Origin of the sequence: Lentisalinibacter salinarum (genome assembly GCF_040706555.1) — a bacterium.
GTDB classification, from domain to species: Bacteria; Pseudomonadota; Gammaproteobacteria; order Steroidobacterales; family Woeseiaceae; genus Lentisalinibacter; species Lentisalinibacter salinarum.
This window is the reverse complement of the sequence record NZ_JAPDRH010000003.1, coordinates 167,710-622,495: the sequence shown is the minus strand read 5'-3', so window position 1 is coordinate 622,495 and position 454,786 is coordinate 167,710. Positions and strand designations below refer to the sequence as shown.

Genomic DNA, 454,786 nt, shown 5'->3' with positions numbered 1-454,786 from the left:
GGCGAACTGACGGGTGAAGTAGTAGTCGCCGGCCAGCTCCAGGTAGGTATCGCTGTCGGCGATATCCACGTAATTCACGGAACCCCGCACCTCGAACTGTGGCGCAAGCAGGCCGCGCAGTCCGGCGGACAGCGCGATGCCGCTGTCGTCGGCATCACCGACGGGCGTATCCACCTCGGCGTCGACGAAGCGGGCGGTCGCCACCAGGTCGAAATCGTCGTTGTAGGGATAGACGTAGCCGCCACCGAGTTCCAGCGCGGTGTAGTCCACGTTCTGATTGAACTCGAGACTCGTGATACCGCCCACGATGATCCAGTTGTTGCCGAGATCGTAGCTGCCGTTGAAGCGCAGCCCGTCGCCGCCGTTCTCGTCGACGTCCACGTAGCGCAGTTCCGCGTAGGTGTAGCTCAGGTCGTCGCGGCCGGGGTCCTGTGCGAGGGCCAGGGCTGGCGCGCACAGCACGGAGAGAAGAATCAGCTTCTTCATGAAAAACCTCTGTTGATGCGACCGTCGGATGCTGTCTGCCGCGGGCCCGGGGAAAAAGGGAGCCGGCTGCTGTGGCCCGCGCAAGGCATGCGACGGAAAAGCCCCTCTGGTTCCGCAGCCGGTCGATGGCGCGGACTGTAGGAGACGGCTGCGGCTCGTGTCCAGCGTGACGGCAACCGGACCTGGGTGGCCGACGAGCCCGATCTCAAGGTATTGATATGGAACGATTAACAGGAAGCGGAGAGGTGTCGCAATTTGGCGTCACCTCGCCGAGGAACGTCGTGGCTGCGCACGAGCCGGTGGGGCTAATCGGTCTTGTCAGCCGTTGCCGTTGTCCCGGATTTCTTCGCCGCGGTCTTCTTCTTCTTTCCTGTCGAGCGCTTCTTCTTACTGCGTTTCTTCGTGCTCGGTTTTCTCCGCGGCGCCGTAGCCTGCGATTCCGGACGCAGGCCGGTGGCTTCTTCCAGCTCCACCAGCGCGTCCTCTAGATGGTCGATGAAGCGCTGCACCTGCGGCAGCGTGCGGCGGCAGGCGGTGATACCGAAGTCGACATGGTCCGCCAGGGTGACGAGCGTGATATTCAGGGCGAAGCCGTCGAGGACGATGGAGGCGGGATAGATGCCCTCCAGCCTCGCGCCGTTCCAGTACAGCTGCCGCCGGGGCCCCGGCACGTTGGAGATCACCGTGCTGTAGGGCGGGAACTTCGCCGTGAGGCCGAGCCGGTCGAGGAACAGCAACGGCATCTGCAGCATCTGCATGACGATCTGTGCCTCGGTGGCCGAGAGTTCCTGGAACATCCGCTTGCCGGCGATCATCGAGGCCTGGATGGCGCCGAACCGTTGCACGGGGTCGGCCACGTTCGTCGCCAGATCGGCGCTGATGGCGCCGACGGCGTTGGAGGAGTCGAGGTCGTCCGGGCGGCGCAGCGATATCGGCACCATGGCCTTCAGCGACTCGCCGGGCAGATCCTGTGCAGCCATGAGGTAGCGCCGCAGCGCGCCGGAGCACATGGCCAGCACGGCATCGTTGAAGGTGCCGTCCAGCGCCTTGCCGACTGCCCGGATGCGGGCGAAGGGCCAGGACTGGGCGACGAAACGGCGCGCACCGCCGATTCTCGTGTTGATGGGCGAGTGCGGCACCCGGCGCCAGGGCACCATCAGCGGACTGTTCGGGTCGGCCCAGGCGCCCGCAATGCGTCGGAGCGCACCGAGGATGTGGCCGCTGCTGCCCAGGCCGGCCTTCAGGAATTCCGCCACGTTGCGGAGTTCGAGGGCCGTCGGCGGCTCCGCCTCTGCCGGGCTGACGCCCAGCCCCCTCTGGTAGGTTTCCGCGGCCTCCACGGAGAGCGGCGAATAGGGCATCCGCGCATCCGGATCCGGGGAATACATGCTCTGCGTCAGGTGGATGCCCCGGACGCCGTCGATGGCGGCATGGTGGAACTTCCAGTAGGCGGCGAACTGCCGGTTCTGCAGGCCCTCGATCAGGTGGATCTCCCACAGCGGGCGGTTCCTGTCGAGCAGCACGCTGTGCAGGCGGGAGACGAGCGCGAACAGTTCCCGGTAACGGCCGGGTTCCGGCAGGGCCGAGTGGCGGATGTGAAAGTCGATGTCGAGGCCGTCGTCCGGCTCCCAGTAGACCGGTCCGAACGCACCCAGCAGGCCGAACTTCAGCCGCTCGCCGAAGGGCGGCTGCAATTCCCCCGTCGCCCGGAGGTTCTCCGCCAGGGAATGCAGGAACCGGTGTTCGTCCACGTCGTCCGGCAGTGTGAACAGGTGCAGTCCCGCAACGTGCATCGGCACCTGCCGGTTCTCCGCAATCAGGAAGCCGGTATCGGTCAGACTCAGGCGTCGCATGCTGCCTCCCCCGCAAGCCACGGCAACAGGATAGGGGTAGAGGTTACCCGACGAAGCCCTTCCAGCGCGACATGTAGGCGATGAATGCATCGCCGAGCCCCTCCGAGCGCAGGTAATCGGCACTGACCGGCGTGCGCACCGGTTCGAAACCGGCATCGGCGCGCATGCGCTCCGGGAAGTCGTGCTGCAGTATCGCGGCCCGTCCGAGCAGCACGAAGTCCGTGCCGGCATCGAGGCAGGCCCGGACGTCGGCAGGCGTGCGCAGTTTGCCGGCGGCCCCCAGCCGCACCTCGCCGCGCTCGAATTCGGTGAAGTACGAGAGCAGGGAGCGGCCGCGAAACTCGTCCTCCTCCGGTTCCTTGGCGATGTCCCAGAGCGACAGGTCGATGAAGTCCACTCGCCCTTCACGCATCAGCCGCGCCGCCAGCGCCCGTATTTCGGCGAGTCGGAGGTCGAACCGTTCGGGCGAGAGGCGGATACCGAGCAGGAAATCCGGCCGGCAGCGGTCGCGGATGCCGCGGATGATGTCCAGGATGATGCGCGCCCGGTTCTCCGGCGAGCCGCCGTAACGGTCCGTGCGGCGGTTGACGGTGGGGGAGAGGAACTGGCACAGGATGTAGCCGTGCGCGCCGTGGAGTTCCACTCCGTCGAAACCTGCCTTCTCGGCGCGTTCGGCCGCGGCGACGAAATCTTCCGCCAGCCGTTCGACCTCGGCCGTGGTCAGGGCCCGTGCGCCGGTCTCCTCGTCTTCGGACGGGCACACCGGCTGCGTGCCGATGAGCTCCGCCGGGGAGCGCATGCCGGCATGATGCAGCTGCACCACCGCCAGGCTGTCGTGCGCCCGGATTCCGTCCGCCAGTCTGGACAGTCCTTCCAGGTGGTCGTCGGAGAAGCAGCCGAGCTGGCCCGGGAAGCCCTTGCCTATCGCCTGAACGTGAGCGGCGCAGGTCATGGTGAGGCCGAAGCCGCCGGCGGCCCGCAGCGTCAGCCAGCGGTACTCGTCGTCGGACAGGCGCCCGTCTTCGTGGCTCTGCATGTTGGTCAGCGGGGCCAGCGCGAAGCGGTTCTTCATGCGCGCGCCACTGGCGAACGTCAGCGGCCGGAAAGCATCCCTCATGTCGTCTCCCGTTTCGTCGCCGGCGTTTGCAGCCAGGCCGAACTCCGCGGCGGCAGTCTCAGCGTGTGACCGTTCCGTGGCAATTCCGCGGCGCTCGAGAAGGCAATGTCGATGCCGTCGGGCACTCCGCCGGGAAGCGCAAGCTCGAAGTCGCTCGCGGTGTCCGTGCCATTCACCAGGAGTGCCGCGGCGCCAATATCCGCTCCGTCGCCCGCCTCCGTGATCCACAGGGAGAAGGCATGCAGGCGGTGCCAGTCGTCACTGGTCATCGGCTTTCCTGAGGGCTGCTGCCACTCGATGCGGACGTCGCGGCCGTCGATGGCGAGATGGCCGTGCACGTACTCGGGCAGGTGCAGGAGAGGGCTCGCCTTCCTCAGCCCGATCAGCTGCCGGACGGCGGCGTGGAAGGCGGGGTCCTCGTCCAGGCCGGACCAGTCGAGCCAGCCGGTCGGGTTGTCCTGGGCATAGGCGTTGTTGTTGCCCTGCTGGGAGTTGCCGAACTCGTCGCCTGCGAGGAGCAGTGGCGTGCCCTGGGAGAATAGCAGGGTGGCCAGCAGGTTCAGGCGCTGGCGACGCCGTACCGTGACGATGGCCGGGTCGTCCGTCGGGCCCTCCACGCCGTGGTTGTGGCTGAAGTTGTGCGCGTGGCCGTCCCGATTGTCCTCGCCGTTGGCCTCGTTGTGGCGGCGGTCGTAGGCCACGACGTCGGCCAGGGTGAACCCGTCGTGGCTGGTCACGAGGTTGACGCTGGCAATGGGTTTACGGCCCGACGCCTCGAATATCTCGGCCGAGCCGCGGAGACCCCGGGCCAGGTCAGCGCTGGCGCCGTGATCGCCTCGCCAGAATCGGCGGACGGCGTCGCGGTACTGGTCGTTCCATTCCGCCCAGCGCGGTGGGAAGGCGCCCAGCTGGTAGCCTCCCGGACCGGGATCCCAGGGCTCCGCGACGAGTTTCGCGCCGGCCAGATCGGGATGCTCGCCGATCTCCGTGAGCAGCGGGTGGCCGGACGAGAAGCCGTGGTCGTGCCTCCCGAGTACCGGCGCGAGGTCGAAGCGGAAGCCGTCGACGCCCATCGTACGGTGCCAGTAGCGGAGGCTGTCGATCACGAGCCGGCGGGTCGCCGGGTGGTCGGCGTTCAGCGTGTTGCCGCAGCCGGTGTCGTTGATGTAGGCGGACGGATCGTCCGGCTCGGTGCTGTAGTAGGCCAGGTTGTCGATGCCGCGGAAGCCCAGCGTCGGCCCCAGTCCGTCGCCTTCGCCGGTGTGGTTGTAGACGACGTCGAGGATGACTTCGAAGCCCGCCTCGTGCAGGGCGTCCACCATGTCCCGGAATTCGGTGACCGGGTCCTGGCGGGCGTAGCGGCGCTCCGGTGCGAAGAAGGCGACCGGGTTGTAGCCCCAGAAGTTCCTGAGCCCGCGCTCCGCGAGATGCGACTCGTCGACGAAGGCGTGCACGGGCATCAGCTCGATCGAGGTGACGCCGAGCGCCTTGAGGTAGGCGAGTACCTCCGCATGGCGCAGCCCGCAGAACCGGCCGCGCACCGTCTCGTCCAGCGCCGGGTGGCGCATCGTGTAACCGCGGACGTTGAGTTCGTAGAAAATGGTTTCCGCCCAGGGCACGGCCGGACCCGCGGCCGGCGGTTCGATGCCGCCGCGCACCACGCCGACCGGCACCCGGCCGGCGCTGTCCGCTACGCTCATCTCCTCCGGTTGCCCGGGTACGTAATCGAAGACCGACGTGTGCCATTCGAGCCGGCCCGCGATTTCGCGGGCGTACGGATCCAGCAACAGCTTGTGCGGATTACAGCGCAGGCCTTGCATCGGCTCCCAGTCGCCGCGGACCCGATAGGCGTAGCGCTGGCCGGCCCGTACGCCCGGGAGGTAGCCGTGCCAGACGTCGCCCTCGCACGCGGGCAGGTGGTACGAGGCCGTCGTCTGTCCGCGGCCATCGAGCAGGCAGAGTTCGACGGCGGCGGCCACCGAACTGAACAGGGCGAAGTTGACACCGTCAGCATCCGCGCTTGCGCCGAGCGTATCGGCACTGCCCGGCCGGATCCGTGGCCGGATCATTGCGGGTCGAGCCGCACCGGTTCGAGCTTCCAGATCTCGTCGTTGTAGTCGCGCATGGTCCGGTCCGTGGAGAAGCGCCCGGAGCTCGCGGTATTGAGGATGGACATGCGGGTCCATCCGGCCGTATCCCGGTAGGCGGCTTCCGCTGCCGTCTGGGTGTCGACGAAGCTGCGGAAATCCGCCGCCGTGAACCAGGGATCGGCGGGCTCGCGTATGGAGGCAATCACCGGATCGAGCACGCCCGGCTCGAAGCGGCTGAAGTGCCCGCTGTCGAACAGATGCATGACGCGCCGGAAATCCTCGTCGGCGTCGATCACGGCGCGGGGGTCGTAGTGTTGCCGCAGCTCGCGGATCTCGTCCACGGTGTTGCCGAACAGGAAGAAGTTGTCTTCCCCGACTGCCTCGCGGATCTCGACGTTTGCGCCGTCGAGCGTGCCGATGGTGATGGCGCCGTTCATCATGAACTTCATGTTGCCGGTGCCCGAGGCCTCCTTGCCCGCGGTCGAGATCTGCTCCGACAGCTCCGCCGCGGGGCAGATCAGCTCCATCGCCGAGACGTTGTAGTCCGGATAGAACACCAGCCGCAGGCGGTCCGCCACGTCCGGGTCGCTGTTGATGACCTGGGCTACATTGTTGATGCACTTGATGATGTTCTTCGCCATCACGTAGCCGGGCGCCGCCTTGCCGCCGATGATGATCGCCCGAGGGACCAGGTCCTCGGCATCGCCGCGGCGGATGCGGTCGTAGAGGTGCACGGCGTGCAGCACGTTCAGGAGCTGGCGCTTGTACTCGTGGATGCGCTTGACCTGGACGTCGAACAGCATCTCCGTGCCCAGCGTGAGCCCGGTCTTCGCGGCGATGTCGTTGGCCAGGCGGTGCTTGTTGCCGAGCTTCACCCGGCGCCACTCCGCCTGGAACCCGGTATCGTCGGCGAACTCGCGGAGCTTCGCGAGCTGGCCGAGGTCGGTGACCCAGCCGGAGCCGATGCGAGCGCTGATGAGCTCCGCCAGATCCGGGTTGCAGGCCGCAAGCCAGCGGCGCTGGGTGACGCCGTTGGTCTTGTTGTTGAAGCGTGACGGCCAGAGTTCGGCGAAGTCGCGGAACAGGCCGTCGGTCAGTAGGCGTGAATGCAGCTCTGCCACGCCGTTCACCGAGAAACTTCCGACGATGGCGAGGTAGGCCATGCGTAGCATCGGCTCGCTGCCTTCCTGGATCAGCGACATCCGGGCGATGCGTTCGTTGTCGCCGGGCCAGCGCCGGCTGATCTCGCCGATGAACCGGGCGTTGATCTCGTAGATGATGTCGAGCAGCCGCGGCAGCAGCCGGCGGAACATCGACACGGGCCACATCTCGAGCGCCTCGGGCAGCAGCGTATGGTTGGTATAGGCCATCGTGCTGCGCGTGATGGCCCAGGCCTCGTCCCAGTCGAGGTCGAACTCGTCGAGCAGGATCCGCATGAGCTCGGCGACGGCGATGGCGGGGTGCGTGTCGTTCAGCTGCACGCAATTTCTGGCCGCGAACTCGCTCACGTCGTTGCCGTGGTGATAGGTGTGATAGCGCAGCATGTCCTGCAGGCTCGCGGAGGCGAGCAGGTACTGCTGGCGCAGCCTGAGTTCCTGGCCGTTCTCCGACTCGGCGTTCGGGTAGAGCACCATCGTGATGTTCTCGGCCTCGTTCTTGGTAGCGACGGCGCGGGTGTAGCTGCCGGCGTTGAACTCATCGAGGTCGAACTCGTCGGTGGCCGCGGCGGACCACAGCCGCAGCGTGTTGACGACGTCGTTGCGGTAGCCGGGCACCGGCACGTCGAAGGGGATGGCGAGTACGTCGTGGGTGTCCACCCAGCGGTAGCGCGTGCGACCGCCGGCATCGGTGTGGCTCTCGGTGCGCCCGCCGAAGCGGACCCGCTGGGCGTATTCGTAGCGCTCGACCTCCCACGGGAAGCCCTGCCGGAGCCACGGGTCCGGCTCCTCAACCTGAAAGCCGTTCTCGATCTGCTGGTGGAACATGCCGTACTGATAGCGGATGCCGTATCCGACCACCGGCAGCTCCAGCGTCGCGCAGCTGTCCATGAAGCACGCCGCCAGTCGGCCCAGGCCGCCGTTGCCGAGGCCCGCATCGAGTTCGCGCTCGTACACGTCCTCCAGGTCGAGGCCGATGCGGTTCAACGCCTCCGCGGTCTCCTCTTCGATGCCGAGATTCAGCAGCGCGTTGCGCAACAGGCGCCCCATCAGGAACTCCAGCGAGAGGTAGCTGCAGCGGCGCACATGATCGCGTTCCATCGCCATGCGCGTACGGCCCCAGCGCTCCATCAGCCGGTCGCGTGTGGCATAGACCACCGCCTGGTACAGATACGGCGCCTGCGTGCGGATGGTGCGCCGGCCGAGCGTGCGGCCGAAGTAGTGGGTGAAATCCCGGAGGATCGCATCCGCGGTCATCGGCAGCTCGGGCGTCTGCAGCAGCTCGATGTCGCCGATGCCGACCGTTTCGTCGGAACGTGCAGACATTATGAATCTCCGTCAGGAATCCCGGGTGGAAGGCCCGAGTATAAGCGTTGCCAGCGCCGGTAGCGTCACGCAGAGGCTGTGATCGCGGCCGTGACTGGCGACGGCCTCGGCGTCCCGCGGGGGATTATGCAAACCCGAGCCGCCGTAGCCCGTGGCGTCGGTATTGAGGAGTTCCTCGTAGCGCCCGGGTTCGGGCACCCCTATACGACAGTCCTGGCGCACGACCGGCGTCATGTTGGCGACGCAGATCACGAAGCCGCCCGAACGGTCGCGCCGGATCCAGGAGAAGATGCTGTTGTCCCGGTCGTCCCAGGCGATCCACTCGAAGCCTGCCGGCTGGAAGTCGATCTCGTGCAGCGCGGGCGTGCGACGGTACAGCGCGTTCAGGTCGCGCAGCAGGCGCTGGACACCCTGGTGTACCGGGTAATCGAGGAGGTGCCAGTCAAGCGAGCGGTCGTGGTTCCACTCGGCGTACTGGGCGATCTCGTTGCCCATGAACAGCAGCTTCTTGCCCGGGTGTGCGTACATGGTCGCGTAGTAGGCGCGCAGGTTGGCGAAGCGCTGCCACTCGTCGCCCGGCATGCGGCCGAGGATGGAGCGTTTGCCGTGCACCACCTCGTCGTGGGAGAGCGGCAGCACGAAATTCTCATTGAAGGCGTAGACCAGCCCGAAGGTCATCTTGTCGTGGTGGTGGCGCCGATGCACCGGGTCTTCGGACATGTAGACCAGGGTGTCGTTCATCCAGCCCATGTTCCACTTGTAGGTGAAGCCGAGGCCGCCGGCCTCGACGGGCCGGGAGACGCCGGGCCAGGCCGTGGACTCCTCCGCGAAGGACACGGCGCCGTGCGCGTGGATCTCCGTGTTGAACCGGCGCAGGAAGTCTACGGCCTCCAGGTTCTCGTTGCCGCCGAGTTCGTTCGGCACCCACTCGCCGTGCTCGCGGGAGTAATCGAGATAGAGCATGGAGGCGACCGCATCCACCCGGATACCGTCGATGTGGAATTCGTCGATCCAGTACAGCGCGCTGCCGATCAGGTAGTTCACGACTTCGCGCCGGCCGAAGTTGAAGATCAGCGTCCCCCAGTCGGCGTGCTCGCCCTTGCGGGGATCCTCGTGCTCGTACAGCGCCGTGCCGTCGAAGCGGCGCAGTCCGTGCTCGTCCTTCGGGAAATGCGCGGGCACCCAGTCGACGATGACGCCGATGCCGGCGGCGTGGCAGCGGTCCACCAGGTAGCGGAAGTCGTCGGGTTCGCCGAAGCGCTGGGTAGGCGCGTACAGGCCGATGGGCTGGTAGCCCCAGGAGCCGTCGAAGGGGTGTTCGGTGACCGGCAGGAACTCGATATGGGTAAAGCCCATCTCGGTGACGTAGTCGATCAGCTCGTCGGCGAGTTCCCGGTAGCCGAGATAGCCGTCGTCGGCCCGGCGGCGCCAGGAGCCGAGGTGCACCTCGTAGATGGCGAGCGGCTGCGCGAGATCGGGCGTCATCGAGCGGGCGCCCATCCAGTCGTCGTCCTGCCAGTCGTAGCCGCTCCGGTACACGATGCCGGCGTTCCCCGGCGGCGGCTCGTGATAGCGGGCGAAGGGGTCCGTCTTGAGGGGTAGCAGGCGGCCGTCCCGGTCGAGCAGTTCGTACTTGTAGCGTGCCCCCTGGCCGACGCCGGGCACGAACACCTCCCAGATGCCGTTGGCGGGATGCAGCCGCATCATGTGCCGGCGGCCGTCCCAGCCGTTGAAGTCGCCGACCACGCTCACGCGGGAGGCATTCGGCGCCCAGACGGCGAAGCGCGTGCCGGCGACGCCGTCGATCTCGCGGAGCTGCGCGCCGAGTTTCTCGTAGATCTTCCGGTCGGAACCTTCGCCGAGCAGATACAGGTCCATCTCCCCCAGGGTCGTCGGAAACCGATACGGATCCTCGATCTCGTAGGTCTCCTTCTCCTGGGTCGTGATCCGCAGCCGGTAGCGGCGCTTGCGGGCCGGCAGCGGCGCGGTGAAGAGCCCGGACGGGTGGACGCGTTCCATCGTCGCGAGATGGGCGCCCTCGCCGTCGACCAGCTCGACCTCCCGGGCCTGGGGCTGAAGCGTCCTGACGACGCGCAGGTTCCCGACCCGGTGCACCCCGAGTAACGAGAACGGGTCGTGGTAGCGTCCGTCGGCCACCGCCGCCATGGCGGCCTGGAGCCGGTCTGTTTCAGTCCTGCGGTTCATAGAGCCTGGCGATGGTGTCACGTGCGGAGCTTGCCCAGTCGAATTTCTTCGACGCCGCGCGAATGCGCAGGTTCTCCCATTCCGTTGTGTCGCCCGATTTCAGCGCGAGCGCCTGTTCGACCCTGGCGACGAAAGCGGCCGCCTGGGCGCGGGACGTCGTGCCGGAGAAGAGGAAGCCGGTGCGGTCGTCCTCGATGGTATCGCAGAGGCCACCCGTCGCATGCGCCACCACCGGTTGCGCGGCCCGCATGGCCAGCATCTGGCTGATCCCGCAGGGCTCGAAACTCGAGGGCATCAGGAAGAGGTCGCCGCCGAGATACAGCGCCTCCGAGAGCATGTCCGAGTAACCGCGCAGAAATAGCAGCTGCTCGCGGCGTTGTGCGATCGCGGTCACGCGCCGTTCGTAAGTCGCTTCGCCGCTGCCGAGCATGATGAGCATGCCGCGGGACCCGAGCGTATCCAGGACGTGTTCCAGTGCCGTCCGGCCGTCCTCGAGTTCTTCGAGGAAGAGACTGACCTTCTGTCTGACGAGCCGGCCGATGCTGACGAGGACGTGCTCGGGCCTGTGCTTCGGCAGCGCCAGCAGTCGATCGCGCGCGGCGCGATGAGCCGGGTCCTCCGGTGTGTCGTCGCGCCAGACGTTCACCTGCCAGGCCGCCAGGCCGGTCAGGTCCTGCCAGTCGGGACGACGTCCCGGCGCGCCGCTGTAGTCGCAGCCGTTCAGGATACCGACCAGTCGTCCTGCCCGGGCGGCGTTACCCAGCGGGCGCTCCAGGCCCTCGCCGCCGATGAAGCCGCGTGCCGGGTCGCTCGGCTCGAGGATCTCGCGCGCATAGGTGGGCGACACGGTGCTCACGCGGTCGCAGGTGCGGATGGCGAGCGCCATCGGGTTGATGCAGTCGGGGCTGTGCGGGTCGCCGACGAGTGCCGGGTCGACGTCCAGTTCGGGAAACCAGGCGGCGAGCGACGAGGCGTGGCCGTCCAGCGGCCGGGTGCCCTGGTAGGAGAGGTTATGGATGGTGAAGACCGTGCGGATGGCCGCGAGCGATTCGTAATCCGGTGCGAAACTCCGGAACAGACAATAGAAGGCGGCATGCCAGTCGTGCAGATGCAGCACCTCCGGCGCCGTCTCGAGGTCGCGGATCCATCGCGCCGCGGCGGCGCCCAGGAAGGCGAATCGGGTCGCATCCGTCGCGAAGGGGCCGTCGTCCTCCTGATCGGAATAGATTCTGCCGACGCCGCCGGCGCTGAAGCGCGGATGCTCGAATACCAGCTGGCGTACGCCGCCGTCCGGCGGGGCGGCCTCGTGGACCTCCACCGTCTCGCTGCGTCCCGCGAACTCCACCTCCAGCGAGCCGATGCGTCGCGCTCCGGGCAGCGACGAGAAGACCCCGTACGAGGGGGTCAGCACGGTCGCCTGCCAGTCGAGCTTCGCGAGCGCTGCCGGCAGGTCGCGGACGACGTCGCCCACGCCGCCGACCTTGCCGCCCGGCAGGGCGCCGTTCTCGGCCGCGAGAAAAATGACGTGCTTCGTGCCGATGCCGGGAGATCCTGTCTGCTGCTAGCGCGTGAAGTGCAGGTACTGTCCCAGCATGTCCGGCGTGACCAGGGTGATGCCTGTCTTCGTCACGCGGAAACCGCGGGCGCGGTCTGCTTCCGGATCCTCGCCGACGATCGTGCCGTCGGGGATCTTCGCGCCGCGGTCGATGATGGCGCGGTGGATACGACAGTTCTCGCCGATCTCGACGTCCGGCAGTACGACCGAGTCGGTCACGCTGCTGTAGGAATTGACGGTGACCTTGGAGAACAGCAATGAGTTGCCAACGTGGGCGCCGGAGATGATGCAGCCGCCGGAGACCATGGAATTGATGGCCTCGCCGCGGCGGGTGGCATCGTCGAACACGGACTTGGCCGGCGGCAACTGGGCCTGGTGCGTCAGCACGGGCCAGGTCTGGTCGTAGAGATTGAGCTGCGGGGAGACGGAGACCAGCTCCATGTTGGCCTCCCAGAAGGCCTGCAGGGTCCCGACGTCCCGCCAGTAGGCCTGCTCGTCGGTCTCCGCGTCACGGAAGGCGTAGGCATAGACCCGGTAGTCCCTGATCACCGACGGGATGATATTGCGACCGAAATCGTGGGCGGAGGATGCGGTGTCGGCATCCTTGATGACCTGCTCGTAGAGAAAACTGGTGTTGAAGACGTAATTCCCCATCGACGCGAGGCACAGACCCGGCTTGCCGGGGATGGGATTGGGTTTCTCCGGCTTCTCGTCGAAGCCGATGATGCGCCCGGTCTCGTCCACCGTCATCACGCCGAACTGCCCTGCCGCCTCCTCGATGGGCACCTCCAGGCAGCAGATGGTCATGTCGGCACCGAACTCCGCATGGGCGGCGAGGAAGCTGCCGTAGTCCATCTTGTAGATGTGGTCGCCCGCCAGGATCAGGACGTATCGGGGCTCATGGGTGCGGATGATGTCCAGATTCTGGTACACGGCATCGGCCGTCCCCTTGTACCACTCGCCGCCCACGCGCTGCGAGGCGGGCAGGATCTCCACGAACTCCTGACTGGCCGCGCCGGCGTTCATCCAAGACCAGCCCTGCACCAGGTGGCTGATCAGGGAGTGGGCCTTGTACTGGGTCAGCACGCCGATGCGGCGGATGCCGGAATTCAGGCAATTGGACAGCGGGAAGTCGATGATGCGGTACTTGCCGCCGAAGTGCAGCGCCGGCTTCGCCCGCCAGGTGGTCAGCTCGTACAGCCGGGAGCCCTGGCCGCCGGCCAGCACCAGTGCGAGCGTCTCCCGCGTCAGCCGGCTGACGAAACGCGCGTCGTCGTAGATCTGCATCTCGGCCACGGTGCGGGCCTCTTCGGGTGGCGAATCCAGCCGCTAGTTTGCCAGAACGGCCGGACAATTTCGGGACGGTCGTCGCAATCAGCAGCCCTGGCGGGGCGGGGCTCGCCCCGAGCCGTCCACCACGGCGGCCACGTGGTCCGCGAAAGGCGCCGTCACGGCCGACGGATCGAGCCGCCAGCGCCAGTTGCCGGCCGAGGTGCCCGGCGTGTTGATCCTCGCCTCGGAGCCGAGGCCGAGGTAGTCCTGCATCGGTACCATCGCCAGCCCCGCCCGCGTAGCGAACGCGGCGCGGATCAGGTCCGCGTGGATCGTCTCCGGCGAGCCGCCCGTAACCTCCAGCGCGGCCCGCCGGGTCCGCTCTATCTCCTCCGGCGATCGGAGGTCGTCCGGGCTGCCGGTGAACCAGCCTCGCGTCGTATCGTTGTCGTGGGTGCCGGTGTAGCAGACGCAGTCCGGTGGCACCTCGTCCAGCGCGAAGTCCGGGTCCGCGACGGCGAACTGCAGCACGATCATACCCGGCAGGTTGTGGCGCTCCCGCAGCGCCTCGACCTCGGGCGTGATGACACCGAGATTCTCAGCCACGATCGGCAGCTCGCCGAGTTCCCGCCGGATGGCCTCGAAGATGCTGTCGCCGGGGCCGGGAAGCCAGGTGCCGTCCCGGGCGGTATCCGCCCCGGCCGGCACCGACCAGTAGGCCTCGAAGCCGCGGAAATGGTCGATGCGCACCATGTCGGCGAGGGCAGCTGCCGCCTGCAGGCGCTCGACCCACCAGCGGTAGCCCGAGGCGGCGTGCTTTTCCCAGTCGTAGAGGGGATTGCCCCACAACTGTCCGTCGGCGCTGAAATAGTCGGGCGGGACGCCGGCGACGAATTCGGGCCGTCCGTCCCGGTCGATCTGCAGGATGTCCCGGTTCGCCCAGGCGTCGGCGCTGTCCAGCGCGATGTAGATCGGCATGTCGCCGAACAGGCGGATGCCCTGCTCGTTGGCATAGCGGCGCAGCCGCTGCCACTGGTGATGGAACAGGAACTGGATCGTCCTGATCGCATCGATCGCGGCGCCGGCGTCGGCCTCGAGCCGCGCGAGCGCCGCCGCCTCGCGATGGACGTAGCGCGGCTCCCACTCCGGCCACGGCCGCTCGCCGTGCCGCGACTTCAGGATGCGATAGCGCGCATAGTCGCGCAGCCAGGCGGTGTCGTGCCGCTCGCAAAATTCATCCCGCGCCGACTTCAGTGCGCTGCCCGCGACCCGGTCGAAGCGGCCCGCGGCCATCTGCAGCAGCGTCGTCTTGAGCGGGATCAGCGCGCCGTAATCGACGGTGTCGCGGGGCAGCGCCCGGAGTGGTGCGACCTCGGCCCGTCGCAGCAGTCCCGACTCCAGCAGGTCGCCGGTGGCGATCATCATCTCGTTGCCGGCAAAAGTGGACAGCGGCTGGTAGGGCGAATCGCCGTAGGCCGTGGGGCCGGTGGGCAGGAACTGCCAGACGCCGAGCTGCATGCGCCGCAGCGTGTCCACGAAGCCGAGCGCCTCGCGGCCGATCTCGCCGACACCGAAGCGGCCCGGCAGGGAGGTGATGTGCAGGCAGACGCCGGCCTGGCGGTTCGGCGGCAGGCCTTCCGCCTCGATCTCTTCGCTCATACGGGTCGCCGTCAGTCTCTCTGCCTGGTTCGCGGAGGACTTTAGCACCAGTGCGGCGCTGGCGCCGTCATCCGAGCAACACGTTGCGCATGGAGATCGAGCCCCAGTCGAAGCCCTCCTGGGGAAAGCTCACAGGGTCGCGGCTGTCGGTGGCGCCGAAGGCATAGATCAGCGGCAGCCAGTGGTCGGGCGTCGGATGCGCCATGCGGCCGTCGTCGGTGTCGGCTGCCGCCGCCAGCAGGGCATCGGTGTCGCGCTGGACGAGGATGCGCGCGACGGTCTCGTCGAATCGCCGCGCCCAGTCCGGTGTCTCCCGCGTTCCGGACCTCATACGGCCGAAGGCGTCCTGCAGGTTGTGTACGACGTTGCCGCTGGCAAGGATCAATACGCCTTCCTCGCGCAGATCCTCCAGTGAGCGCGCGAGCTCCAGGTGGCCGCGGATGTCCAGCCGGCGGTCGATGCCGAGCTGGACTACGGGCACCTGTGCGTCCGGGTACATCCGGCGCAGCACGCTCCAGGTCCCGTGGTCGAGGCCCCAGTCGCCGTTGAGTTCGGCGCGGTCCGTACCGATCAACTGCCGCACCCTGCGGGCGAGATCCGCCTTGCCCGGCGCCGGATAATCGATCTCGTAAAGGGCCTGGGGGAAGCCGCCGAAGTCGTGGATGGTCGGCGGATCGGCGTTCGCCGTCAGCAGGGTGCCGTCCACGTACCAGTGGGCGGAGATCGCGAGGATCGCGGCCGGCGTTGGCACCTCGTGCCGCAGCGCGGCGAATCCCCGGCTCCATCGGTTGTCTTCGATGGCATTCATCGGGGATCCGTGCCCGGCGAAGATCACCGGCATCCGGTCGCTGCCGGGTTGGCTCGTTGTTACTTTCGCCATGCGTTCATCCTCCTCCGGTCAGGCGCCGGCCGCATTGTCATCGACCTGCGCGCGGCCGAATCGGGCATCCAGCGAGTACGGGCCGCCGCCGCGCAGGAAGATCGCCACGGCCAGCAGGCCCCACATCAGCGGATACTCGATGCCGCCTGCGGTCCAGAAGAACCCGTTCGGTATGTGCACCGAGAGCGCAACAGCCATGAAAACGGCCACGGCCAGCGCCGCCGGACGGGTGAGCAGACCGAGGACCAGCGCCAGTCCGCCGAAGACCTCGACGAGGCCGGCCAGCGTCGCGAAAAGGATGCCGGGACTCATGCCCAGGGTCGATTCGAAGTACTGTCCGGTGGCGGTGAGGCCGTAGCCGCCGAACCAGCCGAACAGCTTCTGGGCACCGTGGGGGATCAGCATCAGCCCGGTGGTGACGCGGACCAGGGGATAGGCCAGCGTTGCCATGCGGTCGGCCGCGGGCAATACGCGGGGCGTGTTCAGGGTGGCATTCAGCTCGTTGCTCATGTCGAAACTCCTCTCTATACGGGCAGCGCAGACCGCTCTCCCTTCGATGGCGTTACCCTATTGGAGTATCTGTATGGCGACTAGATAGCTAGAATGGAACATATGGTTGCCGAAGCAGAAACCTTGGGCGGATCCCTGGAGGACGTACGGGCGTTCTGCGCCGTCTATGAACTCGGTAGCATTTCGGCGGCGGCCCGGCGCCTGGGCACGACGAAAGGGGGTCTGAGCCGTCGGGTTTCCCGCCTCGAGGAGCGGCTCGGCGTCAAACTGCTCGCACGCACGCCGCGCGCGGTGAGTCCGACGGAGGAGGGAGCCGCGTTCTACGTCAAGGCCGGCGACGCGCTCGCCCTGCTGGATGACGCGGCGGACGGCGCCAGGCACGCCCGGTCGATACCGCACGGGCATCTGCGGGTGACGGTTCCGCTGGATTTCGCCGTGGACGTACTGCCGCCGCTCATGGTCGAGTTCCAGTCGGAACACCCGCAGATCACGGTGGAGCTATTCGTCTCGGATGCCATGCTGGACCTCGCGACGCTCGGTATCGATCTGGCTTTGCGAGCCAGTGCCCAGGATCTGCCGGATTCGAATTACCGGGCGTCCTCACTGATCGAGTTCCCCATCGTGCTCTACGCCGCCCCGGATTATCTGGCAGCACACGGCACGCCCGCGCGACCGTCCGACCTGGCGGAGCACGCGATCGTGGCCACGCGTGAACCGGTCGGTGCGGGCCGGCGCACGCTCACGCATCGGCGGGGCCGCTCGGAGTCCGTGACCGTGCGTCCGCGTATCCAGTCCGGCAATTACGCCATTACCTGCCGCATGGTCGCGGAGGGCGGCGGCATCGGTGCGCTGCCGGAGATCGTCGCAGCGTCGGCGGTCGGGGCAGGGCGACTGGTACGTGTGCTGTCGGACTGGACCGTGGCTCAGGCCAGACTGCACGCCATCAGCGTCGCCGGTCGGGAGGCGCCTGCGCGGGTACGGGTCTTTCGGGAATTCATCCGCGAGCGGTTGACGGCCGGGGAGCCTGTGCTCTCGAGTTTCAGCTAATCTCCTGCCGACAATTCGAGCACGCCGCCGGTCAGCGAGGGCCCTCCGCCGTACCCGGTGCCTGGAACCGTCAGCTGGCGCCACCCGGCCGCCATTCCGGTCGTCACCGATGGGCGGCGCTGTAACGGACGTTGGATTAAACTACTGCCGGACCGGCCAGAATGGTTGGCACCGCACGCAATCCGACCGGAGAGATTATCCAGAGATGGAACTCGTCGTTTTCGACCTCGACGGTACGCTGCTCAACAGGGCGTCCGCGATCTCAGACTTCACCCGCGAGACGCTGAAGCTCCTGGCCGATCGGGAGATCGCGTACACGGTCGCCACGGGGCGCACGTTGCATGGCGCCCGGGCGGTGCTAGAAGGGCACAGTTTCAGGCTGCCCCAGGCCTACAAGAATGGTGTGGTGATCTGGCATCCCGACACCCGGCACCTGTCAAGCGTCGCCACGCTGACGCCTGCCGAGCTGCAGCACGTCACGAGCGCCAGTATGGATCAAGGCCTGACCCCTTTCGTCTTCACGATGAAAGACGGCACCGAGGGTCCCGTGTTTCACCCGCCGACCCTGACGCCGATCGAGCGGGAACTCATCGCGCATGTCGGCATGGAAGCGCAGCTGGATGTCCGCGGACTGGACGAACTGCCGCCGGACGCAGTCGTGACCCACGTGAACGCTATCGGCGAGGCGGATGCCATCGCCGCCGTCGTCGCGAGCATCGAGGACGAGCCGTCGCTGGTGGCTTACTCCGGCGTCGCGCTGGAAGGCGATCAGTGGCGCTGGCTGGATATTCATCACAGCAATGCCAGCAAGGGTGGCGCCATCCGGACGCTGAAAGACCTCCTCGGCCTGGAACGGGTCATCTGCTTCGGTGACAGCGACAACGACCTCAGCATGTTCGAGGCGGCGGACGAGTGTTACGCCCCGGCAAATGCGAACGAAAGGATCAGGTCTGCTGCCACGTCCGTGATTGGCCACCATGATGAAGAGGGCATCGCGCGTTTTCTGCGGGAGCGCTTCACGCTCGGCTAAGGATCGCTGGGAACCCCAGCCTTGGCCGACCAGCCATTATGACTGGTCGGGGTGAGAGGATTTGAACCTCCGGCCCCTGCCTCCCGAATTCGAATAATAGCCTTTTCGCAACAGTTAGTTGCGCATAACTGATTGATTTTGTTGTCTACAGGCGTCCACTGCTGTCTAATAGAATTCACAAAACCGCACTTACAGTGCACTTACGGCAGTATCGTCACGCACCGATCGCGGGTAGGTTTTCAGGGAATGAAGAAGAGTATAAGCCTCTATCGTCCGCAGCGAATTACGGCAACCTTGATCAAACGTTTGGCTGCGGCGGTCGCGCCGGATCGCCCTCGCGAAATTCGCGATTGCACGAGCGGTCTGATTCTCCGTCATCAACCGTCCGGCTATCTGGGGCTATACGCGGATTTGGGCCGCGGCCAGCGCGAGCAGATTTGCAAGGCGACACGCATCACGGATACGCAAGATGGGATGACGATGGCGATCGCGCGTTCACGCGCGATCGCATTACGAGGCATGGGCGCCGAGGGCCACGATTTCAAGAAAGAACGGCAGCGCAGGCGCGCGGTGCCCACACTCAAAGAGTGGCTGGACGAGACCGATGAAAAGTCCTACGCCTGGTGGGTCGTACGGAACCGGAAGGACGGGAAGAACGCCCTCTCGCGCATGAAATTCCACTTCCTGCCAATCCTCGGAAAGCGACGAATAGATGCGATCACTCCTGCCCACCTTGAAGTCTGGCGAACCAAGCGGCTGGACAAGGCAAAGCGAGAGACGATCAATAGGGAGGCAGGCGCGTTGCGAGCCTGCCTGGCGAAGACCCTAGAGTGGAAGATACTCGACCACCATCCGCTGGAGGGGCTTCGGCCGCTGCGAGTGGATCGGCATCGCCGTGTAATCCGCCCATTGACCGATGTAGAGGTCGAGGCGCTTCGTGAGCAGCTCGCGAAACGTGAAGAGAAGCTGCGTCGGGATCGCCGATCTGCGAATGCATGGCGAGCGCGAAGAGGTTATGACTTGCTCCCAACCTTGGATGAGGGATTCGCTGATGAACTTCGGCCAGCGGTCGAACTTTCGCTGGAGACGGGGTTGCGTAGGGGGGAGTGTCTCGGGCTGCTATGGGAGTGGGTGAACTTCCGGAATGCGATGATCGTGATGCCAGGCGACGCCACTAAGAGTTATCAAACCCGTGAAATTCCGCTTAGCGCGCTTGCACTAAACGTTCTTGAGACGATTTACAAGCAACAGGGAGAGCCGGACGAAGGTCCAGTCTTCCGGCGTAAGGACGGTAGCAAGTACTACAACATGAAGCGTTCCCTCTACGCAGCCCTGAAAGCGGCTGGAATTCGTCGTCGTTCGCCGGAGGGGAGGATCGTGTGGCATTCTTTGCGGCATACGTTCGGATCTCGACTAGGTGCGGCGGGAGTCGATGCCCAGACGCTGAGGGAGCTGATGGGGCACGCCAATCTCCAGACCACGCAGCGGTACCTTAAATCAGACAGAGACAGGAAGAGGGCGGCGGTAAAGCTGCTCTGACAGTCGTCAGCTGAAGCGATCGTCGGAGTATGTCCTCTCTGTGTTTCCGTCCAATGATGGATTGGACGGAAGGGATCGGAATCTAGGTTTAGGATCAGATGCTTACGAATCCAGTTTATCGGGAAGTCGCACCAATGTCGCACCCTGAATTCTCATGGATTTGGCGATATTTTCATCTTGTACGATGTGGCCAGCATTGAATGAAGCTGATAACCGCCAAGCGGGTCAGACGATGAGATCGTCGTGAAACGCGCCAGTATTCGTGGAGGGGCTGTCATCGAGCCGATTTCATGGGGAGGTAGTCCCCTGTCCTATAGGCTGCTTCAATCTGCAGTGGGCGCCGTTTCGGTAGTGTTCAGGACAGAGATCAGCCTCGCGGCATACTGCTTGTAGGCGGCCCCCTCAATCTGATTCTGGATCAACACTAAGCGGTCGCTCACTACCTTGGCGTTGTCGATTTCGCGAAGCCCGATCAGACCTGCGATCGACTTCAGTTCAGTCGTCAGGCTACCCGCAAGCCGTGCCTTCTCGCAGGAAACCTTGAGGGCCTTTACGGCGCTATTTCGATCGCCATGCCTAAGATTATTGGCAGCGGCATCGCGCCAATAAAGAGCTTCGTTCAAGGGGTCCGAGATCATAGTATAGAGCCGCTGAGGATCAAGTGCGCCGCACGGTAGTCCCAGTCTGTTCTTATACTTATTAACATTGGCAATAGTGAAATAGTCACCGGCGTCGTTCGCGTCTCTTGCTAGGCTCTCTAGCCAAGTAGAGAGGGGCGCTCGCAAAGCTCCAAGCAGCCACAGCGCTTCAACTATGTTGAGAACCATGCCAAACAGTATCATCCGGTGGTTCAGGATGGCCTGCTCAGCCTTTAATTGCGCTTCGTCAATGAAAGCCTCTTTCCGGATAGGGACCAGCCGCCTTAGACGAAACCCACCAAGAACGTATGTCCCCATAACGTCCAATGTATCTAGAATTCCCCATCTCGAATCGACGGAGGGGAATCCGAAACTGACCAGTGGTCCTTTGAGCATTTTTCGCAAATAAAGGAGTTGACTAAGCAATTGCGATTTTAGGCATTCGCGCATTCGATGGGTCGCCATATCAGGACACTCCGCAATCTGGCGCAGACCTCTCGTACAAGCCATTTGCGCCTGTTCGTACCTTCCGGCCCTGTCTAAGGCACGAGAATAGTAAACTGAGCAAGCGGATGACTCGAAACTTGCATCGTTCCAGTTATGCTGTTCGTATAATTTGATGGCCCTCTCCGATTCGCCTGAGTGGAAGAGCGCGGTAGCGAGTATTAGCCGCTTTGTTGATTCGCTGAAACGAACGGTCCGGCTAATTTCATCAGCCCTCCTTCGGAGAACTGCGTCTGCATCAAAGGAGTGTGTATATTGATCAATCCCGAGCCCCCAACGCTGTGTTATCCACACGCGCGGCTTGCCGAGCACCCGGTGCGCACCCACTAGCCTTGCCTCCTGCACGCCGACGGACTTTCGCTTGATACTGAACCAGTAAACTTGCCGCTTGTTGGAAAACGATGAAATGTATGGGAACAGATCAAAATCTCGACCGGAGTAGCCGGCCAACACCAAGTTTTTCGTTCTACAAGCCGTTGCGAGAATTTTTATTGCGATCTGATTCGTTCTCGTAATCGAGTGCATCGTTGATCGGAGAGTCTGCATTTGGCCCGCGCATCCATGAAGCTTGTAAATACGGAGCGGCCCTTTGTTGGCACTCATAGCTTCGAGTTCATCCAACCAACGTTTCTCTTCCCTACTGCCGGGTAGAACGACCACGAAGTCCTTGTCCGGGACAAGGCCATTTTGTATGGCCGCCAACTCGAATAGCTGATCGAAATTCGTAGTGAATATCGGCACTCCATGCTTGTATGAATATTCGACGGCGCAGATGTGGAACGGGTTCGGCGTCAATTCAGCTTCAACTGACGTCAAGTAATCGGTCGCAAGAATGCTCCAGATAGCGAGCCAAGAGTCATCTCGAGTGATGGTGGTTATATTCTCGTAGAAGATCTCAGGCTGTATTGATCCGAGGACATAGTCGATCTCTTGCGCGTATTCCGTGCTTGGAAACACGTGCTTAGATGTTTCCGCAACTACCTGATCTGGGCTATAGGCGCCGGATTCTACCGATATGCCCGCTCCAGCGAAGAAAACTACCTCACCTGCAGCGAACAGAGCTCCCAACTGAGGGTCGTTCAGAGACAGCATCGAGTTCACTGACAGTTTACCTCTCGGTTGCGCTCACTTGCTCGATCGCCTGAGTCGAATTGCGGTCTAACGCCTTCGCCGCATGCAATTTGCAACTCATGAGCACACGATATCATCCTTCACTGCGGTGGGCAGGATCAGCCGCGATAGTATTGATGTTCGCTGTACTCGAGTGCTCAGGACGTAAGAGAGCCGACAGATGGCCGCGTGCGCGGTAACTCCCGGAGCTACCCAACCGAGTTACCCTCGCATCTCTATAATCAGGGCGCAAACGAACGAAAGACTGGAGCCGAAAGGAGTCAATAATGACTTGGCTGGCGTTTGTCGGAAAACTGCATGAGAGGACAGTGGAAAATGCGGTTTCCTTAAGAGGATACTGCAGAGTCCAAGATCTAGACATTTCGGCGGATAGTCCGAAAAGGCAAAAACCCCATTGTTAACTTAGTCCGGAAGCGAAACGTGGTGAGGAGCTTCCGAACGTACATGTAGAATACTGGCAACGTACACATTGCTAAATTAAGGAAATGTGCTGTCGAAGCTAAGACCATCGTGCGCCGCGCCTTAGGCAACATTCGAAGGCGATAGCTCTACGCGAAAACTTGCGGAGAGCGGCATTCAATTGGTTAAGAAACGGCTTAAACAGGCTTGAAGTAGTCACTCATAATGTCGGTGACTCTCTAAGTGCTGGCTTTAGACGATGCATCCGTCAATTGGTTGTGCCGTAGGAATCTCCTTACTCCTGGTTAGATTGCCTGTCGCTGTCGCGCTCGGGCGGCAGCGTAGTCTCCTCAGTTTCTGTTCGTGCTTGGCCATCGGCAGAGTGTGCCGCTTCTCCGGTATCTTGGAGTGGCTGTTGGGTCGTGAGTGGAGGTTGCAGCGTGCCCATGGTCCGAATCGTGGGCGACTCACCGTTATTGCTGTCTCGATAAGGGTTCTTGTCGCCGCCGGTAAGGGGTGCGGTAATGCCGGGAACTGCAGTGGTTGGCATTTCTTTGATCGTGAATACCTCGGAAATGTAGACATAGAAAAAGGCAAACGAGAATATGAGTATGAACAACCCTGTGACGGAAGACCGGAGGACTAATTTACCGTGCTCCACGGTCAGCTCATGATCATTGTTGAGCCCGCTGTGCTGACCGGTTTGGGCTAACTGATACGTGGCGAACAATTGGAGCCCAGCTAGCAACACTCCCGACAGGGTCAGCAAGACAACCATCCACAGGATGACTCGCTCCGATGCGTACTGAATAGCAAATTTGGCTCTTCTTATCTGAAAATCATTCAAGAGCCCTTGGTAGCGAATCTTGTCGTAGCAAACGCCACTGGTTTCCGCGATCGATGACACAGTATCAGGCGCAACCGTAGCAGACGCCAGGATACTTTCGCTGCAGCTCTCTATCGATTGCAACTCGTGGCCCAAGATAATAGCCGGCTGATCGATTAGCGCCGCCGCATTCGTTAGCCAGAAATATCCCAAAAGTGCTATCCCGCAAACGGCGCCAAGCGCCGCTGAGATGAGCTTCGCTCGAAGATTGCCCCGCAGCAGATTCATACCATCCTCGGATCTTGTCTAGTAACCGGTGAGACCGCCGAACTGACCACACCAACACGGTGCGCCATACGGAATAGGTTGATGGTGAGCGAGCCAACACCAGTTTACGCCGTTCGGCGGTAAGTAGCATCGTGCAAAGAATTGCTGTGGTGGCGGTGGCATTGGCGTTGAAGAGTAACCCCGGGGTGGTGGTTGCGCCGGCGTCTCAGATGGACATTCAGTCCAGCAGGTATCACCCTCACATTTGGTATAGCAATTTGCGACTGCCGTACTGGAAAACAGCAATCCAGCGGCACACGCAGTCAGTGCGTAGGCGTAGCTTCTGCTGCCCATAATCGCTCCCCCTGTCTTGTAGTTTGAGAAATCACTTTCATCGGCAAGTTATAGGCGCACTGTTCGGTCAGATTCCATTCGTATGGGAATTGCTACCGAGATATCCTTTACTGCTTGCACGGCGCCCGGCGTGCCTCCGACTGCTACCTCCCCGACAGTGATCGCCACTAGAATGCAATGTCTGTCTTTATACAGTGCGTGTGGCCGGCTTGCCGAGTATCCAGAAGCCGAGAGTCTTCGCGCACCGCGTCTACGAGTTTGGTTCTCGGCACCTCGCTATCACGCTCAGGGCTTCCGTGAACTCCTTCTTTGGTCGATAGAAGCGACTGGAGACGGTCTGACCTGGTATGAGGACCTCTACGCTCGAAGAGCTGCCAGAGAGACTTGGGCGTCGCGTTTAGGCTGCCATGATGACCAATCTTGTAGACTTGTACCTTTCTCAAGAGCTCTTGATAGCGCGGCTGGTCCAGAGCATAGGACCAGTTTTCCCATTGCGCGTCTCCAGGGAACAGGAAGGCCTGATCGCCGACCTTGAATAACAGGATGACACTCGTATTATTTAGTACGTCGTCCAGAATGCGCACGATGCGAAACAACTCCTCGGCTCGCAGGTCATCAAGCCGTTGTCGCAGCCACCGCGCGTAAGGGGGAACGCTGAGCGCGTGGAATGCCGGGAACGGTGAATTCTGCTCTATAGCGCTCGAGGCCTTTGCCTGCATGTGCCAGAACTGGTCCGGATGGCTGTGGACCTGGCTTTCGATCTCCCGTGATTGTTTGAGAGTAGGCGGACCGAGGACTTCAACATCCACGTTCGGCAATAGATGCCCCAGTCCCGAATTCGATCCCGTGTAGACGAAGTAGCCACCGTGACGGCTACTCTCGCCACGCGACACCGCGGCTTCTGCCAGTGCCTTCAGATTCAGGACGGCGGCCCGATTAGTAATGTTGTTCTCGCCCATGAATCGCAAACGACTACGAGTTACCCTGGAGAGCCCACGAAGATTCTTCAGTTGGCTGTGCACGCTCTCCGCAAAGGTCTCCATGTCGCGCAGTCGCTGCTGATAGGCATGAAAAGCCTTAAGCGACGGTGCGACCTCCGCGTCCACAGGTGCATCGGGATGCTCCGTCCACGGCTGAACGATAATGTCCGGCTCGAGCTTGCGGATGATGTCGCCGGGCCCGGTGCCGCTCTTGTTCGTGGCGAAGCCGCTGATATGGTCTTTGTGCCGATGGGTAGCGACGATTGCGTCCAGTTTGCCACCACAGTCGTGCTTGATCTGGTTGGCAATAATTCGGGTATTGTTTCGATTAGAGTTGGCCGGCAGGCGGGTGCTGCCGAAGTCGATGAGTACGTTCCGGACGAAGTTCGGATAGTCGAACGTCAGTAAATTGCAATCGCCAAAGCCGACGTTATAGGCCCGGATCGTCAGTTTGACCGGTGTCAGAGCTTCGCTTGGCATATCGAACTACCAGGACTCCTCTGGTGGCACCACCTGCTCGGCGGCGACCCGATGCAATTCTGCGAAAGAACCCGCCGCGCGACCGCCGTGGACGTAATGTCCCCGGTTCCAAAGGGTCTCCAGGCGGTCCGACTGATGGGCGCTCTGGATCGATGTCCCGATGTCGTACTTCAGCTGGCCGAATTCGTCGAAGACCAGGGCATTGCTCCCGTAGATCCTTATGGCGGTGTCATCGGGCATGTCCGGTGGTTTCCGGATCTTGAGGCGTTTTAGCTCGTCGGCGCGAACACTCAGCGTCTGTATGACCTCGGCGACCGTCTCACGGACGACGAATCCATCATGCCCGGTCCGCGTCACCGGCCTCACGGACAGCACGCGTGTGAACGCATCCGGATTGATCTGAAATAGCCGGCGATTCTCCCAGACAAACCGCTGGACCGCTTCGGTGTCGCTTCGCATTGGCTCTGCATGGCTGAACCCGTATAGCGGTCGGGTCCGCGGTGCCTCCCACTGTCCCCGATGTGCCCCCTGACCGCTTGCCGGTGCAATGCCGTAGTCGGCGAAGCTCCCAATCAGCGTCTGACGGTAGTGGTAAGGCTCATCCGTCAGGTAGGTCTCCACGTCGGATGTGATCAACGCGCTGAGATAGTCTGGGAAGGTCAGATCAGTCGGAGGCAGGTAGTCGAGCGCGCGGATAGCCATGGTCAGCAGATGCTTGGCGGCCTTGGTGCCTTCCTCGACCACACGCTCTCGGCTCGCCAGGCGGGATTTTACGCCGATAATGGGCTCGAGCCGAGCGACCCAGACCTTGAGGTAGGCACGCAGAACAGCTGCTACCAGGATCTCGCCTCGTGTATGGGGGTGCTGGCGGTCCTCGTCAGCCAGGTAATTGCCTGGCGGCAAATCGAGTGAGGCGCGCAGTGAACGATGCCGTATCCCTGAGAGCTCCGCTCCGATCTCCTTCGCAAGCCGGAGCAACGCATTGGTGCGTAAGGCTTCGAATCCGATTCGGGACGACTCCAGCAGTCCGGGATAGCCTTGGGCATCTTTCCCCAAGGATAAACTGACGATCTCCGGCGATTGCAGGACGGAGAGGATCGCTATGATATCGGCAAAGCCCTCGTGGAACGCGGCCTGGTCCGGGGAGGAAGGTCGGTCGAAGAACGGTCGGATACCGTCGACGAGCGCATGCGTCGTCTCATGGACCACGATGTCATGCGATAGACAGGTATGTACCCACTGGTTCCGACTGCCGCGAAAATAACCGAAAGCAAGACACTGATCCGACCGGGAGTAGAAGGCGTTCCCATCCAGGAATGCGTGGGGCGCGATCTTCAACTGGTGTGCATTCCGGCTGAACTGCCAGGCAATATGACGTCCGAGGGAGGACTCAAACTTGAACAATGTAGCCATTGAGATGGCATACACGTTCTGTGCATGAAAAATGGGGTTGTCGGTGATGTCGCTGTTGCGCCAGTCATCGGGCAGTACGTCTGCGCCCAGATCGCTCGACCGCGGCCGGTAGAGCTTGCCCGCATTGGTGTCGTAGTCAATGACGTGAATCCGTGCCCCCCGCGGGCCGGGATCCAGTGATTCTGCCGGGATCGTAAGCTCGGTCGTCAGGATACGCGAGCCCCTTTTTATACTGGGATCCTGAGCGACGACGGTCAGCTGACGTGTCTCAAAGGGTTGTGGTCGATACTCCCCCATCGCCACTGCTAGCGGGCGTTCAATCGCGCCAGGAAGTCGGGTGAGGCCTGCGACTGCAGCTGCGAGTTCGTCCTCGCGCTGCGGCCCCTGAATCCGCGCAGAGTCCTGCGACCCGGAGAGGCGAGTCCCAGCAAGCTGCGACGAAACGCCTCGTTGCTCGCGCAATGAAAGCGGAATTCGTCACCGTAATCCGCCAGCACATCAAAGAAGTCGTCGGGTGTCGCCCCTAAAGTCTTTTGCATTACTTCCGTGATGCGCCCTACAGGGACGTCCGGAAAGTACAGCGAGAGCTCCTCCACGGTATTCAGGTTAAAGCCAGCCAGCCGATCGGGAGCAAAACTTCGGATGGGAGGGCGCTTCGGCAGCTTGGCCTTCAGTAGCGCCTTAGCATCGATAATGCCGGGCCCGTATCGTTCAGTATCCCAGTTGGAAATCGGCCGATAACCCTCCGTACGCAGGAGCTGCTGGAAGACGCGAGCGAGGCGTTCGCGTCCATATCGCCTGATCAGCTCGTCGCGTCCATGATAAGAAAGCCACAGGGCGCAGATCCCGGCGGTCGTCGCGACGGCATAGGAAGTCCCGCTGCTTCGTTCCTCATCATAGTCCCCGGAACGGCTGGTCCGGGCCCGCCAGACGGATTCTCCCGGGGCGGTTATATCGACTTGCCGGCCGCGGGCGGAGTCCCGCCAAGGTCTGTCGTCACAATTACTGGCAGCGACGGCGATGACGGTGTCGATTCGGGCCGGGTAGATAACGCGCTTGTAAACATTGCCCGCCGCTCCCAGGAGGATGAGACCGGCATCCTGAGCATCACGTACGGCCTCAGCCAGCGCGCGGGACCCAAACGGCCCACCCAGGCTCATTGAGACGATGTGACAGTCGGCCGAGATCGCCGCATAGATCGACTTGACGACATTGCCGAAATTGAAGTGAATGACGCTGGAGGAGACCCTAAAAGGAACCACCTCCGCAGCCGGTGCTACACCGCCAACATACTGCGGATCACCCTCCGTCGATCCGACGTCGCTCATAAACACGCTCGCCGTCGCCGTGCCATGGCCCGGACTCGGACGCTCCAGTGGGTCCAGCGGATCACGTTTTCTGTCTTTGAAGTCGTAGCCCAGATCGGCTAGCAGTCGATCCGGATCGTCAATCTCCGGATGTCTGCGATAACCCGTATCCGGATGACCGATGCGGATGTCCTTGCCCCGCGGCGCCTTCTTCAGTTTCCACGCCTCAAGAACCCCGGCGCTCTTCAGGCTCCATTCCGGGTCTTTGCTACATGGCTTGTTAGGCGTCTCACCCCAGCCAAACTGGCGGGTCGAACGCTCGTAGCGAGGCGCGTCTATGCCCGGTACCGGCGCGTCGACCTCAGCGTAAGCAACAAGTGGGTCTGCAGACAGGCTCCGTGCAATCGGCCAAGCCTCGCCCAGTGGCAGAGGGCGTTCGGGCGTCACATAGTAAAGCCCGGATTCGTTGACAGGGTTAAGGGAATACGAGCCAGCTTCCAGGCCAGCGCCGTTAACGGCCCGCCGAACATCTGCAAGTCCAACATCCGAGTCGACCCGCAAGAAGATTCCATCCGCACTGCTAGCCTGTTCCATGAGCGAGCCCTATGGCGGCATGCGTGGGGTATATTTACCGTAAAAGGTAACGATAGATCAACAAAGTTGCTGAAATCGACGATTGCACAATGAGACTGTCAGGCCGCCTATCCAGTGCCTTAAGAGGATCGGGTAATGACACCTGATACGTTACCTTCAATGGCGATGGAGCTCATCGTCTAGGTCTGGGAACCTGGGAGTTCAATATCGGAGCGGATCGGAATCCAGCAGAACTGCATGTCGACAGCCGAAGCCACAGACCGTCTACCGTGGGACGCGTGGACGGATTGCGTCGTTTCGAATCGAATATGAACTGAGAGCCAATCGGCTGCCTATTCGGCCACGCGATACATCGCACGAAGGCTGCGCCCGTTCCAGCATTGGAAAAACCTGGATTCCTCCGAGCGCTGTATGGCTTGAAGCATGAGTTGGCAGTCCGGCGTTGCCTGATGAAGCTCCAGGATTAATTGAGCTCGTGTGTCGGAAACCGAAGCTCAGTTGATGAGTAGAAGCCACAAGTACCGGTTGCAGGAAGAAGTCGTGGTCAGACCCTAGCTGCGCCGTGGAATTCTGCTATATTTGGTTCTTGCAAGCCAAAAGAAGAACACCGATATTCATGGTTGCCGCGCTCGCATAAGGACGTCCGGCGCGACCGAACATCACTTAAGGCACGGCGAAGCGACGGCAGTCTAATGATTGCGGCAGGGGGATCGGTCGTGTCACTGCTCCGGATTCGTATCCAGGCCCCGCCTGATGCTGGGACTGCCCGCTCAGCCGGCAAGAGTGCCGGCGATTCTTACGTCGAGCGACTGCTTAAGCTGATCCCCGCCGAGGCGATCGGAATCTACCTCGTCGGCGTGCAGGTCGTCGGCGGCGACATTCGCACCCTGCCCGGGCTAGCGCGCTGGACGCTCGCATGCACGATCTTCGTCATCGTACTCCGCGCGATACTCAGCTCCGAGTCACCGAAATTCGGCCTCGACAACGCCAAGTCATTCGGTGAGTGGTGGCGGCAGTTTCGCAGGGACGCGCAATGGCCGGCCGTGTTCATCGCGACTATTTCCTTCCTCGTATGGGCGACAGCGCTCGGGCACCCGGTCGCGCCGTGGTTTTCCAGTCAGTGGAACGCGTGCGACACGGCGGACGCTGTTATTTGCGGAGGCGAGAAACTTGGCACGCTCATTCTGCTGCTTTGGACTCCGCTGGCTGCGTTCCTTTACACAGGTGAGCGGGCGGGCAACCTTACAAACGATGGCAGAGATTTACTGGATAAGCAGCCGAGGGATCCTAGCCCCACGACGTCGAGACCCGACCCAATCGCACAAAGACGCGTGATCAGTCCGGATCATCGCACGAAGCCGAGCAGCCTCAAGAGGTCGCCCTACGAGTCCATTGCACTGTTGCATGCCTTTCGACCTAATCAAACCAAGGCGGCGAAGCTGGGAACTGGGTGGCTGGTATCGTCGAGTAGTATCGTCACCGCCGGCCACGTCCTAACAGACATGGCGTGGATACGCGGGTGGCTTCGTTACGATTCGGACGCCGACGATTGGGGCGCGTTCTTCGAATCCTCGCAATTGATCGTACATTCCCGTTACGTCAACAACAGCGATGAGTCGTTCGACATCGGGATCATTAAATTGCGAGAAGAGGTACTCAATGCGGCGTCGCTAAAGATCAAAGACCCGGCTGCGTCGCCGAGCACCGATTTCCGCTGCGCCGGCTACCCTGAAGACAAGGGCGGACTGACGATGTATGAAGCTAGCGGCGAGCCAAAAGGCCAAGCGGGCACGCTCGTGTTTCACAACATCGATACTGACGATGGCCAAAGTGGGTCACCAATCTGGTTCGGCATCGGGCGGGAAGTCACCGCCGTGCATACAGGACACGGTTCAGCAGATAACTCCGAACTCAACCATGGCATCTATATGAATGCGGAAATCGTCAGTTGGATCAAGGAGCACCTGGACTGACAACGGAGGACGATTGTGAATAGGCAAATCGGAGGAATACTAATAGTGTCGATCCTCGTCGGCTGTGGCGGCCAGCCCACGAAAGCAGGGACCAATGGTCGGGACCAGACCCGTGTGTATGCCGAGAGATGCCTTTTTCGGCCTGTCGATACCGACACCGAAGCTGGGCTGCCCGGCGTCGTCGATGCTGTCGTAGGCGGTGTCATATCAGGCACGCTAGGACGGATCGGCAAAGCGCTGAGATCTGTTGGAGAGAAGGACGCCGACGTCGTAGTCGGCCGCTATCCGGCCGAATTCTCTCCGGGCGATCCGTCCCACTGTATTTTCGTCGCCAAGGGAGGTTGGTCCGCTGATTCGAAAAACGCATGGAATCTCGTGGCCCATGATGGAAATAGCAGGGAGCTCGTCAAGTTTGGCAATTACTTCTTGCGCGACCCGGACTTTTTTCTCGAGATCGCTGTCGTTCGCTCCGCTGGTGGTAATGCATTGAGGCTGGTACCCAACTACTTCGAATACCGGCGGCTCATCGATGACGGCGCGAATATCGACGGTCGGCATTTACGCGGTATTGCCATAGAGGTTGCCGTTCATCCGCCCGGCGAAGGACCAAAAAGCAGCAAGGCCGTGGGGGCGGCAATCGTACTTGGGAGCATGTCGACAGGTTACGGCTACGACCTGCGCAGCGGGACCCGAAGACCGCTAGCAGGCGGTGATTGGGAACCCGGCTATCTCCCCCTCGAGTACACAAGCGCCTGGTTCCCGACGTTCGCGCCCGCGGCGCAGCCCGCGACGAATTCGTCGCAGTCCGCTTCGACCTCGACGCCGTCCGACTCGCGTTCGCCGAGCGCGTCTGCTGGAGACGATACCACGGCAGAAATCGAAGCCAGGCGTCTAACTCTGCCACGCACGATTACAGTGACGTTCACGGAGACCAGAGCGGCTCGGGAGTTCCTGCTGTTCCTTGCGGACGTGTTTGACGCCAGTAAGGACGAGGTTCAAGCGGCGACGGAACTCGCCGTTCTCAGCAGCAAGCAGGCCGAAGCGGAGCTGGCTGGGGCGAAAGCAACCAATACGTTGATGAGTGATTATTTCGGTAAGCTCGCGGCCGCGGAGGTGAAGATTCTTGAATACTGTTCAGCATCGACGGCCGACGACGTAGAGAGCCTCAGCGCCAGAATCAAGGCATCGAGCGCGGCGAATGTGGCACAACGCTCGGCCAATGTTGCGGCAATGGCGGCCAGCCAGCCGATGCCGTACACAAGCTTCGTCCCAGTCGGCGATGGCATGCCCGCGGACAGCGGTTTCTGTAACTAGAGGACACGCCGATGGCTATCGACGAAAAGCGCTCCCTTCGTGAGCGGCTCGAGAACTGCGTTGTCTATGAGCAGGTCATGCCAGCGATGAGCGAATCGGCGGCCGTCCTTGCGTCGCTGCATAGCGTTGCGGGGGAGCTGCGACGGGGAGATCTCGGCGCGGCAGAGTCGGTGGCCTACGAGAGTGCCCGCCGGGCCCTACGGGACGATCTGATTGTCGAATCAGCAATGGCGGAGCTGGTAGAGTCGGATCTCGTCACGGAGCAAATCGCCGAGTTCGCCGAGGCGGGCTTCAACTTTGTCAGGGTTTCGAAAAAATTTCGGTCGATGAGCGAGGAGGAACGGACGGCGGCTGGCGCCGCTGGCAGCGTGACGCGGGTGATGCGGTTGGACGACACCCTGCTGCTCGAGACGGAGAGAATCAGCGTCCGTCTGTATGACAATGAGTCCGATGCAGCCCTGAAAGACTTCGCCCGACGTCACGGCTTGTTGGTCCTCCGTCGCAGCGGACTATCCGGTGCCGCGCAGTTCCTGGTACAGGGACAGTATGCGACCTATAAGTGCCTCGAGTTGCTCGATGACCGCGCCGTGGTCTACGCCGAGCCCGACTACGTCGAGAGGATTGGTCAGCGATACGTACCGACGGTACCCGAGTTCTCGGCTCAATGGCACCACGCTGTCATCGATTCAGCTTCGGCCTGGGACATTACGCAGGGCGCTCCGGTCAAGGTCGCGTTCATCGATTCTGGATTCCACGCGGCTCATCCGGATCTCAAGCTGAACCCGCAACTCTCGGCATGGTACCGGAGCACCCCCGGTGGCGACGATGCGGATTTCGTTCGCGGGACGGCCGGTATGCCAGTTAGCGATCACGGTACCGCCTGCGCGGCAATGGTCGCGTCGCCGGAAAACGGTTTGGGCGGAATCGGCGTTGCGTTCGCAGCGGATTTGCGGGTGATCGCGTGCTTGTCCAATCATGTGATCGGCACCCAGGCTACGCTTGCGCGTGCGCTCACATACGCGGTCGATCCAAGCCTCGAAGACCCGTCATTGTCCGCTGCGGATGGTGTGGATGTCATCGGCTGTTCCCTGGGGCCGTCAAGCTCGGCCCGTTGGCAAATGCGACGTATCCTCGAGGAGGCACTCGATGATGTTGCAAGCTATGGTCGAAACGGGCTTGGAACTTCGGTGTTGTGGGCCTGCACCAACGGCAATCATCCGATACGCTTCGATGAAGTCTGTTCGCACCCTGAAGTGATTGCCGTCGGCCGATCGACCAGAGACGATAGGGATAACGGTAGCGGCTACGGTCCCAAACTTGAATTTCTCGCGCCGGGCGTGGATGTTCGTCTGCCCGATGGCAATGGCAGGTACGGGTCGATAACAGGAACCAGTTTCGCCTGTCCTTGCGCCACCGGCGTAGCGGCCCTCCTCATGTCGCAGGATGCCTCACTCTCGGCACACGACGTGCGCGACAGGATGCGTGCGGGCTGCGATAAGATCGGCGCAGAGCCGTACACGAACGGCCGAAACGATCGTTTTGGTTACGGCCGGGTGAATGCCCGAAATGTAGTCTAAAATAGGTATATGTGCAGCAAGATACAAAGACTCGAGGGCCTCGCGGCGGTGCTAGCCGATGAAGCGGGGCATGCTCGCGAAATTGATCCGGCGCTGGGGCTATCCGCTGAGGACAGGGGGGAATTGGCCAATTTTGCAGAGTCCGGCTGGGAGATTGTCCCGGCAGATGAGGGCGACGCCGAATCACGCCGATTGTACCGTGACGACGCCGGCCACGTACTCATCGAAGGCCAGTTCGTAACAGTGCGAGCGAATGCGGGAGTGACGCGCGAGGAGATCGAGGCGTTGGCTGAGGAACATGGGTTGTCAGTCCATCGCACACTGGGACTAAAGCGGAATACGTTTCAGCTTGCGCCGGTGTCTGGCCGCGGCGTACGTCCCGAGCCGGTCGAGGTTTGTAGCGAGCTCGAAAAGGATCGCCGCGTCCTTTGGGCTGAACCTTCGTTCATTGAGGCGCTCGGTATCCGGATTCCCGCCGATCGCTGACCGACCGCTCGCGGTGCTAGCGATTCGCTGACGCGGCGCTATTGGCAATTGCCGATATCGCGCCATTCCACTTTCCCGCGCAGGCGAGGGGTCGAAACGAATCATTTCGGTAACGCGACACAGGCATGGCAGGGACTTTAGAGAGTACCGGGTGGCGATACAGTGCCTTTTTTCGATTGCTCGTATTTCGCCTTATGCCCGAGAACCTGCTGCCGAAGAGGAGAATAGCGTTGGTGTCGCCACCGGATCGCGAGGTCTCGCTGGCCGTCGGCTCATGTCGATGCTTGAGAACGTCTACGCGGACTCAGGACTGGAAAAATGGCTTTGCCGCAATAGAGCTAATTTTCGAGCTGTACGTAAGTATCGTCTGGCCTCCTTCCTGAAGAAAGCATTGGCAATTTCTCGAATGGAGTGCTCTCTTGAAAACCGAGTGCCTGATGCGATCACAAGTTAGCGACAAGAGACTTCGTCATAAGTAATAATTTACAGAAAAGCAAAGAGTTACGTATGCTATTTGCATTGTTTCGAGATGTCGGTGCGTGACAAGGGTTAACAAGGGGTGTTAAACTAGTGCCAACAGAGGATCACTACAACGATCCGACGATCGAGTGGTTTCTCGAGCTCGACGGAACCATTCATTTTGTGGACGAGAGGTGCAAATACCGAGTCAAGATAGAGGCAAAGCGAACGGACGCGACCCCGGAACGACCGCATGGACTGAGTTATTCGCTGACGTTGCACGATGCAGACAGTCAGCGAATCTTGGGATTCGACAACGCGCATCCAGTCAGAGCGCGAAAAGGTCCAGGTGGCAAGAAACACCGTTTTCACGACCACCGGCACCGCTACGACAAAACGCGCGTGTATCACTTTGTAGACACTGCGACACTAATCACGGACTTCTACAAAGCGGTGGATCGGATCTTGGACGAGTTAGGAGTAAAGCGATGAAGACACTCAAAGTCGGCATCATGAGCTATGAGGAAATGAAGAAGCGGAATATTGCAATTGCGCGGGGCGAGTACACGCCCAAGCGCGGCGAACCTAAAGTCTATTTTCCGAGTTTCGAGGCCCTGGCCGGTGTTCTCTCAGAGAACAACCGCGCGTTATTGCAGTTGATTGTTGATAATCAGCCCGAATCTGTGTCGGAGTTGGCAAAAATCTCTGGACGGAAGACAGCAAGCCTTTCTCGTACATTGAAGTCAATGGCCGGCTACGGGTTGATCAGTCTCCAAAAGAGACCGGGTGGAAAGATACGTCCGCAAGTTGAGTATTCAGATGTTGTCCTCGATCTTCCGATTGCGAGGAAGCAAGAGCATGCGGCCGCCTAATAAGCATGCAGGGCATCAAGAGAAAATGACTGGCGCAACGTGTTTTAATTGCCACTACACGGATGAAACGTTCGGGGTGCTGGACGCGTGTCCGAAGTGCGGAACGATCGGCGGAATTCTCAACGCTATCAAAGTCACCGGCGTCGAGGTCCTCCCCAGTGTGGATCTCAAAGTAAGAAACCCTAGATACCAGGGGCGGCGCAAGTACATTCGTGAGGTGAAATCGATCGCTGAGCATTCAGTGGACGGGCGCTTGGTCCGCAAGGATAGGCGGATAGATCGAGGAAACAACCGATACCGCGAAAAGGTCACGGTCGTTGATACGGGTGACGTTATTCGGCATGCCGATCACAAACTCACCGAGCATACGGGGCATGGGTCCGACAAGCTTGGTCCAAAACACAGAAATTAGTGAGCCGCAACCTAGCGTCCGAGGTCTCCGACAAGGAATCGAAATCGAGAGGAGGTTTTATCGGTTCGCGAACTGGGCAATTGCTATCGCTAGACATCAACCGGACTATTGGGCTCTCCACTTCTCGGACAGTAGTCGCAACGAGTCGTTTCTGTCTTCACGGGCTGTCGCCCAAAGTGTGGGTCCGGGATGCTGGCCGGGTGGAAGTGGGACATTATGTTTTGGGGGGCCAGGTCGCTGTGAAGGACAAACCTCATTGTGTCGCCAGTATCCTCGTTGGGTGCCAGGTGGTGGTACGCCCATGCGGAGATGATCGACTTCATCAAACCGTGTCTTTGCGGCACCGGGATCTGTTCAACCGGAATGCCAACCTCGAACACCGTTGGAATACCCGTTCTCCTCAAGCGTAGTCGGTAGTCCTCAAGGCCGGGATTGTATTCGCACAATCGTGCCGCCAAAGCCATTAGATACTCGCTCCCTTGGAGGAGGTAGTGATCACAGTACTCAACCAGTTCGTGCGAGTCGCATGAGAAATAGATCTTGCCGTTCTCATGGTTTCCGCGACTATCCATGGCGTCAATGGCGCGTTCCATTAGGGCTTCGTCAACGTCGGAAAAAATGGACCGAAAACTGGATTCGATGAGCGCCCGGTTCTGACCGAGCAGACCGTGTTGTAAGTAAGACCCGACGTCCGTAGGGCGGCAAGCGTGATACGCCCGGATATGCGTGTAGTAGCTAGCGAACTGGCGGTCCAGCTCGCAATCCGCTGCGTTTTGTGGAAACCAAGATAAATCGTCTGACCAAAAACCATCGGGCCGGGATGTCGCCAATGTTGTTAGAACCGCGTTGTTCAGAGTCCGTTCCCCGTAGGCAGGAATATCGGCGAGCCATCGCTCGTTATCCATCCAGTCGAACAGCTTCATTTCGATTTACCTGTTGAAACGCGTATCGCAACGGGCTAGTTGCCTCTTTCTTTTGGCGTCACGAGAAAAGTCCTAGAGTATTAGAGTACCTAAGCGGCGCGATTTTGCTCAAATAGCCCCACCAACAGTAAGATGACGCGATGGGCATCAAGCATGAAAGCGGCCATGAGGCGATCCGTCTAAGCGCCAGCGGTGTATCCGGCGCTCGCGCGGTGGATGGGTATCTGCTGCGATTCAGCATCACGTATCAGCTGTCGGCGTGGCAGAGCAAATTTGGTTCTACACGGAGCACTTTTCGGGCCTTTCGAGCCAGAATAGATGCAGGGGACAATAGGCTGCGTCTGGGGAGAGCGGACGCTGAGTATCCGCAGATACTCACCCCGTACGAGTTCGATCAGTCCAGCTCAGTCATGTTTGAACTCCTGGTTCCGCCCTCGACAATTGAGGCGATTGAAAAGCTTCGCGCAGGGCAAGGGTTTGAGGTCTCGGCTCAGATAGCGTGCGAGCGAGTCGGCGAGCGGCTTGCGACTGAGCATGACGATGTATTGTTCCGGATCAATCAAAGCCAATGGGTCGAGGTACTAAAACAGATGGACTACTGCATTTCCATATTGGTTGAGATCCCCATAGTACCCGATGACAATGGCGACCTCAGCGATGTTCGAATAGCACTCAATAGCGCAGGACAGCTCTTGCATACTGGTCACTACGGCAGTGCGGTCACCGAGTGTCGAAAGGCGCTGGAGACAATGCTGAGTCACGCAGGGCGTACTGACTTAGTCGGTTCCGCAGTGAGGCAATACGGTGAAGGTCACAAATCGCGGCAGGCGATGTCGAAGCGCGATCGCCTGGATTACCTCATCAACGCGGCACGCCATGCAACGCACCTTGGTGCACATCCGGACGCTAACAATCGGACGGTCGATTATTCGCGCGAAGAAGCGTTGATGATCTACTGCACAGTTGCATCGGCCATCAATCACGTTGCACGGGATCTCGAAACCGACTAGAAATGAGATCGTCACGGTGAACTCTATTGTTGGATCAACCAGGAACGATGACGGCGAAATTGGAAAGACCCTCTTGTTCAAAGAGTACCGAACAATCAATGTCAGACAGGTATTTAGGGGCCGCTGGGTGACTGTCAACGACGATCCGGGTGATGGCTGAAAAGCGGCGTTTCTTGCCGACCTTCGCCCAACACCGAAACGATTGCTGGAAGGGGATGTCCGTTCGANGCGCGATGAGCCAGCCCCCCCCCCTTTTTTTTTGGCTAGACATGATTGGTTTAGCCTACTGGCGACTGGTTGCTGAAGTGGATGCATGGAATCCGGACACGTTTGACGCCGAACTCCGACATGTTCTTTGGGACAACTCAGAGCTGATCGTCAACTACGCACGCGAGGATCATCGGTTGATGGACGAGTACATCAACAGTGATCGGTACGAGATGCTTAAGCCCAATCCATTCGGTGCCGAGCATCTTCGGTTGCGCGAGCATGTCATTGCGCCAATGCTGAACGATCGCCGCATCCGGGTATGGCACTACACACGGCTAACCGATGATGAGGTGATCTCGGTTAAGGAGAGGCTGCAGTCGTCGACACTTACCCTGCTGAACGAGCGGCTCGATGCACTCGTTCGCCAGGGGCACCTAATAGACGCGGAAGCAACGACGATCCATCGTCACAGCCCGTTTCACGAACAAGATAACGCCCGGTCAAATCGATTCTGGACCGTATCAGTGCCAATGCACTGCACGCGTTCCGGCGTGGTGCCACTGCTCAGCAGTTGGGGCGGGGAGTCGGCGTATTTTTGGTTGCGAGACGAAAAAGTTGCCGCGAAGTTAAAGAACATCGGAAGACCGCGCATTCTCGAAATTGAAACCTCGCTGGATGAGTCGCTGAACGCGTTCACCGTGGCAGAAACGGTGCTTCAAGCCTGGGCGAAGACGCATGGGGCGCCCAACGAGATATCGGGACACGATTTATCGATCTCCCGGTGTATTGACACGGCAAGGATTCTCCACGTGCACACGGAGGGTGACGAGACCTATGAGCGCATCGGGAAAACCTATCCAGAGTCCTGCGACCTGCTGGTTAAAGACTGACGTTCACTAGCGATCGCAGGAGTAGATCGAAGCTAGGGCGGTGGCTTGGCGTTAAGGCGAGAGAAGCTCGCCGTGACTTTCAACCACATAGGATTGCCAAACGTCACGTCGTCGGTTGGCAGCTTGGAAACATGCGTGTGTGCCGACCGCCAAGGTAGCACTCGTAGGTTCCCTCGTAGCGCATCTCTTTCAAGAGAATTCGGGTCACGGCTTCACGGGTCAGCACCGCAAGATCCCAGGTGTCATCTGGATTCTGTGCCTGCCCTTCGTGAACGATCTTGTTGCGCTCGTTAATTGCGGATTTCAGCGGGCCGATGATATCGTCTTTGCGAACCTGATAGTGATCGAGTATAGCCTCGACCTTGTCGCGCAATGGGCGTTTGTTCATGCTTGATATCGAGTTGGCGAAGGTCTCTCGAAGTGTAGGACTCAATCCACTAATTCCGTCTAGCGTCTTGTGGAGGCGTTCCTTGATGGGCTTGAATGTCGCTTTGTCGATATGCACGGTGTCGACGGCTGGCAGCAGCCTCAGCAGCGTTTCGAGCGCGATAACGGCCGAGAGCACGCGCACCTCGTCGTGCGTTGACTCGAGATGCATCCAGCCCTGGACCTCCCACAACAAGTCAGGCCAAGGTGGGTCGATGAAGTAGCGCCTCGTCACGGCCTGAAAATACTCGGTGTTAGCGAGCGGGTGATGCACGCCCAATTCAGGCTCGGAACCGCGGCCGGCGTAGTAGGTCGCGGCACAGCTCGTGCCATCGTAGTATTCGAGCAGCGGCATTTGCAGGCGTCCCCCGTGGGCGAGTGCCATACCACAACGCAGAAACACCAGGAACGCCTCGGCCTCTTGCCGCCAGTTCGCACTCGGACTCTCGGCCGGCGCCTCTATCAAGACAACGCCAGCGGGCTCGTCGGTATTGGTATCGTGCGCCGCGCGCAGATCCACTACCCCCAATGGCGTGTCAGCAACGGTTGGGCCAAAATTGCGCAGGCCCCGCAGACGCATAGCCAGTCGCGGCGAGGTCACTTCGGTTTCCCCCGACAACGTCACGGTAAGTCGATGAAAATCAACGGCCGCGCCGCGATTGGACAGATACGTAAACCAGACGGTGTCGCTGGCAAAGGTCTTGCCGTCGGCACTCGCCGCATGCAGGCTGAAGTAATCGGACTTCGTGCCCGGTGTGCCGCGCGTACTATGCATCGCAACGTAGTCAACCCCCGACCAGTCCTGATCATCTATCTGTATAGAGAATCGACCGTCGTCGTGCCCGGTCACCGTGCCGGCGAAGGAGATTCGCTTTCCGCCGATCAAAAAGTGACCGACGACGGCGACGGGTGGCAAGAAATACTGAGTACAGGTTGACGAGTTCGGTGGCATTTCCTCAGACCTCGGTGGCATTGTCGTTGCTGAGTTCTCGCGTGTCATCGTGCCGCAAAGCGTCGTCATTGTCGTTGTAAATGAGCATCGTATCCATAGACGCATGGCCAAGTTTCTCTTGAATATGCCGAGGATCCGGGCCGGCCTGAAACCGATCGATGGCGTGAGTGTGCCGAAGGCGGTATGGCGTGGCTTGACGGGGCGCCCGCTTTGGCGTCGATTCTTGGCCTACCTGCACAGCAATGGCATTGACGCGCGGATCAAGCACTATCGGCTCCTGTAGACTGGCTAAGGCGCTCGTGACGGCCAACGGGCCGTGACCAACCTGCGTATCGAGGAGGAAAGTTGTCGCCGGAGACTCTGATCACCATCCTATCGTTCGCCGTAGCGATCTACGCGCTATTGCCGCTTGAGCGTGTCCTCGACCTCAAGATTAAGTTTGCCTGGTATGACCTTATGGTCGTGGCGACGGCTATCACGTTGGTGTTTTACATTCTGTATCAACCGGTCTTACAGGCTCTCGGACTTGCCTTGGATCTCGGTCCCTGGCGCTGGGGGTTCAATGCATCGCTGACCACGTTTTCGGTCATCGTGGGCGCCCTCTTGTGGGTGTTCCTTCGGATACGATTCGGCGGGTTGCGGCGACAACGCATACAGTCTTTTAGCCGCTTGGCTACCGACCTTCTTCACAAACGCAAGACTGGCGAGCTGGCCGAGTTGCTCAGACGCTATCTGCCAGAACTGATGGCGATCTACGAAAACAACTACACGCTCGTCCGCCTGCGACACTGGCTGGCACCGCCCACTTGGCAAGGACTTGTCCAGCGTCGGCATCCGTCAAAAGGTTGGCCTAAACCCGTCCGGGTCGGCGCCAGGGCGCTGTCGCGACTGTTACCAGCGCATGAGCGCTCGAGGGACAGTGCTCGAGAAACCGTGCACAGGATTCTCTTGTCGGACCCATTCGTCGAGACGGTCGCGACCGCCTACCCCTATCTGGCCATGGACGTGTTGAAGTACGATGTTCGAGAGGCGGCTGGCTTTCAGGAAAAGTGGTTCCGTTGCGTGCTGGATGATCCGCACAGCATTTTGTTTGCAGAGATCCGCCGCAACCAGACCAATCGTTCGGGTGCCTACCATCGATACCAGTACGATCCGGAAAATCGATGCCTCTGGTTCTATTTTCACGATGTGCGCACGGCCGAGCGACTGCACCTGTACAAGTCTATCGGCGATTATTTGTGCGCCGATTACGGCAAACGCCGCCGGAATTCGGATTCGGACCGTTTCAATCAACCGCTGGATCGCTACCACGATGTGGAAATTTGGCAGTGCCCTGCATACGCGGTCATCCGTCTGTTCGACTACATGGTGACCGAGGCGTTGCATCAAGGCATTCCATGGCACATGTGGCTGCACTACTTGCCAATTTTCGCCGACAAGATTGTTCTGAACATTGACCCGCGGGAGGACGTCGATCTGCAATCCGAGTTCCCGACGCCGTATCACTACCAGGTGTATGAAATCGTGGACGTGCTGTGCAAGTGGATCGCCAGCGGACAAGATGCACCGGAGTATCACGACGAGCAAGCGAGAGAACGCGCAATACCGATGCAGTCGGTGATCGCCCTGGGAAGGGTCATGAACACGGTATTGCTCGCCCCTGCGCTGGCCGGGCGGTTCGCATCCGAAATGGTCGAGTCTGTAGTGGCTCGGGCGGATGACTGGCGCAATGAACCGCATCTTGAGATCTATCGTGAGGCACTCATCGAAACGCTCGCGAAAGGGGGAAGGAATCACGGAGTACCGGACCACTGGCCGGCAATCCTGAGACAACATCTTGAGGATGTCGACGTGATTCGTTATCACCGTACGCAGGAAGCGATTGCCGCTGCGATCGATGCGCACTGGGACGAGCACGACAATTGAGGCGTCCGATCTGTGAAATGACTACGTTTGCTAGGACATTGTGTGCGCAAGTGCAGCGTGACGATAGTGAAATCACGCCGGATCCGATAGCCGAGCGTAAGGCGCCAGATTAAACGCGTAAGCGACTCACAAGGTTGATTCGCTGTTGTCGAGGCCTGGCCGTAGTCGCGGTACGTCGGTGTCGAGAAAAACGCCACACGCTGATCGGTCTGGGCCTATTGGTAGGCCCGGCGATTGGCGTCATTTGGGTAGCCGGCTTACCGGGCGGCAAAACGCCCACGTTCGTCAATCTGGCAATCGACGCTGGCTGTAATACTAAACTTGACCCTGTACTGCATGTGCATATTCCGGACGATTCTGAGCGCGCGCGTGACCTCGTCGATAACCGCTCCCAGGCCCGAATTGCTATACTAGCTCCTGGCCTTGTTCGGATGACAGCCCGCGAATAGAGACATCGCAGCCTGTGTTATTGGGATTCGGCATACAGCGACTCGCTCTATCTCTAGGTAATTAAATCGGGCTGAACGTAACAGCGTATAAGCTCCCTTCGATCCAATTTGTGACTGCCGGAGCAGTTAGAGGAGACCTGCTGAGTCGGAAGAGGTGTCTCGGTGGTTCTGGGTGCAGCGCTAGGCGGTCGAGTGTATGTTGCGGTGGGCTCCCTTACAGTGTTGCCAGTGTCTGGATTGGATCGGATGACGACGGCCTCAGGCCGTAGATGAGTATAGCGATTTAGCGTTGCCCAGCTGTCATGAAGCGTAAATTGCTGCACCTCGACAATGGAGTAGCCAGCTTCAAAAAGACGACTGGTGGCCTCGTGACGCAGATCGTGAAATCTGAGGTCTTCGATCTCTAGCACACGGCATGCCCGTGTGAACGCGGCACCGATGGTCTTCGGGTTGTACGGAAATATTCGAGCTGCAACTTTCTTCTGCCGGCAAACGATACTCCAAGCGTCCGGTGCGTACTTAAAGCGACGGAAGTATTCGCGTTCGGTCGGATGCTTCAGATTTCGAACAATCCCGGTCTGCGTGTTTTTGTCATTGTCAGCCCAGAGTAAGTTTGTAATTTCGCTCTGGCGGCGTGCTGAGTGGATAGCAAACCAGAGGATGTCGACCATCGGGAGAGCAGATCGGCGGTCGCGCTGCCGAAAATACTCGGTCAGAGCATTCAACTCTTCATCAGTCGGGCGACGGGTGCGGACACGCGCCTTGGATACGAGCTTCTCCGCTCGCAGGACGGAATACGCGTCGTCGATAATAGATAGATCGAAGAGCACCTCCCATGCGGCCCGCGCATAGCGGAGAATGACCCTTAGCCAAATGATGTCGTTATTAACGGTAGAGGCTCCGGCGCCCGCTTTGCGCCGCTCTCTCACGTGTGCGATCAGGTCTGATGGATTGATGTCGAGAACATTCAGATTCGCCAGATTCGAGTTCTCGAGGAATTTGATATGGGCGGTTTTACTCCGTCCCATGGGCCGGATCTCGGAGACCTCTTTACGGTATTTGACGAGGACCTTCCGTAATGAACCCAGTGATGCCTGATGCTGACGACGCGAAACACCGGTAGGCTTACTGAGCTATTTCTCAAGCTTGGCTACCCAGGCGGTCGCCATCCGTCGTTTCGGAAACGTCCTGGACTCGCGATGAACCAGTCTTCCATCCTTCTTGATTCAAACCTCAGCCTGATAGGTGAGGGTGCCACCCTGTCGTCGGCGAGTCCGAATTGTGGCGATCGCATTTTTCTTACGAAAAAATGAAGTGCGGCATTGGCGCCGCAACTCGATGCAAGACATTGGCCAAGAACACAGACCCGGTCAGAGAGCCATCAGAAACGGTGGATAAAGTCGAACTAAAAGGGGAAAGACAGACGAAGGCGAATTCGAGTGCTGAAAGGTTCGGCTGTGCGCCTATGATGCACTGGACAGCTCGCCACTGTCCCTCAAAAGGCGGGAGGCGTTTTTCCCTGCAGACTCAGTTCTCTTTGGGTTTCCGATCCCAGCGATAGGCGCCCTTCGCTCTTAGGCGAATAACGAATTCATCGATCGCTTCGCAGGGCACAAGGCGACGACTTCCGACTTTAACTGTTTCGATTTGTTGGGAACTGACCAACGAATAGAACTTGGCGCGACTGATGTTGAGAAGCTCATAAGCCTCTTGAACGGAATAGAGACGACGGGCTTTGGACATTACCGGCGATCCATGCATCCAGATACTGAGAGGCTAAGGATCTGAAAGGCAGACGGCGACAATAAAACCCTGCGCGCCTTGTCGACATTTCGAGCGCGAGAGCAAAGCTCGTGGGAGCTGATTTTTGGTGGCTGCGAAAAGAAAAACTGCACTTACAGTGCACTTACGGGGCTGGGAGGAGGAGAGCGATATTTGGTAACTTATTGTTTTTATTGGTCGGGGTGAGAGGATTTGAACCTCCGGCCCCTGCCTCCCGAAGACAGTGCTCTACCAGGCTGAGCTACACCCCGATTCCGCTTGGATCGTCGGCTGCGGAAGGCCGACGGTGCCGTGCGCAGCGTCCGTAAGTGCCGGTTCGGGAGGAGACTTTCCGGTCTCCATACCGGCGGACAGCTGCCGCAGAGGGCGGGTAGTGTACTTGAGCGGCCCCGCCGACTCAATCGGCGCGAGCGCCTTTCAATCCTGCTCCTGCAGGTCCCGGATGGCGCCCCGAAGGCCGTCCAGGATGCGTTCGCGATCGGTCTCGCCGTCGCCGCGGTCGTGGAGGGCCTGCACGCTGATCCCCTCGCCGTAACGGACGACGATGCGTGCGGGGCGCGGCAGGCGCTGTCCCCTCGGCCAGGCCTCGAATGCGCCTTGTATGGAGACGGGCAGCACCGTGACTTCCGGTGCATGTTCCAGCAGCACGCCGATGCCGGGGCGCAACGGCTGCAGCTCGCCGTCCCGGGAGCGCTCGCCCTCGGGGAACCAGACCAGCATGCGGTCCCGGTCCAGCGCGGCCTTGGCGAAAGCGAGGCTGGAGACCACGGTGCGATGCGGGTCGATGGGGATGACGCGGCCCAGACGACTGAAGCCACGGAAGACGGCGTTGCGATAGGCCCAGCCGGTCCAGCCGCCCCAGAACGTGTTCACCCGCAGGTCGGGCGGGAGCGTGGCCGCCAGCACGAAGGGATCGAGGAAGCTCGTGTGATTAGGGGCGATCAGCAGCGGCCCGGATTGCGGCGGCGGCTCGCCGGAGGCACTCACCCGGAACGCCGCTCGCATCAGGCCGGTGTTGACGGCGTAGGCTGCCCGCGCGGTGATGGTACTGGCCCGGGAACGCGGCTCGAGCCACTCCTTCTGCTCGTTGGTGAGCACGGCGTCCGGCCGTTCGAGCGGTGTGTGCAGTTCCTCGACGGATTCTTCCTTCTCCGCGACGGCGGCCAGCATGTCGCGCACGGTCTCGATGTCGGCGATGTCGTCCTCGCGCAGCTCGGCGCCGGTGCGCCGGGCGATGTCCATGCTGAGATCCAGCCAGCCGAGGGAGTCGACGCCGAGCTCGAGCTGGAAGCTGGTGTCTGGCGTAAGGCGCGTCTGCCGGTAGCGCTCCGCCAGCAGGTCCCAGGCCTTGCGGGCGCGCTCGTTGCGCAGCAGTTCCCGGTCTTCGGCGGTCATGTCGTCGATGGCCATGGGCTCGCCGCCTTCCGCATCCTCGCCGTCGGCGAGGGACTCGTAGCGCTCCTCCAGCTTGTTCCGCCTTATCTTGTCCAGCCGCGTGCGGTCGAGGGGCTCGTGGGTGACGCGGTAGCGGTCGAGGCGCTGGTAGGAGGGGAGGGTGCGCGAGCGCTCGCGCACGGCCGCGCCGATGGCGTCCTCCGCCGCGCGGGATTCCCGGCGCAGCGCCTCTAGGTCCGGAAAGATGACGGCGGCCAGCTGTTCGCCGTCCTTCAGTATGCCGATCTCCGCGATCAGCGGGTGTTCGGCGTACGCCTCCTCCAGGGCCTCCGTGCGGATGTTCTCGCCTGAGGCGGTGACGAGCATGGTGCTCTTGCGGCCGAGCACGTGCAGGTAGCCGTCGTCGTCGATGCGGCCGAGGTCGCCGGTGCGGAACCAGCCGTCGGTGAAGGACTCCCGGGTCTCGTCCTCCCGGTCCAGGTAGCCCTCGAAGACGCCGGGGCCCCTGGCGAGGATCTCGCCGGCGTCGGCGTCGCCGGCCGTCTGCACCGAGCGGTCGATGGAGAGCTCGATGCCGTCGACGACCCGGCCCACGGTATCGAGATGGCCCCGGCCGGGCATCTTGATGGTGAGCAGTGGCGCCGTCTCGGTGAGGCCGTAGCCGATGGCCACGTCCCAGCCGATGCCTTCCAGCCGGTGGGCGGTGGCGGCGTCCAGCGGCGAGCCCCCCGAGGCGAGCATGCGCAAGGTCGGGCCGAGCTGGCGATGCAGGGGCCGCAGCAGGTAGCGGCCCGCATTCACGCCCGTGGCACGGCGCAGTGCGGTGCAGCTGCGGATGAGCCCGCGCAGCACCACCCTGACGGGGGCCGGCAGGCCGTCGATTCGGGCATCCACGCCGGCGAGCAGGGCGGCGTAGAGACGCGGCACGCCCAGGATGATGGTGACGCTGTGGGCGCGGATGGCCCGGATGATGTCCGGGCCGGTCAGGCTGGCCGGTATGACGATGGGGATGCCGAGGGACAGCGGCGCCAGCGTGCCGATGACCAGGGGGTAGACGTGGTGTAGCGGCAGCGGCTGGAGCATGCAGTCGTCGGCGGCGACCAGGCCCGTCTCCTCCACCGTGCGCACCTGGAAGGCCAGGTTGCGGTGCTTCAGGGGCACGCCTTTCGGCGGGCCGGTGGTCCCGCTGGTGAACAGCAGCAGGGCCGTGTCCTCCGCCCCCGGCAGATCCGGCGCTTCGCCGTCGATGTCCAGCCAGCGCTGCCAGCTGCGGGCGCCGCCGTCGCGGTCGAGCCGGAGCACGGTGCCGTCGTAGTCGATCTCCTCCAGCATCGAGGCGCGCGCCTCGTCCGCGATCACGCAGGGGATGTCGGCGTTCGAGAAGATGCCTTCGAGTTGTTCCCGCTCCATCTGGGTGTCGATCGGCACGGCCGTGATGCCTGCCCTGAGCAGACCTAGAAAGACGCTGATCCAGTCGGCGTCCGGGGTGGCGAACAGGGCGACACGATCGTATCCGTCCGCATCCGCGCCGACGGCGACGGCATCGACGCGGTCCGCGAGTTGCCGGTAGGTGAGGACGGGGTTGTCGCCACCGTCCGCCTCGACCACCGCGGGGTGCTTGCCATGGCTGCCAAGCTTCTCGAACAGTGACGAAAGTGTCAGCGACTCGTTCATCCGGTCTCCCTTCCGGGCTCCGCCCGGCGGTGGATCAGCTTGGCGATCTCGTCGACGAAGAGCAGGGAGACGGCGATCGGCAGCAGGGTCAGCCACACACCGGCGGAGACGGGCCCGATGCCGAGGACATCGCTCAGACCGGGCACGAACATGGCGCCGATGTGGACGCCGTGCGCCGCGACCACCGCCGCCACCAGCAGCAGGTTCGCCGTGAGCGGCACCCGGAACGCCGAGCGCCGCTCCGAGCGGCAGCTGAACGCATGCACGTTTTCGAAGAGTACCATCAGGAGCAGCAGGAGGTTGCGGGCCTCGTACTCGCCGTAGCCGGCCTGGATGAGATAGTAGTACACGGCGAAGGCGACGCCGCCGATGTACAGGCCGGAAGTCAGCGTGTGGCGGATCATCAGCCGGTCGAAGATGGGCTGGTCCGGGGATCGGGGTTTGCGTTCCAGGACGCCGGGTTCGGTCTTCTCGAACGCGAGTGCCACATCCTGGATGCCGTTGGTGACCAGGTTCAGCCACAGCAGCTGGACGGGATTCAGCGGCAGTGGCAGGCCGGCGAAGATGGCGAGGAAGAACAGCAGCACCTCGCCGGCGCCGGTGGCGAGCAGCAGCCAGGTGACCTTGCGCACGTTGTCGTAGGCGCCGCGGCCTTCCTCGATGCCGTGCACGATGGAGGCGAAGTTGTCGTCCGTGAGGATCAGCGCCGCCGCGCCCCGCGCCACGTCGGTGCCGCCTTCGCCCATGGCCACGCCGATGTGCGCGCCCTTCAGCGCCGGTGCGTCGTTGACCCCGTCGCCGGTCACGGCGACGAAGTGGCCGGCTTCCTGCAGCCGAGCGACGATGTCGGTCTTCTGGGTCGGCTCGACGCGCGCGAAGACCTTGGCCCGGGCGATGCGCCGGTCGTATTCCTCCGGGTCGTCGTCTTCCAGGTCTTTCAGCTCCCGTCCCGTCACGGCCTCGTCGTCCTCGCCGGCGATGCCCAGTTCCCGCGCGATGGCGAGGCCGGTGCGGGGATGGTCGCCGGTGATCATGCGCACCTCGACGCCCGCCGAGTGACACCGCTCGATGGCCTCCGGCACCTCCGGACGCACCGGGTCGATGAGGGCCACGAGGCCGAGCAAGTCGAGGCCGGCGAGGTCGTCCTCGCCGGGGTTGTTACTGTCGGTGCGCCCGGCGGCCACGGCGAGTACCCGGTAGCCCCGCTCGGCCAGGTGGGCCTCCCGCTCGGCGACGTCATCCCCGTCGACGCCGCTGCACATCTCCGAGACCACCTCGGCGGCCCCCTTCACGCAGACGAGCGTGCCGTCTTCAGCTGCGTGGAAGCTGGCGGCATAGCGGCGGCTGGACTCGAACGGGATATCGCCGGTCTGTCGTCGATCCTCGAGCAGCTCCTGGCGCTCGAGATCCAGTTTCGCGCCGAGCACCAGGAAGGCGATGTCGACGCTGTCGCCTTTCACCTCCGGGTCTTCATCTTCGTTCTCGCCGGCTCGCAGCTCGCCCTCGTTGCACAGGACGCCGGCCGTGGCGAGGCGGAGCAGCGCCTCCCGGTCGTCTTCGTCCGGCTCGTCGCCGTCGCTGTCCGTAATGCTGCCTTCGGGACCGTAGCCTTCACCCTCGACTTCCAGTTCCGTGCCACCCGGCAGCACGATGCGCTTGGCCGTGAGGACGTTGGCGGTGAGGGTGCCGGTCTTGTCGCTGGCCACCAGCGTGCACGCGCCGAGGCCCTCGACCGCCTGCAACTGGCGGACGATGACGTGGCGGGCTGCCATACGGCTGGAGGCGATGGAGAGCGCCACCGTGATGGCCACCGGCAGCCCGGCCGGGATGGCGGAGACGGCCAGCGCCACGCCCAGATAGAAAATCTGCAGGAGTTCCGCGCCGCGCCAGAACTGGACCACCGAGAGTATTGCCACCGCGGCCAGAACGAGGATGGCGATGCGCCGCGTGAAGCGGCGCAGCCGCAGCACCAGCGGCGGCGCCTGGTCCTCCTCGCTGAGCGATTCGGCGATGCGGCCTACCTCGCTCGCGGTGCCCGTACGGCAGACCACGCCCTCGCCCTTGCCATCGACGACGGCGCTGCCGGCGTGGACGAGGGTCTCGCGCTCGCCCAGCGGCGTGTCCTCGTCCAGCGCCGCGTCGGCGTCCTTCGGCACGGCCAGCGACTCGCCGGTAAGCATGGACTCGTCGGCGTGCAGGTTGTTACCGCGCAGCAGGCGTATGTCGGCGGGCACGGAATCGCCGGCCTCCAGCAGCACGACGTCGCCGGGTACCAGGTCGCCGCTGGGCACCTCTCTCTCCCGCCCGTCACGCCGCACCCGGACGCGGATGGCGAGCGCCTCGCGCAGGGCGGCGGCGCTGGTCTCCGCCCGGTACTCCTGCCAGGCGCCGATACCGGCGTTCAGCGCCAGGACGGCGAAGATGAAGAGTGCGTTGTTGATGCTGCCGATGGCCAGCGAGACGCTGCCGGCGATCAGCAGGATGTAGATCAGGGGGTCGCGGAACTGGCGCAGCACGACCAGCAGCAGCCCTGCGTGACCTTCCCGGGGCAGCTCGTTGGGGCCGAACTCTTCCTGCCGTCTCCCGACCTCGTCGTCGCCCAGACCCTCCCTGTCGCTCTCCAGCCGGTCGAGCGCCTCGTCCGCCGGCAGCGCGTGCCAGGGTGTCCCCGTTATGGTGTCGGCATCGATCACCGGCTCGGTCGTTCTACTCCTTTTCGGGACGGCGCCACTCCAGCGCCGTGACCGTCAGCACGGGCAGCATGGTCAGTGATACCACGGCGGCGCCGAGGATGCCGAACAAAACGATGGCGCCGACGCCCCGGTAGAGTTCCGTGCCCTCGCCGGGCATGAATACGAGCGGCGACAGACCGCAGATGGTGGTCAGCGTGGACATCGCGATCGGCCGCAACCGCACTCGCACCGCCTCGCGCACGGCCTCCAGTGCCGAGGCGGAGGTCTCGCGGATCTGCCGCATGGCCCGGTCGACGATCAGGATGGGGTTGTTGACCACGGTGCCCATCAGGATCAGGAAGCCCAGCATGGAGATCATGTCGAAGGGCTGGCGGATGGGGTTCAGCCCGACGAGCGGCAGGGCGGCGCCCACCAGGTTCAGCAATACCAGGCCGACGATGCCGCCGGCAATGCCGAGCGGGATGGTGGTCATGATCAGCAGCGGATAGCCCCAGTGGCGGAAGATCGCCACCAGCAGCAGGAAGACGATGACGAGTGCGACGGGGTAGTTGTCCGCGAGGGCGGCCTGGGTGGCGGCCAGCTGGTCGCTGGCGCCGGAGATGTCCACATTGACACCGGCGGGCAGCGCGCCGGTCTCGCGCAGCCGGGCGATGACCTCCGAACGCATCATCTCGACGCCGGTCTCCAGTGCGATGCTCTCCGGCGGGATGACGTTCAGCGTCACCGTTCTCTGGCCGTTCACGCGCCTGACGGTGCTGGTGTCCACGGTCTCCTCGATACTGACCAGCGCTGAGAGCGGCAGGACCGTGCCGCGGGGGGTCCACACCGGCAGATCGCCGATATCGTCGAGCTTCGCCTCGGTGCCGCGTCGGCCGAAAAGGTAGATATCGATCTTGTCGTCGTTCTGGAAGAACTCGTCCACGAAGGCGCCGTCGGTGAGCGCCGCCACCGTCAGGCCCACGTCGGCGGCACTCATGCCGAGTTCCGAGGCGCGATCCCAATCGGGGCGCACCTCCACCAGTGGCTGCGACAGCGCGAGCGAAGAGGGGTTGGACTGGATGCGGGGGTTGCCGAATACTTCCTCCGAGCGCCGGTAGGCCGCCAGTGCCGCTTCGTAAATCACCGCCAGGGTCGGGCCGGAGATGTCCAGGTTGATGGAGCGCGTACCGCCGTCGTTGCTGGTGATGATGGAGCCCCGCGAGGCGAATGCCCGCATGCCGGGGTAGCTCTCGTACTTGTCGGTGAGCACGTCCATCAATGCGTCGACGTGATCCGGGTCGATCGGCTCGGTGATGATGCGCATGCCGTCCGCCTCGATGCCGAGGTTGAGATACTGCAGTGCGGGTACCGGCGCATCGCCCGCGTCGAAACGGCCGGGGTCGTCGCCGACGAAGTCGAGAAAGTAGTCCTGTATCTCGAGGCCGATATCCGCCATGGTTTCGAGGTTGTAGCCCGGCGGTGCGCTCATGCGGGCGAATATCTTCGGCTCCTCGCCCTCCGGCAGATACTCCGCCGGCGGGGTGAGTATGAAGATGACGGCAAGGCTGGCGGCGACGGTGACGCCGATCGTGCCGAGCCGTCGCCCGCGGGTTGCGATCAGCGTTTCGACGCCGGCGAGCAGGCGATCACGCAGGTGCTGTCCGCCCGGTTGTCGCTGGCTGGTGCCGAACTCCAGCCGCGCACTGGCCGTGGGGATCAGGGTGACCGCCACCAGCATGGAGGCGAGGATGGAGGCGGCGATGGCGATGGCGATGTCGGAGTAGAGCTGGCCGGCTTCCTCCTCGATGAAAACGATGGGCGTGAATACCAGGATGGTGGTCAGCGTGGAGGCGAGCACGGCGGGCCAGACGTTGCGCACGCCCGCGATGGCCGCCTTGAACCGGTCCAGCCCGCGGCGGCGCTCGAGTTCGATGCTCTCGATGACGACGATGCTGTTGTCCAGCGTCATGCCGATGGCGAAGGCGACGCCGGCCAGCGAGATCACGTTGATGGTGCGCCCGGTCACGAGCAGGCCGATGAACGCGGCGATGGTGCAGATGGGGATGCCGATGACGCCCACCAGGGTGGCGCGGCCGGAGCGCAGGAACAGGTACATCACCAGCGTGGCGAACAGCGCGCCGAGGCTGAGGTTCAGCCAGACGTTGGCCACCGAGGCCTCCACGTAGCCGGCGTCCTCCGCCGTGAGTTCGAGCTCCATGCCGGCCGGGTTCAGGAGGTCGGCGTTGATGTCCTCCGCCGCATCCAGCATGGCGTACTTGATGTCGATGACGTTGGAGCCCGTCTCCCGGCGCACGTACAGGCTGATCACCGGGTCGCCGTCCACGAACGAGAGATCGCGGATCTCGAAATGGTCGAGTTCCACCCGGGCCACGTCTTCCAGCCGGATGATCGTGTCGCCGCGCCGCTCGATGATCAGCCCCTCGAGGTCGGCGACGTCCCCGAAGCGCCCGACGGTGCGCAGCAGATAGCGGCGCTTGCCGCTCTCCACTTCACCGGCGGAGATGTCCTGGTTGCGGGCGCGCACCGCGTCCCGGACGTCGCTGATGGTGAGCCCCCGGTCCGCCAGCCGGGAGGGATCCAGCAGGATACGGATCTGGCGCTCGGCGCCGCCGCCGACGCCCACCTGGGCCACGCCCGGCATGCTGGACATGCGCGGGCGCACATTGTCCTCGATGAAGTCCCGCATCATGTCCATGTCGAGCGAGCGGGGATTGCCCGGCAGCGGGGAGACGCGGAAGAACATGAAGGCGTTGGAGGAGAAGCTGGTGGCGTCCACCCGCGGCTCGTCCACGTTCAGGGGGTAGGACGGAACCTGGTTCAGCGCGTTGTTGACCCGGATCAGCGTCTGGGTGATGTCCACGCCGAACGGGAAGTCCAGCTCGATGCGGGCCTGGCCGCTGGAGGCCGTGGCCTCGAGTCGCTGCAGGTTCGGAATACTGCGCAGGTACTCTTCCTGCTCGATCAGAATTTCCTTCTCGATATCCTGAGGGGTCGCGCCCGGCCACGAGGTGCGCACCGAGATGGTCCGCACCTCCAGGTCGGGGATCATCTGCACCGGGATGCGCAGTGCGGCCACGAGCCCGATGACCGCGATGATGAGGGCGGCGACGGTGGTCAGTATGCCGTTACGGACGATGGCCTCGAACACGGCCCCTAGTCCCTGGTCACGGTGACGGTCTGTCCGTTCTGCAGCGCCTCATTGCCCCGGGTGACCACGCGGGTGTCCGCCCCGATTCCGCTTACGATCTCCACCAGGCCATCGAACTCGAGGCCGGTCTCGACGCGCTGTTCGGACACCGTCGCCGCATCGCCCCCGGTCTGCAGTTCCCACACGGTGATGCGGCCGTCGGGATAGCGGATGAGCGCGTCGCGGGGTACCACCACGGCCTTGCGGCCGGTGTCCAGATGCAGCGCGCCGCGGGCGGACATGCCGGGCGTCACCGGCAGGCTGTGTCCTTCGGCGGCCACGGCGCGCAGCAGGAAGGTGCGTGCGGCGGGGTCGTTCACCGGCACGATGGCGATGATGTCGCCCGGGATGGATTCCTCCGGCGCGGCATCGGGGCTGATATCGATGAGAGTGTCCGGGGAAATGTCCGCGTAATAATTCTGCGGCACCCGGAAGTCGTAGCGCAGCCCGTCGACGGCCACCAGCTCCAGCAGGCCGTCGCCCGGATTGACCCACTCGCCGACCTCCGCCAGCCGCCGGGCGACGGCGCCCGCGAACGGTGCCCGGATCTCGTGCCGCCGCACCACCGCCTGCTGCTGGCGGAACGCCGCGCTCGCCGCCTGCAGTGCCGCCTCGTCGGTGGCCACCTCCGCCCGGCGGGATTCGATTTCGGTCTCCGGGATGCCCCGTTCGCTGCCGAGCCGCTCCGCCTCGGCCAGCCGCCGCCGGGCATCGGCCAGCCCGGCCTCGGCCTCGGCCAGGGTGGCCCCGGCACGCTCCAGGGCGAGTTCCACGAGTTCGTCGTCAAGGCTGACGAGGATGTCGCCCGCCGCGACCGTATCGCCGGCGTCTACCGCGAAGTCATCGATGAGGCCGCCGACGGAGGGAGAGAGCAGCGCAGAGCGCGGAGAGGTTACTGTGCCACTCACCGGCAGGATGCGTACCACCGGCTGGATGCGTGCCTCGCTTACGGTGACGGGAGGCCCTTCGGCGGCCGCCGGCGGCGTCCAGAGCAGCAGTGCGCCGCAGACGAACAGCGCGGTAGCCGCAATCGTGGCCGTCATTGTGGCGCGCTGTGCCCCGCGGGGCTCGACAGAGTGGGTCATCACCGCCTCGCGACGTCAGGAACGACGGTTGACGGCGAATTCGGCGACGGCGATCAGTGCGTCCTTGTAATCCGACGGCGGCAGGCCGGCCAGCGCCGCGATGGCGTCGTCGGCGGCACGCTGCGCGCGTTCGGCCGTGTATTCCAGCGCCCCGGTCGACTCGATGGCCGCCTGTACCGGCGCCAGGTTGTCCAGTCCGCCGTTCTCGATGGCCGCGCGGATCAGGGTGCGCTGCTCCGGCGTGCCCCTGCTCATCGCGTGGATGAGCGGCAGGGTCGGCTTGCCTTCGGCCAGGTCGTCGCCCAGGTCCTTGCCCAGCTCGTCGGGGGATGCCTTGTAGTCCAGCGCATCGTCCACCAGCTGGAAGGCGGCGCCGAGGCTGCGTCCGTATTCCGCCATGCGGTCGCGGACGTCGGCCGGCTGGCCCGCCAGTACGGCGGCGATGGCCGCGCCGGCCTCGAACAGCTTGGCCGTCTTCCGGTAGATCACTTCGAGATAGCGCTCTTCCGTCGTGTCCGGGTCGTGCACGTTCATCAGCTGCATGACCTCGCCGGCGGCGATGGTGTTGGTGGCGTCGGCGAGTATGTCCATGACCTGCATGTCGCCGATGCGCACCATCATCTGGAAGGAGCGGGAGTAGAGAAAGTCGCCCACCAGCACGCTGGCCTGGTTACCAAACACGTGGTTGGCGGTATGGCGGCCGCGCCGGCGGTCCGAGGCGTCCACGACGTCGTCGTGCAGAAGCGTGGCCGTGTGGATGAACTCGATGATGGCGGCGGCCCGGATATGCTCCTCGCCGTCGTAGGCCAGCGCGCGGGCGCCGAGCAGCACCAGCAAGGGGCGCAGGCGCTTGCCCCCGCTGCCGATGATGTACTCCGCCACCTGGGAGACGAGCAGCACGTCGCTCTGCAGCGACTCGCGGATGAGCGCGTCCACGCGGTCCATGTCGGAACGCGTCAGGTGTCGCAGCGCATCCAGCGTCGCGACTCGGCGGGTGTCTTCTGCGGCATACATATCGGCGATCGATAATGCCTGAAACGGCGCCGCTTGGCGAGCCGGCGCCCCTTGTCAGAGGCTGTCCAAGCCCCTGAATCCGGGGGTTATTCGTGGGCCTGCCCCGTTGACCGACCGGGATGCAGGCCGTACAATGCCCGGTCTTTTGGGGACCCGCCGGCCGCACCGGCCTCTATCGGGTCCGTTCTCTCCGTTCACAACGGGTAATGACAGACAGGCGAAGGGGCGGCCGCGGTTGGTCGGAGCCCGCTTCCGGAGTTCGAGATGTACGCGGTTTTTCGTAGTGGCGGCAAGCAGTATCGGGCCAGCACGGGCGACAAGCTCCGGCTGGAGCGTCTCCCTGCCGAAGAAGGGGCTTCCATCGAGTTCGACGAGGTATTGCTGATCGGCGCCGGCGGCGAGCTCAGTGTCGGCAAGCCGCTGATCGATGGCGGCAAGGTCGAGGCGAAGGTGCTGGCGCAGGGCAAGGGCCGCAAGATCGACGTGGTGAAGTTCAAGCGGCGCCAGAACTACAAGCGCCTGGGCGGCCATCGCCAGGCCTTTACCGAGGTGGAGATCACCGGCATCAGCGGTGCCGGTATGACGGCGGGACCGGCAGAGAAGGCCGAGGCCGCACCGAAGAAGAAGGTAGCCAAAAAGAAGGCCGCCAAGAAGACCGCGACGAAGAAAACGGCTGCGAAGAAGAAGACTGCCGGCAAGACGGCGGCGAAGAAGGCGGCCGCCGGGAAGGAAGCGGCCGGCAGCGACGAGTAACGAGTATTGACATGCGCCGCCGCGCGGCGCCACCGGACGAGCAGGTAGACGACAATGGCACACAAGAAAGCAGGCGGCAGCAGTAAGAACGGCCGCGATTCAGAATCCAAACGATTGGGAGTGAAGCTCTTCGGCGGCCAGTCCGTGGTGGCGGGCAACATCCTCGTGCGCCAGCGGGGCACCCGCTTCCATGCCGGCACCAACGTGGGCGTCGGCCGGGACCACACGCTGTTCGCCAAGGCGGACGGCAAGGTCCTGTTCGAGAAGAAGGGACCGCAGGGCCGCAAGTACGTGAGCGTCGTCGACGCCTGATCGGCGCAGCCGGACCCGGAGCCGTGGCCCCGCGGCCAATGACGGCCCTCCGTCCCGCTGAGAAAACCCCGCTGCGGCGGGGTTTTTTTGTCTCGCGCTGAAATTCCGATGAAATTCGTCGACGAAGCGACCATCCGAGTGCAGGCCGGCAACGGCGGCCACGGCTGCCTGAGTTTCCGCCGCGAGAAGTACATCCCGCGGGGCGGGCCGGACGGCGGCGACGGTGGCCATGGCGGCAGCGTCTGGCTGCAGGCCGACCAGGGCATCAACACGCTGGCCGACTTCCGTGTACAGCGCAAGTTTCGCGCGGAGAGCGGTGAGGGCGGCGCCGGGCGGAACAAGACCGGTCGCTCCGGCGACGATCTGACCGTGCGCGTGCCCGTCGGCACCATCGTCGCCGATGTGGATACCGGCGAGGTGCTGGGCGACCTCGCGGACGACGGCGCACGGCTGAAGGTGGCCGACGGCGGCCGCGGCGGCCTCGGCAACACCCGCTTCAAGAGTTCCACCAATCGTGCGCCGCGCCGGACCACCAACGGGACGCCGGGCGAGGCGCGGCATCTGAAGCTGGAACTGAAGCTGCTGGCCGACGTCGGGCTGCTCGGCCTGCCGAATGCGGGCAAGTCCACGCTGATCCGGGCCATGAGCGCGGCCAGGCCGAAGGTGGCCGACTATCCGTTCACGACGCTGCATCCCAATCTCGGCGTCGTACGGGTGGGTCCCGCGCAGAGCTTCGTGATGGCGGATATTCCGGGACTGATCGAGGGCGCGGCCGAAGGCGCCGGCCTCGGCATCCGCTTCCTGAAGCATCTGGAGCGGACCCGGCTGCTGCTGCACGTCGTCGACGTCGCGCCGGTCGACGGTCACGACGTGGCGGCGGCATTCGCCGCCATCGAGGGCGAGGTGCAGGAGTTCGGCGCCGGACTCGCGGCGCGTCCCCGCTGGCTGGTACTGAACAAGATCGACCTGCTCGAGGACACCGCGCTGGAGGCAGTGCGTGCGAATCTGCTCGCGGAGATCGGCTGGACCGGGCCGGTGTACGCGGTCAGTGCCGCGGCGGGGGCCGGTACCGAGGCGCTCGCCCGTGACGTGATGGCGCATCTGGAGCGCGAGCGCAAGGCATGAACGGGGCATAAAAAAACCGGCCGACGGCCGGTTTTTTCTGCGGATGCGCTCCGGTGTCAGCCGAGGGTGTTGATCCGCTTGTTCAGACGGCTCTTGTGGCGCGCCGCCTTGTTGCGGTGGATGATGCCTTTGCTGGTCATCGAGTCGATCACCGGGACTGCCTCCCGATAGCTGGCCTGGGCCGCTTCCTTGTCACCGGACTCGATTGCCTTGATCACTTTCTTGATGCGCGTGCGCAGGCGGGAACGGAGCGCCATGTTGTGCTTGCGGCGCTCTTCGCCCTGCCGGGCCCGTTTCTCTGCTGATTTGATGTTAGCCACTCGAAATTCTCTCTGCGGAGTGTGCGGGAAAGCCGGGTATTCTGGCACGCGCGGCGCTATTGTCAAGCCTGACAGCGGCTTAGGGCAGCGATGACGTCCGCCGCGGAAACCGGGGTGGCTTCGGGCTACACTTCGCCATTGTCCGCCAGTGGCGGCCATTGCCCGGCAGACGGAGGAATCTTGGGCCAGCAGCGTAATTCGGAGTCAGCCGGCGACGGCGGGGCCGGGCAGGGCGGCGCGAGGAAACTGCTACGTTCCACGTCCACGGTCAGCGCGATGACCCTGCTCTCGCGCATCCTCGGGCTGGTGCGCGACATCGTCTTCGCCCGCTTCTTCGGCGCCGGGGTGACGATGGACGCGTTCTTCGTCGCCAACAAGATCCCGAACATGCTCCGCCGCTTTTTCGCCGAAGGCGCCTTCTCGCAGGCGTTCGTGCCGGTGATCTCGGAGTACCGCTCCACCCGCAGCCACGAGGAGGTGCAGGCGCTGGTGGACCGGGTCGCGGGCACGCTGGGCGCCCTCCTGTTCGCCATCACCGCCGTGGGCGTCGTGGCCTCGCCCGTGCTCGTGCTGATCTTCGCGCCCGGGTTCATCGGCGACGACGGCCGCTTCGACCTCACCGCGGCCATGCTGCGACTGACCTTTCCCTATCTGCTGTTCATCTCCCTGACGGCGCTGGCCGGCGGTATCCTCAATACCTTCGGCCGCTTCGGCGTGCCGGCCTTCACGCCGGTCCTGCTGAACGTCGTGCTGATCGGCTTCGCGGTATTCGTCGCGCCGCGGGTGGCCGAGCCGGGCATGGCGCTCGCCGCCGGCGTCTTCGTGGCCGGGCTGGTGCAGCTCGTCTTCCAGCTGCCGTTCCTTGCCCGCATCCGGGCGCTGCCGCGGCCCCGCTGGGGCAGACGCGACGAGGGGGTACTGCGGGTCGGGCGTCTCATGCTGCCGGCGCTGTTCGGCTCCTCGGTGGCGCAGATCAACATCCTCATCGACAACCAGATCGCCTCTTTCCTGGGGGCAGGCAGGATCAGCTGGCTGTACTACTCGGACCGGCTGATGGAGTTCCCCCTGGGTGTCTTCGGCATCGCGCTGGCCACCGTCATCCTGCCCGGTCTTTCGGCCCACCATGCGCGCAGCGAGACCGGCGCCTTTTCCGCGACAATGGACTGGGCGCTCAGACTGGTGCTACTCATCGGATTGCCCGCCGCGCTGGCGCTGGCGGTGCTGGCGGGACCGCTGATCGTCACCATCTTCTACGGCGGTGAATTCACCGCATTCGACGTGCGCATGGCCCGCCTGAGCCTGATCGCCTTCTCGTTCGGGCTGCTGGGATTCATCCTCGTGAAGGTGCTCGCGCCGGCCTACTTTTCCCGCCAGGACACCAAGACCCCGGTGCGCATCGCGGTCGTGGCGCTAGTGTCCAACCTGGTGCTGAACCTGATCTTCGTGGTGACACTCGTGCGGGTCGGCGCGGAGGGTACCCATGCGGGTCTGGCACTGGCCACCTCTATCGCCGCCTTCGTGAATGCGGGGTTGCTCTACCGCGGGCTCCGCACCCGGGGCATCGTGACCCACGGCCCCGGCTGGCCGCTGCTGCTGGCACGTATCGCCGCCGCCTGTGCCGTGATGACGGTGGTGCTCGTCTGGCTCGACCGGCCCGGCGACTGGTGGCTGGCCGCCGGCATCGGGGACCGGGTGGGCTGGTTGGCGCTGCTGGTCGGAGGCGGGCTCGGTGCCTATGCGTTAACGCTGGCGGCGACCGGACTGCGGCCGCGCCACCTGCGCCTCGGCGCGGCCGGCGAGGGACGCGTCTGAGCGGCGCCCGCCGCCACGATGCGCGCGCCATCGTGCTACCCTTCCGCCTGCACCGGCGCGGTGACGGCCGCGGTGTCCGGACCAGAGGTTTCCATGAAGCTCAGCAGGACGAGAGATTCTTTGCCGCGTCTCGCGGGCCCCGCCGGCAGCGTGCTGACGATCGGCGCGTACGACGGGCTGCATCTCGGCCACCGTCGCATACTCGACCGCGTTCTCGCGGAGGCGCGCGCCCTCGGCGCGGACCCGGTCGTCATGAGCTTCGAACCCACGCCCAAGGAGTTCTTTTCCGGAGAGCGGCCGCCGGCACGTCTCATGCGCTTCCGCGAGAAGTTCCAGGCATTGCGTGAGTACGGCATCCGGGGTTTCTTCTGTCCCCGCTTCGACCGTCGCATGGCCGACATCGGTGTGAAGGAATTCGTGGACACGCTGCTCGTCGAAGGCCTGCGTGTCCGCCACCTCGTGGTCGGCGACGATTTCCGCTTCGCCCGGCGCCGCAGCGGCGGCGTCGAGGACCTGGTGCGGGCCGGTGAGCGTGCCGGCTTCAACGTCGAGCAGGTGCCCAGCGTCGTGGTGGACGGCATCCGCGTCAGCAGCAGTGCGGTGCGCGAGGCGCTGGCCGCCGGCGATATGGAACAGGCCAGGCGTTTCCTCGGCCGCTACTACCGCATGTGCGGCCGGGTCATCCGCGGCCAGCGCCTGGGCCGCTCGCTGGGGTATCCGACCGCCAACGTGAATCTCTGCCGGCGCCAGAGTCCGGTGATGGGCATCTTCGCCGTGCGCGTGGACGGTCTGGGAGAGGCGCCGCTGGACGGCGTCGCCAGCGTGGGGACGCGGCCGACGGTCGACGGGACGAAGCCGCTGCTCGAGGTCCATCTTTTCGATTTCGACGACGAGATCTACGGCCGCTACATCGGCGTCGAGTTCATCGCCAAGCTGCGCGACGAGGCCCGCTTCCCGGACCTCGGCGCCCTGACCGAGCAGATGCACGTGGACGCGGCCCAGGCACGGGAGATACTGGCAGCATGACGGAGGAAGCCGGAGTGAGCGAATCCACCAGCGACGGGGCAAAGGAGGGCGCCGGCGCGGCCGGCGGCGCCACGGCCGTCCACTGGCTGTGGCTATCGCTGGCCGTCCTCGCGGCGGATCAGGCCACGAAGTGGGTGGTCACACGGCAGTTCGAACTCTTCGAATCGGTGGCGGTGAACCCGTATCTGGACCTGACCCTGCTGCACAACACCGGTGCCGCGTTCAGTTTCCTGGCCGATGCCGGAGGCTGGCAGCGCTGGCTGTTCGTCGGTCTCGGCATTGTCGTCAGCATCGTGATCCTCGTCTGGCTGCGACGGCTGCCGGCGCGGGGCCAGTCGTGGCTCGCGATCGGTCTGTCACTCGTGATGGGCGGCGCGCTCGGCAACGTGATCGACCGCGTGCACTACGGTTACGTGATCGACTTCATCCACGTCCACTACCAGGACGCCTACTTCCCGGCGTTCAACCTCGCCGATTCGGCCATCACCGTGGGCGCGGCGTGTCTCATCATCGACGCGCTGTTCTTCTCCGGCCGTGAGGATGCGGGGAAGCAGGGGGGCGGGGAAGAGGCCTGACGGGGCGCCCGGCAACGAAGCGGGCGAGCCCGTCAGGCATCGATTATTGCGCTGGTTACCGGGCCCAGCATTCGTCCGGGCCCATCGGGCCCGAGGTGCGGGTGCCGCGTGCGTCCACCTCGAACCAGCTGCAGCGACCCGCCTCGGAATCGGCACGCTGATAGTCGGCGCGCACTGTGAATCCGGCCGCGTCCCCGTTCGTAATGGAGATTTCGTACTTGCCCGTGTCCGTCGGCTCGGCATTGCTGCCGTAGCCGAACTCGGTCAGCGTGTTGGCGTAGGTGGCGTTCTGCAGGTAGAACTTCTCCTGGTCCGCCGCAATACGGAGCAGCATTGCACGGGCCTCGGTGCGCTGCGAGCGGGCCACGTACTCCCGGTAGTTGGGGTAGGCCAGTACCGCCAGCGTGCCGATGATGACGACGACGATCATCAGTTCCAGCAGCGTGATGCCTTGCATGGTCTTGCGCATGATTCCTCTCTCGTCCGGGACGGGCAGGGACGGGCGCCGATTACTCGACGCCGTCCTCCGTCCAGAAGGTTCTCACAGGCACGTTCTCGAAGCCCGGATCGAAGCACTCGACGCCCACGCAGCCGACCGGATCCGGCGAGCATTCCTTGCCCACGCAGTTCTGCGGATCATCGGGACTCGGGAAGAGGAATACGGTTTCCGGCGCGATGCCCTCCTGCTTGAGCTCTTCCGAACGCGGGTCGGGGTCGGCCACTTCGCCATCCTCCGGCGGCGGCGGGTCGCCATTGACGACGTTCACCTCGTAGAGCCGGTTGACGCCGCCGCCCGGGTTACAGGCGGCCAGATCGGCGACCTTGGGCTGGAAACTCACCACGAAGACCGTGTCGTTGAAGGTGCGCGATTCGGAGAGGATTTTCTCGCCGTCGCGCAGCTGCAGCATCCAGCCGTCATCGCTCGGGTCGAGCACGGTGCCCGTCGGCTCGTTGGTCACGTCCACCAGCGAGGCCTCGGTGACGATCTGTCCCGCGCCCAGGCCGTCGTACCACGCCTGGGGTTGCTGCTGGAAAATGTACGGGTCGCGGATCGAGTAGAAGCGCTCGTCCGTATCGGTGTCCAGCGGATGCGAGCGGTAGCCAGTGCCGATGCTGATGGACAGGTAGCGTTTGTCCTGGACCGGGTCGCGGAAGATTGCGATGTCCGGCGCCACGAAAAAGCGGCGCTCATTTGCAAGGCCCGCCAAGCCGCTCTCGGCGCCGAAGGTGCCGATGACGCCGCCGGCCACGAGATCCGTCGGTGGCTGTCCGTCGAAGATGTCGAAGCGCCAGAGCTGGCCGCCCATGTCGCCCACGTACATGCGGTCGGCGCGGCCGTTGCCGTTCATGTCGGCCACTGTCACGTCCGACGGAATGGCCCGGGTCATCTTCGGCAGTACCAGGTCGTGGGACGCGTCGTTGCCCGCGGACCAGAGCAGATCGCCGTCGTCGATATCCACCATGAAGATGGCGTTACCGAAGGAGTCCTCCGCGCTTGCAAAAGCGCCGGGCGCGTCGTGGGAAACGTCGTAGCCGCCGGCGAAGATCAACACCGTCTTGTGGTCCGCCTGATTGGCGCCGTCGACCGCGACCCTCGCCGGGACGGGCGTCGACCAACTCTGCCCGACGGTCGGGTTGGAGAACTTCCACGCCAGCTCCGGCGACTCCGGATCGGTGATGTCGATGGCATAATAGCTGCCGCCGCCGCGCCGCATGCCGAACACCAGGTAGACGTTGTCGATGCCGGTGTCGATCAGGCCGTTGTTGTTCTTGTCGATGATGACGGCCTGCATGTTGCCGTCGACGCCGTAATGCTTGTTCGCCGACTTCGGATTCTCGAACAGACGGGCCAGGTCGGACAGCTTCTCCCTCGGGATGAAGGCCCAGAGTTCACTGCCGTCTTCCGCGTCGATGGCGTGCACGTAGCCATCGTTGGTACCCACGAATACGATACTCCGGACGTTTGCCTCGTTCGTGCCGTATACGACGACAGCGGGACGAGAATGCAGAGGATCGCCCATCTGGTTGCGCTGGGTGGTAAGCGGGTCGCCATCCTCGTCGAGGATGTCCTCGCCCAGGGCCCACGCAATGAGATCGGACTTCGAGGGTTCGCCTACGGCGCCGGTCAGGCCCAGGTCGGCCAGTGCGAAATTGCCGGCGTTGCCGAGCGAGACTGCGTTGGCCGGAGCCGTGAGATCCACCCCGGCGTTGCCGGTGAGGTTCGTGTAGAGGTTGCGCGAACCGGGGGCCGGAAGCTCATTGGCGGCACCGCCCAGCTGCACGACGCGCCCGTCGTCGACGTCGGACCAGAAACTACGGGCGGTCTCGACCTGGCCCGTGTTCGGATCGGCCTGCTTGAAAAAGCCGGTGGCCGGGTCGACGGCCTCGATGCCGTTGGCGTCGACGATCTTACCGCCCACCAGCTTGTACTTCTTGAGGTTGCCCGGCCAGCGCAGCTTGCGGTCGGCGCGGAATACCGTCACGTACAGCTCGTTCAGATTCTGGGCCCGGTTGAAGGCGTTCACCGGAACGGCCGGTGCCGTGAAGGTCACCTCCTGCTGGCTGATCGTGTTGAGAATCTGCGTCAGCGCATCGGTCAGGCCCTGGGTGTTGTCGGCCGTGTAGTACTGGCCGCCGCCGGCCTCTGCCGTCTCCTTCAGCAGCGGGAAGTCGGTGCGAAAGCCGATGGTGTACGTGTTGACATGAGGTGTACCGAGTTCGCCACCATTTATGTCGCCCTTGAAGAGGTATTCTGCGATGTCGTCCAGGCAGGCGCCGTCGCCGGCGCCGGTGCAGCCGTTGCGGCCCGTCACGACCGAATAATCGGGTAGCCAACTTGTAAGGTTGAAGTCCTGGACATCGCGGTCTGCCGTCGGCTGGCCGTCAGTCAGCATCACGATGAAATTACGTGAGCAGGAAAAACTGACGGGATTGACGTAAGTGTCAGGATTCGTCGACGTGTCCACCGCATCGAGATCCTGGTCCGTACGCCAGTGCCAGTAGTGATACTCGGGGCTCATTCCGCGGTAGTAGCGTGCTGCCTCCCAGAGGGTCTCGGACAGCGGCGTCAGGCCGCTGGCGGGAATGCTGTCGATGACGCCGAAGAGTTCCGCCCGGCTGTCCTCGATGCGTTCCATGGACTTGATCACCATGCCGCCGTTGTCACGGTTGAATCGCATCATGCCGACGTTGACGTCGTTGACGGTGGACAGCACGTTCTTCGCCACCTCCTTGACGATGTCGATGCGGCGCTTCCATACCGTCGGCGGATTGGCGGTCCAGTTCATGTAATTGCCGTCCACGACCTTGTAAGTCGTGTCGGCAAGGCCTGCACCCCAGATCAGTGACTGATCCGCGTCCGAGGTCCAGGGCAGGTTGTCCAGTCCTCGCTGGGCGAACACGGCGGCGCTGAATGCGGATTCGCCGTGCAGGCCGGAATCGCGCGCGCACTCGACGGGGCTCGAGTTGTCACTCGGGTCCAGCCGCGCCCACTGGTCCGTGTCGTCGCCGGCCGGATACTCCCGATACTGGACGAACTTGTCCGTGTACGCACCGGTCGCCCGCAGCTCGGCCGTGGCCCGGTCACAGAAGAACGAGCCCTTGTCGATCTGCGCCAGGTCGACGGAGCAATCCGGGGTCGCGTCGACATTCGTGGTCCAATACAGTTTGGAGTTGTCGCAGGCCCCGCCGTACGCCTGGTCGGGATCATAATCCTCCTGGACTTGCTCCCAGCTGGTCATACTGCCGGACGAGTCCATGATGAACAGGATGTTCGGCCTGTCCTCGGGCAGGGTCTCCGGGTTGAGCACCAGCAGTTCGGTGTCGTCCGCGAGGGCACTGCCACCAACTGCGAGCGAGAGCAGTGCGGCGGCCGCCAGTGCGCGAATGTTCTGTGTCTTGCGAGTCATATCCCTATCCTCGTGTCTCGAACGACCGCTTGCCGGAGGTCTCCGGCGGCGTGCTCACGCTTATCTGCCGTACACGGTTGTCCTCGAGCCGGTAGACGACCGTGCCGACGGCCTCGTCCCGACGGTCCATGTTCAGTACGGCTGCGCGGAAGGCCTTCAGCGTCATCGCCTGGCCATCGAAGACGTAGCTTGTGTCCCCCTCGACCCGCAGCGTCACCACGCCGCAGTCGTCGCATTCCCGCAGGATCACGCTGCCGAACTCGTTGGCGGGGAGTGTCAGATGCTTCACCCACACCTCGTAGGCTTCTTCGACTGCCGGCGGCGCTGCCGCCGCCACCTGGGCGAGGCCGGCGAGCGCCAGCAGGGCCAGTGTCATCCGTAATCTCATGTCGCTGTCTCCCTCGGTGATCCTTCCGCCTCAGGGGCAGACGTCGGTGATGCCCTTCGGCCCGACGATGTAGAAGTTCTGCGTGTGCTCGGCGGTCGCGCCCCGGGTGGATTCCGCGGTCGCGATCGTCTGGAAATGGAATGCGGCGATGCCCTTGCCGGCGCCGATGCTGAAGGCGGCATCCGGCACCAGCGTGTTGCACTGGTATGTGGTGGTCGACTCGACCGTGTCCGTACCGTTTATGGCATGCGGTGCGATGATGTTAGGCGCAGCGGTCTGGAACGTGCCCTGGGCCAGCGCCTCGTCCACGCCGGACTCGGCGGCCTGGAACGCACTCTCCAGATACTGGTTGTTGCCGGCCATGGTGAGTTCGGTGGTGGCCGTGTTCATGCCCGAGATGGCCAGCAGCGTCAGGACCATCAGCAGGACCAGGCCGACCACCAGCGCGGCACCGCTCTGGCGCTGCCGCGAGCCGTTGAATTTTTCGCTCGTCTGCTTCATGTGCGCACGTTCCTCAGCAGTATCGTTTTGGTCTTGACCATGCGGCGGAAGTTGTCGTTGAAAGCGCCCAGGTCGACGTCGGCGAGCTGATAGTTCGTGTCGTCGGCAATGCCCGGCTCGCGCTCGACCGAACGGACGAGGAGCCAGAGCCGGACGGCGATGACCCGGACTTCAGGGTCGAACGCCGCGGAAGCCGGATCGATGAGCGGACTGTCCGGATTGGCGTAACGGTCCACGGTGGCGTTGCCGTCCATATCGAGGCCGAACTGGATCTGCATGTTATCGACGCCGGGCACCACTTCCTCGTCGCGGATCACGGGCGCGCCGCCGACGCTGGCGAGCGAACGGCGCCGCAGGGACGGCACGTTGGGGAAGATGTCCGAGCTCGGCGAAACGTAGTAACCGTTCACTACCAGGTTGTTGGTCTGGGTGCCGCCGCCCACGAACCCGCCGGGGGCCACGCCGTTCGAATAGAGCTGGCCCTGCAGACGGGTCGTCTCCAGCTGTATGACGCCCGCCGTGGGCGCGCTCGGCGTGATGCGTGCATGGCGGACCACAAAGCTGTCGGAATTCGGCACGAAGTCGCCGGCGCCCACGCAGGGCCAGTTGGTCGTGTTGTTCGCGCCCTCTATCGGCCGCAGCAGATCTGTCACGAAGTCCGCGCCGCAGCCGGCCGGGGGGTTGATGTTCAGCGGATCGGGGTCCGCCGTGGTGGCGCGGCCCTCGACGAGGTCCGGCCGGCTCAGCAGTCCCCAGTAGCTCGCCATGCGCAGATCGGGTTCGATGACGTTGAAGGCGAATTCTCCGTTCTCCTGCACCCGCGCGATATTTTCGTTAACGATGTAGGCGCTGCGGCTCTGCACGTAAACCTGCACCGCGCCGATGATCAGAAACGAACCGATCACCAGGGCGACCATCAATTCGATCAGCGTAACGCCGTGCTGGCGCCGGTAGCCGTGATTTGCGTTGAAGACATCCATCAGTTCATCGCCTGTACCTGAATGGTGTAGGAGGGCGGCGTCGGCTGACCCGCCTCGTCCCAGTTGACCGTGACCGTGTAAGTCCACGGCACCGTCGCCTGGTCCAGCTGGACGTCGACGTCGCCAGCCGGCAGCGTCTGCTGGGCCTGCTGGCTCCACAGGAAAATATCGTGCTGTGCCATCTGGTCGGCGTCGCAGTCGATCAGACCGGTATCGCAGTCGTTGTCCGCACCGGCGCCTTCGTAAGTGATGCCGGCGGTGCGATTGGCCCGGATCCGGTCGGCGACGTCGCCGGCCAGTGTTACCGCCTGGGTGCGGAACTGCGCTGTACGGCCGGCCTGCAGCGTCTGCAGGTACAGCCCGGCGATGCCGAGCATCCCCACCGACATGACCACCATGGCGATCAGCGCCTCGATCAGGGTGAAGCCCCTTATTCTCTGCATCAGGTTCGCGTTCATCCTCTCGCTCATCCGTTCTTTCCGTGCTTCCCGGTCCGGCTTCACGGGCAGCCGGCGCCGACCAGCGCGTCGGCCACGTTCTGGACCAGGGCCACCTCGCGCACGATCTGGGGCCGGCCGGGGCCGTCCATGCGCAGGGCGCGCGCCGCGGACAGCCCGCCGGCCGCCGGCACGTTGCCCCGCGCGTCGCACATCAGGGCGCCGCGCAGGGCGGGAGCACCGCCTACGTCGCCGCGGCCGAAGCCGGTGGCGGCGTAGGAGAAATAGTTGGCGCCGCCGTTGGTCTGCAGCGTGATGCCGTCCCGTATATCGCCCACGCCGCGGATCACTTCTTCGCCGGCATCGATCGCGATGTCGCCGTCGTCGTCCGCGAAGACCACCCAGCCGTCGGCGAATGTGCCGCCGCAGGCCGGGTTGGCCGCCTCGGCGTTCAGGCTGGAACACACTGTGACCGGCGCCTTGCGCTTGACCGCCTCGCTGCGGGCCAGCGTGAAGGCGGCGAGCAGGTCGTTGGACGTCGCGGCCATGCGGTTGTTGCGTGTGAACTCGAGGAAATTGGGCACTCCCAGGGACAGGATGATGCCCATGACCACGACCGTGACCAGCAGTTCGTAGAGCGTAAAGCCGTGTTGTGCGGTTTTTTCCATGAGCCGGACACTACCGCTCGTCGCGACAGGGGGGAAATATTCCCGATGAGCGGTCACTCAGGCCGGACGAGCGGCACCTTTCGCGCCCTGTTCACGCGTGCGGGCAGGCCAGGCTTGCCGGTGCGTCGTGCCCCGGCGCACTCCGCGGCCGGCCGGTATAGCTCACGATCAGCGCGCGGGCAGGGACGCGGCCGGTGCCGTCGCAGATCAGGAAGGTGCCGTTCGTGTTGCGCCTGCGCACGCCGCGCAGGGTGTAGCGGCGCCGGTTCGTCATTATGTTCACTGCGGCGGCGGGGCGATGGCGGCGGAGCACCGCCTCGACGGGGTCCGCCCGGCCGTCGTCATCGTCGTCCACAAACAGCATCCAGCCGCCGCCCCAGTCGGCATCGCCGGTGCAGCGGCTGCCGTCGGCGGACTGGCACAGGACGAGGTTCAGCCGGCGCTTGATGGCCTCCTGGCGGCCGAGGTGCAGCGCGTGGTGCAGGGCGTTGACCTCGGTCGTCAGGCGATTGCGCGCAATCAGGCTGCCGAGCGGCGGGGCGCCGATCACGATCAGGATGGTCGCCACGCTCAGCGTGACCAGCAACTCGTACAGTGAATAGCCGCGGTGTAGGGACATGGCCTGGTTCCCTCCGGTGCCTGTTGACCGCAGGGGGCATTGTCGGCGGCGAGCGTCGGCCGAGCGAGCGCGATTCCCGGGCGAGCCGCCCCGAAATCGGGCTTGTGCGTCATTTTGAGAATCATTAACATCTTCTCCGGAACATTGGACTCGGACCAAGCCTATACTTGGTCTAAACCTGAAGCGGTGCGTATCCCTTGAACAGACAGGAAGTCGAAAAGCGCCTCGAATCCCACGGCGTCATGCCCACGCCCCAGCGAGTCGACGTGGCCAGCATCCTGCTGGAGCGTCCCCAGCATCTGTCCGCCGAGCAGATCCTGGAGCGTTTGCGCGAGCGGGGCAGCCGGGTGTCGAAGGCGACCATCTACAACACGCTGAAGCTGTTCAGCGACAAGGGCCTCGCCCGGGAAGTCAACGTGGATCCCAGTCGGCTCTTCTACGATTCGACCACGCACCCGCACCACCACTTCTACAACGTGGACACGGGGGAGTTGTCGGACATCCCGTCCGGGCAGGTGGCGATCATGGACGTCCCCGATCTGCCGGCCGGTACCGAGCAGGAGAGCGTCGAGCTCATCATACGGGTTCGGGACAAGCGCTGAGGCACCAAGCGCTGAGGCACCATAGGGCACGCCCTCGGGCAGGCGGTGGATTGCCTGCCTATCCCGCATTATCTATACTCGCCGCCCACCCGGGGCCGAAGTAGCTCAGTCGGTAGAGCAACGCATTCGTAATGCGTAGGTCGTCAGTTCGAGTCTGACCTTCGGCACCAGCCCCCGCCCCGGGTTTTCCCCCGAGCATCTCCCCGGTCTGGGTTTTTGCCCGCGCAAACGATGCCGTGCACGTCACCGGCAGGAGACCGCACCGGCACTGACATCGATGCTCGACCGATCCGTCATGCATAACCCAAGTCATTCCGGTTACTTAGCTTGTATTCTTAGAATATCGTGTCAGAATGCGTTCCTAACACAGCGCAGGCGGGGGATTCCGGAAGTGAGAACGCTGTCAATCCAACGGTCCGTGCGGGCTTCCTAGAATGTCCCGACTGACTGCCGACGGGTGCAAAGCCTCGAGATGATCAGCGAGAAGGATCTGCGGGCCGGCATCGCCGGCGACACCCTCGCCTCACGGCGCGGTTCCGGGCAATATCCCGCGATCGCGGTGGACGCCGTCTATACCAAACTCGCGATCAATCTCCTCACCCTCGAGAAGGACACGGCCGGGGCGGTCATCGAATCCGTGGTCGAGGATCTGCGTGATGCGGCGGGCGTCGACGTCGCGTTCGTCTGCCTGGCCGACGAGCGGGGGGCGCGCATCGAGACGGTGATCGCGGCGACTTCCCCCTACAGCATCTGCCGGCCCCAGGTACTCCAGCACCAGGAACTCGCCGAGTGGCGCTGGCTGGCCCGGGGCATGAGCGGCCAGCGTCTGCTGGAGATCGGCGACTGCAGCCGGCCGCCAGCAGGCGGCGAGGCGGAGGCCGCCCGCCTCGCCGAGATCGGCCTGGGCGCCTGCCTGCTGATCGGCGTCGGCACCGTCGAAGGCCCGGCCGGCTTCATCGCGCTTGCCAACGAGGCGCCGGGAGACGGCTGGGACGCCAACCTGAAACTGCTGCTGAAGCTGCTCGGTTCCAGCTTCGGCGCCGGCGTCGAACGCATACGCACCCGCGCCGAGCTGGCCCACATCCGCGAGCGCGACGAACTGCTGTCCGAAACCGCCAACGATGGCATCTGGGACTTCGACGGTCGCGCGAAGGCCGTGTGGTTCTCCCGCCGCTGGAAGACCATGCTGGGCTACGACGAGGACGAGGAGGATCTCTCCCCGGACTGGTACCGCCTTGTGCATCCCGACGACATGACCCGTGTCCAGGCGAAGATGCGCGAACATTTGGAGGGCCGGGCGGACTACTTCGAGAGCGTCCACCGCATGCGCCACTCCAGCGGCGACTGGCGCTGGATGATCAGCCGTGCCAAGGCCCTGCAGGATGACAACGGCCGGCTGCGGCGGCTGGTCGGCGTAGAGGTGGACATCACCGAGCGCAAGCTCTACGAGGAGGCGCTGTTCCGCGAGAAGGAGAGCGCCCAGATCACGCTGCAGTCCATCGGCGACGGCGTGGTCACGACGGACGCCGAGTGCAACGTGGAATACGTGAACCCGGTGGCCGAGGAGCTCACCGGCTGGAAGGTGGACAGCGCTACGGGCCGGGCGGTGGACGAGATATTCCGCGCCTATCACGAGGAGACCTGCGAGCCGCTCGAGAATCCGGTAGCCGTGGCCATCCGCCGCAACCGCTCCATCAAATCGGTGCGCCCGACGCTGCTGATCACCCGCGACGGTAACGAGCTGTACGTGGAATCGACGGCATCGCCGATCCGGGACGGCTCGGGCAACGTGACGGGCGGAGTGCTGATATTCCACGACGTGAGCGAGGCGCGGGAGCTCAACCGCAAGCTGGCCTACCACGCCAGCCACGACATGCTCACCCAGCTGGTGAACCGGCGCGAGTTCGAGAGCCGGCTGGAACGGGCACTGAAGAGCGCGAAGGCGAGGGAGACTTCCTACGCGCTCTGCTACATGGACCTCGACCAGTTCAAGATCGTCAACGACAGCTGCGGCCACAGCGCCGGCGATGCGCTCCTGGCCCAGCTCGGCGCGCTGCTGAAGTCGAAGATCCGCTGGCGGGACACGCTGGCGCGCCTCGGCGGCGACGAGTTCGGCGTGCTCCTGGAGAGCTGCAACCTGGACGAGGCCATGCGCACCGCCGAGGAACTGCGCGAGACGGTGGCCGACTACAGGTTCGTCTGGGACGAGCGCAGTTTCCGGCTCGGTGCCAGCATTGGCGTGGTGCCCATCACCGCGGACAACGACGATGTGGCGGCGCTGCTGTCTGCCGCCGACAGCGCCTGCGCGGCGGCGAAGGAGGCGGGCAGGAACCGCATCCACAGCTATCACGAGAACGACATCGATCTCATGCGCCGCCGCCGCGAGATGCAGTGGGCCGCGCGCATCAACAACGCGCTGGAGGAGTCGCGCTTCGAACTCTTCCGCCAGACCATCCTGCCGCTGCAGGGCGAGGACCGGGGCGCTCATTACGAATTGCTGCTGCGCATGCGCGACGAAGCCGGCGCCATGGTATCGCCGGAGCTGTTCATCAACGCGGCCGAGCGCTACGGCATCACGCCGAACATCGATCGCTGGGTGATCTCCAACGCCTTCCGCTGGCTGGTCTCCGAGGCGGACGAGCGCGAGCGGCTGGATCTGTGCTCCATCAACCTGTCCGGCCAGAGTCTCGGCGACGAGAAGTTCCTGCCCTTCGTCATCGACCAATTCCAGGTGAGCGGTCTCGACGCCACCAAGATCTGTTTCGAGATCACAGAGACGGCTGCCATCGCCAGCTACTCCCAGGCCAACCGGTTCATCAATGCGCTGAAGGAACTCGGCTGCAAGTTCGCCCTGGACGACTTCGGCACCGGTCTGTCGTCGTTCGGCTACCTGAAGCACTTCCCCGTCGACTTCCTGAAGATCGACGGCAGCTTCGTCAAGGAGATCCTGCACGATCCCATCGACCGGGAGATGGTTCGCTCGATCAACGAGATCGGTCACCTCACCGGCAAGCAGACCATCGCGGAGTTCGCCGAGAACGAGGAGATCATCACCATGCTGCGCGGCATGGGCATCGACTATGCCCAGGGGTACGGCGTTTCCGAGCCGAAACGTGTGCAGCAGAACTTCGCCGCCGAGTCGCTGGAGCCCCTCTAGCGCCCGCCGGCCGCCGCCCCGAACCGCATCGAGTAGTCCACGGCGCGCAGGTGCTTGGTGAGCGCGCCCACCGAGATGAAGTCCACGCCGGTCTCCGCGACGGCCGCCATATCGTCCATCTCCAGCCCGCCGGATGCCTCCAGCGTGGCGCCCGTGCCGCCGTCCCGGGTGAGGCGCACGGCCTCGCGCAGGGCATCGAGCGGGAAGTTGTCCAGCAGCAGACGGTCGGCCCCGGCGGCCAGCGCCTGGCGCAGCTCCTCGATGTTCTCGACTTCCACCTCGACGGGCAGCGCGGGGTTTTCGGTGCGGGCGCGCGAGACGGCTGCCGCGATGCCGCCGCACGCGATGATGTGGTTCTCCTTGACGAGCACGGCGTCGAAAAGGCCGATGCGGTGGTTTACCGCCCCGCCGCAGCGCACGGCGTACTTCTGGGCGAGCCGCAGGCCCGGGATCGTCTTGCGGGTATCGAGTATGCGGCAGCCGGTGTGCGCGACGGCGGCCGCGTAGCGGGCCGCGGCCGTGGCGGTCCCGGACAGCGTCTGCAGGAAGTTCAGTGCGGTGCGCTCGCCGGTCAGGATCGGCCGGGCCGGCCCCTCGAGGGAGCAGACCGTCTCGCCCGGCGCCAGCCGGTCGCCGTCGTCGGCCTGCCATTCGATGCGGATGGTCTCGTCCAGTACGGCGAACACCCGGTCGAACCAGGCTCGGCCGCAGAGTATCGCGTTCTCGCGGCAGACCACCGTGGCGTGGGATCGGGCCCCGGCGCCGATCAGCGCCGCCGTCACGTCGCCGCCACCGACGTCCTCCGCCAGGGCGGCGTCCACGCTCGCCCGGATGTGCGCCGAGAGCCTGTGTTCCTGCATTTCCGCTGCCTCCGCGCCGCGCCGCGCCGCGACGATACGCCAGAGCGTCTCTGGTCACAAGCGCCAACATACGTATAATCCACTACAAATGTTTGATGATCGGCAGCCGCCAGGATTGGACCAGACAGTGATGAACGAGCCGCCGCCGAGACGCCCGGCCTCGCCCTGCGTGAATATCTGTACGCTGGACGAGCGGGACGTCTGCACGGGCTGTCTGCGCACCCTCGACGAAATCGGCGCCTGGTCCATGCTCAGCCCGGAAGAGCAATGGCGTGTCGTGGAGGCGCTGCCCGGCCGCGCCGCGGCGCGGAGGGCAGGCCCCTGAGGTCCCATGAACGCCGCGCGCTCCGCCACCCTCCTGCTTCCGCTCCTGCTGGCCGCCTTCGGCCTGACCGGCTGCACGGCCATGCTGATCGGCGACGGCCAGACGAGTGGCCGGGCGAATGGCCAGGCCGGCACCGCGACCGAGAGCGCCGCGGGGGCCGGCACCACGCGATCTATCGGCGATGCCGAGGTCACGGCCGCAGTACGCTCGAGGCTGGTGGCCGATACGTCTGTGGAGGCGACGGGCATCGATGTGATGACGGCCGCAGGGCGAGTGACGCTGAGCGGTTTCGTGGCGAGTTTCGCCGAGCGGGACAGAGCTGGCCGGCTGGCCGCCGCCGTCCCGGGAGTCTTGGCGGTGGACAACCGCCTCGCCGTGAAGGCGCGCCCTTAGCGAGTCAACAAGGGCAACTGAACCAGAGCAAAGGAGGTAGACGGGCAATGGACGTAATCGAAAGGATCAAACAGCAGATCAGCGAGAATCCGATCCTGCTGTACATGAAAGGGACGCCGGATTTCCCGCAGTGCGGTTTCTCCGCCCAGTCGGTGGCGGCACTGAAGGCCTGCGGAAAGGAATTCGCATATGTGAATATCCTGGAGGATCCGGAGCTGCGCGAGGCGCTGAAGAGCTACTCGAACTGGCCGACCTACCCCCAGCTCTACATCCGCGGTGAGCTCATCGGCGGGTCGGATATCGCCGTGGAGATGTACCACTCCGGCGAGCTCAAGCAGATGCTCGACGACGTCGCCGCCTGAGGGCGGCGGCGCTCAGCCGCCGGCCAGCGTGTCCCGATATACGCCCTGCACCCGGTTGACGATCTCGCAGAAGAGATCCGCTGTCCGTTCCGCGTCGTAGGCCGCGGAATGGGCCCGGGATTCGTCCCAGTCCAGCCCCGCGGCAGTCACCGCGCGCGCCAGAACCGTCTGTCCGAAGACGACGCCGCCCAGCGTCGCCGTGTCGAAGCTGGAGAACGGATGGAACGGGTTGCGCTTCAGCCCCGTCCGCCGTACCGCGGCATTCAGGAAACTCAGATCGAAGAAGGCATTGTGGCCCACCAGCACGGCCCGGGTGCAGCCGGTCTCGCGGATGGCCCGCCGCACTTCCCGGAACACCCGCTGCAGGGCGTCCCGCTCGTCGATGGCCGGGCGCAGCGGATGCCAGGGGTCGATGCCGTTGACGGCCAGCGACGCCGCCTCGAGATTGGCGCCGTCGAAGGGCTTCACGTGATAACGGTGAGTCTCGCTGCGTCCCATGCGCCCGGCGTCGTCCATCTCCAGCAGCACGGCGGCGATCTCGAGCAGCGCGTCGGTGTCCGCATTGAAACCGCCCGTTTCGACGTCGACCACCACCGGCAGGAAGCCGCGGAAGCGGTTGGCGACCGGCGCCGACTCGAACTGTTCGTTCGCTTTCCCCATGCGGGTCAGTTGCCGGGCCGGCCGGGCGTCTCGGCCAGGTCCAGCAGCAGGCCGAGCGTGTAACGGACCCCGAAGCCGGTGACCTTGGTGGGCGCGTGGCCCAGCCCGCCCTCGTGGCTCGAGGCACTGAGGTCGATGTGGATCCAGGTGCTCTGCCGGGGCACGAACTCCCGCAGCAGGGCCGCGGCCATGATGTGGTCGCCGGCGCCCGCCGGCAGGCATTGCTTCAGGTCCGCCACCTCGCTCTTCAGCTCGTCACGGAATTCGTCGGTGACCGGAAACGGCCAGACGCGCTCGCCGCTCGCCTCGCCGGCGCGCTTCAGCAGGGGATGCAGGGACGGACGGTTCGTGAATACGCCGCTGTAGCGCGTGGTGAGCGCGCTCACGCAGGTACCGGTGAGCGTCGCGTAATCGATGATCGTCGCGGGTCCCGCCTCGCCGGCCAGCGCCAGCGTGTCGGCGAGCACCATCCGGCCCTCGGCGTCCGTGTGGATCACCTGGATCGTCTTGCCGTTGACGGCTGTGACCACGTCCTGCTGTTTGTAGGCCCGGGGACCCGTACGGTTTTCGGTCAGCGCCAGCCAGCAGTCGACGGCGAACGGCGCCTCCAGCAGCGTCAGGGCGAGCAGGCTGCCGAGGGCGACGGCGGCACCCTGCATGTCTCCGTGCATGTCCAGCATGCCGCCGGCGGGTTTGAGATTCGTGCCGCCGGTATCGAAGACGATGCCCTTGCCGACCAGGGCGACGGCGGGGGCGTCGCCGGCGGCCTCCGGGCGCCAGGACAGACGGACGATGCCCGCATCCTCGTTGTCGTTACCGCGGGCGACGGCCAGGAACGCACCGGCTCCACGGTCCTCCAGTTGAGTCGTATCGAGGAACTCGTAGTGCCAGCCGTGCCGCTCGGCGAGTTCTGCGGCGGCGACCCGGAGAGCCCTGGCGTCACCCAGGTTGGGCGGCAACGCGGTCAGCCAGCGGGCCAGGTTGTTGCCCGCGGCCTCGGCCTGCACCCGGTCGGCGTCGATCCGTTCGGCCAGACCCAACAGTCTGATGGTGGAGAGCCGCCGCGGCTTCGGCGCCTTCTGCCGGAAGACCGGCAGGCGAAAGGCGGCGAGCAGCAGTGCCAGCAGCTGGTCGCGCACCACGGCAGCGGTGAATTCTTCGGGAAAGCCGCTCACGAGCACCGCGAGCCGTGCAGGATCTTCCGCCAGAGCGGCCTCCGCCAGTCGGCGTGCGGCCGTGCCGCGCTCGAAGGCACTCGCTTCCGGCGACACCATGGCCACCAGTACGGTGGTCTGCGCCTTGTTGTCCAGACGGCTCGTGACCAGCGGCACGTCGGATGCATCGCGACGGCGGGCGATCCTGCTCAGCCGGGCGCCCCGCGGCACGGCGGACCAGTCGCTCTCGCCCGCACCGCTCGGCAACACCACCAGCAGTTGATCGAGATTCTCGTAGTCCTTCAGCAGCGGCTTCTTCGTCGACTGGATGACGCGTATCGAAGAGTCCGGCGGCAGCACTGTGGCCATTCGAGGTTCCTCCGGGGCGCCTTGACCTGTCTCCGGCAAAGGTCGAACATACGCTCCCAACCTCTGGCGGGCGGAGCGGGGCGAAGAAGAAGCGCCATCCTAGCAGGTGACCTCCGCCAATTCATCACGGCCGCGGCGGCGGCGGATAAACGGCATCAGGCAAGAAACGGCATCAGGCATGAGTGCAAAAAGTCCTTTCGACGATACCGACCCGACAGAGACCCGGGAATGGCTCGAGTCCATCGACTCGGTGCTGAAGGTCCACGGCCCCGAGCGGGCCCATTTCCTGCTGAACCGGATGATCGACTTCGCACGCCGCTCCGGTGCCTATCTGCCGTACAGCCCGAACACCGCCTACCTGAATACCATCTCGCCGGGCCAGCAGCCGGAGTACCCCGGCGACCGCTCCCTCGAGCGGCGCATCGAGGCGTACATCCGCTGGAACGCGATGGCCATGGTCGTGCTCGCGAACCGGGCCAGCAGCGAATACGGCGGGCACATCGCCTCCTATGCGTCCTCGGCCACGCTCTATGAAGTGGGCTTCAATCACTTCTGGCGCGCGCCTTCCGAGCAGAACGGCGGCGACCTGGTCTTCATCCAGGGCCATTCCGCGCCGGGTATCTACTCGCGCGCCTATCTCGAGGGGCGTCTCACCGGCGCGCAGCTGCAGCGCTTCCGCATGGAGGTGGGCGGCGGCGGCCTGTCGTCGTATCCGCATCCCTGGCTCATGCCGGAGTTCTGGCAGTTCCCCACGGTATCCATGGGTCTCGGCCCGATGATGGCGCTGTATCAGGCCCGGTTCATGCGTTACCTGGAGCATCGCGGCCTGATCCCGGAGAGCGACCGCAAGGTGTGGTGCTTCCTCGGCGACGGGGAGATGGACGAGCCGGAGGCCATGGGTGCCATCACGATGGCCGTGCGCGAGGGACTGGACAACCTCATATTCGTCATCAACTGCAACCTGCAGCGCCTCGACGGACCCGTGCGCGGCAACGGCAAGATCATCCAGGAACTGGAGGCGGCGTTCGGCGGCGCCGGTTGGGACGTGATCAAGGTGATCTGGGGCTCGCGCTGGGACCCCCTGCTGGCCAAGGACACCGACGGCCTGCTCCGCCGCGTCATGGACGAGACGGTGGACGGCGAATACCAGGCCTATAAGAACAAGGGCGGCGCCTATACCCGCGAGCACTTCTTCGGCAAGTACCCGGAGCTGAAGGAGATGGTGGCCAACATGTCGGACGAGGAGGTCTGGCGTCTCAACCGGGGCGGCCACGATCCCATCAAGGTCTACGCGGCGTACGAGAAGGCCGTGCGCAGCAAGGGCCGTCCGACCGTCATCCTGGCCAAGACCGTGAAGGGCTACGGTATGGGCGAGTCCGGCGGCGAGAGCGCGAACCCCGCCCACCAGCAGAAGAAGCTGGACGACGAGGCGCTGAAGGAATTCCGCGACCGCTTCAACATCCCGGTCTCCGACGAGGACATTCCCAAGGTGCCGTTCTGCAGGCCGCCGGAGGACAGCGACGAGATAGAGTACCTGCACGAGCGGCGGCGGAAGCTGGGCGGTTACCTTCCGCAGCGCCGGACCCGCTCCGAATCCCTGCAGGTGCCACAGCTGGAGACCTTCTCGAGTCAGCTGGAGGGCACGGGCGAGCGCGAGGCCTCGACCACCATGGCGTTCATCCGCCTGCTGACGACGCTGATCCGGGATAAGAGCATCGGCAAGTACGTCGTGCCCATCGTCCCCGACGAGGCGCGTACCTTCGGCATGGAGGGCATGTTCCGCCAGGTGGGCATCTATTCCTCCAAGGGTCAGCTCTACACGCCCCAGGACGCCGACCAGCTGATGTACTACAAGGAAGACAAGAAGGGCCAGATCCTGGAGGAGGGCATCAACGAGGCCGGCTCGTTCTGCTCCTGGGCGGCTGCGGGCACGGCCTACAGCAATCACGACCGGCCGATGATCCCCTTCTACATCTTCTATTCCATGTTCGGCTTCCAGCGCATCGGCGACTTCATCTGGGCCGGCGGCGACATGCAGTCGCGGGGCTTCCTGATGGGCGGCACGGCCGGACGCACTACGCTGGCCGGCGAGGGTCTGCAGCATCAGGACGGACACAGCCTGGTGCTGTCGTCCACCGTGCCGAACTGCCTGTCCTACGATCCCACCTACGCCTACGAGCTGGCGGTGATCATCCAGGACGGGCTGCGGCGCATGCTGCACGAGCAGGAGAATGTCTTCTACTACATCACCTGCATGAACGAGAACTACGTCCATCCGCCCATGCCGAAGGGCGTGGAGGACGGCATCCTGAAGGGCTTGTACCTGCTGAAGATCGGCGGGCGGGGCAAGGTACGCGTGCAGCTGATGGGCGCCGGCACGATCCTGCGCGAGGTCATCGCCGCCGCCGAGCTGCTGGAGGAGGACTATTCCATACCGGCGGACATCTGGAGCGCCACCAGCTTCAATCAGCTGCGCCGCGACTGCCTGGAGGTGGAACGCTGGAATCAGCTGCACCCGGCCGAGGAGCCGAGGCGCAGCTACCTCGACCAGTGTCTGGCGGATAAGGACGGCCCCTTCATCGCGGCGACGGACTACATGAAGATCGTGCCGGACCAGATCCAGCGCTGGGTGCCGGGCCAGTACGTCACGCTCGGCACCGACGGCTATGGCCGCAGCGACCGCCGCTCCGCGCTGCGCCAGCACTTCGAGGTGGATCGCCGCTACATCGCGGTGACGGCGCTGAAAGCACTGGCCGACGAGGGCGCGCTGGATATGGAGACGGTCTCGGATGCCATCCGGCGCTACGACATCGATCCGGACAAGCCGGATCCGGTGACCCTCTGAGGGCGGCGCCATGGCTGAACGCAAGGAAATTCGCGTCCCCGATCTCGGCGACTTCTCCGATGTCGACGTCATCGAGGTGCTGGTCTCCGCCGGCGACACGGTCGAGGTGGAAGACGGCCTGATCGTGCTGGAGACCGACAAGGCGTCCATGGACGTCCCGAGCACCGCGGCCGGCAAGGTGGTCGAGGTCAGCGTCTCGTCGGGCGACACGGTGAACGAGGGCGACCTCATCGCCGTGGTCGAGACGAGCGGAGGCGGAGAGGAGGACTCCTCGGGCGACGAGGAGGCGAGCGCCGGCGACGGCAAGGCCGGCGCCACCGATGACGGGACCGACGCCGGAGACGGGAAGTCCCCTGCCGACGATGATCGATCCGGCGGCGGTGAGTCGGATGGCAGATCGGATGACAGATCGGGTGGAGAGTCGGGTGGCGATACGGTAGCCGAGCCGGGGCGGCGCAAGGTCGAGGTGCCGGACCTCGGCGACTTCGACGAGGTGGACGTGATCGAGGTCCACGTCGGCGAGGGCGACGAGGTGGCCGAAGAGGACCCGCTGCTGACCCTCGAGACCGACAAGGCCTCCATGGACGTTCCATCGCCGGCGGCGGGCCGCGTGGCGGAGGTCGTGGTGAGCGTCGGTGACAAGGTGAGTTCCGGCGACGAGATCCTGACGCTGCTGACCGGCAATGGCGCCGGTCAGGATGGCGGCGACGGCGACGAGACCGCGCAGGCCGATCAGGCGGACGAGACCGCCAGGGAAGCCGAGGCGGAACGCACGGTGGACGATGGCGAAGGCGGCGGCGAGGCCGACAGGAAACGCCGAGGGACGGAGTCGGCGGTGTCCCCCCGAAAGCAGGCCGGCAGCGGCCGCCGCGAGCGGGCCGATTCCGCCGACGAACGCCGGGACGTGCCCTCCGGATTCCCGGCCATCGACGAGGCGGGTTTCTCCCGCGCCCATGCGAGCCCGTCCGTCCGCAAGCTGGCGCGGGAGCTGGGCGTCGACCTGGTCCGTGTCGACGGCACCGGGCGCAAGGGCCGGATTCTGGCCGAGGACGTGAAGTCGTGGGTCAAGAAGACGCTGCAGGGCGGCGGCGAGGCCGCCGCGGGTGGCGCGCTGCCGTCGGTCCCGGAGGTGGATTTCGCGAAGTACGGTGACGTGGCGACCCAGCCGCTCGGCCGGATCCGCAAGATCTCCGCACGCCGGCTGCAGGCGTCGTGGCTGAACCTGCCCCACGTCACCCAGCACGACCTCGCCGACATCACCGAAATGGAGGAACGGCGCCAGGAACTGAAAGGCACGGCGGCGGAGCGCGGGATCAAGCTGACGCCGCTCGCGTTCATCATCAAGGCCTGCGTGCAGGCGCTGAAGGAGTTTCCGCGCTTCAACAGCTCCCTGCATCCGGACGGGGAACACCTGGTGTTCAAGCACTACTTTCATATCGGTTTCGCCGCCGATACGCCGAACGGCCTGGTGGTTCCCGTCATCCGGGACGCCGACCGCAAGGACGTCTACGAGCTCGCCGGCGATCTGGCGGAGCTGTCCGCCGCGGCGCGGGAAGGCAAGCTCAGCGCCGAGCAGATGCAGGGCGGCACCTTCACGGTCTCCAGCCTCGGCGGCATCGGCGGCACGGCTTTCACGCCGATCATCAATGCCCCGGAGGTCGCCATACTCGGCGTTTCCCGCTCGAGCATGCAGCCGGTCTGGAACGGGCGGGAGTTCAAACCGCGCCTGATGCTGCCGCTGTCGCTGTCGTACGATCACCGGGTGATCGACGGTGCGGACGCGGCCCGCTTCACCACCTGGCTGTCCGGCGCCCTGGGCGACGTCGGCGGTCTGCTCGAAGCCATCCCCTGAGCATGACCGCCATGACCAACACGATCACCGCCTCGGCGCCATGAGCGAAGACGGCCACATCATCCGCGTGCCCGATATCGGCGACTTCGACGAGGTCGACGTGATCGAGGTGCACGTGAGCGAGGGCGACGAGATCGCCGCCGAGGACCCCATCGTCACGCTGGAGACGGACAAGGCGAGCATGGACCTGCCGGCGCCCCGGGGCGGCCGGGTCGAGTCCGTGCTGGTGAAGACCGGCGACAAGGTCTCCGAGGGCAGCGAACTCCTGCGCCTGGCCGGCGCGGCTGACGAGGCGGAAGACGCGCCCCCCGACGACGGTGAGAGCGGAGAGAGCGACACCGATGAGGCCCGGACCGACGAGGCAGCGGTCGCGGAGGCCGAGGACGAAGCAGAAGCAGGAGAACGGGACGGGCAGGCGTCCGGCCCGGCAGACCGTTCGTCCCGCCGCCGCGAAGCGCCGAAGGCGGCCCGCGACGAGACCGACGCGGACCTGGAGACGGACCTCGTCGTGCTGGGCGCCGGGCCGGGTGGCTACGCGGCTGCGTTCCGCGCGGCAGATCTGGGCCTGCGGGTGACGCTGGTCGAGCGCTGGCCGGTGCTGGGCGGCGTCTGCCTGAACGTGGGCTGCATCCCCTCCAAGGCGCTGCTGCATGCCGCCCGGGTCATCGAGGAAGCCGCCGAGATGGGCGAGCACGGCATCCGCTTCGGCGAGCCCGAGATCGACGCCGCGCGACTCGGTGAATGGAAGTCCGGCGCCGTCAAGCGGCTCACCGACGGGCTCACCGGCCTGGCGAAGCAGCGCAAGGTGCAGGTGGTTCACGGCACCGGCCGCTTTCTGTCGCCCCATCGGCTGGCCGTGGAGAACGACGACGGCCGCCGGGTGATCGCGTTCGAGCACTGCGTCATCGCGGCGGGTTCCGAGCCCAGCCGCATCCCCGGCCTGCCGGACGACGAGCGCATCGTCGACTCGACCGGCGCGCTGGAGCTGGCGCCACTGCCCGAGCGCCTGCTGGTGGTGGGCGGCGGCATCATCGGACTGGAGATGGCCTGCGTCTACGACGCGCTGGGCGTGAAGGTCACCGTGGTGGAGCTGATGAAACAGCTGATGCCCGGGGCCGACCCGGACCTGGTGCGTCCGCTGGCGAAGCGCATGAAGAGCCGCTACGAGAAAATTTTGCTGGGCGTGAGCGTGTCCGGCATGGAGAGCCGGGAGGCCGGCGTCCGGGTCAGCTTCGAAGGCGAAGGCGCGCCGGAGCCGGGGCTCTGGGACCGGGTGCTGGTGGCCGTCGGCCGGCGGGCGAACGGCGACCGGCTGGACGCGGACAAGGCGGGCGTCGAGGTGGACGAGCGCGGCATCATCCCGGTGGACAAACAGATGCGCACGAACGTGCCGCACATCTACGCCATCGGCGATGTCGTCGGCCAGCCCATGCTGGCCCACAAGGCCACCCACGAGGGCAAGGTGGCGGCCGAGGCGGCGGCCGGCGAGAAGAGCGCCTTCGACGCCCGGGTGATCCCTTCGGTGGCCTATACCGATCCCGAGGTGGCCTGGGTGGGACTCACCGAGACGGAGGCGAAAGAGCAGGGGGTCGATTATGGCAAGGCCCAGTTCCCCTGGGCGGCCAGCGGGCGCTCACTGGCCATTGGGCGGGACGAGGGCTTTACCAAGCTCCTGTTCGACAAGTCGACCAACCGCCTGCTGGGTGCCGGTATCGTCGGCACCAACGCCGGCGACCTGATCGCGGAGACGGCGCTGGCCATCGAGATGGGCGCCGACGCGGCCGATATCGGCCTGACTATCCATCCCCACCCGACCCTTTCGGAGACCGTGGCCATGGCGGCCGAGGCCTGGGAGGGCACGCTGACGGATCTCTACATGCCGCGCAGTAAGGACCGCTAGGACGCAGTCACGGCCGCTCGCTGCGGCCGGAACCGTCTCGCGATCCAGTAATCGACGCTGGCGTAGCGGCCGGCGCCGGTGAAGAACAGCGCCAGCAGCATCACGAAGTAGGTGGCCGCCCACTCGATACCGTTGTTCGAGACCACCAGGCTGCCGGTCTCCGTCAGCCAGTCGTAGTTGCCGTGCTCGCGCAGCAGTTCCTTCGCCTTGTCCAGCCGTTGCATGGCGCCGTCGATGTTCTCTGCCGGGAACGGGCTCCTCGGGTCGTGCACGGCCTGCCAGCCGTTCTTCCAGTGCACGCCGAAGGCGGCCACCAGCATGGTCACCATCAGCGGGATGGAGATCCAGCGCACGGCGAAACCGATCAGCAGCAGGACGGCGCCGGCCACCTCCGCGCCGGTGGCCAGCCAGGCCATGAGCGTCGGGAACGGCAGTCCGAGTCCCCAGTCCGGGTTGCCGAACCAGCGGATGATGTCGTCCATGCTGGAGAGCTTGTTGGTGCCGGCCACCCAGAATACGGGCACCAGGTACAGGCGCAGCGCCAGCGGGCCCAGAAAGTCGACGGCCTTCGTGGCGTCCAGCAGGTTCTGCAGGCGGTTCAGCAATCCGATCATGAGTCTCTCTTTCTGCTTCGTCTGTGGTTCAGTCCCCGCGGACACCGAGGATGATATCCAGGCGCCCCATCTCCTCGAGCGTGTCGCGGGCGCCCGCGATCACGGCCTCCGGCTGCGGGTGGCCGATCTCCGCGGCGACGGTCTCGGCGAGTTCCCGGCCCGTGCGGCCGGCCTCGTTGTCGCGCGCCAGTTCGAACAGGCGCGCGGTGGCGGCGTTCAGTTCCAGGAAGCCCATGCGGTCGTCGAGCCGGCGATAGACCACCAGCCAGGTCGGTTGCGCATCGGGCTCCTCCGGCCGGAACTCCGGGCCGATGCGGTGTACCGGGAAGGGATAGCCGCACAGCCACGCGAGCGGCGAGACGACGGGTACGCCCGTCAGCAGATCCGCCGCCCGATCCACGCCGGCCAGGTCCGGGTCCTCCTCCTCGATGGACAGCGCCAGCCCCACCCACTCGTAGTGCGCCAGCGCATGCAGGAACGGAGGGTCGGCGGGCTCGTCGCGCTCGTGTTCCAGGAACTCGACGAACTCCCGGGGCATGTGCAGGAACAGGGGCGTGTGCGATTCGTGGCGGGCGATGAAGTCGCGCACCAGCGCGTTCCACTGGTCGTCGTCAAGGACGCGTCTGGTTACCCGGAAGGTGGCCGCGAGCAGCCCGGAGATATTGCCGAAGAAGAGGTCGCGGTAGATCGCGAGGCGGCGGTCCTCGATGCCGGCCGGCGCCGGGTTGGCTTTCGGGTCGCGGATGTGGGCCGCGAACTCGTACTGCTTGCGCTGGAAGGACGGGCGTTCAGACACGGGCGGCCTCCGCTTCGATGCCCGCCAGCGCCCCGGGCTCGCGCTGCAGCGTGCGCACCAGGCTGAGCTCGCCCAGCAACTCGTCCAGGGGCGGGAAGTTGAAGTCCCGTTCCAGCAGCGTCGGCAGCGGCCCCAGCCGTTCGTAGGTCTTCGCCAGCAGCCGCCATACGGGATCGCTGACCGCGGCGCCGTGGGTGTCCACGCGCAGGTCCTCGGCCTCCACGTAGTGCCCTGCCACGTGCAGGTAGGCAACGCGCTCGTCCGGCATGGCCGCCAGGAAGTCCTCCGCGTCGTAGCCGTGGTTGATCGCGTTCACCACGATGTTGTTCACGTCCAGCAGCAGATCGCAGTCGGCTTCCTCCAGCACGGCGCGCACGAACTCCGCCTCGCTGAGCGAGCGGTCCGGGGCGGCGTAGTAGGAGACGTTCTCCACCGCGATGCGCTGGCCCAGAATCTCCTGGGCGCGGCGGATGCGCGCGGCGACGTAGTGCACGGCCTCCTCGGTGAACGGGATGGGCATCAGGTCGTAGAGGTGCCCGTCGTCGCCGCAGTAACTCAGATGCTCGGAGTAGAACGTGATGCCGTGCCGGTCCATGAAGCGGCGGATGCGCCGGAGCAGGTCCTCGTCCAGGGGAGAGGGCGCGCCCAGCGACAGCGACAGGCCGTGCAGGGTCACGGGATAGCGTTCGGTGAATTCGCGGAAGCGCCGCCCCTGCCGGCCGCCGACCCCGATCCAGTTCTCCGGCGCCACCTCCAGGAAGTCGATCTCTTCGGGCTGCCGCTCCCACAGCGACTGCATGAGGCCCCGCCTCAGGCCGAGGCCGGCGCCTGCGGGGATGTCGCGCTGCGCGCTGCCGTTCGGCGTCCCGGTTTCCTGCCGTGCTGTCTCCGTCATCGTCCTTTCCGTCTTCCTGTCTGCCGTGCCGCTGTCGTCGTCATCCGGTTCATCGCGTTCCGGTCCGTCGTCATCACAGAGGACCGGCCGCGCCGGCCGTATATTTCACCGCCGCAAGCGATCAGGTCAGCCGGCGCAGTCGCTCGAGATAGGCACTCTCCTCCGGCGCCGTGCCGGCGCGCTGGGCCTCCCAGAGCGCTTCCGCCAGGCATTCGATCATGCGGTGTTCGGCCTCGTGGGCGTTGCCGAGCCGTGCGGCCAGCCCGTCGAACACGGTGCGCACGCCGGCCGGCCGGTCCGTGGCCACCTGCTCGCGCAGAGCCATGTGCAGCCCCATGTGCAGAAACGGATTGGCAGCCCCGTCCGCACCCGTGTAATCCCGCGCGAGCCCCGGGTCGGCCAGGGCGTCGTGATACTCCGGGTGGGCGGCCACCACGTCGGCGATCTGCGCCTCCAGCGCGCTCATCGGCCGGGACTCCGTGGCCTTCTGCCAGGCCTCGGCATACATGCGCCGGAGTTCGTCGCGGTCCTGGCCGAACAGCATCAGGCCGCCTCCGGCGACTCGGTCTTGTGGCGGTACTCGCAGAGGTCGGCGATGATGCAGTTCGGGCAGTCGGGCTTGCGCGCCTTGCACACGTAGCGCCCGTGCAGGATCAGCCAGTGGTGGGCGTCCTTCAGGAACTCCTGCGGCGTCAGCCGGCTCAGCCGCTTCTCCACCTCCAGCGGCGTCTTTCCTTTGGCCAGCCCGGTGCGATTGGCGACGCGGAAGATGTGGGTATCCACAGCGATCACGGGCTCGCCGAAGGCCGTATTCAGGATCACGTTCGCGGTCTTGCGGCCGACCCCGGGCAGGGCTTCCAGCGCCGCCCGGTCGCGGGGCACCTCGCCCTCGTGTTCCTCCATCAGGATCCGGCAGGTCCCGATGATGTTCTTCGCCTTGCTGTTGTACAGGCCGATGGTGCGGATGTAGCGGGACAGCCCGTCGACGCCCAGCGCGAGAATGTCCGCCGGCGTATCGGCCACCGGGAAGAGTTTCCGGGTGGCCTTGTTCACGCCGACGTCGGTTGCCTGGGCCGAGAGTATGACCGCGACCAGGAGCTCGAAGGGCGTGGAATACTCGAGCTCGGTGGTGGGGTGGGGATTGGCATCCCGCAGCCGCCGGTAGATGGCCGTGCGCTTGTCCCGGTTCATTGCACGCCGTCCGGGGCTGTCAGCGCCGGGACGGATCGCCGGCGGCTGTCCAGGAAGTTCTTGCCGGCCACCAGCAGGGCGAGGGTCAGGAATGCGCCCGGCGGCAATATGGCCAGCAGGAAGCCGCCACCGGCGCCCGCCTGGTCGGACGGCGCGGCTACCGCGCCGGTCAGCAGGTGCCAGTCGGCGAACAGGGTGCCGCGGCCGACCAGCTCGCGGATGCCGCCGACGACGACCAGCACCCAGGCGAAGCCGAGGCCCATCACCAGGCCGTCGGCGGCGGCGGGCAGCGGCGGCTGACGCGAGGCCACGGCCTCTGCGCGCGCGACGATGGCGCAATTGGTCACGATCAGGGCGATGAAGATGCCGAGCGCCCGGTCCAGCGCGGGAAACCAGGCCTCGAAGATCATCTCCACGCAGGTCACCAGCGAGGCGATGACCAGCACGTAGACTGCGATGCGGATCTCGCGGGTGAGCGAGCGTCGCAGCAGGGAGACGAGCGCGTTGGTGGCGGTCATGACGAACACGGTGGCCAGCCCGAGTCCGAGTCCGTGCACGGCGCCCGTGGTCACCGCCAGCAGGGGGCAGAGGCCCAGCAGCTGCACCAGCCCCGGGTTGTTGTCCCAGAGTCCGTTGCGCAGCCACTTACCGCGGCCGGCGGCGGGCACAGCGGCGCTCTCCCCGGTCGGGTCGCTTTGCTGGCCGACGGTGGCGGCGTCGGTCTGGCTCATCCGGCGTCCTCCCGCACGCGTTTCTCGAGATCATCCCGGTGAGCGGCGAAGTATAACAAGGTGGATTTCACCGCCCGGACCACTGCGCGGGGCGTGATGGTGGCGCCGGTGAATTGCTCGAAACGGCCACCGGAACGCCGCAGCGCCCATTCGTCCGCGGGCGGATCGCCGAGGGAGAGTCCCGCGAAGCGGCGGATCCAGTCGGAACGGGAGGCCTCGATGCCGTCGCCGAGGCCGGGCGTCTCCCGGTGCTCGAGCACCCGCACGGCGGTGAGGGTGCCGTCGGGACGAAGGCCGATCAGTAGCCGGATGGGACCGGAGTAGCCATCGGCCGACACTTCGAAGATCCAGGCGCTGGTCCGCTCGCGGTCCAGTGCCCGGTAGACCAGGGCGGGCTGCCTCCCCGGCAGTTCGTGGGGCGGCTCGAAGCGCAGCGGGTCGTCCAGGGTGATGCGGTCCCACGCCACGCCCTCGAGCAGCGGCGCGAAGCGCTGCTGGCGCAGGGCGGCGCGGTTCTCCGCGATACGCTCCCGGGTGAGTTCCCAGGTCAGCGAGACCGCGCCCGCGCAGAACGCGGCGAACACGGCCAGCACCAGGCCCGTGCGCCAGGGCGGCAGGCTGGCCGGCCGGTCGCTCACGGCGAGCGCCCGTGGCCCGCGATGCGCGGGCGCGTGTAGCGGTCGATGGCGGGGACGGCCATGTTCATGAGCAGCACGGCGAAAGCCACCCCATCCGGGTAGCCGCCCCAGGTCCGGATCGCCCAGGTGAAGAGACCGATGCCGAAGCCGTACAGCAGGCGGCCGGCGGGGCTGGTGGCCGCCGAGACGGGGTCCGTGGCGATGAAGAAGGCGCAGAGCAGCGTGGCGCCGCTGAACAGGTGGAAGCCGGGGGTGGGAGCGAGGCCGGGTTGCAGGATCGAGGCGATGGTCGCGGGTACCAGCACGCCGGCGAGCACCGCCACCGGGATGTGCCAGCGGATGATCCCCCGGTACAGCAGCCAGAATCCGCCGAGGGCGATGAAGTTGTCGATCCACTCCCAGCCGCGGCCGCCGAAGTCGCCGAACAGGGGGTTGCTGCGGATCTCGGCGAAGATCTGCATCTCCCTCAGGCCCTCGCGTACCGAGTCCAGCGGCGTCGCCCGGGTGATCGCGTCCAGCGTGACACCCTCCGGCAGGCGCCCCGCCAGCACGTAGCCGAGGGATTCCAGCAGCGACAGGCCCTCATAGTCCAGGTCGCCCATGCGGGGCGGCAGCCAGGCGGTCATGGCCACGGGGAAGGACAGCAGCACCGCCACGTAGCCGGCCATCGCCGGATTGAAGACGTTGTAGCCCAGGCCACCGTAGAGATGCTTGGCGAACACCATCGCGAATACGGAGCCGGTGGCCGTGACCCACCAGGGCGTGAGCGGGGGCAGGGCGAAGGCGAGAAGCACCGCCGTCACCACCGCGCTGTAGTCTTCCAGCGCCGGGGCGACCGGCACGCCGCGCAGGCGCAGGATCAGCGCCTCGCTGCCCAGGCAGAAGACCGCGGCGACCAGCACGTTGAACAGCAGGCCGGGACCGAAGAACCAGACGTAGACCGCGGCCGCGGGCGCGAGCGCATACAGGACCTGGCGCATCACGGCGGCCACGCCGGTTCGCGGGCGGAGCAGCGGCAGGCGGACCGTACCGAAACGCACCGTCTCAGCCCTCGTCGTCGCGGCCGCTGCGGCGGCGTTCGAGGATCTCCCGTATCGCCTCGGCGCCGGCCTGGCGCCGGACGTCCTCCTGGCGTTCCCTGGCGGCCTGCTGGCGCTCGGAGAGCCGCCGCTCCCGGGCCTCGAAGCGGTGCCGTGCCCGCTCGGCCTTGCGCCGCTCATGGGCCTTCAGCCGCAGTGCTGCCTTGGCCCGGCGGAAACTCCCGGTGAGCGGGATGTGACTCGGGCACACCAGGTCGCAGCAGCCGCATTCGATGCAGTCGTCGAGCCCGAACAGGGCCAGGGCCTGCTCATCGGCGGGGCCGCCGTGGCCGGCGTGGCGATGGAGCTGTTGGGGCTGCAGCCGCACCGGACAGACCCGGGCGCACTCGCCACAGCGTATGCAGGGGCGCTCCGGTTCGCCGGAGACGGCAGGCGGCTCGCGCGTGAACAGCAGACAGTTGGTCGCGCCGCCCACCGGGAAGTCGTCGTGAGGCAGCGACACCCCGGTCATCGGACCGCCCATGATCAGGCAGGCGGCCTGCTCCGTGTAGCCGCCGGCGGCGAGCGCCAGTTCGGCGATCGGCGTCCCGAGCCGCACCCGGTAGTTGCCCGGCTCGGCGATCCCCTCGCCGGTGACGGTGACCACCCGGCTGACGAGGGGTTCGCCGCTGGCGGCGAGGCGCGCTACGGCCTCGGCGGTGCCCACGTTGTGGACCAGGTAGCCGACGTCGGTGGGCAGGCCGCCGCTCGGGACCTCCCGGCCGGTCAGCAGCCTGACCAGCTGATCCTCGCCCCCGGAGGGATAAACCGTGGGCAGCTGGACCAGCCGGATGCCCTCCGGCGCGTCTGCGACGGCGGCCTTCATGGCCTGCCAGGCCTCGGGCTTGTCGCTCTCGATGGCCACGATGCATTCGCGGATGCCGACGATGGTCAGCATCAGACGGGCGCCGGCGACGATGTCGGCGGCCTGCTCCCGCATCAGCCGGTCGTCGCAGCTGATACAGGGCTCGCACTCGGCGCCGTTCAGTATCAGCGCCTCCAGGCCTTGTCCCAGCCCCTCGGCAAGCTTTGGCGCCGTCGGATAGGCCGCGCCCCCCAGTCCGAGGATGCCTGCCGCCTCGACGGCGCCGGCGAGTGCGGCCGGGTCGCGGGTGACGGAGTCCGGCAGGGGGCGGCAGTCCTCGTGGAGGCGGTCGTCGCCGTCCGTATCGATCAGGATGCAGGGCAGCGTCGCCCCGTCCCGCGCCGGCACCGGCCGGTCCTCGATGGCGGCGACGGTCCCGGACGAGGCGGCATGCACGTTGGCGCTGACCGGCGGACGGCCTTCGGCGATGCGCTGGCCCCGGGCCACCCGGTCTCCCGCGGCGACCAGCGGTCGGGCGAGAGAACCGGCCTTGCCGCCGAGCGGCATGATCAGGCGCGCCGGCACGGCCGCCTCCCGGATGGGTGCGCCGGTGGAGCGCGCCTTCTGCGCAGGCAGGCGGAGCCCGCCGTGCAGGCGCGACAGGCCTTCCGTCGGCGCGGTCATGAGCCGCCGCCCGGCGGCGGGCGGACGGGCACCAGGTCGATACAGTCCACCGGACACGGATCCAGGCACAGCTCGCAACCCGTGCACTCGCGCTCGATCACGGTATGCAGGTACTGGGGCGCGCCGACGATGGCATCCACGGGGCAGGCCGGCAGACAGCGGGCGCAGCCGATGCACTCGGCCTCCCGGATGACCGCCACCCGGGGTTCGGGCTCGGTGCCGCGGGCCGGATCCAGGGGCAGCGCCTCTCGTCCCAGCAGTTCCGCCAGCGCATGGATGGTCTGCTCGCCGCCGGGCGGGCACTGGTTGATCTCGGCGCTGCCGTCTGCGATCGCCCGGGCATAGGGGCGGCAGCCGGGGTAGCCGCACTGGGCGCACTGGGTCTGGGGCAGTATCGCGTCGATGCGCTCGACCAGCGGCTCCTCGTCAGCCGGCAGCCGCCGTGCCGCCCAGGCCAGGCCGAAGCCGGCGGCGAAGGCCGGGATCGCGAGCGTGAGTACGGCGCCGAGCATGCGTCAGAGCCCCGCGAAACCGGAGAAGCCCATGAAGGCCAGCGACATGATGCCCGCCGTGACCAGCCCGATGGCCGCGCCGCGGAAGGCGGCGGGCACCGGCGCGGTCGCCAGGCGCCCGCGGATCTCCGCGAACAGCACCAGCACCAGCGCGAAACCGGCCGCCGCGCCGAGGCCGTAGGCGACCGACTGGGCGAAACTCTCCGCCTGACGGGTATTCAGGAGGGCCACGCCCAGCACTGCGCAGTTGGTGGTGATCAGCGGCAGGTAGATGCCGAGCACCCGGTGCAGCAGGGGGCTCAGGCGCCGCACCATGATCTCGGTGAACTGCACCATGCAGGCGATGACGAGGATGAAGGCCAGGGTGCGCAGATACTCCAGCCCGAAGGGCACGAGTATCCAGGTCTCGGCCAGGTAGCTGACCGCCGACGACAGCGTGAGCACGAAGCCGGTGGCGAGGGCCATGCCGGCGGCGGGCTCCACCCGCGTGGAGACGCCCATGAACGGGCACAGGCCGAGGAACTTCACGAGAACGAAGTTGTTGACCAGTACCGTGGCGACGATGATCAGGAGAAGATCGGTCATGTCCGGGACCCCGAGTGTCCCGCTATTGTAGAGGCTCGCGCCGACGCCTTCAGGCGATCGGCGCTACTTGACGCGCATGCCGGGCTCGGCGCCGTCGTCCGGCGAGAGCAGGAAGATGTCCTCGCCCCCCGGGCCGGCGGCCAGCACCATTCCCTCCGAGGTGCCGAAGCGCATCTTGCGCGGTTTCAGGTTGGCGACCAGCACCGTCAGCCGGCCCTCCAGCGCCGCGGCGTCATAGGCCGACTTGATGCCGGCGAAAACGGTCTTCTCGCCGCTGCCGGTGTCGAGTGTGAGGCGCAGCAGCTTGTCGGCGCCCTCCACGTGCTCGGCCTTCAGGATCCGGGCCACGCGGAGGTCCACCTTCATGAAGTCGTCGATAGTGATCTCGTCGTTCTCGGGCGCTGCGGGCTCGGTTTTCTTTGCCGCGTCGCTGTCGCCGCCCTGGCGCGAGTCGTCGATCATGGCGTCCACCTGTTTGCGATCGATGCGTGTGATCAGGGGTTCGTAGCGTTCGATGGCCCTGCCGAGTAGCGGCCGGACCGCGTCGTCCCAGGACCATTCGTCCTCGCGGAACTGCTCCGCGGCCCTCGCCGCCAGTTGTGGCAGCACCGGCTGGAGCCAGACCATCAGCATGCGGAACAGGTTCAGGCCCTGGGTACAGATGCCCCGGACCTCGGGCAGCCGCTCGGCGTCCTTCGCCAGTATCCAGGGTTTGTGAGTGTCGATGTACTGGTTGGCCCGGTCCGCCAGCGCCATGATCTCGCGCATGGCATGGCCGAACTCCCGCGCCTCGTAGCGGGCGGCGATGTCCTCGCCGCGGGCGGCGAATTCGGCGTAGAGCGCCGGGTCTGGCAGCTCGGCGGCCAGCTCGCCGTCGAAGTGCTTCGTGATGAAGCCCGAGCAGCGGCTGGCGATGTTCACCAGCTTGCCCACCAGGTCGGAGTTCACCCGGGCCACGAAGTCGTCCAGGCTGAGATCGATGTCGTCGGTGCCCGGGCCGAGTTTCGCCGCGTAGTAGTAGCGCAGATATTCAGGCGCCAGGTGGGCGAGATAGGTGCGGGCATTGACGAACGTGCCCCGGGACTTCGACATCTTCTCGCCGTTGACGGTGAGGAAGCCGTGGGCGAACACGCCATCCGGCGTGCGGTAGCCGGAGCCGTGCAGCACGGCCGGCCAGAACAGCGCGTGGAAATACACGATGTCCTTGCCGATGAAGTGATAGAGCTCGCCATCGGCATCGGCGCCCCACCAGGCGTCGAAATCGAGCCCCTCCCGGTCGGCCAGGTTGCGGAAGCTCGCCATGTAGCCCACGGGCGCGTCCAGCCAGACGTAGAAGTATTTGTCTTCGGTACCCGGGATGCGGAAGCCGAAGTAGGGCGCATCACGGGAGATGTCCCAGTCCTGCAGGCCCTTGTCGAACCACTCCTCCAGCTTGCGTACCACGCCGGAGTCGAGCTGGGAGGCGGCCATCCAGCGGCGCAGGAAATCCTCGAAGCGGGAGAGGCGGAAGAAGTAGTGCTCGCTGTCCCGGTACACCGGGGCGGTGTTCGAGAGGATCGAGACGGGATTCTTCAGGTCCCGGGGCGTGTAGGTGCTGCCGCAGGCCTCGCAGTTGTCGCCGTGCTGGTCGGGCGCGCCGCACACCGGGCATTCGCCGCGCACGAAGCGGTCCGGGAGGAACATGCCCTCCTTCTCGTCATAGGCCTGGTTGACCACCTCGGTGTAGATGTAGCCGGCTTCCTGCAGCCGCTCGTACATGTCGGTGACGATGGCCTCGTTCTCCGGCGTGTGGGTCGAGTAGTAGTTGTCGAACTCGATCTGGAAGTCGCCGAAGTCGCGCTCGTGCTCGGCCGTCATGCGCTCCACCAGCGTCTCGGGGCTGATGCCGTCCCGACGGGCGCGGATCATGGTGGGCGTGCCGTGGGCATCGGTGGCGCAGACGTAGCGGCAATCGTGCCCGCGGTGCTTCTGAAAGCGCACCCAGATGTCGGTCTGCAGGTACTCCACGAGATGGCCCAGGTGGATGGAGCCGTTGGCGTAGGGCAGGGCGCTGGTAACGAGTAGCTTGCGGCGTTGTTCGGCCATTTCGGAGTGTCTTCCTGGGGAGGCAGGGATTATGCCAGAGGCACGGCAGCGGGCGGGCGGCGGGTAGGCCGGGTCGGCTCAGTTCTCGTCCTTCATCGGCTCGAACTTGGACTTGTTGATGGCCTTCTGGTAGGCCTCCCTGCCGCTGATGAAACGCCGCTCGTAGAGTTCGCGCAGGGCGGTATCCATGGTCTTCATGCCCATGGCCCCGCCGCTCTGCATGGCGTTTTCGAGCTGATCGATCTTGCCCTGGCGAATCAGGTTGCTGATGGCAGGCGTATTCACCATGATCTCGAGCGCCGCCACCCGGCCCGGCTTGCCCTTCGTGGGCACGAGCTGCTGGGAGATCACGCCGCGCAGCGAGGTCGAGAGCATGGTGCGGATGTGCGCCTGCTTGTCGTGGGGGAAAGCGTTGATCATGCGGTCGATGGTCTGGGCGGCGCCGTTGGTGTGCAGCGTGCCCATGACCAGGATACCCATCTCGGCCGCCGTCACCGCGATGCTGATGGTCTCGAGATCGCGCAGCTCGCCCACCAGGATCACGTCCGGGTCTTCGCGCAGGGCCGAGTGCAGGGCGTCGGCGAACGACGGGCTGTGCACACCCACTTCGCGCTGGCTGATCAGGCAGCCCTTGCGCTGGTGCACGAACTCGATCGGGTCCTCGATGGTGAGGATGTGGCCCTTCAGGCGCAGGTTGATCGCGTCGATCATCGCGGCCAGCGTGGTGGATTTGCCCGAGCCGGTCTTGCCCGTGACGAGGATCATGCCCTGGGTCTGGCGGCAGAGGTTCTTCACCACGTCAGGCATGGCGAGATCGTCCAGCGTCCTGGCCTCGGTGGGGATGGCGCGCAGCACGGCGCCGATGCCGTTGAGGTGGCGGAAGGCGTTGACGCGGAAACGGGCCAGCCCCGGCACCTCGTAGGCAAAATCCACGGCGTCTTCGGCCTCGAAATGCTTCTGGGCGACGCCGCTCATGATCTGGTAGAGCGCCTCCTGCACGTGCGCGGGCTCCAGCCGCTCGTCCCGCAACTCGTTGAGGTTGCCGTAGACGCGCACGCGCGGCGGGTCCATGGCCAGGAAGTGCAGGTCGGAGCCGTCCCGCTCCAGCGCCTCGCGCAGGTAGGGGTCGATCAGGTTCGCGCTTGCGGTCTCCGTACTCATCGGCCGCTCACGAGGTCGCGATGTCGAGCTTCGGCAGCACGTCCGTGTTGGTCACGAATCGCTGGAAGCGCTTCTTGTCGTGGGCGAAACGGAACGCATCGTCCGGGTCGATGGCCTTGGCCTCGATGGCCTCCAGCAGCGCCTGGTCCATGGTCTGCATGCCGAGATCGCGGCCGGTCTGCAGCTGGGCCGGGATCTGGTGGGTCTGGTCGCTCATGACGAGGTTGGAGATGGCCTTCGTGTTGATGAGTATCTCCAGCACGGCCTTGCGTCCCCGTCCGTCCGGCGTCTTCACCAGCACCTGGGTGACCACGGCGTTCAGGCTCTGGGCCAGGAAGCTCTTGGTCTGCTCCCGCAACTCGCCCGGCAGCGCGTCGATCATGCGGTCGATGGTCTTCACCGCGCCGGTGGTGTGCAGCGTGCCCAGCACGAGATGGCCTGTCTCGGCCGCCGTCATGGCCATGCTGATGGTCTCGGCGTCTCGCAGCTCGCCCACGAGGATCACGTCCGGGTCCTCGCGCATGGCCGAGCGCACGCCGTCGGCGAAGCTCGTCAGGTGGGTGCCGAGCTCCCGCTGGATGACCTGGCAGTTCTTGCTCGGGTGCACGAACTCGATGGGGTCTTCCAGGCTGATGATGTTCAGGTTCCGGTGCCGGTTCAGGTGGTCGATCATGGAGGCGAGCGTGGTCGACTTGCCCGTGCCGGTGGAGCCGGTCACCAGCACCATGCCCTGGTGGTAGTCGCAGAATTTCTCGATCACCGGCGGCAGGTCCAGCGACTCCATCGTCGGGATGTCTGTGGGTATGTGGCGGAACGTCGCGCCGATGCCCGTGTCCTTGCGGAACAGGTTGACGCGGAAGCGACCGCCGTCCTCGCTGACGTAGGAGAAGTCGAGATCGTGGCCGCTCTCGAATTTGTCCAGCTGGGACTTGGTCAGGATCTCGGCCACGTAGGTGTCGAGCTCGGTGTCGGAGAGTTCGCGAAACTTGATCGGCATGAGGTCGCCGTGCATGCGCAGCATCGGCGGCACACCCACCGCCAGATGGACGTCGGAGCAGCCCTGGGCCAGGCCGAGTTTCAGGAATGCGTCTATGCGTGCCATGTCTGCGCCTGCTCGTATCATGCGGGTGCGTTCGGCCCGCGCAGCCCTATGCTATGGCCTAACGGCACGGATGACCAGTGCGGCGGCGGTGTCAGAGCTCGATGGCTTCGAGTTCGTCCCTCAGCTCGGCCATGGAGGGGTGGCGCTTGTTCTTGTCCACGGACATCGTGCGATTGACGAGAGCGGCCAGGTCGTCGGGAATCTTCGGATTGACCTCCTGGCACTTGCGGGCCTTGCCCTGGACGTGCTGGTACATCACGGACATGTGGTCGCCCCGGGTATAGGGCGGCGTGCCGGTCAGCATCTCGTAGATCATGACGCCCAGGCTGTAGATGTCCGCCTTCTCGTCCACCCGCTTGCCGAGGATCTGCTCCGGCGCCATGTACTTCGGCGAGCCGATCACGTAGCCGGTCTTCGTGAGCTGCGTGTCTCCCGCGGTGGCCGCCGCCGCCACGCCGAAGTCCACGATCTTCAGGATGCCCTCCTCGTTGATGAGGATGTTGGCGGGCTTCAGGTCGCGGTGGATGACGCCGGCCTCGTGGGCCACCATCATGCCCGTTGCGATGTCCTTGGCGAACTTCAGCGCCTTGGCGAACGGCATCGGTTTCTGCGCCGCGATCTCGGCCCCCAGCGTGTGGGACGGGAAATACTCCATGGAGATGGCGTACAGGCCCTGCACGCTCAGGAAGTCGTAGATGCGGATGACGTTCGGATGGGTGATCTTGCGCGAGAACCGGAGCTCGTGGACGAAGCGCTTCATCATCTCCTCGTCCGAGGAGACGTTCGGGTTCAGGAACTTCAGGATCAGCCGCTCGTCCACGACCTTGTCCTGCATCAGCAGCACCGTGCCGAAGGCGCCCTTGCCGATCTTCTCGACGAAGATATAGCGGTCGTCGATGACGTCGCCCGGCTCCAGCGTGGAGATGTCCAGCGGCTGCTTGCCGCCGACGTCCTCGATGATGCTCTGGATATCCTCGTTCTCGATCAGCAGCGTCTTCGCCGGTTCGGCGGCCAGCTTCTCGGCCTTCACATTCTGGTGGCGCACGTCCGACGAGAAGCGGGCCTCGAGTTCCTTGATGGCCTTGTCCGCCGTGTTGACGATGATCGAGTCGTCCAGCTGCTTCATCTTCTCCAGGTAATTGCGGATGGGCTCGGCCTTGGACTCGTCCGCGAGGTGGGCAATCGCCTTGATGGCCTCCACCCGGATCTCGCGCTCCTGACGGTTCAGCATGGGCAGCAGCTTCTCGATCACCGTGGCATTGCCGATCTTCGACAGTGCGCGCACCACCGAGGCGTCCGACTTGGGGTGCTGGCCGAGCATCTTGGTGAGCGCCGGCAGCGCCTTCGTGCTGCCGATGCCGGCCAGGGCGTCCACGGCTCGCTCGCGCACCCACCAGTCCGGGTCCTTCGTGGCCTCGATCAGGTGCTTGACGGCGCTGTCGTCCTTGGTGGCGTTCAGGATCTCGATGGCGGCCCGGCGGATCTCCTGGTCCTCGTCCCGGATCAGTGCCAGCGCGGCGTTCATCACCTTCGGCCCGCCGATCTTGGCCAGCGCGTCGGTGGCGCGTGCGCGCACCCACCAGTCGTCATCCTGGAGCGCCTGCAGCAGGTCCTTCACCGAGTCCGTCGTGCCGATCTCGTTCAGCACCTCCACCGCGGCGCGGCGGGGATATTCCGACTCGTCCTTCAATGCCGGGATGAGGTGGCGCACGGTGGCGGGATCGTTGATGCGGATCAGCAGGTCCACGGCCTTGGTCTGCACGTCGTAGTCCGGGTCCAGCAGCAGGGTGGCGATCAGCTCGACGTTCTGCGCGCCGTCCATGCGGGCCAGCGCGGTCACGGCCGCCTGCCGGATCATCTTGTTGTTGCTCTTCAGCTGCCGCTCCAGCGCCGCCGCGACGTCGGGCCGGCCGAACTTGCCGAGGATGTTGATGAGGTGCATGCGGACGAAGGGGTCCTTGCCTTCGAGCCGCGCGATGAGCTCCGGCACCATGTCTTCGTCGACGACGTCGTCGATGATCTTGAAGATCGCCGCCTTGTCGTTGTGCTCGAGTTCGTAGGACTTGGTCAGCAGGTCGCGCACGTTCAGCTTGCGCTTGTGCACGTTCAGTATCTCGATCACGGCCGATTTGGAGACCTCGTCGTCGTCCAGCAGGGCGAGGAGGTCGTTCGGGTTCAGGTTGCGGGTGCTGGACAACGCCCAGGCCGTCCCGGAGACGACCCGCTGGTTGCCGTCGGAGAGTCCTTCGATGAAATGCTTCAGGCTCTTCGGGCCGGCCAGCTCGGCGAGCACCTCGACGAACAGGATGGTCTGCTGCTTGGTGCTGTTGGCCAGCGCATCGATCACGCGGGGCACGGCTGACGGGCCCATGGTCTTCAGCTTGCTGGCCGCTTTCTGGGCGGCCGGCGAATTCGTATCGCCCGCGCCGACGATATCGGCGATGAGGCGATCGGTTTTGAATCCGCTGAGTAGAGCCATCCTGCCTCGCTGTAAACCTCGGGCTTCCCGGCGCAGGCCGGCTGCAAATCCCGCGCAGAATACGTCCCGTCAGCCGCGCTGCCGCTCGCCGTCGGCGGGCGGGCGATCCGCGGACTCGGGATTGCGGGATGTCGACATTCCGGGTCGTCCCCTCTGATAGCCGGATTATGCCATAAGCCCGCCTGCAAGCCGCGACTTCCGGCCTCGATCGTGACATCGGTCACGCCTGCGGGGGGGGCGTGGGCCGGGCGAGACCCGGCAGCGGCCGGGCCCGCCCGGCGACGCAATCTTCGTTACAATGACGCGCTTCGTAAAACATTCGCAAGAGAGGCAAGAGCTGTGACCGCAGACAAAGATCCGGAGATCGCCGCCGCGGCCGAAGCCGTTCGACTCCCCGTCATCGAGATGCCACTGGCCCGGGTGGGCAGTGTCGACCACGCCGTCAGGGATGGCGCTACGGCGCGCGTCCGCGTGACGCTCAGACTGCCGGTGGAAGGCATTCGCAGCTCCCTCACGCGGGCCCTCGAGGCTGCGGTGGCAGCGCTCGAGGGAATCGACGAGGTCGAGATCGAGATGACCGCCAAGATCCGGGCCCAGTCGGTGCAGCACAACCTGAAGCCGCTGCCCGGGGTTGCCAATATCATCGCCGTGGCCTCGGGCAAGGGGGGAGTGGGCAAGTCCACCACTGCCGTCAATATCGCCCTGGCACTGGCTGCGGCCGGTGCGCGTGTCGGTATCCTGGACGCCGACATCTATGGTCCGAGCATCCCGCTGATGCTCGGCCTCGAGGGCGAGAACCCGGTGACCGAGGACGGCAAGAACATGGAGCCGCTGGAGGCGCACGGATTGCAGGCCATGTCCATCGGTTTCCTGGTGGACGCCTCCCAGCCCACGGTCTGGCGCGGCCCGATCGTGACCCAGGCGCTGAACCAGCTTCTCAACCAGACCCGCTGGCGGGATCTGGACTACCTGATCGTGGATATGCCGCCCGGCACCGGGGATATCCAGTTGACCCTGGCGCAGCAGGTGCCGGTGGCCGGCGCCATCGTCGTCACCACGCCCCAGGACATCGCGCTGGCCGATGCCCGCAAGGGCCTGGAGATGTTCCGCAAGGTCTCGGTCAATGTGCTCGGCGTCGTCGAGAACATGAGTACGCACATCTGCAGCCAGTGCGGGCACGAGGAAAGGATTTTCGGGGCGGAGGGCGGGCGCCGGCTCGCCGCCGAGACCGATGTCGAGCTGCTCGGCGAGCTGCCACTGGACGCGAGCATCCGGCAGAATGCGGACGGCGGCATGCCCTCGGTGATGGCCGATCCCGACGGCTCGATCGCCGAGGCCTACCGCGGGGTGGCATTGCGGGCTGCCGCGATCCTGGCCTCGGCCGGCAGGGACTACAGCCGCGCCTTCCCCAAGATCGTGGTCGAGGATTCCTGAGCGATGAGCATCAAGTCCGACCGCTGGATCCGCCGCATGGCTGCAGAGCACGGCATGATCGAGCCCTTCGAGGCAGGCCAGGTGCGCGCGACGGGAGACCGGCCGATGGTCTCCTACGGCACGTCGAGCTACGGCTACGACGTGCGCTGCTCACGGGAATTCAAGATATTCACGAACATCAACTCGGCGATCGTCGACCCGAAGGCCTTCGACGAGAACAGCTTCGTTGACGTCACCTCGGACGTCTGCATCATCCCACCCAACTCGTTCGCGCTGGCGAGCACCGTCGAGTACTTCCGCATCCCGCGCACGGTGCTAACGATCTGCCTGGGCAAATCGACCTACGCGCGCTGCGGGATCATCGTGAACGTGACGCCGCTCGAGCCCGAGTGGGAAGGCCACGTCACGCTCGAGTTCAGCAACACCACGCCGCTGCCGGCCAAGATCTATGCGGGCGAGGGCGTGGCGCAGATGCTGTTCTTCGAGTCGGACGAACCCTGCGAGGTCTCTTACAAGGACCGCCAGGGCAAGTATCAGGGACAACGGGGCGTGACGCTGCCCCGGGCCTGAGGATCGGATGACCCGGACGGATTCAGTGGAGACGGGTCCAGTGGACGATAGTTCTTGAGCCGGGCCGTGACCTGCTTCTGGTCGCCCTTGAACTGTTCGATCATCACCGGCATCCAGTCCAGCTTCGGGGCGTAGTGGATCAGCACGCTGCGGCTGGAGCCCACCCGCTGACGACGGAATGCGACCGTGTGGTAGCTGCCGGCGGGTGAGTCCACGACCCGCGTGCCTTCCGGCCGGTATTCGACGGTGCGGTATTCGTTGCGCTCGATGGTCGTGTAGGGCCCGAGGTCGGCCGTGGCCGTGGCGAGTTCGTGGCGGACCACCATCTGCTCTGTGGCCCGGTCGAGGGTGCCGGGCCGCAGCTCCAGGGTGGCTTCGTGCCCCTTGTAGGTGGCGACCGCTGCGTCTTCCTCCGGCCGGAAGCGCACGGTGCTGGAATCGTCACCGGCGTCCTCGTGGTAATACAGCGGCTGGAAGCCGTCCTCACCGTAGCGGAAGCGGCTGCACTCCACTTCCTCGCCGGCCACCAGATTCGCCAGTCCCCGCGGGTCGCTGGTAATTCTGAAAATGTAGACTGCCGGTTGGTCCGCCGGGGCCAGCTGCATGATCACGTCGCCGCCGAGGCCGAGTACCGTGGCCTTCGCCTCGTACACCGCGACGAAAGGTCGCAGCCCGGGCGGCGCCGTCTCCGCCGTCTCGGTCGTCCGTGCAGGCTCGCTGCGCGCCGGCGTGCCTGCGACGAGCGCGGCGAGCAAGACGAGCAACAATCGGGTGGCGGGGGTCATGGCGGCGATTCGGTCCTTGCTGGCGATGATCAGGAGTTCACGATTTCGAGTCCACAATCACGGGTCCATCATCTCTGCTCCGCGATTACGGGCTCGTGCAGCGCGCGCCCGTCCAGTTCGGGGACGCCGTCGGCCAGTCTCAGCCTGCCGCTGGCGAACCAGTCGGCGGCCCGTGGATAAATAATGTGCTCGGCCGCCTGAACGCGGGCTGAAAGCGATGCCTCGTCGTCGCCGGGCAGCACCGGTACACGGGCCTGTATGACAGCGGGGCCGCCGTCGAGTTCGTCGCTGACGAAATGCACCGTGCAGCCGTGCACCGAGTCGCCGGCCGCGAGGACCCGCCGATGGGTGTGCAGTCCCCGGTAGGCGGGCAGCAGAGACGGATGCACGTTCAGCATGCGGCCCGCGAACTCCTGCACGAAGGCACTGCCGAGGATGCGCATGAAGCCGGCCAGCAGCACGAGGTGAGGGTCGTGGCGGCGGATCTCGGCGGCCAGCGCCGCATCGTAAGCCTCCCGGTCCGGCACCTCATCCGCCGGCACGGCGGCTGCCGGGATGCCGGCCCGCCGCGCGCGTGCGAGCCCCGGCGCGTCCGCGCGGCTGGCGACGACCGCGGCGAGGCCGAGTGGCAGGTTTCCCGCCGCGACGGCGTCGATGAATGCCTGCAGGTTGGTGCCTTCGCCGGAGATCAGCACCACGGCGCGGACGGTGGTCTCGCCGTCCGCGCTCAAGAGATGATCGCGCCGCCGTCGCCGGCGGCGATCTCGCCGATGAGCCAGGCCTGCTCTCCCTGCTCCGCCAGCAGTGCCAGCGCCTCGTCGGCGCGTTCGCGCGGCAGGACCACCGCCATGCCGATGCCGCAGTTGAATGTGCGGAGCATCTCCGCCGGGGCGATATTGCCCGCCGCGGCCAGCCAGTCGAAGACCGGCGGGGCCGTCCAGGCGCCGCGGTCGATGCGGGCCTCGGTGTCGGGCGGCAGCACACGCGGCAGATTCTCCGGCAGGCCGCCTCCGGTCACGTGGACCAGGCCGTGCACGGGCATGGCACGCAGCAGTGCCAGCAGCGGCCTGACGTAGATCCGGGTGGGGGCGAGCAGCGCCTCGCCCAGCGGCTGTCCGTCCACGGACTCGCCGCCGGTGCCGAGGGCGGTGCCGCTGGCCTCCAGGATGCGGCGGATGAGCGAGTAGCCGTTGGAGTGCGGGCCGGAAGAGGCGATGCCCAGCACCGCGTCGCCCGGGGCGATGCGGCTGCCGTCGATCAGGTCCTCCCGGTTGACGACGCCCACGCTGAAACCGGCCAGATCGTAGTCGCCGCGTGGGTACATGCCGGGCATCTCGGCGGTCTCGCCGCCGATCAGCGCGCAGCCGGCGCGGCGGCAGCCCTCGGCGATGCCGCTGACCACCGCGGCGGCCTGTTCCACGTCGAGGGCGCCGCAGGCGTAGTAGTCGAGGAAGAACAGGGGTTCCGCGCCCTGGACGACCACGTCGTTGACGCACATCGCCACCAGATCAATGCCGATGGTATCGTGCCGGTCGAGTATGCCGGCCAGTTTCAGCTTCGTGCCGACGCCGTCGGTGCCCGCCACCAGGACCGGCCGCGGGTAGCGCTCGAGATCCAGGGCGAACAGGCCGCCGAAACCGCCCAGCCCGGCCAGCACCCCCGCGCGGCGCGTGCTCTCCACGGCCTCGCCGATGCGCTCCACCAAGGCGTTGCCCGCGTCGATGTCGACGCCGGCGTCCTTGTATGTCAGTTGCTTGTCGCTCATCGGCCGATGTGTCCCGGGCGGTGGCCTCAGGCCGGGGGGAGAACGATATAATAGAGATTGAAGTCCTGCTCGGAAACCGCGTCTCATGCATCCAACCGCACGAAGCACCGCCGGCGTGCCTCGCGGAGCGGGTCGGCCGCTCCGCCTCGCTGCCCTCCCGGCCCGCGTCGCCGCCGCCATTGTCATGGCAATTGCCGTCGTCCTGTCCGCGGCAGCGCCGGCCAGCGCGGCGGAGGTGGCGGACCTCTACACCATCCAGGTGCCGGCGGACCGGAGCGAGTCCGACTGGCGCGAGCAAGCCTACCGGCGCGCGTTGTCCCAGGTTCTGGTGCGCGTCACCGGCCAGCGCACGGCGGCCGGGGATCCGGCGCTGGAGGCGTTGTTCGAGGATCCGACGCGGCTGGTGCAGGGTTATCGGCGGGGCGCGGAGGAGACGCTGTGGGTCAGTTTCGACGGCCGTGCCATCGCGGCGCGCCTGCGGGAGGCCGGCCGCGCCGTATGGGGCAGCGAGCGGCCGGTGACGCTGCTGTGGCTCGCGGTAGACCGGGGCGGCGGCGACCGCGATCTGATCGCCGCCGAGGACGGGCCGGCTCCGGCGGCGGTCCCGGGACGCTCGACTCGGCAGCTGGACGGCGCCGATCGCGACGGTTTCCTGCGCCAGCGCGTCGAGGACGTGGCACGGGCCAGGGGACTGCCCTTCGTGTGGCCGCTGCTCGACGCCCAGGACCGGGGGAGCGTGGCGTTCAGCGACGTGTGGGGCGGTTTCGAGCAGCCCGTGCTCGAGGCGTCTTCCCGCTACGGCGCGAACAGCATCCTGCTCGGGCGCATCGACGCGGACGGCCGCCAGCTGCCGCGCTGGACCTGGTATTTCGGCGGCGAGCAGCGCCAGTGGCGCGCCTCGATCGAGGATGCCGTGCATCGGGTCGCCGACCTCATGGCAGGACAGCTCGCGGCCGTCGGCGACGAACGCGCGAACCCGGTGCGTCTCACGGTGACCGGCGTCGAGGACCTGGCCGCATACGCCGACATCAGCCGCTACCTGACCTCGGTGAGCATGATCCGCGACCTGCGCCTCGAGCAGCTCGCCGACAACGCGCTCACCTACCGACTGGAATTACTCGGCGCGTCCGACCGGCTCGGCCGGGTGCTGCGCCTGAGCGGGCGATTCGGCACTCTGGAGGAGGTGGTAGATCCGGCCGCTACAGGCGGCGAAGTGGGCGCAGCAGGGCAAGTGCGTGAAGTGCCGGACCTGACCGTGGCCTACCGACCCTGAGTCGCCGGCGCCCCGATGAACCTTAGCTGGCTGCCAAATTTCATTTCGGTGGTCCGCATCCTGCTGATCCCGCCGACGCTCTATGCCATTGCCGTGGGCGCCTATCCGGTGGCACTCGCCCTGTTCTTCTTCGCCGGCTTCTCCGACGGCGTGGACGGCTTTCTCGCCAAGCGCTTCGCCTGGCAGAGCCGGCTGGGTGCGCTGCTGGATCCGGCGGCGGACAAGCTGCTCGTGGCCGGGGTGTTCCTCACCCTCGCCGCGGTGGGCCTGGCGCCGGTGTGGCTCGCGGCAGTGGTCATCGTCCGCGACCTGGTCATCGTGGCGGGGGCGCTCGCCTACAATTTCCTGATCGCGCCGGTAACCGGCCAGCCGACGAAGATCAGCAAGGTGAACACCGCGATCGAACTGCTCTACGTCCTGAGCGTGCTGGGCCACGCCGGCTTCGCCTGGCCGCCCGACATCACCCTGGTGGTGCTCGGCGCCGGCGTGCTCGTCACGGCGGTGGTAAGCGGTATCGACTACGTGCTGTCCTGGGCCCGCCGGGCCACGGAAGGAGCCCGGGAGGAGAACAGAGCATGAGTGCCGAGAATCGAATCTTCTGGCTCGTGGGTGCGGCCATCACCGCGTGGCTGCTCTATCTGCTGGCGCCGGTGCTGACGCCGTTCGTGGCGGCGGCCCTGCTGGCCTACGTCGGCGACCCCATGGCGGACCGGCTGCAGAAGCTGAAGCTGCCGCGCTCGCTGGCGGTGCTGGCGGTGTTCCTGCTGACGTTCGTCGTCATCGGCGCGATCGTGCTGCTGGTGCTGCCGCTGGTGCAGGCGCAGATCGGCGCCCTGCTGGAGGCGCTGCCGCGCTACATGCAATACGTCGAGGAGCGGCTGCTGCCTCTGGCCCGGCAGTTCATCGACGGCGAGGGCACGGGCCAGGGTATCGGGCTGGCCGCTTTCCTCTCGGACTACGGCAGCATGGCCGGTCAGTGGGGCAGTCGCGTGCTCGCCTCGCTCGGCCGTTCGGGCGGCGCGCTGGTGGCCGCCTTGCTGTCGCTGTTCCTGATACCGATCCTTACATTCTACCTGCTGCGCGACTGGGACCTGATCATGGCCCGGCTCGGCAGCCTGGTGCCGTCGTCGCGGCGGGAAACCGTGTTCCGCCTGTTCCGTGAGACGGACGAGGTCCTGGGCGCCTTCCTGCGCGGCCAGCTGCTGGTGATGGCCGGGCTCGCCTTCATCTACACGCTGGGCCTGACGCTGCTCGGCCTGCAGTTCGCGCTGGCCATCGGCGTCGTCTCCGGCCTGGTGAGCTTCGTGCCCTATCTGGGCTTCATCTTCGGCATCGCCCTGGCCGGCCTGACGGCGGTGAACGAGCCCAACGCCCTGCTGATGCTGCTCGGCGTGGTCGCCGTATTCTCTGTGGGCCAGTTCATCGAGGGCAGCGTGCTCACGCCGAAGCTCGTCGGCGACCGCATCGGGCTGCATCCCGTGGTCGTGATCTTCGCCGTGATGGCCTTCGGCCAGCTGTTCGGCTTCTTCGGCATCCTGCTGGCGCTGCCGGCGGCGGCGGTGCTGTCGGTGCTGGCCCGGTTCGCCTATCGCAGCTACCTGGCGGAAGGCGCCGGTCCGGGTCCGGACGGGGGCGGAGATGGTTGACGGCCCGGCCCGGGGACAGCTGCCGCTGGCGCTGGCGCTGCAGGATCATGCGGTGTTCGAAACGTTCCGTGCCCCCGGGGACGGGGCGTTGGCGGCGGCCGCGAAGGACCCGGCGCCGCCGGGCCTGTGGATAGCCGGCCCGCCGGGGTGTGGCAAGAGCCACCTGCTGCAGGCCATCTGCGCCCATAGGCCGGAGCGCCGTTGCGCCTACGTGCCGCTCGGCAGCGCGCCGGCACCGGAGATGCTCGAGGGGCTGGAGGCGCTGGATCTGGTCTGCCTGGACGATATCGACCGGGTCGTGGGTGACGAGCGCTGGGAGCGGGCGCTGTTCCGGCTGGTGAACGGGCTGTCGCTCGCGGGCGGCCGGCTGGTGGTCGCCGCTGCCGGGCCGCCGGCGGAGCTCGGTATCCGACTGCCGGACCTCGTCAGCCGTTGCCAGGCTCTTGCGTTGTTCCGCCTGCGTTATCTGGACGACGAGGAGCGCCTCGAGGCGCTGCGGGCCCGCGCCAGGTTTCGTGGCTTCGACCTGCCGGCCGACACGGCGCGCTACCTGTTGCGCCGGGTGCCCCGGGACATGGGGCGGCTGACCGCACTGCTGGACCGGCTCGATACCGCGTCGCTGGCCGCCTCCCGGCGGCTGACCATCCCCTTCGTCCGCGAGGTGCTCGGCACCTAGCTGCGGCGGCGGGCGATCCTCACCACCGGGACCAGCAGGAAGAACGCCAGCAGCGAGACGGCCGTCACCGTGGCGGCCAGGACCCGCGCGGTCGGGTTCGCGATCGACTCCATCAGACCGAAGCCGGCGTAGCCTGCGCTGCCCAGCAGCGCCAGCAGGAACGAGTCCGGTCGGCGCAGCAGCATGAACGGCAGGGTGAGTCCCACCGGCAGGGCGGTGACGATCCAGGCCCACACCGGGGCGGTGCCGGGGCCCGCCGCCACGAGTGCCATCGACAGCACACCGGCCGCGAGCCAGGCCGCGGTGGCCGGTAGCCAGAGCGCGATCGGCAACACCGGGCCGCTCAGCGGGCCAGCCTCAGGGCGGTCTCGGCCACGCGCCGGCCGAGGGCCCGCGCGAGCGTGACCTCGTGGCCGGTGAGGCGCGGATTGGCGTCGGGGCCGGCCACGTGACTGGCACCGTAGGGCGTACCGCCGCTGGTCGTCTCGGTCAGCGCCGCTTCGCTGTAGGGGAGGCCTACGATCAGCATGCCGTGATGCAGCAGCGGCACCGCCATGGTCAGCAGCGTGGCCTCCTGGCCTCCGTGCAGGCTGCCGGTGGAGGTGAACAGGCCGGCGGGCTTGCCGATCAGCTTGCCGGCCAGCCACTGCGCCGAGGTTCCGTCCAGGAAGTACTTCATCGCCGCGGACATGTTGCCGAAACGGGTCGGGCTGCCGAGCACCAGCCCGTCGCATTCCACCAGGTCATCGGTCGTAGCGTAGGGCGGGCCGTCCCCGGGCACCGCGGGCGCGCTCGCCTCCGTCTCGGCGGAGACCGCCGGTACCGTGCGCAGCCGCGCCGCGGCACCTTCCACGCCGTCCACGCCCCGGGCGACCTCGCGGGCCAGGGCTTCGGTGGCGCCGGTCCGCGAGTAATAGACCACCAGGATCTCGCTCACGTGCGCAGGATCCCGTGCACGTTTTCGGGCGGCCGGCCGATCGCTGCTGCATCGTCGTCGCGGACCACGATCGGCCGTTCGATGGCCGCAGGATGCGCCGCGAGCCACGCCGCCGCGGCATCGTCGGCGAGGGCGTCCACCGTCTCCCGCTCGCTGCGGTAATCCGGATCGTTGCGGCGGATCAGATCCTGCGGCCGGCAGCCCAGAAGTTCGGTAATGCGGAGCAGCGTGGCGGCATCCGGCGGTTCCTTCAGGTACTCGGTGACCGTGACGGCAACACCGGCCTCCTCCAGGAGAGCGAGTGTCGCCCGGGACTTGGAGCAGCGGGGATTGTGATAGATGCGGTAGTTCATCGTTCTCGACTTCTTGTCCTCGTCGGCCCTGGCCGGCGCGTAATGTACCAGCAGGAGTTTCCCCCGTCAGTCCCCGTGAATGCCATAAACCGCCGTTTCTGGTCGGATTTTGCCTGCTTGACGGTCCCCGTGGCTGCTGCTAGCGTTCCGCTGTGATCTCGAAGTCTTCATTCTCCGGAGCGCCTCTCGCCGCCTGGATCGCGGTGGTGACGTTCCTGTTTTCGGCCGGCGGCTGCGCTTCCGGCGGCCCTCCGGTGCAGGAGATGAGCGATGCCCGCCAGGCCATCGAGGCCGCGCGGGAAGCCGGCGCCGAGGACCTGGCGGCCGGCGAGTTCCGTTCGGCGCGCTCCAGGCTCGTCAGCGCCGAGACCCACCTGAAGGAACGCAGCTTCCGCGCGGCGCGCCGCGACGCGCTGGCCGCGCGCGACCTGGCGGTACACGCCCGCGCGATCGCCGAGGCGGCACGTACGACCGGCGACGACGCCGAGGAACGGCTGCCCTGAGACGCGCTCCCGCCGGGAGGTTCCCCGATGTCCGATGAGATGGCGGATCGTCAGTGCCTCAGGTTCTTCGTCAGCGGCCGGGTGCAGGGCGTCTGGTTCCGCGCCAGCACCCGTGAGGAGGCCCGGCGCCACGGCATCACCGGCCACGCCCGCAACCTGCCGGACGGGCGCGTGGAGGTGCTCGCCTGCGGCGACACCGAGGCGCTCCGCCGCCTCGAGAATTGGCTGTGGCAGGGGCCCGAAGCGGCGCGGGTCACCGACGTGACGCGGGAGGAGGCGCCGGTGACGCCGCCCGGCGATTTCAGCACCGGCTAGGCCGTCGGCGGCGCGCCCGACGCGCCCCAGAGCCGCCCGGCGTTCAGATCCGGCGCCAGGTCAGACGCAGCTTGTCCAGCACCCGGTTCGAGTACCAGGACTTGCCCAGGCTGCCGTTGTAGCGGGCGAGGGCACGCTGCAGGTCGCCGTCCTCCATGTCGTAGTAGTAGCGCAGGATCGTGCAGCCGAGTCGCAGGTTGGTGTCGATGTGGAACAGGTTGTCGTTGGGCCGGCCGATCTCGTCCAGCCAGAAGGGCATCACCTGCATCAGTCCACGGGCGCCGGCTCTGGAGACGGCGAAGCGATCGAAATTGCTTTCCACGTCGATCACCGCCAGGACCAGTTCCGGCGGCAGGTCGACCCGCCGGGCCTCGTAGTGGACGCGTTTCAGGATGCGGACGCGCTCCGCCGGGTCGTCGATCCGGTTGCCGAGCCGCTGGGACATGTCGACCAGCCAGACCTCGGCGTGGAAGCGGTCGTCGAAGCTGTCGGCTTCCACCGCGGCCTCGCGCAGCAGTTCCCGCAGCACCGGGTCCGGTCCCTCCTGATCGGCGGCTGACGGGGCGGCCGCCGCGAGCAGCAGGCCGGCGGCCAGCAGCCCCAGGCCGCGCCGGCGCAGACCGTTTTCGGTTGCCGCAGGCCTGTCCATGGGCGGTTAGCTTACCGCCGGCTCCCGCAGCAGGGCGAGAACGGCATCACGCTTCAGGTTCCTCGACTCGGTGTCGCGGCGATGGCGGTACTCCAGTTCGCCGGCGTCGAGGCCGCGCTCCCCGATCACGATGCGATGGGGGATGCCGATCAGCTCGGCATCGGCGAACTTCACGCCGGGCCGTGCATCCCGGTCGTCCAGCAGCACGTCGACGCCCAGTTCACCCAGCTCGGCGTACAGCACCTCGGCGGCCTCGCGCACCCGCTCGGAGCGGTGCGCATTGATCGGCACGATAACCACCCGCCATGGCGCTATCGGTTCCGGCCAGATGATGCCGTTGTCGTCGTGATTCTGCTCGATGGCGGCGCCCACGATGCGGGTGACGCCGATGCCGTAGCAGCCCATCTGCATGGGGCGGTCCTCGCCGTCCTGGTCCTGCACCGTAGCGCCCATGGCCTCCGAGTACTTGGTGCCGAGCTGGAAGATGTGGCCCACCTCGATGCCGCGGGCGATGCTGAGCGTGCCGCTGCCGCCGGGCGTGGAGTCGCCTTCGACCACGTTGCGCAGGTCCACGCTGTCCGGTTTCGGCAGGTCACGGCCCCAGTTCACGCCGGTCAGGTGATGGTCGGCCTCGTTCGCGCCGCAGGCGAAGTCGGCCAGATGCGCTGCCGCGTGATCGACATAGACCGGGATGTCCAGGCCGATGGGCCCGACGAAACCCGGTGCGCAGCCGGTGGCGGCCAGCACTTCGTCCGCCTCCGCCATGCGCAGCGGGTCCGCCACGCCGGGCAGGGCCTGGGCCTTGACCGCGTTCAGCTCGTGGTCGCCGCGCAGCACCAGGGCCACCGGGCCCTCGTCGCCGGCGACCACCAGTGTCTTCACCAGGCGCGCGGCCGGCAGGTCCAGCGCCGCCGTCACCGCCTCGATGCTGCGCGCGCCGGGCGTGCGGACCTTCTCCAGCGCCGCGGACGGCGCCGGTCGGGGCTCCGCCGGCGGTTCCGTGCGCGCCATCTCCACATTGGCGGCATAGCCGTCCTCGTCGCAGTAGGCGATGGCGTCCTCGCCGGAATCGGCGAGCACGTGGAATTCCTGGGAGCGGCTGCCGCCGATCTCGCCGCTGTCCGCTTCGACCGCGCGGAACTTCAGGCCGAGTCGGCTGAAGATGGCTTCGTAGGCACGCGCCATGCGCTCGTAGGCCGCTGCCATGCCCGCCTCGTCCAGGTCGAAAGAATAGGCGTCCTTCATGATGAACTCGCGGGCCCGCATCACGCCGAAACGGGGCCGGATTTCGTCGCGGAACTTGGTCTGGATCTGGTAGTAGTTCACCGGCAGCTGACGGTAGCTCCTGAGCTCGCGCCGGGCGATGTCGGTGATCACCTCCTCGTGGGTGGGCCCGAAGCAGAAGTCCCGCTCGTGGCGGTCCTGCATGCGCAGGAGCAGCGGGCCGTACTTCTCCCAGCGGCCGGATTCCTGCCACAGCTCGGCGGGCTGCACCGCCGGCATGAGGAGTTCCAGCGCGCCCGCTCGATCCATCTCCTCGCGCACGACCGCCTCGATCTTCTTCACCACCCTGAGTCCGATCGGCATCCAGGTGAACAGCCCGGACGCCAGCCGCCGGATCAGCCCCGCGCGGAGCATGAGCTGGTGGCTCGGTATTTCGGCCTCCGCCGGGACTTCCTTCAGTGTGGTGAGATTCAGTTCGGAGGATCGCATCGGGTGTCCCCGGGGTTGTGGACGGGCCCCGGATTCTAGCCCGAATGGCGGCCGTACACACGGGATCGCCCGCGAGACCGACCATCGGCGGGGTGGCATCTCGCCGCCATTCAGCGCATGATCCGCGCATCTTTCTGACCGACCGGGAACCGATGCCGAGAACGGATTATCCACGCATAGCACCGGAAGGCATGCCATGGATACTGACGGCTCTGGCCGCACTCGCGGCGGGCGTGGCTCTCGTCGGCTGGTGGGCCGCCGTCCCTCTGGGTGCGCTGGTAGCTACCTTCGTCCTGTTGTTCCGGGACCCGTGGCGCGACATCCCCGCGGCGCCCCTCGGCGTGCTGGCGCCGGTGGACGGCGTGGTGACCGAGATTACCGGGGCGGGCCCCGGCATTCTGGACCGGGAGGCCGTGCGAGTCACCATGCGCATCAACAATTTCGGCGCCTACACGGCCCGCAGCCCCATCGAGGGCAAGGTCCTCGACCCGCGCGACAACCTCTCCGACCACAGTCGCTGGCTCGACGTGCACGGCATGTGGGTGCGCAGCGACGAGGACGACGACGTCGTGGTCCTCGTCCACGGTCCGAAACACGGCCCGAAGTGGTTCGGCGCGCCGCGGGCGTTCCTCGGCTACGGGGAGCGGGTGGGCCAGGGCCAGCGGTTCGCCTTCATGCGGCTCGCCAGGACCGCCGAGGTGTACCTGCCGGCGGACGCGTACGTGCGCGTGAAGACGGGGCAGAAGGTGCGCGCGGGGACCGACTCCCTGGCGGAACTGAGACGCCGATAGCGAGCCGCGCCCGTCCATCTTGTATGATTGCGCCGTGGGTGCATCCGACGAAAAACCGCGCCGCGGCATCTATCTACTGCCGAATCTGCTGACCACCACGGCGCTGTTCGCGGGCTTCTACGCCATCGTGGCGGCCGTGGACGGCAACTTCGAGGCGGCCGGCGTGGCCATATTCGTGGCTATGGTACTGGACGGTCTGGACGGCCGGGTGGCGCGTCTGACGGCCACCGAGAGCGACTTCGGCAAGGAGTTCGACAGTCTCTCGGACATGGTCTGCTTCGGCATTGCGCCGGCGGTGGTGGTCTACCAGTGGGGCGTGGCCCGGCTGGCCGAGTACAGCGTCGCCTGGGGCCGGGTGGGCTGGCTGGTGGCCTTCCTTTTCGCGGTGGCAGCCGCCATGCGGCTGGCGCGCTTCAACACATCGCCGGGCTCCCAGGACAAGCGCTTCTTCGTCGGGCTGGCCAGCCCCTCGGCGGCGGGCATGGTGGCCGGGTTCGTCTGGCTCAGCGCGCGGCACGGCATCGCCGGCCTCGGCGGTCTCGCGCTCGCCTTCGTGATCACCGCCATGGCCGGCGCGCTGATGGTGAGCAACCTGCGCTACTACAGCTTCAAGGAACTCAATCTCGGCAGCCGCATCTCGTTCCCGTATCTGCTCATCATCCCGCTGGTGTTGATACTGATCTCGCTGGAGCCGCCGGTGGTGCTGTTCTCCATGTTCACCGGCTACGCGCTGTCCGGGCCGGCGTTCTGGCTGTGGCGCCGGAGGCGGGGACGCCGTCAGGAGGCGGACGAGACATGACGGGCGGCGAGGGGGAACGGCTGGCCTACCTGCGCGCGCTCGGCATCGACGTGTGGATGCTGCGCGGCGAGGAGCCCGCCGACGAAGCCGCGGCCCCGCAGGAACCCGACGGGGAAGAGCCCGCCGCCCAACCGGCGGTGGCGGCCGGCGACGCGGTCCGGGCGGCGCCGGCGCCGGCAGATGCGGGGCCTCCGGCCGACCCGTCCGCCGACGGCTGGGAGGTGCTGCGGGCCCGGGTGAGCGGGTGCATGCGCTGCGCCCTGCACGAGGGGCGCACCCAGACCGTGTTCGGCGTCGGCAACCCGGACGCCGACCTCATGATCATCGGCGAGGCGCCCGGCGCCGAGGAGGACCGCCGGGGCGAGCCTTTCGTCGGGCGCGCGGGCAAGCTGCTGGACGAGATGCTGCGCTCCCTGGGCTTCGGACGGGACGACGTCTTCATCGCCAACATCCTGAAGTGCCGGCCGCCGGGCAACCGGGACCCGCGGCCCGAGGAGTCGGCGGAGTGCCGCCCCTATCTGCGCCGCCAGATCGCCCTGGTGCGCCCGCGGGTCATCCTGGCCGTCGGCCGCATCGCCGCCCAGGACCTGCTGGAGAGCGACGAGCCGATCGGGCGCCTGCGCACCCGGGCGCATCGCTTCCCCGAGGCCGACCTCCCCGTGGTCGTGACCTATCATCCGGCCTATCTGCTGCGCAGCCCGACCCAGAAACGCAAGGCCTGGCAGGACCTGTGCCGGGTCCGGCAGCTGCTGGCCGGGGAGGGCGCATGAACTCCGTCGTCCGCGAACCGGCGCCGCAGATGCGCGCCATGCTGCCCGGGGATCTGGCGCTGGTGGCCGACATCGAGCGTCGCAGCTACGAGTTCCCCTGGAGCCGGGGCATATTCCGCGACTGCCTGCTGGCGGGCTATACCTGCCTCGTGATCGAGGCGGAGGGCGAGGCGCGCGGTTACGGCATCCTGTCAGTGGCCGCCGGCGAGGCGCACCTGCTGAACCTCTGCGTGGACCGCCACTGGCGCCGCTACGGCTTCGGCGAGCTCTTGCTGGCCGAGCTGATCAGCCGGGCCCGCAATGCAGCGGTGCACCAGATGCTGCTGGAGGTGCGCCCCTCGAACGAGGCGGCGCTGCGCCTCTACCGCAAGTACGGCTTCCGGCCGATCGGGCGGCGGCGCGGCTACTACCGCGCCGATGACGGTCGCGAAGACGCCATGGTGCTGGCGCTGCGCCTCATCCCGGGCGACTAGGACCGCTGCCGCTGCCGGATGACCGGTAGCGGATCATCCGGCGCTGCCGGGAGCCTCTGGCAGGTCCGCTGCCCATCGGGTAGACTCGCCGCCTTTTTCCCGACCCCCGGGTTGACCCATGGCCACTCTGGAACAGGAGGTGCGGCGCCGGCGCACCTTCGCGATCATCTCGCATCCCGACGCCGGCAAGACCACGCTGACCGAGAAGCTGCTCCTGTTCGGCGGCGCCATCCAGCTCGCCGGCACCGTCAAGGGCCGCAAGGCGCGCCGTCATGCCACGTCCGACTGGATGAAGCTCGAGCAGGAGCGGGGCATTTCCGTGACTTCCTCGGTCATGCAGTTCCCGTACCGGGACCGTATCGTGAACCTGCTGGACACGCCGGGCCACGAGGATTTCTCGGAGGACACCTACCGCACGCTGACCGCGGTCGACTCCGCCATGATGGTCATCGACTGCGCCAAGGGCGTGGAGGAGCGCACCGTAAAGCTGATGGAGGTCTGCCGGCTGCGCGATACCCCCATCCTCACCTTCATCAATAAGCTGGACCGGGAGGGCCGCGAGCCCATCGAGCTGCTGGACGAGATCGAATCCGTGCTGGGCATTCAGTGCGCGCCGGTGACCTGGCCCATCGGCATGGGGCGGGATCTCAGGGGCGTCTATCACCTGCAGGACGACCGCATCTACGTCTACGAGAGCGCGGGCCGGGAGAAGGCGGGCGGGACCCGGGTCATCGAGGGCCTCGCATCCGATGAGGCGCGGGCATTCCTCGGCGACCGGGCAGCCGCCTTCGACGAGGAGATCGAACTCGTGCGCGGCGCCTGCCCGGATCTGGACCCGGAGGCCTATCTGGCCGCGCAGCAGACGCCGGTGTTCTTCGGCTCGGCCGTGAACAACTTCGGCGTCCGCGAGCTGCTGGACGGCTTCGTGGAGCTGGCCCCGGCGCCCCGGCCGCGGGAGGCGGGCGGCCGCGTGGTCGAGCCGACGGAGAAGGCCCTGACCGGCTTCGTCTTCAAGATCCAGGCGAACATGGACCCGGCGCACCGGGACCGCATCGCCTTCATGCGGCTGTGCTCGGGGCGTTTCACGAAAGGCATGAAGGTGCACCATGTGCGTCTCGGCAAGTCGGTGAAGGTGGCCGAGGCCATCACGTTCATGGCGGCGGACCGCCAGTCGGCCGAGGAGGCCTGGGCCGGCGACATCATCGGCATCCACAATCACGGCACCATCAACATCGGCGACAGCTTCTCGGAGGGCGAGGAACTCGTCTTCAGTGGCATCCCCAGCTTCGCGCCCGAGATCTTCCGCCGCGCCGTGCTGCGCGACCCGCTGCGTCTGAAGGCGCTGCAGAAGGGCCTCGACCAGCTGTGCGAGGAGGGCGCCACCCAGCTGTTCCGGCCGCTGCGCAGCAACGAGCTGATTCTCGGCGCCGTAGGCATCCTGCAGTTCGATGTGGTCGCCGCCCGCTTGCGCGACGAGTACGGCGTGGAATGCACCTTCGACACCGTGAACGTGCACACGGCCCGCTGGCTCGAGTTCCCGGACCAGAAGAAGCGCGAGGAATTCACCCGCCGCAATCACGATAACCTTGCGCTCGACCACGCGGAGGCGCTGGTCTACATCGCGCCCACCCGGGTCAATCTCCAGCTCGCCGAGGAACGCTGGCCGGACGTCCGCTTCCACGCCACCCGGGAGCTGTAAACCGGCGCACCCCTGCTATAGTCGGCCCGTCGCGGCGAGCCTCCGGAGCCTGACATGACGGTGGAGATGACCATGGAGATGACCATGGCAACGACGACTGCGCCAGCCCCCAGCCGGACGGTGACCGGCCCGTGACGCATCGCCTCTTGCGCAAGCCCGTACTCGCCTGGGCCTTCTACGACTGGGCCAATTCCGCTTTCGCCCTTACCGTGCTGGCGGTGCTGTTCCCGATCTTCCTGGGCGAGTACTGGAGTTCCGGCGATGTGGGCGCGGACGTCACCTTCCGTCTCGCCGTGACCAGCGGTGCCGCGAGCCTCATCGTCGCCGTGCTGGCGCCGGTGCTCGGCGCCATCTCCGACCGTGGCGGCACGCGGAAGAAATTCCTCATGGGCTTCGCCCTGCTCGGTATCGTCATGACCGGCGGGCTCTACTTCGTGGCCGAGGGTGCCTGGCCGGTGGCGATCGGCCTGTACCTGCTGGCCTCGGTCGGCTTCTACAGCGCCAATTCGTTCTACGACTCCCTCATCCACAACGTCGCCAAACGCGGCGAGTTCGAGTCGGTCTCGGCCTTCGGCTTCGCGCTCGGCTATTTCGGCAGCGCGATGCTGCTCGCGCTGAACACCTGGATGGTGCGCGATCCGGGCACCTTCGGCCTGGCCGGACCGGACGTCGCGGTGCGGGTCGCCTTCCTGATGGTGGCCGTCTGGTGGGCGATATTCACGATCCCGCTGCTGCTCTACGTGGAGGAACGGAAACCGCCCGAGAAGCCCGTGGCGGGTGCGGTGCGCGAGGGCTATCGCCAGCTCGTCGAGACCTTTCGCGAGATCCGCCGCTACCGCCACGTGTTCCTGTTCCTGATCGCTTTCTGGCTGTACATCGACGGGGTGCACACGATGATCCAGATGGCGACGAACTTCGGACAGCGGCTCGGCTTCTCCAGCGCCGACCTGATCACCGCACTGCTGGTCACCAATTTCGTCGGTTTCCCGGCGACGCTGTTCTACGGCTGGCTCGGCGAGAAGATCGGCGCGAAGCGCGGCATCTACATCGCCCTGACCGTCTACATCGGCGTGAGCGTCTGGGCGTTCTACCTGGAGCACGTCTGGCAGTTCTATGCCATGGCCATCATGATCGGCACGGTGCAGGGCGGCGTGCAGAGCATGAGCCGGGCCTACTACGCGGCGATGGTGCCGCCGGACAAGGCCGCCGAGTTCTTCGGCTTCTACAACATGATCGGCAAGTTCGCCGCGGTGCTCGGGCCGTTCCTGGTGGCGGTCACGAGCAGCGTGAGCGACAGCCCCAAGGCGGTGATCCTCGCCATCGTGCCCCTGTTCATCGTCGGCGCCGCGCTGCTCTCGCGCGTACATCCGCCCAGACGCCGCGAAGTGGAGACCAGTGTGGTCTGACGGCGGCGGCGAGTTCGTCCGCCCGCGGACGGCCGGCGTAGCGGGTGTCGAGGTAGAGGGCGGTGACCCGGCGTATGTCTCCCGCGAGGGCAGGCAGCGCGGCCGAGGCCCGCTCCGCGTACCCCAGCGGCGGCTCGCCGGGACCCCGCGGGATGCCCGTGGCCCGCACGAATCGCCGGTACAGCCGTTCCGCCCGGTCCGGCCCCGGCCGGCGGTGACGCCAGGCGAGCCAGCCGGCGAGCCCCGCGAGCAGCAGGGCCATGACGGCGACCAGCCACGCGACCATCCGCCGCCAGTCCGGGCGCTCCATGCCGAGCCAGCGCAGGAATTCCTCCTGGGTGGACGGTCCGTAGCCCAGCACCCACTCGTCCCAGCGGGCGTTGGTGAGATCCCAGTAGAAGCGCATGGTCTCCACGAAATCGGCGCGCCAGAAGCGGTCCGCGACGCCGAACTCGGTGGAGTCCAGCGCGTCGTAGAGACCGGACTCGATGCGCTGGGGGGCCACTGCGGCGGTGGGGTCCACCCTCACCCAGCCGTCGTCCTGGAACCAGACCTCCGTCCAGGCATGGGCGTCGGACTGGCGGACGATGTAGTAGGGGTCCTCCGTCTCCAGCGGATTCAGCTCGCCCCCCTGGTAGCCGGCGACGACGCGGGCCGGTATGCCGGCGGCGCGCATGAGGGTGGCGAACGAGGTCGCGTAGTGTTCGCAGAAGCCGCGCCGGCTGGAGAACAGGAATTCGTCGGCGGCGTCCCGGCCCAGCGCCGGGGGCGACAGCGTGTAGTAGAAGGGCTCCGCGCGAAACCAGGCCAGCACCCGGCGGACGTAGTCCCGGTCGCTCGCCGCGCGAGACCTCAACTCCGTCGCGAATTCGCGTGTGCGCGGGTTGGTGCCGTCCGGCAGCCGCGTCATGAAGTTCCGATAGCCATCGCTCAGCGCCGGCTCCAGGGCCGCCTCGGGCAGCGACGTGGCGCTGTAGACCAGTTGCCGGTCTACGGGCCGGGAGCGCGCCACCTCGTGGCGACGGGTCAGGTACGCGCCTTCCGCGTCCACGTCGTAGGGGCGCTCCAGCAGGAACAGGTAGCGCTGGCTGGTGGGATCCAGCCGGACCCGGTAGCGCAGCGCCTCCCCTGCCGGCTCGATGAGGGTCTCCGCCTGCGGATATCTCAAAACCTGCTGGGCGCTCCAGGTGCGGCCGTTCAGTACCTGGTCCATGACGATGCCGCGCCAGTAGCGCTCCGACGGCGGCGGCACATCGCCGTCGAACCAGACCCGGAACGCGCGGGCGTCGGAGCGGCCGAGGCTGGTGATGTCGCCGGGGCTCATCTGATCGCTCAGGCCCGTGACCGCGCTGCCCTGCTCGTTGGGGATGGCCCAGAACGGCCCCGGCACCCGGGGGAACAGCACCCAGAAAACGAGCATCAGCGGCAACGCATGCATCAGCAGGCGGCCGGCGCCGCGGATCGCGAGGCGCGGCGCCAGCGCGGCGCCCGAGCGCCCGGCGTTCAGCCATGCGGCCGTGATGACGAACACGGATGCGAACAGATACGGCAGGGTCCACAGGAACTGCTCGCGCAGCAGCGTGGCCAGCACCAGGAAGAAGGCGATGAACAGGAGCACGAACTGGTCCCGCCGCGTGCGCGTCTCCAGCAGCTTCAGCGACGCCATGAGCACCAGCAGCGCCGTGCCGGGGCCCACGCCGTTGATGCCGCCGTAAGCGAACAGCACGGCCAGGAAGCCGCCGAAGGCGAGCGCGATCCGGAATCCGCGCCACGGAAGCGGCCATCGGCGCACTTCCACGATCCAGCGCCACAGCCCGCAACCGAAGGCCGGCAGCAGCACCCAGGCGGGCAGTTCGGCGGCATGGGGGATGACGGCCAGCAGCAGCGCCGACAGCGTCCACGGCAGCGTATCGAGCAGCCGCCCGTCGCTGCGCCGGTCAGCTTTCACGGGCGGCCTCCGGCTCGTCGGACCGATACAGTGCCAGCGCGTCGAGGCAGCGGCGCCGGTGACTGCCGCCACGCGAGGGCTCGACGGTCTCGCTGCCGAGGCGCAGGCCGTAGTGGCGCCCGCCGTTCTCGGCATCCAGGATCCAGCGGCACAGCACCGAGAGCCTCGCTTCCAGGTCCCGGCCCGGCGCGTCACGGAGATCGAGCCAGGCGAGCGCCGCCGTCGCGCCCGCGAACCGCTTCGACTTGAGCTCGCCGGTGCGCGCGTAGGTCTTCCAGGCGACGTGGCGGGGCGGATCGCCGGCGTGGAAGTCGCGCAGGCCGGCGAAGTCGTCGTCGCCCTGCTCGGAGGCCCGCCGGCGGCCGCGGCTGGCGGCGCCGGCCGGTGGTGGCGGCGGCGCGTCGGCCGGCTGCGGCCACACCAGGCAGCCGGCATCGGCGTGGATCCAGACCCAGGCCCGGAACAGGGTCAGCGGGTGAGTCGTGCGCACCCCGTAACGCTCGAGGCGGAGGCGGCCACGCCGTTCGGTCGGGACCCGCACCTCGGCGACGGCGTGTCCGCCCGCCGCTACGTCCACGCGGGGCGAGGAGGCCTCGCCGGCGTAGACGCCGAGCTCGTAGCGGGGCGCCTGCCCGTCGTTGCCCAGGTTGAAGCGCAGGCGGGCCTCCGCGCCGGCGAATACCGGTTCCGCGCCGGCGAAGGCCACGCCGAGTCCTGCGAGGTTACGGTGGCAGTGGTGCATGGCCACGAGGCCCAGTGCCGCCAGCAGGAAGGTCAGTGCGAAACCCATGCTGTTGTTGTAGTTCATGGAGCCCAGCAGCATGGCGAACGTCATCAGGCCGTAGGTGACGCCCACGCCGGTCGGCAGGATGTAGATGCGCCTCGAGGCGAGCCGCACTGGAACCGGGTCCGCGCCCTGGCGGCGCCGCGCCCAGCGCGCGGCCCATTCCGCGGCCGCCTCCCGGGGACGGCGCCAGCCGCGCCGCAGCGCCTCAGGGGATAGCGACGGACTCGAGGACATGGCGGCCGATCTCCTCCGGGCGGCGGCGGCGGTCGAGTTCATCCGTCGTCAGCCGGTGTGCGGCCACGGCCGTGAACACGGCCTGAACATCGTCCGGGAATACGGCCTCGCGACCCTCCACCAGCGCGATGGCGCGGGCGGCCCGGGTCAGCGCGATGGCTCCGCGGGGCGACAGGCCGGCCGGGAAGTCGCCGGATTCGCGGGTGTAGCGCACCAGCGCCTGGATGTAGTCGATCAACGGCTCGCTGACCTTGACGGCGTCCACCGCCCGCTGCAGCCGGACGACGTCGTCCGGGCCCAGCACCGGCTCCAGCTCGGCCAGCGCCACCCGCGTGTCGTGTCCGGCGAGGAGCCGCCTTTCGGCCGCCTCGTCCGGGTAGCCGAGTTCGATGCGCATGAGGAACCGGTCGAGCTGGGACTCGGGCAGGGGGAAGGTCCCGATCTGGTTGCCCGGGTTCTGGGTGGCGACCACGAAGAACGGCTCCGGCAGCGTGTGGCTCGCGCCATCCACCGTGACCTGACCCTCCTGCATCGCCTCGAGCAGCGCGCTCTGGGCCTTCGGCGTCGCCCGGTTGACCTCGTCCGCCAGCACCAGCTGGGAGAATACAGGCCCCGGATGGAAGTCGAAGCGCCCGTCCTCGGGCCGGTAGATGGACACACCCACGATATCGGCCGGGAGCATGTCGCTCGTGAACTGGATGCGTTGATAGGTGAGGCCGAGCACTCGGGCCAGGGCATGGGCCAGGGTCGTCTTGCCCACGCCGGGCAGGTCCTCGATCAGCAGATGGCCGCGGGCGATCACGCAGGCCAGCGCCAGCCTGAGCTGCGGGCCCTTGCCCAGGATGATGGAGTCGAGCGAGGCCAGCGCCGATGTCAGTGCATCGCCTGTCCCGTCGTCGATTGCGCTGTCCTTCTCGAGCACGTTCCCGATGTGCATCCGGCCTTCTCCTTCACGACGCCGCCGTTATGTTGACCCGTCGCGGCGCGGATTGCACCCGCCTGGCCGCCGGAATGTGACCGGATACTCAGATTGCGCCGTCAACCGAGCCGGTCCAGGCGGCCGAGCTGTTCGCGGATCTGATCGAGCTGGCGGCAGAACTCGGCCTGGCGTTCCCGCTCCCTGGCGACCACCTCGGCCGGGGCATTGTCCACGAAGCGGGGATTGGCGAGCTTGGCCTCGGCCCGGGAGAGCTCGGCCTCCACCTTCTTCGCCTGTTTGCCGAGTCGCTGGCGCTCCGCGTCAACGTCTATGAGTCCGGCCATGGGCACGTAGATCCTCATGTCACCGAGGAGCGCAGTGGCGGACGGCGGCGCTTCTGCATCGTCGTCCAGGAAGTCGACGGACGCGATGCGCCCCACCTCCCGCACCAGCCGGCCATGGCGCTCGAGCAGACGCCGGTCTTCCTCGCCGGCGCCTTGCAGCAGCACGGGCAGCCGGCGACCGGGCGCGATGTCCATCTCGCCGCGGATGCGTCTAACGCCCAGGATGAAGCCCTGCACCCACTCCATCTCCGTCTCCGCGGCCGGATCGATGTCGTCGGTATCCGCCCGGGGGAAGGGCCGGGTCATCACCGTCTCACCGTCCTGCCCGGCGCGCGGCGCGACCCGCAGCCAGATCTCCTCGGTGATGAAGGGCATCAGGGGATGGATGAGCCGGAGCAGCGTCTCCAGCGTCTCGATCAGCGTGCGCCGCGTACCCCGTTTTTCGGCCTCGCCGGCGTCGTCGGACTGCAGCACCGGCTTCGACAGCTCCAGGTACCAGTCGCAGAACTCGTGCCAGGTGAACTCGTAGATGACCTGAGCGGCCAGGTCCAGCCGGTAGGCGGCAAACTGCTCGTGGACGGTGGCAATCGTGCGCGCGAGTCGGGAACGAATCCAGCGATCGGCGGCGGAGAGCACCTCCTCGCCGTCATCGAGGTCCTCGGTAGCCATAAGCACGTAACGAGAGGCGTTCCAGAGCTTGTTGCAGAAGTTCCGGTAGCCCTCGATACGGCCGAGGTCGAAGCGGATGTCCCGGCCTGTCGTGGCGAGTGCGGCGAAGGTGAACCTGAGCGCGTCGGCGCCATATTCCGGGATGCCGTCCGGGAATTGCTGGCGGGTGGATTTCTCGATCTTCGGCGCGAGATGGGGCTGCATCAGGCCGCGGGTGCGCTTGGCGATCAGCGTCTCGAGGTCCACGCCGTCGATGAGGTCCAGCGGATCGAGCACGTTGCCCTTGGACTTGGACATCTTCTGCCCGTCCTGGTCGCGGATCAGGCCGTGGATGTAGACCTCGCGGAACGGTACCTCGCCAGTGAACTTCAGGCCCAGCATGATCATGCGCGCGACCCAGAAGAAGATGATGTCGAAGCCGGTGACCAGCACGGACGTCGGGTAGAAGGTCGTCAGCTCCCCGGTGTCCTCCGGCCAGCCCAGCGTGCTGAACGGCCACAGGCCCGACGAGAACCAGGTGTCCAGCACGTCCTCGTCCTGCGCGAGCGGCAAGGAGGCGTCCAGGCCGTGCTTCTCGCGCACCTCTGCCTCGTTGCGGCCGACGTAGAGCTTGCCCTCGGCGTCGTACCAGGCGGGGATGCGGTGGCCCCACCACAGCTGTCGACTGATGCACCAGTCCTGGATCTTGTGCATCCAGTCGTAGTAGGTCTTGTCCCAGTTCGCGGGGACGAAGCGGATGTCGCCCTGCTCGACGGCGCGGATGGCCGGCTTCGCCAGCGGCTCGATGGCCACGTACCACTGGTCGGTGAGATAGGGCTCCACCACCGCGCCGGTGCGGTCGCCGCGGGGCACCATCAGCTTGTGGTCGTCGGTCTTCGCGAGCAGGCCGGCGGCGTCCATGTCGGCGACCACCCGCTCGCGTGCCTCGAAGCGGTCGAGATCCCGGTAGGCGGTTGGCACGGCGTCGTTCATGCGGGCGTCGTCGGTGAGCACGTTGATGATCTCGAGGCCGTGCCGCTGGCCGATCTCGTAGTCGTTGAAGTCGTGGGCGGGCGTGATCTTCACGCAGCCGGAGCCGAACTCCGGATCCACGTATTCGTCCGCGATCACCGGGATGCGTCGCTCCGCCAGCGGCAGCAGGACCTCCTTGCCGACGAGGTGGCGATAGCGCTCGTCCTCCGGGTGCACCGCCACGGCGGTGTCGCCGAGCATCGTCTCGGGCCGGGTGGTAGCCACGGTCACGTGCCCGTCGCCGTCGGCCAGCGGATAACGGAAATGCCAGAGGTGTCCGGATTCCTCCTCGCTCAGCACCTCCAGGTCGGACAGCGCGGTGTGCAGCACCGGGTCCCAGTTGACGAGCCGCTTGCCGCGGTAGATCAGGCCTTCGTCGTAGAGGCGCACGAATACCTCGGTGACGGCCTCCGACAGCCCCTCGTCCATGGTGAAGCGCTCCCGGGACCAGTCCACGGAGGCGCCGAGGCGGGCGAGCTGCTCGGAGATGTTGCCGCCGGACTCCGCCTTCCATTGCCAGACGCGCTCCACGAAAGCCTCGCGGCCGAGGTCGTGGCGGGTGAGCCCCTCGGCGTTGAGCTGGCGCTCCACCACCATCTGGGTGGCGATGCCGGCGTGGTCCATGCCGGGCTGCCACAGGGTGCGCCGGCCGCACATGCGGTGGTAGCGGGTCAGGGCGTCCATGATCGTGTCCTGGAACGCGTGGCCCATGTGCAGCGTGCCGGTGACGTTCGGCGGCGGGATCATGATGCAGTACGAATCGCCGTCGCCGGCGGGCTCGAACCATCCGTTCTCCCGCCACCGCCGGTAATGCTTCATCTCGATATCGCCGGGGCGATAGGCCTTGTCCATGCTCATTGCTCTCGCGCCGGCGCCTGCGCGCCGGTTGTTCTCGTCGTTCATAGTGCCGGGTCGGGCGTCCCTGTCAGGACGACTCCTCGAAGTGCTCGCCGAAATGCTCGCGGATGATCCGCGCCACCAGTTCCGGCAGCTCGGCACGCAGCCGGTTCGACACCTGCTCGAACATCGCCGCCTCCATCTCCTGGAATGCGGTGTGCAGCAGACGGTCCGTGAGGTCGAGGCTGGCGGAGGCGAGCCGGACCTCGAGTTCCGCCAGCGCCGCCTCGTCGATGCCGGCCGGTCCGGCCTCTTCGATACCGCTCGGTTCCGCCTCCGCGATGGCGGCGGTCCGGGCCGGTTCGACCTCGTCGACCACCGTCGTCAGGGTCGGTATATCGTCGTCGCCGGTATCGTGGATGTCGTCCGGATTGCTGATGGTCCGCTCCGCGCTGTCAGCCGATCTCGTGGGTCTCGAGAGGATAGCCTTTCTCGCGATAGAAGATAAATCGGCGCCGGGCCTCGGAGCGGGTCTGCTCGTCGCCGCCGACCAGCTCCGCGATGCGGGGCAGCTCCAGCGCGAAACCGGGCACGCCGGCGGACAGGTTGATCAGGAGGTCCGCGGCCTCCGGCGCGGCTTCGCCGTAACCGACGGTCACCGGGGCGCCGCTCTCGTTCGGCAGCCTCTCGTGGGGCAGAAAGCTGCCGTCGCGGAATGTCCAGAGCAGCTCGTCGAGTGCCTCGGCCGCGGCCGGGTCGTCGGCGTGCAGGTGCACACGGTGCTCGAGACGGTAGGCCTTCTCGGCCAGACGGCAGGCGAAGCGCCGGCGCGCGTCTTCGCCGCCGGCGGCTAGGATATAGAAATCGACCCGCGGCGCGGACACGGCGCCCGTCAGTCCCGGGCGCCGGCGCGCTCGATGAGGTAGTCCACCAGCAGCGGCACGGGCCGCCCGCTCGCGCCCTTGCGATTGCCCGAGCGCCAGGCGGTGCCGGCGACGTCCAGGTGCGCCCAGGTGGCGTCCCGGGTGAATTTCCCCAGGAAGCACGCCGCCGTGATGGCGCCGCCCTCGCGGCCGCCCACGTTGGCGAAGTCCGCGAAATTGCTTTTCAGCTGCTTCTCGTAGTCCTCGCCCATGGGCAGGCGCCAGGCGGTGTCGTCCGCACGTCGGCCGGCTGCCAGCAGTTCCTCCGCCAGTCCGTCGTCGTTCGCCATCAGGCCGCTGTTGTGGTTGCCGAGAGCGATCACGCAGGCGCCGGTGAGTGTGGCCACGTCGATCAGCGCAGCGGGCTCGTAGCGCTGGGCATAGGTCAGCGCGTCGCAGAGGATCAGGCGGCCCTCGGCGTCCGTATTCAGTATCTCGATGGTCTTGCCCGACATGCTCTTGACGATGTCACCCGGCCGCGTCGCCCGGCCGCTGGGCATGTTCTCGCAGGTCGGCACGAGCACCATGAGATTGACCGGCAGCTTCATCGCCGCCACGCTCTGCATGGTGCCGATCACGGCGGCGGCACCGCACATGTCGAACTTCATCTCGTCCATGGCGGGCGCCGGCTTCAGCGAGATGCCGCCGGTATCGAAGGTGATGCCCTTGCCGACCAGGACGATGGGCGGCTCGTCGTCGGCGCCGCCCTGGTAATTCATGACGATGAGCTTGGCCGGCTCCTCGGCGCCCGCCGTGACCGACAGCAACGCACCCATGCCGAGGCGCTCCATGTCCTTCTCTTCCAGCACCTCGACGCTCAGCGGGCGGTACTGTTTCGCCAGCCGGCCGGCCTCTTCTGCCAGATAGCCCGGCGTGCAGACATTGGCGGGCAGATTGCCGAGCTCCCGCGCCAGGTCCATGCCGCGGACGATCGCCTGGCCGTGCCGGGCGCCTTCCAGCGCGGCGTCGCCGTCGGCCTTGGAATCCACGCCGAAGCCGAGCTTCTTCAGCTTCAGGCCGCCGTCCCGGCTGCTCGACTTCAGCTTCGTGAAGCGGTACAGACGGTCGCCGAGGGTCTGCGCGGCGTAGCGCGCCAGGTAGTATGCATCGGTGTCGGCGACCTTGTCCCGGTGCAGATAGGAGACGGCCTCCGTCACGCCGGTGGAGGACAGCGCGCCGAAGGCGGCGTCCAGCGCCTTGCGATACTGACGGACGCCGAACTCGCTCTTCTTGCCCAGCCCGACGACGAGCACGCGCTTGCACTTCACCTTCGCCGGCGCAGGGATGAGACTGGCCTGACCCAGCTTGCCCGAGATGTCGCCGGATTTCTTCAGCTTGCCCAGCAGGCCGCCGCTGCCCTCGTCGATCTCGCCGGCGCCGGCGTCGAAGGCGCCGTTCGCGTACAGGCCGACGATGGCGCATTCGGTCGCGCGTTTCGCGGCGTCGCCGCTGGTGGTGAAATATTCCATGGATGAACCTCGGTGCAGCGTCCTTGCGCTCCTTCCCCGGAGTCGCCGGGCCTGGCCCTCGCTTGACTCCGTGGTGCAGCGCACCGGATCATGCAGTTTCTTTTTGTGTGCCGGGAGCTTAGGGCACGTCGCCGTGCCGGCGCGCTCTGCGGGAAAGGCGGGATTCTAGCCCAATTGTGGCGCTGAAGTTAAGCGGAGCCCTGGTCGGCAGGATGTCAGTGCGATGAAGATTCTCGATCGCTACGTGTTGCGCGAAGCGGCCCGCACCTGGGCTGCGGTCACGGCCGTGCTGCTTTTCATCCTGCTCAGCAACCAGTTCGCGCGGGTCCTGGGGGACGCTGCCAAGGACAAGCTGCCGCGGGATGCCGTGTTCAGCGTCATCGGTCTGACCGCGCTGCAGTATCTGACCATCCTGATCCCGTTCGGTCTTTTCCTGGCCATCATGCTGGCGCTCGCGCGGCTGTACCGGGACAGCGAGATGCCGGCCATGATGGCCTGCCGCATGGGCCCTGGCGCGATGTACCGCCCGCTCGCCTGGCTGGCCGTGCCGCTGGCGCTGCTGGTGGGCTGGCTGTCGCTGGATCTCGGGCCGCGCGCGCTGCGCGAGGTGCAGCGTATCGCCACCGTCGCCGAACAGCAGGTGGATCTCAGCGCCATCGAGCCCGGACGCTTCACCAGCGCCGGCCAGGGAGACGCGGTCATCTATGCCGAGCGGGTGGACCGGGACGGTTCGCTGACCAACGTCTTCCTGCAGCGCCGGACGGGCGGCGCGCTGGAGGTGGTGCTGGCAGAAAAGGGCAGTCAGCGTCCCTCGGCCGATCCGGGCACGCGTTACATCGTCCTGGAGAACGGCCGGCGCTACGAGGGCAGGCCGGGCGAGCACCAGTTCCGCATCGTGGAGTTCGCCGAACACGGTATCCCGTACAAGGTGCCGGCGCCCCGCGAGCCGGATTTCGATGCCGAGGCGCGCAGCACCGACGAACTGCTGGCCTCGGACGACCTGCAGGCCGCCGCGGAGCTGCAGTGGCGGGTCTCGGTGCCCATCTCGGCGCTGCTGCTCGCCTTCCTGGCGGTGCCGCTGGCAAAGAGCCGTCCCCGCCAGGGCCGTTACGGCAAGATGCTCGCAGGTGTGCTGGTCTACTTCATCTATTTCAACCTGCTCGGCGCCGCCCAGGTCTGGGTGGAGCAGGGTGAGCTTGCGCCCGCCCTCGGCATGTGGTGGGTGCATGCGCTCATATTTCTGCTGGGCATCGCATTGCTGGGAGCGCAGAACGGGTGGTTCTGGCGGCTGTTGCCGAGGCGGCGGGCATGAAGGTATTCACGCTCTACCTCGTGCGCTCCGTGGTCGCGACGACCCTGATCGTCGTCGCGGTGTTGCTCGCCCTGGCCGGTTTCTTCGAGTTCATCGCCCAGCTCGACGATACCTCGGTGGGCCGCTACGACACCTGGGACGCGGCCGTCTACACTCTGCTGCGCCTGCCCCTGCTGGCCGTGCAGATGCTGCCGGTGGCAACCCTGCTGGGTGCCATGCTGGGCCTCGGCACACTCGCCAGCCACAGCGAGCTGGTGGTCATGCGTGCCTCCGGCGTCTCCCACTACCGGCTGGCCGGCTCCGTGGCAGTGGCCGGCGCGCTGATCATGCTGGGCACGGTCGTGCTGGGCGAGTATCTCGCGCCGCCGCTGGACCAGTTCGCGCGCAAGTATCGCAGCGTGGCGAAGAACGAGGAGGCGGGCCTGACCGGCGGGCGCAGCACCTGGGTGCGCGACGGCAGCACCATCTTCAACGTGGAACGCATCAGCAGGGAGTTCGAATTCGGCGGCGTCTACCTGTTCGAGCTGGGCCCTGACAGGCGGCTCGCCTCGATCAGCCACGCCGACAACGCTGGCCTGGATGCCGAGGAGCGCTGGGTATTCGAGAACTTCGCCCGCACCCGCTTCACCGACGAGGGGGCGACGGCGAGTCGACAGCCGCGCACCGTGGAGAACTACGGGGTGGATGCCGAGGTCCTGGGCATCGCGGTGGTCAAACCCGGCAGTCTGTCCGTGCGCGGCCTGCTGAGTTATATCGGCTACCTGAAGAAGAACGAGCTGGACGCGACCACCTATCAGACCGAGCTCTGGAACCGGGTCGCCTCGACGCTGACCATTACGCTGATGCCGGTGCTCGCCATCGGCTTCGTGTTCGGCTCCCTGCGCAGCGCCGGCGCGGGCGGGCGACTGATGGTGGGAGTGCTGATCGGGCTCGCCTATTTCCTCGCCAGCCGCATGCTGGCCAACACCGGGGTGGTGTTCAATCTGAATCCCGCGGTACTCGCCTGGCTGCCGACGATGGCCCTGCTGGCGGTCACGGCATTCGTGCTGTCACGAGTGCGCTGAGCCGCGCCGGCCTGGCGCCTGTTCAGGCCCTAGCGGAGTTTCACCGATCGCACCAGCTTCGTGTCCGACAGGCGGTCGTGCCAGGCCAGGCCGTCGCGGTCGACGAGCGACCAGAGAAAGCCGGCGCCGCCGGGCAGCCAGGACAGCACCGCAGCGCCGGCACGCAGCGTCGCCCGACGCACGGTCACGGGCCCGCCGTCGCGGCTCACGACCATGATGCGCCAGGACTTCATGCCCAGCGTCTCCGCGCCCCGGACCCAGAAGAAGACGAAATAGCCACCGACGATGGCCAGCAGCCAGAGCCGATACCAGGTCGTATGGGCGGGTATCGCCTCGCCGGCGTTCAGCACGACCAGCGGCAGGGTGCCGAGGAAGACCAGGGCCAGCACGAGCAGGCTGTCGTAGAGGATCGCGGCGAGGCGCAGCAGCAGGCCGACGGGCTCGTCACCGGCCGGTACGGCACGGCTCACAGCGATTCGATGAATGAAACCATGCGCCGGCGCAGGGCGGCGTCGGGCAGCGGGCCGGTGCCGGCACCGAGGTTGTCCCGCATGTGTCTCGGCTTCGAGGTACCCGGAATGACGCAGGTCACCGCGGGATGCGCGAGCACGTACTTCAGGAAGAACTGGCCCCAGCTCTCGATGCGGGCTTCCAGGGCCCACTCCGGGACGTCGCGGCCGCGCACGGCGCGGAACAGATCGCCGTCCTCGAAGGCACGATTCACGATGACTGCCACGCCCCGGTCGGCGGCCAGCGGCAGCAGCCTGTCCTCGGCGGCGCGGGTCACGACGGAGTAGTTCAGCTGCACGAAGTCGGGACGCTCCGCCTCGATGACGTCGGCCAGATCGTCGTGCTCGCTCACCCGGTAATGAGTGATGCCCGAGTAGCGAATGCGGCCGGCCTCCCTGAGTTCGCGGATGCTTCTGAGCTGGGTGCGGGTGTCCACGAGGTTGTGGACCTGCATAAGGTCGATCGTCTCGGTGCGCAGCAGCCGGAACGACTCCTCCATCTGGGCGAGGCCCTCCTCACGGCCGCGGGTCCACACCTTGGTGGCGTAGAAGAGCCGGTCCCGCACGCCCAGGTCCTCCACCACGCGGCCGACCACGTCCTCCGCCTGTCCGTACATCGGCGAGGTGTCGATGACGGAGGCGCCGCGATCCAGCATCAGGTTGACTATCTCCCGGCGGGTGGCGAGGTTCTCCGCCGTCGGCTCCACGTCGAAGACCCCTGAGGTGCCCAGTCCAACGACCGGCAGCAACTCGCCCGAGGCCGGGATCTTCCGCCGCATCACGGCCTCGTCGGCCGCCAGCAGGCCGGGGGCAAGCAGGCGGCCGCCGGCGGCGGCGCCCATCGCGATCAGTTCCCGGCGGTTCACTGTCCATTCGCTCATGTCGGTGTCTCCGTTATCGCTCTCTCGTCCCTCAGTCGCCGATCATAACGCGTGCGGTAGCCTCGCCCGAGGGCGAACGCCACGCCGAGCCAGGCGGCGCAGACGCCGATGACCATGGCCAGGATCGCCGAGAGACCGGCACCGGCCGCCTGCAGGCCGCCGATGATCTGGGCGGACAGCGCGTCGCCGCCCCGGTAGACGACGGTGTCGATGAAATTCTTGGCCTTGTACTTGGCCGCGCGGGAGACGACGGTGAACAGGACCTCCTTGGCCGGGCCGGCGATGCCGTAGTTCATGGCCCGGCGCACCACCTGCAGCGCCAGTACGACGCCCAGCACCGGCGTCACCGCCAGCGCGAGGAAGCCGGCGATGCTGACGGCCGGCAGCAGCGCGAGGGTGACGCCCAGCCCGAACCGGCGCATCACCCGGCCGACCACGAGCCCCTGGGCCAGCAGCGCCAGCACGTTCACACTCAGGTCCACGAGCGCGAACACCCGGGTGCGCTGGTTGGAATCGGCGAAGGCCTGCTCGAGGAACTGGGCCTGAAAGATGTACAGCGCGGTGCCGGCGAAGACCGCCAGCAGCATCATCGCCGAGACGCCCGCGAGATACGGGCGGCGCAGGGTCAGCGAGATGCCCTCCAGCACGCCGCCGCCCAGCGCCTCGTCCGTGTGAGCCCGCCCGTGCCGGGGCTGGGCGTGGGCCCAGCTGCGCAGCCGCAGGATGCACACGACGGTGAATGTGAGCAATCCGGCGGAGATGAGCAGCATCTGCTGATAGCCGATCTGAGCGACCAGCAGCGCGGTGAGCGTCGGGCCGGCGAGGGCGCCCACGCTGCCGCCGGCGGCGACGATGCCGAACAGCCGCTTCGCCTGGTCCCGGTCGTAGAGGTCCGCCATGAAGCTCCAGAACACGGACACGACGAACAGGTTGAACACGCTCAGCCAGACGAAGAAGGCCCGTGCCACCCAGACGGCGTATTCGCCGGCGCTCGCGAAGGCGAGGTAGAACAGGACCAGGTTGGCCGCGCAGAACAGGTTCACCCAGGGCAGGAAGCGCGCCCGCGGCCAGCGTCCCGTCACGAAGCCGAACAGGGGCACCACGGCCAGCATGGAGACGAACGTGGCCAGGAACAGCCAGCGGATATTCTCGGTGCCGCCGAGGATGGCCATCTCGTCGCGGATGGGCCGCAGCAGGTAGTAGCTGCAGAGCAGCGTGAAGAAGTAGAGAAAGGACCAGACGACCGCGCTGCGCTCCCGGGGTTCGAGCGCGAACAGACGTTTCAGGAGGGAGGCGTCCCGGCCGTCGCCAGCCGGAATCTCGTCATCCCGATTCTCGTCATCGCCAGTCAAGGACGGCTCCCGCGGGGCAGGCGTCGCTCCGGGAACGTGGCGGGGTGGGTGAGCCGCATCGACTGATCCTGTGAGGCCACGACCGGTGAGGCACCGGGTGCCTCGGAGGGGGGCAGGTTGGCACTCCCTAGGGGAAGGTTACCAAACTGTCCCTAAAGTCCTGAACCCTTGCCAATCCTAGCTTTCAGCCCGTAGGCTGTACCACAAAATTGGTTCACAGCCATGGAGGGAAGGCATGGACACGAGGTACCTAAAGCGGCGCGGTAATCGCTGGTACGTCCGCGTGCGGGTCCCGTCTGACGTCATTGAGCACCTCGGCGAGTTCTACACGAAGGCCACCGGCGAGTCCGACCTTCGGAAAGCCCGCCAGCGACGCCACGCGATACTGGCAGACTTCTACGACGAGGTCGAGCGAGCGCGAGCGGGGAAGGGTGTGCCCGAGGTAGAGATCGCCAGGCGGTACTATGAGGACCTCCGCGTCATCGCCCAGGAGCCCGACCCGGAGACTCGGGAAAACCTAAAGCTGGTCCTGGCGGAGGTCATGGAGACCCAGCTGGCCAAGCTCGGCGGCCGTGACGAAGAAGGCCACCCGATCGCCGCCCACCCGGAGACCGACCGGATCATCCGCGAGGCTCACGGGTCGAAGGGCGGCAGGGAGTCAACGCTGAGCCGCGCCGTAAAGGACTACCTCGACCACATCGAGGGGCAGGTCCGACATGCGACATGGACCGAGAAGAAGAGTGTCTTGGACTCCATGGTCGGCTTCTTCGAGCCCGGGTTCCGGGTTGCCGACTTCGACAAGGCGGCCGCCTCCAAGTACGTCCGGGATCACCTACTGCCATCCGGGAAGGCGCCCCGGACAGTCCGCAAGCAGGCCAGCATCACGTCCGCCTTCCTGGGCTGGGCCGAGGCCGCGGACCTGGTCGAGGTGAACCCGATGCCGGCGATCAACAAGCTGCTGCCCAAGGTCCCTCGCGGCCAGGCACGACGGGCGTGGGAGCCGGAGGAGGTGCTGAAGGTGCTGGAGACCTTCGAGGAGCGCGGGAAGCGCCTGTGGAGCCGATACTTCTCCATCCTCCTGTACACCGGTGCCAGAGCCGGGGAGATCGCCGAGCTGCGCACAGAGGACGCCCAGGACGGCATCCTGCGCATCTACGAAGATCGAGAGGCCGGCCGCCATGTGAAGACCGAGTCCTCGGTCAGGAACGTGCCCATCCATCCGGTCATCCAGCCGGTCATCGACGCGATGCGCGAGGAAAGCACCGACGACTTTCTCTTACCGGGGCTACGGCGGGCGAAGTCGCGGGACGGCTCACGGGCACACACTATCGGTAACAAGATGATGCAGGTCGTCCGTGAAAAGGCGAAGGTCACCGACCCGAAGCTAGTGCTACACGGTCTTCGGAACACCTGGGAGACGGCTGCCGGCCGCGCCGGAGTGTCGAAGGAGATGCGCGACTTTATCACCGGCCACAAGGCGCAGGATGTAGCGACTGTCCACTACTACGGCGGGCCCGCTATGGAGCAGTTGGAGAAGGCTATCCGGAAGGTCTCTTTCGGACCCGAGGTAGATGCATACGTGAAGAAGCTGGCCTAACGTCGGCTCAATTTTTGGCACCCTTACTTGGTGAAATGCCGTGGGTTGCCCTGCTGTTCGTACACCCGAGGCTCATCCATTCCAGTTCATCAGCAACCCGACGAGGAACGCCAAGGCTGGCAGGACGAGATGCTGGAGCCTCCACCTTGACCGTTCTTCTCGTCTCACCCTGTCGTCTAGTTCGCCCCGCACCAGAGAAGCCACCAGCGCCGGGAACGCGTCCTCGGTGACTTTCGGCGGCTTCGGGAGACCTAAGTCGGCGGGATCCAGAGTTCCATCCTTCAAGGCCTCTAAGTCGTGCCTGCCGAGCTGCGTGAGCATCTCCACAAGCTCCCCCGTGTTTACGCCGGCGACTGCATCAATGGCGGCACTGAAAGTCGCCACGGAGGAGGGTACGATGTGGAGCCTGAGACCCTTAAGCCTGTAAGGTCCTTTGATCGTGCGTCCCTGCAGGTACCCGTGCGTGCCTGGTTCGTCCTTCGGCTTGTCGTCACCCATGGATCAGATGGTAGCACCGGGTCTACGTGGGGCTGCATATATCTCGGCTGCGCTCGCGCCATTGGCGTCAGGTATGATGTCGACTTTTGACCCGAAGCGGTAATTTACAAGCACGTCGTTGTTGTCATTCTTTTTGTTCTGGCATGAGTCACTAACTCAATAAGACATGCAGATCGGGAAAGAAAAGCTGGCCTACGCGATCAGCGGGCTGTGGGGCCTGATTTCTCTTCCTATGTCGGAAGCGATCTACGACGATGTTATCGACCAGTCCGGGTTGCTAATACGTCTGTTTGCGCTTTTGCTTGTTCTTGCTCCGATCTGGATTGTTTTCGGGTGGCGATGGTTAACGAATAATCGTCCTATGCGTTGGTGGTTCTGGCTCGCCGGAATCGCCATTGGCGTGTTCTCCAGCATTTACATCGAAGATCAATCCTACAGCGGCAACTTGCCTCTAATTCCCCTTGCCGGAATTGTGGTATTTCTGATTTTGGTCTGGAATTTCGAGCGCGGTGGAATGCTGTGGTGGCGGAGGAAGTCACTTGATCAAGTGTTGCCGGATCGGGCCGAATTTCAGACCGGAGTCCGCTCCCTTTCGAAGCTCACGGAAGAAATCGCTAACGATATACATGACGAACTTTGTCGGCTGGCTCCGAATCTGAAGCTGCCGATCCCGATACATCAGACGGATGCTCTTTCTTGCGCTTACGGGCTAGTGTTCTTGAACTTAGACGAGCACGGCTTCAATCAGAAAGGCTCGAAACTCATCGCTGTCTTTTCAGGTTACAAGAGCACGATGATCACGAGCTACATCTCGATCTCAACGCCAAAAATACCGGGAATAGGTGGTTTGACCGCTGCGGAGATGAAAAAGCCTGAGATACGCAATCCCGCGAGGGAGTTATTGGAGATGAAAGAAGAAGCTGCCGACACTGTACGCGATAATCTTTCCCGAAATGCAACGTACCCTTTCTATCCCTTTTACGATGGAATGCGGCTTTACGTTGGAAAAGATGCAACCGCGTCCGAGTTGAACGCTACGTTCGATTCCGTGTTTTCGAAATGGAACAGCAAAGCAAAGCGAGGAGTCGTATCCCTTCTTAGTCAGATGGCCTGATTTGGTCTCTCACCTGGCCGGCTGCTCTTGGCCGAAAGCGGCGGACTAAACGCTTGCCGGTGCTTCTGACTGCGCTGTACTGACCTACGCGAGGTCATCGGCAGTTCCGCCTCCGGAGAACCACCCATCGGTGCCCCTCGTCGTCACACCACCGGATCGACGAGGGGTACACATTACTGCTAATCACGCCGTAACGTTTCCAGATGGGTGTAATCGGTTACGGTTCGGTCGGAGGGTTTGGCCTGTTTCTGCGACAGGGCGTCCGGAGATGGCGGGAAAGCGCCAGCAGGATTATGCCGACGCTTTCCCGCCTCGTACCACCGATTATTTCTAGGCGGCGCTACTCCGCTTGCGACTGAGTTCACTGCCGAGTTCGCGGCGAATCTTCTCTACGATAAAGAAACGGCCCATCATCGCTGCGGTCAGCGCAGATGGCTGCAAAGCCTCGCGAACCAAGTCCTTCGTCCACACTTTGCCATCTTCGAGGTTTCGCACCGTGCTAACGACCTCGATAAGCTGCATTTCAGACCAGTCCTTCATTACCTCAACGATCTTGGCGAGGATCTTCTCGTCGCCGCTAGCTTCGAATTCGTTCGCGAATGAATTGACAACATCACGGAAGCCTCGGAAATCCTCATTCGCCTTAATGATGCTGCCTGTCAGTTCATCTCCCTGAATCTCTGCAGCAACATCGATTAACTCATCTTCCGCCCGTAGACCGTTCCGGATTGAAACCCATTCAACGGAAGGGAGATCTGGCTTATCGAGCACAGCAACTACCGGTTCGCCGCCGCTATCTAGCAGCTCAGCGAGATAGTCATCTCCACGGCGCCCACCGCGTCCGCCTCGTGATGAACGCTCTCTCGCAGCCGGGTTTGTTCCGCTCCTCGGTGTTCCCCCTGTAACCTCGCTATCAGCGCGAAGCTCTCCCGAGGGATCTCGTCTAAAGCGCGAAGGTCTCATTAATTCGCGGATTCGTTCCAGTCGCTTCAGAATCCGTTCACGACGGTCCGGATCGTCGTTCTTGTCCGCAGCATTAATGATGTCTTCCATCATCTTTTGAATGGGGGTGGGCATCTTTGCCTTAAATTCCTCGGCCCAAACTTCCCACCACCCCGCGACTTCCGGATCCTCGCCGTCGATGAGGATACGGCTTCGCCCGGTATCCGCGTAAATAGATAACTCCCCTTCTTTTGGTTCGACGTATAGAACGATGTTCTCGGCGCCGAAGATGATTCCGAAGTGAGCCATTTGTCGCCGACCGCTGTTGCCCGTCTTGGTGACATAGACCTCATCCTGAAACACGAGGCCGACATGGCCCGGTCCCAGTGCGCGAGGATTCAGAGACCGATCAACCTTCTTGCCGTCCTTGAACAGCCACCAGTAGATCCGTGCGCCGTCCACGCTCACTGCGCCGCTCTGGCTCGAGTGCTTGTCGAGCAGCGCCTTCTCGCCTGTGATGGTTTCGAAGTTGAACGTCTTGTCTGAAGAGTCAGGTTCTGAGAGCGGCCACTCGTCTGGATTCTTGCGGAGGTTCCGCACCTGGATGCGAATATTCGGGGGTACGCGGAAGTACCGCGTATTAAGATACTTATACAGCCAGTTCGTCTCACCGCCTGGTGCATCTTTGGGTTTGCCGCACGTGTTCTCGTCGTCGTCATTGCCGAGCAACACGACTTTAGTACCGCTCCCCGCGATGATGGGGGGCTTGGCTTTTTCGCTAATGGTGGGTGCGTAGCTTACAGAATCCTCCCAGTAGAACGGCTTTAAACCGTAGACAGCTTCATCGTCATCGAGGTGCAGTTGCACCATGTGTCCGGCTCCGCCTTTCCATGATTGGTAGACGAGGCCAAGGCGATTGTGATGCAACGCCGTTATCTTGGCGCCCACGCCGAAATTTCGATCCAGGCTCTGGCTTTGATTCGCGCCTTGGACGGCGAGGCTATTCAGATACTCGACCATCTCCTCGTCGCTCATGCCATCGCCGTTGTCGATAACCGCGAGCTTGTACTTGCCCTTGGAAACTCCGTTCCAGTCGACATCCCAGCGAATTAGACCGATGCCCTCATCGCCGGCTTTCTGCCGCCGAAGGATTGCCTCGATGGAATTCTGGGTGAGTTCGCGGACTTGCTGAAGGGGGGACGTGTCGGCCGCGAGACGATCAAGAAGGAACGCCTCGTTGGCCACACGCATTGCACGTGTGCCACTCATGATTTTTCCTCTCAACTACAAGGGGGTTTCTACCCCGTGGTACTTGGTGCTTGTCGTTCCTTCGATCGGTGGTGCGGCGCACGAGCGACCGAATTCAGACAAGCAATGGGAGTATGGCAGATGCCGGGGAGTTCGACCAGCGCGTGTCACTAAGCTTTGCCGGCAATTCGACACGGACACTAGATTCTGAGTGCGTCGCAAACCTGATTATTACTGAGGTTTCAGCGTTTCCGCTATCCCAAAAAGTGGCGGCGTGGTACCAGATCGGTCTCTCTGGTGCCCCTCTCCCCGAAAAGGCGGAACGACACCTGTAAGTCCCTGATTCTAGGCGGCTGATATTTAGGTAGGGCTATCGGTAGACCTCCCCCTAGACGACGGCTCCCCGAGCCGGGGAACGCCGCCCCTAAGTCACTGAGTCTAGGTGGCCGAATTTTAGGTGTGGCTATCGGAGTACCACCCCGTGCATGTCCTCCCCGAATTAGGTGTTGCAACAGGTGTAACCCCCCTGCATCGAGCGGCTTTCCCGCTCCCCAGTTTTCCGCTGGGTCTCCGCTCTGTGGAACGCCAACGCCGGCCAGTTGGAATCCCCCCCAGCTGGCCGGCTGCGGCACCTCCCCAGAATACGAGGCCCAACATCCACGCCAACCCAGGAGACCCACATGGCGAACGCTACTTTCCTTCAGTACCACGAGGGCGACGAAAAGCCCGACGCGACCACGGCCGAACGCCTGGCCGACAGCTGGAACGCTCTGCCGAAGAGCGTCCGGGATCAAATCCACAGCATGAATGACCTCCCAGCCGACTACGGCGACAAGGTGAACGCCCTGCACGGCAGCGGCGACGACGGCGAAGGCATCATGCGAGCCACGGCCGACGAAGATGGCAACATCACCGTCGAGAACGCTGGCGCAGCCGGAAGCAACCGCGTGGTCGCCGGTGCAACGCCGGAGCAGATGGCGCTGCAGCATCATGCCCGCGACATCAATCGCATGGTCGACGAGCTGGAGGCTCTGCCGGACCCCTCGACGCCGAAGGGCACCCAGCTGCGGGCCCAGATCGAGCGAGCCCGTGAGGCCTTCTTCGCCGGCCAGCGCCAGCAACGCAAACAGCGTGAGCTGGACATGCAGGTGTACGAAGCCGACCAGCGGGCCGCCCTCGAGAACGCCCAAGGTGCACTCGAGGAACGCGGCGGGACCATCGAGCGGACCTCCCGCGGCACCCGCCTGCAGTTCTCGAGTTGATCGAGTAGCGGCTCCGCGGCGACCGCGGTCTACCACCCCAAGTCTGATCGCCGCGAGCCACTGGTGGCCTGGCCCTGCTACGGCGGGACCGGGCTGCACTTTCACAACGGAGACCCCAACTTCGGGGTACCGCTACTGACTACCTTTCCTTTTTCACCATGTCTCTCGGTGAACCGGCAACCGGCCGCGGGCCTGATCCCTCGCGGTCGGTCGCCACTTTATCGAGCCGAGGGACCTTCAGCCGAGAGACGCTGTAATGACCCAGTTCACCATACCGGAAGCCGAACGTGACCGGATCTTCAACCCGTGGCGGACTACCGCCAACCCCCAGGTAGACGCCCTGTGCACCACCGTGGCCTCCATGCTGCAGGACTACGAGGAACACTGGCAGCTGCGCCAGAGACCCCGCCGGCAGCGTGACAAAGAGATCATGCACGCCACCGTGCGGTCCCTGGTCTGCGATGCCCTCCACCGCCATCTGACGACCCCAGACGGCGAAGGCCGCATCATGGTCTCGATGTCTAATGCCGTCCGCAAAAGCCGGTACCGCCACGAGATCGAAGGCAAGCAGCTGCCCACCATCGTGAGCCGGCTGTGCTCCGACGGCCTCCGGGTGCTCGAGATCGACGAGCTCGGGGAGTTCGTCACCCGGCGTATGACCGCCATCAAGGCCGGCAAATTTCTGAGGGGAGTCTTCCGCCACTACGACTTCGAACAAGAGGACCTAATCCTCGAGCCTGGCCAGGAGATCGTGATCCTGAAGCAGGCCAAGGAGCGCCTCAACAAGGACACGGCATCCGACCGATCCCTCTGGATGGAGTACCGCGACACGTCGACCACCCGACGCTATCGGGCCGAGGTGAAGCGGATCAATGAGAACCTGATTGCCGCCGACCTCGAGTACCGCGGCGGCAGACTCATCGACCGCACCGACCGTGTCCTCCGCCGGTATTTCAACAACGCCAAGTTCGATGAGGGCGGACGGCTCTTCGGTGGATTCTGGCAGCAGCTGAAATCCCGACAACGCCGACTGATCCGCATCGAGAGCGAAGAGGTGGTCACCCTGGACTTCGACACTATGATCGCGCGGCTGGCATACGCCGAGATGGACCTCCGGCTACCGGCGGGCGACGGCTACGACATCGAGGGGTTCACCGCCGGCGACCGGGCAGGCATCAAGCGCCTCTTCAGTTCCATGCTCTTCGCACAGAAGCCCCTCAAGGGATGGCCCCGGCAGGTCCGGGAGTTATTCCCCGAAGGGACCCGGCTGAAGGACGCCGTCACGGCCATCCAACGGGCGCACCCGGAGCTGGACCCGTTGTGGTTCAGCGGGACAGGACACCGTCTCATGTTCACGGAATCCGAGATCATGGTGGCTGTGCTCTTGGAGCTGCTCGACAATCAGGTCACGGCTCTGCCGATCCACGACGCCATCGTCGTGCCGGCCGTGCTCGCGGACTATGCTAGTGGTGTCATGCTCGAGAAATTCGAGGAGACCACCGGGCAACCGGCGAGCGTGTCCTCGAGGTGAGCATTCCCGCACCTGCTCTACCCCCTGGGTAGGTATCTAAGTGGGTGGTAATACACCTGTAGAACACCTACCGACCCCCTTTGTAAATCCCGTAGAGCCCTCGACACGCTGAAACCCTTGCCATCACTGGGTTTCAGCCGGTGGGCATTCCTAGGGGATTCGAAGGCATAAACCTTACGGGATTCGATGCCCGAAACCATTCCTGAGGAGGAAACAATGAACAAGCCGATTGACCCCCACACGTTCCCGAAAGACGAGCTACTTCGCCGCCGCGAGGAGTTGAACGAGGTCGCCCGAACCATCAACCGCTACCTAGGTGACCGCAAGCGCGACCTCGCGGACGCGCCGAAGCTGGCCGATGAATTGAACGATGTGCGCAAGGTAGTGAATGCGGCCCTCAGCCGACGCCGTTCTTACCTGACTGCCGGATTGAAAGGCCGTTAGTGCCGGCGGAAGAGGACATCATGAAAATCGACAACCAGACCGACTACGCGATCACCGGGTTGCACCTGGAGTGCTCACGATGAGGCAAAGCACGCGAAGAACGTGCGCTACAGGCGGAAGTGCGATCCGCGGGCGAAGGCTACCGAGGTCGACATCGAGAAACTCGGCGACCATGCTGCAGCTCAGACTGTCGCAGGCTAGCTCGGGCGGAGACTTCGGCTTTTGGCCAGCAGCAGTCGCTCAAGGCTCACGCTCGAATCGTTACTAGCATAAATCCGGATCGGACGATTCACTTAATCAAAGCGTTTGCGCATGCGCTCGGCAAATGCATTGCGCTCCTCAGCGGACATGCTTTCGACCTTTTCAGTGAACTGTTGCCTCTGCACGAGTACCTCATGGAAATGCCACGAATGTGCGTTGCACATCGCATGTATAGCGGCAAGCGTCAGGCCGGTTTGGTGGTCGTGATGCAAGTGGACGGGGTTCTTCAAGAAACCTTCCTTCCCTCCGGCCAGATCGTCCCAATCTATCTGGTCTGCCGACTGACGAACGAACTCATGCGGTTCGTCGTCCAGTAGTTCATCGCAATACATGCATCGGCCATTGAAGTATTCAATGTATTCATCACGCAACTTGCGTCGCTGATTGGAGTTCAAGTCGCGGTACCGTTGCGGAAACTTGCTGCCGCATTGATGATCTATCTGTAAGCGCGAACCATCCATAGTTGTCATTTCTTGCGAGGGGGGTGGCGGATAGATGGCGTCGATCCAACGCCTTACTGTTCGCGCAGTGACGCCAAACTCGCGGCCTACGCTTGCCATTGTTCGACCTCCGTTCACGACGAGATCGACTGCTTGTCGGTGGCGTTCGGTAATGGTCTTCATGCTTGATTAGAGCACTCGCTACACACCATGAAAGCGGTCGCCTGACCAACACGCAGTGCCCCTGAACAGTCACTACTTTGTCTGGAAGGAGTGAATTCGCGACCACAAGCGGTAATTGACGAACAGTCGGCTGGAAGACCGTTGCCGCTAGTGGGTCATACTTACCGACGGCGCTTTATGCTAGGTATCTGGAGTTACGTTGAGTTACTTGATCGACCGCGTGATCCATAGCGTTCCGCAACTCATCAAATGTCTCTAAGGTCTCACGCATGATCAACGTCGACCACGGACGTGCGAACCTTACACACGGATTAGTCCGACTTCCCCGAAACGAGTTATCGTTGACATAAATTGAATATTCTTTCGCGAACACCCCTTTCCGCTGTCGTTGGATCTCAATATGCAGCATCAATCCACCTGACTCTACATCGGATGACAATGGATGCCATAAGGCGCGCTTGTAGTCGACGTAAGATTCATTTGGAAAAGAACTCTTAAACCCTTTCTCGCGTATACCGTTTTGCCACCGTAGGATTGCATCGTGCTCGTCTCGAGAAAAACAAACAACAGTTGGACCCTTGTAATTTGCCAAGCTGTCACGTCGGTCGGATCTTGTACTTATTTGAGACGGTGCCAATTTTTTTACGTATAGGGGCCCGCCCGTCAAATGACCCAACTCAGGTATGAGCGTGCTCCTTCTTATGTCTGTAGGCGATAACCAAACGGAATCAGGGACACCGGGGCGCTGAACTTCGCAATTTCGGTAAATGTATGCGTCGATATCGAAATTCCCTATCTCGGGGATATCCATTTGCCCGAAAATCAAATCGCCATCGACACGATCATGCGTCCAATGGATCTCGAACACCATAATTTTTGACAAATCTGGAGGGTTGAGCTCTTGCTTGAAAAGGACCAACTTGTCGTCTCTCTTCAAGTTGACAAAGTGCTTGTATAGCGCTTCATTCACCGTTGGGAGTCTCAATCTAAAGCACAGCTGCGTCTTGAATCGGCNGCAAGCAATCCTTTATCCGCAGTACGCAAAGAGCGCGATAGCAATCATCTTTCGTGCGCCGTCGAGATCTGCCCGACTTGGCAAGCGGCAATAACCGGGGAATAGTATCTGACCGCTCCAGTTGATGACACGACAAGTATCTCATTTTGGCGTTAGTATCTCGCGACCCCTTCGGGTCGATAGCGGGCATCATACTCGATACGTTCTGTGGTGAAATTCGGTGTTTCACGATGCCGCGGGGACTGCCACCCTAGGATAGTGTTGCGGTCGAATGCACGACGCGGGAAGGAACGGAGCATGAACTTCGTAGCAATCGACGTCGAGACAGCTAACGCAGACTTGGCTTCCATCTGTCAGGTTGGTATTGCCAAGTTCGCAAACGGCGAGCTTGCTGACGAGTGGTTCAGCTACGTAGACCCGCAAGACCATTTCGACCCGATGAATGTGTCGATCCATGGAATTAACACGTTCACGGTTCAGGGCTCGCCATCCATTGCGGACTTGTACGACACACTAGATGCCTACTTGGGCGGTTCGATTGCCGTCTGTCATACATACTTTGATCGCATGGCTGTCGAGCAGGCCATGAGTCGATTCTCACTCCGACCACCAATCGCCGCATGGCTGGACTCGGCCCGGGTCGCGCGACGAGCGTGGTCGCAGTTTGCCCGCAAGGGCTACGGCCTCGCCAACGTCTGCAAGACGCTCGGATACACCTTCAGGCACCACGATGCGCTGGAGGACGCGAAGGCGGCGGGCTACATCATACTGGCGGCCATGGAGGAGACAGGGCTGGACCTTGATCAGTGGCTCGTGCGGGTGAACCAGCCGATCGACCCGACCGCGGCACCCAGTGAACCCGTCCGCCGCGACGGTAACCCCGACGGACCCTTGCATGGCGAGATCCTTGTGTTTACCGGCAGCCTCGAGATCCCCAGACGACACGCCGCCGACTTGGCTGCGAGCGTGGGTTGTACGGTCGCATCCGGAGTCACCAAGAATACAACGCTGCTCGTCGTCGGCGATCAAGATGTCACAAAACTCGCCGGACACCGCCGAAGCTCGAAACATCGTAAAGCACTCGAGCTGGTCGAAAAGGGACAATCAATCCGCATCATCCGTGAGACCGACTTCAAGAAGCTTGTCGACACCGCATAGGCGTGTCTAGGCGCTCTTATACTTATCGTAGTCCAGCGTAAAGACCACTCGATTACCCGTCTTCGTGCAGGTCAGTTCCACTTCCTCATCCGGATCGACGTCGAGGTCTTCGCCTCGTAGCCCGAGCCACATCGCGTAGTAAGACAGCACGCCATACTTTCGTTTCGCCTTGATAGGCGCATCCCGACCGCCCTTGTATGGGAGGATCGGAAGCTCGCCTTTATCCGCCCGCTTTGCCCGCTCATCGCCGTGCTCCCGGAGGTCACGTCCTATCTCCCAGCAGGTGATCAGCCCACGGTCGTCTTGGCGCCACTTCTCGTCGAAAGTTAGGCCTTGGCGTCTCGGTTCATTAATCGATCGGTGGATGCGCATCTGCTCGCTCAGCCGCGTCATAGGCATGGCGGAATGATACCTAACTCCCCCAACAGCTCCCAAGGAGACCCCAATGACCAAGAGCCCATCCGCCGCCACCATCAAGAAGACGCTGGATGCCCTCAGTGAGGACTACGCCGTGGCCTCTGGCGCACCCTTTGCCGACACGGACAAGCGGCGAGCTGTGACCAAGCGGTACTTCGATGAGCTGGCCAACCTGACCAACCGCCCGCGCACCGAGGTGGTAGCCCTTCGGAACAGAGCCGAGGGTCACTGGAATCGCGAGGGCATGCACCCAACCGTGATCGCCGGCAACGTCGATCCGGAAGAGTTCCGCGGCTGGTTCGCTCGTGTCCTCGAGGCCGGTGAGGTCACGGAGCTGTCACGATGAGCTGGGGAGGTTCCCCGCTGCGGAAGATGTTCCCCGACACCGTTCGCCAGCTGGAGAGGATCGGTCACGGCAAGCCTCTGGACCGACCCGTACATGGCACGCCGGCACCCATCCGGAATCTGGGTGGCGGGATTACGGAGCACCCAGGCCCTGATGGCAAGGTAGTGCTCCGATTCCAGGCCAGCGAGTGACGAAGACGAGGATGACGACATGATACTGACTGACCACAAAGGCCGCACCTATCACCTGGCCGATGGCCTAAAGCGGTGCTCTGCCTGTCACGCTATCAAAGTCGCCGCGGAGTACCACCGCGACGCTTCTGCACCTGACGGCCTGAATCATCGGTGCCGAAACTGCGAGCAGGCGCGGTGGCGGGCGCGTCGAGCCGACCGCATGGCCCGCGACGTGGCCCAGGAGGCCGAGCAGCTAGCCCGCGACTTGTTGGCAGCCGGTGCCACCCGTGATCAGCTGCCTGCGCTCGTGGGGCTTCGACTGGCCGAGACCTACAGAGCGGTGGCCCGATCATGGCTGCCCGGATGAGGTACTGCCCCCGGTGCCATGGCTCCCACCCCTCATTCATCTTCGGACTGGTGGAGGGTCAACCCAAGGACATTTGCTTCCATTGCGGAGACCGAGCTGTTGCCCGGGAAAAGGGTGAGCTGTATGGAAACAGCACATGGAGGGGCAAAAAGGAGCCCGGCAAGACGCGATCCCGGGAGCAACTGGTGGCCGATCTGAAGGCCGAGCTGCAGTGCGAGACCGATCCCGACCGCCGGCGACAGCTGATCCGCCGCCTGGATCACCACCAGGGTCTCCTCGAGGGGAAGGACATGCAGTGGAACGGCGACGCGAGCACCGGGAAGGTCACTAGAGGCGAACCCGTGGGTTCCACCGGCTGACATGCCCTGTGAGGGCCTGTGAGGGACGCTGGGGGAGGGAGGCCCCAGGGCAGGGCCGGCAGGAGATCGTCCAGGAGCGGCAGGATGCGGCCCTGGGTGGACGGAGGGTGGAACCTTGGGTGCTGCGGGGTCCAGAGGCCGGATATTTGATGCAATTACGCGAACGACCTCTTACGTAAGTCCGCGCCCCGATTCCCCCCATGGGGCCCTCCCCACCTTCACATGACCACCGCTGGGCACCTCGCGGCACATCACCATGGCACACCACCTCGACAGGCCGCGCCGTTGCTGGGTTCGCGCCGGATTGGGGATCCGGCGGGGTGGCATTGGACGTGGTGGGGAAGGGCGCTCCGGCGGGGTCGCGGGGGTGGCTGCGATGTTGTTCCCCTCTGCTCGCCGATCTGTTTTGCCGTATCGCAACTGCGAAGCGCGTGTAGATACACGACATAGGCATCCTCAGATCACCAGCGGAGACACCTGCAGATCACCGCCGGCCACTCACCGCGTCACTGCTTTTTCCTTTTATATGATCCATTGGAGCATGCACATGATCGTTTATTGTCATTTGTTTAGCCTGTGGAGGCGTTCATATTGTCTAGCAATAGCGTTCCAAAGTGGGATCAGTTCGGTCTCGGAACTGTTCCGACAAAGGAACTCTCTATCAAGCCCAAGCAGCACTTTTAAAAATGATCCGTTGGATCATATAATTTTGACCCTTGCGTTGGTACGGATCACCGCACTGCCGGTACTTGGGCGGTCCCCACTACGGCGGCGAAGAGGAGGTTATGCGACAGGAAGAGATCGTCATCCGCCACCTGAAGGAGACTGGATGGCTCACCGGCCGGGCCGCCTTCGACCTCTACCGGATTCAGGACCTACCCAAACGGGTTAGCGTGCTGAAGCGGGAAGGGCACAACATCGAGAGGTTTCTCAAGACTGACGAGGAGGGCCGGCGTTACGCCGTCTACCGCCTGGGCCGGGCTGAGTGACCAGCGGGGGTGCCTCGGTGGTCATATGGCCGCCATCACCACAACCAAGCATGAGGAGACGAGAACATGACGACGAAGCCACACGCGCTGAAGGTGCCGCTAGACGAGGCGCTGGCGCTGCTGCAGGAGTACTCCAAAGCTGCGGCGTACCTGCAGGAGGATACAACGACCCCAGAGCGGGTGGATTTCTTCGCTGATCGGGCGACCGAGCCGAGTGCGAAACGAGACCGGCTCTGGGATAGGTGGGAGGCGGTAGGCCGTGGTGAGTTCGATATCGGCGGCAGTGCCCGGTAGAAGCAGAGGGAGGTGGAGCCGGGATCGCAGGCGCACCACACGCCTCCCCGGGGTCCGCGTTCCCACCATGCAAGTGGAGAGCAACTTGATGGTAATTCAAGTGACGCTGTACGGGCCTGCGGACTATTCGCCCGCGCTCTTGCGGCGGCTGATGAAAGGGCAAGGTCAGACGCAGAAAGCGACGGCCGGCCTGCTTGGGGTGTCGGTCCCGGCCGTGAGGCACTGGCTGCGCGATGAGCGGCGCATGCCGACGGGGCTCTGGGAGCTTTACTTGCTTCGGTGTGGACTCCACGAGGGCTACATCACGGTGCCGCGAAGAGGCATGACAGAGGAGAACCAGGAATGAACAACATGAGCCTTGCGGTAATCATTGCCGCTGCGTTGCTCGCAGGTACCATCTTCGTCGATGGCGAGCGTGACAGGAACTTTCGGAGGGAGTTGATAAGGCAGTGCGTTGAGGCGCTCTATGATCCCGCTGCGGCAGACGAAGCGGGTGCCCGGTACCACTGTATCCAGACGCTGGAGGGCGGAGAACGGACATGAAGCTCACGAAGCGCAGTAACGGCATCTGGATGCTCGACCTGCGGTCGGGGGGCCGGGGTCGGATCAGCACTGGGAAGCGCAACAAGGCGGAGGCTCTGGCGGAGGCCAAGCGCATCATGGCCGGGAAGGTAGACGGCGGGAAGGCCGTCGAGTACACGCTCGGGGATGCGCTGGACGACTGTTGGGCCGACCACTGGCGCCACCTTCGGTCCGCTGGCGAACAGTGGTACCTGGTCGACGTCGTGCGGCGCCGGTTCGGCGATACTCCAGCCGCCGCCATTACGTACCGGCGGGTGAACGAGTGGGTAGCGGAGTGTCGCACAGCGGGTCTAGCCGCCAGCACGATCAACGGGCGCCTCTCGTGTATCTCTCGGGCGCTGCGTCACGCGGCAGACCTCGGAAACGTCGAGCAGGTGCCCCGGATGCCACGCGTGCCGGTGAAGAACAAGCGGGTGCGCTATCTGAGCTACGAGGAGGAGGCGACTCTCCGTGCGGCCGCCTACGGAGCACTCAGCGAGCAGGAGTCGCAGCTGATGGATCGGCTAGTCACCGTCCTAATCCATACCGGGTGCCGACTCTCAGAGGTCATCAGGACGGAGCCAGAGGACATCGTCTCGGACGCTCTCGTGTTGCACGAGACGAAGAACGCGAGACCGCGGGCGGTGCCTCTCACGAGGTCAGCCGGTGACGCTCTCCGGTGGCTGACGGAGGACCGGCTGTGGCGGGAGGTGCGACAGCTGGGCCCACGGAAGGCGAAGGACTGGTGTGTCCGGCGATTTACCGCGGTGAGAAACCGGGCGGGGTTGCGGGATGTGTCCCTTCATGTGCTCCGACATACCGCGGCTAGCCGCATGGTTCAGGCCGGGGTCGACTGCTATAAGGTGCAGACCATCCTCGGACACTCCAGCCCGCAGGTCACCGAGCGGTACGCGCATCTCGAGCTGGACCATCTGCGGTCAGCGGTAGAATCTCTTGATTCGAGGTAACGGGAACGGTGACTGAGCTGAGACTCGACCGCGAAGGGTTTCGCCGCTTGTATGCCGACTGGTTCAGAGCCCTATGTGGCGAAGAAGACATGGAGTTGTCGCAGTACGGCAGCGGGGGCGAACGGTTCACCCTAGGATCCGGTGCAGACTTCCACGTGATTGCCCACTTTGTGGAGCAAGCCCCCTTCCTCAAGTTTGAGGCGAGCGACCCGACGCGGCAGGAAGCCGTCGACCGTGTTGCCGAAGCGGCCCTTGCTCGCATTGAGGCTGGCGACGTGGGCGGCGTCGTTTGGTACTCGTCGACCGTTGCCGAGGTAGGGCTCCGGATTGGCCCTATGGCTGGCCTGAGCAGTCTGTTGGACAGACTCGGGAGGCAGGTCCGGATCGAAGGTTGGCGGCGACTTGGTACGCTTGTGCTGCTGGAGTTCAGCGAAGAAGAGCCGGAGGTCAAGCCACCGCAGGCGATCCTCGCGCCGAAGGCCAAAGTCGAAGTTCATCTGGCGATACCGGGACCCTGCCCGGGTCACTTCTCGTCTTCGATTGCGGAGAAGGTCATCGAGCCGGTGGTCGCGATCGTGGGGTTTGCACTTGGGCGCCCGGTAGAGCTGCCTCCTCACCCATTCCCAACGTCGTCCGATAAGGTCCCCGCACTTGAGGGCAAGCGCATAGACCCCGCTGTACACACGCTCGCCCGGAAGGGCGTCTCTCTCGACATCTTCAGCTTCGCACCCTTGGACTTCTCCTTGTTTAGCCGGATGCAGGCGGCCCTGTTGACGTACGAAGCGGCGGTCAGACAAGAGAGCAACCCCGTCGCCACCGTTCTGTTCGTCGCAGCCGCGGAGTCGCTCACGGTGCCAAATGCCGTGTGGAAGGATCAGAAGCTCACAAAGCGTTTTGTCGAGTTCTTGGAAGAACTGATCACGAGCCAGCTCGATGAGGTTGTGCGGCACGGCAATTTCGAGGAGGCGTTCGGAATTCGTCGCGGGACGCGGACCTTACGCGCGTTACGTCGTGAGTTGTTGAAGCGAATCTACGCGAGTCGGTCCGGCCTGTTACATGAGGGCCTAGTGCCCAGTTACGCCGGCTTCGGGATCGGCCAGTCCGGGGTCGAGCCGGTTAGGCGCGGGCTACTTGCGGAGATCGCGGAGGCTGCAATCATTGAGAGCCTTCGAAGGCCTAGATCAAGCCTGATTGGACACCCGATGTGGAACGGGGATGCCGACGGCAGAATATAGCCTTTTCTGCACGACGAATTGTCCCACAATCCTGTACCACAAGCGGTCGGACTATCTTCGCTAACTTTCTGAGTTTGCGAGGAATTTGAGGGAAGAGGGCAGGTTGGCACTCCCTAGGGGAATCGAACCCCTGTTTCCGCCGTGAGAGGGCGGCGTCCTGGACCGCTAGACGAAGGGAGCGCTGCGCTTTTTGTCCTGCCCGACCCTGCGGGGGCTGCTATTATACGGCCCACTTTGGCAGTTACAAGCGAACTCTATTTGTCGAAACCAGCTCCGGCGGGCTCCGGCGAGCCTCCGATAATCATACCGCGCCCGGACCACAGCGTCTCGCGCGCCAACATCTCCAAGAATGCACTGAAAGTTCTGTACCGGCTCAAGGACGCCGGCTTCCAGGCTTTTCTGGTGGGCGGTGCCGTGCGCGATCTCCTGCTGGGCCTGAGACCCAAGGACTTCGACGTGGCGACGGACGCCGACCCGGACCAGGTGCGCGATCTGTTCCGCAACTCGCGCCTGATCGGGCGGCGATTCCGGCTGGCCCACGTGCGCTTCGGCCGCGACATCATCGAGGTGGCCACGTTCCGCGCCAGTGCCGACGAGGCTGACGAGCGAGCGGACGTGGAGCTGGACCAGCACGGCCGCATCCTGCGGGACAACGTGTACGGCAGCATCGACGAGGACGTCTGGCGACGGGATTTCACGGCCAACGCGCTCTACTACAATATCGCCGACTTCAGCATCTGGGACTACGTGGGCGGCGCCCGGGATATCGAGGAGCGGGTGCTGCGCCTGATCGGCGACCCGGAGCAGCGGCTGCGGGAGGACCCGGTGCGCATGCTCCGTGCGGTCCGCTTCGCGGCCAAGCTGGATTTCACCATCCACGACGAGGTGGCCGAACTGATGCCCGAGCTCAGCGCGCTGCTGGGCCACGTGCCCGCGGCCCGGCTGTTCGACGAGTTCGTGAAGATGTTTCAGGCAGGCCATGCCCGGCGCACCTTCGAGCTGCTGCTCGACCACGGCCTGTTCGGGCGGCTGTTCCCGGAGACCCGGCGCGAGCTGGACGGCCCGGTGGCGGCCAGGTTCCGGGAGTTCATCGCGCTGGCGCTGGCCAACACGGACCAGCGGGTGGCGGAGGGCAAGGCGGTGACGCCGATGTTCCTGCTGGGCGTGTTCCTGTGGGCGCCGGTGCGGGCGCGGGCCGCGGAGATGCTGGCGGAGCGCAAGATGGGCGAGCCGCAGGCGCTCGGCGTCGCCGCCGGGGAGGTGGTGGCGAGGCAGCAGTCGCTCATCTCCATTCCGAAGCGCTTCGCGATCCCCATGCGCGAGATGCTTGCGCTGCAGCCCCGCTTCGAGCGGCGCCGTGGCAAGCGGGCCATGAGTTTCCTGGAGCATCGGCGTTTCCGCGCCGCCTACGATTTCATGCTGCTGCGCTCGCGTATCGGCGAGGTCGATCCCGAGGTGGCCGCCTTCTGGACCGAGGTGCAGGAGATGAGCGGCGAGGAGCGGGCCGACGCCTTCGAGGTGCGCGGCTCCGCCGGCCGTGGCAAAGGCGCAGACAAGGGCAGCGGCCAGGGCGGCGACCGGGAGAGCGGCACGGGCGAAGGCAGGAAAGGCGGCCGCCGGCGGCGACCACGCCGGCGCAAGCGCCGGGAATCGGGCGATTGAGCCCGGCCGGGCGGCCGGTGTGGCGGCCCGCCTGGGTCGCGCTCGGCAGCAACCTGGAGACGCCCGATGAACAGGTCCGCCGCGCCTTCGGCGAGATCGGCCGATTGCCGGGGGTGCGCCTGGTGGCGCGCTCGCCGCTGTACTGTTCGCGTCCCATGGGTCCGGCCGACCAGCCCGACTTCGTCAACGCCGTCGCGGGCCTGGTGACCCGTCTCGGCCCGTCCGAACTGCTGCAGGCGCTCCATGGCATCGAGCGGGCTCACGGGCGCCGGCGCAGCGAGTCCGGGCGCTGGGGTCCGCGCACCCTGGACCTGGACCTCCTCGTCCATGGCGAGACGGTCTGCGACGAGCCGGGTCTGACCCTGCCGCACCCGGGCATCGGCGAGAGAAATTTTGTATTGTTGCCGCTGGCCTCGGTGGCCCCGGATCTCGTCATCCCGGGCCTCGGTCGGGTCGCGACGCTGGCGCGGCGGATCGCCGGGACGGGTATTGAGCGGATGGAGGAGCGAGGAGGCGACAACCGGGGATGAGCCCGACCGACCACAACACTGTCACGCCGCTGCGGCGGCAGGGCGGCAAGGATCCGTCGCCGCCCCGCTACCTCGTGGTGGAAGGGCCCATCGGCGTGGGCAAGACCAGCCTCGCCCGGCGCCTTGCCCGGACCTTCGGCAGCGAGCTGCTGCTGGAGGAGACCCAGGAGAATCCGTTCCTCGAGCGCTTCTACCGCACGGGCAGGGCGGCGGCACTGCCGACCCAGCTCCACTTCCTGTTCCAGCGTGCCCGTCAGCTGGAGGGCCTGCGCCAGGACGACCTGTTCCGGCCGATGCTGGTGGCGGATTTCCTGCTGGAGAAGGACCGGCTGTTCGCCGAACTGAACCTGGACCGCGAGGAGCTCTCGCTGTACGGGCAGATCTACGACCGGCTCGACATCGATGCGCCCACGCCGGACCTGGTGGTGTACCTGCAGGCGCCGGTGGAGGTGCTCATGGAGCGCATCGCGCGGCGGGGCCTGGAGTACGAGCGCGACATGGACCCCGGCTACCTGGAGCGGCTCGCCGAGGCCTATGCGCGGTTCTTCCACGACTACGCCGAGGCGCCGCTGCTGATCGTGAATGCGGCCGGCATCGATCCGGTCCATAATGACGACGATTTCCGCCTGCTGTGCGAGCAGATCCGCCGCACCAGCAGCGGGCGACATTTCTTCAACCCCAATCCGGTCGCTTTCGCCTGACGCCCCGCGCCGGGCGCGTCGCACCGCGGCCGTCATTTCCGGACACCAAGAAGAGAGATGTACACACAGCTTCAGCAACGCGACATGGCGGAGCCGCCCGTCAACGTCGGCACCCTCATGAAGATGAAGTCCGAGGACGAGCCGATCGCCTGCCTGACGGCCTACGACGCGAGTTATGCCCTGCTGGTGGATGCCGCGGGAACCGACGTGGTGCTCGTCGGCGACTCCCTCGGCATGGTCATCCAGGGCCACGACACGACGGTGCCCGTGACGGTGGACGATATCATCTACCATACCCGCAACGTCGCCCGCGGTCTGCAGCGGGCCTTCCTGATGGCCGACATGCCGTTCATGAGCTACACGGACCCGGCCCAGGCGCTGGACAACGCCGTGCGCCTCATGCAGGAGGGCGGCGCCATGATGATCAAGCTGGAGGGTGGGGCCGGCCAGATCGAGATCGTGCAGCACCTGGCCCGCCACGACATCCCCGTCTGTGCCCATCTCGGGTTGAAGCCCCAGTCCGTGCACAAGATCGGCGGGTTCCGGGTGCAGGGCAGGGCGCCGGGGGAAGCCGAGAAAATGGTGGACGCGGCGAAGCGGCTGCAGGACGTCGGCGCCGACGTGGTGCTGCTGGAGTGTGTGCCCAACGAGGTGGGCGCCGCGGTGCGCGAGCGGGTGGAGGTGCCCGTGATCGGCATCGGCGCGGGACCGGAGGTGGACGGCCAGATCCTCGTGCTCTACGACATCCTCGACATCACCCAGGGCCGCACGCCCCGCTTCGTGAAGAATTTCATGGCCGGCCAGCCGTCGCCGCTGGAGGCGCTGAAGGCCTACGTGGCCGCGGTGAAGAACCGCAGCTACCCGGCGGCGGAGCATTGTTTCTCGTGAGCGCCGCGGAACGGAAGAGCGGGGGCGGCACGCTGCACGAGGTCAGCACGCCGGCTGAAGTCCGCGCCTGGACGGCCGAGCGGCGGCAGGCGGGCGAGCGCATCGCCTTCGTGCCCACCATGGGAAACCTGCACGAGGGGCACCTGAGTCTGGTACGCCTGGCCCGGGAGTACGCCGAACGCGTGGTGGCGAGCATCTTCGTGAACCCCACCCAGTTCGGCGCCGGCGAGGACTACGGCGACTATCCGCGAACGCCCGAGGAGGACCGGCGGCTGCTCGCGGACGCCGGGGCCGACCTCCTCTTCACGCCCTCCGCCGAGACGGTCTATCCCTTCGGCGAGGACGCGGCCACGCGCCTGCACGTGCCCGGCTTGTCCGAAGATCTGTGCGGCCGTTTCCGGCCGGGTCACTTCGACGGTGTCGCCACCGTGGTCTGCCGCCTGTTCTGCATGGTGGGGCCGGAGGTGGCCGTGTTCGGTCAGAAGGACTACCAGCAGTTCCTCATCATCCGCCGCATGACCCGGGATCTGTCCATGCCCATCGGCATCGTGCTCGGGCCCACGGTGCGCGAACCGGACGGACTCGCGTGCAGTTCACGGAACCGTTACCTGACCGAGCGGCAGCGCGGTATCGCGCCCACGCTGCATGCGGTGCTCGAAGAGGTTCGCGAAGCGCTGCTGTGCGGCGAGCGGGATTTTGCGTCGCTGGAAGGCCACGCGCTGGCCCGCCTGGAGAAGAGCGGCTTCGCGCCGGATTACGTTGGCATCCGCCAGGCGAAGGACCTGGCGGTCCCTTCGGCCGGCAGTCGTGAACTCGTCGTGCTGGCGGCGGCCCGGCTGGGCCGGGCACGGCTGATCGACAACGTTCTGGTGCAGGTCTGAGCGACGCTCCGAAGGTTCACTCGGAGACGTAGTTCCGCCCGTGATGCTTGGCCCGGTACAGCGCGTCGTCGGCGCGCCGGAGCAGCGACGGGAAGTCGTAGTCCCGGCCGGTTTCGCACACGCCCATGGAGACGGTTACTGCTGAACCGGGGCCTTCCTCGGCGCCCGGAGCAAGCTTGCAGACCGCCTCACGCACCCGCTCGCCCACGGCTTTTGCCTCGCCGGCGGACAGTCCGGGCAGCAGGACCGCGAACTCGTCGCCGCCGAAGCGCGCCAGCAGGTCCGACGGGCGGAAATAGGCGCGCAGGGCGTCGGCCACCTCGGACAGCACCCGGTCGCCGGCCACGTGGCCGTGACGGTCGTTGAACGACTTGAAGCGGTCGACGTCGATCATGATCAGCGAGGCGGGCTCGTCGTCCGCCCGGCAGCGGGACAGTTCGCGGGGGAACATGTCCTCCATCCAGTGACGGTTGTTGAGACCGGTCAGCGCGTCCGTGGTGGCATGGTGTTCGAACTTGCGCAGCGCGCCGATGCTGTCGGCGAGGAAGTTGTTGTGCTGGCGCACCCTTTCTGACAGCACGGACAGCAGGTTCTTGGCGAACGCATGGGAGACGTCCACCAGATTCCAGAGGACGTCCTTGTGAATGACCATGAGGTGGGAGTCCTCGTCCGCCACCACCCAGGCGGAGGGATCCCGGTTCTCGATGATCGACATCTCGCCGGCGCAGTCGCCCACGTCCAGGCTGCGCAGCGGCGGCGCTTCCAGGTTGCCGACATGCACGCTCATGCTGCCGGAGAGGACGATGTAGACCGATTCGTTGGTGCAGTCGGGTGCCAGCACCACCTCGCCGCGGGAGGCATCGCGACGGTCGCAGGCCTGCAGCAGTTCCTGCACGGCGTCGGCATTGACGCCGTGGAAGAGCCGCAGCCCCGCCAGCAGGGAACGCTTGTAGTCCGAGTTGATCGTGGGGTCTTCTCGGTTCTGGCCGTCCCTGCGCCAGTGTCCCGTCGTCTTCTGCATCAGGCTGTCAGACATAGCCGCCCGGGCCATGAGCCCCCCTAGGTCGAAGAGCCACATATACGCCAGCCCTTCGGCAAAAACAACGACCGGACGGGCAAAAGACGCGCCGCACCCCCGCCGGAGGGCAAAAGTGTGAACTCACTCGCTTTCCAGCATGGACTGCATCTGCTCGAACGTGGAGGCTTCCGCGGCGCCGGCCACCGGAAAATGCAGGTTCAGGGAGCGAAGATTGTCGACGATGATCCCGGCGACCGCTGCTCGCATCTCCTTCTTGTCGTCGGCCGGGATGGCGTACCAGGGCGCCCAGGGGCGGGAGGTGGCGTTCAGCGCCGCCTCGTAAGCCGCCATGTAGTCATCCCAGTGCTGGCGCTCGCGAACGTCATGCGGTTCGAATTTCCAGTTCTTGTCCTCTTCGGTGAGGCGGTCCAGGAATCGTTGACGCTGCTCTTCGCGCGAGACGTTCAGCCAGAATTTCATTATCACGGTGCCGTTGCGGGCGAGATGTTTTTCCTGGTCGGCGATCGACTCCAGCCGCTGGTTCCACAGGCCGTGCTGGTCGATCGCCCCGGGCAGCCGCTGGTTGTCCAGGATGTCGGGATGGACGCGCACGACCAGCACCTCCTCGTACTGGCTGCGGTTGAACACGCCGATGCGGCCGCGCTCCGGCAGCACCCTTGTCGTGCGCCAGAGGAAATCGTGGTCGAGCTCGGTGGAGCTCGGCCTGCCGAAACTGAAGACCTGGCAGCCGGCGGGATTGACGCCGCTCAGCACCGCACGGATCGTGCTGTCCTTGCCTGCCGCGTCCATGGCCTGGAAGACCAGCAGGACGGCATAACGGTTATGCGCGTAGAGGACGCGCTGCAGTTTCGCCAGCTTCTTCACCCGTTTCTTCAGGCGCTTCTTCGCCGAGCCCTCGCCGTCCGCTATGCGGGTGGGCGTCTCGTCGACCCGGAAGCTGCCGTCGAAGGGGACCAGGTAGGGGGATGGGCTTGTTTCGAACATCGATGTCTCCGGTGGTCGTGTCAGGACAGGGTAGCCCCGTGGCGGGCGAGCGCCCATTCCACGTGTTCGCGCACCATGGCGGAGGGGTGATCCGTCCTGGCTCGCAGCGCATCCATCACCTCCGCCGTGCTCTCCGCGTTGCCCAGCGCCACCGCGACGTTGCGCAGCCAGCACTCGTGGCCGATGCGGCGGATCGCGCTGCCTTCCATGCGGGAGAGCCATTCCCGTTCGTCCCAGAGGAACGCCTCCGCGAGCGCGACGCCGTCCAGGCCGTGGCGGGGAGCGAAGTCGTCCTCCCGGGTGAGCTGCGCGAACTTGTTCCAGGGGCAGAAGAGCTGGCAGTCGTCGCAGCCGTAGATGCGATTGCCGATGGCGGCGCGGAATTCCTCCGGGATCGAGTCGCGCAGCTCGATGGTGAGATAGGAGATGCAGCGGCGGGCGTCCAGCTCGTAGGGTGCGGTGATGGCGCCGGTGGGGCAGACGTCGATACAGGCCCGGCAGGTGCCGCAGTGATCCGTGACCGGCTCGTCGACGGGCAGCGGCAGGTCCGTGTAAATCTCGCCCAGGAAGAACCAGGAGCCGGCATGACGGTTGAGCAGATTCGTGTGCTTGCCGATCCAGCCGAGACCGGCATTTCTCGCCAGCGGCTTCTCGAGCACCGGCGCGCTGTCCACGAATACCCGGTAGCCGAACTCGCCGACCGCGCCGCGGATGCGCTCGGACAATCTCTGCAGCCGCCGGCGCAGCACCTTGTGGTAGTCGCGTCCGAGCGCGTAGCGGGAGACATAGGCCCGGGCGGGGTGGTCCAGGAGCCGGCGCGCATCCTCGGCCCGCTCGGGCAGATAGTCCATGCGCACGCAGATCACGCTCACGGTGCCGGGCACCAGTTCCGCGGGGCGGCTGCGCCGCGTGCCGTGCTTCTCCATGTAGTGCATCTTGCCGTGGCGCCCCTCGGCCAGCCAGCGGGCGAGGCGGGCCTCGTCGGCTGCCAGCTCGGGCCGCGCTATGCCGCATTGCTGGAAGCCGAGTTCCTCCGCCCACACGCGGATGCGTGCAGCGAGATCCGACATCGGTGGGTCGTGGTCTGTCCGGTCTGCGCTCATCGGGGGCGGGCAAGCATGAGGGTGGGGCGGTTCACTGTCTGGCCCCAGTATAATGGCGGCCATGGATCCATTGCCGATGACAGTCTACGACGCCGAGGGCGTGCGCGCGCTGGACCGCTGCGCGATCGAGCGCCAGGGCATTCCCGGTTACACGCTCATGTGCCGCGCCGGCACAGCGCTGCTCACTGCCCTGGAGGCGGAGTTCCCGTCGGCGAACCGCCTGCTGGTGGTCTGCGGGGCGGGCAACAATGCGGGCGACGGCTACGTGCTGGCCCGGCTGGCCCGGGAAGAGGGCTACCACGTGGTGGTCGCCGCCCTGGTGCCGCCGTCGTCGCTCGGCGGCGATGCTGCCCGTGCCTGGCAGGACTTCGCGGCGGACGGCCGCGAGGCCGTGGAATGGAATCCGGAGCTGCTGGCAGAGGCGGACCTCGTGGTCGACGCCATCCTGGGTACCGGCCTGACGCGGGACGTCGAAGGTCGCTTCGCGGCGGCCGTCGATGCCATCAACCAGGCCGATCCGCCGGTCCTCGCCGTGGACATCCCCTCGGGGCTCGATGCGGACGACGGGCGCATCCGCGGTACCGCCGTAGAGGCCGATGTCACGGTGACCTTCGTCGGCCTGAAGGCCGGGCTCGTCACCGGCGCCGGTCCGGATCTCTGCGGCCGGCTGCGCTACTCCGGTCTCGACCTGCCCGCCGAGTGCGCGGACGCGGCCGAGCCCGTGCTGCGGCGGCTGAGCGGGACCACGCTGGCTCTCCTCCTGCCACGGCGCCCGCGCACCGCGCACAAGGGGCTTTTCGGGCACCTGCTTGTCGTGGGCGGCTCGCCCGGTATGGGTGGTGCCGTGCGGCTGGCGGGCGAGGCCGCGCTGCGCACCGGTGCCGGCCTCGTAACCATCGCCACTCACCCCGGCCATGCCGCTGTCATCACCGCCGGGCGGCCCGAGCTCATGTGCCGCGGCGTGGAGCGGGGCGATGACCTGGAGCCGCTGATCTCCCGCGCGACCCACCTGGCCCTCGGGCCCGGGCTGGGTACCGGGGACTGGAGCCGGGCGATGTTCGCGGCGGCGCTGGCTTCGGGCCTGCCGGCGGTTCTGGATGCAGACGCGCTCAACCTGCTGGCGGAGGCGCCGCAGCGCAACGATCACTGGATACTGACCCCCCATCCCGGCGAGGCAGGGCGGTTGCTCGCGACCGGCAGCGCCGAGGTGCAGGCCGGGCGGACGGCGGCGGCGGCGGCCATCAGCGAGCGCTACGGCGGCGTCGCGGTGCTGAAGGGCGCCGGCACCCTCGTGGCGGCCGGCGACGGCGGACCGCCTTCGATCTGCACCGACGGCAATCCGGGCATGGCTTCGCCGGGCATGGGCGACGTGCTGACGGGCATCGTGGGCGCGCTCCTGGCCCAGGGCGTCGAGGCCCGCAGCGCGGCGGAGGCCGGCGTACTGGTGCATGCGCTTGCCGGCGACGCCGCGGCCCGCGGCGGCGAACGCGGCCTGGTCGCCGGAGACCTCATCGCCGGGATACGGGCGTGGGTGAATCCCTGACCGTCGAGCTGGCGGAACTGCCGGATAGGGCGGCCACCGAGGCACTGGGCGGCGCGCTGGCCCGCGCGCTGCGCGGGCTGGGTGAGACCGGTTGCCTGATCCTGTTGCAGGGCGAACTCGGCGCCGGCAAGACCACCCTCGTGCGCGGGCTGCTGCGGGCGGCCGGGCACACGGGGCCCGTGCCCAGTCCCACGTATACGCTGGTCGAACCCTACGAGATCGACGGCCAGCGCCTCTTCCACCTGGATCTGTACCGCATCGCGGATGCGCAGGAACTCGAGTATCTCGGCTGGCGGGACATGGAAGGCGCGATCTCGCTGGTGGAATGGCCGGAGCGGGCGCCGGATCTGGCGGCTGCAGCCGACCTCGTGATCAGGCTGACCCACGCCGACGCCGGCCGGCGCGCCCGTATAGAGGCGGTGACTCCCACCGGCGCGATCCTCGCGGGGGCCATGGAACAGACGATTTCCCACTTCAAGTAATCGCCGTATCTGGCTGGTTATCCAGCGAAAAACCCCTTGGAATTCCGGTCCGGATGAGTATACTGGGTCGGCCTTATGTCGATTGCGCACGGCGACCGGGTTTATGCAGCGAGCGGGGATTCCATTTTTCTATTCAGTGATCTGCGTGGCCCTGTGCCTGCTGACCGTACCCGCGTCCTCCGCCACCGTTGAAGACATCCGTCTGTGGTCGGAGGACGGCAAGACCCGCGTCGTCCTCGATCTCAGCGCGCCGGCCGACCACACGCTGTTCACGCTGCCCCGGCCCGACCGGGTGGTGGTCGACGTGCGCAACAGCCGGCTCGCCGAACGGCTGGCCACGCTGCCGCAGGGCACGGGCTACGTCCGCGGCATCCGGGCCGCGCGGCGCGATGGCGAGGACCTGCGCATCGTCCTCGACCTGGAGCGTTCCGTGCGTCCGCACAGTTTCAGCGCCGGACCGTATGGCCGCTACGGCGACCGCCTGGTCATCGACCTGGCGGAGACCGGCATCCCGGAGCCCGTGAAGACTGTGCGCCCGCGCCCCGACGCCAAGCCCCGGGATCTGGTGATCGCCGTTGATCCCGGCCACGGCGGGCGCGATCCCGGCGCCATCGGCCAGGGCCGGACCCGTGAGAAGGACGTCGTGCTCGCCATCGGCCGCAAGCTCGCCGCGAGGATCGACGCAGAGCCCGGCATGCGCGCCGTGCTCGTGCGCAAGGACGACAGTCTGATCCCGCTGCGAGAGCGCATGGAGTACGCGCGGCGACACCGCGCCGACCTGTTCGTCTCCATCCATGCGGATGCCGTGCGGGACAAGCGTGCGCGGGGCTCCTCAGTGTGGGTGCTGTCGTTGAAAGGAGCGAGCGACGAGGCGGCCCACCGGCTCGCCGAGCAGAACAACACCCACCTGATCGGCGGCGTCGCGCTGTCCGACAAGGACGAAGATCTGGCCTCGGTGCTGCTGGACCTGTCCCAGAACGCCTCGCTGGGCGCCAGCATGGAGGTGGGCAAGAAGGTCATCGACGAGCTGGCCAAGGTGGGCACCGTGCACAAGCGCAGCGTGCAGCAGGCCGGCTTCGCCGTGCTGAAATCACCGGACGTGCCGTCCATCCTGGTCGAGACGGCGTTCATCTCGAATCCCAGCGAGGAGCGCAAGCTGAAGGACCGGAATCATCAGGACCGGCTGGCCGACGCCATCCTCGGCGGTATCCGCAACTACTTCTACGCCAACCCGCCGCCGGACTCCTGGGTGGCGCAGGCCGTCCGCGACGGCCGCGAGCCCGAGGTCAAGCACGTGATATCCCGCGGCGACACGCTGAGCGAGATCGCGACTCGATACAACGTGAGCGTCTCCTCGATCCGCGCCGTCAACAATCTCGCCGGCGACCGGATCCGCATAGGCCAGGTGTTGCGCATCCCCTCCGACGGCTGACCCGCCGGTCCCGGCGCCCCGGGCCGCTCGCCTGGCGGCCGGTCGGAGCTTTGTGACAGAATCCCGGCACGGGCCAACGGTTGCGCCCGGCACCCGCATTATGGCCATCCGAGTACTGCCCGAACACCTGGTGAACCAGATCGCCGCCGGCGAGGTCGTCGAGCGGCCGGCTTCCGTGGTCAAGGAACTGGTGGAGAACAGCCTCGACGCTGGCGCCAGCCGCATCGAGGTGGACATCGAGGCCGGCGGCGCGCGCCTGATCCGGGTGCGGGACGACGGTGCCGGCATCCCGGAGGCCGAGGTGGGGCTCGCACTCGCCCGGCACGCCACCAGCAAAATCGACAGTCTGGACGATCTCGAGGCCGTCGCCTCGCTCGGTTTCCGCGGCGAAGCGCTGCCGAGTATCGCCTCGGTGTCACGCCTGTCGCTGACTTCCCGCGCGGCGGGCGCCGGGACCGCGTGGCGGGTCGGTGCCGACAACGGTGCCGTGTCGGAGCCGGTCCCGGCGGCGCATCCGGAAGGTACTACCGTCGAGGTTCGGGACCTGTTCTTCAATACGCCGGCGCGGCGGCGGTTCCTGCGCACCGAGAAGACCGAATTCCAGCATATCGACCGGGCGCTGCGCCGGCTCGCGCTGTCCCGCTTCGACATCCAGTTCACGCTGACCCACAACGGGCGCAGCGTGATGCATCTGCCCGCCGCGACGGACGGCGCCGGCCGGCTGCGGCGACTGTCCCAGGTGCTGGGCGAACGTTTCGCGGCGGAGTGCATCGAGGTGGAGCGCGAGGCACAGGGCATCGCCCTGGCCGGCTGGCTGGCCCTGCCGACCTATTCCCGCAGCCAGGCCGATCTGCAATACAGCTACGTGAACGGGCGCGCGGTGCGCGACAAGGTACTCATGCATGCCGTGCGCCACGGTTACAGGGACGTGCTCTTCCACGGCCGCCACCCGGCCTACGTCATCAGCGTCAGCCTGGACCCGGCGCGGGTGGATGCGAATGCCCATCCCGCCAAGCACGAGGTGCGCTTCCGCGATTCGCGCAGCGTGCACGAATTCGTCTTCCGCAGCATCGAGGAGGCGCTGGCCGGAACCCGCCCCGGCGCGCGCCCCGGTGCCGCGGCTGTCGCTTCCCCGGCGACACTCAGGGAGTTCCGGCAGTCGGCCATGCCACTGACGGCCGCCGAGTGGCCGGCGCGGGCGGCGGGCGCCGCAGAGCCGCTGGCCGCCTATGCGGCGCTGGCCGGCAAAGACCAGTCCGGCGCGGCGGCGAGGGAGGCGGAGACCGGGACGCCGTCTCCGGCCGCCGGCTCCGTGCCGCCGCTCGGCTATGCACTGGCGCAGCTGCATGGCGTCTACATCCTCGCCGAGAACGCCGACGGGCTTATTCTGGTCGACATGCATGCCGCCCACGAGCGCATCACCTACGAGCGTCTGAAGCGGGCTTTCGCCGACCGCAACGTGGTGCGCCAACCGCTGCTGGTGCCCCGGGCGGTGGAGGTCTCCCGGGCCGAAGCCGATCTGGCCGAGCACCACGCGGAAGAGTTCCGTGAAGTCGGCCTGGTGCTGGATCGCCACGGGCCGGAGTCGGTCGTGATCCGGGAGATCCCGACGCTGCTCGCTGCCTCTGCGGCGGAGGAGCTGGTCCGTGACGTCCTGGCGGACCTGGCCGAGCACGGCACCAGCGGCCGCGTCGCCGGCCACGTGGACGAGCTGCTCGCCACCATGGCCTGTCACCACTCGGTGCGGGCCAACCGCTCCATGACCGTACCGGAGATGAATGCCCTGCTGCGCGCCATGGAGACCACCGATCGCGCCGATCAGTGCAATCACGGGCGGCCGACCTGGACCGCGCTGGGCCTGCGCGAGCTGGATCGGCTGTTCCTGCGCGGGCAGTGACTCGCGCCGGCGCGGAGCGCTCGTCGGGCGGGCCCGTGATCTGCCTGATGGGGCAGACCGCGGCCGGGAAGACGGACATCGCCGTGGAACTCGCGCGCCGCCTGCCCGTGGATATCGTGAGCGTCGATTCGGCGATGGTGTACCGGGGCATGGACATCGGCACCGCAAAGCCCCCGCCCGGCGTGCTGGCCGAGACGCCCCATCGGCTGATCGACATCCGCGAACCGGAGGAGACCTATTCGGCGGGCGAATTCCGGCGTGATGCGCTGCGCGCGATCGGCGAGATCCGCGGGGCGGGCCGCATCCCCCTGCTGGTAGGCGGCACCATGCTCTATTTCCGGGCACTCACCCGGGGCCTGTCCGAGCTGCCCGGCCGGGACCCGGCCGTACGGGCGGCCATCGACGCGCGTGCGCGTGCGCAGGGCTGGCCCGCGCTGCACGAGGAACTGGCACGGGTCGATCCGGCGACGGCGGCGCGCGTCGCGCCCGGCGATGCGCAGCGCATCCAGCGGGCTCTCGAGGTCTGGCAGCTGAGCGGACGGCCGCTGTCCGACTGGCACCGGGAGCCGGCACCGTCGACGGCTGCCGGGCGCTTCATCCGCATTGCGCTGGTGTTCGGGGATCGGGACGTGCTTAGGGAGCGGATCCGCCTGCGGCTGGAGGCGATGCTCGAGGCCGGCTTCGCCGCCGAGGTCGAGGCACTGCTGGCCCGGCCCGGGCTCGGCGCCGATGCGCCGGCGCTGCGTGCGGTCGGCTACCGGCAGCTGGCGCGCTACCTGTGCGGCGATATGACACTCGCAGAGGCCCGCCGGGAAGCGGAAGTGGCGACGGCCCGTCTCGCCAAGCGTCAGCACACCTGGATCCGCGGGGACGACGATGCGGAATGTCTGGACCCCCTTGATCCTGCCGTGCCAGGCCGCATATCCGCAGCGATTGAGGCAATTATCGGTTGTCCCGACGGGCCCTGACCCGCGGCGGCCTGTGGTATGCTTCGCCGGGGCCTGCTTGGGTTGAGGCATCCGCAGCGGTTCGCCCGCGTCCCGTACGCGACGGTGGGCAGGAGCCGGCGGGGCAACGATAACAATAAGGAGTACGAGGATGGCCAAGGGCCAGTCTTTGCAAGATCCGTTTCTTAATATCCTGCGCAGGGAAAAGGTGCCGGTATCCATCTATCTGGTGAATGGCATCAAGCTGCAGGGACAGATCGATTCGTTCGATCAGTTTGTCGTATTGCTGAAGAACAGTGTCAATCAGATGGTGTACAAACACGCCATCTCGACGGTCGTACCGTCGCGCAACGTCCGCCTCCCTGCTGCCGACGAAGGTGGGGATGACGCCGACTGAGCGGAGCAGCACGTTCTCCCCGGAGGTTCCACTTGTTTGAACGCCCGAAGAGCGGCGAGCGTGCGATTCTGGTCAATGTTGAGTTCGGCGCCCGGCCGGACCCGGAGGAGTGCCAGGAGCTCAGGGAGCTCGCGCTGTCGGCCGGTGCCGACGTGCTCGACATCGTCGACGTCTCCCGGCGCTCGCCAGAACCCCGCTTCCTGATCGGCAGCGGCAAGGTCGACGAGCTGGCCGATCGCGTCGCCGGAGAATGCGCCGAACTCGTGATCTTCGGTCACGATCTCTCGCCGAGCCAGGAGCGCAATCTGGAGAGCCGGCTGCGCTGTCGCGTGCTGGATCGCACCGGCCTGATCCTGGACATCTTCGCGCAGCGTGCGCGCTCACACGAAGGCAAGCTGCAGGTGGAACTCGCCCAGCTTCGCCACATCGCCACCCGGCTGGTCCGGGGCTGGACTCACCTGGAGCGTCAGAAGGGCGGCATCGGACTGCGCGGGCCGGGCGAGACCCAGCTCGAGACCGACCGCCGGCTGATCCAGGACCGCATCCGGCGCATCCGGGCCCGGCTGGAGAAGGTGGACAGCCAGCGCGAGCTCGGCCGGCGCAACCGCCTGCGCGGCGAGGTGCCGACGGTCGCACTGGTGGGTTACACCAATGCCGGCAAGTCGACGCTGTTCAACCGGCTGACGGAAGCCCGGGTCTACGCGGCGGACCAGCTGTTCGCCACGCTGGATCCCACGCTGAGGCGCCTCGAGTTGCCCGACGCCAGCGAGGTCGTGCTGGCCGATACGGTGGGTTTCGTGCGCGATCTGCCCCACGAACTCGTCGCCGCATTCCGCTCGACGCTGAAGGAGACCCGGGATGCGAGCCTGATCCTCCACGTCATCGACGCCAGCGATCCGCAGCGCCTGCCGCGTATCCGTCAGGTCAACGAGGTGCTGGAGCAGATCGGCGCGCGGGATGTGCCCCAGATCAGGGTGTACAATAAGATCGATATTCTCGGGCGCCGGCCGCGGCTGGAGTCCGACGATGATGGCGATCCACGCGGTGTCTGGCTCTCCGCCCGCACGGGGGAGGGGCTGGATTTGCTGCTGGAAGCTCTCCGGGTAAAGTTCCGTTCCCGCCGGGTAAGCGGCAGGCTGCGGCTCGCGCCATCGGAAGGGCGCCAGCGCTCCGTGCTCTATGGTGCGGGCGCCGTGCTGGAGGAGGAGCCCGCCGAGGACGGCGGCTGGTGGCTGGAGCTGGACATGGATGCGACAGATTTCGCCCGCTTCTGTGCCCATGAGAATATCGCCGGGGACCGCCTCGAGCCTCACGGTGAGGAAGACGGGGCGGGCGTCGAACAACGTGCGGCGTCGTGACGCCGGCAGAGGGTTGAACGAAACACATGGCCTGGAACGAATCTGGTAAGGGCGACGATCCCAAGGACCCCTGGGGGCGGGATCAGGGCCCGAACGACCTCGACAAGATCATCCGCGACTGGCAACGCCGGCTGCGGGCCGCGTTCGGCGGCAAGGGCGGCGGTGGCGGCGGCGGCACGGCGGGCAGCAATACCGGCATCGCCCTGATCGTCGTGCTGGCGCTGGTCGCCTGGGGGCTCACGGGCCTGTACCGCGTCGACGAGGCCGAACGCGGCCTGGTACTGCGCTTCGGCGACTATCAGGCGACGACCATGCCAGGGCTGCACTGGCATATCCCGTATCCCGTCGAGACGGTGGAGAAGGTGAATGTCGGCGCGGTCAGCCGCTTCGAGCAGACCTCGCAGATGCTCACCGGCGACGAGAACTTCGTGCTGGTGGATCTGGCCGTCCAGTACCGCAGGATCGACCCGATCGCCTTCCGGTTCAATGTGCGCAATGCCGACGAGACGCTGGACGAGGTGAGCGAGAGCGCCATCCGGGAGGTCGTCGGCAAGAGCACGCTGGACGAGATCCTGCTCGAGAACCAGGCGGAGATCGCCGACCGCACCCAGGAGCTCATCCAGCGCACACTAGACCTGTATGAGGCCGGAATCAGCGTGATCTCCGTCAATCTGCAGAAGGTGCAGTTTCCCAACCAGGTGAGGGATGCCGTCCAGGATGCGGTCAAGGCGCGGGAGGACAAGGAGCGCCTGCGTCTGGAGGCAGAAGCCTACCGTAACGACATCATCCCGCGGGCGCGGGGTCAGGCCGCGCGCATGCGCGAGGACGCCCTTGCTTACAGGGACCGGCTGATCGCCAACGCGGAAGGTGAGGCGGCCCGCTTCGAGCTGCTGCTGGCGGAATATCAGGCGGCGCCGGAGGTGACCCGGGAGCGCCTCTACATCGAATCCATCGAGGACGTGCTGCAACGTTCCAACAAGATCCTGCTGGACGCCGAGGGCAGCGGCAATCTGCTGTATCTGCCGATCGACAAACTATTGCAACGTCAGGCCCGCGGCGCTGAGGGAGACGGCGGTTCCACGGCGCAGTCGACGACGAATTCGCTGTCGCAGATGCGAGAGCAAAGCGATCCCAGAAACCGCGACGACCCCCGCGCCAGGAGGACCCGCTGATGAGTAACGCCCGATTCATCGTCGTCATTATCCTCGGTCTGGCACTGGTGATCCTCGGCCTTTCGGTCTTCACCGTCGACGAGCGCGAGTATGCGCTCAAGTTCCGGTTCGGCGAGGTCATCGCTTCCGATTACGAGCCCGGCCTGCATGTCAAAATGCCGATCGTCAACAACGTCCGGAAGTTCCCGCGGCAGATCCTGACGCTGAACAATCCACCCGAGGAAGTGATTACCGCGGAGAAGAAATCCGTGTTCGTGGACTTTTTCGTGAAGTGGCGCATCCGGGATGCGAGGCAGTACTACGTGTCCACGGGCGGCAATGAGGTGATCGCCACGGGCCGCCTGCTGGAGATTCTCAAGGCCGATCTGCGAAACGAGTTCGCCAAGCGAACGGTGCGCCAGGTGGTCTCCCTGGAGCGTACCGTGCTCATGGACGACATAGTGGTCGCCGCGGCGGAGACGGCGACCGAGTTCGGGATCGAACTGGTCGACGTGCGGGTGAAGCGGATCGAGTTCTCCGAGGACGTGGCGGAGTCGGTGTACCGGCGCATGCGCCAGGAGCGCGCGACGGTGGCCACCGAGCTGCGCGCCGAAGGCGCCGAGGAGGCTGAACGCATGCGCGCCGATGCCGATCGCCAACGCACGATTCTTATCGCCGAGGCGAACCGGGAGGCGCAGCGGATCCGCGGTGAGGGCGACGCGATTTCCGCAGAGGTCTATGCCCGCGCCTTCGATCGGGACAGGGAGTTCTATGCGTTCTATCGCAGCATCCAGGCCTATCGGAACTCGATAGGCCTGACCGGCGACCTGCTGGTGCTGGACCCCGACGGCGACTTCTTCCGTTACCTGAACGACGCCGGCGGCGCCCAGCGCTGACCGGCCGCCGGTGCCCGCTGTACCCGGGCAGCGCCGCTGAGCGCCCGAACGGAGACGCCGCATGCAATGGAGTGATCTCTGGGCGGCATTCGCCCTGTATCTCGTGCTCGAGGGGCTGCTGCCTTTCGCCAGCCCGCGCCGCTGGCGCGAGGCGCTGGTCGCCATCGCCGAACTCGACGACGGCAGTATCCGCCGGATAGGTCTGGTCAGCATGGTCGCCGGGCTTGTGCTGCTGTACTTCGTACGGTACTGAATAGGCCTCACAACCGGGGACAACGAACATCATGGGCAGAAACGTAGTCGTCATCGGCACCCAGTGGGGCGACGAGGGCAAGGGCAAGATCGTCGACCTGCTGACCGACCGGGCCGCGGCCGTCGCGCGATTCCAGGGCGGCCACAATGCGGGTCACACGCTCGTGATTGGCGCCGAGAAGACCGTGCTGCACCTGATCCCTTCCGGCATTCTCAGGGAGGGCGTCCAGTGCCTGATCGGCAACGGTGTCGTCCTGTCCATGGACGCGCTGATCGAGGAGGCCTCGGCCCTGATCGAGCGCGGCGTGCCGGTGTACGAGCGCCTGCGGGTGAGTCCCTCCTGCCCCCTGATACTGCCGTCCCACGTCGCGCTGGACCGCGCGCGGGAGAAGGCGCGGGGCGCGGCAGCCATCGGCACCACCGGCCGCGGCATCGGTCCGGCCTACGAGGACAAGGTGGCGCGCAGGGCGCTGCGCGTCTCGGACCTCTACATGCGCGAGCAGTTCGCCTCGAGACTCGGCGAGGTACTGGACTACCACAACTTCGTCCTGAAGCATTATTTCAACGCGGCCACGGTGGACTTCACCGAGACGCTGGACCGGGCGCTCGAGCTCGCCGAGACCATCGCGCCGCTCACGGCCGACGTGACCCGCATCCTGCAGGAACTGACCGAGGCCGGCGAGAGCGTCCTGTTCGAGGGGGCCCAGGGCGCCATGCTCGACATCGACCACGGAACCTACCCGTTCGTTACTTCCTCGAACACGGTGGCGGCAGCAGCCAGCACCGGCACCGGCATCGGCCCGCGCTCCATCGACTATGTGCTGGGCATCGTAAAGGCCTACACCACCCGCGTGGGGGCGGGCCCGTTCCCGACCGAGTTGTTCGACGACCAGGGCCAGCGCATGGCGAAGGTGGGCGCGGAGTTCGGCGCTACGACGGGGCGCCCGCGCCGGGTAGGCTGGTTCGACGCGGTGGCCCTGAAGCGCTCCATCTTCAACAACAGCGTCGCGGGCCTTTGCGTCACCAAGCTGGACGTGCTGGACGGCATGGAGACCATCCGCGTCTGCACCGGCTATCGCATCGGCGACGACACCATCGATACCCCGCCGGTCGCGGTGGACCGGTATGCCGACATCGAGCCCGTCTACGAGGACATGCCCGGATGGACGGAATCCACGGTGGGCATCACCGACTACGATGCGCTGCCGGCGAATGCCCGGAGTTATCTCGCGCGCATCGAGGCGATCGTGGGTACGCCCATCGACATCATCTCCACCGGCGCCGACCGGGAGCAGACCATCGTACTGAGACACCCTTTCGACTGAGCGAGGAACCGATGGCAGACAGCAATGCCGACCGCAGACCGGAGGTCGAGGTCACCCACAACACGGCCGAACACCGTTTCGAGACCGAAGTGGACGGCCATCTCGCGTACGCCGATTACGAGATGGACGGCGACGTGATGCATTTCACGAGCACGCAGGTGCCGGAGGCGATCGGCGGCCGCGGCATCGCGGGCCGGCTGGTGCGAACGGGCATGGACTACGCCCGGGAACACGGCCACGGCGTGGTGCCGGCCTGCTCCTACGTCGCGGCGTGGCTGGAGCGTCATCCCGAGTACGAGGATCTGCGCGCCGCGGGCTGACGGGCCGCGCGGCGGATCAGGAACGGTCTCTTGGCGGGACGTGCACTGCGATTCCTGGCCGGCCCGGGTGCGTTGGCGGAGATCCGCGAGCGCGGCCTCGACCCGGAGCGAATTCGTCTGCTGGCGGGCGCCTCCGGCGGCGCAAAATGGCTGGTCCTGTACGGCCTGGACCGGGTCATCATGCGCGAGCTGCTGCCGCGACTGCGCGGGCCGGTCCACCTCATCGGGTCGTCGATAGGCACCTGGCGTTTCGCCTGCTACGCCCAGTCGGATCCGCTGGCGGCGATCGACCGCCTGCGTGACGGCTACATCTACCAGCACTACAGCGACCGGCCGGACCGAGCGGAGATCACGGCGAAGAGCCGGGAGATACTCGGTCACGCGCTGGGGCCCGGCGGGCCGCGGGAGATCCTCTCGCATCCGGTGCTGCGCACCCACGTGATGACCGCGCGTGCCCACGGACCGGCGGCTTCGGAGCGCGGGGCGATGCTGACGGCGGGCCTGGCGCTCGCTGCCGCCGGCAATCTTCTGAGCCGACGCACTCTGCGGGCGTTCTTCAGCCGCGCCCTGTTCAGCGATCCCCGGGAGGAGCCGCCGTTCCTGCACGCCGACGATTTCCCGCTGCGGGTGCACACACTCACCGAGGAGAACCTGGCGCCGGCGATCCTGGCGAGCGGGGCCATCCCGCTGGTGATCGAGGGCGTGCGCGACATCGCCGGCGGCGTGCCCGGTGTCTATCGCGACGGCGGCATCATCGACTATCACCTCGACATGCCGTTGTCCGCGGTCGACGGCATCGCGCTCTATGCCCATTTCTATCCCCACGTCATCCCGGGCTGGTTCGACAAGCGCCTCTCCTGGCGTCGCCCCGCGCGGGAGCACATGGACCGCGTGCTGCTAATGGCGCCCTCCGACGATTTCGTCGCCGGCCTGCCGGGCGGCCGTATACCGGACCGCCACGATTTCCGCCGCTACGATCCGGCCGACCGAGAGCGTCACTGGAAGAGGGCGGTGGCCGAGAGCGAGAGGCTGGGCGACGAATTCGCGGAGGTGATGGAAAAAGGCCTGCCCGCGGAGCGCATCGAGCCGCTGTTGCCCTGAAACCCGGCCCCCGCATGACCCGGACATGACCCACACATGAGCCATGATAGACTCCGCCCCGTGCGGCGTCCGGCACAGGCCTGACAGCGGACCCCGCAGAGGAGCGATGTCCATGAACAATGCCGCAGGACCGGTGCCCATGCACGGTGCCTATCCGGAGCTCTCCTGGCCGGCGGTGATCGTCGGCTGGTTCCTCGGCGTCATCATCGCCATCTCCATAGGTTACGCCGCGCTCATCCTCGGCTTCTCCATCGAGGGCTCGGAACTCGCCGCCATCCTCGGCTTCGGCATCCTGCGCGGCCTGCTGCGCCGGCGCAGCATCATCGAGAACAACATCGCCCAGACCGTGGCCAGCGCGGTGAACGGCGCTTCCTCCGGCATGATGTTCTCCGTGCCGGCGATTTTCATCCTCGGTCACGGCGGCGACTTCAATCCCTACCTCCTCACCTTCGGCTGCATCGCCGGCGCCTATCTGGGCATCGCCTTCATCATCCCGCTCAGGAAGCAGATGATCGACTTCGAGCGGCTGACCTATCCCGGCGGAGTGGCGGTGGCCACCATCCTGAAGTCGCCGGGCGCCGGCGTGCGCAAGGCGGCGATCCTGCTGGGCGCCGCCGCCGTGAGCGCGGCTGTGCATTTCGCCACCCAGTGGACCGGCGTTTCCAACTGGGACCTCGGCTCCCGCCTGGGCATGCCCGAATACATGAACGGGGTCTGGTACCTGTCGTTGCTGACCGTGGGCGTCGCCTTCATCGCGGGCAAGGGCGGCGTCGCCTTCATCATCGGCGGCTTTGTGACCTGGTGGTTCATTGCGCCGATGCTGGCCGCGAACGGCCAGCTGCCGGTCGACCCCGCCACCGGGCAGACCATTACGGACCCGGGCTTCCTGCGCTCCGCGCTGTTCCGGCCCATCGGCATCGGCATGCTGATCGGCGGTGCGGTCATGGGCGTGGTGCTCGCGTTCCCGCTGATCCGCTCGGCGGTGCGTTCCATGCAGAGCGCCTCCAAGGTCGAGTCCGCGGTGTCCAGCGACGAGATGCCGATCAAGCTGCTCTATGGTGCCATCGCGGGTGCCGCGCTGCTGCTCGCAGTCATCGCTGTGTCCTCCACGGAGGCCGTCGGACTCGGCCGGGGCCTGCTGATGGCGCTGCTCGGTACGGTGTGGATCTGGATGGCGGGCGTCATCCTGTCGGAGGCCATCGGGCGCACCAACTGGTCGCCGCTGTCGGGCATGACGCTGATCGGCATCACGCTGCTGATCGTCGCGACCAGCGGCCTGGATCGGGCGGACGCGATCGTCGCCGCCATCATGGTCGGCGCGGCCACCTGCGTGGCCATGTCCCAGGCGACCGACCTGATGCTGGACCTGAAGACGGGGTACCTGGTGGGCGCAACGCCGCGGATGCAGCAGATGGGCCAGTTCATCGGCGCCTGGCTGGGCCCGCTGGTCGTGATCGTGCTGATCTTCGTACTGGACAACGCCTACGGCCTCGGCAGCGAGAAGCTGCCGGCGCCCCAGGCCCAGGCGCTGGCCAGCACGGTGGAGGGTATCCTCGGCGGCGACGTGCCCGTGCAGAAATACGTGGCCGGCGCGGCGCTGGGCGCCATACTCTCCGCGCTCCAGGGCGGTCTCGGCATCACGGTGGGCCTCGGCTTCTACCTGCCATTCAACATCGTGCTGACTTACGCGCTGGGCACGCTGCTGCGGCTGGCCTCGGACCGCAAGCTCGGCCAGCGCTGGAGCGAGGACACCGGCATCCCGATCGCGGCAGGACTCATCGTCGGCGAGGCGCTGGTGGGCGTCGGCTTCGCCATCTACTACGTGGTGGCAGCAGCATGACGCGGTTGGGTTACCTCTTGCTCGCGGCCGGATTTCTGTTCGGCGCCTATTTCGCGTCCACGGACGCCGAGACCACCGAATGGGCCTGGTTCCTGCCGGCCGCGCTCGCAGGGACCGCCGGCGTCGTCATGGTCAAGCGGGCCACCCGCGCCGGGGCGACGGCGGACCATGTGCTGGAGGGCAATCGCCGCGACCTGACCGAGAGCCTGACCGGGATCTGCGCCAACCTGGAGCAGCTGTACGGTGACCGGGACTCCATACCGCCCCACAATATGCGCTTCGAGATCGACCGGCTGTTCCGGGACGACCTCATCCGTTTCGTCGACGCCCGCCACAGCCTGTCCCACCTCTACGGGCTGCAGGTCTATGCGGACGTCATGAGTGAGTTCGCCGCGGGCGAGCGCTATCTCAATCGGGTGTGGTCGGCTTCGGCGGACAACTACGTCGACGAGGTGATGCTCTACCTCGGCAAGGCACGCGATCAGTTCCTGCGGGCGAAGAAGCTGCTGGACGGCATCGTCGAGAACAACGGCACGCGCTGACCCCGGCGCCTCAGAAGACGGTGTAACCGCCGTCCAGCACGATGGTGTCCCCGGTATGGAAGGCGGAGGCGTCGCTGGCCAGATAGGCCGCGATGCCGGCGAAGTCTGCAGGGTCGCCCCAGCCCTTCATCGGCACCCGCGATATCACCTTCTCGTTGAATCGGTTCCACTGCTGGGCGTCTGCCGTGAGTTCGCTGCGCACCCAGCCCGGGCAGACCGTGTTCGCGCGGATCCGGTGCGCCGCGAGTTCGACGGCCATGGCCCGCACCATCGAGACGACCGCCCCCTTGGTGGCGCCGTAGTGCTCGTTGCGCGCGGCGCCGTGGATGGCGGCGGTCGAGGCGATGGCCACCAGCGAGCCGCCCGGCTCGCCGGCCTGTGAGCGCGCCACCATGTGGCGCGCTGCCTCGCGCAGCGTGAAGAAGACGCCGTGCACGTTGACCGCCTCGATGCGCTCGAAATCGGCGGCCGTGATCTCGAACAGATCGCGACGCGGGATGCCCATGCCGGCGTTGGCGATCGCCGCGTCCAGCCGGCCCAATTGTTCGGTAATCCGTCGCACGCCGGCGGCCACGGCGGTCTCCTCGGCGACGTCGATCACGTCGGTCAACACACGGACGCCGGCGGCAGACAGCAGCTCCGCGGCCGACGCATTCTTGTCTTCGTTGCGCCCCCAGATCACCACGTCGGCGCCCTGGCGGGCGCAGCCCTCCGCCATACCCAAACCGATGCCGCCGTTGCCGCCGGTGACGAGTACCACCTTGCCGGTCAGGTCGAACAGGTCTTTCGCCATCCGTTTTCTCCCGCTGTACCTGTCGGGCAGGCTAGCGCCGGGCGCCCTGCGATGCCAGCGTCAGCGCCCGCCGCCGCTGGCGGCGGGCGCGCCGGGAGTGCCGCCGGCATAGCGAAAATCGGCGTAGGTCAGGAGGATGTCACGCTCGATGCTCTTGAGGCCGAATGCGGCGCTTCCCCGCACCTCGGTCGTGACCCGGGCGGGCATGTAGGCCCGCCGGTCCAGTCGTATCATCTCGATCCGCGTGTTGAACCGCTCGATCTTCGCGATGACTTTGGCGCGGAACGGCTCGTCGCTGTAGAGGCGGAAGGACTCGACGTAAGGGACCGACTTCAGGATGGTCATCTCGCCCCGCAGGTGCTTCGCCATACCTTCCCGGTCCGTCGCGCCCGCCGCCGGGCGGAAGCGCCACGTGACCCGCTGGTCGTCTTCCTCGAGCAGCTCCCATCCGTCTTCCGCCGCCAGGCCGGCGAAATCGTTGTCGCCGGGCCGGCCCTCTTCGCGGGCCAGGCGCTGCTCGATTTCCTCGGCATAGTCGCGGAGCTCGTCCTGCGTAGGCTCGCGGCCGTCGACGGATACCAGCTGCCATTTCGGGTCGGCGGCCGGATCGAATCGCTCTACCCGGCTGCCGTCGTTGTCCTCGCGCGTGCGCGTGAACGCCCATTCACCGGTGACCCGGGGCATGTTGGCGAAAGCCTCGCGCGCGATCGGAGGCACTTCGGCTGCGGCCGGGACCGCGGCGCCGACGGCCAGAACGGCGAGGACGGCCAGGACGGCCATACCGAGCCGGCCGGGAACGGTGGTGGCGGCGATTGAGGTGCTGCTCGGGCGCGTTTGCATCGATTCCTCCGGCGGGTTTCGGGTGACCCGCATGTGTTTGAATGGCGTCTGGCGTTATTGTTCGCGACAGAATCCCGGACCGATGCGGACCATTATGCGACATCAGTACTCTCGTCAACGTCGTCCTCTTGCGCGCTGCCGCCCGGGCCGCCACCCGCGGTGCCGCCCGTGAGGGCCGCCTGGCAGGAACCGCGGACGCTCGCGGACGCGATCATCGCGCGGGTGGGCCGCCACATCGTACTGGGGCTGCCGGTCGGGCTGGGCAAGGCGGTCCACGTCGCCAATGCCCTGTACGAGCGCGCGGCGTCGGATTCGTCGATCCGGCTCACGATCTTCACCGCGCTGACGCTGGAGGTCCCGCGTGCGCACGGTGATCTGGAGCAGCGTTTCCTGGCACCGCTGGTCGAGCGACTATACGCGGGCTGGCCCTCGTTGCACTACGCGCAGGCGATCCGCGCCGGCACGCTGCCGCCGAACATCGAGGTGCGGGAGTTTTACTTCCGGCCAGGGGCGTATCTGGATACTCCGTCTGCGCAGCAGTCCTACACCAGCATCAATTACAGCCAGGTTGTCACCGAGCTCATGCGGCTGGGCGTGAACGTGGTGGGGCAGTTGGTCTCCGCGCGCCCGGAGAGCCCCGGCAGCTACAGCCTGAGCTGCAATCCGGAGATCTCGCTGGATCTCCTGCCGGCCTTCAGGGAGGCGAAGGCGGCCGGCCGGGAGGTCGCGATGGTCGCGCAGGTCAACCGCCGCCTGCCATACATGACCGGCGACGCGGAGGTGCCGGCGGACGTATTCGACTTCGTCCTGGATGCGCCGGAGTGGGAGTTCCCGCTGTTCGGATTGCCGAATCGGCCCGTCGAGGCGGCCGACTACGCCACCGGGATGCACGTGGCTAGCCTCGTGCCCGACGGGGGCACCGTCCAGCTCGGCATCGGCTCGCTGAGCGATGCGGTGGCCCATTGCCTGGCGCTGCGCAACGAGCAGCCGGACCTGTTCCGTGCCGTGCTGGATAGGCTGCCCGGCGGCAGCGCATCGCCCCGGCGCGCCGCACTGCCGATCGAGACGGGACGGTTCCGCGAGGGGCTGTACGGATCCAGCGAGCTGATGAGCGACGCCCTCTACTCGCTGTTCGAGCGGGACATCCTGCGACGACCCGCGGACGCCGGGGACGAGACCGTGTTGCATGGCGGTTTCTTCCTCGGCTCCTCGGCATTCTACGAGGCACTGCGGCAGTTGCCGGAGGACCGGCGCCGCCTCATCAACATGACCGGCATCTCCCGGGTGAACACGCTGTACGGTGACGAGGAACGAAAGCGGCGCCAGCGCCGGGACGCCCGCTTCATCAACGAGACCATGATGGCCACCCTGCTGGGAGCCGCCGTATCCGACGGACTCGAGGGGGGGCGTGTGGTGAGCGGCGTAGGCGGGCAGTTCGACTTCGTCAGTATGGCCCAGGCGCTGCCGGACGGACTCTCCGTACTCATGCTGCGCGCGCGGCGCCTGCACGACGGCAGGCCGCAGTCCAACATCCGCTGGTCTTACCCTCATGCGACGGTGCCGCGTCATTACCGGGACGTGTTCGTCAGCGAATACGGGATCGCCGCGACCCGCGGCCGACCCGACCGGGAGGTGATCGCCCGGATGCTGGACATCGCGGATTCCGCGTTCCAGGACGAGTTGCTGTCGTCCGCAAGAACGGCGGGCAAGGTGCCGGCCGATCACGCGGTTTCCGCCGATGCCCGGCTGAATACACCCGAAGCGCTCCAATCGATCTTCGACGCTCCCGACGTGGCGCCGTATTTTCCGGCTTATCCCCATGGCACCGACCTGACGACCGTCGAGCAGGAACTCGCCGGGGCGCTCACGTGGCTCGAGGGCGCCACCGCCCGGCTGCCGGATCGGCTGCGCATGACGCTCGCGGCGATGGGCTCCGGCCGCTCCGACGACTCTCGCCGGTACGAGGATCACCTGGAACGGCTGGAACTGGGATCACCCGAAGGTCTCGGGCAACGGATAATGCGGCGTCTCGTCGTCCTGGCACTGGACAGATCGAAGAGGGAGAGACCATGAGCATGCCCGGTCGAGCACCTTCGCATTCCGCCGTCGAGCAGAACGTCTACAAGATATTTCCCAACGACCTGAATGCGGAGCAGACGGTATTCGGCGGGCTGGTGATGGCCCTGTGCGACCGCACGGCCCTCATCGTGGCGGAGCGCCACAGCGGCACCACCTGCGTCACCGCCGCGGTGGACAGCCTCAACTTCCTGTCTCCTGCGCGCACCGGCGAGACGCTGCTGGTGAAGGCCTCCGTCAATCGTGCCTGGAATACCTCGATGGAAATCGGCGTGCGCGTCGTGGCCGAGAACAGCCGCAGCGGCGAGGTCCGGCACGTCGTCTCCGCGTACCTTACCTTCGTCGGTCTCGACGAGGCGGGCCGGCCCACGGCCGTGCCCGACGTGCTGCCGGAGACCGACGACGAGAAACGCCGCTACCGTTCGGCGCAGGTGCGTCGCGACGCGCGGCTGCGTACACGGGACAGTCTGCGGTCGATCTAGCGGTGCGTCCTGCCAACGATTTTTCCGACCGTGCTATTCTCTGCGCATCCGGCCTGCAGTCGCGGACCGGACGACAAGCGCAACAACGAAGAAACAAGGGAGAGAATCATGCGCATTATCCGACTGTCGGCAATCGCCGTTCTGCTGGCCTTTTCGTCCTCGGCGATGGCCGAACTGGAGCCCTGGAAAGACTACGATATCAGCGACTCCGTCTATCAGATCTCGGCGATCAAGGTGAAGCCGAACATGATGGATGCCTACCTGGAAGGGATCCGGGACACTTGGGTGGCCGCCAACGACCTCGCTAAGGAGCTCGGTCATATCGAGGACTACGCCATCTACTCGAGCCAGCTCGCGGCGAGCGGGGATTTCAATCTACTTCTGGTGATCAAGTTCGCGGAGACCGCGGATCTTGCGCCGTCGAAGGAACGCTATGACGCGTTCATGGCGAAGTGGAGCGAGGAGCAGGAAGAGCGTTCCGAGCAACTCGTACAGAATTATCCGGCGATGCGCGAAATCACCGGCGCGTACCTCATGCGCGAGATCACCATGAAGTAGGATCGCTGCGCAACTCTGCAGAGCAAAGGCTCCGCCTCCGCGCGGGGCCTTTCTTTTTTTGTTATGGAAAATACTCCTCCCGCCGCGCTTCGTACCGACGCGCACAAACGCAGACGACATAATTCACCGCGACTCGCCGCAGCGCATTTCGGCATCTACGTGTCGGCGTTTTGAGACATGTTGTGCTCCACATAACTGGTGCTAAAGTTCGTCCTCAACAGACAGTCTCGAACAACGAGGTCTGCTGACGACAGAGAATCGAGTTAGTTGAAAAGGGCAAACCGATCGAAAGGTCGGGACGCAAAGCCACCGGTCTACGGGCGAGAGCCTAAGACAGCGGGGTTGCCAACAGGAACAGGGCGCTCACCGGCCTCATGCCGGCGTCCCAACAACAAGAGCGCTCGTTCGCCGACCCCCGGCAGCGTTTCGATTCGACATTACCCCGCAGCCTGAAGCTGCGTCTTTTGATCGGATAGCCCGCCCGTCACAGGCAGGAGTGCCGTTATGCGCCTATATTCCGCGCCAGCAATACTGAACAGGCTGCTGATTCTTCCCGTGATGTCGCTCGCGCTGAGCGGCTGTCTCATGGAAGAGGAAGTGGCGGAGCAGCCCATTGCGAACGATCCCGGTGGCGCCACCGGCGAGATCCTGCGCGATCACGAACTGTCGGGCAGCGTGGGTGACGGGCCCATCATCGGCGCGGCCGTTCGCATTGTCGCCGCGGACGGTACCGAACTCGGCGGCATGACCAGCGATGCCAGCGCGGGCTACAACATCACCGTACGCACGAAGGGCAAGCACTATCCGCTGTCCATCGACGCGCAGGGCGGTACCGACCTGGTGACCGGACTCGCGCCGGATTTCGTGCTGAAGAGCGTGGCGCTCGAGCCGGGCAAGAAGACCGTGTCGAATCTGAACCCGTTCAGCACGCTCGCGGCGGAACTCGCAGCCGAACTGCCGGGCGGTCTGACGAAAGAGAACCTCGCCATCGCGCTGAACCGCGTGACGACGAAGCTGAACAGCGGTCTCGTCACTCTGACCGGAGAACCGGTCATGACCCAGGCACTGGACGCTGCCACCATCGCGGAGATGGTGAAGGCTTCCGAGACGCTGGGCGAGACTATCCGGCGCACCCGGGACTCGCTCGTCGCCGTGGGCCGCCAGGTGGACGGCGACGCCGTCGTGGCGGCGATCGCGTCCGATCTCACCGACGGGAAGCTCGACGGCGCCGGCGGCGCGAAGGCGGATGCGCGCATCGCTGCCGTGGCGACGGTGGCCGCGACGCAGACGTTGCTGGAGGCGATCGCCAACCGTCTGCAGGTCAACGGCGTCGACGCCATGGGACCGATGGACGATTCCATCCGACAGGTGATGCCCGATGCCGCGGGCGCCACCACGGCGGAGGTGCCCGTGAGCGCCGCAGCGCTGGAGCAGGTCCGGATCGGCCTGGCGGCGGCCAAGGCCGTGATGCCCGCGCCGGAATTCGACGATCTCGAGGCGGTGCTCTCCGGTTTCGACTCCGGCATCTCGCCGAAACAGATCGAGGGCATCGTGCCCCGTGAGTCGGTGGAGTTACTCGACAACACGATCATCGCCGTGGCCGACGGCAGCCAGGACGAGCTGGATACCGTGAACGGCACCACACGGAACGACGGCGACACGCCGTCGACGAACAGCCCGCCGACGATCAGTGGCGACCCGCCGACGGTCGTTACGGAAGGCGAGCGCTACAGTTTCGCACCGACCGTGTCCGATCCCGATGGTGATGCCCTCATTTTCGAGATCGCCAACCGTCCGGCCTGGGCGAGTTTCGACGCCGGTACCGGCGAGCTGTTCGGAACGCCCGGCGCCGGTGACGCGGGTTCCTATTCCGATATCACCGTCACGGTCAGCGACGGCGAAGCGACGGCCTCGCTGGGTCCGTTCACGGTGGAGGTACGGCAACTGGTGACCAACTCGGCGCCGACCATCGGCGGCAGCCCGCCCGCAACGGTCAGCGAAGGCGCATCCTACAGCTTCATGCCGAGCGCGAGCGATGCGGACGGCGATTCGCTGACCTTCGATATCGTGAATATGCCGGCGTGGTCCAGTTTCGATACCGCCACCGGTCGGCTCTTCGGCACGCCCGCCCCGGGCGACGCCGGTGTCTATGGGGACATCACCATTACCGTCACGGACGGAGAGGCCCAGGCCGCATTGGGGCCGTTCGCCATCGAGGTGCGTGCGGTCGTGAGCAATAGTGCGCCTGTGATCTCCGGCAGCCCCGCCACGTCGGTGGACGAGGGGACGGCCTACGAGTTCACGCCGAGCGCGAGCGATGCGGACGGCGACGCGCTCGTGTTCGATATCGCCAACATGCCGTCCTGGGCGTCTTTCGACACGTCGACCGGCCGTCTCGCGGGCACGCCGGCCACTGGTGACTCGGGCACCTACGGCAATATCGCGATCAGCGTCAGCGACGGCCAGGACTCGGCGTCGCTGCCGGCCTTTACGATCACGGTGCAGGCCATGGCCACCAACTCGGCGCCTGTGATCTCCGGCAGCCCGGCGAAGGCGGTGACGGAGGGCACACAGTACAGCTTCACGCCGAGCGCCACCGATCCGGACGGCGACAGCCTCAGCTTCTCGATCACGAACAAGCCGGCGTGGGCGGCGTTCGATGCCGCTACCGGCCGCCTGTCGGGCACGCCGCAGGCCGGGGACGTCGGCACCTACGCCGACATCGTCATCAGCGTGAGCGACGGTCAGGCCTCCGCGTCCCTCGGTGCGTTCTCGATCACGGTCGAGGCCATCGCCATGGGCTCGGTCACCCTGAGCTGGTCGCCGCCCACGGAGAACACGGACGGCACGGCGCTGACGGATCTGGCGGGCTATCGCATCTACTGGGGGACCACGTCCGGCAGCTATCCGAATTCGGTGACCATCGACAATCCCGGCGTGACGACTTACGTGGTGGAGAACCTGGTGCCGGACACCTATGAGTTCGTGGCGACGTCCTACAACACCTCGGGCGTAGAGAGCGACTACTCCGCCCCCGCCACGAAGACGGTCCAGTAGGGCGGCCCGTCAGATGATCTCGGGGCGGCGCAGGATCTCCAGCGGTATGAGTTGCTTGGTCTCTTCGTATTTCTCCAGCAGCTCGTGCTGGTCCTCGCCGCCCAGGTAGACGTCCGCGATGTTGTAGCTGTAGCTGTCCTGGAACGGGAGTTCGTCGAGCGACTGCCCGTCGCTGACGTGGCACTCGAAGCGTGCCTCCGGGAAACGCTCCTCCAGCAGCTTCTCGTCACCCGGCCCCGGCGCATGGGCGACGACGCCGTCCTCGAAGACGCGCATCATGAACTTGGCGGCGACCTTGTGGTCGCCCTGCCGGTGGGGCGGCTGCGGCCGCTCCCCCAGGGCCAGGTCGATCACGACCTGCTGGTGCGAGGCGCCGTCCACCAGCGCGAACAGCGGGCAGTGTGACTGGGAGATGCGGCCGTTGATCTCCAGCAGCGCCAGTTCGTCGCTGTCCCGGTCCCAGTAGAACTCCACGTTGAACGGCGCGTCGTCGTAACCGAAGCCGTCCAGTATCGCGGTGGCCGTCTCCTTCATGCGCTCCTGCGTGTCGCGGGGGACGGAGGAGGGATACTGGTAGCGTGACAGCACGCTCTGCACGTGGCGGTCGCGGATCGTGTCGACGACGCCGTAGATCTCGAATTCGCCCTGGTAGCGGTAGCCTTCCAGCGTGCACTGACGGCCCTTTGAGATGATCGCCTCCGCGATGCAGTGATAACCGTCGATGCCCTCGATTTCTTCCGGTATGTCCGCGTATCCCATGAGATGATTCACCGGCTCGCCGAACAGGTGGATGTTGTCCCGGATCTTCGGTAACGCTTTCTCGAAGTCCTTCCGGTCCTCGATCAGGAAGCCCAGGTTGGACGAATGAGCGGTGACGGGCTTCAGCCAGAACGGGAAGTCGAGGTCCAGATCGGACAACGGCTCGTCGGCGAACGGATTCACCGCCGCGAAGGGAGGTACGACGTCCGGCGCCACGCGCTTCTGCTCCACCCGCGACCAGTACTTGTGCTCGCACATCAGCGCGGCTTCCACGCTCGGACCGGGCTGATCCAGTCGCTTGCGCAGTATCGGTGTCATGACCGTGCTGGGAAAGTCCCAGTGGGTGATGACGCCGTCGACCGATCCATCGAACTCTTCCAGTATCCGTTGCGCCTTCGGCAGCATCTCGTCGGTGGGGTGCAGGTCGGCCCGCGTCGCCTCTTCGAATGTGAGTAACTGATGGAAGCAGAACTCGCCCGCCCGCGGGAGCGATTCGAGATCGGCACGATGAAAGTCATCGAGACCGAATACGAAGATGTTCTTCCTTTGACTCGTCATTCCTTGCCTCCTTCCATCCCGTATGTCGCGTTACGCTTCATACCAGACCCTATCTTCGCGTACGCATGTGAGAATTGCGATTTCGCATTGGACACGGGCCGGACCGGTCTTATCAGGGTATCTACCGATAGGGCTTCTCCTTATTGAACGCGCCGGTTCGGCTCTAGGACCATGGCCCCCGAGAGCAGGGCGCCGCGGGAAGTCACCGGACTGACTCGACGGCGACCCGCTCGCAGCGGTCGGAGGACCGGCGTCCACGGGGGCGAGGGCGCGCAAGACATGATTCTCCGACGGCCTCGAGCGAGCCGCAGTCGATACGAGCCTTCAGTACGAATGCTGAGCCGCGGTGGCCGGGTGGTATCTCGGCATCGGCGGCGTCGGTATACGTCGACTGGGGGTTAAGCATGAAGAAGCACTGGCTGCGTCCGCTGTGGGTGGCAATTGCCGTCGTGGCGGCAGTCCTCGTCGGGCGCGTGTTCATGGTGCCGGATGATTTCGGCGTCCACGGCGAGAGCTTCACCTACCATTATTACCGCGCAAGCAACGTCCAGGAATGGAAGGACTTCCCGGTGAAGTACCGGGGCCGGGAGCGCTGTGAACGCTGCCATCGCGAGAACAGTGAAGAGGTAGCCGCCTCGAAGCACGCGGCCATGCAGTGCGAGAACTGCCACGGACCCGCCGCCGGACACCCCAGGGAGGTCAAGAAGCTCCCGATCGACGCCTCCCGGGATCTCTGTCTGCGCTGTCACCAGACTCTCGATTATCCATCGAGCTTGCGCAGAGAACTGCCGGGCGTCAACGGCGACCGTCATGGCCGCCAGGCCGAGTGCCGCAAGTGCCACGATCCCCATCACCCGGACCTGGAGGACAGGCGATGAGTTGCTCCCGACGCAAGTTCCTGAAGCAGACCATGGCCGGAGCGCTGACGGCGGCGCTACCCGGGATCACCGTACTGAGCCTGGCCCCGGGCGAGGCCCGCGCCCTGGCCGAAAAGTCGAACCTGCGATGGGTCTTCCTGGTGGATACCCGCAAATGCGTCGGCTGCGGCCTCTGCGTGAAAGCCTGCAAGCTCGAGAACGAGATCCCCTATGACGCGCCGATCACGCGGACATGGGTCGAACGCTATGTCGTCACGAAGGACGGCGAGACGCACGTCGATTCACCGAATGCGGGCAGGGACGGTTACACGTCCGCAGAGATCCGTGGCGAGGCGATCGATCCGGACAACATCGAGAAGGCATTCTTCGTACCGAAACTCTGCAATCAGTGCGAGAACCCGCCCTGCGTACAGGTCTGTCCGGTGGGTGCGACGTACCAGACAGACGACGGGGTCGTGCTGGTGGATCGTGAGTGGTGCATCGGCTGTGGCTACTGCATCATGGCCTGTCCCTACGGCGTCCGCTTCTTCCATCCGGAGACCAAGACGGCGGACAAGTGCAACTGGTGCTATCACCGAATCTCCCAGGGGCTGGAATCCGCCTGCGTACAGGCCTGCCCCTTCGGCGCTCGGCGGATGGGAAATCTGCGCGATCCCGACGATCCCGTTACACAGATCATCATGACGGAGCGCGTGCAGGTATTGAAGGACGAGTACGGTACGGAACCGCACGTATTCTATCTGGGGCTGGACGAGAGAGTGAGGTGAACCATGAGTTCTGAAATGTTCGTCCATGGTGCCGAGTGGACCGTCAAGGAGCTCTTCGTCTATCCGAACGAGTTCATCTACTGGAGCATCCAGATCGTGATGTATCCGTATATGACGGGCCTGGTCGCGGGCGCCTTCGTGCTCTCGTCGCTCTATCACGTATTCGGCCAGAAGGATCTCAAGAATATCGCGCAGTTCTCCCTGGTCTTCTCGCTGGCGCTGTTGCCTGTGGCCGCCGTCCCGCTGCTGCTGCACCTGCAGCAGCCGCTGCGCGCATCCCATCCGCTGCTGACCCCGCATTTCACCTCGGCGATCGCGGCATTCGGCATCGTGTTCTCCACCTACGGCCTGATCGTGCTGAGCGAGATCTGGTTCGTTTATCGCGCCTATTTCGTGCGTCAGGTAGAGCTGCTCAAGGGACAGGCAGGACTTGGCAACAAGGCGCAGCGACTGGTCTACCGGGCATTGACGCTGGGCGCTTACGACACCAGCGACGCGGCACTCAGGATCGACCACAAGGCCGCGCGGATCCTGGCGGCGGTGGGTATCCCGGTAGCCCTTTTCCTGCACGGCTACGCCGGGTTCATCTTCGGTTCCGTGAAGGCGAATGCACTGTGGATGTCGCCGCTGATGCCGGTCATCTTCATCATGTCGGCGGTGGTCTCGGGTATCGCGCTGTGCATGCTCACCTACATCGTGATCATGGAGTGGAAAGCGTTCCGCGAGCGGCGCACGGGAGCGGCGCGTGACGCAACGCAGATCAAGGGCGTCGAAAGCGAGACCATCACGAAATCGACACGATACCTGCTGGGTTTCCTCGTGGCGGCCATCAGCCTGGAACTGCTGGACCTGATCTTCCGCGGCTATACGGCCATGAAGTCATGGGACATCCTGCGATCGGTCATGTACGGGAAGGACTTCATCAACATATTCGTGCTCCAGTACGGCCTCGGCAATCTGGTGCCCCTGCTGCTGCTCACACTGCCGGGGCGTACCATCCGACGTACCGTGGTGGCGCTGATACTCGTGTTGTTCGGCGTATTCATGATGCGCTGGAACGTGGTCATAGGCGGTCAGGCCTTTTCGTTGTCGTTCTCGGGATACATGCACTACGAGATCCCATTGATTCCGCACAGCATCGAGACTTTCAAAGAGGGACTGTTCGGGGCTTTGACGGTGGCCGCGCTGCCCTTCCTGATCTTCTGGGTCCTGAACAAGTTCATACCGGCATTACGGCAGGACGCTGGTATCGGATAGAGCGGACCGTCATGTGTATCGGGGAAAAGGGCGCCGGTACAGCCGGGGCCCTTTTTTCGTTCCGAGCGGGAGCGTAACGGTGTCACGAGGACACAGGGGGGAATCGTGGCTGATCGAAACGGAGAGATCGAACGTCGGCTGGCGGAGATAGAGAGGCGCCTCCAGGCCCTGGAGCATGAAAAGATTCGTTCGCCGACGGCGGGGGCGACGAGCGCCGAGGAACGGGTCGGCCCGCGGAAGCCGGGCGGGGATTCACTGTCGAGCGCTGCGGCTTACCTCGGCCGCGTGCTGCTGATTTTCGGCGGCGCGTATCTGCTCCGTGCCATTACCGATTTCGGTTTCGTGTCGGTGATTGCGGGAATCCCCATCGGCGCGGGCTACGCACTCCTCTGGCTCGTCATGGGCTACCGTGCCGGCGCCCGCTCCGACGAACGGGTCCTGGCAGGGCTGTACAGCGGTCTGTCGGTCATCCTCTTTCTGCCGCTGCTCGTGGAAGCGGTGACCCGGTTCGGGTTGCTGACTCCGCTGCAGAGCGCGGTGGCGCTCGTGGTCTTCGCGGCCATGGCCATGGCTGTGGCTGTGCTCAGGCGGCTGCGAGTGCTCGCCTGGCTGACGCTGGCCGGCACGGTCGCGACCGCCCTGATGCTGTTCCAGGAGACCCACGCGGCCGTGATCTTCTCCTTCCTGTTGTTGCTCCTCGGCGCCGGCTCGCTGTGGTGCGTCTATTTGACCGGCCTGAGAGGCATCCAGTGGGTAGGAGCACTGGGAGCCGATACCGCCATCGTTCTGCTGGCCGCCGTCGGGATGAACGAGAACTGGCCGGTACAACCGGCTTCGGCCTACTTCTTCGGTCTGGCCGTGTGGACTGTCTACCTGGCCAGTGCGGCGATCCGTTCCCATTTGCTGCGGCACGAGCCCGGGTTGTTCGAGTTCATTCAGATCTTCGCCGCAACAGCCGTCGTCTCGGCGGTGGCGCTCGCGATGCCGGTCCCGGCCTCGTACCTGTCGGGTCTCGGCGGAGCGGCGTTGCTGATCGGGCTCTCGTGCTATGCGCTCGGATTCCTGCCGACCGGCTCCACGGCCTTCTCCGACGGACGGGGCCCGGGCTACTATCTCTACACCACGCTCGCACTGGTGCTGGTGATCGGCGGCAGTGCGCTGGTATTGCCGTCGGGTCCTGCCGCAGTGCTCCTGTCACTCTTCGCCCTCGCGACGGCCCGGATCAGCGGCCGCCAGCGTCGTGTCGCTTTCAGCCTGCAGGCAACCGTATTCCTCGGTGCTGCAGCCGTGCTTTCGGGTGGGCTCGCCGCCGGTCTGGGCGCGTTCACCGCGGAGGCTGCCGGCTGGCCATCCGTGACCGTTCCCCAGGTGATCGTCGCTGTGGCAGCTGTCGCCTGTCTCTTCATCCCGGTTGCGCAGCGCTCGAAGAGATGGGGCCTGGCGGCCGGCCTGCCGCAGTTGATCGTGCTGGTCCTCTCGATATGCCTGGTCGGCGGGCTCACGGTGGCGGTCGTCGCACCGGTGGTCGCGCGTGGGCCCGGCGGGACTCTCGATCCTGGCATGCTGGCTGCGCTGAGAACCGCCATCCTGGCGGCCGCCTCGGTGGTTCTCGCGCTTTCCAGCAGGTATCGGCGATGGCCGGAGGCGCGCTGGCTCGCCTACCCGGTGCTGGCTGTCACCGGCGCCAAACTGATCCTGGAGGATTTCCCGCATGGCCGCCCGTTGACGCTATTCATGGCGCTGGGCGTTGTCGGTGTGGCGCTGATCATGGTCTCGCGCCTCCTGCCGCGGCCCGCCGGCACGGCCTCGCCGGAAGATACCGAAGAAGCGGCCGATGCAGGCGGCACGGTCGCAGGCTGAGCCGGCCGTAGCCCTGTGGTGGCGGCGTATTGACCGTTCGATTGATCCGAGAGCCGGTCTGCGGGTTAAGATGCATGACTATCCATGCAGTCCGGGGATGAAAAAGTCAGAGTTCGCCTGAACCCGCCGGTGTTCATCGGTGCGGCCGGTCTGATTCTCGTATTCGTCCTGTTCAGCGCGATCTGGCCCGAGACGGCGAACACGGTCTTCTCCGCCATCCAGGGCTGGATCACCGATACCTTCGGCTGGTTCTACATGCTGGCCGTCGCCACGTTCGTGATCTTCTGCCTCGGTATCGCCTTCAGCGGCTACGGCAGCATCAAGCTGGGTCCGGACGACTCGCAGCCGGACTACAGCTACGGCTCGTGGTTCTCCATGCTGTTCAGCGCGGGGATGGGCATCGGCCTGATGTTCTTCGGCGTGGCCGAGCCGGTCACCCATTTCGCCAATCCGCCGACCGGCGCCGGCGGCACGGTGGAAGCTGCCCGCGAGGCAATGAAGATCACGTTCTTCCACTGGGGCATACACGCGTGGGCCATCTACGCGGTGATCGGACTCGCGCTGGCCTATTACTCGTTCCGCCACAGTCTGCCGCTGACCGTGCGCTCCGCGCTGTATCCGCTCATCGGCGAGCGGATCCACGGCCCGATCGGCCATGCGGCCGATATCTTCGCCGTGCTGGGCACGATGTTCGGCGTGGCCACGTCGCTGGGTCTCGGCGTACTGCAGGTCAATGCGGGCCTGGCGTACCTGTTCGACGTGCCGGAGAGTGTCCCGGTGCAGATGCTCCTGATCGCCGTGATCACGCTGATGGCCACGGTGTCCGTCGTCGCCGGCCTCGATGCCGGCATCAAGCGCCTCAGCGAATGGAACCTCCTGCTCGCGCTGATCCTGCTCGTCTTCGTGCTCGTCGCCGGACCCACCGCGTTCCTTCTGACGGTGGCGGTGCAGAACACCGGCGCCTATCTCAGCGAAGTGGTGAACAAGACCTTCACGCTCTACGCTTACGAGCCCAACGAATGGATCGGCGGGTGGACGCTGTTCTACTGGTCGTGGTGGATCGCCTGGTCGCCCTTTGTCGGCATGTTCATCGCGCGGGTTTCCCGGGGACGTACGATCCGGGAGTTCGTGGTCGGCGTGCTGTTCGTGCCGGTCGGCTTCACGTTCATCTGGCTGAGCTTCTTCGGCAACTCGGCGATGGAACTCGATCTCGGGGCGGCCTCCGGTGCGCTCAGCGCCGCCGTGCAGGAGAATCTGCCCACGGCGCTGTTCAGGTTCTTCGAATACTTCCCGTTCTCGCTGATCGCCTCGCTGATCGCCACCGTGCTCGTGGTGACGTTTTTCGTGACCTCGTCGGACTCCGGCTCGCTGGTGATCGACATCATCACGTCGGGAGGCTCCGACGACAATCCGGTCTGGCAGCGCACATTCTGGGCGCTGCTCGAGGGCGTCGTGGCGGCTGCCCTGCTGCTGGCCGGCGGGCTCACGGCCCTGCAGACGGCCTCCATCACGGCTGCCCTGCCGTTCACCTTCATCATGCTGGTGGTCTGTTACGGGCTGCTGCAGAGCCTCAGACTCGAGCGGATGCGACAGATCAGCCAGGACATGTCGGTCGGCATCCAGATCCGCGAGGCCGCGATCCCGTGGCGTCAGCACCTGCGCTCGATCATCCGCATGCCGAAACGGGAGCAGGTGGGGCGTTTCCTGCGCACGACGATCCATCCGGCGCTCATGGAGGTGGCCGAAGAGCTCCGGGAAGCCGGTTACGACGTCGAGGTGACCGTGGACGACGAGGAGGCGGCGCTGGCCGTGAGGCACGGCGAGGAGCGGGAGTTTCTCTACGCGGTGCGGCCGCAGGCCTACACCGCACCCTCCTATACGCTGGCCGAGACCCGGGAGCGCAAGGGCGACGGGCCGCGGCATTACTTCGGCGCGGAGGTCCATCTGCTCGAGGGCAGTCAGCACTACGACGTGATGGGCTACACCAAGGAGCAGATCATCGGCGACGTGATCTCCCAGTACCGCAAGCACAGCCATTTCCTGCAGCAGGTGCGGTAAGGGGCAGGTCGTGGAAACGCGCGGAGCCAGGGCATATTGGCATCCCGCAACCGGTGGGGGGCGGAGGCGTGGACGATGGCTGCCGGGCGTCCTCTGCCTGTTGCTGGCGCTGCAGGCGACGGCACAGCCGGCGGAAGAGACGAGCGTCGACGCGCTGGCCGCCGAACTCGAAACGCTCAAGGAGCGTCTCTCGGAGCTGGAAGGCCTGCGTGAACGGGTGCGGGTGCTGGAGCAGCAGCTCCGGGAAGCCCGCGCGGGGGAGGGCAGGCTGGCGGACGCCGATCAGAAGCGGGATCTGGCGGTACTCGCGGAGGAAGACGCAGCGGCGGCGGAGGCGAGCGAAGATGGCATCGGCCTCGGCGGCGCCCTGCGCTTCAACCTGTTCTGGAACGACTTCGACGAGACCGTCGAGAGCAAGCGCGGCGCGGCGGGGCTGGATCTGTTCCGGATCAGCGCCGACGGCAGTCTGCGCAACCTTCTGCTCTCCGTCGAATACCGCTTCTATCCGTTCATGCAGGTGATCCACCACGGCTGGGTCGGCTACGAGTTCGAGGACGAGAGCCGCCTGCAGGTCGGCATCACCCGGGTGCCGTTCGGGCTGCTGCCCTATGCTGCCCACAACTTCTGGTTCGGCGCGCCCTATTATCTGGGCCTGTCCGACGACTACGACCTGGGCGTGAAGTACCGTCGGACGGACGGCGCCTGGGAGTGGCAGGCCGCCTTCTTCAAGAACGGCGAGCTGAGCAACCCGGCCGATCTCGACCGTTACTCCCTGGACGTGGTCTCCGCGGGCGAAAGCGCCAACGAGGAAGCCAATCAGGGCAATCTCCGCGCTGCCTATACCTTCGGCGCCGGCACCTCATGCAGTCACGAGGTGGGTGTGTCGGCCCAGTTCGGAGAGATCTACAACGCGGATACGGACGGGACCGGCAGTCACTGGGCCGGCGCCGGACATCTGGACAGCCGCTGCGGACGCTGGAACCTGCAGCTGCAGGCGGCACGCTACGGCTATTCGCCGAAGAACCCGCCGGGCATCCCCGACGACACCATCCGTCTCGGCGGGTTCGGCTCTTCCTACGACGTGGCCTCCCGTGCCTCGGTACTGGTCGCCAACGTCGCCTACAACCTGCCGGTGCCCTGGGCGGCCGTGGATCAGGTGACCTGTTATAACGACTACAGCATCGTGGTGAAGGACGACGACCGCTTCCGGGACTCCCAGCTCAACACCACGGGTTGCCTGGTGGGCGTGGGGCCCCTGTACGTGTATCTCGACCTGATCCGGGCCGAGAACATGATCTTTTTTGGCGACGGATCCCTCGCCGGCGGCGACGAGTCCGGCTGGGACACGAGGTTCAATATCAATGTTGGTTATTACTGGTAGCCGGAGCGCAGCGCTCCGTTCGCTTCGCGAGCCGCTGCTGGCGACACTCGCGGCGGCGCTTCTTGCGGCGTGGATTCCCGCGACGGCCGCGGACGACGAGCTTACGGTGGTCTCCTGGGGTGGCGCCTATACCCGCAGCCAGATTCTGGGATTCGTGCGGGACTTCGAGGAGGAGACCGGCATCGACGTGGAGATGGTCGACTACGCGGGCGGTATCGAGGAGATACGCTCGCAGGTGCGGGCCTGGAACGTGAAATGGGACATCGTGGACCTGCAGCTCTACGATGCCATCCGCGCCTGCGACGACGACCTGCTGGTCGAGATCGACCCCGCGAGCCTGCCGCCGGCGCCGGACGGCACACCGGCCGTCGACGACTTCCTGCCCGACGCGCTGATGCGCTGCGGGGTGGGCAACCTGGCCGGCTCGACCGTCGTGGCCTGGGATCACAGCCGTCTCGAGCGGGCGCCGCAGCGCCTCGAGGATTTCTTCGACCTCGGCGCCTTCCCCGGACGGCGCGGCCTGCGGCGCACGCCGCAGACGAATCTGGAATGGGCGCTGATCGCGGACGGCGTGCCGCCGGACCGGGTCTACGACGTGCTGGAGACCGAGGAGGGCGTCGACCGGGCCTTCGAGATGCTCACGAAGCTGAAGCCTCACATCGAGTGGTGGCGTCTCGGCGAGGAGGCAGTGCGCCTGCTCGAGACGGAGCGGGTGGTCATGACCAGCGCCTATAACGGGCGCATCCACAGCGCAGCCGAGCGGGGCGAGCCGTTCTCCATCCTGTGGGACCACCACGCCCGTTACATCGACGTGTGGGCGATCCCGAAGCACAGCGAGAACCTGGAGGCGGCACTCAGCTTCCTGCGGTTCGCCACCTCCACCCGGAGTCTCGCGGCTCAGGCCCGCTATATCCCCTACGGACCGCTGCGTCGTTCGTCACTGGATGTGCTCGAGCCGGCCGTGAAGGTGAATCTGCCGACGGGACCCGACAACCTGGAGCAGATGTTCCAGACGGATGCGGCCTGGTGGGCAGAGCATTTGCCGGAGCTGCAGACCCGGTTCGATCGTTGGCTGGAGCGGCCGGTGATGGTGCCGAAGGAGTGGCCGGCGCGCTGAGGTCGGGAGTGCCGTGCGTACGACGGCCTGGAGTGGTGCCCAGGAGAGGACTTGAACCTCCACGGGGTTGCCCCCACTAGCACCTGAAGCTAGCGCGTCTACCAATTCCGCCACCTGGGCAGGCGCGGAGCGCGTAGAATGCGCCCCGACGGAGGCGCGAGACTCTACTCAAGGGCGTTACCCTTGTCAATCGCGCCCGATATCAGAACAAGGAATGATTTTGGCTAAACGGAACAGGAACAGACAGGGCGGCGGACGCCGCCGCAAGAGCGGCCAGGAAGGCCAGGAGACGAAGACCTACCGGCACCCGGTGCCGGACCGGCGGCAGATTCTGGACACGCTGGAGTCGAAGGGGCGGCCGCTGCACTTCGACCAGATATCCGAGGCCTTCGGGCTCACCGAGAGCAAGCACCGCCGCGCCCTCGGCGAGCGGCTGAAGCGCATGATCACCGGCGGGCAGCTGATCCTGAACCGCAATCAGGAATACTGCCTGACCGAGCGGCTGCAGCTGGTGCCCGGCGTGGTCCAGGCGCATCCGGACGGCTTCGGCTTCCTGATCCCGGACGAGGGCGGCGAGGACGTGTACCTCTCGCCCCGGGAGATGCAGGAGGTCATGCACGACGACCGCATCGCCGTGAAGGTGATCCGGCGCGACCATCGGGGCCGCCCGGAAGGCAAGGTCATCGAGGTGCTGGAGCACCGCACCCGCGAAATCGCCGGACAATACATCCGCGAGCGCGGCATCGGCCTGGTGCTGCCCGACAACCCGCGCATCCAGCACCGGGTGCTGATCCCCCGGGAAGAGGCGGGCGGCGCGAAGCACGGCGAGATGGTGGTCGCCGAACTGGTCGACTTCCCGTCCCGCCAGGAGCAGCCCACCGGCCGCATCACCCGCGTGCTCGGGGCGCCCGGGCAGCGTGGCATGGCCACCGATCTCGCCATCCACGCGCACGGCATTCCCCATCAATGGCCGGCCGGAGTGCGTGAGGAGGAGAAGGCCTTCGGCAAACACGTGCCGGGTTCGGCCAAGGAGGGACGGCGCGACCTGCGCGATCTGCCGCTGGTCACGATCGACGGTGCCGACGCCAGGGACTTCGACGACGCGGTCTACTGCGAGCCGGTGGAAAACGGCTGGCGCCTGCTGGTGGCCATTGCGGACGTGGGCCACTACGTGGCGCGCGGCTCGGATATCGACCGGGAGGCGACCAGGCGCGGCACGTCGGTCTATTTCCCGGACCGGGTGGTGCCGATGCTGCCGACCGTGCTGTCCAACGGGCTTTGCTCGCTCAACCCGAAGGTGGACCGGCTCTGCCTGGTCTGCGAGATGACCGTGGGGCCCGGCGGCAAGGTGCGCCGCTCGACGTTCTACGAGGGGCTGATGCGCTCCGTCGCCCGGCTCACGTACGAGCAGGTCGGCAACCTGATCGAGGGCGCGAAGCCCCGCGATGCCGGGGTGCGGGACGAGATCGCGCCACACATCCGCAACCTGCATGACGTCTATCGGGCCTTCGCGAAGGCCCGGGCCCGGCGCGGCGCGCTGGAGCTCGATATCCCGGCGGTCAGGATCGAACTGGACGAGGGCGGCGAGATCGAGGCGATCCGGGCCTTCGAGCGCAACGACGCGCACCGGCTCATCGAGGAGTGCATGATCGCGGCCAACGTCGAGGCCGCGAAGTATCTGCGGCGGCACAAGGTGCCGACGCTGTTCCGCGTCCACGCGAAGCCGGATCCCGAGAAGTTCCAGGACTTCCGCGAGTACCTCCTCGGCCTGGGGCTGAAGGTGCCGCACCCCGAGCACGTGGAGGCGAAGGACTTCGGCAAGCTGATGCAGGAGGTCCAGGACCGGCCCGACTCCCAGGCCATCTCCATGGCGCTGCTGCGCTCGATGGCCCACGCCGAGTACACGCCGGAGAACATCGGCCACTTCGGCCTGGCGCTGAACGCCTACGCCCATTTCACCTCGCCGATCCGCCGTTACCCGGACCTGCTCGTGCATCGGGCCATCAAGCACCTGGTGAACGGCGGCAAGCCGAAGGCGTTCCCCTACGACCGGGGCGACATGGAGCGGCTGGGTCAGCTCACCTCGGCCCACGAGCGTCGGGCCGAGGACGCCACCCGGGAGGTGGAGGCCTGGCTGAAGTGCCAGTTCATGGAAGACAAGATCGGCAACCAATACGAGGGCGTCGTGACGGGCGTGACTCACTTCGGCCTGTTCGTACAGATACCCGAGTATCAGATCGACGGCCTGGTGCACGTCTCTACTCTAGGTAATGACTACTACGAATACGACGCGGGCTCCCAGCGCCTGGTCGGCAGTCGCAGCGGCAAAGCGTACGCCCTCGGCGACGAGCTGCCGGTGACCGTCAACCGGGTGGACATGGATACCCGGCGTATCGACTTCCGGCTCGCCGACGGCGGTGACTAGCGCGCGCTTCAGCGCCGGCATCCATGCCGTGGCGCGTTTGCTGGAGGAGGATCGGGGCCGGGTCCGGCGGCTGCTCGTGGATCGCCGGGTGGACAACGAGCGCATCCGCGGGCTGCTGGAGAAGGCCTCGGCTGGCGGCGTGGCCGTCGAGCGGGTGGCGCGGAACCGGCTGGATGCGCTCGCCGCCGGCACCCGGCATCAGGGCGTGGTGGCGGAACTCCGGGGAGCCTCGTCGCTGGACGAGGCGGCGCTGCGAACGCTGGTGGAGGAGCGCCTGACGGCCGGCGAGGCCCTGCTGCTGCTGGTGCTGGACGGCGTCCAGGACCCCCACAACCTGGGCGCATGCCTGCGCACGGCGGACGCCGCCGGGGTGGACGCCGTGGTCATCCCGCGCCGTAACGCCGCCGGCATTACGCCGGCGGTCCGGAAGGTGGCGACGGGCGCGGCCGAGTCCGTGCCGCTGGCCCGGGTGGAACGCCTGCCCCGGGTGATCGACTGGTTGCACGACTACGGGGTACGGGCCATCGGCACCGCGGACGGCGCCGAGGACGGACTCTACGAAGCGGATCTGACCGGTCCGGTCGCCCTCGTGCTGGGCGGCGAGGAGCGGGGCATGGCGGCGGCGGTCGCGGAGCGCTGCGATGCCGTGATCGCCATCCCGATGGCCGGCAGCGTGGAGAGCCTGAACGTGTCCGTGGCGGCCGGCGTGTGCCTGTACGAGGCCTGCCGGCAGCGCCGCTCGATTGCGTCTGCGCCGGGGCTCGGTTAAGATTCGCGGCCCGTCTGAGCGCGGGACTCCACATAACCTCTTGCCGCACCGGAAGGCGGGCGGCTGTAATCCGAAAGGGGATACGATGAGACACTACGAGATCGTGTTTCTGGTCCACCCTGACCAGAGCGAACAGGTACCGGCCATGGTGGAGCGGTACGAGAGCATGATCACCGACGGCGGCGGTAATATTCATCGCCTCGAAGACTGGGGCCGTCGCCAGCTCGCCCATCCCATCGCCAAGGCCCACAAGGCCCACTACGTCCTGATGAACATCGAGTGCGCCAGAGAGACGCTCGAAGAGCTCACCGGCGCCTTCAAGTTCAATGACGCGGTGCTCCGCCACCTCGTGATCAAACGCGACAACGCCGTCACCGAGGCCTCGCCGATGGCCAAGGCCGTCGAGGACGAGAAGGCCAAGGAGCGCGAGGCCCAGCGTCGTCGCGACGCCCGCGCCGAGGCCGAGGCCCGTGCCCGGGCCGCCGAGGGGGAGGAGAAGGCCGAGGACGAGAAAGAGGACGAGACGAAGGAAGAGACCGGGGAGCCGGCCTCTGCCGATGAGGGCGGCGAGGAGGCCGCCTCCGAAACGTCCGCAGAAGACAGCGAGACGGCGAAAGCCGGCTCCGCCTGAACAGGAGTTTTGCCATGAGTCGCTATTCCCGCCGGCGCAAGTACTGCCGTTTCACCGCCGAAGGCATCGAAGAGATCGACTACAAGGACATCGGCCTGCTGAAGAGCTTTATCTCGGAGACGGGCAAGATCGTCCCCAGCCGCATCACCGGCACGAAGTCTCATTACCAGCGGCAGCTGTCCACGGCCGTGAAGCGCGCCCGCTATCTGGCGCTGCTGCCTTACACCGACCGTCACTGACGGCCGGGCCGCCGGCCTCGCCGAGCACAAGGCCGGCGGCGGTTCCCATGCGACAGATCGCTGTCTGGATTACGGCCCGCTTTCATCGCGCGGTGCTGGTGATCGCGGCGCTGTTCCCGGTCCTGCCGGTGCTGAGCGGCGCGACCACCGTACTGACGGTGCTGGCCCGGGGCCTGCGAGAGGGTGCCGCAGCAGCCTTGCTGGCTGCCGTGCTGCTGATCGCTGCCGTCGCCGTGATGCAGGATTTCCAGATATCGCTTGTGTGGTATCTGGCGATGGTGCAAGGGGGGAGCCTGGCAGCCGTGTGGTTGCTCGTCTCCACCCGCTCGCTGACGCTGACGGCGCAGGCGCTCGCGGTCCTGATGCTGGTGGGTGTCGGCGTGTTCTACGCGCAGGTGGAAGACGTGGCCGGCTTCTGGCGGCCGTTCCTGGAGCAGTTCGCCGGCAATATCTCCGAGGCGGGCGGCATGGCCATGGACGCCTCGGCATTCGTGGCGACCGCGCAGGTACTGATCACGGGCCTCGCTTTCGGCATGACCTGGGTCGGCGCAATGCTCGTGATCCTGCTGGGCTACGCGCTGTACACGCTGCTGCCGGAGCGCGAGCCCGTATTCGGGCGTTTCCGGGAGCTGAACCTGGGGCGTACGCTGGCGCTGGCGACTGCCGTCATCAGCGTGGCGGCGACGCTGACCGGCTCGCCCTGGCTGGTGAATTCGGCGCTGGCACTGCTGGTGGCGTTCGTCGTGCAGGGACTTGCGCTGGTGCACGGGCTGTTCGCGGCGCGGCAGTGGTCGCCGGCGCTGCTGATCGTGATATACGTACTGGCGATACTGCCGTCGCCGGTCTCCGGTGCCGTCATCGGGATGCTGTCCCTGGGCGGATACCTCGACGCCTGGATCGACATCCGCCGGCGCGTGCCGGCCGTCTCCGGGCAGGAATGAATCTGGTAACGTAGGCTGCCTGGCGCAGCACTCTGACAACGGGTGAACGGAATGGAAGTGATACTGCTCGAGAAGATCGAAAACCTCGGCACCATCGGCGACAAGGTGACCGTGAAGTCCGGCTACGGCCGCAACTACCTGCTGCCCCAGGGCAAGGCGACGCTGGCCACGAAGGCGAACGTGGCGAAGTTCGAGGCGATGCGCGCGGAGCTGGAGCAGCAGGCCGCCGAAGAACTCAATGCCGCCACGGCGCGGGCCGAGAAGCTCGCGGACATGCGGGTCGAGATCCCGGCCAAGGTGGGTCCGGAAGGCAAGCTGTTCGGCTCGGTGGGCACGGTCGAGATCGCCGACGCGGTGACCGAGAAGGGCGTCGAGATCGAGCGCGCCGAGGTGCGGCTGCCGGAAGAGGGCCCGCTGCGCGAGGCGGGCGAGCACACCATCGGTGTGCACCTGCACGCCGACGTCGACGTCGAGATCACCGTGGTGGTGGTGCCGGAGGAGCCGGAGACGGGCGCTCCGGGCGCGTAACAGCCCCAGGGAGGAGCCGTCAGCGACTCAATTACAATGGTCCGGGCACTCGAAGAGCAGGAAGCGCGCGAGGCGGCGGAATCGCGCCTGCGTACGCCGCCGCACAGCATGGAGGCCGAGCAGTCGCTGCTCGGCGGACTGATGCTGGACAACGCCGCCTGGGACAAGGTGGCGGACATCGTCACGGCGCAGGACTTCTACCGCAAGGACCACCAGCTCATCTTCGAAGCCATCGGGCGTTTGTCCGAGAGCGGTCAGCCGTCCGACGCGGTGACGTTGCACGAACACCTGGACAACCGGGGCGAGCTGGGCAAAGTCGGCGGCCTCGACTACCTGGCCACGCTGGCCAACGAGACGCCGAGCTCGGCGAACGTGCGCGCGTACGCGGAGATCCTGCGCGAGCGCTCGGTGCTGCGCCAGCTGATCTCCGCCGGCAACGAGATTGCGGGCAGCGCGTTCACCACGGAAGGGCGCACGGCCAGCGAACTGGTGGACGACGCCGAGCGTCGGGTCTTCGAGATCGCCGAGCAGGGCTCCCGTCGGGGCGGCTTCAAGAGCCTGAAGTCCATCCTGCCGGAGACCATCGACCGGATCGACATGCTGCATCAGTCGGACGGCGACATCACCGGCATCTCCTCCGGCTATACCGAATTCGACAAGTTGACCGCGGGCCTGCAAAACGGCGACCTGATCATCATCGCCGGTCGCCCCTCCATGGGCAAGACGACCTTCGCGATCAACATCGCGGAGAATGCCGCCATCGGTGCGAAGGTGCCGACCGCCATCTACTCCATGGAGATGAGCGCCGACCAACTCGCGTTCCGCATGATCTCCTCGCTCGGCCGCGTGGATCAGAGTCACCTGCGTACGGGCCGCTTTCCCGACGAGGACTGGTCGCGCATCAACACGGCCGTGCAGCTGATGTCTGACGCACCGATCTTCATTGACGATACCCCCGCCCTGTCGCCCACCGAGATGCGGGCCCGCGCCCGGCGGCTGAAACGTGAGCACGGCCTCGGCCTGGTCGTGGTGGACTATCTGCAGCTGATGCAGGTGCCCGGCAACAAGGAGAACCGCGCCACCGAGATCTCGGAGATCTCGCGCTCGCTGAAGGCGCTGGCCAAGGAACTCTCCGTGCCGGTCATCGCGCTCTCGCAGCTCAACCGCAGCGTCGAGCAGCGCCAGGACAAGAAGCCGGTCATGTCGGATCTGCGCGAATCCGGTGCCATCGAGCAGGACGCGGACATCATCTGCTTCATCTACCGCGACGAGGTCTACGATGCCGACTCCCCGCGCAAGGGCATCGCCGACATCACCATCGCCAAACAGCGCAACGGGCCCACGGGCGAGTTCCCGCTCACCTTCCTGGGGCGCTTCACCAAGTTCGAGAACTGGGCGCCTGACGCCTGGGGCGACGGTCCGTATCAGTGAGGGCGACGGCCTGCGCGCGGGTGCATACCGGCGCACTCAGGCACAACCTGGCCGAGCTGAGGAGACGCGCGCCAGGCTACCGGGTGATGGCCGTCATCAAGTCGAATGGCTACGGCCACGGCCTGGTGGCGGCCGCGACGGCGCTGGACGCCGCCGATGCCTTTGCAGTGGCGCGCATGGAGGAGGCGCTGCGGCTTCGTGAGGCCGGCATCGACAAGCCCCTGGTGCTGCTCGAGGGCGTGTTCGACGCTCACGACCTGGCGCTCGCGAGGGCGCAGCGGCTGGAACTGGTCGTGCACAGTGGCGAGCAGGTCCGGCTGCTGACCGGATCCCCGCCGGAACTGCCCCTGACGGTGTGGCTGAAGGTGGATACCGGCATGCACCGGCTCGGCATCGCTCCGGCAGACGTGGCGGAGGCGGTGCGCGCCCTGCGGGCCTCGCCCGCGGTGGCGGAACTCCGGCTCATGACCCACTTCGCCCAGGCGGAACGCGTGCAAGACGGTATGACGCCGGCACAGATCCGCGCTCTGCAGGCGGCCGCAGACGGTTTCGACGGCGCGGTCACCCTCGCCAACTCCGCGGCCATACTCGGCTGGAAACCGGATCTGGACGCGATGGCGGCAGGCTCTCCCTCGTTAGGTCCCGCCTGGATCCGTCCGGGCATCTGCCTGTACGGCATATCGCCGTTCCCCGACGAGACGGGCGCGGAGCTCGGACTGGAACCCGCCATGGAATTTCTCTCGACGCTGATCGCGGTCAAGCCGGTGGCCGCCGGCGAGCGGATCGGTTACGGCGGGCGCTACCGGGCTGAGCGCGACATGCGTCTCGGCATCGCCGCCGTCGGCTACGGCGACGGCTACCCCTGGTGCATGCCCGACGGCACGCCGGTGCTGGTGGCCGGCCGGCGCGCGCCTATCGCCGGGCGGGTGTCGATGGACATGATTACGGTCGATCTCAGCGATCTGCCCGAAGCGGTGGTGGGCGACGAGGTAGTGCTCTGGGGCCGGGGCCTGCCGGTCGAGGAAGTGGCCCGCTACGCCGGCACGATCCCCTACGAGCTCGTCTGCCGGGTCACGGAACGGGTGATAAAGGTCACCGAATAGCCGGAAACCGCCGGATCGGCAGATCCGGCAGGATTCAGGTCAGGAAGAAGCCCATCTTGACGCCGGCGAGCTGGAGCACATCGTTGTCGGCCAGCTTGCGGGCCTGGGGCCCTATCGACTCGCCGTTCACCCGCGGATAGTCGCCTTCCTTGCCGCTCTCCACGTGCACCACGTAGTAACCCTCGGCGCGACGGGTGATGGCTGCCACCTGCACGCCGGGCCGGCCCAGCGTGGTGAGCGCCTTGGTCAGCTCGAGCTCGCGCCCGGCGAATCCGCCCGAGAGCACCTGCAGCTTCGCCGTGGGCAGTGCCGCCGGCGCCGGAGCGGCGTCCGAGGCGGCCGTGGCCGTGTGGGCAGCTTCGGGCTCCGGAGCGACGCCTGCCGCCTGCTCGACGGCCTTCTGCGCCTCGTCGATGTGCTCGGGCCGGTGCTGGCTCGGCGGGATCACCATCGTCTTCTCGAATTCGTCCTGATCCGCCTCGTTGGCCTGCTGGTCAACGAAGCGCAGCTGGTGATGGCCGATGGTGATGGTGTCGCCGTGCTGGAGCGCGTGCTTCTTGATCAGCTTGCCGTTGACGTACGTGCCGTTGGTGCTGTTCAGGTCCTCGAGGAACGAGTCGTTGAGGATATTGATGATCAGCGAGTGGTGGCCGCTCACCGCCGGGTTGTCGATGCGCACGTCGTTATCGGGCAGCCGCCCGATCGTGTAGCGCTCCTTGGTCATGTTGTATTCGGCCAGTACCTGACCGTCCAGACTCAGAATCAACCGTGCCATTTGCTGTCACTCGCTCCTGCCGATGGTGCAAGACGCCCGACCCCCGGGGGCGACCCTTGCGATCATTGCCGGAAAAGTCCGGAAATTCTGTCGATCAGTCCCCGTTTTGCGGGGAAAGACTCCAGGACCCGCGCCAGCATGATGGAGACGTTGTCCCGGCCGCCGTGGTCGTTCGTGAGCTGGACCAATTGTTGACCAACCACATCAAGGCTAGCACTAAACGTACTGATAGTTAAATGAATATCTTCATCTTCGACCATGTCCGGCAGCCCGTCCGAGCAGAGCAGATAGACGTCGTCCTTCTCCACCTCGTACTCCTGGACTTCCACCTCGACCGCCGGCTCCACGCCGAGAGCCCTTGTAACATAATTCCGGTTCGTCGACCTCTGCGCCTCTTCCGGCGAATAAAAGCCGCGGTCCACCAGTTCCTGCAGCAGGGAGTGATCCAGCGTCAGTTGCTGGAACTGATCGGCCCGCAGGCGGTAGGCACGGGAGTCGCCGACGTGGGCCACCGAGATCCGGTCGTCGAAGAACAGGCAGGCGACGATGGTGGTGCCCATGCCCTCGCACTGGGGCTGGCTCTGGGCGGTCTGGTAGATGATCTTGTTGGCCCGGGCGATGGCATCGCGCAGGACGATGGTCTGGCGCATCAGGCCGGAGGTGGGCTCGACCTCGCCGCGGTTCTCCCGGTTGGTGGCCTCGCTGACCAGGTCGAAGACGGTCTTCACGGCGATGCCGCTGGCCACCTCGCCGGCGTTGTAGCCGCCCATGCCGTCGGCGAGCACCATCAGCCCGATATCGGGCTGGGTCGCGATCGCATCCTCATTGTGATCGCGCACCTTGCCGGTGTCCGTGATCTCGGAGAATCGGATCTTCCCCTTGAGGCTCATTCTGCTTGCCTGTCTACCGGTCCAGGTTGTGCGTGCTGTCGTTCTCGCCGCGGGAGGTCAGCGCCGTGCTGTGCCCGCGTGCCGGTTCCGGTTCCCTGGCAAGTGCCTCTCGTCCATTGTTCTCCCGGTCGGGGTGTCCCGCCGTGCGGCCGGCCGGCCCGAGCGCCGCGTATCCTCGGTGGCTCGCATGTGCACGGTCCGCCATGATGGGTGCCTCGATCGGGAGCACTCCCTGTGCCGATCGGGTAAGGGTAACACCAACTGAACATAAGTCGGAACGCCCCGCGATACGGACTCGGCCCGGCCGGCGTCGTCGGCCGGCCGCATGCGCGGAGAGCGGCACGGCAGAAGAGGCCGGCGCCGCGATCGTGTCGGTGGCTATTGTTTTCATCGTGGAATCACCCGGCGGGCAGTATAGGTCAAGCGTCGCGGGATTATTGAGATACCGTTACCACTTTGGCCTGCGAACCGGTGCGTGCGGCGGTGCTATCATCCCCGCTTTTCCCGGACCGGCGGCAGGCCGGCAGCGAGTCATGGCGAAGACACGGACGGCCTACGTCTGCGCCTCCTGCGGCGCCCACAGCGTCAAGTGGCAGGGCCAGTGCGCGGACTGCGGCGACTGGAACACCCTGAGCGAGGTGCGGCTCGCACCCGGCAGCGGCGCGGCCCCATCCGGCGCCGGCGCCGATCTGGCGGCGCTGGCCACGCTCGCGGAGGCGGGCGCCGAAGAGCGGGAGCGTACCACCACGGGATTCGGCGAGTTCGACCGGGTGTTGGGCGGCGGGCTGGTACCGGGTGCAGTCATACTCCTCGGCGGCGATCCGGGCGTCGGCAAGTCCACGCTGCTGCTGCAGGTGGCGGCGCGGCTGCGGGAGTCGCTGCCGGTGCTCTACGTGAGCGGCGAGGAGAGCCTGCGGCAGGTCGCCCAGCGGGCCCGCCGGCTGGGCGTGGCGGACAGCGATCTGCACCTGCTGGCCGAGACCCGCCTCGACCTCATGCTGGATGCGGTCACGCGCTCGCGGGCCTCCGTGCTGATCGTCGATTCCATGCAGACCATCACGGCGGACGGCGTGGACTCGGCGGCCGGCAGCGTCAGCCAGCTGCGCGAGTGTGTCGCCCGGCTGGTGCGCCTGGCCAAGGAGCGCGACGTCGCCGTGTTCGTTGTCGGCCACGTGACGAAGGAGGGCGCCATCGCCGGGCCCCGGGTGGTCGAGCACATGGTGGATACCGTGCTCTATTTCGAGAGCGATCCCGCGAGCCGCTTCAGCATGGTCAGGGCGGTGAAGAACCGCTTCGGTGCGGTCAACGAGATCGGCATGTTCGCCATGGGCGCCGAGGGCTTCCGCGAGGTGAAGAACCCGTCAGCGATCTTTCTCTCCCGGGACACGGCCGAGACCGCCGGCGGTGTGGTGACCGTGGCCTGGGAAGGCAGCCGGCCCATGCTGGTGGAGGTGCAGGCGCTGGTGACGGAAAGTGCGGGCGGTTATCCGCGCCGGCTGTCCCAGGGCCAGGACCAGAACCGGCTGAATCTGCTGCTGGCCGTGCTGCAGCGCCACGGGGGGCTGTCCCTGGCCGGCGACGACGTGTTCGTCAACGTGGTCGGCGGCATCCGCATCGCCGAGACCGCGGCTGATCTGCCGACCGTGCTGGCCGTCGTGTCGAGTCTGAGGGACCGGGTGCTCGACCGGCGCACCATCAGCTTCGGCGAGATCGGCCTGGCAGGCGAGGTGCGGCCCGTGCGCTATGGCGAGGAGCGGCTCGCCGAAGCGGCGAAGCAGGGCTTCACCCGGGCCATCGTACCGAAAGCGAACGCGCCCCGCCGGGCCCTGGAGGGCATGGAGGCGATACCCGTGTCACGGCTTTCCGAGGCCCTGGACGCGGCCTTCGGCTGACCGCTCAGTCCGCCCCGGCGGCCAGCCGCGGCGGTTCCCGTTCGCGGATGCGCGCCGAGCGCACCATGTTCTCGCTGGTCGCGAGGATCTCCACCGGGTAGTCGTTCAGTTCGAGCAGAGTGCCGGGCTCCGGGATGGTCTCCAGCGTCTCCAGTATCAGGCCGTTCAGGGTCTTCGGTCCGTCCGTGGGCAGCTGCCAGCCCAGCAGGCGGTTCAGTTCGCGAACGTTCGCACTGCCGTCGATGATCCAGCCGCCCGCACCATCCGGCTGCAGATCCGGATGCTGGTCCGAGGGCACCGTGCGGAACTCGCCGACGATCTCCTGCAGGATATCCTCCAGCGTCACCATGCCCTGGATATCGCCGTACTCGTCGACCACCAGCGCGAGACGGCGCTTGCGCTGCTGGAACTGGACCAGCTGGGTGCTGAGAGGCGTGCCCTCCGGCACGTAATAGGGTTCCTGCAGCGCCTCCACGAGGTCTTCGCGGGCGAGCTCCGCCTTGCGCAGGGCGGTGACGAGCCGCCGGATGTGCAGAATGCCCACCACGTTGTCGATGCTGTCCCGATAGGCTGGCAGTCGCGTGTGCTGGCTGGCCTGGATCTGGTCCAGGATCCGCACCATCGGCTCCTCGAGATTGATGGCGATGATCTCGTTGTGGGGCACCATGATGTCGTCCACGGTGACCTTCTCGAGGTCCAGGATGCTGGTGAGCATGCGCCGGTAGCGGCGCGAGATCATCGCGCCGGCCTCATTGACCACGGTGCGCAGCTCTTCGCTGCTGAGCGAGTGGGATTGCACGTCGTCGTGGCGCACGCCGAACAGGCGCAACACGGCATTGGCCAGCAGGTTCGTGACCCAGACGAACGGGTAAAGGACGCGCAGCAGCGGGTAGTAGATGAATGCCGCAGGCAGCGCTACGCGCTCCGGGTGCAGCGCGGCCAGCGTCTTCGGCGCCACCTCCGCGAAGATCAGTATCACCAGCGTCAGCAGGCCGGTGCCGATGGCGATGGCCGCCTCGCCGCCCAGTCGGAGAGAGATCAGGGTCACCAGGGAGGCGGCCGAGATGTTGACCAGGTTATTGCCGAGCAGGATAAGGCCGATCAGGCGGTCCGGCCGACGCAGCAACGACTCGGCGAGCCGTGCGCCCCGGTGGCCGGAGCGGGCACGATGTCGCAGGCGGTAGCGGTTCAGGCTCATGAGAGCCGTCTCGGTGCCCGAGAAGAACGCCGACAGTATCAGCAGCAGCCCGAGTACACCGAACAGGAAGCCCAGAGGTTGGTCTTCGGTCAAAGAGGGGGCACCCCGTCTCCTTTCAACTAGATAGCAGGCAGTTGACCAACAGGGCAGCGTCGCTGTCAAGCGCACGGGTCGCGGCCCGGCACCCCGGGGCACCTCGGCGGGCCGGCGCCATCAGCCCCAGGGCCGGTGCAGAATGTACTCGAGGACGATCTTGCTGCCGTAGTAGGCCAGCACCAGCGTGAAGAAACCGCCGAGGTAGAGATAGATGGCGCGCCGCCCGCGCCAGCCGGCGAGCTGGCGACCGATCAGCAGCACGCCGAACAGGCCCAGTGCGATGAACGAGAGCACGCTCTTGTGGAGCAGGTGCTGGGCAAACAGGTTCTCGACGCGCACCAGGCCGCTGAACACCGCCAGGAGCAGGCAGAGGAAACCGGCCGTGGCCACGCCGTAGAGCAGGGACTCCATGGTCTCCAGCGGCGGCATCAGCCGCGTATAGAGCCCCATCTTCGCTCTGCGCAGCAGCCGGTCCTGGTGCAGGGCGGCGACGGCGAGCACGGCACCCACGGCGAGCAGGCTGTACGCGAACATCGACAGCATGACATGGGTGCGCAGCTGCCAGGTGAGGCTGGACGTGACGTTGGCCTCGTTGCTGAAACCGGTGCCGAGCGCCGCCACGCCCGCCACCAGGAAGAGGATCGCCGAAAGTCCGCGCAACCGCTCCCTGAGGGCGGCGAGCGTGGCCAGTATCGCGACCTGCCAGCCGGCGAGAGACGTCATGCTGAAGATGCTGAGCCGCAGCGCGTCGCCGACCAGTATCTCCCGTGCCAGCATCTGTTCGTGCGCCAGCAGCCCCGCCAGAGCCAGCGGCAGGGAGAACCAGAACAGAACCTCGTGCCGGTGCTCGTATTTCGGCATCTGGCCGGCCGCCAGCAGGCAGCCCGCACCGGCGTACAAGGCGAGAACTGTGATTTGAAACACGGAAACCCTGGGAGGCGTCAAATAGGTTTAGAAGCACCGAAATCATCGCACATGGTGTCCCTGTTTAGAACCCTGTCATCCCGACGCACAGGCGCGTAGCCGGCCAGGGACGGGCGAGCTTCGAGCAGAGACCGGAGCGGGTCGAAAGCCTATGCGGATCAGGATCATGGGATGCAGCGGAGGGATAGGTGCGGGAACGCGCACTTCCGCGATGCTGATCGACGACGATGTGCTCCTGGATGCCGGGACCGGCGTCGGCGACCTGCAGCTCGACGAGCTTGCCCGCATCCGCCACGTCTTCCTCACCCATTCCCACCTCGACCATATCGCGGGGCTGCCGCTGTTCCTCGACAGCGTGTTCGACAGCCGCGACGGCGAGCAGATCACCGTCTACGGCCGGCGCGAGACCCTGGAAGCGGTCCAGAAGCATCTGTTCAACTGGGTGATCTGGCCGGATTTCTCCGTGCTGCCGACGGCGGAGGATCCGGTGCTGCGCTACCGCGTCTGCAACCCCGGCGATACGGTGGCCATCGGCGCGCGGGAGTTCACCGCCGTGGACGTCGCCCACAGCGTCCCGGCCCAGGGCTACACCATCAATGACGCCGGCAAGGGCTTCGCCGTGAGCGGCGATACCGGCACCAACCGCACCCTGTGGCCCATACTGAATTCCCTGCCGGAGCTGCGGGCGCTGGTCATCGAGGTCTCCTTCCCCAACGCGCAGGAGAATCTGGCCAGGGAATCGGGCCACTACACGCCGAGCACGATGGCCGAGGACATCGCCCAGCTCCGGCACACGCCGGACATCTGGCTTACGGCGATGAAGCCCGGCGAGGAAGAGGTGATCCTGCATCAGGTCAAGGAGGCGCTGCCCCTGCGCCGGGTCGAGATGCTGTCCCGGGGCGCCGTTCTCGATATCTGATATCCGGTTTCCCGGCCGGCTGCCGAACCGCTAGAATAAGCCGCTGTCAAAAGGCTCTCACGGCCTCCAGTCATTCACGCCCGCGGGCGACGGCAGCATGTTCGACAATCTCAGCGATCGACTGAGTGGTGCGGCGAAATCCCTCACGGGCAAGGGCCGCATCACCGAAGACAACATCCGGGACACCCTGCGGCAGGTGCGCATGGCACTGCTGGAGGCCGACGTGGCGCTGCCCGTGGTCAAGGACTTCATCGGCCGGGTGCGCGAGCGCGCGCTGGGCGAGGAGGTCTCCCGCAGCCTCACGCCGGGCCAGGCCTTCGTCAAGATCATCCAGGCAGAGCTGGAGCGGGTGCTGGGCGGGGAGACCGAGGCACTGGATCTGCGTGCGCAGCCGCCGGTGGTCATCCTGCTGGCGGGCCTGCAGGGCGCGGGCAAGACCACCACGGCGGCGAAGCTCGCCCGACGCCTGATCGAGAAGGAGAAGAAGTCCGTCGCACTGGTCAGCGTCGACGTGCATCGGCCGGCCGCCATCCTGCAGCTGGAGCGTCTGGCCGGGGAGGTGGGCGCCGAGTGGATTCCCTCCGAGGCCTCGGAGGCGCCCACGGTCATCGTGCAGCGGGCGCTGGAGGCGGCCCGGCGCAGTTTCGCGGACGTGCTCATCGTGGATACCGCGGGCCGCCTGCACGTCGACGACGAGATGATGAGCGAGGTCCGAGCCGTGCACGAGCTGGCCTCGCCGCACGAGACCCTGTTCGTGATCGATGCCATGGCGGGCCAGGACGCCGTGAACGCAGCCCGGGCGTTCTCCGAGGCGCTGCCGCTGACCGGCGCCATCCTGACCAAGGCGGACGGCGATGCCCGCGGCGGCGTCGCCCTGTCGGTGCGCGAGATCACCGGCAAGCCCATCCGCTTCATGGGCGTCGGCGAGAAAACGGACGCGCTGGAGGTGTTTCATCCCGGCCGCATGGCCACCCGGATTCTCGGCATGGGCGACGTGCTCTCGCTGGTGGAGGAGGTCGAGCAGAAGGTCGACCGCAAGAAGGCGGAGAAACTCGCCGGCAAGATCGCGAAGGGCCGGGGCTTCACGCTCGCCGATATGCGTGATCAGTTCCAGCAGATGCTGGAGATGGGCGGTCTGGAGTCCCTGCTGGACAAGCTGCCGGGCATGGGGAAGATCAACCCGGCGGCGCTGAAAGGCCAGGCCGACGACAGCCAGCTGCGCCGTCAGATCGCCATCATCAATTCCATGACCCCGGGCGAGCGGCGTTTCCCCAGGACCATCAACGGTTCGCGCAAGCGGCGGATCGCCGCGGGCAGCGGGGTGCAGGTGCAGGACGTCAACCGGCTCCTGAAACAGTACACCCAGATGGAGAAGATGATGAAGCGTTTCTCCAAGGGCGGCATGAAGAAGCTGATGCGCGGCATGCCCGGCGGCGGCATGCCGCCGATGGGTCGCTGACGGCGGGTGCCGCCGGCGAGCGAAGCGCCGAAAAGTTCTTCACTTTAATCCTTCACTTTTTCTCGCATTGCAGTAGAATGGCGTGTTTTCTCGGGCGCCGCGCCGGGCGATTGCCTGCGCCCGCGTCTATTGTTTTCAGAATACGGTTTCAGATTCGAGAATGGGCGAGGTCCATTAATACATGGTCAGCATCCGGTTAACCAGGGGAGGGGCGAAGAAGAAGCCCTTCTACCACGTCATCGTGACAGACAGCCGCAACCGGCGGGACGGCCGCTACATCGAGCGGCTCGGCTTCTTCAACCCGCAGGCGAAAGAGGACGAAGAGTCCCTGCGCCTCGACGTGGCCCGTGTCGAGCACTGGATCGGTCAGGGCGCCCGGCCGTCGGAGCGGGTGGCTTCGCTGCTGAAGCAGGCCCGCAAGACCGCCGCCAGCGCCTGAGCGGCATCCCGCCCGCCGGGGCCGTGGAAGAACGCGATCCGGCGGTGACCGGCGATCTGGTCACCCTGGGCCGGATCAGCGGCGTCCACGGCATACGGGGATGGGTGAAGGTGTTTTCCTACACCGACCCTAGGGAGAATGTGCTCTCCTACCCGGAATGGTGGCTGATCAGGGGCCGGGAGCGGCGCCGGGTGCGGGTACGGGACGGCCGCGCGGGCGGCCGGACGATCACCGCCGCGCTGGAGTCCGTCGAGGACCGCGAGGCGGCGGAGGAATGGGTCGGGGCCGAGATCGCCGTCGAGCGGTCGAGTCTGCCGGACCCCGGAGAGGGAGAATATTACTGGGCCGATCTGATCGGCCTGGAAGTGCGCGACAGCCGCGGCGAGCGGCTCGGCCGGGTCGGCAACATGCTGGAGACCGGCGCGCACGACGTGATGGTGGTCGATCGCGGCGAGGGAGAGGATTTGCTGATCCCTTTCGTGATCGACCGGACGGTGAAGGCGGTGCGCCTGGACGAAGGCTGCATCGTCGTCGACTGGGAGTGGAGCTGACCCCGTGCACATCGAAGTGGTCAGCCTGTTCCCTGACGAGGTTCTGACCGTCGGTCGCTTCGGCGTCGTCGGTCGGGCCGTCGACAGCGGGCTGGTATCGCTGGGCGCGGTGAATCCGCGGGATTTCACCGAGGACGTGCACCGCACGGTGGACGACAGGCCCTACGGTGGCGGCCCGGGCATGGTGATGAAGTTCGGCCCGCTCGCGGCCGCGATCGACGCGGCCCGCGCACGGACCGGAGACGGGGCCCGGGTGGTGTACCTGAGTCCCCAGGGCAGGCGCTTCGACCAGGGCCTGGCGCGGCAGTATTCAGCGCTTCCGGCCCTGGTGCTGCTGGCCGGACGCTACGAGGGTGTCGACGAGCGGCTGATCGAGGTCGGCGTCGACGAGGAGGTCTCGGTCGGGGACTTCGTCCTCAGCGGCGGCGAGATCGCGGCCATGGCCGTCATCGACGCCACGGTGCGGCTGCTGCCGGGGACGCTGGGCGATGCGGAGTCTGCGGTGCAGGAGTCGTTCGAGACGGGACTGCTCGACTGCCCGCATTACACCCGTCCGGAGGTGGTGGCCGGCCGACCGGTGCCGGCGGTGCTCACCTCGGGCGACCACCGGGCCATCGCCCGCTGGCGACTGAAGCAGTCGCTGGGCCGGACCTGGGCGCGGCGGCCGGATCTGCTGCGCGACAGGCAGCTGACGGACGAGGAGCGCGAGCTGCTCGAGGAATACAAGGCCGAGGCAGGGGATGCCGCGGCCGGAATAGGGTAAGACGTTCAACATTCGACTGAGACAGCAGGAACAAGCCATGAGCAAGGTCATCGACGCTTTGGAACAGGAACAGATGCAGCGCGACATACCCGAGTTCGCCCCGGGCGACACGGTAGCCGTGCAGGTGCGCGTCAAGGAAGGCGACCGGGAGCGTCTCCAGTCCTACGAGGGCGTGGTGATCGCCAAGCGCAACCGTGGCCTGAACTCGTCCTTCACGGTGCGAAAGATGTCTCATGGCGAGGGCGTCGAGCGCGTCTTCCAGACCTACAGCCCCTCCATCGGCGACATCATCGTCAAGCGCAAGGGCGACGTGCGCCGCGCCAAGCTGTACTACCTGCGCGGACGCACGGGCAAGGCGGCCAGAATCCGCGAGAAGATCTGACGGCGATGCCGTGACCCGTGACCCCGATTGCCGGAGGAACGAAGCCTGCCGGCCGGGGTCACAGCTGACATGACGGAACGCTCCTGCAACAAGACCCGCGCGGGCCTCGTCGCCCTCCTGGTGGCGGCCCTGGGCTCGACCGGCTGTGCCTCGCTGGTCTCCTCTGCCGCGTCCGGGTTCGCCGACAATCTGAGTTCGGCCGTGCTGAACCAGACGGATCCGGAGACGGTGCGGGACGGAGCACCGGCCTATCTGCTGCTGCTGGACAGCCTGGTGGAGGGCAACCCGGATGATCCAGCCGTGCTGCAGGCCGCCGCCGAGCTCTATGCCTCCTACGGCGCGGTGTTCGCCGACGACCCGGAGCGTGCCCGGCGCCTCACCGACCGCGCCCGCACCTACGGCGAGCGCTCCCTGTGCATCGAATACCGGCCTGCCTGCACCTGGGAAGAGCAGGATTACGACGCCTTCGAGGAGACCCTGGCCGGCCTGAGGCCGGGCGACGCCGACGCGCTCTACAGCTATGCGCTTGCGTCACTGGCCTACATCCGCGCGCACAGCGACGACTGGAGCTCGCTGGCGGAGCTGCCCCGGATGGAGGCGGTACTGGAGCGCCTGCTCGAGCTGGACGCCGGCGAGTACGACGCACAGCTCTATACGTATCTCGGCATCCTCGCGACGCTCCGTCCGCCGTCTCTCGGCGGCGAACCGGAGCTGGCGCGAAACTATTTCGAGCGCGCCATCGAACTCACCGGGGGCAGGGATCTGTCCGTGAAGGTGGAGTACGCCCGGGGCTACGCGCGCCTGCTCTACGAGCGGGACCTGCACGATCGCCTTCTGAACGAGGTGCTCGAGGCCGATCCCGTGGTGCCCGGTTACACCCTCACGAATACGCTGGCCCAGCGCGACGCCGAGGTGCTGCTCCAGAGCGCCGACGCGTATTTCTGAGCCCGGACTCCGAGCGAAGAGCTACTCACAGGGAATGCAAGCCATGAACGCCAGAATCGTCGTCCTCATCGCCCTCATCGCGCTGCTGCTGGTTGCCGCCCCGGCCTCCGCCGTCGATCTGAAGATCGCCACCATCGCCCCCGAGGGTTCGACCTGGATGAAGGACATGCGGGCGGCGTCCGCAGAGATCGCCGAGCGCACCGACGGCCGGGTGAACATCAAGCTCTATGGTGGCGGCGTCATGGGCGACGACAAGAAGGTGCTGCGCAAGATCCGCATCGGCCAGCTGCACGGCGGAGTTTTCACCGCCAACAGCATGGAGCAGTACTATCCGGACCTGAACATCTACGGCCTGCCGCTGCTGTTCGAGAACGATGCCGAGGTGCAGTACGTGCGCGAGCGCGTCGACCCGAAGCTCGAGGCCGGGCTCGAGGAGGCCGGCTTCGTGAGCTTCGGTTTCGCGGGAGGCGGCTTCGCCCGTTTCCTCTCCAACACGCCGGTACGCTCGGTGGACGACCTGAAGGGCAAGAAGGTCTGGGTGCCGGAGGGCGACCAGATCAGCTACCGGGCAATGGAGGCGCTGGACCTCTCGCCGGTCACCCTGCCGGTGACCGACGTGCTGACCGGCCTGCAGACCGGCCTGATCGACATCGTCGCCTCGCCGCCCGTGGCGGTGCTGGTGCTGCAGTGGCACACCAAGGTGGACTACCTGACCGAGCTGCCGCTGCTCTACACGCTCGGCTATCTCGCCATCGACAAGCGCGCGTTCTCGCGCCTCTCCGAGGCCGATCAGGCGGTCGTCGACGAAGTCATGAACCGCGTCTACGAGAACTTCGACCGCATCAATCAGGCCGACAACGAACAGGCGCTGGCGGCGCTGGGCAACACCGGCGTGGACTTCGTGGAGCCGGTGGACGGCGCCATCGACCGCTGGCGTGAGCCGGTCATGGCCGCGAACCGGAGCCTGGCGGAAGAGGGTTACCTTTCGCCGGAGCTGCTGGATGAGGTGCAGGCGCTGCTGGCGGAGTACCGGACCCGGGCCGCTGCGGCGGCGCAGGCGGACGGCGACAGCCCGTGACCGAGGCGCCCGGGCGTCTCGGCGGGCGCCTGAGCGAGCGCCTGGAGCGTGCAGGCCGGCTGCTGGAGGACATGGTCCTCATCGTGCTGCTGTCGGCCATGATCCTGCTGGCCACCACCCAGATCATCATCCGCAATGCCTTCGACTTCAGCTTCATCTGGGCCGATGAGGTGCTGAAGCTGATGGTGCTCTGGGTGGCCCTGTTCGGTGCGGTCGCGGCCAGCCGGGCGGACAAGCACATCAGCATCGACGTCGTGTCACGGTTCCTCTCGCCCGGGCTGCGCCTGATCTCCGAACTGGTGGTCAATGCCTTCACCGCGGCGGTCTGCGCCCTGCTGGCCTGGCATTCCGGCCGTTTCGTCTACACGGCATGGGAGTTCGGCGACCAGCTGGTCGGCGGGCTGCCGGCCTGGTGGTTCCAGATCGTCATGCCGATCGCCTTCGGGCTGATGGCCTGGCGCTATCTGCTGTTCACCGGCTCGAGCGCCGTGCGTCTCGGCAACCGCCTGCGTTACCGGGAGCCGTGATGATCCTGTTCGGTATCGTACTGCTCCTGCTGGCGCTGCTCGGCGCGCCCCTGTTCGCGGTCATCGCCGCGAGCGCCATGTGGGGCTATTACCAGGCGGATATCGATCTCTCGGCCGTGGCCATCGAGTTCTTCAGCGTCGGCACGATGCCGTTCCTGCTGGCGATACCGTTGTTCACGTTCGCGGGTTTCGTGCTGAGCGAGAGCGGCGCGCCACGCCGGCTGGTGCGCATCACGCGCGCCCTGCTGGGCTGGATGCCCGGCGGGCTCGCCATCGTCTCTCTGGCGGCCTGCGCGTTCTTCACGGCATTCACGGGCGCCTCGGGCGTCACCATCATCGCGCTGGGCGCCATCCTGTATCCAGCGCTGACTCAGGCCGGCTATCCGGAGCGCTTCAACCTGGGCCTGGTCACCAGCGCCGGCAGCCTGGGCCTGCTGTTCGCGCCGTCGCTGCCGCTGATCCTGTACGGCGTCGTCGCCCAGCAGTCGATCGACGAGCTGTTCCGGGCCGGCGTGCTGCCCGGCCTGCTGATGCTGATCATGCTCTCGGGCTGGAGCCTGTGGGTGAACCGCCGTCAGCGACAGCCGCTGTCGGAGTTCTCGTGGCGGGAGGTGGCAGGTGCCGTTCGCGAGTCCGCCTGGGAGATACCGCTGCCGGTCGTGGTGCTCGGCGGCATCTACTCCGGACTCATCGGCGTCTCGGAGGCGGCCGCGGTCACGGCGCTCTACGTGGTATTCGTCGAGGTCTTCATGCTGCGGGAGATCCCGCTGCGCGAGCTGCCCCGGATCATGCGCGAGTCCATGCTGCTGGTGGGCGGTATCCTGGTCATCCTCGGCGTCTCGCTGGCCTCGACCAACATCATGATCGATGCCGGCGTGCCCCAGAAGCTGCTCGCGGTCGTCGAGCAGTTCGTGAGCGGGCCGCTCACCTTCCTGCTGCTCCTGCTCGTGTTCCTGCTGATCCTGGGTGCCATACTGGATATCTTCTCCGCGCTGGTGCTGGTGGTTCCCCTGATTCTGCCTGTCGCCGCGCAGTACGACATCCACCCGATCCATCTCGGTATCATCTTCCTGGCCGCGATGCAGCTGGGCTATCTGACGCCACCGGTAGGCCTCAATCTGTTCATCGCCAGTTACCGCTTCGAGGAGCCTATCGTCCGCGTCTATCTGGCGACGCTGCCGTTTCTGTTGATTCTGCTGATCTCGGTCATCATCATCACCTACGTGCCGGCGCTGTCCCTGTGGCTGCTGCCGGGCGTCTGAGCGCGGCCTGCCGGCGGCGCCGGCGCCATTGACCGGATTCGATACTACGGCGCAGGCGCGCCGGACGAGGAGTGAAAAGCATGGCCCTGGGAAAAGCCCTGATGAGAGTCCTGCGTGCCCTGTGGCGCGGACTGGACGGCATCCGCAAGATCCTGCATCTGCTGGTGCTGCTGTTCCTGTTCGCGCTCGTGGTCGCGGCCCTGTCGCCGCCGGTGGCCGAGCTGCCGCGCAAGGCGGCGCTGGTGATCGCGCCGGAGGGCTACCTGGTGGAGGAGTTCGAGGGCAACCCGGTCGACCGCGCCCTTGCCGAGGCCATGGGCGATGGCGTCGGCCAGACCCGGCTCCGTGACGTACAGGAAGCCCTGGCGTGGGCCGCGGAGGACGACCGCATACCGGCGGTGGTGCTCGAGCTGGACGCGTTCCTGGGCGGCGGGCTGACCAAGCTGCAGGCGGTCGCGAACGCCATCGAGACGTTCAAGGCTTCCGGCAAGCCCGTGATCGCCATGGGCAACGCCTACACCCAGGCGGGCTACTACATCGCCGCCCACGCCGACGAGGTGTGGCTGCAGGATCAGGGCGTGGTGTTCCTGCAGGGCTACGGTATCTACCGCAACTACTTCCGCGATGCCATCGAAAAGCTCGGCATCGACTGGAACGTCTTCACCGCAGGCACCTACAAGTCTTTTGCCGAGCCCTTTACCCGCAACGACATGTCGGAGGCCGCGAAGACGGCCAACCGGGATCTGCTCGACCAGCTGTGGCAGGCCTGGCTCGGCGGCGTGTCCGCCGCCCGGGGCCTCGACGCCGCCCGGCTGCAGGCCGGCATCGACAACCTGCCCGAGGAGCTGGAGGCGAGCAACGGACGTTTCTCGGACATGGCCGTCCGGCTCGGCCTGGCCGACCGGGTAACCACCCGAGCCGAGTTCCGCGAGCACATGATCGGCATCGCCGGCGCCAACGGCGGACAGGAACGCAGTTACCGCTCCATCGGCATGGATGCCTATCTGGACGGCCAGCGGCTGCTGCGCGGTGACGAGACGGGTGCGAGCAACGTGGCGGTGGTTGTCGCGGCCGGCCCGGTGGTGGAAGGCGATGCGCCGGCCGGCAACATCGGCGGCGAGTCCACCAGCAACCTGATCCGCAGGGCCATAGAGGATGAGTCGGTGAAGGCGCTGGTGCTGCGCGTCGACAGCGGCGGCGGCAGCACGTTCGCTTCCGAGCTTATCTTCGACGAAATCCAGGCCTTCAAGGCCACGGAGCGGCCGGTGATCGTCTCCATGAGCAGTGTGGCTGCCTCGGCCGGCTACTGGATATCGACCGCGGGCGACGAGATTCTGGCGCACCCCACGACCATCACGGGCTCCATCGGCGTCGTGGGCATGTTCCCCACATTCCAGCGCACGCTGGAGAAGGTGGGCATCAATACGGACGGAGTGGGTACGACGGCGCTGGCCGGCGCGCTGCGCCCGGACCGTGCCTTGGACGAGACGCTCCGGCGCACGATCGAAATCACGGTGGATACGACCTATCGGGACTTCGTCGACGGTGTCGCCGAGCAGCGCGGCCTGGAACGCGAGACGGTCGGCGATATCGCCGAGGGACGGGTCTGGACCGGCCAGGACGCGCTGGAGTTCGGGCTGATCGACCGTTTCGGCGACCTGGACGATGCCATCGATGCGGCGGCGGAGCGTGCCGGCCTGGCGGAGGGCGAGTACGGTGTGAAATACGTGGAGCGGCCGCTGACGCCGGGTCAGGAGTTCCTGCTGCAGCTGCTGAACTCGCGCATCGGTCCGACGGTGGCGGGGGTGGCCGCGACCGGCTTCGCCGGTCGCGGCTCGCCGCTGGCGCCGCTGGTGACCGCGGTGGAGGACGCGTGGCGCGGCATCGCCCGGTTCAACGACCGCCGCGGGACGTACGCGGACTGCTTCTGCGACATCCTGCGCTAGTCCGGGAACGGCCCCGCCTGCTGAGGCAGCCGGCGGGGCCGGGCCTCAGGCGTGCCAGTCCAGCACGACCTTGCCGGACTGGCCGGACGACATCGTCTCGAAGGCCTCGCCGTAGTCGGCGAGGGGGAAGTGATGCGTGATGATTGGCCTCACGTCGAGTCCGCTCTGCAGCATGCTCGACATCTTGTACCAGGTCTCGAACATCTCGCGGCCGTAGATGCCCTTCACCATCAGGCCCTTGAAGATGATCTGGTTCCAGTCGATGGCGGTGTCCTCGGGCGGAATGCCCAGCAGCGCCACGCGGCCGCCGTGGTGCATGACGCGCAGCAACTCCCGTAGCGCCGAAGGCTGCCCGGACATCTCCATGCCGACGTCGAAGCCCTCGGTCATGCCCAGCGCCTGCATGGCGTCGTCGATGGAATCCCGCGTGACGTTCAGCGTCATGGAGGCGCCCATCTGCCGCGCCAGGTCGAGCCGATAGTCGTTCACGTCGGTGATTACCACGTGGCGGGCGCCCGCATAGCGGCAGATGGCTACCGCCATGATGCCTATCGGGCCCGCGCCGGTGATGATGACGTCCTCGCCCACGAGGTCGAAGGAGAGGGCGGTGTGGGTGGCGTTGCCCAGCGGGTCGAGGATGGCCGCCATGTCGTCCGTGATGGCCTCGGGCAGCTTGAAGACGTTGAAGGCGGGTACCGAGATGTACTCGGCGAAGGCGCCGGGGCGGTTCACGCCCACCCCCACGGTGTTGATGCACAGGTGACGCCGGCCGGCACGGCAGTTGCGGCACACGCCGCAGGTGATGTGGCCTTCGGCGGAGACCCGGTCGCCCGGTTCCAGGCCGCGCACCTCGCTGCCCACCTCGACGATGCGGCCGCAGAATTCGTGTCCTACGGCCATGGGCACCGGGATGGTTTTCTTCGCCCAGTCGTCCCATTGGTAGATGTGGATATCCGTGCCGCAGATCGCGGTCCTGGATACCTCGATCAGGACGTCGTTGTGGCCGACCTCGGGCTCCGGGATGTCTTCGAGCCAGATGCCGGGTTCGGCCAGTTTCTTCACCAGTGCTTTCATGAGGCCTCCGCTGTCAGCTGATGACGCCGAGTTCCCGGCCCACGGCCGCGAACGCGTCGATGGCCCGGTCGAGGTGTTCCCGGTCGTGTCCGGCGGACATCTGCGTGCGGATGCGCGCCTTGCCGTGGGGCACCACCGGATAGGAGAAGCCGATCACGTAGATACCGTGCTCCAGCAACCGGTCGGCCATCTGCCCGGCCAGGCGCGCGTCGCCCAGCATCACGGGGATGATGGGGTGCTCGCCCGGCAGCAGGTCGAAGCCGAGCGCCTCCATGCGGCTGCGGAAATACTCCGCGTTCGCGGCGAGCTTCTCGCGCAGCCCGCTGTCGGACTCGAGCAGATTCACCACCTCGATGGAGGCGGCCGCGATGACCGGCGCCAGGGTGTTCGAGAAGAGATAGGGGCGTGAGCGCTGCCGCAGCCAGGCCACGATCTCCCTGCGCCCGGCCGTGAAGCCGCCGGAGGCGCCGCCCAGGGCCTTGCCCAGCGTGCTGGTGATGATGTCCACCCGGCCCATCACGTCGCGGTACTCGTGGGTGCCGCGGCCCTCGCGGCCGAGGAAACCGGTGGCGTGGCAGTCGTCGATCATCACCAGCGCCTGGTATTGATCGGCGAGATCGCAGATGCGCTGCAGATCCGCGATGGTGCCGTCCATGGAGAACACGCCGTCGGTGGCGATCAGGCGCACGCGCGCGTCCTTCGCGGCTCGCAGCTGCTCCTCCAGGTCCGCCATGTCGTCGTGCCGGTAACGGTAGCGCTGCGCCTTGCACAGACGGACGCCGTCGATGATGCTGGCGTGATTCAGCTCGTCGCTGATGACGGCGTCCTCCGGCCCCAGCAGGGTCTCGAACAGGCCGCCGTTGGCGTCGAAACAGGACGGGTAGAGGATCGTGTCCTCGGTACCCAGGAAATCGCTGATACGGCCCTCCAGCTCCTTGTGCACCGTCTGGGTCCCGCAGATGAAGCGCACCGACGCCATGCCGTAGCCGTGCTCGTCGATGGCGCGGCGGGCCGCGGCGACGATCTGCGGATGGTTCGCCAGCCCCAGGTAGTTGTTGGCGCAGAAATTGATGACGTGGCGCGTGTCGCCGTCCTCGCGCACGTCGATCTCGGCCTGCTGGGGCCCGGCGATGACCCGTTCCTCCTTGTACAGGCCCTTTTCCTTCAGCTCCTCGGTCGCTTCGGACAGCGATGCCAGAAACGCTTCTTTCACGGCCATACTCCTTGCTTGCGCTGACCCGGAGTATATCAGCCGTGGTCAGTACGGCCTCTGGAGTATGGGCCGGCGAGGCGCGACAATGCGGGCATGGGCGAGGACGCATTGCGCATCGACAAATGGCTCTGGCATACCCGGTTCTTCAAGACCCGGGGGCTCGCCGCGAAAGCCGTCGCGGGCGGGCACGTGCACGTCAACGGGGAGCGGGTGAAGGCATCCCGCATGGTCCGTGTCGGCGATCGGCTGGAGATCACCCGGGACCGGCTGACCTGGCGGCTCACTGTGCTGACGCTGCCCCCGCGCCGGGGTCCCGCCCGGGAAGCCGAGGCCTGCTACCATGAGGAAGAGGGGAGCCGGCGGGAGCGCGAAGCGCTGATCGAGACGCTGCGCCAGGACCGTCGCGCCATGCCGCGCACGGACGGCCGGCCGGACAAGCACACGCGGCGCGAACTGCGCCGACTGAATCGCAAGGCCTGAACCGGCCGCTCGCCGGGACGAAGGCCGCGCACGATCGAAGGGCTCTATCTTGAACAGGGAAACCGCAACGGGCGCCGGCCGGCGTCTTCCGGATCAGTCGGCCGCGGCGCCGCCGCTGGACCGGGCCATCAACGAGCGTTACCTCACCGACGAGTCGAAGGTGGTGGCCGAGCTGCTCGAGCGTGCCGACGCCGGACAGGCGCTGCGCGAGCGGGTGCGCGAGACGGCGGTCGAGCTCGTCGCCCGGGTGCGGAAGACGGAGCGCAGTCACGGCGGGCTGGACGCATTCCTGCACAAGTACGACCTGTCGTCCCAGGAAGGCGTCGTGCTGATGTGCATCGCCGAGGCGTTGTTGCGCATCCCCGATGCGGATACGGCCGACCGGCTCATCGCCGACAAGCTGACGTCGGGCCGCTGGGAGGAGCACCTCGGCAGCAGCGAGTCGTTGTTCGTCAACGCTTCCACCTGGGGGCTGATGCTGACCGGCCGGCTCATGCGGCTCGACGAGGCCACCATCCGCAACCCGGCGAAGTTCCTCGGCAAGCTGACCGGCAAGGCCGGCGAGCCCGTGGTGCGTCAGGCGATGCGCCAGGCCATGAAGATCATGGGTCATCAGTTCGTCATGGGCCGGGATATCGGCGAGGCACTGGAGCGGGCCGGCGAGCGCGGCAACCGGCGCTACCGCTATTCCTACGACATGCTCGGCGAGGCGGCGCTCACGGCGGAGGACGCCGAGCGCTACTTCCGGGCCTACGCAGGCGCCATCGAGGCGATCGGCGGCGCGGCCGGCGACGATGTCATCGCGGCTCCGGGCGTCTCGGTGAAACTCTCCGCCCTGCATCCGCGCTACGAGTTCACGCATCGGGCCCGGCTGCTGCACGAACTGGTCCCGCGTCTGGCCCGGCTGACGGAGATGGCCCGCGACGCGGGGATACCGTTGACGGTGGATGCGGAGGAGGCGGACCGGCTGGAGATCTCGCTGGAGGTGTTCGAGGCGGTCGCCGGGAGTACCTCCGCGGCAGGCTATGGCGGCCTGGGTCTCGCCGTGCAGGCGTACCAGAAGCGGGCGCTGCCGGTGATCCGCTGGCTGGCGGAGCTGGCCGGACGCACCGGCCGGCGCATCCCGGTGCGCCTGGTGAAAGGGGCGTACTGGGACACGGAGATAAAGCGCGCCCAGGAGCAGGGGCTCGCGGGCTATCCCGTGTTTACGCGCAAGGCCAACACCGACGTCTCGTTTCTCGCCTGCGCGCGCGAGCTGCTGGATGCCGGCGAGCGGCTCTATCCCCAGTTCGCCACCCACAACGCGCATACGCTGGCGAGCATCCTGCACCTGGCGGGGCAGCGGCGGGACTACGAGTTCCAGAGGCTGCACGGCATGGGCGAGGAGCTGTACGAACAGGTCGTCGACCCGGAGCGCTACGACCGGCCCTGCCGCGTGTACGCGCCGGTGGGCAGCCACGAGGACCTGCTGCCGTACCTGGTGCGCCGCCTGCTCGAGAACGGCGCCAATACCTCCTTCGTCAACCGCATCGTGGACGAGGAAGCGCCGATGGAGGAGATCGTGGCGGATCCGGTCGAGACGGTGCGGCGTCTGGAGTCTTATCCCCATCCGCGCATCCCGCTGCCGGCCGCCATCTACGGGGAGGAGCGGCGGAATTCCCGCGGGCTGAACCTCGCGGACCGGGCCTTGCTGGGCGACTGGCTGGAGCGGATGCAAAAGGCGCTGGATGGCAGTCACCACGCGCGCCCGCGGGTGGCCGGCCGGGCGCTGTCCGGACGGCCGGTGGAGTCGCGCAATCCGGCGCGTACGGGCGACGTGGTCGGCGTGGTGGAGTACGCGGACGGCGCCGCGGTGGACCGGGCTCTCGGGGCCGCGTCGGAGGCCTGGTACGACTGGAATGGGACCGATGCGGCAACGCGCGCGAACATACTGCGTCGTGCCGCGGATCTCTACGAGGAGGAGGCGCCTGCCCTGATGGCGCTGTGCGTGGCCGAAGCCGGCAAGAGCATCGGGGACTCGCTCGGAGAGGTCCGCGAGGCGGTGGACTTCCTGCGCTATTACGCGGCGCGTGCGCAGGCGCTGTTCGGGGCGCCGCTGCCGATGGCGGGGCCGACCGGCGAACGCAACGAACTCCGGCTGCACGGCAGGGGCGTATTCGTCTGCATCAGCCCGTGGAACTTCCCGCTGGCGATCTTCACCGGCCAGGTGGCGGCGGCGCTCGCCGCCGGCAATACGGTGCTCGCGAAGCCGGCAGAGCAGACCTCGCTGATCGCGGCCCGGGCGGTGGATATCCTGCACCGGGCCGGCGTGCCGGGCGAGGTATTGAACTTCCTGCCCGGCGAGGGCGGAGAGGTGGGCGCGGCGGCCGTGGCCGACCCGCGTGTGGCCGGGGTGGCCTTCACCGGTTCCACGGAGACGGCGCGACTGATCAATCGCGCGCTGGCCGAGCGGCCGGGGCCCATCGCGGCGTTCATCGCCGAGACCGGCGGGCAGAACGCGATGCTGGTCGACAGTTCGGCCTTGCCCGAGCAGGTGGTGAAGGACGCGGTGTATTCCGGGTACAACAGCGCCGGCCAGCGTTGTTCTGCGCTGCGCATCCTGTGCGTGCAGCGGGACATAGCGCCCCGGGTGATCGAGCTGCTGACCGGCCACATGGACGAGCTCAGCGTGGGTGATCCGGGGCTGCTGAGCACCGACGTGGGCCCGGTCATCGATGCCGGAGCGCAGGAGATGCTCGAGCGCCACGTGGCCGAGCTCGGGGCGAGGTCGTCTCTGGTGCACCGTACGCGGCTCGGCGAGGGCACGGGCGGCGGCACGTTCGTGGCGCCGACGGCCATCGAGATCGAGAGTATCGACCAGCTGGGCCGCGAGGTCTTCGGGCCCGTGGTGCATATCTACCGCTATCGCGCGCGGGACCTGCGCAAGACCGTCGAGGCGATCAACGCCACGGGTTACGGCCTGACCATGGGCGTGCACAGCCGCATCGACCGGCGAGCGCGGGACATCGCCGCCTGGGCGCGGGTGGGGAATGTGTACGTGAACAGAAACATGATCGGTGCCGTCGTGGGCGCTCAGCCCTTCGGCGGTCAGGGCTTGTCGGGAACCGGCCCGAAGGCCGGCGGACCGCATTACCTGCTGCGCTTCGCCACCGAACGCAGCCTCAGCAACAACACCGCGGCGGTAGGCGGCAACGCAACCCTGCTTTCCCTCGCTGCGGATTAGGTGCCGGACCGAACTTTCGCAACTTATTTCAGTTATCGGGAGCGCAGCGAAACCTCGCGAACGAGCCCGCTCCGAATAAGTTCAGAAAGTTGGAAAAGTTCGGTCCGGCACCTAATCGGTGCGGTCGTGGATTCTTTTGGGGTAGTCGTAGGCGACCAGGCTGAGCTCTGCGGTGAAGAACTCCCGCCAGTCCTTCGCCTCGGCGCCCAGGGTGACGAAGCCGGCCGTGACCAGGTTATCGGTGAGGCCCGGCAGCAGCCTGTTCACGAGGTCGGTGAGCCCCGGGTTATGGGCGCAGATCAGAAGGTGATTGAAGCTGCCGTCCTGGCGGCCGATCACCTCAACCAGGGTGCCCGCGCTGGCCAGGTAAAGGTCGGCATCCCGCTGCAGGAATTCGCGCGGGTAGCCGATGACCCTCGCAACCGCTTTCGCAGTAGCCCATGCCCTTTTGGCGGGGCTGCTGACGATCAGCGAGGGACGGACGCCGGCCGCCTGCAGGCGACGCCCCATATCCGGCGCATCCCCGCGGCCCCGCCCGTTCAGCGGTCGGTCGAAGTCGGAGACGGAGTCGTCCTTCCAGCTCGACTTTGCGTGGCGCAACAGCGTCAGCGTCTTCTCCCGGTCCTCCGGCGGCTGGGAGGGATGGCCGCGCTGCTCGGTCACATCATGCCCGTCTGCAGCCGCGCCTCGTCGCTCATCATCGACTGATTCCACGGCGGATCGAACACCAGTTCCACCCGCACGTCGGCCACCGTCGGGATGACCGATACCTTCTCGCGCACGTCCTCGACCAGGATGTCGCCCATCCCGCAGCCGGGCGCCGTCAGCGTCATGTCGATGTCCACCCGGCGCTCGCCCTTGCCGAGGCTGCTGATCTGACAGCGGTAGATGAGCCCCAGATCCGCGATGTTCACCGGAATCTCCGGGTCGTAACAGGTCTTCAGCTGGGACCAGATCACGGCCTCCAGTTCCTCGTCAGTGGCATCCTCGGGCACCTCCGGCGGCGGCACCGGCTCCTTGCCCAGCGCATCGGCGTCGGCGCCGGCGATACGGAACAGGTTACCTTCCAGAAAGATCGTGAAACTGCCGCCGAGCGCCTGGGTGATGTGGGCCGTGGCGCCTTCGCGCAGCGTCACTTCTTCGCCCATGGGGATGATCACCGCCCGCACGTCGCGGGTGAGGGTAACCGGTTCGCTGTTGTGCCCGAACATCATGATTCAGTGCTCACCTTTCCTTCGTGTCTGGTCAGTGCCGCGCGCAGTGCATGCCAGGCCAGGCTCGCGCATTTTACCCGGGACGGGAAATCCCGCACCCCGGCCAGCGCCTCCAGCTTGCCCAGCGCCGCGCCCGCGTCCTCGCCCCGGAGCATCGCCTGGATACCGTCCGCGGCGTCCAGCGCCTCGGCCTCGGACTGACCGGCCACCGTCTCGGTCAGCAGCGATGCCGAAGCCATCGAAATGGCGCAGCCGCTGCCTTCGAACGCAGCGTCTCGCACCTCGCCGTCCTCGACGCGGACGTAGAGATGCAACTTGTCGCCGCACAGCGGATTCACCCCTTCCGCTTCGTGCGTGTAGTGCTCCGGCCGCCCGAAGTGACGCGGGCGCCGGGCATGGTCCAGGATCAGCTCCCGGTACAGCTCCCGCAGTTGCCCGGCCGAGGATTCCGCCACGGTCACCCTCCGAAAATCTCTTTCGCGCGCCCCAGTGCCGTCACCAGCCGGTCCACGTCTTCCCGGTTGTTGTAGAGGCCGAGCGAGGCCCGTGCGGTGCCCGGCAGGCCGTAGCGCTCCATCACCGGCATGGCGCAATGGTGACCTGTGCGGATGGCGACGCCGAGCTGGTCCAGGATAGTGCCCAGGTCGTGAGGATGGATCTCGTCCAGCATGAACGAGACCACGCCCACCTTGTGGGGCGCCGTGCCGATGATGCGCAGCCCCTCCACGGTGGCCAGCTGCTGGTTCAGGTAGGCCAGCAGCTCGGTCTCGTAGCGGGCGATCTCCGCCGGCCCGATGCCGGCCAGGTAATCCACCGCCGCGCCGAGGCCGACGGCACCCGAGATGTTCGGCGTGCCGGCCTCGAATTTGTAAGGCAGCTCGTTCCACGTGCTGCCCTCGAAGGAGACGGTGAGGATCATGTCGCCACCGCCCTGCCACGGAGGCATCTCCTCCAGCAGTGCCTCACGGCCGTACAGCACCCCGATCCCGGTGGGCGCGTACATCTTGTGCCCGGAGAAGGCGAAGAAGTCGCAGCCGAGTTCCTGCACGTTCACGGGCCCGTGGGGCACCGCCTGTGCGCCATCCACCAGCGTCACGATGCCGCGTTCCCGGGCCAGCGCGATGATCTCCCGCGCCGGCGTGATGGTGCCGAGGGCGTTCGACGTATGGGAGAAGGCGATGAGCTTCGTACGCTCGCCGATCAGTGCCTTCAGCGCCTCCAGGTCGACCGCGCCGGCGTCGTCGATGGGGGCGACGCGCAGCACCGCGCCCGTGCGCTCGCAGAGCATCTGCCAGGGGACGATATTCGCGTGATGCTCCAGCCACGTGATCAGGATCTCGTCGCCGGGACCGACGTTCTTCGCGGCCCAGCTGTTCGCCACCAGGTTGATGGCCTCCGTGGTGCCCCGCGTGAAGACGATCTCCGAGGTGGCGGCCGCGTTGATAAACCCCCGGACCCTCTCCCGTGCGCCCTCGTAGGCTTCGGTTGCCCGATGGCTCAACGTATGGACTCCGCGGTGCACGTTGGCGTGGTCGTGCTTCTCGTAGTGCTCCACGGCCTCGATCACGGGCAGCGGCCGCTGGGAAGACGCGGCACTGTCCAGGTAGGTCAGCGGCTGACCGTTCACTTCCTGGAACAGGATCGGGAAGTCCGACCGCCGGGCCTCGACGGCCGCGGTGGCGAGATCGCCCGCTATCTGATTCTCCTGTGCACTCACAGTAATGACTCCAGTTCGTCGAATTCCGGCAGGCCGCCGACCAGCATGCGCTCCATTCGCCGCGCCAGCGCCGGGGAATCGGTGCGGCCGAGCAGCTCGCGCAGGAAGGCGAAGATCAGCAGGTGCCGCGCGCTCTCCGTATCGATGCCCCGGGAGCGCAGATAGAACAGCGCGGTCTCGTCCAGCTGGCCGACCGTGGCACCGTGGCTGCACTTCACGTCGTCGGCATAGATCTCCAGCTCCGGTTTGGTGTCGACTTCCGCCTTGTCCGAGAGCAGCAGATTGCGGTTCGACTGGGCCGCGTCGGTGCCGTCGGCTCCGGCATGCACCATCACCTTGCCGTTGAACACGGCCCGGCTGCGGTCCTTCAGCACGCCGCGGTAGTCCTCGGTGCTGATCGTGTCCGGCGCCTCGTGATCGATGCGCGTGTGATTGTCCACATGCTGATCGCCGCCCGTCACGTAGATGCCGTTGAGGCTGACGGCGGCTTCGCGGTCGGTAAGGCGCACCATCGTATCGTGGCGCACGAGCCGGCCGCCGAGGTCGAGGCTGTGGCAGTCCAGTCGGGCCCGCGCTGCCAGCGCGGCATGCAGCCGGCTCACCTGAAAGCTCTGCGCCGGCTGCTGCTGGAGCCTGAAGTGCTCGATGCGCGAGGCCTCGTGCTGGACGATGTCGGTGACCACGTTCGTGAAGCGCCGGGCCTCCGCCTCGCCGGCGTAGTGTTCCACGATGGTCGCGCGGGCGTGGGCGCCGGCCTCGACCACGATGCGCGGGCTGGCCACGGCACTCGCCTCGCCGGTGACCACGAATACCAGGTAGAGCGGCCTGTCGAGCACGGCGGTGTCGTCGAGAGAAAGGCGCAGGCCGTCCGTCAGGAGCGCGCCGTTCAGTGCCGTCATCGCGTCCGCGGACGCGCCGGCCGCGCTCTGCGGCGGCAGACCCGTCCTCAGCAGCGGCTCCAGGGAGACGCCTTCCGGCAGCGTGTCGGGGAGGGAATCGGCGTCGAGGCGGCCGTCCACGAACACCACGGAGTGGGCATCGAACTCGCCGAGCACCTCCCGTGCCAGCGCCGCGGCGCGGCGCTCCGCGCTCTCACCCGGCGCCTCGGCGGTGCCGGCCAGCCAGTCGTCGCTGAAATCCGCCAGCGGCGCCAGGCTGGTGTACTTCCAGTCCTCCTGGCGGACGTGCGGGAACCCCGCCTCCAGGAAGCGCTGCAGGTTCGTCTCGCGAAACCGGGCGAGCCAGTCGGGTCCCGGCCGGGCCTCGACCGCCTGTCGCAGCCGCGTCTCGTCGAGGGACGGTGCCTTCATGCGCTAGCCGCCTCCCGCAGCCAGTCGTAGCCGCGCTCCTCGAGTTCCAGCGCCAGGTTCTTGTCACCGGAGCGTACGATGCGCCCCCGGGACAGCACGTGCACCGCGTCGGGCTCGATGTAGTCGAGCAGGCGCTGGTAGTGGGTCACCATCACGATCGCCCGGTCCGGCGTGCGCAGGGAATTCACGCCGCCGGCCACGACTTTCAGCGCGTCGATGTCCAGGCCCGAGTCCGTCTCGTCGAGCAGACACAGCGCCGGCTCCAGCACGGCCATCTGCAGTATCTCGTTGCGCTTCTTCTCGCCCCCGGAGAAGCCCTCGTTCACGCCCCGGTTCAGGAAACTCTGGTCCATCTGCATGAGGCTCATCTTCGAGCGCACGAGTTTCAGGAAGTCGATGGCGTCCACCTCCGGCTCGCCCCGGGCCTTGCGCACGGCATTCAGTGCGGCCTTGAGCAGGTAGGCATTGTTCACGCCCGGGATCTCCACCGGGTACTGGAAGGCGAGGAAGACGCCTTCACGGGCGCGCTCCTCGGGGTCCATCTCCAGCAGATCGCGGCCGCGGAAGCGCACTTCGCCGTCGGTGACCTCGTAGTCCTCGCGGCCCGCCAGCACGTGGGCCAGCGTGCTCTTGCCCGAGCCGTTCGGGCCCATGATGGCGTGCACCTCACCGGCATTCACCGTCAGGTCGACGCCGCGGAGGATCTCGGTGCCCTCGACGGTGGCGTGCAGATTCCTGATTTCGAGTAAGGGTTCCATTTAATGTCCTCGTCAGCCCACGGCGCCTTCCAGGCTCACGTTCAGCAGAGCCTGGGCCTCGACGGCGAATTCCATGGGCAGTTCCTTGAAGACTTCCTTGCAGAAGCCGTTCACGATGAGATTGACGGCATCCTCTTCGGAGATGCCGCGCTGACGGCAGTAGAACAGCTGGTCCTCGCCGATCTTCGACGTGGTCGCCTCGTGCTCCACCTTTGCCGAGGAGTTCTTCACCTCGACGTAGGGGAAGGTATGCGCGCCGCATTCCTTCCCGATCAGCAGAGAGTCGCACTGGGTGTAGTTACGCGCCCTGTGCGCGCTCGGCATCACCCGCACGAGGCCCCGGTAGGCCTGCTGGGCGCGGCCGGCGGAGATGCCCTTGGAGACGATCGTGCTCGTGGTCTCCTTGCCGATGTGGATCATCTTGGTGCCGGTGTCGGCCTGCTGCAGGTTATTGGTGACCGCCACCGAGTAGAACTCCCCCACCGAACGGTCGCCCCGCAGGACGCAGCTCGGGTACTTCCAGGTGATGGCCGAGCCGGTTTCCACCTGGGTCCAGGAGATCTTGGAATCGTCGCCGCGGCAATCGCCCCGCTTGGTGACGAAGTTGTAGATGCCGCCTTTGCCGTGCTCGTCGCCCGGATACCAGTTCTGCACCGTCGAATACTTGATCTCCGCATCCTTCATGGCGACGAGTTCGACGACCGCCGCGTGCAGCTGGTTCTCGTCCCGCATCGGGGCCGTGCAGCCCTCGAGGTAGCTCACGTGGCTCCCTTCCTCGGCGACGATCAGCGTGCGTTCGAACTGCCCGGTATTGGCGGCGTTGATGCGGAAATAGGTGGACAGCTCCATGGGGCAGCGCACGCCCTTCGGCACGTAGACGAAGCTGCCGTCGGTGAAGACCGCGGAGTTCAGCGCCGCGAAGAAATTGTCGCGCCGGGGTACCACGCTGCCGAGATACTTGCGAACCAGTTCCGGATGCTCGCGGATGGCCTCGGAGAACGAGCAGAAGATCACGCCGGCCTCGGAGAGCTTCTCCTTGAACGTGGTCGTGACCGAGACGCTGTCGAAGACGGCATCCACGGCCACGCCGGCCAGCCGGGCCCGCTCGTGCAGCGGGATGCCGAGCTTGTCGTAGGTCTCGAGCAGCTTCGGATCCACTTCGTCCAGACTCTTCGGCCGGTCCGCGTCGGATTTCGGCGCCGAGAAGTAGGAGATGGCCTGGAAGTCGATGGGCGGATGCTGCACGTGTGCCCAGTTCGGCTCGCGCATCTTCAGCCAGTGCCGGTACGCCTGCAGCCGCCACTCCAGCATCCACTCCGGCTCGTCCTTCTTCGCCGAGATCATGGCGATGACGTCCTCGGACAGGCCGGGCGGCACGGTGTCCGAAGCGATGTCCGTATAGAAGCCGTGGCGGTACTTGCTCTTGACCAGTGTCTCTACTTCGGTGCTCTTGGTAGCCATAATGCGCTCAGTGTGCGTCCGTTTTGTCTTCCCGGCCGATGGCAGCGGTCGCCGCGGTGGTCGCGGGCATCGGCACGAGCGTGAATGTGGGGATGGCGGGGCGCGATTTCTGCAACTCTGTCAGGCTGATACCCGCCAGGGCGGCGCGGATCTGCCGGTTTATCTGTTGCCAGGAACTGCCAACGCTGCAGTTCTCCTCCAGCTCGCAGCTCGACTCCCGGCCGCTGCACTCGGTAATGGCCAGCGGGCCTTCCAGGGCGTCGATGATATGGGCCGCGCTGATGTCTTCCGGCGCCTGCGCCAGCCGGTAGCCGCCGTTCGCGCCGCGCTCGGAGGCCACCAGGCCCGCGTGGGCGAGCTGTTTCAACAGCTTGCTGACGGTGGGGGCGCCCAGCCCGGTCGCCGCAGCGATCTCGCTGGCGCTCTGCAGCTCATGGTCGGCGTCCGCCAGGTGCGCGAGCACCACGGTCCCGTAGTCGGTGAGTTTCGAGATTCTCAGCATTGCGGCTCTCACGACTGATGGAGTGCGCTAAGACCGAATCATGGGATCCGGCCTGAAGCCTCTCCTGCACGTTATAGAGGACCATTTTAGTACTAATTGGTTTCCGGTGCCAGATCGGGCGTATTTCAGGGGGTCCGGGGCAGAGGATTTTGCTATCCTCTGCCGCTTGCGCGAGCGCCCGGACCCGGGCCCGGCGCACCGATGGCACAGGGACGGAGATGGCCCAGAACACGGAAAACGTGGTCGAGATCCGCGGCCTCTGCTATTCGCGGGGCCAGCGCCAGATATTCGACCATCTGGATATCGACATCAAGCGCGGCAAGGTCACGGCCATCATGGGCCCCAGCGGCACCGGCAAGACCACGCTGCTGCGCCTGATCACAGGCCAGCTCGTGCCGAACAAGGGCACGATCGTGGTCGACGGCGAGGATATCTCCAGGCTCAACCGCAGCGGCATCTATCGGATGCGCAAGAAGATCGGCATGCTGTTCCAGAACGGCGCGCTGCTCACGGATTACCCGGTGTTCGAGAACGTGGCTTTCCCGCTGCGCGAGCACACCGATCTGCCGGACCGCCTGATCCGCCACATCGTGCTAACAAAGCTGCACGCCGTGGGTCTGCGCGGCGCGGCCACCCTGATGCCCGCGGAACTCTCGGGCGGCATGGCGCGGCGGGTGGCACTCGCCCGCGCGATGGTCATGGACCCGGAAATCCTCATCTACGACGAGCCGTTCGTCGGGCTGGACCCGATCTCGATGGGCGTGATCGTACGCCTGGTCCGGCGCATGAACGACATCCTCGGCATCTCCAGCATCGTGGTCAGTCACGACGTGCAGGAGATCAGCACGGTGGCCGACGTGAGCTACCTGATCTCGGACGGCAAGGTGGTGGCGTCCGGCAGCCCGGAGGAGCTGAGCGGAGCACCCTCGGAGCTGGTCAGGCAGTTCATGCACGGCATGGCGGACGGGCCGGTGCCGTTCCATTACCCGGCGCCGGACTATGCGGAGCAGCTCCTCGGCCGCGAGGGTGACTGACACCGTGCTGCGGGATCTCCTCTACGCACTGGCCGGCTTCCTGCAGACCTTCGGTCAGCTGCAGCTGTTCTTCCTGCGTCTGGTGGCCGAGACGCCGCGGGCGATCTGGCGCCGCTTCCCGCTCATCGTGCAGCAGGTCCACAATACGGGCGCGCTCTCGCTGCCCATCATCATCACGTCCGCCTTCTTCGTGGGCGGCGTCCTGGGCCTGCAGGGTTACGACAACCTGTCGCGGTTCGGCTCGGAGGACGCGCTGGGCGTGTTCGTCGCGCTCTCGCTCATGAAGGAACTCGGCCCCGTGGTGACCGCACTGCTGTTCTCCGGCCGGGCCGGCACGGCACTCGCCTCGGAGATCGGCCTCATGCGGGCCACGGACCAGCTTTCGGCCATGGAGATGATGGCCGTGGACCCCATCCGGCGGGTCGTGATGCCCCGTTTCCTCGGCGGCGTCATCGCCATGCCGCTGCTCGCCGGCATCTTCAGCGCGGTGGGCATCTTCGGCGCCTATATGGTGGGCGTCGTGCTGATGGGGGTTGATATCGGCGCCTTCTGGGCGCAGATGAGGGAGAGCGTGGAAATGGCCGACATCATGGAGGGCGTGGTCAAGAGCGTCGTCTTCGGTGTGGCGGCCAGCCTGCTCGCCGTGTTCGAGGGTTACAATGCCCTGCCGACGGCGGAAGGGGTCGGCAGGGCGACGACGCGCACGGTGGTCATTTCCTCCATCGCCGTGCTCGTGCTCGATTTCATGATCACCGCCGCCTTGATGTGAAGGTACAGCGCTTATGCAACAGACCAGAGCCGTAGAGATCAGCACCGGGTTGTTCGTGTTCCTGGGCTTCGCCGCGTTGTTCTTCCTGATCACGCAGACGACCACCATCGGCGGTTACGTGCAGGACGATACCTACGAGGTGACGGCCCGGTTCCAGAACGTGGGCAGCCTGAAGGTGCGCTCGCCGGTGAGCATGGCCGGCGTCACCATCGGGCGGGTGAGCGCCATCGAGTTCGACCCGCAGCGACTGGACGCCGTCGTGACCATGCGCATCGAGAACCGCTACGACCAGATACCGGAGGACTCCGACGCCAGCATCCTCACGGCGGGGTTGCTCGGCAGCCAGTACATCGGGCTTCAGCCTGGCGGCTCCGAGATGTACCTGGAAGACGGCAGCGAGGTGCTGTTCACGCAGTCCGCGGTGGTGCTGGAGAACCTGATCGGTAAATTCCTGGTGAACATGGGTTCGGGAGACGACGAATGAGATTCTGGATGACCACCCTGGCGCTGCTGGGCGTATTGCTGAGCCTCCCGGGTATCGCCCGGGCGGAAGGTCCCACCGCCGTGATCGAGACTGCGGTGGACGAACTCTCGGAGGCCCTCGAGGGCCGCAAGCTGGAGCTGTCGGAGAACCGGCAGGAGTTGTACGAGGTGATCGACGGCATTCTGCTGCCACGCTTCGATCGCCGCTACGCCTCCCAGCTCGTGCTGGGCCGCTACTGGCGCACGGCTAGCGAGGAGCAGCAGGAGCGGTTCATCCGCGCCTTTTACCAGGCGCTGGTCGAACGCTATGCCGACGGCGTGCTGGAGTTCGACGAGGAGCGCATCGAAGTGCTGCCCTTCCGTGGCGACCCGGAGGAGCGGCGCACCACGGTGCGGACCGAGGTCAAACTGGACGACGGCACGGAAGTGCCGGTGAACTACGGCCTGGTGAAGCGCGAGGACGGCTGGAAGGTGTATGACGTGACCGTCGAGGGCATCTCCTACGTGCGCAACTTCCGCACCGAGCTCAACGCGGAGATCGCCAGCAAGGGACTGGAGGGCGTCATCCAGCGGCTGGAGCGTGAGGCGGGTTTGCGCGAAGGCGAGGGCGGGGAGTCCGATAGCGGGGACGCTGAAGACTCGGGCGAGAAGTGAGCGAGCGCTGGGAGTTCCGTGACCTGGGCGAGGGCCGTTTCGCGCTGGAGGGCGAGATGACCTTCGGGACGGCGGCCGCGATACTGCGGGAGAGCATCGAGCACTTCGCCGATCACACGATGCTGGAAGTCGACCTGGGCGGCGTCACGAAGACCGACAGCGCCGGCCTGGCGCTGCTGCTGGAGTGGATCACCTGGGCGAATCACACCGTGCGTGAAATTCATTTCCGTCGGATACCGGAGAAGGTCACGAACATCGCCCAGACCAGCGACGTGGAGGAACTCCTGAGCGTGGGCGAGCGCTGGGTGGGATTCATCGAGGACCGTGGGGGCGAAGAGAGCCCCGCGCCGCTCTGAGTCTTCGCCTGCGGTCCGGCGGCAGGCTCCAGCCGTCAGCCGATGCCCGGATTGCGGCCGGGGTCGTTTCGGGCCACCTCCCTGAGCTGCTCCTCGCTCAGGTATTCCTTGATGAAATCGATCCGCGCCTCGAAGCGCGCGCGCTGAATCGGCTCGGTCTCCGGCAGCTCCAGCGCCCGTGACAGGAAGCCCACGGCCCGCACCAGGTCGCCGATCATGATGTTGTACTCGGACAGGTAGTAGTGGGCCTCGGCCGTCTCACCGGCGGCAATGGCGGCCCGGGCGATCAGCCGTACCTGCTCCGGCGTCGGCGGCGTGTTGTTCAGCAGATCCAGCAGCATGTCGTGGGCCATGTCGCCCCGGCCCAGCTGCAGCAGCGTCTCGGCGTAGCGGATCACCAGCGGCACGTTGCGCGGGAACAGATCGCGGGCGTTCGCATACGTGGACAGCGAGGCCATCTCGTTGTCGTTCGCCATCTGCGCCTCGGCCAGGCCGATGTGATAGGCGATCACGTCCTCGTTGCGGTCGATCAGCCGCTCGAAGATACGCTGGGCCTCGGCCGGCCGGTCCATGCGCAGGAGCACCAGCGCCTCGCCGTAGAGCGCGGCATCGCCTGGCGGCGCGGATTCGCGGAAGTAGGTGAGGGCGTCCCGGGGCGAGGTGCGGCCCTGGGCGATGATCCGCGCCTTGGTCAGGCCGTAGCCCATCGTTTCCTCGACCTCGGCCACGTTCAGCGCGGCCGCCCGGGAGCGGGTCTCGGCGATGCGGGCGCTGGACACCGGGTGAGTGCGGAGGAACTCGGGGACGCTGCTGGCGAACGGCCCCGCCCGACGGCCGATGGTGGCGAAGAAGTCGGGCATGCCCTGGGGGTCGAAACCGGCGGCGGCCATCGTGGCCACGCCGACCCGGTCCGCCTCGTACTCGTTGCGGCGGGTAAAGTCGATGCGGTTCTGCACCATCATGCCCTGGGCCCCCATGATGGCGCCCTGGGTGGCGTCGCTGCCGCCGTCCGCGGCCATGCCGACGAGGATCGCGCCCAGCATGGTGGCCAGCGTGATGATGCTGGCCCGGGAGTTGTTGTAGATGGAGCGGGCGATATGGCGCTGGGTCACGTGGGCGATCTCGTGGGCCAGCACGCCGGCCAGTTCGCTCTCGTCCTCCGTCGCCTCGATCAGGCCGGTATGCACGCCGATGAAGCCCCCGGGCAGTGCGAAGGCGTTGATGCTCGGGTCGTCGACGACGAAGAACTCGAACTCCTGCTCGCCGTCGTTCGCGTGCGCGACCAGCCGGTGGCCGATCGCCTCGATGTACTCGGTGATCTGGGGGTCGTCGACCACCGTGCCCCGGTTCCTGAGCTCGCGCATGATGGCGCGGCCTATACGGGCCTCCTCCGACTTTGGCAGCATCGCGTTGGCCGGGCTGCCGATATCCGGCAGCTCGTCGGCCGCCAGCAGGGGCCCGCCGCTCGCGAGTATCGCCGCCAGCGGCGCGAGCAGCAGCACTGACCTGGCAGCGAGAGCGGCCAGTCTTCGGAGGTCAGCCAACATGAAAGGTAGGACAATGGCCGGCATATTGCGTTCCCATTATACGCCGGCCTTCCGCGGCGGACCGTCAGAAAGTGTCAACGGGAGATCCGGACGGGGTCGCGGCGTCAGGCCAGCTCCTTCGCCGCCTCGAGCACTTCCCCGGCGTGGCCCTTCACCCTGACCTTGCGCCATTCCCGGCGCAGTTTGCCCTTGTCGTCGATCAGGAAAGTGCTGCGTTCGATGCCCACGACCTTGCGCCCGTACATGTTCTTCTCCTTGATTACGTCGAACTGGCGACAGACCTTCTCCTCCGCATCGGACAGCAGGTCGAACGGAAACTCGTGCTTGGCCCGGAATTTCTCGTGGGAGGCGACGGAGTCGCGTGAGAGCCCCAGGATCACCGTGTTGGCCCGCTTGAACTTGCCGTGCAGGTCGCGGAAATCCTGGCCCTCGGTCGTGCATCCGGGGGTGGAGTCCTTCGGATAGAAGTACAGAACGACATTCTTGCCGCGCAGGTCCTTCAGGCGGACCGACTTTTCGCCCGTCGCGGGCAGCTCGAAGTCCTTGACCATCTTGCCGATTTCGGGTGCGCTCATCGGGGTCTCTCCTCCTGCAATGGAATCCGTACCGGGCGGCGCCGGCGTCAGGCTTTCACCGGTTCGAGTATGGCGTCCAGGTTGTACTGGTCGCACATCTCCATGAACTCTTCGCGAAGCTGGGCGATGTGGATGCGCTCGGGCACGCTGATATTCATCTGCACGGAGAACATGGGCGCGCCGGTGTGGGCGGCCGCATAGCTGCGGGTGCTGAGCTCGGCGATGTCGATGCCCCGGCTCGAGAAGAAGCGGGCGATATTGAACACCACTCCCTGCTGGTCGAGGCAGACGACGTCCACGGCGTAGGGCAGGCTGTCCCGCTTCTCCGCGCGTTCCCGGGTTTGGCGCAGGGTGGCGTTGATCCCGTGCTGTTTCTCGAGCTTGTCGAGTTCGGTCTCCAGCCGGTTCACGGTATGCCAGTTGCCGGAGACCAGCAGCAGCATGGCGAATTCCTGGCCGAGGGTGCTCATGCGGCTCTCGATGATATTGCCGCCGCACTCCAGGATGGTCTCCGTCAGGTCCTGAACCACACCGGTTCGGTCGTTTCCGATAGCTGAAATAACAATGAGTTGGGACATTTTTCTCGAACAGATTGTGCGCCTGGCGCGGCTGGCTGGTCGCCGCAGTGTACTGTGATTGTAGCGGCGTGCAAGCAATTGATTTGCCGCGCACTCTTGCCGCGGACCGGGCTCGGCCAGTACCATCGCCGGCTTGTTCACGCGGAGTAATCCATGATCCAGGGCAGCCTGGTCGCGCTCGCGACGCCGTTCACCGATGCCGACGAGGTCGACTATGCGGCGCTCGAGCGCCTGATCGATTTCCATTGCGAGGCGGGGACGGACGGGCTGGTGATTGCCGGCACGACGGGTGAGTCCGCCACGCTCCTGAAAGAGGAGCACGCCGAGCTGGTGCGCCGCTCCGTGGAACTCGCGGACGGGCGCATCCGGATCCTGGCCGGCACCGGTTCCAACTCCACCCGCCAGACCCTCGCACTGTCGCAGGCGGTCGACGGCGCCGGCATCGACGGCTTCCTGATGGTCGTCCCGTACTACAACAAGCCGACCCAGGAGGGCATGTTCCGGCACTTCTCGACCGTGGCGGACGCGGTGAGCAAACCGGTGATGCTCTACAACGTACCCGGCCGGACGTCGTCGGACCTGCTGCCGGAAGCGGTGGCCAGGCTGGCGGCGCACGAGCGTATCTTCGGCATCAAGGACGCTACCGGCGACATCGGCCGGCTGCAGGCAATGCAGGCGGTCTGTCCCGCGGATTTCCGCTATTTCAGCGGCGACGACTTCACCAGCGCGGATTTCCTGCTCAACGGCGGTCACGGGGTGGTGTCGGTGACGGCGAACGTGGCGCCGGCCCTGATGGCGGAGCTCTGCCGGGCGGCCGCGGCCGGCGACGAGGCGACGGTGCGCGAGATCGACGCGCGCCTGCAGCCGGTGAACAAGGCGATGTTCCTGGAGTCGAATCCCATCCCGGTCAAGTGGGCCCTGCATCGCATGGGCTTCATGGGTGTGGGTATACGGCTGCCGCTCACGCCGCTGGACGCGCGCTTGCGGCAGCAGGTGGACGAGGCACTCACGGGCGCCGGCATCATGCTGGGCGCGGAGACGAACGAATGAAACGACTGATCCTCCGGCCGGTGATGGGGATGGCGATGGCGATGCTGCTGAGCGGCTGCTTCGGGCTCGGCCTGGGCGGCGACGACTGCGGCGAGGCCAAACCCTACCAGGAGAGCCGGCTCACGGATCCGGTCAAGGTGCCGGAGGGACTGAGCGGTCTGGACGAAGGTCGGGATCTGGAAGTGCCGGTGGCTTCGACGCCGCCGGGTGCCGGGGAGGGCCGCTGCCTGGAAGAGCCGCCGCCGTTCTCCCAGCGCATTGCCGAAACCCGCGACGACGAGGAAGATTGAACTGGCGGGGCCGCTGCAGTAATCTGCGCGCCCGCTTCGCCGCGGGACGAGAATTCCGGAGAGGTGGCCGAGTGGTCGAAGGCGCATGATTGGAATTCATGTATAGGGTAACCCCCTATCGAGGGTTCGAATCCCTCCCTCTCCGCCAAAAAACAAGAAAAGGGCCCTCGCGGCCCTTTTTTTGATTTTCGCTGAACCGGGGTTCGAACCCTCGATATCAGACAATCGGGTTCGAGCCGCCCGCAGAGTGAGCCTGCGAAGCAGGCGAATCAATCCCCCCGCTCCGCTACTTCATAGATTACGCAGAAGGCGCGGCGCCGGCCCGGCGTCACTCCATGAGCCTGCGATTCTCTTCGGCGACCTGCCCCAGGGCGGGCGGCGAGTCCAGCGTCGTCACCGGCACGAGCCGGCGAACCATTTCGTGGAAGCGCCAGATACCGCTCTCCTCTGAGGACAGCGGTCCGGGACGGTAGCCGGTCGTCGCCAGGCCCTTCTGTACCCGTTCGCACAGGTCGCGATCCTCGTCGTTGATGGAACCGTTGATATCGAGGTTGAGGTGCCGGAGCTTCTGCTCCGCGCGCGTCGGGTTCGGGTGGCCGTAGAAGAGAGCGCGGACGAGCGTCCTGTCGTGTCCCAGCGGCATGATCTGAAAGATGTCCAGCAGCTCCGGGTAGAGGTCGATGCCGAGGTTGCCGGCAAGGCCGAACTGCACCCAGCGATTGTGCAGATCCTCCGGAATTCGCTCGAACGAGGCGGGGAACAGTTCCTGGTAACGGCGCTCGGCATCGACGTTCGACGGCTTGTCCCGGATGGCGAACACGCCGTAACTCAGGCCGCTCGTCAGTTCTTCGCCCTCGTCGGTGCTTTCCACCAGCCGATTCAGGCCGGGGTGCCCGACCGGGATATGATAATTCTCGAGATAGTTGTCCCAGGCCACCTTCCAGTTGCAGTCCCAGACCTGGCGCACCGTTTCTGCACAGGCAACGTAGGAGCCGGTGTCGTACTGCTCGAAGTACTCAGCCGTGTGCGCGAACTGCTCGGCCACGCTCGGGCCGTCGCCCCGGACGCGCGCGAAAAGAAGCCCGTGGAAATCCTCCAGCTGGATCTCGTGCAGCCCGAACTGGCCGCGATCGATCGGGGCGAAGTTCTCTTCCCGGGGGATACCGAGCAGGGAGCCGTCGAGCTGGTAGGTCCAGCCATGGTAAGGACATTTGATCACGCCACGGCAATGGCCCTTGCCCTCGAATATCCGCGAAGCCCGGTGCCGGCAGACGTTCAGGAAGGCCCGCAGCACGCCATCCTTGCCGCGCAGCACGACCACGCTGTCGCGGCCCAAATCGACCGTCACGTAGTCACCGGGCTCGGCTACTTCGTTCCGATGGCCCACCAGTTGCCAGCGGCGCAGAAAAAACGCGTCGTACTCGAGATCGAGGACTTCGGGATTCAGATAGGTCCAGGGCGCAAGCGGTCTGCCGACTTTCTCGGGGTTGCGCAGGGGCCTGATTTCGGTGGATTCAGTGGCCATTTCCTCTCCTTTCGCCTCTTCATACTAGCGCAGGCGGGCGGATGGCGGCGAGTCAGGCCTCGGCGGCAAGTGATCCGAGTCCCGGCGCATTCTGTCGCTCACGTCGCGATCTTCGATTCGCAGTCCGGCATCTGATTCCGCCTTGTGACCCCGATTCGGATCATCTATGGTGGAAATACACATCGATGAGATGCGTGCTCATGCTCATCCGAGGACCCTACACAAAAGTACTCGACTGGTGGCCGCCGCCCGCGGCTCGCTCGCTCGCCCAGCGATAACGGCACAGCGCATTGCCCGGAGGGCACGCTGTCCGTCCAGAACAGTCGTACTGATCCCGGGGGTCCCCAATGCCATTGGAAATTAATCGCGAAGTCTTCATCACCTGTGCGGTCACCGGCTCCGGTGGCACACAGGACAAGTCACCGCACGTGCCGCGCTCCCCGAAGGAGATTGCCGACAGCGCCATCGAGGCGGCAAAGGCCGGCGCCGCCATCGTGCACTGTCACGTGCGCGAGCCGGAAACCGGCAAGCCCTCACGCAGCGTCGACCTGTACCGTGAGGTCACCGAGCGCATCCGTGACGCGGACACCGACGTCGTGATCAACCTGACTGCCGGCATGGGCGGTGACCTGGTGCTCGGTTCCCCCGACGCGCCATTGCCGTTGTCCGGAGACGCGACCGATATGGCGTCGGCGGAGCAACGGGTCGAGCATGTCGCGGAGTGCCGCCCCGAGATCTGCACGCTCGACTGCGGCACGATGAACTTCGCCGAAGCCGACTACGTCATGACGAACACGCCCGGCATGCTGCGGGCCATGGGCAAGCGGATGACGGAGCTCGGCGTGCGCGTCGAGATCGAGGCCTTCGATACGGGCCATCTGTGGCTCGCGAAGCAGCTCGCCGACGAGGGCATCATCGAGGCGCCGCACCTGGTACAGCTCTGCATGGGTATTCCGTGGGGCGCGCCCGATGACCTGCATACTCTCATGGCCATGGTCAGCAACGTACCGTCCGACTGGCACTTCTCGGCCTTCTCGCTGGGCCGGAACGAGATGCCCTACGTCGCGGCGGCGGTGCTGGCCGGCGGCAACGTCCGGGTCGGCCTGGAAGACAACCTCTACCTCAGCAAGGGCGAGCTGGCGACCAACGCACAGCTGGTCGAGAAAGCGGCGAGGATCGTCGAGGATCTGGGCGCCACCGTAATGAGTCCGGAGGCCGTCCGCAAGAAACTGGAGCTCACGAAGCGGGCTCCGCGATGAACGCCGCGACACCGGGGCGCCGCAAGGCGGCGTTGCTCGGCGGCGGCGTCATCGGCGGCGGCTGGGCGGCCCGATTCCTGCTGCACGGCTGGGACGTCTCCGTCTGCGATCCGCATCCCGAAGCCGGAAAGCGGGTTGCCGAGGTGCTCGCCAATGCGCGGCGCTCCCTGCCGGCGCTGGCCGATGCGCCGCTCCCGCCCGAAGGCGAGCTGACTTTCTGCACGCGGCTGGCCGACGCTGTCCGCGACGCGGACTGGATCCAGGAGAGCGTGCCCGAAGACCTCGCGCTCAAGCACGAGGTCATCGCCGAGGTCCAGGCGGCCGCACCGCCGGATTCGATCCTCGGTTCGTCCACTTCCGGCTTCAGACCGGGCGAACTCCGGCAGGGGTCGGCGGATCCCGGGCGCATCCTGGTGGCGCATCCCTTTAATCCGGTCTACCTGCTGCCGCTCGTCGAGGTGGTCGCAGGTCCGGAAACTGACGAAACCATCGTCGCCGGCGCGATGGACCTGCTCGCCTCGATCGGCATGCATCCGCTCAGGGTACGCCGCGAAATCGACGCGCATATCGCGGATCGCCTGCTCGAGTCCGTGTGGCGCGAGGCACTGTGGCTCGTGCGGGACGACATCGCAACGACGGCCGAGGTGGACGATGCGATCCGGATAGGCTTCGGTCTGCGCTGGGCGCAGATGGGGCTATTCGAGACCTACCGGCTGGCCGGGGGCGAGGAGGGGATGGCGCATTTCATCCGCCAGTTCGGCCCGGCGCTCAAGTGGCCGTGGACGAGACTGATGGACGTACCGGAGCTCGACGAGGCGCTGGTCGCGAAGATCGCCGATCAGTCCGACGCCCAGTCAGGGGATTACAGCATCCGCGAGCTCGAGGCGATCCGCGATCGCAACCTCGTCGGCATCCTGCGCACTCTCAAGGAGCGGGACTGGGGTGCCGGCCGGACGCTGAATGCGCATGATCGCCACCTGCGGGAACGGGCGCCGCCCGCGGCTGCGCAGACCGGGGGACAGGGACCGCTCCGGCTGCTGGAACTCGCCGTGCTGCCGGCCTGGATCGATTACAACGGGCACATGACCGAGTACCGCTACGTACAGGCTTTCAGTGACAGCTGCGAGGCACTGCTGCGGCGGGTCGGCATGCATGATGAATACGTTGCTGCCGGCTGCAGCTGGTACACGGCCGAGACGCATACGCAGTACTTCGACGAGGTGGTCGCAGGCGCGTCGATGTATAGCACCGCCCAGGTATTGGCGACGGACGGCAAGCGCCTGCACGTTTTCTACCGTCTGCACGCGGCCGAAGACGACCGCCTGCTCGCGACGCTCGAGGCCATGTACCTGCACGTCAATACCGCGAGCGGCCGGGTCGAGGAGGCCGCGGCCGACGCGTCAGCCGCGCTGCGGCAGCTCGCCACTGCGCATGCCGCCCTGCCCGTCCCTGAAACGGCGGGCCGCAGCGTCGGCCAGCGCCAATAAAGGACTTGATGAAATGAACTTCGAACTGACCGAAGAACAGCACCTGATCGTCGATACGACGCGGGCGTTCGTCGAAAACGAACTCTATCCGCACGAGGCGGAGATAGAGCGCACCGGACATCTCGATATGGATGTCGTCCGGGAAATCCAGCAGAAAGCCATCGAGACGGGTCTCTATGCCGCGAACATCCCCGAGGAGTTCGGCGGTGCCGGCCTCGACACGCTGACCTGGCTGCTCTACGAGAAGGAACTCGGCCGCGCGAATTACGCGCTGCACTGGACGTCCGTGGCGCGGCCGTCGAACATCCTCTGCGCCGGCACGCCCGAGCAACGGGAGAAATATCTGAAACCCTGTGTCGCGGGGGAGACGTGGGACTGTCTCGCGATGACGGAGCCCGGCGCGGGCTCCGACCTGCGCGGCATGAAGGCCACGGCAAAGCGCGACGGCGACGACTGGATCCTGAACGGGACCAAGCACTTCATCTCCCACGCCGACATCGCGACGTTCTCCATCGTTTTCATGAAGACGGGCGAGGAAGACAGCCCGCGTGGCAAGCGCGCGTTGATCACGGCCTTCTTCGTCGACAAGGGTACGCCCGGTTTCACCGTACGCGACGGCTATCGCAACGTCTCCCACCGCGGTTACACCAACGCCATCCTGGAGTTCGACGACTGCCGCATCCCGGCCGGGAACGTGCTGGGCGAGGTGCACGAGGGCTTCCAGGTAGCGAACGACTGGCTCGGTGCGACCCGGCTGCAGGTGGGTGCGACCTGCCTGGGCCGGGCGGACCGGGCCTTCGCTCACTCGGTGGCGTACGCCGCCGAGCGCGAGCAGTTCGGGCAGCCGATCGGCAAATTCCAGGGGGTCTCGTTCAAGCTTGCCGACATGGCAACCGAGATGAAGGCGGCCGAGCTGATGATCCTGGAGGCGGGCTGGAAATACGATCAGGGCACGGTGAGCGATGCCGATATGGCCATGGCGAAGCTGAAAGCCACCGAGATGCTGGCATTCGTCGCCGACGAAGCGATACAGATCCACGGCGGCATGGGCCTGATGGAAGAACTGCCGCTGGAACGCATCTGGCGGGATGCGCGCCTGGAGCGCATCTGGGAGGGCACCTCCGAGATCCAGCGTCACATCATCAGCCGCGCGCTGCTGCGGCCACTCGAGAAATAAGGGGGGGCGTGAACATGAGCAAAGAGGACGTCAGGACTCGGATCGATGGCGGGGTACTCGAAGTCATCGTCGACCGGCCGAAAGCAAACGCCATCGATCGCGCGACCAGCGTCGCGATGGGGGAGATCTTTGCGGATTTCCGCGACAGTCCCGACCTCCGGGTGGCCATCATTTCGGGCGGTGGAGAGAAGTTCTTCTCCGCGGGCTGGGACCTGAAGGCCGCCGCCTCCGGCGAAGAAGCCGACGGCGAGTACGGCATCGGCGGTTTCGGCGGTATGCAGGAGCTCGAGCATTTCAACAAGCCGGTGATCGCGGCGGTCAATGGCATCTGCTGCGGCGGTGGCCTCGAGATCATGCTCTGCGCGGATATCATCATCGCCGCCGACCATGCGACGTTTGCGTTGCCGGAGATTCGTTCGGGTACCGTGGCCGACGCGGCTTCCATCAAGCTGCCGAAGCGCATCCCGTATCACATCGCGATGGAGATGCTGCTGACCGGGCGCTGGCTGGATGCCGAGGAGGCGCACCGCTGGGGCTTCGTCAACGAGGTAGTGGCGGCCGACAAGCTGATGGAGCGTGCCTGGGAGGTGGCCCGGGTGATCGAGTCCGGACCGCCGCTGGTCTACGCGGCGATCAAGGAAGTGGTGCGTGAAGCAGAGAACATGAAGTTCCACGATGCGTTGCGCAAGATCATCAACAGCGAGTTCCCGACCGTGAAGACGCTCTATTCCAGCGAGGATCAGCTCGAAGGGGCCCGCGCATTCGCCGAGAAGCGCGACCCGGTCTGGAAGGGCCGCTAGGTGCCGGGCATCCGTGCGTAAGGCGGAGGCGCTCAAGCGGCTGCTGAGTCCCCGGTCGGTGGCCGTCATCGGCGGCGACAGCGCGGCGGAGGTCGTCCGCCAGTGCCGCAAGATCAGTTACACCGGCGAGCTGTGGGCATTGAACCCCCGACGGGAGGAGCTCGCGGGCATCGCCTGCGTGCCGAGCGTGGCTGACCTCCCGGGTGTGCCCGACGCGTCCTTCGTTGCCGCGCCACCGGAGGCCACCCTCGACATCATCCGGGACCTCGCTGCCGCGGGAGCCCCGGGGGCCGTCTGTTTCGCGGCGGGCTTCGCCGAAACCGGCGCGCTCGGAGCCGACCTGCAGCGGGAGCTCAGAGGCGCGGCCGGCGATATGGCGATCATCGGGCCGAACTGCCACGGCTACCTCAATTATCTGGACGGCGTCGCGCTGTGGCCGGACCAGTACGGTGGCCGCCGTTGTGAGCGGGGCGTTGCTCTGATCGCGCAGAGCGGCAATATCGCCATGAACCTGACGATGCAGCGCCGCGGGATCGATTTCTCCTACGTCATTTCGGTCGGCAACAGCAGCGCGCTCGGCATGCACGACTACATCGATGCCCTGCTCGACGACGAGCGCGTCACGGCCATCGGCCTGCATATCGAGGGGCTGAGCGATGTCCCGGCCTTCTCCAGGGCGGCGATACGCGCCCTCGAGAAGGGGGTGCCGATCATCGTCTACAAGGCCGGCCGTTCCGCCCGGGGGGCGGAGATCACGATGAGCCATACGGGTTCACTCGCCGGCTCCGACGAGCTCTACACGGCGCTGTTCACCCGGCTGGGTATCGCCCGCTGCGATACGCTGTCCCGATTCCTGGAGACGATGAAGTTCCTCTCCCAGGGCGGGCCGCTGCACGACGCGACGGTCGCATCCCTGAGCTGCTCGGGCGGAGACGCGACGATCGTCGCCGACAACGCCGAACGGCTCGGCCTCGCGACGCCGCCGTTCTCCCGTGAGAGTGCCAAACGCCTGCAGGAGCTGCTCGGGCCGAACGTCAGCGTTTCGAATCCGCTGGATTATCACCTCTACGTCTGGGGCGACATCGACAAGCTGACCCGCTGCTTTACCGAGGTTCTCGGGAACGATTACGCCTGCTCGCTGCTGGTCCTCGATTACCCGCCCGGCGAGGACAACGACGACGCCAGCTGGCAGGTCGCCGAGCGGGCGTTGCAGGTGGCGGTCGAAGCGACCGGCTGCCGCGCCGTCATCGTCTCGTCATTGCCGGAGACGATGTCCGACACGATCCGCGAGCGCCTCAAAGGTGCCGGTCTGACGCCGATGCAGGGCATAGAGGACTGCCTGTTCGCGATTCGCGCGGCGGCGGACGTCGGCGCGGCACGACGTGCGCTGACCCGGGTCTTGCCCGTGGCTGCAACCCGGTCACGCAGCGGCGAGTCCGTCCTGCTCGACGAGTGGCAGAGCAAGCAGGAGTTCGCTGCGGCCGGTATTCCGGTGCCTGAAGGCCGAGTCTGTATCCCGTGCGAAGTTGCCGACGTTGCGGCGGGAATCGGCTACCCGGTGGTCCTCAAGGGTATCGCCGAGGGGCTGGCGCACAAGAGCGAGGCCGGTGCCGTCGTCGTCGGCATCGAGACCGACGCGGAGCTCCTGGACGCCGCGGAAGGGCTGGCGGAGCGCTTCGATCGCCTTCTGGTCGAGGAGATGGTCGGTCCGGCCATCGCCGAGCTGATTGTCGGCTTCAGCCAGGACTCGGGCTTCGGTTTGACCATGCTGATCGGTAGCGGCGGGGTCAACGTGGAACTGTTGCAGGACACTGTCTCGCTCCTGCTGCCGGTGACTCGGGATGAGATTGTCGCGGCGATTGGCCGCCTGAAGGTTGCTGCGCTCATCGCCGGGTATCGCGGTGGGACCCCCGGCGATCTCGACGCGGTGATCGATGCCGCAGACAAGCTGGCAGCCTATGCCGTCGCCAACGCAGACCGGATCCATGAGCTGGACGTCAACCCGCTGATCGTCACGCCCACAGGGGCGGTCGCCGCCGATGGCCTGATTCGGATGATCGAAAGCCGGTAGAACCCGGCCGTCGGTGTGCGCGCCGGCAGGGGCCACCTCGCGATGCCGGTGCTGATATTGCTGTAGCGGATCCCCACCGATAGAGTTGTGGTGGCCATGGAGACGGCGAAGAAGTACGCTCGGAGCGCGCTGCGCCGGAAACAGGAACCGCCGGGGGTACCCGGTGCCCGCCACGCGGAGGCATCATGAGTATGCGTTCGAGCACACGGTTCGCGCTCCTGGGAGCGGCCCTGGTCGCGATCAGTTTCGGCCTGGCGCGCTTCGCCTTCGGGCTGTTCGTTCCTCCGATCCGCGCCGAACTGTCGCTCACGCCCTACGTGATCGGCATCATCGGCGCGCTGCCGCTGATCAGTTTCCTGCTGGCCACGCTCGTCGCGCCTTTCATCGCCAACCGTCTCGGGGCCCGCCATACCGCAGTGCTGTCGGGTCTGTTCGGCGTCGGCGGACTGACGCTGATCAGCCTGGCGTCCGGTCCGGTCTCGCTCGGCGTCGGTGTGTTCGCCTGCGGCATCTGCACGGGGCTGATGATGCCGGCGCTCACCGCCGCCATGCGGGCGGTGGTCAGGCGCAGGCAGCACGGGCGGGTCAGCGCGGTCATGAACGCCGGCACCAGTGTCGGCGTGGCGGTGGCCGTGCCGGCCGTGCTGTTCATGGCCGGGGCCTGGCGTTTTGCCTACGCCTCCTTCGCCTTCCTCGCCGCCGCAGGCGTCGTGGCCGCGTGGCGCTTCATCCCCGCGGCATCGCCCATCGTGCCGTCCAACGCCGCGCCGCCTCCGCCCATCAGCAATCTGCAGTGGTCCCGCCTGTTCGAACTCTCCCTGTTTGCATTCGTCATGGGATTCATCGCGTCGGCGTACTGGATATTCGCGCCCGACCTGGTGGTCACCCTCGGCGCGCTGCCGCCCGGCGCAGCCGGATGGCTGTGGCTCGCGGTCGGCCTGGCGGGCCTCGGCGGGGCCGTGGTCGCCGATCTGGCAGACCGCAACAATCCGCCGATCACCCACGCATTGATGCTGATGATGCTGTCGGCGAGCCTCGCGTTGCTCGCCGCCAGTCCCGGCAGCGTGGTGCTCGCGACGTTCTCGGCGCTGGTCTTCGGCCTGGCCTACATGAGTCTCACGGGCCTGTACCTGATGACCGGCATCCGCCTGTTGCCGGGTCGGCTGGCGATGGGGCCGGTGCTGCCGTTCATCGCCGTCGCGCTCGGACAGGCCGCCGGCTCGCCCGTGGTCGGCGCCCTGGTGGCCGATGTCGGTTATGCCGATGCGTTTGCCCTGCTGTCGGCAATCGGCATAACCGTGGCGATCCTGTCGCCGTTTTACCCGGGCTACATCGAGCCCGAGCCGGACGAGGAAGCCGAGGAGCAGGATACCGGCCTGCAGGCGGCCTTCGATCAACAGCTGCAGGATGCGGAGGGCGAGCCGTTCAGGTACGGCACGGAAACCGCCAAAGACGGCTAGGAGAGAGCGGCCAGAGCCCTATCGGTGGGTGTGCCCGGTTGACGCGGGGCGGATCAATTCCGCCCGGGTGCCATAAAGTGGGAGACCGTCAGCCGCCTCCGGTCCCTGCATCGAACTGACGGAGCACTTCGTCCTCGACGGCCCAGAGGCGGTCCTGGCCCCAGATTCCTGCGTCGCCGACGCGGAAGCTGGGCACGCCCCAGAGGCCGAGCCGGAACAGTTCCTCCCGGTTGGTCTCGGCGACCGCGCGCCAGTCGTCGCTGCCGAGGTGGCGGCTCGCCTGCTGCCAGTCCAGGCCCGCTTCCGTGACGATCCGCGCGAGTCCACGGTCGCTGCCCGCATCGATGCCCCGGGACCACACGCCGCGCATGAACGCGAGGCAGTACTCGTAGCCGCGCCCCTCCCCGATGGCCCAGGGCAGCAGGGAGTAACCGCGCTCCACCGGTTCGCCGAGGGGGTCGGCGATGCGGCCGAAAGGGATGCCGAGCCGGCGGGCTTCCCGGGCCACGTCGGTCACTATGTAGCGGCTCTTCATCTTCGGCACCGGCAGGCCGCGCATGCGCATCGGCAGCACGTAACGGAGCTGCAGCCGGGCGCCGCAGGCGTCGGCAAGGGCCCTGACCCGTTCTGCGGCGATGTAGGTATACGGACTGCGAAAGGACAGGAACCAGTGGATGTCCGGCGGTTGTCCGGAGGCGGGCGGAGCTGCCGCGGCGGAGGGCACGGCCGGCGGCGCAAACAGGGGTTCGCCCGGCGCGCCGGTGCGGCGCGCCCCCAGATCGGCGAGCCGCGACTCCAGGTAGTGCAGCCGGTCCAGGCCCCAGTACCACTCGCCTTCGTAGTGCAGCGTGGCGCCGAGGTAGTGGCCGAGCTGCTCGCGCCGCGTGTCGCCGCCGGGTTGTGCGCCGGCGATCAGTTCCCGCACCGCCGGGCCCTGCGCATCGGGATCCAGCCCGGTGCGGGCCGCGAGCCGGGCGGCATCGACGCGGGACCAATCCTCCAGCCGCTCCCGCTCCGGCGCCGCCCAGTCCGGCGGTGGGCCGACGAGCCAGATTCTCAGTTCTGTATCGTAGCGCTCGACGAAAGCGGGCAGCGCCTGCACGAGCAGGCGCGAATGGGGGTCGTCCGGCTGATGGAAAAACTCCACGACATGGGGGCGCCCTTCCTTGCGCCGGCGCGACTCTGCTTTTCTTCGCAACCTCCGGAGGCGCGCCTCGCCGAGGAAGGATTCGGTCAGGCGCGAGACGATCGCCGTCTTCAGTGACATTCGCTGGCTCCCCCGTGGGTCTTCCATCGGGATGGTAGTTGAACGGCGTGGTCGCGACCAATCTGTGAACCGGGTCCGACAGGCCGGTGAGGCGCGCCGTTAGACTGCGCGGCATGTCAGCGACTCCCGCAACAGACGTCGCCGCGGACGCTCAGGCTACGCCTTTCGTCCTCGGCCGCCAGCCCATCCTGGACCGCAGTGGCAACACCGTCGCCTACGAGCTCCTGTTCCGGTCGCCGGGCGGCGAGCCTTTCCCCGGTCATCAGCTGGCCACCGCCCGCGTGGTCACCCAGGCGTTCTCGGAGCTCGGTCTCCAGGCCGTCCTCGGCGCCTGCCGCGGCTATATCAATTTCGATGCCGAGAGCCTTTACTCGGAGCTGCCGGAAGCGCTGCCGCCGGAACGCATCATGCTGGAGATACTGGAGAGCGTCGAGATCACGCCCGAGCTCGTGCGGCGCTGCACCGAGCTCAGGCGACAGGGCTTTCGCTTCGCCCTGGATGATGTCACGTGCCTGGACGACTCCCACGAGTCGATCCTGCCGCTGGTGGACGTCATCAAGGTGGACGTGCACGAGGTACGTACCGAGGATCTGGGTGACATCGTCCGGGCCGTGCAGCGTCCCGGCATGCAGCTGCTGGCCGAGAAGGTGGACACGCCCGACCGGGCGGCGCAATGCAGGCGGCTCGGGTTCGACCTGTTCCAGGGTTTCTTCTTCGCCCGCCCGGTGCTGCTCGAAGGGCGCGCGGCGGATCCGTCGCGCCAGAATCTGATCCGCCTCCTGCAACAGACCCTGGGTGATACCGATATCGCGGATATCGAAGAGACCGTGAAGCACCTGCCGGAACTCGGCTACAAGCTGATCCGGCTGGTGAACTCTGCGGGCATGGGATTGCGCCACAGGGTCGACAGCCTGTCCCATGCGCTGGTGATCCTGGGGCGTCGCCGGCTGCAGCGCTGGCTCCAGGTGATGCTGTTCGCCCAGGACGGCAACGCCGACTTTCCGAGTCCTCTGCTCACCCTGGCAGCCGCCCGGGGACGGCTCATGGAGCTGATGTCCGCACGCGTATCCGCCGATCCCGCGTATGCGGACCGGGCGTTCATGACGGGCATCCTGTCCCTCCTGGACACGCTGATCGGCGCGCCGCTGGCCGATATCCTGGCGCCGTTGCCGCTGCAGGAGGACGTGCGCGACGCATTGCTGTGGCGCAGCGGCGACCTGGGGCTTCTCCTCTCGCTGACCGAGGCTCTGGAGCGTGACGAGCCTGCCGAGGTGGCGCGCCTGATCGAGCACTGCGGCGGGCTCGATATTGAAGTGCTGGCGCGGCTGCAGGTCGATGCCATGGGCTGGGCCGCCGACGTGGGCCGCGCCGACTGACGAAGGAAATCGGGTGCGATGGGACTCTGTTACGCTGTCAGCAGAGACTTCCTGTGACGAAAGGAGCGCAGCAGTGCAGACACCACCGGAGATCCACTTCCACGACATGGACCGCTCGGAAGCGGTGGAACAGGCCGTCAGGGAACGCGCGGCCAAGCTCGAGAAATTTTACGACCGCATCACCAGCTGTCATGTCTACGTGCACGCCGTGCAGCGCAACCAGCGCCAGGGCAACGTGTACGAGGTGCGCCTCGAGGTGCGCGTGCCGGGGACGGAGCTGGCCGTGAGCAACCGGCCCGGCGACCGTCACGCCCACGAGGACGTCTACGTGGCCGTGCGCGACGCCTTCGATGCCATGGAGCGCCAGCTCAAGGCCTGGAAGGAGAAGGCTTCCGCCACCGGCTGAGAGCCGGCCGCCGCGAGGGCGCGCTCGCCGACGGGGGATGAATCCGCGCCGGATCACTGAGATAATGACGGCTGGTCCGCGTCGGTTGCCCCGCGACGGTCAGCCGTGAACCCCGTCAGGCCCGGAAGGGAGCAGCGGCAGCGGTGACACCGGGTGCCGGGGACGAGCTGGCGCGGGCCTCTTCATTCTCTGTCTGTAGGAGGGCCCTCAGGCCCGACCAATGAGCTACCTCGTCCTAGCGCGCAAATGGCGTCCCCGTGCCTTCGGCGACATGGTCGGTCAGCAGCACGTGCTGCAGGCGCTGACCAACGCGCTGGCGAGCGGCCGCCTGCACCATGCCTACCTGTTCGCAGGCACCCGCGGCGTGGGCAAGACCACGATCGCTCGCATTCTGGCGAAAGCGCTGAACTGCGAGCAGGGCGTGGGGCCGGATCCCTGCGGCGAATGCAGCGCCTGCCGCGAGATCGACGAGGGCCGCTTCGTCGATCTGATCGAGGTGGACGCGGCCTCCCGCACCAAAGTCGACGATACCCGCGACCTGCTGGACAACGTCCAGTACGCCCCGGCACGGGGCCGCTACAAGGTGTATCTCATCGACGAGGTGCACATGCTCTCCATGCATTCCTTCAACGCGTTGCTGAAGACGCTGGAGGAGCCGCCGCCGCACGTGAAGTTCCTGCTGGCGACGACGGACCCCCAGAAGCTCCCGGTGACGGTGCTGTCGCGCTGCCTGCAGTTCAACCTGAAGCGCCTCACGCCGCAGATGATCGGCGAGCACCTGACCCGGATCTGCGAGGCCGAGCAGGCGGAGGCGGAGCCGGAGGCGCTGGCGCTGATCGCCCGGGCGGCGGAGGGCAGTGTGCGCGACTCCCTCAGCCTGCTCGACCAGGCCATCGCCTACGGCGGCGGGGCCGTGCGCGAGGACGAGACCCGCGCGATGCTGGGCACGGTCGACCGCCAGCACGTGACGGGCCTGCTCGATTCCCTGGCCGCCGTCGACGGCTCGGGGCTGCTCGCCACGGTGGCCGCCATCGACGAGCAGTTCCCGGATTATGCGCGGCTGCTGGACGAGATCGCGGCGGCCCTGCAGCGTATCGCGGTCTACCAGCTGGTGGGCGCGACGGATCTCGAGGAGGCCGACGAGGCGATGGTCGCGGCTTATGCCGGGCGCTTCACGCCGGACGACGTACAGCTCTACTATCAGGTCGCCATCACCGGTCGGCGGGATCTGCCCTTGGCGCCGGACCCCCGTGCCGGATTCGAGATGACGCTCCTGCGGATGCTCGCCTTCCGGCCCGCCGGTGCGGCCGGCCAGGCGTCGGGCGGCGACCGGCCCGCTGCCCGGGCCCGCTCGCTCTCGCCGGCGAAGAGCGTGTCGGGCGAGCCGGCGGCGGCCGCCCCGACGCAGGACCGGAAGCGCGGCAAGCCGTCCGCGGCGACGGCGAAAAGGCCGGCGGGTAAGACGCCCGAGCAGGGGCCCCGCCACGCCGGATTCTGGTCGGAGCCGGACTGGCACCGCCTGGCCGGCCAGCTCGAGATATCCGGTTCCGTGCGCCTGCTGGCGGCCAACTGCGCGTTCCTGGCCCGGGAGGGCAACGGGGTGCAGCTGCAGCTGGACGAGCGCAGCGAGACTTTGCTCACCGAGCCCCGGCGGCGGACGCTCGAGAGGGCCATGGCCGAGTACTTCGGCGAGCCGCTCAAGGTGAGCATCCGTGTGGGCGGCGCCGAAGAGACGCCGGTGCAGCGGGAGCGGCGCCTGGAGGCCGAGCGCCTGGAGGCCGCGAAAAAGGGGCTGGAAGAAGATCCGAACGTGCGCATACTCCAGGACATGTTCGGCGCGGAGCTGCAGCCCGACACGGTGCGGCTGAAAGACCAGGACTGACGGACACAAGACGGACACAAGACGGACAAAAGCGGAGGCAGCACGAATGAAGGGTGGACTCGGCCAGCTGATGAAGCAGGCCCAGCAGATGCAGGAGAAGATGCAGCAGGCTCAGGAGGAGCTGGCCAGCATCGAGGTCACCGGCGAGTCCGGTGCTGGCATGGTGAAGGTCACCATGAATTGCCGGCACGAGGTGCGCCGTGTGGCGATCGACGACGAGCTGATCGGCGACGACCGGGAGATGCTCGAGGACCTCGTCGCCGCGGCCATGAACGATGCCATCCGGCGGGTGGAGGAGACGACCCGGGACAAGATGTCCGGTCTCACCTCGGGAATGGGCCTGCCGCCGGGGATGAAGCTGCCTTTCGGCTGATCCGCCCATGGTGTATTCGCCGCTGCTCGTCCAGCTCATAGAGACGCTACGCTGTCTGCCCGGTGTGGGGCAGAAGTCGGCCCAGCGCATGGCTTTCCATCTGCTGGAGCGCGACCCGGACGGCGCCGGGCGGCTGTCCACGGCCCTGGCGGAGGCGGTGGCCGGTATCGGCAAGTGCGAGCGCTGCCGCATGTTCTCCGAGGAGCCGGTCTGCCCGGTGTGCCGGGACGCTTCCCGGGACGCGAGCCAGCTGTGCATCGTCGAGATGCCGGCCGACGTTATGGCCATAGAAGACCATACCGGCTACCGGGGGCGGTATTTCGTGCTGCTGGGACACCTGTCGCCGCTGGACGGCATCGGCCCGGAGGAGCTGGGTCTGGGCCGCCTCGAATCCCTGCTCGAGGAGGGTGACGTGGAGGAGGTCATCATCGCCACCAACCCCACGGTGGAGGGCGATGCCACGGCGCATTACCTGGCCGAGCTCGCGGCGCGCCGCGGCATCGGCGCCAGCCGCATCGCCCACGGCGTGCCCATCGGCGGCGAGCTGGAATACGTGGACGGGGGCACCCTTTCCCATGCCTTCGCGGGCCGGCGCGCCATCGGCGCCTGAGCCGGGAGGCCGCCGGGACCCGGCGAGAGAACGAGGAGGTCGAGATGAGCGACGACAAGAGAGACCCGGACTGCCTGTTCTGCAAGATCGCGGCCGGCGAGATCCCGGCCGAGCCGGTCTACGAATCCGACACCGTCATCGGCTTCCGGGACATCAACCCCCAGGCGCCCACCCACGTCCTGTTCATCCCGCGGGAGCATATCCCGACCATCAACGACATCGACCCGGCGCACCATGCGCTGGTGGGCGAACTCTTCGGTGCCGCGAAGTCCGTGGCGGCCGAGGAGGGCCATGCCGACGACGGTTACCGGGTGGTCATGAACTGCAACGAGGGCGCCGGCCAGAGCGTCTTCCATATCCATCTGCACCTGCTTGCCGGACGCAAGCTCGGCTGGCCGCCGGGCTGAACGCCGCTCAGTAGTCGTCCCGGCGCAACTGGCGGGTGAGATTCAGGAGCCGCCGATAGCTCGTGTAGCGCCGCTCGCTGATGGCGTCGGCTTCCACGGCAGCGAGCACGGCGCAGCCGGGCTCGGCGCGGTGCAGGCAATCGTTGAACCGGCATCCGGCCGCGGCGGCCCGGATCTCCCGGAAGCCGGCGCCCACGTCCACGTCCGCCGCGATGTGCGGGGCGAAGTCCCTTACGCCGGGAGAGTCGATCAGGCGTCCGCCGCGGGGCAGCGTGATCATCTCCGCGGCCACCGTCGTGTGACGGCCCTCACGCCGCGCCTGCGATACTTCGGCGATACGCTGTTCGGCGCCGGGGACGACGGCGTTGATGAGGGAGGACTTGCCGACGCCGGACTGGCCCACCAGCATGCTGACGTGCCCGGCCAGCAGGTCGGTGAGCGCGCCGATGCCGACGCCGGCCTCGGCTGAAACCCTCAGCACGGGGTAGTCCAGCGCCTCGTAGACGGCCAGCTCCGGGGGCTCGGTGTGATCCATGTCGGTCTTGTTGAAGACGACGGCGGCCTCGATGCCCATCAGTTCGGCGGCACAGAGATAGCGGTCCACGATGAAGAAGTCGGGTTCCGGCAGCACCGCGGCGGTCACCACCAGCTGGTCGAGATTCGCGGCCAGCGTCTCGGGCCGCCCGCGGCTGTCGATGCGGGCCAGCACGTTGTCCCGTGGCGCGACGGCGGTGACCAGCCAGTCCGGCTCGCCCGCGATCGGCGCCGCCTCCACCCGATCCCCGCACACCACCCGGAGCCGTTTGCCCTTCGCGCGGGCGGGCAGCCGCCGGGCGTCGGCGGATTCCAGTTCCAGCCGGTGGCCGCGGGCCGCGGTGACGGTGAGGACGGGGAGTGTCGAGGCGTCGCTGGCGCGCTTCTTCGTCATGGCCGAAGTATAGGGCGTGCGGTCCGGCCGCGTGCGCCCCTCTGCTACACTGCCGGCAGTTTTGCGGCACGGCGACGCGTATGACGGACGAGAGAACGGCAGGGAAGGGCCGGGGCAATCTGATCTGGATCGACCTGGAGATGACCGGCCTCGATACGGTGAACGACCAGATCATCGAGATCGCCACCATAGTCACGGACGCGGACCTCAACGAGATCGCGGAAGGTCCGGTGCTGGCCATCCACCAGCCCGACGAGGTGATGGCCCGCATGGACGAATGGAACCGAACCCAGCACGGCGGCTCCGGGCTCACGCAGCGGGTCGCCGAGAGCCGGGTCACGGAGGCTCAGGCCGAGCAGGCGACGCTCGCCTTCCTGCGTCAGCACGTCGGGGCGGGCACCTCGCCGATGTGCGGCAACAGCATCTGCCAGGACCGGCGTTTCCTCGCCCGCTGCATGCCCGAGCTGGAGGCGTTCTTCCATTACCGCAATCTGGACGTGAGCACCCTGAAGATCCTGGCCAGCCTGTGGGCGCCGCCGATCGCCGCCGGCTTCCAGAAGGAGTCCAGCCATCGCGCCCTGGACGACATCCGCGACTCCATCGCCGAACTGCGTCATTACCGGGAGCACCTGTTCTCCGTGGCGGCGATGCAGACCGGCTGACACTGCGTGACCGTCGAACCTCCGTTCTCTCCGGCGGCCGAGCGTAACCGCCGGCCGATCCTCTCGGTATTGCGACGCCACGTCGGACCCGGCTGCCGGGTGCTGGAGATCGGCGCCGGCACCGGTCAGCATGCTCGCTGTTTCGCCGCCGAACTGCCGCAGGTGCGATGGCAGGCCAGCGACCTGGCGCCCAACCTGCCGTCGCTCGCCGCCGGCCTGCAGACGCCCGGCGCACCGCCGCTGCCGGCGCCCGTGGCCCTGGACGTCTTGCATGACGACTGGCCGGACGGCCCTTTCGATGCCGTCTACGCCGCCAACACGGCCCATATCATGAGCTGGCCGGCGGTCTGCGCCATGCTGGCGGGCGCCGCCCGCGTTCTGCGGCCGGACGGCCTGCTGCTGATCTACGGCCCGTTCTCACGGGGCGGCTGCCATACCAGCGAGAGCAACCGGCGCTTCCACCGGCAGCTGCGCGGCAGGGACCCCGCGATGGGCATCCGGGATCTCGACGACGTGGACGCCGAGGCCGCACGCCACGGGCTGGAACGGGCGGCCGAATATGCGATGCCCGCCAATAATCTGCTTGTGGTCTGGCGCCGGGCGGCGGGCATCTGAACGGCTGCGGGATGGCTGGCACCGCGTCCGGGCTTGCTTTATAGTCGGTCCTGATGCTCCCGATCGGGGGCAATTCGACTTGGGTTTCAGGAACTTGAATACACTCCTTAACAAGATGCCTTTCTTGGCGGCGTTGCTGCTCGCGATGCTCGCACAGAGCGCCGCGGCGCAGACCCGCTACGTCTCCGACGAGTTCGAGATCACGCTCAGGACGGGGCCGAGCACGGCCAACCAGATCATCCGCATGCTGGAGAGCGGCACCCAGCTCGAGATGCTGGAGCAGGATCCGGAGAGCGGCTACACGCGCGTTCGTACGCTGGGCGGGACCGAAGGCTGGGTGATCAGCCGCTATCTGATGGCGGAACCCGCGGCGCGGGACCAGCTTGCCGCCATGCGTCAGCGGCTGGAGACGATCCGCAATCAGAGCGGCGACCTGGGCGCGCAGCTGGACGACCTCACCCGGGCCAAGCAGGAGGCCGAGGCCCGCATCCGGACGCTCGAGGCGGAGAACAAGCAGCTCGAGGCGGAGCTCGCGGAGATCCGGCGGACGGCCTCCAACGTGCTCGGCATCAATGCGGAGAACAACGCGCTCCGTGAGCAGCTCTCCACGGCGGAGGTGCAGATCGCCGCCCTGCAGCAGGAGAACGGGGAACTCGCCAGCCGGCGCAACCGGGACTGGTTCATCGCCGGTGCCGCGGTGCTGCTGGCCGGGGTGCTGGTGGGCATCATCGTGCCCAGGATCCGCTGGCGGAAGCGCTCGCGCTGGAGCGACAGCTTCTGAGGAGTATGGCCGGCTTCAGACCTTCTCGCCGGCCAGAAACAGCCAGGTCTCGATCACCGTGTCCGGGTTGAGGGACATGCTCTCGATGCCCTGATCGAGGAGCCAGTGGGCGAGGTCCGGATGGTCCGACGGCCCCTGCCCGCAGATGCCCACATACTTGTCCTGACGGCGGCAGGCCTCGATGGTCATGGCCAGCAGAGCCTTCACGGCGTCGTCCCGCTCGTCGAAGACGTCGGCCACGAGGGCGGAGTCGCGGTCCAGGCCGAGGGTGAGCTGGGTCATGTCGTTGGAGCCGATGGACATGCCGTCGAAATGCTCCAGGTAGCGGTCGGCCAGCAGCGCGTTGGTGGGCAGCTCCGACATCATGATGACCTTCAGGCCGTTCTCGCCCCGGGCCAGGCCGTTCTTCGCCAGCAGTTCCACCACCTCGCGGCCCTGATCCACGGTGCGCACGAACGGCACCATGATCTGGACGTTGGTCAGGCCCATCTCGTTGCGTACCCGTTTGAGCGCGCGGCATTCCAGCTCGAAGCAGGGCTGGTATTCCGCGTCCACGTAGCGGGCGGCGCCCCGGAACCCGAGCATCGGGTTCTCCTCGTGGGGCTCGTAACGCTCCCCGCCGATGAGGTTGGCGTATTCGTTGGTCTTGAAGTCGGACAGGCGCACGATGACCGGACGCGGATCGAAGGCGGCGGCGATCGTGGCGATGCCCTCGGCCAGCTTCGCCACGAAGAACTCCACCGGCTCGCCGTAGCCGGCCATCTGTTCCTCCACCGCCTCGCGGGTATCGGCGTCCAGCTTGTCGAACTCGAGCAGCGCCCGCGGATGGACGCCGATCATGCGGTTGATGATGAACTCCAGGCGCGCCAGGCCGACGCCGTGATTCGGGATGCCGGCGAAGTCGAACGCCCGGTCCGGATTGCCGACGTTCATCATGATCTTCACCGGGATGTCCGGTAGGGAGTCGAGCTCGATCTTCTTCTTCTCGTATTCGAGCTTGCCGTCGTAGACGTAGCCCTCGTCGCCCTCGGCGCAGGAGACCGTGACCTCGCGGCCGTCGGCGATCTGCTCCGTGGCGTCGCCGCAGCCGACCACGGCCGGTATGCCCAGTTCCCGGGCGATGATGGCGGCATGGCAGGTGCGCCCGCCCCGGTTGGTGACGATGGCCGCCGCGCGCTTCATGACCGGCTCCCAGTCCGGGTCGGTCATGTCGGCGATCAGCACGTCGCCGTTCTGCACGCGGGTCATCTCCTCGATGCTGCGGATGACCTTGGCGGGGCCGATGCCGATCTTCTGGCCGATGCTGCGCCCGCGGCTGAGCACCTCCGACCGGGTCTTCAGGGAGAAGCGCTGCAGGGTGCGCCCGCTGCGGCTCTGCACCGTCTCCGGGCGCGCCTGCAGGATGTAGATCCTGCCGTCCTCGCCGTCTTTGCCCCACTCGATGTCCATCGGGCGGCCGTAGTGCTCCTCGATGGTCATCGCCTGCTTCGCCAGCTCGATGACGTCCTCGTCGCTCAGGCAGAAGCGTTGCGACTCGGCTTCGTCGACGTCGACCGTCTCCACGGTATGCCCCGGTGCGGGGTTGTCGCTGTAGACCATCTTGATGGCCTTGCTGCCGAGGCTGCGGCGCAGGATCGGGTCGTGGCCGTCCTTCAGCGCCTTCTTGTAGACGTAGAACTCGTCCGGGTTGACGGCACCCTGCACCACGGTCTCCCCGAGTCCGTACGAGGCGGTGATGAAAACGGCGCCGCGGAAGCCGGACTCGGTGTCCAGCGTGAACATCACGCCGGAGGTGCCGACGTCGCTGCGTACCATGTGCTGGATGCCCGCCGACAGGGCCACCAGCGAATGGTCGAAGCCGTGGTGCACCCGGTAGGCGATGGCCCGGTCGTTGAACAGCGAGGCGAAGACCTTGTGGATGGCCTCGATGAGCCGCTCCAGGCCCTTCACGTTGAGGAACGTCTCCTGCTGGCCCGCGAAAGAGGCATCCGGCAGGTCCTCGGCGGTGGCCGAAGAGCGCACCGCCACGGCGATGTCCTCGCCGCCGGTCATCTCCTCCCAGGCCGCGGTGATGTCCTCGCGCAGCCGCGGCGGCAGGGGAGTATCCATGATCCACTGCCGGATTTCGCTACCGGCGGCGGTGAGGTCCTTGATGTCGTCGACGTCGAGCGTGTCGAGGCGCTGGTTGATGCGGTCGGCGAGCCCTTCGTGGCGGAGGAAGTCCCGGTAGGCCTGGGCGGTGGTGGCGAAGCCGCCGGGGACGGTGACGCCGGCGGCGGCAAGGTTGGCTATCATCTCTCCGAGGGACGCGTTCTTGCCGCCGACCCGGTCCACGTCGCCCATGCCCAATGCCTCGAGCGGAACTACATAAGGCTCCAAAGTCGACTCCCTTGTGTTATCGACCCGAACGTGCACAATCCAACGACGCTTGCGTCGCAGATCGAACCATGGGCCAAAGAACCGTCTTTTTTCTGTCCGACCAGACCGGTGTCACGGCCGAGACACTGGGCCACAGCCTGCTCACCCAATTCGACAGCCAGGATTTCCGGCAGGTGACTTTGCCATTTATCGACAATGATGACAAGGCACTGGCTGCGCTGAAAAAAATCAACGATTCCGCCCGCCGTGACGGCATCCGGCCGATCGTATTCAGCACTCTCGTACACGATGATCTGCGCAGAATCATACAGGGTTCGGACGGACTGTATCTCGATATTTTCGACGCCTTCCTCGGCGATCTGGAGGAGGAACTGGAGCAGGAATCGTCCCACTCGGCGGGCATGGCCCACGGCGTATCCGACCCCAATGTCTACATGAAGCGTATCGAGGCGACCAATTTCGCGCTCGCGAACGATGACGGCGCGACGGTGCGCAACTACGAGCAGGCCGACGTGATCCTGGTCGGCGTGTCCCGCTCCGGCAAGACACCCACCTGTCTGTACCTCGCCCTCCAGTACGGGGTGTTCGCAGCCAACTTCCCGCTCACCGAGGAGGAGTTCGAGAGCGGCGAGCTGCCCGGGACGTTGCTGAAGCACCGGGGCAAGCTGTTCGGGCTGACCATCGCGCCCGCGCGGCTGCAGCAGATCCGCCGCGAGCGGCGCTCCCGCGGCCGGTATTCCAGCGCACAGCAGGTGCGCTACGAGCTGCGGGAGGCGGAGAAACTCTTCCGCCGCTACAACATCCCCCACATCGACACCACCGAATTCTCCATCGAGGAGATCTCCAGCCGCATCCTCGACAGCACCGGACTGGAGCGCCGCACGCGTCCCTAGATCACGGCTTGCGCCACACGTAAACCTTGATTTTTACGGTCTTTTCAGGGTCGGCAGAAGCCCGCCGGCCGTGTGCTATATTCCGCCAATGATTGCCGACAGCCTCATACTGCCGCAGACGGTCGTGCGGCCGCGCAGCTTCGCCGGCCTGATGACGCTCTACGAGAGCAACTACCTGCGGCTGCTCCGCATGGCGCCGGCGCTGCGCGCCATGAAAGGCGGACACGTCTCCCGGGTCGGCGGCGACTGCGACCTGCATCTGAGCGTGCTGGAACGCACACCCTATACCTCGACGCTCGCCATGACCTACCGCTTCGACGAGGCGGGCGGCAGCGTCGCCGATCCCGACCTCACCGTGCGGGTTTACTTCGACGGCTGCCTGGCGGAGGCCATGCATCTCGCCGATCAGCACCATCACGAGCTGTTCCGCCGCCTGGCCAGCGAATTCCGCCGCGAACTCGACAGCCGCTGGGCGCGCAACGTCATGCTGAACAAGTGGCTGGAATACTGCCTCGATCGGGGCCACGCGTTCCCCGCGGACCGCCACACGGACTGACCGCCGCCGCCCGGCTCCCCGGAGGGGCGCTGCCCGCCTCCGAAAGTGTCGATCCGGTCATGGAACCCCACACAGGATGGTGCCAGCATGCGCCCTATCGGAACGGTCCCCGCTCCCGAACGGCGACGCGGGTCCGGATTATGTCAAGGGCCCGCCAATGGCAGCACTGGCACAACTCTTCGGTTCTCCGGAAGCGCAGGTCGAGCAGGACGACGACAAGCTCCTGCATCTGTACTGGAACCGTGCGGAGCTGAAGAAGGAATACTCGCGGCTGCGCAAGGAGCGCTACGAGCTGCTGGATCAGCTCAAGGTGCAGGAGGGGCGCAACGCCCGGCTGCAGCAGAAACTCGACGGGCTCGAGGAGCTGCTGGCCGACCGCACCGCGGCGAATCGGGCCGTGGTCTTCTACCAGATCCGCGGCGTCTGGAAACGCTGCCACGCACGCCTGGCGAAGTTCGCCGGCCAGATGGCAGCCCAGGTCACCGAGCGTGAACGAAAGCGTCTGCTGGCGGCCTGGGCCGCGGAGCAGACGGCGCTGCGCCGCGAGGCGGCGGGACGCCTCGATCGGGCGCGGGCGCGGCGGCGGGAACTGGAAGCGGCGCTCGGCGACATCGACGAGCGTACGGCGGCACTGGCAGGCTTCTGGAACTTCTTCCGGCGACGGTCGATCCGCGCCGAGCGGGGGCCGATCGAGGCCGAGCTCGAGGAGGTCGGCGCCACGGCGGATGAACTCACCCGGGAGTACGGTCGGCTGCAGAAGGCGACGCCGCCCGATTATCCGGGGTTGTCGGTGCAGGGGCGGCGGCTGGTCAACTGCATGGTGGTCGCCCTGGCCGAGTATCTCTACGCGCACTTCTCGGCATTCGGTTTCACGGAGATGGCGCGTTCCGCCATGGAACGCACGCCCGGCAGCATCGATTACGGCAGCGAGCGTGATTGCGACATGCTGCTCACGCGGCTCAGCGCGCGCCTGAAGGCGCTGGAGGAAGCCGAGAGGGGCGGAGAATTCGCCGCCGAGGTGCGCCGGCGCACCCAGGTCCTCAGCCAGCGTGCCCGTTACGAGCGACGGGCAGACACGGTGCCGGTGCCGGAGTCACTGGAGGCGCCCGGCGAGTCGGCGGATATCAACGAGCCCGACATCAACGTGCTGGCGGAGGAGTTCTGGCACGTCACGGACGTGCTGTTGTCCTGATCCGTCCCGCCGCCTCATGCGGCGGCCGAGGCACCCGCCCGCGCGTACTCGCGTACGCGTCCCACCCAGTTCCTGGCCCGGTCCAGGCTCACGTAGACCAGCGGTACCAGCAGCAGCGAAGTCACCGTGGAGAAAGCCAGCCCGCCGATGATCGCCCGTGCCATCGGGAAGTAGGACGGGCCGTCGCCACCGATCTTGGTCGTGGATATGGCCAGGGGCAGGAGACCGAGTATGGTGGTCGCCACCGTCATCAGGATGGGCCGCAGACGGTCTCGGGCGCCTTCCAGCACCGCCTGCTCGCGCGCCATGCCTTCCCGGCGCAGATTGTTGATGTGGTCCACCAGCACGATGCCGTTGTTCACGACGATGCCGATCAGGATCATGATGCCGATCATGGCCATGAAGCTCATGGTGGTGCCCGTGAGGGCCAGGAACCAGATGACGCCGGTGATCGAGTAGATCAGCGAGACCATGATCGAGACCGGATAGAGCACCGATTCGAAGAGGGCCGCCATGACGATGAAGATGAGCGCGACGCCGAGCAGGATGTTCTGCATGAGCAGCTGCTGGGTCTCGTCGCTGCGGTCGACGCCCTCGCCGAAGCTCCAGCCGTAGCCGGGCGGGTAGTCGATCTGCTCCATGAGCTGCTGCACGACCGGCCGCACTTCGGACATGGAGCTGTCGGTGTCGATGGACCCGCTGATCTTCACCGAGGTCTTGCGGTCGGTGCGGCGGATCTGGCGCGGCCCCGTGCGTTCGTGCAGATCGGCCACCGTCCCCAGCAGGACCCGCTCGCCCGACGGTGCCATGATGGTCAGGTTCGCCAGTTGTTCCATGGTCTGGCGGTCGTCCTCGCGGAAGGCGAGCCGCACGCCGATCTCGCCGTCCGGCGTCCGGAACTCGCGCAGCGGCTGGCCCCGCATGGCCACCGAGACGGCCTGGCCGACCGCCTGGCTGGTGAGGCCCACCCGCGCGGCGCGCTCCCGGTCGACCACCACCTGGACCTCCCTGGGTCCCGCGGTCAGGTCGGACGTGAGCCCCTCCAGGCCCTCCACGGTGGAGAGCACACGCCAGGCCTCGCCGGCGAGCTCCGCGAGCCGTTCGGTCGACTCGCCCGTGAGCGTGATGCCGAAGCCCGGGCCGCCGCCCTGCTGCTGCCACTGGAAGTCGGGCCTGCCGATGACCAGTTCGGGCATCTCTTCCAGGATGGTGTCCATCACCGTCTGCGCGTCGACAGTGATGGCATCGTCTTCGGTCAACAGGATGCTCGACTGGGCGCGACCGGTGTCGTAATAGCTGTAGACGGATTCGATGTCGAGCCGCCCGGCGTTCTCGAACAGGAACGCCTCCATGCGGTTGACCGCCATCTCCACGCGCTCCACCGGGTAGATGTCGTCGATGTGATAGATGAGTTCCAGCCGCCGCGACGGCTCCTGAGGGAACATGTCCGTCTGCAGCATGCCGAGGCCGATGGGCGCGGCGGGCGAGGCGAGGACGATCACGGCGGCCAGCGCCGACCAGCGGGGGTGGCGCAGCGTCCAGGCCAGCGCGCGGGTGTAGCGATCGGTTAGGTTGGCCATGGCGCTGCCCGATTTCGCCGGCGGCGGTGCCGGCACCCGGCTGGCGAGCAGCGGGATCAGGGTCTGGGAGACGAGCAGCGAGAGCACGATGGCCACCGAGATGGTGACGCCGACGTGCCACAGGAACACGGTGATGTCGATCTGCTCGCCGAATACGATCGGCAGGAACACGCACACCGAGGTCGCCGTGCTGGCGATGACGGCGAGCCCCACCTCGTTCACGCCCTCGAGCGTGGCCCGCCGCGGCTCGTCCGGGTACTCCTGCCGGTAGCGGAATATGCTCTCTGTGATCACGACGGAGTTGTCCACCAGCATGCCCACCGCGAGCATCAGGCCCATCAGCGTGAGTATGTTCAGCGTGAGGCCGCTGAAGTACATCACACCCAGCGTGATCACCAGCGAGACCGGCACTGCCAGCATGACGATCAGCGTGGTCGTGACCTGGCGCAGGAAGAGATACAGCACGAGCACGGCGAGCAGCGAGCCGATCAGCCCGGCCTGCAGCAGGTCGGTCAGGGACGAGCGCACGCTGTCCGCCTTGTTGTCGATATTGAAGATGCGGATGCCCCGCATCGACGGCAGTTCTGCGATCTTCTCCAGTTCCTCGTTGACCCGGTCGGCCACCTGCACCATGTTCGCGCCGCTGGCGCGGGTGACGCTGAGCCCTACCGCTTCCCGGCCGTCCAGGTGGCGGCCGTAGTCCCGCTCCTCCGGCACCAGCCGGATCTCGGCGATGTCGGCCAGGCGCAGGTTGCCGCCGTCGATGATCAGGTCGCCGATCTCTGCCAGGCTCCGCAATTCGCCGTCCGAGCGCAGGGTCCAGCGCTGCTCGCCGCTCTCCAGCCGGCCCGCGCTGACCGAGAAGTTGCTCCGCTGCAGCAGTTCGTAGAGTTCGTACAGGTTGATGCCGTGGGCGGCGACCCGGCCGGAGTCGAGCAGGATTCTGACCTCGGGTGGCTCGACGCCCTGCAGGTCGACCTTGGAGACTCCCTCGATGCGCTCGATGCGCCGCTTCAGCACGCGGTCGAGCATCAGGTATTCCTGGGACAGGTCCCGGTCGGACGACAGGCGCAGCGTCATGATGGGCTCGTCGTTCAGCGAGCCGCTGTAGACCATGATGCGCTTGAGATCGGGCGGCAGTTCGTCGCGGATGGCATCGAGCTTCACCCGCGCCTCCACGGCCTCCGTGGCGGCGTTGGAGTTGAAGCCGTATTCCATCCAGATCTGCGCGCCGTCCGCCCGGGAAGTCGAGTTCATGCGCTTGACGCCGGAGAGGGTGGACAGCGCGGCCTCGGCAGGTCGGGTAATCAGCCGCTCCACTTCCTCGGGCGTGGATCCCTCGTAGGGGATATTGATGAAAAAGCCCGGCCACTCGATATCCGGGAATTGTTCGAGCGGGAGCAGCCGGGAGGAAATCAGGCCGATGCCGGCCAGCGCCGCGAAGATCATCGTGACGGTGACCGGCCGGCGCAGTGAGAATTCGGTGTGGCGCATGCCCGGGCCCTGCGCGTCAGGCTCGTTGCGGCGACGGGGCGGGCGCCTCGGCGGATTCGGGCCGCCCGTCGCGCTCCACCAGGGAATAGACCACGGGGATCACCAGCAGGGTGAGCAGGGTCGAGGTGGTGAGTCCGCCGATCACCGTGATGGCCATCGGCGCGCGAATCTCGGCGCCCTCGCCGAAACCCAGCGCCATGGGCAGAAGGCCGAGGGCGGTGGTCAGCGTCGTCATCAGGATGGGCCGCAGGCGGCTGCGGCCCGCCTCCAGGATGGCTTCGGTCTTCGCGACGCCGGCGCGGCGCAGCTGGTTGATGAGGTCGATCAGCACGATGGCGTTGTTCACCACGATGCCGGCCAGCATGATCACGCCGATGAATGCCACCACGTTGATCGTGGTGCCGGTGAGATACAACGCCAGCACCGCGCCGACCAGGGCCAGCGGGATAGTGAACAGGATCACGAACGGGTGGCGGAGCGACTCGAACTGGGAGGCCATCACCAGATAGACAAGGAACACGGCCAGCAGCAGGGTGAAGCGCATGGACGCCAGCGAATCCTCCATCTCCTCGCTCTGGCCGACGATGTCGGTGGTCAGTCCGGCGGGGAGCGGCAGCGAGGCCAGGATGCGTTCGGCGGCCTCGGCGGCGGCACCCAGGTCGCCGCGGGCGACGTTGGCGGAGATCACGGCGGCGCGCTGCTGGTCGAGACGGCGGATCTCCGCGGGTCCCTCGGCCAGCACTATCGTGGCGACGTCGTCCAGGGTCACCGGACGCTCGCTGGCCGGGTTGACGATGAGCGCGCCCACGTCTTTCAGCGACGCCGCGGAGCGGTCGACGCTGCGCACCATGACGTCGATCTTCTTGTCCTGCCAGCTGTAGCGCGTGGCGAGATTGCCGCGGACGCTGTTCACCACCTGGTCGGCCACGTCGCGGACCGAGAGGCCGAGCTTGGCCGCCAGCTCCTGGTCGAAGGCGATCTGGACCTCCGGATTGCCCGCCTCGATGCTGGAGCGGACGTCGGTGTAGCGCCCGTCGGCGCGCAGCGCGCCGGCGATGCGGTCGGCTGCGGCGCGCAGGCGCGCGAGATCGAAGCCGGTGACCACGACCTCCAGCGGCGTGGCCAGCGACAGCAGCTCCGGCCGGCTGAAGTCGTATTGCACGCCCGGCAGCGTCGCTATGTCCTCGCGTATGCGGGCCATGGCACGGGACTCGCCATCGCGTCCGGCGTCGGCCGCCATGCGCACGGTGAGGCTGCCGGTGTGTTCGCCGGCGTCTACCGGACTCGCATCCAGGCGGTTTCCGCTGCCGGCCACGGAGTAGGTGCGCTCCACGCCGGGTACCGCCGCGGCGGCCCGCCAGGCGGTCAGCAGTGCCTGGTCGATGGCGGTGAGCGGAGTACCCGGGGCACGGCGGAGGTTGACGGAGAATTCGCCCTGGGACAGCTGGGGGATGAGTTCCGTGCCGAGCCTCGGCACCAGAGCGACCGAGCCGAGGAAGATGAGAGCGGCGGTCGCGAGGACGATCGCCCGGTGGGTGAGGGCCCACGGCAGCATCCGCTCGTAGAGGACCGCGGCGGCCCGGTTGAAGCCGCTGAAGAACAGCACCAGCGGCGTCAGAAACAGCCGCATGCCAGCCGCGATCCAATGCCAGAGCCGGCCGGCGATACGTCCGGCCCGGCCCAGCGCGCGTCCGACCCGGCCGGGCGGGCGCGCGTCCATCGCCTCTGCGTAGCCCTGGCGACCGCCGGAAGAGGCGAGCATCGGGATCAGCACCACCGCCAGCAGCAGGGAGAAGAGCAGGGCGTAGGTTACGGTCAGCGACTGATCGCGGAACAGCTGCCCGGCGATGCCGGTGACGAAGACCAGGGGGAAGAACACGGCCACCGTGGTGAGCGTGGCGGCAGTCACGGCCGTGGCAACCTCGCCGGCGCCCTCCCGGGCCGCCGCTAGCACGCCGAGACCGCTCTCGCGCTTGCGCACGATGTTCTCGAGCACGACGATGGAGTTGTCAACGAGCAGACCCACGGCGAGCGCAATGCCGCCGAGCGACATGATGTTCAGGCTGAGGCCCGAGAGATACATCAGCGCGAAGGTGCCGATCACGGAAACCGGTATGGCCAGACCGATGATCACCGTGGCCCGGGCGTCGCGCAGGAAGCCGTAGAGCACCAGCACCGCGAGCAGCCCGCCGAGCAGGGCGGCATTCACGACCTGGTCGATGGCGGCGCGGATGAAGCCCGACTGGTCCTGGATGGTCACCACCTCGAGGCCGTCCGGCAGGCCCTCCGAGAGCGCGTCCATGCGTTCCGCCGTGCGGCCGGCGATCTGCACCGTGTTGCCGTCGCCTTCCTTGTAGACGGCCAGCTCCACCGCCTCGGCGCCGTCGACGCGGGTGATGGCCTCCCGTTCCTTGAAGCCCCGCGTGACCTCGGCGATATCGCCGAGGTAGACGGGCCGGCGTTCGCGGGTGGCGATTACCGTGCTCGCGAACTCCTCGACGGACTGGTATTCGTTGATGGTGCGGACGAGGAAGCGCTGATTGCCCTGTTCCAGACTGCCGCCCGAAAGATTCGTATTTTCGGCCCGGATGCGTTCCGCCACCTCGTCGATGGACAGGTCCAGCTGGGCCAGGCGCTCCTGGTCGACGAGGATCTCTATCTCCTCCTCCAGGCCGCCGCTCACCTTCACCGCGGCCACCCCCGTCACGTTCTCCAGGGCAGGCTTCAGCTCGTCTTCGGCGAGCCGCCGCAGGCGTTTCAGTTCCTCGGCCGACAGGACGGCGCTGGCCGCCTCGGCGCCGGCGCGGCGCAGGGCGAACCGCATGATGGGGTCGCTGGACGGATCGAAGCGCAGCAGCAGCGGACGGTCGGCCTCCAGGGGCAGCGCCAGCACGTCCAGCTTCTCCCGCACGTCGACGCTGGCGAGGTTCATGTCCGTGCCCCAGATGAACTCGATGGTGACGTCGGACTGGCCCGAGCGGGACAGGGAGCGTACCTTGCGCACGTTCTTGACGATGCCCACCGCTTCCTCGATGGGCTTGCTGAGGAGGTTCTCCACCTCCTGGGGAGCGGCGCCCTCCAGCTCCGTGCGTACGGTGAGCGTGGGGTAGGAGAGATCGGGCAGGAGGTTTACGTCCAGGCGGCTGAGAGACACCGTCCCGAACAGGGCGACGGCGACGAAGAACATCAGCACCGTCACCGGCCGTTCGGTGGCCCGGTTCACCAGCCACATGGCATGCGCTCCCCGGGCCGTCGCCGGTGCCGGCTCACAGCCGGTTGCGGCCGGACGCGATCTCCGCGTTCAGCTGCATGGCGGTCTCTTCGTCCGCCACCACCTTCACCCGCGCGCCGTCACGCAGGCCGGACTGGCCGACCACCACCACCTGCTCGCTCTCCTCGACGCCGGAGACGATCTCCATGCGGTTCTGCCAGGCAATGCCGGTCTGCACCGGCCGGCGCTCCACCACGCCGTCGCGGACGACGTATACCGCCGGCCCCGATTCCGTCTCGACGACGGCCGGGCGCGGCACCAGCAGTCGGGACGGGCGCGAGTCGTAAACGATGTCGAGCCGGCCGAACATGCCCGGCTTCAGCGCGGTGTCTTCCTCGTCCACCTCCACCGTCACCTTGAACGTGCCGGTCCCGGCGTCCACCACGGGGCTGATGCGCTCGACCACGCCGCGGAAACGCTCTCCGGGCAGCGCGTCGATGGTGATGAACACCGGCTGTCCCTGCTCGATCTTGCCGAATTCCTTCTCCGGCACATGCAGGTAGGAGACGATCGGCTCCAGGTCGGTCACGCGGAACATGGGCGTGTTGGCGGCAATCGTGTTGCCGACCTTCACGAGCCGTTCGGAGACGACGCCGTCGATGGGCGCGCGGATCTCGGTGTAGCTGTACTCGAGCTGCGCGAGCCGCCACGCCGCGCGCAGCGCGTCCAGCTCGAACTTCAGGTTCTCGAAGGCCCCCGCCGCGAGCAGGCCCTTCTCGTGCAGTTCGGTATTGCGCTGGTATTCCTGCTCCGCCCTGGCCAGATTGGCCCTGGCCTGCTCCAGTTCCAGGCGCAGCCGATCGCCGTCGAGGCGCGCGAGCATCTGCCCGCGCTGTACGGTCTCGCCTTCCTCGGCGAGGACCTCGCGGATCTCGCCGCCCACCTTGGCCACCACCTCCGCCTCGGCGAAAGCCTCGAGGGCGGCGGTGCCCGAGTAGACCGCGTAGATATCGTCGCGGGCGACCTTGGCTACCTCGACGGGTATCGCCGCCTTTTCCGTCTCCTTCTCTTCTTCCGCGGCCCCGGCGGAGGGTCCGGCACTCGAATCCCCTGAGCCGCCGCAGCCGGCCAGGATCAGGGCGCCGAGCAGCCCGGCGGTGAGCAGGCCCCCTGTCTTCACGTCCCGTGTGTTCATCGACTTCAATGATCCTCGCAATATCTCAGATGTCGCGGCGGTACATGGGGCCGGTCGGCAGCCGAATCGGCGGGAAAGCAGCGGACCGGTCCATTGCCCGTTGTGCTCCCCGTCTCGCTCCCTCGATACGGTCGCCGAAGATCTCGGCCCAGCGCAGCTCGATCAGGGGCCGGACCCGCAGCACCGGCGGTGTGACCGGCGTCGGCGCGGCCGCGTCCGCGGCGCGGGCCGGCGGCACCGGAAAAAGGGTCGTGGCCGCATCGCGTGTGGCCAGAGCCTGAAAGGCGGTAAGGGTCAGCGTCAGGCCGACGGTCAGCGCGAGCGGATAGCGGAGCGGGCGTGCGGGCATCCTGTGCTACTTCCATGGTCGACTAGTGTTGTAGTTAAGTATAACACCTTGTGACCGACTGACAAGAGGTATTCCCCCGTCAGGACTCGCGGCGAAGGCTCAGAGGTCGTTCTTGGCGGCCCGCTCGGCTGCGGGCGGACGCGGCAGCGCCAGGAACTGAGCCATGTCGGCGACGATGGAGGCGGCTTCCTTCAGGAGGATGTCCGGCTCTTCTTCCTCGTCCAGCGCTTCCACGGACTCGACCGGCTCCAGGCCCAGTGCCTCGCGGCGCTCGTTCTCCCGCGCCAGACGCTCGGCCTGCAGGCGCTCGCGCTCCTGCTTGCGCTCGTCCAGCGCGAGCGACACCGTCCTGCGCTCGCGCATGCTTTGCGCGGCCTCGATGTCCTTCAGCAGGTAGTCGTAGTCCGGGTCGCTCTTCAGCCGCTCGCGGAAGTTGTTCGACAGCAGGTCGATGGTGGGATCCAGCGGCTCACGCGCTTCGTAACGGGTGGGCCGGATCCGGTCCCAGGGCAGCGCCGTGGGGCGGGTGCTCTCGCCGACTTCCGCCGAGTCGATCACGGAGGGCAGGGCGATGTCCGGGTCGACGCCCCGATGCTGGGTGCTGTCGCCGGTCACCCGGTAGTACTTGCCGATGGTGAGGGTGAGCTGGCCGAGGCCGTCGCCGCTCCTGTCGCGCTGGAAGCGGTCCAGCGCGTAGAGGTTCTGCACCGATCCCTTGCCGAAGGTGCGCTGACCGATGACCACGCCGCGCTCGTAGTCCTGGATGGCGGCGGCGAAGATCTCCGACGCCGAGGCGCTGAAACGATTGACCAGCACCGCCAGCGGGCCGTCGTAGGCGACGCCGTTCTTCCACTGGTCGTCGATGACGCTGATGCGCCCGGTGGAGTCGCGCAGCTGCACCACGGGACCGCGGTCGATGAACAGGCCGGACAGCGCCGTCGCCTCGGTCAGGTGGCCGCCGCCGTTGTTGCGCAGATCGATGATGAGGCCGTCGACGCCTTCCTGTTCGAGTTCGCCGATGAGACGCTCGACGTCGCGGGTGGTGCTGGTGAAGTCCTTGTCGCCGTCGCGCTGGGCCTCGTAATCCCGGTAGAAACTGGGCACGGTGATGACGCCCACCCGCCAGTCGCGGCCGTCGCGGGGGATGGTGACGATGTCGCTCTTTGCCGCCTGCTCTTCCAGCTTCACCTGGTCGCGCACCAGGGAGAGCATGTCCTCCTCGGCACCGGGCAGGGCATTGCCCGGCAGTATCTGCAGACGCACGGTGGTGCCGGCCGGTCCGCGGATCAGCTGTACCACGTCGTCCAGGCGCCAGCCGATGACGTCCACCATCTCGCCTTCATCGCCCTGGCCGACCGCAGTGATGCGGTCCGTAGGTTCGAGCTGCCCGTCGATGGCCGCGGGGCCGCCGGGGATGATGTTCATCACCGTGACGTATTCGTCCTCCATCTGCAGCGAAGCGCCGATGCCGAAATAGGACAGGCTCATCTGGATCTGGTATTCCTCGGAGTTGCGCGGCGACAGGTAGCTCGAATGCGGATCCATGGTGCGTGCATACGAGTTCATGAACGTCTCGAACACGTCGTCGCTGTTGATCTGCTCGAAGCGCTTCTGGAACCGCTGATAACGTTTCTCGAGGATGTCGCGCACCTCGTCCCACGGCTTATCGGTCAGCACGAGACTGAGTGCGTCGTTCTTGACGCGCTTGCGCCAGAGTTCGTCCAGCTCCGCCTGGCTGGCGGCCCAGGGCGCGTCCTCGCGGTTGAAGCGGAAGGTCTCCTCCACCGAGAAGTCCGGTTCCTCGTCGAGCAGCGCCAGCGCGTGGTCGATCTGGCGCTCGGCGCGCTCGCGGTAGACCCGGAAGATCTCGAAGGCAGGCTCCAGCGACTCGTCGCGGGAGACGGCATCGTCGAGCTGGTCCCTGTATTGCTGGAACGCATCGATGTCGGACTGCAGGAAGTAGGAGCGATTACCGTCCAGGGCCTCGATGTAGGCGTCGAGGATACGGCCGGACACGTCGTCGTCGACGGCGGTGCGGCGGTAGTGGGAGCGCTCGATGAAATCGGTGACCAGCGTCGCGATCTGCTCGTGCCGGTCCGTCGGGGCCAGCGTCGGGTTGCTCTCCGGCGGGACGGCGTCGGCGGCGACGGGCACGAGGCCGCCGGCCCAGGCACCGGCCAGCATGAATGCCGTCGCAAATAAACCAGTTCTGATTCTCTTCATCATTCCAGATCCGTCCTCGATTCCGACGCAGCGGCGGCACTTGCACCCCGCCGAGGCAAGGCTAGAATGCCCCGACCCGCCAATCAAGGGCAAACGACACACCTTCGCAACGCTCGACAAGCCCTATGCAGCCACTCACCATAATCACCGGCATCGTCCTCGGCTCGGCGGCGTCGATCAGCCTCGGCCTCGCCGTGGTAATGCTGATCTTCCTCATCCTCGGGGACGAATATCCGCGGCTCGCGTCCGAGTTCCGTCCGCTGGTCGGCAGCTTCGGGCTGTTCATGGCTATGACAGTCGTGGCAGGGGCAAGTTTCTATGCGCAGCTGAAACGTCTGTGGTGGCGGTGGCCCGCGCAGGCGCTGATGTGGGCCGACGTACTGTTCACGGGCTGGTTCTACTGGCCCTAGCCGTCCCTCCGGTCTCCGCCAGCGCTTTCTGATGGGCTCTGGTCATCGCGGCGAGCACGGCCAGCTGCAGCTCCCGGCGCAGCTCCGGGGTGGGTTCGCCGCGGACCAGGCGGCCGGCCACTTCGGCCACCCGCTCCGGCACTTCGTCCATGCGGTGCCAGGTACGGTAGTCGTCACGCCGTCGTCGGAGTTCTTCGGCGAGTCCGTCACGTCCGGCGCCGGCGGCCGCCAGTTCATCGCGCAGCCGGCCGGTGACCGTTCGCTCCAGCACGGCGACGGCGTCCCGGAGTTCCCGCGGGAGGCCTGCTGCTTCCGCCGGGCTCACGCTCAGAACAGCGACAGCGGCGAACGCCGGGATCCGCCACGCTTGCGCTCGCTGCGCCGGCGCCGGCGCATGCGCGAGTGGAGTTCGCTGCGCCGGCTGCGCAGCCATTCCTCTCGCGTCACCGGATCTTCGTTCTTGCGGCCGCGGCGCATTTCCTCGCGCACCCGGAACTCGCAGAAATCCTGGTAGGCCTCGATCTCGTGGCGCAGTTCGCGCACGACCAGTTCCACCATGATGGCGTCGTCGAGAAAGCCCAGGCCCGGTATGTGATCGGGGATCAGGTCCTCCGGCTCGGCGAAGTAGGCCAGCGCGTTGATCACGCGTCCCTTCTCCTCCTCGGGCAGCTGCCACTCGGAGTCGTGGAGCATGTCGGTCAGTACCCGCAGCTTCTCGAGACGTTCCTGGATGTATGTCGGCGCCTTCCCCTGGCGCACCTCGCCGAGGAGGCTCTCGGCGGACGCGATGATGTCGTCTTCGGAGGCCTGGCCTGCGGCCTTGCGCGCCTCCTTCATGATCAGGCGGAAGTGGTCGAGATCCGTATCCTCGAGATCGATGGTGATGCGCAGCCCCATGATTTTCCTCCTCGGCGGGAAGCAGCGAGCGTACGCGGGGGTCCCGACGCGGTCAATTCCGTCGGGCGTGTACCCGGCCGCCGTTTCTGGTATACCGTGCCGCTCTCATCGACGGGCTGCCCGGACCGGCGGCCGGAACCGGAACAGGAGAAAGCATGGATATCGTAGGGAGCTTGGTAAGCCGCGCGTCGCGTCGGGCGGTCCTGGCCGCGGTCATCACACTCACCGCGGCTTGCGGTGGCGGCGGCGAGGAAGCGGCACGTCAGGCCGGACAGCCGACCACCGGCGCGGAGGCCGCCACGGCGGTCGATGCCATCGACGCGGCCGATTTCGCCGAACACGTGAAGGTGCTCGCTTCGGACGAGTTTCAGGGCCGGGCGCCGGGCGGCGAAGGCGAGCGCAACACGGTCGACTACCTCACCGCGGAGTTCCGCGCCGCCGGGCTGCAGCCGGCCAACGGCGACAGCTATCTGCAGGGCGTACCGCTGGTTTCCATCACCGCCGAGCAGGTGACGCCGCTTGCGATCGAGGGCGGCGAGGAATCGCTGGCGTTCCGCTACCAGCAGGACATGATGGTGTGGACCAAGCGCTACCGGGAAGCCGAGTCCCTGACCGACAGCGACATGGTCTTCGTCGGCTACGGGATCGTCGCGCCCGAGTACGACTGGAACGACTACGAGGGTCTGGACGTCGAGGGCAAGACCGTGGTGATCCTGGTCAACGACCCCGGTTTCGCCACCGGCGATCCGGAGCTGTTCAACGGTCGCGCCATGACTTACTACGGCCGCTGGACCTACAAGTACGAGGAGGCGGCCCGCCAGGGTGCAGCCGGGGCGCTGATCGTCCACGAGACGGAGGCGGCCGGTTATCCCTGGCTGGTGGTGAGCGGCAGCTGGAGCGGCGAACAGTTCGACCTCGATCTCGGTGATGCCGCGCCGCCCCGGGTCGCCATCGAAGGCTGGCTGACCGGCGAGGCGGCCCGCTCGGTGTTCGCCTCGGCCGGCGTCGACCTCGACGAGGCGGTGAGTGCGGCGGCGAGCCGGGAATTCGAGGCGCGGCCGCTGGGCCTGCAGGCGAGCGTCGCAGTCACTAACAGCCTGTCCAGCATGGAGTCGGCCAACGTCGTCGGCATGCTGCCGGGCAGCAAGCATCCGGACGAGTACATCGTCTATACGGCGCACTGGGACCACCTCGGCGTGGCGCGCTCCGTGCTGCAGGACCGCATCTACAACGGCGCCGTGGACAACGCCACCGGCGTGGCCGGCATGCTGGAGATCGCCGAAGCCTTTGCTGCCATGGACTCCGGCCCGGAGCGCAGCATCGTGTTTCTGGCCGTGACCGCGGAGGAATCGGGCCTGCTCGGCTCCGACTGGTACGCCAGCCATCCGCTGTTCCCGCTGGAGCGCACGGTGGCCAACATCAATCTGGACGCGATGTCGCTGGTGGGCCCCAGTCACGACGTCACGGTGATCGGCTACGGCAACTCCGAACTGGACGAGTACGCGGCCCGCGCCGCCGAGATTCAGGGGCGCCACCTGGAGGCCGAACCCACGCCCGAGAAGGGCTTCTTCTACCGCTCCGACCACTTCAACTTCGCCAAGCGCGGCGTGCCGGCGCTGTACCTGCGCGGCGGCGTCGATCACCGCGAGAAGGGCAGGGAGTACGGGCTCGCCTACAATAGTGCGTGGATAAGCGAGCGCTACCACAAGGTCAGCGACGAATACAGCGAGGACTGGGACCTGCGCGGCGTGATCGAGGATGTCGGGCTGCTGTTCGAGGTGGGCCGGGCCCTGTCCGCGACGAGGAACTGGCCGAACTGGGTCGAGGGCAATGAATTCCGCGCGGCACGCGACGCATCCGCATCGGCCCGCGAGGGCGGCTGACGGCGAGCCGCGCTTGCCGGCCCTTCGCCGGCGCGCTTACCGGCCCTTACCGGGCCTCATTGGCGATGGACCTTAGCGGCGAGGAACTCTGGTTCGGGGGCCGGGTCGGCCGGCTCGGCCTCTTCCTCCTCCCGTTCCGGCGCGCGGTCTTTCTTCTGGGTGATGTTCAGGCCGGCGAAGCCGTCGCGGGAGACGCCGAAGAAGATGGCGAAGGCGCGGGTCTCCCAGAACGTGAGGAGACGCAGCCCGTCGAGCTCTTTCAGTCGGGTGATGAGAGGGGCGCGGTCCCGGTAGTCCATGGGGCGGATGGCGGAGCCGTCGTCCCGCAGGATGCGGACGTCGGCACGCGCTGCGTGCGCGGCCCGGTGCCGGAAGCGTGCCGGGAGCAGGGCGTAGCGGAGAGTGCCTGCCTCTTCGACTGCCGTCACTCCCATCGCGTGCCCGTCGCTGGCCGCGCCCGTGGCCGATTCGCCCGTGGCCGATTCGCGATGGCCGGGCGCTTCGTCGGCCGCAGCCGCGGTGCCGAGCAGCGCCAGCAGGCAGGCGGCAGTGAGCATCAGTGGAGTCTTCATCGGCCGCACCCTCCGTGGTCATCAGGGACAGCGGAGGCCAGTCTGGCACCGGGTGGCGGCAGCTAACGAGGACTCAGGTCACAACCTGAAGCTAATTCAAGGACTTATGTCAACAAGGCAGCGTGCGGCGGCGGCCTTTCGGTGTGCCGTCGACCGGTCTCGACCGCGACCGGCCTTCTCCAATGCGCTCAGCGCTGGTCGTCCCGCCGCCAGGAATCCGAGTGGTCGTAGGGATCGAAGGCGTGATCCTCGTCGATCGACAGTGAGGGGTCGTCCAGCAATCTGAGCAACTCATCGCGGTCGTTGGCGGGAATGTCGCCCAGATAGACGTTCTTGCCGTTGCCGTTGGAAACGACCCGGCTTCCCGCCGGCAGGTGATCGATGCGGGGAGGCGGTGGCGGAGCCGGTTCCTCACGATGCTGGGATTGCCTGCGCTGTCTGGCGCGCTGCTCGGCGAGGACCTGGTTCAACAGCGGCGTGGCTCCGTGTGCCGGTGCGGGTGCCGGCCGTGACCGGAAACGCTCCAGCAGTCGCTCTTCCAGCAGTTTTTTGAGGTACGAGGTCATTTATCGGGTTGTTTTTCGTGGCGGGCTGAAGCCTCTATCGAGAACTTGATTATCCGACCCACCCGCAAACGTGCACCTGAAACTTGACATAATTTTGTCAAATTACCCGTCAATTCATTGTTTTTATGAGAGTTCTGTGACCCGCTTCACAATTCTGCGGCCGCGTGGCCGGGACTCATGCCGGCGTCCGGCTCCGGGGCCGGCGCATGGCACGCCAGGTCAGGCGGGCGACGGTCACCACCACCCAGGGGCTCAGCACCAGAAACCAGGTGCTCGGATTGCCGCGGCCCAGTGCGCCCCAGATCTCGCCGTAGAAGCCCCTGAGGCCGCCCGGGTATTCGCCGAAAATCAGGAAGCCGACCCCGTAGACCGCGGCCGGCAACAGGAGCACGCCGCCGAGTACGAGAACGGCGGCGAGCAGCGACTCGCGCTTGACCGCGCTCCGGAGGATGGATCCGGTGTCGTCTTTTTCCTCTGCCATTGCGAGAATCCGTCCGTTAAGCGGCAATTCGCCGGCGATGCGACGTCTGTTCAGCGGCGATCCTCGGCGAGTTGCGGGGCGGAATCAAGCCCCGGTGGATCGAGCCCCGAGGAGTATCCGGAGGAGCACATGGCCGAAAACGGCAAACAGGAACTGTGGATTTTCGGCTATGGCTCGCTGGTGTGGCGGCCCGACTTCCCTCACGCGGAGGCGGTGCCGGCCTGGAGCGAGGGGCAGCAGCGCCGATTCTGGCAGGCCTCGACCGACCACCGGGGCACGCCGGCCCGGCCCGGCCGGGTCGCGACGCTGGCGCCGGAGCCGGGTGCCCGCTGCCGCGGGGTCGCCTACCGGATAGAGGCCGGGTCGCGCGCGAAGGTGCTGACCTATCTCGACCATCGTGAGAAGAATGGTTATCTGAAGCGCACGCTCGGCATCGCACTGGACGACGGCCGGCGCGGCGAGGCCATCACCTATGTCGCCGATCCGGCTGGGAAACACTATCTCGGCGCGGCGCCGCTCGCCGAGATGGCGCGGCAGATCCGGATCAGCGCCGGTCCCAGCGGACCGAATTCGGAATACGTCCTTCGTCTGGCCGAGGCGCTGCGCGGCCTTGGCGCCCCGGAGCACGAGGAGGTGTTTACGCTGGAGGCGCTGCTGCGACGGACGGAGTCCGGCTCAGGGGCGTAGGCGCTCGCGCCGGCGCCTGCGCCAGATGCGGGCCCCGAGATGCAGGCAGCAGCCCGCGAACAGGAGGTAATAAGGCACGACCCAGTACCAGTCGCTGACGTACAGGGTGGCGAACAGCGCCAGGAAGCCGGCGGTTATGTAGAAATAGGGGAGGGCTTCGTACAGCAGCGTGGGCAGCCAGACGCGGCGGTTCGCCAGCGATCGGCTCCGTACGCGGAGCGTGCTCGCGCCCGTTGCCTGTGCTTCCCTGCTGCCCATCAGTGGCGCATCCGTCCCGACCTCGTGCGGTCTCCCCAGCGCCGCCGAGAGTAGCGCATGCGTCGAGTCTAGTCCGTGATTGGTCTCACACTCAGGCGTCGGCGCCGGGAACCCGGGCCGTCTCCTGGTAGCGGAAGCGGCTGTCGCCGATCACCAGCGTATCGCCCGGTTTCAGATCGGCCCGCGGGGTGCGTTCGCCGTTCACGTAGATGCCGTTCTTGCTGCCCAGGTCCACGACGTGCACCCGGTCGGCCTCGTTGATGATGGCCGCGTGGAAGCGGCTGACGAACGGTGTCTTCAGCTGGATGTCGTTGCCGGCGGTGCGGCCGATGGTGATGCGTTCGCGGAACAGCGGGTAGCGGATGTCCTGGCCGTTGACCTCGGCGACCAGGGAGCGGCCGACCCGCGCCTGGCCGGGGCCCGGCTCGTCTTCACCGGCCATGCTGCGGGCCATGCGGGCGTCGAGGTCCTGCATGGAGGCCTCGATCGTGCCGAGCCTCGAGATGTGTTCGCGCAACTGCTCGAGTTCGGCGGACAGTTCGCCATTGCGGGTGAGTGCGTCGGCGAGTTCGGTGCGGGTCCCGTGCAGCTCGCCGCGCAGAGACTCGATCGCGTCGGCGTCGGCTTCCTCGCGGGATTCCCGCGTGGCCAGCCGTTCCTTCAGGTCGTCGACCCGGCTCTCCATGTGCGCCAGTCGCGACCGTGTCTTCTCCAGTTCCTGATCCCTGTCGCACAGCTCGTGCCAGACCTGCTGGAGTTCCTCGCTGCGTTCCTCGAGCTCGCCGGCCGCCTCGGACCGGGCCGTTTCCGCTTCTCCGGCGGCCGAGCGCGCCTCTGCCAGCGCGGTGCGGAGCGCGGCGGCCTCACCGCCGAGCCGCTCGTTGTCGGCCTCCAGCCGCCCGATGGCCTCGTCCTGCTCGTCGATGCGCCGGCCGAGTTCCTCGCGGAGTTGCGCCAGTTCCCCGCTGCGCGTCTCCAGTTCGCCGCGGGCTTGCGTGCAGGAACGATTTGCCTCTTCCAGCGCTGCACGCAGACCGGCGGCTTCGTGGCCGACTCGTTCGTTCTCGGCCTCCAGCCGGCGGATGGTGTCGTCGCGCTCTTCGATGCGATTGCCGAGCTCGGCCGCGGCTCGGCGCACCTCGGCGAGCGTGCGGGAGAGTTCCTCTGCCTGTTCGCGCCAGCCGGCGCTCTCCTCGAGCCGGCATTCCATCTCGGCGGCGGCGGTCTCGAGTTCCCGGCTGCGCGCGTCCCGGCCGCGCAGCTGGCGGCGCAGGTCGTCGTTCTCGTTCTGGACCCGGGCCAGCTCCCGTTCGAGCGCCCGAGCCGTGGCCTCCCGGCGGGCGAGCCGTCGGCCGAGCCGCACCGTCTCCCGTTTCGCCCGCCCCGCCTCGCGCCGTGTGCGGACCAGCAGCGAGAGTCCCGAACGCAGGCGCGAGTCCTGCTGCTCGGCCTCGGCCAGTGCCTGCTGCAGCCGTCCCGTCTCGTCCCGGGAGCGGGCCAGCTCCGTCTCGAGTCGCTCCCGCTCGCCGCCGGCGTCGGCGAGTTGCCGCTCCGCCGCGCCCAATGCCTCGGTCAGGCCGGCCCCGCGGTCGGTGCTGTCGTTCAGCTGCTCCTGCTGGGCGGCGATGCGTTCGCGGGCGGTCTCCAGTTCCTGACGCAGAGCCGCCGCGGTGCTCTCCCTCTCGGCCAGCTCCTGCTCGACCTCGTCCCAGCGGGACTGCATCTGCTCCAGCCGGCTCTCGAGGGAGCGAATCCGTTCGCCTCGTTCTTCCAGGTCGGTCTGCAGGGACAGAATCTTCTCTTCCCGAGTGACCGTCTCCGCGTCGAGGCCATGCAGCTCGGCCGTCCCTTCGTCGATCGCGCCGCCGCCGAGTGCGCGCAGCTCGTCGGTGGGATCATCATCGACGACGGCGGCCGGAGCATCGATCTTGTTTTTGCTTTCCGATGCCATGGGAAAAGTCTAGCACGCGGCCCGCGCGGGGCGAGCGTGTGCAGCCGCATTCAGTCTGCGGGTACCGTGCGAGCCTCCGCCCAGCGCCGGAGGCGGTCGATGCGCTCGGCCATCACGACGGAGAGGGGGCGCGTCGCCTCGATCTCGGCGAGGATGGCGGCGGTGTCCAGCGTCCGGTCCGAGCCGTGGACCGTGTAGAGCGCGGCGACGATTGCCTGCTCGATCTCGGCGCCGGAGAAGCCGTGGCTGGCGTCGGCCAGCGCGGCCACGTCGAACCCGCCGGGGTCGAGCTCCCGGGCCGCCAGGTGCAGCCGGAAAATGTCCCGCCGGACTTCGGGCCGCGGCAGATCGACGAAGAAGATCTCGTCGAAGCGCCCCTTGCGCACCAGTTCCGGCGGCAGGTCGTCGATCTCGTTCGCCGTGGCGACCACGAATACCTGGTCCCGCTTCTCCGCCATCCAGGTGAGGAAGGTGGCGAGGACCCGCCGGCCGGTGCCGGTATCGTCGCGTCCGCCGGCGATGCCCTTCTCGAGTTCGTCGATCCAGAGCACGCAGGGCGCCATGACTTCGGCGGTGCGCAGCGCCTCCCTGAGGTTCCTTTCGGTCTCGCCGTGATACTTGTTGTAGAGCGCGCCGAAGTCGAGGCGCAGCAGCGGGATACCGTAGACGCCGGCGGTCGCTTTCGCGGCCAGGCTTTTGCCGCAGCCCTGCACGCCGATGAGCAGCAGTCCGCGGGGCAGGTCGAGGTGTCTGTTCTCGCCGGGTTTCAGGAACGCGCCGCGGCGGCGCTCCAGCCAGCTCTTCAGGCTGGCCAGACCGCCCACCTCGGCGAAGTCGGCGGTCTCGTACTCGTAGGAGAGTAGACCGCCCCGGTTCAGCAGCTCGTATTTCGCCCGCATCACCTCCGGGATATCGGCAGAGGAGATGGCCCCATCGCGGAATATCGCGTTCCGCGCGAGGCGCGCTGTGTCGGCGCCCGTCAGCCCGCCGAGATTGCGGATCAGCAGCTCGAAGGCCTGCTTGTCGGTGCGCACCGGGCGGCCCTCGTTGGCCTGCGCCCATTCCCGGGCCACCTTGCGGACGATCTCCTCCCGCCGCGCGGGGCAGGGCATGCTCAGTTCCAGCCTGGCGGAGAAGCGCTCGATCTCCGCCGGCAGGCGGATGCGGTGACTGATCAGTACCAGGTGCCGGTTCGTGTTGCGGAAGCCTATGCAGATGTCCTTGATCAGGCGGACGTTGACCGGATCGTCGATGTAGGGATGGAAGTCCAGCAGCACGTACAGCCCCGGCTTCTCCACCGCCCGGATATGGCGCAAGACATCGGCCGGCTGGCTGTTGTGCAGTTGCGGCTCCATTTCGATGTCGAGGCGCTGCAGGCCGTCGGTGATCGTCCAGCGATAGAGCGGCCGGTAGTCGCCGCCGGTGAGATTGACGTCCTTCAGCAGCTCCAGCACCCGATCCTCTTCGTGGCTCTCCACCACGATGATCGGTACCCGCGAGTTCAGTATCAGGCTGAGGTCTTTGCGCTCGTCCATAGCTCGTCCATAACTCGTCCGTGGGCGGCTCGTTGCCCGTCACCAGTGCCGCTACATGCTAGACCATCCGCCGCGGGCGAGGGCTTGCGCCAGGTCACGCCACAGCGTTTTGCCGTCGGCTGCTAGAATCCCGCTGGTTATGAGGTACCGCCCATGAAGCCGACACTGCCGGCCGCCGCGCTCGCGCTGGCCGCCGCCCTACCGCTGGCGGCCGCGCCGCTCACCGAGGAATCGCTGCTCGACTGGGAATACGCGGGCAGCCCCCGCTACGCGCCCGATGACAATGGCAATGGCGAACGCATCGTCTATACCCGTTTCGGCACCGACGCCGAGGCGGACGGCTACGATGCGGACCTGTGGCTCATCGCGGCATCCGGCGAGCGCCGTCTCACCGCAGACGCCGCTGCCGATTACGCGCCGGCCTGGTCGCCGGACGGCCGCAGCCTCGCGTTCCTGTCCCGCCGGAACGGTGCCGCCCAGGTCTACGTATTGGGGGCGCGCGGCGGCGACGCGATGCAGATCACGGCTGCGGAGGGAGGGGTGCGTGCCTTCGCCTGGTCGCCGGACAGTCGCCGCATCGCGATACTGGCGCGGCCGGCCGCAAAGCCGGACCAGGACGGAGCCTATGTCACGGAGCGCCTGCTCACGCGGCGGGACGGTCGGGAGGGCTACCGGCGGCCGGGCGCGGCTCAGCTCGGCGTCGTGGCCGTGACGGAAGCGCGAACGGAGCCCCTGTGGCTCACCGACCACGAATTCGGCGCCGGGGTGCCGGCCTGGAGCGCAGACGGGGCCACGCTCTATTTCAGCGCCGCCTGGGATTCCGAGGAGGCGCTCGCGCTGGGCGACACGGAGCTCTACGCCGTCGCGGCCGACGGCAGCGTCGCCCCGCGGGCCATCACCGATCGCAACGGACCCGACGACAATCCGTTGCCGTCGCCGGACGGGAGCTGGATCGCCTGGACCGGCTTCGACGACGCCGAGCCGCCGGTCAGCTATCGGCCGGACGAGCTCTACGTGATGCGCCCGGACGGCAGCGAGCGGCGGAACCTGACGGCGGACTGGCCGGCGGGTGTCGCCGATACGATGGCCGGCGACGTCAACCGGCCGTTCGGACCGGCCCGCCGGCTCGCCTGGTCGGCCGACAGTCGCAGCCTGTATTTCACGGCTGCCGTGGAGGGCCGGGTGCAGCTGATGCGGGCCGGCGTCGACGACGGCGTCGTCGCGCCGGTCACCGATTTCGACGAGGGGGATATCCGCGAGTTCGACGTGGCGGCCAACGGCAGCATCGCCGCGGTCTACAGCCGGCCGGATTCGCCGCCGCAGATCGTAACCTTTCCGCCGGAGCGCGCGCAGCGCGGGGGCTGGCGCCAGCGCACCTCCCTGAATGGCGCCTACCTGGAATATCCCCGCTTCGCGGAGTACGAGGAGCTCCGGGTCAACTCCTTCGACGACACGCCGATCCAGGCCTGGCTGATCCAGCCGCCGCGCTTCGATATGCGCGAGCGCCACCCGCTGATCCTCTATATCCACGGCGGCCCGCATTCGATGTACGGGACGAACTTCTTCCACGAGTTTCAGGTGCTGGCCGCAGCGGGCTACTTCGTGCTCATCGCCAACCCAAGGGGCAGCACCGGCTACGGCGAGGTCTTCGGCAACGTCATCCAGTATCGCTACCCGGGCGACGACTTCCGCGACCTCATGGCCGTGGTCGACGCGGTGGCGGAGCGCGAGTACATCGATGCCGAGCGGCTCGGCGTGGCCGGCGGCAGCGGCGGCGGGCTGCTGACTACCTGGGTGGTGGGGCAGACGGATCGTTTCCGTGCCGCCTCGGCGCACCGCTCCGTCACCAACTGGATGAGTTTCGTCGGCACGACCGACATCAACCGCTACGTGACCGCGCGCTGGTTCCGGGATTACCCCTGGCGCGACCCCGAAGGCTACCTGTCGCGCTCGCCGCTGATGCTGGTGGACCGGGTGACGACCCCGGTGCAGATCATCCACAGCGACGACGACTTCCGCACGCCGCTGGAGCAGGGGCTGCAGTACTACACGGCGCTGAAGCAGCTCCGCAAGCCGGCGGAGCTGGTGGTGATGCCGGACGGGAGCCACGCTCTGTCACGGGACGGCGCGCCGTCGCAGCGGGCAGAGCGGCTGCGGCGCATCATCGACTGGTTCGACCGGCATCTTGGGGAGGGGCGCTAGCCGGCTCGACCTCGGCCCTCCGTGCCTGCAGTTCCCGGCCGTCCTGGCGGATGACGACCCCGGTAACGCGCCCCGTCCGGTCGCGGCGGAACAGCAGCCTGGCGTCGACCAGTTCGTTGGCGAACTCGTCGACGTCGCGCGGACGGTAAGGGATGGCCGCCTGGCCCGTGATCGCGCCGAACAGCATGTTGTCGCGGCGGGTGAGGCGCAGCTCGATGCCGGCCACGCCCTCGATCTCGTAGCGTCCGATGTAGTCGTCCAGGACCATCGGGTCGATCTCGTAGTCGGCCACCTCCCGGCGCGTCACTGCCGGCCGACCCCGCACTTGATGGCCATACTCGTGCCAGAGCATGTGTCTGAGCCGTCCTCGCTCGTCCAGCACGAACTCCAGCCTGACCGCCGAGTCCTCGAAAAAAAACTCGGTCGCCGAGACGGGCCGCATCAGGCGCGGGCGGTCGCCGGGAACCGTCAGGACGAGCCCGTCCGGCGTGTCGTCGATCTTCACTACCGCGCCATCCTCCCGGCGGTAGCGGCGGGCATAGCGTTCTCGCGCCGCGGCGTCGAGATCGATCGTCTGCGGACGGGTCGGGAGTGCATGCTCGACGGACTCTGTGGTGGCGAGCACCGCACGGTCGGTCTGGATATAGGAGTCCAGCAGCGTCCGGAACTCGCCGCCCCCGGCGGAATCCAGCAGCGCCCTGAGGTCTCCGGCGATGTCCAGGTAATAGGCCTGTCGGAAACCGCGCTCCGCCGCCGCGCGCAGTTCCCGCAGCGCCGCCTCGGGCCGATTGCGCAGGGACAATACCTGCGCGTACTGGGCGTGGGCGCTGGCCGTGTCGATGCCGGCCGAGAGACGTTCTTCGAGGTAGGCCTGGAGCGCCTCCAGCAGGCCCCCGGCCTCCTCATCGAGGCCGAGCTGCCGGTAGGTCCGGATCATCCAGGGCAGCCAGGCCTGGTTCGTCTCGTTGACCACAGGTCCGGCGACGCCGCCGTCGTAGCTGAGCGCCTCCGCGTAGGCATCGCGCGCCGCCTGCAGATCGCCGGCGAAGAAGTTGGCGGAACCGAGCCAGGCGAGGAGGCCCGGCGGGAGTGTCACGCCGTAGGGCTCCAGGTTGCGCGCATACCGGTCGGCCGTGGCGCGCACGTAGTCCAGATTGTCCTCGTAGCGTGTATTCGCCACGTACCAGAGGCTCGTCGCCTGCAGCGTGTACGGGTCCTCCGGATCCATCTCCTCCATGACCGCCAGCCAGCGGCGTGCCTCGTCCGGTTGCCGAAGGTCGGTGTGGAGGGAAACAAGGTAGTACAGGGCCAGCAGGTTGCGGGGGTCGCGCTCGAGTTCCCTGCCCGCCCAGCGCGCTGCCTCGGACATGTTGCCACGCGCGTGGGCAGACTGGATCAGATTGTTGTGGTGGACGCCGATCTCCGCCGGCTGCAACTCGAGCAGCCGGCGGAAGTGCGTCTCGGCCTGCAGGTGGCGGCCCATCGTGCTCAGCAGGTTGCCCAGGTTGGTATTGAGCGGGATCGACAGGGGATCACGCTCGTAGGCGCGCAGATACGTGCTGAGCGCGTCCCGGTAGCGGTCCTGGGCGAGCAGTACGCTGCCGTACCAGGTCAGCGCGTCCTCGTTGGCGGGGTCCAGCGAGAGAGATCGGCTCAGCGCCTCTTCCGCCGCGGAGTACTGGCCCTGCTGCAGCCGCAGCAGCCCCAGCGAAGCCCAGGCCTCCGGCAGCTCCGCCTCCAGCTCGAATGCCCGGTTGACCAGTTCCTCGACCCGGGGTGTCACGTCGTCCAGACGCTCGTTGCCGTAGTCGATCAGGAGGGAGAGCGCGTCAGCGAGACCGGTGTAGGCGAGCGCGTAACCCGGGTCCGACTCGGTGGCGCGGGCGTAGTAGTCGCGGGCGCGCAGCAGCGCCTCCTCGGTGCGCTCGTGGGCGGCATTGCGGCCCTTCAGGTACAGCTCGTAGGCCTCGACGCTTTCGGTGGCCTCCGCCGCCGTCTCCGCATTGCCGCCGAGCAGGGTGAATTCCAGCTTGCGGGCGATGGCCGCGGCGATCTCGTCCTGGATGCGGAACACGTCGTCCAGCGGTCCCTCGTAGGTCTCCGACCAGAGATGGAAGCCGTCGCGGGCGTCTATGAGCTGTGCGGTCACGCGGACCCGGTTCGCGCTGTCGTCCTTGCGCACGCTGCCCTCGAGAACGGTGGCCACGTTCAGCGCCTCGCCGATCTCCGGAATGCTTCGGTCGGTGTCGCGGAAGACGAAGGACGAGGTCCTGGCGGCCACCCGCAGCCCTTCCACGCGGGCCAGGGTGTGCAGGAGTTCCTCGGCGATCCCGTCGCCGAGGTAGGCGCTGTCCCGGTTGGGACTGAGATCGTCGAACGGCAGTACGGCGATGGAGCCCAGGTTGCCGGCGGGCCGATCCGCTTCCCCGCCGCCGAGGCGCTCGCTGACAATGTAGGCGATGGCGACGGCGAGCAGCCCGAGCAGCACCAGATCCGTCCAGCGGCCGAACAGCCGCCGCGGCGGTTCGGCGGCTTCGCTCCGGTCGGGCGTGCGGACGATGCCCTCCGGCGTGATGTCGAAGAACCAGGCCAGCACCAGGACCAGTGGGAAGCCGGCGATGGCGGCCAGGATGACGGTGCGGACCGCCGACTCCGGCAGGCCGAGATAGGGGAAGATGACGTCCGCCGCCTCGATGACCACCCAGCAGGCGACGACGTAGGTCGCGACCGACCGGAATACACGGCGCCTTCTCAGTTCGTCGATGATCACCTGGCCGGCTCTCCCAGTGCGTCTCGGAACTCCTCCGACGCGAGGGTGCGTGACGATGCGCCGATGACCGCCGCCGCCGTCTCTCGCAGCTCTTCGAGGTCGAGGTGTCCGTCGCCGTCCGCGAGTCGGCGAAGCACGTCGTCGAGGCTGGCGTCTGCGGTCCGATCCCGGATCTCCCGGTCGAGTTCCCGGAACACCGTTACCGCCCGGGCCGTGGTCGCGCCGGTCGAGTGGCGCCGGCGCAGTCCGTCGGACTCCTCGCCCCACTCGGCCAGGTCGCGGAACGTGTCGCTGCTGCGCTGAGAGGTCACCGTGCCGGTGCGGCGCAGGACCTCCACGCTGTAATACTCGGCCAGTCCCTCCAGAATCCAGTCGTCGCCGCGCACGGTGTCGCGGCCGAGGGCGATGTGCATGAGTTCGTGCAGCAGCGTGCTTGTGCCGTTCTCGCTGATCAGCGGGCGGTCGGCGTGGACGTAGAGCGAGTCGGGGGCCGACAGCGCGCCGCGCCACATGGGATCGCCGGCGGAGACCACGGTGAGCCGCTCGGGGAAATCCGGTACCAGCCGCACCATGGCGGGCAGGTTCCAGTTCAGCAGCGCCAGCACGTCGACGCGGCGCACGCCCTGGTCCACGGGCCCGGCCACCGCCACGCGCACGCCGGCGATGACGTCCCGGCGCACGCCGAGGTTGCCGGCCACCATCCAGCCGGTGGGCCGATCGAAGCGGCGTTCGTCGTTCACGACCCGATAGCGGCCGTTTTCTTCATGGTAGGGCGTGACGACGGACCATCCGCGCGGCACCCTGAGGCTGAGCGTGCTCCGCGACACGGCGTCTTTCAGGGTGCGGGTCGCGGCAGCCGGAAAAGCGTCTTCGCCCCGGAACAGGGCCCACTCGGGGCCGAGCCGGGCGTCGTAGGCCTCGCCGCGGGGATGCACCAGCGCCGCCTGCCAGCGCAGGGTCCCGCCCCCCTCGGGCGGACGCCAGACGAGCTTGCCGCCGCGGCGCTCGATCTCGCCGTCGCCGGAGAATTTCGTCCAGCGTTCGCCGGACAGGCTGAAGCGGGCCTCGCGCAGCAGGTGGCGCGGCTGCTCGAGCGTGATCGATGCCCGGGCGACGCCCTGCAAGGGCTCCAGCACGAGTTCGTAATGCAGCCGGTACGTGAGTTCGTCCGCCGCGGGCGCGGCCGCCGCCTCGCCGGCGATGCGGCAGGCGCTCAGCGGAAGGCAGATCAGCAGGAGGAGGCAGGTATATCGCATTCTGCGTATTATGCGTAAAACGGCGGCACCGAACAGGGAAGACGGTGGGGCCGCATGCCGCAGCCGCGGCCGGGCAATCCCGCCGGGTCGCGGGCCGCCGTTTGGCCACAAGGAGAAGAACATGAGCGTTGCAAGAGTCACCGAGATCACGAGCGCATCGGGTAAGAGCTTCGAGGATGCGATCGAGAAAGGCATAGAGCGGGCCAATGAGACCCTCGACAACATCGAAGGCGCGTGGATTCAGGACATGAAGGTGGTCTGCGACGGCGGCAAGATCAAGGAATACCGCGTCAACATGAAGGTCACCTTCGTTCTGAAGGGCTGACCCGTTCTGTGACCCCTGACGGCCGGCCGCGTTCACCGCGGCCGGCGCAACGAGGAGAATGAAATGGATCTGTTGGGTTTCGCCAAGGATATCGGACGCCGGATCTTCAACAAGGACGAGGAGGCCGCGGAGAAGATCAAGGAACTGATCCTGCAGAACAACCCCGGCGTGCGCAATCTTGAAGTGGAGTTCGACCAGGGCGTGGTCGGACTGTCAGGCGAGTGCGAATCCGGCGCCGCCATGCAGAAGTGCGTGCTGCTCGCGGGCAACGTGGAGGGCGTGATCGACGTCTACGCGAACAAGATGACCATCCGTGCGCAAGCCGGCGGCGACGCCGGCGAGGACGACGACCGTGCGGAGGCCGAGCCCGACGAGGAGCCGGTGGAGTTCTACACTATCCGTTCCGGCGACACGCTCAGCAAGATCGCGAAGCAGTACTACGGTGACGCGATGAAATATCCCCGCATATTCGAGGCGAACCGGGAGGTGATCGAGGACCCGGACAAAATCTATCCGGGCCAGCGCATCCGCATCCCGCTCGGCTGACCGGCCGCCGGCAGTCGCCAGTGATCCGGACGGGCCCTGCGGGGCCCGTTCTTCATTCCGGCCGGCGGAAGCGGTAGTGGCCCACCAGCCACTGGCGGCCGTCGCCGTAGCCGAATAGCTCGGCGCAGGCCATGTAGAAGATGCGCCAGCGCTGCAGCCAGATCTGTGCATCCCGCGCGGCGAGGTCCTCGCCGAGGATGTCGAGTGCAGCTTCCCGATGCGCGTCCAGTTTCTCCAGCCAGGCGTTGCAGGTGCGCCCGTAGTGGCGTCCGCTCACCAGCCAGCGCTCCTCCAGACGGAGATCGTCCTGGAAATGCAGCAGCGTATCGGCCGAGGGCATGATGCCGCCCGTGAAGAAGTGCTGTGCCATCCAGTCGGTCCTGCCCTCCACCTGGAAGGGGTAGAGCAGCTGCCGGTGGCAGAAGTGATGGACGAACAGCTGCCCCCCCGGTCGCAGCCAGCCGGCGATGCGCCGCATCAGCTCGCGATAGTTGCTCATGTGCTCGAACATCTCCACCGAGACGACCCGGTCGAAGGTGTCGCCGGCATCGAATTCGCGCATGTCGGCGGTGATCACGTCGATGTTGCCGAGCCCCCGTTCGCGGGCGAGCCCCAGGATGGTCTCGCGCTGGGGGGCGGAGTTGGAGACGCAGAGGATTTCCGCCTTCGGCAGATGCTCGGCCATCCACAGCGACAACGAGCCCCAGCCGCAGCCCAGCTCCAGGATGCGCTGGCCGTCCTCGAGGCGCGCGCGCTCCACGGTCAGGGCAAGCATGCGCGCCTCGGAGTCGTCGAGCGTGGCCGTCGACTCGTCCCAGTAGCCGCAGCTGTATTTGCGGTGGCGTCCGAGGCACAGGCGGAAAAACTCGGGCGGCACCTCGTAGTGCTGCTCGTTGGCGGCGTCCGTGTGCACCGCCACGGGCCCTTCGGAAAGTTCGGAGATGCGCATCCGGAAGCGCGCGTCCTGGGCGTCGGCGTCCGCCAGGCGCTCGTTGGCCAGGCGTCCGGCGAGCAGGCGCCGGATGCCTTGGCGGATCAGCGCATCGGGTACGAGGCCGCGCTCGGCCCAGTCAATGGGACCGCCCATCACGCGGCCTCGTCGGCGCTGCGGACCGGCGACGGTAGCGGTGCCGCGTGGGCGAACCAGACCAGCAGCGGGGTCACCACGGCCCAGGCCATACCCAGGTAGACGAGCCCGAGCTCGCCGGGGAACGCGGCCGCGCCCAGCTTCGACCCGGCGGTGAAGGACAGCGGCTGGCCGATGGCGCCGAATAGCGCAGCCAGCCGGTAGCGCCCGGCCAGCCAGCCGAGACAGCCGCGCAGGGTGAGCGCGAAGACCACCCATAGCGTCAGTATCCAGGCAGGCGCGAGCGGTCCCCACGGTGAGGCGTAGTCGAGCAGCCCGAGGGCGACGAAACTGCCGTCTACCAGGAGTCCCAGGGAGAGCGCGAAGGCGCACAGCGCCAGCAACCGGCCGCGGGAGGATTCCCGGCAGAACTCCCAGACGAGGAAGGCGACGGCCAGCAGCATGCCCGGCCAGACGATGCCGTTGGAGGCACCGAGCACCAGCGCGAACCAGCACGAATTGAAGAGGATGAAGTTGATCAGCACGAGGCGCAACCCGGGATTATCCGTTGACCCGTCTGCTTTTCGGCGCAGACGGCTTTCCGGATGCAGCGGGGCGGGCTCAGCCGGTGGTGTCGGTGTCGGCAATGAAGGTGCGCAGCCGGTCCGCCAGGTTCTTGCACGCCGCAGTCTGGGTGCGCGCGATCAGCGGCACCGGGATCACGATCGCCGGCAGATACGACGTGCCGGAGACGTCCGCCTTCACCGAGCCGGCGGACTTCAGTTCCTTCAGGTCCCAGATCGATGCCTCGTAGCTCGCCTCGTTCTCCCACCAGGCGAAGCCGAAGCAGCCGCCACCGCCGGGCCCCGCGGCGCAGGACAGGCTGCCGCCGCCGCCGGTGCGCTCCGTATCGCCGTCGAGCCACACGATGTAGCGTACGCCGCTGTCGCGGATGCGCTCACGCACGCCCGGACGCTGCATGAAGCGCTGCAGCGCCTTCGTCTCGGCGGGCGCCGTGCGCGGTTCCAGCCAAGGGAACAGCGCGTCCACGAACTGCTCGTCCGGCATCACGGCGAGGCCTTCGCGGCCGTTGCCCAGCGCATTGCCCACGCAGTCGGTGAAGCCGCGCTCCGTCTCGTTGCCGAGATGGTAGCTGCGCGCCATGACCACCACCGCCTCGCCGTCAAGGATGCCGGTGGCCGCGCTCTTCTCCTGTTCCATCCGTGCCGTGACGCAGCCGCTCAGCAGGACGGCCGCCCCGACAAGCGCCGGCAGCAGCATCCGGCCGGGGCCCGTCACTTCGCCTCTGCCGTCTCTAGCCTCGGTCATCGGTGAGATTCCCCTGGAATTTTGCCTGGGTGGCATCGCCCGTGTTTGCCGCCACGTCCGTGGATTGCCCCGGCCCGTCGTCGGCCTGCAGCTCCGCGTCGTCTTCGATCTCCGGCGGCGCCACCACCGTCACGGCGCCGGAATCGGCCTCACTCGCGGGGGCCGCTGCGGAGTCGCCCGCCGAATCGCCCGCAGAATCGCCCGCGGAATCGCCGCCGGAGTCGCCTGCGGAGTCAGCCGCGGATTTCGCGGAGGATTCGCTCGCGGGCCCGGTTTGCGCGGTCAGGCTCTCCGCCTCTTCCGGTTCCGCGCCGGGGATGCCGCTGCCGCCCGGGTCGCCGAGCCCGGTCTCCCGGGCAAAGCGGAGGCCGATCATGGCGGCCGCATCCCGCATGGCGAGTACCGCGGCGCGGGCCAGCGCCTCGTCCGCGCTGAACATCCCCTCGGAGCCGGCCTTGCCGTAGGCGGCGATGGGCCAGTTGGAGATCTCCGTGCCCTCGCCGTCGAAAATGCGCAGCCGGTAGCGGATCCAGATGGTATAGGCGTCCGAGCGGCTCTGTGCGGGCAGGGCGAACTCGAACGCCTCGATGCTGGCCTCGACCAGTGCGTCGGCGCCCACCGTCTCGACGTCCGTATCGGCGTCGACCTCGACCACCTCGCTGAACATGGACTCGAACAGGTGCTGGAACGCGAGCTTGTTGGCGGCCCCGAGGTTGATGGTCCACTTCTGCCGCCCGAGTACCTCTTCCTGATGCACGTAGCGCGACATTTCGGGGGAGTAACGGACGGCGACCTTCAACGGCAGCTGGTTCAGCAGGGGGTCGGGGAGAGCGGGGTCCTGGAGCGCAACCTGACTCGAGCAGCCCGTAATGACCAGGGCCGCCAGGACGACTGCGACGATGGCAGAAACTCTCCCGGTCAAGCGACGCTCCATCGGCCGAAGCGGCCGGCGATTCCCTCGGTGGTTCCGTTGGCGACTTGCTCGGCGATTTACTCGGCCATTGGCCAGGCAACTTGCTCGGCGATGCGCCAGGGATCGGGTCTCGTATCCATGCTGTCGACTCGCGCGGCCGCCCGAAGTTTCATCCTGGCCGCGGCAAGGGATGCACGTTCCGACTCTAGACTCAGCGCGCCCGTCATGCAAGCAACCGGTCCGTCGCCCCGCCTGCTCGCCTCAGAAACGTGCCCGGATGGCCCGCAGGAGGCCGCCGACCACGGGAATGTGCTCGTACAGCCCGCCGGCGGAGTCCCAGAAATCCTGGTGCAGGACCACCCGGCCGTCGTCGTCGAAGCGGAAGTGGGTCACGCCCCACGAGACCAGCGGCTCGCCGTCGGCCAGTGCGCCGATACGCATGGTCATGCGCCAGCGGAAATAGAAATCGTCGCCGGAACGGCCGACGTGGTGGAACTCCACCTGCACGGAGTCGGCGTTCTCCGCGGTGTGCACGAAGTATTCCTCGATGGCCGCGGCGCCCCGCAGGGTCTTCAGCGTGTCGTTGAAGAAGGCGTCCGGGGCATAGACCTCCCGGGCCATGCGCCGCACGGCCTCGGGCGTGAGCTCGCCGAAGAACTGCCGCAGCCTCTCGACGGCGGCGGCCTCGGCGTCGCTGCCCGGCGCGGGGCCCATCCCATCGGTGCGGGCCAGGGCCTCCTCGTAGGCGGCCACGTGGTCGGCGGAGGAGGCCACGTCTGCGCTGCGGATCGCCCACGCCAGCAGGCCGATCAGGATGACGGCCAGGACGCCGATGACAAGCAGGGTTACAATCGCGAGCTTTTGCATGCCGGTCTCCTTGCAGGGTGGCCGCGGCCTGAGACGATGGTGAACGCATGGTGACGACGACAAGCATAGTGCACGTGAGCTCTGCCGGCGCCGGAACGTTATTCGGCGCGTGCCGCTGATCGGATCAGGAGTCGCCGATGCCTCGTCCCAAGGTCCTCGTCTTCCAGCACGTGCCCTTCGAGCCCCTGGGCACGCTGGATCCGTTGCTGAAGGAACGTGGCTTCCGCATCCGCTACGTGAATTTCAGCCGCGACCCGGCGCAGCGCCCGCGGCTCGCCGGCTACGATGCGCTGATTGTCCTCGGCGGACCGATGAACGTGGACGAGGTCGGGGACTATCCCAACCTGGCCACCGAGGTCGAACTGATCCGGGAGGCGCTGGAGCGGGGCCGCCACGTGCTCGGCATCTGTCTGGGCGCGCAGCTGCTGGCGAAGGCGCTGGGCGGCGCGGTGGCGCCGAACGGGGCCCACGAGATCGGCTGGCACGAGGTGCGGCTCACTGCCGACGGCGAGACGGACCCGGTACTCTCGGCGCTGGATTCGCCGGCGCCCCTGTTCCACTGGCACGGCGACCGCTTCGAGCTGCCGCCGGGCGCGAGCCATCTCGCGGAGTCCGCGCTGTGCGCCAATCAGGCGTTCCGTTACGGCGAACTGGCGCTCGGGCTGCAATTCCACCTGGAGGTGGATCGGGCGCTGGTCGAGCGCTGGCTGACGGTGCCGGTCAACCGTCGCTTGCTGGCGGGTCTGCGGGGTCGGGTGGACCCCGAGGCGATACGGCGCGAGACGCCCGCGCTCATCGCGGCGCTGGAGGCCCGCAGCCGGCGCGTCTTCGGCCGCTGGATCGAGCAGTTCGGCCTGCCGCGGCGACGGCGCGCGCTGCCGTCGCGCTGAGCGGCGCCGCACGCGGCCGGTCTGTGCGGGATTCCGGGCCGAATCCCGGGCTGATTTTTGCCGTCGTTGCCTGCATGATAGACCGTTCAACCAGCCGAGCGGGAACCCGAGCATGAAGCTGTACGCCGACGTCACCCGGGAGATCGACGAGATGCCGGAGGGCCCGGAGATCGTCGCCTTCTTCGATCTGGACGGCACGCTGCTGTCCGGATTTTCGGTGACGTCGATGATGCGCGAGCGCCTGACCTCCGGCGAACTGAAACCCCGCCAGGCCCTCGTGCAGTTCGTCTCGTTCGTCGGCCAGGGCTTCCGCAGCCGTGAATTCCCGGCCATGCTGAAGGCCGCCACGCGGACGCTGGAGGGCGTCGAGGAGGCCTCCTTCGTGCGCCTCGGTCGCGAGACGTTCCGCAAGCACGTCAGCGGCGCCATTTATCCGGAGTCCCGCGCCCTGGTGCGCGCCCACCAGCGCAAGGGCCACACCGTGGTGGTGCTGTCCTCGGCCACGCCGTATCAGGTCAACCCGGTGGCCGAGGAACTGGAGATCGAGCACGTGCTGTGCACCCGCTTCGAGGTGGAGGAGGGCAGGTTCACCGGCCGGCTGGTCGAGCCCATCACTTACGGCGAAGGCAAGCTCAAGGCCGCGCGCAAGTTCCTGAAGGCGCGCCGCCTGAAGCTCGCCAACAGCTTCTTCTACACCGACGGTGCCGAGGATGTGCCACTGCTGGAACACGTAGGCTATCCGCGCCCGCTCAACCCCGACGGCGATCTTGAGGAGGTGGCCCAGGAGAAAGGCTGGCCGATCCGGCGCTTCCACAGCCGCGGCCTGCCCGGCGTGCGCGAACTGCTCGGTACAGGGCTGGCATGGGGCGCACTCGTGTCATCCGCCCTGGCGAGTGTCCCCGTCCTGGCCCTGAACCGCTCGCGACGCGACGCCGCCAATCTGGCGATCGCGACGTTCGGAGACTTCGCCAGCGCGCTGGCCGGTCTCGACCTGCAGGTGACGGGAGAACAGCACCTCTGGTCGCACAGGCCCGCGGTGTTCGTCTTCAATCACCAGAGCGGGGCGGACATGGTGATCCTCGCCAAGCTGCTGCGGCAGGATTTCACCGGTATCGCCAAGAAGGAGCTCAGGAGCAACCCCATCCTCGGCCCGCTCATGTGGGCCACCGAGACGGTGTTCATCGACCGGGCCAATACGGAGCGGGCGATCGAAGCGATGCGCCCGGCGGTCGAGACGCTGAAGAGCGGCCTGTCCATCGTGCTGGCGCCGGAAGGGACGCGCAGCCTCAGCGACCGGCTGGGACCGTTCAAAAAGGGCGCATTCCACCTGGCCATGCAGGCGGGCGTGCCGATGGTGCCCATCGTGATTCACAACGCGACGGATGCGCTGCCGAAGAGCGGCATCTTCGTGCGTCCCGCCACCATCAAGGTGGAGATACTCCCGCCGGTGCCCACCGAAGACTGGGAGCCCGAGACCATCGATCAGCACGTGCGCGCGGTGCGCCGCCTGTTCCTGAAGGCGCTGGACCAGCTGCCGGAGCAGGACGAAGAAGAAATAAGCAATAACAGTAATTTATAGAGACTTCCTCAAAAGAATCTCGGGCCCTGTAGAGGCCGCGGCAGAGAATTTCCGGCGCGCATGCATCCGATCCGGCGCCTCGTGTCATCTTTTAATCGCACACAAGGGAATTCCCCCGGACAGAAGGAGATGCGGATAATGGCTGACTTCGATAGCGACATTCTCGTGCCGATCACTCTGTTCATCAGTATCGCCGCGGTGTACGCCCTGGCCCTGATGTATCGGGCCCGGCAGCGGGAGCAGATCCAGCTCACGGTGCGCCAGATTCTCGACAAGGGCCAGGAGCTGACCCCGGAGGTGCTCGAGAAGCTCGGCCACACCGGCGCGCAGCCCCCCTCGGACCTGCGCCGCGGCGTCATCGCCGTGGCCATCGGCCTCGGCATCGCCGCGTTCGGGGTCATCCTCGGCGAAGGGGATGCGATGCGACCGCTGGTGGCCATCGGCGCGATACCGTTCCTGATCGGGCTCGCCTACCTGGGGCTGTGGAAATTTGCAGGCAGGGACACGTGAGCACACAGAGGCCGCCGGGACGCGATGTCGACATCGGCGAGCGATGAGGAACTGGTCGCCGTCGCGGTTGCCGCCGGGGATCAGGCGGCCTTCGGCGAGCTGGTACGGCGTCACCAGTCCCGGGTGCGGGGCTGGCTGCGGCAGCTCACCGGCGACGCCGCGGAGGCCGACGACCTCGCCCAGGAGACTTTCCTCAAGGCGTGGACCCGGCTCAATACCTTCACCGCCCGCGGGCGGTTCCAGGCCTGGCTCATGAAGCTCGCCTACAATGAATTCCTGCAGGCGGTGCGCGGCGGGCAGCGGCGGCGGCGCCTGGCGGGCGAGTACGAGGCGGATGCGGCGGCGCGCGGCGAGACCGCGGACGAGTCCATGTCCGGCACCGGCGGCGAATTGCCCGATCTGCCGCGGCTACTGTCGGTGCTGGGCGAGGAGGAGCGGCACGTGATGCTGCTGGGCTACGGCTGCGGCTGTTCTCACGCCGAGATCAGCGAGATCACCGGCATGGCGCTCGGCACGGTCAAGTCGCACATGCACCGTGGCAAGGCGCGCATCAGGCAGGCTTTCGCGCTGGAGGCGAGCGAGTGATGAGGCAGACGGAGCAAGAATTCGAGCGGCTGCTCGATCGCGAGTTCGCCCGCGCTTTCGAGCCGGTGGCCGACGACGGCTTCAGCGAGCGCGTGCTCCGCCGCGTCCGGCGACAGGGGCGGGCGAGGGTAGTGGCGCTGACCCTGGCCGGTGCCGTCGGTCTGGTGGTGGCTTTCGTGCCGCTGGTGCAGATTGCGAGCGCGCTGAGCGAGTTCTCCCCGGTGCTGACCGAGGGCTGGCGGTTGTCGGAACTGCCGGCCCAGTATCGCTACATCGTGGCCGCTGCACTGCTCGGCCTCGCGAGTCCGCTCGTGATCCGTCTGCTCGAGCGCTGAATCCTACCGGCCGCCTCAAGTTCCGCCGGCCACGGCCGCTAACCCCTGTAGAGCCACGCCGCAGAGGCGCCAGGGGCGCGCGCCCATGAAGACCATCCGCCTGCAGGAGCGACACGGCGACCGGCCGGCCGACCGCCCGGCGGTCGGTGGGGGCGGCGATGCCGGCCTGCGCGGGACGCTTTACGAGTTACTGGAGGGCGACCGCTCCGGCGGTCGCCTGGGCCGCTTCGTGAACCGGGCGCTGGTTGCGCTGATCCTCGCGAACGTGGCGGCCGTGATCCTGGAGTCCCAGCTGTCCGTGCAGCGGGTGACGCCCGGGTTCTTCCACGGCTTCGAAGTCGCCTCCGTGGTGATCTTCACGCTGGAATACCTGGCCCGCCTGTGGGCGGCGCCGGCGGACCCCCGCTACCAGGGTTCGCCACCGTGGCGGGCCCGTGTCAGCCACGCGACCTCGCCATTGGCGGTGATCGACCTGCTGGCCATCGCGCCGTTCTATCTGGCGCTGCTGATCCCGATCGACCTGCGCTACCTGCGCGCCTTCCGGTTGCTCCGGCTGTTGAAGTTATCGCGATATTTCGATGGGTTACAGATTTTTCTTAAAGTCATTAGGGCGGAAATCGGCGCGATGTCCGCCGCGCTGCTCACCATGTTCGTGCTGGTCATCATCTCGGCCTGTCTGATGTTCTCGCTGGAGAGCCAGGCCCAGCCCCAGGTGTTCCGCAGCGTCGTGGATGCCATCTGGTGGGCGGTCGTCACGCTGACCACGGTGGGCTACGGCGACGTCACGCCGGTGACGGCGGGCGGCAAGATCCTGGCCATGGGCATCATGCTGATGGGCGTGGCGACTTTCGCCCTGCCGGCGGGCATCCTCGCGGCGCGTTTCTCGGAGGAGCTGCAGGAGCGGCGCGAGAAGCTGCGCTTCGAGGTGGCCGAGGCGCTGAGCGACGGCGTCCTGGACGCCGGCGAGCATGCCGAACTCGCACGGCTGCGGGCGGAACTCGGACTCTCGGAGGACACCCTGTCGCGGCTGGTGGAGTTGCACGGTAGGGCGGGTCACGGCTTTCGTTATTGTCCGCGTTGTGGGGAGCATCTGGAGGGCCAGCGGTCGCCGTGAGGGTCGGGTCGGGGGCTCGGTCCCTATTGCCTTTGGTTGATCGGGCCTGAAGGCCCTCCTGGAGTCGGATCGGGCCTGAAGGCCCTCCTACGTTGGGGTATGCTTCGATCCGGGAGTCTTTACCGGAAGCAAGCATGCAACTGAGCGAGATTATTCGACGGCGGGCGGTGATTGCCTGCTGCGCCGCCGCCCTCATGGTGGTCGCACCGGGTGCCCCGGCCGGGCCCGCAGCTCCGGATGCGGACACAGAGCGGCTGATCAGCGAACTCGGACTGACCGAGGGCGATACGCCGGTACGCGAGCATCCCCGCTGGCAGCCGGGCGGCCCAATCGTGGTGGCGGTCGACGGCCCGCAACGGCTGGCCTGGCTGGAGGCGGTGGCGGGCGAGGCCGAGCTGGTCGGCGTGCAGTCGCTCGCGGAGGCAGAGGCGGCGTTGCCGGGCGCCGTGGCGCTGCTCGGTGTGTGCAGCCCCGGGCTGATCGAGGCGGGCGCGTCACTGCACTGGGTGCAGAGCTACAGCGCCGGCGTGGATCGCTGCGTTGACACGCCCGCGCTCGCCGAGCGGGACATGATCCTCACGAACGCACAGCGCCTGTACGGACCGGCCATCGCCGAGCACGTGATGGGCATGATGTTCATGCTGGCCCGCGGCCTGGACGTCTATCACCTGCGCCAGGCCGACGGACGCTGGGAGCGCGGGCTGGAAGACTACGCGGACAGCACGTGGGAGCTGGCCGATCGCACGCTGCTGGTGGTCGGCCTCGGTGGCATCGGCACCGAGATCGCGCGGCGGGCCGATGCCCTCGGGATGGAGGTCATCGCCACCCGGGCCAGTTCGCGGCAGGGCCCGCCGTTCGTCAGCTACGTGGGACTGGCCGACGAACTCCACTCCCTCGCCGGCCGCGCCGATATCATCGTCAACGCCACGCCGCTGGTACCGGCGACGGAAGACCTGTTCGACGCGGAGTTCTTCGCCGCGGCGAAGCCGGGCTCCTACTTCATCAACATCGGCCGCGGCGGCAGCGTGGTCACCGAGGACCTCGTGGCGGCCCTGGAGTCGGGACGCATCGCCGGCGCGGGTCTCGACGTGACCGACCCCGAGCCGCTGCCGGAGGGGCATCCGCTGTGGCGCATGCCGCGGGTGATCATCACGCCGCACATCTCCGCGCGCACCGAAGGCTCCTCAGAGCGGCGCTGGCTGCTGGTACGCGAGAATCTGCGCCGCTACGTCGCCGGCGAGCCGTTGCTTTCAGTGGTGGATATCGACAAGGGCTACTGAGCGGAGCCGCCGAGCCGCTCGGCGGCGTAGGCCAGCTCGGCCTCGACGGTGGCGGTGATCTGGCGGCGCAGCACCTTCTCGATGCGCCCGGCGATCAGTGGGATCGGCACGCGGAACCGATGTTCCACCTCGTATAAGGAGCCGGAGCCGTCGGCCTCGAGAGTGAAGCGCCCCTCGATCTCGATGGGGGCCATGGCGCTGCGCACCGTGTAGCGTCCCGTGTACCGGTCTTCGCCGCCGTCGGCGACGTTCCGCCAAACCTCGTGCACGGTGAGGGTCTGCTCTTCGCCCACCAGCCGGGTGAGGAATCCGGGCAGATCCTGCCGGGCGACGCGGGTGGTGTGCAGGGTGACCGAGTCTGCGTCTTCGTCGGCGTGGCACTCGGCGCTCAGCTCGCCGATGGCGAGGCAGCGGTCGACGATGAAATCCGGGTCCGTCATCAGCGCGGCCACGCTCTCAACGTCGGCGTCGAAGCGGCGGCTGACGGCCATCAGGCGATCTTGTGCTCCCGCTCGTCGACGGCTTCCCCGTCGGCGAGCTCACGAAGCGCCTCCAGGTCGAGCACCTCGATACGACCCCGTGGCGCGAGCAGGATCTCGCGGCGTTTCATGTCCGCCATGAGGCGGCAGACGGTCTCCTCACTGAGGCCCAGCAGGTTGGCGATCTCCAGCCGGGTGATGGGCAGGCGGTAGCGCCCGTCGCGGGGCCAGGGTTCCGGCGCCATCATCAGGATGAACGCCGCCAGCTTCGAATTCGCGTTTTTCTGGCCCATGGCCTGGATCAGCGCGCGGCTCTGCACCAGCTGCGCGTTCAGCGCATCGATCAGGCGCATGGCGATTTCGGGCTGGTCGGCGACGCGGGAGAGCAGCGCCTTGTGGCTGATGCGGCAGGCCTGCACCGGAGTGGCCGCCGCCGCGGAATAGGCATAGTGCTCCTGCTGCAGTGTCTGCAGTCCCACCACGAGGTTGCCGCGCCGGCCGATGCCGACGATCTGCTCGCGCCCGTCCTGACTGTGATGACAGATCTTCACGACCCCGTGAGAGATGGAGTAAAGGTAGCCGCCCGGCTCGCCCTGCAGGAAAAGCATCTCGCCCTTCGCGTAGCTGGAGCACTGGATCAGACCGGAGACCACGCAGGGCAGGTCGTTCAGCGGGTCTTTTCCGTCATCCACTCCACGGAACAGGCACAGACAGTTCTCACACGGCATCGATGGTCGCTCCCCTTGTTCTTGTAGATGACTAGATACGCGTCGGCGGCGCGCTCGTCGATACCGGGATATCCAATTCGCTTGTCGGTATTCACGTATTTGAAACTGCTATTTGTCAGTGTTTGCGTCGCCAAAATGTGCTTATAGTTGAAACACCCCTATGCCCGGGCTCGCCCCCATCCTCCGATCGTCTGCCGTAGAAATCGAAATACGTACTATCCACCGGCGATCAGACCGGCGTAACTGACAATTGTCAGTGTTTCTTGACACGCGCAAACCTACTCTTTCACGTGACGCCGGGTAACCGGCTATGGCTGTACTGCAGCCGTGCCGCGAACCGGGTTTTTCGAAGAAGCAGAGGGTTGCGCCATGAACCGTTTCCAGAAGATGTTTAAAGGAAGCTGGGCATTGCTCCTCGCGTCGTTCCTGCTGTTAGGTCTGGCAGGCTGCGATGGCGACGACGGTGCTCAGGGTCCGGCAGGACCGACAGGGCCGGAAGGCCCGACGGGTCCGACCGGACCGGAAGGACCCCCGGGACCTCCGGGACCGGGTCCGATTTCCATTGGTGACGGCGAGAACTTGACCGAAGAAGAAATCGAGATCCTCGGTCAGCTCGAAGCCACTATTACCAATGTGACGATTGCCAGTCCGCCGGTTGTTGAATTCACGGTGGTCGATCAGAACGGCGATCCCGCTGTCGGCCTGGCCGAGGGTGTCGTCTGGTTTACGTTTGCCAAGCTGGTCCCGGCCGATCCGGCCGTGAACGGCGGCATCGCCTACTGGCAGAGCTACGTGAATCGTGTCGAGACGGCCGGCCCCGAGCGGTTCAACCCGAATCCGCCGGACTTCCTGGATCAGGCGGTTCAGGCGACGGCCGACTCCTCCGGTACGCTCGAAGAGCTGGGTGACGGCAACTACCGGTACACCTTCGCTACGGACGTCACGGCCGTGACCGATCCCATCGAAGTGACCTGGGAACCGAGCCTGACGCACCGCGTGGGCCTCGAGATTCGTCTCGGCGGTCCGGGCGAGGTCCCGCTGGCTCCGGATAACCCCGTCTACGACTTCGTGCCCGACGGCGGCGCCGGCTCCGGCAGCAAGGACATTGCGGCCACGGCCAACTGCGCCGACTGCCACTTCTCGTTCGCCCTGCACGGCGGACCGCGGAAGACGGTGGAATACTGCGTGACCTGCCACAACCCCGGCACGGTCGACCAGGATACGGGCGAGTCCCTCGACATGGCCTACATGGCCCACTCCATTCACATGGGTGAGGATCGTGTGGACGCCATCGGCGACCCGCTGCCCTACGTGATCTACGGCTACGGCGGTTCCGTGCACGATTACGGTGAGGTGACTCATCCGCAGTCGAAGACTTACTGCACGACCTGCCACGTCGAGTCCGAGACGGCGACGGATGGCGACGTGTGGACGGCAGGTGCCTCGACACAGACGTGTGGCAGCTGCCACTCCGACGGTCTGGTCGTATCCAACTACGACGAGGTCACCGGTATTGCCGAATACTCGTTCAGCCACGCGAATTCGGACATCCCGTCACTCGCGACACAGCCGAACAACACCTGCGCCAACTGCCACCTCGAAGGCGGCGTTGCCGGTGCCGGCCCGGCTGACTTCATCCACACGCGGATCGACGGCGATCAGCAGTTCCGCGAGATCGTCGGTCGCGAATTCGTGTTCGAGATCCTCGACGCCACGAATGTGCTCCCCGGCGAGACGCCTGTGATCACGTTCCGCGTGACGGATTCCGCAGGTACGCCGTACGACATCCAGACCGCTCCGGAATTCACGGACGGCGCGTCGTCGATGAACCTGTACGTCGCATGGCCCGGCATCGAGACCTACAACGGTGACGAGCTGGGTAACACGGGCGGTGTGCGTGAACGCGGCAATGGTCCGGAGTACTATGGCCCCGGTCATCCGAATCGCTGGTATCTCAGTGAGATTCAGCAGGCGATCACCGATCAGGGCGCGACTCAGGCGGCGGACGGCAGCTACACGCTGACGTACTTCACGTCGCTGCCCGCCGACTTCCAGGGCGAGGCTTACATCGCCATGGGTGGTCACCCGGCAGCAGTGGACGTCGAGGACGCCGACGGCAACCTCACGACTCAGCGTGCGGCGGCCGACAGCGTCGTGTTCTACCCGGGTACCGCGCGTGAGTTCGGCGCCGATCCTGCGAAGTGCAACGCGTGCCACGAGCACCTGCAGTTCCACGGCTCCAACCGTAACGCGAACCCCGAGATGTGTGTGGTCTGCCACAACGCCGACCTGGCGGAAGGCGACGAAGGCTTTGCGCTCGGCTACATGGTCCACTCGATCCATGTGGCGAGCCCGACCTTCCTGGCTGGCGAGTATGCCGGAATCACGTACCCGCAGAGCATCGCGAACTGCGACGCCTGCCACGTGGACGGCGCATACAACGTCGCGCGGGCTGAGGCCCGGTCGGTGAGCCTGGGAATCGGTGTGGACGAGACCATCTGGACTGATGATCCGGCCACGACGCCGACCTCGGCAGCCTGCGGCACGTGCCATGCCTCTGCGGCAGCGCTCGGCCACTTCGCGACCAACAACGGTGAGATCGGTGTACCGAAGGACAGCATCCTGAAGTTCAACGGCCTGCCGAATGGTCAGGAAGCCTGCGCCGTCTGCCATGGAGCCGGCAGCGAGTTCGATACCACGATTTATCACAATCCCGGTATCGCCGAATAATTAACGACGAATAACAAAACCAGAACTGGGCGCCCGCTTCGGCGGGCGCTTTTTTTTGCCCGGAGGAAACGCGCCGCATCACTTCGCCCGATACCTGCGGGAAGCGGCGCGCGTTTCCGGTACCATCCCCGCCATGATCGAGAGGAAGTCATCCCGGGCATTGCTCGCGCTGGTGCTGGCGCTGTTCTTCGGTTCCGGCGCGCTGGCCCTGGTCTACCAGGTTGTCTGGGCCCGGATGATGACCCACGTCTTCGGCTCCACCGCGGTGGCGGTGGGCACCGTGCTGGCCGCCTTCATGGCGGGCATGGCCCTCGGCAGCTGGTACCTGGGGAAGGTCGCCGATCGCAGCGGGAATCGGCTGAGGCTCTACGCGGTTCTCGAGTTCGGCATCGCGGCCGCAGCGCTGCTGTCGCACTGGGCGCTGTCGCACATGGAGACCGTCTATCCGGCCCTGCACGGGCTCGTCGGCGGATCGCCCGTGCTGCTCGCGCCGGTTCGTTTCCTGGCGGCCTTCCTGCTGGTGATGGCGCCGACCATCCTGATGGGCGCGACGCTGCCGGTGCTGAGCCGCTACCTTGTCAGCGGCCGCGAACTGGTGGGCGTGCGTCTCAGCACGCTCTACTCGGTCAATACCCTCGGCGCCGTGGCAGGGGCGGCCGCGACCGGGTTCTTCCTGATCGGGAGTTACGGCATCCACGCGCCCATCGTCGGTGCGGCCGTCGGCAACGCCGTGATCGGGCTCATCGCCTGGATGGCCGCGGGCCGGTGTGCCGGCGCCAGTGAGGAGCGTGAAGCACTGCCGGCCGAAGACGATGTCGTCGCGGAGGGCCGATCCGAGGTGCCCGGCCCTGCAGTGATGCGCCTCGTGCTGATCGGTCTTGCCATCTCCGGCTTCACGTCCTTCGCCTACGAGATCTACTGGACCCGCTCGCTGGTCTTCGTCCTCGGCAATTCCACCTATGCGCTGAGCACGATGCTCTGCGCCTTCCTGACCGGCATCGCGCTGGGCGGCTACCTCGTGCGTTTCGTAATCCGCTACGTTCGCGATCGCGTGGAGGCCTTCGGCTGGCTGCAGCTCTCGCTGGGGCTGGTATCCGCGCTGGCGCTGCCGCTGCTGTTCGCGGTCAACGACCCGGCCTCGCTGGGCCGCTACCTCCAGGGCATAGCGGGGGATGCGACGACGCTGGTGCTGGCGAGCTTCGGCATCGCGTTCCTGGTCATGCTGGTGCCGGCGGCGCTGATCGGCGCCACGTTCCCGCTGGTCGGTCACCTCGCCGTGCGGCGCATCAGCGAGACCGGCGGCTCGGTGGGCAAGGTGTATGCCGTGAACACGCTCGGCAACGTGGTCGGGGCGCTCGCGCCCGGGCTGTTCCTGCTCGACTGGCTCGGCATCCAGAAGGGCATTCTGTTCATGGCCGTGCTGAACGTGCTGCTCGGACTGCTGATCCTCGCGGTGCGGCTGTTGCGCCCGGGCGGCAGCCCGGTCTGGTGGGGCGCGCTGCCGATGATGCTGATCGCGAGCGCCGTCGTGATGCTGCAGACGCCGCTGGACTTCCGCTTCCCCTCCCGCGGCGAGCAACCGGATCACCGTACGCTGTTCTACCGGGAAGGCCCGCTCGCCACCACCAAGGTGTACGCGGACCCCGGCAGCGGCGAAAAATACATGAGCGTGGACGGCATCGTGATCGGCGGCACCGGCGATACCCATTTCAAGCAGGTGCTGCTCGCCCACCTGCCGCGGTTGCTGAAGGACGGGCTGCACACCGAGCTATCGGTCGGCCTCGGATCCGCGATCCTGGTCGGGGAGAGCGCGCGCCACGATGACCTCCGGGCCATCACGGCAGTGGAGATCGAGCCCGGCGTGATAGAGGGCGCCGGGTACTTCCGCGAGGAGCACGGGGGCATCCTCGGCGACACGCGACTCGAAGTGGTCAACGATGACATCAACAGCTTCCTGCATACCAGCGAGCGGCGGTTCGACGTTATCACTGCGGACGAGAAGACCGCCGACGAATACGCCTCCAACGGCTTCTCCTACTCGCTGGATTACTACCGTCTGCTGCTGGAGCATCTCGCGCCGGGCGGGCTGGTGGTGCAGTGGGTCCCGGGCACGCTGCCACCGCGCCAGTACCGCATGATCCTGAAGACCTTCGCCCGCGGCTTCCCCCATGTTCAGGTGTGGAGCTTCCTGCCCGCGCACCGGCTGGGGCCGTTCAACACCCTGCTGGTCGGCTCGGCCGAACCGGTACCGGTCGAGCTCGGTGCCATCCGGCGCAGGTTCGATGAGGACAGGGCGGCGCTGGCGAGCCTCATGCCTTACGGCATCACCTCGGCGGAGTCGCTGGTGGCGCACTTCGTCGCCGGGGAGGCGGTGATCCGCGAGGCCGTGGCGAATGCGGAGCTGAACACCCTCGCGCATCCCCGCTACGAGTTCTACCATCCCTGGGAGTACGCCGAGGACCGTCTGGACAAGGCCATCGCCAACCAGGCCTTCCTGCTGGAGCTGAAGCGCCGTGCCCACCCGGATTACTTCCGGGAGCTGGCGGCGGACGCGGAGAATCCGGCGCGGCTGGCGCGGACTTTCGCGGCCGAGTTCCGCTTTCTGGAGGCATTCCAGCGATTCCTCGGCAGGATACCGCTCGAGGAGACCTACCGTCTTTTCGACGGCGCACTGGCGGTAGCGCCCTGGCACGACAGCCTGCGGGCTAGGATCTACGCCCAGTATCGGTATTTCGCCGCCATGCAGCGCGACCCGATGCGCCGGGCGCGGCTCTCACGCCGCGCCGAAGACCTCTACCAGACGCCGGCGACCCCGCCCGACTGACGGGACCGGGGCGGAATCGCCCGCGCCCGTCTCCTCCGGCTCACCGTTCGCGCGTGCCGCGCTGGCCACCGATGCCGCCGCCGGCGTCGCCCCGCCAGGGCTGCAGGAGCATGCGGTCCAGCCGCAGGTCGGCGGGATCGCGGAATTGCCCGATGCCGATGGTCATGCCGTCGTGGCCGTCCCTCGGCTGGTCCCGGTAGGTGCCGAGCAGCCGGTCCCACCAGGGCAGGTTGAAGCCGAAATTGCTGTTGGTCTCGTCCCGGTGTATCGAGTGATGAACGCGGTGCATGTCCGGCGTCACCACGAACCAGCGCAGCACCCGGTCGAGGCCGCGAGGGATGGCGAGATTGCTGTGATTGAACATCGAGGTGGCGTTCAGCAGCACCTCGAAGATCAGCACCGCGCCCGCCGGCGCGCCCAGCGCCGCGATCACCGCCATCTTCCAGATCATCGAGATGAGGATCTCCAGCGGATGGAAGCGCAGTCCGGTGGTGACGTCGAAATCCAGGTCGGCGTGGTGCATGCGGTGCAGACGCCACAGGGCGGGCAGGGCGTGGAACATCACGTGCTGGAGATAGACGGCCAGGTCGAGCAGCAGGATCGAGGCGGGCCAGGCGATCCACCACGGCGCCGCGACCGCGTTGAGGAGGCCCCAGCCGCGTTCGGCGGCGATCAGTGCGACGCCGATCCCGAGCAGCGGGAACGCGAGGCGCAGCACGGTAGTGTTCACGAAGACGATGCCCAGGTTGGAGAACCAGCGCGTGCGGCGGGGCAGCTGACGCTCCCGCCGCGGGGCCAGCGTCTCCGCCCCGGCCAGCACCAGGAGGATGCCGAGGAAAAAGCCGCCCCGGATCAGGGCTTCGTTGTCGGCCAGCAGTGGTTCCATGCGCAGATCGCCCGGACTGTTGCGGAATCAGGAGGCACCCAGCACGGCCTTCAGCGCCGCGGAGCGGAAGTGGCGCCGGGCCGTGATGGCATAGAAATTCTCGTGGATAGCGGGAACCTCGCAGTACTTGCTGAGAATGCCATGCTCCAGTTCGTCCTGCACGACCACTTCCGGCACCATGGCCACGCTGCCGGAATCGCGGGCCAGCAGCCGGAGCATGGCCATGTCGTCGACCTCGGCCGATATTCTCGGCGCGAGTCCGAGCTCCTCGCGCAGCAGGTCGAACTGGCTGCGGATCTCGCTGCTGTGGCCGGGCAGCAGCAACGCCGTGCCGGCGAGATCGTCGGGGAATCGGAAGCGGCGCCGGCGCGGGCGGGGCGGCCCCACCAGGCAGACCGTCTGCCGGGCGATGCGCCGGCAGCTGAGCGGCAGCTGATCGTCGGCGGTCACCGGCCGGTTCGAGAGGATCAGGTCGAGCTTGTGTACCCGCAGCCGCCCGATGAGCTCCTCCAGGCTCGCGGACTCGATGACGAGATGCAGGTTCTCGTCGCCGATGACCGGGCGCAGCAGATTCTGCTGGAAGTTGCGTGACAGGGTGGCGACGGCGCCCACGCGCAGCTCCGGCATCTCCTGGCCGTCGCCGCCGCGCACCGTCTCCAGCAGCTCCGCGCCCAGGTTGAAGATGCCCTCCGCGTAACCGAGCACCAGGCTGCCCGTCTCCGTCAGCCGCAGTGTGCGGCCTTCGCGCAGGAACAGCTCGTGGCCCAGCTCGTCTTCGAGCTGGCGTATCTGCGAAGAGATGGCCGACTGGGAGACATGCAGCCGTTCGGCCGCGCGGGTCAGGTGCTCCTCCTTCGCGACCACCCAGAAGTAGTGCAGGTGGCGGAAGTTCAGCCGTCTGAGAGTGTCTGTTCTCATAAAAAGAACGAAATCGAATAATAAATCTATTTTACGGAAGAAGCTCCGATACGCAACATGCGTCTCCAATCCATTGACTGACCGAAAGCCTGAACGATTGGCCGGAGAAACCCATGGACCTCGTTATCGACTTCTTCAGCCGCCTGCTGACCCAGTTCCAGTCGCCAGCGCTCGCTTTCCTGATCGGCGGCATGGTGCTGGCCGCGGCCGGCAGCAAGCTGCAGATACCGGATGCCATCTACAAGTTCTGCGTCTACATGCTGCTCATGCGCATCGGCCTGGAAGGCGGCATGGAGATACGTGAGGCCGAACTGGGCGAGATGCTGCTGCCGGCGGCCATCGCCGTTGTCGTCGGCTGCGCCATCGTCATCGTCGGGCGTTACACGCTGGCGGCGCTGCCCGGCGTGCGGACCGAGGACGGCATCGCCACGGCGGGCCTGTTCGGTGCGGTGAGCGCCTCCACGCTGGCGGCGGCCATGGTGATGCTGGAGCAGCAGGAGGTGTTCTACGAGGCGTGGGTACCTGCGCTGTATCCCTTCATGGACATCCCGGCGCTGATCGTCGCCATCGTGCTGGCCAATGTTCATCTGGCGAAGCGGAAAGGCAGTGCGCGGGAGGAGATCCGCATCGGCTCCGTCATCGCAGACAGCCTGCGGGGGTCGGCGCTCTCGGCCCTGCTGCTCGGCCTGGTGCTGGGGCTCCTGACGCGCCCGGAGCTCGTCTACGAGGGCTTCTACGACCCGCTGTTCCGGGGTCTGCTGTCGGTCCTGATGCTGACCATGGGCATCGAGGCCTGGACCCGCCTCAACGAGCTGCGCAGCGTGGCGCACTGGTACGCGGTGTATGGCGCCATCGCGCCGCTGGCCCACGGCCTCATCGCCTTCGGCCTGGGCTACGTGGCGCACCTGCTGACCGGCTTCAGCCCGGGCGGCGTGATCCTGCTTGCGGTCATCGCGGGGTCGAGCTCCGACATCTCGGGGCCGCCCACACTGCGCGCGGCGATCCCGTCGGCGAACCCTTCCTCGTACATCGGGTCATCGACCAGCGTGGGCACGCCGGTGGCGATCGCTGTCGGTATCCCGCTGTACATCGCCCTGGCCGAGGCCGTATTCGGACTGTGAGCGGGCGCGAACCCGGGCATGGCGAGAGATAATGACCGCGCAGCCGCGCGGGGAGGTAAAGAGCAATGACTCATTACAAGGCAACGAAGGTTGTCATCATCACCGAGAAGCTCATCCTCGAGCAGGTCGCACGCGTGATCGAGTCGACCGGGGCGAAGGGCTACACGGTGGTGGCGGCCGGCGGCAAGGGCAGCCGCGGCGTCCGCTCGGCCAACCGGGCGGCCGTGGTGGACGAGTTCAGTAACGTGAAGATCGAGGTGATCACCGGCGATCGTGAGGCGGCGAACCGCATCGCTGACGAGGTCGCCGAGCACTTCTTCGACAACTATTCCGGCATTACCTATCTCGAGGAGGTGGAGATACTGCGGCCGCACAAGTTCTGAGGGCTCCCTGCCGCACGCCGACGGGCAGGCCGGCGTACCCTGCCGTCGGCTTCAGTTCTGCATCGGGATGTTTTCGTCCCACCGAAAACCGATGCCGCCCGGCTGCCAGACGCCTTCGCCGAACGGGCTCGGCCCCGCAATGTTGATCCGGATCGGCAATCCATAGTACGGCGCCAGATCGCCGACGCCGCGAACGGTGCTGCGATGCATGATTCGCAGACCCTGTTCTGCCGCCGACAAGTGGGCCTGGGGTGAGGCGCGATGCGCCACCGCCAGGTTGTCGATGAAGATGCAGTCGTTTTCCTCGTACTCGTAGGCAATCGCGTAGCCGTCCTCGAAGCCTGCATCGAGGATGTCCTTGTATTCATGGCAGAGCCGCTTCAGTTCTTCGGAATCGAGCAGTCGAAAGCCATCGCCGTCGCGAAGCTTCTCGATCACCGCACCGGTCATGCCCAGATGGAGCCAGAGACTTTTCTTCCCGGAGATCGGGTGTTCGTGCACCGCGGGATGGACGACTCCCGAGGTGGAATTGACCGACGACAGGCGGCCCCAGAATTCCTGCCGCTCCTCCGGGAGCGCGTCATAGGCCGCCCCCTGGTGAGCGAAATAGGTACCTCCGCCTTTCTCGGCTGGGCGGACGATGTGGTAGCCCGCGTGGGAAAAGGTGTCCGGATTGAAGCTGCCGTCGTTGTGCCACTGGGGGCCTACCCCCGGGATTCCGTGACGACGATCGTTCGACAGGCGGAAAATATGTCGGTTGGTCCCCGGAGTCGCCGGATGAACCCCGTGGGTGCTGTGCAGTTCCTTGCCGCCCCACCAGCAGCTGGCGCGGAGGAAATCGTCCACATCCAGTGCTTCGCTGGATTTGAAGACGATGAATCCGCGGCTGGCCATTTCCTTTTCGAGGGCGTCGATCACGTGGCCGGGCGGCGGGCGCTCGGACGACAAGTCGATGCCGGAGACCGCGGCGCCGATGGGATCGAGCGGGAGAATTCTTCCTCCGGCTTCTTCGATCGTCTCGACGCGTGACGGATCGAGGGGGGATATCTTGGATGACGTGATTTTTGAGGCGCGATTCCTGTCGTTCATGCGGCTCAGGGTAACGTAACCCGATTCAAGAAGACCAAGGGGGATGTGCCGAACACGGTGCGAGGATCGACCGGGTCAGGAGATGCAGTTGCGTGGCAACCGGAGGTGTCGGAGCTGCTGCGAACACAAAAAAGCCCGCATTTCGCGGGCTTTAGAGCATCCATGAGACATGGATGGACGGTTGTTTGGTGGAGGCGGCGGGAATCGAACCCGCGTCCGCAAGCCCTCTGCCCTGAGGTCTACATGCTTATTCCACCTTTGATCTCACTACGGGCAACCCGGTGGAAAGGGCAAACCCGCAGCCAGTCCGGAATTGGGTTTTAACGGTCGGAGCCCGGACGACTCCTTGCGCGATCCTGTGTGGATGACTCCCGGGACCGGACGCACAGGCACGTGCCGGGCGGAAGGCTTCGAGCCGGTTTTTAAGCGGCTAAAGCGTAGTTGTCGTCGTTGGCAACTATAAGGTTTGCAGATGGTTTAACGAGGTACTCTGCACCTCGGCATGCACCCAGGGGTTCGCGACCCACGTCGAAGCCATGTCGCCCCCAAGTTGTGTCTATGATACCGGATGTGGGGCGGAAGTTCCGTGATTCAATGCCCGCTTGGGTTATTGCCCGGCCGACTTCAGGATGCGGCTCTTCTGCCGCTGCCAGTCCCGCTCCTTCACGGCCGCCCGCTTGTCGTGTTTCTTCTTGCCCTTGGCCAGACCCACCGTGAGCTTGGCCTTACCCCGCGTCCAGTGCAGGTCCAGCGGCACCAGCGTATAGCCCTGGCGCTCCACGGCGCCCACCAGCCGGTCGATCTCGTTCCGGTGCAGCAACAGCTTGCGGGTGCGGGTGGGATCGGCCTTCACGTGGGTTGATGCCGACAGCAGCGGGTGGAAGTGGGAGCCGAACAGCCACGCCTCGCCGTCGCGCAGCTGGACGTAGGCCTCCGTCACCTGCGCCTTGCCGGCCCTGAGGCTCTTCACCTCCCAGCCCTCCAGCGCGAGTCCCGCCTCCAGTGTCTCCTCGATGAAGAAGTCGTGGCGGGCCTTCTTGTTCACCGCGATGGTGCGCGAAGGCTTGTCGCTGCCCTTGTTTTTCTGCTTGCCGGCCATGGCGGGAGTGTAACGGATTCGGCTTGCGCCGGGCGGCGACGCGGCGGGTCTTCTGTTGTCACTATCCGGGGATTCGGCCACAATCCCGGCCTTCAGCCGGTGGGTGGGGAGTCCCGATGAGCGAAGAAGCTGCAGTCAATGCGCCGCGCAAGTCCCTGCACGGTCACTGGTCGTCGCGCATGGCGTTCGTGCTGGCCGTCACCGGCTCGGCCGTGGGTCTCGGCAACGTCTGGAAGTTCCCCTACGTGGCCGGCGAGAACGGCGGCGGCGCCTTCGTGCTGGTCTACCTGATCTGCGTCTTCGTCGTCGGTCTGCCCATCATGATGTCCGAGATTCTGATCGGGCGCCGCGGGCGTCGGAACCCGGCCGCCACGATGGCGCTGCTGGGCGAGGAGGAGGGCAGCACCAGCCGCTGGCGACTGGTCGGCGTGGCCGGCGTGATAGGCGGCATGTTGATCCTCTCCTATTACAGTGTGATTGCCGGGTGGTCGCTCTCGTACATCGGCCGCAGTATCAGCGGATCGTTCACCGGGCAGGACGCCGCCGGCATCTCCGCGATCTTCGGCAATATGGTCGGCAGCTGGTGGACGGTGGCCGGCTGGCACACCTTGTTCATGGCTCTCACCGTGTTCGTGGTGGCGAAGGGGGTGGAGGGCGGCCTCGAGCGGGCGGTGCGCTTCATGGTGCCGGGACTGCTCGTGCTCATGTTCGTGCTGCTGGGCTATTCGATGACCACGGGCCATTTCCAGCAGGGGCTCGCGTTCCTGTTCACGCCGGACTTCTCGGCGCTGACGCCCAATGCCGTGCTGGCGGCGATGGGCCAGGCGTTCTTCAGCCTGAGCGTCGGCATGGGCTCGGTGATGGCCTACGGTGCCTACCTCCCGGAGGACACGTCCATCACCAAGGCCTCGTTCACGGTGGTGTCGGCGGATACGTTCATCGCCTTGCTGGCCGGGCTGGCCATCTTCCCGATCGTGTTTGCGAACGGCCTCAGCCCGGGGTCCGGTCCCGGACTCGTGTTCGAGACGTTGCCGCTCGCCTTCGGCAACATGACCGGCGGGGTCGTCTTCGCCACCATCTTCTTCCTGCTGCTCTCGTTCGCGGCATGGACCTCGGCCATCGGTCTCATGGAGCCGGCGACGGCGTGGCTGGTGGAGAGTTTCCGCCTCTCGCGGATGGCCGCGGCCGGCGTCATCGGGGGGGTGATCTGGGCCGTGGGGCTCGGGACGGTGCTGTCGTTCAACGTGCTTTCCGACGTCACGTTCCTGGCCGGAACGGTGTTCGATAATCTCGACTTCCTCACCAGCAACATCATGCTGCCCCTCGGCGGCCTGCTGATCACCGTCTTCGCCGGCTGGGTCATGTGTGCCAACTCCACCTCGGAGGAACTGGGCGGCGCCGGCGGGCTGTACAAGGTGTGGCGCTTCCTGGCGCGCTGGGTTGCGCCGGTGGCGGTGATCCTGGTGTTCCTGAACGCGATCGGTGTCCTCTCCTTCACCTGAAGACACGCCGTCGGACGTCGTACTGGACGTCGAAGTGGTCTGCGCCCTGCCGGATCGGCAGCGGTGTGTGCCGGTTCGTCTGCCGCCGGGGGCGACCGTGGCCGATGCCGTGGCAGAGGCGGCTTCAGGCCTCGCGGAGGAGCCGGGCGTGCCGGATCTCTCGTGCTGTGCGGTCGGGGTGTGGGGCGAGGTGGCGGACCGGAAGCGACCGCTGAGCTCCGGCGACCGGGTGGAGATTTACCGGCCGCTGATCGTCGACCCCCGGGAGGCGCGCCGCCGCGCGGCGGAAGCGGGCCGGACGCTCGGCCGGTCCGGGCGCGACAGGGATAACGAGAAGGATTAGGAAGGGAATCCGGGGAAGGGCGGCTAGCCGCTCTGGTCGGGCTCTGGCAGTCCCCGGGGCTCCATGGTCTCGTCCTCGAGGTCCTGGTGGCGCTCGATGCGGGAGACGAGATCCCCCTCGAAGTAGACCGTGAGCATGTGCGACATGATCGGGTCCCGGCGGCCCAGGGCGAGGTAGTAGACGTAGTCCCAGCGCTCGGCGTGGAACGGGTCGTTGACCATGGGCGTGCCCAGCAGGAAGCGCACCTGGCTGCGGGTCATGCCCACTTCCAGCTGCTCGATCTGTTCCTCGTCGAGGAGGTTGCCCTGCTGGATATTGATGCGGTAGACGCAGCCGCCCAGCATCAGCCCGGCGAGTGCCGCCAGCGTGAGGCCGCGCAGCGCGCGCCCCGGCATCCATCCACGTTTCGCGCCTCGTTCAGTCATTCCCGGAAGCCTCTGCCGCGCCGGTGGAGCGCGGCTCCCATCTGAGCCATAATTGCGTGCCGATCATACATGAACGCACCCGGTTACGGCAGGGCGGGCGCCAGGGAACCCAGGACAATGATGCAGAAGAAGGAACTGAGAAACGCGGGCCTCAAGGTCACGCTGCCGCGCCTGAAGATCCTCGAGATTCTGGAGGCCAACAGCCAGGCGCATCTCAGCGCGGAAGACATCTACCGGGAGCTGCTGGATTCCGGTGAGGATATCGGCCTGGCCACGGTTTACCGGGTGCTCACCCAGTTCGAGGGGGCGGGGCTCGTCACGCGTCACAACTTCGAGGGCGGGCATTCGGTATTCGAGCTGGACGACGGCGAGCACCACGACCACATGGTCTGTATCGAGACGGGCGACGTTATCGAGTTCGTCGACGAGGAGATCGAGCGCCTGCAGCACGAGATCGCGGCCAAGCACGGCTACGAGATCGCGGACCATAGCCTGGTCCTCTACGTGCGGCCCAAAAAGAAAGAGGGCGCCGGCGACTGATCAGGCGCTCCGTTCGCGGCCGCCCGCAGCCTCCGCCAGCATCTCCGCGGCATGCTCGCGGGTTCGCTCCGTGATCTCCACACCGCCCAGCATCCGGGCGATCTCCTCCACCCGCTCCTTATCACCCAGCGGCGTGATGCCGGTGCGCGTGCTCTTGCCGTCCGTCACCTTCGCCACCCGCAGGTGCCGGTGAGCCTGGCTCGCCACCTGGGGCAGGTGGGTTACGCAAAGCACCTGCCGCTGGTCGCCGAGCTGGCGCAGCCGGCGGCCGACGATCTCGGCCACGCCGCCGCCGATGCCGCTGTCCACCTCGTCGAACACCATGCTCGGGATGGTGCTGGCGCCCGCGGCGACCACCTGGATGGCCAGGCTGATGCGGGAGAGTTCGCCGCCCGAGGCAACCCGGGCCAGACTCATGGGCTCCTGGCCCGGGTTGGCACTGACCAGGAATTCGACGCGGTCCGCGCCGTGCTCCCGGGGCTCGGCATCGGCCGGCGTCTCCACGGCCACGACGAAGCGCCCGCCGGACATGCTGAGCGTCTGCATGGCGGCCGTGACCTGCTCCGAGAAGTCCCCGGCCGTGCGCCGGCGTGCCGCCGTGAGTTCGGCCGCGAGGCCGTCGTATTTCTCCCGGGCCGCGGCGGCGTCGCGTTCCAGGGATTCGAGCCGCACGTCCGCCTCCTCCAGCTCGGTGAGTTCGGCCTGCAGCCGTTCCAGCTGTGACGGCAGCTCCCCGGCCTCGACGCGGTGCTTGCGGGCCACGTCGCGGATGGCGCCGAGGCGGGTCTCCACCTCGTCGTGGCGGCCGGGATCGGATTCGAGCGAGCCGGTATAGCGGCGGATCTCCTCGGCCGCCTCGCTGATGGCGGCCTCGGCCTCGACGGCCAGCCGCGCTGCGCCTTCCAGCGCAGGATCCAGTTCCGCGAGTTCCTCCAGCCGACGCACGGACTCCGCGACCAGGGACTGGGCGCTGACCTCGTCATTCTCGTACAGCGCGCCGAGCGCTGCGGCCGAGCCCTCGGCGAGCCGGCTCATGTTGGCGAGTCGGCGGCGCTCGGCCTCCAGCTCCGCGAGTTCCTCGGGTCCCAGGGCCAGCGCCTCGAGTTCGTCGACCTGGAAGCGGAGGAACTCCAGCCGGCTGTCGCGCTCGCTGCGCCGGGTGCGCAGGTCGTCCAGTTCGTCGGCCAGGCGCTGCCAACGCCGCCAGGCGTCGCCGAGTTCCTCCCGCAGGTTCTGATGGCCGCCGTGATGGTCCAGCAGGTCGCGCTGGGCCTCGCGGCGGGCCAGTGACTGGTGCTCGTGCTGCCCGTGGATGTCCACCAGGTGCTCGCCGATTGCGCGCAGGTTCTGCACCGGCACGGCGTTGCCGTTGATGTAGGCGCGGGAGCGGCCGTCGCCGCCGATCACCCGACGCAGCAGGCATTCGCCGTCGAGATCGAGGCTCTGCTCTTCCAGCCAGGTCTCCACCTCGGCCATGCCATCGATCTCGAATTCGGCGCTGATCTCGGCCCGCTTCGCGCCCTGGCGCACCACCTCGGCGCTGCCCCGGTCGCCCAGGATCAGGCCGAGCGCATCGATGAGGATGGACTTGCCCGCGCCGGTCTCACCGGTCAGCGCGGTCATGCCGGCGCCCAGATCGAGCTCGATCTCGTCGATGATGGCGAAATTGCGGATGTGGATGCGTTTCAGCATGCCGTCCCTCAGGCGCGGATCGTGCGGCGCACCCGGCTGTCCCGGCCCCAGTTCAGCTTCGAGCGCAGGATCTCGTAGTAGTCGTGGCCGGGCGGGTGGATCAGGGTGATGCGGTCGTCGGCGGCACGCACGATCAGGCGGTCGCCGTCCTCGAGCGCGCCCAGCGGATAACCGTCGCAGGTGATCTCGCCCCGGGTTTCCGGCCGCTCGAACAGCCGGATCTGCACCTCGGAGGCGGCGGGGATAACGATGGGCCGGTCGCTGAGCGTGTGCGGGCAGACCGGCACCAGCACCATGGCGTCCAGGTCCGGCTGGACGATGGGCCCGCCGCAGGACAGGGCATAGGCGGTGGAGCCCGTCGGGGTGGCCACGATGAGGCCGTCGCCGGAATGGGTGTTGACGTAGCGGTTGTCCACCCAGGTTTCGTAGTCGACCATGCGGCCGGTCTCGCGCCGGGCCAGCACGACGTCGTTCAGCGCCATGTCGGTGACGCAGGTGCCGTCGGGGCGCTGCAGCTCGGCGGCCAGCAGCAGCCGGGTCTCGCGGCTGTAGTCGCCCTCGAGCACCGCCTCGACGCTGGAGAGCATCGCCTCGGGTGTGACGTCGGTGAGAAAGCCAAGACGCCCCCGGTTCACGCCCAGCAGGGGCACCGAATGCCCGACCGCGAGGCGGGTGGCATACAGCATGGTGCCGTCGCCGCCCACGGCGATCACCAGATCGGCGGACGGCGCCAGTTTGTCCTCGGGAATCCTCCGGCCGGCGATCTCCAGGTCCACATTGGCGGCCACCAGCACCTCGACGCCTCTCTGGCTGAGAAACTCGGCGATGGCGGTCATGGGCTCGGCCACGCGGGGGTCGGAGTGGCGGCCGAAGACGGCGACGGTCTCGAAGGTGTTGGTCATGGGGCAGGTCTGGTCGCTGTCGTGCCTGTAGGGGTTGCAGGGGCTCTCGGCGCTTGCAGTGGGTCGAGCTTACGCGAATTGAGGCGCCCGGCCGACCCCGGCGATGTCTCCTTGACGGGGTCACGGGCCGTTGCTAGCTTTTGTTAGCACACTGGCGGGTTGAGTGCCAGCGGGCGAAAATCGAGGATGTAGTCCGTAATGCCAGCCGAAGTCGACAGATCGGTCCCGAACGAGCGAGCCCGGCACCTCCTGAAGGTGCTGATAGAGCGGTATGTCCGTGACGGACAGCCGGTGGGTTCGCGCACCCTGTCGCGGGACTCCGGCCTCGATCTCAGTCCTGCCACCATCCGCAACGTGATGTCGGACCTCGAGGAGATGGGGTTTGTCTCGGCACCCCACACCTCGGCCGGCCGCGTGCCGACCGCGCTCGGCTATCGCTTCTTCGTGGATACGCTGCTGAAGCTGCGCCCGCTTAGGGAGTCGGAGGTGGTCCGGCTGCGCCAGGAGCTCGAGACGCTGCGCGACGACCCGGACACGCTCATCACCTCCACGTCGAATCTGCTCTCCCACATCACCCGCATGGCCGGCGTGGTGTCCGTGCCCCGGGCCGAGCGGGTCACGCTGCGCCAGATCGAGTTCCTGCCGCTGTCGGACAACCGCGTGCTGGCCATCCTGGTGGTGAACGAGCGCGAGGTGCAGAATCGGATCCTGCATACTTCGCGCACCTACACCGAATCCGAGCTCCGCCGGGCGGCCAACTTTCTGAATGACCGCTATGCCGGCAGCGATCTGGAGACCATCCGCACGCGGCTGGTGGACGAGCTGGAGCAGACCCGCGACTCCATGAACCAGACGATGCTGGACATGGTGGCGATGGCCCACCACGCCTTCGAGGGCGCCGGCGAGCACCGCAGCGACTATGTGGTGGCCGGCGAGACCAACCTGATGGATTTCGCGGAGCTCTCGGACCTCGAGAAGCTGCGCCGGCTGTTCGAGGCCTTCAACGAGCGCCGTTTCATGCTCGATCTCCTCGATCGCAGCATCCGGGCCGAGGGCGTGCAGATCTTCATCGGCGAGGAGTCGGGCTACGGCATCCTGGACGACTGCAGCGTGGTGGCGGCTCCCTATGTGGTGGACGAGGAGGTCATCGGCGTGCTCGGCGTCATCGGCCCCTCCCGCATGGCCTACGACCGGGTCATCCCCATCGTCGATATCACGGCGAAGTTGCTGGGATCGGCCTTGAATTCCCGCACCTAGGCCTCACACAGGACACTAGAAGTGAGAGGCGCCGCCCCGCGGCGGCGTCGGCATTTGCAGCGGAGTAGTGGTTTATGAGCAACGATCCCGAACGCAGCGACGACCCGGTGCGGGAAGACGAGACCGGAGAGCCGGCAGACGAGTTCGCCGAGACGCAGGTGCTGGAAGGCGAGGGCCGTGCCGGCGCTGACGAAGACCCGCTGGAGGCGGAACGCCGCCGGGCGGACGAGAACTGGGAGAAATATCTGCGTGCCGTGGCCGAGCTGGAGAATTTCCGCAAGCGGGCCGCGCGGGACCTGGAAAACACCCGCAGGTACGCCATCGAACGCTTCGCCGGCGAGTTGCTCGGCGTGGCGGACAGCCTGGAGATGGGCATCGCCGCCGGCCAGGCGGCCGACGCCGCCAGCCTGCTGGAGGGCAAGGAGGCCACCCTGAAGCAGCTGCGCAAGGTGCTGGGCGACTTCGGCGTCGAGGAGATCGACCCCCGGGGCGAGCGCTTCGACCCCGAGTACCACGAGGCCATGACCATGCAGCCCTCCGCCGAGGCGGAGCCGGGCAGCGTTCTCACGGTGGTCCAGAAGGGCTACCGCATCAACGGGCGGCTGCTGCGCCCGGCCCGGGTCATCGTGGCCGCAGAACCGCAGAGCGGCGAGGGTTGAAAGGCCGTGGGGCGGGCCCCATCTAGACGGCAACACAGTTTTTGACACCACGTTATGGGGAGATTTTCATGGGTAAGGTAATCGGCATAGACCTCGGCACGACGAACTCGTGCGTCGCCGTCATGGAAGGCGACAAGGCCAAGGTCATCGAGAACAGCGAGGGCGATCGGACCACGCCGTCCATCGTCGCCTTCACCAAGGACGACGAGGTGCTGGTCGGTCAGTCGGCCAAGCGCCAGGCCGTCACCAATCCGGCCAACACCCTGTTCGCCGTCAAGCGCCTCATCGGCCGCCGCTTCAAGGACGACGTCGTCCAGCGCGACATCGACATGGTCTCCTACGACATCGTCGAGGCGGACAACGGCGACGCCTGGGTGAAGGTGGGCGACAAGAAGATGGCGCCGCCGGAGGTCTCCGCGCGGGTGCTGATGAAGATGAAGAAGACGGCCGAGGATTATCTCGGCGAAGAGGTGACCGAGGCGGTCATCACCGTCCCGGCCTACTTCAACGACTCGCAGCGCCAGGCCACCAAGGACGCCGGCAAGATCGCGGGCCTGGAAGTGCGCCGCATCATCAACGAGCCGACTGCGGCCGCGCTGGCCTACGGCATGGACAAGAAGCGCGGCGACCGCAAGATCGCCGTCTACGACCTGGGCGGTGGTACCTTCGACATCTCGATCATCGAGATCGCCGAGGTGGACGGCGAGCACCAGTTCGAGGTGCTTGCGACGAACGGCGACACGTTCCTCGGCGGTGAGGACTTCGACCTGCGCATCATCGAGTATCTCGCCTCCCAGTTCGAGAAGGAGAGCGGTGTCGACATTCGCAAGGATCCGCTCGCGATGCAGCGCCTGAAAGAGGCCGGCGAGAAGGCCAAGATCGAGCTGTCCGCGGGGCAGCAGACCGAGGTGAACCTGCCTTACATTACGGCGGATGCCAGCGGTCCGAAGCATCTGAACATCAAGCTGACCCGGGCCAAGCTCGAGTCGCTGGTGGAGGAGCTGATCGGCCGCACGATCGGTCCGTGCAAGACGGCGCTGTCCGATGCGGGCCTGAAGGTCTCCGAGATCGACGACGTCATCCTCGTGGGCGGCCAGACCCGCATGCCCAAGGTGCAGGAAGAGGTGAAGAACTTCTTCGGCAAGGAGCCGCGCAAGGACGTGAATCCGGACGAGGCCGTCGCACTCGGTGCGGCCATCCAGGGCGGCGTGCTCTCGGGCGACGTCAAGGACGTGCTGCTGCTCGACGTGACCCCGCTGTCGCTCGGTATCGAGACCCTCGGCGGCGTCATGACGAAGCTGATCGAGAAGAACACGACCATCCCGGCGAACGCCCAGCAGACGTTCTCCACGGCGGACGACAACCAGACCGCGGTGACCATCCACGTGCTGCAGGGCGAGCGCGAGCGGGCGGCCGACAACAAGTCGCTGGGCCGTTTCGACCTGGCGGACATCCCGCCGGCGCCGCGCGGCATGCCGCAGATCGAGGTCACCTTCGATATCGACGCCAACGGCATCCTGAACGTCTCGGCCAAGGACAAGGCCACCGGCAAGAGCCAGAACATCGTCATCAAGGCCTCCAGCGGCCTCTCCGATGAGGAGATCGACCGTATGGTCGAGGAGGCCGAGGCTCACGCCGAGGAGGACCGGAAGTTCCGCGAGCTCGTCGACGTGCGCAACCAGGCCGACGCCCTGATCCACGGTGCCGAGAAGGCGCTGGACGACTTGGGCGAGAAGGCCAGCGGCGAGGAGCGCCACAACGTGGAGTCCGCCATCAGCGATCTGAAGAAGGCGCTGGAGGGCGACGACAAGGACGCCATCGAGGCGCGCTCCAAGGCACTGGCCGAGGCCTCTGCCGCCATCGCCCAGCGTGCCTATGAACAGGCGCAGGGCGGCGAGGAAGGCGGCGCCGAGGGCCAGGCTGGCCAGGGCGGCGAGTCGGCCGGCTCCGACGACGTGGTCGACGCCGAGTTCGAGGAAGTGGACGACGACGACAAGAACAAGAAGTCGGCCTGACCGGCAGCTGACGATTGGGGTGCCCGCCTGCGCGGCGGGCACGGGGATGAGTGAAGCGCGGCTCCCGGCTGTCGGCCGGGAGCCGCGTCCGTGACGGACCTGCGCATGTCGAAACGTGACTACTACGAGGTACTGAACGTCGGCCGCGACGCCTCGGCGATCGAGATCAAGAAGGCCTACCGGCGTCTGGCGATGAAGTACCACCCCGACCGCAACAGGGACGACGCGGACGCCGAGATCAAGTTCAAGGAGGCCAAGGAGGCCTACGAGGTCCTGTCGGATCCGCGCAAGAAGTCGGCCTACGACCAGTTCGGTCATGCCGGCGTCAGCGGTGCCGGCGGCATGGGCGGCGGCGGTTTCAACCCGGCGGACGCCTTCGGCGACATCTTCGGCGACGTCTTCGGCGACATCTTCGGCGGCGGCCGCCGCGGCGGGCGCAGTCAGGTGTTCCGCGGCGCGGACCTGCGCTATGACCTGGAACTGGAACTCGAGCGCGCCGTGGCCGGCGACACGGTGGAGATCGACGTCGCTTCGCTGACCGGCTGCGAGACCTGCGACGGCAGCGGCTCGGCCCCCGGCTCGACGCCGGAGACCTGCGATACCTGCGGCGGCGTCGGTCAGGTGCGCATGCAGCAGGGCTTCTTCTCGGTGCAGCAGACCTGTCCGTCCTGCCGCGGCGAGGGGACGAAGATCACGGACCCCTGCGAGGACTGTCAGGGGCGTGGCCGCGTGATGACCGAGCGCAGCCTCTCGGTGAAGATCCCGCCCGGGGTCGACGAGGGCGACCGCATCCGCCTCTCCGGCGAGGGCGAGGCCGGGCGCAACGGCGGCCCGCCGGGCGATCTCTACGTGGAGATCCACATCAAGCCCCACAAGTTGTTCGAGCGTAACGGTGCGGACCTGCACTGCGACGTGCCAATCAGCTTCGCCACGGCGGCCCTGGGGGGCTCCGTGGACCTGCCCACGCTGGATGGCCAGGTGGCGCTGAAGGTCCCGCCGGGCACCCAGTCCGGCAAGGTCTTCCGGCTGCGCGGCAAGGGCGTCATCACGGTGCGCAGCCCGCGCCACGGCGATCTGTTCTGCCGGGCAGTGATCGAGACGCCGGTGAACCTCACGGCGGAGCAGGAACGTCTCCTGCGCGAGTTCGAGTCCTCGGTGGAGGCGGGCGGCGAGACCCACAACCCCCACTCGGGCAACTGGAAAGATACCGTCAAGCGCTTCTTCGAGCGCATCACCTGAGCGGCTTCCGGGCTTGCTGACAGCCCGCCGGGCCGCGGGGTAAGCTGTCCGCCCAGGGCCACCTGGGCCACCTGGGCTACCGGAGGAGGCAGCGTCATCGATACCACCCGCATCGCCGTACTGGGGGCGGCCGGCCGCATGGGCCGCGCCGTCATCGATATCGTCGCCCGGGAGCCGGATCTGGAGCTCACCGCTGCGTGGGTGCGCGAGGGCGATGCCCGATCGGGGGAGCCCGTCGCCAGCTGGCATCCGGCCGCGGCGGACAGCGCGGCGGTCACTTCCGCGGATCTGGACCAGGTGCTTGACGGCGCCGACGTGGTGGTGGATTTCTCCCTGCCGGTGGCCACGGCGGCCGTGCTGGACGCCGTCGAACGAAACCGGGTGCCGCTCGTCTGCGGCGTCACCGGGGTGGCGCGGTCGGAACTCGAGCGCATGGGCCCCGTCGCCGCGACGGTGCCGGTGGTCTACGACCGCAACATGAGCGTCGGCGTCCAGCTGCTGAACTTCCTGGTGCGCGAGGCTGCCTCGCGACTGGGCGCGGACTACGACGCCGAGATCACCGAGGCCCATCACCGGGCCAAGCGGGACGCACCCTCGGGTACGGCCCTGATGCTGGGCGAGACGCTGGCGGCGGCCCGGGGCGAGAGTCTCGCGGACCGGGCCGTGTACGCCCGCCAGGGCGAGAGCGGTCCCCGGGAACGGGGCGCCATCGGCTTCTCCGTGATCCGCGCCGGGGCCATCGTGGGCGAACACACGGTGATGTTCGGCGGCGACTACGACCGCCTGAGCCTGGTGCACCAGGCCCAGGACCGGGCGGCCTTCGCTTCCGGCGCGCTGGCTGCGGCGCGCTGGCTCGCCGGGCGCGCGCCGGGCCTGTACGCCATGGCCGACGTGCTCGGCATCCGCTGAACCCCGCGGCGCCGGATGCGATCTGGCGTCACCCGCAAGCGTGCATTACACTATGGCGGGTCGCCCCGTAGCGTGGCGGCCCGGGCGGAAGCGTATCCCAGTTGCTTACCAGGGGGATTCCTTCCGCTTTTGCACATCTGCAAACCGCAATAGATACGCAAGAGGGGCCGCCATACGATGACACCTGCGGTACTGGCACTGGAAGACGGCTCGGTTTTCCACGGCATCTCCGTCGGGGCCGAGGGCCGGACGATCGGCGAGGTGGTCTTCAACACGGCGATGACCGGCTACCAGGAGATCCTCACGGATCCGTCCTATTGCCGCCAGATCGTCACGCTGACCTATCCCCACATCGGCAACACCGGCTGCAACAGTGACGACCTCGAGGCGCGCAAGGTGTTCGCGGCGGGCCTGGTAATCCGGGACCGCTCCATGATCGCCAGCAACTACCGCTCGGAGCAGTCCCTCGGCGAGTTCCTGCGCCGCGGCAACGTGGTGGCCATCGCCGATATCGACACCCGCAGGCTCACCCGCCTGCTCAGGGAGAAGGGCGCGCTCGCCGGCTGCATCATGACCGGCGAGGACATGGCCGAGACGGCCCTGCGCGATGCGCGGAAATTCCCCGGCATCGCGGGCATGGATCTCGCGAAGTTCGTCACCACGGACGGCGCCTATCAGTGGGCCCAGGGCAGCATCTGGCCCGACCGGGACCCGGTGGTGACACGGCGCATCGCGCCGAACCACGTGGTGGCGTACGACTTCGGCATCAAGCGCAACATCCTGCGCCGGCTCGCCGAGCACGACTGCCGCATCACGGTGGTGCCGGCCACCACGCCGGCCGACGAAGTGCTCGCCCTCGAGCCCGACGGCGTGTTCCTCTCCAACGGTCCCGGCGACCCGGAGCCCTGCGACTACGCCATCGAGGCGACCCGCCGGCTGCTCGAGACGGGCATGCCCGTTTTCGGCATCTGCCTGGGTCATCAGATCCTCGCGCTGGCCGCCGGGGCCCGCACCGAGAAGATGAAATTCGGCCACCACGGCGCTAATCATCCGGTACAGGATCTGGCCAGCGGCCGGGTCTTCATCACCAGCCAGAACCACGGCTTCGCGGTGGCGGAGGACAGCCTGCCGGACAACGTCCGCACCACCCACCGGTCGCTCTTCGACGGCTCGCTGCAGGGCATCGAGCTCAGCGACCGGCCGGCGTTCAGTTTCCAGGGCCATCCGGAGGCGAGTCCGGGGCCCCACGACATCGACACGCTCTTCGAGCACTTCGTGGAGCTGATCGAAGCCTCGAGAGCCCAGCGTCGAGAGGTGGAAGCCTCCGCGTTGGGCCATAGATAACAGTAACTTAGAGTTTATTATTAAAGTGATCTGGCGCCGATAGGGCGGCGCCGGTCAGGAGCCGCCATGCCAAGACGCGACGACATCGAGAGCATCCTGATCATCGGTGCCGGGCCGATCGTGATCGGCCAGGCCTGCGAGTTCGACTACTCCGGCGCCCAGGCCTGCAAGGCGCTCAGGGAGGAGGGCTACCGGGTGATTCTGGTGAACTCCAACCCGGCCACGATCATGACCGACCCGGAGACGGCGGACGCCGTCTACATAGAGCCGGTGCACTGGCGCGCGGTGGCGAAGGTGATCGAACGCGAGAAGCCCGATGCGCTGCTGCCGACCATGGGCGGCCAGACGGCGCTGAACTGCGCCCTCGACCTGGTCCGCGAAGGCGTGCTGGAGCAGCATGGCGTGGAGCTCATTGCCGCCTCCCGGGACGCCATCGACATGGCCGAAGACCGGGAACAGTTCCGCGAGGCGATGACCGAGATCGGCCTGGAGTCGCCCCGCTCGATCATCGCCCACACGCTGGAGGAGGCCATCGAGGTACAGGCCGAGATCGGCTTCCCGACCATCATCCGGCCTTCCTTCACCCTGGGCGGCAGCGGCGGCGGCATCGCCTACAACAAGGAGGAGTTCGAGCGCATCGTCGCCAACGGCCTCGACCTCTCGCCGACCAACGAGGTGCTGCTCGAGGAGTCGGTGCTCGGCTGGAAGGAATACGAGATGGAGGTGGTGCGGGACCGTAACGACAACTGCATCATCATCTGCTCCATCGAGAATTTCGACCCGATGGGCGTGCACACCGGCGACTCCATCACGGTGGCGCCGGCGCAGACGCTGACCGACAAGGAATACCAGCGCATGCGCAATGCCTCCATCGCCGTACTGCGCAAGATCGGCGTGGAGACCGGTGGCTCCAACGTGCAGTTCGCGGTGAACCCGGAGAACGGCCGGCTGCTGGTGATCGAGATGAATCCCCGGGTCTCGCGCTCCTCGGCGCTGGCCTCCAAGGCGACCGGGTTCCCCATCGCCAAGGTGGCGGCGAAGCTGGCCGTCGGCTACACCCTGGACGAGCTCAGGAACGAGATCACCGGAGGGGCCACGCCGGCGTCGTTCGAGCCCACCATCGACTACGTGGTGACCAAGATCCCGCGCTTCACCTTCGAGAAGTTCGTGGGCAGCAACGATCGGCTCACCACCCAGATGAAGTCGGTGGGCGAGGTGATGTCCATCGGCCGCACCTTCCAGGAGTCGCTGCAGAAGGCGCTCAGAGGGCTGGAGACGAACATCGACGGCCTGGTGGAGCGCATCCCGGAAAAACCGGCAGAGGAGGACATGGAGCGGCTGCGCCACGAACTCAGGGCCGCCGGCGGCGAACGCATCCTCTATGTGGCCGATGCCTTCCGTCACGGCATGAAGCTGGACGAGGTGGCGCGCATCACCCGCATCGACCCCTGGTTCCTGGCCCAGCTCCGGGACCTGGTGCGCGAGGAGGAGAGCGTGCGCAGCGAGGGCAGGGAGATCCTGACGGCCGCGCGGCTGCGGGAGCTGAAGCGCAAGGGCTTCTCGGATTCCCGGCTGGCCGGGCTGATCGGTGCGGAGGAATCGGAGCTCCGCGCGGCGCGGCACGAGCACCACGTGGTGCCGGTGTTCAAGCGGGTGGATACCTGCGCCGCGGAGTTCGCCACCGACACCGCCTACATGTACTCCACCTACGAGGAGGAATGCGAGTCGGAGCCCACCGACCGGCGCAAGATCATGATCCTGGGCGGCGGCCCCAACCGCATCGGCCAGGGCATCGAGTTCGACTACTGCTGCGTGCATGCGGCGCTCGCCCTGCGGGAGTCGGGTTTCGAGACCATCATGGTGAACTGCAACCCGGAGACGGTCTCCACCGACTACGACACCTCCGACCGGCTGTATTTCGAGTCGCTGACCCTGGAGGACGTGCTGGCGATCATCGACGTCGAGCAGCCGGAAGGCGTCATCGTCCAGTACGGCGGGCAGACGCCGCTGAAACTGGCCCGGGACCTGGAGGCGGCGGGGGCGCCCATCATCGGCACCTCGCCGGACTCGATCGACCTCGCCGAGGACCGGGAGCGCTTCCAGTCGCTCATCAACGGTCTCGGTCTGCGCCAGCCGCCGAATCGCACGGCGCGGGACGAGGCCTCCGCCCCGGCGCTGGCAGCCGAAGTGGGCTATCCGCTGGTGGTGCGTCCCTCCTACGTGCTCGGCGGCCGGGCCATGGAGATCGTCTACAGCGAGGAGGACCTGGTCGCCTACATGGAGGCCGCGGTGAGCGTGTCCAACAAGAGCCCGGTGCTGCTCGACCGCTTCCTGGACCTGGCCATCGAGGTGGACGTGGACGCCATCTGCGACGGTGAGGACGTGCTAATCGGCGGCATCATGGAGCACGTCGAGCAGGCGGGCGTGCACTCGGGCGACTCCGGCTGCTCGCTGCCGCCGTTCAGCCTGAACGAGGAACTCCAGGCCGAGATCCGCGAGCAGGTGGAGAAGCTCGCCCGCGGCCTGAACGTGGTGGGCCTCATGAACACCCAGTTCGCCATCCAGAACGGCATCGTCTATCTGCTGGAGGTCAATCCGCGCGCCTCGCGCACGGTGCCGTTCGTGTCTAAGGCCACCGGCATCCCGCTGGCCAAGGTAGCGGCGCGGGTGATGGTGGGCGAGGCGCTGGCGGTGCAGGGCTACACCGGGCAGGTCACGCCGCACTTCTATTCGGTGAAGGAATCCGTATTCCCGTTCGCCAAGTTCCCGGAGGCCGATCCCATCCTCGGTCCGGAGATGAAGTCGACGGGCGAGGTGATGGGCACCGGCCGGACTTTCGGCGAGGCCTACGCCAAGGCCCAGCTCGCCTCCGGCGTGATCCTGCCGCGCCGGGGCACGGCGCTCCTGTCGGTGCGGGACCGGGACAAGGACGGCGCCGTCGCGCTGGCGGAGCTGCTAGTGGCCAGAGGATTTGATATCGTGGCCACCGACGGCACCGCGAGAGCGCTCAAGGCCGCCGGTGTGCCGTGCCGGCGCATCAACAAGGTCAGGGAAGGGCGCCCGCACATCGTCGACGTTATCAAGAACGGAGAAATCTCGTTCATCGTCAACACGACGGAGGGCAAGCAGGCCATCCGTGATTCGCACTCCATCCGGGGTGAGGCGGTGCACAAGAAGGTGACCTATTACACGACGCTGGCGGCAGCCGTAGCGACGTGCAAGGCCCTTGCGCATCTGGACGATGACGAGGTCAACCGACTGCAGGATCTGCACAAGGAGTTGGCAGCTTGACGAAAGTACCGATTACATTGCGAGGTGCGGAGAAGCTCCGCGAGGAACTGAAGCGTCTCAAGAGTCAGGAGCGCCCGCAGGTCATCCAGGCCATCGCGGAGGCGCGCGCCCATGGCGACCTGAAGGAGAATGCCGAGTACCACGCTGCCAAGGAGCAGCAGGGCTTCATCGAGGCCCGCATCAAGGACATCGAAGGCAAGCTCTCCCACGCCCAGATCATCGACGTCACCAAACTCGGCGAAGGCGGCAAGGTGGTATTCGGCGCCACCGTGCAGCTCATCGAGGAGGCGAGCGGCGAGGAGATCACCTACCGGATCGTCGGCGAGGACGAGGCGGACATCAAGACCGGCCTGATCTCCGTGACTTCGCCGATCGCTCGCGCGCTGATCGGCAAGGAAGAAGGCGAGCAGGTCACCGTGGCCGCGCCCGGCGGCGACAAGCACTACGAGATCGTGGAGGTGCGCTACGTCTGACGGGGCGGGCCGCAGGCACCCGCAGACGGGCTCAGACGACGATGCCGGGTTTCTCCGGGTGGCGTCGGTAGAGCAGCGCCACGTGGCCGATGCGCTGGACCACCTCGGCGCCCGTGGCGTCGGCGAGGGTGTCGATGACGGCGTCGCGGACTTCCCGGTCGGCGCCGTGCACCTTCGCCTTCACCAGTTCGTGGTGCTCCAGGGCGAGGTCGCATTCGCGGATCACCCCTTCGGACGCGCCGGCATCGCCCACCAGGATGACCGGCTTGAGGTCGTGACCGAGGCGGCGCAGATGCTTCCGCTGTTTCTCGCTGAGTGCCATGGCTCCGCAGTTTACCAGCAGCCGGGCGCCGGTGATCGGTCCATGGGTAGACCATGAGCAACCCGAAGGGCAGTTCCGCAGGCTGGCGGCAACGCCAGGAGCGCGACCCTTACGTCCAGCGCGCGCGCGAAGAGGGCTATCGCTCCCGCGCGGTGTACAAGCTGGAGGAGTTGCTGGAGAAGGCCCGGTTGCCGGGCCGCCCCGGCCTGGTCATCGACCTCGGGGCGGCGCCCGGCGCCTGGAGCCAGTACGTGGTGCGCCGCTGGGGCGAGAAGACCCGGGTGCTGGCTCTCGACATCCTGCCGATGGACGAGATTCCCGGCGTGGAGTTCCTGCAGGGGGATTTTACCGAGTCAGAAGTTCTACAGCGGCTGACGGCGGAGCTCGGCGGGGAGCGGGCGGACCTTGTGTTGAGTGACATGGCCCCCAACATCTCGGGGAATCGATCGGTGGACCAGCCGCGGGCGATGTATCTGGCTGAATTGGCTATGGAACTCGCCTGCGACACGCTGAACCCCGGCGGCACCTTCATCTGCAAGGTGTTCCAGGGCGAAGGATTCGACGATTTCGTACGGGCCGCGCGGGAGCGTTTCCGCCAGGTCCGGGTGGTCAAGCCGAAGGCGTCCCGGCCCTCCAGCCGTGAGGTCTATCTGCTGGCGAGAAACTATCAACTGTAGTACGGTCTAACGTTTAGACTGCGTCTAAGCATGGCCAAGGAAGAGGGGCCGGAGTGAACGATCTCACCAAGAACATTATCGTCTTTGTCGTCATTATCGTGGTCCTGCTGTCCGTGGCGCAGGGCTTCGGTCCCGTCGGCACCCAGTCGCAGGAGGTCCCGTACTCGGACTTCCTGGAACAGGTGCGTAGCGGCAACGTGGAAGAGGTGGTCTTCGAGGGCCGCAACATCCACTTCACCCGCGACGACAACGGTCGCTACATGACCTACAGCCCGGAGAGCGACAACACCGTCCTCATCGGCGAACTCATGGACAACAACGTGGACTTCCGTGCCAAACAGCAGGAAGGGCAGGGTTTCTGGACCCAGTTGTTCATTAACTCCTTCCCCATCCTGCTGCTGATCGGCGTCTGGGTGTATTTCATGCGCCAGATGCAGGGCGGCGGGGCCGGCCGCGGCGCCATGTCCTTCGGCAAGAGCAAGGCGAGGCTGCTGGGCGAGGACCAGGTCAGCGTGACCTTCGCCGACGTGGCGGGCGTGGAAGAGGCCAAGGAAGAGGTCGTGGAGGTCGTCGACTTCCTGAAGGACCCGAGCAAGTTCCAGCGCCTCGGCGGCAAGATACCGAAGGGCGTGCTCATGGTGGGCTCACCGGGCACCGGCAAGACGCTGCTGGCCCGCGCCATAGCCGGCGAGGCCAAGGTGCCGTTCTTCACCATCTCCGGTTCCGACTTCGTGGAGATGTTCGTCGGCGTCGGCGCCTCGCGCGTGCGCGACATGTTCGAGCAGGCCAAGAAGCACGCGCCCTGCATTATCTTCATCGACGAGATCGACGCGGTCGGCCGCCATCGCGGTGCCGGCCTCGGCGGCGGTCACGACGAGCGCGAGCAGACGCTGAACCAGCTGCTGGTCGAGATGGACGGCTTCGAGGGCAACGAGGGCATCATCGTCATCGCGGCCACCAACCGTCCCGACGTGCTCGACCCCGCGCTGCTGCGTCCCGGCCGCTTCGACCGCCAGGTGGTGGTGCCGCTGCCGGACGTGCGCGGTCGGGAGCAGATTCTGAAGGTGCACATGCGCAAGGTCCCCATCGGCGATGACGTGCGGCCGAACATTATAGCCCGCGGTACCCCGGGCTTCTCCGGCGCCGACCTCGCCAACCTGGTGAACGAGGCCGCGCTGTTCGCCGCCCGCGCCAATCGCCGCGTGGTGGGCATGGAGGAGTTCGAGAAGGCCAAGGACAAGATCATGATGGGCGCGGAGCGCCGCTCCATGGTCATGAGCGAGGACGAAAAGAAGCTGACCGCGTATCACGAGGCCGGCCACGCCATCGTGGGCCTGCTGGTGCCGGATCACGACCCGGTGTACAAGGTAACCATCATCCCGCGCGGCCGGGCACTCGGCGTGACCATGTTCCTGCCGGAGCAGGACCGCTACAGCTTCTCCAAGCAGCGGCTGCAGAGCCAGATCTCGAGTCTTTTCGGCGGCCGCCTCGCCGAGGAGCTGATCTTCGGTGCCGACAAGGTGACTACCGGTGCGTCCAACGACATCGAGCGGGCCACCGAGATCGCCCGCAGCATGGTCACCAAGTGGGGCCTGTCGGAGAAACTGGGCCCGCTGACCTACAGCGAGGACGAGGGCGAGGTGTTCCTCGGCCGCTCCGTCACCGAGCACAAGAACGTCTCCGACCAGACGGCGCATGCCATCGACGAGGAGATCCGGGCGATCATCGACGCCAACTACCAGCGCGCGAAGCAGATCCTGACCGACAACGAGAAGCAGCTCCACCTGATGGCCGGGGCGCTGATCAAGTACGAGACCATCGACGAGGGTCAGATCAAAGACATCATGGAGGGCCGCGAGCCGCGTCCGCCCGTCGACTGGGACGACACCGGCCGGCCGCCGGGTCTGCAGGGCGACGAGGACGAGAAGACGGCGAAGGAAGGCGATGGCAAGATCGGCGGTCCGGCCAGCCAGCACTGAGCGGCAGCCCGCCAGTCCCACACACCGGCAGCCCCAGGGCTGCCGGTTTCGTTTGGGTGACGCGAACGCGGGCCGCGAACATCCGAGCGTGAGCATGGGAGCATGAGTAACGCGCTGAAGCTGGGCGGGACGACCCTCGATCTCTCGAGCCCGGTCGTCATGGGCGTGCTGAACGCCACCCCGGACTCGTTCTCCGACGGCGGCCGGTTCACGGGCCGCGGCGAGGCGCTGGAACAGGCGCGCGCCATGGTCGGCGCAGGGGCAGCCATCGTGGACGTGGGCGGCGAGTCCACCCGGCCCGGCGCGGAGCCGGTCTCGGCTCAGCAGGAACTCGACCGCGTGCTGCCCGTGATCGAGGCTATCCGCAGCGATCTCGACGTGGCCATCTCCGTGGATACGTCCAAGCCCGAAGTCATCCGGGAGGCGGTTGCCGCGGGCGCCTCCATGATCAACGACGTCTATGCCCTGCGCCGGCCCGGTGCGCTGGAGGCGGCGGCCGCCCTGGATGCCGGCATCTGCCTGATGCACATGCAGGGCGAGCCGCGCACCATGCAGGCCGATCCCCGCTACGATGATGTCGTGGCGGAAGTGACGGAGTTCCTGGTCTCGCGGGCGGCGGACTGCGAAGCTGCCGGCATCGGCCGGGAGCGGATCGTGATCGACCCCGGCTTCGGTTTCGGCAAGACCGTGGCGCACAACCTGGCGCTGCTGTCCGGCCTGGGCACGCTCCGTGGCACGGGTTACCCCGTACTCGCAGGGCTGTCCCGCAAGTCGCTGCTGGCGGCACTCACGGGTCGTCCCGTGGAGGAACGCATGGTCGGCAGTGTGGTGCTGGCGGCATTGGCGGCGGAGCGCGGCGCCCATATCATACGGGCTCACGACGTGGCCGAGACGCGGGACGCGCTGGCTATTGTCGCGGCACTCGCGGCAGTTGCCGGGGCCAGGGAACAAGGGGAAGGGACTTGAGCAGACGATATTTCGGTACCGACGGCATCCGGGGGCGCGTCGGCGATCATCCCATGACGGCGGAATTCGCCATGCGGCTGGCTTCGTCCGCCGCGGAGGTGCTGGTGCCGGACGGCGGCAAGGTGCTGATCGGCAAGGACACGCGCGTCTCCGGTTATATGTTCGAATCCGCGCTGGAGGCCGGCTTCGTGGCCGCCGGCGCCGACGTGCTGCTGCTCGGGCCGCTGCCGACCCCCGGCATCGCGCACCTGACCCAGAAGTTCGAGGCGGACCTGGGCGTGGTGATCAGCGCCTCACACAATCCCTATTACGACAACGGCATCAAGTTCTTCGACCGCCAGGGCGGCAAGCTCTCCGACCAGATCGAGCTCGCCATCGAGGAGGGGCTGGAGCAGCCGGCGCGCACCAAGGACTCCGCCCACCTGGGTCAGGCCCAGCGCATCGACAGCGCGCGGCGCCAGTACATGGAGTTCTGCCAGTCCACGCTGCCCCCCGACCTGAGCCTGCGGGGCCTGAAGGTCGTGATCGACGGCGCCAACGGCGCGGGCTACAAGGTCGCGCCTCGGGTGCTGGGCGCACTGGGCGCCGAGGTGATCCCCATCGGCTGCTCGCCGAACGGCCGCAACATCAACGACGGCTGCGGCTCGCTGCATCCGGAGCTGCTGCAGCTGACCGTGCCCGGGGTGCGCGCCGACGTGGGCATCGCGCTCGACGGCGACGGCGACCGGGTGGTGATGGTCGATCACGAGGGCAACATCGTCGACGGCGATCAGCTGCTCTACGTGGTGGCGCTGGCGCGCCAGCGCTCCGGCGAACTGCGCGGGCCCGTCGTGGGCACGGTCATGAGCAACCTCGGCCTGGAACTGTCCCTGCGGGAGGCCGGCATCGACTTCCGGCGTGCCAAGGTCGGCGATCGCTACGTGATGCAGCTCCTGCGCGAGACGGGCGGAACCCTGGGCGGCGAGACATCCGGTCACATCATCTGCCTGGACCGCACCACCACCGGCGACGGGCTGGTGAGCGCGTTGCAGATGCTGGCCATCATGAAGGACAGCGGCGAGTCGCTGAAGGCGCTGACCGCCGGCATGCCGCGGATGCCCCAGCACATGGTCAACGTCCGCGTGGCGAGCCGCATCGATCTGGACGGCTCGGCCCCCGTGCAGAAGGCCGTCGCGGAGGTGCAGGAGCACCTGGGGGGGCGCGGTCGGGTGGTGCTGCGGCCGTCGGGTACCGAGCCGGTCATCCGCGTGATGGTGGAAGGCGAGGACGCCGGCGAGGTGGAGGAGCTGGCCCACCGCATCGCCGCGGTCGTGGAGCGCAGCGCGGCCTGAGGCGGTGCCGCGGGTCGCGGCGCAGGGCCGCTGCCGTGCGGGCCTTTGCCGGCCTTGCTGGGCCTTGCCGGACATTGATTTGCGCCGGTGCGGCCGGTATCCTTCGCGCCCTTTCACGGCCCCGGCCACGGGGCGCGGAGACGCACTGTGAGACAATATCTGGTCGCCGGCAACTGGAAGATGAACGGGAGCCTGGCGGACAACCGGGCGCTGATCGACGGCATCCTCCAGGGGGTGGGCGAGGCGCCGGGCGTGGAGTTCCTGGTGTGCCCGCCGTCGGCGTATCTGGCCTCGGTGGGCGAGCAGCTCGGCGGCAGCGGCGTCGAGCTGGGTGCCCAGGACGTCTCCGAGCACGAGTCCGGTGCGTACACCGGCGAAGTCTCCGCCGCCATGCTGGCCGATCTCGGTTGCCGTTACGCGATCGTGGGCCATTCGGAGCGGCGCACTCTGTACGGCGAGACCGACGACCGGGTGGCGGCCAAGTTCGCCGCCGCGCACGGCCAGGGTCTGGTGCCCATCCTCTGCATCGGCGAGACGCTGGAGCAACGGGAGGCGGACGAGACGGAGGCGGTGATCCGCCGGCAGCTGCTCGCAGTGATCGACGAGGTCGGCATCGCGGCGTTCGCCGACGCCGTGGTGGCCTACGAGCCCGTCTGGGCCATCGGCACGGGCCGCACGGCCAGCCCCGAGCAGGCGGGGGAGGTGCATACCTTCATCCGCGGGCTGGTGCGAGACCGGGACGCGAAGGTGGCCGACGGGCTGCGCATCCTGTACGGCGGGAGCGTGAAGGGCGACAATGCGCCGGGCCTGTTCGCCCGGGAAGACATCGACGGCGGCCTGATCGGCGGCGCGTCGCTGAAGGCCGCGGAGTTCCTCGCCATCGGGCGTGCGGCTGCCGCGGCAGGATAAGAGACACACTATGAGCACACTTTACGTCGTCCTGACGGTGGCGCTGGTCTTCATGGCCATCGGCATCATCGCGCTGGTCCTGCTGCAGAAAGGCAAGGGGGCCGACGCGGGTGCTGCCTTCGGTTCCGGCGCGTCCGGCACGGTGTTCGGCGCCCGCGGCACGGGCAGCTTTCTGTCCCGTGCCACCGCGGTGCTGGCCACCCTGTTTTTCGCCAATTGCCTGGCGCTCGCCTACCTGAGCGGTCAACAGGGCGGCAGCGAGAGCCTGCTCGAGCAGGAGGCGGGGCAGACCGAACAGGGCCCGGCGCAGGCGCTGCCGGCCGAGGATATCGAGGACCCGCTGCCGCTGCCGGAGTCCGCAGGCGATAGCCGGGACGAGAGCCTGGATCAGTTGCCGGCGGTCGATCAGCCCGCGGAAGAAGGCGGCGACGGCGAGGGCCAGTAAACGGCCCGGTAATGAGATTCGTTCGATCGATGCCGACGTGGTGGAATTGGTAGACACGCTGTCTTGAGGGGGCAGTGGCGCAAGCCGTGCCGGTTCGAGTCCGGCCGTCGGCACCACAAACGAGATGAGCGGCGGTCCCGGCAGGGGCCGCCGCTTTTTTTTGATTTCTGGACAAGTCCGGTGTATGCCGCAATGGCATCCCGTGAGCGTTACACCATGCCGTCGGGCTGATACAATGGCGAGCCGACTGGGGGCCTATCGGCCCCGAGGTTTCCATCTGTCGAGATTTCAGGCTGCACCTATCGTGCTGGAAAACTATTTGCCCATTCTGATCTTCCTCGCGCTGTCGGCGGGCATCGGCGTACTGTTGCTGATACTCGGCTTCGTCTTCGGCCACGGCAGCAAGGATCCGGAGAAGCTCGCGCCCTACGAGTGCGGCTTCGAGGCCTTCGAGGATTCGCGCATGCGTTTCGACGTGCGCTACTACCTGGTGGCCATCCTGTTCATCATCTTCGATCTGGAGATTGCGTTCCTCTTCCCGTGGGCCGTATCGCTCGATACGGTCGGCGGCTTCGGCCTGCTGGCCATGGCGCTGTTCCTCGCCATCCTCGTTGTCGGCTTCATCTACGAGTGGAAGAAGGGGGCTCTGGAATGGGACTGAGCGAGGCGGACAGGCAGGAATTCGGCCTGGACGAGGCCCGCGCGCCGCTGCCCGAAGGCAGTATCCAGAAGAAGGGGTTCGTCGTTACCGCGGTCGACAATGTCGTGAACTGGGCGCGCACGGGCTCCATGTGGCCGATGACATTCGGCCTGGCTTGCTGCGCCGTGGAGATGATGCACGCCGGTGCGGCCCGTTACGATCTGGACCGCTTCGGCGTGATCTTCCGGCCGAGCCCGCGCCAGTCCGACGTGATGATCGTGGCCGGCACGCTGGTGAACAAGATGGCGCCCGCGCTGCGCAAGGTCTACGACCAGATGCCCGAGCCGCGCTGGGTGATCTCCATGGGTTCGTGCGCGAACGGCGGCGGCTACTACCACTACAGCTACTCGGTCGTGCGCGGCTGTGACCGCATCGTCCCGGTGGACGTCTACGTGCCGGGCTGTCCGCCCACCGCGGAAGCGCTCCTCTACGGCATCATCCAGCTGCAGAAGAAGATCCGGCGCACCAGCACGATCGCGCGTTGAGGCATCCGCATGAGTGAACGCAGAGAGGCTCTGGCTGCGGCCATCGACGAGCGCTTCGGCGAAGCGGTCACCCGCATCCCGTCCACCTGCGGTGAGGTCACCTTCGAGGTGGAGAAACATCGCCTGCTCGAGGTGGCCACGGCGCTGCGGGACGAAGACGACTTCGCCTTCGACATGCTGATGGACGTCTGCGGCGTCGACTACCTGGACTACGGGCATGCCGAGTGGAAGACCCGGGACGCCACGGACACCGGTTTCTCACGAGGCGTGGATCGGGAGCCGGTCATCATCGACGATGCCGAGAGCTTCTACCCGAAGCGCTTCGCGGTGGTCTACCATCTGCTCTCCGTAGCGGAGAACCGGCGGCTCAGGCTGCGCGTCTACTGCGGCCCGGGCAACCCGCCGCGCATGCCGTCGGTCACGGACATCTGGGCGTCGGCCGACTGGTTCGAGCGTGAGGCCTTCGACCTGTTCGGCATCCTCTTCGACGGCCACCCGGATCTGCGCCGCATCCTCACCGACTATGGCTTCATCGGCCATCCGTTCCGCAAGGACTTCCCGTTGTCCGGCAACGTGGAGGTGCGCTACGACCCGGAAAAGCGCCGCGTGGCCTACCAGCCGGTCACCATCGAGCCGCGCACGCTGGTGCCGAAGGTGATCCGCGACGACCATCGTTACGAGCCCGCCCTCAGGAGGACCGGCGACGATGGCTGAGATTCAGAATTTCACCATGAACTTCGGGCCCCAGCATCCGGCGGCTCACGGCGTGCTGCGCCTCGTGCTGGAGATGGACGGCGAGGTGATCCAGAAGGCGGACCCCCACGTGGGTCTCCTGCACCGGGCCACCGAGAAGCTGGCCGAGTCGAAGCCCTACAACCAGAGCATCGGCTACATGGACCGGCTCGACTACGTGTCCATGATGTGCAACGAGCACGGCTACGTGATGGCCATCGAGAAGCTGCTCGGCATCACGCCGCCGCTCCGCGCCCAGTACATCCGGGTGATGTTCGACGAGATCACGCGCATCCTGAACCACCTGATGTGGCTCGGCGCCCACGGGCTGGATATCGGCGCCATGACCATGTTCCTGTACTGTTTCCGTGAGCGCGAAGACCTCATGGACTGCTACGAGGCGGTGTCGGGCACGCGGATGCATGCCACCTACTACCGCCCCGGCGGCGTCTACCGCGACCTGCCGAAGGAGATGCCGAAGTACCAGCCGTCGAAGTGGCACAGCCAGAAGGAAGTGGATGAGATGAACCGGGCGCGGGAGGGCTCGCTGCTCGACTTCATCCGCGACTTTACCGACCGCTTCCCGGCCTGCGTGGACGACTACGAGACTCTGCTCACCGACAACCGCATCTGGAAGCAGCGCACGGTTAACATCGGCGTGGTCTCGCCGGAGCGCGCGCTGCAGCTGGGCTTCAGCGGTCCCATGCTGCGCGGCTCTGGCATCGAGTGGGACCTCCGCAAGAAGCAGCCCTATGAGGTCTACGACCGGCTCGACTTTGATATCCCGGTGGGGATCAACGGCGACTGCTACGACCGCTACCTGGTACGCATCGAGGAACTGCGCCAGTCCAACCGGATCATCCGCCAGTGCATCGACTGGCTGGAGCGGAACCCGGGCCCCGTGATGCTGGACGACCGCAAGATCGCGCCGCCGAGCCGGGTCGAGATGAAGGATGACATGGAATCGCTGATCCACCACTTCAAGCTCTTCACGGAGGGCTACGTGGTGCCGGAAGGCGAGGCCTATGCCGCCGTGGAAGCGCCGAAGGGCGAGTTCGGCTGCTATCTGATCTCGGACGGAGCCAACAAGCCCTACCGGCTGAAGGTGCGGGCGCCGGGCTTCGCCCATCTGGCCGCCATGAACGAGATGGTGCAGGGCCACATGCTGGCCGACGTGGTTGCCGTGATCGGCACCCAGGACATCGTGTTCGGGGAGGTGGACCGGTGACGGAACAGACGGTAGCGCCCGAACTGAGCCCCCACGTGCGCGAGGAGATCGACAAGTGGACCGCGCGCTTTCCCGAGGACCGCAAACGCTCGGCGGTGATCGGCGCGCTGCATGCCGCGCAGCACCAGAACGACGGCTATCTGACGCCGGAGCTCATGGACGCCGTCGCGGCCTACCTGGAGCTGCCGCCCATCCAGGTGTACGAAGTCGCCACGTTCTATTCGATGTTCGAGACGAAGCCGGTGGGCCGGCACAGCGTTTCGATCTGCACCAATGTCTCCTGCATGCTGCGAGGCGCGGAAGACCTGGTGGAGCACGTCGAGAAGAAACTCGGCGTCTCCCTGGGTGAGAGCACGCAGGACGGGCGCATCTACCTGAAGCGCGAAGAGGAGTGCCTCGCCGCCTGTTGCGGGGCGCCGATGATGATGGTGGACCACGTCTACCACGAGAACCTCACCGCCGAGCGCATCGACGAGATACTGGACGCACTGGACTGATGAGCGCTAACGAGAATCTGGTCTGCTACGCGACGCTCGGGCAGGACTCGCCCTGGAGCCTCGAGGCCTACCGCAAGGTGGGCGGCTACGAGGCGTGGGAGCGCATCCTGAAGGGCGAGATGACACCGGAGGCGGTGATCGAGGAGGTCAAGGAGTCCGGGCTCAAGGGCCGCGGCGGCGCCGGCTTCCCCACCGGCCTGAAGTGGAGCTTCATGCCGCGCAGCGCGCCGGTGCAGAAGTACATCGTCTGCAACTCGGACGAGAGCGAGCCGGGCACCTGCCACGACCGGGAGATTCTGCGCTACAACCCCCACAGCCTCGTCGAGGGGATGGCCATCGCCGGTTATGCGATGGGCGCCACGGTGGGCTACAACTACATCCGCGGGGAGTTCATGGAAGAGCCGGTGCCGAGGTTCGAGGCGGCGCTGGCCGAGGCCTACGAGGCGGGGCTGCTCGGCAGGGACATCCGCGGCTCCGGCATCGATTTCGACCTGTATACCTTCGTGGGCGCCGGCGCCTACATCTGCGGCGAGGAGACGGCGCTGCTGGAGTCCCTCGAAGGCAAGCAGGGCAAGCCGCGCTTCAAGCCGCCGTTCCCCGCGAACTTCGGCGTGTACGGCAAGCCCACCACGGTGAACAACACCCAGTCGCTCGCCAGCGTGCCGTCCATCATCCGCAACGGTGCCAGGTGGTTCTCGGACCTGGGCGTGGAGGGGTCCGGCGGCACTGCGATCTTCTCCGTCTCCGGGCACGTGGAACGCCCCCAGAATCTGGAACTGCCCATGGGTATCCCGTTCCCGGACCTCCTGGAGCGCTGCGGCGGCATGCTGGGCGGGCGCAAGCTGAAGGCGGTGATCCCGGGCGGCTCCTCGGTACCGGTGCTGCCGGCCGACATCATCATGGGCTGCACCATGGACTACAACTCGCTGAAGGAGGCGGGCTCGTCCTTCGGCACCGGCGCCGTGATGGTGATGGACGAGACCACCTGCATGGTGCGCGTCCTGCGGCGCATCTCGCGCTTCTACATGGCCGAGTCCTGCGGCCAGTGCACGCCCTGCCGCGAGGGCACGGGCTGGCTGTACCGCATGCTGACCCGCATGCTCCAGGGCGAGGCGACGGCAGGCGATCTGGACAAACTCCTCGACGTGGCCAACAAGATCGAGGGACACACCATCTGCGCGCTGGGCGACGCCGCCGCGTGGCCGGTGCAGAGCTTCCTGAGACACTTCCGCCACGAATTCGAATACATGGTCGAGCACAAGGGCCGGAGCATCGTCGAGGACGACGACCGCCGGGCCGCGTGACCCGTACCGCACAACGAGCACCATGAGCGACGATCTGGTCAACATAGAAGTCGACGGCAAGCCCCTGCAGGCGCGCAAGGGCCAGATGCTGATCGAGGTCACGGATGCGGCGAACATCTACGTGCCGCGTTTCTGCTACCACGAGAAGCTGTCCGTGGCCGCCAACTGCCGTATGTGCCTGGTAGAGGTGGAGAAGGCACCGAAGCCGCTGCCCGCGTGCGCCACCCCGGTCAACGAAGGCATGAAGGTCTTCACCCGTTCCGCCAGGGCGGTCTCGGCGCAGAAGGCCACCATGGAGTTCCTGCTCATCAACCACCCGCTGGACTGCCCCATTTGCGACCAGGGCGGCGAGTGCGAGCTGCAGGACCTCGCCATGGGCTTCGGCCGTGACGTCTCCCGCTACACCGAAGGCAAGCGGGTGGTGAAGGACCAGGACCTGGGTCCGCTCGTATCCACCGACATGACCCGCTGCATTCACTGCACCCGCTGCGTGCGCTTCGGCCAGGAGATCGCCGGCATCCAGGAGCTGGGCACCACGGATCGCGGCGAGCACATGAAGATCGGCACCTACATCGAGAAGAGCGTCGATCACGAACTCTCCGGCAACATCATCGACGTCTGCCCGGTGGGCGCGCTGAACAACAAGCCCTACCGCTACAGCGCGCGCGCCTGGGAGATGGTGCAGCGGCCGATGGTGTCGCCGCACGACTGCGCGGGCAGCAACCTCCATGCACACGTGCTCCGGGGCACGGTCAAGCGCATCGTTCCCCGCCGCAACGAGGCGATCAACGAGACCTGGATCGCCGATCGGGATCGATTCAGCTACGAGGGCATCTACAGCGAGGCCCGGCTGCGCGAGCCCATGGTGAAGCGCGACGGGCACTGGGAGCCGGTGTCCTGGGAGGACGCGCTGTCGGTGACGGCCGAGCGCCTGCGCGAGATCGCCGCAGCGGATCCGGCCGATGTCGCTTTGCTGACGGCGCCTTCGGCGACCCTCGAGGAATGCCATCTGCTGGCCCGCCTGGGCGAGCATCTGGGCACCGCGAATCTGGACCATCGCCTGCGCCGGCGCGACTTTCGCGATCAGGACGCAGACCCCGTGTTCCCCGCGCTCGGCCGTTCGCTGGAGGGCATCGAGGACCTCGACGCCGTGCTGGTCGTGGGCTCGAACCTGCGCAAGGAGGTGCCGATGCTCGCCCATCGCGTCCGCAAGGCGGCCGTGGGCGGCGCAAAGGTTTCCTTCGTGAACCCGCAGCGCTATCCCTATTTCTTCGGCGTGGAGGCCTGCGCCGAGGGCGGTCTGCTCGCCGGGCTGGCCGGCGTGACGGTCGCTGCCGCGGAACTGCGGGAGAGGGCGATCCCGGAGTCGGTGCAGGCTCTGACCGAGGGCGTCACCCCCGACGACGAACAGCGCCGCGCCGCGGCCAGCCTCGCCGAGGGCGACGACGGGCTGATACTGCTCGGGCAGATCGCCGGGCGGCACCCGCGCTACGCGGATCTGCGCGCGCTGGCAGCCGCGCTGGCGGAGCTGACCGGCTCGGGGCTCGGCTATGTCTCGGAGGGCGCCAATGCGGCCGGGGCCTGCCTGGCCGGTGTGCTGCCCCATCGCGCGGCGGCCGGAGCTCGCCGGGAGACGCCCGGCCGGGATGTGGCCAGCCTGCTCGCGGAGCCGCCGCGCGGGTTGCTGCTGATGGGCGCCGACCCGGACGAGGACTTCGCCGCCGACGCGCGGCAGGCATTCGCCGGCAGCGAGTTCGTCGCGGCGCTGACCGCCTATCGCACGCCCGGCGTCGAGGCCGCCGCGGATGTCATGCTGCCGCTCGGCACTGCATTCGAGACGGCCGGCACCTTCGTGAACGGCGAGGGGCGTGTGCAGAGCTTCGCCGGTGTCGCCAGCCCGGTGGGCGAGGCGCGTCCCGGCTGGAAGATACTGCGGGTGATCGGCAACCTGCTGGACGCGCCCGGCTTCGATTACGTCTCCGCGGATCAGGTACGCGACGAGGCACTCGGCAGGATCGGCACGCCGGTACCGGACAACGCCTACGCGGGCGAGCATGTTTGCGAGGCGGCGGAGGCGCCCGAGGGCTCGATACTCGACGTGCCCATCTACCGGGTGGACGCGCTGGTTCGTCACGCCCACGCGCTGCAACTGACGGTCGACGGTCGCGAGGGCCGCGAGCGCAGTGAGCACGACGACCGGCTGGAGGCCGCGGGGTGAACGATTTCCTGAATCTCATCAGTTTCGGGCTGCTGGGCCGGTTGCCGGAGACGGTGCAGATGGTCACGGTCGTTACCACCCAGATCGTGGCCGTGATGGTGTGCGTGATCCTGACCGTGGCCTTCCTGACGCTGGCCGAGCGCAAGGTGATCGGCTCCATCCAGAACCGCATCGGGCCGAACCGGGTGGGCTTCCGGGGCCTGCTGCAGCCGTTCGCCGACGTGCTGAAGCTGCTGATGAAGGAGGTCGTGGTACCCACCAACTCCAGCCGTTTCCTGTTCGTGATCGCGCCGCTGCTGTCCATCACGCCGGCGCTGGCCACCTGGGCCGTGATTCCGCTCAGCGAGGACTTCGTCCTGGCCGACATCGACGCGGGACTCCTGTACGTGCTGGCACTCACCTCGGTGGGTGTCTACGGCGTCATCCTGGCCGGCTGGGCCACCAACTCGAAATATGCCTTCCTCGGCGCCATGCGCTCCGCCGCGCAGATCGTCGCCTACGAGATCGCGATGGGCTTCGCCCTGGTCGGCGTGCTGATGGCGGCCGGCAGCCTGAACCTCGGCGAGATCATCCGCGCCCAGCAGGGCGGCATCACCAACTGGTTCTGGCTGTGGCTGCTGCCGCTGTTCGCCGTCTATTTCATCTCCGGCGTCGCGGAGACCAACCGGGCGCCGTTCGACGTGGCCGAGGGAGAATCGGAGATCGTCGCCGGCTTCCACGTGGAGTACTCCGGCATCGCCTTCGCCGTATTCTTCCTGGCCGAGTACGCCAACATGGTGCTGATCTCTGCGCTCACGGCGGTGCTGTTCTGGGGCGGCTGGCTGTCGCCGTTCGAGGGTCTGATCGGGTTCGCCGGCATCAGCGGGAACGCCTGGATCGTGCAGCCGGGCTTCTTCTGGTTCGCGCTGAAGACCGCATTCTTCCTGTTCTGCTTCCTGTGGTTGCGGGCGACGTTCCCGCGCTACCGTTACGACCAGATCATGCGGCTCGGATGGAAGGTCTTCATCCCGGTGACGATCGTCTGGATCGCCGTCGAGGGCCTGCTCGCGTGGCTGAAGGTGGGCCCCTGGGCGCGGCTGGCGGCAGGCGTGTAGGGGAGAGCGCGGATGGTCAGGAATATCCTCAAGACGTTTCTGCTGCTCGAGCTCTGGCGCGGCCTGATGCTGACCGGGCGGAATCTGTTCCGCACCAAGGTCACGGTGCAGTACCCGGAGGAGAAGACGCCGCAGTCGCCGCGCTTCCGCGGTCTGCACGCCCTGCGCCGCTACCCGAACGGGGAGGAGCGCTGCATCGCCTGCAAGCTCTGCGAGGCGGTCTGTCCGGCGCTGGCCATCACCATCGAATCCGACGTGGGGCCGGACGGCACGCGCCGCACGACCCGTTACGATATCGATCTGTTCAAGTGCATCTACTGCGGGTTCTGCGAAGAGGCATGCCCGGTGGATGCGATCGTCGAGACCCGGATCCACGAGTACCACATGGAGAACCGGGGCGAGAACATCATGACCAAGGAGAAACTGCTGGCCGTCGGCGAGAAGTACGAACCGATGATCGCCGCCGACAAGGCCGCGGACGCGCCCTACCGCTAGGGCAGGGCGCCGCAATCGACCACTACTGACTAGGGGCTCCCGGGAGCGGGAGCCATTGGGGACCGGATTTTGTTTGAGACGCTGCTCTTCTACGTCTTCAGCGCCGTGCTGATCGGTGCGGCACTCGGCGTGATCTTCTCGCGGAACCCGGTGTATTCCGTGATGTTCCTCGTGCTGGCTTTCTTCAACAGCGCGGTGCTGTGGCTGCTGGCGGAGGCGGAGTTCCTGGCCATCGTGCTGGTGCTTGTCTATGTAGGCGCGGTCATGGTGCTGTTCCTGTTCGTCGTCATGATGCTCGACGTCAACGTGGAAGCGGTGCGCGAGGGTCTCACCCGCTACGCGCCGCTGGGCCTGGTGGTCGCCGCGATCATGGTGGTCGAGCTGGTGCAGGTCATCTGGGCGAAGAGCCGCGGGCTCACGACGATGGCGGACGCGCCGCCCCTGCCGGAGGGCTACAGCAATACCAAGGCGCTGGGCTCGGTGCTCTACACCGAGCACGTGTACGCCTTCGAGCTGGCCGCGGTGATACTGCTGCTCGCCATCGTCGCCGCGATTACGCTGACCATGCGCCGGCGCCCCGGCCTGAAGGTGCAGAACATCTCCCGGCAGGTGAGCGCCCGCCGCGAGGATCGGGTGCGCCTGGTCAGCATGGATTCGGAGGAGCGCCAGTGAGCGGCATCGGACTGCAGCACTACCTCACGCTGTCGGCGATCCTGTTCTCGCTGGCGGTCGCCGGTATCTTCATCAACCGCAAGAACGTCATCCTGCTGTTGATGTGCATCGAGCTCATGCTGCTGGCGGTGAACTTCAATTTCGTGGCCTTCTCCCGCTACGTGGGCAATGAACTCGGCCAGGTATTCGTGTTCTTCATCCTGACAGTGGCGGCGGCCGAGGCGGCCATCGGGCTGGCCATCCTGGTGGTGCTGTTCCGCAGCCGGCGCAGTATCGATGTCGAGAACATGGACGCGATGAAGGGCTAGCGCATGCAAGCGATGCATCTCATCATCGTCCTCGCGCCCCTCGTCGCCGCCATCATTGCGGGCGTGTTCGGCCGGCAGATCGGCCGGGCCGGGTCGCACTGGATCACCATCCTCGCCGTGGGCCTCTCCGCGGTGCTCTCGCTGCTGGTGCTGAAGGACCTGGTGTTCGACGGCGGCGAGGTGCAGAACTACACCGTCTACACCTGGGCCGTCACCGACGGTCTGCGCATGGAGGTGGGCTTCCTTATCGACCGGCTGAGCGCGCTGATGATGGTCGTGGTGACCTTCGTCTCGCTGATGGTGCACATCTACACCATCGGCTACATGCACGACGACCCGGGCTACCAGCGCTTCTTCAGCTACATCTCCCTGTTCACCTTCGCCATGCTGATGCTGGTGATGTCGAACAACTTCCTGCAGCTGTTCTTCGGCTGGGAGGCGGTTGGGCTGGTGTCCTACCTGCTGATCGGCTTCTGGTACAAGAAACCCACGGCCATCGTCGCCAACCTGAAGGCGTTCCTGGTGAACCGGGTGGGCGATTTCGGCTTCATCCTCGGCATCGCCGCCGTGGTGATGTTCGCCGGCACGCTGGACTACGCCGAGACCTTCGCCCAGGCCGAGCGCATCGCCGGTCAGGAGATCGCGATCTTCGCCGGCAGCCCGTGGAACGCCATGACGGTGATCTGCATCCTGCTGTTCATCGGCGCCATGGGCAAATCGGCCCAGGTGCCCCTGCACGTCTGGCTGCCGGACTCCATGGAGGGCCCCACGCCGATCTCCGCGCTGATCCACGCGGCCACGATGGTCACGGCGGGAATCTTCATGGTGGCGCGCATGTCGCCGCTGTACGAACTCTCGGCCACTGCTCTGGGTTTCGTGCTGATCATCGGCGCGGTGACGGCCTTCTTCATGGGCCTGCTCGGCATCGTGCAGAACGACATCAAGCGGGTGGTGGCCTACTCGACCCTGTCACAGCTGGGCTACATGACCGTGGCGCTAGGCGCCTCGGCCTATGCGGCGGGCATCTTCCACCTGATGACCCATGCCTTCTTCAAGGCGCTGCTGTTCCTGGCGGCCGGCTCGGTGATCATCGCCATGCATCACGAGCAGGACATTCGCCGCATGGGCGGGCTGAGGAAGTACATGCCCGTCACCTACTGGACGGCGCTGATCGGCTCGCTCGCGCTGATCGGCTTCCCGGGCACGGCCGGCTTCTTCTCCAAGGACGCCCTGATCGAGGCGGTGCACGCGGCGTGGGTGGAGCAGGGCAGCGTGGCCCATGCCATCGCCTACTGGAGCGTGCTGCTCGGCGTCTTCGTCACGGCACTGTACTCGTTCCGCATGTTCTTCCTCGTCTTCCACGGCGAGGAGCGCATGGATGCCGCCACCCGGTCCCATCTGCACGAGACGCCGGCGGTGGTGACCGTCCCGCTGGTGCTGCTGGCGATCCCCTCGCTGCTTATCGGCTGGTTCACCATCGGCCCGCTGCTGTTCGGCGATTTCTTCGGCGACGCCATCCGGGTGGCGCCGGAGCACGGCGCGCTGGCGGCCGTGGGCGAGGAGTTTCACGGTCCGGCCGGTTTCATCCTGCACGCATTCGCCGGGCCTGCCGTCTATCTGGCACTGGCGGGCCTCGCGGTCGCCTGGTACGTCTGGCTGCGCCGGCCGGAACTCGCGGCGGAGGCCAGCGAGCGCCTGTCGGCCGTCTACCGCCTGCTGGTCAACAAGTACTACGCCGACGAACTCTACCTGCGCGTATTCGCGGCGGGCGGCCGCGGCATCGGCAACGTGCTGTGGAAGGCGGGCGACCAGACGGTCATCGACGGCGTGATGGTCAATGGCACGGCCAGCACGATAGGGCGCATCGCCACGGCGGTACGGCGGGTGCAGTCCGGTTATCTCTACCACTATGCGTTCGCGATGGTGATCGGTCTCACCACGCTGCTCGGCTGGCTGTTGTGGGCCGGCTGAGCGCCGGAGTCTGAACGGGTCTGTCCATGGATTTCGATTTTCTTCTGAGCCTGCTCATCTGGTTGCCGATCGCCGGCGGCGTGCTGGCGCTCGTCATCGGCGACGGCGACGATGCGGCTTCGGCGCGCGCGTCTGCCATGCGCCTGACGGCGCTGGTCACCTCGCTCGCGACGCTTGCCGCCAGCATCCCGCTGTTCACCGGCTTCGACCGGGCCAGCGCCGCCATGCAGTTCGTCGAGCGGGTGTCCTGGATCGAGACCTTCAACGTCTTCTACCACCTCGGCGTCGACGGGCTGTCGGTGCCGCTGATCCTGCTCACCACGTTCATCACGCCGCTGGTGATCATCGCCGGCTGGCGCGGCATCACGAAGCGCCCGGCCCAGTATTTCGCCGCCTTCCTGATACTCGAAGGGCTGATGGTCGGCGTGTTCTGCGCGCTGGACGCGATGCTGTTCTACGTCTTCTGGGAGGCAATGCTGGTGCCGATGTTCCTGATCATCGGCGTATGGGGCGGCGAGCGGCGGATCTACGCCACCATCAAGTTCTTTCTCTACACCTTCCTCGGCTCGGTGTTCATGCTGGTCTCGCTGATCTGGCTGTACGTACAGTCGGGCAGCTACGGCATCCTGGATTTCCACGCCATGCCCATCGGCATGGAGGCGCAGATTCTGATCTTCCTCGCCTTCCTGCTGGCCTTCGCCGTGAAGGTACCGATGTGGCCGGTGCATACCTGGCTGCCGGACGCCCACGTGGAGGCGCCGACCGGGGGTTCGGTGATCCTGGCGGCGATCATGCTGAAGATGGGCGGCTACGGCTTCGTCCGCCTGTCCCTGCCGATCCTGCCGGATGCCAGCCAGGCGCTGGACTGGCTGATGATCGCGCTGTCGCTGATCGCGGTGGTCTACATTGGCTTCGTCGCCCTCGTGCAGCAGGACCTGAAGAAGCTGATCGCCTATTCCTCCATCGCCCACATGGGCTTCGTCACCCTCGGTTTCTTCGTGCTCTGGGACATCGAGCAGTCCACCGGCTCGGTCAGCGGGGCCGGGCTCGGGCTCACCGGCGGCATGGTGCAGATGGTCTCCCACGGCCTCGTCTCCGGCGCCCTGTTCCTCTGCGTGGGCGTGATGTACGACCGCCTGCACACCCGGCGCATCGCCGACTACGGCGGCGTGGTGAACACCATGCCGGTATTCGCCGCGTTCATGGTCCTGTTCGCCATGGCCAACGCCGGGCTGCCGGGCACCTCCGGCTTCGTCGGCGAGTTCATGGTGATTCTGTCGAGCTTCAGGGCCTCGTTCTGGTACGCGCTTCTGGCCGGTACCACCCTCGTCCTGGGCGCCGCCTATACCCTGTGGATGGTGAAACGGGTGGTCTTCGGCGAGGTGGCCAACGAGCGGGTCGCGGGCCTGTCCGACCTCAACGGCCGGGAGTTCCTGGTGCTGGGCGTGCTCGCCGTCGCCGTGCTGCTGCTGGGCGTCTGGCCGGCGCCGCTGGTGGATCTCATGTCGGCGAGCGTGGATCAGCTGGTCGATCAGATGAGCCGGTCGAAACTGTGAACGGCGCGGTAAACCGGAACACTCAACCCAAGGTTTGACAGATGGATTTCATCGTTCCCGATTTCAGTCCCGCGCTCCCCGAGATCGTACTGCTCGGGCTGATCTGCGTGGTGCTGATCGCCGACCTGTTCGTGAGCGACGAACGCCGCATCGTGACCTGGTGGCTGGCGATGGGCGCGCTGGCGGTGACGCTCGCGGCCATCCTCGGCTCCGCGCCGGACCTGCGCACCCTCACGTTCTCGGGCAGCTACGTGGCCGACCCGATGGGACAGATCCTGAAGATCGTCTCGGTGGGCCTCATGGCGCTGGTGTTCATCTATTCCCGCCAGTATCTGACGGTGAACGGCCTCACCCGGGGCGAGTTCTACACCCTCGGGCTGTTCGCGCTGCTGGGCGTCCTGGTGATGATCTCGGCCAACAGTCTGCTGACCATGTACCTGGGCCTCGAGATGCTGTCCCTGGCCCTGTACGCGCTCGTGGCCTTCGACCGGGACTCCCCCGTGGCCGCCGAATCGGCCATGAAGTACTTCGTCCTCGGCGCCATCGCCTCGGGCATGCTGCTTTTCGGCATCTCCTACATCTACGGCGTGACGGGCGTGCTCGAGTTCGGCCCGCTTTCGCTGGCCATCCGCAGCGCGGGTCCTGATGACGTCGCGCTGTGGTTCGGGCTGGCGTTCCTGGTGGTCGGCATCGCGTTCAAGTTCGGCGCCGTGCCGTTCCACATGTGGCTGCCGGACGTTTACCAGGGCGCGCGCACGCCCGTGACCCTGCTGATCGCCTCGGCGCCGAAGGTGGCGGCCTTCGCACTCGCCATGCGCATACTGGTCGACGGCCTGCCGGAGCTGCACGGGGCCTGGCAGGGCATGCTCATGATCCTGGCCGTACTCTCTCTCGGCCTGGGTAACGTCGTGGCCATCGCCCAGTCCAATATCAAGCGCATGCTGGCGTACTCGACCATCGGCCACGTCGGCTTCATCCTGCTCGGGATCTTCACCGGCACCCAGGCGGGCTACCAGGCCGCCATGTACTACACCATCACCTACGTCCTGATGGCCGCCGGCGCCTTCGGCATGGTGATCCTGCTGTCCCGGCAAGGTTTCGAGGCTGAGGAGATCAGCGACTTCAAGGGACTCAACAGCCGCAGCCCCTGGTTCGCCGCGATGATGGCGTGCTTCATGTTCGGTATGGCCGGCATCCCGCCCTGGGTGGGCTTCTGGGCGAAGCTGAACGTGATCTCCGCCGTGCTGGAAGCCGGCCGGCTGGCGCCCGAGGGCGTCATCTACACGTGGCTGGCCCTGCTCATGGTGGTCTTCTCGGTGATCGGCGCCTTCTATTACCTGCGGGTGCTGAAGTTCGTCTATTTCGATGCGCCCGACGACAGTGCGCCACTGACGGCACCGCGCGAGATGCAGGTCGTGCTCAGCGTCAATGGACTGGCCATTCTCGGCCTCGGCCTGGTCCCCGGCACGCTGCTGGCACTGTGCGCGAGCGTCATGGCGTGACGGGACCGAGCGGATCCGGGACCGTTCTCGCTGCGACGGTTGAAACCAACGCGGCTTCTCTAGTACTATTCGGGTCCTGCGGATGCGGGGTGGAGCAGTCTGGCAGCTCGTCGGGCTCATAACCCGAAGGTCGCAGGTTCGAATCCTGCCCCCGCTACCAAGGTTTTTGGTGACAAAAAGCCCCGCTCGGGGCTTTTTGTTTGCCCGGAAAGGTCTGCCGGATCCAGGGTCGGCAAGCCAGGGCACGAGCAGGAACGAAATGGGCCCTGGGGCCCATTTTTTGTTGGGGCCCCCGACGGGGCCGGTGACAGAGGAAGAGTGACAGAAGACGAGATCAGGCAGCTGCTGGAGCCGACGCTGGCGACCATGGGCTACGAGCTCGTGGACCTGGAGGCCCGCATCGGCGGCAAGGGGCTGCTGCGGCTCTACATCGACAAGCCCGAAGGCGTGAGCCTCGAGGATTGCGAGCGGGTGAGCCACCAGGTGAGCGGCGTGCTGGACGTGGAGGACCCGATTCCCGGCGAGTACGTGCTGGAGGTGTCCTCGCCCGGTCTGGATCGGCCGCTGAAGCGCCCGGAGCACTTCGAGCGGTTCATCGGCAGCGAGGCCAAGGTCGAACTGAGGATCCCGCTGGACGGCCGGCGACGGTTCCGCGGCACGCTGGAAGGCGTGGAAGACGGTTACGTGGCGATGCGCGTGGACGGCGAACTCTATCGGCTGCGCATCGCCGATATCGACAAGGCGAGGTTGGTTCCCGAGCTTTAGCCACCATATCGGGCTGGGTGGAGAAACGACAGGTATGAGCAAGGAAATTCTGATGGTGGTCGACGCCGTCTCTAACGAGAAGGGCGTGGACAAGGAGATTATCTTCGAGGCGATCGAGGCGGCGCTGGCGTCGGCCACGCGCAAGCGCCACGGCGAGGATATCGACGTGCGCGTGGCCATCGACCGCCAGACCGGTGATTACGATACGTTCCGCCGCTGGCTGGTGTTCGAGGACGAGTCCACCGAACTCGAGTTTCCGGACCGCGAGCTGAGGATGATCGACGCCGTCGAGATCGACCCGGACGCCGAGCCGGGCGGCTACGTCGAGGTGCCGATGGAGTCCGTGGAGTTCGGCCGCATCGCCGCCCAGACCGCCAAGCAGGTGATCGTGCAGAAGGTGCGCGAGGCCGAGCGCGAGCAGGTGGTCGAGGAATTCCAGGACCGGGTCGGCGAACTGCTGAGCGGTCTCGTGAAGCGCGTGGACCGAAACGGCGTGTTCATCGACCTGGGCGGCAATGCCGAGGGTTTCGTGCCCCGCGAGAACATGATCCCGCGCGAGCCGGTGCGTCCCCAGGATCGCATCAAGGCGCGTCTGGTCGAGGTCCGCTCCGAGCTCAGGGGACCGCAGCTGTTCATGACCCGGACCTCGCCCGAGTTCCTGATCGACCTGTTCCGGCTGGAGGTCCCCGAGGTGGGGCAGGGCCTGATCGATATCGTCGCCGCCGCCCGTGATCCGGGCCTGCGGGCGAAGATCGCGGTGAAGAGCAACGATCGGCGCATCGACCCGGTGGGCGCGTGCGTCGGCATGCGCGGCTCCCGGGTACAGGCGGTCTCCAACGAGCTGGCGGGCGAGCGTGTCGACATCATCCTCTGGGACGACAACCCGGCCCAGTTCGTCGTCAACGCGATGTCGCCGGCGGACGTCGTCTCCATCGTCATGGACGAGGAGGCTCACAGCATGGATATCGCGGTGGAAGAGGACAAGCTGTCCCAGGCCATCGGCCGCGGCGGCCAGAACATCCGTCTGGCGAGCGAGCTGACCGGCTGGGAACTGAACGTCATGACCGCCGCCGATGCCGAGGAGAAGAGCGAATCGGAGATGCGCGAGCTCACCGAGATGTTCATGAAGAGCCTCGACGTCGACGAGGAGGTGGCCATGATCCTGGTGCAGGAAGGCTTCTCCACGGTGGAGGAAGTGGCCTATGTGCCGGCGGCCGAGCTGGCCGAGATCGAGGAGTTCGACGAGGACATCGTTGACGAGCTCCGCAACCGCGCCCGTGACGTCCTGCTGACCCAGGCGATCGCCAGCGAGGAGAAGATCGACGAGGCGGAGCCCGCCGAGGATCTGCTGGCGCTGGACGGCATGACGCGCGAACTCGCCTATCTGCTCGCCAGCGAGGGCGTGGTGACGCGTGAAGACCTGGCGGAGCAGGCGGTGGACGATCTGCTGGAGATCCAGGAAGACATGGACCAGGAGCAGGCGGCTGCGCTGATCATGGCTGCGCGCGCGCACTGGTTCGAGCAGGAAGAAGAGCAGCAGCAGGAGCGGGCCTGATTAACAGGAGTTTTAGGTATGGCTGAAGTCACTGTCGCACAGTTCGCCGAGGTACTGAAGGTGCCGGTCGACAAGCTGATCTCTCAGCTGGACGAAGCGGGCATCAAGGTCAGCGGCCAGGACGATACGATCAGCGAGGATGCGAAGCTCGAGCTGCTCTCGCACCTGCGCCGCTCTCACGGTCGCGACGAGAGCGGTGCCGGAGCCGGCCCGAAGAAGATCACGCTGAAGCGCAAGTCGCAGTCGGAATTGCGGCTCTCCGGTGCCCAGGGCCGTTCCCGCACGGTCAACGTGGAAGTGCGCCGCAAGCGCACCTACGTGAAGCGCGACGTGCTGGAGCAGCAGGCCAAGGCCCAGCAGGAAGAGCTGGACCGCCAGCGCCGCGAGGAGCAGGAGCGCGAGGAGGCGGCACGCCTGGAGCAGGAGCGCATCGAGGCCGAGCGCCAGGAGAAGCTCCGCAAGGAAGAGGCCGAGGCGGCCCGTGCCGAGCAGCAGGAAAAGGAAGAGCAGGAGCGCGAGGCTCGCGAAAAGGCCGAGAGCGAGGCCGCCGCAGCGCTGCAGGCGGCCGAGCGCGCCGAACAGGAGCGCAAGGAAGCCGCCGCCAAGGACAGGCGGGAGAAAGAGTCGAAGAAGGACCAGAGCACCCGCTACGGCCGCAAGGAACTGCACGTCGCCGGCGACAAGAGCGGCCGCCGCAAGCGCAAGCGGCCGCAGCGCCGGCGCCCCGTGTCCGTCAGCGTGGACTCCCAGCACGGCTTCGAGCGGCCCACGGCCCCGGTGGTGCGCGAAGTGGAGATCCCGGAGACCATCACGGTCGCGGATCTCGCCCAGCGCATGGCGGTCAAGGCGCCGGAGGTCATAAAGGTGCTCATGGGCATGGGCGCGATGGTCACGATCAACCAGGTCATTGACCAGGACACCGCCGTGCTGGTCGTGGAGGAGATGGGCCATACGGCGAAGCCGCTGGCCGAAAGCTCCGTCGACGAGGACGTGCTCGCCGACGTCGAGGTGGAGGGCGAGAAAGTCCCGCGCTCGCCGGTGGTCACCATCATGGGCCACGTGGACCACGGCAAGACCTCGCTGCTGGACTACATCCGCCGCACCAAGGTGGCGGCAGGCGAGGCCGGCGGCATCACCCAGCATATCGGCGCCTACCAGGTGCCCACCGAGAAGGGCAGCGTGACCTTCCTGGATACGCCGGGCCACGCCGCCTTCACGGCCATGCGGGCCCGCGGCGCGCAGGTGACTGACGTCGTCATTCTGGTGGTCGCCGCAGACGACGGCGTCATGCCGCAGACCATCGAGGCAGTACAGCACGCCAAGGCGGCCGGGGTGCCGATTGTCGTGGCGGTCAACAAGATCGACCGTGAGGAAGCGGATCCGGACCGGGTCCGGAACGAGCTGTCCCAGCACGAGGTGATCCCAGAGCAGTGGGGCGGCGACACGCTGTTCGTCAACGTCTCCGCCCACACCGGCGAGGGCGTGGACGAACTGCTCGAGGCGCTCTCCCTGCAGGCCGAACTCATGGACCTGAAGGCCGTGGCCGAGGGCCCGGCGAAGGGTGTGGTGGTCGAGTCCAGCCTGGAGACGGGCCGCGGCGCCGTCGCAACCGTGCTGGTGCAGAGCGGCACGCTCAAGGTGGGCGACGCCATCCTCGCCGGCGAGGAATACGGCCGTGTACGGGCCATGTTTGACGAAAATCAGGAGCCGGTGGACAGCGCCGGTCCGTCGACGCCGGTGGTCGTGCTCGGCCTTTCCGGTACCCCGAATTCGGGTGACGAGATGCTGGTCGTCCGGGACGACCGCAAGGCCCGCGAGGTCGCGGAGTTCCGCCAGGGCAAGTCCCGCGACGTGAAGCTGGCCCAGCAGCAGGCGGCCAAGCTGGAAGACGTCTTCTCGCAGATGTCCGAGGGACAGACCACCAGCGTGCAGCTGCTGATCAAGGCCGACGTGCACGGCAGTGCCGAGGCGCTGCGGGATGCGCTGACGAAGCTCTCCGGCGACGAGGTGAAGGTGGACGTGATCGCCTCCGGTGTCGGCGGCATCACCGAGTCCGATATCAACCTGGCCTCGGCCTCGAATGCCATCGTGATCGGCTTCAACGTGCGCGCGGACAGCGCGGCGCGCGGCGCCATCAAGGAGACCGGCGTGGATGTGCGCTACTACAGCATCATCTACGAGGCCATCGACGACGTGAAGGCCGCCATCACCGGCATGCTGTCGCCGGAGATCCGCGAGCAGATCGTCGGCCTGGCGGAGGTGCGCGAGGTGTTCCGCTCGCCGAAGTTCGGCCAGGTGGCCGGCTGCATGGTTGTGGACGGCTACGTGAAGCGCTCGAACCCCATCCGCGTGCTGCGTGACAACGTGGTCATCTACGAGGGCGAGCTGGAGTCGCTGCGCCGCTACAAGGACGACGTCAACGAGGTGCGCGCCGGCACCGAATGCGGCATCGGCGTGCGCAACTACAACGACGTCAAGGCCGGCGACCAGATCGAGTGCTACGAGCGGGTCGAAGTGGCCCGTTCGCTCGACTGACCGCCCGCGCCGCCATGCCTCGTGAATACCCCAGGAGCCGCAGGCTCGGCGGTCAGATCATGCGCGTGCTGAACGAGTTACTGCGCTTCGAGAGCAAGGACCCGGCCCTGGCACAGGTCTCGGTCAGCGACGTCGAGCTGTCCCGCGACCTGTCGGTGGCCCGGGTCTGGTTCAGCGTGCTGGACCCGGCCGCGGATGTGGATGCGGCCGCGGACGGCCTGCGCCGTGCCGCGGGGTTCCTGCGCAGCCGCCTCGGCAAGGAGCTTTCCGTGCGTCACGTGCCGGAGCTGCGCTTCGAGCATGACGACAGCGCGGAGCGCGGGCTGGCGCTGAGCGATCTCATCGATCGCGCCGGCGGCGGTCGGCAGTCGGAGGAATGAGGTGGGAGCCCACGCCCAGCGGCGCGGTCCGGCCCGCCGTGACGTGCACGGCATCGTCCTGCTGGACAAGCCGGAGGGGCTGAGCTCGAACCAGGCTCTGCAGCGTGTGCGCGGTATTTTCCGCGCTCGCAAGGCGGGACATACGGGCAGTCTCGACCCGGCAGCCACGGGGCTGCTGCCGTTGTGCTTCGGCGAGGCCACCAAGGTCAGCGCCTGGCTGCTGGACGCCGAGAAGGAATATCTGGTCCGGGCATGCCTCGGCGAACGCCGCGACACGGGCGATTCCGAGGGCCGGGTGATCGAGACGGCGGAGCTGCCGGACCTGGACGGCGCGGGCTGGCAGGCGCTGTTCGCGCGCTTCACCGGCGAGATCGAGCAGGTGCCGCCGATGTATTCGGCGTTGAAGAAGGACGGCCGGCGCCTGTATGAACTGGCCCGCGAAGGCAGGGAAGTGGAGCGGGCGCCGCGGCCCGTGCGTATCCGATCGCTGCAGCTGATTGCGCGGGAGAGCGATGAACTCGTCTTCCGCGTGCGCTGCTCGAAAGGCACTTACGTCCGTACGCTGGTGGAAGATATCGCGGCGGCCGCGGGTACCGTGGGCTACACACGCGGTTTGCGTCGGGTGGCGGTCGGGCCGTTCTCGGGCGCCGCGATGGTGACGCTGGACGCGCTGGAGGGCGCCTCCGCGGAGTCGCTGGACGGCTATCTGCAGCCCGTGGACGCCGCGCTGGCCGACTGGCCGGTCGCGGAGGTCGAGGTCGCGGCGGCCGAGCGCTTCCTGCAGGGACAGCAGGTGCCGGCGGACTACTCGGCGCTGGAGGGCCATCTGCGGGTCTACGACCGTGCCGGACGCTTCCTCGGGGTGGGCGAGATACCGTTCCCGGGCGCCGTGCGGCCCCGGCGGGTGTTCACCCACGGCGGAAAAAGCGCGGAAATTTAGATTGTTAGGGGCCCTGACCCGCGTTACAATGCCGGGCTGCACAGAAGGGCAAAGAGCACTGAGACTGGAGTTTTCGAACAATGCCACTTTCGACTGAACGCAAGAGCAGCATCGTCAAGGAGTATAGCCGCGGCGACGCCGATACCGGCTCCCCGGAGGTACAGGTCGCGCTGCTGTCCGCACGCATCACCGATCTCACCGAGCATTTCTCCGAGCACAAGCGCGACCATCATTCCCGCAAGGGGCTCCTGATGCTGGTCAACAAGCGTCGGAAGCTGCTGGACTACCTCAAGAAGAAGGATCAGGACCGCTATCAGGACCTGATCAAGCGGCTCGGTCTGCGCCGCTGATCGGCAATTGCTGATCGGCAATTACTGACCGACAACCCCAGCGCAGAATCGGAACATGGACTGGATGCAGGTGCGTCGACCCCGCGGTCGCCGGATCTGCATCCAGTTTTCGCATTAGCAGACAGAAGGATCAGGCGTGACAGTAATCAAGCAGAGTTTCAATTACGGCGATCATGAAGTGACGCTGGAGACGGGCGAGGTCGCCCGACAGGCGGATGGCGCCGTCATGGTGAGCATGGGAGACACCGTCGTTCTCGCGACGGCCGTCGGCCGGAAGGAAGCGGATCCGGGCCGCCCGTTTTTCCCGCTGACCGTCAACTACCAGGAAAAGACCTACGCTGCGGGCCGTATCCCCGGCGGCTTCTTCAAGCGCGAGGGTCGGCCGAGCGAGAAGGAGACGCTGACGTCGCGCCTGATCGACCGTCCCATCCGGCCGCTGTTCCCGAAAGGATTCATGAACGAGGTGCAGGTGATCACCACGGTCATCTCCCTGGACCCCGAGATCGACGCCGACATCCCCGCCATGATCGGCGCCTCGGCGGCGCTGGCACTTTCCGGCATGCCGTTCCAGGGTCCGATTGCAGCCGCCCGCGTCGGCTACAAGGACGGGGAATATCTGCTGAACCCGACCGCCAGCCAGCTCGAGGATTCCCAGCTGGACCTCGTGGTGGCGGGCACGAGCGAAGCCGTGCTGATGGTCGAGTCCGAAGCGAACATTCTCCCCGAGGACGTCATGCTGGGCGCGGTCATGTTCGGCCACGAGAAGATGCAGGCAGCCATCGAGGTGATCGGCGAACTCGCGCGCCAGGCGGCCAAGCCGGCCTGGGACTGGCAGCCCCCGGAGACGAACGCCACACTCGAGGAGAAGGTGGCGGAGATCGCCCGCGGCGCGCTCACCGATGCCTACCAGATCAGCGACAAGCAGGAGCGCCAGGAGGCGGTCGGCAAGGCGAAGAACGAGGCCGTCGAGGCGCTGGCAGGCGGCGAAGAGCCGGCTTACGGTGCCGACGAGGTGTCCGCTGCGCTCGGCAAGCTCGAGAAATCCATCGTCCGCAGCCGGGTGCTGGATGGTCAGCCGCGTATCGACGGTCGCGACCACAGTACCGTGCGCCCGATCAGCGTCCGCGTCGGCACGCTGCCGCGCACCCATGGGTCGGCGCTGTTCACCCGCGGCGAGACGCAGGCGATTGTTACCGCGACGCTCGGCACCGGCCGTGACGCGCAGATCATCGACGCGCTGGAGGGCGAGTACAAGGAGCCCTTCATGCTCCATTACAACTTCCCGCCGTACTGCGTCGGCGAGACCGGCTTCATGGGCGGTCCGAAACGCCGCGAGATCGGCCACGGCAAGCTGGCCCGGCGCGGCATCCAGGCCGTCATGCCGAATATGGATGAGTTCCCCTATGTGATCCGGGTCGTGTCCGAGATCACCGAGTCCAACGGCTCCAGTTCCATGGCGTCGGTCTGCGGCTCGAGCCTCGCCCTGATGGACGCCGGCGTGCCGCTGAAGGCGCCCGTGGCCGGCGTCGCGATGGGCCTGGTGAAGGACGGCGACAAGTTCGCGGTCCTGACGGATATTCTCGGCGACGAGGACCATCTCGGCGACATGGACTTCAAGGTGGCCGGTTCCTCCGAGGGCGTCACCGCGCTGCAGATGGACATCAAGATCGAGGGCATCACCCGCGAGATCATGGAGAAGGCCCTGGAGCAGGCCAAGGAAGCCCGGCTGCATATCCTTGGCGAGATGAACAAGGTGCTGGCCGAGCCTCGCGAGGAGATGTCCGACTGGGCACCCACCATCATGACGTTCAAGATCGACCCCGACAAGATCCGCGACGTCATCGGCAAGGGCGGCGCCGTCATCCGTGCCATCACCGAGGAGACAGGCGCCACCATCGACATCGAGAACGACGGTACGGTCAAGATCGCGTCGGTGGACGGTGCTTCCGGCAAGGAAGCGCTGCGCCGCATCGAGCTGATCACCGCGGATGTCGAGGTGGGACGCACCTACGAGGGCCGCGTGGCACGGCTGATGGACTTCGGCGCCTTCGTCACCATCCTGCCGGGCAAGGACGGCCTCGTGCATATCTCGCAGATCTCCAACGAGCGGGTGGAGAAGGTGAGCGACAAGCTCTCCGAGGGCGACATCGTGCGCGTGAAGGTGCTGGAAGTTGACCGCCAGGGCCGGATTCGTCTCAGCATGAAGGAGGCGGACGCGGCCTGATCGGGCTCTCGGCCGTCGGCTTCGCGTCGACGGTGAGCCGAAGCTAAGAGGCCGGCAGGCGCGTAAGCGCCGCCGGCCTTTTTCATGCCGGCCCCGCTCGTGGCGGGCTAGCGGTGAGAGTCAGCCGGGAGCGACTCCCCGGTCCCGTACGGCCAGCGTCCGGTCGAACCAGGCCAGCAGGCGCGCGGGCATCCAGTACGAGGGGCGCCAGGGCGCAGGCCCGTTCACGAAGCCGATGTGGCCGCCGGCGTCGGTGATCTCCAGCCGGACGGAGTCGGGCAGCGATGCGGCGTCCGGGATGACAGCGGAGCTCATGAACGGGTCGTCCCGGGCGTTCAGTATCAGTGTCGGTGTCCGGATGCCCCCGAGGTACCGCCCCGAGGAGCACTCCTCGTAGTAATGGGCCGCGTCACGGAAGCCGTGCAGCGGGGCCGTTACGATATCGTCGAAGGCGACGAAATCCTGCGCGCGCAGCGCGGCCTGCCAGTCGAAAGGCACGGTGTCCGGCGTGAACTTCCGTTTCATCGCGGCCTTCATCCGGCGCAGGAGGTACCAGCGGTAGAGGCGCGAGAAGCCCCGGTTCAGCGCTTCGGCCGAATCCTGCAGCTCGAACGGCACCGAGACCGCGGCCGCGGCCGTGAAAGGGCTGTCGGCGCCTTCCTCGCCGAGATACTTCAGCAGCACGTTGCCGCCCAGGGAATAGCCTGCAGCGATAAACAGGCCGTCCGGGTATTCTGCTGCGAGCCGTCCCATGAAGTAGCGCAGGTCGCCGGTTTCGCCTGCGTGATAGCGGCGGGGGAGCCGGTTGCGCCGCTCGCCGCAGTCCCGGGCGTGCAGCACCACCAGCCGCCAGCCCCGCGCCGCGGCCGCCGGCGCCATCATGCGGGCGTAGGTGGCCTCGCTGGAGCCTTCCAGGCCGTGCAGCAGCACGAGGGTGGCCGCCGGGCTGGCGACGGTGGGCTCCAGCCAGTGGGCCTCGACGAAGTCGCCATCGGGCAGCTCCACCGTCTCATGGCGCCAGCGCGGCGCAGGCGGCCGGCACAGGGGCGAGCTGGTGAACAGGGTCTGGGCGTGGCGGTTCTTCAGCCACCGGGGCGGCTGGAAGGGTGCTGGCTTATCCATGGCCATCTCGCGGGCATGCCGGCCGGGCATAAAAAAGGCCCCTCGCAAGCGCGAGGGGCCAGCCAATCGGAGTGTTGCACTCCTTCAGGCATGTGCAGCAGGTAGCGGGGGAGCATGAAGCCTGCTGCAGTGCACAAATTAGGCTATCGGAAGGCCGGTGTCAACCCCTCGCGGGCAAGAAATTCAACGCTCGTTGTCCCGCTTGTCCTCCTGCTTCTCGTCTTCCTTCCGGGTGCCCGTCAGGGTGCGGAAAATCTCCTCCTGCACCGACTTCCAGCGCGCGTAATTCCGCTGCGTGACACCGGCCACGGCGGCCACCGGGTCGACGCCGACCACCTTCTTGACCTGGCTGCGCACCTGCTTCTGCTGGTTCAGGAACAGCTTGAGGCTCTGCTCCAGGTAGGTGCTGACGAAATTCGGCATGGCGCTGGAATAGGCGCGGATGATCTGGGACAGGAAGTCCTGGCTCATAATCGGTTCGCCCTGGGCCTCCTGCTCGCTGATCACCTGCAGGAGGATGCTTCGGGTGATGTCGTCGCCGGATTTCTTGTCGATGACGGTGAAATCGGCCTTCTCCAGCACCAGCCGCTTGATATCGGCCAGCGTGATATAGCGGCTCTCCTCGGTGTCGTAGAGCCGGCGGTTGGGGTACTTCTTGATGATTCGGGTTTCACTCATGCACGTAAGATAGCCGATTTTGCTGCATAGCGGAAAGACCCTTCAGACACCGGGCACGCTCGCCAGCGAGCGGAGTCTCCCGGGCCGCCAGTTGGCAAGGGCCCACTCCCACACGGCGCCCGGCGAGGCGCCCGCCAGATCCGCGGGCGGCTCCTGGCGCAGGCACGCGAGCGCGCGGCAGAGCGTGGGCGCGACCGCCTCCGGGTCGAGGTCGATGGGCGGGGCTGCCGTCTGCTTGCTGAGCTTTTCGCCGTCGGCGCCCACGGCGACAGGGATGTGCATGTAGCTCGGCGTGGGCAGACCGAGGAGCCGCTGCAGGTGAATCTGGCGCGGCGTCGAGTCGAGCAGGTCGATGCCCCGGACCACGTCGGTGACCCCGTCGACCGCGTCATCGATCACCACCGCCAGCTGGTAGGCGATGAGACCGTCCCGTCGCCGGATCACGAAGTCTCCGAGTTCGCTCTCCAGTCGTTGTTCGATGGGTCCCTGCAGCCGGTCGACTACGGCGACGGGCTCGTCCGTCGTGCGTACCCGTATGGCGCGTGCGCCGCGACCGCTGCCGTTGCGGCAGGTGCCCGGGTATACCGGTCCCATCGCGCCCTGGCGGGCCGTGCGGGCGAGTACGCGCCGCGTGCAGCGGCAGGGATAGGCGAGGCCGTCGGCCAGCAGGCGTTCGACAGCAGCCCGGTGGCGCTCCTCGTTGCGGCTCTGCCGCAGGACCGGTCCGTCCCACCGGAACCCGTAGATCTCGAGGCAGCGGATGATCGCCTCGGCCGCGCCGGCCTCTTCCCGCGGCGGGTCGATATCCTCGATTCTGAGCAGCCAGCGCTCGCCGCGGACGCGGGCCTCGAGATAGCTGGCGACGGCGGCCAGCAGGGAACCGAAATGGAGCGGGCCGGTGGGCGAGGGCGCGAAGCGACCCGCGCCGCGTGTCGGGGCGGGATCGGCGCTCAACTCGCCTCCGACGTCGCCGCTGCGAAACTCAGCGGTACTGGTCGTCCCGGTCGCGGAACTGCCGTTCGGCGAGCTCGCGGCGCTCCTGAGCCTCCAGGCAGAGTGTGGCCACCGGACGCGCCTCGAGGCGCTTCAGCCCGATCTCCTCGCCGGTCTCCTCGCAGTAGCCGTAGGTGCCCTCGTCGATGCGGTTCAGCGCCGCATCAATCTTGCGCAGAAGTTTGCGTTCCCGGTCACGGGTACGCAGCTCCAGGCCGAACTCGGACTCCTGCGTGGCCCGGTCGCTGGGGTCGGGGAAGTTGGCCGCCTCGTCCTGCATGTGGTGCACGGTCCGGTCGACCTCTTCCATCAGCTCGCGCTTCCAGGCGCTCAGGATCTGGCGGAAGTGCTCCAGCTGATCGGCGCTCATGTATTCCTCGCCCCGTCGCGGCTTGTAAGGCTCCAGGCCGTGCAGCGGACCGGACAGCACCTCGGAGCGGCTGCGCGTGCGCTTCCTCGCGGCCTTCTTCTTGCCGGCCTTCTTCGCCGGTGCCTTCTTCGCAGCCTTTTTCTTGCCGGCCGCCTTCTTCTTGCTCGGCGCCTTCTTGCTGGCGGCCTTCTTCTTTGCCGCCTTCTTCTTCGCCGGTGCCTTCTTCGCAGCCTTTTTCTTGCCGGCCGCCTTCTTCTTCACGGCCTTCTTCTTCGCGACCTTCTTCGCCGGCGCTTTCCTCGTGACCTTCTTCTTCGCCGTGGCCTTCTTGCGCGTTGCGGCCTTCGACTTGGAAGCGGTCTTCTTGCGGCTCTTGGCCTTCGTTGCCTTCTTCTTTGCAGGCATCATCACCCTCCGGGAAAGGCGCGTCAAAAGCGCGGGATTATACATCCAATACGCTCTCTGAAAAGCGACATTTCCGGCTTTTTTTCAGGTGGAAACGCGACCCGCCGGGGTCGCGCAGGCGGACGGTCAGTCACCGCCGGCGGGGGGCGGGAGAACCACCGGAATCTGCGGCTCCCAGTCGGCCCGGCGGTGCTCCACCACGACCTCGGTATACACACCGCCGCGCACGTTGAAATCGGCCGTCAGCCGCAGGAAACGGGGATCCGTAGCGGCTACGAGGTCCTCCAGGATCCGGTTCGTCACCGCTTCGTGGAAGGCGCCCTCGTCGCGGAAAGACCAGGCGTAGAGCTTCAGCGATTTCAGCTCGACGCAGCGTGCGTCGGGGACGTACTCAAGATACAGGGTAGCGAAGTCCGGCTGACCGGTCTTGGGGCACAGACAGGTGAACTCGGGCACCGTAATCCGGATGGTATAATCCCGGCCGGGGTTGGGATTCTCGAACGTCTCCAGTTGCTTGCTCGGGCCCGCTACGGCGGCCGGCGAACGAATCTCGCTCATCGGGATTTCTGCTCCTCGTGTGGCCAGTCGGCGGCGATTTTCCTCGCAATCGTCACCGTCCGGAATTTACTTTACACTAGCGCGTTTTGACGGGCTAATGCCGTAAGATCACGAGATGCGACTGAGCAAAATCAAGCTATCCGGCTTCAAGTCCTTCGTTGATCCCACCACTATTTCGTTTCCGAGCAACCTCGTCGGCGTCGTAGGCCCGAACGGTTGCGGAAAGTCGAACGTGATCGACGCGGTGCGCTGGGTGATGGGAGAGAGTTCGGCGAGCCGCCTGCGGGGCGACTCGATCACGGACGTCATATTCAACGGTTCGAGCGCCCGCAAGCCCGTCGGCGCGGCTACCATCGAACTCCTGTTCGACAACTCCGATGCCACTATCGGCGGGCAGTACGCCCAATATTCGGAGATCTCCATCAAGCGTTCCGTCTCGCGCGACGGCATCTCCACCTACTACCTGAACGGCACGCGCTGCCGCCGCAAGGACATCACCCACGTCTTCCTCGGCACCGGGCTGGGGCCGCGGAGTTACTCGATCATCGAGCAGGGCATGATCTCCCGGCTGATCGAGGCCAAGCCGGAGGAGCTGCGGGTGTACCTGGAGGAGGCCGCCGGCATCTCCAAGTACAAGGACCGGCGCCGCGAGACGGAGAACCGGATCCGGCACACCAAGGACAACCTGGAACGCCTCGCCGACCTGGTCGACGAAGTCGAGAAACAGCTGAAGCATCTGGATCGTCAGGCGAAGACGGCCGAGCGATACAAGCGCCTGAAGGCCGAAGAGCGCCGCACCCGTGCTGAACTCCTGGCCCTGAAGCTGCGGGACCTGGACGCCCGGGCCGCGGAACAGGAACGCCACCAGGCGCAGAAGGAGAACGCACTGCAGGCGGCCGTCGCCGAACAGCGCCGTATCGAGGCCGCCATGGAGCAGGCCCGCGTGAGCCAGGGCGAGCGCAGCGAAGCTTTCAACGAGGTCCAGGGCCGTTACTACCGCATCGGCGCCGAGATCGCCCGTCTGGAGCAGTCCATCGAGCACGGTCGCGAGCTGCGCCAGCGCCAGGAGCAGGATCTCGCGCAGGCCCGGGCCGCGGCGCGCGAGATCGAAGACCACATCGAGCAGGACCGCAACGAGCTGGACCAGCTGGAACTGGCACTGAACGAGCTGACTCCGGACCTGGAGCAGGCCCGCGGGCGGGAGGCTGCGTCGGCCGAATCGCTGCAGCGGGCCGATGAAGCCATGGCGGCGTGGCAATCGCGCTGGGACGAGTTCGTGCGCCGCGCGAGCGACGTGGAGCAGTCCGGCGAGGTCGAGCGCGCCAGGATCGAGCAGCTCGAAGGCCAGCTCGAGAAGCTGACCCAGCGCCGCGAGCGGATCGGCGACGACTCCCGCGGTCTCTCCGTGGACGAGCAGAAGAACGTCGTCTCCGGCCTCACCGGCGAGGAGAGCGCGCTGCGGCAGGCAGCCGAGGAAGCGGACGCCAGGGTGAACGAACTACGCCAGCAGATCGCCACGCTGCGGGAGCAGGAGGTGCGCATCGGCCGTCACCTGGAGGCCCGCAAGGACGAGCTGCAGAAGGCGAGCGGCCGCTACACCTCGCTGGAGGCCCTGCAGAAGGCGGCGCTCGGCGAGGCGGACGGCACGGTCGGTGGCTGGCTCGAGGCCGCGGGGCTCGCGGACCGGCCGCGGCTCGCGCAGCGGCTGAAGGTCGAAGACGGCTGGGAGCGCGCAGTGGAGACCGTGCTGGGCTCCTACCTGCAGGCAGTCTGCGTCGACGATCTCGTCGCCGCGACCCGTTCGCTGGAAGCGCTGAACGAGGGCTCCCTGACGCTCCTGCAAGGGAGGGAGAGTTCCCTGTCGGCCGGAGACGGCCGGCTCGCGGCCCGGGTCAGCGGCGCGCCCCAGGCGGTGCTCGACCAGTTGCAGCACGTGCGCACGGCGGACTCGCTGCCGGCGGCACTCGCGTTGCGAGACCGCCTGGACGACAACGAGTCCATCATCACTGCCGACGGCATCTGGCTGGGTCGCAGCTGGCTGCGGGTCAATCGGGAGAAGGACGCACGGGGCGGCATACTGAAGCGTGAACAGGAGATGCGCACGCTGAAGGACGAACTGCGCGAGCAGCGTGTGCGGGTGGAGACACTCGAGAAGACCCTGCACGATACGCGCCGCCGGCTGGAGAGCCTGGAGGAGCAGCGCGAGTCGGTGCAGCAGGCAGCTGCCGACCGGCATCGCCGTCAGGCCGACGCTCAGGCCCGGCTCGAGAGCGCTCGCTACCGGCTCTCCCAGATCGAGGAACGCATCGAATCGTTCCGCACCGAGACCGCCGATATCGACCGGGAACTCGAGGCCACCCGGCAACGGCTCGAGGAGAGCCGCCAGCGTCTGGAGCAGTCGCGGGCCGACGTGGGCTCGATTGACAAGCAGCGCTCGGAGCTCGAGTCCCAGCGTGAGCAGCTCCGCGGCGAACTCGCGCGGGTGCGCCAGCAGGCTGAGCAGGATCGGGCCGAAACCCAGGCGATCGCCCTGCGCTACGAGTCGCGCCGTTCCTCACGGGAGTCGGCCAGCCAGAGCCTGGCGCGAATGAAGTCACAGCTCGGCCAGTTCCACCAGCGCGAGGCGGCGCTCAAGGAGCAGCTGGCCGCGGGCGAAGAACCCATCCGGCGCCAGGAAGAAGCGCTGGAGGTGCAGCTGCGCGAGCGCGTGGAAGTGGAGGGCAGCCTGGCCGAGGCGCGCCGCGCCGTGGAAGCCGTGGACGCGGAGCTGCGGGAGCTCGATCAACAGCGCCTAGCCAACGAAACCGCCGTGGAGTCGGCCCGGCAGGCAGTGGATCAGGTGCGCATGGCGGCCCAGGAGATACGGGTGCGCCGCGAAGGCGTGGCCGAGCAGTTTGCCGAGACCGGCTTCGAGCTGGAAACCGTCCTGGCGGAGATGCAGGAGGATGCGTCCGCCGATGTCTGGGAAGAGAACCTGCAGAAGCTCAGCGCGCGCATCGAGCGGCTCGGGCCCATCAACCTCGCCGCGATCGACGAGTTCAAGGAACAGTCGCAGCGCAAGGAATACCTCGATGCGCAGCTGGCCGATCTGAACGAGGCCCTGTCCACGCTGGAGGGTGCGATCCGCAAGATCGACAAGGAGACGCGCACGCGCTTCCGCGAGACCTACGACCTGGTGGATGCCGGCTTCAAGCGGCTGTTCCCGAAGCTTTTCGGCGGCGGGCACGCCTATCTGGAACTCACCGGCGAGGATCTCCTCTCCGCGGGCGTAACGGTAATGGCGCGGCCGCCCGGCAAGCGCAACAGCACCATCCACCTGCTCTCGGGCGGCGAGAAGGCGCTCACCGCCGTCGCGCTGGTGTTCGCCATATTCGAGCTGAACCCGGCGCCGTTTTGCATGCTCGACGAGGTGGATGCGCCACTGGATGATGCCAACGTCGGCCGCTTCTGCGACATCGTCAAGGAAATGTCGTCTCAGGTGCAGTTCGTGTTCATCACGCACAACAAGGTCACCATGGAGATGGCACGCCAGCTCACCGGCGTTACCATGCAGGAGCCCGGTGTCTCCCGCCTGGTGTCGGTCGATCTCGACGAGGCGGTGAAAATGGCGGCGAGCTGATCCGGCGTCGCTGGTCGTTGCCATGGACGAATTACGCGTCATCCTTCTCCTGGTCGGTATCGGCGTCGTGGGCCTCGTGTACTGGCACAGCCGGCGGCAGGCCCGGCGCCGTGAGTCCCAGCCGGACGTGAGGCTGGAGCCCGCGTTCGACGAGAGCAGCGTCAGCGCGGACGACGACACGGCCTCGCTCCCGGAGCTGGAGGCGGACGAGCCCGTCGCGGCAGTATCCGGCGACGACCAGTACGACGACGAGTACGCCGACGATATCCGGGTCGGCGAGACCCGCGATTTCGTCGGCGACAGCGAGGAGACCGCCGAGACCGCCGAACAGCCGCAAATAGAGCAGAAGATCATCACCCTGCGGCTGGTCGCCCGCGGCGACGATCACTTCAACGGCGAACAGGTCGTACTCGCGCTCCGCGGCCTCGGCCTGCGCCACGGCAAGTTCGGTATCTTCCACCGTGTGGAGGGCACCGACGACGAGAGCATCGTCTTCAGCGTGGCCAGCCTGGTAGAGCCGGGTACCTTCGACCTGACGAACATCCGCGAGCAGCAACTGCCCGGTGTCAGCATGTTCATGGTCCTGCCCGGGCCGAAGGACGGGGCCGAGGCTTTCGACGAGATGATGGCAACCGCCCGTGCGCTGGCGGATTCCCTGAACGGGGAACTCCTCGACGAGGCCGGCAGCACCATGAGCGTCCAGCGAGAACGATTCCTGCGCGAGGAGATCATCCAGTATCAGCACGGTCTGGCTGTGAGCTGAAGGCGCTCCGTGAGCGTTCCCGCCGCCAAGAGAAAACGCGTCGAGCAGCTCCGGGAGGAGATCCGCCAGCACAACTACCGCTACTACGTCCTCAACGACCCCTCCGTCCCGGATGCCGAGTACGACCGGCTCATGCGCGAACTGGAAGCGCTGGAGGAGGAGTACCCGGCCCTCCGGGATCCCGACTCGCCGACACAGCGCGTGGGCACCACGCCGGTCAGCGAATTCGGCGAGGTCAGGCACGGTGTGCCCATGCTGTCACTCGCCAACGCGTTCTCAGAGGAGGAGCTGCGGGACTTCCATCGCCGGGTGATCGACCGCCTCGAGCTGGACGAGGAACAGGGCGAAGCGCTCGTCTACCACGCCGAGCCCAAGATGGATGGCGTCGCCGTCAGCATGCGTTACGAGGACGGCGGGCTCGTGCAGGCGGCCACCCGTGGCGACGGGACCACGGGCGAGGACATCACCCACAACGTGCGTACCATCCGCAGCGTTCCCCTGCGGCTCCGTGGCTCCGGCTACCCGCGCGTCATCGAGATTCGGGGCGAGGTCTTCATGCCGAAAGCGGGATTCGTGGAGTTCAACCGCCGGGCGGAGAAGGCGGGTGAGAAGACCTTCGTCAATCCCCGTAACGCGGCGTCGGGCAGTCTGCGCCAGTTAGATCCGCGCATCACCGCGAGGCGACCGCTCGAGATCTTCGTCTACGGCATCGGCGAATACTCGGGCGGCGATCTGCCTGATCGTCAGAGCGGCATCCTGGAGCAGTTGCGCGACTGGGGCCACCGCACCTGTCCGGAGAGCCAGACCGTGAGCGGCGTCGAGGGCTGTCTTCGTTATTATGGGCAAATCGCCGAGAAAAGGGACTCGCTCCCATACGAGATCGATGGTGTCGTCTACAAGGTGGACAGACTCGATCATCAGCGCGAACTCGGTTTTGTCTCCCGTGCACCGCGATGGGCCGTCGCCCATAAGTTCGCGGCACAGGAGGAGCTCACGGTCGTGCGCGACGTGGAATTCCAGGTGGGACGGACGGGTGCCGTCACGCCCGTGGCCCGCCTGGAGCCCGTCTTCGTCGGCGGCGTCACCGTGAGCAACGTCACCCTCCACAACATGGACGAGATCGCCCGGAAGGATGTCAGAATCGGCGATACCGTCATCGTGCGGAGGGCGGGAGACGTCATACCCGAGATCGTATCGGTGGTGACCGACCGGCGTCCTAAGAACGCGAGGCGGATCAGCCTGCCCGAACACTGCCCCGTCTGCGGCTCAGCGGTGGAACGCCCGGAAGGCGAGGCGGTCGCCCGCTGCTCCGGCGGACTCATCTGCGCCGCCCAGCGCAAGGAGTCGCTACGTCACTTCGCCTCGCGCCGTGCCATGGACATCGACGGTCTCGGCGAGAAGATCGTGGAGCAACTCGTCGAATCCGGAAAGGTGGAATCACCGGACGATCTGTACCGGCTGACTGCAGAGGAGCTCGCCGGACTCGAGAGAATGGGGGAGAAATCCGCAGAGAACCTCGTCGCGGCGCTCGAGAGCAGCAAGAAAACCACCCTGGATCGCTTCCTCTACGCACTCGGTATACGGGAGGTGGGGGAGGCGACCGCGGCGAATCTCGCGCAGTACTTCGGCGACCTCGACGCCCTGATGGCTGCGGATCAGGAAGCGCTGGAGGCGGTGCCGGACGTTGGGCCGGTTGTGGCGTCGCACATCCACGCGTTCTTCGCAGAAGACCGCAACCGCAGTGTCATCCGGGCTCTGCAGGATCTCGGCATCACCTGGCCCAAAGGCAAGGCGGCGGGCGCGGTATCCGAAACCGGACCATTCGCCGGCAAGACCGTCGTGATCACGGGAACGCTCAAGTCGATGACCCGGGATGAAGCGAAGGATCGCATCCGTGCGGCAGGCGGCAAAGTAACCGGAAGTGTCTCGAAGAAAACAGACTTCGTTGTTGTCGGTGAGAACGCAGGCAGCAAATTGGAAAAAGCAGAGGCTTTGGGTATCGAGACCATTGGTGAGGATCGGTTGGCCGTCTTATTGAATCCTTTGCACTGAGCCAGTTTTGCTCGGCTAATCACCCCAAAGAAGAAGGCCCGCCAGAACTCTAGTTTGGGCGATTGTTCCCATCCTCTGGATTTTGTTGACGTAAACTGAATCCGACTCCTATATTGCAGCGCCATGCCAAGCGCTACACAAAGAAAGATTCTAGAAGCACTTTTTCGTGCGTTTCGTCCCATTGCTCGGGCGATGCTCAGAAGCGGTCTTGGATACAGAGAGTTCGCGGAAATAGCGAAGGCAGCTTTCGTAAATGTTGCATCGTCGGACTATGGCTTGCGAGGACGTCCGACGAATACATCCCGGGTAGCCGTGATGACTGGTTTGACCCGAAAAGAAGTTAAACGGCTTAGAGATCGAGAGGCGGCTGGTCAGACCTTCGAGGTTAAGCGGGAAGTGGCACCAGGTGCGGTACTCGCTAAGTGGTACAGCCATCCGGATTTCATCGAGGAAAGTGGCGAGCCTGGACTCCTAGATTTTGCTGGGGAAGCAGGGTCGTTTACTGATCTGGTGAAGCGGTTTGGAGGAGATATTCCGCCGGGAGCAATGCGAACAGAGTTGCTGAGAGTTGGGGCTATAGAAGAACTTTCTGACGGAAGGCTTCGGGCTCTGAAGTCTGTTTTTACACCCGCGGATTTGGATGATCGTTTAGCGGTAGCTCTTGAGCTTTCCTTAAGGCGGCTTGCTGAGACAATCTTGCACAACACTGATCCAAGCAACCAAGATGACGTTCATATTGAGAGGACTGTTACGACACAGCTGATGAGTAAGGCCGACCTCAGACGCTTGCGTTACATGACCAGAGGGAGAATGGAGGAATTCGCAAAGTCTATGCAGGATCTATTCTCAACTTATGAGTCCTTTCATGAAGAGGCTGATGCGGAGGAGGGACGGGCAGTTGGAATAGGTCTCTACTATTTCGAAGAAGCCCCATCAGAAAACTTGTCGTTGCCAGACGACTAGAGTTCCGCTCAACAAGTAATCTGACAGCTGCGGATTTCTCACGCCGGGAACGCTTCGGGCGTTTAGTTTCCTTTACTCTCCTACAAGAGAAAGTCGAGTCTTCGTCCACGCGGGCGGGCAGGCTGCCGACAATTCCCGATTGGCTCTTTCCAGCGCAGTAGACGTGTCACTGCCTTATTGAGTAGGAGATTTCGCCGTTTCTCCATTCCTATGGGCGGCAGATTAGCTCCCCGGTTCCCGCTTGGGCATCACTATGTTGCGTGCTGTCACAATGACTTCAAAGTCTTGCGTCGGTAATTATTAATTTACTTTATTAAGAATAATCACTAACTAGCTGTATTAAAAAGTATCAAATGACGACAACAGTCGACTGCTTTTCTTCTGCATTTATCCCAATTGCCGGCCCAGAGCACGGTCCGGGGCCTACGAGAGACGAAAGTTCGGCGGACCAATGTTCCAGTTGGTTGCCGAAATTGCACATAACCCGTCGAATTTATTAGTCATAATCGGTTGACTCGCAGGACCGGCCGGCATAAATTCCCAATTTATGGGGATTATGTTTAGATATGAACGATTCTGTAAAACAGGGGTTGCTTGCGGCCTACTCCAGATTGATGCGGCCCCTGGTTCGAATCTTGCTTCGGCACGGGGTTTCGTTTGCCGAGTTTTCGGAGGTCATTAAGCGAGTTTACGTTTCAATCGCGGCGGAAGAGTTTCAAGTTCCGGGTCGGCGGATGTCGAAAGCGCGTATTGCGATAGTCACCGGCCTCACAAGAAAAGAAGTTCAGCGATTAGCTGAAATAGACGAGGAGGATTTTACGGGGGGGCAGAGCAACTTAAGCCGGATCGGCCGAGTATTGCTGGGATGGCATACCGACCCGGATTACACGGGACCGTACGGTGTTCCGCTCGAACTTCCTTATGACAGTCCGACAGGGGAATCCTTCACGACGCTGGTGCAGACATACAGCGGGGATATGACGCCTAGAGCGATGCTGGAGGAGTTGCTTCGAGTTGGAATTGTCGTTCAGACAGATGCGGGTTGGTACAAAGTGGTCAGACGTGAATATGTGCCCGATTCGCTAGCCCCAGATTTTCTGGAGAGATTTGGAATACAGATTCGAAACTTCATCCAAACCCTAGAGTTCAACATGCTGAAGTCGGGTCCAGGCAAGGGCCGGTTTGAGAGGACGGTAATTGCAGATAACGGGATGAGACGAATTGATCTAGAAGGTCTGGATTCGTATGTGAGGGAGCGCGGCCAGGCGGTGCTAGAAGATATTGATAACTGGATTGCGCAGCAGAAGACACCAAGAAAAGAGGCGGGTGACGACGTAGTCCAGACAGGAATCGGCATCTATCACTACGTCGTTGACGAGGACGACGAGCCGAAGGCTTTGAAAACGCTGTTAAGTAGGCAGGAAAAAGAAGACAACGATGACTCGCGGCATTAGGAGGTCGACGAGTTTGCGACGGATATAGGAAGAGCTCCGACCGCCGCAAGAGATTTTTTGGGGGATCCCAGGAAAATATTTCCGAGAGGTTTTGGAGGAACTCTCACAATGAGCGAAAAAAATAGACTCGATAAGAGATTGCCGATGTTGTTCGGAGCAATTTGCTTTTCAGCACTGTCGGCAATAGCGAATGCTGGCACCACTGAGAGTTCGGTCCAAAGTATTAACGGCAGCGATGTACGCAGCATCAACGGCAGCGATGTACGCAGCATCAACGGCAGCGATGTACGCAGCATCAACGGCAGCGATGCGCTGAGCATCAACGGTAGCGATCTTCGCAGCATCAATGGCAGCGATGTACTGAGCATCAACGGGAGTGATGTGCTCAGCATTAATGGCAGCGATGTACTGAGCATCAACGGTAGTGATGTGCTCAGCATCAATGGCAGCGATCTTCGCAGCATCAATGGCAGCGATGTACTGAGCATCAATGGCAGCGATGTACTGAGCATTAACGGTAGTGATGTGCTCAGCATCAATGGCAGCGATGCGCTGAGCATCAACGGTAGCGATCTTCGCAGCATTAACGGCAGCGATGTACTGAGCATCAACGGTAGTGATGTGCTCAGCATCAATGGCAGCGATCTTCGCAGCATCAATGGCAGCGATGTACTGAGCATCAACGGTAGTGATGTGCTCAGCATCAATGGCAGCGATGCGCTGAGCATCAATGGCAGCGATGCGCTGAGCATCAACGGTAGCGATCTTCGCAGCATCAATGGCAGCGATGTTTTGTTCGCGGCGTTGGAAGGATTTCAAGCGCGCTATGTAGATATTTCTGCTCAGGTTGCGAGATCTGGGGCTTTCGCAATTGGGGTACAACCGAGTCTCTTCGCTGTTGCGCCGATTCAGGCCGTTCACCATGATCGTTCGACTGTGACTGTTCTTGGCGGAGAGGTTGGCCTCGAAGGTTCGACTTTGAATTCCCTAAGCCAGGGCGACCTTGTCGCAGTTTTTGGCTCTCGGGTCAGCGCTGGCGTCTCAGTTGCAACGAGTCTGGCGAAATTGGGAAGTGCTTCTCCTTCAACGACCATGGATGTCTTTATTCAAGGCACGGTGGGCGCTGTAGATCACGGATTAGGACTGATCACTATCGGTGGCGTCTCGGTTGACTACACGCCTCTCTTGGCGAACGGTCCGTTACCGAGTGTTGGCGCTCAAGTCGCACTCGTCGGGACAAAGTACTCTGGTTCACCTCTTGTAGTGGCGAAATAAAAAAAGCCGGCATCCCTGCCGGCTAATATCTCGCCTCAACTTAGGAGATTTGAGGGTTGGAGGAATCCTCTCCGAGCGATAAGAGAAGATTCGAGAGAGAAGTTACCGGAGGGCTGAACAGCCTGGTGTGATGGGAGTCACATTTCCCGGACAAAAAAAGGGCGCCAGCGGCGCCCTTTTTCTTGCTAGTCCGATGAGGTCATTCGGCCGAGCCGTTGTTTCCTGATCTCAGGCCATCCAGATATTCCTGCAGTTTCTTCTGCTCGACAACCGGCCTTAGCCTGTCTTTCACCTCATCGAAAGAGGGAGCTTCCGTTTCCCGCGAATCCTCTCGCAGGATCACGTGCCAACCGAACTGGGTCTGCACGGGTTCGCTGGTATAACTGCCGTCCTCCAGTGCCACCACGGCGTCAGAGAATGGCTTGACCATCGAGTCCGGCGGGAACCAGCCTAGGTCACCTCCGTTAGGCCCGGACGGGCCGGTCGACTTCTCCTTGGCCAGTTCGGCGAATTCGGCGCCTTCATCCAGCTGCGCGATCACGGCCTTGGCCTCGTCCTCCGTCTCCAGGAGGATGTGCCGGGCCTTGTATTGCTGAGGTTGGTATCCGGCCACCTGGGCGCTGTATTCAGCGCGCAGTTCCGTCTCGGTGGGCGGGTTCTCTTCCAGGTAGTTGCCGGCCAGGGCCGAGGCGAGCGTCGACATGCGCTGGAGCTTGATCTGGGCCGCGACTTCGGGGTCCTCGTCGAGTCCGGCCGCTTCGGCCTCATCGGCAAGCAGGTAGAGGTCAGCGACTTCGTCGCGGAACTGCTCACGCTGCTCTGCGGTGACGTCACCCTGGGCGCCCCTCATGCGATTCTGCATGTAGAGTTCTAGCACCTTGGCCTCCACCTCGGGGTCGGCTGCCGTCGCGGTGTCGGACTGTGCGCAGGCTGCCGTGCTCAGCAGCACTGCGGTGGCAAGTACGAGGGCCTTGCCGGCGCCTAGCTGGCGCAGATACGTAGTCGTCATAGTTGGTCCTCTGTTTCCGTGGTCGAATCTTGCCCTCAAACCCTTCAGGACTCGCCGGGGGCGAGAGCGGAAATACTGAGCGCGTGAATATCGGTGTCCATCATGTCCCCGGCGGCATCGTAGACGAGTCGGTGCCGCTGGATGCGTGAGAGCCCCTCGAAAGCGCTGGCGGTCAGTCGCACGGCGAAGTGGCTGCGGCCGTCCTGCGCGCCCGCGTGACCGGCGTGCAGATGGCTCTGGTCCTTGATCAGGAGTTCCTCGGGTTCCAGCGCATTCCGGAGCCGTTTCTCGAGTTCTGCCTGACGGTTCGTCACGGCAGGACCTTGTTGAACGGCTTCACGACCACGCGCTGGTAGACGCCGGCTTCCACGTATGGATCATCGTCGGCCCAGGCTCTGGCGTCCTCCAGTGAGGCGAATTCCGCGATGACGAGACTGCCCGTAAAGCCGGCTTCGGCCGGGTCCTCGTTATCGATGGCGGGGTGCGGTCCGGCGACCAGGAGGCGACCCTCGTCCCGGAGCGTGCGCAGCCGCTCGAGGTGTCTGGCCCTCGCACTGGAGCGCAGAGGCCCGCTGTCCGGCACGTCTTCACTGATGATGGCATACCACATCGTCATTCAGCTCCGCTGGTGGATTTGCGCTCGTTCCGGGAGACCATGACGGCCAGCCAGACTCCCTGGATCACCATGAAGGCGAGGGTCATGCCCAGCAGTCCGAAGAGCTTGAAGCTGACCCAGGCGCTCTCGCCGAAACGGTACGCGACGAAGATGTTGGCCGCACCGGCTACGGCGAAGAATATCCCCCAAATCACGGTCAGTTGACGCCACTGGGCTGCAGAAAGTTCCACGGCGGATTGCAGCAGCCGCTGGATAAGGGGCTTCTCGCCGATGTAGAGGCTGCCGATGCACACCGCTGCCATGGCCCAGTTCAGGAGAGTGGGCTTCCAGATGAGGAACAGGCTGTTGCGAAGCGCCAGTGTCACGCCGCCGAGTATCAGTACCAGCGCGGTCGAGATCAGATAGATGCGGCCGACCTGCCGCGTGAATATCCAGTGGGCCAGCGGCACCAGCGGCATGGTGGCCATGAGGACGATGGTCGCGGTGTAGATGTCGGCCTGTTTGTAGGCCACGAAAAACGCGACCACCGGCAGATAGTCCAGGATCAATTGCATGCGCTGGGAGTCTGTTCTGCGGTGAGTACCGTGATCGGCGAATGATAACGCACACGCCGGCGGAGCCCCAACGCGGCGGTTCACGGCAGTCGGATTTGTGCCCGCGTGCCGGTAGAATGCCGGGCGTGTCGCAGATCATCACCATACACCCGGAGAACCCGCAGAAGCGCTATGTCGACCAGGCGGTCGACATAATCCGCGCCGGGGGCCTGCTGGTGTACCCCACCGACTCGAGCTACGCCTTCGGCTGCGAGATCGGCAACAAGAAGGCGCTGGACCGCATCAGGCTGTTGCGCCAGGCGGACAAACTCCATGATTTCTCGCTGGTGGTCCGCGACCTGTCCGAGATCGCCACTTATGCGCGGGTGGATAACTGGGCCTACCGGCTGCTGAAGCATTTCACGCCGGGACCCTACACGTTCATCCTGAAGGCCACCCGTGAAGTGCCCAACCGGCTGAAGAACCCGCGCAAGAAGACCATCGGCATCCGCGTGCCCGACCACCCGATCAGCCAGGCGCTGCTGGAGGCGCTGGGCGAGCCGATGATGAGTTCGACCCTGCTGCTGCCCGGCGACGACGTGCCCATGACCGACCCCGTGGAGATCGCCGGACGCCTGGGTAATCAGGTGGATGCGGTGGTCGATGGCGGCGCCGGCGGTATGGAGCCGTCCAGCGTGCTGGACCTCACGGAGGGCACGGTACATATCCTGCGGCGGGGCATCGGTGACGTCAGCGCCTTCGAATGAGGGGGCCGCGGCCCCGCTGGGATTACGTTAGAATCACCCTGTGTCCGAATCAGAGAAAAAGCAGCCGGTCCTCCGCGTGGTGAGCGACCAGGGAGCGCCCAAGGCGGTGCCCGAGGATCTGCGGCCGTCCCAGGCCGAGATGCCGTTCGCCATCGTGGACGGTGAGCCGGTGACCGAGCTGCCTCAGGATCTCTATATCCCGCCCTATGCCCTCCAGGTGTTCCTGGAGGCGTTCGAGGGACCGCTGGATCTGCTGCTCTACCTGATCCGGCGGCAGAATCTGGACATCCTGGACATCCCCATCGCCGAGATCACCCGGCAGTACATCGAGTACATCGAGCTGATGAAGGAGCTTCAGCTGGAGCTGGCCGGTGAGTATCTGGTGATGGCGGCGATGCTGGCGGAGATCAAATCGAGGATGCTGCTGCCGCGGCCGGTGGTCGAGGAGGACGAGGAACACGACCCGCGGGCGGAACTGGTCCGCAGGCTGCAGGAATACGAGCGCTTCAAGAAAGCGGCGGAGAACCTCGAGGAGTTGCCGCGCCTCGAGCGCGACGTGCACTTGGGACAGGCCGAGGCGCCCGAGCGCCAGGTGGTCACCAAACTGCCGGATGTGACGCTCAAGGAGCTGATGGTGGCGCTCCAGCAGGTGCTGGCCCGCGCCGAGATGTTCACCAATCTTCATGTGCAGCGCGAGCCGCTCTCGGTACGTCAGCGCATGTCGGAGATCCTAACGCGGATCCGTGGCGCGCAGTTCACCCAGTTCGACAAGCTGTTCGACGTGGAGGAGGGCCGCATGGGCGTCGCGGTGACGTTCATCGCCGTGCTCGAACTGCTTCGTGAGTCGCTCATCGAGGTGGTGCAGTCAGAGGACTTCGCCCCCCTGCACGTGCGGGCGGCCTCGAATGTGCGCGTTGTGAATGATGAGGGGGACGCCACGGCGTCGGACGAGAGCGCCACGTCCTGAGCGTTCCCGGTAAAGTGACCTATGGATGAGACGAGTATCAAATATATTCTCGAGGCAGCGCTGCTCGCCTCGTCGGAACCGCTGTCGATCGAGCAGATGATGTCGCTGTTCGACGAGAGTTCGCGTCCGGAGCGCAAGGATATCCGCGCGGCTCTCGACGAACTGGAGGCCGACTACGAGGACCGGGGCATCATGCTGGCCGAGGTGGCGTCGGGTTTCCGCGTGCAGGTGCGCCCGTCGATGTCGGCCATGCTGCAGCCGTTGTGGGAGGAGCGTCCGCCGCGTTATTCGCGCGCGCTGTTCGAGACGCTGGCGCTGATCGCTTACCGCCAGCCCATCACCCGCGGCGAGATCGAGGATGTGCGCGGCGTCACCGTCAGCCCCAACATCATCCGCACGCTGCTCGACCGGGAGTGGATCCGGGTGCTCGGCCACCGCGACGTACCGGGCAAACCCGAGATGTTCGGCACGACGAAGGCGTTCCTGGACTATTTCGGCCTGAAGCGACTGGACGATCTGCCGCCCCTGGCCGAGCTGCAGGATATCGAGGGCCTGAACGCGCAGCTGGAATTCGCCACCGGCGAAGCGAGCGAAACGGTCCCGGCCAACGTCACTGCCCTGCGGGCGGGGGATGCCTATGACGCTCCGGACGCAGGGAGCGACGATGAAGCGGAGCACGCCACCGACGACGACACCGTCGACGGTGAGAGCGCCTACGAGGACACGGATGCATCCACCGACACCGACGAAGTCGCGGATGGCGGGGCGAGCGAGGAGAGCGAGGAAGCCGGGGAGGAAGAACGCGCCAGCGCGGGCGCGCCGCCCTCGAGCTGATACGCGCCGTCATGGCTGAGCGTTTGCAGAAGGTGCTGGCGGCAGCCGGCCACGGTTCCCGCCGCGAGATCGAGCGCTGGATAAGCGACGCGCGGCTCGCGATCGACGGCCGCACGGCCGTGCTCGGCGACACGGTCACGGGCGATGAGCGGATCACCCTCGACGGCCGTCCCCTCGCGGTCCGTCGGCCCGAACCGGGGTTCCATCGGCATCTGATCTATCACAAGCCCCAGGGCGAGGTCTGCTCGCGCAGCAACGAGTCCGGGCATGCCACTGTATTCGACGCGCTGCCGCGGCTGGACCGGGGGCGCTGGGTGAGCGTCGGCCGCCTGGACGTCGCCACCAGTGGTCTGCTGATCTTCACGACCGACGGCGCGCTGGCCAATGCGCTCATGCATCCATCCAGCACCATCGAGCGGCGCTACGCGGTGCGCGTGCGAGGTACGCCTTCGGCGGAGGACCTGGCACGACTGACCGGCGGCATCGAACTGGAGGATGGTCCGGCCGCCTTCGACAGCCTCGCGGAGAAAGGCGGCGAAGGCGTCAATCAGTGGTACGAGGTGACCCTGCGGGAAGGCCGCAACCGGGAGGTGCGGCGGCTCTGGGAAGCGGCGGGTGTCGAGGTGAGCCGGCTCATCCGCATCGGTTACGGTCCGATACACCTTCCCCGGGGGCTGCGCCGGGGACAACACCGTCCCCTGACGGCGGCCGAGGCCGGGGCGTTGTATGCGGCGGCGGGCCTCGAGGTCGCCGCCGAGAGGCCGGAAGATGCCGGCCAGGACCCGAAACGGCGCCGGGGAACGTCCGGGGCGAAGACGGGGCGCCAGGCCGGGCGCGCGGCGGGCAGGTCTACTGGGCGTCGAAAGACCCGCCGGTGACGCCCCGGCTGTCGGGGCCGAGCAGATAGATGTGGGGTGTCAGCACCTCCTCCGGAGTGGCCAGCTTGTCCCTGTCCTCTGCCGGATACGCTTTCAGCCGCATGTCGGTGCGGGTGGCGCCGGGGTTCACGCAATTGACCCGGATGCCCGCCTTCTCGGTCTCCTGGGCGAGGACCTGGGAGAGGCATTCGACGCCGAATTTGGAGACCGCGTAGGCGCCCCAGTAAGCGCGGCCCTGCCGGCCCACGCCACTGGACGTGAAGACGATGGAGCCGTCCTCGGATTTTCGCAGCAGGGGCAGGCAGACCTTGGTCAGGACGAACTCTGCTGTCAGATTGACGTGGATGACGCGCTGCCACAGGGCGACGTCGTAGTGTTCGATGGGCGCGAGTTCACCCAGGATGCCGGCGTTGTGCAGCAGGCCGTCCAGCCGGCCGAACTCGTCCGCGATGCTGTCCGCGAGGCTCGTATAGGTCTCGCCGTCGGCCTTCTCGAAGTCCACGGGAGCGATGGAGGGGCGCAGGTGCCCCGCGTCGATGATCTCGTCGTAGACCGACTCCAGCTTGCTCACCGTGCGCCCGAGCAGGATCACGCGCGCGCCCAGTCCGGCGAATCGTTTCGCCGCGGCCCGGCCGATGCCGTCGCCGGCGCCCGTGACGAGGATGACGCGGTCGGCCAGCAGGTTCTCGTTGGGAGTGTAGGTGCGGGGATCGAAGGTCACGGCTGCTCCTGATCGGGGGTGCTGGGGGTGCGCGCGTGGCGCCGGGCGGCGCGCCACGCGCGCCAGAGCAATTGTAACGGATGGGCCGGGCCGCGGGTCCCGTCGCGGCGCCGCGCGGTCAGGTGCGCTTCGCTGACGGCGGCGACCACCGCGGTGACGGCGCTGGCGTCGCAAGTCCCGGGCCCGGCGCGCGCGAGTTCCTCGAGTCCGGCGTCCGCCAGATACTCGACTGCGCGGCGGAATCCGTCCTGCTCCGGCCACCTGCCGGGCGCCATGTCGTCCAGTCCGGCATCGGCCGCGACGTCCCGGGGCAGGAGGAAGAGCTGCCGCCCGGCCGCCAGCGCGCCGGTGGTCTTCGCCATGCCCCAGGCGATACCTGCGTGCCGCGCGGCCGCGCGGCGGGGTTCGTCGTGCGTCTGTTCACCGGATGGCGCGGCGGCGAGCGTCAGCGCGGCGCTTTCCCGGCGGAAGCAATACAGCCTCAGCTGGTCGACCGACTCCGGCGTCTCGCCGCGGCCCAGGGATTCCGCGCAGATGACGAGTTCTTCCAGCCAGGGGACGAAGGACGAGGCCACGGGCAGCAGCTCCGCCAGCCCGCTGGTCAGCGGATGACGGGGTTCGCCGACTGCCAGCCGGGCGATCTCCTGCCGCCACCAGTCCAGCTTGACGGCGCCGATGGCGGGGTCCCGGCTCCCGGCCGAGGCGGCGAGGATCGTATCGCGCAGCGCGCACAGCAGCCGGAAGCGGCGTTCGGAATCGCCACGCAGGAAATTGGCGACCAGCTCCTCGTCGGAACCGGCCCGGAGCCTGGTCCAGTTCTCGGGTGCGTCCGTCACGGCGTCAGGGGCGCGTGGGTTCGTCGGTCGATCCGGCGCCCGGCTCCGGTCCCGACTCGGGTACCGATTCGGTGGGCGGCCCGGCGTCCGACTCCGGCCCCGACCCGGCCACGCGGGTGATCTCTTCCACGGGCTCGAGGGTATCCAGGTTTTTCCGCGTCTGCACGCCGAGTTCCCTGAACTTGCGGGCGCCGGGGAGCACGCTGCGTTCCAGCGAGCCGACGGCCGCGTTGAATGCGTTGACGCTGCCGGAGAGCTGGCGCCCCACCCGATTCAGGTGGCTGCCGAAAGTGGCGAGCCGATCGTAGAGCTCGACGGCCAGTCCGCGGATCTCCTCCGCGTTCTCGGCGAGCGCCAGCTGGCGCCAGCCGTAGGCGACGGCCTTCAGCAACGCGACGAAGCTGGTGGGCGTGGCCAGGATGATCTTCTGTCGCAGGGCCTCGTCCAGCAGGTCCGGATTCTGGTTCATCGCCGCCGAGAGGAACTGGTCGCCAGGGATGAACAGAATCACGAACTCCGGGCTGCGCGGAAACTGGGACCAATAGTGCTTGCTTGCCAGCTCGCGGATGCGTTCGCGGACCTTGCGCTCGTGGCGGGCGAGGGCGGCCGCACGCAGCTGGTCGTCGGTGGCTTCCACCGCCGCCAGGTAGGCATCGAGCGGTGTTTTCACGTCCACGACGAGTTCCCGGTCGTCCGGCATGCGGATGATCATGTCGGGACGTATGCGCTCGCCGGCGCCGCCGCCGGTCTCCTGCTCGACGAAATCACAGTGCTCGACCATGCCGGCCAGCTCGACGAGACGGCGCAGCGTGATCTCGCCCCACTGGCCGCGTACCTCGGGCCGGCGCAGGGCCTTCACGAGATTGCTGGTCTCGGCCTGCAGGGCCTGCTGGCTGGCCTGCATGGCCTCGAGCTGCGCGGTGATGCTGCCGTAGGCCTCCGAGCGGGCCTTCTCCAGATGGCCGATCTGGCGCTCCGTCTTCTCCAGCGCCTCGCGGATGGGTTTCACCAGGTTCTCGACGGCCTTCTCGCGCTCGGACAGCGCGTGCGTGGCCTGCTGCTGCTGGGCGCCGAGGTTCTGCTTGGCAAGGCGCAGGAACGCCTCGCTGTTCACCCGGAGGCTGCGGTGGGCCACGTCGCCGAAGGACTCCTGGAGACGGCTGGCGGCGAGCTCGAAGGCCGCTTCCCGTTCCGCCCGCAGCGCTTCCTGATCCTTCACGCGGCGTTCGGCGTCGTCGCGTTCCGCAGTCAGCCGGGCGAGGCGCCCGCGGACGAACAGCCAGAGCAGGAGCAGCCCGAGAGCCAGCGATACGGCAGAAGCGACGCCGGCCATCCACGCCGGAACCGGGACCTGCAGCCAGTCGCTCACCCGCGCGCTTCCTCCAGTATCGGCAGTAGCGCCACCGGATGCTCGATGACGAGGTCGGCCTGCCAGCCCCGGGCATCGTCCTCCGGCAGCAGATAGCCGTAAGCCGCGGCGATCGTGCGCATGCCGGCCGCGCGGCCGGCCTCCACGTCGCGCAGGTTATCGCCCACGTACACACAGTCTGCTGCAGGCACGGCGAGCGCGCGTGCCGCATGCAGGAGCGGCGCCGGATGCGGCTTGCGCTGGGGCAGTGCGTCGCCGCCGACGGTAATCCGGGATCGGGTGCCGAGTCCCAGGCCCTCGAGCAGCGCGTCCGTGAGCCCCTGGGGCTTGTTGGTCACGATGCCCCAGGGCAGGCCGACGGCCTCGATGGCGGCGAGTACCTCTTCCATCCCCTCGAACAGGCGCGAGCTGCGGTGGACGCGGTCGGCGTAGCGTTGCAGGTATTCCTCGTACAGCGCGCGACGCGTCTCTTCGTCCCGATCCGGGAAGGCGAGACGGATCAGGCCGGCGGCCCCGTTGGTGATGTTCGCGCGCGCGAGGTGGTATTCGGGCGGGCGTGTGTCGTACGCGCGGCAGAGTTCCGCCAGCGTATCGGTCATGTCCGGCGCGGTGTCGATGAGCGTGCCGTCCAGGTCGAACAGCCAGCCGGCGAAAGGCCTCGGCTCCGTCATCCGCCGGCGCCCCGCCTGCGGAAGTGGGCGATGTAGTTGACGTCAACGTCCTTCGTGATACTGAAGTGGCGCGTCAGCGGGTTGTAGCGCACGCCGGTCAGTTCCTCCAGGAGGAGGTCCGCCTGCCTCGCCCACGCCTCCAGTTCCGACGGTCGGATCAGCTTCTCGTACTCGTGAGTGCCGCGCGGCAGCAGGCGCAGCACGTACTCCGCGCCGACGATGGCGAGCGCGAAGGCTTTCGCCGTGCGGTTGATGGTGGAGAAGAACACATGGCCGCCCGGCCGCACAAGGCGGCTGCACGCGTCGATGACGCTGCCGGGCTCCGGTACGTGTTCGAGCATCTCCAGGCACGTGACGACGTCGTAGGCTTCCGGCCGTTCGCCCGCCAGGTCTTCGGCGCCGGTCTCCAGGTAATCCACGTCCACGCCGAATTCCCGGGCGTGGGTGCGTGCCACGGCGAGGGGGCCGGGCGCGAGGTCGATGCCGGTCACCTCGGCTCCGGCCGCCGCCATCGCCTCGCTGAGAATGCCGCCGCCGCAGCCGATGTCGAGTACCTTGCGGCCCGACAGCGGCGCCCGCTCATCGATGTAGCCGAGCCGCAGCGGGTTCATCTGGTGGATGGGTGCGAAGTCGCCGTCCGGATCCCACCACGTCTCGGCCATCGCCTCGAACTTGCGGATCTCGCCCTCATCGACGTTACCGCCGGTCTTCGCTTGCGGGTCATTCATGGTCGTAATTCCAGATTTTCTCTCTCCATTCTGCGGCCCGGCCGCTGATGTCGTCCAGGCGCAGGTGGCTGAGCCGTCCGCGCTTGACCAGCTGTCGCCCGGCCACCCAGACGTCGCTGACCTGCGAGGCCTCGGCGGCGTAGACGAGCTGGGAGACCGGCTCGTACACGGGCTGGGTGCGTGGCGCTGACAGGTCGACGGCGCAGACGTCCGCCCATTTGCCCGGTTCCAGGCTGCCGATGCTGTCGGCGAGGCCCAGCGCGGCGGCTCCGTTCAGCGTGGCCATGCGCAGGACGGTGTGGGCGGAGAGTGCGCTCGCATCGCCGGCGGCCGCCTTGCCGAGCAGGGCGGCGGTGCGCATCTCGCCCAGCATGTCCAGGTTGTTATTGCTGGCCGCGCCGTCGGTGCCGAGAGCGACGTTGATGCCGGCCTCGAGAAGGCGCGCGACGGGCGCGATGCCGCTGGCGAGCTTCAGGTTCGACTCCGGGCAATGGGCCACGGAGACGCCCGCGCCCGCGGCGAGCGCGATCTCCTCATCGGTGAGACAGGTCATGTGCACGGCCAGCAGCGAGCCGTTCACGAAGCCGAGGTGCCGGAGCCGCTCCAGCGGACGCATGCCGTTGGCCTCCTGCTCGGCGGCCACCTCGGCCGCGGTCTCGTGGACGTGCATGTGCACCGGCACGTCCAGCTGGTCGGCCAGCGCACGGAGCCTGCCGAGGCTGGCCTCGCTCACGGAGTAGGGCGCGTGGGGCGCGAAATGGGTGCTCACCAGCGGATGGGAGGCATAGCGGTCGTGCACCGCGACGCCCTTGGACAGGTACTCGCCGGCATCCTTTGCCCAGGGCGTCGGCGCGTCCACCAGGATCATGCCCACCGAGGCGCGCATCTGGGCCGCGGCCACGGTCTCGGCGACGATGTCGGGGAAGAAATACATGTCGTTGAAGCAGGTGGTGCCGCCCAACAGCATCTCGGCGATGGCCAGCCGGGTGCCGTCGCGGACGAATTCCGCGTCGATCCAGCGGCCCTCGGCCGGCCAGATGTGCTCGCGGAGCCAGACCTCCAGCGGCAGGTCGTCGGCCAGTCCCCGGAACAGCGACATGGCGGCGTGGGTGTGAGCATTCACCAGCCCGGGGATCACGAGATGGTCATCGAGATGGACCACGTCGGCGGCCGCGAAGCGGGCACTCGCCTGCGCCGCCGGCACCAGCGCGACGATCACGCCGTCACGGATGACCAGGGCATGGTGCTCCAGCACCGTGTCGGCCGGTGCCACGGGTGCCACCCAGCGGCACGAGATGATCAGGTCGCATTGCTCCATCTGTATGAAAATACTGACTTTATTGAGGGTGGATCTATGCCCGGGCCGGAGCCGGGAGCCTAGTATACAGGCCCGCCCTTCAGGGCCGTCGCTTACGGCGCCGCCGGGGCCCCTGCGGCTACGTACAAGTCCCGATTTATGCTAAAATTTTCGTCTGATCAGGGGCCAGAAAAAGGCGCAGAGGTAGGCTATACCGGCTCCCGCCGCAAGCACTGGCCGAGACCTGATTCCTGCAGCACGGATCGTCCGCCGGCACCCTGCAAGGGGAAGGCGATGGACCGGTTTTATGTGAGTAGCCATGAGTGACATCGCCCAGGAAATATTTTCGGTAAATCTCGAAGACGAGATGCGCCAGTCCTATCTCGATTACGCCATGAGCGTGATCGTGGGACGGGCGCTGCCCGACGTGCGCGACGGCCTGAAGCCGGTGCACCGGCGGGTCCTCTACGCGATGCGGGAACTGGGCAACGACTACAACAAGCCGTACAAGAAATCGGCCCGCGTCGTCGGTGACGTGATCGGTAAGTACCATCCCCACGGCGACAGCGCCGTGTACGACACCATCGTCCGCATGGCGCAGCCGTTCTCCATGCGCTACATGCTGGTGGACGGGCAGGGCAACTTCGGCTCGGTGGACGGCGACGCGCCTGCGGCCATGCGTTACACCGAGGTGCGCATGGCCCGGATCGCCCACGAACTGCTGGCCGACATCGACAAGCAGACGGTCGATTTCGTCGAGAACTACGACGGTTCCGAGAGCGAGCCCTCGGTGCTGCCCACGCGCATCCCGAACCTGCTCGTCAACGGCTCCTCCGGCATCGCGGTGGGCATGGCCACCAACATCCCGCCGCACAATCTGGGCGAGATCATCGATGCCTGCGTGGCGGTGATCGACGACCCGGACATCGACGTGGCCGGGCTCATGCAGCACGTGCCGGGGCCGGACTTCCCCACCGCCGGTATCATCAACGGCGCCCAGGGCATCTACAGCGCCTACAAGACGGGCCGGGGCCGGGTGCACATCCGCGCCCGCAGCCACATCGAAGAGATCGGCAAGGGCAGCCGCGAGGCCATCGTGATCACCGAGCTGCCGTACCAGGTCAACAAGGCCCGGCTGATCGAGAAGATCGCGGAGCTCGTCCGCGAGAAGAAGCTGGAGGGCATCAGCGAGCTGCGCGACGAGTCGGACAAGGACGGCATGCGGGTCGTGATCGAACTCAAGCGGGGCGAGGTGCACGAGGTCGTGCTGAACAACCTCTACAAGCACACGCCGCTGCAGAGCGTCTTCGGCATCAACATGGTGGCCCTGCACGAGGGTCAGCCGAAGCTGATGACGCTGAAGGGCATCCTGGAGGCGTTCGTCGCCCACCGCCGCGAGGTGGTCACCCGGCGCACGATCTACGATCTGGGCAAGGCCCGGGACCGTGCCCACCTCCTGGAAGGTCAGGCGGTGGCGCTGGCGAACATCGACGAGGTGATCGCACTGATCAAGGCCTCGCCGTCGCCCGCCGAAGCGAAGGCCGGGCTGGTCGCGGGACGCTGGGCGCCCGGCGCGGTCACGGGCATGCTGGAGCGGGCCGGCGATATCGATACCCGGCCCGATGCCGATCACGGCGCATTCGGTATCGTCGAGGAGGACGGGACGACCGTATACCGCCTGTCGGAGACCCAGGCCCAGGCCATCCTGGACCTGCGGCTGCATCGCCTGACCGGCCTCGAGCAAGAAAAGATAATCAACGAATACAAAGAGATACTGGATAAAATTAGACAGTATTCTCTTATCCTGGCGGACCCCGACCGGCTCCTCTCAGTGATCCGCGAGGAATTCCAGGCGGTGCGCGATCAGTTCGCCGACGAGCGGCGCACCGAGATCATGGAGGACCACTCCGACCTGACCATCGAGGACCTGATCCCCGAGGAGAACGTGGTGGTCACCCTGTCCCACGGCGGCTATGCCAAGGCGCAGCCGCTGGACTCGTATCAGGCGCAGCGCCGGGGCGGCAAGGGCCGGGCGGCCACGCGCATGAAGGACGAGGACTTCATCGACAACCTGTTCGTCGCCAACACCCACGACACGCTGTTGTGCTTCTCGAGCCGGGGCAAGGCGTACTGGCTGAAGGTCTATCAGCTGCCGCAGGCCGGCCGCGGCGCGCGGGGCAAGCCGATCGTGAATCTCCTGCCGCTGGAGCAGGAAGAGCGCATCAATGCTGTGCTGCCGGTACGCGACTTCGAGGCGGGCAAATTCGTCTTCTTCGCCACCAGTCAGGGCACGGTCAAGAAGACGCCGCTGGATGCGTTCTCGCGGCCGCGCTCCAACGGCATCATCGCCATCGATCTGCGCGCGGGCGACCACCTCGTAGACGTGGCCCTCACCGACGGCGACAGCGACATCATGCTGTTCGCGAGCAGCGGCAAGGCCATCCGTTTCAGCGAGGCGGATGTTCGGGCGATGGGCCGCGGTGCGGCCGGCGTTCGCGGTATTCGCCTGGCGGAGCACCACGAGGTGATCGCGCTAATCATCCTCTCGGAGGGGCTCATCCTCACGGCCACGGAGCACGGCTACGGCAAACGCAGCGAAGCCGACGAATTCTCCGTCCAGGGCCGCGGCGGCCAGGGGCTCATCGCCATCCAGACATCCGAGCGCAACGGACGCATGGTGGGCGCGCTGCAGGTGTCCGACGACGACGAGATCATGCTGATCAGCAACGCCGGTACCCTGGTGCGCACGCCGGTCGCCGATATCTCGATCCTCGGTCGCAACACCCAGGGCGTACGGCTCATCCGCCTGGGTGACGACGAGGCGCTCGTGGGCCTGGAACGCATCGAAGCCCTGGCGGAGGAAGAGGACGAGTGACGGGCCGCCCGCACCGGCGGCGCCTCGCCGGAGACGCCCCATGGCAGTGGCAATGACGACGGTAGGCGCGCGGGTCCATAACTTCAGTGCCGGTCCCGCAGCGCTGCCCCTGGCGGTGCTGGAGCGCGCGCGGGAGGAGCTGACCGACTTCGCCGACACCGGGATGTCCGTGATGGAGCTCAGCCATCGCGGCGCCGCGTTCCGGGAGGTCGCGGAGCGCTCGGATGCGGCGCTGCGCCGGCTGCTCGACGTGCCCGACAACTATCGCGTGCTGTTCCTGCAGGGCGGTGCCACGCTGCAGTTCGCGATGGCGCCGCTGAATCTCGCCACGCCGGAGGCCACGGCGGACTACGTGGTGACCGGCAACTGGGGCCGCAAGGCCGTGGCCGAGGCGCGACGGTTCTGCCGCGTGAACGTCGCCGCGGACGAGGCGGGCTCGAGCTATACCCGCGTGCCCGCCGCCTCCGAATGGCAGGTGAGCGAGGACGCCGCCTACCTCCATTACACGCCCAACGAAACCATCGGCGGCGTCGAGTTCCACTGTATACCCGAGACTGGTGACGTGCCGCTGGTGGCGGACATGTCCTCCAATATCCTCTCGCGCCCGCTCGACGTCGGCCGCTTCGGCCTCATCTATGCCGGCGCTCAGAAGAACATCGGTCCGGCCGGGCTGACGCTGGTCATCGTCCGCGACGACCTGCTGGAGACGGCCCGGGACGACGTGCCGAGCATGCTCCGCTACGCCGTGCACGCCGAGGCCGGCTCCATGAGCAACACGCCGCCCACGTTCGCCTGGTACATGGCGGGTCTGGTCTTCGACTGGCTGCTGGAGCAGGGCGGGCTCGAGGCCATCGGCGCCGCGAACGCCCGCAAGGCGGAGACCCTTTATCAGGCCATCGACGGATCCGACTTCTACGCAAACCCGGTCGAGCCCGGCTCCCGCTCGCGCATGAACGTCCCGTTCACGCTGGCCGACCCGGCCCTCGATGCGACCTTCCTGGCCGAGGCCGAGGCCGCCGGACTGGCCAATCTCAAAGGCCATCGCTCGGTAGGCGGCATGCGTGCGAGCCTCTACAACGCCATGCCCCAGGCGGGGGTCGATGCGCTGGTGGCCTTCATGGCGGAGTTCGAGCGGACCCGCGCCTGAGATGTCCCGTGCCGAGCCAGCCGTTAGACTTGCCGCCTGATAACAGGAAATCCCCGATGAATGAGCGCAAACCGGAACCGGATCTCACCGAGATCCGGCAACGCATCGACGAGATCGACGAGCAGATCCAGGCCCTGATCAGCGCCCGTGCCGAGCAGGCGAAACGGGTGGGCGAGAGCAAGGGCGAGCTCGCCCGCTCGATCGACTACTTCCGGCCCGAGCGGGAGGCGGAGGTGCTGCGCGGCGTGCTCGCGCGCAACGAGGGTCCGCTAAGCGACGAGGAGATGGTGCGTCTGTTCCGGGAGATCATGTCGGCCTGCCTCGCCCAGCAGGAACCGCTGAAAATCGGCTTCCTCGGCCCGGAGGGCACGTTCACCCAGTCGGCGGTCAGCAAGCACTTCGGGCATTCGGTGCGGGCGCTGCCGCTCGCCACCATCGAGGAGGTCTTCCACGAGGTGGAGGCCGGCCATGCCGATTTCGGCGTGGTCCCCATCGAGAACTCCACCGAGGGCACGGTGAACCACACCCTGGACATGTTCCTGATCTCGCCGCTGAAGATCTGCGGCGAGATCGAGCTGCGCATCCGCCAGCATCTGCTCGGCAACCTGCCGTCGCTGGACAAGGTGGAGCGTATCTGCGCCCACCAGCAGTCCCTGGCGCAGTGCCGGGTCTGGCTGCGTGAGTACCTGCCCCAGGCCGAACTGATACCGGTCACGAGCAACGCGGCCGGCGCGCGCCGGGCCCGCGACGAGGCGGGCACGGCGGCCATTGCGGGCGAGGCCGCCGCCGAGGTATACGGCCTGGACGTCATGGTCGCGGACATCGAGGACCGGCCCGACAACACCACGCGCTTCCTGGTGATCGGCAGGGATCTCCTGACGCCCAGCGGCGACGACAAGACATCGGTGCTGGTGTCGGCCAGCGATACGGTGGGCGCCGGCGTGCTGCACACCCTGCTGGCGCCGTTCTCGAAGCACGGCATCAGCATGACCCGCATCGAATCGCGGCCGTCCCGGCGCAAGAAGTGGGACTACGTGTTCTTCATCGACCTGGAAGGCCACGCGGACGAGCCGCCGCTCTCCGACGCGCTGGCGGAGCTGGAGCAGGGTACGTCGCTGTTCCGCGTGCTGGGGGCCTACCCGAAGGCCGTGCTGTGAGCGTCAGGGCTTTCCGCACGGTGCCCGGCGGTTTGCCGTCGGGCGAGATCAGGGTGCCGGGGGACAAGTCGATCTCTCACCGCTCGCTGATGCTGGGGGCCATCGCCGAGGGCGACACGCGGGTCACCGGCTTCCTGGAAGGCGAGGACTGCCTTGCCACACTCGGTGCGCTCGAGGCCATGGGCGTGGCGGTGGAGCGTGAACCGAACGGCGCACTGCGGGTGCGCGGCGTAGGCGCCGACGGCCTCGCCGCGCCGACCGCGCCCCTCGATCTCGGCAATTCGGGCACGGCCATGCGCCTGTTCTGCGGCCTGCTGGGCGGTCAGCCGTTCCGCTCGGTGCTGACCGGCGATGCCTCGCTGCTGAAACGGCCGATGGGCCGGGTCATCGACCCGCTGACGCTGATGGGCGTGGACATCGACAGCGAATCCGGTCGTCCGCCGCTGGTGATCCGGGGCCGGCGCCCGCTGGACGCCATCGATTACCTGCTGCCGGTGGCGAGCGCCCAGGTGAAGTCGGCGATCCTGCTCGCGGGCCTGTACGCTCGCGGCGCCACCCGGGTGACGGAGCCGGAGGTGACCCGCGACCACACCGAGCGGATGCTGACCGCCATGGGGGCGCGGCTGCATCGCAGCGGCAACGCGATCCTGCTGGAGGGTCCGTCCACGCTGCAGGGCATCGAGATCCCCGTGCCGGGCGACCTGTCCTCGGCCGCGTTCTTCCTCGTGGCCGGCGTGCTGGCGGCCGACGATGGCCTTGTCATCCGCAGCGTCGGCGTGAATCCGACCCGGACCGGCGTGATCGGCATCCTCCGCGAGATGGGGGCGGAGATCGAGATCGCGGACGAGCGGCTGGCCGGCGGCGAGCCCGTGGCGGATATCACGGTGCGCCGCTCGGCGCTGCGGGGGATCGACGTCGATCCGGAGTTCGTGCCACTGGCCATCGACGAGTTCCCGGTGCTGTTCGTCGCGGCTGCCTGCGCCGAGGGCGAGACCCTGTTCCGCGGCATCGGCGAGCTGCGGGTGAAGGAGAGCGACCGCATTGCCGCAATGGCCGAGGGGCTGCGACGGCTCGGGGTCGAAGTGGAGGAAACCGTGGACTCGGCGCGCATCCGCGGCGTCGGACGGCTGGCGGGCGGCCGGGTCGACAGCCACGGCGATCACCGCATCGCCATGGCCTTCGCCGTGGCGGGGCTCGCGGCGGACGCGCCCATCGAGATCGACGACGTGGCCAACGTAGCCACGTCGTTCCCGGGCTTCCCGGAGACCTGCCGCCAGGCGGGCTTCGACCTGGAGACGCTGGTGTGAGCCGGGTGCCCGTCATCGCCATCGACGGGCCGAGCGGATCCGGGAAGGGGACGATCGCCCGGCGGGTGGCCGCCGCGCTGGGATTCCACCTGCTGGACAGCGGAGCGCTTTACCGCCTGACCGCGCTGGCAGCCGCACGCCGGGGTATCGACGCGGAGGACGTACCCGGCGTGGTGCGGGCCGCACGGGAGATGCAGGTGTCTTTCCGCGCCGGCGACGGGGCCGAAGGAGTCTGGCTGGACGGTGAAGAAGTGGGCGATGAGCTGCGCACCGAGGAGTGCGGCCGGCTGGCCTCCCGGATCGCCGCAGTGCCCGAGGTGCGCGAGGCGCTGAAGGCCCGGCAGCGGGACTTCCGCGAGTCGCCCGGCCTGGTCGCGGACGGCCGTGACATGGGCACCGCGATCTTCCCCGGGGCCGACCTGAAAATCTTCCTGACGGCCAGCGCCGACGAGAGGGCTCGGAGGCGTTATAAGCAGTTGAAAGACAAGGGTATTGGTGTTACGCTAGCCGGCCTTGCCTCCGATATCGCGGAGCGTGACCGCAGAGATACCGAGCGATCGGTGGCGCCGCTGGTCCCGGCCGAGGACGCCATCGTGATCGATTCCACCTCACTGGGCATCGAGCAGGTGACGGAAAAGGTGCTCGGTCTGGCAGCGGAAAGGCTCGGCGACGAGCAGGCAGGGTAGTGCAGGTCGGACAGGGTAGTCCGGCTTTTATTTTGTGTGGACCGTCGGTCGCAGGAAGCGGCAGGCGTGTATTTTCAACGAGGGCTGCCTGCGGGCGGCATGGTTTCCAAATCAATGTCTGAATCATTTGCTGAGCTCTTCGAAGAGAGCATCGCCAGTCAACAGATCAAACCTGGCTCCATCCTGAACGGCATGGTCGTTTCCGTTAACGAAGACGTGGTCATCGTCAACGCCGGCCTGAAATCCGAAGCGGTCATCCCGGCCGAACAGTTCCAGAACGAGAACGGCGAAGTCGACGTACAGGTCGGCGACACCGTCGAGGTGGCGCTGGACGCCGTCGAGGACGGATTCGGCGAGACGCGCCTGTCCCGCGAGAAGGCCATCCGGGCCCGGACCTGGACGCACCTGGAAGACGCGTTCGAGAAAGGCGAGATCGTCAACGGCGTCATCAACGGCCGCGTCAAGGGCGGCTTCACGGTCGAGATCGACAATGTGCGGGCATTCCTGCCCGGCTCGCTGGTCGACGTGCGGCCGGTGCGTGACCCGTCCTACCTCGAGGGCAAGGTCCTCGAATTCAAGGTCATCAAGCTCGACCAGCGCAGGAACAACGTGGTGGTTTCGCGCCGCGCGGTGGTCGAGGAAGAGTACAGCGCCGAGCGCGAGGCGCTGCTGGAGAGCCTGCAGGAAGGCCATGTGGTCAAGGGTATCGTGAAGAACCTGACGGACTACGGCGCTTTCGTGGATCTCGGCGGCATCGACGGCCTGCTGCACATCACCGACATGGCGTGGAAGCGGGTTAAGCACCCCTCCGAGATCGTCAACGTCGGCGACGAGATCGAGGTGAAGATCCTGAAGTTCGACCGCGAGCGCCAGCGTGTCTCCCTCGGCATCAAGCAGCTGGGCGCCGACCCGTGGCAGAACATCAGCCGGCGCTATCCGCCGACCACGCGTATCTTCGGACGCGTCACGAACATCGCCGACTACGGCTGCTTCGTGGAGATCGAGGATGGCGTGGAAGGCTTGGTGCACGTCTCCGAAATGGACTGGACGAACAAGAACGTCAATCCGTCGCGCGTCGTGCAGGTCGGCGACGAGGTGGAGGTGATGGTGCTCGACATCGACGAGGACCGCCGCCGCATCTCGCTCGGCATCAAGCAGTGCAAGCCGAACCCGTGGGCCGAGTTCGCCGCCAATTACAACCGGGGCGACAAGGTCAGCGGACAGATCAAGTCCATCACAGACTTCGGCATCTTCATCGGCCTGGAAGGCGATATCGACGGGCTCGTGCATCTGTCCGACATCTCCTGGGACGAGTCCGGCGAGGACATGGTGCGCAACTACCGCAAGGGTCAGGAAGTGGAAGCCATGGTGCTGGCCATCGACCCTGAGCGCGAGCGGATATCCCTCGGCATCAAGCAGCTCGATCAGGATCCGTTCTCGTCCTGGCTGGCGCAGAACCCGAAGGGCAGCATCGTCAAGGGCACGGTCACGGAAGTGGATGCCCGCGGAGCCGAGGTGGATCTCGGCGGCGGCATCACCGGCTACCTGCGCGCCTCGGAGCTGGCGCGCGGCCGGGTGGAAGACGCCCGCACCGTGCTGAAGGTCGGCGAAGAGGTGGAGGCCAAGTTCACGGCGGTGGATCGCAAGAACCGCAGCGTGCAACTCTCCATCAAGGCCAAGGAGGCCCACGAGGAGCAGGAAGCCGTCGAGAGCTACAAGTCGGAGTCCGGCGGCAGCGCCTCGGGCACAACGCTGGGCGAGCTGCTGAAGGAGCAGATCTCCGGCAATTCCGACTGACAGGGGACCGGAGGCGCCCGGGCGGGAGCACCGCCCGGGCGCTTGCGGACGGCGGGGAGCCGCGCGGCTGCGCGGGCGGAAGAAAGCGAACGCACCTATGACGAAGTCTGAACTGATCGAGATAATCGCCAGGAAGCAGAAGCATCTGCCCGCGAAGGACGTCGAGCTCGCGGTCAAGCATCTGCTCGAGATCATGAGCGATGCGCTGGCCCGCGGCGACCGCATCGAGATCCGCGGCTTCGGCAGCTTCTCCCTGCACTACCGGCCCCCACGCATGGGGCGCAATCCGAAGACCGGCGAGGCCGTCGCCCTCTCCGGCAAGCATGTCCCCCATTTCAAGCCGGGCAAGGACCTGCGCGAGCGGGTCAACGAGAGCCGACACCTCCCGATCAAGAACTGATCGGCCCGCAGCGGGCTTACCAATCCGCAGCCATCTGCACTAGACTCGTGAGGGGGGCGCTCCGCTGAACCCCGCTGCTGATTCAGGTGCCGGTATGCTGCGCAAGATCGCGACCATCGTCCTCGTCATCGCCCTGCTCGTGGCGATCATCGTCTTCACCTGGCTGAATACCGAGGAGGTGAGCCTCGATCTGGCCTTCACGACGGTCCAGACCCAGATCGCGGTCGCATTCACCATCACCTTCGCCCTCGGGTGGCTGTTCGGCCTGTTCTGTGCCGGCTTCTTCGTACTGAGATCGGTGGCCGAGCGCCGGCGGCTGCGCAAGAATCTGGCCGCCGCGGAACAGGAAGTGAGCAAGCTGCGCAGCCTGCCGCTGCAAGATGCTGCCGAGTAACCAGGCATTTCTACTCGCCGGATTATTTCTGCTGATCGCGGCGGCCGGATGGCTGTTCGGCCGTTTCGGCGAGAGCAGCCGTGAGGGGGAAGAGAATGGCGGCAATCTCAGCAGCGACTACCTGAAGGGCCTCAATTTCCTGCTGAACGAGCAGACCGATCAGGCACTTGACCTGTTCCTGAAGGTCGTCCGCGTCGACGACGACACCCTGGAGACTCACTTCGCCCTGGGCAGCCTGTTCCGCCGGCGCGGCGAGGTGGACCGGGCGATCCGTATCCACCAGAACATCATCGCCCGGCCGAATCTCTCGACGGAGCAACGCGACGAGGCGATGAACGCGCTCGCCCGCGACTACCTGCGCGCAGGCCTGCTGGATCGGGCCGAGAAGATGTTCGAGACGCTGACGGACAAGCCGGTGTATCGGGAGGACGCGTTGCTCGCGCTCTGCGGCATCTATGAGCAGGAACACGAATGGGAGAAGGCGATCGAGGCCGGCGAGCGGCTGGAAGACAGCCGCGGCTCCATGAGCCGGCGCGTGCCTCACTACTACTGCGAACTGGCCGAACAGGCCATGGAAAGGGGGGAATGGCAGCGGGCCCGGAAACTGCTGCGCAAGGCCCGTAACCGGCGCCGGCCCACCGTGCGCGGAGCCCTCGACCGCGCTCACATCGCGCGCGAGCAGGGGGACGCCCGTACGGCCCTGCGGCTCTATCGGCGCACGCTGGAGGAACACCCGGACTTTCTGGTGGAGATCCTGCCGCGCATGGCGGATCTGCTGGCCAGCAACGGCAGACTCGACGAACTGCAGCAGGAGATCGAGGCGCTGATCCGGCGCGATGCCGACTACCGTAACGCCATCGCCTACAGCGCCATCCTGCACGACCTGCGCGGGCCCGTCATCGACGATTGCGTGGAGCACTACATTCTCACGGAGCCGACGTTGGCGGCCTTCGTGTCCGGCCAGGAACTTGCGACTGCTGGCAGCGAGCCCCGCCGCGAGGCCCTCGCGCGGATTCGCGAAGGGCTCGCCCTGCTGGCCCGGCGCTCTCCGCGTTACCGCTGCAAGGAATGCGGCTTCTCCAGCATGCAGCTGCTCTGGCAGTGCCCGAGCTGCAAGGCCTGGGAGACGCAGAGGCCGGCCGAGAAGGTCCGCTTCGATTCCCTGCTGCGCCAGGGCGAAATCTCCGGCTCGCCCGCCTAATCTCCACGCTTCGACGAGAATGTGGGCCGGCTGCCGCCGGGCCGGCCCGGCATGATCTTCCGGTATGCGGGCGCAGAGTCGGTGCCCGCGAAACCGTAACCGGAGGAACAATGCAATGACGAGGAAAACCCCATGGATCACGGCGCTGCTCGCGGGCCTGCTGGCGCCGCTGGCCGCCGTCTCGGGCCCGGTGAACGTCAATACGGCGGACGCCGAGACCATCGCGGCCGAGCTGGACGGCATCGGTATGGCCCGCGCCCGCGCCATCGTGGCCTACCGGCAGGCGAACGGCCCGTTCCGCAGCGTCGACGACCTGCTGGCGGTGAAGGGTGTGGGAGAGCGCATCCTGGCGGCCAACAGGGACAATATCCGCCTGGCAGCCGCTGAGAAATCGGCCGACTAGGCCGGGCCGCTCGCGCCGCGGTCCCCGCCGGCTCCGGCGGGGACCGCATGGTCAACCTCCGGGGCTGTCGCTAAACTGGTCGCGTCAGCCAGAATAGGAGCGCGACATTGAGCAAACCGGTAAGGACCGCCGTCTTCCCCGTCGCCGGCAGGGGAACCCGTTTCCTGCCTGCCACCAAGGCCAGCCCGAAGGAGATGCTGCCGGTCGTCGACAAGCCGCTGATCCAGTATGCGGTGGAAGAGGCGATCGCGGCGGGCGCCACCAAGCTGGTATTCGTCACCGGCAGCACGAAGCGGGCGATCGAGGACCACTTCGACGTCGATCCGGAACTGGAACGCGCGCTCGCCGAATCCGGCAAGGAACGCCTGCTGGATTCGGTGCGCAACACCCTGCCGGCAGGTGTGGATTGCGTATTCATCCGCCAGGGCATCCCTCTCGGCCTGGGCCACGCCGTGCTCTGTGCCCGGCCTGCGGTGGGCAACGAGCCGTTCTTCGTGCACCTGGCCGACGACCTGATCGACGCCGAGGTACCTTGTCTCAAGCAGATGGCGGCCGAGTACGCCGATCACGACGGTAGTGTTCTGGCCGTGCAGGAGGTCCCCCGGGACAAGACCTCCAGCTACGGCATCGTGGCGGTGGAAGAGGATGCGCCGGGGCGTCAGCGGATCCGCCAGATGGTGGAGAAGCCTGCGCCCGAGGACGCGCCGTCGACGCTGGCCGTGGTGGGCCGCTACCTGCTGGACCCGGTCGTCTTCGACAAGCTGGAGAAGACGGAGCGGGGCGCCGGCGGCGAGATCCAGCTGACCGACGCCATCGCCGCCATGCTGGATACCCATCCTGTCTACGCCTACACCTTCGAAGGCACACGATACGACTGCGGCAGCAAACTCGGCTACCTGCAGGCGACGGTGGAACTGGCCCTGAAGCATCCGACGCTGGGCGAGCCGTTCCGGGAGTATCTTCGGAGCCGCGGGAGATGAAGGAGCGCCGGCTGGCAAATCTTGCCGTCGGGCCTGCACTGGCGAGTGTCCTGCTCTTGCTGTGTGCGGCGGCCGCGCCGGCGCAGAGCTGGTCCACCGCCGACCTCAGGCGGTGCGTGGCGGTGGAGGACGACACCGAGCGGCTGGCCTGTTTCGATCGTCTCGCGGCGGAGAAGCTGTCCGAGGCCGCGGCCGGGGAAGAGGGCGCCCGCCGCTATTCGACGCTCATGCAAGGCCGCGGCCACAGGCATGACAATAGGCCCGACGACTACCATGCGCGCTTTCGGGACATCCGGATCGTGGCCTTCGTCCACGAGCATCGTCGCGGGCGGGACTGGCGGCGCTACGTGAGTGACGATGGCCGCTACTGGCGGCTGCGGGACGACCAACCGGACGGAGAGCGGGATTTGCCCTTCGAGGCGGAGGTGATCCCGGACCCGGAGGCGGAAGGCGGCTATTTGTTGCGGCCGCAAGGAGACGGAGAGCCGATACGAGTACTGGAAGAACGCGAGATTAGGTCATCAGAGTCTGATTAAATTCAGGCGTTTAAGTAGTAATTCTCGATAGTTTCGAGAATAATTCATGGCGCTCGATCGCCGTTCCGAGGATCGATTCGACCTGCCTGAAGAACGGGGCCCCGGGCATCGCGGCCTGAATCCCGCCGGCCCAGGGTGGCCGGCGCGTCCGACTGTAGCTGTATGATGAGACGCAGTCGCAGCAAAGGAGCAGTACCCTGGGAACCGCCGAGACCTCCCCATCGAGTTTTCTGACCGAGACCCTGAGCGGGGTCTATCAAGCCGTGGCGGCCAACCTGCCATCGCTAGTTGCCGCATTGCTGGTGGTCATCGCCGGCTGGTTCCTCGCCCGACTGGCGCGCCGGGGCGCCCGTCGCTCCGCCGAGTTCGCCAATCGCCTGCTCGAACGGGCCCTCCGTCGGGGCTCCGCCGCCGGCGTGCGCATCTCACTCGCTTTCACGACGGTAACCGGCGAGATCGCTTTCTGGCTGGTATTGATTCTGGCACTGGTGCTCGCGGCCGGCGTGGTCGGCATCGGTTCCATCGGGCAGTGGCTGAATCAGCTCGTCGTCCATCTGCCGAGCGTGATCATCGGGGCCTCGATACTGGTGGTCGGCTATTTTGCCAGCGTCTATCTGCGCGAATTCGTCGCCTCCTCCGCCGAGGCGGCCGAGCTGCGCACCGCCGGACTGCTCGGTCGGCTGGCTCAGCTGGCCGTTCTCGCCATCGCGCTCATCATCGGCCTGGATCAGGCTGGCATAGAGGTGGCGATACTGCTGATCGCCTTCGTCATTATCCTGGGCGGCGCCGTATTCGGCGTGGTGGCCTCTTTCGCAGCGGGTTCCGGCACTTTCGTCTCCAATCTCATCGCCGCCCGCAACGCCCGTCACGTGCTCCTGCCCGGCATGCGGTTGCGGGTCGACGATGTCGAGGGCGAACTGCTCGAGATCTCCCGCACGCACGTAGCCGTCGAGACGGATGAGGGGCGAGTGCTGCTGCCGGCCCACCGGCTGGAGACAGGCCGAGTGCTCATCCTGACCGCGGCGCCAGAGCGCGGCGCGGATCGTGAAGAGGTGGGCCGGGACGGTGGCTAGGGATAAGGCCAGAAAGATGGCGAAAACACCGCGCTCTCTGATCCTGTCGTTCATCGACCGCCAGCCCGACACGGCGGCGCGAGCACTGACCGCGATGGAGCCGGCGAAGGCGCGAGCCCTGCTGGCGGATATCCCGGCCCGTTTCGCCAGCCGCGTAATCTCGCGTATGGGTCCGTCGGTCGCGTGCGAGCGCCTGACGGGCATGCCGGCAGATACCGCAGCCGCCGTGCTGCGGGGCCTGGCCTATCAGAACGCGGCGGGACTCCTGCGACTGATGCCCGCCGATCTCAGGGAGGCGGTCCTCGGGGAGCTGCCGAGGGCGGTGCGCCGCGATCTGCGAGCCACCCTCGACTTTCCGGCCGATACCGTGGGGGCACACATGACGCCCGCGATACTGACCCAGGGTGCGGATCAGACGGTGGCAGACGCGCGGGAGCTGGTGCGTCAGGCCACGCGTGCGGAAACCGGCTGCGTGATCGTAGTCGACGACCAGCGGCGCCTGTCCGGCCTCGTCGATCCGGTCCTGCTCCTGCGCTACAGCGGGCGCACGCCGCTCGGCGAGATCATGGACCGCCGCATCGCGCCGCTGTCCGCAAGAGCGCGCGTTGCGGCCATCCGGCCGCTGGAGGCCTGGGACCGCTATCTCAGCCTGCCGGTCGTCAGTCGGCAGGACCACGTCATCGGCACGATCTCGCGCAGTGCACTGCGTGAGGCGCTGGCGGTCGGATCCGCCGCTGCGGGCCGTCCCGACGATGCCTTGCCGGTCGCGCTGGCGGATGCCTTCGTGGGTTTCCTCGGCGGGCTCCTGCAGTTCGCCGAAGGCGGGTCTGCCGGGTCCGACACCGGGAGACGGGCGTGACGAGCAACGATCTCGCGATTGCCGAGGACCTGATGACGCGGCGCTATCTGCGTGACTTCCCCGTAGAGGCGGCGCGCCGTATCGAGGAACTGGAACCGGCGGAAGTGCTTGATGCCGTCTCTCGCCAGTCGGCGGCCACCCTCGCGCCGGTATTCGCATTCCTGATGCCCGATAGCGCGGCCCGGCTCCTGACGGCACTGCCGGACGGACTCGGCGATCGCATCCTGGAGGAGCTGCAACCGGCACAGACGCTACGGATCATGGCTTCCCTGCCGCAGGACGACCGGGCCCGTCGCCAGGCACGGCTGGAGCCCGCCGTGCGCGCCGAGCTGGAACGTCTCGGCTCCTACCCGCCCGATACCGCAGGCCGGGTGATGAATCCGGGCGTCGGCGCATACCCGCGGGATCTGACGGTCGGCCAGCTGCTGCGCGCGCTCGGCGAGTCCGGCATGCTGACGGCGCGGTCGCTGTTCCTCGTGGACGGCACCGGCCGCCTGAGCGGGCGGGCACCGCTGAAAGACGTCGCCCTGGCGAGCCGGGATCTGCCGCTCTCGGCGCTCGAGCTGCCGGTCAGTATGACCGTGCACCCGATGGACTCCATGGAAACCGTGACGCACGCTTTCGAGGGCTACCGAATCCTCGATCTGCCGGTGGTCGACGGCGAAGGCATATTCCTCGGCGCGGTGACGCACGACGACCTCGCCCGGGCCGTCCAGGAGGACGCGTCTATCGACATCCAGACCATGGTGGGTGCCGGCCGTGCCGAGAAAGCGCTGTCCACCCCCATGTTCACCGTTCGGCGGCGCATGCCCTGGCTGCAGATCAACCTGCTGACCGCTTTCCTGGCGGCCGCCGTGGTCGGGCTGTTCGAGGCCACCATCGCCCAGGTCACGGCGCTGGCGGTCCTGTTGCCGGTGGTCGCCGGTCAGTCCGGTAACGCCGGCGCCCAGGCTCTCGCCGTGACGATGCGCGGACTGGCACTGCGCGAGATCAGCGTGCGCCAGTGGCTGCGGGTGGTACGCAAGGAAGTCATCGTCGGCCTGGTGAACGGCATCGGTATCGCCATCACCTGTGGACTCGGCGTGTGGTTCTGGAGTCAGTCGGCCGGGCTCGTGGCCGTGATCTTCTCCTCGATGATCCTGGCTATGGTGGCCGCCGGCTTCGCGGGCGCGCTGATACCCATCCTCCTGACCCGGCTCGGTCAGGACCCGGCCACCTCGTCCTCCATTGTTCTCACCACCGTCACCGATATCGCGGGCTTCTTCTCTTTCCTCGGTATCGCGACGCTGATGATACAGTTTCTCTGACAGGGCGTACGCGTTCGGCCACGAAAAAGCCCGCACGGTGGCGGGCTTTCGAGGACATCTCCGGTACTACCAGGGATTCCGGAATGTGGCTCCCCGGGCCGGACTCGAACCAGCGACCAATTGATTAACAGTCAACCGCTCTACCAACTGAGCTACCGGGGAATGGCAGGATGCCGCGGCGTGGCGCAGCAGGCGCAGAATTCTGGGGGAGGCGGCAACCCAAGTCAAGTGACCGCGTTGCGCCCGCCGAGGGCCGATTCGAGCCGTCCTAGGGCATCCCGCAGCGTCTCCAGGCCGCAGGCGTACGACAGCCTGAAGTGTCCCGGGGTGCCGAACGCGGACCCGGGCACGACGGCGACGCCGGCCTCGTTCAGCAGCATCTGGCAGAGGTCGGTATCGTCGGCCAGACCCAGGCGGGCGATGGCCTCCCGGGCGTCGGCGAAGGCGTAGAACGTACCCTCGCCGGGCCGGCAGGCGACGCCGTCGATGGCGTTCAGGGCATCCACCACGAAGTCGTGCCGTTGCCGGAACGCCCGGTTCATTTCGGCGACGCAGGACTGGTCACCGGTCAGGGCGGCCAGCGCGGCGTACTGGGAGACCGTACAGGCGTTCGAGGTGCTCTGGCTCTGGATCTTCTTCATGGCACCTATGAGCGTCGCCGGCCCGGCCGCGTAACCGATCCGCCAGCCGGTCATGGCGTAGCACTTGGACACGCCGTTTATGGTCAAGACGCGCTCGAGCAGCGCCGGGCAGGCCGCGGCGAACGAGGTGAACGGCTCGTCCGCCCACCAGATGTGCTCGTAGATCTCGTCCGTGGCCACGACGATGTCCGGGTGGCCGGCGAGCACCTCGCCCAGCGCGGCCAGCTCCCCACCACCGTAGCCGGCGCCGCTGGGGTTACCCGGGCTGTTCAGGATCACGAGGCGGGTGCGGGGCGTGATGGCGGCCTCCAGCTGCTCCGGCCGCATGCGGAAGCCGCTCTCCAGATCGGTCTCCACGATGGCCGGCTCGCCGGCCGCGAGACGCACCATGTCCGGATAGGAGACCCAGTAGGGCGCCTGAATGACGGCTTCGTCGCCCGGGTCCAGCACCGCCTGGCAGACGTTGTAGCAGATCTGCTTGGCGCCGCCGGAGACGATGACGCGGTCCGCTGCGTACTCCAGCCCGTTGTCGCGGCGGAACTTCTCCGCGACGGCTTCCCGCAGTTCCGCGATGCCGTCCACCGCGGTGTAGCGGGTACGGCCGGCGCGGATCGCCTCGATGGCCGCCTCGCGGATGTGCTCCGGCGTATCGAAATCGGGCTCGCCGGCGCCGAGGCCGATGACGTCCCTGCCGGCGGCACGCAGTTCGGCGGCGAGGGCGGTAACGGCCATGGTGGGCGAGGGACGCACGCGGCTCAGCCGGCTCGAAACTGTTAGACTCAAGTGTTTGCCTCCGGGCGGGATTCTCCGCCGAATGTTACTGGAACACGGTCAGGCCCCCAACCGGGACGGCGACCCTGGCGCTGATACTCACGGCTTTCCGTACTCGAGCGATGACCGAAAGACGCTTCACACTGGCTTCGAACTACGAACCCGCCGGCGACCAGCCGGAGGCGATACGCTCTCTCGTGGAGGGAGTGCGGGACGGGCTCGCCCGCCAGATCCTGCTCGGTGTCACCGGCTCCGGCAAGACATTCACGATCGCCAACGTGGTGGAGCAGGTGCAGCGCCCGACCATAGTCCTCGCCCCGAACAAGACGCTGGCGGCCCAGCTCTACGGCGAGTTCCGCGAGTTCTTCCCCAATAACGCGGTGGAGTACTTCGTCTCCTACTACGACTACTACCAGCCCGAGGCGTACGTGCCCGCGTCGGATACCTACATCGAGAAGGATGCCTCCATCAACGACCACATCGAGCAGATGCGGCTGTCGGCGACCAAGGCGCTGATCGAGCGGCCGGATGCGATCATCGTCGCCACGGTATCCGCCATCTACGGCCTGGGCGATCCGGAGGCGTACTTCAGCATGGTGCTGCACCTGGTGCGGGGCGACAGGCTCGACCAGCGCACCATCCTGCGCAAGCTGGCGGAGATGCAGTACAAGCGCAACGACATGGAGCTTTCCCAGGGTACCTACCGCGTGCGCGGGGACCTGATCGACGTCTTCCCGGCGGAGTCCGAGCGCGAGGCGGTGCGCATCGAGCTGTTCGACGACGAGATCGAGTCGCTGGCCTGGTTCGACCCGCTCACCGGGGAGGTCACGGCCCGGGTGCCGCGGCTGACGGTTTACCCGAAGACCCATTACGTGACGCCGCGGGAGCGGCTGCTGGCCGCCATCGACGACATCAAGCTGGAGCTGAAGGAGCGGCTCGCCGTGCTGCGGGACAACGGCAAGCTGCTGGAGGCGCAGCGTCTTGAGCAGCGCACCCGGTTCGACCTGGAGATGATCGCCGAGCTCGGCTACTGCCAGGGCATCGAGAACTACTCCCGCTACCTCTCCGGGCGGGCGCCGGGCGAACCGCCGCCGTGCCTGTTCGACTATCTGCCGCCGGACGCGATGCTGGTGGTCGACGAGAGTCACGTCACCATCCCCCAGCTCGGCGGCATGTACAAGGGGGACCGATCACGCAAGGAGACCTTGGTCGAGTACGGTTTCCGATTGCCGTCGGCGCTGGACAACCGCCCGCTGCGCTTCGACGAATTCGAGGCGCTGGCGCCCCAGACCGTCTACGTGTCGGCGACCCCGGGGCGCTACGAACACGAGCATGCGGACGCGGTGGTCGAGCAGGTGGTCCGACCGACGGGGCTGGTCGACCCCGGCGTCGAGGTGCGACCGGTGCGCGCCCAGGTAGACGACGTGCTCTCCGAGATCCGGGAGCGCGTGGAGCTGGACGAACGGGTGCTGATCACGACGCTGACCAAACGCATGGCGGAGGACCTCACGGAATACCTGGCAGAGCACTCGGTGCGGGTGCGCTACCTGCACTCCGACATCGATACCGTCGAGCGCACGGAGATCATCCGCGACCTGCGCCTCGGCGAGTTCGACGTCCTCGTGGGCATCAACCTGCTGCGCGAGGGCCTGGACATGCCCGAGGTCTCCCTGGTGGCGATCCTGGATGCGGACAAGGAGGGATTCCTGCGTTCCGAGGGGTCGCTGATCCAGACCATCGGCCGGGCTGCCCGGAATCTCCACGGCAAGGCCATCCTCTACGCGGACCGGATCACCGGCTCCATGCAGAGGGCGCTGGACGAGACCGAGCGCCGCCGGTCGAAGCAGGAGGCCTTCAACGCGGAGCACGGGATATCCCCCCAGACCATCCGCAAGCAGGTGGCGGACATCATGGAGGGCGCGCGCTCGGCGCCGGGCCGCGGACGCGGCCGCCGGCGGGTGGCGGAGGATCACCCGGAGTGGGAAGGCATGAGCGAGGACGAGCTGCTGCGCAAGGCGAATCGGCTGGAGCAGCAGATGTACCGCCATGCCCGGGACCTGGAGTTCGAGCAGGCGGCGAAGCTGCGGGACGAAATCGAGCGCATACGCCGCGTCGGGCTCGGGCTGGAGGACGTCGCCGCAGGCTGATCCGCTTGCCTGCATCAGTGACAATCCGGTATCGTTGCGCACCCCTGCGAGGGGGAGGCGGGCGATTAGCTCAGGGGTAGAGCGCCACGTTGACATCGTGGAGGTCGGTGGTTCGATCCCACCATCGCCCACCAGTCGCATCCCGGCGGGTGCTTCCGGAGACGGCCAACAGACTGTTGCGGCGAGCAAAATTGCGTCGCTGCGGGCTTGTCTCCGGGCGGGGCCGGCGATAAAATTCCGGAATCTGCGAACGGTATACGGGCGATGGCGAGAGCGCCCGTGTCCGTGTTCGACACGGGCCGTGGGCACGCGCTTACCCCGGTCGGCCTCGATGGGCCGGCGGAACGGGTCGCGAGCCGCGGCCGTTGTTTATTGGAGGAACTTCGTATCGCTGCAGCAAAACGCGTCCGACGCAACGACGAGATCGATGCGTCGACGGTCAGAGTCATCGGAGCCGACGGGGACCAGGTCGGCGTACTGCCACTGTCCGAAGCACTCGAGCTTTCATCCGGTCAGAGCATGGATCTGGTGGAAGTGTCGCCGAACGCCGATCCGCCCGTGTGCCGGATCATGGATTACGGCAAGTACGTCTTCGAACAGAACAAGAAGGCGCAGACCGCCAAGCGCAAGCAGAAGCAGGTCCACGTCAAGGAAGTCAAGTTCCGGCCGAATACGGACGAGGGTGACTACCAGGTGAAACTGAGGAACCTCACGAGGTTCCTCACGAGTGGCGACAAAACGAAGGTGACGCTGAGATTCCGGGGCCGGGAGATGGCCCATCAGGAACTCGGCGCCAAACTGCTCGCGAGAGTTCGCGACGATCTCGAGGAGCTTGCCACCGTGGAGCAGATGCCGCAGATGGAAGGGCGGCAGATGGTCATGGTGCTTGCCCCGAGAAAGAAGTAGGAGGGCCTTCAGGCCCGACATAAAGAGAAGTGGCGAGGACACCCGCGGGTGCCGAGCCCGCCTGATCCGGCAAATGACCGGTACCGGGCCAGACAAAACGGAGACGACAATGTCGAAGATGAAGACCAACCGGGGCGCCGCCAAGCGCTTCCGCCGCACGGGCAAGGGTGGCTACAAGCGTTCCCAGTCCCACCTCAACCACATCCTGACGAAGAAGAGCACCAAGCGTAAGCGCCATCTTCGTCACACACTTCAGGTAGCCGACGCCGACGTACCGGCCGTGCGTCGCATGCTGCCTTACAGCTGAGGAGGGCAGGACCATGGCACGAGTGAAACGAGGCGTCATCGCCCGCGGTCGGCACAAGAAAGTACTCGACAAGGCGAAGGGCTATTACGGCGCCCGGCGCAAGACGTATCGGGTGGCGAAGCAGGCGGTCATCAAGGCCGGTCAGTACGCCTACCGTGACCGCCGCAACCGCAAGCGCGAGTTCCGCGCGCTCTGGATCACCCGCATCAATGCGGCCGCGCGGGCGAACGGCCTGTCGTACAGCCGCCTGATGAACGGCCTCAAGAAGGCCGAGATCGAGATCGACCGCAAGGTTCTCGCGGACATAGCGGTGCACGACCCGGAGGGCTTCGCCGCCATCGCCGAGCAGGCCAGGGCCAGCCTCTCCGCCTGACCGGGGCGGGGACCCCGCAGCGGGAACCCTGGAAGCATGCTTGATCTCGACGGGATTGAAGCGCGTGCGCGCGAGGATATCGCGGCGGCCTCGGACCTGGAGGCGCTGGACCGAATCCGTGTCAGGCTGCTCGGCAAGAAGGGCGAGCTCACCGCCGCGCTGAAGAGCCTGGGCGGCCTGCCGGCCGGGGAGCGGCCGGCGGCGGGCCAGCGTATCAACGCGGCGAAGCGCGCCGTCGCCGATGCCATCGCCGAGCGCCGTGCGGCCCTGGAGACCGAGGCGCTGGAGGCGGGCCTGGCGGCGGAGGCGCTCGACGTCACGCTGTCGGGCCGGGGTCAGCGTCCCGGCGGCCGCCATCCCGTCGTGCGTGCGCTGGAGCGCATGGAGGCGATCTTCCGCAACGCCGGTTTCGAGGTGCGCGAGGGGCCGGAGATCGAGGACGATTTCCACAACTTCACGGCCCTGAACATCCCCGAGAATCATCCCGCTCGTGCCATGCACGACACGTTCTATTTCCCGGGCGGCCACCTGCTGCGCACGCATACCTCGCCGGTGCAGATCCGCGCCATGCAGGCCGAAGGCGTGCCCATCCGGATCATCTCGCCGGGGCGGGTCTATCGCTGCGACTCCGACCAGACCCACACGCCCATGTTCCATCAGGTGGAGGGCCTGGTGATCGACCGGGACGTCAGCTTCGCCAATCTGAAGGCGGTGCTGCACGACTTCGTCGAGCAATTCTTCGAACGCCGGGCCACGCTGCGGTTCCGGCCGTCGTATTTCCCGTTCACGGAACCCTCGGCCGAGGTGGACGTGCTCTCCGAGCAGGGCCGCTGGCTGGAGATCCTGGGCTGCGGCATGGTGCACCCGAACGTGCTGCGCAACGTCGGCGTCGATCCGGAGGAATACACCGGTTACGCGTTCGGCATGGGCGTGGAGCGGCTGGCGATGCTGCGCTACGACGTCCGCGACCTGCGCACTTTCTTCGATAACGATCTCGCCTTCCTGGAGCAGTTCGCGGGACGATGAAGATCAGCGAGACATGGCTGCGCCGCTGGGTGGACCCCGACGTGTCGACCGAGGCGCTGGTCGAACGCCTCACCCTCGCGGGGCTGGAGGTGGACGGCATCGAGCGCTTCGGCGCCGGGCTCGAGGGTGTCATGGTGGGCGAGGTGCTGGACGTCGCGCGCCATCCGGATGCCAACCGGCTGAGCGTCTGCCGGGTCGCCAGCGGCGGCGAGGAGGTGCAGATCGTCTGCGGCGCCCCGAACGTGCGTGCCGGCCTGCGCTCGGCCCTGGCTCTGCCGGGCACCATTCTGCCGAACGGCATGAAGCTGAAACGGGCGAAGCTGCGGGGCGTCGAGTCGGCAGGCATGCTCTGCTCCATCGCCGAACTCGGCCTCGGCGAGGAATCCGACGGCATCATGGAACTGCCCGCAGACGCACTGGCGGGAACGCCGCTCGGCGAGCTGCTGGGCCTGCCCGATACCGTCATCGATATCGACCTCACCCCGAACCGGGGCGACTGCTTCAGCGTGCTCGGGGTCGCGCGTGAGGTGGCCACCTTCACCGGTGCCGCCCTGACGGATCCGTCGGTGCCGCCGGTGGAGGCCGGCAGCGATGCGGCGCATCCCATCCGGGTGCTGGCCCCCGAACGCTGCCCGCGGTTCATCGGCCGCGTCGTGCGCGGCATAGACGCCGGCGCCCGCACGCCCCTGTGGATGCAGGAGCGGCTGCGGCGCAGCGGCGTCCGCGCCATCCATCCCGTCGTCGACGTGACCAATTACGTGCTGCTCGAGTACGGACAGCCTCTGCACGGCTACGATCTCGGTCTCTTGCAGGGCGCCATACAGGTCCGCGCCGGCGAGGAAGGGGAATCCCTGGAACTCCTGGACGGGCGCACGGTGGAAGTGGACGGCGAGATACTGGTCATCGCGGACGACCGGGGGCCGATCGGGCTGGCCGGCATCATGGGCGGTGAGTCCACGGCGGTGAGCGCGGCCACGGTCGACGTGCTGCTGGAGGGCGCTTTCTTCGCGCCCGACGCACTCGCGGGCCGGGCGCGGCGCTTTGGCCTGCACACGGATGCCTCCATGCGTTTCGAGCGCGGCGTGGACCCGGCCCGGCAGCGGCGGGCCATCGAACGGGCGACGGCGCTGCTGGTCGACATCGCCGGGGGTACGCCGGGTCCGGTGACCGAGGTCGCGGACGAAGACTGCCTGCCGGCTCGCGCGGCCGTGCTCCTGCGCCGACGGCGACTGGCTCGGGTCCTCGGGGTAACCCTGGAGGACGGCGAGATCCGGGGCATCCTGGAGCGGCTCGGCAACACGGTGACGCCCGTCGACGAGGGTTGGGAGGTCACGCCGCCCACCTTCCGGTTCGACATCGCCATCGAAGAGGACCTCATAGAGGAAGTGGCCCGCGTCCACGGCTACGACGAGATCCCGGAGATTCGCACGCGCGGTGCCCTGGGCCTCCCGGCGGTGACGGAAACCGCAGTGGATCGCGATCGGGTCCGCTCGGCCATGGTCGACCGGGGCTATCACGAGGCGATCACCTACAGCTTCGTCGATCCGCGGCGCCAGCAGGAGATCATGGGCGAGAGCGGCGCGCTCGCGCTCGCCAACCCGATCTCCTCCGAGCTGTCGGTCATGCGCTCCTCGCTGTTGCCGGGGCTGCTGGAGGCGGTCGCCAGGAACGTGAGCCGCCAGCGCGCGCGGGTGCGGCTGTTCGAGATCGGCGTGTGCTTCTCGGGCGCCGAGGGTTCCGTGGTGGAGAAGCCCCGGCTCGCGGCCGTGGCCTGCGGTCCGGTCTTGCCCGAGCAATGGGGCGCGGAGGAGCGCCCGGCGGACTTCTTCGACATGAAATCGGACCTGGAGGCCGCGCTGGCGCTGAGCGGCGATGCCGCCGCCGTCCGGACGGAGCCGGCAGCCCATCCCGCGATGCATCCGGGCCAGTGCGCGGCGGTGGTGAGGGGTACGGACCGTCTCGGGCATATCGGCCGGCTGCACCCGGCGCTGGCGTCCCGCCTCGATCTGCCGGAGTCGGTCGTGCTTTTCGAACTGGATTTCACCGCCGCATTCGCCGCGAAAGTGCCGGTATCCGCGCCGATCTCGCGCTATCCGTCCGTGCGTCGCGATATCGCCGTGCTGGTGGCGGACGAGGTGGCGGTCGGCGACATGGCTGCGGCACTCGGCGGCGTCGGCGAGGGGGCCCTGCGCGAGGTCCGCGTGTTCGATGTGTACCGCGGCAAAGGCATAGAAGAAGGGCTAAAAAGCGTAGCTTTAGGCTTGATTTTGCAAGAAACATCGCGCACCCTTACTGACGATGAAGCGGATGCCGCCGTGCGTTCGGCAGTGCAGATTCTGGAACGGGACTTCGGAGCAAAACTGAGAGACTGATGGCACTGACGAAGGCAGCAATGGCGGAGTCGCTGTTCAACGAGCTGGGTCTGAACAAGAGAGAAGCTCGCGAACTGGTCGACCTCTTCTTCGAGGACCTCCGGTCCGCATTGGCCGCCGGCGAACAAATAAAGCTTTCGGGCTTCGGTAACTTCGATCTTCGGGACAAGAACGAGCGGCCCGGCCGCAACCCGAAGACGGGGGAAGAGATACCGATCTCCGCACGACGTGTGGTGACTTTCAGGCCCGGACAAAAATTAAAAGCCCGAGTGGAAGCCTATGCTGGAACCGGGAAATAACGACGAATTACCACCGATCCCGGGCAAGCGCTATTTCACCATCGGCGAGGTGAGTGAACTCTGTGCGGTGAAGCCGCACGTGCTGCGCTACTGGGAGCAGGAATTCCCGCAGCTCAAACCCGTGAAGCGCCGCGGCAACCGGCGCTACTATCAGCGCCAGGACGTGCTGATCATCCGCCAGATCCGCAGCCTGCTGTACGACGAGGGCTTCACCATCGGTGGCGCCCGGCAGCGTCTCACCGGCGAAGCGGCCAAGTCTGACGTCAGTCAGAGTCAGCAGATTATCAAGCAGTTACGCATAGAACTTGAAGAGATCATGAAGATACTCCGGCGGTGATGCCGGGGTTGCAATGGCGGCTCGCGGGAGTATGATTCAGCCGCCGGAAGTCGGGGCGTAGCGCAGTCTGGTAGCGCACCACAATGGGGTTGTGGGGGTCGGAGGTTCGAATCCTCTCGCCCCGACCATTCGGTCTCTTTTTTCCCGGTTCACTCCCGGGCCAGCAGCTCGGCGGTCGGCGTAGCGTGTGCGTCGCGTCGCAGCACCCGGTCCTCGATGCCGAGCAGTATGGGTTCGGCCTGTTCCCGATAGATATTCACCTTGGCGTTGTAGACGCAGCGGCACAGCCCGTGCTTGTCGGCGATCTCCAGCTTGCGGATGGAGTATTTGCCGGAGGCGAGCTTCTCACCGGTGAGATAACACTTGATCGCCGAGATGCGTTCGCCGGAGAGCACGAGGCCCTTCAGCCGGCGCAGGTTGTGCTGCGCCTGATCCACGAAGCGGATGGCGTCCAGGTCGATGAGGCTGGTGCCGGGCGTCTCGTCCAGCGGGCCGCGGGCATGGAAGTCACCCACGAAGATCTGTCCGGGCATGGCCCGCTCGATCATGCGCGCCAGCTCTATGGTGACTTCGCCCACGATGTAGTCGTGCACGGTCGGGTTGAGGCCGTCGGCCTGGTGGAACTCGTAGCAGCTGCCGACGTGGAAGGCCGCCCGCAGGCGCGGCACCGACGCGGTCTTCGCCTTGCTGCGGGCGATGGCGTTATCGGCCAGCACCAGGTGCATGAAGTGATAGAGGTTGGTGTTGGCGTCCGCCCCGCCGTCCCGGTTCCAGATGTAGAAGCCGTCGCCGGTCGACGAGCGGGCGAAATTGATGCTCAGCTCGCCTTCCAGCATCTTGGCATAGGCCGAATTCAGCGAGTAGGACAGGCTGTTCAGCTGGGTCATCTGTTCGAACGGACTCAGCAGGCTGAAACCCACGATATCGAACAGCGCGACGGCACGATTCTCGACGTAGCTGATGCCGTAGCGCTTCACCATCATGTCGATGATCCGCGTCTCCGCGGGCGTGTCGCGGAGCGGCTCGCGCAGGCGGATCCGCCGAGGCTCCACCCGCAGCAGGCGGGAGACTTTCTCCATCTGCGCCGGGGTGAGCTGACGGCGGCCGGAGATCAGATCCATGATGAAGCGTTCCGACACCCGCCAGCGGTGAGGTTCGCCGGGCGCCGGCGTGGCCGTGTACTCGGCCACTGCGTAGTGGGGAACGACCAGTAGCAGCACGCCGTCGTCGTGGATGCACCAGTTCAGGATGCAGTTCTGGCCGAGGCCCCATTCCCGGTGCAGCCGCTGCTCGAGCTGGACCAGGTTGCTGCGCTGGCGCAGGTCCATATCCGGCGGCAGCTCGGACAGCGTACCCGTGAACAGCGGGCCGGCGCCCGCCGGGCCGTCGTCGGCCGTCGAATAGTCATCCGGATTCATCTCGGCTCCGCTCGGAAGTCGTCTTGCCGCCGGGTTCGCGGTCGGGTTCGTGCTCGGGCTCGTTTTCGGGCTCGATGCGGACGATCGCGGGCAGCCCCTGTGCTGCCGGCGGGCCCCCGCGCGGCGGCGGACCCGTTCGAAGTTAATCAAGAGCCCGTGCGGATGCAAGGAGTCGGTGCAGAGGGCCGGCGGATGCCGGGCCGGTGCTAAACTGCGGTCGCGCCCCGGGCTGCGGCGTGACGCCGGCGGCCGGTGCAGTTGAGGCACGCAGAGCGGAGGCTCGATGAAAAGACTCGAGGGCCTGAAAGCGGCCGTGGGCGAGGGGGGGTATCTGGATGACCCCGAGGCGATGGCGCCCTATCTCGAGGAATGGCGCGGACGCTACCGGAGCGAGACGCCGCTGGTGCTGCTGCCCTCGAGCACGCGCGAAGTCGCCGGGGTGGTCGCCGAATGCGGGCGTCACGGTATCGGCATCGTCCCCCAGGGCGGCAACACCGGCTTGTGCGGCGGGGCGGTGGCCGGCGGCGAAGACCTGCAGGTGATCCTGAGCCTGCGGCGGATGGATCGCATCCGCGAACTCAGCACGGCGGGAGACTTTCTGATCGCGGAGGCCGGCTGCGTGCTGGCCGATCTGCAGGCCGCGGCCGACGAGGCGGGTCGCCTGTTCCCCCTCAGCCTGGCCGCGGAGGGCAGTTGTCAGATCGGCGGGAACCTGTCCACCGACGCCGGTGGCATCAACGTTCTGCGCTACGGGACGGCGCGGCAGCAGGTGCTGGGGCTGGAGGTGGTGCTCGCGGACGGGCGCGTGTGGGACGGTCTGCGCACCCTGCGCAAGAACACGGCCGGCTACGATCTGCGCGACCTGTTCATAGGGGCCGAGGGCACGCTGGGCATCATCACGGCGGCGGCGCTGCGCCTCCATCCGCGCCCGGGCGACGTCGCCACTGCGATGATCGCCATCGACGGACCCGGCCGCGCGGTAGCGCTGCTGGAGGCCATGCGTGCCCGGCTCGGCGAGGAGATCAGCGCCTTCGAACTCATCTCCGGCCGAGCGCTGGAGTTCGTCCTCGCGCACATCGCCGATACCCGCCACCCCTTCGATGAGGACCATCCTGCCTATGTGCTGATGGAGAGCACGGCCAACAGCCCGGGCGACGCCATGCCGCGGCTCGAGGCCGCTCTGGAAGCGGCGCTGGACGAGGGTCTCCTCAGGGACGCGGTCGCCGCCGGCGACGGGCGCCGCCGGGATGCGCTCTGGCGCCTGCGGCACAGCATCTCCGAGGCCCAGCGGCACGAGGGCGTCAGCCTCAAGCACGACATCTCCGTGCCGGTGGAGCGTATCGGCGAATTCCTGGAGCGGGCCGGGGCGGCGCTGGCCGGCCGGTTTCCGGAAGCCCGGCTGGTGGTGTTCGGCCACGTCGGCGACGGCAATCTCCATTACAACCTGAGCCAGCCGGTCGGCGCCGATCCGGTGTCGTTCCGCGCCGCCGAACCCGAGGTCAACGGGATCGTATTCGACACCGTCCATGCGTGCGGCGGCAGCTTCAGCGCCGAGCACGGTGTGGGCCTGCTGCGGCGCGAGCAGATGCGCCGCTACCTGGACGATACGGAACTGGACCTGATGCGCCGCCTGAAGACAGCCCTCGATCCGGCCGGGATCCTGAACCCGGGCAAGGTGCTGTGAACGGAGCGGGCCGGGACGGTACGGAGCGCGAGGGAGAGACGGCCACAGCGCGCCTCGACGGAAACCCGGCCGCCGCGCGTGCCTCCGCCGACAGCGAGCAACTCGCGACGGCGCGGCTGGACGAGGGCAGCGAGGCGCAGCGGCCGGACACTGTCAGCGGCGCCGAACTCGCCGTCGGCACGGTCATCGGCGGGCGTTACGAGCTGTTGCGCCGGGTAGCCGGCGGCAGCATGGGAGTGGTCTACAAGGCCCTGGACCGACAACGCACCCTGGAGACGCACGAGCCGGCCTGGGTTGCCGTCAAGGTGCTGACGCCGCGGCTCGACCAGCACGGCCCGGCGTTGCGCGCGCTGCAGCGAGAAGCCGAAACCGGGCTCCTCCTGGACCATCCCAACGTGGTGAGCTTCCATGGCCTGGGCCGCGATGGCAACCGTTTCTACATCGTGATGGAATGGCTGCCCGGCTGCTCGCTGGCCGACTGGCTGGATCGGCGGCCGGGCGAACCGATGCCCACCGACTATGCGCTGCACATCGTGCGCAGCATCGGTGCGGCGCTGGCCCATGCCCACGAAAGAGGTGTGGTCCACGCCGACGTAAAGCCCGGCAACGTCATGCTGTTGCCGGACGGGGGCGTGCAGCTCTGCGATTTCGGCATTGCCCGCCTGGACCGGGTGCTCGCGACCGGCACGGGCACCTTCGACCCGGGAGTTCTGAAGGCGGCCACGCCGGCCTATTCCAGCCCCGAGGTACTGAAAGGCGAGACGCCGACGATCCGCGACGATATCTACTCGCTGGCCTGCGTCGCCTATCGCATGCTGTCCGGCCGCCGGGTATTCGGCAACCGGGATGCGCTGGAGGCCGAGGCGGCGGGGGAGTGTCCGGGCCGCATCGAGGGCCTCGGCGAGGCCCGCTGGCAGGCCCTGGAGGCAGCGCTCGCGTTCTCGCGCTACGAGCGTCCGCCGGACGTGCGTACGTTCCTGCGCACGTTCGCCGCCGGACGCGCGGGACGGCGCCGGCGCATCCTGCTGATGCTCGCTGTGCTGCTGCTGGGCGCGGCAGCGGTGATCGTGCCGCTGGCCGCGATCTGATGGCAGCGAGACCCGCGTGAACCCCGGCGCCGGCGGTCCGTCGATCCGCTACAATGCGCTGCGACGGGCGCAGGCGCGCCGGCGAGAACGACAAGCGGTCGCCAGGACGACGAAGTTGACGGAGGCAGCGTGAGCGAGCGGAAAGACAAGCGACGGTATTCGCGCATCGTGGTGGAAGGCGTGGAGCACGCGCCCGGCCGCGCGATGCTGCGGGCGGTGGGTTTCGGCGACGAGGACTTCACCAAACCGCAGGTCGGCATCGCCTCCACCTGGAGCATGGTCACGCCCTGCAACATGCACATCGACGGGCTGGCACGGTCTGCGGCGGAAGGCGCCGACGGCGCCGGCGGCAAGGCGGTCATCTTCAACACGATCACGGTCTCCGACGGCATCTCGATGGGCACGCCCGGCATGCGCTACTCGCTGGTATCCCGGGAAGTCATTGCCGATTCCATCGAGGCGGTGACCGGCGCCCAGGGCTTCGACGGCCTGGTCACCATCGGCGGCTGCGACAAGAACATGCCGGGCTGCGTCATCGCCATGGCGCGGCTCGACCGCCCCTCCGTCTTCGTCTACGGCGGCACCATCCAGCCGGGGCCGAAGCGCCGTGACATCGTCTCGGTATTCGAGGCCGTCGGCGGGGTCTCCGGCGGCACCGTGAGCATGGAGGAACTCGGCGAGGTGGAGCGTACGGCCATACCGGGACCCGGGGCCTGCGGCGGCATGTACACGGCTAACACCATGGCCTCCGCCATCGAGGCGCTGGGGCTCAGCCTGCCGGACAGCTCCGCCCAGGAGGCGGTGTCGGGCGCGAAGACGGAAGACTGCCGACGGGCGGGCCGTGCCGTGCTCGAGCTGCTGGAGCGAGATATCCGACCCTCGCACATACTGACGCGGGAAGCCTTCGAGAATGCCATCACGGTGGTCATCGCGCTCGGCGGCTCGACCAATGCGGTGCTGCACCTGCTGGCCATCGCCCATGCCGCGAATGTGCCGCTGGAGCTGGACGACTTCACCCGCATCGGCAAGCGGGTGCCCGTGCTGGCCGACCTGAAGCCGAGCGGGCGCTACGTCATGAGCGACCTGGTGGCCATCGGCGGCATCCAGCCGCTGATGAAGATGCTGCTGGACGCCGGCCTGCTGCACGGCGATTGCCTGACCGTGACCGGGCGGACGCTGGCCGAGAATCTCGCCGATGCCGGCACCTACCCGGCGGACCAGGACATCGTGCGGCCGCTCTCCGATCCGCTCAAGGCCGACAGCCACCTGGTCGTGCTGTACGGCAACGTCGCCCCGGAGGGCGCGGTGGCGAAGATCTCGGGCAAGGAGGGCACGCGCTTCACCGGCACCGCCCGCATCTACGAGGCCGAGGAGCAGGCACTGCAGGCCATCCTGGACGGCGATGTGCAGGCCGGAGACGTGGTGGTGGTGCGCTACGAGGGCCCGGTCGGCGGCCCCGGGATGCGCGAGATGCTGAGCCCGACCAGCGCGATCATGGGCAAGGGCCTCGGCGACAAGGTGGCGCTGATCACGGACGGGCGCTTCTCCGGCGGCAGCCACGGTTTCGTCGTGGGGCACGTGACGCCCGAAGCCGCGGTCGGCGGGCCGATCGGCCTGCTGCGAGACGGCGACCGCATCACCATCGACGGCGCCGCATGCCGCATCGAGGCGGACCTCTCCGCGGAGGAACTGGATGCCCGTCGTGCCGACTGGGCGCCTTCCCGGCGGCCACCGGCGCGAGGGCTGCTCGCAAAGTACGCCCGCCAGGTCAGCTCCGCCTCCCTGGGCGCGGTGACCGACCGCTTCGAAGACGACTGACGGCGGCGGTATGGCAGAGGTGACCGACACCGCGCTCACGGAAGCGCCATTCCAGGATGCGCGGGAGCTCGGCGCGCCGGCGGCCTGTGCGGACTCGACCTGGGTGGTGATGAAATTCGGTGGCACCAGCGTGTCCTCCCGGGAAGACTGGCAGCGCATCGCCGGGCTGATCGGCAACCGGATGCGGGCAGGCCTGCGCCCCCTCGTGGTCTGCTCGGCGGTGGCTGGCGTCTCGAACGCGCTGCAGACCCTGATCGATCAGGCCATCGGCGGCGACCCGGAGCCGGTGCTGGGCGAAATCCTCGAGCGCCACCGCCGCCTGGCGGGCGAGCTGGAACTCGATGCCGACGAGGTGCTGGGCGAGTATTTCGACGAACTGCGTCAGCTCGCGGCCGGCATCCGCCTGATCCGCGAGGCCAGCCCGCGGGTGCAGGCCCGCCTGATGGGGCTCGGCGAACTGATGAGCACGCGGCTCGGCGCCGCCTGGCTCGGCGCCCGGGGCGTTGATGCGGCCTGGACCGATGCCCGCGACCACCTGGCCGCGACCGGACAGCGGAACAAGAACGAGCGGCAGCACTTCCTGAGTGCCGTCTGCGCCCACGACAGGGACCCGGACTTTCCGGCGCGCTTCGGGCCGGGCACCGGCGCGGTACTCACCCAGGGCTTCATCGCCCGCAACGAGGACGGCGAGACGGTGTTGCTCGGGCGCGGCGGCTCGGATACCTCGGCGGCCTATTTCGCCTCCCTGCTGGGCGCGCGTCGCCTCGAAATCTGGACCGACGTGCCCGGCATGTTCAGCGGCAATCCGCGGGCCGTGCCGTCGGCGAGGCTGCTGACGGCGCTGCACTACGACGAAGCCCAGGAGATCGCCTCCACGGGCGGCAGCGTGCTGCACCCGCGCTGCGTGCCGCCGGTGCGCCGGGCGCAGATCCCGATCCACGTGCGCTGGACCGCGCGGCCGGACCTGGACGGCACGGTGGTGTCGGCCGCCACCCGGGAGGCCGAGCCGCGGGTCAAGGCGATCTCCCTGCGCATGGGCCTCACGCTGGTGTCCATGGAAGGCGTGGCCATGTGGCAGGAGGTCGGTTTCCTGGCCGATGCCTTCGATGTCTTCCGGCGTCATTCCGTCTCGGTGGATCTGGTCTCCACCTCGGAGAGTAACGTCACGGTCTCTATCGACACGGCGTCCGGAGCGCTCGGCGGCGAGGCGATGGAGGCGCTGGTCGAGGAGCTGGAGACCATCTGCCGGGTGCGGGTCATAGAGGACTGTGCCGCGGTCAGTCTCGTCGGGCGGAAGATCCGCACGATCCTGCACCGGCTCGGCCCGGCGCTGGAGGTCTTCGAGGAGCAGCGCATCCACCTGGTGACCCAGGCCGCGAGCGACCTGAACCTGACGTTCGTCGTCGACGACGAGCAGGGCTACCGGCTGGTGCAGAAGCTGCACAGCTCCATCATCGCGCCGCAGCGGCGGGGCGAGGCCTTCGGGCCCTCTTGGGAGGCCCTGCAGGCCGAGGGCGAGGAGGCGCCGGGACTGCCGCCCATGTGGTGGAGCTATCGCCGCCAGGAACTGCTGGCTTTGTGCGAGGAAAACTCGCCGCGCTACGTTTACGACGCGGATACCATCCGGGCGGCGATCGGCCGCCTGCAGTCCATCGAGCATCTGGATGCGGTGTTCTATGCCATGAAGGCGAATTCGAACCCGGACATCCTGCGTCTGGTGGAGAGTGCCGGCGTGAACTTCGAGTGCGTCTCGCCGGGCGAGATCGGACGGGTGCTGGAACTCTTCCCCGACATCGATCGGCGACGCATCCTGTTCACGCCGAACTTCGCGCCGCGCGGCGAGTATGCCGACGGTCTGGAGCTCGGCGTCTGGGTGACCCTGGACAACCTGCATCCGCTGCGCGCCTGGCCTGAGCTCTTCCGCGGCCGGGACGTCTTCATCAGGCTCGACCCGGGTCAGGGCCGGGGGCATCACGAGCACGTGCGCACGGCCGGCACCCATTCCAAATTCGGCATCCCCCTGTTCGAGCTGGACGAGCTGGAGTCGCTGGCCGCGGCGGCCGGTGCGCGGATCGTCGGCATCCACGCCCACACGGGCAGCGGCATCCTGGATCCGACCAACTGGGCGGAGGTCGCGAACGAACTCGCCAACGCCGCTTCGAGGTTTCCGGAGGTGCACACGCTGGACCTCGGCGGCGGGCTGGGCATACCGGAGAAGCCGGGCGAGGACCCGCTGGATACCGGAGAGCTGACCCGGCTGCTGGGCGAGCTGCGCCGGGCCTGGCCGGATTACCGGCTGTGGGTCGAGCCGGGCCGGTATCTGGTGGCTGAGTCGGGTGTGCTGCTCGCGCGGGTTACCCAGACCAAGGGCAAGGGAGTCGTGCGCTACGTCGGCATCGAGACGGGCATGAACAGCCTGATCCGGCCGGCGCTCTACGGCGCCTATCACGAGATCGTGAATCTCACCCGGCTGGGCGAGCCGGCGACGGAGGTGGTGACGGTGGTCGGGCCCATCTGCGAGAGCGGCGACCGGCTGGGCAACGACCGCCTGCTGCCCGAGTGCCGGGAGGGTGACGTGATGCTGGTGGCCAATACCGGCGCCTATGGCTACACCATGGGTTCGCGCTACAACCTGCGCGAGCCGGCGGCCGAGACCCTGCTCGGTAGCGTGCCGGTCAGCGGGTGAGGCTGCGGTGGCGGGCCTCGAGCTCGGCTGCCACGTCCGCCAGATCGAGGCCCTCGACGGCCAGCAATACGAGCAAGTGATAGACCAGGTCGGCGGCCTCGCCGACGACCGCGTTGGTGCCCGCGTCGGTGGCGCTGGCCAGCGCGGTTTCCACCGCTTCCTCGGCCACCTTCTGTGCCACGCGGGCCTTGCCGCCGGCCACCAGGCGGGCCGTGTAACTCTGCGGCGCCTGGGTATCCAGGCGCGCGCGGATCACCTGTTCGAGCTCCCGGAGGAAGGCCGGGTCCCGTTCTTCTGCCATAGCCTCAGACCCTCATCTCTATGCCGCGGTCGGCCAGCCAGCGTTTCAGTTCCGCGATATGGATTTCGCCGCTGTGGAAGACGCTCGCCGCCAGCGCACCGTCGACCCGGGCTTGCGCGAATGCCGCCAGGAAATGTTCCGGCGCGCCGGCGCCGCCGGAGGCGATCAGCGGGATGCCGCAGACCGCGCGGACGGCGGCGAGCTGGCCAAGGTCGTAGCCCTCGCGCACGCCGTCCTGGTTCATGCAGTTGAGCACGATCTCGCCGGCGCCGCGGCGCTGCACCTCGGCCACCCAGTCCAGTGTACGCCGGCGCGTCGCCGTGGTGCGGTCCGGGTCACCGGTGTACTGGTAGACGAACCAGTCGCCGTCTTCCTCCCGGCTGTCGATGCCCACCACGACGCACTGCACGCCGAAGCGGGAGGCGAGCCGGGTGATCAGCTCCGGGTCGGCGAGCGCCGGGCTGTTGATCGAGATCTTGTCGGCACCCCGGTTCAGCACGCTCTCGGCGTCCTCCAGGCTGCGGATGCCGCCGGCGACGCAGAAGGGGATGTCGAGTACGGCCGCCACCCGCGAGACCCAGCTGCGGTCCACGGAACGTCCGTCGGGGCTGGCGGTGATGTCGTAGAAGACCAGCTCGTCGGCGCCCTCGTCCCGATAGCGCTGCGCGAGCTCGAGGATATCGCCCACGTCGCGGTGGTTGCGGAAGCGCACGCCCTTCACGACGCGGCCGTCGCGGACGTCCAGGCAGGGGATTATGCGTCGCGCGAGAATGACTGCAGCTCCTCTCTCGTCAGCGTGCCTTCCAGCAGCGCCTTACCGGTGATTGCCGCCGCGGCGCCGCACCGCCTGAGCGTCTCGAGATCGTTCACGTCGCGCACGCCGCCGGAGGCCTGCAGGCCGATATCCGGGAAGCGGGAGACAAACTCGCCGTACAGATCCACGTTGGGCCCGGTCAGCGCGCCGTCGCGGCTGATGTCGGTGCACAGCACGTGGCGCAGGCGCGGCTCGGTGAAGCGCTCCACCGCCTGCCACAGCGTCAGCTCCGAGTCCCGCGTCCAGCCGTGGCTGGTCACCCGGGGGATGCCACGCTCATCGAGCCGGACGTCCAGCGCGATGACGATCCGCTCCGGTCCCGCCTCGCGCAGCCAGCCCGTGACCGTCTCGGGGCGGTTCACCGCCAGGCTGCCGATCACGACGCGGTCGACGCCGCAGCCGAGCAGACGCTCGAGGCGCTCCTGGTCGCGGATGCCGCCGCCCACCTGCACGGTCATCGTCGTCCCGGTGGCGATCGCACGGATGATGTCCAGATTGGCGGGGTCGCCGGTGCGGGCCCCGTCCAGGTCCACGACGTGCAGCTCGCGGCAGCCGGCCGACTGGTACTCCAGTGCCAGCTCCAGGGGATCGTGGTCGTAGCCGGTCTCGGCGTCGAATTCGCCCTGGAACAGGCGCACGCAGCGCCCGCCGCGCAGATCGATGGCCGGCATTACGATCACAGGGCGTACTCCAGGAAATTCTTCAGCACCGTCGCACCGTGGGCGGAGGAGCGCTCCGGGTGGAACTGGGTGGCGAAGAAGTTGCCGCTCTCGAAGACGGCCGTGAATTCGCTCCCGTACTCGGTGCGACCCGTCGTGGTGTCGGCAAGCGGCAGCGCGTAACTGTGGATGAAATAGAAATGCGCGCCGTCGGGCACGTCCCGCAGGAGTACCGAGTGGCCATCCTTGCGCACCCGGTTCCAGCCCATGTGCGGCACGGGCAGATCGGGCGAGGCGGGCAGCCGTCGGGCGCGCCCGGGCACGACGCCGAGGCAGTCCGCATCGTCCTCCTCGGAGCCGGCGGCCAGCAGCTGCATGCCGAGGCAGATGCCCAGCACGGGCTGCTCGAGGGTGGGCAGCAACGCATCGAGGCCGAAGGAACGGAGCCGCGCCATCGCGTCCGCCGCGGCGCCGACGCCGGGGAGGATCACCGCACGCGCGCCGCGGATCTCGTCCAGGTCGGTGCTGAGGGCGGCGTTCGCGCCGAGGCGCGCGAGCGCCCCGGTCAGCGAGGCGATGTTGGCACCGCCGGAGCCGACGATCACGACCTCACGCGCGCCCGCCATGGTTACAGCGTCCCCTTCGAGGAAGGCAAGGCAGCTCCCTCGATACGCAGGGCCTGGCGCAGCGTGCGTCCGAGTCCCTTGAAGCAGATTTCCACCATGTGGTGGGCGTTCTCGCCCTCCACCTCGACATGCAGCGTGGCGCGCAGCGCATCGGCCAGGGAACGGAAAAAATGGGTCACCATCTCGGTGGGGAGCTCGCCCACCCGGTCCCGGGGGAATTCACCGCGGAAGACGAAATAGGGCCGGCCGGAGAGGTCCAGCGCGATACGGGCCTGGGCCTCGTCCATGGGTAGCACGAAACCGAAGCGGCCGATACCGCGCTTGTCGCCCAGCGCCTCCCGGATGGCCTCGCCGAGCGCGAGCGCGACATCCTCCACGCTGTGATGCTCGTCGACGTGCAGGTCGCCGTCGCAGCTGAGCCGCAGCGAGAAGCCGCCGTGGGTGGCGATCTGCTCCAGCATGTGGTCGAAGAAGCCGATACCGGTGGCGATGCGGTTGCCGCCCTCCCGGTCCAGGTCCACCGCGGCCGTGATGCGTGTCTCCCGCGTGTTGCGGGTGACGCTCGCACGGCGTGGCAGGGCGCACAGCCGGTGAGCGATGCCGCTCCAGTCCAGGCCGTCCTCGCCCAACCGCAGGCCCGGGATGCCGATGGCCTCGGCGAGCCGGGTATCCGTCTCCCGGTCGCCCACGACCGCGCTGCGTTCGAGATCCAGCGTGTTTGCCGTGAGGTAGCGGGTCAGGAGCCCGGTGGCGGGTTTGCGGCAGGCGCAGCCGTCCGTCTCGAAATGGGGGCAGATGAACTCCTCGTCGAAGGTGATGCCCTGGCTGGCGAACAGCGCGCGCATGTGCTCGTGAGGGATGCGGAAGTCGTCTTCCGGGAAGGACTCGGTGCCCAGGCCGTCCTGGTTGGAGACCAGCACGAAGCGGTAGCCCGCCGCCTTCAGGCGCAGCAGCGCCGGGATGACGCCGGGGACCAGGCGCACCTTGTCGAGACGGTCCACCTGCTCGTCGGCAGGCTCCTCGATCAGCGTGCCGTCCCGGTCGACGAACAGGACCCGCAGCCCGCTCATGCGCGCACCGCCTGGCGGCCGAGGACCGCGAGCAGCCGGTCGTTGTCCCCGGTCTCGCCGATGGTGATGCGCAGACAGTTCTCGAGGCCCGGTTCGCCGCCGAAGTCCCGCAGCAGCAGGCCCGCTTGCCGGGCGCGGGCGAGGGCGTCGGCGCTGTCGCGGAACCGCACCAGCAGGAAGTTGGCGTCGCTCGGCCATACCCTGACGACGGCCGGGCATGCCTCCAGCGCCTCGCGGACCCGCTCGCGTTCGTCGCGGAGGGCACGGATGCGCTCCGGCATGATGCGGAACGATTCGTTCACGACGGCGGCGGTGGCTGCCTCGACCGTCGGCGTCGGGATGGCGTAGGGCGGCATCACCTTGCCCAGCAGACGCACGACGGCGGGCCGGCCGAGGGCGACGCCGCAGCGGGCGCCGGCCAGCCCGTAGGCCTTCGACAGCGTGCGCAGCACCACCAGGTTGTCGTGTGCGGCCAGCAGGGGGGGGCAGGGGTCCTCGTCGCCGAATTCCACGTAGGCCGCGTCCAGCACCACCAGCCCGCGGCCCGCGAGTCCCTCGCAGAGCGCGGCGATCACCGCCGGGGGGATGCTGTTGCCGGTGGGGTTGTTGGGCGAGGTCAGGAACAGCAGACGGCAGCGTTCGTCCCATGCCGCCAGGATGCCATCGGCATCGATGCGGAACTCCGGGGCGAGCAGCGGGACCCGGCGCACGCCTGCGTTCTGGATGTCGGCGTAGACCTGATACATGCCGAAGGTGGGCGGGCAGATCACCACGTCGTCCAGGCCGGGGCGGCAGAAGCAGCGGATCAGCAGGTCGATGGCCTCGCTGGTGCCGCGGGTGACGAAGGTCTCCTCCGGGCTCGCCCCGTAGTGCCCGGCGAGCAGCGCGGTGAGCGCGCCCGGCCGGGCCTCGGGATAGCGGTTCAGGCCGCGTTCGCTCGCGTCGCCGCCGGCCCGCCAGGGCGCCTCGTTGGCATTGAGACGCACGGCGTCCGGCGCGTAGCCGGCCGGCTCGTAGGCCTTCAGCGCCCGGATCTCCGGACGCGCGAGTGCGAGCACCGCGTCGCTCATGCCACCGTCCGCCGGCGGATCTTTTCGAGACGCAGGGTCACCGCCCGCGCATGGGCGTCCAGCCCCTCGAGGCCCGCCAGGGTCACGGCGGTCGGCCCCAGGCCCTCCAGCCCTGCGGCACTCAGTTCCTGCACCGTCATGTGGCGCAGGAACTGATCGACGCCGAGACCGCTGTAGGTGCGGGCGTAACCGTAGGTGGGCAGCACGTGGTTGGTGCCGCTGCAGTAATCGCCCATCGACTCGGGCGTCCATGGACCCAGGAAGACCGAGCCGGCATTGCGGATGCGGGGCAGCCAGCTGCGGGCATCCGCCGCCTGCACGATCAGGTGTTCCGGCGCGTAGGCGTTGCTCACCCGCACGGCCTCGGCCAGGTCGTCCACGATGATGACCGCGCTGTGGGCCAGGGCCTCGCGCACGATACTGCCCCGACCGAGCGCCTCCGTCTGTTCCTCCAGCGCGGCGGCAACGGCTTCGGCCAGCGCGGCGTCCGGCGTCACCAGGAAGACCTGGGAGTCCGGCCCGTGCTCCGCCTGGGACAGCAGGTCCGAGGCCACGAACGCCGGATCCGCATCGCCGTCGGCGATGACCAGCACCTCGGAGGGCCCGGCCGGCATGTCCAGCGCCGCGCCGTCCGGGTCGGCCGCTACCAGGCTCTTTGCGGCCGTGACCCAGGCGTTACCGGGGCCGAAGATCTTGTTGACCCGCGGTACGGATTCGGTGCCGTAGGCCATGGCGGCGACCGCCTGTGCCCCGCCAATGCGGTAGACGGCGGTGGCACCGGAGCGCCGCGCGGCGACCAGCACCGCCGGGTCCGCCGTGCCGTCCGGGCGCGGCGGCGTGCAGAGGATGCGCTCCGGGCACCCGGCAATGGTCGCCGGGACGGCCAGCATGATGGCGGCCGAGGGCAGGGGAGCCGTGCCGGCCGGCACGTAAAGTCCGACCGCGTCCAGCGGATGGCTGAGCCGCTCGCAGACCACGCCGGGGGCGGTCTCGACCCGCACCGGCTGCGGCAGTTGGGCGCGGTGGAAGCTCTCGACGGTCTCGATGGCACGGTCGATGGCGGCGACCGCCTCCCGGCCGAGCCTTGCTTCCGCGGCCGTGAAGGCCTCCTCCGGCACCTGTAGTTCGTCGACGTCGGCGCGGTCCAGCTCCCGGGTCAGGCGCCGCACGGCGGCGTCGCCGTCCGCGCGTACGGCAGCCAGGATCTCCCGCACCGTCGCGTCCACCGAGGCGCCGGCCGCGACCGCCGGGCGCCGCAGCAGATCCTCGCGCGCCGCATCGTCGAGTTCGTTCCATCGATAAAGGGTCAGGGACATGGTCGGCTCCGTCTTCGGTCGACTCCGGATCAGGCGAGCATCTTCTCGACCGGCAGCACGAGCATGGCGCTGGCGCCGGCGGCCTTCAGGTTTTCGAGGGTCTCCCAGAATACATTCTCGCGGCACACCGCGTGCACGGCGACGCGATCCTCGCGTCCCTCCAGGGGCAGGATGGTGGGCGCCTCGGATCCCGGCAACAGCCGCGTGATCTCGGCCAGCGCGCTGCGCGGCGCGTGCAGCATGATGTACTTGCTCTCGCGTACCTGCTGCACGCCCTCGATGCGCATCAGCAGACGCTCGATCCACTCGACCTTGGCCGGCGGCAGCTCGGCAGCGGTGCGAATCAGCGCCGCCTCGCTCTCGAGCACCGTCTCCACCTCGCGCAGCTGATTGGCGGCGAGCGTGGAGCCGGTGGACACCAGGTCGCAGATGAAATCGGCCCGTCCCAGTCGCGGGGCGATTTCCACCGCGCCGGAGAAGTGGACGATCTCGGCCTCGATGCCGGCCTCGCGCAGGAAACCTGCCAGGACGCCAGGATAACTGGTCGCGATGCGCCGGCCGGCGAGGGAGGCCGGGCCCTCGTAGGGCAGCTCGTCGGGAGCGGCGATGCACAGCCGGCAGTGACCGAAATCCAGCCCGCGGATGACCTCGAAGTTGGACAGCTCGCCGTTGCCGTCGCCGTGCAGACGTTTTTCGTGGATCACGTTCAGCCCCGCGATGCCCAGGTCGCAGACATCGTCGGCGACCAGGCCCGGAATGTCGTCGTCGCGTACCAGCAGGATGTCGATGGGCATGTTTTCGCCGAAGCAGAACAGCTGGTCCTTGCTCTGGGTGTACTTCAGTCCGCACCGCGACAGGAGATCGAGACAGTGCTCGGTCAGGCGGCCGGATTTCTGGATCGCGATCTTCAGCCGCGGGGTTTCGCTCTGCATTCGGGGTTCCTCGGGGAGGCGCGTCGGCGCCTCCGTGTCAGTCCTTGCGGGTTCGCTCCAGCGCCGTGCGGTAGCCGCCGAAGCCGTCGGCGAGAAACCGCGCGACCCGGCCGATGGTCGTCACGCTGACGCCGGTCATCTCGTTGATCCGGCGATAGGGCAGACCTTCGTCGAGCAGTTGCACCACCCGCCAGCGGTCGACGAGTGCCTGCAGCTCGGCCGGCGTGCACAGATCGGCGAGCAGGGCGCGCATCTCGTCGGCGCTGCGCATGGCGACCAGCGCCTCGCATAACGCCGTCTGCTCCCGCGCCGCCCGGCGCGCGCGCGTCTCGCGGTTGGGTTTCATGCTGTACCAATGTATTAACGCGTTAATACATTAATGCAAATCGATGGTCCGGTCAACAGGGTCTGCCAGGCCGCATCCGGGCCGCGCAACGATTTCCGTTGAAACCAAAGAACGGTTGACGGCGGCGGCGGGCGGCCACTATAGTCGCCGCTACTCATCGAGACCGGCTGAGGGAAGGGCCCGACGACGCCGGGGCAACCTTCAGGCCTAACCAGCCTGAAAAGGTGCCAACTCCTGCGGCAGCACGAAAAAGGTGCTGAGCGAAAGATGAGTGTCCGAGCAGCGGTAGCGATACCGATGGGCGAGGCACCTTCCTCGAGTTCTCCGCAGAGTGGCAGCCTGAGTGCCGGGCCCGCGATCAGACGGAGAACATTCATGACACAAGGCCCCCAGAGTGCGACCCAGGCTGTGCGTGCGGCGCTGGAGTCCGACGCCCAGCACGGCGCGGTCGTCCCGCCCCTGCACCTGTCGTCCAATTACACCTTCGAGGGCTTCGGCCGACCGCGTCAGTACGACTACACGCGCAGCGGCAACCCCACGCGAGATGCCCTCGGCCGGGCACTGACGGAGCTGGAGGGCGGCGCAGGCGCCGTCGTGACCGCCTCGGGGATGTCGGCCATCACGCTGGTCTGCCAGCTCCTCAAGCCGGGCGACCTGCTGATCGCGCCACACGACTGCTACGGCGGCAGCTTCCGGCTGTTCCGCAATCTGGCCGACCGGGGCGCATTCGACCTCGAATTCGTCGACCAGACCGATGTCCGCGCGCTGGAGGAGGCCTGCAGCCGCGGGCCGCGGCTGATCTGGGTGGAGACGCCGAGCAACCCCTTGCTGCGTATCACGGACATCAACCGGGTCGTCGGCCTGGCGAGGGACTGCGGCGCTCTGGTCGCCGTGGACAACACCTTCCTGTCGCCGGCACTGCAGCAGCCGCTGGCCCTCGGCGCCGACCTCGTCGTGCATTCGACGACCAAGTATCTGAACGGCCACAGCGACGTGGTCGGCGGGGCAGTCGTGGCCGGCGACGAGGCGCTGGCATCGGAACTCGCCGACTGGGCGAACTGTATCGGCATAACGGGAGCGCCGTTCGACAGCTACCTCACGCTGCGGGGCGTGCGCACGCTGTTCGCGCGGATGCGCCAGCACGAGGAGAACGCGGCGGCGCTGGCGGAGTTTCTGGCGGGTCAGGAACAGGTGGCGCGGGTGTACTACCCCGGGCTGGAGAGTCATCCCGGCCACCTGATCGCCGCCCGGCAGCAAAGCGGTTTCGGCGGTATGGTCAGTTTCGAACTCAGGGGCGGCATCGAAGATGCCGGTCGCATCGCGGAGGGACTCGTCCACTTCTCGCTCGCCGAATCCCTCGGCGGGGTCGAGAGCCTGGTCTGTCACCCGGCGACGATGACCCATGCGCCCATGACGCCGGAGGCCCGCACCGCGGCCGGTATCAGCGACAGCCTGATCCGTCTCAGCGTCGGCATCGAGTCAGCGACGGACCTGATCGGCGACCTCGAGCGGGCGCTGGACGGCCTGGGCGCGCGGGGCGACCTGCGAGCGGTGGCCGGCTGAGCGATCCGCGGCAGACGACGAATCAACGGAACCTCACAAGGGAGAGAGGACAGAGCGATGGCACTGGATAAAACCAAGCTTCATTACGAGACCCTGCAGATCCACGCCGGCCAGGAGCCGGCGCCGGGCACGAACTCGCGGGCGGTCCCCATCTACCAGACCACGTCGTACACGTTCGACGACACGGCGCATGGCGCGCGCCTGTTCGGCCTGGAGGAGTTCGGCAACATCTACTCCCGGATCATGAATCCGACCAACGACGTGTTCGAGCAGCGGGTGGCCGCGCTGGAGGGCGGCGTGGCGGCGCTGGCGACGGGCAGCGGCCAGGCGGCCCAGTTCCTGGCCATCACGACGCTGGCGCAGGCGGGCGAGAACATCGTCGCCCGCAGCTCGCTCTACGGCGGTACCTACAACCAGTTCAAGGTCTCGCTGCCCCGGCTCGGCATCGACGTGCGCTTCGTCGAGGGCGACGCGCTCGACGACTATGCGGCCGCCATCGACGAGAACACGAAGGCGCTGTACGTCGAGTCGATCGGCAACCCGGGCTTCGACGTGCCCGACTTCCGGGCGCTGGCCGATCTCGCCCACGACAACGGCATTCCGCTGATCGTGGACAACACGCTGGGCTGCTGCGGCTACATCGTGCGGCCGATAGACCACGGTGCCGATATCGTGGTGCAGTCCGCCACCAAGTGGATCGGCGGACACGGCACCACCATCGGCGGGGTCATCGTCGACTCCGGCCGGTTCGACTGGTCGAACGGCAAGTTCCCCGTGTTCACCGACCCGTCGCCCGGCTATCACGGTTTGAAATTCGCGGAGGTGTTCGGGCCGGATGGGCCGTTCGGCAATATCGCCTTCATCATCCGTGCCCGCGTGGAGGGCCTGCGCGACATCGGCCCTGCGCTGAGTCCGTTCAACTCCTTCCTGCTGCTGCAGGGCCTGGAGACGCTGTCGCTGCGGGCCCAGCGCCATGCCGACAACTCGCTGGAGCTCGCGCGCTGGCTGGCCGAGCAGCCCGACGTCTCGTTCGTGAACTACCCGGGCCTCGAGTCCCATCCCTATCACGAGCGGGCGAAGCACTACTTCACCAACGGTTATGGCGCAGTGCTGACCTTCGGCATCCGCGGCGGCGCCGAGGCCGGCAGGCGCTTCATCGAGTCGGTCGAGCTGGCCAGCCATCTCGCCAACGTGGGCGACGCCAAGACGCTGGTGATCCACCCGGCGACCACCACCCACCAGCAGCTGAGCGAGGAAGAGCAGCGTTCCGCGGGTGTGACGCCGGACATGATCCGGGTCTCGGTGGGCATCGAGCACATCGACGACATCAAGGCGGATTTCGAACAGGCCTTCGCCAAGGCCCGGAGCCGGGACGCCGCATGAGCCTGCCTCCCGGCATCGCGCGCTGGCTCTCCACCGAGACGCGCTACCTGGAGCTGCCCGATGCGCTGCCCCTCGAGAGCGGGGACGTCGTCGAAGAACCGGTGGTCGCCTACCGGACCTGGGGCCGGCTGAACCGGGACGGCACGAATGCGGTGCTGGTGTGCCACGCGCTGACCGGCTCGGCCGATGCGGACGACTGGTGGGCCGGCATGCTGGGGCCGGGCAGGGCGCTCGACCCGGAGCGGGATTTCATCGTCTGCAGCAATGTGCTCGGCGGCTGCTACGGCAGTTCCGGGCCGCTGTCGCCGACGCCGGACGGCGGGCGGCGGCAGGGGGGCGACTTCCCTCGGGTGACGGTCCGCGACATGGTGCACCTGCAGCGCCGCCTGCTGGACGCGCTGGGCGTCGGCCGTCTGGCGCTGGTCATCGGCCCGTCGCTCGGCGGCATGCAGGTGCTGGAGTGGGCTGCCTGCTATCCGGACCGGGTGGACGCCATCGCCCCCATCGGCGTCTCCGCTCGGCACAGCGCCTGGTGCATCGGCATCAGCGAGGCACAGCGCCAGGCCATCTGGCGGGATCCGCTGTGGCGAGAGGGGCATTACCCGGACGATGCGCCGCCGCGCCAGGGCATGTCCGTGGCGCGCATGATCGCGATGGTCAGTTACCGGAGCTGGGATAACTTCGAGAGCCGGTTCGGGCGGGACAAGGCGAATCCGGATCTCTTCCAGGTGGAGTCCTACCTGCGCTACCAGGGCGACAAGCTGGTGGACCGCTTCGATGCAGCTGCCTACGTGCGTCTCACCCAGGCCATGGACAGCCACGACCTCGGTCGCGGCCGTGGCGAACTCGAGGCGGTGCTGGCCGGCATGCGGCAGCCGGCTCTCGTGGTCTCCGTCAGCTCCGACGTGCTGTACCCGCCCGCCGAACAGCGCTACCTCGCCGATCACCTGCCGAACGCTCGCTACGAGGTGCTGGACACCCCCCACGGGCACGACGGATTCCTGATCGACCTGGAGGCGCTGGGTGAACTGGTGCGGGAATTCCGCGGCGGCCTCGCTGCGCCGCGGGCGCTGGCAGCCGGCTGAAGCCGGTCGGACGTCAGCCCCTCAGTCTCCGCCGAGCCGCTCGATCACGGCGGCGGTCATCTCCCGCGTTCCCAGGAAGGCATGCCCTCGCGCCGCGATGTCCGCGGTCCGGGCGCCGCCGCGGATGGCCGCCGCCACGGCCTGCTCCACTTCGTCCGCTTCCCCGGGCAGGCCGAGGCTGTAGCGCAGCAGCATCGCCGCGCTGGCGATGGTGGCACAGGGGTTGGCCGCATCCCGACCGGCGATGTCGGGAGCCGAACCGTGGATCGGCTCGTACAGGCCCCGGGTGCCGCCGCCCAGCGAGGCCGACGGGAGCATGCCGAGGGAAGCGGACAGCATCGACGCCTCGTCGGTGAGGATGTCCCCGAACATGTTCTCGGTGACGATGACGTCGAAGTCGGCCGGCCGGCTGATCAGGTGCATCGCGGCGGCATCGACCAGCATGTGTTCCAGCTCCACCTCCGGGAATTCCGCCGATACGATCTCCGTGGTGACCCGCCGCCACAGGCGGGAAGTCTCCAGCACGTTGGCCTTGTCCACGGAGGTGAGCCGGCCGCGCCGGTCCCGCGCCAGCCCGCCGGCGACCCGGACGATGCGCTCGATCTCGGGCCGGGTGTAGCGGCACAGGTCCGAGGCGCTGTCGGCGTCGCGGTGTTTCTCCCCGAAATAGATGCCGCCGGTCAGCTCGCGCACCACCATGAGGTCGGTGCCCTGCAGCCGTTCCGCGCGGATGGCGGAGGCTTCGAACAGTTCCGGCAGCGGCCGCACCGGCCTCAGGTTGGCGAAGACGCCCAGCGCGGAACGCAGGTCCAGCAGACCCTGCTCGGGTCGGACCGGGGCCTCCGGGTCGGACCACTTGGGCCCGCCGACGGCGCCCAGCAGAACGGCATCGGCGCGGGTGCAGAGTTCCAGCGTATCGGGGGGGAGGGCGCTGCCGCGGGCGTCGATGGCGGCGCCGCCTATGAGGCCCTCGTGCATCTCGAAGCGGTGGCCGTGCCGCGACGCCACGGCCTCGAGCACTCGCCGGCCGGCCTCCGTGACCTCGGGGCCGATACCGTCTCCCGGAAGCAGGGCGATCAGGGCTTCCATGGCCGTGTCGTCTCGAAGCGCGCGATGGCGTCTTCCTGGTTCAGCAGGAAGCCGAGCTGATCGGTGCCCTGCATCAGGCAGTAGCGGGCAAAGGCCTCGATGCGGAAGCGGTGCTCGCGGCCGTCGGGCAGCGTGAGTGTATTGCTCTCGAGGTCCAGGACCACATTCGCTCCGGGATGATCCAGCAGCCAGCGGTGCAACTCGGCGGGCACGTCCACCGGCAGCAGGCCGTTCTTCAGCGCGTTGCTGCGGAAGATATCCGCGATCTCGGTGCTGATGACCGCGCGGATGCCGTAATCCGCCAGCGCCCAGGCCGCGTGTTCGCGGGAGGAGCCGCAGCCGAAATTATTGCCGGCGACAAGTATGGTACGGGCCGCGTTCTCCGGTTTGTTCAGCACGAAGTCCGGGTTCTCGCTGCCGTCCTCGCCGTAGCGCCAGTCCGCGAACAGAGCCTCACCGAGCCCCTCCTTGCTGGTGGTGGTCAGGAAGCGGGCAGGGATGATCTGGTCGGTGTCGATGTCGCTCTGGTCGATGACGACCGTGGCCGACTCGATGCGGGTGACGGGTTCCATGGGCTCAGACTCCTTCCAGCAGCGGCCGCGGGTCGGCGATGCGCCCTACGACGGCGGAGGCGGCGGCCGTCAATGGGCTCGCCAGAACCGTGCGCGCGCCCGCGCCCTGGCGGCCCTCGAAATTGCGGTTGCTGGTGCTGACCGAGAGCTTGCCGCGGGGCACCGTGTCGCCGTTCATGCCCAGGCACATGGAGCACCCGGACTCTCGCCACTCGGCGCCGGCCGCACGAAAGACCTCGTCCAGTCCTCTTTCCTCGGCCTGCCGCTTGACCTGCTGCGAGCCCGGCACCACCAGCATGCGGACGTTGTCCGCGACGCGGCGACCGCGCAGGATGGCCGCGACCTGTTCGAGGTCCGACAGCCGGGAGTTGGTACAGCTGCCGACGAAGACGACGTCCACCGGCGTGCCCGCGATCGGCCGTCCGCTCTCGAGTCCCATGTAGTCCAGGGCCTTGGCGAACGCCCGTCCCGGCCCCTCCGGTATGTTCTCGGTCACGGGGACGACCATGCCCGGGTTGGTGCCGAAGGTGACCATGGGTGTGAGGCTCGAGGCATCGATGCGCACCTGCCGGTCGAATGCGGCATCGCCGTCGGTGGCGAGCGCCCGCCAGCGGGCCAGCGCCCGCTCCCAGTCCTCGCCCTGCGGCACCCGCGGGCGGCCCCAGAGATACTCGAAGGTGGTGTCGTCCGGCGCGATCATGCCGGCGCGTGCGCCTGCCTCGATGGACATGTTGCAGATGGTCATCCGGGCCTCCATGTCCAGCGCGCGGATGGCATCGCCCCGGTACTCGATGACGTGGCCCGTTCCTCCGTCCACCCCGATCTCGCCGATGATGGCGAGGATGATGTCCTTGGCGGAGACGCCCGGTCCGAGCCGGCCCGTGACCTCGATGGCCAGTGTCTTCGGCCGGCGCTGCAGCAGGCACTGGGTGGCCAGCACGTGGCCCACTTCCGTGGTGCCGATGCCGAAGGCCAGCGCCCCGAACGCTCCGTGGGTCGAGGTATGGCTGTCGCCGCAGACGATGGTCTTGCCGGGCTGGGTCGCTCCGAGTTCGGGGCCAATGACGTGGACGATGCCGCGGGCATCGCTGTCGAAGCCCAGCAGGTCGATGCCGAATTCCCGGCAGTTCGCCTCCATGCGGCGGATCTGATTGGCCGCGCTCTCGCCGACCACCTCGATGTCGGAGAGCTTGCGCACCGGCGTCGTCGGCGTGGAGTGGTCCATGGTCGCCAGCGTGAGGTCCGGACGGCGCACGGGGAGGCCGCGCTCGCGCAGCACGCTGAAGGCCTGCGGTGTGGTGACCTCGTGAATCAGGTGCAGATCGATGTAGAGGACGGCCGGGGTCTCGTCCGTCTCGGGCACCACGACGTGCTGGTTCCACACCTTTTCGAACAGGGTCTGCACTCCGTTCATGTCGATCGAGCTCATGCGCTGGCGGCTCCCGCGGCCGCGCCGGCGGCCTCGACCGGTTCCAGCCAGCCGCGGGTATCCGCGGTCTCGCCCGAGAACAGGCCGAAGAAAGCCTGCTGCAGGCGTGCCGTGACCGGCCCCCTGCGGCCTTCGCCGATCTGGATGCGATCCACGGAGCGGATGGGCGTCACCTCGGCCGCAGTGCCGGTGAAGAAGAGTTCGTCCGCGAGGTAGAGCATCTCGCGCGGGATGTTCTGGTAGATGACGGGCAGGCCGACGTCCTCGGCCAGGCAGATCACCGTGTGGCGCGTTATGCCGTTCAGGATGGAGGAGGAGACCGGCGGCGTGTACAGCGTCCCGTCGCGCACCAGGAAGAGATTCTCGCCCGCGCCCTCGCTGACCAGGCCGTCGGTGGACAGGGCGATGCCCTCGGCGAAGCCGAGCCGTTTGGCCTCCATGCTGATGAGCTGGCTGGACAGGTAGTTACCGCCCGCCTTGGCCATGGCCGGCATGGTGTTCGGGGCGACCCGCTGCCAGGAAGAGACGCAGACGTCCACACCTTGCTCCAGACCGTCGGCGCCGAGGTATGCGCCCCACTCCCACGCCGCCACCGCGACGTCGACGGGGTGGTCGTCTTTCGGGGACAGTCCAACCTCGCCGTAGCCCCGCAGGGCTACCGGCCGGATGTAGGCGCCGTTGTTCAGCTCATTCTCGATCACCACCCGATGGCACACCTGCATGAGTTCGTCGAACTCGTACGGGATGCGCATGCGGTAGATCTTCGCCGAATCGTACATGCGCTGCATGTGGTCGTGCAGGCGGAATACCCGGCTGCCGGCGGGCGTCTTGTAGACGCGGATGCCCTCGAATACGGACGAACCGTAATGCAGGGCGTGAGCGAGGACGTGCACCTTGGCCTGGTCCCACGGCACCATTTCGCCATTGAACCAGATGTACTTGCTCGCATGGATGGTCATACGAAACTCCTGACGGCCGGGCCGTTAAATGGTTGCGATCTCGCCGGCATCCGGCGCAGGGGTGATTTCCAGTCCTGACTGCTGGCGACGGATGATCCTGTTGGTGACTTCCAGCCAGGCCAGGGCGCCGGCTTCGACGATGTCGGTGCTGACGCCGTGGCCGCGGAACGTGACGTCATTATATTCCACCGTGACCGTCGCCTCACCCTGCGCGTCCTCGCCCTTCGTGACGCTGCGCAGGTCGAAGTTGCGCAGCACCAGGTGGATGCCCGTGATTCGTTCCACGGCCTGACAGGCCGCCGCAATGGGGCCGTCGCCGACGGCCGCCTCTTCCGGGCAGTCGCCGTTCTCGTGGCGCAGGCGTACCGAGGCGGTGGCGGTGGAGCCCGTGCCGGAGTTGACGTTCAGCACCTCCAGCACCCATGGGCCGGGGGCCGTGCCCTCGGCATTGAGTATGAGCGCCTCGATGTCGGCGTCGTAGAGCTCCTTCTTGCGGTCCGCCAGTTTCTTGAACTCCTGGAACGCACGGTTCAGCTCGAAGTCGTCCAGGTCGAAACCGAGTTCCCGCACCCGGTCGCGGAAGGCGTGGCGGCCGCTGTGCTTGCCGAGCACCAGGTTGGAGCGGCTGATGCCGACGTCCTCGGGGCGCATGATCTCGTAGGTCGAGGCATGCTTCAGCATGCCGTGCTGGTGGATGCCGGCCTCGTGGGCGAAAGCATTCTCCCCGACGACGGCCTTGTTGCGGGGGATGTGGATGCCGGTGATGCTGGAGACGAGCCGGGAGGTGGGATAGAGCCGGGTGGTGTCCAGGCCGGTGTCCACGCCGAAGTACTCGCGGCGCGTCTTCAGCGCCATGACCACCTCTTCCAGCGAGCAGTTGCCCGCGCGCTCGCCGATGCCGTTGATGGTGCATTCCACCTGGCGGGCGCCGCCGCGCACGGCCGACAGGCTGTTCGCCACGGCCATGCCGAGGTCGTCGTGGCAGTGCACCGACAGCACGACGTCGTCGATGCCCGGCACGTGCTCCTTGAGGTAGCGGAACAGTTCGTAGAACTCGCCGGGCACCGTGTAGCCGACCGTGTCGGGGATGTTGATGGTCCGGGCGCCGGCCTCGACGGCAGCCGTGACCACCTCGGCCAGGTAGGGAAGCTCAGTACGGGATGCGTCTTCCGGGGAAAACTCGACGTCGTCGCAGAATTGCCGGGCCATCCTGATGGCGCCGGTGGCGCTCTGGATGATCTCCTCCTTGGCCATGTTCAGCTTGTGCGTGCGATGGATTTCGCTGGTGGCCACGAACACGTGGATGCGGGGCTTCTCCGCCGGCTCCACCGCCTTCCAGGCCTTCTCGATATCCTCCGGATTGCAGCGGGCCAGGCTGCAGACGGCGGGGCCTTCGATCTCGCTCGCGATCGCCTGCACCGACTCGAAATCGCCGGGGGAGGCCGCCGCGAAACCCGCCTCGATGACGTCGACCCGGAGTTCTGCAAGTGCCGTGGCGACCCGGAGCTTCTCCCGCAGCGTCATGCTGCAGCCCGGCGCCTGCTCGCCGTCACGCAGTGTGGTGTCGAAAATGCGGACCCGGTCGCCGTCGTCAATGCTCATAAACTCTCTCCATCAAAAAAAAACCCCGCGACCTTTCGGATGCGGGGTTTGCCTTCTCGTTCGCCTTGCCTGTCGGCTACCCGCGCATCCTCCCGTGGAGGGCAAGAAGAAGAAGGCCGGACAGCAGAACGACACGCGGGCTGCGTGCCGTCGGGCATCCGATGCTGCGGGGTGCGTCTGTCATCGCGGCGATAATGTTGCATGCCCGCCCGGGTGTCAACTGCCAGGTTGTTGTTTTCGCTCGCATAGTTGCGCCTGAGACTAATCCGGTGCGGACGGCCGGCTCACGCGACGGTGACGATCACCTTGCCGAGGGCCTTGCGCTCGGCAAGCGTCGCCAGCGCCTCGCCGGCCTCCTCCAGCGGAAAGGTGCCCGAGATATGGGGCTTCAGCTTGCCCTGACCGACGTACTCGAGCAGCTCCCGCGTGTTCTCTTCGTGGGCCTTCGGTTCCCGCTGGGTGAAGGCGCCCCAGAACACGCCGACGATCTCGCAGCCTTTCAGCAGGGCGAGATTGACCGGCACCTTGGGTATCTCTCCGGACGCGAAGCCGATGACCAGTACGCGGCCCTTCCAGGCGATCGAGCGCATGCACTGGTCGAACAGGTCGCCGCCGACCGGGTCGTAGATCACGTCGGCACCCCGGCCGTCGGTGATTTCCTTGACCCGTTCCTTGAGGTTCTCTTCCGTGTAATTGATGAACTCGCTGGCACCGTACTCGCCAGCGAGGTCCAGCTTCTCCTTGCTGCTGGCGGCGGCGATCACCCGCGCGCCCATGAGTTTGCCGAGTTCCACTGCAGCCAGTCCGACGCCACCGGCCGCGCCGAGCACCAGCAGGGTCTCGCCGGGCTGCAGCCGGGCGCGCTGCTTCAGCGCGTGGTAGGAGGTGCCGTAGGTCAGTATGAAGCCGGCCGCCGTCTCGTAGTCCATGTTGTCCGGGATCGGCACGACGGCGACGGCCGGCAGGCAGATCTCCTCCGCCATGCCGCCATGACCGGTCATGCCGAGGACGCGCTGGCCCGGGCGCAGGTGCTCGACACCCTCGCCGAGGCCGACCACCTCGCCGGAGACCTCCCCGCCGGGAGAGAAGGGCATCGGTGGCTTCGACTGGTACTTGCCCGCCATCATCAGTATGTCGGGGAAGTTCACGCCGCAGGCGTGCACCCGCACCTTGACCTCACCCGGACCGGGTTCCGGCGGGTCGACCTCCTCGACAACGAGGCTGCGGGGCGGTCCGTACTCTTTACATAGTGCTGCTTTCACGTTTCCTCCGATGACAGGGACGATTGCGTGACGCTCTCGCGGGCACGGGCGGTGCGCCGTGGCGCGAGAGTCTAGCATCGTTCAGGAGGACGAGTTGCCGGACGGGCGGCCGCTGGCACGTCGAACGACCCCGCGTTATGCTCTCCGGGCTGCGCGCCGGGCGCGTGCTGTCGACGCGGCAGCGGCGGCGCAGATCGTTTCCCTTCATCCAGAGCGGGGTCCGCATGAATTTCGAATATTCCGACAAGGTGAGCCGGCTGCGCGAGCGCGTGACCGAGTTCATGAACGAGTACGTCTACCCGAACGAAGCGGCGTACGAGGAGTACATCGACGCGAGCAAGGATCGCTGGGTCATACCGCCGGTCATGGAGGAGCTGAAGGCGAAGGCGAAGGAGGCCGGGCTGTGGAACCTGTTCCTGCCCGAGAGCGAGTACGGCGCAGGCCTCACCAATCTGGAATACGCACCGCTGGCGGAGATCATGGGCCGCTCGCCGATCGCTCCCGAGGTCTTCAATTGCGCGGCTCCGGATACGGGCAACATGGAGGTGCTGGTCCGTTACGGCAACGCGGAACAGCGCCGCGAGTGGCTGGAACCGCTGCTGGAGGGCCGCATCCGCTCGGCATTCGCGATGACCGAGCCGGCGGTGGCCTCGTCCGATGCCACCAATATCGAGGCGTCCATCGTTCGCGACGGCGACGAGTACGTCATCAACGGCCGCAAGTGGTGGACCTCCGGCGCGATGGATCCCCGCTGCGAGATCTTCATCTTCATGGGCAAGACCAACCCGGATGCCGATCGCCATTCCCAGCAGTCCATGATCCTGGTGCCACGGGCGACGCCCGGTGTCACCGTCGTGCGGCCGCTCACGGTCTACGGCTACGACGACGCGCCTCACGGCCACGCCGAGGTGGCGTTCGAAGACGTCCGCGTGCCGGTCTCGAACCTGCTGCTCGGCGAAGGCCGCGGATTCGAGATCGCCCAGGGCCGGCTGGGGCCGGGCCGTATCCATCACTGCATGCGCTGCATCGGCGCGGCCGAGCGGGCGCTCGAGGCCATGTGCAAGCGCGCCGACGAACGGATCGCATTCGGCCGCCCGCTGGCGAACCAGGGCGTTGTCCGGGAGGCTATTGCGAATTCCCGCATGGAGATCGATCAGGCCCGGCTCCTTACGTTGAAGGCGGCCGACATGATGGACAAGGTGGGCAACAAGGTGGCCCGTGCCGAGATCGCGATGATCAAGGTCGTGGCCCCGACCATGGCACTGAACGTTCTCGACCGGGCCATCCAGGTGCACGGCGGCGGCGGTGTCTGCCAGGACTTCAGCCTCGCCCGCACGTGGGCCAACCTGCGTACGCTGCGTATGGCGGACGGGCCGGACGAAGTGCATCGCAACAGCCTGGCGAAGCTCGAGCTCGGCAGGCAGCGCGGCCTGCGGGGCGCGTGAGACGAGGTCCCGCAGCAGGACTGGCGCGCCGGATCGCGTATGTTATGCTTCGCGGCAGTGTGACCCGCCGCAAGGCCGGGACGCCCGGCGTGTTCCGGTCATGGCCGAACGCGTCGGCGGCGGGGGCGCGGATGCCGGTTCTCGACCGGCGGCCTTCACAGTCGCAGCAGGGGAGAGTGCTGCAGGCAACAACAGGGCGGGCCGCTTGCGGCAGTGCCCCGCTGTGTTTCTGCACTCCCTCCTATCTGTAGTATGGTGTATGGCCGGTGGTCGCGGGGGCAGCACCGTTGCTGGCATCTGCCGGTCTGCACGGCCGGTCGAGACAGCGCCGGTGGTCCTCAGAGAACTGTCACGAATAATTATTAAGATTGTTGTCCGGACTTAACCAAGGAGCGTTCATGAAACCGTGGAATTCGAGAGCACGGCATCTGGCCGTTGCGATCGTGTCGACAGCGTTGATCGCCGGGGGCGGTGTCGCTGTGGCGCAGACCGTCGATTCCGTCCTCAGGGCTGAGCAGCAGCGGCTCGCCCAGAATCGGGAGGCTCAGCAGCGCATCGACCGGGTGGTGCAGCAGACCCGCAGTCTGGTCGACGACTACAAGGCAGTCACCAAGGAGATCGACGGCCTGAAGATCTACAACCGGCTGATGGAAGCGCAGACCGAGAAGCAGCAGGCCCGGTTGGACGAGATCAACGAGTCCCTCGACAAGGCGAACGTCATCAATCGCCAGATCTATCCGCTGATGGAACGCATGATCGAGGGTCTGGAGCGGTTCGTACAACTGGATATCCCGTTCCTGCTCGAGGAGCGCACCCAGCGCATCGAGACCCTGAAAGACCTGATGGACGAGCCGAACGTGTCCGTCGCGGAGAAGTTCCGCAAGGTCATGGAGGCCTTCCAGATCGAGAACGAGTTCGGACGCACCATCGAGTCCTACACGGATACCATCGAGATCGACGGCGGCGTGCGCGAGGTCGAGTTCCTGCGTATCGGCCGTGTCGCGCTTCTGTTCCAGAGTGCCGACGGCAGCATGACGGGTGTCTGGGATGAGGAGTCGAAGACCTGGAACATGTCCGATGAACACCGCAATGAGGTCAAGAAGGGCCTGCGCGTCGCCAATGAGCTGATCGCGCCCGAGCTGCTCCTTCTGCCCGTACCCGCACCTGAGGAGGCCGGCTGATGAAGAAGATCGTAACCATAGCCGCCACCGGCCTGCTCGCATTCGGCCTCGGCAGCGGCAGCGCGACCGCGCAGGAAGCCGCCTCCCTGGACGAACTCCTGAATATGGTGAAGCAGGGCCAGGCGCGTGAAGCACGCGAGAACGAACAGCGTCTGGCGGAATTCCGTCGGCGTCAGTCCGAGCAGCAGGCGCTGCTGAACCAGGCGAGGAATGAACGCGCCTCGCTGGAACAGCGCGGCGAACAGCTGGAGGAGCTTTTCGAGGAGAACAACCGCAAGCTGGCCACGGCAGCCGCGGAACTCGACGAGCGCCTCGGCTCGCTGAAGGAGTTGTTCGGCGTCCTGCAGCAGGTGGCCGGCGACACGCAGAGCGTGTTCCAGAATTCGCTCATCAGCGCGCAGTATCCGGGCCGCGAGGATTTCCTGGTGGAACTCGGGGCCACGATGGCGAGCAGCACCAGGCTCGCGTCCATCGAGGACATCGAGCGTCTCTGGTTCGAGCTGCAGCGCCAGATGACCGAGAGCGGCAAGGTCGTGCAGTTCGAGCGCAGCGTCATCCTGGCCGACGGCGCGGAATCCACCATCCCGGTGATCCGGGTCGGCACGTTCAACATCGTCAGCGACGGCATCTACCTGAACTACACGTCCGAGACCGGCAACGTGGTCGAGCTGCAGCGTCAGCCGGAACAGGCCCGCTACACGGATTCCACGGCGGCCCTGTTCGACGCGGATGAGGGTTCGGTGACCTTCGGTCTCGACCCCACACGCGGCGGCATCCTCGCCCAGCTGGTGGATCGCCCGACACTGCGTGAACGCGTCGATCAGGGCGGCGTGGTCGGCTACAGCATCATCGGCCTGGGCCTGCTCGGCCTGCTGATCGCTCTGGTTTCGCTGTTCAGCCTGGTGATCGCCGATCGCAAGGTGAGCGCTCAGCTGAAGTCGGACAAGCCGAACAGCAACAACCCGCTCGGCCGTGTGCTCGGCGCCTACGAAGACAACAAGAACGTGGACACCGAGACCCTGGAGCTGAAACTGAGCGAAGCGGTGCTGAAGGAAGCGCCCAAGCTCAGCCGGGGTCTGCTGTTCGTGAAGGTGATCTCCGTCGTCGCACCTCTGGCCGGCCTGCTCGGCACGGTGACCGGCATGATCAAGACCTTCCAGGTCATCACGCTGTACGGCGCCGGTGATCCGAAGCTCATGGCAGGCGGTATCTCCCAGGCACTGGTCACGACCGTGCTCGGCCTGGTGGTCGCCATCCCGATGGTGCTACTGCACACGTTCCTGCAGGGCCGCAGCAAGCGGATCCTGAACATCCTGCAGGAGCAGAGCGCGGGCATCATCGCCGAGCACTCGGAAGCCGAACACAAGTCGGCAAGCTAGGGGAGGCCGCACATGGTCTGGCTCGAAGACGCACTCCTCGCCGTACGGGATTTCATGGAGCTCGGTGGGCCCGTGCTCAACCTGATCGCGGTGACGATCTTCGTCATGTGGCTGCTGATCGTCGAGCGCCTGATCTTCTTCCGGGGCAATCTGCGGGCTCTGTCCCGACAGGTGCTGGAAGACTGGGAGGCCCGTCCGGAGCGTCAGTCGTGGAACGCTCATCAGATCCGGGACGCGATGATCTCCCGGGTCTCCATGGCGGCCAACCAGGGGCTCGGCTTCATCAAGACCCTCGTGGCGCTGTGTCCGCTGCTCGGTCTCCTCGGTACGGTGACCGGCATGATCGAGGTCTTCGAGGTGATGGCGTTCGCCGGCAGCGGTAACGTACGCTCGATGGCGGCCGGCGTCTCCAAGGCCACGATCCCCACGATGGCCGGCATGGTCGGCGCACTTTCCGGCGTCCTGCTTGTCACAATACTATCGAGACGCGCGGAGCATGAGGTCATCATGCTCGAAGACTCGCTGACCATGGATCACTAGAGTTCACCAGAGGACCGAATAATGCGCAGACCGATCGGCGCCATGGGCGGCGCAGAAGAGGAAGAAAACGAGATCAACCTGACACCCATGCTCGACGTGGTGTTCATCATGCTGATCTTCTTCATCGTGACGGCTTCGTTCATCAAGGAAGCCGGCATCGATGTGAACCGACCGGATGCTCCAACGGCGGAGCGGAAGGAGAACGCGAACATCCTGATCGCGATCAGCGACAACAACGAGATCTGGATCGACCGTCGCCGCGTGGATCCGCGTGCGGTGCGGGCGAACATCGAGCGGCTGCACGCCGAGAATCCGAAAGGCTCGGTGGTGATCCAGGCGGACAAGAAGTCCTACAACGAGACGCTCGTCCAGGTAATGGATGCGGCGCGGCAGGCCGGCGTGTACAACGTCTCGATTGCCGCGAACGAGGACTGAGGGTGGCGCCGGTGACGGGCAGGCGGCCGTCCAGGGATAAGGGTTCCGGTTTCCGGAACGGAGGCTAGATTATGATCGTCCGGTATGTCATCGCCATCGTGAGCGGCGTCGCGGTCACCTTCGGGCTGCTTTTCCTGATGCAGTTCCTGATCGAGACCGGCGAGAGCGCGCTGACGGATCCCCAGAAGCGCTATTTCCTGGACTTCGTCCGGGTGAAGAAGCAGGAGATCGTGAACGTCGAGGAGCCGAAGCCGGAGAAGCCGCCGAAGCCGCAGCAGCCGCCGCCGGATACGCCGCCGCCGTCGCAGGACGATATCGACCCGAATGCGCCGGTCATTAACGTGCGGCCGCCGTCCTCGACCACTGACGTCAGCATCTCCGGTCCCGGTACGCTGTCGTATACCGACGGCGAGTACCTGCCCATCGTGCGCGTCGCCCCCATCTATCCGAGCCGGGCTTTGTCGCGGGGCATCGAGGGCTACGTGGACCTCGAGTTCACGGTGACCACGGCGGGTACCGTCAAGGACCCGGTGGTGATCTACTCGAGCAGCAGCCTGTTCAACCGGGCCGCCATGCGCGCCGTGCTGAAATTCAAGTACAAGCCGCGCGTCGTGGACGGTCAGCCGGTCGAGGTGCCTGGTGTGAAGACGCGCATCCGCTTCGAACTGGAGGACTGACCGCGTCCTGGACAGCCATTAACGGGATTCACTGATGATGACGAAACTCTTCACACGGAACTTCCGCAACACCCTGCTGACCGCTCTGGTGGGCGTCTGCATGGTGGCGCTGGCCCCGACGGCCATGGCGCAGGACGACCAGGAGGCGCGTGACAATCAGAAGACGCGCAAGGCGGAGGCTCTCAGCAAGGCGGTCTACGAGAAACTGACGGAGGCCCAGGAGCTTGCGGACAACCAGCAGTTCAACCAGGCGATCCGCGTACTCGATTCGCTGTCCCGCGACGAGGGTCTCAGCGACTACGAGCGCGCCAACATGCTGAACTTCTACGGCTTCATCTACTACAACCAGGGCAATACGGCGAAGGCCGTGGAATCCTACGAGCGGCTGCTGTCGATCCCGGAACTCGAGCCTCAGCTGCGCACACAGACCCTGTATACGCTCGCCCAGCTCTACGCGGTGCAGGAGAAATTCCCCAGGACCATCGAGTTGCTTAAGCAATGGTTCCAGATCGCCAACAATCCGGGACCCCAGGCCTACGTCCTGCTCGGGCAGTCCTACGCCCAGACCGAGCAGTACGACCTGATGATTCCGCAGATCGAGAAGGCCATCGAGGTCGCGCGCGAGCGGGATACCGAGGTCCGCGAGGAATGGTGGAACCTGCTCTACTATGGCTACTACCAGCAGAACAACTTCGCCAAGGTCAAGGAGATCCTCAAGATCCTTCTGGCCAATTGGCCCAAGAAGAGCTACTGGACGGCGCTCGCCGGCGTCTATTCGGAGCTCGGCGAAGAGAAGAACATGCTGGCCGCCTACGATGCCGCCTACACGCAGAATCTGCTGTCCTCCGAGAGCGAACTCGTGACCCTCGCACAGCTCTATCTGCAGGGCGAGATTCCCTACAAGGCCGCCAAGGTCCTGTCCGAGGGGATGGAGAACGGCAACATCGAGGAGACGGGCAAGAACTACCGGCTGCTGTCCCAGGCATGGCAGCTCGCTCAGGAGCCGGAGCAGGCGGTTCCGGCGCTGCAGCAGGCGGCGCGGCTCAGCGACGACGGTGAGCTGAATGCTCGCCTGGCCGTCGCGTACCTGAATCTGGACCGCTATGATGACTGCATCCAGGCAGGCCGTCAGGCGCTGGACAAGGGCGGCGTGCGCGAGCCGAACGACGTACGCATCACCATCGGCATGTGCCAGTACAACCTGGATCGTTACCAGGATGCGCGGCAGACCTTCATGGTCGTCCGCCGGGACGATGAGTATCAGAGGATCGGCAGCCAGTGGATCAGCGTGATCGACGGCGAGATCGAGCGCCTCGAGCAGCTTCGGCAGGCCATCGCCCAGAACGAGTAATCGACGGTAGTCATCACGGGCCGGCGCATGCGCCGGCCCGCGTCATTGTTTTATGAACTACGGCGCGTCGAGGCCGGCGCGCCTTTTTTGTGAGAGCGGAGAATGCCCAGGATCACCTACGTCAGCACCGACGGAGAACGCCACGACGTCGAGGTGGAGACCGGCTATACGGTCATGGAAGGCGCGATGGACAACAACATCGAGGGCATCGTTGCGGAATGCGGCGGCGCCTGCGCCTGTGCCACCTGCCACGCGTACATAGACGAGGCCTGGCTCGACAAGCTGCCCGACATGGACGATATGGAAGACAGCATGCTGGACGCGGCGTACGAGCGCCGGCCAACGAGTCGGCTCACCTGCCAGATCGAGGTGACCGACGAGCTGGACGGGCTCCTCGTCTACGTCGCCGAAAACGAACTCTGACGGGCGGCGGAGGGGCGGGACCCCGTCAGCGGAGTCCCGTCTCCTGCCTCGCGATGACCATGCGCTGCACCTCGCTGGTGCCCTCGTAGATCTCCGTGATCTTCGCGTCGCGGAAATAGCGCTCCACCGGCAACTCCTTGCTGTAGCCCATCCCGCCGTGGATCTGCACGGCCTGGTGGGTGATGTACATGGCCGCTTCGGAGGCGAACAGTTTCGCCAGGCTGCCGTTCAGCGTGTTGCGGGCGCCGGTCTTCTTCGCCTCGTCCTTCGCCCACGCGGCGCGCAGCGTCAACAGGCGTGCCGCCTCCAGGCGGGTCTTCATGTCCGCGATCTTGGCCTGAATCATCTGGAAGCTGCCGATGGGGGAGCCGAACGCCTCGCGCTCCCGCGCGTACTCCAGCGAGGCCTCGTAGGCGGCCCGAGCGATGCCGACGGCCTGGGCCGCGATGCCGATACGTCCGGCATCCAGTACGGTCATGGCGATCTTGAAGCCCTGGCCCTCGTCGCCGAGACGGTGCTCCACGGGGCATCGGTAGTCCTCGAGTTCGATCTCGCAGGTGGCCGAGGCGCGGATACCGAGCTTGGGCTCCGTCTTGCCGCGGCTGAAGCCTTCCTTCTCGGTATCGATCAGGAACGCGCTGACGCCGCCGGCGCCCTTGTCGGGTTCGGTCATGGCGAACAGCACCAGATAGCGGGCGACGGGCCCGGAGGTGATCCAGGACTTCTTGGCGTTGATGACGTAATGGCTGCCGTCGTCGGACAGCACGGCGCGGGAGCGCATGTTGCCGGCGTCGGATCCTGACTGGGGCTCGGTGAGCGCATAGGCGCCGATGGCTTCGCCCGAGGCGACCGGCGTCACGAACGTCTTCTTCTGGTCCTCGGTGCCGAACAGCAGGATGCCGTTGCAGTAGAGGGAGTTGTTCACGGAGACGATCGTGCTGTGGGCGGCATCCGCCGCAGCGATCTCCTCCATCATCAGGACGTAGCCGACGGCGTCGAGTCCCGCCCCGCCGTACTCCTCGGGCACCTCGATGCCCATGAAGCCGAGTTCACCCGCCTTGCGGATGGTCTCCTCGGGGAACTCTCCGCTCTCGTCGAATCTGGCCGCAACCGGCGCGATCTCGTTCTGCGCGAACTCACGTGCCGCGGCCTGGATCATCTCCTGGTCTTCGGTCAGTGAAAAATCCATAGTCAGCTCCTTTTGTGCGTCCCGATTATACGGCCTATGAGAGGGTGTTTGTGCGTTGCAGCGCGATGCCTGCGGACGCGCCCATCCCTGTGCAGGGGCTGTCCAGATCGCCGGATCGCAGAGTCAGGTCCGGATGAGTTCGACGAGCTCGCCTGCCGCGCCCGTGGTGAGGACGCTGCGGCCGCCGTGATACGGCGGGCCGGAGAAGCGTCCGGCCGGAAGATCGTCGGGCAGCGCGTCGGCGGCGAAGCTCACCATCGCGATGCCCGGCGGCAGTCCGCCGGGCGGGCAGTCGCGCGTCGTCGTCGCGGCGCGGTAATCGTCCACCTCGATCAGGGACTGGCCTGCCAGCGGCATCGCGGCGATGGGGTGCATGGTATCGGCCGGGAGGTCGAGGGCCCGGGACAGCACCGAGATGCGGGCCTCCATGACGGGTGCCTCCGGCACGCCGAAGCTGCCGTGGTAGAACGCCTGCATGGCCCCCATGTCCGGGCCGCCGAGGATGACGATGAAGGTGCGGTCCACGGGGCAGGCCGGCGTCGGCAGATCGAACTCGGGCAGCTGTTCCTTGATCATGGTCAGGTAGAGCACCTCTTCCGCCGGCCCGATGATCTGCATCGCCCGGATGGCGTCCGAGAAAGACAGGTCTTCCGGCGGGCCGACGATACGGAACGGAGAGTCTTCGAGTTCGGCTGCCAGCCGGTCGACGTCCTCGACGATCAGCTCGGCGGCGTTCCAGCCCCAGGTCGTCAGCGGACGGTATCGGGGAGGCAGTGGCTGGGTGATGAAGCGGAAACAGAAATCGCCGCCAGCGGCGGGTCTCAGCAGAGCGCAGTCCGCGCCGGCGAGGGCGGGGGCACCCATATAGTCCGCCTGCCCGGCCGGCAGGCGCTCGTCGTGGAATCGTTCGTAGCCGAGATAGTCCCGGTAGGTCTCCACCGCATGGGCGAGGTCCGGCACCGTGACGGTGACGCAGCGGATGGGCCCGATCACGGCTGCCTCGCCTCCGCCGCGTACCGGGCGAGATGGCCGAGGGCCGCATCCAGGCCGATGACCTCTGCATACTTCGCCTGCAGGTCGAAAAGATTCGCTTCGTGGGGCGCCGGATCCCGGTCCCCGACCGCCTCGCGCACGACGAACGGCAGGAAGCCGTGCTGGATGGCGTCCACCGTGGTCGCGCGGATGCAGCCGCTGGTCGTGAGTCCGGCGATGAATACGGTATCGACGCCGAGGCTCGTCAGGGTCGAGGCGAGGGAGGTGCCGAAGAATGCGCTGGCGTATTGCTTGGTGACCACCGGCTCGCCGTCCAGCGGCTCGAGTCCTTCCGCGAACTCGCCGTAGGGAGAGCCGCGGTCGAGACAGCGCAGCGCCCCCACCTTGCGATAGAACACGCCGCCGTCCATGCCGCCGGGCATGAAGGCCACGTTGGTGTGGAGCACCGGGATGGCGGCTTCCCGGGCGCGGGCGAGCAGCTCCCGGCAGCGCGCGAGCGTATCCTCAACGCCGGCGTACAGCGGGCAGTCGGGGTCCAGGTAGGCACGCACGAAGTCGATGACGAGTAGTGCCGGACGCCTCCCGGGTTGCAGCGCGCGGCCGAAGCCGGCCTGGCGGTAATCGTCGCCGAGCCTGTCCGCCACGTCAGATCACTCCATTCTCGCGCAGTGCCTGCAGGCGCGCGGCGTCATAGCCGGGCAGCTCCGCGAGCACCTCGTCGGTGTGCTGGCCGAGGGCCGGACCGGGGGTGCGTACCGAGCCCGGCGTGGCCGAGAGTTTCGGTGCCACGTTCTGCATCTTCAGCGTGCCCAACTCCGGGTGCATCGTCTCGATGATCGCCTGGCGCGCCTGGAAGTGAGCATCCTCCAGCATCTCGGGGGCCCGGTAAATGCCGCCTGCGGGGATGCCGTGTTCCTCCATGAGATCGATCAGTTCCTTCTGATCCTTGGTGCGCGTCCAGTCGGCCACCAGCTCGTCGAGTTCCTGCTGGTGCGCCCCGCGTGCGGAGTGGTTGTGGTAACGCTCGTCCTCGGCCAGCTCCGGCCGGCCCATGGCGGCGGTCAGACGCCGGAACACGGTGTCCTGGTTGGCGGCGATCAGCAGCAGCTTGTCGTCCCGCGTGGGGTAGACGTTGGAGGGGGCGACGCCGGGCAGGATCGAGCCCTGCCGTTCCCGGATGTAGTCCGCCTTGTCGTATTCGGTGATGAGGGATTCCATCATGTTGAGGACCGCCTCGTAGATGGCCGAGTCGACCACCTGTCCCTCGCCGGTGCGTTCGCGGTGATGCAGCGCTGCAAGGGCACCGACGGTGGCGAAGGTGGCCGCCAGGGAGTCGCCGATGCTGATGCCCACCCGGCTCGGCGGCGCGGACGGGTCGCCGCAGACGTAGCGCAGCCCGCCCATCGATTCGCCGACCGCGCCGAAGCCGGCCCGCTTTGCGTAGGGGCCGGTCTGACCGAAGCCGGACACCCGGATCATGATGAGCCCCGGGTTGATCTTCTTCACCTCTTCGTACGAGAGATTCCAGCGCTCCATCGTGCCGGGGCGGAAATTCTCCAGCAGGAAGTCGGCCTCGCGGACCAGGTCGCGGACGATCTGCTGACCTTCCTCGACCCGCAGGTTGACCGTGACCGATTTCTTGTTGCGCGCGATCACGGGCCACCAGAGGGACTGGCCGTGGGCCTTCTCCTGGCCCCAGTCGCGCATGGGATCGCCCTGGCCGGGCGGTTCGATCTTGACGACCTCCGCGCCGAAATCGCCCATGAGCTGGCCGCAGAAAGGCCCGGCCAGCAGCGTGCCCATCTCGATTACCCGCAGATCGGACAGCGGTCCCCGGTTAGTGTCACGATTCCCCGATTCGCTCGCCATGGTTCTCCCTCTGAATGCGCGGGACGGCGCGGCACGCGCCGCCGGTTGGAACCCCGCTAGTGTATACAATTTCGCCCGATCTTGGTTAAGGCTTTCAGGATTCTCTTGTCTGCTTCGCCGACTTGTATACAATAGGTGGCGTTTCCGCGACCCGCACTTACCCATTGCGCATTGCCGACGTGACATGAACCGCAGCATCTCCATTATCGAAGTCGGGCCCCGGGACGGACTGCAGTCCGAGCCGGAGGTTCTGCCCGTCGAGATCAAGGCGGAATTCATCCGCCGGGCGGTGGACGCGGGCATACGGCGTCTCGAGGTCGCGAGTTTCGTCAATCCGAAGAAAGTGCCGCAGATGGCCGGCGCCGAGGAACTCGTGGCGGCGCTGCCGCGCCGCGACGACGTCACCTATATCGGTCTGGTCCTGAACCAGCGCGGCTTCGAGCGGGCCCGCGACTGTGGCATCGACGAGGTCGGGATGGTCGTGGTGGCCAGCGACACCTACAACCGCCGCAATCAGGGCGTGAGCAGCGACGATTCCGTGAAGGCCTGGCTGAAGATCGCCGCGCAGGCGAGAGCGGCCGGTATCCGTGCCAACATCATGGTCTCGTCGGCGTTCGGCTGCCCCTTCGAAGGGGAGGTTGCGCCTGAGCGGGTGGTGGAGATCGTGCGACGGGTGTCCGAGGCCGAGCCGGTGGAACTGGCGCTGGCCGACAGCATCGGCGTCGCGGTGCCTTCGCAGGTTCGCGACCTGCTCGGCCGCGTGGCGGAGACGGTCCCCGGCATGCCGCTGCGCTGCCATCTGCATAACACCCGCAACACGGGACTCGCCAACGCACAGGCGGCGGTCGAGGCCGGCGTTGCATCGCTCGATGCCAGCATCGGCGGCATCGGCGGCTGCCCGTTCGCGCCGGCGGCGACAGGCAACATCCCGACCGACGACCTGGTCTACATGCTGGAGCGCTCCGACATCGAGACGGGCGTGTCGCTGCAGAAGATCATCGAGACCAGTCTCTGGCTGGAAGAGCAGCTCGGGCGGGGGGTTCCGGCGATGCTGCCGAAGGCGGGCATCTTCCCGGACGTGGCGTCTGAGCGCGCCGCCGCCGGGGAGTGAGGGCGCGGTTGCGGGCCGCGCGCAAAGCCGCGAGACTCCGGTTATCCTGTCCGGGGCTCCGGGAGAGAAAACGAAACGACTGTGGTGCGGCGAACGCGGCGTACCGGTGCACATGAACCAAAGCCATTAAGGGGAAGCCATGGCCTACCGACTCGGCGTGGACGTGGGAGGCACGTTCACAGATCTCTTGCTCGTGGACGAGAAGAACGGCGATACCTGGACTGCGAAGGTCCCGAGTACGCCCGCGGACTCCTCCATCGGCGTTCTGAACGGCATCGCCAAGATCTGTGATGAGGCGGACATAGATCCGAAGAAGATCACGCATGTCATGCACGGCACGACCGTGGCCACGAACACGATCCTGGAGGGCAAGGGCGCCACGGTCGGACTGGTCACGACCCAGGGCTACCGGCAGGTGCTGCAGATCGCGCGCTCGTTCGTGCCGGGCGGCCTGGGCGGCTGGGTGATCTACAACAAGAGCGCGCCGCTCGCGCCGCTGGCCCTGACGGTCGAGGCGGAGGAGCGCATGGGCGCCGACGGCAAAGTGGTTACGCCGCTCGACAAAGGCAAGCTCGAGAAAGAGCTGAAGCGGTTGAAAGGCCGGGGCGTGGAAGCGCTGACGGTCTCGCTGATCAACTCCTACGCCAACCCGGCCAACGAGCGTGAGGTGGCCAAGGTCGCCAAGAAGGTCTTCCCGAAGATGCCCGTGTCGCTGTCCTCCGAGGTGGTGCCGGAGATGCAGGAATACGAGCGCACCATCACGACGGTGGCCAACTCCTACGTGCGTCCGAAGGTGGACGCCTACATCAACAACCTGCGCCGAAACCTGCGCAAGGATCTGAACAAGGAAGTGCAGCTGCACGTGCTGCGCTCCGACGGCGGCCTGGCCTCGGCGACGCAGGCACGGAACTATCCCGTCAACCTGCTCATGAGCGGTCCCGCGGGCGGCGTCTCGGGGGCCATCTGGGTGGCCAAACAGGCCGGGTATCCCAACCTGCTGACCTTCGACATGGGCGGCACCTCGACGGACGTGGCGCTGGTCGAGAACGGCTACGCGCAGCTCCGCCGTGAAACCAGCGTGGGCGACGTGACCGTGCGCGCCTCGTCGGTCGACGTACGCACCGTCGGCGCCGGCGGCGGCTCCATCGCCCACGTGCCCGAACTCACCGGTGCGCTCCGTGTCGGCCCGGAGAGTGCCGGCGCCGATCCCGGTCCCGCCGCCTACAACAAGGGCGGCGAGGCCCCCACGGTCACCGACGCCAACGTGGTGCTGGGCTACCTGCCCACGGACGCCCGTCTGGGCGGCGACATGGAGATCCGCCGGGACCTGGCCGAGAAGACGGTCAAGCAGGTGGCCGACGCGCTGGGATTGCCGCTGAAGCGCGCCGCCGAGGGCATCATCAAGCTGGTGAACGAGAACATGTTCGGCGCCCTGCGGCTGGTCTCGGTGGAGAAGGGCTACGACCCGCGGGATTTCGCTCTCATCGCCTTCGGCGGTGCGGGACCCCTGCACGCGAACGCCCTGGGCCGTCTGATGAACTCCTGGCCGGTCATCATCCCGCCGGGGCCCGGCGTGCTCTGTGCCTACGGAGACGCCACAACGCGGATGCGCAACGAGGCGGCGCGCACCTACATCAAGCGCTTCTCCAAAACGACGCCCGCCGGCCTCGAGAAGATATTTACCCAGCTCGCGGCGAAAGCCTCGAAGACGCTGGACAAGGAGGGCGTGGCCAAGAAGGACCAGACCATCTCCTACCAGGCGGACCTGCGCTATCACGGCCAGGGTCTCACGCTGACGGTGGATGTCGACCTGGGCGATATCAAGAAGAAAGGACTCGACGCCATCGGCGACCAGTTCGACGAGATGCATCGCCAGCTCTTTACCTTCGCCCTCGAGGAGGAAAAGGAACTGGTGAATCTGCGCGCGGTGGTGAACGGCAAGGCCACCACCGTGAAGCCGGCGGTCATCGAGAAGGGCGGCAGGAGCGCGAAGGATGCCGTTATCGCCGAGCACAAGGTGTACGTGGACGGCAAGGATCGCGACGCGAAGCTCTATCACCGCTCGAAGCTGAAGGCGGGTAACCACATACCGGGGCCGGCGATCGTGCTCGAGATGGACTCCACCACGCTGATCCTGCCCGAGCACACCGGCAAGGTGGACGAGTTCGGCAACATCCTCATCCGCCCCGATGCATGAATACGAAGGGAGCACGACATGCCTGCAAGACTAGTTGAGACCAAGCCGCGCAAGTTCAAGCGGGAGAAGATCGACCCGATCACGCTCGACATCATCGAGAACGCCATGCTGAACGCGCGCTGGGAGATGGACACCGTGCTGTTCCGTACCGCCATGTCGCCGGGCATCCGGGAGCAGCACGACGAGTTCCCGATGATCGCCAATGTCGATGGCAAGATGGTGGTCGGTCAGTTCGGCAGCTTCATCCACGGCTTCAAGGAAGCCTATGACGGCACCATCGAGGAGGGCGACATCTTCCTGACCTCGGATCCCTATGCCTGCAACGGTGCCGTCAGCCATGCCAACGACTGGCTGCTGCTGCGCCCGATCTTCAAGGACGGCCGCCTGATCGCCTACTCGGCCATGTTCGGCCATATGACGGACATCGGCGGCAAGGTGCCCGGCTCGCTGCCCACCGACGCCCGCCAGATCTACGAGGAGGGCATCTGCGTCCCGCCCACCAAGATCTACAAGAAGGACGAGCTGCAGGAGGACGTGCTGGAGCTGATCCTGCACAACTGCCGGCTGCCGCACTGGAACCGGTCCGACTTCAACGCGATCGTCGCGGCCGTGCGTACCGCGGAGAAGCGGGTCATCGAACTCGCCGACCGCTTCGGCGACGACATCCTGTACTCGGCGCTGGAAGACCTGCTGGACCGCAACAAGCGGGCGATGGGCAGGCTCATCAAGGATACGGTGCCGACGAAGAAGCAGGTGTTCGAGGACTACCTCTGCGACGACGGTCTCGGCATGGGCCCGTACAAGATCCGCTGCGCGATGTGGCGCGAGGGGAACAAGGTCATCTTCGATTTCGAGGGTACCGACCCGCAATCGATCGGCTCGGTGAACTTCCTCCTGAACGAGGAGATGTTCAAGATGTTCTGCGGCGTGTACATGATCATGGTCTTCGACCCCCAGATCATGTTCAACGACGGCTTCTACGACCTGATGGAAGTGCGCATCCCCGAGGGCACCCTGCTGAAGCCGAAGAAGCCGGCGGCCCTGTCCTGCCGCACCCACGCATTGGGCCGCATCTTCGATGTGCTCGGCGGACTGCTCGGCCAGGGCAACCCGGACTTCCTCTGCGCCGCCGGCTTCTCCGACAGCCCGCACTTCATGTATTCGGGCTACGACAAGAACGGGCAGTGGTACCAGCTCTACCAGATCGGCTTCGGCGGCGTGCCGGGCAAGCCTTCCGGCGACGGCCCGGACGGCCATTCACTATGGCCGAGTTTCACCAACGTGCCGAACGAGTTTCTGGAGAGTTATTTCCCGCTGCGCATCGACGTGTACGAGACCATCCCCGACAGCGGCGGGCCCGGTTTCCACCGCGGCGGCAATGCGCTGCGGGTGGGCTATCGCTTCCTGGAAGACGGCGAGATATCCATCCATGACGACCGCTGGCTGACCTATCCCTGGGGCGTCAACGGCGGACTGCCCGGGCAGCGCAGCCAGAAGGTCCTGATGCGCGCCGACGGCAGCGAGGAGCTGCTGCAGTCGAAGTGCGACCGGATCGAGGTACGCGAGGGCGATCTGCTGTATTTCGACACCTGGGGCGGCGGCGGCTGGGGCGATCCCCTGGAGCGGCCCGCCGAGAAGGTCGCCGCCGACGTCGACGCGGGCCTGGTCACCGTGGACGGCGCGCGGCGCTATGGCGTCGTACTGCACTCGGACCTGAGCGTCGACGAGAAGAAGACCAGGGCTTTGCGTGCCCGCATGGCGAAGAAGCGGGGCTCGACCCAGCTATTCGACAAGGGCGGCACCATCGAGGAACTGAAGAAGCGCTGCAAGCGCGAGACGGGTCTCAACCCGCCGCGCCAGCCCGAGTTCAAGACCTGGGTGAAGGCCGACAACCGGGTGGAGGTGAAAAAGAAGGGCGGGCGCAAGTCGAAGGCGGCCTGAGGGCCGTCCCGATCATCGGCGCCGTCGGACGGTGACATCAGGCGGCAAGCATCGGCTTCGTGACGCCGAGGAACGCGGCCAGAAAGAGGAGGCCGTAGAGGGAATAGACGTAGCGCAGGGCGTGGTCGATCGCGCCGCTGATGCGGGTCTCCAGCCCGGGTGAGCTGCCGGATCGGGCCAACTCGCCCATCGCCGGGATCAGCGGCAGGAAGGCGCGGTCGATGCCGATGGCGGCGAGGCACACGAGTCCGTACAGGCCGATCTTCAGCGCCAGCCAGCCGGGTACCGGCGCCGAGCCGCTGCCGGCGAACAGCCACAGGGCCGCCAGCCCGCAGGCCAGGGCCACGGCGACCAGCCAGACGCGCTGTACGGCCGCCAGCACGCCCTGCACGGGCTTGCCCTCCGCGGCTACCAGTGCGAGGGTCAGGGTCAGCCACAGGGCCGTCAGCGCCCACAGCAGGGCGAGAGCCCAGCCGGGCAACGGGAGCGTGCCGCCGAGGTAACCCAGTGTTGCGCCGACGGCGAACATGAGACTGAAGGCGATGCGGGGCAGGAGGTCGATCCGGAGGGCCAGATCGAGCAGCGTGAGACGCTCGGCCGGAGTCAGGGCGGCATCGCGGACACGTCGCGCGGCCAGTAGCACGCCGAGGTCGGTGCCGAGCCAGAAGACGAGTAGCAGGATATGCAGATAGTCCAGCAGGCCGTAGATCGTGATGCCGCTCAATGGGGTGCTCCGCTCGTCGCCGTGGGTTTCTGGTTCGCGATCTTAGCCGGGGGAAGGGCAGCGTGAAAGCGGTCGAAAAAGCTTATGCAGCGGTCCGGGACGGCATCGTGTCGGGCAAGTACGAGCCCGGCACGCGCATTACCGAGCAGGAGGTGGCCGAGCTGGCAGGCGTCAGCCGGACGCCCGTGCGCGAGGCGTTGCGCCAGCTGAACGTCGAGGGGCTGCTGGAATTCGTGCCGAATCAGGGCGCGGTCGTCACCAGCTGGTCCGAGCGGGAGCTGGACGAGATCTTCGACCTGCGCGCGGTGCTGGAGTCCTTCGCCGCCGCGCAGGCCGCGCGGCACGCGGACGCGCAGACGGTGGCCAGCCTGCGGTCGCTGGCCGAACAGCAGGTGCAGGCCTCCCGGCAGCGCAAGCCGGGCTATCCCGCCCGCATCAGCGAGCTGAACGACCGCTTCCATCACGAGATCGCCGAGGCCGGCGGCAACCGGCTGCTGCGCAACATCCTCACCACACTGACCCAGTCGGCGCTGGTCACACTGACCTTCCGCAACTACGACACCGAATCGCTGGTCCGCAGCGCCCAGCACCACCTCGAACTGGTCGCGGCCATCGAGGCGCGGGACCCCGACTGGGCGGCCTCGGTCATGCGCAGCCACATCCTGGCCGCGCGTCGCGTGTTCGGGCTGGCGCCGCGGGAGAAGGCCGCGAGCTAGCGTCCGGTGGCTCGGCCCGTCCGGTGGGCGGCGTGGTATTCCCGGTTCGGCATCATGTCCACTGCCGTAGCCATCCGGTTGCTCATGTTGAAAAAGGAGGCAACCGCGGCGATGTCCCACATATCGCGTTCGCCGAGGCCGTGACTGCGCAGCGCCTCCCGGTCCTCTTCCCCGATCTGTTGTGGCGTGACCGTGAGCTTCCAGGCGAAATCGAGCATCGCCCGCGTGCGCGGCGCGAGCGGTGCGACGCGGTAGTTCATCACCAGCATCTCGCCGAGTTCGGGATCCCCGGACATCTCCCGCACCGCAGCACCATGGGCCACCAGGCAGTAATAGCAGTGGTTGGCGGAGGAGACCACGACGGCGATCATCTCCCGCTCCAGCGGCGTGAGGCCGGACTCCTCCAGCATCAGGTTGTTGTAGAAGCCGGCGAAGGCGCGCAGCTGGTCCTGGTCGAAGCTGTGGGCCTTCAGCACGTTCGGCACCATGCCGAGCTTCTCCTCGCAGACCCGGAAGTATTTCGCCATGTCGGGGTCGAGGTCGGCAGGATCCGGCAGTTCGATGTCCAGGGCGATGATGTAATCGGGCTGTGGCATGGTCGTCGTTCCTCCGTCAGTTGCGCTCGGCCGCCGCGCGTTCGGCCGGAACTTTGCCGGCCTCCTGCAGGCGGGCCCATTCGCGTTTGCCCTCCTGCACCAGGCGATAGATTTCCCGGGCCCGTCCGCCGACGCGCTCGAGCACGGTCTCGTGGGTGCCGGCCAGGGCGGCGCGCCAGCGCTGCCGCTGTTCCCCGTCCAGCCGGTGGACCTCCACCGACTGGGCCGGGAGTTGTTCGGTCAGGATGTCCGCGAGGACACGCCGCACGTCGTCCCGGCTGTACTGCAGCGGGTCCAGGGCGTTCATGATCACTTCCTGCTTGCGCTCGGAGAGCGCGCGGAACCAGGTCCGGTTGGCAACGATGAGTCCGGTGTCGAAGGCGTGACCGGTCAGCGTCAGGTGCCTGGCCTCCCGGGAGATGCCGGCGATCGCGTACATGCCGGTGCCGCTCTGGCCGCTTTCGATCAGGCCGGTCTGCAATGACGGGATCACCTCGGAGAAGGTGACGGGCGTGCTGTCGGCGCCGATGGCCTCCGTGAAGACCTGGGAGCCGATTGCGTTGGAGGCCCGCATCGGTCGGTCCCGGGCGTCCTCCGGCGTGATGATGGGCGTCAGTCCGTAGATGTGGGTCCAGCCGACCTCGGCCCACTGCAGCAGCTCCATGCCTTTCGCCGCGAACAGCTCGCGGAAGGCAGGGGTCAGGTAGTTGTCGATGACGAAGTCGACCTCGCCCACCGAATCGAACAGATAGGGCGCGAGCAGGACGTTCAGCTCCGGCACCACTACCGCGAGGCCCTGCAGGGAGAAGCCGCCGATATGGACGCGGCCGCGCCGCAGGCTGGAGAGCATGGTCTCCTCGCTGCCGAGCTGGCCCGTAACGAACATGTCCAGCTCGAGGCCGGTGTCGTTCCTGGCGCGGAAACGTTCCTCGAAGCGCAGCCAGCCCTCGTGCCACGGCGTGCCCGGCGGACTCAGGGCGGTGACCCGCACCCGCGAGGTATCCGGCGTACTCTCGCCGCAGCCCGTCGCGAGGCTCAGGAAAACGGCCAGCGCGGCGCCCAGGAGACCCGGACGCAACTGCCTCACGCGGCCTCCATCCCGCGGGCCACGGCCGCGCGGTTGCCGACGCCGTCCGCCCAGCGGCGGATGTTCGGGTAGTCCTCGAGCCTGCGGGGCAGCCGGTTGGCCGAGTTGGCGGCGGTCGGGTAGGCGAGCACGTCGGCGATGCTGTACTCGTCGCCTGCCAGGTATTCCGACTGTTCCAGCCGCTCCTCGACGATGCCGAGCATACGTGCGATCTGGCTGTGTACGAACTCGCGCACCCGAGCGTCCTCCGTACCCACCAGCTCCTCCAGCAGAAACTGATTGGCGAACACGTGGCCGAGATCGGTGGCGGCGAAAGCGGCCCACTGCAGCACGGCATAGCGCCCGGGCCCGGCGGCGGGCAGCAGACGACCGCTGCGTTCCGCCGCGTAGATGGCCACCGGCAGTGTGCCGTAGACCACGCGGCCCGCGTCGTCGTCCTCGGGCTCGAGGAAAGGGATACGTCCCACGGGATTCAGCGCCAGCACCGAGGCGTCCAGGTGTTCCCCGGCGGCCAGATCGAGTATGCGGGTGCGATAATCGAGACCTGCCTCCTCGAGAGCGATGGCGGCCTTCTGACCATTGGCCGTGGCGGCCGTGTAGAGGGTGATCATCGTTTTCTCGTCGGCTCCTCGGCAAGTTCCGGTACGTCTGCAATGGTACGCCACGGTCAGCACCCGTGCAGCCGTCGGGGCCATTCGCGCTCGGCGACCGGAGTCTGCGATACTCGGCCCGCGGCGCGATGCCGCGCACGGGACGGTCACGAAGGAGCATGAAGTTGCCAGTGCTGAAAGGCCCGAGCCGCGGGGGCGGGATGTGAAAGCCCTGCTGGCCTCCCTGCATCGCGTCGAGCGGACCATCGTGATCATCGCCTTCAGCGGCATGGTCGGTGTCGTGTTCGCCGACGTGCTGGCGCGGGAGGTCACCGGCATCGGATTGCCCTGGGCGCGGCAGGTCGGCGTCTATTTCAATATCGTCGTCGTCATGTTCGGGATCGGGCTGGCCTCGGCCAGCGGTTCGCATCTCCGCCCCCGTTTCGCGGACGGATGGCTGCCGGCGCGCTGGGAATTCCAGCTTGCATTCCTGCAGCACGCGCTGTTCGCACTATTCTGCGTCGCCTTCGCCGTCATCGCGACCGACATGGTGATCACCAGTGTCCGGCTCGACGAGCGTTCCGAGATCCTGCGCCTGCCCGTGTGGCCCATCCAGGCGGTGATCCCCCTCGCGTTCGGCGTCGCGGCGCTGCGCCACGGCATCTATGCCGTGCGGCCGGAGCTGAGGCCGACGCCGCCGGCGACCGGCACGGACGACAGCTGACATGGGCGCACTCTGGCTACTTGCGCTCGTCTTCGTGCTGCTGGCACTGCGGCAGAACCTGCTGGTCATCCTCGGTACCGCCGTCGCGTACCTTTACCTCTTCTACACCGAGGACGAGCTCAGCTTCATCGTGCTCGACGCCTGGGGCGCGCTGAACAAGGAAGTCCTGCTGTCGATACCGTTGTTCATCCTGGCCGGCAATATCATGGCCAAGGGCGGCATGGCGCTGCGGCTGGTGCGGCTGGTCAAGGCGCTCACCGGACCCGTGCCCGGCGGCCTGGCCATCGCCACCGTGCTCTCCTGCGCCATCTTCGCGGCCATCTCCGGTTCGGGCACGGTCACGCTGCTCGCGGTGGGCGCGGTGATGTATCCCGCGCTGCTGCAGGCCGGCTACGACAAGCGTTTCTCGCTGGGTGCGCTGACCTCGGCCGGCACGCTCGGCATCATCGTGCCGCCGTCGATCCCGCTCATCCTGTACGGGGTGATGACGCAGACCTCGATCGCCGATCTGTTCATCGCCGGACTCGGTCCGGCGCTGCTGCTGACCGGTCTGATGGCGGCCTACGCGGTGGCCGTAAACTGGCATCGCGACCGTCAGCCCATCGTGTATGCGGAGGTGCGCGAGGCCGCCTGGCACGGCGTGCTGGCGCTGCTGATGCCGGTGATCATCCTGGGCGGCATCTATACGGGCCACTTCACGGCCACGGAATCGGCCGCCGTCGCCGTCGTCTACGCGCTCCTGGTCGAGGTGCTGGCGCATCGTCAACTGGGCCTCAGGGACGTCGCCGAGGTCATGGCCGATACCGGACGGCTGCTGGGCGGGCTGTTCCCGGTGCTGATGCTGGCGCTGGCGCTGAACGTGTTCTTCACCTACCAGAAAGTGCCGGAACAGCTGGTGGACTGGCTCAGCGGCCAGATCGACAGCCGCGTGGCTTTCCTGCTGATCGTCAACGTCTTCCTGCTCATCGTCGGCTGCATCATGGACATCGGTTCGGCCATACTGATCCTCGCGCCGATGCTGATGCCGCTGGCGGCCGCGCAGGGCATCGACCCCGTGCACTTCGGGATCATCATGGTGGTCAATCTCGAGATCGGCTACCTGACGCCGCCGCTCGGCCTGAACCTGATCGTCGCGCTCGGGGCATTCCGGGAGAACTTCTGGCTCATCTGCCGGGCGGTCGTGCCGTTCCTTCTG

The 454,786-nt window shown here is 66.5% G+C and carries 411 protein-coding genes, 10 tRNA genes, 2 other RNA genes, 3 pseudogenes and 2 riboswitches (2 of these 428 running past the window's edge); of the genes and pseudogenes, 248 read left to right on the top strand and 178 right to left on the bottom strand.

The window, feature by feature from the left end:
- The 11 genes from ACJMKZ_RS13405 to ACJMKZ_RS13355 form a co-directional block, all read right to left on the bottom strand.
- On the bottom strand, positions 1–486 hold the 5' portion of the coding sequence (locus tag ACJMKZ_RS13405) for an outer membrane beta-barrel protein (RefSeq protein WP_405233704.1). 72 nt of this gene lie to the left of the window's left edge; the window shows 486 of its 558 coding nt (coding positions 1–486); its start codon is at positions 484–486; its stop codon lies beyond the left edge, outside the window.
- Between the two features lie 305 nt (positions 487–791).
- The gene (locus tag ACJMKZ_RS13400; protein WP_405233703.1) at positions 792–2,339 is read right to left on the bottom strand and encodes a WS/DGAT/MGAT family O-acyltransferase; all 1,548 of its coding nucleotides are present in this window, start codon (positions 2,337–2,339) and stop codon (positions 792–794) included.
- Between the two features lie 43 nt (positions 2,340–2,382).
- Positions 2,383–3,456, bottom strand: a complete 1,074-nt coding sequence (locus ACJMKZ_RS13395) for an NADH:flavin oxidoreductase (RefSeq protein WP_405233702.1) — start codon at positions 3,454–3,456, stop codon at positions 2,383–2,385.
- Entirely contained in the window at positions 3,453–5,525 is a 2,073-nt protein-coding gene (glgX, locus tag ACJMKZ_RS13390) for a glycogen debranching protein GlgX (protein ID WP_405233701.1), read from the bottom strand. Before glgX ends, ACJMKZ_RS13395 begins: the two co-directional genes overlap by 4 nt.
- A complete protein-coding gene (locus ACJMKZ_RS13385) occupies positions 5,522–8,029 on the bottom strand; it encodes a glycogen/starch/alpha-glucan phosphorylase (protein ID WP_405233700.1) in 2,508 nt (835 codons plus the stop codon). Before ACJMKZ_RS13385 ends, glgX begins: the two co-directional genes overlap by 4 nt.
- A 12-nt stretch (positions 8,030–8,041) precedes the next feature.
- Positions 8,042–10,234, bottom strand: a complete 2,193-nt coding sequence (gene glgB / locus ACJMKZ_RS13380) for a 1,4-alpha-glucan branching protein GlgB (RefSeq protein ID WP_405233699.1) — start codon at positions 10,232–10,234, stop codon at positions 8,042–8,044.
- Complete coding sequence (locus tag ACJMKZ_RS13375; RefSeq protein ID WP_405234169.1) at positions 10,218–11,756, bottom strand: glycogen synthase; 1,539 nt, start codon at positions 11,754–11,756, stop codon at positions 10,218–10,220. Before ACJMKZ_RS13375 ends, glgB begins: the two co-directional genes overlap by 17 nt.
- 39 nt (positions 11,757–11,795) lie before the next feature.
- Positions 11,796–13,076, bottom strand: a complete 1,281-nt coding sequence (gene glgC / locus ACJMKZ_RS13370) for a glucose-1-phosphate adenylyltransferase (RefSeq protein WP_405234168.1) — start codon at positions 13,074–13,076, stop codon at positions 11,796–11,798.
- Positions 13,077–13,163: 87 nt separating this feature from the next.
- Positions 13,164–14,720, bottom strand: coding sequence for a 4-alpha-glucanotransferase (malQ, locus tag ACJMKZ_RS13365; RefSeq protein ID WP_405233698.1), 1,557 nt, complete (start codon positions 14,718–14,720; stop codon positions 13,164–13,166).
- 67 nt (positions 14,721–14,787) lie between these two features.
- A complete protein-coding gene (ygiD, locus tag ACJMKZ_RS13360; protein ID WP_405233697.1) occupies positions 14,788–15,600 on the bottom strand; it encodes a 4,5-DOPA-extradiol-dioxygenase in 813 nt (270 codons plus the stop codon).
- A gap of 18 nt (positions 15,601–15,618) precedes the next feature.
- A complete protein-coding gene (locus ACJMKZ_RS13355; protein WP_405233696.1) occupies positions 15,619–16,110 on the bottom strand; it encodes a DoxX family protein in 492 nt (163 codons plus the stop codon).
- 102 nt (positions 16,111–16,212) lie between these two features.
- On the opposite strand from ACJMKZ_RS13355, the gene ACJMKZ_RS13350 reads away from it, so the two are divergent.
- The 3 genes from ACJMKZ_RS13350 to ACJMKZ_RS13340 all read left to right on the top strand — a co-directional run bounded on the left by ACJMKZ_RS13350 (position 16,213) and on the right by ACJMKZ_RS13340 (position 19,726).
- A complete protein-coding gene (locus ACJMKZ_RS13350) occupies positions 16,213–17,157 on the top strand; it encodes a LysR family transcriptional regulator (protein WP_405234167.1) in 945 nt (314 codons plus the stop codon).
- Positions 17,158–17,362: 205 nt separating this feature from the next.
- Positions 17,363–18,187, top strand: a complete 825-nt coding sequence (locus ACJMKZ_RS13345; protein ID WP_405233695.1) for an HAD family hydrolase — start codon at positions 17,363–17,365, stop codon at positions 18,185–18,187.
- Positions 18,188–18,433: 246 nt separating this feature from the next.
- On the top strand, positions 18,434–19,726 hold the full coding sequence (locus ACJMKZ_RS13340; RefSeq protein ID WP_405233694.1) for a tyrosine-type recombinase/integrase: 1,293 nt from the start codon (positions 18,434–18,436) through the stop codon (positions 19,724–19,726).
- A gap of 323 nt (positions 19,727–20,049) precedes the next feature.
- Here the strand turns inward: ACJMKZ_RS13340 and ACJMKZ_RS13335 are convergent, their stop codons facing one another.
- The 5 genes from ACJMKZ_RS13335 to ACJMKZ_RS13315 all read right to left on the bottom strand — a co-directional run bounded on the left by ACJMKZ_RS13335 (position 20,050) and on the right by ACJMKZ_RS13315 (position 28,619).
- Entirely contained in the window at positions 20,050–21,960 is a 1,911-nt protein-coding gene (locus ACJMKZ_RS13335; RefSeq protein ID WP_405234166.1) for an SIR2 family protein, read from the bottom strand.
- Positions 21,961–22,693: 733 nt separating this feature from the next.
- Positions 22,694–23,512, bottom strand: coding sequence for a hypothetical protein (locus ACJMKZ_RS13330; protein ID WP_405233693.1), 819 nt, complete (start codon positions 23,510–23,512; stop codon positions 22,694–22,696).
- A gap of 500 nt (positions 23,513–24,012) precedes the next feature.
- On the bottom strand, positions 24,013–25,305 hold the full coding sequence (locus ACJMKZ_RS13325; protein ID WP_405233692.1) for a ComEC/Rec2 family competence protein: 1,293 nt from the start codon (positions 25,303–25,305) through the stop codon (positions 24,013–24,015).
- A 6-nt stretch (positions 25,306–25,311) separates the two neighbouring features.
- Complete coding sequence (locus tag ACJMKZ_RS13320; protein ID WP_405233691.1) at positions 25,312–27,015, bottom strand: gluzincin family metallopeptidase; 1,704 nt, start codon at positions 27,013–27,015, stop codon at positions 25,312–25,314.
- A gap of 8 nt (positions 27,016–27,023) precedes the next feature.
- Positions 27,024–28,619, bottom strand: coding sequence for a S8 family peptidase (locus ACJMKZ_RS13315; protein ID WP_405233690.1), 1,596 nt, complete (start codon positions 28,617–28,619; stop codon positions 27,024–27,026).
- A 716-nt stretch (positions 28,620–29,335) separates the two neighbouring features.
- Between ACJMKZ_RS13315 and ACJMKZ_RS13310 the strand changes: the two genes are divergently transcribed.
- From ACJMKZ_RS13310 to ACJMKZ_RS13285, 6 genes are all read left to right on the top strand, one after another.
- Positions 29,336–30,592, top strand: coding sequence for a trypsin-like serine peptidase (locus tag ACJMKZ_RS13310; RefSeq protein WP_405233689.1), 1,257 nt, complete (start codon positions 29,336–29,338; stop codon positions 30,590–30,592).
- A 45-nt stretch (positions 30,593–30,637) separates the two neighbouring features.
- Positions 30,638–31,906: a hypothetical protein gene (locus ACJMKZ_RS13305; protein WP_405233688.1), complete on the top strand. Its 1,269-nt coding sequence runs from the start codon at positions 30,638–30,640 to the stop codon at positions 31,904–31,906.
- Between the two features lie 11 nt (positions 31,907–31,917).
- Positions 31,918–33,483: a S8 family peptidase gene (locus tag ACJMKZ_RS13300; protein WP_405233687.1), complete on the top strand. Its 1,566-nt coding sequence runs from the start codon at positions 31,918–31,920 to the stop codon at positions 33,481–33,483.
- Positions 33,484–33,492: 9 nt separating this feature from the next.
- Entirely contained in the window at positions 33,493–33,969 is a 477-nt protein-coding gene (locus ACJMKZ_RS13295; RefSeq protein ID WP_405233686.1) for a hypothetical protein, read from the top strand.
- 570 nt (positions 33,970–34,539) lie between these two features.
- Positions 34,540–34,920, top strand: a complete 381-nt coding sequence (locus ACJMKZ_RS13290; RefSeq protein ID WP_405233685.1) for a toxin-antitoxin system TumE family protein — start codon at positions 34,540–34,542, stop codon at positions 34,918–34,920.
- Entirely contained in the window at positions 34,917–35,300 is a 384-nt protein-coding gene (locus ACJMKZ_RS13285) for an HVO_A0114 family putative DNA-binding protein (RefSeq protein WP_405233684.1), read from the top strand. Before ACJMKZ_RS13290 ends, ACJMKZ_RS13285 begins: the two co-directional genes overlap by 4 nt.
- A gap of 501 nt (positions 35,301–35,801) precedes the next feature.
- Here ACJMKZ_RS13285 and ACJMKZ_RS13280 read toward each other — a convergent pair.
- Positions 35,802–36,635: a hypothetical protein gene (locus tag ACJMKZ_RS13280; protein ID WP_405233683.1), complete on the bottom strand. Its 834-nt coding sequence runs from the start codon at positions 36,633–36,635 to the stop codon at positions 35,802–35,804.
- Between the two features lie 140 nt (positions 36,636–36,775).
- Between ACJMKZ_RS13280 and ACJMKZ_RS13275 the strand changes: the two genes are divergently transcribed.
- Positions 36,776–37,645, top strand: coding sequence for a hypothetical protein (locus ACJMKZ_RS13275; protein ID WP_405233682.1), 870 nt, complete (start codon positions 36,776–36,778; stop codon positions 37,643–37,645).
- A gap of 1,203 nt (positions 37,646–38,848) precedes the next feature.
- Here ACJMKZ_RS13275 and ACJMKZ_RS13270 read toward each other — a convergent pair.
- Positions 38,849–40,123, bottom strand: coding sequence for a hypothetical protein (locus tag ACJMKZ_RS13270; RefSeq protein WP_405233681.1), 1,275 nt, complete (start codon positions 40,121–40,123; stop codon positions 38,849–38,851).
- 4 nt (positions 40,124–40,127) lie between these two features.
- Positions 40,128–40,391, bottom strand: a complete 264-nt coding sequence (locus tag ACJMKZ_RS13265; protein ID WP_405233680.1) for a tyrosine-type recombinase/integrase — start codon at positions 40,389–40,391, stop codon at positions 40,128–40,130.
- A 77-nt stretch (positions 40,392–40,468) separates the two neighbouring features.
- Between ACJMKZ_RS13265 and ACJMKZ_RS13260 the strand changes: the two genes are divergently transcribed.
- A complete protein-coding gene (locus ACJMKZ_RS13260) occupies positions 40,469–42,049 on the top strand; it encodes a hypothetical protein (protein ID WP_405233679.1) in 1,581 nt (526 codons plus the stop codon).
- A 502-nt stretch (positions 42,050–42,551) separates the two neighbouring features.
- Here ACJMKZ_RS13260 and ACJMKZ_RS13255 read toward each other — a convergent pair.
- The 8 genes from ACJMKZ_RS13255 to ispB all read right to left on the bottom strand — a co-directional run bounded on the left by ACJMKZ_RS13255 (position 42,552) and on the right by ispB (position 55,328).
- Complete coding sequence (locus ACJMKZ_RS13255) at positions 42,552–43,526, bottom strand: tyrosine-type recombinase/integrase (protein WP_405233678.1); 975 nt, start codon at positions 43,524–43,526, stop codon at positions 42,552–42,554.
- 499 nt (positions 43,527–44,025) lie between these two features.
- Positions 44,026–44,241 (bottom strand): helix-turn-helix domain-containing protein, encoded by a 216-nt coding sequence (locus tag ACJMKZ_RS13250; RefSeq protein ID WP_405233677.1) that lies wholly within the window; start codon positions 44,239–44,241, stop codon positions 44,026–44,028.
- A gap of 213 nt (positions 44,242–44,454) precedes the next feature.
- Positions 44,455–44,531, bottom strand: a tRNA-Pro gene (locus ACJMKZ_RS13245).
- A gap of 166 nt (positions 44,532–44,697) precedes the next feature.
- The gene (locus ACJMKZ_RS13240; protein WP_405233676.1) at positions 44,698–47,349 is read right to left on the bottom strand and encodes an AMP-binding protein; all 2,652 of its coding nucleotides are present in this window, start codon (positions 47,347–47,349) and stop codon (positions 44,698–44,700) included.
- Positions 47,346–50,042 carry a cation-translocating P-type ATPase gene (locus tag ACJMKZ_RS13235; RefSeq protein WP_405233675.1) on the bottom strand — a complete coding sequence of 899 codons (2,697 nt, stop codon included), beginning with the start codon at positions 50,040–50,042 and terminating at the stop codon, positions 47,346–47,348. Before ACJMKZ_RS13235 ends, ACJMKZ_RS13240 begins: the two co-directional genes overlap by 4 nt.
- A gap of 13 nt (positions 50,043–50,055) precedes the next feature.
- Entirely contained in the window at positions 50,056–53,190 is a 3,135-nt protein-coding gene (locus tag ACJMKZ_RS13230; RefSeq protein ID WP_405233674.1) for an efflux RND transporter permease subunit, read from the bottom strand.
- Positions 53,191–53,195: 5 nt separating this feature from the next.
- Positions 53,196–54,314, bottom strand: a complete 1,119-nt coding sequence (locus ACJMKZ_RS13225; RefSeq protein WP_405233673.1) for an efflux RND transporter periplasmic adaptor subunit — start codon at positions 54,312–54,314, stop codon at positions 53,196–53,198.
- A 15-nt stretch (positions 54,315–54,329) separates the two neighbouring features.
- Positions 54,330–55,328 (bottom strand): octaprenyl diphosphate synthase, encoded by a 999-nt coding sequence (ispB, locus tag ACJMKZ_RS13220; RefSeq protein WP_405233672.1) that lies wholly within the window; start codon positions 55,326–55,328, stop codon positions 54,330–54,332.
- Positions 55,329–55,592: 264 nt separating this feature from the next.
- On the opposite strand from ispB, the pseudogene rplU reads away from it, so the two are divergent.
- The 3 genes and pseudogenes from rplU to cgtA all read left to right on the top strand — a co-directional run.
- Positions 55,593–55,901 (top strand): annotated as a pseudogene (gene rplU, locus ACJMKZ_RS13215) (50S ribosomal protein L21); the annotation flags it as partial.
- A gap of 234 nt (positions 55,902–56,135) precedes the next feature.
- On the top strand, positions 56,136–56,393 hold the full coding sequence (gene rpmA, locus ACJMKZ_RS13210; RefSeq protein ID WP_405233671.1) for a 50S ribosomal protein L27: 258 nt from the start codon (positions 56,136–56,138) through the stop codon (positions 56,391–56,393).
- 108 nt (positions 56,394–56,501) lie between these two features.
- Positions 56,502–57,518: an Obg family GTPase CgtA gene (cgtA, locus tag ACJMKZ_RS13205; RefSeq protein ID WP_405233670.1), complete on the top strand. Its 1,017-nt coding sequence runs from the start codon at positions 56,502–56,504 to the stop codon at positions 57,516–57,518.
- Positions 57,519–57,574: 56 nt separating this feature from the next.
- Here the strand turns inward: cgtA and rpsT are convergent, their stop codons facing one another.
- The gene (rpsT, locus tag ACJMKZ_RS13200) at positions 57,575–57,838 is read right to left on the bottom strand and encodes a 30S ribosomal protein S20 (RefSeq protein ID WP_405233669.1); all 264 of its coding nucleotides are present in this window, start codon (positions 57,836–57,838) and stop codon (positions 57,575–57,577) included.
- A gap of 90 nt (positions 57,839–57,928) precedes the next feature.
- Here rpsT and murJ point away from each other — a divergent pair, with 90 nt between their 5' ends.
- The 3 genes from murJ (at position 57,929) to lspA (ending at position 61,251) form a co-directional block, all read left to right on the top strand.
- Positions 57,929–59,650 (top strand): murein biosynthesis integral membrane protein MurJ, encoded by a 1,722-nt coding sequence (murJ, locus tag ACJMKZ_RS13195; RefSeq protein WP_405233668.1) that lies wholly within the window; start codon positions 57,929–57,931, stop codon positions 59,648–59,650.
- 93 nt (positions 59,651–59,743) lie between these two features.
- On the top strand, positions 59,744–60,676 hold the full coding sequence (locus ACJMKZ_RS13190; RefSeq protein ID WP_405233667.1) for a bifunctional riboflavin kinase/FAD synthetase: 933 nt from the start codon (positions 59,744–59,746) through the stop codon (positions 60,674–60,676).
- The gene (gene lspA, locus ACJMKZ_RS13185) at positions 60,673–61,251 is read left to right on the top strand and encodes a signal peptidase II (RefSeq protein ID WP_405233666.1); all 579 of its coding nucleotides are present in this window, start codon (positions 60,673–60,675) and stop codon (positions 61,249–61,251) included. The genes ACJMKZ_RS13190 and lspA overlap by 4 nt, the downstream gene beginning before the upstream one ends.
- A gap of 55 nt (positions 61,252–61,306) precedes the next feature.
- Here the strand turns inward: lspA and ACJMKZ_RS13180 are convergent, their stop codons facing one another.
- The 8 genes from ACJMKZ_RS13180 to ACJMKZ_RS13145 form a co-directional block, all read right to left on the bottom strand.
- Complete coding sequence (locus ACJMKZ_RS13180) at positions 61,307–61,720, bottom strand: type IV pilin protein (RefSeq protein WP_405233665.1); 414 nt, start codon at positions 61,718–61,720, stop codon at positions 61,307–61,309.
- Between the two features lie 40 nt (positions 61,721–61,760).
- On the bottom strand, positions 61,761–65,159 hold the full coding sequence (locus tag ACJMKZ_RS13175; protein ID WP_405233664.1) for a pilus assembly protein: 3,399 nt from the start codon (positions 65,157–65,159) through the stop codon (positions 61,761–61,763).
- A gap of 4 nt (positions 65,160–65,163) precedes the next feature.
- Positions 65,164–65,547: a hypothetical protein gene (locus tag ACJMKZ_RS13170; protein ID WP_405233663.1), complete on the bottom strand. Its 384-nt coding sequence runs from the start codon at positions 65,545–65,547 to the stop codon at positions 65,164–65,166.
- 30 nt (positions 65,548–65,577) lie between these two features.
- Positions 65,578–66,048: a PilX N-terminal domain-containing pilus assembly protein gene (locus ACJMKZ_RS13165; RefSeq protein WP_405233662.1), complete on the bottom strand. Its 471-nt coding sequence runs from the start codon at positions 66,046–66,048 to the stop codon at positions 65,578–65,580.
- On the bottom strand, positions 66,045–67,028 hold the full coding sequence (locus ACJMKZ_RS13160; protein WP_405233661.1) for a PilW family protein: 984 nt from the start codon (positions 67,026–67,028) through the stop codon (positions 66,045–66,047). The genes ACJMKZ_RS13165 and ACJMKZ_RS13160 overlap by 4 nt, the downstream gene beginning before the upstream one ends.
- Complete coding sequence (gene pilV / locus ACJMKZ_RS13155) at positions 67,028–67,498, bottom strand: type IV pilus modification protein PilV (protein ID WP_405233660.1); 471 nt, start codon at positions 67,496–67,498, stop codon at positions 67,028–67,030. The genes ACJMKZ_RS13160 and pilV overlap by 1 nt, the downstream gene beginning before the upstream one ends.
- 29 nt (positions 67,499–67,527) lie before the next feature.
- Positions 67,528–68,133, bottom strand: coding sequence for a GspH/FimT family pseudopilin (locus ACJMKZ_RS13150; RefSeq protein WP_405233659.1), 606 nt, complete (start codon positions 68,131–68,133; stop codon positions 67,528–67,530).
- Between the two features lie 91 nt (positions 68,134–68,224).
- Entirely contained in the window at positions 68,225–68,752 is a 528-nt protein-coding gene (locus ACJMKZ_RS13145) for a GspH/FimT family pseudopilin (protein WP_405233658.1), read from the bottom strand.
- Between the two features lie 242 nt (positions 68,753–68,994).
- Between ACJMKZ_RS13145 and ACJMKZ_RS13140 the strand changes: the two genes are divergently transcribed.
- The 3 genes from ACJMKZ_RS13140 (at position 68,995) to ACJMKZ_RS13130 (ending at position 72,511) form a co-directional block, all read left to right on the top strand.
- Positions 68,995–69,354: a Fur family transcriptional regulator gene (locus tag ACJMKZ_RS13140; RefSeq protein WP_405234165.1), complete on the top strand. Its 360-nt coding sequence runs from the start codon at positions 68,995–68,997 to the stop codon at positions 69,352–69,354.
- Positions 69,355–69,448: 94 nt separating this feature from the next.
- A tRNA-Thr gene (locus ACJMKZ_RS13135) sits at positions 69,449–69,524 on the top strand.
- 302 nt (positions 69,525–69,826) lie between these two features.
- Entirely contained in the window at positions 69,827–72,511 is a 2,685-nt protein-coding gene (locus ACJMKZ_RS13130) for an EAL domain-containing protein (protein ID WP_405233657.1), read from the top strand.
- On the opposite strand, the gene nadC is transcribed toward ACJMKZ_RS13130, so the two are convergent.
- Complete coding sequence (gene nadC / locus ACJMKZ_RS13125; protein ID WP_405233656.1) at positions 72,508–73,371, bottom strand: carboxylating nicotinate-nucleotide diphosphorylase; 864 nt, start codon at positions 73,369–73,371, stop codon at positions 72,508–72,510. The two genes, ACJMKZ_RS13130 and nadC, sit on opposite strands and share 4 nt — an antisense overlap.
- A 115-nt stretch (positions 73,372–73,486) precedes the next feature.
- On the opposite strand from nadC, the gene ACJMKZ_RS13120 reads away from it, so the two are divergent.
- The 3 genes from ACJMKZ_RS13120 to grxD are packed head-to-tail and all read left to right on the top strand — an operon-like array spanning position 73,487 to position 74,451.
- The gene (locus ACJMKZ_RS13120; protein WP_405233655.1) at positions 73,487–73,696 is read left to right on the top strand and encodes a DUF1289 domain-containing protein; all 210 of its coding nucleotides are present in this window, start codon (positions 73,487–73,489) and stop codon (positions 73,694–73,696) included.
- Positions 73,697–73,702: 6 nt separating this feature from the next.
- Positions 73,703–74,089: a BON domain-containing protein gene (locus tag ACJMKZ_RS13115; RefSeq protein WP_405233654.1), complete on the top strand. Its 387-nt coding sequence runs from the start codon at positions 73,703–73,705 to the stop codon at positions 74,087–74,089.
- A gap of 47 nt (positions 74,090–74,136) precedes the next feature.
- Entirely contained in the window at positions 74,137–74,451 is a 315-nt protein-coding gene (grxD, locus tag ACJMKZ_RS13110) for a Grx4 family monothiol glutaredoxin (protein ID WP_405233653.1), read from the top strand.
- A gap of 12 nt (positions 74,452–74,463) precedes the next feature.
- Here the strand turns inward: grxD and rnt are convergent, their stop codons facing one another.
- On the bottom strand, positions 74,464–75,111 hold the full coding sequence (rnt, locus tag ACJMKZ_RS13105) for a ribonuclease T (RefSeq protein WP_405233652.1): 648 nt from the start codon (positions 75,109–75,111) through the stop codon (positions 74,464–74,466).
- 5 nt (positions 75,112–75,116) lie between these two features.
- The gene (locus ACJMKZ_RS13100) at positions 75,117–76,634 is read right to left on the bottom strand and encodes a M17 family metallopeptidase (protein WP_405233651.1); all 1,518 of its coding nucleotides are present in this window, start codon (positions 76,632–76,634) and stop codon (positions 75,117–75,119) included.
- Between the two features lie 178 nt (positions 76,635–76,812).
- Here ACJMKZ_RS13100 and aceE point away from each other — a divergent pair, with 178 nt between their 5' ends.
- Genes aceE through lpdA form a run of 3 tightly spaced genes read left to right on the top strand, consistent with a single transcriptional unit; the run spans position 76,813 to position 83,231 of the window.
- Positions 76,813–79,479, top strand: a complete 2,667-nt coding sequence (gene aceE, locus ACJMKZ_RS13095) for a pyruvate dehydrogenase (acetyl-transferring), homodimeric type (protein ID WP_405233650.1) — start codon at positions 76,813–76,815, stop codon at positions 79,477–79,479.
- Between the two features lie 10 nt (positions 79,480–79,489).
- Positions 79,490–81,331 (top strand): dihydrolipoyllysine-residue acetyltransferase, encoded by a 1,842-nt coding sequence (gene aceF, locus ACJMKZ_RS13090; protein ID WP_405233649.1) that lies wholly within the window; start codon positions 79,490–79,492, stop codon positions 81,329–81,331.
- A gap of 40 nt (positions 81,332–81,371) precedes the next feature.
- Positions 81,372–83,231: a dihydrolipoyl dehydrogenase gene (gene lpdA / locus ACJMKZ_RS13085; RefSeq protein ID WP_405233648.1), complete on the top strand. Its 1,860-nt coding sequence runs from the start codon at positions 81,372–81,374 to the stop codon at positions 83,229–83,231.
- Here lpdA and ACJMKZ_RS13080 read toward each other — a convergent pair.
- The 15 genes from ACJMKZ_RS13080 to ACJMKZ_RS13010 all read right to left on the bottom strand — a co-directional run bounded on the left by ACJMKZ_RS13080 (position 83,228) and on the right by ACJMKZ_RS13010 (position 98,588).
- Complete coding sequence (locus ACJMKZ_RS13080; RefSeq protein WP_405233647.1) at positions 83,228–83,845, bottom strand: HvfX family Cu-binding RiPP maturation protein; 618 nt, start codon at positions 83,843–83,845, stop codon at positions 83,228–83,230. The genes lpdA and ACJMKZ_RS13080 overlap by 4 nt on opposite strands.
- Positions 83,846–83,873: 28 nt before the next feature.
- Positions 83,874–84,641: an HvfC family RiPP maturation protein gene (locus ACJMKZ_RS13075; RefSeq protein ID WP_405233646.1), complete on the bottom strand. Its 768-nt coding sequence runs from the start codon at positions 84,639–84,641 to the stop codon at positions 83,874–83,876.
- Entirely contained in the window at positions 84,634–85,536 is a 903-nt protein-coding gene (locus ACJMKZ_RS13070; protein ID WP_405233645.1) for an HvfB family MNIO-type RiPP peptide maturase, read from the bottom strand. The genes ACJMKZ_RS13075 and ACJMKZ_RS13070 overlap by 8 nt, the downstream gene beginning before the upstream one ends.
- Before the next feature lie 121 nt (positions 85,537–85,657).
- A complete protein-coding gene (locus tag ACJMKZ_RS13065) occupies positions 85,658–86,080 on the bottom strand; it encodes a DUF1841 family protein (protein WP_405233644.1) in 423 nt (140 codons plus the stop codon).
- Positions 86,080–86,727 (bottom strand): endonuclease III, encoded by a 648-nt coding sequence (gene nth / locus ACJMKZ_RS13060; protein ID WP_405233643.1) that lies wholly within the window; start codon positions 86,725–86,727, stop codon positions 86,080–86,082. The genes ACJMKZ_RS13065 and nth overlap by 1 nt, the downstream gene beginning before the upstream one ends.
- Positions 86,724–87,458 (bottom strand): electron transport complex subunit RsxE, encoded by a 735-nt coding sequence (rsxE, locus tag ACJMKZ_RS13055; protein WP_405233642.1) that lies wholly within the window; start codon positions 87,456–87,458, stop codon positions 86,724–86,726. Before rsxE ends, nth begins: the two co-directional genes overlap by 4 nt.
- A complete protein-coding gene (locus ACJMKZ_RS13050) occupies positions 87,455–88,096 on the bottom strand; it encodes an RnfABCDGE type electron transport complex subunit G (RefSeq protein ID WP_405233641.1) in 642 nt (213 codons plus the stop codon). Before ACJMKZ_RS13050 ends, rsxE begins: the two co-directional genes overlap by 4 nt.
- Positions 88,093–89,136 (bottom strand): RnfABCDGE type electron transport complex subunit D, encoded by a 1,044-nt coding sequence (locus tag ACJMKZ_RS13045; RefSeq protein ID WP_405233640.1) that lies wholly within the window; start codon positions 89,134–89,136, stop codon positions 88,093–88,095. Before ACJMKZ_RS13045 ends, ACJMKZ_RS13050 begins: the two co-directional genes overlap by 4 nt.
- 4 nt (positions 89,137–89,140) lie before the next feature.
- Positions 89,141–90,664 (bottom strand): electron transport complex subunit RsxC, encoded by a 1,524-nt coding sequence (gene rsxC / locus ACJMKZ_RS13040; RefSeq protein ID WP_405233639.1) that lies wholly within the window; start codon positions 90,662–90,664, stop codon positions 89,141–89,143.
- Positions 90,661–91,176, bottom strand: a complete 516-nt coding sequence (gene rsxB / locus ACJMKZ_RS13035) for an electron transport complex subunit RsxB (protein ID WP_405233638.1) — start codon at positions 91,174–91,176, stop codon at positions 90,661–90,663. Before rsxB ends, rsxC begins: the two co-directional genes overlap by 4 nt.
- A 3-nt stretch (positions 91,177–91,179) precedes the next feature.
- Positions 91,180–91,761, bottom strand: coding sequence for an electron transport complex subunit RsxA (rsxA, locus tag ACJMKZ_RS13030; RefSeq protein ID WP_405233637.1), 582 nt, complete (start codon positions 91,759–91,761; stop codon positions 91,180–91,182).
- Positions 91,762–91,824: 63 nt separating this feature from the next.
- Complete coding sequence (gene metG / locus ACJMKZ_RS13025; RefSeq protein ID WP_405233636.1) at positions 91,825–93,846, bottom strand: methionine--tRNA ligase; 2,022 nt, start codon at positions 93,844–93,846, stop codon at positions 91,825–91,827.
- Positions 93,847–93,924: 78 nt separating this feature from the next.
- The gene (locus ACJMKZ_RS13020; protein WP_405233635.1) at positions 93,925–95,007 is read right to left on the bottom strand and encodes a type IV pilus twitching motility protein PilT; all 1,083 of its coding nucleotides are present in this window, start codon (positions 95,005–95,007) and stop codon (positions 93,925–93,927) included.
- 7 nt (positions 95,008–95,014) lie between these two features.
- Complete coding sequence (locus ACJMKZ_RS13015; RefSeq protein WP_405233634.1) at positions 95,015–96,109, bottom strand: type IV pilus twitching motility protein PilT; 1,095 nt, start codon at positions 96,107–96,109, stop codon at positions 95,015–95,017.
- 91 nt (positions 96,110–96,200) lie between these two features.
- Entirely contained in the window at positions 96,201–98,588 is a 2,388-nt protein-coding gene (locus tag ACJMKZ_RS13010) for a HEAT repeat domain-containing protein (RefSeq protein WP_405233633.1), read from the bottom strand.
- A gap of 339 nt (positions 98,589–98,927) precedes the next feature.
- On the opposite strand from ACJMKZ_RS13010, the gene apbC reads away from it, so the two are divergent.
- Together apbC and dcd are read left to right on the top strand one after the other, a co-directional pair.
- Positions 98,928–100,022, top strand: a complete 1,095-nt coding sequence (gene apbC / locus ACJMKZ_RS13005; RefSeq protein WP_405233632.1) for an iron-sulfur cluster carrier protein ApbC — start codon at positions 98,928–98,930, stop codon at positions 100,020–100,022.
- Between the two features lie 3 nt (positions 100,023–100,025).
- The gene (dcd, locus tag ACJMKZ_RS13000; RefSeq protein ID WP_405233631.1) at positions 100,026–100,592 is read left to right on the top strand and encodes a dCTP deaminase; all 567 of its coding nucleotides are present in this window, start codon (positions 100,026–100,028) and stop codon (positions 100,590–100,592) included.
- Here the strand turns inward: dcd and ACJMKZ_RS12995 are convergent.
- The 3 genes from ACJMKZ_RS12995 to purM are packed head-to-tail and all read right to left on the bottom strand — an operon-like array spanning position 100,556 to position 103,142.
- Complete coding sequence (locus ACJMKZ_RS12995; protein WP_405233630.1) at positions 100,556–101,434, bottom strand: DUF3108 domain-containing protein; 879 nt, start codon at positions 101,432–101,434, stop codon at positions 100,556–100,558. The two genes, dcd and ACJMKZ_RS12995, sit on opposite strands and share 37 nt — an antisense overlap.
- Before the next feature lie 11 nt (positions 101,435–101,445).
- Positions 101,446–102,108, bottom strand: coding sequence for a phosphoribosylglycinamide formyltransferase (gene purN / locus ACJMKZ_RS12990; protein WP_405233629.1), 663 nt, complete (start codon positions 102,106–102,108; stop codon positions 101,446–101,448).
- Positions 102,105–103,142 carry a phosphoribosylformylglycinamidine cyclo-ligase gene (gene purM, locus ACJMKZ_RS12985; protein ID WP_405233628.1) on the bottom strand — a complete coding sequence of 346 codons (1,038 nt, stop codon included), beginning with the start codon at positions 103,140–103,142 and terminating at the stop codon, positions 102,105–102,107. Before purM ends, purN begins: the two co-directional genes overlap by 4 nt.
- 184 nt (positions 103,143–103,326) lie before the next feature.
- On the opposite strand from purM, the gene ACJMKZ_RS12980 reads away from it, so the two are divergent.
- From ACJMKZ_RS12980 to hda, 4 genes are read left to right on the top strand one after another with little or no spacing between them, the layout of a single operon-like run.
- A complete protein-coding gene (locus ACJMKZ_RS12980; RefSeq protein WP_405233627.1) occupies positions 103,327–104,415 on the top strand; it encodes a DUF2066 domain-containing protein in 1,089 nt (362 codons plus the stop codon).
- Between the two features lie 15 nt (positions 104,416–104,430).
- Positions 104,431–104,994 (top strand): CDP-alcohol phosphatidyltransferase family protein, encoded by a 564-nt coding sequence (locus tag ACJMKZ_RS12975; protein ID WP_405233626.1) that lies wholly within the window; start codon positions 104,431–104,433, stop codon positions 104,992–104,994.
- Positions 104,991–106,061, top strand: coding sequence for an AI-2E family transporter (locus ACJMKZ_RS12970; RefSeq protein WP_405233625.1), 1,071 nt, complete (start codon positions 104,991–104,993; stop codon positions 106,059–106,061). The genes ACJMKZ_RS12975 and ACJMKZ_RS12970 overlap by 4 nt, the downstream gene beginning before the upstream one ends.
- A complete protein-coding gene (gene hda, locus ACJMKZ_RS12965; RefSeq protein WP_405233624.1) occupies positions 106,054–106,737 on the top strand; it encodes a DnaA regulatory inactivator Hda in 684 nt (227 codons plus the stop codon). Before ACJMKZ_RS12970 ends, hda begins: the two co-directional genes overlap by 8 nt.
- On the opposite strand, the gene ACJMKZ_RS12960 is transcribed toward hda, so the two are convergent.
- The 3 genes from ACJMKZ_RS12960 to arsC are packed head-to-tail and all read right to left on the bottom strand — an operon-like array spanning position 106,734 to position 108,027.
- On the bottom strand, positions 106,734–107,072 hold the full coding sequence (locus tag ACJMKZ_RS12960; RefSeq protein ID WP_405233623.1) for a hypothetical protein: 339 nt from the start codon (positions 107,070–107,072) through the stop codon (positions 106,734–106,736). The genes hda and ACJMKZ_RS12960 overlap by 4 nt on opposite strands.
- An 8-nt stretch (positions 107,073–107,080) precedes the next feature.
- Positions 107,081–107,674, bottom strand: a complete 594-nt coding sequence (gene wrbA / locus ACJMKZ_RS12955) for an NAD(P)H:quinone oxidoreductase (RefSeq protein WP_405233622.1) — start codon at positions 107,672–107,674, stop codon at positions 107,081–107,083.
- Positions 107,671–108,027, bottom strand: a complete 357-nt coding sequence (arsC, locus tag ACJMKZ_RS12950; RefSeq protein ID WP_405233621.1) for an arsenate reductase (glutaredoxin) — start codon at positions 108,025–108,027, stop codon at positions 107,671–107,673. The genes wrbA and arsC overlap by 4 nt, the downstream gene beginning before the upstream one ends.
- Before the next feature lie 206 nt (positions 108,028–108,233).
- On the opposite strand from arsC, the gene ACJMKZ_RS12945 reads away from it, so the two are divergent.
- Both ACJMKZ_RS12945 and ACJMKZ_RS12940 read left to right on the top strand, forming a co-directional pair.
- Positions 108,234–108,530, top strand: coding sequence for a DUF4398 domain-containing protein (locus tag ACJMKZ_RS12945; protein WP_405233620.1), 297 nt, complete (start codon positions 108,234–108,236; stop codon positions 108,528–108,530).
- Between the two features lie 27 nt (positions 108,531–108,557).
- The gene (locus ACJMKZ_RS12940; RefSeq protein ID WP_405233619.1) at positions 108,558–108,845 is read left to right on the top strand and encodes an acylphosphatase; all 288 of its coding nucleotides are present in this window, start codon (positions 108,558–108,560) and stop codon (positions 108,843–108,845) included.
- Between the two features lie 43 nt (positions 108,846–108,888).
- Here the strand turns inward: ACJMKZ_RS12940 and ACJMKZ_RS12935 are convergent, their stop codons facing one another.
- Both ACJMKZ_RS12935 and ACJMKZ_RS12930 read right to left on the bottom strand, forming a co-directional pair.
- Complete coding sequence (locus ACJMKZ_RS12935) at positions 108,889–109,494, bottom strand: transglycosylase SLT domain-containing protein (RefSeq protein ID WP_405233618.1); 606 nt, start codon at positions 109,492–109,494, stop codon at positions 108,889–108,891.
- A 6-nt stretch (positions 109,495–109,500) separates the two neighbouring features.
- Positions 109,501–111,207, bottom strand: a complete 1,707-nt coding sequence (locus ACJMKZ_RS12930) for a proline--tRNA ligase (RefSeq protein WP_405233617.1) — start codon at positions 111,205–111,207, stop codon at positions 109,501–109,503.
- A gap of 191 nt (positions 111,208–111,398) precedes the next feature.
- Between ACJMKZ_RS12930 and ACJMKZ_RS12925 the strand changes: the two genes are divergently transcribed.
- From ACJMKZ_RS12925 to ACJMKZ_RS12900, 6 genes and pseudogenes are all read left to right on the top strand, one after another.
- Positions 111,399–111,998 (top strand): phosphatidylserine decarboxylase, encoded by a 600-nt coding sequence (locus tag ACJMKZ_RS12925; RefSeq protein WP_405233616.1) that lies wholly within the window; start codon positions 111,399–111,401, stop codon positions 111,996–111,998.
- Between the two features lie 34 nt (positions 111,999–112,032).
- Complete coding sequence (gene pssA / locus ACJMKZ_RS12920; protein WP_405233615.1) at positions 112,033–112,797, top strand: CDP-diacylglycerol--serine O-phosphatidyltransferase; 765 nt, start codon at positions 112,033–112,035, stop codon at positions 112,795–112,797.
- Complete coding sequence (locus ACJMKZ_RS12915; protein WP_405233614.1) at positions 112,794–113,567, top strand: uracil-DNA glycosylase; 774 nt, start codon at positions 112,794–112,796, stop codon at positions 113,565–113,567. The genes pssA and ACJMKZ_RS12915 overlap by 4 nt, the downstream gene beginning before the upstream one ends.
- The gene (gene rimI / locus ACJMKZ_RS12910) at positions 113,564–114,040 is read left to right on the top strand and encodes a ribosomal protein S18-alanine N-acetyltransferase (RefSeq protein WP_405233613.1); all 477 of its coding nucleotides are present in this window, start codon (positions 113,564–113,566) and stop codon (positions 114,038–114,040) included. Before ACJMKZ_RS12915 ends, rimI begins: the two co-directional genes overlap by 4 nt.
- Positions 114,041–114,158: 118 nt before the next feature.
- Positions 114,159–115,739 carry a peptide chain release factor 3 gene (locus tag ACJMKZ_RS12905; protein WP_405233612.1) on the top strand — a complete coding sequence of 527 codons (1,581 nt, stop codon included), beginning with the start codon at positions 114,159–114,161 and terminating at the stop codon, positions 115,737–115,739.
- A 119-nt stretch (positions 115,740–115,858) separates the two neighbouring features.
- Positions 115,859–117,145, top strand: a pseudogene (locus ACJMKZ_RS12900) (MFS transporter); the annotation flags it as partial.
- On the opposite strand, the gene ACJMKZ_RS12895 reads toward ACJMKZ_RS12900, so the two are convergent.
- The 7 genes from ACJMKZ_RS12895 to ACJMKZ_RS12865 form a co-directional block, all read right to left on the bottom strand.
- Positions 117,072–119,093, bottom strand: a complete 2,022-nt coding sequence (locus ACJMKZ_RS12895; protein ID WP_405233611.1) for a transglutaminase TgpA family protein — start codon at positions 119,091–119,093, stop codon at positions 117,072–117,074. The pseudogene ACJMKZ_RS12900 and the gene ACJMKZ_RS12895 overlap by 74 nt on opposite strands.
- Positions 119,083–120,114, bottom strand: a complete 1,032-nt coding sequence (locus ACJMKZ_RS12890) for a DUF58 domain-containing protein (protein WP_405233610.1) — start codon at positions 120,112–120,114, stop codon at positions 119,083–119,085. The genes ACJMKZ_RS12895 and ACJMKZ_RS12890 overlap by 11 nt, the downstream gene beginning before the upstream one ends.
- Positions 120,086–121,051: an AAA family ATPase gene (locus ACJMKZ_RS12885; RefSeq protein WP_405233609.1), complete on the bottom strand. Its 966-nt coding sequence runs from the start codon at positions 121,049–121,051 to the stop codon at positions 120,086–120,088. The genes ACJMKZ_RS12890 and ACJMKZ_RS12885 overlap by 29 nt, the downstream gene beginning before the upstream one ends.
- A 101-nt stretch (positions 121,052–121,152) precedes the next feature.
- The gene (locus tag ACJMKZ_RS12880) at positions 121,153–123,909 is read right to left on the bottom strand and encodes a valine--tRNA ligase (protein WP_405234164.1); all 2,757 of its coding nucleotides are present in this window, start codon (positions 123,907–123,909) and stop codon (positions 121,153–121,155) included.
- 73 nt (positions 123,910–123,982) lie between these two features.
- On the bottom strand, positions 123,983–124,273 hold the full coding sequence (locus ACJMKZ_RS12875) for a hypothetical protein (protein WP_405233608.1): 291 nt from the start codon (positions 124,271–124,273) through the stop codon (positions 123,983–123,985).
- 76 nt (positions 124,274–124,349) lie between these two features.
- Positions 124,350–124,778 carry a DNA polymerase III subunit chi gene (locus ACJMKZ_RS12870; RefSeq protein WP_405233607.1) on the bottom strand — a complete coding sequence of 143 codons (429 nt, stop codon included), beginning with the start codon at positions 124,776–124,778 and terminating at the stop codon, positions 124,350–124,352.
- An 8-nt stretch (positions 124,779–124,786) separates the two neighbouring features.
- A complete protein-coding gene (locus tag ACJMKZ_RS12865) occupies positions 124,787–126,286 on the bottom strand; it encodes a leucyl aminopeptidase (protein ID WP_405233606.1) in 1,500 nt (499 codons plus the stop codon).
- Positions 126,287–126,509: 223 nt separating this feature from the next.
- Between ACJMKZ_RS12865 and lptF the strand changes: the two genes are divergently transcribed.
- Complete coding sequence (gene lptF / locus ACJMKZ_RS12860; RefSeq protein WP_405233605.1) at positions 126,510–127,598, top strand: LPS export ABC transporter permease LptF; 1,089 nt, start codon at positions 126,510–126,512, stop codon at positions 127,596–127,598.
- Positions 127,595–128,662: an LPS export ABC transporter permease LptG gene (gene lptG, locus ACJMKZ_RS12855; RefSeq protein WP_405233604.1), complete on the top strand. Its 1,068-nt coding sequence runs from the start codon at positions 127,595–127,597 to the stop codon at positions 128,660–128,662. The genes lptF and lptG overlap by 4 nt, the downstream gene beginning before the upstream one ends.
- Before the next feature lie 29 nt (positions 128,663–128,691).
- Here lptG and ACJMKZ_RS12850 read toward each other — a convergent pair whose 3' ends face one another.
- The 3 genes from ACJMKZ_RS12850 to ACJMKZ_RS12840 are packed head-to-tail and all read right to left on the bottom strand — an operon-like array spanning position 128,692 to position 131,404.
- Positions 128,692–129,132 (bottom strand): RDD family protein, encoded by a 441-nt coding sequence (locus tag ACJMKZ_RS12850; protein WP_405233603.1) that lies wholly within the window; start codon positions 129,130–129,132, stop codon positions 128,692–128,694.
- Complete coding sequence (locus tag ACJMKZ_RS12845) at positions 129,129–130,052, bottom strand: aldo/keto reductase (RefSeq protein WP_405233602.1); 924 nt, start codon at positions 130,050–130,052, stop codon at positions 129,129–129,131. Before ACJMKZ_RS12845 ends, ACJMKZ_RS12850 begins: the two co-directional genes overlap by 4 nt.
- Positions 130,049–131,404, bottom strand: coding sequence for an NTP/NDP exchange transporter (locus ACJMKZ_RS12840; RefSeq protein WP_405233601.1), 1,356 nt, complete (start codon positions 131,402–131,404; stop codon positions 130,049–130,051). Before ACJMKZ_RS12840 ends, ACJMKZ_RS12845 begins: the two co-directional genes overlap by 4 nt.
- Positions 131,405–131,639: 235 nt before the next feature.
- Between ACJMKZ_RS12840 and ACJMKZ_RS12835 the strand changes: the two genes are divergently transcribed.
- Positions 131,640–133,001 carry a DUF6538 domain-containing protein gene (locus ACJMKZ_RS12835; protein WP_405233600.1) on the top strand — a complete coding sequence of 454 codons (1,362 nt, stop codon included), beginning with the start codon at positions 131,640–131,642 and terminating at the stop codon, positions 132,999–133,001.
- 72 nt (positions 133,002–133,073) lie between these two features.
- On the opposite strand, the gene ACJMKZ_RS12830 is transcribed toward ACJMKZ_RS12835, so the two are convergent.
- On the bottom strand, positions 133,074–133,499 hold the full coding sequence (locus tag ACJMKZ_RS12830) for a hypothetical protein (RefSeq protein WP_405233599.1): 426 nt from the start codon (positions 133,497–133,499) through the stop codon (positions 133,074–133,076).
- 166 nt (positions 133,500–133,665) lie between these two features.
- Between ACJMKZ_RS12830 and ACJMKZ_RS12825 the strand changes: the two genes are divergently transcribed.
- Positions 133,666–134,613, top strand: coding sequence for a hypothetical protein (locus ACJMKZ_RS12825; RefSeq protein ID WP_405233598.1), 948 nt, complete (start codon positions 133,666–133,668; stop codon positions 134,611–134,613).
- A gap of 330 nt (positions 134,614–134,943) precedes the next feature.
- Here the strand turns inward: ACJMKZ_RS12825 and ACJMKZ_RS12820 are convergent, their stop codons facing one another.
- Positions 134,944–136,824, bottom strand: coding sequence for an ATP-binding protein (locus ACJMKZ_RS12820; RefSeq protein ID WP_405233597.1), 1,881 nt, complete (start codon positions 136,822–136,824; stop codon positions 134,944–134,946).
- 659 nt (positions 136,825–137,483) lie between these two features.
- Here ACJMKZ_RS12820 and ACJMKZ_RS12815 point away from each other — a divergent pair.
- From ACJMKZ_RS12815 to ACJMKZ_RS12805, 3 genes are all read left to right on the top strand, one after another.
- Positions 137,484–138,065, top strand: coding sequence for a hypothetical protein (locus ACJMKZ_RS12815; protein ID WP_405233596.1), 582 nt, complete (start codon positions 137,484–137,486; stop codon positions 138,063–138,065).
- A gap of 256 nt (positions 138,066–138,321) precedes the next feature.
- Positions 138,322–139,596, top strand: a complete 1,275-nt coding sequence (locus ACJMKZ_RS12810) for a hypothetical protein (RefSeq protein WP_405233595.1) — start codon at positions 138,322–138,324, stop codon at positions 139,594–139,596.
- A 216-nt stretch (positions 139,597–139,812) separates the two neighbouring features.
- Complete coding sequence (locus ACJMKZ_RS12805; protein WP_405233594.1) at positions 139,813–140,040, top strand: nucleoside triphosphate pyrophosphohydrolase family protein; 228 nt, start codon at positions 139,813–139,815, stop codon at positions 140,038–140,040.
- Between the two features lie 293 nt (positions 140,041–140,333).
- Here the strand turns inward: ACJMKZ_RS12805 and ACJMKZ_RS12800 are convergent, their stop codons facing one another.
- Positions 140,334–140,924, bottom strand: coding sequence for a transposase (locus ACJMKZ_RS12800; RefSeq protein WP_405233593.1), 591 nt, complete (start codon positions 140,922–140,924; stop codon positions 140,334–140,336).
- A gap of 1,312 nt (positions 140,925–142,236) precedes the next feature.
- Between ACJMKZ_RS12800 and ACJMKZ_RS12795 the strand changes: the two genes are divergently transcribed.
- Positions 142,237–143,097: an exonuclease domain-containing protein gene (locus tag ACJMKZ_RS12795; RefSeq protein ID WP_405233592.1), complete on the top strand. Its 861-nt coding sequence runs from the start codon at positions 142,237–142,239 to the stop codon at positions 143,095–143,097.
- A 6-nt stretch (positions 143,098–143,103) separates the two neighbouring features.
- Here the strand turns inward: ACJMKZ_RS12795 and ACJMKZ_RS12790 are convergent, their stop codons facing one another.
- Positions 143,104–143,496: a hypothetical protein gene (locus ACJMKZ_RS12790; protein ID WP_405233591.1), complete on the bottom strand. Its 393-nt coding sequence runs from the start codon at positions 143,494–143,496 to the stop codon at positions 143,104–143,106.
- A 46-nt stretch (positions 143,497–143,542) separates the two neighbouring features.
- Here ACJMKZ_RS12790 and ACJMKZ_RS12785 point away from each other — a divergent pair, with 46 nt between their 5' ends.
- The 7 genes from ACJMKZ_RS12785 to ACJMKZ_RS12755 all read left to right on the top strand — a co-directional run bounded on the left by ACJMKZ_RS12785 (position 143,543) and on the right by ACJMKZ_RS12755 (position 148,806).
- The gene (locus ACJMKZ_RS12785; protein ID WP_405233590.1) at positions 143,543–143,860 is read left to right on the top strand and encodes a hypothetical protein; all 318 of its coding nucleotides are present in this window, start codon (positions 143,543–143,545) and stop codon (positions 143,858–143,860) included.
- A gap of 725 nt (positions 143,861–144,585) precedes the next feature.
- On the top strand, positions 144,586–144,759 hold the full coding sequence (locus ACJMKZ_RS12780; protein WP_405233589.1) for a hypothetical protein: 174 nt from the start codon (positions 144,586–144,588) through the stop codon (positions 144,757–144,759).
- A gap of 785 nt (positions 144,760–145,544) precedes the next feature.
- Positions 145,545–145,748 carry a helix-turn-helix domain-containing protein gene (locus ACJMKZ_RS12775; RefSeq protein WP_405233588.1) on the top strand — a complete coding sequence of 68 codons (204 nt, stop codon included), beginning with the start codon at positions 145,545–145,547 and terminating at the stop codon, positions 145,746–145,748.
- 66 nt (positions 145,749–145,814) lie between these two features.
- On the top strand, positions 145,815–146,042 hold the full coding sequence (locus ACJMKZ_RS12770) for a hypothetical protein (protein ID WP_405233587.1): 228 nt from the start codon (positions 145,815–145,817) through the stop codon (positions 146,040–146,042).
- A 342-nt stretch (positions 146,043–146,384) separates the two neighbouring features.
- Positions 146,385–146,585, top strand: a complete 201-nt coding sequence (locus tag ACJMKZ_RS12765) for a hypothetical protein (protein WP_405233586.1) — start codon at positions 146,385–146,387, stop codon at positions 146,583–146,585.
- The gene (locus ACJMKZ_RS12760; RefSeq protein ID WP_405233585.1) at positions 146,582–147,571 is read left to right on the top strand and encodes a tyrosine-type recombinase/integrase; all 990 of its coding nucleotides are present in this window, start codon (positions 146,582–146,584) and stop codon (positions 147,569–147,571) included. Before ACJMKZ_RS12765 ends, ACJMKZ_RS12760 begins: the two co-directional genes overlap by 4 nt.
- An 8-nt stretch (positions 147,572–147,579) precedes the next feature.
- Positions 147,580–148,806, top strand: coding sequence for a hypothetical protein (locus tag ACJMKZ_RS12755; RefSeq protein WP_405233584.1), 1,227 nt, complete (start codon positions 147,580–147,582; stop codon positions 148,804–148,806).
- Positions 148,807–148,910: 104 nt separating this feature from the next.
- On the opposite strand, the gene ACJMKZ_RS12750 is transcribed toward ACJMKZ_RS12755, so the two are convergent.
- Positions 148,911–148,986 (bottom strand) — tRNA-Glu (locus ACJMKZ_RS12750).
- 78 nt (positions 148,987–149,064) lie between these two features.
- On the opposite strand from ACJMKZ_RS12750, the gene pcnB reads away from it, so the two are divergent.
- The 5 genes from pcnB to panC are packed head-to-tail and all read left to right on the top strand — an operon-like array spanning position 149,065 to position 153,468.
- Positions 149,065–150,468 (top strand): polynucleotide adenylyltransferase PcnB, encoded by a 1,404-nt coding sequence (gene pcnB, locus ACJMKZ_RS12745; RefSeq protein WP_405233583.1) that lies wholly within the window; start codon positions 149,065–149,067, stop codon positions 150,466–150,468.
- Positions 150,465–150,998 carry a 2-amino-4-hydroxy-6-hydroxymethyldihydropteridine diphosphokinase gene (gene folK, locus ACJMKZ_RS12740; protein ID WP_405233582.1) on the top strand — a complete coding sequence of 178 codons (534 nt, stop codon included), beginning with the start codon at positions 150,465–150,467 and terminating at the stop codon, positions 150,996–150,998. The genes pcnB and folK overlap by 4 nt, the downstream gene beginning before the upstream one ends.
- Entirely contained in the window at positions 150,995–151,699 is a 705-nt protein-coding gene (locus ACJMKZ_RS12735; protein ID WP_405233581.1) for a deoxynucleoside kinase, read from the top strand. The genes folK and ACJMKZ_RS12735 overlap by 4 nt, the downstream gene beginning before the upstream one ends.
- 57 nt (positions 151,700–151,756) lie before the next feature.
- Positions 151,757–152,587 (top strand): 3-methyl-2-oxobutanoate hydroxymethyltransferase, encoded by an 831-nt coding sequence (gene panB, locus ACJMKZ_RS12730; RefSeq protein WP_405233580.1) that lies wholly within the window; start codon positions 151,757–151,759, stop codon positions 152,585–152,587.
- A 32-nt stretch (positions 152,588–152,619) separates the two neighbouring features.
- Positions 152,620–153,468, top strand: coding sequence for a pantoate--beta-alanine ligase (panC, locus tag ACJMKZ_RS12725; protein WP_405234163.1), 849 nt, complete (start codon positions 152,620–152,622; stop codon positions 153,466–153,468).
- A gap of 16 nt (positions 153,469–153,484) precedes the next feature.
- Here the strand turns inward: panC and ACJMKZ_RS12720 are convergent, their stop codons facing one another.
- The 3 genes from ACJMKZ_RS12720 to queG all read right to left on the bottom strand — a co-directional run bounded on the left by ACJMKZ_RS12720 (position 153,485) and on the right by queG (position 156,561).
- Positions 153,485–154,504, bottom strand: coding sequence for a GGDEF domain-containing protein (locus tag ACJMKZ_RS12720; protein ID WP_405233579.1), 1,020 nt, complete (start codon positions 154,502–154,504; stop codon positions 153,485–153,487).
- Positions 154,505–154,627: 123 nt separating this feature from the next.
- Complete coding sequence (locus ACJMKZ_RS12715; RefSeq protein WP_405233578.1) at positions 154,628–155,491, bottom strand: PPK2 family polyphosphate kinase; 864 nt, start codon at positions 155,489–155,491, stop codon at positions 154,628–154,630.
- Between the two features lie 20 nt (positions 155,492–155,511).
- Positions 155,512–156,561 (bottom strand): tRNA epoxyqueuosine(34) reductase QueG, encoded by a 1,050-nt coding sequence (gene queG, locus ACJMKZ_RS12710; RefSeq protein ID WP_405233577.1) that lies wholly within the window; start codon positions 156,559–156,561, stop codon positions 155,512–155,514.
- 109 nt (positions 156,562–156,670) lie between these two features.
- Here queG and ACJMKZ_RS12705 point away from each other — a divergent pair, with 109 nt between their 5' ends.
- The 15 genes from ACJMKZ_RS12705 (at position 156,671) to ACJMKZ_RS12635 (ending at position 172,077) form a co-directional block, all read left to right on the top strand.
- Positions 156,671–158,137, top strand: a complete 1,467-nt coding sequence (locus ACJMKZ_RS12705; RefSeq protein WP_405233576.1) for an NAD(P)H-hydrate dehydratase — start codon at positions 156,671–156,673, stop codon at positions 158,135–158,137.
- Positions 158,122–158,619: a tRNA (adenosine(37)-N6)-threonylcarbamoyltransferase complex ATPase subunit type 1 TsaE gene (gene tsaE / locus ACJMKZ_RS12700; protein WP_405233575.1), complete on the top strand. Its 498-nt coding sequence runs from the start codon at positions 158,122–158,124 to the stop codon at positions 158,617–158,619. The genes ACJMKZ_RS12705 and tsaE overlap by 16 nt, the downstream gene beginning before the upstream one ends.
- Positions 158,620–158,764: 145 nt before the next feature.
- Positions 158,765–160,051: an N-acetylmuramoyl-L-alanine amidase gene (locus tag ACJMKZ_RS12695; RefSeq protein ID WP_405233574.1), complete on the top strand. Its 1,287-nt coding sequence runs from the start codon at positions 158,765–158,767 to the stop codon at positions 160,049–160,051.
- 100 nt (positions 160,052–160,151) lie between these two features.
- Positions 160,152–161,948 (top strand): DNA mismatch repair endonuclease MutL, encoded by a 1,797-nt coding sequence (gene mutL / locus ACJMKZ_RS12690; protein ID WP_405233573.1) that lies wholly within the window; start codon positions 160,152–160,154, stop codon positions 161,946–161,948.
- A 47-nt stretch (positions 161,949–161,995) separates the two neighbouring features.
- On the top strand, positions 161,996–162,916 hold the full coding sequence (gene miaA / locus ACJMKZ_RS12685) for a tRNA (adenosine(37)-N6)-dimethylallyltransferase MiaA (RefSeq protein WP_405233572.1): 921 nt from the start codon (positions 161,996–161,998) through the stop codon (positions 162,914–162,916).
- Between the two features lie 130 nt (positions 162,917–163,046).
- Positions 163,047–163,292 (top strand): RNA chaperone Hfq, encoded by a 246-nt coding sequence (gene hfq / locus ACJMKZ_RS12680; RefSeq protein WP_405222396.1) that lies wholly within the window; start codon positions 163,047–163,049, stop codon positions 163,290–163,292.
- A 32-nt stretch (positions 163,293–163,324) separates the two neighbouring features.
- On the top strand, positions 163,325–164,650 hold the full coding sequence (gene hflX, locus ACJMKZ_RS12675) for a ribosome rescue GTPase HflX (RefSeq protein ID WP_405233571.1): 1,326 nt from the start codon (positions 163,325–163,327) through the stop codon (positions 164,648–164,650).
- Between the two features lie 26 nt (positions 164,651–164,676).
- Complete coding sequence (hflK, locus tag ACJMKZ_RS12670; protein WP_405233570.1) at positions 164,677–165,822, top strand: FtsH protease activity modulator HflK; 1,146 nt, start codon at positions 164,677–164,679, stop codon at positions 165,820–165,822.
- On the top strand, positions 165,822–166,697 hold the full coding sequence (gene hflC, locus ACJMKZ_RS12665) for a protease modulator HflC (RefSeq protein WP_405233569.1): 876 nt from the start codon (positions 165,822–165,824) through the stop codon (positions 166,695–166,697). The genes hflK and hflC overlap by 1 nt, the downstream gene beginning before the upstream one ends.
- A gap of 61 nt (positions 166,698–166,758) precedes the next feature.
- Positions 166,759–166,950, top strand: a complete 192-nt coding sequence (locus ACJMKZ_RS12660) for a DUF2065 domain-containing protein (RefSeq protein WP_405233568.1) — start codon at positions 166,759–166,761, stop codon at positions 166,948–166,950.
- 31 nt (positions 166,951–166,981) lie between these two features.
- Positions 166,982–168,274 carry an adenylosuccinate synthase gene (locus tag ACJMKZ_RS12655; RefSeq protein WP_405233567.1) on the top strand — a complete coding sequence of 431 codons (1,293 nt, stop codon included), beginning with the start codon at positions 166,982–166,984 and terminating at the stop codon, positions 168,272–168,274.
- Between the two features lie 11 nt (positions 168,275–168,285).
- Positions 168,286–168,594: a GNAT family N-acetyltransferase gene (locus tag ACJMKZ_RS12650; protein WP_405233566.1), complete on the top strand. Its 309-nt coding sequence runs from the start codon at positions 168,286–168,288 to the stop codon at positions 168,592–168,594.
- Between the two features lie 30 nt (positions 168,595–168,624).
- Positions 168,625–169,695: a patatin-like phospholipase family protein gene (locus tag ACJMKZ_RS12645; RefSeq protein WP_405233565.1), complete on the top strand. Its 1,071-nt coding sequence runs from the start codon at positions 168,625–168,627 to the stop codon at positions 169,693–169,695.
- Positions 169,696–169,807: 112 nt separating this feature from the next.
- Positions 169,808–171,535 carry an OPT family oligopeptide transporter gene (locus ACJMKZ_RS12640; RefSeq protein WP_405233564.1) on the top strand — a complete coding sequence of 576 codons (1,728 nt, stop codon included), beginning with the start codon at positions 169,808–169,810 and terminating at the stop codon, positions 171,533–171,535.
- A complete protein-coding gene (locus ACJMKZ_RS12635; RefSeq protein ID WP_405233563.1) occupies positions 171,532–172,077 on the top strand; it encodes a hypothetical protein in 546 nt (181 codons plus the stop codon). Before ACJMKZ_RS12640 ends, ACJMKZ_RS12635 begins: the two co-directional genes overlap by 4 nt.
- A 10-nt stretch (positions 172,078–172,087) precedes the next feature.
- Here ACJMKZ_RS12635 and ACJMKZ_RS12630 read toward each other — a convergent pair whose 3' ends face one another.
- Positions 172,088–172,870, bottom strand: coding sequence for an SDR family NAD(P)-dependent oxidoreductase (locus tag ACJMKZ_RS12630; protein ID WP_405233562.1), 783 nt, complete (start codon positions 172,868–172,870; stop codon positions 172,088–172,090).
- Between the two features lie 60 nt (positions 172,871–172,930).
- Positions 172,931–173,710: a hypothetical protein gene (locus ACJMKZ_RS12625; protein WP_405233561.1), complete on the bottom strand. Its 780-nt coding sequence runs from the start codon at positions 173,708–173,710 to the stop codon at positions 172,931–172,933.
- A gap of 168 nt (positions 173,711–173,878) precedes the next feature.
- Here ACJMKZ_RS12625 and ACJMKZ_RS12620 point away from each other — a divergent pair, with 168 nt between their 5' ends.
- From ACJMKZ_RS12620 to ACJMKZ_RS12605, 4 genes are all read left to right on the top strand, one after another.
- Positions 173,879–175,783 carry an acetyl-CoA hydrolase/transferase C-terminal domain-containing protein gene (locus tag ACJMKZ_RS12620; RefSeq protein WP_405233560.1) on the top strand — a complete coding sequence of 635 codons (1,905 nt, stop codon included), beginning with the start codon at positions 173,879–173,881 and terminating at the stop codon, positions 175,781–175,783.
- Positions 175,780–176,268, top strand: a complete 489-nt coding sequence (locus tag ACJMKZ_RS12615) for an acyl-CoA thioesterase (protein WP_405233559.1) — start codon at positions 175,780–175,782, stop codon at positions 176,266–176,268. Before ACJMKZ_RS12620 ends, ACJMKZ_RS12615 begins: the two co-directional genes overlap by 4 nt.
- 108 nt (positions 176,269–176,376) lie before the next feature.
- Entirely contained in the window at positions 176,377–176,826 is a 450-nt protein-coding gene (locus tag ACJMKZ_RS12610) for a hypothetical protein (RefSeq protein WP_405233558.1), read from the top strand.
- A gap of 265 nt (positions 176,827–177,091) precedes the next feature.
- A riboswitch (cyclic di-GMP riboswitch) is annotated at positions 177,092–177,176 on the top strand.
- A gap of 154 nt (positions 177,177–177,330) precedes the next feature.
- Entirely contained in the window at positions 177,331–179,883 is a 2,553-nt protein-coding gene (locus ACJMKZ_RS12605) for a putative Ig domain-containing protein (RefSeq protein ID WP_405233557.1), read from the top strand.
- A gap of 9 nt (positions 179,884–179,892) precedes the next feature.
- Here the strand turns inward: ACJMKZ_RS12605 and ACJMKZ_RS12600 are convergent, their stop codons facing one another.
- Entirely contained in the window at positions 179,893–181,200 is a 1,308-nt protein-coding gene (locus tag ACJMKZ_RS12600) for an ATP-grasp domain-containing protein (RefSeq protein ID WP_405233556.1), read from the bottom strand.
- Positions 181,201–181,604: 404 nt separating this feature from the next.
- On the opposite strand from ACJMKZ_RS12600, the gene ACJMKZ_RS12595 reads away from it, so the two are divergent.
- The 7 genes from ACJMKZ_RS12595 (at position 181,605) to ACJMKZ_RS12565 (ending at position 190,518) form a co-directional block, all read left to right on the top strand.
- Positions 181,605–182,078, top strand: a complete 474-nt coding sequence (locus tag ACJMKZ_RS12595; RefSeq protein ID WP_405233555.1) for a cytochrome c3 family protein — start codon at positions 181,605–181,607, stop codon at positions 182,076–182,078.
- Positions 182,075–182,845: a 4Fe-4S dicluster domain-containing protein gene (locus ACJMKZ_RS12590; protein ID WP_405233554.1), complete on the top strand. Its 771-nt coding sequence runs from the start codon at positions 182,075–182,077 to the stop codon at positions 182,843–182,845. The genes ACJMKZ_RS12595 and ACJMKZ_RS12590 overlap by 4 nt, the downstream gene beginning before the upstream one ends.
- A gap of 15 nt (positions 182,846–182,860) precedes the next feature.
- Complete coding sequence (gene nrfD, locus ACJMKZ_RS12585; RefSeq protein WP_405234162.1) at positions 182,861–184,102, top strand: NrfD/PsrC family molybdoenzyme membrane anchor subunit; 1,242 nt, start codon at positions 182,861–182,863, stop codon at positions 184,100–184,102.
- A gap of 105 nt (positions 184,103–184,207) precedes the next feature.
- The gene (locus tag ACJMKZ_RS12580) at positions 184,208–185,962 is read left to right on the top strand and encodes a hypothetical protein (RefSeq protein WP_405233553.1); all 1,755 of its coding nucleotides are present in this window, start codon (positions 184,208–184,210) and stop codon (positions 185,960–185,962) included.
- An 84-nt stretch (positions 185,963–186,046) separates the two neighbouring features.
- Positions 186,047–188,020 carry a BCCT family transporter gene (locus tag ACJMKZ_RS12575; protein WP_405233552.1) on the top strand — a complete coding sequence of 658 codons (1,974 nt, stop codon included), beginning with the start codon at positions 186,047–186,049 and terminating at the stop codon, positions 188,018–188,020.
- Between the two features lie 100 nt (positions 188,021–188,120).
- Positions 188,121–189,401 carry a porin family protein gene (locus ACJMKZ_RS12570; protein WP_405233551.1) on the top strand — a complete coding sequence of 427 codons (1,281 nt, stop codon included), beginning with the start codon at positions 188,121–188,123 and terminating at the stop codon, positions 189,399–189,401.
- Positions 189,382–190,518, top strand: a complete 1,137-nt coding sequence (locus ACJMKZ_RS12565; RefSeq protein WP_405233550.1) for an ABC transporter substrate-binding protein — start codon at positions 189,382–189,384, stop codon at positions 190,516–190,518. The genes ACJMKZ_RS12570 and ACJMKZ_RS12565 overlap by 20 nt, the downstream gene beginning before the upstream one ends.
- A 33-nt stretch (positions 190,519–190,551) precedes the next feature.
- Here the strand turns inward: ACJMKZ_RS12565 and ACJMKZ_RS12560 are convergent.
- Positions 190,552–190,638, bottom strand: a tRNA-Leu gene (locus ACJMKZ_RS12560).
- Positions 190,639–190,738: 100 nt separating this feature from the next.
- Between ACJMKZ_RS12560 and rnr the strand changes: the two genes are divergently transcribed.
- The 8 genes from rnr (at position 190,739) to alr (ending at position 198,585) form a co-directional block, all read left to right on the top strand.
- The gene (gene rnr / locus ACJMKZ_RS12555; RefSeq protein WP_405233549.1) at positions 190,739–192,943 is read left to right on the top strand and encodes a ribonuclease R; all 2,205 of its coding nucleotides are present in this window, start codon (positions 190,739–190,741) and stop codon (positions 192,941–192,943) included.
- Entirely contained in the window at positions 192,936–193,712 is a 777-nt protein-coding gene (rlmB, locus tag ACJMKZ_RS12550) for a 23S rRNA (guanosine(2251)-2'-O)-methyltransferase RlmB (RefSeq protein ID WP_405233548.1), read from the top strand. The genes rnr and rlmB overlap by 8 nt, the downstream gene beginning before the upstream one ends.
- Positions 193,713–193,797: 85 nt before the next feature.
- On the top strand, positions 193,798–194,343 hold the full coding sequence (gene rpsF / locus ACJMKZ_RS12545) for a 30S ribosomal protein S6 (protein ID WP_405233547.1): 546 nt from the start codon (positions 193,798–193,800) through the stop codon (positions 194,341–194,343).
- Between the two features lie 14 nt (positions 194,344–194,357).
- On the top strand, positions 194,358–194,582 hold the full coding sequence (rpsR, locus tag ACJMKZ_RS12540) for a 30S ribosomal protein S18 (protein ID WP_405222335.1): 225 nt from the start codon (positions 194,358–194,360) through the stop codon (positions 194,580–194,582).
- 47 nt (positions 194,583–194,629) lie between these two features.
- Positions 194,630–195,523 (top strand): YybS family protein, encoded by an 894-nt coding sequence (locus ACJMKZ_RS12535; protein ID WP_405233546.1) that lies wholly within the window; start codon positions 194,630–194,632, stop codon positions 195,521–195,523.
- A gap of 51 nt (positions 195,524–195,574) precedes the next feature.
- Positions 195,575–196,051 carry a 50S ribosomal protein L9 gene (gene rplI / locus ACJMKZ_RS12530; protein ID WP_405233545.1) on the top strand — a complete coding sequence of 159 codons (477 nt, stop codon included), beginning with the start codon at positions 195,575–195,577 and terminating at the stop codon, positions 196,049–196,051.
- Between the two features lie 36 nt (positions 196,052–196,087).
- Complete coding sequence (gene dnaB / locus ACJMKZ_RS12525) at positions 196,088–197,482, top strand: replicative DNA helicase (RefSeq protein WP_405233544.1); 1,395 nt, start codon at positions 196,088–196,090, stop codon at positions 197,480–197,482.
- Entirely contained in the window at positions 197,479–198,585 is a 1,107-nt protein-coding gene (gene alr / locus ACJMKZ_RS12520) for an alanine racemase (protein WP_405233543.1), read from the top strand. The genes dnaB and alr overlap by 4 nt, the downstream gene beginning before the upstream one ends.
- A gap of 34 nt (positions 198,586–198,619) precedes the next feature.
- Here the strand turns inward: alr and ACJMKZ_RS12515 are convergent, their stop codons facing one another.
- From ACJMKZ_RS12515 to ACJMKZ_RS12505, 3 genes are all read right to left on the bottom strand, one after another.
- Positions 198,620–199,360 carry an FHA domain-containing protein gene (locus ACJMKZ_RS12515; RefSeq protein ID WP_405233542.1) on the bottom strand — a complete coding sequence of 247 codons (741 nt, stop codon included), beginning with the start codon at positions 199,358–199,360 and terminating at the stop codon, positions 198,620–198,622.
- A 62-nt stretch (positions 199,361–199,422) separates the two neighbouring features.
- Entirely contained in the window at positions 199,423–200,250 is an 828-nt protein-coding gene (locus tag ACJMKZ_RS12510; protein ID WP_405233541.1) for a Stp1/IreP family PP2C-type Ser/Thr phosphatase, read from the bottom strand.
- Positions 200,251–200,263: 13 nt separating this feature from the next.
- Entirely contained in the window at positions 200,264–200,455 is a 192-nt protein-coding gene (locus tag ACJMKZ_RS12505; protein WP_405233540.1) for a hypothetical protein, read from the bottom strand.
- A 328-nt stretch (positions 200,456–200,783) separates the two neighbouring features.
- Here ACJMKZ_RS12505 and radA point away from each other — a divergent pair, with 328 nt between their 5' ends.
- The gene (radA, locus tag ACJMKZ_RS12500; protein WP_405233539.1) at positions 200,784–202,142 is read left to right on the top strand and encodes a DNA repair protein RadA; all 1,359 of its coding nucleotides are present in this window, start codon (positions 200,784–200,786) and stop codon (positions 202,140–202,142) included.
- A 4-nt stretch (positions 202,143–202,146) separates the two neighbouring features.
- On the opposite strand, the gene ACJMKZ_RS12495 is transcribed toward radA, so the two are convergent.
- Both ACJMKZ_RS12495 and ACJMKZ_RS12490 read right to left on the bottom strand, forming a co-directional pair.
- The gene (locus ACJMKZ_RS12495) at positions 202,147–203,433 is read right to left on the bottom strand and encodes an HlyC/CorC family transporter (protein WP_405233538.1); all 1,287 of its coding nucleotides are present in this window, start codon (positions 203,431–203,433) and stop codon (positions 202,147–202,149) included.
- A gap of 120 nt (positions 203,434–203,553) precedes the next feature.
- Positions 203,554–204,360: a cytochrome C assembly family protein gene (locus tag ACJMKZ_RS12490; protein ID WP_405233537.1), complete on the bottom strand. Its 807-nt coding sequence runs from the start codon at positions 204,358–204,360 to the stop codon at positions 203,554–203,556.
- Positions 204,361–204,571: 211 nt separating this feature from the next.
- On the opposite strand from ACJMKZ_RS12490, the gene ACJMKZ_RS12485 reads away from it, so the two are divergent.
- From ACJMKZ_RS12485 to sppA, 11 genes are all read left to right on the top strand, one after another.
- Complete coding sequence (locus tag ACJMKZ_RS12485; protein WP_405233536.1) at positions 204,572–205,279, top strand: MBL fold metallo-hydrolase; 708 nt, start codon at positions 204,572–204,574, stop codon at positions 205,277–205,279.
- 97 nt (positions 205,280–205,376) lie between these two features.
- A complete protein-coding gene (gene ffh / locus ACJMKZ_RS12480; protein ID WP_405233535.1) occupies positions 205,377–206,738 on the top strand; it encodes a signal recognition particle protein in 1,362 nt (453 codons plus the stop codon).
- Positions 206,739–206,919: 181 nt separating this feature from the next.
- Complete coding sequence (gene rpsP / locus ACJMKZ_RS12475; protein ID WP_405222306.1) at positions 206,920–207,177, top strand: 30S ribosomal protein S16; 258 nt, start codon at positions 206,920–206,922, stop codon at positions 207,175–207,177.
- A 23-nt stretch (positions 207,178–207,200) separates the two neighbouring features.
- The gene (rimM, locus tag ACJMKZ_RS12470) at positions 207,201–207,728 is read left to right on the top strand and encodes a ribosome maturation factor RimM (protein ID WP_405233534.1); all 528 of its coding nucleotides are present in this window, start codon (positions 207,201–207,203) and stop codon (positions 207,726–207,728) included.
- Between the two features lie 4 nt (positions 207,729–207,732).
- On the top strand, positions 207,733–208,491 hold the full coding sequence (gene trmD, locus ACJMKZ_RS12465) for a tRNA (guanosine(37)-N1)-methyltransferase TrmD (RefSeq protein ID WP_405233533.1): 759 nt from the start codon (positions 207,733–207,735) through the stop codon (positions 208,489–208,491).
- A 37-nt stretch (positions 208,492–208,528) separates the two neighbouring features.
- On the top strand, positions 208,529–208,873 hold the full coding sequence (rplS, locus tag ACJMKZ_RS12460; protein WP_405233532.1) for a 50S ribosomal protein L19: 345 nt from the start codon (positions 208,529–208,531) through the stop codon (positions 208,871–208,873).
- A gap of 69 nt (positions 208,874–208,942) precedes the next feature.
- Complete coding sequence (locus ACJMKZ_RS12455; protein ID WP_405233531.1) at positions 208,943–209,818, top strand: TRAP transporter TatT component family protein; 876 nt, start codon at positions 208,943–208,945, stop codon at positions 209,816–209,818.
- A 43-nt stretch (positions 209,819–209,861) separates the two neighbouring features.
- Complete coding sequence (locus tag ACJMKZ_RS12450) at positions 209,862–210,896, top strand: TRAP transporter substrate-binding protein (RefSeq protein WP_405233530.1); 1,035 nt, start codon at positions 209,862–209,864, stop codon at positions 210,894–210,896.
- On the top strand, positions 210,893–211,423 hold the full coding sequence (locus tag ACJMKZ_RS12445; protein WP_405233529.1) for a TRAP transporter small permease: 531 nt from the start codon (positions 210,893–210,895) through the stop codon (positions 211,421–211,423). Before ACJMKZ_RS12450 ends, ACJMKZ_RS12445 begins: the two co-directional genes overlap by 4 nt.
- Positions 211,423–212,685, top strand: coding sequence for a TRAP transporter large permease (locus tag ACJMKZ_RS12440; protein WP_405233528.1), 1,263 nt, complete (start codon positions 211,423–211,425; stop codon positions 212,683–212,685). The genes ACJMKZ_RS12445 and ACJMKZ_RS12440 overlap by 1 nt, the downstream gene beginning before the upstream one ends.
- An 80-nt stretch (positions 212,686–212,765) precedes the next feature.
- Positions 212,766–214,631 carry a signal peptide peptidase SppA gene (gene sppA / locus ACJMKZ_RS12435; protein ID WP_405233527.1) on the top strand — a complete coding sequence of 622 codons (1,866 nt, stop codon included), beginning with the start codon at positions 212,766–212,768 and terminating at the stop codon, positions 214,629–214,631.
- 45 nt (positions 214,632–214,676) lie between these two features.
- Here sppA and tdh read toward each other — a convergent pair whose 3' ends face one another.
- Together tdh and kbl are read right to left on the bottom strand one after the other, a co-directional pair.
- Positions 214,677–215,705: an L-threonine 3-dehydrogenase gene (gene tdh / locus ACJMKZ_RS12430; protein WP_405233526.1), complete on the bottom strand. Its 1,029-nt coding sequence runs from the start codon at positions 215,703–215,705 to the stop codon at positions 214,677–214,679.
- A gap of 13 nt (positions 215,706–215,718) precedes the next feature.
- Complete coding sequence (kbl, locus tag ACJMKZ_RS12425; protein WP_405233525.1) at positions 215,719–216,918, bottom strand: glycine C-acetyltransferase; 1,200 nt, start codon at positions 216,916–216,918, stop codon at positions 215,719–215,721.
- Between the two features lie 93 nt (positions 216,919–217,011).
- On the opposite strand from kbl, the gene ACJMKZ_RS12420 reads away from it, so the two are divergent.
- Positions 217,012–217,398 carry an RNA-binding S4 domain-containing protein gene (locus tag ACJMKZ_RS12420; protein ID WP_405233524.1) on the top strand — a complete coding sequence of 129 codons (387 nt, stop codon included), beginning with the start codon at positions 217,012–217,014 and terminating at the stop codon, positions 217,396–217,398.
- Positions 217,399–217,447: 49 nt separating this feature from the next.
- The gene (putA, locus tag ACJMKZ_RS12415) at positions 217,448–220,621 is read left to right on the top strand and encodes a bifunctional proline dehydrogenase/L-glutamate gamma-semialdehyde dehydrogenase PutA (protein WP_405233523.1); all 3,174 of its coding nucleotides are present in this window, start codon (positions 217,448–217,450) and stop codon (positions 220,619–220,621) included.
- A gap of 111 nt (positions 220,622–220,732) precedes the next feature.
- Here putA and ACJMKZ_RS12410 read toward each other — a convergent pair whose 3' ends face one another.
- From ACJMKZ_RS12410 to ACJMKZ_RS12375, 8 genes are read right to left on the bottom strand one after another with little or no spacing between them, the layout of a single operon-like run.
- Positions 220,733–221,284 (bottom strand): SixA phosphatase family protein, encoded by a 552-nt coding sequence (locus tag ACJMKZ_RS12410; RefSeq protein WP_405233522.1) that lies wholly within the window; start codon positions 221,282–221,284, stop codon positions 220,733–220,735.
- Positions 221,281–221,832, bottom strand: coding sequence for a putative Fe-S cluster assembly protein SufT (sufT, locus tag ACJMKZ_RS12405; RefSeq protein ID WP_405234161.1), 552 nt, complete (start codon positions 221,830–221,832; stop codon positions 221,281–221,283). The genes ACJMKZ_RS12410 and sufT overlap by 4 nt, the downstream gene beginning before the upstream one ends.
- The gene (gene sufU, locus ACJMKZ_RS12400; RefSeq protein ID WP_405233521.1) at positions 221,832–222,290 is read right to left on the bottom strand and encodes a Fe-S cluster assembly sulfur transfer protein SufU; all 459 of its coding nucleotides are present in this window, start codon (positions 222,288–222,290) and stop codon (positions 221,832–221,834) included. The genes sufT and sufU overlap by 1 nt, the downstream gene beginning before the upstream one ends.
- Before the next feature lie 2 nt (positions 222,291–222,292).
- Positions 222,293–223,552, bottom strand: coding sequence for a cysteine desulfurase (locus ACJMKZ_RS12395; protein ID WP_405233520.1), 1,260 nt, complete (start codon positions 223,550–223,552; stop codon positions 222,293–222,295).
- On the bottom strand, positions 223,549–224,862 hold the full coding sequence (gene sufD, locus ACJMKZ_RS12390) for a Fe-S cluster assembly protein SufD (protein ID WP_405233519.1): 1,314 nt from the start codon (positions 224,860–224,862) through the stop codon (positions 223,549–223,551). The genes ACJMKZ_RS12395 and sufD overlap by 4 nt, the downstream gene beginning before the upstream one ends.
- Positions 224,859–225,620 (bottom strand): Fe-S cluster assembly ATPase SufC, encoded by a 762-nt coding sequence (gene sufC, locus ACJMKZ_RS12385; RefSeq protein WP_405233518.1) that lies wholly within the window; start codon positions 225,618–225,620, stop codon positions 224,859–224,861. The genes sufD and sufC overlap by 4 nt, the downstream gene beginning before the upstream one ends.
- A gap of 12 nt (positions 225,621–225,632) precedes the next feature.
- Positions 225,633–227,081 carry a Fe-S cluster assembly protein SufB gene (gene sufB, locus ACJMKZ_RS12380; protein ID WP_405233517.1) on the bottom strand — a complete coding sequence of 483 codons (1,449 nt, stop codon included), beginning with the start codon at positions 227,079–227,081 and terminating at the stop codon, positions 225,633–225,635.
- Between the two features lie 7 nt (positions 227,082–227,088).
- Complete coding sequence (locus tag ACJMKZ_RS12375) at positions 227,089–227,583, bottom strand: SUF system Fe-S cluster assembly regulator (protein ID WP_405233516.1); 495 nt, start codon at positions 227,581–227,583, stop codon at positions 227,089–227,091.
- Positions 227,584–227,801: 218 nt separating this feature from the next.
- Here ACJMKZ_RS12375 and ACJMKZ_RS12370 point away from each other — a divergent pair, with 218 nt between their 5' ends.
- From ACJMKZ_RS12370 to ACJMKZ_RS12350, 5 genes are read left to right on the top strand one after another with little or no spacing between them, the layout of a single operon-like run.
- Entirely contained in the window at positions 227,802–228,617 is an 816-nt protein-coding gene (locus ACJMKZ_RS12370; protein WP_405233515.1) for an ABC transporter ATP-binding protein, read from the top strand.
- Positions 228,610–229,386 (top strand): lipid asymmetry maintenance ABC transporter permease subunit MlaE, encoded by a 777-nt coding sequence (gene mlaE, locus ACJMKZ_RS12365; protein ID WP_405233514.1) that lies wholly within the window; start codon positions 228,610–228,612, stop codon positions 229,384–229,386. Before ACJMKZ_RS12370 ends, mlaE begins: the two co-directional genes overlap by 8 nt.
- A gap of 13 nt (positions 229,387–229,399) precedes the next feature.
- The gene (mlaD, locus tag ACJMKZ_RS12360) at positions 229,400–229,870 is read left to right on the top strand and encodes an outer membrane lipid asymmetry maintenance protein MlaD (protein WP_405233513.1); all 471 of its coding nucleotides are present in this window, start codon (positions 229,400–229,402) and stop codon (positions 229,868–229,870) included.
- Entirely contained in the window at positions 229,867–230,523 is a 657-nt protein-coding gene (locus ACJMKZ_RS12355; protein WP_405233512.1) for an MlaC/ttg2D family ABC transporter substrate-binding protein, read from the top strand. The genes mlaD and ACJMKZ_RS12355 overlap by 4 nt, the downstream gene beginning before the upstream one ends.
- The gene (locus tag ACJMKZ_RS12350) at positions 230,520–230,879 is read left to right on the top strand and encodes an STAS domain-containing protein (RefSeq protein ID WP_405233511.1); all 360 of its coding nucleotides are present in this window, start codon (positions 230,520–230,522) and stop codon (positions 230,877–230,879) included. The genes ACJMKZ_RS12355 and ACJMKZ_RS12350 overlap by 4 nt, the downstream gene beginning before the upstream one ends.
- A 35-nt stretch (positions 230,880–230,914) precedes the next feature.
- Here the strand turns inward: ACJMKZ_RS12350 and ACJMKZ_RS12345 are convergent, their stop codons facing one another.
- The 3 genes from ACJMKZ_RS12345 to ACJMKZ_RS12335 form a co-directional block, all read right to left on the bottom strand.
- Entirely contained in the window at positions 230,915–232,426 is a 1,512-nt protein-coding gene (locus tag ACJMKZ_RS12345; RefSeq protein ID WP_405233510.1) for a beta-barrel assembly-enhancing protease, read from the bottom strand.
- Between the two features lie 104 nt (positions 232,427–232,530).
- Positions 232,531–233,001: a peroxiredoxin gene (locus ACJMKZ_RS12340; RefSeq protein ID WP_405233509.1), complete on the bottom strand. Its 471-nt coding sequence runs from the start codon at positions 232,999–233,001 to the stop codon at positions 232,531–232,533.
- A 47-nt stretch (positions 233,002–233,048) separates the two neighbouring features.
- Positions 233,049–233,579, bottom strand: coding sequence for a glycine cleavage system protein R (locus ACJMKZ_RS12335; RefSeq protein ID WP_405233508.1), 531 nt, complete (start codon positions 233,577–233,579; stop codon positions 233,049–233,051).
- 153 nt (positions 233,580–233,732) lie between these two features.
- Here ACJMKZ_RS12335 and dapA point away from each other — a divergent pair, with 153 nt between their 5' ends.
- From dapA to ACJMKZ_RS12320, 3 genes are all read left to right on the top strand, one after another.
- The gene (gene dapA / locus ACJMKZ_RS12330) at positions 233,733–234,629 is read left to right on the top strand and encodes a 4-hydroxy-tetrahydrodipicolinate synthase (RefSeq protein WP_405233507.1); all 897 of its coding nucleotides are present in this window, start codon (positions 233,733–233,735) and stop codon (positions 234,627–234,629) included.
- Complete coding sequence (locus tag ACJMKZ_RS12325; RefSeq protein ID WP_405233506.1) at positions 234,626–234,919, top strand: hypothetical protein; 294 nt, start codon at positions 234,626–234,628, stop codon at positions 234,917–234,919. Before dapA ends, ACJMKZ_RS12325 begins: the two co-directional genes overlap by 4 nt.
- Positions 234,920–234,976: 57 nt before the next feature.
- A tRNA-Ser gene (locus ACJMKZ_RS12320) sits at positions 234,977–235,067 on the top strand.
- 180 nt (positions 235,068–235,247) lie between these two features.
- Here the strand turns inward: ACJMKZ_RS12320 and ACJMKZ_RS12315 are convergent.
- The gene (locus ACJMKZ_RS12315; RefSeq protein WP_405233505.1) at positions 235,248–236,444 is read right to left on the bottom strand and encodes an aromatic ring-hydroxylating oxygenase subunit alpha; all 1,197 of its coding nucleotides are present in this window, start codon (positions 236,442–236,444) and stop codon (positions 235,248–235,250) included.
- 347 nt (positions 236,445–236,791) lie between these two features.
- Here ACJMKZ_RS12315 and ACJMKZ_RS12310 point away from each other — a divergent pair, with 347 nt between their 5' ends.
- The 6 genes from ACJMKZ_RS12310 (at position 236,792) to ACJMKZ_RS12285 (ending at position 244,698) form a co-directional block, all read left to right on the top strand.
- Positions 236,792–237,703 (top strand): BKACE family enzyme, encoded by a 912-nt coding sequence (locus ACJMKZ_RS12310; RefSeq protein ID WP_405233504.1) that lies wholly within the window; start codon positions 236,792–236,794, stop codon positions 237,701–237,703.
- Positions 237,700–239,190: a carnitine 3-dehydrogenase gene (locus tag ACJMKZ_RS12305; RefSeq protein WP_405233503.1), complete on the top strand. Its 1,491-nt coding sequence runs from the start codon at positions 237,700–237,702 to the stop codon at positions 239,188–239,190. Before ACJMKZ_RS12310 ends, ACJMKZ_RS12305 begins: the two co-directional genes overlap by 4 nt.
- A 13-nt stretch (positions 239,191–239,203) precedes the next feature.
- Entirely contained in the window at positions 239,204–240,367 is a 1,164-nt protein-coding gene (locus tag ACJMKZ_RS12300) for an acyl-CoA dehydrogenase family protein (RefSeq protein WP_405233502.1), read from the top strand.
- 14 nt (positions 240,368–240,381) lie between these two features.
- A complete protein-coding gene (locus tag ACJMKZ_RS12295; protein WP_405233501.1) occupies positions 240,382–241,167 on the top strand; it encodes a carnitinyl-CoA dehydratase in 786 nt (261 codons plus the stop codon).
- Positions 241,168–241,180: 13 nt separating this feature from the next.
- Positions 241,181–243,238 carry an acetate--CoA ligase family protein gene (locus ACJMKZ_RS12290; RefSeq protein WP_405233500.1) on the top strand — a complete coding sequence of 686 codons (2,058 nt, stop codon included), beginning with the start codon at positions 241,181–241,183 and terminating at the stop codon, positions 243,236–243,238.
- Positions 243,239–243,423: 185 nt separating this feature from the next.
- Positions 243,424–244,698: an MFS transporter gene (locus ACJMKZ_RS12285; RefSeq protein ID WP_405233499.1), complete on the top strand. Its 1,275-nt coding sequence runs from the start codon at positions 243,424–243,426 to the stop codon at positions 244,696–244,698.
- An 88-nt stretch (positions 244,699–244,786) separates the two neighbouring features.
- Here ACJMKZ_RS12285 and ACJMKZ_RS12280 read toward each other — a convergent pair whose 3' ends face one another.
- Positions 244,787–245,965, bottom strand: coding sequence for a DsbA family protein (locus ACJMKZ_RS12280; RefSeq protein WP_405233498.1), 1,179 nt, complete (start codon positions 245,963–245,965; stop codon positions 244,787–244,789).
- Between the two features lie 113 nt (positions 245,966–246,078).
- Here ACJMKZ_RS12280 and ACJMKZ_RS12275 point away from each other — a divergent pair, with 113 nt between their 5' ends.
- From ACJMKZ_RS12275 to ACJMKZ_RS12245, 7 genes are all read left to right on the top strand, one after another.
- Positions 246,079–247,341 carry an EAL and HDOD domain-containing protein gene (locus tag ACJMKZ_RS12275; protein ID WP_405233497.1) on the top strand — a complete coding sequence of 421 codons (1,263 nt, stop codon included), beginning with the start codon at positions 246,079–246,081 and terminating at the stop codon, positions 247,339–247,341.
- Between the two features lie 73 nt (positions 247,342–247,414).
- Entirely contained in the window at positions 247,415–247,747 is a 333-nt protein-coding gene (hpf, locus tag ACJMKZ_RS12270) for a ribosome hibernation-promoting factor, HPF/YfiA family (RefSeq protein ID WP_405222166.1), read from the top strand.
- Between the two features lie 79 nt (positions 247,748–247,826).
- An RNA gene (ffs, locus tag ACJMKZ_RS12265) (signal recognition particle sRNA small type) lies at positions 247,827–247,923 on the top strand.
- Positions 247,924–247,967: 44 nt separating this feature from the next.
- Positions 247,968–249,629: a DNA polymerase III subunit gamma/tau gene (gene dnaX / locus ACJMKZ_RS12260; RefSeq protein WP_405233496.1), complete on the top strand. Its 1,662-nt coding sequence runs from the start codon at positions 247,968–247,970 to the stop codon at positions 249,627–249,629.
- A 46-nt stretch (positions 249,630–249,675) separates the two neighbouring features.
- On the top strand, positions 249,676–250,002 hold the full coding sequence (locus tag ACJMKZ_RS12255; protein ID WP_405233495.1) for a YbaB/EbfC family nucleoid-associated protein: 327 nt from the start codon (positions 249,676–249,678) through the stop codon (positions 250,000–250,002).
- 7 nt (positions 250,003–250,009) lie between these two features.
- Positions 250,010–250,612 (top strand): recombination mediator RecR, encoded by a 603-nt coding sequence (gene recR, locus ACJMKZ_RS12250; RefSeq protein WP_405233494.1) that lies wholly within the window; start codon positions 250,010–250,012, stop codon positions 250,610–250,612.
- A gap of 44 nt (positions 250,613–250,656) precedes the next feature.
- The gene (locus ACJMKZ_RS12245) at positions 250,657–251,019 is read left to right on the top strand and encodes a histidine triad nucleotide-binding protein (RefSeq protein WP_405233493.1); all 363 of its coding nucleotides are present in this window, start codon (positions 250,657–250,659) and stop codon (positions 251,017–251,019) included.
- A gap of 7 nt (positions 251,020–251,026) precedes the next feature.
- Here the strand turns inward: ACJMKZ_RS12245 and rsgA are convergent, their stop codons facing one another.
- Positions 251,027–251,947 (bottom strand): ribosome small subunit-dependent GTPase A, encoded by a 921-nt coding sequence (gene rsgA / locus ACJMKZ_RS12240; RefSeq protein ID WP_405233492.1) that lies wholly within the window; start codon positions 251,945–251,947, stop codon positions 251,027–251,029.
- 80 nt (positions 251,948–252,027) lie between these two features.
- Between rsgA and orn the strand changes: the two genes are divergently transcribed.
- From orn to ACJMKZ_RS12225, 3 genes are all read left to right on the top strand, one after another.
- On the top strand, positions 252,028–252,609 hold the full coding sequence (orn, locus tag ACJMKZ_RS12235; RefSeq protein WP_405233491.1) for an oligoribonuclease: 582 nt from the start codon (positions 252,028–252,030) through the stop codon (positions 252,607–252,609).
- Positions 252,610–252,615: 6 nt separating this feature from the next.
- Complete coding sequence (locus ACJMKZ_RS12230; protein ID WP_405233490.1) at positions 252,616–253,224, top strand: DUF938 domain-containing protein; 609 nt, start codon at positions 252,616–252,618, stop codon at positions 253,222–253,224.
- Between the two features lie 124 nt (positions 253,225–253,348).
- Positions 253,349–254,005 (top strand): TIGR04211 family SH3 domain-containing protein, encoded by a 657-nt coding sequence (locus tag ACJMKZ_RS12225; protein WP_405233489.1) that lies wholly within the window; start codon positions 253,349–253,351, stop codon positions 254,003–254,005.
- Between the two features lie 15 nt (positions 254,006–254,020).
- Here the strand turns inward: ACJMKZ_RS12225 and ppsA are convergent, their stop codons facing one another.
- The gene (gene ppsA, locus ACJMKZ_RS12220) at positions 254,021–256,384 is read right to left on the bottom strand and encodes a phosphoenolpyruvate synthase (protein ID WP_405233488.1); all 2,364 of its coding nucleotides are present in this window, start codon (positions 256,382–256,384) and stop codon (positions 254,021–254,023) included.
- A gap of 68 nt (positions 256,385–256,452) precedes the next feature.
- On the opposite strand from ppsA, the gene ppsR reads away from it, so the two are divergent.
- The 3 genes from ppsR (at position 256,453) to ACJMKZ_RS12205 (ending at position 259,025) form a co-directional block, all read left to right on the top strand.
- Positions 256,453–257,277, top strand: coding sequence for a posphoenolpyruvate synthetase regulatory kinase/phosphorylase PpsR (gene ppsR / locus ACJMKZ_RS12215; RefSeq protein ID WP_405233487.1), 825 nt, complete (start codon positions 256,453–256,455; stop codon positions 257,275–257,277).
- An 88-nt stretch (positions 257,278–257,365) separates the two neighbouring features.
- The gene (locus tag ACJMKZ_RS12210; RefSeq protein ID WP_405233486.1) at positions 257,366–257,833 is read left to right on the top strand and encodes a DUF1249 domain-containing protein; all 468 of its coding nucleotides are present in this window, start codon (positions 257,366–257,368) and stop codon (positions 257,831–257,833) included.
- Between the two features lie 157 nt (positions 257,834–257,990).
- Positions 257,991–259,025 (top strand): hypothetical protein, encoded by a 1,035-nt coding sequence (locus ACJMKZ_RS12205; protein ID WP_405233485.1) that lies wholly within the window; start codon positions 257,991–257,993, stop codon positions 259,023–259,025.
- A gap of 14 nt (positions 259,026–259,039) precedes the next feature.
- Here ACJMKZ_RS12205 and ACJMKZ_RS12200 read toward each other — a convergent pair whose 3' ends face one another.
- The 5 genes from ACJMKZ_RS12200 to ACJMKZ_RS12180 all read right to left on the bottom strand — a co-directional run bounded on the left by ACJMKZ_RS12200 (position 259,040) and on the right by ACJMKZ_RS12180 (position 269,080).
- Positions 259,040–262,099, bottom strand: coding sequence for an efflux RND transporter permease subunit (locus tag ACJMKZ_RS12200; RefSeq protein WP_405233484.1), 3,060 nt, complete (start codon positions 262,097–262,099; stop codon positions 259,040–259,042).
- 16 nt (positions 262,100–262,115) lie between these two features.
- On the bottom strand, positions 262,116–265,331 hold the full coding sequence (locus ACJMKZ_RS12195) for an efflux RND transporter permease subunit (RefSeq protein ID WP_405233483.1): 3,216 nt from the start codon (positions 265,329–265,331) through the stop codon (positions 262,116–262,118).
- 34 nt (positions 265,332–265,365) lie between these two features.
- Entirely contained in the window at positions 265,366–266,505 is a 1,140-nt protein-coding gene (locus tag ACJMKZ_RS12190) for an efflux RND transporter periplasmic adaptor subunit (RefSeq protein ID WP_405233481.1), read from the bottom strand.
- A 25-nt stretch (positions 266,506–266,530) separates the two neighbouring features.
- Entirely contained in the window at positions 266,531–266,854 is a 324-nt protein-coding gene (locus ACJMKZ_RS12185) for a hypothetical protein (protein ID WP_405233480.1), read from the bottom strand.
- Between the two features lie 99 nt (positions 266,855–266,953).
- Entirely contained in the window at positions 266,954–269,080 is a 2,127-nt protein-coding gene (locus ACJMKZ_RS12180; protein WP_405233479.1) for a carboxy terminal-processing peptidase, read from the bottom strand.
- Between the two features lie 122 nt (positions 269,081–269,202).
- Between ACJMKZ_RS12180 and ACJMKZ_RS12175 the strand changes: the two genes are divergently transcribed.
- Positions 269,203–269,487, top strand: coding sequence for a hypothetical protein (locus tag ACJMKZ_RS12175; RefSeq protein WP_405222114.1), 285 nt, complete (start codon positions 269,203–269,205; stop codon positions 269,485–269,487).
- Here the strand turns inward: ACJMKZ_RS12175 and ACJMKZ_RS12170 are convergent.
- Both ACJMKZ_RS12170 and ACJMKZ_RS12165 read right to left on the bottom strand, forming a co-directional pair.
- On the bottom strand, positions 269,462–269,812 hold the full coding sequence (locus tag ACJMKZ_RS12170; RefSeq protein WP_405233478.1) for a hypothetical protein: 351 nt from the start codon (positions 269,810–269,812) through the stop codon (positions 269,462–269,464). The genes ACJMKZ_RS12175 and ACJMKZ_RS12170 overlap by 26 nt on opposite strands.
- A gap of 2 nt (positions 269,813–269,814) precedes the next feature.
- Positions 269,815–270,384, bottom strand: coding sequence for a YkvA family protein (locus ACJMKZ_RS12165; RefSeq protein ID WP_405233477.1), 570 nt, complete (start codon positions 270,382–270,384; stop codon positions 269,815–269,817).
- 155 nt (positions 270,385–270,539) lie between these two features.
- On the opposite strand from ACJMKZ_RS12165, the gene ACJMKZ_RS12160 reads away from it, so the two are divergent.
- Positions 270,540–272,267 (top strand): M28 family metallopeptidase, encoded by a 1,728-nt coding sequence (locus ACJMKZ_RS12160; protein ID WP_405233476.1) that lies wholly within the window; start codon positions 270,540–270,542, stop codon positions 272,265–272,267.
- Between the two features lie 56 nt (positions 272,268–272,323).
- Here the strand turns inward: ACJMKZ_RS12160 and ACJMKZ_RS12155 are convergent, their stop codons facing one another.
- The 3 genes from ACJMKZ_RS12155 to ACJMKZ_RS12145 form a co-directional block, all read right to left on the bottom strand.
- The gene (locus tag ACJMKZ_RS12155; RefSeq protein WP_405233475.1) at positions 272,324–272,839 is read right to left on the bottom strand and encodes a hypothetical protein; all 516 of its coding nucleotides are present in this window, start codon (positions 272,837–272,839) and stop codon (positions 272,324–272,326) included.
- Between the two features lie 188 nt (positions 272,840–273,027).
- A complete protein-coding gene (locus tag ACJMKZ_RS12150) occupies positions 273,028–273,405 on the bottom strand; it encodes a hypothetical protein (RefSeq protein WP_405233474.1) in 378 nt (125 codons plus the stop codon).
- A gap of 175 nt (positions 273,406–273,580) precedes the next feature.
- Entirely contained in the window at positions 273,581–273,886 is a 306-nt protein-coding gene (locus tag ACJMKZ_RS12145) for a hypothetical protein (protein WP_405233473.1), read from the bottom strand.
- A gap of 129 nt (positions 273,887–274,015) precedes the next feature.
- Between ACJMKZ_RS12145 and ACJMKZ_RS12140 the strand changes: the two genes are divergently transcribed.
- Positions 274,016–274,573, top strand: coding sequence for a gamma-glutamylcyclotransferase (locus tag ACJMKZ_RS12140; RefSeq protein ID WP_405233472.1), 558 nt, complete (start codon positions 274,016–274,018; stop codon positions 274,571–274,573).
- Here ACJMKZ_RS12140 and ACJMKZ_RS12135 read toward each other — a convergent pair.
- From ACJMKZ_RS12135 to ACJMKZ_RS12125, 3 genes are all read right to left on the bottom strand, one after another.
- Entirely contained in the window at positions 274,562–274,831 is a 270-nt protein-coding gene (locus ACJMKZ_RS12135; RefSeq protein WP_405233471.1) for a hypothetical protein, read from the bottom strand. The two genes, ACJMKZ_RS12140 and ACJMKZ_RS12135, sit on opposite strands and share 12 nt — an antisense overlap.
- A 91-nt stretch (positions 274,832–274,922) precedes the next feature.
- Positions 274,923–276,782, bottom strand: a complete 1,860-nt coding sequence (locus tag ACJMKZ_RS12130; protein WP_405233470.1) for an FHA domain-containing protein — start codon at positions 276,780–276,782, stop codon at positions 274,923–274,925.
- A gap of 50 nt (positions 276,783–276,832) precedes the next feature.
- On the bottom strand, positions 276,833–278,317 hold the full coding sequence (locus ACJMKZ_RS12125; protein ID WP_405233469.1) for an AAA family ATPase: 1,485 nt from the start codon (positions 278,315–278,317) through the stop codon (positions 276,833–276,835).
- Positions 278,318–278,470: 153 nt separating this feature from the next.
- On the opposite strand from ACJMKZ_RS12125, the gene ACJMKZ_RS12120 reads away from it, so the two are divergent.
- Positions 278,471–280,519, top strand: a complete 2,049-nt coding sequence (locus ACJMKZ_RS12120; RefSeq protein WP_405233468.1) for a S9 family peptidase — start codon at positions 278,471–278,473, stop codon at positions 280,517–280,519.
- Here the strand turns inward: ACJMKZ_RS12120 and ACJMKZ_RS12115 are convergent.
- The gene (locus ACJMKZ_RS12115) at positions 280,479–283,289 is read right to left on the bottom strand and encodes a tetratricopeptide repeat protein (RefSeq protein ID WP_405233467.1); all 2,811 of its coding nucleotides are present in this window, start codon (positions 283,287–283,289) and stop codon (positions 280,479–280,481) included. The two genes, ACJMKZ_RS12120 and ACJMKZ_RS12115, sit on opposite strands and share 41 nt — an antisense overlap.
- Positions 283,286–284,545 carry a hypothetical protein gene (locus ACJMKZ_RS12110; RefSeq protein ID WP_405233466.1) on the bottom strand — a complete coding sequence of 420 codons (1,260 nt, stop codon included), beginning with the start codon at positions 284,543–284,545 and terminating at the stop codon, positions 283,286–283,288. Before ACJMKZ_RS12110 ends, ACJMKZ_RS12115 begins: the two co-directional genes overlap by 4 nt.
- A gap of 121 nt (positions 284,546–284,666) precedes the next feature.
- Between ACJMKZ_RS12110 and ACJMKZ_RS12105 the strand changes: the two genes are divergently transcribed.
- Together ACJMKZ_RS12105 and lysM are read left to right on the top strand one after the other, a co-directional pair.
- On the top strand, positions 284,667–284,870 hold the full coding sequence (locus ACJMKZ_RS12105) for a dodecin family protein (protein WP_405233465.1): 204 nt from the start codon (positions 284,667–284,669) through the stop codon (positions 284,868–284,870).
- 63 nt (positions 284,871–284,933) lie between these two features.
- Complete coding sequence (gene lysM / locus ACJMKZ_RS12100; protein WP_405233464.1) at positions 284,934–285,416, top strand: peptidoglycan-binding protein LysM; 483 nt, start codon at positions 284,934–284,936, stop codon at positions 285,414–285,416.
- A 52-nt stretch (positions 285,417–285,468) separates the two neighbouring features.
- On the opposite strand, the gene ACJMKZ_RS12095 is transcribed toward lysM, so the two are convergent.
- From ACJMKZ_RS12095 to ACJMKZ_RS12075, 5 genes are all read right to left on the bottom strand, one after another.
- On the bottom strand, positions 285,469–286,503 hold the full coding sequence (locus ACJMKZ_RS12095) for an SAM-dependent methyltransferase (RefSeq protein WP_405233463.1): 1,035 nt from the start codon (positions 286,501–286,503) through the stop codon (positions 285,469–285,471).
- Positions 286,503–287,027: a DUF2878 domain-containing protein gene (locus ACJMKZ_RS12090; protein WP_405234160.1), complete on the bottom strand. Its 525-nt coding sequence runs from the start codon at positions 287,025–287,027 to the stop codon at positions 286,503–286,505. The genes ACJMKZ_RS12095 and ACJMKZ_RS12090 overlap by 1 nt, the downstream gene beginning before the upstream one ends.
- Positions 287,028–287,103: 76 nt before the next feature.
- Positions 287,104–287,811, bottom strand: coding sequence for a hypothetical protein (locus tag ACJMKZ_RS12085; RefSeq protein WP_405233462.1), 708 nt, complete (start codon positions 287,809–287,811; stop codon positions 287,104–287,106).
- Positions 287,798–288,733: a hypothetical protein gene (locus ACJMKZ_RS12080; RefSeq protein WP_405233461.1), complete on the bottom strand. Its 936-nt coding sequence runs from the start codon at positions 288,731–288,733 to the stop codon at positions 287,798–287,800. The genes ACJMKZ_RS12085 and ACJMKZ_RS12080 overlap by 14 nt, the downstream gene beginning before the upstream one ends.
- Before the next feature lie 252 nt (positions 288,734–288,985).
- Positions 288,986–289,591 carry a nuclear transport factor 2 family protein gene (locus ACJMKZ_RS12075; RefSeq protein ID WP_405233460.1) on the bottom strand — a complete coding sequence of 202 codons (606 nt, stop codon included), beginning with the start codon at positions 289,589–289,591 and terminating at the stop codon, positions 288,986–288,988.
- A gap of 137 nt (positions 289,592–289,728) precedes the next feature.
- On the opposite strand from ACJMKZ_RS12075, the gene ACJMKZ_RS12070 reads away from it, so the two are divergent.
- The 7 genes from ACJMKZ_RS12070 to ACJMKZ_RS12040 all read left to right on the top strand — a co-directional run bounded on the left by ACJMKZ_RS12070 (position 289,729) and on the right by ACJMKZ_RS12040 (position 295,884).
- Positions 289,729–290,481, top strand: coding sequence for a glutamine amidotransferase-related protein (locus ACJMKZ_RS12070; RefSeq protein ID WP_405233459.1), 753 nt, complete (start codon positions 289,729–289,731; stop codon positions 290,479–290,481).
- A 112-nt stretch (positions 290,482–290,593) separates the two neighbouring features.
- A complete protein-coding gene (locus ACJMKZ_RS12065) occupies positions 290,594–292,060 on the top strand; it encodes an HAD-IB family hydrolase (RefSeq protein ID WP_405233458.1) in 1,467 nt (488 codons plus the stop codon).
- A 138-nt stretch (positions 292,061–292,198) separates the two neighbouring features.
- Positions 292,199–292,570, top strand: coding sequence for a DUF6249 domain-containing protein (locus tag ACJMKZ_RS12060; RefSeq protein ID WP_405233457.1), 372 nt, complete (start codon positions 292,199–292,201; stop codon positions 292,568–292,570).
- Positions 292,571–292,594: 24 nt separating this feature from the next.
- Complete coding sequence (locus ACJMKZ_RS12055; RefSeq protein ID WP_405233456.1) at positions 292,595–293,155, top strand: RNA polymerase sigma factor; 561 nt, start codon at positions 292,595–292,597, stop codon at positions 293,153–293,155.
- Complete coding sequence (locus ACJMKZ_RS12050) at positions 293,155–293,490, top strand: hypothetical protein (protein ID WP_405233455.1); 336 nt, start codon at positions 293,155–293,157, stop codon at positions 293,488–293,490. Before ACJMKZ_RS12055 ends, ACJMKZ_RS12050 begins: the two co-directional genes overlap by 1 nt.
- 85 nt (positions 293,491–293,575) lie before the next feature.
- Positions 293,576–294,604, top strand: coding sequence for an ion transporter (locus ACJMKZ_RS12045; protein ID WP_405233454.1), 1,029 nt, complete (start codon positions 293,576–293,578; stop codon positions 294,602–294,604).
- A gap of 134 nt (positions 294,605–294,738) precedes the next feature.
- The gene (locus tag ACJMKZ_RS12040) at positions 294,739–295,884 is read left to right on the top strand and encodes a D-2-hydroxyacid dehydrogenase (protein ID WP_405233453.1); all 1,146 of its coding nucleotides are present in this window, start codon (positions 294,739–294,741) and stop codon (positions 295,882–295,884) included.
- Here the strand turns inward: ACJMKZ_RS12040 and ACJMKZ_RS12035 are convergent.
- The gene (locus ACJMKZ_RS12035; RefSeq protein WP_405233452.1) at positions 295,878–296,375 is read right to left on the bottom strand and encodes a DUF2505 domain-containing protein; all 498 of its coding nucleotides are present in this window, start codon (positions 296,373–296,375) and stop codon (positions 295,878–295,880) included. The genes ACJMKZ_RS12040 and ACJMKZ_RS12035 overlap by 7 nt on opposite strands.
- A complete protein-coding gene (locus ACJMKZ_RS12030; RefSeq protein WP_405233451.1) occupies positions 296,375–297,091 on the bottom strand; it encodes a Crp/Fnr family transcriptional regulator in 717 nt (238 codons plus the stop codon). The genes ACJMKZ_RS12035 and ACJMKZ_RS12030 overlap by 1 nt, the downstream gene beginning before the upstream one ends.
- A 369-nt stretch (positions 297,092–297,460) precedes the next feature.
- Between ACJMKZ_RS12030 and ACJMKZ_RS12025 the strand changes: the two genes are divergently transcribed.
- Both ACJMKZ_RS12025 and ACJMKZ_RS12020 read left to right on the top strand, forming a co-directional pair.
- On the top strand, positions 297,461–299,821 hold the full coding sequence (locus ACJMKZ_RS12025; RefSeq protein WP_405233450.1) for an OmcA/MtrC family decaheme c-type cytochrome: 2,361 nt from the start codon (positions 297,461–297,463) through the stop codon (positions 299,819–299,821).
- A 133-nt stretch (positions 299,822–299,954) separates the two neighbouring features.
- Positions 299,955–302,645, top strand: a complete 2,691-nt coding sequence (locus ACJMKZ_RS12020) for a fused MFS/spermidine synthase (protein WP_405233449.1) — start codon at positions 299,955–299,957, stop codon at positions 302,643–302,645.
- A gap of 40 nt (positions 302,646–302,685) precedes the next feature.
- Here the strand turns inward: ACJMKZ_RS12020 and ACJMKZ_RS12015 are convergent, their stop codons facing one another.
- Positions 302,686–303,531 (bottom strand): sterol desaturase family protein, encoded by an 846-nt coding sequence (locus ACJMKZ_RS12015; RefSeq protein WP_405233448.1) that lies wholly within the window; start codon positions 303,529–303,531, stop codon positions 302,686–302,688.
- A 27-nt stretch (positions 303,532–303,558) separates the two neighbouring features.
- On the bottom strand, positions 303,559–304,449 hold the full coding sequence (locus ACJMKZ_RS12010; RefSeq protein ID WP_405233447.1) for a LysR family transcriptional regulator: 891 nt from the start codon (positions 304,447–304,449) through the stop codon (positions 303,559–303,561).
- A 113-nt stretch (positions 304,450–304,562) separates the two neighbouring features.
- Here ACJMKZ_RS12010 and ACJMKZ_RS12005 point away from each other — a divergent pair, with 113 nt between their 5' ends.
- Together ACJMKZ_RS12005 and ACJMKZ_RS12000 are read left to right on the top strand one after the other, a co-directional pair.
- A complete protein-coding gene (locus ACJMKZ_RS12005; protein ID WP_405233446.1) occupies positions 304,563–305,570 on the top strand; it encodes a sodium-dependent bicarbonate transport family permease in 1,008 nt (335 codons plus the stop codon).
- Between the two features lie 65 nt (positions 305,571–305,635).
- Complete coding sequence (locus tag ACJMKZ_RS12000) at positions 305,636–305,953, top strand: P-II family nitrogen regulator (protein ID WP_405233445.1); 318 nt, start codon at positions 305,636–305,638, stop codon at positions 305,951–305,953.
- A gap of 51 nt (positions 305,954–306,004) precedes the next feature.
- On the opposite strand, the gene ACJMKZ_RS11995 is transcribed toward ACJMKZ_RS12000, so the two are convergent.
- The 3 genes from ACJMKZ_RS11995 to smpB form a co-directional block, all read right to left on the bottom strand.
- Positions 306,005–307,042 (bottom strand): TauD/TfdA dioxygenase family protein, encoded by a 1,038-nt coding sequence (locus tag ACJMKZ_RS11995; RefSeq protein ID WP_405233444.1) that lies wholly within the window; start codon positions 307,040–307,042, stop codon positions 306,005–306,007.
- Positions 307,043–307,228: 186 nt separating this feature from the next.
- Positions 307,229–307,589, bottom strand: a transfer-messenger RNA (tmRNA) gene (ssrA, locus tag ACJMKZ_RS11990).
- A 60-nt stretch (positions 307,590–307,649) separates the two neighbouring features.
- Positions 307,650–308,141, bottom strand: a complete 492-nt coding sequence (gene smpB / locus ACJMKZ_RS11985; protein ID WP_405233443.1) for an SsrA-binding protein SmpB — start codon at positions 308,139–308,141, stop codon at positions 307,650–307,652.
- Between the two features lie 116 nt (positions 308,142–308,257).
- On the opposite strand from smpB, the gene ACJMKZ_RS11980 reads away from it, so the two are divergent.
- Both ACJMKZ_RS11980 and ACJMKZ_RS11975 read left to right on the top strand, forming a co-directional pair.
- A complete protein-coding gene (locus ACJMKZ_RS11980) occupies positions 308,258–309,643 on the top strand; it encodes a sodium-dependent transporter (RefSeq protein ID WP_405233442.1) in 1,386 nt (461 codons plus the stop codon).
- Complete coding sequence (locus ACJMKZ_RS11975) at positions 309,624–309,986, top strand: RnfH family protein (protein ID WP_405233441.1); 363 nt, start codon at positions 309,624–309,626, stop codon at positions 309,984–309,986. Before ACJMKZ_RS11980 ends, ACJMKZ_RS11975 begins: the two co-directional genes overlap by 20 nt.
- A gap of 23 nt (positions 309,987–310,009) precedes the next feature.
- Here the strand turns inward: ACJMKZ_RS11975 and ACJMKZ_RS11970 are convergent, their stop codons facing one another.
- Positions 310,010–310,411, bottom strand: coding sequence for an outer membrane protein assembly factor BamE (locus tag ACJMKZ_RS11970; protein ID WP_405233440.1), 402 nt, complete (start codon positions 310,409–310,411; stop codon positions 310,010–310,012).
- Positions 310,412–310,528: 117 nt separating this feature from the next.
- On the opposite strand from ACJMKZ_RS11970, the gene fur reads away from it, so the two are divergent.
- A complete protein-coding gene (fur, locus tag ACJMKZ_RS11965; protein WP_405233439.1) occupies positions 310,529–310,951 on the top strand; it encodes a ferric iron uptake transcriptional regulator in 423 nt (140 codons plus the stop codon).
- Here fur and recN read toward each other — a convergent pair whose 3' ends face one another.
- Together recN and ACJMKZ_RS11955 are read right to left on the bottom strand one after the other, a co-directional pair.
- A complete protein-coding gene (gene recN / locus ACJMKZ_RS11960) occupies positions 310,952–312,643 on the bottom strand; it encodes a DNA repair protein RecN (protein ID WP_405233438.1) in 1,692 nt (563 codons plus the stop codon).
- Positions 312,644–312,651: 8 nt separating this feature from the next.
- Positions 312,652–313,545 (bottom strand): NAD(+) kinase, encoded by an 894-nt coding sequence (locus tag ACJMKZ_RS11955; protein ID WP_405233437.1) that lies wholly within the window; start codon positions 313,543–313,545, stop codon positions 312,652–312,654.
- Positions 313,546–313,743: 198 nt separating this feature from the next.
- Here ACJMKZ_RS11955 and hrcA point away from each other — a divergent pair, with 198 nt between their 5' ends.
- From hrcA to greA, 8 genes are all read left to right on the top strand, one after another.
- Positions 313,744–314,802, top strand: coding sequence for a heat-inducible transcriptional repressor HrcA (hrcA, locus tag ACJMKZ_RS11950; RefSeq protein ID WP_405233436.1), 1,059 nt, complete (start codon positions 313,744–313,746; stop codon positions 314,800–314,802).
- Positions 314,803–314,876: 74 nt separating this feature from the next.
- On the top strand, positions 314,877–315,461 hold the full coding sequence (gene grpE, locus ACJMKZ_RS11945; protein WP_405233435.1) for a nucleotide exchange factor GrpE: 585 nt from the start codon (positions 314,877–314,879) through the stop codon (positions 315,459–315,461).
- A 68-nt stretch (positions 315,462–315,529) separates the two neighbouring features.
- The gene (gene dnaK, locus ACJMKZ_RS11940; protein WP_405233434.1) at positions 315,530–317,476 is read left to right on the top strand and encodes a molecular chaperone DnaK; all 1,947 of its coding nucleotides are present in this window, start codon (positions 315,530–315,532) and stop codon (positions 317,474–317,476) included.
- 105 nt (positions 317,477–317,581) lie between these two features.
- Positions 317,582–318,715: a molecular chaperone DnaJ gene (dnaJ, locus tag ACJMKZ_RS11935; protein WP_405234159.1), complete on the top strand. Its 1,134-nt coding sequence runs from the start codon at positions 317,582–317,584 to the stop codon at positions 318,713–318,715.
- A 96-nt stretch (positions 318,716–318,811) separates the two neighbouring features.
- Positions 318,812–319,624, top strand: coding sequence for a 4-hydroxy-tetrahydrodipicolinate reductase (gene dapB / locus ACJMKZ_RS11930; RefSeq protein WP_405234158.1), 813 nt, complete (start codon positions 318,812–318,814; stop codon positions 319,622–319,624).
- A 177-nt stretch (positions 319,625–319,801) separates the two neighbouring features.
- The gene (gene carA, locus ACJMKZ_RS11925; protein WP_405233433.1) at positions 319,802–320,968 is read left to right on the top strand and encodes a glutamine-hydrolyzing carbamoyl-phosphate synthase small subunit; all 1,167 of its coding nucleotides are present in this window, start codon (positions 319,802–319,804) and stop codon (positions 320,966–320,968) included.
- Between the two features lie 66 nt (positions 320,969–321,034).
- Complete coding sequence (carB, locus tag ACJMKZ_RS11920; RefSeq protein ID WP_405233432.1) at positions 321,035–324,259, top strand: carbamoyl-phosphate synthase large subunit; 3,225 nt, start codon at positions 321,035–321,037, stop codon at positions 324,257–324,259.
- Entirely contained in the window at positions 324,256–324,732 is a 477-nt protein-coding gene (greA, locus tag ACJMKZ_RS11915; RefSeq protein WP_405233431.1) for a transcription elongation factor GreA, read from the top strand. Before carB ends, greA begins: the two co-directional genes overlap by 4 nt.
- A 31-nt stretch (positions 324,733–324,763) precedes the next feature.
- Here greA and yhbY read toward each other — a convergent pair whose 3' ends face one another.
- A complete protein-coding gene (gene yhbY, locus ACJMKZ_RS11910) occupies positions 324,764–325,054 on the bottom strand; it encodes a ribosome assembly RNA-binding protein YhbY (RefSeq protein WP_405233430.1) in 291 nt (96 codons plus the stop codon).
- Positions 325,055–325,107: 53 nt separating this feature from the next.
- Here yhbY and ACJMKZ_RS11905 point away from each other — a divergent pair, with 53 nt between their 5' ends.
- From ACJMKZ_RS11905 to pnp, 29 genes and pseudogenes are all read left to right on the top strand, one after another.
- On the top strand, positions 325,108–325,731 hold the full coding sequence (locus tag ACJMKZ_RS11905; RefSeq protein ID WP_405233429.1) for an RlmE family RNA methyltransferase: 624 nt from the start codon (positions 325,108–325,110) through the stop codon (positions 325,729–325,731).
- Positions 325,732–325,784: 53 nt separating this feature from the next.
- The gene (gene ftsH, locus ACJMKZ_RS11900; RefSeq protein WP_405233428.1) at positions 325,785–327,710 is read left to right on the top strand and encodes an ATP-dependent zinc metalloprotease FtsH; all 1,926 of its coding nucleotides are present in this window, start codon (positions 325,785–325,787) and stop codon (positions 327,708–327,710) included.
- A 102-nt stretch (positions 327,711–327,812) separates the two neighbouring features.
- Positions 327,813–328,676 carry a dihydropteroate synthase gene (folP, locus tag ACJMKZ_RS11895; protein WP_405233427.1) on the top strand — a complete coding sequence of 288 codons (864 nt, stop codon included), beginning with the start codon at positions 327,813–327,815 and terminating at the stop codon, positions 328,674–328,676.
- Entirely contained in the window at positions 328,673–330,007 is a 1,335-nt protein-coding gene (gene glmM, locus ACJMKZ_RS11890; protein ID WP_405233426.1) for a phosphoglucosamine mutase, read from the top strand. The genes folP and glmM overlap by 4 nt, the downstream gene beginning before the upstream one ends.
- A 147-nt stretch (positions 330,008–330,154) precedes the next feature.
- Positions 330,155–330,916, top strand: coding sequence for a triose-phosphate isomerase (gene tpiA / locus ACJMKZ_RS11885; RefSeq protein WP_405233425.1), 762 nt, complete (start codon positions 330,155–330,157; stop codon positions 330,914–330,916).
- A 10-nt stretch (positions 330,917–330,926) separates the two neighbouring features.
- The gene (gene secG, locus ACJMKZ_RS11880; protein ID WP_405233424.1) at positions 330,927–331,361 is read left to right on the top strand and encodes a preprotein translocase subunit SecG; all 435 of its coding nucleotides are present in this window, start codon (positions 330,927–330,929) and stop codon (positions 331,359–331,361) included.
- Between the two features lie 31 nt (positions 331,362–331,392).
- Positions 331,393–331,477 (top strand) — tRNA-Leu (locus ACJMKZ_RS11875).
- Between the two features lie 239 nt (positions 331,478–331,716).
- A complete protein-coding gene (gene ndhC, locus ACJMKZ_RS11870; RefSeq protein WP_405223764.1) occupies positions 331,717–332,022 on the top strand; it encodes an NADH-quinone oxidoreductase subunit A in 306 nt (101 codons plus the stop codon).
- Entirely contained in the window at positions 332,013–332,546 is a 534-nt protein-coding gene (locus ACJMKZ_RS11865) for a NuoB/complex I 20 kDa subunit family protein (protein ID WP_405233423.1), read from the top strand. The genes ndhC and ACJMKZ_RS11865 overlap by 10 nt, the downstream gene beginning before the upstream one ends.
- A 9-nt stretch (positions 332,547–332,555) precedes the next feature.
- On the top strand, positions 332,556–333,260 hold the full coding sequence (locus ACJMKZ_RS11860; protein ID WP_405233422.1) for an NADH-quinone oxidoreductase subunit C: 705 nt from the start codon (positions 332,556–332,558) through the stop codon (positions 333,258–333,260).
- A complete protein-coding gene (locus ACJMKZ_RS11855; RefSeq protein ID WP_405233421.1) occupies positions 333,253–334,506 on the top strand; it encodes an NADH-quinone oxidoreductase subunit D in 1,254 nt (417 codons plus the stop codon). The genes ACJMKZ_RS11860 and ACJMKZ_RS11855 overlap by 8 nt, the downstream gene beginning before the upstream one ends.
- Positions 334,503–335,003 carry an NADH-quinone oxidoreductase subunit NuoE family protein gene (locus ACJMKZ_RS11850; RefSeq protein WP_405233420.1) on the top strand — a complete coding sequence of 167 codons (501 nt, stop codon included), beginning with the start codon at positions 334,503–334,505 and terminating at the stop codon, positions 335,001–335,003. The genes ACJMKZ_RS11855 and ACJMKZ_RS11850 overlap by 4 nt, the downstream gene beginning before the upstream one ends.
- The gene (gene nuoF, locus ACJMKZ_RS11845) at positions 335,003–336,307 is read left to right on the top strand and encodes an NADH-quinone oxidoreductase subunit NuoF (RefSeq protein ID WP_405233419.1); all 1,305 of its coding nucleotides are present in this window, start codon (positions 335,003–335,005) and stop codon (positions 336,305–336,307) included. Before ACJMKZ_RS11850 ends, nuoF begins: the two co-directional genes overlap by 1 nt.
- Before the next feature lie 22 nt (positions 336,308–336,329).
- Positions 336,330–338,240 (top strand): annotated as a pseudogene (nuoG, locus tag ACJMKZ_RS11840) (NADH-quinone oxidoreductase subunit NuoG); the annotation flags it as partial.
- A gap of 344 nt (positions 338,241–338,584) precedes the next feature.
- Positions 338,585–339,619: an NADH-quinone oxidoreductase subunit NuoH gene (gene nuoH / locus ACJMKZ_RS11835; RefSeq protein WP_405234157.1), complete on the top strand. Its 1,035-nt coding sequence runs from the start codon at positions 338,585–338,587 to the stop codon at positions 339,617–339,619.
- A 12-nt stretch (positions 339,620–339,631) separates the two neighbouring features.
- Positions 339,632–340,114 carry an NADH-quinone oxidoreductase subunit NuoI gene (gene nuoI, locus ACJMKZ_RS11830; protein ID WP_405233418.1) on the top strand — a complete coding sequence of 161 codons (483 nt, stop codon included), beginning with the start codon at positions 339,632–339,634 and terminating at the stop codon, positions 340,112–340,114.
- A 66-nt stretch (positions 340,115–340,180) separates the two neighbouring features.
- Complete coding sequence (locus ACJMKZ_RS11825; RefSeq protein WP_405234156.1) at positions 340,181–340,786, top strand: NADH-quinone oxidoreductase subunit J; 606 nt, start codon at positions 340,181–340,183, stop codon at positions 340,784–340,786.
- Between the two features lie 5 nt (positions 340,787–340,791).
- Entirely contained in the window at positions 340,792–341,094 is a 303-nt protein-coding gene (gene nuoK, locus ACJMKZ_RS11820) for an NADH-quinone oxidoreductase subunit NuoK (protein ID WP_405234155.1), read from the top strand.
- Between the two features lie 3 nt (positions 341,095–341,097).
- On the top strand, positions 341,098–343,065 hold the full coding sequence (gene nuoL / locus ACJMKZ_RS11815) for an NADH-quinone oxidoreductase subunit L (protein WP_405233417.1): 1,968 nt from the start codon (positions 341,098–341,100) through the stop codon (positions 343,063–343,065).
- 26 nt (positions 343,066–343,091) lie between these two features.
- Positions 343,092–344,621 carry an NADH-quinone oxidoreductase subunit M gene (locus tag ACJMKZ_RS11810; protein ID WP_405233416.1) on the top strand — a complete coding sequence of 510 codons (1,530 nt, stop codon included), beginning with the start codon at positions 343,092–343,094 and terminating at the stop codon, positions 344,619–344,621.
- A 41-nt stretch (positions 344,622–344,662) separates the two neighbouring features.
- Positions 344,663–346,123: an NADH-quinone oxidoreductase subunit NuoN gene (nuoN, locus tag ACJMKZ_RS11805; protein ID WP_405233415.1), complete on the top strand. Its 1,461-nt coding sequence runs from the start codon at positions 344,663–344,665 to the stop codon at positions 346,121–346,123.
- 83 nt (positions 346,124–346,206) lie between these two features.
- Positions 346,207–346,283 (top strand) — tRNA-Met (locus tag ACJMKZ_RS11800).
- A 158-nt stretch (positions 346,284–346,441) separates the two neighbouring features.
- Positions 346,442–346,888 carry a ribosome maturation factor RimP gene (gene rimP / locus ACJMKZ_RS11795; RefSeq protein WP_405233414.1) on the top strand — a complete coding sequence of 149 codons (447 nt, stop codon included), beginning with the start codon at positions 346,442–346,444 and terminating at the stop codon, positions 346,886–346,888.
- Between the two features lie 34 nt (positions 346,889–346,922).
- Positions 346,923–348,443 carry a transcription termination factor NusA gene (nusA, locus tag ACJMKZ_RS11790; protein ID WP_405233413.1) on the top strand — a complete coding sequence of 507 codons (1,521 nt, stop codon included), beginning with the start codon at positions 346,923–346,925 and terminating at the stop codon, positions 348,441–348,443.
- An 18-nt stretch (positions 348,444–348,461) separates the two neighbouring features.
- Positions 348,462–350,978 carry a translation initiation factor IF-2 gene (gene infB, locus ACJMKZ_RS11785; RefSeq protein WP_405233412.1) on the top strand — a complete coding sequence of 839 codons (2,517 nt, stop codon included), beginning with the start codon at positions 348,462–348,464 and terminating at the stop codon, positions 350,976–350,978.
- A 14-nt stretch (positions 350,979–350,992) separates the two neighbouring features.
- Positions 350,993–351,358 carry a 30S ribosome-binding factor RbfA gene (gene rbfA / locus ACJMKZ_RS11780; RefSeq protein ID WP_405233411.1) on the top strand — a complete coding sequence of 122 codons (366 nt, stop codon included), beginning with the start codon at positions 350,993–350,995 and terminating at the stop codon, positions 351,356–351,358.
- A gap of 1 nt (position 351,359) precedes the next feature.
- The gene (truB, locus tag ACJMKZ_RS11775; protein WP_405233410.1) at positions 351,360–352,298 is read left to right on the top strand and encodes a tRNA pseudouridine(55) synthase TruB; all 939 of its coding nucleotides are present in this window, start codon (positions 351,360–351,362) and stop codon (positions 352,296–352,298) included.
- Between the two features lie 80 nt (positions 352,299–352,378).
- Positions 352,379–352,648: a 30S ribosomal protein S15 gene (rpsO, locus tag ACJMKZ_RS11770; RefSeq protein ID WP_405233409.1), complete on the top strand. Its 270-nt coding sequence runs from the start codon at positions 352,379–352,381 to the stop codon at positions 352,646–352,648.
- A gap of 136 nt (positions 352,649–352,784) precedes the next feature.
- Positions 352,785–354,872, top strand: coding sequence for a polyribonucleotide nucleotidyltransferase (gene pnp, locus ACJMKZ_RS11765; protein WP_405233408.1), 2,088 nt, complete (start codon positions 352,785–352,787; stop codon positions 354,870–354,872).
- Between the two features lie 120 nt (positions 354,873–354,992).
- On the opposite strand, the gene ACJMKZ_RS11760 is transcribed toward pnp, so the two are convergent.
- The 5 genes from ACJMKZ_RS11760 to queF all read right to left on the bottom strand — a co-directional run bounded on the left by ACJMKZ_RS11760 (position 354,993) and on the right by queF (position 358,998).
- Positions 354,993–355,994, bottom strand: a complete 1,002-nt coding sequence (locus ACJMKZ_RS11760; protein WP_405233407.1) for a hydrolase — start codon at positions 355,992–355,994, stop codon at positions 354,993–354,995.
- 183 nt (positions 355,995–356,177) lie between these two features.
- A complete protein-coding gene (phaR, locus tag ACJMKZ_RS11755; RefSeq protein WP_405233406.1) occupies positions 356,178–356,672 on the bottom strand; it encodes a polyhydroxyalkanoate synthesis repressor PhaR in 495 nt (164 codons plus the stop codon).
- Between the two features lie 42 nt (positions 356,673–356,714).
- Positions 356,715–357,626 (bottom strand): tRNA glutamyl-Q(34) synthetase GluQRS, encoded by a 912-nt coding sequence (gene gluQRS / locus ACJMKZ_RS11750; RefSeq protein ID WP_405233405.1) that lies wholly within the window; start codon positions 357,624–357,626, stop codon positions 356,715–356,717.
- 28 nt (positions 357,627–357,654) lie between these two features.
- The gene (dksA, locus tag ACJMKZ_RS11745) at positions 357,655–358,443 is read right to left on the bottom strand and encodes an RNA polymerase-binding protein DksA (protein ID WP_405233404.1); all 789 of its coding nucleotides are present in this window, start codon (positions 358,441–358,443) and stop codon (positions 357,655–357,657) included.
- 123 nt (positions 358,444–358,566) lie between these two features.
- The gene (queF, locus tag ACJMKZ_RS11740) at positions 358,567–358,998 is read right to left on the bottom strand and encodes a preQ(1) synthase (RefSeq protein WP_405233403.1); all 432 of its coding nucleotides are present in this window, start codon (positions 358,996–358,998) and stop codon (positions 358,567–358,569) included.
- A gap of 115 nt (positions 358,999–359,113) precedes the next feature.
- Here queF and smc point away from each other — a divergent pair, with 115 nt between their 5' ends.
- From smc to ACJMKZ_RS11710, 6 genes are all read left to right on the top strand, one after another.
- Positions 359,114–362,617, top strand: a complete 3,504-nt coding sequence (gene smc / locus ACJMKZ_RS11735) for a chromosome segregation protein SMC (protein ID WP_405233402.1) — start codon at positions 359,114–359,116, stop codon at positions 362,615–362,617.
- Between the two features lie 22 nt (positions 362,618–362,639).
- Positions 362,640–363,380, top strand: coding sequence for a cell division protein ZipA (gene zipA / locus ACJMKZ_RS11730; RefSeq protein WP_405233401.1), 741 nt, complete (start codon positions 362,640–362,642; stop codon positions 363,378–363,380).
- 9 nt (positions 363,381–363,389) lie between these two features.
- The gene (ligA, locus tag ACJMKZ_RS11725; protein WP_405233400.1) at positions 363,390–365,432 is read left to right on the top strand and encodes an NAD-dependent DNA ligase LigA; all 2,043 of its coding nucleotides are present in this window, start codon (positions 363,390–363,392) and stop codon (positions 365,430–365,432) included.
- A 123-nt stretch (positions 365,433–365,555) separates the two neighbouring features.
- The gene (locus tag ACJMKZ_RS11720; protein ID WP_405233399.1) at positions 365,556–366,395 is read left to right on the top strand and encodes a DUF6502 family protein; all 840 of its coding nucleotides are present in this window, start codon (positions 365,556–365,558) and stop codon (positions 366,393–366,395) included.
- Between the two features lie 566 nt (positions 366,396–366,961).
- Entirely contained in the window at positions 366,962–367,849 is an 888-nt protein-coding gene (locus ACJMKZ_RS11715; RefSeq protein ID WP_405233398.1) for a DUF6502 family protein, read from the top strand.
- Positions 367,850–367,957: 108 nt separating this feature from the next.
- The gene (locus tag ACJMKZ_RS11710) at positions 367,958–369,124 is read left to right on the top strand and encodes a hypothetical protein (protein ID WP_405233397.1); all 1,167 of its coding nucleotides are present in this window, start codon (positions 367,958–367,960) and stop codon (positions 369,122–369,124) included.
- Between the two features lie 199 nt (positions 369,125–369,323).
- Here ACJMKZ_RS11710 and ACJMKZ_RS11705 read toward each other — a convergent pair whose 3' ends face one another.
- The 4 genes from ACJMKZ_RS11705 to ACJMKZ_RS11690 are packed head-to-tail and all read right to left on the bottom strand — an operon-like array spanning position 369,324 to position 371,303.
- Positions 369,324–370,133 carry a peptidylprolyl isomerase gene (locus ACJMKZ_RS11705; protein WP_405233396.1) on the bottom strand — a complete coding sequence of 270 codons (810 nt, stop codon included), beginning with the start codon at positions 370,131–370,133 and terminating at the stop codon, positions 369,324–369,326.
- A gap of 44 nt (positions 370,134–370,177) precedes the next feature.
- Positions 370,178–370,447 (bottom strand): BolA family protein, encoded by a 270-nt coding sequence (locus ACJMKZ_RS11700; protein WP_405233395.1) that lies wholly within the window; start codon positions 370,445–370,447, stop codon positions 370,178–370,180.
- A complete protein-coding gene (locus ACJMKZ_RS11695; RefSeq protein ID WP_405234154.1) occupies positions 370,444–370,743 on the bottom strand; it encodes a YciI family protein in 300 nt (99 codons plus the stop codon). Before ACJMKZ_RS11695 ends, ACJMKZ_RS11700 begins: the two co-directional genes overlap by 4 nt.
- A 2-nt stretch (positions 370,744–370,745) precedes the next feature.
- Entirely contained in the window at positions 370,746–371,303 is a 558-nt protein-coding gene (locus ACJMKZ_RS11690) for an inner membrane-spanning protein YciB (protein WP_405233394.1), read from the bottom strand.
- A gap of 125 nt (positions 371,304–371,428) precedes the next feature.
- On the opposite strand from ACJMKZ_RS11690, the gene ACJMKZ_RS11685 reads away from it, so the two are divergent.
- The 4 genes from ACJMKZ_RS11685 (at position 371,429) to rluB (ending at position 374,728) form a co-directional block, all read left to right on the top strand.
- Positions 371,429–372,049 (top strand): L-threonylcarbamoyladenylate synthase, encoded by a 621-nt coding sequence (locus tag ACJMKZ_RS11685; protein WP_405233393.1) that lies wholly within the window; start codon positions 371,429–371,431, stop codon positions 372,047–372,049.
- A 79-nt stretch (positions 372,050–372,128) separates the two neighbouring features.
- Positions 372,129–373,016 (top strand): segregation and condensation protein A, encoded by an 888-nt coding sequence (locus ACJMKZ_RS11680; protein WP_405233392.1) that lies wholly within the window; start codon positions 372,129–372,131, stop codon positions 373,014–373,016.
- 21 nt (positions 373,017–373,037) lie between these two features.
- Entirely contained in the window at positions 373,038–373,850 is an 813-nt protein-coding gene (gene scpB, locus ACJMKZ_RS11675; RefSeq protein ID WP_405233391.1) for an SMC-Scp complex subunit ScpB, read from the top strand.
- An 11-nt stretch (positions 373,851–373,861) separates the two neighbouring features.
- Complete coding sequence (rluB, locus tag ACJMKZ_RS11670) at positions 373,862–374,728, top strand: 23S rRNA pseudouridine(2605) synthase RluB (protein WP_405233390.1); 867 nt, start codon at positions 373,862–373,864, stop codon at positions 374,726–374,728.
- Here rluB and ACJMKZ_RS11665 read toward each other — a convergent pair.
- From ACJMKZ_RS11665 to ACJMKZ_RS11640, 6 genes are read right to left on the bottom strand one after another with little or no spacing between them, the layout of a single operon-like run.
- A complete protein-coding gene (locus ACJMKZ_RS11665) occupies positions 374,700–375,449 on the bottom strand; it encodes a YciK family oxidoreductase (protein ID WP_405233389.1) in 750 nt (249 codons plus the stop codon). The two genes, rluB and ACJMKZ_RS11665, sit on opposite strands and share 29 nt — an antisense overlap.
- Complete coding sequence (locus ACJMKZ_RS11660) at positions 375,446–376,285, bottom strand: squalene/phytoene synthase family protein (RefSeq protein WP_405233388.1); 840 nt, start codon at positions 376,283–376,285, stop codon at positions 375,446–375,448. The genes ACJMKZ_RS11665 and ACJMKZ_RS11660 overlap by 4 nt, the downstream gene beginning before the upstream one ends.
- A 4-nt stretch (positions 376,286–376,289) precedes the next feature.
- On the bottom strand, positions 376,290–377,654 hold the full coding sequence (rmuC, locus tag ACJMKZ_RS11655) for a DNA recombination protein RmuC (protein ID WP_405233387.1): 1,365 nt from the start codon (positions 377,652–377,654) through the stop codon (positions 376,290–376,292).
- Positions 377,651–378,325, bottom strand: a complete 675-nt coding sequence (locus tag ACJMKZ_RS11650) for an HAD-IA family hydrolase (protein ID WP_405233386.1) — start codon at positions 378,323–378,325, stop codon at positions 377,651–377,653. Before ACJMKZ_RS11650 ends, rmuC begins: the two co-directional genes overlap by 4 nt.
- Positions 378,322–379,053: a bifunctional 2-polyprenyl-6-hydroxyphenol methylase/3-demethylubiquinol 3-O-methyltransferase UbiG gene (gene ubiG / locus ACJMKZ_RS11645; RefSeq protein ID WP_405233385.1), complete on the bottom strand. Its 732-nt coding sequence runs from the start codon at positions 379,051–379,053 to the stop codon at positions 378,322–378,324. The genes ACJMKZ_RS11650 and ubiG overlap by 4 nt, the downstream gene beginning before the upstream one ends.
- Complete coding sequence (locus tag ACJMKZ_RS11640) at positions 379,046–380,371, bottom strand: TRZ/ATZ family hydrolase (protein WP_405233384.1); 1,326 nt, start codon at positions 380,369–380,371, stop codon at positions 379,046–379,048. Before ACJMKZ_RS11640 ends, ubiG begins: the two co-directional genes overlap by 8 nt.
- Positions 380,372–380,669: 298 nt before the next feature.
- On the opposite strand from ACJMKZ_RS11640, the gene gyrA reads away from it, so the two are divergent.
- The 15 genes from gyrA (at position 380,670) to ACJMKZ_RS11565 (ending at position 396,472) form a co-directional block, all read left to right on the top strand.
- Entirely contained in the window at positions 380,670–383,225 is a 2,556-nt protein-coding gene (gene gyrA / locus ACJMKZ_RS11635) for a DNA gyrase subunit A (protein WP_405233383.1), read from the top strand.
- A gap of 40 nt (positions 383,226–383,265) precedes the next feature.
- Positions 383,266–384,372, top strand: coding sequence for a 3-phosphoserine/phosphohydroxythreonine transaminase (gene serC, locus ACJMKZ_RS11630; protein WP_405233382.1), 1,107 nt, complete (start codon positions 383,266–383,268; stop codon positions 384,370–384,372).
- Between the two features lie 56 nt (positions 384,373–384,428).
- A complete protein-coding gene (gene pheA, locus ACJMKZ_RS11625) occupies positions 384,429–385,529 on the top strand; it encodes a prephenate dehydratase (RefSeq protein ID WP_405233381.1) in 1,101 nt (366 codons plus the stop codon).
- Positions 385,526–386,836 (top strand): 3-phosphoshikimate 1-carboxyvinyltransferase, encoded by a 1,311-nt coding sequence (gene aroA / locus ACJMKZ_RS11620; protein ID WP_405233380.1) that lies wholly within the window; start codon positions 385,526–385,528, stop codon positions 386,834–386,836. The genes pheA and aroA overlap by 4 nt, the downstream gene beginning before the upstream one ends.
- Positions 386,833–387,522 (top strand): (d)CMP kinase, encoded by a 690-nt coding sequence (cmk, locus tag ACJMKZ_RS11615; RefSeq protein ID WP_405233379.1) that lies wholly within the window; start codon positions 386,833–386,835, stop codon positions 387,520–387,522. Before aroA ends, cmk begins: the two co-directional genes overlap by 4 nt.
- A gap of 114 nt (positions 387,523–387,636) precedes the next feature.
- Complete coding sequence (gene rpsA / locus ACJMKZ_RS11610) at positions 387,637–389,319, top strand: 30S ribosomal protein S1 (RefSeq protein WP_405233378.1); 1,683 nt, start codon at positions 387,637–387,639, stop codon at positions 389,317–389,319.
- Between the two features lie 67 nt (positions 389,320–389,386).
- Positions 389,387–389,719, top strand: a complete 333-nt coding sequence (locus ACJMKZ_RS11605) for an integration host factor subunit beta (protein ID WP_405220778.1) — start codon at positions 389,387–389,389, stop codon at positions 389,717–389,719.
- Positions 389,720–389,813: 94 nt separating this feature from the next.
- The gene (locus ACJMKZ_RS11600; protein WP_405233377.1) at positions 389,814–390,113 is read left to right on the top strand and encodes a lipopolysaccharide assembly protein LapA domain-containing protein; all 300 of its coding nucleotides are present in this window, start codon (positions 389,814–389,816) and stop codon (positions 390,111–390,113) included.
- Entirely contained in the window at positions 390,100–391,314 is a 1,215-nt protein-coding gene (gene lapB, locus ACJMKZ_RS11595) for a lipopolysaccharide assembly protein LapB (protein ID WP_405233376.1), read from the top strand. The genes ACJMKZ_RS11600 and lapB overlap by 14 nt, the downstream gene beginning before the upstream one ends.
- A 115-nt stretch (positions 391,315–391,429) precedes the next feature.
- The gene (locus ACJMKZ_RS11590) at positions 391,430–391,717 is read left to right on the top strand and encodes a ComEA family DNA-binding protein (RefSeq protein ID WP_405233375.1); all 288 of its coding nucleotides are present in this window, start codon (positions 391,430–391,432) and stop codon (positions 391,715–391,717) included.
- Between the two features lie 107 nt (positions 391,718–391,824).
- Positions 391,825–392,697 (top strand): UTP--glucose-1-phosphate uridylyltransferase GalU, encoded by an 873-nt coding sequence (galU, locus tag ACJMKZ_RS11585; RefSeq protein WP_405233374.1) that lies wholly within the window; start codon positions 391,825–391,827, stop codon positions 392,695–392,697.
- Positions 392,694–393,233, top strand: coding sequence for a hypothetical protein (locus ACJMKZ_RS11580; protein ID WP_405233373.1), 540 nt, complete (start codon positions 392,694–392,696; stop codon positions 393,231–393,233). Before galU ends, ACJMKZ_RS11580 begins: the two co-directional genes overlap by 4 nt.
- 263 nt (positions 393,234–393,496) lie before the next feature.
- The gene (locus tag ACJMKZ_RS11575; RefSeq protein WP_405233372.1) at positions 393,497–394,306 is read left to right on the top strand and encodes a mechanosensitive ion channel family protein; all 810 of its coding nucleotides are present in this window, start codon (positions 393,497–393,499) and stop codon (positions 394,304–394,306) included.
- A gap of 16 nt (positions 394,307–394,322) precedes the next feature.
- Positions 394,323–395,165, top strand: coding sequence for a magnesium transporter MgtE N-terminal domain-containing protein (locus tag ACJMKZ_RS11570; RefSeq protein WP_405233371.1), 843 nt, complete (start codon positions 394,323–394,325; stop codon positions 395,163–395,165).
- Complete coding sequence (locus ACJMKZ_RS11565; protein WP_405233370.1) at positions 395,162–396,472, top strand: magnesium transporter; 1,311 nt, start codon at positions 395,162–395,164, stop codon at positions 396,470–396,472. Before ACJMKZ_RS11570 ends, ACJMKZ_RS11565 begins: the two co-directional genes overlap by 4 nt.
- 86 nt (positions 396,473–396,558) lie before the next feature.
- Here the strand turns inward: ACJMKZ_RS11565 and ACJMKZ_RS11560 are convergent.
- Together ACJMKZ_RS11560 and ACJMKZ_RS11555 are read right to left on the bottom strand one after the other, a co-directional pair.
- A tRNA-Asn gene (locus ACJMKZ_RS11560) sits at positions 396,559–396,634 on the bottom strand.
- A gap of 62 nt (positions 396,635–396,696) precedes the next feature.
- Positions 396,697–397,896, bottom strand: coding sequence for a pyridoxal phosphate-dependent aminotransferase (locus ACJMKZ_RS11555; RefSeq protein ID WP_405233369.1), 1,200 nt, complete (start codon positions 397,894–397,896; stop codon positions 396,697–396,699).
- Between the two features lie 110 nt (positions 397,897–398,006).
- Here ACJMKZ_RS11555 and uvrB point away from each other — a divergent pair, with 110 nt between their 5' ends.
- The 10 genes from uvrB (at position 398,007) to ACJMKZ_RS11505 (ending at position 405,779) form a co-directional block, all read left to right on the top strand.
- Complete coding sequence (uvrB, locus tag ACJMKZ_RS11550) at positions 398,007–400,031, top strand: excinuclease ABC subunit UvrB (RefSeq protein WP_405233368.1); 2,025 nt, start codon at positions 398,007–398,009, stop codon at positions 400,029–400,031.
- Between the two features lie 59 nt (positions 400,032–400,090).
- Positions 400,091–400,165 (top strand) — tRNA-Val (locus tag ACJMKZ_RS11545).
- A 238-nt stretch (positions 400,166–400,403) separates the two neighbouring features.
- Positions 400,404–400,937, top strand: coding sequence for a translation initiation factor IF-3 (gene infC / locus ACJMKZ_RS11540; RefSeq protein ID WP_405234153.1), 534 nt, complete (start codon positions 400,404–400,406; stop codon positions 400,935–400,937).
- Positions 400,938–401,046: 109 nt separating this feature from the next.
- A complete protein-coding gene (rpmI, locus tag ACJMKZ_RS11535; RefSeq protein ID WP_405220692.1) occupies positions 401,047–401,244 on the top strand; it encodes a 50S ribosomal protein L35 in 198 nt (65 codons plus the stop codon).
- Positions 401,245–401,257: 13 nt separating this feature from the next.
- Positions 401,258–401,617 (top strand): 50S ribosomal protein L20, encoded by a 360-nt coding sequence (rplT, locus tag ACJMKZ_RS11530; RefSeq protein WP_405220690.1) that lies wholly within the window; start codon positions 401,258–401,260, stop codon positions 401,615–401,617.
- A gap of 36 nt (positions 401,618–401,653) precedes the next feature.
- Positions 401,654–402,643 (top strand): phenylalanine--tRNA ligase subunit alpha, encoded by a 990-nt coding sequence (gene pheS, locus ACJMKZ_RS11525; RefSeq protein ID WP_405233367.1) that lies wholly within the window; start codon positions 401,654–401,656, stop codon positions 402,641–402,643.
- Positions 402,640–405,015, top strand: coding sequence for a phenylalanine--tRNA ligase subunit beta (pheT, locus tag ACJMKZ_RS11520; RefSeq protein WP_405233366.1), 2,376 nt, complete (start codon positions 402,640–402,642; stop codon positions 405,013–405,015). The genes pheS and pheT overlap by 4 nt, the downstream gene beginning before the upstream one ends.
- Positions 405,015–405,314, top strand: coding sequence for an integration host factor subunit alpha (gene ihfA, locus ACJMKZ_RS11515; protein WP_405220684.1), 300 nt, complete (start codon positions 405,015–405,017; stop codon positions 405,312–405,314). Before pheT ends, ihfA begins: the two co-directional genes overlap by 1 nt.
- Positions 405,295–405,651 (top strand): MerR family transcriptional regulator, encoded by a 357-nt coding sequence (locus ACJMKZ_RS11510; protein WP_405233365.1) that lies wholly within the window; start codon positions 405,295–405,297, stop codon positions 405,649–405,651. The genes ihfA and ACJMKZ_RS11510 overlap by 20 nt, the downstream gene beginning before the upstream one ends.
- 51 nt (positions 405,652–405,702) lie before the next feature.
- A tRNA-Pro gene (locus ACJMKZ_RS11505) sits at positions 405,703–405,779 on the top strand.
- Between the two features lie 21 nt (positions 405,780–405,800).
- On the opposite strand, the gene ACJMKZ_RS11500 is transcribed toward ACJMKZ_RS11505, so the two are convergent.
- Positions 405,801–407,069: a hypothetical protein gene (locus ACJMKZ_RS11500; RefSeq protein ID WP_405233364.1), complete on the bottom strand. Its 1,269-nt coding sequence runs from the start codon at positions 407,067–407,069 to the stop codon at positions 405,801–405,803.
- A gap of 283 nt (positions 407,070–407,352) precedes the next feature.
- Between ACJMKZ_RS11500 and ACJMKZ_RS11495 the strand changes: the two genes are divergently transcribed.
- The 4 genes from ACJMKZ_RS11495 (at position 407,353) to ACJMKZ_RS11480 (ending at position 414,345) form a co-directional block, all read left to right on the top strand.
- A complete protein-coding gene (locus ACJMKZ_RS11495; protein ID WP_405233363.1) occupies positions 407,353–408,753 on the top strand; it encodes an FAD-binding oxidoreductase in 1,401 nt (466 codons plus the stop codon).
- Positions 408,750–409,841 (top strand): serine/threonine-protein kinase, encoded by a 1,092-nt coding sequence (locus ACJMKZ_RS11490; protein ID WP_405233362.1) that lies wholly within the window; start codon positions 408,750–408,752, stop codon positions 409,839–409,841. The genes ACJMKZ_RS11495 and ACJMKZ_RS11490 overlap by 4 nt, the downstream gene beginning before the upstream one ends.
- A 129-nt stretch (positions 409,842–409,970) precedes the next feature.
- On the top strand, positions 409,971–411,659 hold the full coding sequence (gene ilvD, locus ACJMKZ_RS11485) for a dihydroxy-acid dehydratase (protein ID WP_405233361.1): 1,689 nt from the start codon (positions 409,971–409,973) through the stop codon (positions 411,657–411,659).
- 10 nt (positions 411,660–411,669) lie between these two features.
- The gene (locus ACJMKZ_RS11480) at positions 411,670–414,345 is read left to right on the top strand and encodes a bifunctional aspartate kinase/diaminopimelate decarboxylase (RefSeq protein ID WP_405233360.1); all 2,676 of its coding nucleotides are present in this window, start codon (positions 411,670–411,672) and stop codon (positions 414,343–414,345) included.
- Here the strand turns inward: ACJMKZ_RS11480 and hisE are convergent.
- Genes hisE through ACJMKZ_RS11435 form a run of 9 tightly spaced genes read right to left on the bottom strand, consistent with a single transcriptional unit; the run spans position 414,335 to position 421,479 of the window.
- The gene (hisE, locus tag ACJMKZ_RS11475) at positions 414,335–414,646 is read right to left on the bottom strand and encodes a phosphoribosyl-ATP diphosphatase (RefSeq protein ID WP_405233359.1); all 312 of its coding nucleotides are present in this window, start codon (positions 414,644–414,646) and stop codon (positions 414,335–414,337) included. The genes ACJMKZ_RS11480 and hisE overlap by 11 nt on opposite strands.
- Positions 414,647–414,650: 4 nt before the next feature.
- Positions 414,651–415,418, bottom strand: coding sequence for an imidazole glycerol phosphate synthase subunit HisF (hisF, locus tag ACJMKZ_RS11470; protein WP_405234152.1), 768 nt, complete (start codon positions 415,416–415,418; stop codon positions 414,651–414,653).
- Positions 415,400–416,131, bottom strand: a complete 732-nt coding sequence (hisA, locus tag ACJMKZ_RS11465) for a 1-(5-phosphoribosyl)-5-[(5-phosphoribosylamino)methylideneamino]imidazole-4-carboxamide isomerase (RefSeq protein WP_405234151.1) — start codon at positions 416,129–416,131, stop codon at positions 415,400–415,402. Before hisA ends, hisF begins: the two co-directional genes overlap by 19 nt.
- A 5-nt stretch (positions 416,132–416,136) precedes the next feature.
- A complete protein-coding gene (hisH, locus tag ACJMKZ_RS11460; protein WP_405233358.1) occupies positions 416,137–416,745 on the bottom strand; it encodes an imidazole glycerol phosphate synthase subunit HisH in 609 nt (202 codons plus the stop codon).
- A 2-nt stretch (positions 416,746–416,747) separates the two neighbouring features.
- Positions 416,748–417,815, bottom strand: coding sequence for a bifunctional histidinol-phosphatase/imidazoleglycerol-phosphate dehydratase HisB (hisB, locus tag ACJMKZ_RS11455; protein ID WP_405233357.1), 1,068 nt, complete (start codon positions 417,813–417,815; stop codon positions 416,748–416,750).
- Positions 417,812–418,885: a histidinol-phosphate transaminase gene (gene hisC, locus ACJMKZ_RS11450; RefSeq protein WP_405233356.1), complete on the bottom strand. Its 1,074-nt coding sequence runs from the start codon at positions 418,883–418,885 to the stop codon at positions 417,812–417,814. Before hisC ends, hisB begins: the two co-directional genes overlap by 4 nt.
- The gene (gene hisD / locus ACJMKZ_RS11445) at positions 418,882–420,201 is read right to left on the bottom strand and encodes a histidinol dehydrogenase (protein WP_405233355.1); all 1,320 of its coding nucleotides are present in this window, start codon (positions 420,199–420,201) and stop codon (positions 418,882–418,884) included. The genes hisC and hisD overlap by 4 nt, the downstream gene beginning before the upstream one ends.
- Positions 420,202–420,230: 29 nt before the next feature.
- Positions 420,231–421,133, bottom strand: a complete 903-nt coding sequence (gene hisG, locus ACJMKZ_RS11440) for an ATP phosphoribosyltransferase (RefSeq protein ID WP_405233354.1) — start codon at positions 421,131–421,133, stop codon at positions 420,231–420,233.
- A gap of 37 nt (positions 421,134–421,170) precedes the next feature.
- The gene (locus ACJMKZ_RS11435) at positions 421,171–421,479 is read right to left on the bottom strand and encodes a YerC/YecD family TrpR-related protein (protein WP_405233353.1); all 309 of its coding nucleotides are present in this window, start codon (positions 421,477–421,479) and stop codon (positions 421,171–421,173) included.
- 151 nt (positions 421,480–421,630) lie between these two features.
- A riboswitch (SAM riboswitch) is annotated at positions 421,631–421,753 on the top strand.
- Positions 421,754–421,854: 101 nt separating this feature from the next.
- Between ACJMKZ_RS11435 and metB the strand changes: the two genes are divergently transcribed.
- Genes metB through metX form a run of 3 tightly spaced genes read left to right on the top strand, consistent with a single transcriptional unit; the run spans position 421,855 to position 425,510 of the window.
- Positions 421,855–423,042 carry a cystathionine gamma-synthase gene (gene metB / locus ACJMKZ_RS11430; protein WP_405233352.1) on the top strand — a complete coding sequence of 396 codons (1,188 nt, stop codon included), beginning with the start codon at positions 421,855–421,857 and terminating at the stop codon, positions 423,040–423,042.
- Positions 423,043–423,099: 57 nt separating this feature from the next.
- Positions 423,100–424,425, top strand: coding sequence for an O-acetylhomoserine aminocarboxypropyltransferase/cysteine synthase family protein (locus tag ACJMKZ_RS11425; RefSeq protein WP_405233351.1), 1,326 nt, complete (start codon positions 423,100–423,102; stop codon positions 424,423–424,425).
- Complete coding sequence (gene metX, locus ACJMKZ_RS11420; protein ID WP_405233350.1) at positions 424,422–425,510, top strand: homoserine O-acetyltransferase MetX; 1,089 nt, start codon at positions 424,422–424,424, stop codon at positions 425,508–425,510. Before ACJMKZ_RS11425 ends, metX begins: the two co-directional genes overlap by 4 nt.
- Positions 425,511–425,531: 21 nt before the next feature.
- On the opposite strand, the gene leuB is transcribed toward metX, so the two are convergent.
- The 6 genes from leuB to ACJMKZ_RS11390 all read right to left on the bottom strand — a co-directional run bounded on the left by leuB (position 425,532) and on the right by ACJMKZ_RS11390 (position 432,423).
- Entirely contained in the window at positions 425,532–426,599 is a 1,068-nt protein-coding gene (leuB, locus tag ACJMKZ_RS11415; RefSeq protein ID WP_405233349.1) for a 3-isopropylmalate dehydrogenase, read from the bottom strand.
- Positions 426,587–427,171, bottom strand: coding sequence for a 3-isopropylmalate dehydratase small subunit (gene leuD, locus ACJMKZ_RS11410; protein ID WP_405233348.1), 585 nt, complete (start codon positions 427,169–427,171; stop codon positions 426,587–426,589). Before leuD ends, leuB begins: the two co-directional genes overlap by 13 nt.
- A gap of 4 nt (positions 427,172–427,175) precedes the next feature.
- On the bottom strand, positions 427,176–428,585 hold the full coding sequence (leuC, locus tag ACJMKZ_RS11405; RefSeq protein ID WP_405234150.1) for a 3-isopropylmalate dehydratase large subunit: 1,410 nt from the start codon (positions 428,583–428,585) through the stop codon (positions 427,176–427,178).
- 11 nt (positions 428,586–428,596) lie between these two features.
- Complete coding sequence (locus tag ACJMKZ_RS11400) at positions 428,597–429,559, bottom strand: branched-chain amino acid transaminase (protein ID WP_405233347.1); 963 nt, start codon at positions 429,557–429,559, stop codon at positions 428,597–428,599.
- A gap of 24 nt (positions 429,560–429,583) precedes the next feature.
- A complete protein-coding gene (locus ACJMKZ_RS11395) occupies positions 429,584–431,161 on the bottom strand; it encodes a 2-isopropylmalate synthase (protein WP_405233346.1) in 1,578 nt (525 codons plus the stop codon).
- A gap of 284 nt (positions 431,162–431,445) precedes the next feature.
- Complete coding sequence (locus ACJMKZ_RS11390; RefSeq protein ID WP_405233345.1) at positions 431,446–432,423, bottom strand: NADPH:quinone oxidoreductase family protein; 978 nt, start codon at positions 432,421–432,423, stop codon at positions 431,446–431,448.
- Between the two features lie 224 nt (positions 432,424–432,647).
- On the opposite strand from ACJMKZ_RS11390, the gene ACJMKZ_RS11385 reads away from it, so the two are divergent.
- From ACJMKZ_RS11385 to ACJMKZ_RS11350, 8 genes are all read left to right on the top strand, one after another.
- Positions 432,648–433,868 (top strand): acyl-CoA dehydrogenase, encoded by a 1,221-nt coding sequence (locus tag ACJMKZ_RS11385; RefSeq protein WP_405233344.1) that lies wholly within the window; start codon positions 432,648–432,650, stop codon positions 433,866–433,868.
- 398 nt (positions 433,869–434,266) lie between these two features.
- Positions 434,267–435,049 (top strand): DUF3450 domain-containing protein, encoded by a 783-nt coding sequence (locus ACJMKZ_RS11380; RefSeq protein ID WP_405233343.1) that lies wholly within the window; start codon positions 434,267–434,269, stop codon positions 435,047–435,049.
- Positions 435,049–436,428 carry a MotA/TolQ/ExbB proton channel family protein gene (locus tag ACJMKZ_RS11375; protein WP_405233342.1) on the top strand — a complete coding sequence of 460 codons (1,380 nt, stop codon included), beginning with the start codon at positions 435,049–435,051 and terminating at the stop codon, positions 436,426–436,428. Before ACJMKZ_RS11380 ends, ACJMKZ_RS11375 begins: the two co-directional genes overlap by 1 nt.
- Before the next feature lie 12 nt (positions 436,429–436,440).
- Positions 436,441–436,968, top strand: coding sequence for a MotA/TolQ/ExbB proton channel family protein (locus tag ACJMKZ_RS11370; RefSeq protein WP_405233341.1), 528 nt, complete (start codon positions 436,441–436,443; stop codon positions 436,966–436,968).
- 21 nt (positions 436,969–436,989) lie between these two features.
- On the top strand, positions 436,990–437,403 hold the full coding sequence (locus ACJMKZ_RS11365) for an ExbD/TolR family protein (protein WP_405233340.1): 414 nt from the start codon (positions 436,990–436,992) through the stop codon (positions 437,401–437,403).
- Positions 437,404–437,477: 74 nt separating this feature from the next.
- A complete protein-coding gene (locus ACJMKZ_RS11360) occupies positions 437,478–438,080 on the top strand; it encodes an energy transducer TonB (protein ID WP_405234149.1) in 603 nt (200 codons plus the stop codon).
- A gap of 34 nt (positions 438,081–438,114) precedes the next feature.
- Entirely contained in the window at positions 438,115–439,431 is a 1,317-nt protein-coding gene (locus ACJMKZ_RS11355) for a tetratricopeptide repeat protein (RefSeq protein ID WP_405233339.1), read from the top strand.
- A gap of 102 nt (positions 439,432–439,533) precedes the next feature.
- Positions 439,534–439,854, top strand: coding sequence for a 2Fe-2S iron-sulfur cluster-binding protein (locus ACJMKZ_RS11350; RefSeq protein WP_405220633.1), 321 nt, complete (start codon positions 439,534–439,536; stop codon positions 439,852–439,854).
- A gap of 25 nt (positions 439,855–439,879) precedes the next feature.
- On the opposite strand, the gene ACJMKZ_RS11345 is transcribed toward ACJMKZ_RS11350, so the two are convergent.
- The 4 genes from ACJMKZ_RS11345 to ACJMKZ_RS11330 form a co-directional block, all read right to left on the bottom strand.
- Positions 439,880–441,043 carry an acyl-CoA dehydrogenase family protein gene (locus tag ACJMKZ_RS11345; protein ID WP_405233338.1) on the bottom strand — a complete coding sequence of 388 codons (1,164 nt, stop codon included), beginning with the start codon at positions 441,041–441,043 and terminating at the stop codon, positions 439,880–439,882.
- Between the two features lie 123 nt (positions 441,044–441,166).
- Entirely contained in the window at positions 441,167–442,036 is an 870-nt protein-coding gene (locus tag ACJMKZ_RS11340) for a VOC family protein (RefSeq protein ID WP_405233337.1), read from the bottom strand.
- The gene (locus ACJMKZ_RS11335; protein ID WP_405233336.1) at positions 442,033–442,680 is read right to left on the bottom strand and encodes an isochorismatase family protein; all 648 of its coding nucleotides are present in this window, start codon (positions 442,678–442,680) and stop codon (positions 442,033–442,035) included. The genes ACJMKZ_RS11340 and ACJMKZ_RS11335 overlap by 4 nt, the downstream gene beginning before the upstream one ends.
- A 1-nt stretch (position 442,681) precedes the next feature.
- Positions 442,682–443,905 carry a CaiB/BaiF CoA transferase family protein gene (locus tag ACJMKZ_RS11330; RefSeq protein WP_405233335.1) on the bottom strand — a complete coding sequence of 408 codons (1,224 nt, stop codon included), beginning with the start codon at positions 443,903–443,905 and terminating at the stop codon, positions 442,682–442,684.
- A gap of 184 nt (positions 443,906–444,089) precedes the next feature.
- On the opposite strand from ACJMKZ_RS11330, the gene ACJMKZ_RS11325 reads away from it, so the two are divergent.
- From ACJMKZ_RS11325 to ACJMKZ_RS11315, 3 genes are all read left to right on the top strand, one after another.
- Positions 444,090–445,016, top strand: coding sequence for a hydroxymethylglutaryl-CoA lyase (locus ACJMKZ_RS11325; protein WP_405233334.1), 927 nt, complete (start codon positions 444,090–444,092; stop codon positions 445,014–445,016).
- A 139-nt stretch (positions 445,017–445,155) separates the two neighbouring features.
- A complete protein-coding gene (locus ACJMKZ_RS11320) occupies positions 445,156–447,213 on the top strand; it encodes a hydantoinase/oxoprolinase family protein (protein ID WP_405233333.1) in 2,058 nt (685 codons plus the stop codon).
- Between the two features lie 18 nt (positions 447,214–447,231).
- Positions 447,232–449,154, top strand: coding sequence for a hydantoinase B/oxoprolinase family protein (locus tag ACJMKZ_RS11315; protein WP_405233332.1), 1,923 nt, complete (start codon positions 447,232–447,234; stop codon positions 449,152–449,154).
- 37 nt (positions 449,155–449,191) lie between these two features.
- Here the strand turns inward: ACJMKZ_RS11315 and ACJMKZ_RS11310 are convergent, their stop codons facing one another.
- A complete protein-coding gene (locus ACJMKZ_RS11310) occupies positions 449,192–449,878 on the bottom strand; it encodes a hypothetical protein (protein WP_405233331.1) in 687 nt (228 codons plus the stop codon).
- A gap of 62 nt (positions 449,879–449,940) precedes the next feature.
- On the opposite strand from ACJMKZ_RS11310, the gene ACJMKZ_RS11305 reads away from it, so the two are divergent.
- Positions 449,941–450,594, top strand: a complete 654-nt coding sequence (locus ACJMKZ_RS11305) for a GntR family transcriptional regulator (protein ID WP_405233330.1) — start codon at positions 449,941–449,943, stop codon at positions 450,592–450,594.
- Here the strand turns inward: ACJMKZ_RS11305 and ACJMKZ_RS11300 are convergent.
- From ACJMKZ_RS11300 to ACJMKZ_RS11290, 3 genes are read right to left on the bottom strand one after another with little or no spacing between them, the layout of a single operon-like run.
- Positions 450,591–451,190 (bottom strand): peroxidase-related enzyme, encoded by a 600-nt coding sequence (locus ACJMKZ_RS11300; RefSeq protein ID WP_405233329.1) that lies wholly within the window; start codon positions 451,188–451,190, stop codon positions 450,591–450,593. The two genes, ACJMKZ_RS11305 and ACJMKZ_RS11300, sit on opposite strands and share 4 nt — an antisense overlap.
- A 16-nt stretch (positions 451,191–451,206) precedes the next feature.
- Positions 451,207–452,277 (bottom strand): TRAP transporter substrate-binding protein, encoded by a 1,071-nt coding sequence (locus tag ACJMKZ_RS11295; RefSeq protein ID WP_405233328.1) that lies wholly within the window; start codon positions 452,275–452,277, stop codon positions 451,207–451,209.
- Complete coding sequence (locus ACJMKZ_RS11290) at positions 452,274–452,888, bottom strand: glutathione S-transferase family protein (RefSeq protein ID WP_405233327.1); 615 nt, start codon at positions 452,886–452,888, stop codon at positions 452,274–452,276. The genes ACJMKZ_RS11295 and ACJMKZ_RS11290 overlap by 4 nt, the downstream gene beginning before the upstream one ends.
- Positions 452,889–453,090: 202 nt before the next feature.
- Here ACJMKZ_RS11290 and ACJMKZ_RS11285 point away from each other — a divergent pair, with 202 nt between their 5' ends.
- Complete coding sequence (locus ACJMKZ_RS11285) at positions 453,091–453,591, top strand: TRAP transporter small permease (RefSeq protein WP_405233326.1); 501 nt, start codon at positions 453,091–453,093, stop codon at positions 453,589–453,591.
- A 1-nt stretch (position 453,592) separates the two neighbouring features.
- A protein-coding gene (locus tag ACJMKZ_RS11280) for a TRAP transporter large permease (RefSeq protein WP_405233325.1) crosses the window boundary here: on the top strand, positions 453,593–454,786 show its 5' portion. 69 nt of this gene lie beyond the right edge of the window; only the first 1,194 of its 1,263 coding nucleotides appear in the window; the start codon lies at positions 453,593–453,595; its stop codon lies beyond the right edge, outside the window.

Bases quoted from the DNA above. Each gene is read 5' to 3' on its own strand.
- smpB (WP_405233443.1), bottom strand. From the start codon at position 308,141: ATGGCCGGCAAGCAGAAAAACAAGGGCAGCGACAAGCCTTCGCGCACC.
- ACJMKZ_RS11365 (WP_405233340.1), top strand. From the start codon at position 436,990: ATGCGCAGACCGATCGGCGCCATGGGCGGCGCAGAAGAGGAAGAAAAC.
- smc (WP_405233402.1), top strand. From the start codon at position 359,114: ATGCGACTGAGCAAAATCAAGCTATCCGGCTTCAAGTCCTTCGTTGAT.
- ppsR (WP_405233487.1), top strand. From the start codon at position 256,453: ATGGGCCAAAGAACCGTCTTTTTTCTGTCCGACCAGACCGGTGTCACG.
- ACJMKZ_RS13190 (WP_405233667.1), top strand. From the start codon at position 59,744: ATGAAGCTCAGCAGGACGAGAGATTCTTTGCCGCGTCTCGCGGGCCCC.
- ACJMKZ_RS11955 (WP_405233437.1), bottom strand. From the start codon at position 313,545: ATGACCAACACCTTCGAGACCGTCGCCGTCTTCGGCCGCCACTCCGAC.
- ACJMKZ_RS12735 (WP_405233581.1), top strand. From the start codon at position 150,995: ATGAGCCCGACCGACCACAACACTGTCACGCCGCTGCGGCGGCAGGGC.
- ACJMKZ_RS12885 (WP_405233609.1), bottom strand. From the start codon at position 121,051: ATGCACATCGGGAACGTGCTCGAGAAGGACAGCGCAATCGACGACGGG.
- ACJMKZ_RS11380 (WP_405233343.1), top strand. From the start codon at position 434,267: ATGAAACCGTGGAATTCGAGAGCACGGCATCTGGCCGTTGCGATCGTG.
- ACJMKZ_RS13285 (WP_405233684.1), top strand. From the start codon at position 34,917: ATGAAGACACTCAAAGTCGGCATCATGAGCTATGAGGAAATGAAGAAG.
- ACJMKZ_RS12245 (WP_405233493.1), top strand. From the start codon at position 250,657: ATGAGCGACGACAAGAGAGACCCGGACTGCCTGTTCTGCAAGATCGCG.
- hisC (WP_405233356.1), bottom strand. From the start codon at position 418,885: ATGAGCGACGCGGTGCTCGCACTCGCGCGTCCGGAGATCCGGGCGCTG.
- rpmI (WP_405220692.1), top strand. From the start codon at position 401,047: ATGTCGAAGATGAAGACCAACCGGGGCGCCGCCAAGCGCTTCCGCCGC.
- ACJMKZ_RS12130 (WP_405233470.1), bottom strand. From the start codon at position 276,782: ATGGCATCGGAAAGCAAAAACAAGATCGATGCTCCGGCCGCCGTCGTC.
- ACJMKZ_RS12820 (WP_405233597.1), bottom strand. From the start codon at position 136,824: ATGAGTGGCACACGTGCAATGCGTGTGGCCAACGAGGCGTTCCTTCTT.
- ACJMKZ_RS12065 (WP_405233458.1), top strand. From the start codon at position 290,594: ATGAAGCTGTACGCCGACGTCACCCGGGAGATCGACGAGATGCCGGAG.
- carB (WP_405233432.1), top strand. From the start codon at position 321,035: ATGCCAAGACGCGACGACATCGAGAGCATCCTGATCATCGGTGCCGGG.
- ACJMKZ_RS12285 (WP_405233499.1), top strand. From the start codon at position 243,424: ATGAGTATGCGTTCGAGCACACGGTTCGCGCTCCTGGGAGCGGCCCTG.
- ACJMKZ_RS12975 (WP_405233626.1), top strand. From the start codon at position 104,431: ATGAACCTTAGCTGGCTGCCAAATTTCATTTCGGTGGTCCGCATCCTG.
- glgB (WP_405233699.1), bottom strand. From the start codon at position 10,234: ATGAACCGCAGGACTGAAACAGACCGGCTCCAGGCCGCCATGGCGGCG.
- ACJMKZ_RS12185 (WP_405233480.1), bottom strand. From the start codon at position 266,854: ATGCCCGCACGCCCGCTCCGCTATCCGCTCGCGCTGACCGTCGGCCTG.
- ACJMKZ_RS11500 (WP_405233364.1), bottom strand. From the start codon at position 407,069: ATGAATCCGGATGACTATTCGACGGCCGACGACGGCCCGGCGGGCGCC.
- ACJMKZ_RS12775 (WP_405233588.1), top strand. From the start codon at position 145,545: ATGCGACAGGAAGAGATCGTCATCCGCCACCTGAAGGAGACTGGATGG.
- lysM (WP_405233464.1), top strand. From the start codon at position 284,934: ATGGATCTGTTGGGTTTCGCCAAGGATATCGGACGCCGGATCTTCAAC.
- ACJMKZ_RS13070 (WP_405233645.1), bottom strand. From the start codon at position 85,536: ATGACGGAGACAGCACGGCAGGAAACCGGGACGCCGAACGGCAGCGCG.
- ihfA (WP_405220684.1), top strand. From the start codon at position 405,015: ATGGCACTGACGAAGGCAGCAATGGCGGAGTCGCTGTTCAACGAGCTG.
- ACJMKZ_RS12280 (WP_405233498.1), bottom strand. From the start codon at position 245,965: ATGTCACTGAAGACGGCGATCGTCTCGCGCCTGACCGAATCCTTCCTC.
- ACJMKZ_RS13400 (WP_405233703.1), bottom strand. From the start codon at position 2,339: ATGCGACGCCTGAGTCTGACCGATACCGGCTTCCTGATTGCGGAGAAC.
- ACJMKZ_RS11350 (WP_405220633.1), top strand. From the start codon at position 439,534: ATGCCCAGGATCACCTACGTCAGCACCGACGGAGAACGCCACGACGTC.
- ACJMKZ_RS12110 (WP_405233466.1), bottom strand. From the start codon at position 284,545: ATGCGATATACCTGCCTCCTCCTGCTGATCTGCCTTCCGCTGAGCGCC.
- pheA (WP_405233381.1), top strand. From the start codon at position 384,429: ATGAATGAGCGCAAACCGGAACCGGATCTCACCGAGATCCGGCAACGC.
- hrcA (WP_405233436.1), top strand. From the start codon at position 313,744: ATGCCAGCCGAAGTCGACAGATCGGTCCCGAACGAGCGAGCCCGGCAC.
- dnaX (WP_405233496.1), top strand. From the start codon at position 247,968: ATGAGCTACCTCGTCCTAGCGCGCAAATGGCGTCCCCGTGCCTTCGGC.
- serC (WP_405233382.1), top strand. From the start codon at position 383,266: ATGGCAGTGGCAATGACGACGGTAGGCGCGCGGGTCCATAACTTCAGT.
- ACJMKZ_RS12060 (WP_405233457.1), top strand. From the start codon at position 292,199: ATGGCTGACTTCGATAGCGACATTCTCGTGCCGATCACTCTGTTCATC.
- ACJMKZ_RS12000 (WP_405233445.1), top strand. From the start codon at position 305,636: ATGACTCATTACAAGGCAACGAAGGTTGTCATCATCACCGAGAAGCTC.
- hflK (WP_405233570.1), top strand. From the start codon at position 164,677: ATGGCCTGGAACGAATCTGGTAAGGGCGACGATCCCAAGGACCCCTGG.
- ACJMKZ_RS12890 (WP_405233610.1), bottom strand. From the start codon at position 120,114: ATGTCCTCGAGTCCGTCGCTATCCCCTGAGGCGCTGCGGCGCGGCTGG.
- ACJMKZ_RS13100 (WP_405233651.1), bottom strand. From the start codon at position 76,634: ATGGCCACAGTGCTGCCGCCGGACTCTTCGATACGCGTCATCCAGTCG.
- ACJMKZ_RS12030 (WP_405233451.1), bottom strand. From the start codon at position 297,091: ATGCCGTGTGAGAACTGTCTGTGCCTGTTCCGTGGAGTGGATGACGGA.
- rsxB (WP_405233638.1), bottom strand. From the start codon at position 91,176: ATGCTCGGCGCCGTACTCACGCTCGCGATCCCGGCCTTCGCCGCCGGC.
- ACJMKZ_RS12450 (WP_405233530.1), top strand. From the start codon at position 209,862: ATGAACGCCAGAATCGTCGTCCTCATCGCCCTCATCGCGCTGCTGCTG.
- ACJMKZ_RS12625 (WP_405233561.1), bottom strand. From the start codon at position 173,710: ATGCAAACGCGCCCGAGCAGCACCTCAATCGCCGCCACCACCGTTCCC.
- ACJMKZ_RS12805 (WP_405233594.1), top strand. From the start codon at position 139,813: ATGAACAAGCCGATTGACCCCCACACGTTCCCGAAAGACGAGCTACTT.
- miaA (WP_405233572.1), top strand. From the start codon at position 161,996: ATGGGGCAGACCGCGGCCGGGAAGACGGACATCGCCGTGGAACTCGCG.
- ACJMKZ_RS13300 (WP_405233687.1), top strand. From the start codon at position 31,918: ATGGCTATCGACGAAAAGCGCTCCCTTCGTGAGCGGCTCGAGAACTGC.
- ACJMKZ_RS11480 (WP_405233360.1), top strand. From the start codon at position 411,670: ATGGCAGAGGTGACCGACACCGCGCTCACGGAAGCGCCATTCCAGGAT.
- ACJMKZ_RS11570 (WP_405233371.1), top strand. From the start codon at position 394,323: ATGGCGAAAACACCGCGCTCTCTGATCCTGTCGTTCATCGACCGCCAG.
- nuoL (WP_405233417.1), top strand. From the start codon at position 341,098: ATGCAAGCGATGCATCTCATCATCGTCCTCGCGCCCCTCGTCGCCGCC.
- ACJMKZ_RS12310 (WP_405233504.1), top strand. From the start codon at position 236,792: ATGCCATTGGAAATTAATCGCGAAGTCTTCATCACCTGTGCGGTCACC.
- ACJMKZ_RS12075 (WP_405233460.1), bottom strand. From the start codon at position 289,591: ATGCAAAAGCTCGCGATTGTAACCCTGCTTGTCATCGGCGTCCTGGCC.
- rluB (WP_405233390.1), top strand. From the start codon at position 373,862: ATGGCTGAGCGTTTGCAGAAGGTGCTGGCGGCAGCCGGCCACGGTTCC.
- rimI (WP_405233613.1), top strand. From the start codon at position 113,564: ATGAACTCCGTCGTCCGCGAACCGGCGCCGCAGATGCGCGCCATGCTG.
- ACJMKZ_RS11860 (WP_405233422.1), top strand. From the start codon at position 332,556: ATGAGTGAACGCAGAGAGGCTCTGGCTGCGGCCATCGACGAGCGCTTC.
- dcd (WP_405233631.1), top strand. From the start codon at position 100,026: ATGAGCATCAAGTCCGACCGCTGGATCCGCCGCATGGCTGCAGAGCAC.
- ACJMKZ_RS11760 (WP_405233407.1), bottom strand. From the start codon at position 355,994: ATGGATAAGCCAGCACCCTTCCAGCCGCCCCGGTGGCTGAAGAACCGC.
- ACJMKZ_RS13145 (WP_405233658.1), bottom strand. From the start codon at position 68,752: ATGTCCCTACACCGCGGCTATTCACTGTACGAGTTGCTGGTCACGCTG.
- hfq (WP_405222396.1), top strand. From the start codon at position 163,047: ATGGCCAAGGGCCAGTCTTTGCAAGATCCGTTTCTTAATATCCTGCGC.
- ACJMKZ_RS11715 (WP_405233398.1), top strand. From the start codon at position 366,962: ATGAACGATTCTGTAAAACAGGGGTTGCTTGCGGCCTACTCCAGATTG.
- ACJMKZ_RS12595 (WP_405233555.1), top strand. From the start codon at position 181,605: ATGAAGAAGCACTGGCTGCGTCCGCTGTGGGTGGCAATTGCCGTCGTG.
- ACJMKZ_RS11640 (WP_405233384.1), bottom strand. From the start codon at position 380,371: ATGGAGCAATGCGACCTGATCATCTCGTGCCGCTGGGTGGCACCCGTG.
- ACJMKZ_RS13280 (WP_405233683.1), bottom strand. From the start codon at position 36,635: ATGAAGCTGTTCGACTGGATGGATAACGAGCGATGGCTCGCCGATATT.
- ACJMKZ_RS12325 (WP_405233506.1), top strand. From the start codon at position 234,626: ATGAAACGACTGATCCTCCGGCCGGTGATGGGGATGGCGATGGCGATG.
- dksA (WP_405233404.1), bottom strand. From the start codon at position 358,443: ATGATGCCTGCAAAGAAGAAGGCAACGAAGGCCAAGAGCCGCAAGAAG.
- ACJMKZ_RS13395 (WP_405233702.1), bottom strand. From the start codon at position 3,456: ATGAGGGATGCTTTCCGGCCGCTGACGTTCGCCAGTGGCGCGCGCATG.
- ACJMKZ_RS11810 (WP_405233416.1), top strand. From the start codon at position 343,092: ATGGATTTCGATTTTCTTCTGAGCCTGCTCATCTGGTTGCCGATCGCC.
- ACJMKZ_RS12565 (WP_405233550.1), top strand. From the start codon at position 189,382: ATGTTGGTTATTACTGGTAGCCGGAGCGCAGCGCTCCGTTCGCTTCGC.
- ACJMKZ_RS11905 (WP_405233429.1), top strand. From the start codon at position 325,108: ATGAGCAACCCGAAGGGCAGTTCCGCAGGCTGGCGGCAACGCCAGGAG.
- ACJMKZ_RS11425 (WP_405233351.1), top strand. From the start codon at position 423,100: ATGGCACTGGATAAAACCAAGCTTCATTACGAGACCCTGCAGATCCAC.
- ACJMKZ_RS12255 (WP_405233495.1), top strand. From the start codon at position 249,676: ATGAAGGGTGGACTCGGCCAGCTGATGAAGCAGGCCCAGCAGATGCAG.
- ACJMKZ_RS12205 (WP_405233485.1), top strand. From the start codon at position 257,991: ATGGCAGCACTGGCACAACTCTTCGGTTCTCCGGAAGCGCAGGTCGAG.
- ACJMKZ_RS11510 (WP_405233365.1), top strand. From the start codon at position 405,295: ATGCTGGAACCGGGAAATAACGACGAATTACCACCGATCCCGGGCAAG.
- carA (WP_405233433.1), top strand. From the start codon at position 319,802: ATGACACCTGCGGTACTGGCACTGGAAGACGGCTCGGTTTTCCACGGC.
- ACJMKZ_RS11385 (WP_405233344.1), top strand. From the start codon at position 432,648: ATGAATTTCGAATATTCCGACAAGGTGAGCCGGCTGCGCGAGCGCGTG.
- ACJMKZ_RS12340 (WP_405233509.1), bottom strand. From the start codon at position 233,001: ATGAGCGCACCCGAAATCGGCAAGATGGTCAAGGACTTCGAGCTGCCC.
- ACJMKZ_RS12045 (WP_405233454.1), top strand. From the start codon at position 293,576: ATGAAGACCATCCGCCTGCAGGAGCGACACGGCGACCGGCCGGCCGAC.
- rpsF (WP_405233547.1), top strand. From the start codon at position 193,798: ATGAGACACTACGAGATCGTGTTTCTGGTCCACCCTGACCAGAGCGAA.
- ACJMKZ_RS12140 (WP_405233472.1), top strand. From the start codon at position 274,016: ATGGCCGAAAACGGCAAACAGGAACTGTGGATTTTCGGCTATGGCTCG.
- ACJMKZ_RS12305 (WP_405233503.1), top strand. From the start codon at position 237,700: ATGAACGCCGCGACACCGGGGCGCCGCAAGGCGGCGTTGCTCGGCGGC.
- ACJMKZ_RS12040 (WP_405233453.1), top strand. From the start codon at position 294,739: ATGCAACTGAGCGAGATTATTCGACGGCGGGCGGTGATTGCCTGCTGC.
- ACJMKZ_RS13020 (WP_405233635.1), bottom strand. From the start codon at position 95,007: ATGAGTACGGAGACCGCAAGCGCGAACCTGATCGACCCCTACCTGCGC.
- pheT (WP_405233366.1), top strand. From the start codon at position 402,640: ATGAAGATCAGCGAGACATGGCTGCGCCGCTGGGTGGACCCCGACGTG.
- ACJMKZ_RS12005 (WP_405233446.1), top strand. From the start codon at position 304,563: ATGGACCTCGTTATCGACTTCTTCAGCCGCCTGCTGACCCAGTTCCAG.
- ACJMKZ_RS12150 (WP_405233474.1), bottom strand. From the start codon at position 273,405: ATGACCTCGTACCTCAAAAAACTGCTGGAAGAGCGACTGCTGGAGCGT.
- ACJMKZ_RS13080 (WP_405233647.1), bottom strand. From the start codon at position 83,845: ATGATCGGATTGCTGAACCGCCTGCAGAACCTGCTGGACGCCACGAAG.
- ACJMKZ_RS13170 (WP_405233663.1), bottom strand. From the start codon at position 65,547: ATGAGATTACGGATGACACTGGCCCTGCTGGCGCTCGCCGGCCTCGCC.
- ACJMKZ_RS12485 (WP_405233536.1), top strand. From the start codon at position 204,572: ATGCTGATCGACGACGATGTGCTCCTGGATGCCGGGACCGGCGTCGGC.
- ACJMKZ_RS12715 (WP_405233578.1), bottom strand. From the start codon at position 155,491: ATGTTCGAAACAAGCCCATCCCCCTACCTGGTCCCCTTCGACGGCAGC.
- nth (WP_405233643.1), bottom strand. From the start codon at position 86,727: ATGAACCGGGACAAGCGCACGGCCATCTACCGGCGGCTGCGGGATGCC.
- metG (WP_405233636.1), bottom strand. From the start codon at position 93,846: ATGGCCGAACAACGCCGCAAGCTACTCGTTACCAGCGCCCTGCCCTAC.
- ACJMKZ_RS12935 (WP_405233618.1), bottom strand. From the start codon at position 109,494: ATGGACAGGCCTGCGGCAACCGAAAACGGTCTGCGCCGGCGCGGCCTG.
- pheS (WP_405233367.1), top strand. From the start codon at position 401,654: ATGCTTGATCTCGACGGGATTGAAGCGCGTGCGCGCGAGGATATCGCG.
- malQ (WP_405233698.1), bottom strand. From the start codon at position 14,720: ATGAGCGAAGAGATCGAGGCGGAAGGCCTGCCGCCGAACCGCCAGGCC.
- recR (WP_405233494.1), top strand. From the start codon at position 250,010: ATGGTGTATTCGCCGCTGCTCGTCCAGCTCATAGAGACGCTACGCTGT.
- ACJMKZ_RS12440 (WP_405233528.1), top strand. From the start codon at position 211,423: ATGATCCTGTTCGGTATCGTACTGCTCCTGCTGGCGCTGCTCGGCGCG.
- ACJMKZ_RS12055 (WP_405233456.1), top strand. From the start codon at position 292,595: ATGTCGACATCGGCGAGCGATGAGGAACTGGTCGCCGTCGCGGTTGCC.
- ACJMKZ_RS11375 (WP_405233342.1), top strand. From the start codon at position 435,049: ATGAAGAAGATCGTAACCATAGCCGCCACCGGCCTGCTCGCATTCGGC.
- ACJMKZ_RS12810 (WP_405233595.1), top strand. From the start codon at position 138,322: ATGACCCAGTTCACCATACCGGAAGCCGAACGTGACCGGATCTTCAAC.
- arsC (WP_405233621.1), bottom strand. From the start codon at position 108,027: ATGAACTACCGCATCTATCACAATCCCCGCTGCTCCAAGTCCCGGGCG.
- ACJMKZ_RS12980 (WP_405233627.1), top strand. From the start codon at position 103,327: ATGGCAATTGCCGTCGTCCTGTCCGCGGCAGCGCCGGCCAGCGCGGCG.
- ACJMKZ_RS12510 (WP_405233541.1), bottom strand. From the start codon at position 200,250: ATGAGCCTCAAGGGGAAGATCCGATTCTCCGAGATCACGGACACCGGC.
- uvrB (WP_405233368.1), top strand. From the start codon at position 398,007: ATGACCGAAAGACGCTTCACACTGGCTTCGAACTACGAACCCGCCGGC.
- hisA (WP_405234151.1), bottom strand. From the start codon at position 416,131: ATGCCGGCCATCGATCTGCGCGGCGGGCGCTGCGTGCGCCTGTTCCAG.
- ACJMKZ_RS13345 (WP_405233695.1), top strand. From the start codon at position 17,363: ATGGAACTCGTCGTTTTCGACCTCGACGGTACGCTGCTCAACAGGGCG.
- ACJMKZ_RS12315 (WP_405233505.1), bottom strand. From the start codon at position 236,444: ATGGCCACTGAATCCACCGAAATCAGGCCCCTGCGCAACCCCGAGAAA.
- ACJMKZ_RS12835 (WP_405233600.1), top strand. From the start codon at position 131,640: ATGGACACGAGGTACCTAAAGCGGCGCGGTAATCGCTGGTACGTCCGC.
- ACJMKZ_RS12335 (WP_405233508.1), bottom strand. From the start codon at position 233,579: ATGTCCCAACTCATTGTTATTTCAGCTATCGGAAACGACCGAACCGGT.
- ACJMKZ_RS11695 (WP_405234154.1), bottom strand. From the start codon at position 370,743: ATGTGGTATGCCATCATCAGTGAAGACGTGCCGGACAGCGGGCCTCTG.
- ACJMKZ_RS11320 (WP_405233333.1), top strand. From the start codon at position 445,156: ATGGCCTACCGACTCGGCGTGGACGTGGGAGGCACGTTCACAGATCTC.
- ACJMKZ_RS13255 (WP_405233678.1), bottom strand. From the start codon at position 43,526: ATGGGACGGAGTAAAACCGCCCATATCAAATTCCTCGAGAACTCGAAT.
- ACJMKZ_RS11855 (WP_405233421.1), top strand. From the start codon at position 333,253: ATGGCTGAGATTCAGAATTTCACCATGAACTTCGGGCCCCAGCATCCG.
- ACJMKZ_RS12650 (WP_405233566.1), top strand. From the start codon at position 168,286: ATGGCAGACAGCAATGCCGACCGCAGACCGGAGGTCGAGGTCACCCAC.
- ACJMKZ_RS13320 (WP_405233691.1), bottom strand. From the start codon at position 27,015: ATGGGGGAGTATCGACCACAACCCTTTGAGACACGTCAGCTGACCGTC.
- ACJMKZ_RS12200 (WP_405233484.1), bottom strand. From the start codon at position 262,099: ATGCGCCACACCGAATTCTCACTGCGCCGGCCGGTCACCGTCACGATG.
- ACJMKZ_RS12815 (WP_405233596.1), top strand. From the start codon at position 137,484: ATGGCGAACGCTACTTTCCTTCAGTACCACGAGGGCGACGAAAAGCCC.
- ACJMKZ_RS12195 (WP_405233483.1), bottom strand. From the start codon at position 265,331: ATGTGGCTGGTGAACCGGGCCACCGAACGGCCGGTGACGGTGCTGATG.
- rsxE (WP_405233642.1), bottom strand. From the start codon at position 87,458: ATGAGCCAGACCGACGCCGCCACCGTCGGCCAGCAAAGCGACCCGACC.
- tdh (WP_405233526.1), bottom strand. From the start codon at position 215,705: ATGAAAGCACTGGTGAAGAAACTGGCCGAACCCGGCATCTGGCTCGAA.
- ACJMKZ_RS13140 (WP_405234165.1), top strand. From the start codon at position 68,995: ATGCCCACGCCCCAGCGAGTCGACGTGGCCAGCATCCTGCTGGAGCGT.
- dnaK (WP_405233434.1), top strand. From the start codon at position 315,530: ATGGGTAAGGTAATCGGCATAGACCTCGGCACGACGAACTCGTGCGTC.
- ACJMKZ_RS13115 (WP_405233654.1), top strand. From the start codon at position 73,703: ATGAACGCCGCGCGCTCCGCCACCCTCCTGCTTCCGCTCCTGCTGGCC.
- ACJMKZ_RS13010 (WP_405233633.1), bottom strand. From the start codon at position 98,588: ATGGCTCTACTCAGCGGATTCAAAACCGATCGCCTCATCGCCGATATC.
- ACJMKZ_RS13165 (WP_405233662.1), bottom strand. From the start codon at position 66,048: ATGAAGCAGACGAGCGAAAAATTCAACGGCTCGCGGCAGCGCCAGAGC.
- murJ (WP_405233668.1), top strand. From the start codon at position 57,929: ATGACGTCCGCCGCGGAAACCGGGGTGGCTTCGGGCTACACTTCGCCA.
- ACJMKZ_RS11590 (WP_405233375.1), top strand. From the start codon at position 391,430: ATGACGAGGAAAACCCCATGGATCACGGCGCTGCTCGCGGGCCTGCTG.
- mlaD (WP_405233513.1), top strand. From the start codon at position 229,400: ATGCAACAGACCAGAGCCGTAGAGATCAGCACCGGGTTGTTCGTGTTC.
- ACJMKZ_RS11345 (WP_405233338.1), bottom strand. From the start codon at position 441,043: ATGGATTTTTCACTGACCGAAGACCAGGAGATGATCCAGGCCGCGGCA.
- panB (WP_405233580.1), top strand. From the start codon at position 151,757: ATGTACACACAGCTTCAGCAACGCGACATGGCGGAGCCGCCCGTCAAC.
- ACJMKZ_RS13160 (WP_405233661.1), bottom strand. From the start codon at position 67,028: ATGGATGTCTTCAACGCAAATCACGGCTACCGGCGCCAGCACGGCGTT.
- ACJMKZ_RS11290 (WP_405233327.1), bottom strand. From the start codon at position 452,888: ATGATCACCCTCTACACGGCCGCCACGGCCAATGGTCAGAAGGCCGCC.
- ACJMKZ_RS13340 (WP_405233694.1), top strand. From the start codon at position 18,434: ATGAAGAAGAGTATAAGCCTCTATCGTCCGCAGCGAATTACGGCAACC.
- gyrA (WP_405233383.1), top strand. From the start codon at position 380,670: ATGAGTGACATCGCCCAGGAAATATTTTCGGTAAATCTCGAAGACGAG.
- ACJMKZ_RS12515 (WP_405233542.1), bottom strand. From the start codon at position 199,360: ATGGCACGGTTGATTCTGAGTCTGGACGGTCAGGTACTGGCCGAATAC.
- rnt (WP_405233652.1), bottom strand. From the start codon at position 75,111: ATGGGGAAAGCGAACGAACAGTTCGAGTCGGCGCCGGTCGCCAACCGC.
- rpsO (WP_405233409.1), top strand. From the start codon at position 352,379: ATGCCACTTTCGACTGAACGCAAGAGCAGCATCGTCAAGGAGTATAGC.
- ACJMKZ_RS12370 (WP_405233515.1), top strand. From the start codon at position 227,802: ATGGCCCAGAACACGGAAAACGTGGTCGAGATCCGCGGCCTCTGCTAT.
- ACJMKZ_RS12015 (WP_405233448.1), bottom strand. From the start codon at position 303,531: ATGGAACCACTGCTGGCCGACAACGAAGCCCTGATCCGGGGCGGCTTT.
- ACJMKZ_RS11970 (WP_405233440.1), bottom strand. From the start codon at position 310,411: ATGACTGAACGAGGCGCGAAACGTGGATGGATGCCGGGGCGCGCGCTG.
- ACJMKZ_RS12160 (WP_405233476.1), top strand. From the start codon at position 270,540: ATGGATATCGTAGGGAGCTTGGTAAGCCGCGCGTCGCGTCGGGCGGTC.
- mutL (WP_405233573.1), top strand. From the start codon at position 160,152: ATGGCCATCCGAGTACTGCCCGAACACCTGGTGAACCAGATCGCCGCC.
- leuB (WP_405233349.1), bottom strand. From the start codon at position 426,599: ATGGAAGCCCTGATCGCCCTGCTTCCGGGAGACGGTATCGGCCCCGAG.
- ACJMKZ_RS13150 (WP_405233659.1), bottom strand. From the start codon at position 68,133: ATGGAAAAAACCGCACAACACGGCTTTACGCTCTACGAACTGCTGGTC.
- ACJMKZ_RS11650 (WP_405233386.1), bottom strand. From the start codon at position 378,325: ATGACGGAGCCGAGGCCTTTCGCCGGCTGGCTGTTCGACCTGGACGGC.
- ACJMKZ_RS12165 (WP_405233477.1), bottom strand. From the start codon at position 270,384: ATGGGGCTGCGCATCACCATCGATCTCGAGGATACGGATCTCGACCAC.
- ACJMKZ_RS12845 (WP_405233602.1), bottom strand. From the start codon at position 130,052: ATGAGCGAATGGACAGTGAACCGCCGGGAACTGATCGCGATGGGCGCC.
- ACJMKZ_RS13130 (WP_405233657.1), top strand. From the start codon at position 69,827: ATGATCAGCGAGAAGGATCTGCGGGCCGGCATCGCCGGCGACACCCTC.
- ACJMKZ_RS12905 (WP_405233612.1), top strand. From the start codon at position 114,159: ATGGCCACTCTGGAACAGGAGGTGCGGCGCCGGCGCACCTTCGCGATC.
- ACJMKZ_RS13240 (WP_405233676.1), bottom strand. From the start codon at position 47,349: ATGAACGAGTCGCTGACACTTTCGTCACTGTTCGAGAAGCTTGGCAGC.
- ACJMKZ_RS13175 (WP_405233664.1), bottom strand. From the start codon at position 65,159: ATGACTCGCAAGACACAGAACATTCGCGCACTGGCGGCCGCCGCACTG.
- ACJMKZ_RS13335 (WP_405234166.1), bottom strand. From the start codon at position 21,960: ATGCTGTCTCTGAACGACCCTCAGTTGGGAGCTCTGTTCGCTGCAGGT.
- ACJMKZ_RS13330 (WP_405233693.1), bottom strand. From the start codon at position 23,512: ATGAATCTGCTGCGGGGCAATCTTCGAGCGAAGCTCATCTCAGCGGCG.
- ACJMKZ_RS12105 (WP_405233465.1), top strand. From the start codon at position 284,667: ATGAGCGTTGCAAGAGTCACCGAGATCACGAGCGCATCGGGTAAGAGC.
- ACJMKZ_RS12095 (WP_405233463.1), bottom strand. From the start codon at position 286,503: ATGGGCGGTCCCATTGACTGGGCCGAGCGCGGCCTCGTACCCGATGCG.
- ACJMKZ_RS11435 (WP_405233353.1), bottom strand. From the start codon at position 421,479: ATGAAACCCAACCGCGAGACGCGCGCGCGCCGGGCGGCGCGGGAGCAG.
- ACJMKZ_RS12970 (WP_405233625.1), top strand. From the start codon at position 104,991: ATGAGTGCCGAGAATCGAATCTTCTGGCTCGTGGGTGCGGCCATCACC.
- ACJMKZ_RS12720 (WP_405233579.1), bottom strand. From the start codon at position 154,504: ATGTCTGACAGCCTGATGCAGAAGACGACGGGACACTGGCGCAGGGAC.
- leuD (WP_405233348.1), bottom strand. From the start codon at position 427,171: ATGGAACCCGTCACCCGCATCGAGTCGGCCACGGTCGTCATCGACCAG.
- ACJMKZ_RS11995 (WP_405233444.1), bottom strand. From the start codon at position 307,042: ATGAACGACAGGAATCGCGCCTCAAAAATCACGTCATCCAAGATATCC.
- rsxA (WP_405233637.1), bottom strand. From the start codon at position 91,761: ATGACCGATCTTCTCCTGATCATCGTCGCCACGGTACTGGTCAACAAC.
- ACJMKZ_RS12630 (WP_405233562.1), bottom strand. From the start codon at position 172,870: ATGGCGAAAGACCTGTTCGACCTGACCGGCAAGGTGGTACTCGTCACC.
- dnaB (WP_405233544.1), top strand. From the start codon at position 196,088: ATGGTCCGGGCACTCGAAGAGCAGGAAGCGCGCGAGGCGGCGGAATCG.
- ACJMKZ_RS12760 (WP_405233585.1), top strand. From the start codon at position 146,582: ATGAAGCTCACGAAGCGCAGTAACGGCATCTGGATGCTCGACCTGCGG.
- lapB (WP_405233376.1), top strand. From the start codon at position 390,100: ATGCTGCCGAGTAACCAGGCATTTCTACTCGCCGGATTATTTCTGCTG.
- ACJMKZ_RS12865 (WP_405233606.1), bottom strand. From the start codon at position 126,286: ATGGAATATTTCACCACCAGCGGCGACGCCGCGAAACGCGCGACCGAA.
- grpE (WP_405233435.1), top strand. From the start codon at position 314,877: ATGAGCAACGATCCCGAACGCAGCGACGACCCGGTGCGGGAAGACGAG.
- aceE (WP_405233650.1), top strand. From the start codon at position 76,813: ATGAGTGCAAAAAGTCCTTTCGACGATACCGACCCGACAGAGACCCGG.
- ACJMKZ_RS12705 (WP_405233576.1), top strand. From the start codon at position 156,671: ATGACAGTCTACGACGCCGAGGGCGTGCGCGCGCTGGACCGCTGCGCG.
- ACJMKZ_RS12155 (WP_405233475.1), bottom strand. From the start codon at position 272,839: ATGAAGACTCCACTGATGCTCACTGCCGCCTGCCTGCTGGCGCTGCTC.
- ACJMKZ_RS11315 (WP_405233332.1), top strand. From the start codon at position 447,232: ATGCCTGCAAGACTAGTTGAGACCAAGCCGCGCAAGTTCAAGCGGGAG.
- ACJMKZ_RS12135 (WP_405233471.1), bottom strand. From the start codon at position 274,831: ATGGGCAGCAGGGAAGCACAGGCAACGGGCGCGAGCACGCTCCGCGTA.
- ACJMKZ_RS12025 (WP_405233450.1), top strand. From the start codon at position 297,461: ATGAACCGTTTCCAGAAGATGTTTAAAGGAAGCTGGGCATTGCTCCTC.
- ACJMKZ_RS12660 (WP_405233568.1), top strand. From the start codon at position 166,759: ATGCAATGGAGTGATCTCTGGGCGGCATTCGCCCTGTATCTCGTGCTC.
- rplS (WP_405233532.1), top strand. From the start codon at position 208,529: ATGAGCAAGGTCATCGACGCTTTGGAACAGGAACAGATGCAGCGCGAC.
- ACJMKZ_RS12020 (WP_405233449.1), top strand. From the start codon at position 299,955: ATGATCGAGAGGAAGTCATCCCGGGCATTGCTCGCGCTGGTGCTGGCG.
- ACJMKZ_RS11690 (WP_405233394.1), bottom strand. From the start codon at position 371,303: ATGCAATTGATCCTGGACTATCTGCCGGTGGTCGCGTTTTTCGTGGCC.
- rsxC (WP_405233639.1), bottom strand. From the start codon at position 90,664: ATGACCGCGCCGACGGAAGGCCTGTCGCGCCTGCACGGCGGGCTCCGC.
- lpdA (WP_405233648.1), top strand. From the start codon at position 81,372: ATGAGCGAAGACGGCCACATCATCCGCGTGCCCGATATCGGCGACTTC.
- ACJMKZ_RS11720 (WP_405233399.1), top strand. From the start codon at position 365,556: ATGCCAAGCGCTACACAAAGAAAGATTCTAGAAGCACTTTTTCGTGCG.
- hisE (WP_405233359.1), bottom strand. From the start codon at position 414,646: ATGGCAGAAGAACGGGACCCGGCCTTCCTCCGGGAGCTCGAACAGGTG.
- nrfD (WP_405234162.1), top strand. From the start codon at position 182,861: ATGTTCGTCCATGGTGCCGAGTGGACCGTCAAGGAGCTCTTCGTCTAT.
- ACJMKZ_RS13295 (WP_405233686.1), top strand. From the start codon at position 33,493: ATGTGCAGCAAGATACAAAGACTCGAGGGCCTCGCGGCGGTGCTAGCC.
- ACJMKZ_RS13225 (WP_405233673.1), bottom strand. From the start codon at position 54,314: ATGACCCACTCTGTCGAGCCCCGCGGGGCACAGCGCGCCACAATGACG.
- ACJMKZ_RS13385 (WP_405233700.1), bottom strand. From the start codon at position 8,029: ATGTCTGCACGTTCCGACGAAACGGTCGGCATCGGCGACATCGAGCTG.
- rpmA (WP_405233671.1), top strand. From the start codon at position 56,136: ATGGCACACAAGAAAGCAGGCGGCAGCAGTAAGAACGGCCGCGATTCA.
- rbfA (WP_405233411.1), top strand. From the start codon at position 350,993: ATGCCTCGTGAATACCCCAGGAGCCGCAGGCTCGGCGGTCAGATCATG.
- ACJMKZ_RS12050 (WP_405233455.1), top strand. From the start codon at position 293,155: ATGAGGCAGACGGAGCAAGAATTCGAGCGGCTGCTCGATCGCGAGTTC.
- ACJMKZ_RS12795 (WP_405233592.1), top strand. From the start codon at position 142,237: ATGAACTTCGTAGCAATCGACGTCGAGACAGCTAACGCAGACTTGGCT.
- ACJMKZ_RS12035 (WP_405233452.1), bottom strand. From the start codon at position 296,375: ATGGCCGTCAGCCGCCGCTTCGACGCCGACGTTGAGAGCGTGGCCGCG.
- ACJMKZ_RS12210 (WP_405233486.1), top strand. From the start codon at position 257,366: ATGATTGCCGACAGCCTCATACTGCCGCAGACGGTCGTGCGGCCGCGC.
- hflC (WP_405233569.1), top strand. From the start codon at position 165,822: ATGAGTAACGCCCGATTCATCGTCGTCATTATCCTCGGTCTGGCACTG.
- ACJMKZ_RS12085 (WP_405233462.1), bottom strand. From the start codon at position 287,811: ATGACCGAGGCTAGAGACGGCAGAGGCGAAGTGACGGGCCCCGGCCGG.
- ACJMKZ_RS12765 (WP_405233586.1), top strand. From the start codon at position 146,385: ATGAACAACATGAGCCTTGCGGTAATCATTGCCGCTGCGTTGCTCGCA.
- pilV (WP_405233660.1), bottom strand. From the start codon at position 67,498: ATGAGCGAGAGGATGAACGCGAACCTGATGCAGAGAATAAGGGGCTTC.
- hisH (WP_405233358.1), bottom strand. From the start codon at position 416,745: ATGGCGGGCGCGCGTGAGGTCGTGATCGTCGGCTCCGGCGGTGCCAAC.
- hisB (WP_405233357.1), bottom strand. From the start codon at position 417,815: ATGAGCGGGCTGCGGGTCCTGTTCGTCGACCGGGACGGCACGCTGATC.
- ACJMKZ_RS12275 (WP_405233497.1), top strand. From the start codon at position 246,079: ATGTCAGCGACTCCCGCAACAGACGTCGCCGCGGACGCTCAGGCTACG.
- ACJMKZ_RS13350 (WP_405234167.1), top strand. From the start codon at position 16,213: ATGGTTGCCGAAGCAGAAACCTTGGGCGGATCCCTGGAGGACGTACGG.
- grxD (WP_405233653.1), top strand. From the start codon at position 74,137: ATGGACGTAATCGAAAGGATCAAACAGCAGATCAGCGAGAATCCGATC.
- phaR (WP_405233406.1), bottom strand. From the start codon at position 356,672: ATGAGTGAAACCCGAATCATCAAGAAGTACCCCAACCGCCGGCTCTAC.
- ACJMKZ_RS11980 (WP_405233442.1), top strand. From the start codon at position 308,258: ATGAGCGAAGAAGCTGCAGTCAATGCGCCGCGCAAGTCCCTGCACGGT.
- queF (WP_405233403.1), bottom strand. From the start codon at position 358,998: ATGAGCGAGATTCGTTCGCCGGCCGCCGTAGCGGGCCCGAGCAAGCAA.
- ACJMKZ_RS12785 (WP_405233590.1), top strand. From the start codon at position 143,543: ATGACCAAGAGCCCATCCGCCGCCACCATCAAGAAGACGCTGGATGCC.
- ACJMKZ_RS12825 (WP_405233598.1), top strand. From the start codon at position 133,666: ATGCAGATCGGGAAAGAAAAGCTGGCCTACGCGATCAGCGGGCTGTGG.
- ispB (WP_405233672.1), bottom strand. From the start codon at position 55,328: ATGTATGCCGCAGAAGACACCCGCCGAGTCGCGACGCTGGATGCGCTG.
- ACJMKZ_RS13180 (WP_405233665.1), bottom strand. From the start codon at position 61,720: ATGCGCAAGACCATGCAAGGCATCACGCTGCTGGAACTGATGATCGTC.
- ACJMKZ_RS11710 (WP_405233397.1), top strand. From the start codon at position 367,958: ATGAGCGAAAAAAATAGACTCGATAAGAGATTGCCGATGTTGTTCGGA.
- ACJMKZ_RS13015 (WP_405233634.1), bottom strand. From the start codon at position 96,109: ATGGCACGCATAGACGCATTCCTGAAACTCGGCCTGGCCCAGGGCTGC.
- fur (WP_405233439.1), top strand. From the start codon at position 310,529: ATGATGCAGAAGAAGGAACTGAGAAACGCGGGCCTCAAGGTCACGCTG.
- ACJMKZ_RS13065 (WP_405233644.1), bottom strand. From the start codon at position 86,080: ATGCTGTTCGGCCAGGACCGCGACGAACTCCGGCGCATGTATGCCGAG.
- ACJMKZ_RS11865 (WP_405233423.1), top strand. From the start codon at position 332,013: ATGGGACTGAGCGAGGCGGACAGGCAGGAATTCGGCCTGGACGAGGCC.
- ACJMKZ_RS12180 (WP_405233479.1), bottom strand. From the start codon at position 269,080: ATGATGAAGAGAATCAGAACTGGTTTATTTGCGACGGCATTCATGCTG.
- ACJMKZ_RS12295 (WP_405233501.1), top strand. From the start codon at position 240,382: ATGAGCAAAGAGGACGTCAGGACTCGGATCGATGGCGGGGTACTCGAA.
- ACJMKZ_RS12800 (WP_405233593.1), bottom strand. From the start codon at position 140,924: ATGAAGACCATTACCGAACGCCACCGACAAGCAGTCGATCTCGTCGTG.
- ACJMKZ_RS12590 (WP_405233554.1), top strand. From the start codon at position 182,075: ATGAGTTGCTCCCGACGCAAGTTCCTGAAGCAGACCATGGCCGGAGCG.
- ACJMKZ_RS12790 (WP_405233591.1), bottom strand. From the start codon at position 143,496: ATGCCTATGACGCGGCTGAGCGAGCAGATGCGCATCCACCGATCGATT.
- ACJMKZ_RS12505 (WP_405233540.1), bottom strand. From the start codon at position 200,455: ATGGCGGACCGTGCACATGCGAGCCACCGAGGATACGCGGCGCTCGGG.
- queG (WP_405233577.1), bottom strand. From the start codon at position 156,561: ATGTCGGATCTCGCTGCACGCATCCGCGTGTGGGCGGAGGAACTCGGC.
- ACJMKZ_RS11330 (WP_405233335.1), bottom strand. From the start codon at position 443,905: ATGGCGAGCGAATCGGGGAATCGTGACACTAACCGGGGACCGCTGTCC.
- ACJMKZ_RS13355 (WP_405233696.1), bottom strand. From the start codon at position 16,110: ATGAGCAACGAGCTGAATGCCACCCTGAACACGCCCCGCGTATTGCCC.
- ACJMKZ_RS12300 (WP_405233502.1), top strand. From the start codon at position 239,204: ATGAACTTCGAACTGACCGAAGAACAGCACCTGATCGTCGATACGACG.
- ACJMKZ_RS11495 (WP_405233363.1), top strand. From the start codon at position 407,353: ATGAAAAGACTCGAGGGCCTGAAAGCGGCCGTGGGCGAGGGGGGGTAT.
- cgtA (WP_405233670.1), top strand. From the start codon at position 56,502: ATGAAATTCGTCGACGAAGCGACCATCCGAGTGCAGGCCGGCAACGGC.
- secG (WP_405233424.1), top strand. From the start codon at position 330,927: ATGAGCACACTTTACGTCGTCCTGACGGTGGCGCTGGTCTTCATGGCC.
- ACJMKZ_RS12610 (WP_405233558.1), top strand. From the start codon at position 176,377: ATGCGCATTATCCGACTGTCGGCAATCGCCGTTCTGCTGGCCTTTTCG.
- ACJMKZ_RS12600 (WP_405233556.1), bottom strand. From the start codon at position 181,200: ATGACGAGTCAAAGGAAGAACATCTTCGTATTCGGTCTCGATGACTTT.
- hisG (WP_405233354.1), bottom strand. From the start codon at position 421,133: ATGCAGAGCGAAACCCCGCGGCTGAAGATCGCGATCCAGAAATCCGGC.
- ygiD (WP_405233697.1), bottom strand. From the start codon at position 15,600: ATGGCGAAAGTAACAACGAGCCAACCCGGCAGCGACCGGATGCCGGTG.
- ACJMKZ_RS12640 (WP_405233564.1), top strand. From the start codon at position 169,808: ATGAACAATGCCGCAGGACCGGTGCCCATGCACGGTGCCTATCCGGAG.
- sufT (WP_405234161.1), bottom strand. From the start codon at position 221,832: ATGTTCGGGCACAACAGCGAACCGGTTACCCTCACCCGCGACGTGCGG.
- ACJMKZ_RS12120 (WP_405233468.1), top strand. From the start codon at position 278,471: ATGAAGCCGACACTGCCGGCCGCCGCGCTCGCGCTGGCCGCCGCCCTA.
- ffh (WP_405233535.1), top strand. From the start codon at position 205,377: ATGTTCGACAATCTCAGCGATCGACTGAGTGGTGCGGCGAAATCCCTC.
- infB (WP_405233412.1), top strand. From the start codon at position 348,462: ATGGCTGAAGTCACTGTCGCACAGTTCGCCGAGGTACTGAAGGTGCCG.
- ACJMKZ_RS12375 (WP_405233516.1), bottom strand. From the start codon at position 227,583: ATGCTGAGAATCTCGAAACTCACCGACTACGGGACCGTGGTGCTCGCG.
- sppA (WP_405233527.1), top strand. From the start codon at position 212,766: ATGGCCCTGGGAAAAGCCCTGATGAGAGTCCTGCGTGCCCTGTGGCGC.
- ACJMKZ_RS11355 (WP_405233339.1), top strand. From the start codon at position 438,115: ATGATGACGAAACTCTTCACACGGAACTTCCGCAACACCCTGCTGACC.
- ACJMKZ_RS12915 (WP_405233614.1), top strand. From the start codon at position 112,794: ATGACGGGCGGCGAGGGGGAACGGCTGGCCTACCTGCGCGCGCTCGGC.
- yhbY (WP_405233430.1), bottom strand. From the start codon at position 325,054: ATGGCACTCAGCGAGAAACAGCGGAAGCATCTGCGCCGCCTCGGTCAC.
- ACJMKZ_RS12940 (WP_405233619.1), top strand. From the start codon at position 108,558: ATGTCCGATGAGATGGCGGATCGTCAGTGCCTCAGGTTCTTCGTCAGC.
- ACJMKZ_RS12535 (WP_405233546.1), top strand. From the start codon at position 194,630: ATGCGACAGATCGCTGTCTGGATTACGGCCCGCTTTCATCGCGCGGTG.
- ACJMKZ_RS13325 (WP_405233692.1), bottom strand. From the start codon at position 25,305: ATGCCAAGCGAAGCTCTGACACCGGTCAAACTGACGATCCGGGCCTAT.
- rpsR (WP_405222335.1), top strand. From the start codon at position 194,358: ATGAGTCGCTATTCCCGCCGGCGCAAGTACTGCCGTTTCACCGCCGAA.
- ubiG (WP_405233385.1), bottom strand. From the start codon at position 379,053: ATGAATGACCCGCAAGCGAAGACCGGCGGTAACGTCGATGAGGGCGAG.
- ACJMKZ_RS13250 (WP_405233677.1), bottom strand. From the start codon at position 44,241: ATGTCCAAAGCCCGTCGTCTCTATTCCGTTCAAGAGGCTTATGAGCTT.
- glgC (WP_405234168.1), bottom strand. From the start codon at position 13,076: ATGCAGATCTACGACGACGCGCGTTTCGTCAGCCGGCTGACGCGGGAG.
- glgX (WP_405233701.1), bottom strand. From the start codon at position 5,525: ATGATCCGGCCACGGATCCGGCCGGGCAGTGCCGATACGCTCGGCGCA.
- dnaJ (WP_405234159.1), top strand. From the start codon at position 317,582: ATGTCGAAACGTGACTACTACGAGGTACTGAACGTCGGCCGCGACGCC.
- rplT (WP_405220690.1), top strand. From the start codon at position 401,258: ATGGCACGAGTGAAACGAGGCGTCATCGCCCGCGGTCGGCACAAGAAA.
- ACJMKZ_RS12635 (WP_405233563.1), top strand. From the start codon at position 171,532: ATGACGCGGTTGGGTTACCTCTTGCTCGCGGCCGGATTTCTGTTCGGC.
- sufC (WP_405233518.1), bottom strand. From the start codon at position 225,620: ATGGAACCCTTACTCGAAATCAGGAATCTGCACGCCACCGTCGAGGGC.
- ACJMKZ_RS12930 (WP_405233617.1), bottom strand. From the start codon at position 111,207: ATGCGATCCTCCGAACTGAATCTCACCACACTGAAGGAAGTCCCGGCG.
- ACJMKZ_RS12145 (WP_405233473.1), bottom strand. From the start codon at position 273,886: ATGGCAGAGGAAAAAGACGACACCGGATCCATCCTCCGGAGCGCGGTC.
- rplI (WP_405233545.1), top strand. From the start codon at position 195,575: ATGGAAGTGATACTGCTCGAGAAGATCGAAAACCTCGGCACCATCGGC.
- ACJMKZ_RS12125 (WP_405233469.1), bottom strand. From the start codon at position 278,317: ATGGACGAGCGCAAAGACCTCAGCCTGATACTGAACTCGCGGGTACCG.
- ACJMKZ_RS12655 (WP_405233567.1), top strand. From the start codon at position 166,982: ATGGGCAGAAACGTAGTCGTCATCGGCACCCAGTGGGGCGACGAGGGC.
- zipA (WP_405233401.1), top strand. From the start codon at position 362,640: ATGGACGAATTACGCGTCATCCTTCTCCTGGTCGGTATCGGCGTCGTG.
- sufB (WP_405233517.1), bottom strand. From the start codon at position 227,081: ATGGCTACCAAGAGCACCGAAGTAGAGACACTGGTCAAGAGCAAGTAC.
- ACJMKZ_RS11370 (WP_405233341.1), top strand. From the start codon at position 436,441: ATGGTCTGGCTCGAAGACGCACTCCTCGCCGTACGGGATTTCATGGAG.
- ACJMKZ_RS13275 (WP_405233682.1), top strand. From the start codon at position 36,776: ATGGGCATCAAGCATGAAAGCGGCCATGAGGCGATCCGTCTAAGCGCC.
- ACJMKZ_RS12605 (WP_405233557.1), top strand. From the start codon at position 177,331: ATGCGCCTATATTCCGCGCCAGCAATACTGAACAGGCTGCTGATTCTT.
- ACJMKZ_RS13270 (WP_405233681.1), bottom strand. From the start codon at position 40,123: ATGCCACCGAACTCGTCAACCTGTACTCAGTATTTCTTGCCACCCGTC.
- leuC (WP_405234150.1), bottom strand. From the start codon at position 428,585: ATGAACGGAGTGCAGACCCTGTTCGAAAAGGTGTGGAACCAGCACGTC.
- nuoH (WP_405234157.1), top strand. From the start codon at position 338,585: ATGGTCACGGTCGTTACCACCCAGATCGTGGCCGTGATGGTGTGCGTG.
- ACJMKZ_RS12925 (WP_405233616.1), top strand. From the start codon at position 111,399: ATGCCATGGATACTGACGGCTCTGGCCGCACTCGCGGCGGGCGTGGCT.
- scpB (WP_405233391.1), top strand. From the start codon at position 373,038: ATGGATGAGACGAGTATCAAATATATTCTCGAGGCAGCGCTGCTCGCC.
- nuoF (WP_405233419.1), top strand. From the start codon at position 335,003: ATGAGCGCTAACGAGAATCTGGTCTGCTACGCGACGCTCGGGCAGGAC.
- ACJMKZ_RS12420 (WP_405233524.1), top strand. From the start codon at position 217,012: ATGGGCGAGGACGCATTGCGCATCGACAAATGGCTCTGGCATACCCGG.
- sufD (WP_405233519.1), bottom strand. From the start codon at position 224,862: ATGAAGGCACCGTCCCTCGACGAGACGCGGCTGCGACAGGCGGTCGAG.
- nuoI (WP_405233418.1), top strand. From the start codon at position 339,632: ATGGTCAGGAATATCCTCAAGACGTTTCTGCTGCTCGAGCTCTGGCGC.
- ACJMKZ_RS12175 (WP_405222114.1), top strand. From the start codon at position 269,203: ATGCAGCCACTCACCATAATCACCGGCATCGTCCTCGGCTCGGCGGCG.
- ACJMKZ_RS11600 (WP_405233377.1), top strand. From the start codon at position 389,814: ATGCTGCGCAAGATCGCGACCATCGTCCTCGTCATCGCCCTGCTCGTG.
- recN (WP_405233438.1), bottom strand. From the start codon at position 312,643: ATGCTGAAACGCATCCACATCCGCAATTTCGCCATCATCGACGAGATC.
- ACJMKZ_RS12615 (WP_405233559.1), top strand. From the start codon at position 175,780: ATGAGCATGCCCGGTCGAGCACCTTCGCATTCCGCCGTCGAGCAGAAC.
- ACJMKZ_RS11300 (WP_405233329.1), bottom strand. From the start codon at position 451,190: ATGCCACAGCCCGATTACATCATCGCCCTGGACATCGAACTGCCGGAT.
- ACJMKZ_RS12770 (WP_405233587.1), top strand. From the start codon at position 145,815: ATGACGACGAAGCCACACGCGCTGAAGGTGCCGCTAGACGAGGCGCTG.
- lptG (WP_405233604.1), top strand. From the start codon at position 127,595: ATGAAGGTATTCACGCTCTACCTCGTGCGCTCCGTGGTCGCGACGACC.
- rsgA (WP_405233492.1), bottom strand. From the start codon at position 251,947: ATGACGAAGAAGCGCGCCAGCGACGCCTCGACACTCCCCGTCCTCACC.
- ACJMKZ_RS12880 (WP_405234164.1), bottom strand. From the start codon at position 123,909: ATGGACAAGGCCTATCGCCCCGGCGATATCGAGATGAAGCATTACCGG.
- lspA (WP_405233666.1), top strand. From the start codon at position 60,673: ATGACGGAGGAAGCCGGAGTGAGCGAATCCACCAGCGACGGGGCAAAG.
- ACJMKZ_RS12070 (WP_405233459.1), top strand. From the start codon at position 289,729: ATGCCTCGTCCCAAGGTCCTCGTCTTCCAGCACGTGCCCTTCGAGCCC.
- ACJMKZ_RS13315 (WP_405233690.1), bottom strand. From the start codon at position 28,619: ATGGAACAGGCTAGCAGTGCGGATGGAATCTTCTTGCGGGTCGACTCG.
- ACJMKZ_RS11580 (WP_405233373.1), top strand. From the start codon at position 392,694: ATGAAGGAGCGCCGGCTGGCAAATCTTGCCGTCGGGCCTGCACTGGCG.
- nuoN (WP_405233415.1), top strand. From the start codon at position 344,663: ATGGATTTCATCGTTCCCGATTTCAGTCCCGCGCTCCCCGAGATCGTA.
- ACJMKZ_RS12575 (WP_405233552.1), top strand. From the start codon at position 186,047: ATGCAGTCCGGGGATGAAAAAGTCAGAGTTCGCCTGAACCCGCCGGTG.
- ACJMKZ_RS11395 (WP_405233346.1), bottom strand. From the start codon at position 431,161: ATGAGCATTGACGACGGCGACCGGGTCCGCATTTTCGACACCACACTG.
- nadC (WP_405233656.1), bottom strand. From the start codon at position 73,371: ATGCAGGAACACAGGCTCTCGGCGCACATCCGGGCGAGCGTGGACGCC.
- folP (WP_405233427.1), top strand. From the start codon at position 327,813: ATGAGTAACGCGCTGAAGCTGGGCGGGACGACCCTCGATCTCTCGAGC.
- hisD (WP_405233355.1), bottom strand. From the start codon at position 420,201: ATGTCCCTGACCCTTTATCGATGGAACGAACTCGACGATGCGGCGCGC.
- ACJMKZ_RS12355 (WP_405233512.1), top strand. From the start codon at position 229,867: ATGAGATTCTGGATGACCACCCTGGCGCTGCTGGGCGTATTGCTGAGC.
- orn (WP_405233491.1), top strand. From the start codon at position 252,028: ATGACGGACGAGAGAACGGCAGGGAAGGGCCGGGGCAATCTGATCTGG.
- ACJMKZ_RS11325 (WP_405233334.1), top strand. From the start codon at position 444,090: ATGAACCGCAGCATCTCCATTATCGAAGTCGGGCCCCGGGACGGACTG.
- purM (WP_405233628.1), bottom strand. From the start codon at position 103,142: ATGAGCGACAAGCAACTGACATACAAGGACGCCGGCGTCGACATCGAC.
- dapA (WP_405233507.1), top strand. From the start codon at position 233,733: ATGATCCAGGGCAGCCTGGTCGCGCTCGCGACGCCGTTCACCGATGCC.
- nusA (WP_405233413.1), top strand. From the start codon at position 346,923: ATGAGCAAGGAAATTCTGATGGTGGTCGACGCCGTCTCTAACGAGAAG.
- hda (WP_405233624.1), top strand. From the start codon at position 106,054: ATGGTTGACGGCCCGGCCCGGGGACAGCTGCCGCTGGCGCTGGCGCTG.
- ACJMKZ_RS12345 (WP_405233510.1), bottom strand. From the start codon at position 232,426: ATGTTGGCTGACCTCCGAAGACTGGCCGCTCTCGCTGCCAGGTCAGTG.
- radA (WP_405233539.1), top strand. From the start codon at position 200,784: ATGGCGAAGACACGGACGGCCTACGTCTGCGCCTCCTGCGGCGCCCAC.
- ACJMKZ_RS12190 (WP_405233481.1), bottom strand. From the start codon at position 266,505: ATGAACACACGGGACGTGAAGACAGGGGGCCTGCTCACCGCCGGGCTG.
- ACJMKZ_RS11705 (WP_405233396.1), bottom strand. From the start codon at position 370,133: ATGACGACTACGTATCTGCGCCAGCTAGGCGCCGGCAAGGCCCTCGTA.
- metX (WP_405233350.1), top strand. From the start codon at position 424,422: ATGAGCCTGCCTCCCGGCATCGCGCGCTGGCTCTCCACCGAGACGCGC.
- ACJMKZ_RS11400 (WP_405233347.1), bottom strand. From the start codon at position 429,559: ATGACCATCCATGCGAGCAAGTACATCTGGTTCAATGGCGAAATGGTG.
- ACJMKZ_RS12830 (WP_405233599.1), bottom strand. From the start codon at position 133,499: ATGGGTGACGACAAGCCGAAGGACGAACCAGGCACGCACGGGTACCTG.
- ACJMKZ_RS12455 (WP_405233531.1), top strand. From the start codon at position 208,943: ATGACGGAACGCTCCTGCAACAAGACCCGCGCGGGCCTCGTCGCCCTC.
- aceF (WP_405233649.1), top strand. From the start codon at position 79,490: ATGGCTGAACGCAAGGAAATTCGCGTCCCCGATCTCGGCGACTTCTCC.
- lptF (WP_405233605.1), top strand. From the start codon at position 126,510: ATGAAGATTCTCGATCGCTACGTGTTGCGCGAAGCGGCCCGCACCTGG.
- rpsA (WP_405233378.1), top strand. From the start codon at position 387,637: ATGTCTGAATCATTTGCTGAGCTCTTCGAAGAGAGCATCGCCAGTCAA.
- ACJMKZ_RS12010 (WP_405233447.1), bottom strand. From the start codon at position 304,449: ATGAGAACAGACACTCTCAGACGGCTGAACTTCCGCCACCTGCACTAC.
- metB (WP_405233352.1), top strand. From the start codon at position 421,855: ATGACACAAGGCCCCCAGAGTGCGACCCAGGCTGTGCGTGCGGCGCTG.
- rpsP (WP_405222306.1), top strand. From the start codon at position 206,920: ATGGTCAGCATCCGGTTAACCAGGGGAGGGGCGAAGAAGAAGCCCTTC.